The 442032-nt window shown below is 62.1% G+C and carries 473 protein-coding genes, 8 tRNA genes and 2 pseudogenes (2 of these 483 only partly in view); 294 read left to right on the top strand and 189 right to left on the bottom strand.

The window, feature by feature from the left end:
• On the bottom strand, positions 1 to 517 hold the 5' portion of the coding sequence (locus tag ACSQ3L_RS22415; RefSeq protein ID WP_436161892.1) for a hypothetical protein. The gene continues 17 nt to the left of window position 1, outside the view; 517 of the gene's 534 nt are visible here — the first part of the coding sequence; the start codon lies at positions 515 to 517; its stop codon lies beyond the left edge, outside the window.
• Positions 518 to 887: 370 nt separating this feature from the next.
• Here ACSQ3L_RS22415 and ACSQ3L_RS22410 point away from each other — a divergent pair, with 370 nt between their 5' ends.
• The 16 genes from ACSQ3L_RS22410 (at position 888) to ACSQ3L_RS22335 (ending at position 16071) form a co-directional block, all read left to right on the top strand.
• Entirely contained in the window at positions 888 to 2141 is a 1254-nt protein-coding gene (locus tag ACSQ3L_RS22410; RefSeq protein ID WP_436161891.1) for a L,D-transpeptidase family protein, read from the top strand.
• Between the two features lie 142 nt (positions 2142 to 2283).
• Positions 2284 to 3924 (top strand): Na+/H+ antiporter, encoded by a 1641-nt coding sequence (locus ACSQ3L_RS22405; RefSeq protein ID WP_436161890.1) that lies wholly within the window; start codon positions 2284 to 2286, stop codon positions 3922 to 3924.
• Positions 3925 to 4103: 179 nt separating this feature from the next.
• A complete protein-coding gene (gene glyA / locus ACSQ3L_RS22400; RefSeq protein WP_436161889.1) occupies positions 4104 to 5417 on the top strand; it encodes a serine hydroxymethyltransferase in 1314 nt (437 codons plus the stop codon).
• Between the two features lie 81 nt (positions 5418 to 5498).
• Positions 5499 to 6158, top strand: a complete 660-nt coding sequence (locus ACSQ3L_RS22395) for a hypothetical protein (RefSeq protein ID WP_436163502.1) — start codon at positions 5499 to 5501, stop codon at positions 6156 to 6158.
• 163 nt (positions 6159 to 6321) lie between these two features.
• Entirely contained in the window at positions 6322 to 6801 is a 480-nt protein-coding gene (gene nrdR, locus ACSQ3L_RS22390; RefSeq protein WP_436161888.1) for a transcriptional regulator NrdR, read from the top strand.
• 2 nt (positions 6802 to 6803) lie between these two features.
• Complete coding sequence (gene ribD, locus ACSQ3L_RS22385; protein WP_436161887.1) at positions 6804 to 7919, top strand: bifunctional diaminohydroxyphosphoribosylaminopyrimidine deaminase/5-amino-6-(5-phosphoribosylamino)uracil reductase RibD; 1116 nt, start codon at positions 6804 to 6806, stop codon at positions 7917 to 7919.
• Complete coding sequence (locus ACSQ3L_RS22380; protein ID WP_436161886.1) at positions 7919 to 8536, top strand: riboflavin synthase; 618 nt, start codon at positions 7919 to 7921, stop codon at positions 8534 to 8536. The genes ribD and ACSQ3L_RS22380 overlap by 1 nt, the downstream gene beginning before the upstream one ends.
• A gap of 80 nt (positions 8537 to 8616) precedes the next feature.
• Positions 8617 to 8910, top strand: a complete 294-nt coding sequence (locus ACSQ3L_RS22375) for a DUF1778 domain-containing protein (RefSeq protein ID WP_436161885.1) — start codon at positions 8617 to 8619, stop codon at positions 8908 to 8910.
• Between the two features lie 26 nt (positions 8911 to 8936).
• Positions 8937 to 9425, top strand: coding sequence for a GNAT family N-acetyltransferase (locus ACSQ3L_RS22370; RefSeq protein WP_436161884.1), 489 nt, complete (start codon positions 8937 to 8939; stop codon positions 9423 to 9425).
• Between the two features lie 250 nt (positions 9426 to 9675).
• The gene (ribH, locus tag ACSQ3L_RS22365) at positions 9676 to 10170 is read left to right on the top strand and encodes a 6,7-dimethyl-8-ribityllumazine synthase (RefSeq protein ID WP_436161883.1); all 495 of its coding nucleotides are present in this window, start codon (positions 9676 to 9678) and stop codon (positions 10168 to 10170) included.
• Positions 10167 to 10667: a transcription antitermination factor NusB gene (gene nusB / locus ACSQ3L_RS22360; RefSeq protein ID WP_023798402.1), complete on the top strand. Its 501-nt coding sequence runs from the start codon at positions 10167 to 10169 to the stop codon at positions 10665 to 10667. Before ribH ends, nusB begins: the two co-directional genes overlap by 4 nt.
• Complete coding sequence (locus tag ACSQ3L_RS22355; protein ID WP_436161882.1) at positions 10664 to 11902, top strand: MFS transporter; 1239 nt, start codon at positions 10664 to 10666, stop codon at positions 11900 to 11902. The genes nusB and ACSQ3L_RS22355 overlap by 4 nt, the downstream gene beginning before the upstream one ends.
• A gap of 157 nt (positions 11903 to 12059) precedes the next feature.
• Entirely contained in the window at positions 12060 to 12971 is a 912-nt protein-coding gene (gene osmF, locus ACSQ3L_RS22350; RefSeq protein ID WP_436161881.1) for a glycine betaine ABC transporter substrate-binding protein OsmF, read from the top strand.
• A 255-nt stretch (positions 12972 to 13226) separates the two neighbouring features.
• Positions 13227 to 14390, top strand: coding sequence for an ABC transporter permease (locus ACSQ3L_RS22345; protein ID WP_436161880.1), 1164 nt, complete (start codon positions 13227 to 13229; stop codon positions 14388 to 14390).
• On the top strand, positions 14387 to 15325 hold the full coding sequence (locus ACSQ3L_RS22340; protein WP_436161879.1) for an ABC transporter ATP-binding protein: 939 nt from the start codon (positions 14387 to 14389) through the stop codon (positions 15323 to 15325). The genes ACSQ3L_RS22345 and ACSQ3L_RS22340 overlap by 4 nt, the downstream gene beginning before the upstream one ends.
• Positions 15322 to 16071 carry an ABC transporter permease gene (locus ACSQ3L_RS22335; protein ID WP_436161878.1) on the top strand — a complete coding sequence of 250 codons (750 nt, stop codon included), beginning with the start codon at positions 15322 to 15324 and terminating at the stop codon, positions 16069 to 16071. Before ACSQ3L_RS22340 ends, ACSQ3L_RS22335 begins: the two co-directional genes overlap by 4 nt.
• Before the next feature lie 6 nt (positions 16072 to 16077).
• On the opposite strand, the gene ACSQ3L_RS22330 is transcribed toward ACSQ3L_RS22335, so the two are convergent.
• Positions 16078 to 16242, bottom strand: coding sequence for a type II toxin-antitoxin system HicB family antitoxin (locus ACSQ3L_RS22330; RefSeq protein ID WP_436161877.1), 165 nt, complete (start codon positions 16240 to 16242; stop codon positions 16078 to 16080).
• Positions 16243 to 16601: 359 nt separating this feature from the next.
• Between ACSQ3L_RS22330 and ACSQ3L_RS22325 the strand changes: the two genes are divergently transcribed.
• Positions 16602 to 18743 (top strand): sodium-translocating pyrophosphatase, encoded by a 2142-nt coding sequence (locus ACSQ3L_RS22325; protein ID WP_436161876.1) that lies wholly within the window; start codon positions 16602 to 16604, stop codon positions 18741 to 18743.
• Between the two features lie 285 nt (positions 18744 to 19028).
• Here ACSQ3L_RS22325 and ACSQ3L_RS22320 read toward each other — a convergent pair whose 3' ends face one another.
• A complete protein-coding gene (locus ACSQ3L_RS22320) occupies positions 19029 to 19544 on the bottom strand; it encodes an outer membrane protein assembly factor BamE (protein WP_436161875.1) in 516 nt (171 codons plus the stop codon).
• 114 nt (positions 19545 to 19658) lie between these two features.
• On the opposite strand from ACSQ3L_RS22320, the gene ACSQ3L_RS22315 reads away from it, so the two are divergent.
• The 8 genes from ACSQ3L_RS22315 (at position 19659) to ACSQ3L_RS22280 (ending at position 24731) form a co-directional block, all read left to right on the top strand.
• Complete coding sequence (locus ACSQ3L_RS22315; protein WP_436161874.1) at positions 19659 to 20201, top strand: ubiquinol-cytochrome C chaperone family protein; 543 nt, start codon at positions 19659 to 19661, stop codon at positions 20199 to 20201.
• Positions 20202 to 20204: 3 nt separating this feature from the next.
• Complete coding sequence (locus tag ACSQ3L_RS22310; protein WP_436161873.1) at positions 20205 to 20753, top strand: YceD family protein; 549 nt, start codon at positions 20205 to 20207, stop codon at positions 20751 to 20753.
• A gap of 113 nt (positions 20754 to 20866) precedes the next feature.
• A complete protein-coding gene (gene plsX / locus ACSQ3L_RS22305) occupies positions 20867 to 21937 on the top strand; it encodes a phosphate acyltransferase PlsX (protein ID WP_436161872.1) in 1071 nt (356 codons plus the stop codon).
• A gap of 9 nt (positions 21938 to 21946) precedes the next feature.
• Positions 21947 to 22918 carry a beta-ketoacyl-ACP synthase III gene (locus ACSQ3L_RS22300; RefSeq protein ID WP_436161871.1) on the top strand — a complete coding sequence of 324 codons (972 nt, stop codon included), beginning with the start codon at positions 21947 to 21949 and terminating at the stop codon, positions 22916 to 22918.
• A gap of 103 nt (positions 22919 to 23021) precedes the next feature.
• Positions 23022 to 23345 (top strand): integration host factor subunit alpha, encoded by a 324-nt coding sequence (locus ACSQ3L_RS22295; RefSeq protein ID WP_013532231.1) that lies wholly within the window; start codon positions 23022 to 23024, stop codon positions 23343 to 23345.
• A gap of 133 nt (positions 23346 to 23478) precedes the next feature.
• The gene (locus ACSQ3L_RS22290) at positions 23479 to 24018 is read left to right on the top strand and encodes a MerR family transcriptional regulator (protein WP_436161870.1); all 540 of its coding nucleotides are present in this window, start codon (positions 23479 to 23481) and stop codon (positions 24016 to 24018) included.
• A 91-nt stretch (positions 24019 to 24109) separates the two neighbouring features.
• Positions 24110 to 24412, top strand: a complete 303-nt coding sequence (locus tag ACSQ3L_RS22285; RefSeq protein WP_436161869.1) for a hypothetical protein — start codon at positions 24110 to 24112, stop codon at positions 24410 to 24412.
• 106 nt (positions 24413 to 24518) lie between these two features.
• Complete coding sequence (locus ACSQ3L_RS22280) at positions 24519 to 24731, top strand: hypothetical protein (protein ID WP_436161868.1); 213 nt, start codon at positions 24519 to 24521, stop codon at positions 24729 to 24731.
• A 209-nt stretch (positions 24732 to 24940) separates the two neighbouring features.
• Here ACSQ3L_RS22280 and ACSQ3L_RS22275 read toward each other — a convergent pair whose 3' ends face one another.
• Entirely contained in the window at positions 24941 to 25555 is a 615-nt protein-coding gene (locus ACSQ3L_RS22275) for a hypothetical protein (protein WP_436161867.1), read from the bottom strand.
• 283 nt (positions 25556 to 25838) lie between these two features.
• Between ACSQ3L_RS22275 and ACSQ3L_RS22270 the strand changes: the two genes are divergently transcribed.
• Together ACSQ3L_RS22270 and ACSQ3L_RS22265 are read left to right on the top strand one after the other, a co-directional pair.
• Positions 25839 to 26126 carry a helix-turn-helix domain-containing protein gene (locus tag ACSQ3L_RS22270; protein WP_436161866.1) on the top strand — a complete coding sequence of 96 codons (288 nt, stop codon included), beginning with the start codon at positions 25839 to 25841 and terminating at the stop codon, positions 26124 to 26126.
• A gap of 188 nt (positions 26127 to 26314) precedes the next feature.
• The gene (locus ACSQ3L_RS22265; protein ID WP_436161865.1) at positions 26315 to 26776 is read left to right on the top strand and encodes a YbaK/EbsC family protein; all 462 of its coding nucleotides are present in this window, start codon (positions 26315 to 26317) and stop codon (positions 26774 to 26776) included.
• 123 nt (positions 26777 to 26899) lie between these two features.
• Here ACSQ3L_RS22265 and ACSQ3L_RS22260 read toward each other — a convergent pair.
• From ACSQ3L_RS22260 to ACSQ3L_RS22240, 5 genes are all read right to left on the bottom strand, one after another.
• Positions 26900 to 26976, bottom strand: a tRNA-Pro gene (locus ACSQ3L_RS22260).
• Positions 26977 to 27032: 56 nt separating this feature from the next.
• Positions 27033 to 28301 (bottom strand): O-antigen ligase family protein, encoded by a 1269-nt coding sequence (locus ACSQ3L_RS22255; protein WP_436161864.1) that lies wholly within the window; start codon positions 28299 to 28301, stop codon positions 27033 to 27035.
• Entirely contained in the window at positions 28298 to 29833 is a 1536-nt protein-coding gene (locus ACSQ3L_RS22250) for an undecaprenyl-phosphate glucose phosphotransferase (RefSeq protein ID WP_436161863.1), read from the bottom strand. The genes ACSQ3L_RS22255 and ACSQ3L_RS22250 overlap by 4 nt, the downstream gene beginning before the upstream one ends.
• A gap of 94 nt (positions 29834 to 29927) precedes the next feature.
• Positions 29928 to 31058 (bottom strand): glycosyltransferase family 4 protein, encoded by a 1131-nt coding sequence (locus ACSQ3L_RS22245; RefSeq protein ID WP_436161862.1) that lies wholly within the window; start codon positions 31056 to 31058, stop codon positions 29928 to 29930.
• A gap of 10 nt (positions 31059 to 31068) precedes the next feature.
• Positions 31069 to 31632 (bottom strand): polysaccharide biosynthesis/export family protein, encoded by a 564-nt coding sequence (locus ACSQ3L_RS22240; protein ID WP_013532220.1) that lies wholly within the window; start codon positions 31630 to 31632, stop codon positions 31069 to 31071.
• A gap of 259 nt (positions 31633 to 31891) precedes the next feature.
• Here ACSQ3L_RS22240 and ACSQ3L_RS22235 point away from each other — a divergent pair, with 259 nt between their 5' ends.
• Positions 31892 to 34165, top strand: a complete 2274-nt coding sequence (locus ACSQ3L_RS22235) for a GumC family protein (protein ID WP_436161861.1) — start codon at positions 31892 to 31894, stop codon at positions 34163 to 34165.
• A 39-nt stretch (positions 34166 to 34204) separates the two neighbouring features.
• Here the strand turns inward: ACSQ3L_RS22235 and ACSQ3L_RS22230 are convergent, their stop codons facing one another.
• The 6 genes from ACSQ3L_RS22230 to ACSQ3L_RS22205 form a co-directional block, all read right to left on the bottom strand.
• Entirely contained in the window at positions 34205 to 35041 is an 837-nt protein-coding gene (locus tag ACSQ3L_RS22230; protein ID WP_436161860.1) for a GNAT family N-acetyltransferase, read from the bottom strand.
• 5 nt (positions 35042 to 35046) lie between these two features.
• Complete coding sequence (locus tag ACSQ3L_RS22225) at positions 35047 to 35793, bottom strand: aspartate/glutamate racemase family protein (protein WP_436161859.1); 747 nt, start codon at positions 35791 to 35793, stop codon at positions 35047 to 35049.
• 2 nt (positions 35794 to 35795) lie between these two features.
• Positions 35796 to 36614, bottom strand: coding sequence for an ABC transporter permease (locus tag ACSQ3L_RS22220; protein WP_436161858.1), 819 nt, complete (start codon positions 36612 to 36614; stop codon positions 35796 to 35798).
• A 2-nt stretch (positions 36615 to 36616) separates the two neighbouring features.
• The gene (locus ACSQ3L_RS22215; RefSeq protein WP_436161857.1) at positions 36617 to 37528 is read right to left on the bottom strand and encodes an ABC transporter permease; all 912 of its coding nucleotides are present in this window, start codon (positions 37526 to 37528) and stop codon (positions 36617 to 36619) included.
• Positions 37529 to 37781: 253 nt separating this feature from the next.
• Positions 37782 to 39071, bottom strand: a complete 1290-nt coding sequence (locus tag ACSQ3L_RS22210; RefSeq protein ID WP_436161856.1) for an ABC transporter substrate-binding protein — start codon at positions 39069 to 39071, stop codon at positions 37782 to 37784.
• Positions 39072 to 39105: 34 nt separating this feature from the next.
• Positions 39106 to 40194: an ABC transporter ATP-binding protein gene (locus ACSQ3L_RS22205; RefSeq protein WP_436161855.1), complete on the bottom strand. Its 1089-nt coding sequence runs from the start codon at positions 40192 to 40194 to the stop codon at positions 39106 to 39108.
• 261 nt (positions 40195 to 40455) lie between these two features.
• On the opposite strand from ACSQ3L_RS22205, the gene ACSQ3L_RS22200 reads away from it, so the two are divergent.
• Positions 40456 to 41169 (top strand): GntR family transcriptional regulator, encoded by a 714-nt coding sequence (locus ACSQ3L_RS22200; protein ID WP_292184928.1) that lies wholly within the window; start codon positions 40456 to 40458, stop codon positions 41167 to 41169.
• A gap of 8 nt (positions 41170 to 41177) precedes the next feature.
• On the opposite strand, the gene ACSQ3L_RS22195 is transcribed toward ACSQ3L_RS22200, so the two are convergent.
• Positions 41178 to 42404: a GNAT family N-acetyltransferase gene (locus ACSQ3L_RS22195; protein ID WP_436161854.1), complete on the bottom strand. Its 1227-nt coding sequence runs from the start codon at positions 42402 to 42404 to the stop codon at positions 41178 to 41180.
• A gap of 91 nt (positions 42405 to 42495) precedes the next feature.
• Here ACSQ3L_RS22195 and ACSQ3L_RS22190 point away from each other — a divergent pair, with 91 nt between their 5' ends.
• Complete coding sequence (locus ACSQ3L_RS22190) at positions 42496 to 43554, top strand: polysaccharide deacetylase family protein (protein ID WP_436161853.1); 1059 nt, start codon at positions 42496 to 42498, stop codon at positions 43552 to 43554.
• Between the two features lie 14 nt (positions 43555 to 43568).
• Here ACSQ3L_RS22190 and ACSQ3L_RS22185 read toward each other — a convergent pair whose 3' ends face one another.
• A complete protein-coding gene (locus ACSQ3L_RS22185) occupies positions 43569 to 43784 on the bottom strand; it encodes a DUF2842 domain-containing protein (protein WP_292184936.1) in 216 nt (71 codons plus the stop codon).
• Between the two features lie 453 nt (positions 43785 to 44237).
• Here ACSQ3L_RS22185 and ACSQ3L_RS22180 point away from each other — a divergent pair, with 453 nt between their 5' ends.
• On the top strand, positions 44238 to 45329 hold the full coding sequence (locus ACSQ3L_RS22180) for a COX15/CtaA family protein (RefSeq protein ID WP_436161852.1): 1092 nt from the start codon (positions 44238 to 44240) through the stop codon (positions 45327 to 45329).
• A gap of 22 nt (positions 45330 to 45351) precedes the next feature.
• Here the strand turns inward: ACSQ3L_RS22180 and ACSQ3L_RS22175 are convergent, their stop codons facing one another.
• Genes ACSQ3L_RS22175 through speB (ACSQ3L_RS22165) form a run of 3 tightly spaced genes read right to left on the bottom strand, consistent with a single transcriptional unit; the run spans position 45352 to position 48158 of the window.
• Positions 45352 to 46194, bottom strand: coding sequence for an aminoglycoside phosphotransferase family protein (locus tag ACSQ3L_RS22175; protein ID WP_436163501.1), 843 nt, complete (start codon positions 46192 to 46194; stop codon positions 45352 to 45354).
• Positions 46191 to 47117, bottom strand: coding sequence for an N-acetyl-gamma-glutamyl-phosphate reductase (argC, locus tag ACSQ3L_RS22170; protein ID WP_436161851.1), 927 nt, complete (start codon positions 47115 to 47117; stop codon positions 46191 to 46193). Before argC ends, ACSQ3L_RS22175 begins: the two co-directional genes overlap by 4 nt.
• 30 nt (positions 47118 to 47147) lie before the next feature.
• Positions 47148 to 48158 (bottom strand): agmatinase, encoded by a 1011-nt coding sequence (gene speB, locus ACSQ3L_RS22165; protein ID WP_436161850.1) that lies wholly within the window; start codon positions 48156 to 48158, stop codon positions 47148 to 47150.
• 124 nt (positions 48159 to 48282) lie between these two features.
• On the opposite strand from speB (ACSQ3L_RS22165), the gene ACSQ3L_RS22160 reads away from it, so the two are divergent.
• Both ACSQ3L_RS22160 and ACSQ3L_RS22155 read left to right on the top strand, forming a co-directional pair.
• Positions 48283 to 49491, top strand: coding sequence for an acyltransferase family protein (locus ACSQ3L_RS22160; protein ID WP_436161849.1), 1209 nt, complete (start codon positions 48283 to 48285; stop codon positions 49489 to 49491).
• A gap of 83 nt (positions 49492 to 49574) precedes the next feature.
• Complete coding sequence (locus ACSQ3L_RS22155; RefSeq protein WP_436161848.1) at positions 49575 to 50633, top strand: glycerophosphodiester phosphodiesterase family protein; 1059 nt, start codon at positions 49575 to 49577, stop codon at positions 50631 to 50633.
• 104 nt (positions 50634 to 50737) lie between these two features.
• Here the strand turns inward: ACSQ3L_RS22155 and ACSQ3L_RS22150 are convergent, their stop codons facing one another.
• Positions 50738 to 51625 carry an aldo/keto reductase family oxidoreductase gene (locus ACSQ3L_RS22150; protein WP_436161847.1) on the bottom strand — a complete coding sequence of 296 codons (888 nt, stop codon included), beginning with the start codon at positions 51623 to 51625 and terminating at the stop codon, positions 50738 to 50740.
• Between the two features lie 91 nt (positions 51626 to 51716).
• Between ACSQ3L_RS22150 and ACSQ3L_RS22145 the strand changes: the two genes are divergently transcribed.
• Positions 51717 to 52616: a LysR substrate-binding domain-containing protein gene (locus ACSQ3L_RS22145; RefSeq protein WP_436161846.1), complete on the top strand. Its 900-nt coding sequence runs from the start codon at positions 51717 to 51719 to the stop codon at positions 52614 to 52616.
• Positions 52617 to 52844: 228 nt separating this feature from the next.
• Here ACSQ3L_RS22145 and rpsI read toward each other — a convergent pair whose 3' ends face one another.
• From rpsI to ACSQ3L_RS22130, 3 genes are all read right to left on the bottom strand, one after another.
• Positions 52845 to 53327 carry a 30S ribosomal protein S9 gene (gene rpsI, locus ACSQ3L_RS22140; protein WP_023810272.1) on the bottom strand — a complete coding sequence of 161 codons (483 nt, stop codon included), beginning with the start codon at positions 53325 to 53327 and terminating at the stop codon, positions 52845 to 52847.
• A gap of 1 nt (position 53328) precedes the next feature.
• The gene (rplM, locus tag ACSQ3L_RS22135; protein ID WP_436161845.1) at positions 53329 to 53793 is read right to left on the bottom strand and encodes a 50S ribosomal protein L13; all 465 of its coding nucleotides are present in this window, start codon (positions 53791 to 53793) and stop codon (positions 53329 to 53331) included.
• Between the two features lie 284 nt (positions 53794 to 54077).
• On the bottom strand, positions 54078 to 54458 hold the full coding sequence (locus tag ACSQ3L_RS22130) for an SRPBCC family protein (protein ID WP_436161844.1): 381 nt from the start codon (positions 54456 to 54458) through the stop codon (positions 54078 to 54080).
• A gap of 113 nt (positions 54459 to 54571) precedes the next feature.
• Between ACSQ3L_RS22130 and ACSQ3L_RS22125 the strand changes: the two genes are divergently transcribed.
• Positions 54572 to 55156, top strand: a complete 585-nt coding sequence (locus ACSQ3L_RS22125; RefSeq protein WP_436161843.1) for a TetR/AcrR family transcriptional regulator — start codon at positions 54572 to 54574, stop codon at positions 55154 to 55156.
• An 18-nt stretch (positions 55157 to 55174) separates the two neighbouring features.
• Here the strand turns inward: ACSQ3L_RS22125 and ACSQ3L_RS22120 are convergent, their stop codons facing one another.
• Positions 55175 to 55621: a PaaI family thioesterase gene (locus tag ACSQ3L_RS22120; protein ID WP_436161842.1), complete on the bottom strand. Its 447-nt coding sequence runs from the start codon at positions 55619 to 55621 to the stop codon at positions 55175 to 55177.
• Positions 55622 to 55770: 149 nt separating this feature from the next.
• Between ACSQ3L_RS22120 and ACSQ3L_RS22115 the strand changes: the two genes are divergently transcribed.
• From ACSQ3L_RS22115 to ACSQ3L_RS22085, 7 genes are all read left to right on the top strand, one after another.
• A complete protein-coding gene (locus tag ACSQ3L_RS22115; RefSeq protein WP_436161841.1) occupies positions 55771 to 56592 on the top strand; it encodes an enoyl-CoA hydratase in 822 nt (273 codons plus the stop codon).
• A gap of 9 nt (positions 56593 to 56601) precedes the next feature.
• Positions 56602 to 57024, top strand: a complete 423-nt coding sequence (locus ACSQ3L_RS22110; RefSeq protein WP_436161840.1) for a VOC family protein — start codon at positions 56602 to 56604, stop codon at positions 57022 to 57024.
• Positions 57024 to 57806, top strand: coding sequence for an AAA family ATPase (locus tag ACSQ3L_RS22105; RefSeq protein WP_436161839.1), 783 nt, complete (start codon positions 57024 to 57026; stop codon positions 57804 to 57806). The genes ACSQ3L_RS22110 and ACSQ3L_RS22105 overlap by 1 nt, the downstream gene beginning before the upstream one ends.
• Positions 57803 to 58324: a CoA-binding protein gene (locus tag ACSQ3L_RS22100; protein WP_436161838.1), complete on the top strand. Its 522-nt coding sequence runs from the start codon at positions 57803 to 57805 to the stop codon at positions 58322 to 58324. The genes ACSQ3L_RS22105 and ACSQ3L_RS22100 overlap by 4 nt, the downstream gene beginning before the upstream one ends.
• Before the next feature lie 159 nt (positions 58325 to 58483).
• The gene (locus ACSQ3L_RS22095; RefSeq protein ID WP_436161837.1) at positions 58484 to 59764 is read left to right on the top strand and encodes an O-acetylhomoserine aminocarboxypropyltransferase; all 1281 of its coding nucleotides are present in this window, start codon (positions 58484 to 58486) and stop codon (positions 59762 to 59764) included.
• Between the two features lie 350 nt (positions 59765 to 60114).
• A complete protein-coding gene (locus tag ACSQ3L_RS22090) occupies positions 60115 to 61320 on the top strand; it encodes an NAD-dependent formate dehydrogenase (protein ID WP_436161836.1) in 1206 nt (401 codons plus the stop codon).
• 144 nt (positions 61321 to 61464) lie between these two features.
• The gene (locus ACSQ3L_RS22085; protein ID WP_436161835.1) at positions 61465 to 61815 is read left to right on the top strand and encodes a cupin domain-containing protein; all 351 of its coding nucleotides are present in this window, start codon (positions 61465 to 61467) and stop codon (positions 61813 to 61815) included.
• An 18-nt stretch (positions 61816 to 61833) separates the two neighbouring features.
• Here ACSQ3L_RS22085 and ACSQ3L_RS22080 read toward each other — a convergent pair whose 3' ends face one another.
• A complete protein-coding gene (locus ACSQ3L_RS22080; RefSeq protein WP_436161834.1) occupies positions 61834 to 63114 on the bottom strand; it encodes a cytochrome P450 in 1281 nt (426 codons plus the stop codon).
• 103 nt (positions 63115 to 63217) lie between these two features.
• Between ACSQ3L_RS22080 and ACSQ3L_RS22075 the strand changes: the two genes are divergently transcribed.
• Both ACSQ3L_RS22075 and ACSQ3L_RS22070 read left to right on the top strand, forming a co-directional pair.
• The gene (locus ACSQ3L_RS22075) at positions 63218 to 64321 is read left to right on the top strand and encodes an NAD(P)/FAD-dependent oxidoreductase (protein WP_436161833.1); all 1104 of its coding nucleotides are present in this window, start codon (positions 63218 to 63220) and stop codon (positions 64319 to 64321) included.
• A gap of 139 nt (positions 64322 to 64460) precedes the next feature.
• Positions 64461 to 64811: a hypothetical protein gene (locus tag ACSQ3L_RS22070; protein WP_436161832.1), complete on the top strand. Its 351-nt coding sequence runs from the start codon at positions 64461 to 64463 to the stop codon at positions 64809 to 64811.
• A gap of 108 nt (positions 64812 to 64919) precedes the next feature.
• Here the strand turns inward: ACSQ3L_RS22070 and ACSQ3L_RS22065 are convergent, their stop codons facing one another.
• Positions 64920 to 65510, bottom strand: a complete 591-nt coding sequence (locus tag ACSQ3L_RS22065) for a hypothetical protein (RefSeq protein ID WP_436161831.1) — start codon at positions 65508 to 65510, stop codon at positions 64920 to 64922.
• A gap of 329 nt (positions 65511 to 65839) precedes the next feature.
• On the opposite strand from ACSQ3L_RS22065, the gene ACSQ3L_RS22060 reads away from it, so the two are divergent.
• The 4 genes from ACSQ3L_RS22060 (at position 65840) to ACSQ3L_RS22045 (ending at position 71311) form a co-directional block, all read left to right on the top strand.
• Complete coding sequence (locus ACSQ3L_RS22060; protein ID WP_436161830.1) at positions 65840 to 66469, top strand: ATP-dependent Clp protease proteolytic subunit; 630 nt, start codon at positions 65840 to 65842, stop codon at positions 66467 to 66469.
• A gap of 297 nt (positions 66470 to 66766) precedes the next feature.
• Entirely contained in the window at positions 66767 to 68041 is a 1275-nt protein-coding gene (gene clpX / locus ACSQ3L_RS22055; protein WP_436161829.1) for an ATP-dependent Clp protease ATP-binding subunit ClpX, read from the top strand.
• A gap of 306 nt (positions 68042 to 68347) precedes the next feature.
• A complete protein-coding gene (gene lon, locus ACSQ3L_RS22050; RefSeq protein WP_436161828.1) occupies positions 68348 to 70762 on the top strand; it encodes an endopeptidase La in 2415 nt (804 codons plus the stop codon).
• Positions 70763 to 71038: 276 nt separating this feature from the next.
• Entirely contained in the window at positions 71039 to 71311 is a 273-nt protein-coding gene (locus tag ACSQ3L_RS22045) for an HU family DNA-binding protein (RefSeq protein WP_023798342.1), read from the top strand.
• A gap of 200 nt (positions 71312 to 71511) precedes the next feature.
• Here ACSQ3L_RS22045 and ACSQ3L_RS22040 read toward each other — a convergent pair whose 3' ends face one another.
• A complete protein-coding gene (locus ACSQ3L_RS22040) occupies positions 71512 to 72534 on the bottom strand; it encodes an aldo/keto reductase (RefSeq protein ID WP_436161827.1) in 1023 nt (340 codons plus the stop codon).
• 105 nt (positions 72535 to 72639) lie between these two features.
• Here ACSQ3L_RS22040 and ACSQ3L_RS22035 point away from each other — a divergent pair, with 105 nt between their 5' ends.
• A complete protein-coding gene (locus ACSQ3L_RS22035) occupies positions 72640 to 73278 on the top strand; it encodes an SIS domain-containing protein (protein WP_436161826.1) in 639 nt (212 codons plus the stop codon).
• 3 nt (positions 73279 to 73281) lie between these two features.
• Complete coding sequence (locus tag ACSQ3L_RS22030; RefSeq protein ID WP_436161825.1) at positions 73282 to 74019, top strand: creatininase family protein; 738 nt, start codon at positions 73282 to 73284, stop codon at positions 74017 to 74019.
• Positions 74020 to 74267: 248 nt separating this feature from the next.
• Here the strand turns inward: ACSQ3L_RS22030 and ACSQ3L_RS22025 are convergent, their stop codons facing one another.
• The 3 genes from ACSQ3L_RS22025 to ACSQ3L_RS22015 all read right to left on the bottom strand — a co-directional run bounded on the left by ACSQ3L_RS22025 (position 74268) and on the right by ACSQ3L_RS22015 (position 78066).
• Positions 74268 to 75185, bottom strand: coding sequence for a carbohydrate ABC transporter permease (locus tag ACSQ3L_RS22025; protein WP_436161824.1), 918 nt, complete (start codon positions 75183 to 75185; stop codon positions 74268 to 74270).
• A 6-nt stretch (positions 75186 to 75191) separates the two neighbouring features.
• On the bottom strand, positions 75192 to 76313 hold the full coding sequence (locus tag ACSQ3L_RS22020) for a carbohydrate ABC transporter permease (protein WP_436161823.1): 1122 nt from the start codon (positions 76311 to 76313) through the stop codon (positions 75192 to 75194).
• Between the two features lie 88 nt (positions 76314 to 76401).
• Positions 76402 to 78066, bottom strand: a complete 1665-nt coding sequence (locus tag ACSQ3L_RS22015) for an ABC transporter substrate-binding protein (protein ID WP_436161822.1) — start codon at positions 78064 to 78066, stop codon at positions 76402 to 76404.
• 289 nt (positions 78067 to 78355) lie between these two features.
• On the opposite strand from ACSQ3L_RS22015, the gene ACSQ3L_RS22010 reads away from it, so the two are divergent.
• The 3 genes from ACSQ3L_RS22010 to rbsK are packed head-to-tail and all read left to right on the top strand — an operon-like array spanning position 78356 to position 80838.
• Positions 78356 to 79414, top strand: coding sequence for an ABC transporter ATP-binding protein (locus tag ACSQ3L_RS22010; protein ID WP_436161821.1), 1059 nt, complete (start codon positions 78356 to 78358; stop codon positions 79412 to 79414).
• 22 nt (positions 79415 to 79436) lie between these two features.
• Positions 79437 to 79889, top strand: a complete 453-nt coding sequence (locus ACSQ3L_RS22005) for an RbsD/FucU family protein (RefSeq protein ID WP_436161820.1) — start codon at positions 79437 to 79439, stop codon at positions 79887 to 79889.
• A gap of 4 nt (positions 79890 to 79893) precedes the next feature.
• Complete coding sequence (gene rbsK / locus ACSQ3L_RS22000; RefSeq protein WP_436161819.1) at positions 79894 to 80838, top strand: ribokinase; 945 nt, start codon at positions 79894 to 79896, stop codon at positions 80836 to 80838.
• A gap of 130 nt (positions 80839 to 80968) precedes the next feature.
• Here rbsK and ACSQ3L_RS21995 read toward each other — a convergent pair.
• Positions 80969 to 81045, bottom strand: a tRNA-Asp gene (locus tag ACSQ3L_RS21995).
• A 216-nt stretch (positions 81046 to 81261) separates the two neighbouring features.
• Here ACSQ3L_RS21995 and ACSQ3L_RS21990 point away from each other — a divergent pair.
• Both ACSQ3L_RS21990 and ACSQ3L_RS21985 read left to right on the top strand, forming a co-directional pair.
• Positions 81262 to 81337, top strand: a tRNA-Val gene (locus tag ACSQ3L_RS21990).
• Positions 81338 to 81696: 359 nt separating this feature from the next.
• On the top strand, positions 81697 to 82482 hold the full coding sequence (locus tag ACSQ3L_RS21985; RefSeq protein ID WP_436161818.1) for a hypothetical protein: 786 nt from the start codon (positions 81697 to 81699) through the stop codon (positions 82480 to 82482).
• Between the two features lie 260 nt (positions 82483 to 82742).
• Here ACSQ3L_RS21985 and ACSQ3L_RS21980 read toward each other — a convergent pair whose 3' ends face one another.
• The 7 genes from ACSQ3L_RS21980 to ACSQ3L_RS21950 form a co-directional block, all read right to left on the bottom strand.
• Positions 82743 to 82970 (bottom strand): hypothetical protein, encoded by a 228-nt coding sequence (locus ACSQ3L_RS21980; RefSeq protein WP_436161817.1) that lies wholly within the window; start codon positions 82968 to 82970, stop codon positions 82743 to 82745.
• Positions 82967 to 83227 carry a hypothetical protein gene (locus tag ACSQ3L_RS21975; protein WP_436161816.1) on the bottom strand — a complete coding sequence of 87 codons (261 nt, stop codon included), beginning with the start codon at positions 83225 to 83227 and terminating at the stop codon, positions 82967 to 82969. The genes ACSQ3L_RS21980 and ACSQ3L_RS21975 overlap by 4 nt, the downstream gene beginning before the upstream one ends.
• A 50-nt stretch (positions 83228 to 83277) precedes the next feature.
• On the bottom strand, positions 83278 to 84048 hold the full coding sequence (locus ACSQ3L_RS21970; protein ID WP_436161815.1) for an SDR family oxidoreductase: 771 nt from the start codon (positions 84046 to 84048) through the stop codon (positions 83278 to 83280).
• A 13-nt stretch (positions 84049 to 84061) separates the two neighbouring features.
• Positions 84062 to 85057, bottom strand: a complete 996-nt coding sequence (locus ACSQ3L_RS21965; protein ID WP_436161814.1) for an ABC transporter permease — start codon at positions 85055 to 85057, stop codon at positions 84062 to 84064.
• 150 nt (positions 85058 to 85207) lie between these two features.
• The gene (locus tag ACSQ3L_RS21960; protein WP_436161813.1) at positions 85208 to 86248 is read right to left on the bottom strand and encodes a sugar ABC transporter substrate-binding protein; all 1041 of its coding nucleotides are present in this window, start codon (positions 86246 to 86248) and stop codon (positions 85208 to 85210) included.
• Between the two features lie 41 nt (positions 86249 to 86289).
• A complete protein-coding gene (locus ACSQ3L_RS21955) occupies positions 86290 to 87054 on the bottom strand; it encodes an ATP-binding cassette domain-containing protein (RefSeq protein ID WP_436161812.1) in 765 nt (254 codons plus the stop codon).
• Positions 87051 to 88217 carry an ROK family transcriptional regulator gene (locus ACSQ3L_RS21950; protein WP_436161811.1) on the bottom strand — a complete coding sequence of 389 codons (1167 nt, stop codon included), beginning with the start codon at positions 88215 to 88217 and terminating at the stop codon, positions 87051 to 87053. The genes ACSQ3L_RS21955 and ACSQ3L_RS21950 overlap by 4 nt, the downstream gene beginning before the upstream one ends.
• Positions 88218 to 88440: 223 nt before the next feature.
• On the opposite strand from ACSQ3L_RS21950, the gene ACSQ3L_RS21945 reads away from it, so the two are divergent.
• Positions 88441 to 89619: a M24 family metallopeptidase gene (locus ACSQ3L_RS21945; RefSeq protein ID WP_436161810.1), complete on the top strand. Its 1179-nt coding sequence runs from the start codon at positions 88441 to 88443 to the stop codon at positions 89617 to 89619.
• 86 nt (positions 89620 to 89705) lie between these two features.
• Positions 89706 to 89876: a hypothetical protein gene (locus ACSQ3L_RS21940; RefSeq protein ID WP_436161809.1), complete on the top strand. Its 171-nt coding sequence runs from the start codon at positions 89706 to 89708 to the stop codon at positions 89874 to 89876.
• Positions 89877 to 89981: 105 nt separating this feature from the next.
• Here ACSQ3L_RS21940 and ACSQ3L_RS21935 read toward each other — a convergent pair whose 3' ends face one another.
• Both ACSQ3L_RS21935 and ACSQ3L_RS21930 read right to left on the bottom strand, forming a co-directional pair.
• A complete protein-coding gene (locus ACSQ3L_RS21935) occupies positions 89982 to 91286 on the bottom strand; it encodes a M23 family metallopeptidase (protein ID WP_436161808.1) in 1305 nt (434 codons plus the stop codon).
• A gap of 151 nt (positions 91287 to 91437) precedes the next feature.
• A complete protein-coding gene (locus tag ACSQ3L_RS21930) occupies positions 91438 to 91905 on the bottom strand; it encodes a peroxiredoxin (protein WP_436161807.1) in 468 nt (155 codons plus the stop codon).
• 95 nt (positions 91906 to 92000) lie between these two features.
• Between ACSQ3L_RS21930 and ACSQ3L_RS21925 the strand changes: the two genes are divergently transcribed.
• Positions 92001 to 95399, top strand: a complete 3399-nt coding sequence (locus tag ACSQ3L_RS21925) for a hypothetical protein (protein WP_436161806.1) — start codon at positions 92001 to 92003, stop codon at positions 95397 to 95399.
• Positions 95400 to 95420: 21 nt separating this feature from the next.
• Here ACSQ3L_RS21925 and ACSQ3L_RS21920 read toward each other — a convergent pair whose 3' ends face one another.
• The 4 genes from ACSQ3L_RS21920 to tyrS form a co-directional block, all read right to left on the bottom strand.
• A complete protein-coding gene (locus ACSQ3L_RS21920; protein WP_436161805.1) occupies positions 95421 to 95822 on the bottom strand; it encodes a type II toxin-antitoxin system HicB family antitoxin in 402 nt (133 codons plus the stop codon).
• Between the two features lie 3 nt (positions 95823 to 95825).
• A complete protein-coding gene (locus ACSQ3L_RS21915) occupies positions 95826 to 96014 on the bottom strand; it encodes a type II toxin-antitoxin system HicA family toxin (RefSeq protein WP_436163500.1) in 189 nt (62 codons plus the stop codon).
• A 115-nt stretch (positions 96015 to 96129) separates the two neighbouring features.
• A complete protein-coding gene (locus ACSQ3L_RS21910; RefSeq protein WP_436161804.1) occupies positions 96130 to 97035 on the bottom strand; it encodes a hypothetical protein in 906 nt (301 codons plus the stop codon).
• Positions 97036 to 97149: 114 nt separating this feature from the next.
• Positions 97150 to 98403, bottom strand: a complete 1254-nt coding sequence (gene tyrS / locus ACSQ3L_RS21905; protein WP_436161803.1) for a tyrosine--tRNA ligase — start codon at positions 98401 to 98403, stop codon at positions 97150 to 97152.
• A 287-nt stretch (positions 98404 to 98690) separates the two neighbouring features.
• Here tyrS and ACSQ3L_RS21900 point away from each other — a divergent pair, with 287 nt between their 5' ends.
• Positions 98691 to 100334 carry an ArnT family glycosyltransferase gene (locus ACSQ3L_RS21900; protein ID WP_436161802.1) on the top strand — a complete coding sequence of 548 codons (1644 nt, stop codon included), beginning with the start codon at positions 98691 to 98693 and terminating at the stop codon, positions 100332 to 100334.
• A 126-nt stretch (positions 100335 to 100460) separates the two neighbouring features.
• The gene (locus tag ACSQ3L_RS21895; RefSeq protein ID WP_436161801.1) at positions 100461 to 101219 is read left to right on the top strand and encodes a phosphatase PAP2 family protein; all 759 of its coding nucleotides are present in this window, start codon (positions 100461 to 100463) and stop codon (positions 101217 to 101219) included.
• A gap of 475 nt (positions 101220 to 101694) precedes the next feature.
• Here the strand turns inward: ACSQ3L_RS21895 and ACSQ3L_RS21890 are convergent, their stop codons facing one another.
• Positions 101695 to 102345 carry an FMN-binding negative transcriptional regulator gene (locus tag ACSQ3L_RS21890; RefSeq protein ID WP_436161800.1) on the bottom strand — a complete coding sequence of 217 codons (651 nt, stop codon included), beginning with the start codon at positions 102343 to 102345 and terminating at the stop codon, positions 101695 to 101697.
• A gap of 21 nt (positions 102346 to 102366) precedes the next feature.
• On the bottom strand, positions 102367 to 103041 hold the full coding sequence (locus ACSQ3L_RS21885) for an alpha/beta hydrolase (RefSeq protein ID WP_013532163.1): 675 nt from the start codon (positions 103039 to 103041) through the stop codon (positions 102367 to 102369).
• Positions 103042 to 103277: 236 nt separating this feature from the next.
• Between ACSQ3L_RS21885 and ACSQ3L_RS21880 the strand changes: the two genes are divergently transcribed.
• The 7 genes from ACSQ3L_RS21880 to sufA all read left to right on the top strand — a co-directional run bounded on the left by ACSQ3L_RS21880 (position 103278) and on the right by sufA (position 110592).
• Positions 103278 to 104441 carry a cysteine desulfurase family protein gene (locus ACSQ3L_RS21880; RefSeq protein ID WP_436163499.1) on the top strand — a complete coding sequence of 388 codons (1164 nt, stop codon included), beginning with the start codon at positions 103278 to 103280 and terminating at the stop codon, positions 104439 to 104441.
• Positions 104442 to 104685: 244 nt separating this feature from the next.
• A complete protein-coding gene (gene sufB / locus ACSQ3L_RS21875) occupies positions 104686 to 106203 on the top strand; it encodes a Fe-S cluster assembly protein SufB (RefSeq protein WP_436161799.1) in 1518 nt (505 codons plus the stop codon).
• Between the two features lie 27 nt (positions 106204 to 106230).
• The gene (gene sufC / locus ACSQ3L_RS21870) at positions 106231 to 106986 is read left to right on the top strand and encodes a Fe-S cluster assembly ATPase SufC (RefSeq protein ID WP_436161798.1); all 756 of its coding nucleotides are present in this window, start codon (positions 106231 to 106233) and stop codon (positions 106984 to 106986) included.
• 25 nt (positions 106987 to 107011) lie between these two features.
• The gene (gene sufD, locus ACSQ3L_RS21865) at positions 107012 to 108280 is read left to right on the top strand and encodes a Fe-S cluster assembly protein SufD (RefSeq protein WP_436161797.1); all 1269 of its coding nucleotides are present in this window, start codon (positions 107012 to 107014) and stop codon (positions 108278 to 108280) included.
• Between the two features lie 176 nt (positions 108281 to 108456).
• A complete protein-coding gene (locus ACSQ3L_RS21860) occupies positions 108457 to 109698 on the top strand; it encodes a cysteine desulfurase (RefSeq protein WP_436161796.1) in 1242 nt (413 codons plus the stop codon).
• 18 nt (positions 109699 to 109716) lie between these two features.
• Positions 109717 to 110109: an SUF system Fe-S cluster assembly protein gene (locus tag ACSQ3L_RS21855; protein WP_436161795.1), complete on the top strand. Its 393-nt coding sequence runs from the start codon at positions 109717 to 109719 to the stop codon at positions 110107 to 110109.
• A gap of 102 nt (positions 110110 to 110211) precedes the next feature.
• Positions 110212 to 110592, top strand: coding sequence for a Fe-S cluster assembly scaffold SufA (sufA, locus tag ACSQ3L_RS21850; protein WP_436161794.1), 381 nt, complete (start codon positions 110212 to 110214; stop codon positions 110590 to 110592).
• 71 nt (positions 110593 to 110663) lie between these two features.
• On the opposite strand, the gene ACSQ3L_RS21845 is transcribed toward sufA, so the two are convergent.
• A complete protein-coding gene (locus ACSQ3L_RS21845) occupies positions 110664 to 111161 on the bottom strand; it encodes a GFA family protein (protein ID WP_436161793.1) in 498 nt (165 codons plus the stop codon).
• A 90-nt stretch (positions 111162 to 111251) separates the two neighbouring features.
• Between ACSQ3L_RS21845 and ACSQ3L_RS21840 the strand changes: the two genes are divergently transcribed.
• A complete protein-coding gene (locus ACSQ3L_RS21840) occupies positions 111252 to 111575 on the top strand; it encodes a TfoX/Sxy family protein (protein ID WP_436161792.1) in 324 nt (107 codons plus the stop codon).
• Between the two features lie 188 nt (positions 111576 to 111763).
• Here ACSQ3L_RS21840 and ACSQ3L_RS21835 read toward each other — a convergent pair whose 3' ends face one another.
• Positions 111764 to 112681, bottom strand: a complete 918-nt coding sequence (locus ACSQ3L_RS21835) for a pseudouridine-5'-phosphate glycosidase (RefSeq protein WP_436161791.1) — start codon at positions 112679 to 112681, stop codon at positions 111764 to 111766.
• Between the two features lie 75 nt (positions 112682 to 112756).
• Entirely contained in the window at positions 112757 to 113701 is a 945-nt protein-coding gene (locus ACSQ3L_RS21830) for a carbohydrate kinase family protein (RefSeq protein WP_436161790.1), read from the bottom strand.
• A gap of 281 nt (positions 113702 to 113982) precedes the next feature.
• Here ACSQ3L_RS21830 and recA point away from each other — a divergent pair, with 281 nt between their 5' ends.
• The 4 genes from recA (at position 113983) to ACSQ3L_RS21810 (ending at position 119824) form a co-directional block, all read left to right on the top strand.
• The gene (recA, locus tag ACSQ3L_RS21825; RefSeq protein ID WP_013532151.1) at positions 113983 to 115080 is read left to right on the top strand and encodes a recombinase RecA; all 1098 of its coding nucleotides are present in this window, start codon (positions 113983 to 113985) and stop codon (positions 115078 to 115080) included.
• 295 nt (positions 115081 to 115375) lie between these two features.
• Positions 115376 to 118042: an alanine--tRNA ligase gene (gene alaS, locus ACSQ3L_RS21820; protein WP_436161789.1), complete on the top strand. Its 2667-nt coding sequence runs from the start codon at positions 115376 to 115378 to the stop codon at positions 118040 to 118042.
• 10 nt (positions 118043 to 118052) lie between these two features.
• Entirely contained in the window at positions 118053 to 119348 is a 1296-nt protein-coding gene (locus tag ACSQ3L_RS21815) for an SDR family oxidoreductase (protein WP_436161788.1), read from the top strand.
• Complete coding sequence (locus ACSQ3L_RS21810) at positions 119345 to 119824, top strand: DUF2269 family protein (protein WP_436161787.1); 480 nt, start codon at positions 119345 to 119347, stop codon at positions 119822 to 119824. The genes ACSQ3L_RS21815 and ACSQ3L_RS21810 overlap by 4 nt, the downstream gene beginning before the upstream one ends.
• 22 nt (positions 119825 to 119846) lie before the next feature.
• On the opposite strand, the gene ACSQ3L_RS21805 is transcribed toward ACSQ3L_RS21810, so the two are convergent.
• The 5 genes from ACSQ3L_RS21805 to ACSQ3L_RS21785 all read right to left on the bottom strand — a co-directional run bounded on the left by ACSQ3L_RS21805 (position 119847) and on the right by ACSQ3L_RS21785 (position 124580).
• Complete coding sequence (locus ACSQ3L_RS21805) at positions 119847 to 120509, bottom strand: glutathione S-transferase family protein (RefSeq protein ID WP_436161786.1); 663 nt, start codon at positions 120507 to 120509, stop codon at positions 119847 to 119849.
• Positions 120510 to 120512: 3 nt separating this feature from the next.
• The gene (locus tag ACSQ3L_RS21800; protein WP_436161785.1) at positions 120513 to 120695 is read right to left on the bottom strand and encodes a hypothetical protein; all 183 of its coding nucleotides are present in this window, start codon (positions 120693 to 120695) and stop codon (positions 120513 to 120515) included.
• Positions 120696 to 120827: 132 nt separating this feature from the next.
• A complete protein-coding gene (locus tag ACSQ3L_RS21795; RefSeq protein WP_095085403.1) occupies positions 120828 to 122039 on the bottom strand; it encodes an NADP-dependent isocitrate dehydrogenase in 1212 nt (403 codons plus the stop codon).
• 256 nt (positions 122040 to 122295) lie between these two features.
• Complete coding sequence (locus tag ACSQ3L_RS21790) at positions 122296 to 123264, bottom strand: right-handed parallel beta-helix repeat-containing protein (protein WP_436161784.1); 969 nt, start codon at positions 123262 to 123264, stop codon at positions 122296 to 122298.
• A 650-nt stretch (positions 123265 to 123914) separates the two neighbouring features.
• Entirely contained in the window at positions 123915 to 124580 is a 666-nt protein-coding gene (locus ACSQ3L_RS21785) for a right-handed parallel beta-helix repeat-containing protein (protein WP_436161783.1), read from the bottom strand.
• Between ACSQ3L_RS21785 and ACSQ3L_RS21780 the strand changes: the two genes are divergently transcribed.
• The 8 genes from ACSQ3L_RS21780 to ACSQ3L_RS21745 all read left to right on the top strand — a co-directional run bounded on the left by ACSQ3L_RS21780 (position 124552) and on the right by ACSQ3L_RS21745 (position 130890).
• Positions 124552 to 124893 carry a hypothetical protein gene (locus ACSQ3L_RS21780; protein ID WP_436161782.1) on the top strand — a complete coding sequence of 114 codons (342 nt, stop codon included), beginning with the start codon at positions 124552 to 124554 and terminating at the stop codon, positions 124891 to 124893. The genes ACSQ3L_RS21785 and ACSQ3L_RS21780 overlap by 29 nt on opposite strands.
• 467 nt (positions 124894 to 125360) lie before the next feature.
• Positions 125361 to 126281, top strand: a complete 921-nt coding sequence (locus ACSQ3L_RS21775; RefSeq protein ID WP_436161781.1) for an RNA methyltransferase — start codon at positions 125361 to 125363, stop codon at positions 126279 to 126281.
• Positions 126274 to 127062 (top strand): glutamate racemase, encoded by a 789-nt coding sequence (murI, locus tag ACSQ3L_RS21770; RefSeq protein WP_436161780.1) that lies wholly within the window; start codon positions 126274 to 126276, stop codon positions 127060 to 127062. The genes ACSQ3L_RS21775 and murI overlap by 8 nt, the downstream gene beginning before the upstream one ends.
• A gap of 61 nt (positions 127063 to 127123) precedes the next feature.
• Complete coding sequence (locus ACSQ3L_RS21765) at positions 127124 to 127312, top strand: DUF3008 family protein (RefSeq protein ID WP_292189293.1); 189 nt, start codon at positions 127124 to 127126, stop codon at positions 127310 to 127312.
• Between the two features lie 679 nt (positions 127313 to 127991).
• Complete coding sequence (gene rpsD / locus ACSQ3L_RS21760) at positions 127992 to 128609, top strand: 30S ribosomal protein S4 (protein WP_023759539.1); 618 nt, start codon at positions 127992 to 127994, stop codon at positions 128607 to 128609.
• A 107-nt stretch (positions 128610 to 128716) separates the two neighbouring features.
• Positions 128717 to 129580, top strand: a complete 864-nt coding sequence (ttcA, locus tag ACSQ3L_RS21755) for a tRNA 2-thiocytidine(32) synthetase TtcA (RefSeq protein WP_436161779.1) — start codon at positions 128717 to 128719, stop codon at positions 129578 to 129580.
• Between the two features lie 10 nt (positions 129581 to 129590).
• On the top strand, positions 129591 to 130418 hold the full coding sequence (locus ACSQ3L_RS21750) for an inositol monophosphatase family protein (protein WP_436161778.1): 828 nt from the start codon (positions 129591 to 129593) through the stop codon (positions 130416 to 130418).
• Between the two features lie 64 nt (positions 130419 to 130482).
• Positions 130483 to 130890, top strand: a complete 408-nt coding sequence (locus tag ACSQ3L_RS21745; RefSeq protein ID WP_436161777.1) for a hypothetical protein — start codon at positions 130483 to 130485, stop codon at positions 130888 to 130890.
• 57 nt (positions 130891 to 130947) lie between these two features.
• Here ACSQ3L_RS21745 and ACSQ3L_RS21740 read toward each other — a convergent pair whose 3' ends face one another.
• The 7 genes from ACSQ3L_RS21740 to ACSQ3L_RS21710 form a co-directional block, all read right to left on the bottom strand.
• Positions 130948 to 132216: a multidrug effflux MFS transporter gene (locus ACSQ3L_RS21740; RefSeq protein WP_436161776.1), complete on the bottom strand. Its 1269-nt coding sequence runs from the start codon at positions 132214 to 132216 to the stop codon at positions 130948 to 130950.
• 163 nt (positions 132217 to 132379) lie between these two features.
• Positions 132380 to 132715 (bottom strand): Grx4 family monothiol glutaredoxin, encoded by a 336-nt coding sequence (gene grxD / locus ACSQ3L_RS21735; protein WP_013532137.1) that lies wholly within the window; start codon positions 132713 to 132715, stop codon positions 132380 to 132382.
• A gap of 145 nt (positions 132716 to 132860) precedes the next feature.
• Entirely contained in the window at positions 132861 to 133598 is a 738-nt protein-coding gene (locus ACSQ3L_RS21730) for a class I SAM-dependent DNA methyltransferase (RefSeq protein ID WP_436161775.1), read from the bottom strand.
• Positions 133599 to 133627: 29 nt separating this feature from the next.
• A complete protein-coding gene (locus ACSQ3L_RS21725) occupies positions 133628 to 133861 on the bottom strand; it encodes a BolA/IbaG family iron-sulfur metabolism protein (RefSeq protein WP_010909092.1) in 234 nt (77 codons plus the stop codon).
• A 133-nt stretch (positions 133862 to 133994) separates the two neighbouring features.
• Complete coding sequence (locus ACSQ3L_RS21720) at positions 133995 to 134507, bottom strand: hypothetical protein (RefSeq protein WP_436161774.1); 513 nt, start codon at positions 134505 to 134507, stop codon at positions 133995 to 133997.
• Positions 134504 to 136735 (bottom strand): phosphoribosylformylglycinamidine synthase subunit PurL, encoded by a 2232-nt coding sequence (gene purL, locus ACSQ3L_RS21715; protein ID WP_436161773.1) that lies wholly within the window; start codon positions 136733 to 136735, stop codon positions 134504 to 134506. The genes ACSQ3L_RS21720 and purL overlap by 4 nt, the downstream gene beginning before the upstream one ends.
• A gap of 121 nt (positions 136736 to 136856) precedes the next feature.
• Positions 136857 to 138272 (bottom strand): PLP-dependent aminotransferase family protein, encoded by a 1416-nt coding sequence (locus tag ACSQ3L_RS21710; RefSeq protein ID WP_436161772.1) that lies wholly within the window; start codon positions 138270 to 138272, stop codon positions 136857 to 136859.
• Between the two features lie 92 nt (positions 138273 to 138364).
• On the opposite strand from ACSQ3L_RS21710, the gene ACSQ3L_RS21705 reads away from it, so the two are divergent.
• Entirely contained in the window at positions 138365 to 138616 is a 252-nt protein-coding gene (locus ACSQ3L_RS21705) for a DUF1127 domain-containing protein (protein WP_436161771.1), read from the top strand.
• A gap of 33 nt (positions 138617 to 138649) precedes the next feature.
• Here ACSQ3L_RS21705 and ACSQ3L_RS21700 read toward each other — a convergent pair whose 3' ends face one another.
• The 7 genes from ACSQ3L_RS21700 to purC form a co-directional block, all read right to left on the bottom strand.
• Positions 138650 to 139291, bottom strand: a complete 642-nt coding sequence (locus ACSQ3L_RS21700; protein WP_436161770.1) for a Pr6Pr family membrane protein — start codon at positions 139289 to 139291, stop codon at positions 138650 to 138652.
• Positions 139292 to 139295: 4 nt separating this feature from the next.
• Positions 139296 to 139703 carry a hypothetical protein gene (locus tag ACSQ3L_RS21695; protein WP_436161769.1) on the bottom strand — a complete coding sequence of 136 codons (408 nt, stop codon included), beginning with the start codon at positions 139701 to 139703 and terminating at the stop codon, positions 139296 to 139298.
• Positions 139700 to 140365: a glutathione S-transferase family protein gene (locus ACSQ3L_RS21690; RefSeq protein WP_436161768.1), complete on the bottom strand. Its 666-nt coding sequence runs from the start codon at positions 140363 to 140365 to the stop codon at positions 139700 to 139702. The genes ACSQ3L_RS21695 and ACSQ3L_RS21690 overlap by 4 nt, the downstream gene beginning before the upstream one ends.
• Positions 140366 to 140452: 87 nt before the next feature.
• Positions 140453 to 141121 (bottom strand): phosphoribosylformylglycinamidine synthase subunit PurQ, encoded by a 669-nt coding sequence (gene purQ, locus ACSQ3L_RS21685; RefSeq protein WP_436161767.1) that lies wholly within the window; start codon positions 141119 to 141121, stop codon positions 140453 to 140455.
• Positions 141118 to 141372: a hypothetical protein gene (locus ACSQ3L_RS21680; RefSeq protein WP_127293463.1), complete on the bottom strand. Its 255-nt coding sequence runs from the start codon at positions 141370 to 141372 to the stop codon at positions 141118 to 141120. Before ACSQ3L_RS21680 ends, purQ begins: the two co-directional genes overlap by 4 nt.
• Positions 141373 to 141390: 18 nt before the next feature.
• Positions 141391 to 141633 carry a phosphoribosylformylglycinamidine synthase subunit PurS gene (purS, locus tag ACSQ3L_RS21675; protein WP_027028126.1) on the bottom strand — a complete coding sequence of 81 codons (243 nt, stop codon included), beginning with the start codon at positions 141631 to 141633 and terminating at the stop codon, positions 141391 to 141393.
• A 28-nt stretch (positions 141634 to 141661) separates the two neighbouring features.
• A complete protein-coding gene (gene purC / locus ACSQ3L_RS21670) occupies positions 141662 to 142456 on the bottom strand; it encodes a phosphoribosylaminoimidazolesuccinocarboxamide synthase (RefSeq protein WP_378979352.1) in 795 nt (264 codons plus the stop codon).
• Positions 142457 to 142731: 275 nt separating this feature from the next.
• On the opposite strand from purC, the gene ACSQ3L_RS21665 reads away from it, so the two are divergent.
• Together ACSQ3L_RS21665 and ACSQ3L_RS21660 are read left to right on the top strand one after the other, a co-directional pair.
• Positions 142732 to 143052 (top strand): DUF1476 domain-containing protein, encoded by a 321-nt coding sequence (locus tag ACSQ3L_RS21665; protein ID WP_292189236.1) that lies wholly within the window; start codon positions 142732 to 142734, stop codon positions 143050 to 143052.
• A gap of 107 nt (positions 143053 to 143159) precedes the next feature.
• Positions 143160 to 143933 (top strand): HpcH/HpaI aldolase family protein, encoded by a 774-nt coding sequence (locus ACSQ3L_RS21660; RefSeq protein ID WP_436161766.1) that lies wholly within the window; start codon positions 143160 to 143162, stop codon positions 143931 to 143933.
• A gap of 6 nt (positions 143934 to 143939) precedes the next feature.
• Here ACSQ3L_RS21660 and ACSQ3L_RS21655 read toward each other — a convergent pair whose 3' ends face one another.
• Positions 143940 to 144494 carry an RBBP9/YdeN family alpha/beta hydrolase gene (locus tag ACSQ3L_RS21655; RefSeq protein WP_436161765.1) on the bottom strand — a complete coding sequence of 185 codons (555 nt, stop codon included), beginning with the start codon at positions 144492 to 144494 and terminating at the stop codon, positions 143940 to 143942.
• A 249-nt stretch (positions 144495 to 144743) separates the two neighbouring features.
• Here ACSQ3L_RS21655 and ACSQ3L_RS21650 point away from each other — a divergent pair, with 249 nt between their 5' ends.
• A complete protein-coding gene (locus ACSQ3L_RS21650) occupies positions 144744 to 145556 on the top strand; it encodes a VOC family protein (protein ID WP_436161764.1) in 813 nt (270 codons plus the stop codon).
• A gap of 26 nt (positions 145557 to 145582) precedes the next feature.
• On the opposite strand, the gene purB is transcribed toward ACSQ3L_RS21650, so the two are convergent.
• The 3 genes from purB to ACSQ3L_RS21635 are packed head-to-tail and all read right to left on the bottom strand — an operon-like array spanning position 145583 to position 148197.
• Positions 145583 to 146890, bottom strand: coding sequence for an adenylosuccinate lyase (gene purB, locus ACSQ3L_RS21645; RefSeq protein ID WP_292182983.1), 1308 nt, complete (start codon positions 146888 to 146890; stop codon positions 145583 to 145585).
• 60 nt (positions 146891 to 146950) lie between these two features.
• Entirely contained in the window at positions 146951 to 147475 is a 525-nt protein-coding gene (locus ACSQ3L_RS21640) for a hypothetical protein (protein ID WP_436161763.1), read from the bottom strand.
• A complete protein-coding gene (locus ACSQ3L_RS21635) occupies positions 147472 to 148197 on the bottom strand; it encodes a DUF2259 domain-containing protein (protein ID WP_436161762.1) in 726 nt (241 codons plus the stop codon). The genes ACSQ3L_RS21640 and ACSQ3L_RS21635 overlap by 4 nt, the downstream gene beginning before the upstream one ends.
• 126 nt (positions 148198 to 148323) lie before the next feature.
• Here ACSQ3L_RS21635 and ACSQ3L_RS21630 point away from each other — a divergent pair, with 126 nt between their 5' ends.
• Complete coding sequence (locus ACSQ3L_RS21630; RefSeq protein WP_436161761.1) at positions 148324 to 148578, top strand: DUF2171 domain-containing protein; 255 nt, start codon at positions 148324 to 148326, stop codon at positions 148576 to 148578.
• A 9-nt stretch (positions 148579 to 148587) separates the two neighbouring features.
• Here ACSQ3L_RS21630 and ACSQ3L_RS21625 read toward each other — a convergent pair whose 3' ends face one another.
• Together ACSQ3L_RS21625 and ACSQ3L_RS21620 are read right to left on the bottom strand one after the other, a co-directional pair.
• Entirely contained in the window at positions 148588 to 149613 is a 1026-nt protein-coding gene (locus tag ACSQ3L_RS21625) for a P1 family peptidase (RefSeq protein WP_436161760.1), read from the bottom strand.
• Positions 149613 to 150686, bottom strand: coding sequence for a branched-chain amino acid ABC transporter substrate-binding protein (locus ACSQ3L_RS21620; protein WP_436161759.1), 1074 nt, complete (start codon positions 150684 to 150686; stop codon positions 149613 to 149615). The genes ACSQ3L_RS21625 and ACSQ3L_RS21620 overlap by 1 nt, the downstream gene beginning before the upstream one ends.
• A 179-nt stretch (positions 150687 to 150865) precedes the next feature.
• Between ACSQ3L_RS21620 and ACSQ3L_RS21615 the strand changes: the two genes are divergently transcribed.
• The 8 genes from ACSQ3L_RS21615 (at position 150866) to ACSQ3L_RS21580 (ending at position 158653) form a co-directional block, all read left to right on the top strand.
• Positions 150866 to 151393 carry a flavin reductase gene (locus ACSQ3L_RS21615; RefSeq protein ID WP_292645515.1) on the top strand — a complete coding sequence of 176 codons (528 nt, stop codon included), beginning with the start codon at positions 150866 to 150868 and terminating at the stop codon, positions 151391 to 151393.
• Positions 151390 to 152319 (top strand): AAA family ATPase, encoded by a 930-nt coding sequence (locus ACSQ3L_RS21610; RefSeq protein WP_436161758.1) that lies wholly within the window; start codon positions 151390 to 151392, stop codon positions 152317 to 152319. The genes ACSQ3L_RS21615 and ACSQ3L_RS21610 overlap by 4 nt, the downstream gene beginning before the upstream one ends.
• Before the next feature lie 3 nt (positions 152320 to 152322).
• A complete protein-coding gene (locus ACSQ3L_RS21605; protein ID WP_436161757.1) occupies positions 152323 to 153567 on the top strand; it encodes a vWA domain-containing protein in 1245 nt (414 codons plus the stop codon).
• Positions 153568 to 153628: 61 nt separating this feature from the next.
• Positions 153629 to 153967 (top strand): XdhC family protein, encoded by a 339-nt coding sequence (locus ACSQ3L_RS21600; protein ID WP_056594403.1) that lies wholly within the window; start codon positions 153629 to 153631, stop codon positions 153965 to 153967.
• Between the two features lie 6 nt (positions 153968 to 153973).
• Positions 153974 to 154678, top strand: a complete 705-nt coding sequence (locus ACSQ3L_RS21595; protein WP_436161756.1) for an XdhC family protein — start codon at positions 153974 to 153976, stop codon at positions 154676 to 154678.
• Positions 154675 to 156285 (top strand): NTP transferase domain-containing protein, encoded by a 1611-nt coding sequence (locus ACSQ3L_RS21590; RefSeq protein WP_436161755.1) that lies wholly within the window; start codon positions 154675 to 154677, stop codon positions 156283 to 156285. Before ACSQ3L_RS21595 ends, ACSQ3L_RS21590 begins: the two co-directional genes overlap by 4 nt.
• 245 nt (positions 156286 to 156530) lie before the next feature.
• Positions 156531 to 157388 carry an alpha/beta hydrolase gene (locus ACSQ3L_RS21585; RefSeq protein ID WP_436161754.1) on the top strand — a complete coding sequence of 286 codons (858 nt, stop codon included), beginning with the start codon at positions 156531 to 156533 and terminating at the stop codon, positions 157386 to 157388.
• A 92-nt stretch (positions 157389 to 157480) separates the two neighbouring features.
• Positions 157481 to 158653 carry an epoxide hydrolase family protein gene (locus ACSQ3L_RS21580; RefSeq protein ID WP_436161753.1) on the top strand — a complete coding sequence of 391 codons (1173 nt, stop codon included), beginning with the start codon at positions 157481 to 157483 and terminating at the stop codon, positions 158651 to 158653.
• Between the two features lie 40 nt (positions 158654 to 158693).
• Here ACSQ3L_RS21580 and ACSQ3L_RS21575 read toward each other — a convergent pair whose 3' ends face one another.
• Entirely contained in the window at positions 158694 to 159746 is a 1053-nt protein-coding gene (locus ACSQ3L_RS21575; protein ID WP_436161752.1) for a DUF1176 domain-containing protein, read from the bottom strand.
• A gap of 138 nt (positions 159747 to 159884) precedes the next feature.
• On the opposite strand from ACSQ3L_RS21575, the gene ACSQ3L_RS21570 reads away from it, so the two are divergent.
• Complete coding sequence (locus tag ACSQ3L_RS21570; protein WP_436161751.1) at positions 159885 to 160391, top strand: DUF1993 domain-containing protein; 507 nt, start codon at positions 159885 to 159887, stop codon at positions 160389 to 160391.
• A 162-nt stretch (positions 160392 to 160553) separates the two neighbouring features.
• Here ACSQ3L_RS21570 and ACSQ3L_RS21565 read toward each other — a convergent pair whose 3' ends face one another.
• Positions 160554 to 160718, bottom strand: coding sequence for a hypothetical protein (locus tag ACSQ3L_RS21565; RefSeq protein ID WP_436161750.1), 165 nt, complete (start codon positions 160716 to 160718; stop codon positions 160554 to 160556).
• Positions 160719 to 161114: 396 nt separating this feature from the next.
• On the opposite strand from ACSQ3L_RS21565, the gene ACSQ3L_RS21560 reads away from it, so the two are divergent.
• From ACSQ3L_RS21560 to ACSQ3L_RS21550, 3 genes are all read left to right on the top strand, one after another.
• Positions 161115 to 161591 carry a hypothetical protein gene (locus ACSQ3L_RS21560; RefSeq protein ID WP_436161749.1) on the top strand — a complete coding sequence of 159 codons (477 nt, stop codon included), beginning with the start codon at positions 161115 to 161117 and terminating at the stop codon, positions 161589 to 161591.
• Positions 161592 to 161705: 114 nt separating this feature from the next.
• Positions 161706 to 162773, top strand: a complete 1068-nt coding sequence (locus ACSQ3L_RS21555; RefSeq protein ID WP_436161748.1) for an aldo/keto reductase — start codon at positions 161706 to 161708, stop codon at positions 162771 to 162773.
• A gap of 51 nt (positions 162774 to 162824) precedes the next feature.
• The gene (locus ACSQ3L_RS21550) at positions 162825 to 164090 is read left to right on the top strand and encodes a cysteine desulfurase-like protein (protein WP_436161747.1); all 1266 of its coding nucleotides are present in this window, start codon (positions 162825 to 162827) and stop codon (positions 164088 to 164090) included.
• Between the two features lie 13 nt (positions 164091 to 164103).
• Here ACSQ3L_RS21550 and ACSQ3L_RS21545 read toward each other — a convergent pair whose 3' ends face one another.
• The 5 genes from ACSQ3L_RS21545 to ACSQ3L_RS21525 all read right to left on the bottom strand — a co-directional run bounded on the left by ACSQ3L_RS21545 (position 164104) and on the right by ACSQ3L_RS21525 (position 169815).
• Entirely contained in the window at positions 164104 to 165132 is a 1029-nt protein-coding gene (locus tag ACSQ3L_RS21545) for a histone deacetylase family protein (RefSeq protein ID WP_436161746.1), read from the bottom strand.
• Positions 165129 to 165641 carry an N-acetyltransferase family protein gene (locus tag ACSQ3L_RS21540; protein WP_436161745.1) on the bottom strand — a complete coding sequence of 171 codons (513 nt, stop codon included), beginning with the start codon at positions 165639 to 165641 and terminating at the stop codon, positions 165129 to 165131. The genes ACSQ3L_RS21545 and ACSQ3L_RS21540 overlap by 4 nt, the downstream gene beginning before the upstream one ends.
• A 208-nt stretch (positions 165642 to 165849) precedes the next feature.
• Positions 165850 to 166779: a 3-keto-5-aminohexanoate cleavage protein gene (locus ACSQ3L_RS21535; RefSeq protein ID WP_436161744.1), complete on the bottom strand. Its 930-nt coding sequence runs from the start codon at positions 166777 to 166779 to the stop codon at positions 165850 to 165852.
• A gap of 11 nt (positions 166780 to 166790) precedes the next feature.
• Positions 166791 to 168170 carry an aminotransferase family protein gene (locus ACSQ3L_RS21530; protein WP_436161743.1) on the bottom strand — a complete coding sequence of 460 codons (1380 nt, stop codon included), beginning with the start codon at positions 168168 to 168170 and terminating at the stop codon, positions 166791 to 166793.
• A 1-nt stretch (position 168171) separates the two neighbouring features.
• On the bottom strand, positions 168172 to 169815 hold the full coding sequence (locus ACSQ3L_RS21525) for a N,N-dimethylformamidase beta subunit family domain-containing protein (RefSeq protein WP_436163498.1): 1644 nt from the start codon (positions 169813 to 169815) through the stop codon (positions 168172 to 168174).
• A 154-nt stretch (positions 169816 to 169969) separates the two neighbouring features.
• Here ACSQ3L_RS21525 and ACSQ3L_RS21520 point away from each other — a divergent pair, with 154 nt between their 5' ends.
• The 9 genes from ACSQ3L_RS21520 (at position 169970) to ACSQ3L_RS21480 (ending at position 177155) form a co-directional block, all read left to right on the top strand.
• Positions 169970 to 170218: a ParB N-terminal domain-containing protein gene (locus ACSQ3L_RS21520; protein ID WP_013532091.1), complete on the top strand. Its 249-nt coding sequence runs from the start codon at positions 169970 to 169972 to the stop codon at positions 170216 to 170218.
• A gap of 129 nt (positions 170219 to 170347) precedes the next feature.
• On the top strand, positions 170348 to 170830 hold the full coding sequence (locus tag ACSQ3L_RS21515) for an SRPBCC family protein (protein WP_436161742.1): 483 nt from the start codon (positions 170348 to 170350) through the stop codon (positions 170828 to 170830).
• Between the two features lie 27 nt (positions 170831 to 170857).
• On the top strand, positions 170858 to 171814 hold the full coding sequence (locus ACSQ3L_RS21510) for an alpha/beta fold hydrolase (RefSeq protein ID WP_436161741.1): 957 nt from the start codon (positions 170858 to 170860) through the stop codon (positions 171812 to 171814).
• 250 nt (positions 171815 to 172064) lie between these two features.
• The gene (locus ACSQ3L_RS21505; RefSeq protein ID WP_436161740.1) at positions 172065 to 172952 is read left to right on the top strand and encodes a hypothetical protein; all 888 of its coding nucleotides are present in this window, start codon (positions 172065 to 172067) and stop codon (positions 172950 to 172952) included.
• A 309-nt stretch (positions 172953 to 173261) separates the two neighbouring features.
• Entirely contained in the window at positions 173262 to 173660 is a 399-nt protein-coding gene (locus tag ACSQ3L_RS21500) for a GFA family protein (RefSeq protein WP_436161739.1), read from the top strand.
• A 128-nt stretch (positions 173661 to 173788) separates the two neighbouring features.
• Positions 173789 to 173986: a hypothetical protein gene (locus tag ACSQ3L_RS21495; RefSeq protein ID WP_436161738.1), complete on the top strand. Its 198-nt coding sequence runs from the start codon at positions 173789 to 173791 to the stop codon at positions 173984 to 173986.
• A gap of 188 nt (positions 173987 to 174174) precedes the next feature.
• Positions 174175 to 175047 (top strand): undecaprenyl-diphosphate phosphatase, encoded by an 873-nt coding sequence (locus ACSQ3L_RS21490; protein WP_436161737.1) that lies wholly within the window; start codon positions 174175 to 174177, stop codon positions 175045 to 175047.
• 71 nt (positions 175048 to 175118) lie between these two features.
• Positions 175119 to 175910 carry a phosphodiester glycosidase family protein gene (locus ACSQ3L_RS21485; protein WP_436161736.1) on the top strand — a complete coding sequence of 264 codons (792 nt, stop codon included), beginning with the start codon at positions 175119 to 175121 and terminating at the stop codon, positions 175908 to 175910.
• Positions 175911 to 176057: 147 nt separating this feature from the next.
• Positions 176058 to 177155, top strand: coding sequence for a glycoside hydrolase family 25 protein (locus ACSQ3L_RS21480; RefSeq protein WP_436161735.1), 1098 nt, complete (start codon positions 176058 to 176060; stop codon positions 177153 to 177155).
• Between the two features lie 8 nt (positions 177156 to 177163).
• On the opposite strand, the gene ACSQ3L_RS21475 is transcribed toward ACSQ3L_RS21480, so the two are convergent.
• Positions 177164 to 178075: a LysR family transcriptional regulator gene (locus ACSQ3L_RS21475; RefSeq protein WP_436161734.1), complete on the bottom strand. Its 912-nt coding sequence runs from the start codon at positions 178073 to 178075 to the stop codon at positions 177164 to 177166.
• 105 nt (positions 178076 to 178180) lie between these two features.
• Between ACSQ3L_RS21475 and ACSQ3L_RS21470 the strand changes: the two genes are divergently transcribed.
• The 3 genes from ACSQ3L_RS21470 to ACSQ3L_RS21460 all read left to right on the top strand — a co-directional run bounded on the left by ACSQ3L_RS21470 (position 178181) and on the right by ACSQ3L_RS21460 (position 180080).
• Complete coding sequence (locus tag ACSQ3L_RS21470) at positions 178181 to 178348, top strand: hypothetical protein (protein WP_436161733.1); 168 nt, start codon at positions 178181 to 178183, stop codon at positions 178346 to 178348.
• Between the two features lie 39 nt (positions 178349 to 178387).
• On the top strand, positions 178388 to 178996 hold the full coding sequence (locus ACSQ3L_RS21465) for a class I SAM-dependent DNA methyltransferase (protein WP_436161732.1): 609 nt from the start codon (positions 178388 to 178390) through the stop codon (positions 178994 to 178996).
• A gap of 118 nt (positions 178997 to 179114) precedes the next feature.
• On the top strand, positions 179115 to 180080 hold the full coding sequence (locus ACSQ3L_RS21460; protein ID WP_436161731.1) for a DUF3592 domain-containing protein: 966 nt from the start codon (positions 179115 to 179117) through the stop codon (positions 180078 to 180080).
• A gap of 15 nt (positions 180081 to 180095) precedes the next feature.
• On the opposite strand, the gene ACSQ3L_RS21455 is transcribed toward ACSQ3L_RS21460, so the two are convergent.
• A complete protein-coding gene (locus ACSQ3L_RS21455; protein WP_436161730.1) occupies positions 180096 to 180449 on the bottom strand; it encodes a hypothetical protein in 354 nt (117 codons plus the stop codon).
• 250 nt (positions 180450 to 180699) lie between these two features.
• On the opposite strand from ACSQ3L_RS21455, the gene ACSQ3L_RS21450 reads away from it, so the two are divergent.
• The 3 genes from ACSQ3L_RS21450 to ACSQ3L_RS21440 all read left to right on the top strand — a co-directional run bounded on the left by ACSQ3L_RS21450 (position 180700) and on the right by ACSQ3L_RS21440 (position 182202).
• On the top strand, positions 180700 to 180963 hold the full coding sequence (locus ACSQ3L_RS21450) for a TfoX/Sxy family DNA transformation protein (RefSeq protein WP_436161729.1): 264 nt from the start codon (positions 180700 to 180702) through the stop codon (positions 180961 to 180963).
• 104 nt (positions 180964 to 181067) lie between these two features.
• Positions 181068 to 181589, top strand: a complete 522-nt coding sequence (locus ACSQ3L_RS21445) for a hypothetical protein (protein WP_436161728.1) — start codon at positions 181068 to 181070, stop codon at positions 181587 to 181589.
• A 58-nt stretch (positions 181590 to 181647) separates the two neighbouring features.
• Positions 181648 to 182202 carry a hypothetical protein gene (locus ACSQ3L_RS21440; RefSeq protein WP_436161727.1) on the top strand — a complete coding sequence of 185 codons (555 nt, stop codon included), beginning with the start codon at positions 181648 to 181650 and terminating at the stop codon, positions 182200 to 182202.
• 31 nt (positions 182203 to 182233) lie between these two features.
• On the opposite strand, the gene ACSQ3L_RS21435 is transcribed toward ACSQ3L_RS21440, so the two are convergent.
• From ACSQ3L_RS21435 to ACSQ3L_RS21405, 7 genes are all read right to left on the bottom strand, one after another.
• Positions 182234 to 182440 carry a type II toxin-antitoxin system HicB family antitoxin gene (locus ACSQ3L_RS21435; RefSeq protein ID WP_024504399.1) on the bottom strand — a complete coding sequence of 69 codons (207 nt, stop codon included), beginning with the start codon at positions 182438 to 182440 and terminating at the stop codon, positions 182234 to 182236.
• 4 nt (positions 182441 to 182444) lie between these two features.
• Positions 182445 to 182645 (bottom strand): type II toxin-antitoxin system HicA family toxin, encoded by a 201-nt coding sequence (locus tag ACSQ3L_RS21430; protein WP_436161726.1) that lies wholly within the window; start codon positions 182643 to 182645, stop codon positions 182445 to 182447.
• Between the two features lie 6 nt (positions 182646 to 182651).
• Positions 182652 to 186434: a vitamin B12-dependent ribonucleotide reductase gene (locus ACSQ3L_RS21425; RefSeq protein ID WP_436161725.1), complete on the bottom strand. Its 3783-nt coding sequence runs from the start codon at positions 186432 to 186434 to the stop codon at positions 182652 to 182654.
• Positions 186435 to 187103: 669 nt separating this feature from the next.
• On the bottom strand, positions 187104 to 187415 hold the full coding sequence (locus tag ACSQ3L_RS21420) for a PilZ domain-containing protein (protein ID WP_436161724.1): 312 nt from the start codon (positions 187413 to 187415) through the stop codon (positions 187104 to 187106).
• 141 nt (positions 187416 to 187556) lie between these two features.
• Positions 187557 to 188045: an NUDIX hydrolase gene (locus ACSQ3L_RS21415; RefSeq protein ID WP_436161723.1), complete on the bottom strand. Its 489-nt coding sequence runs from the start codon at positions 188043 to 188045 to the stop codon at positions 187557 to 187559.
• Positions 188046 to 188257: 212 nt separating this feature from the next.
• Positions 188258 to 188758, bottom strand: coding sequence for a xanthine phosphoribosyltransferase (gene gpt, locus ACSQ3L_RS21410; protein WP_292182862.1), 501 nt, complete (start codon positions 188756 to 188758; stop codon positions 188258 to 188260).
• A gap of 103 nt (positions 188759 to 188861) precedes the next feature.
• On the bottom strand, positions 188862 to 190340 hold the full coding sequence (locus ACSQ3L_RS21405) for a pyridoxal phosphate-dependent decarboxylase family protein (protein WP_436161722.1): 1479 nt from the start codon (positions 190338 to 190340) through the stop codon (positions 188862 to 188864).
• A 103-nt stretch (positions 190341 to 190443) separates the two neighbouring features.
• Between ACSQ3L_RS21405 and ACSQ3L_RS21400 the strand changes: the two genes are divergently transcribed.
• Complete coding sequence (locus ACSQ3L_RS21400; RefSeq protein ID WP_436161721.1) at positions 190444 to 191364, top strand: LysR family transcriptional regulator; 921 nt, start codon at positions 190444 to 190446, stop codon at positions 191362 to 191364.
• Here the strand turns inward: ACSQ3L_RS21400 and ACSQ3L_RS21395 are convergent.
• Entirely contained in the window at positions 191361 to 192194 is an 834-nt protein-coding gene (locus ACSQ3L_RS21395) for a universal stress protein (RefSeq protein WP_436161720.1), read from the bottom strand. The genes ACSQ3L_RS21400 and ACSQ3L_RS21395 overlap by 4 nt on opposite strands.
• An 80-nt stretch (positions 192195 to 192274) precedes the next feature.
• Positions 192275 to 193018, bottom strand: coding sequence for a competence/damage-inducible protein A (locus ACSQ3L_RS21390; RefSeq protein ID WP_436161719.1), 744 nt, complete (start codon positions 193016 to 193018; stop codon positions 192275 to 192277).
• Between the two features lie 177 nt (positions 193019 to 193195).
• Between ACSQ3L_RS21390 and ACSQ3L_RS21385 the strand changes: the two genes are divergently transcribed.
• Together ACSQ3L_RS21385 and ACSQ3L_RS21380 are read left to right on the top strand one after the other, a co-directional pair.
• Positions 193196 to 194164, top strand: coding sequence for an alpha/beta fold hydrolase (locus tag ACSQ3L_RS21385; protein ID WP_436161718.1), 969 nt, complete (start codon positions 193196 to 193198; stop codon positions 194162 to 194164).
• A 106-nt stretch (positions 194165 to 194270) separates the two neighbouring features.
• Positions 194271 to 194558 carry a hypothetical protein gene (locus ACSQ3L_RS21380; protein ID WP_436161717.1) on the top strand — a complete coding sequence of 96 codons (288 nt, stop codon included), beginning with the start codon at positions 194271 to 194273 and terminating at the stop codon, positions 194556 to 194558.
• A gap of 167 nt (positions 194559 to 194725) precedes the next feature.
• Here ACSQ3L_RS21380 and ACSQ3L_RS21375 read toward each other — a convergent pair whose 3' ends face one another.
• From ACSQ3L_RS21375 to ACSQ3L_RS21360, 4 genes are all read right to left on the bottom strand, one after another.
• Positions 194726 to 194965, bottom strand: a complete 240-nt coding sequence (locus ACSQ3L_RS21375; RefSeq protein WP_127379808.1) for a DUF2188 domain-containing protein — start codon at positions 194963 to 194965, stop codon at positions 194726 to 194728.
• A gap of 29 nt (positions 194966 to 194994) precedes the next feature.
• A complete protein-coding gene (locus ACSQ3L_RS21370; RefSeq protein ID WP_436161716.1) occupies positions 194995 to 195273 on the bottom strand; it encodes a DUF982 domain-containing protein in 279 nt (92 codons plus the stop codon).
• A gap of 117 nt (positions 195274 to 195390) precedes the next feature.
• On the bottom strand, positions 195391 to 195708 hold the full coding sequence (locus tag ACSQ3L_RS21365) for an SH3 domain-containing protein (protein ID WP_436161715.1): 318 nt from the start codon (positions 195706 to 195708) through the stop codon (positions 195391 to 195393).
• Positions 195709 to 195835: 127 nt separating this feature from the next.
• Entirely contained in the window at positions 195836 to 196939 is a 1104-nt protein-coding gene (locus ACSQ3L_RS21360; RefSeq protein ID WP_436161714.1) for an NADH:flavin oxidoreductase/NADH oxidase, read from the bottom strand.
• Between the two features lie 231 nt (positions 196940 to 197170).
• Here ACSQ3L_RS21360 and ACSQ3L_RS21355 point away from each other — a divergent pair, with 231 nt between their 5' ends.
• The 3 genes from ACSQ3L_RS21355 to ACSQ3L_RS21345 all read left to right on the top strand — a co-directional run bounded on the left by ACSQ3L_RS21355 (position 197171) and on the right by ACSQ3L_RS21345 (position 199238).
• Positions 197171 to 197749 (top strand): NUDIX domain-containing protein, encoded by a 579-nt coding sequence (locus tag ACSQ3L_RS21355; protein WP_436161713.1) that lies wholly within the window; start codon positions 197171 to 197173, stop codon positions 197747 to 197749.
• Between the two features lie 808 nt (positions 197750 to 198557).
• Positions 198558 to 198743 (top strand): hypothetical protein, encoded by a 186-nt coding sequence (locus tag ACSQ3L_RS21350; protein ID WP_436161712.1) that lies wholly within the window; start codon positions 198558 to 198560, stop codon positions 198741 to 198743.
• Positions 198744 to 198917: 174 nt separating this feature from the next.
• Positions 198918 to 199238 (top strand): hypothetical protein, encoded by a 321-nt coding sequence (locus ACSQ3L_RS21345; RefSeq protein ID WP_436161711.1) that lies wholly within the window; start codon positions 198918 to 198920, stop codon positions 199236 to 199238.
• 96 nt (positions 199239 to 199334) lie between these two features.
• Here ACSQ3L_RS21345 and ACSQ3L_RS21340 read toward each other — a convergent pair.
• The 4 genes from ACSQ3L_RS21340 to ACSQ3L_RS21325 form a co-directional block, all read right to left on the bottom strand.
• Positions 199335 to 200296 (bottom strand): IS630 family transposase gene (locus tag ACSQ3L_RS21340; RefSeq protein WP_436160203.1). Its coding sequence is split into 2 segments (ribosomal slippage): positions 199335 to 199955 and positions 199958 to 200296, totalling 960 coding nucleotides; the frame shifts between segments, so codons are not numbered across the junction.
• Between the two features lie 151 nt (positions 200297 to 200447).
• Entirely contained in the window at positions 200448 to 200804 is a 357-nt protein-coding gene (locus ACSQ3L_RS21335; RefSeq protein WP_436161710.1) for a helix-turn-helix domain-containing protein, read from the bottom strand.
• Positions 200801 to 201169, bottom strand: a complete 369-nt coding sequence (locus tag ACSQ3L_RS21330) for a type II toxin-antitoxin system RelE/ParE family toxin (protein ID WP_436161709.1) — start codon at positions 201167 to 201169, stop codon at positions 200801 to 200803. The genes ACSQ3L_RS21335 and ACSQ3L_RS21330 overlap by 4 nt, the downstream gene beginning before the upstream one ends.
• A gap of 231 nt (positions 201170 to 201400) precedes the next feature.
• Positions 201401 to 201486: transfer RNA gene (locus ACSQ3L_RS21325), tRNA-Leu, on the bottom strand.
• Positions 201487 to 201901: 415 nt separating this feature from the next.
• Here ACSQ3L_RS21325 and ACSQ3L_RS21320 point away from each other — a divergent pair.
• Entirely contained in the window at positions 201902 to 202333 is a 432-nt protein-coding gene (locus tag ACSQ3L_RS21320) for a nuclear transport factor 2 family protein (RefSeq protein ID WP_436163497.1), read from the top strand.
• A gap of 37 nt (positions 202334 to 202370) precedes the next feature.
• Here ACSQ3L_RS21320 and ACSQ3L_RS21315 read toward each other — a convergent pair whose 3' ends face one another.
• Together ACSQ3L_RS21315 and ACSQ3L_RS21310 are read right to left on the bottom strand one after the other, a co-directional pair.
• Positions 202371 to 203036: an outer membrane protein gene (locus tag ACSQ3L_RS21315; protein WP_436161708.1), complete on the bottom strand. Its 666-nt coding sequence runs from the start codon at positions 203034 to 203036 to the stop codon at positions 202371 to 202373.
• 93 nt (positions 203037 to 203129) lie between these two features.
• A complete protein-coding gene (locus ACSQ3L_RS21310; RefSeq protein WP_436161707.1) occupies positions 203130 to 203984 on the bottom strand; it encodes an alpha/beta fold hydrolase in 855 nt (284 codons plus the stop codon).
• 398 nt (positions 203985 to 204382) lie between these two features.
• Here ACSQ3L_RS21310 and ade point away from each other — a divergent pair, with 398 nt between their 5' ends.
• On the top strand, positions 204383 to 206194 hold the full coding sequence (gene ade / locus ACSQ3L_RS21305) for an adenine deaminase (RefSeq protein ID WP_436161706.1): 1812 nt from the start codon (positions 204383 to 204385) through the stop codon (positions 206192 to 206194).
• A 27-nt stretch (positions 206195 to 206221) separates the two neighbouring features.
• Here ade and ACSQ3L_RS21300 read toward each other — a convergent pair whose 3' ends face one another.
• Both ACSQ3L_RS21300 and ACSQ3L_RS21295 read right to left on the bottom strand, forming a co-directional pair.
• On the bottom strand, positions 206222 to 207385 hold the full coding sequence (locus tag ACSQ3L_RS21300; protein ID WP_436161705.1) for an alpha/beta hydrolase: 1164 nt from the start codon (positions 207383 to 207385) through the stop codon (positions 206222 to 206224).
• A gap of 143 nt (positions 207386 to 207528) precedes the next feature.
• Positions 207529 to 208602: an alpha/beta hydrolase gene (locus ACSQ3L_RS21295; protein ID WP_436161704.1), complete on the bottom strand. Its 1074-nt coding sequence runs from the start codon at positions 208600 to 208602 to the stop codon at positions 207529 to 207531.
• Positions 208603 to 209020: 418 nt separating this feature from the next.
• Here ACSQ3L_RS21295 and ilvA point away from each other — a divergent pair, with 418 nt between their 5' ends.
• Complete coding sequence (gene ilvA / locus ACSQ3L_RS21290; protein ID WP_436161703.1) at positions 209021 to 210277, top strand: threonine ammonia-lyase IlvA; 1257 nt, start codon at positions 209021 to 209023, stop codon at positions 210275 to 210277.
• Positions 210274 to 210834: a DUF1697 domain-containing protein gene (locus tag ACSQ3L_RS21285; protein WP_436161702.1), complete on the top strand. Its 561-nt coding sequence runs from the start codon at positions 210274 to 210276 to the stop codon at positions 210832 to 210834. The genes ilvA and ACSQ3L_RS21285 overlap by 4 nt, the downstream gene beginning before the upstream one ends.
• An 8-nt stretch (positions 210835 to 210842) precedes the next feature.
• Here ACSQ3L_RS21285 and ACSQ3L_RS21280 read toward each other — a convergent pair whose 3' ends face one another.
• Positions 210843 to 211136 (bottom strand): DUF2218 domain-containing protein, encoded by a 294-nt coding sequence (locus tag ACSQ3L_RS21280; protein WP_436161701.1) that lies wholly within the window; start codon positions 211134 to 211136, stop codon positions 210843 to 210845.
• A gap of 112 nt (positions 211137 to 211248) precedes the next feature.
• Positions 211249 to 211689 (bottom strand): VOC family protein, encoded by a 441-nt coding sequence (locus tag ACSQ3L_RS21275; protein ID WP_436161700.1) that lies wholly within the window; start codon positions 211687 to 211689, stop codon positions 211249 to 211251.
• A gap of 216 nt (positions 211690 to 211905) precedes the next feature.
• Here ACSQ3L_RS21275 and ACSQ3L_RS21270 point away from each other — a divergent pair, with 216 nt between their 5' ends.
• The 3 genes from ACSQ3L_RS21270 to ACSQ3L_RS21260 are packed head-to-tail and all read left to right on the top strand — an operon-like array spanning position 211906 to position 213878.
• A complete protein-coding gene (locus ACSQ3L_RS21270; RefSeq protein WP_292642923.1) occupies positions 211906 to 212502 on the top strand; it encodes a cold-shock protein in 597 nt (198 codons plus the stop codon).
• Positions 212503 to 212526: 24 nt separating this feature from the next.
• On the top strand, positions 212527 to 213090 hold the full coding sequence (locus ACSQ3L_RS21265) for a DUF192 domain-containing protein (RefSeq protein WP_436161699.1): 564 nt from the start codon (positions 212527 to 212529) through the stop codon (positions 213088 to 213090).
• Positions 213091 to 213110: 20 nt separating this feature from the next.
• Positions 213111 to 213878 (top strand): alpha/beta fold hydrolase, encoded by a 768-nt coding sequence (locus ACSQ3L_RS21260; RefSeq protein WP_436161698.1) that lies wholly within the window; start codon positions 213111 to 213113, stop codon positions 213876 to 213878.
• 130 nt (positions 213879 to 214008) lie between these two features.
• On the opposite strand, the gene speB (ACSQ3L_RS21255) is transcribed toward ACSQ3L_RS21260, so the two are convergent.
• The 7 genes from speB (ACSQ3L_RS21255) to ACSQ3L_RS21225 all read right to left on the bottom strand — a co-directional run bounded on the left by speB (ACSQ3L_RS21255) (position 214009) and on the right by ACSQ3L_RS21225 (position 219882).
• Positions 214009 to 214974 carry an agmatinase gene (gene speB, locus ACSQ3L_RS21255; RefSeq protein WP_436161697.1) on the bottom strand — a complete coding sequence of 322 codons (966 nt, stop codon included), beginning with the start codon at positions 214972 to 214974 and terminating at the stop codon, positions 214009 to 214011.
• Positions 214975 to 214986: 12 nt separating this feature from the next.
• Complete coding sequence (locus ACSQ3L_RS21250; RefSeq protein ID WP_436161696.1) at positions 214987 to 215757, bottom strand: creatininase; 771 nt, start codon at positions 215755 to 215757, stop codon at positions 214987 to 214989.
• A 12-nt stretch (positions 215758 to 215769) separates the two neighbouring features.
• Complete coding sequence (locus tag ACSQ3L_RS21245; protein ID WP_436161695.1) at positions 215770 to 216477, bottom strand: SDR family NAD(P)-dependent oxidoreductase; 708 nt, start codon at positions 216475 to 216477, stop codon at positions 215770 to 215772.
• Complete coding sequence (locus ACSQ3L_RS21240; protein ID WP_436161694.1) at positions 216471 to 217226, bottom strand: SDR family NAD(P)-dependent oxidoreductase; 756 nt, start codon at positions 217224 to 217226, stop codon at positions 216471 to 216473. The genes ACSQ3L_RS21245 and ACSQ3L_RS21240 overlap by 7 nt, the downstream gene beginning before the upstream one ends.
• Entirely contained in the window at positions 217223 to 217993 is a 771-nt protein-coding gene (locus ACSQ3L_RS21235) for an ABC transporter ATP-binding protein (protein ID WP_436161693.1), read from the bottom strand. Before ACSQ3L_RS21235 ends, ACSQ3L_RS21240 begins: the two co-directional genes overlap by 4 nt.
• Before the next feature lie 9 nt (positions 217994 to 218002).
• On the bottom strand, positions 218003 to 218785 hold the full coding sequence (locus tag ACSQ3L_RS21230) for an ABC transporter permease (protein WP_436161692.1): 783 nt from the start codon (positions 218783 to 218785) through the stop codon (positions 218003 to 218005).
• Positions 218786 to 218889: 104 nt separating this feature from the next.
• Positions 218890 to 219882: an ABC transporter substrate-binding protein gene (locus tag ACSQ3L_RS21225; protein ID WP_436161691.1), complete on the bottom strand. Its 993-nt coding sequence runs from the start codon at positions 219880 to 219882 to the stop codon at positions 218890 to 218892.
• A 121-nt stretch (positions 219883 to 220003) separates the two neighbouring features.
• On the opposite strand from ACSQ3L_RS21225, the gene ACSQ3L_RS21220 reads away from it, so the two are divergent.
• On the top strand, positions 220004 to 220909 hold the full coding sequence (locus ACSQ3L_RS21220; RefSeq protein WP_436161690.1) for a LysR family transcriptional regulator: 906 nt from the start codon (positions 220004 to 220006) through the stop codon (positions 220907 to 220909).
• A 26-nt stretch (positions 220910 to 220935) separates the two neighbouring features.
• Here the strand turns inward: ACSQ3L_RS21220 and ACSQ3L_RS21215 are convergent, their stop codons facing one another.
• Complete coding sequence (locus ACSQ3L_RS21215) at positions 220936 to 221541, bottom strand: HD domain-containing protein (RefSeq protein WP_436161689.1); 606 nt, start codon at positions 221539 to 221541, stop codon at positions 220936 to 220938.
• Between the two features lie 147 nt (positions 221542 to 221688).
• Here ACSQ3L_RS21215 and cysE point away from each other — a divergent pair, with 147 nt between their 5' ends.
• On the top strand, positions 221689 to 222537 hold the full coding sequence (cysE, locus tag ACSQ3L_RS21210; protein ID WP_436161688.1) for a serine O-acetyltransferase: 849 nt from the start codon (positions 221689 to 221691) through the stop codon (positions 222535 to 222537).
• Between the two features lie 152 nt (positions 222538 to 222689).
• Complete coding sequence (locus ACSQ3L_RS21205) at positions 222690 to 222893, top strand: DUF3126 family protein (protein WP_006200852.1); 204 nt, start codon at positions 222690 to 222692, stop codon at positions 222891 to 222893.
• 60 nt (positions 222894 to 222953) lie between these two features.
• On the opposite strand, the gene ACSQ3L_RS21200 is transcribed toward ACSQ3L_RS21205, so the two are convergent.
• Positions 222954 to 223685, bottom strand: a complete 732-nt coding sequence (locus tag ACSQ3L_RS21200) for a hypothetical protein (protein ID WP_436161687.1) — start codon at positions 223683 to 223685, stop codon at positions 222954 to 222956.
• Between the two features lie 125 nt (positions 223686 to 223810).
• Between ACSQ3L_RS21200 and ACSQ3L_RS21195 the strand changes: the two genes are divergently transcribed.
• Both ACSQ3L_RS21195 and ACSQ3L_RS21190 read left to right on the top strand, forming a co-directional pair.
• Positions 223811 to 224152: a DUF6949 family protein gene (locus ACSQ3L_RS21195; RefSeq protein ID WP_436161686.1), complete on the top strand. Its 342-nt coding sequence runs from the start codon at positions 223811 to 223813 to the stop codon at positions 224150 to 224152.
• 19 nt (positions 224153 to 224171) lie between these two features.
• Positions 224172 to 224699, top strand: a complete 528-nt coding sequence (locus tag ACSQ3L_RS21190; protein ID WP_436161685.1) for a gamma carbonic anhydrase family protein — start codon at positions 224172 to 224174, stop codon at positions 224697 to 224699.
• Positions 224700 to 224744: 45 nt separating this feature from the next.
• Here the strand turns inward: ACSQ3L_RS21190 and ACSQ3L_RS21185 are convergent, their stop codons facing one another.
• The 4 genes from ACSQ3L_RS21185 to ACSQ3L_RS21170 all read right to left on the bottom strand — a co-directional run bounded on the left by ACSQ3L_RS21185 (position 224745) and on the right by ACSQ3L_RS21170 (position 227874).
• Positions 224745 to 225305, bottom strand: coding sequence for an ankyrin repeat domain-containing protein (locus tag ACSQ3L_RS21185; protein ID WP_436161684.1), 561 nt, complete (start codon positions 225303 to 225305; stop codon positions 224745 to 224747).
• A 262-nt stretch (positions 225306 to 225567) separates the two neighbouring features.
• Positions 225568 to 226176: a transglutaminase-like cysteine peptidase gene (locus tag ACSQ3L_RS21180; RefSeq protein ID WP_436161683.1), complete on the bottom strand. Its 609-nt coding sequence runs from the start codon at positions 226174 to 226176 to the stop codon at positions 225568 to 225570.
• Positions 226177 to 226440: 264 nt separating this feature from the next.
• On the bottom strand, positions 226441 to 227058 hold the full coding sequence (locus tag ACSQ3L_RS21175; RefSeq protein WP_436161682.1) for a PilZ domain-containing protein: 618 nt from the start codon (positions 227056 to 227058) through the stop codon (positions 226441 to 226443).
• Positions 227059 to 227241: 183 nt separating this feature from the next.
• Positions 227242 to 227874, bottom strand: a complete 633-nt coding sequence (locus tag ACSQ3L_RS21170; RefSeq protein WP_436161681.1) for a PAS domain-containing protein — start codon at positions 227872 to 227874, stop codon at positions 227242 to 227244.
• 583 nt (positions 227875 to 228457) lie between these two features.
• Here ACSQ3L_RS21170 and ACSQ3L_RS21165 point away from each other — a divergent pair.
• Positions 228458 to 229501: a substrate-binding domain-containing protein gene (locus ACSQ3L_RS21165; RefSeq protein ID WP_436161680.1), complete on the top strand. Its 1044-nt coding sequence runs from the start codon at positions 228458 to 228460 to the stop codon at positions 229499 to 229501.
• Between the two features lie 64 nt (positions 229502 to 229565).
• Here ACSQ3L_RS21165 and ACSQ3L_RS21160 read toward each other — a convergent pair whose 3' ends face one another.
• The 4 genes from ACSQ3L_RS21160 to ACSQ3L_RS21145 form a co-directional block, all read right to left on the bottom strand.
• Positions 229566 to 230582: an ABC transporter permease gene (locus ACSQ3L_RS21160; RefSeq protein WP_436161679.1), complete on the bottom strand. Its 1017-nt coding sequence runs from the start codon at positions 230580 to 230582 to the stop codon at positions 229566 to 229568.
• Complete coding sequence (locus tag ACSQ3L_RS21155; RefSeq protein ID WP_436161678.1) at positions 230579 to 232108, bottom strand: sugar ABC transporter ATP-binding protein; 1530 nt, start codon at positions 232106 to 232108, stop codon at positions 230579 to 230581. Before ACSQ3L_RS21155 ends, ACSQ3L_RS21160 begins: the two co-directional genes overlap by 4 nt.
• 68 nt (positions 232109 to 232176) lie before the next feature.
• Positions 232177 to 233433, bottom strand: coding sequence for an LVIVD repeat-containing protein (locus tag ACSQ3L_RS21150; protein ID WP_436161677.1), 1257 nt, complete (start codon positions 233431 to 233433; stop codon positions 232177 to 232179).
• A gap of 154 nt (positions 233434 to 233587) precedes the next feature.
• Complete coding sequence (locus tag ACSQ3L_RS21145; RefSeq protein WP_436161676.1) at positions 233588 to 234628, bottom strand: substrate-binding domain-containing protein; 1041 nt, start codon at positions 234626 to 234628, stop codon at positions 233588 to 233590.
• 230 nt (positions 234629 to 234858) lie between these two features.
• On the opposite strand from ACSQ3L_RS21145, the gene ACSQ3L_RS21140 reads away from it, so the two are divergent.
• Entirely contained in the window at positions 234859 to 235620 is a 762-nt protein-coding gene (locus ACSQ3L_RS21140) for a rhomboid family intramembrane serine protease (RefSeq protein ID WP_436161675.1), read from the top strand.
• Between the two features lie 88 nt (positions 235621 to 235708).
• Positions 235709 to 236140: a CBS domain-containing protein gene (locus ACSQ3L_RS21135; protein ID WP_292186890.1), complete on the top strand. Its 432-nt coding sequence runs from the start codon at positions 235709 to 235711 to the stop codon at positions 236138 to 236140.
• A 46-nt stretch (positions 236141 to 236186) separates the two neighbouring features.
• On the opposite strand, the gene ACSQ3L_RS21130 is transcribed toward ACSQ3L_RS21135, so the two are convergent.
• Positions 236187 to 236444 carry a YjhX family toxin gene (locus ACSQ3L_RS21130; RefSeq protein WP_436161674.1) on the bottom strand — a complete coding sequence of 86 codons (258 nt, stop codon included), beginning with the start codon at positions 236442 to 236444 and terminating at the stop codon, positions 236187 to 236189.
• A 281-nt stretch (positions 236445 to 236725) separates the two neighbouring features.
• Between ACSQ3L_RS21130 and gatB the strand changes: the two genes are divergently transcribed.
• The 3 genes from gatB to ACSQ3L_RS21115 all read left to right on the top strand — a co-directional run bounded on the left by gatB (position 236726) and on the right by ACSQ3L_RS21115 (position 239172).
• Entirely contained in the window at positions 236726 to 238225 is a 1500-nt protein-coding gene (gene gatB / locus ACSQ3L_RS21125) for an Asp-tRNA(Asn)/Glu-tRNA(Gln) amidotransferase subunit GatB (RefSeq protein ID WP_436161673.1), read from the top strand.
• Positions 238226 to 238229: 4 nt separating this feature from the next.
• A complete protein-coding gene (locus tag ACSQ3L_RS21120; protein ID WP_436161672.1) occupies positions 238230 to 238718 on the top strand; it encodes an N-acetyltransferase family protein in 489 nt (162 codons plus the stop codon).
• A 109-nt stretch (positions 238719 to 238827) separates the two neighbouring features.
• Positions 238828 to 239172, top strand: a complete 345-nt coding sequence (locus tag ACSQ3L_RS21115) for a hypothetical protein (RefSeq protein WP_436161671.1) — start codon at positions 238828 to 238830, stop codon at positions 239170 to 239172.
• A gap of 52 nt (positions 239173 to 239224) precedes the next feature.
• On the opposite strand, the gene panC is transcribed toward ACSQ3L_RS21115, so the two are convergent.
• Together panC and panB are read right to left on the bottom strand one after the other, a co-directional pair.
• Positions 239225 to 240076: a pantoate--beta-alanine ligase gene (gene panC, locus ACSQ3L_RS21110; protein ID WP_436161670.1), complete on the bottom strand. Its 852-nt coding sequence runs from the start codon at positions 240074 to 240076 to the stop codon at positions 239225 to 239227.
• On the bottom strand, positions 240073 to 240915 hold the full coding sequence (panB, locus tag ACSQ3L_RS21105) for a 3-methyl-2-oxobutanoate hydroxymethyltransferase (RefSeq protein ID WP_436161669.1): 843 nt from the start codon (positions 240913 to 240915) through the stop codon (positions 240073 to 240075). The genes panC and panB overlap by 4 nt, the downstream gene beginning before the upstream one ends.
• 230 nt (positions 240916 to 241145) lie before the next feature.
• Between panB and ACSQ3L_RS21100 the strand changes: the two genes are divergently transcribed.
• From ACSQ3L_RS21100 to ACSQ3L_RS21090, 3 genes are all read left to right on the top strand, one after another.
• A complete protein-coding gene (locus tag ACSQ3L_RS21100) occupies positions 241146 to 241544 on the top strand; it encodes an NADH:ubiquinone oxidoreductase subunit NDUFA12 (protein ID WP_292186869.1) in 399 nt (132 codons plus the stop codon).
• A gap of 123 nt (positions 241545 to 241667) precedes the next feature.
• Complete coding sequence (locus tag ACSQ3L_RS21095) at positions 241668 to 242258, top strand: DUF2155 domain-containing protein (protein WP_436161668.1); 591 nt, start codon at positions 241668 to 241670, stop codon at positions 242256 to 242258.
• A gap of 75 nt (positions 242259 to 242333) precedes the next feature.
• Positions 242334 to 242720 carry a hypothetical protein gene (locus ACSQ3L_RS21090; protein WP_436161667.1) on the top strand — a complete coding sequence of 129 codons (387 nt, stop codon included), beginning with the start codon at positions 242334 to 242336 and terminating at the stop codon, positions 242718 to 242720.
• A 31-nt stretch (positions 242721 to 242751) separates the two neighbouring features.
• Here ACSQ3L_RS21090 and aat read toward each other — a convergent pair whose 3' ends face one another.
• The 6 genes from aat to ACSQ3L_RS21060 all read right to left on the bottom strand — a co-directional run bounded on the left by aat (position 242752) and on the right by ACSQ3L_RS21060 (position 248063).
• Complete coding sequence (aat, locus tag ACSQ3L_RS21085) at positions 242752 to 243369, bottom strand: leucyl/phenylalanyl-tRNA--protein transferase (RefSeq protein ID WP_436161666.1); 618 nt, start codon at positions 243367 to 243369, stop codon at positions 242752 to 242754.
• Between the two features lie 12 nt (positions 243370 to 243381).
• Complete coding sequence (gene accC / locus ACSQ3L_RS21080) at positions 243382 to 244725, bottom strand: acetyl-CoA carboxylase biotin carboxylase subunit (protein ID WP_292186862.1); 1344 nt, start codon at positions 244723 to 244725, stop codon at positions 243382 to 243384.
• Between the two features lie 10 nt (positions 244726 to 244735).
• Positions 244736 to 245194, bottom strand: coding sequence for an acetyl-CoA carboxylase biotin carboxyl carrier protein (gene accB / locus ACSQ3L_RS21075; protein ID WP_013531358.1), 459 nt, complete (start codon positions 245192 to 245194; stop codon positions 244736 to 244738).
• Between the two features lie 26 nt (positions 245195 to 245220).
• Positions 245221 to 245655 (bottom strand): type II 3-dehydroquinate dehydratase, encoded by a 435-nt coding sequence (aroQ, locus tag ACSQ3L_RS21070; protein ID WP_292186858.1) that lies wholly within the window; start codon positions 245653 to 245655, stop codon positions 245221 to 245223.
• A 150-nt stretch (positions 245656 to 245805) separates the two neighbouring features.
• On the bottom strand, positions 245806 to 246609 hold the full coding sequence (locus ACSQ3L_RS21065; RefSeq protein WP_436161665.1) for a DsbA family protein: 804 nt from the start codon (positions 246607 to 246609) through the stop codon (positions 245806 to 245808).
• 59 nt (positions 246610 to 246668) lie between these two features.
• On the bottom strand, positions 246669 to 248063 hold the full coding sequence (locus tag ACSQ3L_RS21060) for a M48 family metalloprotease (protein WP_436161664.1): 1395 nt from the start codon (positions 248061 to 248063) through the stop codon (positions 246669 to 246671).
• Between the two features lie 145 nt (positions 248064 to 248208).
• Here ACSQ3L_RS21060 and ACSQ3L_RS21055 point away from each other — a divergent pair, with 145 nt between their 5' ends.
• Together ACSQ3L_RS21055 and ACSQ3L_RS21050 are read left to right on the top strand one after the other, a co-directional pair.
• Positions 248209 to 249357 carry a pyridoxal phosphate-dependent aminotransferase gene (locus ACSQ3L_RS21055; RefSeq protein ID WP_436161663.1) on the top strand — a complete coding sequence of 383 codons (1149 nt, stop codon included), beginning with the start codon at positions 248209 to 248211 and terminating at the stop codon, positions 249355 to 249357.
• Positions 249358 to 249361: 4 nt separating this feature from the next.
• Positions 249362 to 250327 carry a glutaminase gene (locus ACSQ3L_RS21050; RefSeq protein ID WP_436161662.1) on the top strand — a complete coding sequence of 322 codons (966 nt, stop codon included), beginning with the start codon at positions 249362 to 249364 and terminating at the stop codon, positions 250325 to 250327.
• A 102-nt stretch (positions 250328 to 250429) separates the two neighbouring features.
• Here ACSQ3L_RS21050 and ACSQ3L_RS21045 read toward each other — a convergent pair whose 3' ends face one another.
• A complete protein-coding gene (locus ACSQ3L_RS21045; RefSeq protein WP_436161661.1) occupies positions 250430 to 253429 on the bottom strand; it encodes an Rne/Rng family ribonuclease in 3000 nt (999 codons plus the stop codon).
• Positions 253430 to 253518: 89 nt separating this feature from the next.
• Between ACSQ3L_RS21045 and ACSQ3L_RS21040 the strand changes: the two genes are divergently transcribed.
• The 10 genes from ACSQ3L_RS21040 (at position 253519) to ACSQ3L_RS20995 (ending at position 263579) form a co-directional block, all read left to right on the top strand.
• Positions 253519 to 253884: a hypothetical protein gene (locus ACSQ3L_RS21040; protein WP_436161660.1), complete on the top strand. Its 366-nt coding sequence runs from the start codon at positions 253519 to 253521 to the stop codon at positions 253882 to 253884.
• Between the two features lie 200 nt (positions 253885 to 254084).
• On the top strand, positions 254085 to 255347 hold the full coding sequence (locus ACSQ3L_RS21035; RefSeq protein ID WP_436161659.1) for an N-acetylmuramoyl-L-alanine amidase: 1263 nt from the start codon (positions 254085 to 254087) through the stop codon (positions 255345 to 255347).
• Positions 255348 to 255560: 213 nt separating this feature from the next.
• Positions 255561 to 258017 (top strand): penicillin-binding protein 1A, encoded by a 2457-nt coding sequence (locus tag ACSQ3L_RS21030; protein WP_436161658.1) that lies wholly within the window; start codon positions 255561 to 255563, stop codon positions 258015 to 258017.
• 117 nt (positions 258018 to 258134) lie between these two features.
• Positions 258135 to 259266, top strand: a protein-coding gene (gene prfB / locus ACSQ3L_RS21025; protein WP_436161657.1) for a peptide chain release factor 2 whose coding sequence is annotated in 2 segments (ribosomal slippage) — positions 258135 to 258200 and positions 258202 to 259266 — 1131 coding nt in all. Because the reading frame shifts where the segments join, the coding sequence is not laid out codon by codon here.
• Positions 259267 to 259291: 25 nt separating this feature from the next.
• Positions 259292 to 259711: a GFA family protein gene (locus ACSQ3L_RS21020; protein WP_436161656.1), complete on the top strand. Its 420-nt coding sequence runs from the start codon at positions 259292 to 259294 to the stop codon at positions 259709 to 259711.
• A gap of 287 nt (positions 259712 to 259998) precedes the next feature.
• Entirely contained in the window at positions 259999 to 260376 is a 378-nt protein-coding gene (locus ACSQ3L_RS21015) for a hypothetical protein (RefSeq protein WP_292189900.1), read from the top strand.
• A 111-nt stretch (positions 260377 to 260487) separates the two neighbouring features.
• Positions 260488 to 260856, top strand: coding sequence for a GFA family protein (locus ACSQ3L_RS21010; RefSeq protein ID WP_436161655.1), 369 nt, complete (start codon positions 260488 to 260490; stop codon positions 260854 to 260856).
• A gap of 141 nt (positions 260857 to 260997) precedes the next feature.
• On the top strand, positions 260998 to 261648 hold the full coding sequence (locus ACSQ3L_RS21005) for an OmpA family protein (protein ID WP_292189904.1): 651 nt from the start codon (positions 260998 to 261000) through the stop codon (positions 261646 to 261648).
• 241 nt (positions 261649 to 261889) lie between these two features.
• Positions 261890 to 262495 carry a hypothetical protein gene (locus tag ACSQ3L_RS21000; RefSeq protein ID WP_436161654.1) on the top strand — a complete coding sequence of 202 codons (606 nt, stop codon included), beginning with the start codon at positions 261890 to 261892 and terminating at the stop codon, positions 262493 to 262495.
• A 175-nt stretch (positions 262496 to 262670) separates the two neighbouring features.
• Positions 262671 to 263579, top strand: a complete 909-nt coding sequence (locus tag ACSQ3L_RS20995; protein WP_436161653.1) for an ankyrin repeat domain-containing protein — start codon at positions 262671 to 262673, stop codon at positions 263577 to 263579.
• An 80-nt stretch (positions 263580 to 263659) separates the two neighbouring features.
• On the opposite strand, the gene ACSQ3L_RS20990 is transcribed toward ACSQ3L_RS20995, so the two are convergent.
• Together ACSQ3L_RS20990 and ACSQ3L_RS20985 are read right to left on the bottom strand one after the other, a co-directional pair.
• Positions 263660 to 263926: a DUF2798 domain-containing protein gene (locus ACSQ3L_RS20990; protein WP_436161652.1), complete on the bottom strand. Its 267-nt coding sequence runs from the start codon at positions 263924 to 263926 to the stop codon at positions 263660 to 263662.
• Positions 263927 to 263972: 46 nt separating this feature from the next.
• Positions 263973 to 264857, bottom strand: coding sequence for an NmrA/HSCARG family protein (locus ACSQ3L_RS20985; protein WP_436163496.1), 885 nt, complete (start codon positions 264855 to 264857; stop codon positions 263973 to 263975).
• A gap of 118 nt (positions 264858 to 264975) precedes the next feature.
• Here ACSQ3L_RS20985 and ACSQ3L_RS20980 point away from each other — a divergent pair, with 118 nt between their 5' ends.
• Complete coding sequence (locus ACSQ3L_RS20980) at positions 264976 to 265869, top strand: LysR substrate-binding domain-containing protein (RefSeq protein ID WP_436161651.1); 894 nt, start codon at positions 264976 to 264978, stop codon at positions 265867 to 265869.
• Between the two features lie 65 nt (positions 265870 to 265934).
• Here the strand turns inward: ACSQ3L_RS20980 and ACSQ3L_RS20975 are convergent, their stop codons facing one another.
• Together ACSQ3L_RS20975 and ACSQ3L_RS20970 are read right to left on the bottom strand one after the other, a co-directional pair.
• The gene (locus tag ACSQ3L_RS20975; RefSeq protein ID WP_436161650.1) at positions 265935 to 267518 is read right to left on the bottom strand and encodes a DEAD/DEAH box helicase; all 1584 of its coding nucleotides are present in this window, start codon (positions 267516 to 267518) and stop codon (positions 265935 to 265937) included.
• A 202-nt stretch (positions 267519 to 267720) separates the two neighbouring features.
• Complete coding sequence (locus ACSQ3L_RS20970; protein WP_436161649.1) at positions 267721 to 268494, bottom strand: NAD kinase; 774 nt, start codon at positions 268492 to 268494, stop codon at positions 267721 to 267723.
• Positions 268495 to 268786: 292 nt separating this feature from the next.
• Here ACSQ3L_RS20970 and ACSQ3L_RS20965 point away from each other — a divergent pair, with 292 nt between their 5' ends.
• The 7 genes from ACSQ3L_RS20965 to ACSQ3L_RS20935 all read left to right on the top strand — a co-directional run bounded on the left by ACSQ3L_RS20965 (position 268787) and on the right by ACSQ3L_RS20935 (position 275489).
• Positions 268787 to 268951 (top strand): hypothetical protein, encoded by a 165-nt coding sequence (locus ACSQ3L_RS20965; protein WP_292189921.1) that lies wholly within the window; start codon positions 268787 to 268789, stop codon positions 268949 to 268951.
• Positions 268952 to 269258: 307 nt separating this feature from the next.
• On the top strand, positions 269259 to 270341 hold the full coding sequence (locus ACSQ3L_RS20960; protein WP_436163495.1) for an ABC transporter ATP-binding protein: 1083 nt from the start codon (positions 269259 to 269261) through the stop codon (positions 270339 to 270341).
• Between the two features lie 4 nt (positions 270342 to 270345).
• A complete protein-coding gene (locus tag ACSQ3L_RS20955) occupies positions 270346 to 271266 on the top strand; it encodes an ABC transporter permease (protein WP_436161648.1) in 921 nt (306 codons plus the stop codon).
• The gene (locus tag ACSQ3L_RS20950; protein WP_436161647.1) at positions 271259 to 272059 is read left to right on the top strand and encodes an ABC transporter permease; all 801 of its coding nucleotides are present in this window, start codon (positions 271259 to 271261) and stop codon (positions 272057 to 272059) included. The genes ACSQ3L_RS20955 and ACSQ3L_RS20950 overlap by 8 nt, the downstream gene beginning before the upstream one ends.
• Positions 272060 to 272099: 40 nt before the next feature.
• Positions 272100 to 273134 carry an extracellular solute-binding protein gene (locus ACSQ3L_RS20945; RefSeq protein ID WP_436161646.1) on the top strand — a complete coding sequence of 345 codons (1035 nt, stop codon included), beginning with the start codon at positions 272100 to 272102 and terminating at the stop codon, positions 273132 to 273134.
• An 87-nt stretch (positions 273135 to 273221) separates the two neighbouring features.
• Positions 273222 to 274649 carry an amidase gene (locus ACSQ3L_RS20940; protein WP_436161645.1) on the top strand — a complete coding sequence of 476 codons (1428 nt, stop codon included), beginning with the start codon at positions 273222 to 273224 and terminating at the stop codon, positions 274647 to 274649.
• Positions 274650 to 274832: 183 nt separating this feature from the next.
• Positions 274833 to 275489, top strand: a complete 657-nt coding sequence (locus ACSQ3L_RS20935; protein WP_436161644.1) for a TetR/AcrR family transcriptional regulator — start codon at positions 274833 to 274835, stop codon at positions 275487 to 275489.
• Between the two features lie 6 nt (positions 275490 to 275495).
• On the opposite strand, the gene ACSQ3L_RS20930 is transcribed toward ACSQ3L_RS20935, so the two are convergent.
• The 5 genes from ACSQ3L_RS20930 to ACSQ3L_RS20910 are packed head-to-tail and all read right to left on the bottom strand — an operon-like array spanning position 275496 to position 280082.
• Positions 275496 to 276257, bottom strand: a complete 762-nt coding sequence (locus ACSQ3L_RS20930; protein ID WP_436161643.1) for an MBL fold metallo-hydrolase — start codon at positions 276255 to 276257, stop codon at positions 275496 to 275498.
• Positions 276258 to 276277: 20 nt separating this feature from the next.
• Positions 276278 to 277342 carry an ABC transporter ATP-binding protein gene (locus ACSQ3L_RS20925; protein WP_436161642.1) on the bottom strand — a complete coding sequence of 355 codons (1065 nt, stop codon included), beginning with the start codon at positions 277340 to 277342 and terminating at the stop codon, positions 276278 to 276280.
• Positions 277339 to 278121: an ABC transporter permease gene (locus ACSQ3L_RS20920; RefSeq protein WP_436161641.1), complete on the bottom strand. Its 783-nt coding sequence runs from the start codon at positions 278119 to 278121 to the stop codon at positions 277339 to 277341. The genes ACSQ3L_RS20925 and ACSQ3L_RS20920 overlap by 4 nt, the downstream gene beginning before the upstream one ends.
• 1 nt (position 278122) lies before the next feature.
• The gene (locus ACSQ3L_RS20915; RefSeq protein WP_436161640.1) at positions 278123 to 278989 is read right to left on the bottom strand and encodes an ABC transporter permease; all 867 of its coding nucleotides are present in this window, start codon (positions 278987 to 278989) and stop codon (positions 278123 to 278125) included.
• Between the two features lie 13 nt (positions 278990 to 279002).
• Positions 279003 to 280082, bottom strand: a complete 1080-nt coding sequence (locus ACSQ3L_RS20910) for a polyamine ABC transporter substrate-binding protein (protein ID WP_436161639.1) — start codon at positions 280080 to 280082, stop codon at positions 279003 to 279005.
• Positions 280083 to 280173: 91 nt separating this feature from the next.
• On the opposite strand from ACSQ3L_RS20910, the gene ACSQ3L_RS20905 reads away from it, so the two are divergent.
• Positions 280174 to 280788, top strand: coding sequence for a TetR/AcrR family transcriptional regulator (locus tag ACSQ3L_RS20905; protein ID WP_436161638.1), 615 nt, complete (start codon positions 280174 to 280176; stop codon positions 280786 to 280788).
• Positions 280789 to 280914: 126 nt separating this feature from the next.
• Entirely contained in the window at positions 280915 to 281484 is a 570-nt protein-coding gene (locus tag ACSQ3L_RS20900; protein WP_436161637.1) for a DUF2569 family protein, read from the top strand.
• A 378-nt stretch (positions 281485 to 281862) separates the two neighbouring features.
• On the opposite strand, the gene ACSQ3L_RS20895 is transcribed toward ACSQ3L_RS20900, so the two are convergent.
• From ACSQ3L_RS20895 to ACSQ3L_RS20885, 3 genes are read right to left on the bottom strand one after another with little or no spacing between them, the layout of a single operon-like run.
• On the bottom strand, positions 281863 to 284004 hold the full coding sequence (locus ACSQ3L_RS20895) for a nuclease-related domain-containing protein (RefSeq protein WP_436161636.1): 2142 nt from the start codon (positions 284002 to 284004) through the stop codon (positions 281863 to 281865).
• A complete protein-coding gene (locus ACSQ3L_RS20890) occupies positions 284001 to 284345 on the bottom strand; it encodes a helix-turn-helix domain-containing protein (protein WP_436161635.1) in 345 nt (114 codons plus the stop codon). The genes ACSQ3L_RS20895 and ACSQ3L_RS20890 overlap by 4 nt, the downstream gene beginning before the upstream one ends.
• Positions 284342 to 284695: a type II toxin-antitoxin system RelE/ParE family toxin gene (locus tag ACSQ3L_RS20885; RefSeq protein WP_436161634.1), complete on the bottom strand. Its 354-nt coding sequence runs from the start codon at positions 284693 to 284695 to the stop codon at positions 284342 to 284344. Before ACSQ3L_RS20885 ends, ACSQ3L_RS20890 begins: the two co-directional genes overlap by 4 nt.
• Before the next feature lie 276 nt (positions 284696 to 284971).
• Between ACSQ3L_RS20885 and ACSQ3L_RS20880 the strand changes: the two genes are divergently transcribed.
• The 3 genes from ACSQ3L_RS20880 to ACSQ3L_RS20870 all read left to right on the top strand — a co-directional run bounded on the left by ACSQ3L_RS20880 (position 284972) and on the right by ACSQ3L_RS20870 (position 287126).
• Positions 284972 to 285838 (top strand): hypothetical protein, encoded by an 867-nt coding sequence (locus ACSQ3L_RS20880; RefSeq protein WP_436161633.1) that lies wholly within the window; start codon positions 284972 to 284974, stop codon positions 285836 to 285838.
• Between the two features lie 86 nt (positions 285839 to 285924).
• Entirely contained in the window at positions 285925 to 286179 is a 255-nt protein-coding gene (locus ACSQ3L_RS20875) for a hypothetical protein (protein WP_436161632.1), read from the top strand.
• Positions 286176 to 287126: a restriction endonuclease gene (locus ACSQ3L_RS20870; RefSeq protein WP_436161631.1), complete on the top strand. Its 951-nt coding sequence runs from the start codon at positions 286176 to 286178 to the stop codon at positions 287124 to 287126. The genes ACSQ3L_RS20875 and ACSQ3L_RS20870 overlap by 4 nt, the downstream gene beginning before the upstream one ends.
• 88 nt (positions 287127 to 287214) lie before the next feature.
• Here the strand turns inward: ACSQ3L_RS20870 and ACSQ3L_RS20865 are convergent.
• Positions 287215 to 287290 (bottom strand) — tRNA-Thr (locus tag ACSQ3L_RS20865).
• A 156-nt stretch (positions 287291 to 287446) separates the two neighbouring features.
• Between ACSQ3L_RS20865 and ACSQ3L_RS20860 the strand changes: the two genes are divergently transcribed.
• From ACSQ3L_RS20860 to ACSQ3L_RS20850, 3 genes are all read left to right on the top strand, one after another.
• Complete coding sequence (locus ACSQ3L_RS20860; RefSeq protein WP_436161630.1) at positions 287447 to 287611, top strand: hypothetical protein; 165 nt, start codon at positions 287447 to 287449, stop codon at positions 287609 to 287611.
• A 203-nt stretch (positions 287612 to 287814) separates the two neighbouring features.
• The gene (locus ACSQ3L_RS20855) at positions 287815 to 288012 is read left to right on the top strand and encodes a hypothetical protein (protein ID WP_436161629.1); all 198 of its coding nucleotides are present in this window, start codon (positions 287815 to 287817) and stop codon (positions 288010 to 288012) included.
• 552 nt (positions 288013 to 288564) lie between these two features.
• The gene (locus ACSQ3L_RS20850) at positions 288565 to 288873 is read left to right on the top strand and encodes a BA14K family protein (RefSeq protein ID WP_436161628.1); all 309 of its coding nucleotides are present in this window, start codon (positions 288565 to 288567) and stop codon (positions 288871 to 288873) included.
• A gap of 70 nt (positions 288874 to 288943) precedes the next feature.
• Here ACSQ3L_RS20850 and bhcR read toward each other — a convergent pair whose 3' ends face one another.
• A complete protein-coding gene (gene bhcR / locus ACSQ3L_RS20845; protein ID WP_436161627.1) occupies positions 288944 to 289765 on the bottom strand; it encodes an HTH-type transcriptional regulator BhcR in 822 nt (273 codons plus the stop codon).
• Positions 289766 to 289979: 214 nt separating this feature from the next.
• Between bhcR and gcl the strand changes: the two genes are divergently transcribed.
• From gcl to ACSQ3L_RS20830, 3 genes are all read left to right on the top strand, one after another.
• Positions 289980 to 291761 (top strand): glyoxylate carboligase, encoded by a 1782-nt coding sequence (gcl, locus tag ACSQ3L_RS20840; RefSeq protein WP_436161626.1) that lies wholly within the window; start codon positions 289980 to 289982, stop codon positions 291759 to 291761.
• Between the two features lie 10 nt (positions 291762 to 291771).
• On the top strand, positions 291772 to 292569 hold the full coding sequence (gene otnI / locus ACSQ3L_RS20835; RefSeq protein WP_436161625.1) for a 2-oxo-tetronate isomerase: 798 nt from the start codon (positions 291772 to 291774) through the stop codon (positions 292567 to 292569).
• 144 nt (positions 292570 to 292713) lie between these two features.
• Positions 292714 to 293613, top strand: coding sequence for a 2-hydroxy-3-oxopropionate reductase (locus ACSQ3L_RS20830; protein WP_436163494.1), 900 nt, complete (start codon positions 292714 to 292716; stop codon positions 293611 to 293613).
• A 115-nt stretch (positions 293614 to 293728) separates the two neighbouring features.
• Here the strand turns inward: ACSQ3L_RS20830 and ACSQ3L_RS20825 are convergent, their stop codons facing one another.
• Positions 293729 to 294580, bottom strand: a complete 852-nt coding sequence (locus ACSQ3L_RS20825) for a TrmH family RNA methyltransferase (protein ID WP_436161624.1) — start codon at positions 294578 to 294580, stop codon at positions 293729 to 293731.
• 198 nt (positions 294581 to 294778) lie between these two features.
• On the opposite strand from ACSQ3L_RS20825, the gene ACSQ3L_RS20820 reads away from it, so the two are divergent.
• Positions 294779 to 294863 (top strand) — tRNA-Tyr (locus tag ACSQ3L_RS20820).
• Between the two features lie 17 nt (positions 294864 to 294880).
• Here the strand turns inward: ACSQ3L_RS20820 and ACSQ3L_RS20815 are convergent.
• Complete coding sequence (locus ACSQ3L_RS20815) at positions 294881 to 295237, bottom strand: hypothetical protein (protein ID WP_436163493.1); 357 nt, start codon at positions 295235 to 295237, stop codon at positions 294881 to 294883.
• Between the two features lie 11 nt (positions 295238 to 295248).
• On the opposite strand from ACSQ3L_RS20815, the gene ACSQ3L_RS20810 reads away from it, so the two are divergent.
• The 4 genes from ACSQ3L_RS20810 to ACSQ3L_RS20795 are packed head-to-tail and all read left to right on the top strand — an operon-like array spanning position 295249 to position 297585.
• The gene (locus ACSQ3L_RS20810) at positions 295249 to 295434 is read left to right on the top strand and encodes a hypothetical protein (protein WP_436161623.1); all 186 of its coding nucleotides are present in this window, start codon (positions 295249 to 295251) and stop codon (positions 295432 to 295434) included.
• On the top strand, positions 295431 to 296090 hold the full coding sequence (gene ehuD, locus ACSQ3L_RS20805) for an ectoine/hydroxyectoine ABC transporter permease subunit EhuD (protein WP_436161622.1): 660 nt from the start codon (positions 295431 to 295433) through the stop codon (positions 296088 to 296090). The genes ACSQ3L_RS20810 and ehuD overlap by 4 nt, the downstream gene beginning before the upstream one ends.
• Complete coding sequence (ehuA, locus tag ACSQ3L_RS20800) at positions 296087 to 296866, top strand: ectoine/hydroxyectoine ABC transporter ATP-binding protein EhuA (protein ID WP_436161621.1); 780 nt, start codon at positions 296087 to 296089, stop codon at positions 296864 to 296866. Before ehuD ends, ehuA begins: the two co-directional genes overlap by 4 nt.
• Positions 296863 to 297585: a GntR family transcriptional regulator gene (locus ACSQ3L_RS20795; RefSeq protein WP_436161620.1), complete on the top strand. Its 723-nt coding sequence runs from the start codon at positions 296863 to 296865 to the stop codon at positions 297583 to 297585. Before ehuA ends, ACSQ3L_RS20795 begins: the two co-directional genes overlap by 4 nt.
• A gap of 26 nt (positions 297586 to 297611) precedes the next feature.
• Here ACSQ3L_RS20795 and ACSQ3L_RS20790 read toward each other — a convergent pair whose 3' ends face one another.
• Both ACSQ3L_RS20790 and ACSQ3L_RS20785 read right to left on the bottom strand, forming a co-directional pair.
• A complete protein-coding gene (locus ACSQ3L_RS20790) occupies positions 297612 to 298802 on the bottom strand; it encodes an NADH-quinone oxidoreductase subunit D (RefSeq protein WP_436161619.1) in 1191 nt (396 codons plus the stop codon).
• Between the two features lie 64 nt (positions 298803 to 298866).
• Positions 298867 to 299259 (bottom strand): hypothetical protein, encoded by a 393-nt coding sequence (locus tag ACSQ3L_RS20785; RefSeq protein ID WP_436161618.1) that lies wholly within the window; start codon positions 299257 to 299259, stop codon positions 298867 to 298869.
• 241 nt (positions 299260 to 299500) lie between these two features.
• Here ACSQ3L_RS20785 and ACSQ3L_RS20780 point away from each other — a divergent pair, with 241 nt between their 5' ends.
• Positions 299501 to 299659: a hypothetical protein gene (locus ACSQ3L_RS20780; RefSeq protein ID WP_436161617.1), complete on the top strand. Its 159-nt coding sequence runs from the start codon at positions 299501 to 299503 to the stop codon at positions 299657 to 299659.
• A 309-nt stretch (positions 299660 to 299968) separates the two neighbouring features.
• Positions 299969 to 300397, top strand: a complete 429-nt coding sequence (locus ACSQ3L_RS20775) for a hypothetical protein (protein ID WP_436161616.1) — start codon at positions 299969 to 299971, stop codon at positions 300395 to 300397.
• Positions 300398 to 300458: 61 nt separating this feature from the next.
• Here ACSQ3L_RS20775 and ACSQ3L_RS20770 read toward each other — a convergent pair whose 3' ends face one another.
• The 4 genes from ACSQ3L_RS20770 to ACSQ3L_RS20755 all read right to left on the bottom strand — a co-directional run bounded on the left by ACSQ3L_RS20770 (position 300459) and on the right by ACSQ3L_RS20755 (position 303527).
• Positions 300459 to 300620, bottom strand: coding sequence for a hypothetical protein (locus tag ACSQ3L_RS20770; protein ID WP_436161615.1), 162 nt, complete (start codon positions 300618 to 300620; stop codon positions 300459 to 300461).
• Positions 300621 to 300713: 93 nt separating this feature from the next.
• Positions 300714 to 301184, bottom strand: coding sequence for a YbhB/YbcL family Raf kinase inhibitor-like protein (locus tag ACSQ3L_RS20765; protein WP_436161614.1), 471 nt, complete (start codon positions 301182 to 301184; stop codon positions 300714 to 300716).
• 46 nt (positions 301185 to 301230) lie between these two features.
• Positions 301231 to 301437, bottom strand: a complete 207-nt coding sequence (locus ACSQ3L_RS20760; protein ID WP_292186392.1) for a hypothetical protein — start codon at positions 301435 to 301437, stop codon at positions 301231 to 301233.
• Positions 301438 to 301535: 98 nt separating this feature from the next.
• Positions 301536 to 303527, bottom strand: a complete 1992-nt coding sequence (locus ACSQ3L_RS20755) for a protein-L-isoaspartate(D-aspartate) O-methyltransferase (RefSeq protein WP_436161613.1) — start codon at positions 303525 to 303527, stop codon at positions 301536 to 301538.
• Between the two features lie 275 nt (positions 303528 to 303802).
• Here ACSQ3L_RS20755 and ACSQ3L_RS20750 point away from each other — a divergent pair, with 275 nt between their 5' ends.
• The 8 genes and pseudogenes from ACSQ3L_RS20750 (at position 303803) to ACSQ3L_RS20715 (ending at position 312584) form a co-directional block, all read left to right on the top strand.
• On the top strand, positions 303803 to 306214 hold the full coding sequence (locus ACSQ3L_RS20750; RefSeq protein WP_436161612.1) for a phosphoketolase family protein: 2412 nt from the start codon (positions 303803 to 303805) through the stop codon (positions 306212 to 306214).
• Positions 306211 to 307389, top strand: a complete 1179-nt coding sequence (locus ACSQ3L_RS20745; protein ID WP_436161611.1) for an acetate/propionate family kinase — start codon at positions 306211 to 306213, stop codon at positions 307387 to 307389. Before ACSQ3L_RS20750 ends, ACSQ3L_RS20745 begins: the two co-directional genes overlap by 4 nt.
• Positions 307390 to 307546: 157 nt before the next feature.
• Positions 307547 to 308554: a L,D-transpeptidase family protein gene (locus ACSQ3L_RS20740; RefSeq protein WP_436161610.1), complete on the top strand. Its 1008-nt coding sequence runs from the start codon at positions 307547 to 307549 to the stop codon at positions 308552 to 308554.
• Between the two features lie 205 nt (positions 308555 to 308759).
• On the top strand, positions 308760 to 309824 hold the full coding sequence (locus tag ACSQ3L_RS20735; protein ID WP_436161609.1) for a type III polyketide synthase: 1065 nt from the start codon (positions 308760 to 308762) through the stop codon (positions 309822 to 309824).
• Positions 309824 to 310549 (top strand): methyltransferase domain-containing protein, encoded by a 726-nt coding sequence (locus tag ACSQ3L_RS20730; RefSeq protein WP_436161608.1) that lies wholly within the window; start codon positions 309824 to 309826, stop codon positions 310547 to 310549. Before ACSQ3L_RS20735 ends, ACSQ3L_RS20730 begins: the two co-directional genes overlap by 1 nt.
• Positions 310546 to 311796, top strand: coding sequence for an NAD(P)/FAD-dependent oxidoreductase (locus ACSQ3L_RS20725; protein WP_436161607.1), 1251 nt, complete (start codon positions 310546 to 310548; stop codon positions 311794 to 311796). Before ACSQ3L_RS20730 ends, ACSQ3L_RS20725 begins: the two co-directional genes overlap by 4 nt.
• A 115-nt stretch (positions 311797 to 311911) precedes the next feature.
• Positions 311912 to 312126: pseudogene (locus tag ACSQ3L_RS20720) on the top strand (helix-turn-helix domain-containing protein); the annotation flags it as partial.
• Between the two features lie 119 nt (positions 312127 to 312245).
• On the top strand, positions 312246 to 312584 hold the full coding sequence (locus ACSQ3L_RS20715) for a hypothetical protein (protein ID WP_436161606.1): 339 nt from the start codon (positions 312246 to 312248) through the stop codon (positions 312582 to 312584).
• Positions 312585 to 312684: 100 nt separating this feature from the next.
• Here ACSQ3L_RS20715 and ACSQ3L_RS20710 read toward each other — a convergent pair whose 3' ends face one another.
• The 4 genes from ACSQ3L_RS20710 to ACSQ3L_RS20695 all read right to left on the bottom strand — a co-directional run bounded on the left by ACSQ3L_RS20710 (position 312685) and on the right by ACSQ3L_RS20695 (position 314677).
• Positions 312685 to 312849 carry a hypothetical protein gene (locus ACSQ3L_RS20710; RefSeq protein ID WP_436161605.1) on the bottom strand — a complete coding sequence of 55 codons (165 nt, stop codon included), beginning with the start codon at positions 312847 to 312849 and terminating at the stop codon, positions 312685 to 312687.
• Between the two features lie 196 nt (positions 312850 to 313045).
• Entirely contained in the window at positions 313046 to 313246 is a 201-nt protein-coding gene (locus ACSQ3L_RS20705; RefSeq protein ID WP_436161604.1) for a KTSC domain-containing protein, read from the bottom strand.
• 238 nt (positions 313247 to 313484) lie between these two features.
• Entirely contained in the window at positions 313485 to 314186 is a 702-nt protein-coding gene (locus ACSQ3L_RS20700) for an MgtC/SapB family protein (RefSeq protein ID WP_436163492.1), read from the bottom strand.
• Positions 314187 to 314311: 125 nt separating this feature from the next.
• Positions 314312 to 314677, bottom strand: coding sequence for a hypothetical protein (locus tag ACSQ3L_RS20695; protein ID WP_436161603.1), 366 nt, complete (start codon positions 314675 to 314677; stop codon positions 314312 to 314314).
• Positions 314678 to 314847: 170 nt separating this feature from the next.
• On the opposite strand from ACSQ3L_RS20695, the gene ACSQ3L_RS20690 reads away from it, so the two are divergent.
• The 4 genes from ACSQ3L_RS20690 to ACSQ3L_RS20675 all read left to right on the top strand — a co-directional run bounded on the left by ACSQ3L_RS20690 (position 314848) and on the right by ACSQ3L_RS20675 (position 317658).
• Positions 314848 to 315036, top strand: a complete 189-nt coding sequence (locus tag ACSQ3L_RS20690; protein ID WP_436161602.1) for a DUF2934 domain-containing protein — start codon at positions 314848 to 314850, stop codon at positions 315034 to 315036.
• Positions 315037 to 315114: 78 nt separating this feature from the next.
• Positions 315115 to 315291, top strand: coding sequence for a hypothetical protein (locus ACSQ3L_RS20685; protein WP_436161601.1), 177 nt, complete (start codon positions 315115 to 315117; stop codon positions 315289 to 315291).
• A 161-nt stretch (positions 315292 to 315452) separates the two neighbouring features.
• Positions 315453 to 317468: an ABC transporter ATP-binding protein/permease gene (locus ACSQ3L_RS20680; protein WP_436161600.1), complete on the top strand. Its 2016-nt coding sequence runs from the start codon at positions 315453 to 315455 to the stop codon at positions 317466 to 317468.
• 116 nt (positions 317469 to 317584) lie between these two features.
• Positions 317585 to 317658 (top strand) — tRNA-Gly (locus tag ACSQ3L_RS20675).
• Between the two features lie 83 nt (positions 317659 to 317741).
• On the opposite strand, the gene ACSQ3L_RS20670 is transcribed toward ACSQ3L_RS20675, so the two are convergent.
• Positions 317742 to 318206 (bottom strand): YidB family protein, encoded by a 465-nt coding sequence (locus ACSQ3L_RS20670; protein WP_436161599.1) that lies wholly within the window; start codon positions 318204 to 318206, stop codon positions 317742 to 317744.
• Positions 318207 to 318338: 132 nt separating this feature from the next.
• On the opposite strand from ACSQ3L_RS20670, the gene ACSQ3L_RS20665 reads away from it, so the two are divergent.
• On the top strand, positions 318339 to 318596 hold the full coding sequence (locus ACSQ3L_RS20665) for a GlsB/YeaQ/YmgE family stress response membrane protein (protein WP_292186457.1): 258 nt from the start codon (positions 318339 to 318341) through the stop codon (positions 318594 to 318596).
• Positions 318597 to 318673: 77 nt separating this feature from the next.
• On the opposite strand, the gene ACSQ3L_RS20660 is transcribed toward ACSQ3L_RS20665, so the two are convergent.
• Complete coding sequence (locus ACSQ3L_RS20660) at positions 318674 to 318811, bottom strand: hypothetical protein (protein WP_436161598.1); 138 nt, start codon at positions 318809 to 318811, stop codon at positions 318674 to 318676.
• Positions 318812 to 318924: 113 nt separating this feature from the next.
• A complete protein-coding gene (locus ACSQ3L_RS20655) occupies positions 318925 to 319812 on the bottom strand; it encodes a DMT family transporter (protein ID WP_436161597.1) in 888 nt (295 codons plus the stop codon).
• A 293-nt stretch (positions 319813 to 320105) separates the two neighbouring features.
• Here ACSQ3L_RS20655 and tuf (ACSQ3L_RS20650) point away from each other — a divergent pair, with 293 nt between their 5' ends.
• From tuf (ACSQ3L_RS20650) to ACSQ3L_RS20565, 18 genes and pseudogenes are all read left to right on the top strand, one after another.
• Complete coding sequence (gene tuf / locus ACSQ3L_RS20650; RefSeq protein WP_013531404.1) at positions 320106 to 321281, top strand: elongation factor Tu; 1176 nt, start codon at positions 320106 to 320108, stop codon at positions 321279 to 321281.
• A gap of 164 nt (positions 321282 to 321445) precedes the next feature.
• Positions 321446 to 323083: a hypothetical protein gene (locus tag ACSQ3L_RS20645; RefSeq protein WP_436161596.1), complete on the top strand. Its 1638-nt coding sequence runs from the start codon at positions 321446 to 321448 to the stop codon at positions 323081 to 323083.
• A 102-nt stretch (positions 323084 to 323185) separates the two neighbouring features.
• Positions 323186 to 323668, top strand: coding sequence for a group II truncated hemoglobin (locus ACSQ3L_RS20640; protein ID WP_436161595.1), 483 nt, complete (start codon positions 323186 to 323188; stop codon positions 323666 to 323668).
• Positions 323669 to 323698: 30 nt separating this feature from the next.
• Positions 323699 to 323809: pseudogene (locus ACSQ3L_RS20635) on the top strand (putative glycolipid-binding domain-containing protein); the annotation flags it as partial.
• A gap of 80 nt (positions 323810 to 323889) precedes the next feature.
• Positions 323890 to 323965 (top strand) — tRNA-Trp (locus tag ACSQ3L_RS20630).
• Positions 323966 to 324422: 457 nt separating this feature from the next.
• A complete protein-coding gene (locus tag ACSQ3L_RS20625; RefSeq protein ID WP_436161594.1) occupies positions 324423 to 324965 on the top strand; it encodes a Chromate resistance protein ChrB in 543 nt (180 codons plus the stop codon).
• A gap of 1 nt (position 324966) precedes the next feature.
• Entirely contained in the window at positions 324967 to 326214 is a 1248-nt protein-coding gene (locus tag ACSQ3L_RS20620; RefSeq protein WP_436163491.1) for an MFS transporter, read from the top strand.
• A 93-nt stretch (positions 326215 to 326307) separates the two neighbouring features.
• Complete coding sequence (locus ACSQ3L_RS20615; protein WP_436161593.1) at positions 326308 to 326859, top strand: phosphatase PAP2 family protein; 552 nt, start codon at positions 326308 to 326310, stop codon at positions 326857 to 326859.
• Positions 326860 to 326871: 12 nt separating this feature from the next.
• Positions 326872 to 328923 (top strand): phosphatase PAP2 family protein, encoded by a 2052-nt coding sequence (locus ACSQ3L_RS20610; protein ID WP_436161592.1) that lies wholly within the window; start codon positions 326872 to 326874, stop codon positions 328921 to 328923.
• A 399-nt stretch (positions 328924 to 329322) separates the two neighbouring features.
• The gene (gene secE / locus ACSQ3L_RS20605) at positions 329323 to 329526 is read left to right on the top strand and encodes a preprotein translocase subunit SecE (RefSeq protein WP_013531408.1); all 204 of its coding nucleotides are present in this window, start codon (positions 329323 to 329325) and stop codon (positions 329524 to 329526) included.
• Between the two features lie 27 nt (positions 329527 to 329553).
• The gene (gene nusG, locus ACSQ3L_RS20600; protein WP_013531409.1) at positions 329554 to 330081 is read left to right on the top strand and encodes a transcription termination/antitermination protein NusG; all 528 of its coding nucleotides are present in this window, start codon (positions 329554 to 329556) and stop codon (positions 330079 to 330081) included.
• 173 nt (positions 330082 to 330254) lie between these two features.
• The gene (gene rplK, locus ACSQ3L_RS20595) at positions 330255 to 330683 is read left to right on the top strand and encodes a 50S ribosomal protein L11 (protein ID WP_013531410.1); all 429 of its coding nucleotides are present in this window, start codon (positions 330255 to 330257) and stop codon (positions 330681 to 330683) included.
• Positions 330684 to 330687: 4 nt separating this feature from the next.
• Complete coding sequence (rplA, locus tag ACSQ3L_RS20590) at positions 330688 to 331386, top strand: 50S ribosomal protein L1 (RefSeq protein WP_292190462.1); 699 nt, start codon at positions 330688 to 330690, stop codon at positions 331384 to 331386.
• A 397-nt stretch (positions 331387 to 331783) separates the two neighbouring features.
• Positions 331784 to 332302, top strand: a complete 519-nt coding sequence (rplJ, locus tag ACSQ3L_RS20585) for a 50S ribosomal protein L10 (protein ID WP_013531412.1) — start codon at positions 331784 to 331786, stop codon at positions 332300 to 332302.
• A 54-nt stretch (positions 332303 to 332356) separates the two neighbouring features.
• Positions 332357 to 332734, top strand: coding sequence for a 50S ribosomal protein L7/L12 (gene rplL, locus ACSQ3L_RS20580; protein WP_008875658.1), 378 nt, complete (start codon positions 332357 to 332359; stop codon positions 332732 to 332734).
• A 250-nt stretch (positions 332735 to 332984) separates the two neighbouring features.
• Complete coding sequence (gene rpoB, locus ACSQ3L_RS20575) at positions 332985 to 337121, top strand: DNA-directed RNA polymerase subunit beta (protein ID WP_436161591.1); 4137 nt, start codon at positions 332985 to 332987, stop codon at positions 337119 to 337121.
• A 130-nt stretch (positions 337122 to 337251) separates the two neighbouring features.
• Positions 337252 to 341448, top strand: coding sequence for a DNA-directed RNA polymerase subunit beta' (gene rpoC, locus ACSQ3L_RS20570; RefSeq protein WP_436161590.1), 4197 nt, complete (start codon positions 337252 to 337254; stop codon positions 341446 to 341448).
• Between the two features lie 82 nt (positions 341449 to 341530).
• Positions 341531 to 342196, top strand: coding sequence for an O-methyltransferase (locus ACSQ3L_RS20565; protein ID WP_436161589.1), 666 nt, complete (start codon positions 341531 to 341533; stop codon positions 342194 to 342196).
• A 276-nt stretch (positions 342197 to 342472) separates the two neighbouring features.
• Here ACSQ3L_RS20565 and ACSQ3L_RS20560 read toward each other — a convergent pair whose 3' ends face one another.
• Together ACSQ3L_RS20560 and ACSQ3L_RS20555 are read right to left on the bottom strand one after the other, a co-directional pair.
• Positions 342473 to 343399 carry a Gfo/Idh/MocA family protein gene (locus ACSQ3L_RS20560; protein WP_436161588.1) on the bottom strand — a complete coding sequence of 309 codons (927 nt, stop codon included), beginning with the start codon at positions 343397 to 343399 and terminating at the stop codon, positions 342473 to 342475.
• 184 nt (positions 343400 to 343583) lie between these two features.
• Positions 343584 to 343865: a transcriptional regulator gene (locus ACSQ3L_RS20555; protein WP_013531420.1), complete on the bottom strand. Its 282-nt coding sequence runs from the start codon at positions 343863 to 343865 to the stop codon at positions 343584 to 343586.
• A gap of 495 nt (positions 343866 to 344360) precedes the next feature.
• Here ACSQ3L_RS20555 and rpsL point away from each other — a divergent pair, with 495 nt between their 5' ends.
• From rpsL to ACSQ3L_RS20370, 37 genes are all read left to right on the top strand, one after another.
• The gene (gene rpsL, locus ACSQ3L_RS20550) at positions 344361 to 344732 is read left to right on the top strand and encodes a 30S ribosomal protein S12 (RefSeq protein WP_006333356.1); all 372 of its coding nucleotides are present in this window, start codon (positions 344361 to 344363) and stop codon (positions 344730 to 344732) included.
• A 60-nt stretch (positions 344733 to 344792) separates the two neighbouring features.
• The gene (rpsG, locus tag ACSQ3L_RS20545; RefSeq protein WP_008875664.1) at positions 344793 to 345263 is read left to right on the top strand and encodes a 30S ribosomal protein S7; all 471 of its coding nucleotides are present in this window, start codon (positions 344793 to 344795) and stop codon (positions 345261 to 345263) included.
• Between the two features lie 29 nt (positions 345264 to 345292).
• On the top strand, positions 345293 to 347383 hold the full coding sequence (gene fusA / locus ACSQ3L_RS20540; protein ID WP_436161587.1) for an elongation factor G: 2091 nt from the start codon (positions 345293 to 345295) through the stop codon (positions 347381 to 347383).
• Positions 347384 to 347481: 98 nt separating this feature from the next.
• A complete protein-coding gene (gene tuf, locus ACSQ3L_RS20535; RefSeq protein WP_013531404.1) occupies positions 347482 to 348657 on the top strand; it encodes an elongation factor Tu in 1176 nt (391 codons plus the stop codon).
• A 69-nt stretch (positions 348658 to 348726) separates the two neighbouring features.
• The gene (gene rpsJ, locus ACSQ3L_RS20530) at positions 348727 to 349035 is read left to right on the top strand and encodes a 30S ribosomal protein S10 (RefSeq protein WP_010909272.1); all 309 of its coding nucleotides are present in this window, start codon (positions 348727 to 348729) and stop codon (positions 349033 to 349035) included.
• Between the two features lie 61 nt (positions 349036 to 349096).
• A complete protein-coding gene (gene rplC, locus ACSQ3L_RS20525) occupies positions 349097 to 349810 on the top strand; it encodes a 50S ribosomal protein L3 (protein ID WP_292186194.1) in 714 nt (237 codons plus the stop codon).
• A complete protein-coding gene (gene rplD / locus ACSQ3L_RS20520; RefSeq protein WP_436161586.1) occupies positions 349810 to 350430 on the top strand; it encodes a 50S ribosomal protein L4 in 621 nt (206 codons plus the stop codon). The genes rplC and rplD overlap by 1 nt, the downstream gene beginning before the upstream one ends.
• The gene (locus ACSQ3L_RS20515; protein ID WP_292186200.1) at positions 350427 to 350720 is read left to right on the top strand and encodes a 50S ribosomal protein L23; all 294 of its coding nucleotides are present in this window, start codon (positions 350427 to 350429) and stop codon (positions 350718 to 350720) included. Before rplD ends, ACSQ3L_RS20515 begins: the two co-directional genes overlap by 4 nt.
• Positions 350721 to 350742: 22 nt before the next feature.
• On the top strand, positions 350743 to 351576 hold the full coding sequence (gene rplB, locus ACSQ3L_RS20510; RefSeq protein WP_436161585.1) for a 50S ribosomal protein L2: 834 nt from the start codon (positions 350743 to 350745) through the stop codon (positions 351574 to 351576).
• 16 nt (positions 351577 to 351592) lie between these two features.
• A complete protein-coding gene (gene rpsS / locus ACSQ3L_RS20505) occupies positions 351593 to 351871 on the top strand; it encodes a 30S ribosomal protein S19 (RefSeq protein WP_006205463.1) in 279 nt (92 codons plus the stop codon).
• A gap of 2 nt (positions 351872 to 351873) precedes the next feature.
• Positions 351874 to 352263 (top strand): 50S ribosomal protein L22, encoded by a 390-nt coding sequence (gene rplV, locus ACSQ3L_RS20500; RefSeq protein WP_006205462.1) that lies wholly within the window; start codon positions 351874 to 351876, stop codon positions 352261 to 352263.
• A complete protein-coding gene (gene rpsC / locus ACSQ3L_RS20495) occupies positions 352263 to 352988 on the top strand; it encodes a 30S ribosomal protein S3 (RefSeq protein ID WP_023672753.1) in 726 nt (241 codons plus the stop codon). The genes rplV and rpsC overlap by 1 nt, the downstream gene beginning before the upstream one ends.
• Positions 352989 to 353015: 27 nt before the next feature.
• Positions 353016 to 353429, top strand: a complete 414-nt coding sequence (gene rplP, locus ACSQ3L_RS20490; RefSeq protein ID WP_013531427.1) for a 50S ribosomal protein L16 — start codon at positions 353016 to 353018, stop codon at positions 353427 to 353429.
• A 13-nt stretch (positions 353430 to 353442) separates the two neighbouring features.
• Positions 353443 to 353643, top strand: a complete 201-nt coding sequence (rpmC, locus tag ACSQ3L_RS20485) for a 50S ribosomal protein L29 (RefSeq protein ID WP_006205459.1) — start codon at positions 353443 to 353445, stop codon at positions 353641 to 353643.
• A gap of 11 nt (positions 353644 to 353654) precedes the next feature.
• The gene (gene rpsQ / locus ACSQ3L_RS20480) at positions 353655 to 353894 is read left to right on the top strand and encodes a 30S ribosomal protein S17 (protein ID WP_010909280.1); all 240 of its coding nucleotides are present in this window, start codon (positions 353655 to 353657) and stop codon (positions 353892 to 353894) included.
• Positions 353895 to 353967: 73 nt separating this feature from the next.
• Entirely contained in the window at positions 353968 to 354336 is a 369-nt protein-coding gene (gene rplN / locus ACSQ3L_RS20475; protein WP_006205457.1) for a 50S ribosomal protein L14, read from the top strand.
• Between the two features lie 12 nt (positions 354337 to 354348).
• Positions 354349 to 354663, top strand: a complete 315-nt coding sequence (gene rplX / locus ACSQ3L_RS20470) for a 50S ribosomal protein L24 (protein ID WP_013531428.1) — start codon at positions 354349 to 354351, stop codon at positions 354661 to 354663.
• Positions 354656 to 355255: a 50S ribosomal protein L5 gene (gene rplE, locus ACSQ3L_RS20465; protein WP_013531429.1), complete on the top strand. Its 600-nt coding sequence runs from the start codon at positions 354656 to 354658 to the stop codon at positions 355253 to 355255. Before rplX ends, rplE begins: the two co-directional genes overlap by 8 nt.
• Positions 355256 to 355282: 27 nt before the next feature.
• On the top strand, positions 355283 to 355588 hold the full coding sequence (gene rpsN, locus ACSQ3L_RS20460) for a 30S ribosomal protein S14 (protein ID WP_013895695.1): 306 nt from the start codon (positions 355283 to 355285) through the stop codon (positions 355586 to 355588).
• A 12-nt stretch (positions 355589 to 355600) separates the two neighbouring features.
• Positions 355601 to 355999, top strand: a complete 399-nt coding sequence (gene rpsH, locus ACSQ3L_RS20455) for a 30S ribosomal protein S8 (protein ID WP_013531431.1) — start codon at positions 355601 to 355603, stop codon at positions 355997 to 355999.
• Positions 356000 to 356088: 89 nt separating this feature from the next.
• Positions 356089 to 356622 carry a 50S ribosomal protein L6 gene (gene rplF, locus ACSQ3L_RS20450; protein ID WP_023682603.1) on the top strand — a complete coding sequence of 178 codons (534 nt, stop codon included), beginning with the start codon at positions 356089 to 356091 and terminating at the stop codon, positions 356620 to 356622.
• A gap of 139 nt (positions 356623 to 356761) precedes the next feature.
• On the top strand, positions 356762 to 357121 hold the full coding sequence (gene rplR / locus ACSQ3L_RS20445) for a 50S ribosomal protein L18 (protein ID WP_023757972.1): 360 nt from the start codon (positions 356762 to 356764) through the stop codon (positions 357119 to 357121).
• A 131-nt stretch (positions 357122 to 357252) separates the two neighbouring features.
• On the top strand, positions 357253 to 357816 hold the full coding sequence (rpsE, locus tag ACSQ3L_RS20440; protein ID WP_006333394.1) for a 30S ribosomal protein S5: 564 nt from the start codon (positions 357253 to 357255) through the stop codon (positions 357814 to 357816).
• 24 nt (positions 357817 to 357840) lie between these two features.
• Entirely contained in the window at positions 357841 to 358038 is a 198-nt protein-coding gene (gene rpmD / locus ACSQ3L_RS20435; RefSeq protein WP_006205449.1) for a 50S ribosomal protein L30, read from the top strand.
• Positions 358039 to 358060: 22 nt separating this feature from the next.
• A complete protein-coding gene (rplO, locus tag ACSQ3L_RS20430; protein WP_352633702.1) occupies positions 358061 to 358534 on the top strand; it encodes a 50S ribosomal protein L15 in 474 nt (157 codons plus the stop codon).
• Positions 358535 to 358727: 193 nt separating this feature from the next.
• Positions 358728 to 360068: a preprotein translocase subunit SecY gene (gene secY, locus ACSQ3L_RS20425; protein ID WP_056588610.1), complete on the top strand. Its 1341-nt coding sequence runs from the start codon at positions 358728 to 358730 to the stop codon at positions 360066 to 360068.
• Positions 360065 to 360661 carry an adenylate kinase gene (locus ACSQ3L_RS20420; RefSeq protein WP_436161584.1) on the top strand — a complete coding sequence of 199 codons (597 nt, stop codon included), beginning with the start codon at positions 360065 to 360067 and terminating at the stop codon, positions 360659 to 360661. The genes secY and ACSQ3L_RS20420 overlap by 4 nt, the downstream gene beginning before the upstream one ends.
• A gap of 209 nt (positions 360662 to 360870) precedes the next feature.
• Complete coding sequence (gene rpsM, locus ACSQ3L_RS20415; RefSeq protein ID WP_006205445.1) at positions 360871 to 361239, top strand: 30S ribosomal protein S13; 369 nt, start codon at positions 360871 to 360873, stop codon at positions 361237 to 361239.
• A gap of 127 nt (positions 361240 to 361366) precedes the next feature.
• Positions 361367 to 361756, top strand: a complete 390-nt coding sequence (gene rpsK, locus ACSQ3L_RS20410; RefSeq protein WP_006205444.1) for a 30S ribosomal protein S11 — start codon at positions 361367 to 361369, stop codon at positions 361754 to 361756.
• A 104-nt stretch (positions 361757 to 361860) separates the two neighbouring features.
• Positions 361861 to 362871, top strand: coding sequence for a DNA-directed RNA polymerase subunit alpha (locus ACSQ3L_RS20405; RefSeq protein ID WP_013531438.1), 1011 nt, complete (start codon positions 361861 to 361863; stop codon positions 362869 to 362871).
• A 104-nt stretch (positions 362872 to 362975) separates the two neighbouring features.
• Positions 362976 to 363407 carry a 50S ribosomal protein L17 gene (gene rplQ / locus ACSQ3L_RS20400; protein WP_436161583.1) on the top strand — a complete coding sequence of 144 codons (432 nt, stop codon included), beginning with the start codon at positions 362976 to 362978 and terminating at the stop codon, positions 363405 to 363407.
• Between the two features lie 201 nt (positions 363408 to 363608).
• Entirely contained in the window at positions 363609 to 365096 is a 1488-nt protein-coding gene (locus tag ACSQ3L_RS20395; protein ID WP_436161582.1) for a DegQ family serine endoprotease, read from the top strand.
• A gap of 47 nt (positions 365097 to 365143) precedes the next feature.
• A complete protein-coding gene (locus ACSQ3L_RS20390) occupies positions 365144 to 366451 on the top strand; it encodes a replication-associated recombination protein A (RefSeq protein WP_436161581.1) in 1308 nt (435 codons plus the stop codon).
• Between the two features lie 5 nt (positions 366452 to 366456).
• Positions 366457 to 367110: a DUF930 domain-containing protein gene (locus ACSQ3L_RS20385; protein WP_436161580.1), complete on the top strand. Its 654-nt coding sequence runs from the start codon at positions 366457 to 366459 to the stop codon at positions 367108 to 367110.
• 161 nt (positions 367111 to 367271) lie between these two features.
• The gene (locus ACSQ3L_RS20380; protein WP_436161579.1) at positions 367272 to 368102 is read left to right on the top strand and encodes an aspartyl/asparaginyl beta-hydroxylase domain-containing protein; all 831 of its coding nucleotides are present in this window, start codon (positions 367272 to 367274) and stop codon (positions 368100 to 368102) included.
• A gap of 125 nt (positions 368103 to 368227) precedes the next feature.
• Positions 368228 to 368920, top strand: a complete 693-nt coding sequence (locus ACSQ3L_RS20375) for a hypothetical protein (protein ID WP_436161578.1) — start codon at positions 368228 to 368230, stop codon at positions 368918 to 368920.
• 56 nt (positions 368921 to 368976) lie between these two features.
• Positions 368977 to 369885, top strand: coding sequence for a hypothetical protein (locus tag ACSQ3L_RS20370; RefSeq protein WP_436161577.1), 909 nt, complete (start codon positions 368977 to 368979; stop codon positions 369883 to 369885).
• On the opposite strand, the gene ACSQ3L_RS20365 is transcribed toward ACSQ3L_RS20370, so the two are convergent.
• The gene (locus ACSQ3L_RS20365; protein ID WP_436161576.1) at positions 369845 to 370015 is read right to left on the bottom strand and encodes a hypothetical protein; all 171 of its coding nucleotides are present in this window, start codon (positions 370013 to 370015) and stop codon (positions 369845 to 369847) included. The two genes, ACSQ3L_RS20370 and ACSQ3L_RS20365, sit on opposite strands and share 41 nt — an antisense overlap.
• Between ACSQ3L_RS20365 and crcB the strand changes: the two genes are divergently transcribed.
• The 5 genes from crcB (at position 370008) to ACSQ3L_RS20340 (ending at position 375228) form a co-directional block, all read left to right on the top strand.
• Positions 370008 to 370382 (top strand): fluoride efflux transporter CrcB, encoded by a 375-nt coding sequence (gene crcB, locus ACSQ3L_RS20360; RefSeq protein WP_436161575.1) that lies wholly within the window; start codon positions 370008 to 370010, stop codon positions 370380 to 370382. The genes ACSQ3L_RS20365 and crcB overlap by 8 nt on opposite strands.
• 61 nt (positions 370383 to 370443) lie before the next feature.
• Complete coding sequence (locus ACSQ3L_RS20355; RefSeq protein ID WP_436161574.1) at positions 370444 to 371424, top strand: RluA family pseudouridine synthase; 981 nt, start codon at positions 370444 to 370446, stop codon at positions 371422 to 371424.
• A 47-nt stretch (positions 371425 to 371471) separates the two neighbouring features.
• Positions 371472 to 372341, top strand: coding sequence for a DMT family transporter (locus ACSQ3L_RS20350; RefSeq protein ID WP_436163490.1), 870 nt, complete (start codon positions 371472 to 371474; stop codon positions 372339 to 372341).
• An 11-nt stretch (positions 372342 to 372352) separates the two neighbouring features.
• Positions 372353 to 373144, top strand: coding sequence for an ATP12 family chaperone protein (locus ACSQ3L_RS20345; RefSeq protein WP_436161573.1), 792 nt, complete (start codon positions 372353 to 372355; stop codon positions 373142 to 373144).
• 194 nt (positions 373145 to 373338) lie between these two features.
• Positions 373339 to 375228, top strand: coding sequence for an MFS transporter (locus ACSQ3L_RS20340; RefSeq protein WP_436161572.1), 1890 nt, complete (start codon positions 373339 to 373341; stop codon positions 375226 to 375228).
• A gap of 74 nt (positions 375229 to 375302) precedes the next feature.
• Here ACSQ3L_RS20340 and ACSQ3L_RS20335 read toward each other — a convergent pair whose 3' ends face one another.
• On the bottom strand, positions 375303 to 375500 hold the full coding sequence (locus ACSQ3L_RS20335) for a DUF2735 domain-containing protein (RefSeq protein WP_436161571.1): 198 nt from the start codon (positions 375498 to 375500) through the stop codon (positions 375303 to 375305).
• A gap of 316 nt (positions 375501 to 375816) precedes the next feature.
• Between ACSQ3L_RS20335 and ACSQ3L_RS20330 the strand changes: the two genes are divergently transcribed.
• Positions 375817 to 376857, top strand: a complete 1041-nt coding sequence (locus tag ACSQ3L_RS20330) for a glutamine synthetase beta-grasp domain-containing protein (protein WP_436161570.1) — start codon at positions 375817 to 375819, stop codon at positions 376855 to 376857.
• A 670-nt stretch (positions 376858 to 377527) separates the two neighbouring features.
• Here ACSQ3L_RS20330 and glnA read toward each other — a convergent pair.
• Positions 377528 to 378937, bottom strand: coding sequence for a type I glutamate--ammonia ligase (glnA, locus tag ACSQ3L_RS20325; RefSeq protein ID WP_436161569.1), 1410 nt, complete (start codon positions 378935 to 378937; stop codon positions 377528 to 377530).
• A gap of 65 nt (positions 378938 to 379002) precedes the next feature.
• Positions 379003 to 379341 carry a P-II family nitrogen regulator gene (locus tag ACSQ3L_RS20320; protein ID WP_006205430.1) on the bottom strand — a complete coding sequence of 113 codons (339 nt, stop codon included), beginning with the start codon at positions 379339 to 379341 and terminating at the stop codon, positions 379003 to 379005.
• Positions 379342 to 379700: 359 nt separating this feature from the next.
• Between ACSQ3L_RS20320 and ACSQ3L_RS20315 the strand changes: the two genes are divergently transcribed.
• A complete protein-coding gene (locus tag ACSQ3L_RS20315) occupies positions 379701 to 381233 on the top strand; it encodes an NAD(P)H-hydrate dehydratase (protein WP_436161568.1) in 1533 nt (510 codons plus the stop codon).
• A complete protein-coding gene (locus ACSQ3L_RS20310) occupies positions 381230 to 383233 on the top strand; it encodes a hypothetical protein (protein ID WP_436161567.1) in 2004 nt (667 codons plus the stop codon). The genes ACSQ3L_RS20315 and ACSQ3L_RS20310 overlap by 4 nt, the downstream gene beginning before the upstream one ends.
• 99 nt (positions 383234 to 383332) lie before the next feature.
• On the opposite strand, the gene ACSQ3L_RS20305 is transcribed toward ACSQ3L_RS20310, so the two are convergent.
• Together ACSQ3L_RS20305 and ACSQ3L_RS20300 are read right to left on the bottom strand one after the other, a co-directional pair.
• Positions 383333 to 384259 carry a hypothetical protein gene (locus tag ACSQ3L_RS20305; protein WP_436161566.1) on the bottom strand — a complete coding sequence of 309 codons (927 nt, stop codon included), beginning with the start codon at positions 384257 to 384259 and terminating at the stop codon, positions 383333 to 383335.
• 5 nt (positions 384260 to 384264) lie between these two features.
• Positions 384265 to 385797, bottom strand: a complete 1533-nt coding sequence (locus ACSQ3L_RS20300; RefSeq protein WP_436161565.1) for an acyl-CoA carboxylase subunit beta — start codon at positions 385795 to 385797, stop codon at positions 384265 to 384267.
• Between the two features lie 65 nt (positions 385798 to 385862).
• Here ACSQ3L_RS20300 and ACSQ3L_RS20295 point away from each other — a divergent pair, with 65 nt between their 5' ends.
• Positions 385863 to 386099 (top strand): transcriptional regulator, encoded by a 237-nt coding sequence (locus ACSQ3L_RS20295; protein WP_436161564.1) that lies wholly within the window; start codon positions 385863 to 385865, stop codon positions 386097 to 386099.
• A gap of 253 nt (positions 386100 to 386352) precedes the next feature.
• On the opposite strand, the gene ACSQ3L_RS20290 is transcribed toward ACSQ3L_RS20295, so the two are convergent.
• Complete coding sequence (locus tag ACSQ3L_RS20290; protein WP_436160152.1) at positions 386353 to 387543, bottom strand: integrase core domain-containing protein; 1191 nt, start codon at positions 387541 to 387543, stop codon at positions 386353 to 386355.
• A 611-nt stretch (positions 387544 to 388154) separates the two neighbouring features.
• On the opposite strand from ACSQ3L_RS20290, the gene ACSQ3L_RS20285 reads away from it, so the two are divergent.
• On the top strand, positions 388155 to 389570 hold the full coding sequence (locus tag ACSQ3L_RS20285) for a DEAD/DEAH box helicase (protein WP_436161563.1): 1416 nt from the start codon (positions 388155 to 388157) through the stop codon (positions 389568 to 389570).
• 102 nt (positions 389571 to 389672) lie between these two features.
• On the opposite strand, the gene ACSQ3L_RS20280 is transcribed toward ACSQ3L_RS20285, so the two are convergent.
• Positions 389673 to 390647 (bottom strand): alpha/beta hydrolase, encoded by a 975-nt coding sequence (locus ACSQ3L_RS20280; protein WP_436161562.1) that lies wholly within the window; start codon positions 390645 to 390647, stop codon positions 389673 to 389675.
• A gap of 74 nt (positions 390648 to 390721) precedes the next feature.
• Positions 390722 to 391543 carry an SDR family oxidoreductase gene (locus tag ACSQ3L_RS20275; protein ID WP_436161561.1) on the bottom strand — a complete coding sequence of 274 codons (822 nt, stop codon included), beginning with the start codon at positions 391541 to 391543 and terminating at the stop codon, positions 390722 to 390724.
• Positions 391544 to 391769: 226 nt separating this feature from the next.
• Between ACSQ3L_RS20275 and ACSQ3L_RS20270 the strand changes: the two genes are divergently transcribed.
• The 6 genes from ACSQ3L_RS20270 to ACSQ3L_RS20245 all read left to right on the top strand — a co-directional run bounded on the left by ACSQ3L_RS20270 (position 391770) and on the right by ACSQ3L_RS20245 (position 395808).
• Positions 391770 to 392804: a cysteine synthase A gene (locus tag ACSQ3L_RS20270; protein WP_436161560.1), complete on the top strand. Its 1035-nt coding sequence runs from the start codon at positions 391770 to 391772 to the stop codon at positions 392802 to 392804.
• Positions 392804 to 393547 carry an alanyl-tRNA editing protein gene (locus ACSQ3L_RS20265; RefSeq protein WP_436161559.1) on the top strand — a complete coding sequence of 248 codons (744 nt, stop codon included), beginning with the start codon at positions 392804 to 392806 and terminating at the stop codon, positions 393545 to 393547. The genes ACSQ3L_RS20270 and ACSQ3L_RS20265 overlap by 1 nt, the downstream gene beginning before the upstream one ends.
• 36 nt (positions 393548 to 393583) lie before the next feature.
• The gene (gene sseA / locus ACSQ3L_RS20260) at positions 393584 to 394435 is read left to right on the top strand and encodes a 3-mercaptopyruvate sulfurtransferase (protein ID WP_436161558.1); all 852 of its coding nucleotides are present in this window, start codon (positions 393584 to 393586) and stop codon (positions 394433 to 394435) included.
• Between the two features lie 5 nt (positions 394436 to 394440).
• Positions 394441 to 395004, top strand: a complete 564-nt coding sequence (locus tag ACSQ3L_RS20255; RefSeq protein ID WP_436161557.1) for a GNAT family N-acetyltransferase — start codon at positions 394441 to 394443, stop codon at positions 395002 to 395004.
• Between the two features lie 100 nt (positions 395005 to 395104).
• Entirely contained in the window at positions 395105 to 395572 is a 468-nt protein-coding gene (locus ACSQ3L_RS20250) for a DUF1203 domain-containing protein (protein WP_436161556.1), read from the top strand.
• Positions 395573 to 395613: 41 nt separating this feature from the next.
• Positions 395614 to 395808: a hypothetical protein gene (locus tag ACSQ3L_RS20245; protein WP_436161555.1), complete on the top strand. Its 195-nt coding sequence runs from the start codon at positions 395614 to 395616 to the stop codon at positions 395806 to 395808.
• On the opposite strand, the gene ald is transcribed toward ACSQ3L_RS20245, so the two are convergent.
• A complete protein-coding gene (gene ald, locus ACSQ3L_RS20240) occupies positions 395769 to 396884 on the bottom strand; it encodes an alanine dehydrogenase (protein ID WP_436161554.1) in 1116 nt (371 codons plus the stop codon). The two genes, ACSQ3L_RS20245 and ald, sit on opposite strands and share 40 nt — an antisense overlap.
• 156 nt (positions 396885 to 397040) lie before the next feature.
• Between ald and ACSQ3L_RS20235 the strand changes: the two genes are divergently transcribed.
• The gene (locus ACSQ3L_RS20235; RefSeq protein ID WP_436161553.1) at positions 397041 to 397514 is read left to right on the top strand and encodes an Lrp/AsnC family transcriptional regulator; all 474 of its coding nucleotides are present in this window, start codon (positions 397041 to 397043) and stop codon (positions 397512 to 397514) included.
• A gap of 627 nt (positions 397515 to 398141) precedes the next feature.
• Here ACSQ3L_RS20235 and ACSQ3L_RS20230 read toward each other — a convergent pair.
• On the bottom strand, positions 398142 to 398792 hold the full coding sequence (locus ACSQ3L_RS20230; protein ID WP_436161552.1) for a 5-formyltetrahydrofolate cyclo-ligase: 651 nt from the start codon (positions 398790 to 398792) through the stop codon (positions 398142 to 398144).
• A gap of 166 nt (positions 398793 to 398958) precedes the next feature.
• Between ACSQ3L_RS20230 and ACSQ3L_RS20225 the strand changes: the two genes are divergently transcribed.
• Positions 398959 to 400224, top strand: coding sequence for an NAD(P)/FAD-dependent oxidoreductase (locus ACSQ3L_RS20225; protein WP_436161551.1), 1266 nt, complete (start codon positions 398959 to 398961; stop codon positions 400222 to 400224).
• A 147-nt stretch (positions 400225 to 400371) separates the two neighbouring features.
• On the top strand, positions 400372 to 402351 hold the full coding sequence (locus ACSQ3L_RS20220; RefSeq protein WP_436161550.1) for a bifunctional 2',3'-cyclic-nucleotide 2'-phosphodiesterase/3'-nucleotidase: 1980 nt from the start codon (positions 400372 to 400374) through the stop codon (positions 402349 to 402351).
• Between the two features lie 103 nt (positions 402352 to 402454).
• Here ACSQ3L_RS20220 and ACSQ3L_RS20215 read toward each other — a convergent pair whose 3' ends face one another.
• Both ACSQ3L_RS20215 and ACSQ3L_RS20210 read right to left on the bottom strand, forming a co-directional pair.
• On the bottom strand, positions 402455 to 403711 hold the full coding sequence (locus ACSQ3L_RS20215) for a class I SAM-dependent methyltransferase (protein ID WP_436161549.1): 1257 nt from the start codon (positions 403709 to 403711) through the stop codon (positions 402455 to 402457).
• A gap of 53 nt (positions 403712 to 403764) precedes the next feature.
• Positions 403765 to 403905, bottom strand: a complete 141-nt coding sequence (locus ACSQ3L_RS20210) for a hypothetical protein (RefSeq protein WP_436161548.1) — start codon at positions 403903 to 403905, stop codon at positions 403765 to 403767.
• Positions 403906 to 404041: 136 nt separating this feature from the next.
• On the opposite strand from ACSQ3L_RS20210, the gene ACSQ3L_RS20205 reads away from it, so the two are divergent.
• From ACSQ3L_RS20205 to ACSQ3L_RS20180, 6 genes are all read left to right on the top strand, one after another.
• Positions 404042 to 404176 carry a hypothetical protein gene (locus tag ACSQ3L_RS20205; RefSeq protein WP_292190335.1) on the top strand — a complete coding sequence of 45 codons (135 nt, stop codon included), beginning with the start codon at positions 404042 to 404044 and terminating at the stop codon, positions 404174 to 404176.
• A 98-nt stretch (positions 404177 to 404274) separates the two neighbouring features.
• The gene (locus tag ACSQ3L_RS20200) at positions 404275 to 404565 is read left to right on the top strand and encodes a Dabb family protein (RefSeq protein WP_436161547.1); all 291 of its coding nucleotides are present in this window, start codon (positions 404275 to 404277) and stop codon (positions 404563 to 404565) included.
• A 73-nt stretch (positions 404566 to 404638) separates the two neighbouring features.
• A complete protein-coding gene (locus tag ACSQ3L_RS20195) occupies positions 404639 to 405529 on the top strand; it encodes a VOC family protein (RefSeq protein ID WP_436161546.1) in 891 nt (296 codons plus the stop codon).
• Entirely contained in the window at positions 405526 to 406386 is an 861-nt protein-coding gene (kdsA, locus tag ACSQ3L_RS20190; RefSeq protein ID WP_436161545.1) for a 3-deoxy-8-phosphooctulonate synthase, read from the top strand. Before ACSQ3L_RS20195 ends, kdsA begins: the two co-directional genes overlap by 4 nt.
• Before the next feature lie 93 nt (positions 406387 to 406479).
• Positions 406480 to 406683, top strand: coding sequence for a dodecin family protein (locus tag ACSQ3L_RS20185; RefSeq protein WP_436161544.1), 204 nt, complete (start codon positions 406480 to 406482; stop codon positions 406681 to 406683).
• A gap of 75 nt (positions 406684 to 406758) precedes the next feature.
• Positions 406759 to 407124, top strand: a complete 366-nt coding sequence (locus ACSQ3L_RS20180; RefSeq protein WP_436161543.1) for a PRC-barrel domain-containing protein — start codon at positions 406759 to 406761, stop codon at positions 407122 to 407124.
• A gap of 57 nt (positions 407125 to 407181) precedes the next feature.
• Here the strand turns inward: ACSQ3L_RS20180 and ACSQ3L_RS20175 are convergent, their stop codons facing one another.
• The gene (locus ACSQ3L_RS20175; protein WP_292190321.1) at positions 407182 to 407307 is read right to left on the bottom strand and encodes a hypothetical protein; all 126 of its coding nucleotides are present in this window, start codon (positions 407305 to 407307) and stop codon (positions 407182 to 407184) included.
• 204 nt (positions 407308 to 407511) lie between these two features.
• Here ACSQ3L_RS20175 and eno point away from each other — a divergent pair, with 204 nt between their 5' ends.
• Entirely contained in the window at positions 407512 to 408786 is a 1275-nt protein-coding gene (gene eno, locus ACSQ3L_RS20170; RefSeq protein WP_436161542.1) for a phosphopyruvate hydratase, read from the top strand.
• A gap of 188 nt (positions 408787 to 408974) precedes the next feature.
• Here eno and ACSQ3L_RS20165 read toward each other — a convergent pair whose 3' ends face one another.
• Both ACSQ3L_RS20165 and ACSQ3L_RS20160 read right to left on the bottom strand, forming a co-directional pair.
• Complete coding sequence (locus ACSQ3L_RS20165; RefSeq protein ID WP_436161541.1) at positions 408975 to 409571, bottom strand: gamma carbonic anhydrase family protein; 597 nt, start codon at positions 409569 to 409571, stop codon at positions 408975 to 408977.
• Positions 409568 to 410086 (bottom strand): MarR family winged helix-turn-helix transcriptional regulator, encoded by a 519-nt coding sequence (locus ACSQ3L_RS20160; RefSeq protein WP_436161540.1) that lies wholly within the window; start codon positions 410084 to 410086, stop codon positions 409568 to 409570. Before ACSQ3L_RS20160 ends, ACSQ3L_RS20165 begins: the two co-directional genes overlap by 4 nt.
• Before the next feature lie 214 nt (positions 410087 to 410300).
• Here ACSQ3L_RS20160 and ACSQ3L_RS20155 point away from each other — a divergent pair, with 214 nt between their 5' ends.
• The 10 genes from ACSQ3L_RS20155 to plsY all read left to right on the top strand — a co-directional run bounded on the left by ACSQ3L_RS20155 (position 410301) and on the right by plsY (position 419756).
• Positions 410301 to 410624, top strand: a complete 324-nt coding sequence (locus tag ACSQ3L_RS20155) for an FtsB family cell division protein (protein ID WP_436161539.1) — start codon at positions 410301 to 410303, stop codon at positions 410622 to 410624.
• Positions 410625 to 410818: 194 nt separating this feature from the next.
• Positions 410819 to 411856 (top strand): pyruvate dehydrogenase (acetyl-transferring) E1 component subunit alpha, encoded by a 1038-nt coding sequence (gene pdhA / locus ACSQ3L_RS20150; RefSeq protein WP_436161538.1) that lies wholly within the window; start codon positions 410819 to 410821, stop codon positions 411854 to 411856.
• A gap of 15 nt (positions 411857 to 411871) precedes the next feature.
• Positions 411872 to 413269, top strand: coding sequence for a pyruvate dehydrogenase complex E1 component subunit beta (locus tag ACSQ3L_RS20145; protein ID WP_436161537.1), 1398 nt, complete (start codon positions 411872 to 411874; stop codon positions 413267 to 413269).
• 18 nt (positions 413270 to 413287) lie between these two features.
• On the top strand, positions 413288 to 414688 hold the full coding sequence (locus ACSQ3L_RS20140) for a pyruvate dehydrogenase complex dihydrolipoamide acetyltransferase (RefSeq protein ID WP_436161536.1): 1401 nt from the start codon (positions 413288 to 413290) through the stop codon (positions 414686 to 414688).
• Positions 414689 to 414836: 148 nt separating this feature from the next.
• Complete coding sequence (locus tag ACSQ3L_RS20135; RefSeq protein WP_436161535.1) at positions 414837 to 415472, top strand: SGNH/GDSL hydrolase family protein; 636 nt, start codon at positions 414837 to 414839, stop codon at positions 415470 to 415472.
• A gap of 222 nt (positions 415473 to 415694) precedes the next feature.
• Positions 415695 to 417140, top strand: coding sequence for a dihydrolipoyl dehydrogenase (gene lpdA / locus ACSQ3L_RS20130; RefSeq protein WP_436161534.1), 1446 nt, complete (start codon positions 415695 to 415697; stop codon positions 417138 to 417140).
• A gap of 89 nt (positions 417141 to 417229) precedes the next feature.
• Complete coding sequence (locus ACSQ3L_RS20125; RefSeq protein WP_436161533.1) at positions 417230 to 417487, top strand: GlsB/YeaQ/YmgE family stress response membrane protein; 258 nt, start codon at positions 417230 to 417232, stop codon at positions 417485 to 417487.
• Between the two features lie 138 nt (positions 417488 to 417625).
• On the top strand, positions 417626 to 418591 hold the full coding sequence (gene lipA / locus ACSQ3L_RS20120) for a lipoyl synthase (RefSeq protein ID WP_436161532.1): 966 nt from the start codon (positions 417626 to 417628) through the stop codon (positions 418589 to 418591).
• A gap of 12 nt (positions 418592 to 418603) precedes the next feature.
• Positions 418604 to 419059, top strand: coding sequence for a type II toxin-antitoxin system RatA family toxin (locus tag ACSQ3L_RS20115; protein ID WP_292185578.1), 456 nt, complete (start codon positions 418604 to 418606; stop codon positions 419057 to 419059).
• 10 nt (positions 419060 to 419069) lie between these two features.
• Positions 419070 to 419756 carry a glycerol-3-phosphate 1-O-acyltransferase PlsY gene (gene plsY, locus ACSQ3L_RS20110; RefSeq protein ID WP_436161531.1) on the top strand — a complete coding sequence of 229 codons (687 nt, stop codon included), beginning with the start codon at positions 419070 to 419072 and terminating at the stop codon, positions 419754 to 419756.
• 33 nt (positions 419757 to 419789) lie between these two features.
• Here the strand turns inward: plsY and ACSQ3L_RS20105 are convergent, their stop codons facing one another.
• Positions 419790 to 420272 carry a CinA family protein gene (locus tag ACSQ3L_RS20105; protein WP_436161530.1) on the bottom strand — a complete coding sequence of 161 codons (483 nt, stop codon included), beginning with the start codon at positions 420270 to 420272 and terminating at the stop codon, positions 419790 to 419792.
• Positions 420269 to 421498 carry a bifunctional 2-C-methyl-D-erythritol 4-phosphate cytidylyltransferase/2-C-methyl-D-erythritol 2,4-cyclodiphosphate synthase gene (locus ACSQ3L_RS20100; RefSeq protein ID WP_436161529.1) on the bottom strand — a complete coding sequence of 410 codons (1230 nt, stop codon included), beginning with the start codon at positions 421496 to 421498 and terminating at the stop codon, positions 420269 to 420271. The genes ACSQ3L_RS20105 and ACSQ3L_RS20100 overlap by 4 nt, the downstream gene beginning before the upstream one ends.
• Before the next feature lie 243 nt (positions 421499 to 421741).
• On the opposite strand from ACSQ3L_RS20100, the gene dusB reads away from it, so the two are divergent.
• From dusB to hflX, 8 genes are all read left to right on the top strand, one after another.
• The gene (gene dusB / locus ACSQ3L_RS20095) at positions 421742 to 422770 is read left to right on the top strand and encodes a tRNA dihydrouridine synthase DusB (protein WP_436161528.1); all 1029 of its coding nucleotides are present in this window, start codon (positions 421742 to 421744) and stop codon (positions 422768 to 422770) included.
• On the top strand, positions 422767 to 423909 hold the full coding sequence (locus tag ACSQ3L_RS20090; protein WP_436161527.1) for a two-component system sensor histidine kinase NtrB: 1143 nt from the start codon (positions 422767 to 422769) through the stop codon (positions 423907 to 423909). Before dusB ends, ACSQ3L_RS20090 begins: the two co-directional genes overlap by 4 nt.
• Positions 423906 to 425366: a nitrogen regulation protein NR(I) gene (gene ntrC / locus ACSQ3L_RS20085; protein ID WP_292185595.1), complete on the top strand. Its 1461-nt coding sequence runs from the start codon at positions 423906 to 423908 to the stop codon at positions 425364 to 425366. Before ACSQ3L_RS20090 ends, ntrC begins: the two co-directional genes overlap by 4 nt.
• A 129-nt stretch (positions 425367 to 425495) precedes the next feature.
• Entirely contained in the window at positions 425496 to 427781 is a 2286-nt protein-coding gene (locus tag ACSQ3L_RS20080; RefSeq protein WP_436161526.1) for an ATP-binding protein, read from the top strand.
• Positions 427771 to 429132 (top strand): nitrogen assimilation response regulator NtrX, encoded by a 1362-nt coding sequence (gene ntrX / locus ACSQ3L_RS20075; protein ID WP_436161525.1) that lies wholly within the window; start codon positions 427771 to 427773, stop codon positions 429130 to 429132. The genes ACSQ3L_RS20080 and ntrX overlap by 11 nt, the downstream gene beginning before the upstream one ends.
• Before the next feature lie 98 nt (positions 429133 to 429230).
• Complete coding sequence (locus tag ACSQ3L_RS20070; protein WP_436161524.1) at positions 429231 to 430094, top strand: D-amino-acid transaminase; 864 nt, start codon at positions 429231 to 429233, stop codon at positions 430092 to 430094.
• 145 nt (positions 430095 to 430239) lie between these two features.
• Positions 430240 to 430485 carry an RNA chaperone Hfq gene (hfq, locus tag ACSQ3L_RS20065; protein ID WP_006202172.1) on the top strand — a complete coding sequence of 82 codons (246 nt, stop codon included), beginning with the start codon at positions 430240 to 430242 and terminating at the stop codon, positions 430483 to 430485.
• Positions 430486 to 431877 carry a GTPase HflX gene (gene hflX, locus ACSQ3L_RS20060; protein WP_436161523.1) on the top strand — a complete coding sequence of 464 codons (1392 nt, stop codon included), beginning with the start codon at positions 430486 to 430488 and terminating at the stop codon, positions 431875 to 431877.
• A gap of 63 nt (positions 431878 to 431940) precedes the next feature.
• On the opposite strand, the gene mazG is transcribed toward hflX, so the two are convergent.
• Both mazG and ACSQ3L_RS20050 read right to left on the bottom strand, forming a co-directional pair.
• Complete coding sequence (gene mazG / locus ACSQ3L_RS20055) at positions 431941 to 432765, bottom strand: nucleoside triphosphate pyrophosphohydrolase (RefSeq protein WP_436161522.1); 825 nt, start codon at positions 432763 to 432765, stop codon at positions 431941 to 431943.
• Positions 432766 to 432845: 80 nt separating this feature from the next.
• Complete coding sequence (locus ACSQ3L_RS20050; RefSeq protein WP_436161521.1) at positions 432846 to 434030, bottom strand: aromatic amino acid transaminase; 1185 nt, start codon at positions 434028 to 434030, stop codon at positions 432846 to 432848.
• Between the two features lie 194 nt (positions 434031 to 434224).
• On the opposite strand from ACSQ3L_RS20050, the gene ACSQ3L_RS20045 reads away from it, so the two are divergent.
• The 5 genes from ACSQ3L_RS20045 to ACSQ3L_RS20025 all read left to right on the top strand — a co-directional run bounded on the left by ACSQ3L_RS20045 (position 434225) and on the right by ACSQ3L_RS20025 (position 438001).
• On the top strand, positions 434225 to 434740 hold the full coding sequence (locus ACSQ3L_RS20045) for a sigma-70 family RNA polymerase sigma factor (RefSeq protein WP_436161520.1): 516 nt from the start codon (positions 434225 to 434227) through the stop codon (positions 434738 to 434740).
• On the top strand, positions 434737 to 435510 hold the full coding sequence (locus ACSQ3L_RS20040; RefSeq protein ID WP_436161519.1) for an anti-sigma factor family protein: 774 nt from the start codon (positions 434737 to 434739) through the stop codon (positions 435508 to 435510). Before ACSQ3L_RS20045 ends, ACSQ3L_RS20040 begins: the two co-directional genes overlap by 4 nt.
• Before the next feature lie 23 nt (positions 435511 to 435533).
• Positions 435534 to 436250: a Bax inhibitor-1/YccA family protein gene (locus ACSQ3L_RS20035; protein WP_436161518.1), complete on the top strand. Its 717-nt coding sequence runs from the start codon at positions 435534 to 435536 to the stop codon at positions 436248 to 436250.
• A gap of 199 nt (positions 436251 to 436449) precedes the next feature.
• A complete protein-coding gene (locus ACSQ3L_RS20030; RefSeq protein ID WP_436161517.1) occupies positions 436450 to 437322 on the top strand; it encodes an aldose 1-epimerase family protein in 873 nt (290 codons plus the stop codon).
• A gap of 40 nt (positions 437323 to 437362) precedes the next feature.
• Positions 437363 to 438001 (top strand): glutathione S-transferase family protein, encoded by a 639-nt coding sequence (locus tag ACSQ3L_RS20025; protein ID WP_436161516.1) that lies wholly within the window; start codon positions 437363 to 437365, stop codon positions 437999 to 438001.
• A gap of 28 nt (positions 438002 to 438029) precedes the next feature.
• Here the strand turns inward: ACSQ3L_RS20025 and ACSQ3L_RS20020 are convergent, their stop codons facing one another.
• The 4 genes from ACSQ3L_RS20020 to ACSQ3L_RS20005 form a co-directional block, all read right to left on the bottom strand.
• Positions 438030 to 438941 carry an agmatinase gene (locus ACSQ3L_RS20020; protein WP_436161515.1) on the bottom strand — a complete coding sequence of 304 codons (912 nt, stop codon included), beginning with the start codon at positions 438939 to 438941 and terminating at the stop codon, positions 438030 to 438032.
• Positions 438942 to 439063: 122 nt separating this feature from the next.
• Complete coding sequence (locus ACSQ3L_RS20015) at positions 439064 to 439957, bottom strand: carbohydrate ABC transporter permease (RefSeq protein ID WP_436161514.1); 894 nt, start codon at positions 439955 to 439957, stop codon at positions 439064 to 439066.
• Between the two features lie 2 nt (positions 439958 to 439959).
• Complete coding sequence (locus ACSQ3L_RS20010) at positions 439960 to 440811, bottom strand: carbohydrate ABC transporter permease (protein ID WP_436163489.1); 852 nt, start codon at positions 440809 to 440811, stop codon at positions 439960 to 439962.
• 202 nt (positions 440812 to 441013) lie between these two features.
• On the bottom strand, positions 441014 to 442032 hold the 3' portion of the coding sequence (locus ACSQ3L_RS20005) for an ABC transporter substrate-binding protein (protein WP_436161513.1). The gene runs 307 nt beyond the window's last position; only the last 1019 of its 1326 coding nucleotides appear in the window; its start codon lies off the right edge, out of view — the gene reads right to left on this strand; its stop codon occupies positions 441014 to 441016.

The raw sequence follows: 442032 nt of genomic DNA, 5'->3' as shown, positions 1-442032 counted from the left end.
AGAACTTCTCATGAAAATACGCCAGCGCCTGTTCGGCCTGGCCGGGCTCGCCGAAGAACGGGCCGATGGCTTCGGGCTCGCGCGTCAGGTCACAGCTGCCCTCGGTGTCGGTCGAGCAGGATTTCACCAGCCCCTTCAGCGAAATGGCTTCGGGCGGATTGTCGAACGACAGGGCGGTTACGCCGCCAAGCTGCATTTCGTAGGTCAGGCGATAGTAGATCTCGCGATCCTCTTCGAATTGCTGTTCGGTCCTGTAGATGCAATCGCCCAGCCGAGTGACGATGAACCTCAGCGTTTCGATCTTGTCGCCGACCTCGTTAGGGCCGGTGCTGGTGAAGATCGCTGGCGATCGGGACAACTGCTTCAGCGGTTCCTCGGCCCGCTGGCCGTATTTGGGGATCGCGGCCTGTTCCAGGCCGTGCACGAAATAGGCGACCGTTTCCTCCGGTGTTGGAGTGCTGCCGTTCAGACCTCCGGCCAAAGCAAAGGTCGCGACGACCGAAAGCACACCAAACATGGTTCGTTCCTCACGTTGATTGGCTTGTCAGTGTATCATGATCGCCCAGTGGTTCATCGTTCGACGTCGCGGCCGGCACTCGCGGATCGGTACCTAAAAAGCACGGGCTTTTCATTTCGCTGCGTCGCCCGAGGCAAATCGCGGGCCAAGGCCACGTTGCCGCCATATTCCAATGGAACCGAGGATGCCGGTGATGCTGTGGTGAAGGCCGTGCGTTCACCCGGAAACCGTATCGCGCCGCGAGCGTTTGTGGCCGACTGATACGGACCATGGTTGGCTAATTGTTAAGATTGCCAATTTTAGAGTGCGGGCGAGATCGCCCGATGATCAACGCAGCAGATCGAACGCTACAAGAATGTCTGGAACGTCCATGAGAACCAGCCGCCGTTTTTTCCTCTCCGGAGCCTCCGCGCTCGCAGCCGCGATGGTCGCCGGCGGCGCCAATGCGCAGGATGTGATCGGGGATATCCTGAAATCCTCGGCGCGCGGCAATTGGGACGACCAGTTCGACGCCCGCGCCAGCGAGGGCGGCAAGGTGGCCTCGACGCTGCCGATCTTCAGCCCGCAGACCGTCGCCTTCACGGAACAGGCGGTCGCGCAGTATCAGAACATTGTAGGGCAGGGTGGCTGGGTCGATGTTCCCGCGACCAAGAAACTGCAGCTCGGCGTCGATGATCCCGATGTGGTGCCATTGCGCAAGCGCCTGATGGTCGCGGGCGACCTGTCGCAGAGCGCCGGCATTTCGACAGCTTTCGACTCCTACGTCGACTCGGCGGTCAAGCGCTTCCAGCTGCGCCACGGCCTGCCGGCTGATGGCTCAATGGGCAAATACACCTATGCGGCGATGAACGTTTCGGCGCAGATCCGGCTTGGCCAGCTGCAGACCAATCTGCAGCGGCTGCGCGAAAAGGCCGGCACGCTGGGCAGCCGTTATGTGCTGGTCGACATTCCCGCAGCACAGATCGAAGCGGTCGAGAACGACCGTGTCGTGCTTCGCCACACCGCGATCGTCGGCAAGATCGATCGCCAGACGCCGATCGTCAATTCCAAGATCAACGAGATCATCGTCAATCCGTACTGGAATGCGCCGGTCTCGATCGTCCGCAAGGACATTATTCCGCTGATGCGGAAGAATCCCGATTATCTGAAGGACAGCCATATCCGCCTGTTCGCGCCGGACGGCAGCGAAGTCGATCCGCTCAATGTCGACTGGTCGACCGACGACGCCGCCAAGTATCGCTTCCGCCAGGACCCGGGCGCGGGCAATGCGATGGCGTCGGTTAAGATCAATTTCCCGAGCCCCGACGGCGTCTACATGCACGATACCCCACAGCAGAGCCTGTTCGGCAAGATGATGCGTTTCGATTCCTCGGGCTGCGTGCGCGTGCAGAATGTGCGCGACCTCGTCACCTGGATCCTGCGCGACACGCCGGGCTGGGACCGTCAGCATTTCGAGGCGGCGATCAAGACCGGCGAAAACACGCCGATCCAGATTACCAACCCGGTGCCGGTCCATTTCCTCTATCTCTCGGCCTGGTCGACGGCCCCAGGCGTCGTGCAGTTCCGTGACGACGTCTATGCGCTCGACGGTGCCAACGAGCTGCAGATCACGTCTTCGCTTTAAGCAACTGATATTTTTATAGAAAGGGCCGCCGCTCAGGGCGGCCTTTTCGTTGCTCGGGTGCCGCTGCATTTTTCGCGGGACGGGCGGCTGGACGGACCGGCCGGCTTTGCGCATGGTCGGCGGACAAGTCTGGAACCGGACCATGGAAGTCGCTGTCTTCATTCTGGTCGTGCTCGCCTTCGTCGCGCTTTCCGGTGCACTGGTGCGCCTGGTGCGGGTGCCGCTGCCGGTGCTGCAGATTGCGATCGGTGCCGCACTCGCCTGGCCGGTGCGCGGCATCCATGTCGAGATCAATCCGGAGCTGTTCCTGCTGGTGTTCATCCCGCCGCTGCTGTTCGGCGATGCTTATGGCGCACCGAAGCGTGAACTGATGGCGCTGCGCGGACCGATCCTCGACCTTGCCATCGGGCTGGTCTTCTTCACCATCGTCGGCTTCGGCTACGCCTTGCACTGGCTGGTGCCCAGCATTCCATTGGCGGTCGCTTTCGCGCTCGCCGCCGTGCTGTCGCCGACCGATGCGGTGGCTGTGTCCTCGATCGTCGACAAGAATGTCGTTCCGGCGCGACTGATGCACATTCTCGAAGGCGAGTCGCTGCTCAACGATGCGTCGGGCCTCGTCATGTTCCGCTTTGCCGTGGCAGCAGTGCTGACCGGGAGCTTTTCCTTTGCCGCGGCTTCGCTCAGTTTCCTCTATGCCGTGGCTGTCGGCATCCTGGTCGGCGTGGCGGCGCTGTTCGTTGCCGCCAAGCTGCTGCAATTGCTCAACCGCATCGGCGGCGTGCCGGCCGAGGCGCAGGTGCTGGTGATGATCTTGCTGCCCTTCATCGCCTATCTCGGCGCCGAGCATGTTGGAGCTTCCGGCATCCTGGCGGCGGTCACCGCCGGCCTGCTCACCGGCGGCTCCGGCGTGTTCCGCTTCCTCGGCGTCTCGGCGCGCATGCAGACGATGTCGCTGTGGACGACGCTTTCCTTCGTTTTCAACGGCGCTCTCTTCATCGTGCTCGGCCTGCAGCTTCCCGACATCATCCGCCATGTGCCGCCGGAACTGATGAGCCTGCATCCGATCATCCAGCCGATCGCGACCGTCATCGCGCTGACGCTGTGCCTGATCACGCTGCGCTTCCTGTGGATATGGGTTGGCGATATCGCCGCCGGCATCGCCGCGCGTCTGGGCAAGCGCAAGGTCGAGCCGTTCGGGCTGCGGGTGCGGCTCGCCGGTTCGGTGGCCGGCGTGCGCGGTGCGATTACACTTGCTGGCATCTTGTCGCTGCCGCTCGCCATGCCGGACGGCTCGCCGTTTCCGGCGCGCGACCTGGTCATTTTTCTCGCCGCCGGCGTCATCATCTGCTCGCTGGTCTTCGCCAGCCTCGCTCTGCCGACGATCGCCAGGGGGCTGGTCGAGCCTGGTGAGGATGCCGGTGCCGCCGAGGAGCGCCTGGCGCGTGTCGGCGCTGCCAAGGCGGCAATCGCGCGCATCGAGAGCATTGCCGGGGCGGAGGACGACGGCGAAGTGCCCGGTGCCAGGCTTGCTGCCGCCGATAACATCGTCGCCGGTTACCGGCGCCGCATCGCCGCCTCAGACGAAGCCGACGAGGCCCGGGCCGAGGCGCGCGAAGCCGGAAGGCTAGAGCTAGAACTGCGGCTCGCCGGCATCGAGGCCGAGCGCGCGGCCGTGCGTGACATGTTTCGCAGCGGCGAAATCAACGACCATACGTCGCAGGCGCTGTTTACCGAGATCACGCTCACCGAGGCCCTGCTGAGAGGCCGCAAAGCGAGGAAATAACGACCTGCGCACTTCGCTGGCGCAATCCGGCCAGCAAATTTCGCGCCGCAAACGTGGCGGGGCGAAAGCAACTGTGTTAATGGCGCGGCGAATGCATGTTGCTCAAAAGTGTGCAGCGGTTTTGGGACAACGACATGCATAAATCGAAAATTGCCCCCGAACCCCGAGGATTTCAGGCCATGGCAACAGCAGCGGCAGTGTCGAACAAATTCGAATCCTTCTTCGAAACCACGCTGGAAGATGCCGATCCGGAGATTTTCGGCGCCATCCGCAACGAACTCGGTCGCCAGCGCCACGAGATCGAGCTGATCGCTTCCGAAAACATTGTTTCCCGCGCGGTGCTCGAGGCGCAGGGCTCGATCATGACCAACAAATATGCCGAGGGCTATCCGGGCAAGCGCTACTATGGCGGCTGCCAGTTCGTCGACGTGGCCGAGGAACTGGCAATCGAGCGCGCCAAGAAGCTGTTCGGCTGCAACTTCGCCAACGTCCAGCCGAATTCCGGCAGCCAGATGAACCAGGCGGTGTTCCTGGCGCTCTTGCAGCCCGGCGACACTTTCATGGGCCTCGACCTCAATTCCGGCGGGCATCTGACCCACGGCTCGCCGGTCAACATGAGCGGCAAATGGTTCAAGGTCGTGTCCTATGGCGTGCGCCAGGACGACCATCTGCTCGACATGGACGCCATCGAGAAGACCGCGCATGAAACCAAGCCGAAACTGATCCTGGCCGGCGGCACCGCCTATTCGCGCGTCTGGGACTGGAAGCGCTTTCGCGAGATCGCCGACGCGGTCGGCGCCTATCTGATGGCCGACATGGCGCATATCGCCGGCCTCGTAGCGGGCGGCGTGCATCCGTCGCCGCTGCCGCACGCCCATGTCGTGACGACGACGACGCACAAGTCGCTGCGCGGCCCGCGCGGCGGCATGATCCTGTGCAATGACGAGGACATCGCCAAGAAAATGAATTCTGCGGTGTTCCCCGGCTTGCAGGGCGGCCCGCTGATGCATGTCATCGCCGCCAAGGCGGTGGCCTTCGGCGAAGCGCTGAAGCCGAGCTTCAAGGTCTATGCCGAGAGCGTCGCCGCCAACGCCAAGGCGCTGGCCTCCAGCCTCAAGGAAACCGGTCTGGATATCGTCTCCGGCGGCACCGACAACCATCTGATGCTGGTCGATCTGCGTCCGAAGAACGCCACCGGCAAGCGCGCCGAAGCCGCCTTGGGCCGCGCCAACATCACCTGCAACAAGAACGGCATTCCGTTCGACCCGGAAAAGCCCTTCGTCACCTCGGGTGTGCGCCTCGGCACCCCGGCCGGCACCACGCGCGGCTTCGGCCAAGCCGAGTTCCGCGAGATCGGCAAGCTGATCGCCGAAGTGCTGGATGGCCTCAAGGTCGCCAATTCCGACGAAGGCAATGCCGCCGTCGAAGCGGCGGTCAAGGCCAAGGTCGTGGCGCTGACCGACCGTTTCCCGCTCTATCCCTATCTCGGCTGACGCGGTAGGAGGTCTTACAAACTTGCCGCGACGACAAGCATCGTCGCGGCAAGGCTGGAGCGTTCGACTGGAGCCTTGATGATGCGAATTGTTCGTCTCGTTGCCGTCGCTGGTGCCCTGGCCGCTTTGACGGCCTTGCCATTCTCAGGCAATGCCTTGGCGCAAACCGCCCCCGCCCAAACCTCCCCCATTCAGGCCGCACCCGCGCAACCTGCACCTGCTCAGGCAGCGCCCGCGGCGCCGGCCCCGTTGGCACCCAAGCTCGAAACCTTCGGCAGGTGGTCGACCCTAGTCGACGAGGTCGACACCGGTGAGGATCTCCGCAAGACCTGCGCCGCCTCGACCGCCTTTATCGGCGCTGGCGGCGAGAGCGGCACTCTGACGCTCATCATCACGAACGGCGATGCGCTGCCGCCGGACGCCTATCCATCCATAACGATGGCCGTCGACAACAAGGCCTTGCCGACCGGCAAGTCGGTCGCGGCCACCTTTGGTGACGACAAGGGCCACGTCGCCGCAAAACTCCATTCCGATGGTGCCGTGAACGGCCGGCTCAGCTGGACCGTGGACAATCAGGCCAAGACCAGCCTGGCGCTCTTGCGCGCCATGCGCCATGCATCGGTGCTTGATGTTTCCTTTGGCGACGCGCCGGTTGGAAGCATATCCATGGACGGCTTCACCAAGGCCTATCGCAGCCTCGGCGCATCGTGCGGGTTCCCCACCGCCGACGTCGCCCCCTGACGACATCGGCACGCTATCTGTCTGCTTGGCGAGGCTGGCAATCTTGCTTCCGCCTCGCTATCTCTGTGGCTGAGAGGCGAGGGGCTGTTGGCGATACTTTGCCATCGTTGCAAAAACCTCTAAGCCTTTCGCTTCACCAGATTCGCCAACCATAGGCTTCTCCATGCGCTGTCCCTATTGCCAGTCAGAAGATACGCAGGTGAAGGATTCGCGCCCCGCCGAGGATGGCGCGGCGATCCGCAGGCGGCGCGTCTGCCCCGATTGCGGCGGCCGCTTCACCACTTTCGAGCGCGTGCAGTTACGCGATCTCGTGGTGGTCAAGAAATCGGGCCGTAAAGTGCCGTTCGACCGCGACAAGCTGTTGCGCTCGGTGGAGATCGCCGTGCGCAAGCGCAATGTCGACCCCGAACGCATCGACCGTGCGGTGACCGGCATCGTGCGCCAGCTCGAAAGCTCCGGCGAGACCGAAGTCGCCTCCGGCGAGGTCGGCCGGTTGGTCATGGAAGCGCTGAAGTCGCTCGACGATGTCGCCTATGTCCGCTTCGCCTCGGTCTATCGCAATTTTCGCGAGGCCAAGGATTTTCACGAATTGCTGGGCGAACTCAAGGGCGACGAAATCAAGGGCGACGAGGACGCCAGCTGAGCATGTCTGCAAGCGAACAGGCCGCACTTGATCGCCGCTTCATGGCGGCGGCGCTCAGGCTGTCGCGCAAAAATGCCGGACGCACCGCGACCAACCCTTCCGTCGGCACGCTGATCGTACGTGACGACGGCAATGGTCCGATGATCGTCGGCACCGGCGTCACCGCTGTCGGCGGCCGCCCGCATGCCGAGACCGAGGCCCTAGCCGAGGCCGGCGCGCTCGCCCGTGGCGCCACCGCGTATGTCACGCTCGAACCCTGCGCTCATCACGGCCGTACGCCGCCTTGCGCCAATGCGCTGGTCAATGCCGGTGTCGCGCGCGTCGTCGGCGCCGCCAGCGATCCCGATTCGCGCGTGTCCGGCAAGGGCTACGCGATCCTGCGTGCCGCCGGTGTCGAGGTGGTCGAGAAGGTGTTGGCCGAGCAAGCCGCCGAGCAGATGGCCGGCTATATGATCCGATCGTTGAGAAAACGCCCAGAAGTGATTCTCAAGCTTGCGCTTTCCAGCGACGGCAAGATCGGCCGGGAAGGCGGTGGGCAGGTGTCGATCACCGGCGATATCGCGCGCCGCGAGGTGTATCTGATGCGGGCCGAGGCGGACGGCATACTGGTTGGTATCGGCACGGCTCTTGAGGATGATCCGGCCCTGACAGTGCGCTTGCCGGGGCTGGAGAACCGTTCGCCTGCACGCATCGTGCTCGACCGCCAGATCAGGTTGCCGGAGGCCTCGAAGCTGGTTTCGGGCGTGGACCGGGTGCCGCTCTATGTCGCCGCTTGCCTGGAGGCCGATCCGCTGCGGCGTGCAGCACTCGAACGCGCCGGCGTGCGCTTCATCGGCACGGAGACCCATGAAGGCGGTGTCGCGTTGCCGGAACTGCTCGAGGATCTGGCCGCGCTCGGCATGGCAAGCTTGCTGGTCGAGGGCGGCGCCAAGGTGGCGAGCGCGTTCCTGGCCGACGGGCTGGTCGACCGCATCGTGCTGTTCCAGGGGCCGGAAGCGATCGGCGATGACGGCATTGCATCGCCGATTGACGCTAACCACATCCCGGCAGGATTTCGCAAGCTTCGCGATATGCGTTTCGGCGAAGACAGCTATGCCGAGTGGATAAGGGATATCTGATGTTTACCGGGATTGTCACCGATGTCGGCACCGTTGCTTCCGTCAAGCCGCTCAGGGAAGGGGTAGGGTTGCGCATCGACACCGCCTATGATCCGCAGACCATCGCCATCGGCGCCTCGATCTCCTGCGGCGGCGTCTGCCTGACGGTTACGGGCTTGCCCGACAGCAGCTCGAACGCACGCTGGTTCGAGGTCGAGGCCTGGGAAGAGGCGCTCAGGCTGACGACGGCCATGGGCTGGAAGTCGGGCACGCGGATCAATCTGGAGCGGGCGCTGAAGATCGGCGACGAACTCGGCGGCCACATCGTTTCGGGCCATGTCGACGGCATGGCCGAGATCATCGAGCGCAAGGATGAGGGCGACGCGGTGCGCTTCACGCTGGAGGCGCCGCGCGACCTGGCGAAGTTCATTGCGCCAAAGGGTTCGGTCGCGCTAGACGGCACTTCGCTCACCGTCAACAAGGTGGAAGGCGCGCGCTTCGACGTGCTTTTGATCCACCACTCATTGACCGTGACCACCTGGGGCGAGCGCAAGGTCGGCGGCCGCGTCAATATCGAGATCGACACGATGGCGCGTTATGCGGCGCGGCTGGTCGAGGCGGCGAAAGAAGGGCTTTGACGGCTACCGATGCTACGTCACTTCCTTGCAGTCTTGAAATTCCCGGCCATTGGCCGTACATTGGCGCCAGGAGAACGACGATGACCGCACATCCACCACGTAGTCGTGTCCGTGGCGAGCGTCTAGAAACACGCGTCACGGCCGACCAGAAGAACCTTATCGAGCATGCTGCGGCACTTCAGGGTCGAACGGTGACGGATTTTGTCTTGACCAGCGTTCAGGAGGCTGCCCGCCGAGCCATTGAGGAGCATCAGCGCTTCGATCTGTCCGTGCGCGACAGCCGCGCGTTCGTGAATGCTCTTGTCAATCCGAAACCTGTGAACGATCGTCTGCGCGATACGGTGCGTCGGTATCGTCAAGCCACTGGCACCTGAGGGGGGTGGGCTCGACTGAGGGGCGTTTGCGGGTTGAGGTGCTTGGCCCGCAGCACGACAGAACCTCATTCGAGAGCGGCGCAGAACCGCTCGATCGATATCTCAAGATTCAGGCAAGACAAGACGCTCGTAAGAACATTGCCGCGCCATTCGCACTGGTTTTACCGGATGGAGCCATCGCAGGCTACTACACGCTCTCTTCGACTGCCGTGAATGTTGGCGATTGGCCTGCCCAAACCGTTCGCAAGCTCCCCCGTTACCCGCTCATTCCGGCCACGTTGCTGGGGCGTCTTGCCGTTGATCGGCGATATCAGGGACAAGGCTATGGCCGCTATCTCCTTGCCGACGCCCTGTCCCGTTGCGTCAGGAGCGAGATTGCCTCGTTTGCCGTTATTGTCGATGCTAAGGACGAAGATGCACGCCGCTTCTACCAACGCGAGAGTTTCTTACCGTTCCCAGAACAGCCAATGAAGCTCTTCCGGCCGATGGTTGATATCGCAGAGCTATTCAAATGAGGAAGGATTGATGGACAGGAGGATTTCCAAAGACGAAGAACGGCTGACACGGGATGCATTAGCCGATGTAGATGCCGGCCGTGTTGTGGATCATGAAGCCGTTCTTGCCTGGGCTGAAAGCCTTGGTGCTGACTGCCAGGTTCCCGCACCTTGCCCAAAGAGGAGGTAGGCCCGATACACCTCCAGCAATCTTCCGCTTGCGATGACCCCGGCTTCGGCCTAAGTCACCGGCAACTCCCCGGAGACTTTTATGGCTGGCACATCCCAACACGGCAAAGCGTTCATCCGCCCGAAGACGAAGGCCCACCTTCTCGTCATCGAAGCGCGCTTTCACGACGACCTTGCCGACGCGCTGCTCGAAGGCGCGACAAGCGCACTCGATGAAGCGGGCGCGACTTATGATGTCGTCACTGTTCCAGGTTCGCTCGAGATTCCCGGGGTGATCACTTTTGCACTGGACGGCGCGACGGAAGGCGGCACACATTATGACGGCTTTGTTGCGCTCGGCACCATCATCCGCGGCGACACGTACCATTTCGACATTGTCGCCAATGAATCCAGCCGCGCGCTCATGGATCTGAGCGTGCAAGACTCTGTCTGCATCGGCAACGGCATCCTGACCACCGAGAATGACGCCCAGGCCTGGACTCGCGCCAAGCGCTCGGAAGGCGACAAGGGCGGCTTTGCCGCGCGTGCGGCGCTGACTATGATTGCCCTCAAGGAACAACTGGGAGCGCGATCGTGAGCGAACCCGCTTCGCCCGGCCAGCCCGCGGTGCGCCACGCCAACAAGCGCGGTGCTGCCCGTCTGGCCGCCGTGCAGGCGCTCTACCAGATGGATGTCGCCGGCAGCGGTGTCTTCGAGATCACCGCCGAATACGAGGCGTTTCGTCTTGGCAAGGAAGTCGACGGCGCGCTCTATCGCGAGGCCGATGCGCAATGGTTTCGTGCCATCCTGGCGGGAGTCGTCGAGAACCAGAAGACCATTGACCCCATAATCCGCCAGGCGCTGACCGAGGACTGGCCGCTGTCGCGGCTCGATTCGACGCTGCGCGCCATCCTGCGCGCAGGCGTCTACGAGCTGATGAAGCGCGAGGATGTACCCGTCGCGGTTATCGTCTCCGAATATGTCGACATCGCCAAGGCTTTCTACGAGGAAGACGAGCCGAAGCTGGTCAATGCCGTGCTCGACCGTGTGTCCCGCCGGGTGCGTGGCGAGGGGCGCGGCAAGGACGCATCATGACGGCAATCGCCATCGGGGCAGGCAAGGAAGCGCGCCGCACCGCTTTGATCCTCGCGGCCTCACAGGCGATCATCGGCTCTGCCGCCCCCATCGCCATCTCCATGGGGGCGCTGGCGGGGCAATACCTGCTTGGTCCTGACAAGTCTCTGGCAACGGCACCGATCACCGGCTTCAACATCGGCGTGGCGCTTGGCGCGCTGCCTGCGGCGGCCATCATCCGCGGAATAGGCCAGCGCGGCGGCTTCATGACCGGCACCATCGTCACGGCGCTTGGCGGCCTGATCGCCACACTTGCGCTTTATCAAGGCAGCTTCTGGCTCTTTGCCTTTGGCTTGCTCACCATCGGTATCGGCGGCGCTTTCGTCCAGCAGTTCCGCTTCGCCGCCGCTGACAACGCACCGCCTGAATTCAAGGCGCGCGCCATCTCCTTCGTGCTGGCAGGCGGCATCGTCACCGCTATCCTTGGGCCGCAGATCGTCATCTTCACCCGCGAATTGTTGGCGCCGGTGATGTTTGCCGGTTCATTCGTCTCCATCCTGCCGCTGGCCGCGGTCGGCGCCGTCATCCTGTCGTTCCTGCGGCTGCCGGCGAAAGCATCCGGCAAGGTGGAGATCGCCGAGGGCGACGCCAGGCCATTGGCCGAAATCGTCACGCAGCCTCGTTTCGTCGCCGCGCTTTTCTGCGCGGTCGGCAGCTACGCGCTGATGAGCTTCGTCATGACGGGCGCACCGCTGGCCATGGTCGGCTGCGGGCTGTCGGAGGATGACGCGACGCTTGGCATCTCCTGGCACGTCATGGCGATGTTCGCCCCGAGTTTCTTCACCGGCTCGCTGATCCATCGCTTCGGCGCCGAGCGCATCGTGGCGACCGGCCTGATCCTGCTCATCGGCTGCGCCATCGTCGCGCTGTCGGGGCTGGCGCTGTGGCAATTCTGGACGTCCCTGATCCTGCTCGGCCTTGGCTGGAACTTCGGCTTTATCGGCGCCACCGCGATGGTGGCAGCCAGCTATCGGACATCGGAAAAGGGCAAGGTGCAGGGCTTCCACGACTTCGTCCTGTTCGGCTCCGTCGCCTGCGCCTCGCTGATGTCGGGCATGGTCTATAATGCCTGGGGCTGGGAGATGCTGAACTGGATGATTTTTCCGGTCACCGTCCTGTGCTTCGTGGCACTCGGCGCGCTCAAGCTGACGGGCTTGCGCAAAGCCGACGCCCGATCCCTCCGCCGCTTCACCTGACACGGCGCTGTCAGCACGATCCCGGCCGAACCTATCGCACCGGAACAAAATTATTGCGTCTGCGCCTATTGTTATGAAACCGTATGCCCCGACGGAGCGTTTGAGCCATGCTCATATGCGGCCACCGCATTTCGGTTCATAGCAAGGGGTTTTCACGATGTTTTCAGTCAAGGTTCTGGCCGGCGCGGCATTGGCGCTCGGCATCACCGCGGCTTCCGCCAGCGCCCAGGTGGTTGTCTCTTCGAAGATAGATACCGAGGGCGGTGTGCTCGGCAATATCATCCAGCTCGTTCTCAACGCCAACAACATCAAGACAACAGATCGCATCCAGCTCGGCGGCACCCCGGTGGTGCGCAAGGCGATCACCGCCGGTGAGATCGACATCTATCCCGAATACACAGGCAACGCCGCCTTTTTCTTCGAGAAGGCCGACGACCCGGTCTGGAAGGATGCTGCCAAGGCCTATGAGACGGCCAAGAAGCTCGACTACGACGCCAACAAGATCGTCTGGCTGTCGCCGTCACCTGCCAACAACACCTGGGCGATCGCGCTGCGCAAGGAGGTCGCCGAGACCAACAAGCTCGCCACGCTCACCGACTTCGGCAAATATGTCGCGGGCGGCGGTCAGGTGGTGCTGGCGGCTTCCGCCGAGTTCGTCAATTCGGCGGCGGCACTTCCGGCCTTCCAGACCACCTACGGATTCACGTTGAAGCCTGACCAGCTGATCACGCTCTCGGGCGGCGACACGGCGGCAACCATCGCCGCGGCCGCCAACCAGACCAATGGCGCCAACGCAGCCATGGTCTACGGCACCGATGGCGGCATCGCACCGTCCGGGCTCGTTGTGCTGGAAGACGACAAGGGCGTGCAGCCGGTCTACCAGCCGGCGCCGATCATCCGCGAAGCGGTGCTGAAGGAACATCCCGAGATCGAGACGCTGCTGAAGCCGGTCTTCGCCAAGCTCGACCTCGTTACATTGCAGGAACTGAACGGTCGCGTGCAGGTCGGCGGCGAGCCGGTCAAAGGCGTTGCCGAGGATTTTTTGAAGAAGAACGGGTTTTTGAAGTAGCAAGCCTGAGATCGTGACGCCGGTGCGAGGCGCCCCCCTCTGGCCTGCCGGCCATCTCCCCCTCAAGGGGGGAGATTGGCTGTGTCGGCACCGGCACTCTCCTTGCAGTGAAAATTGGCGAAAGCCATTGGGACATCTGATCTCCCCCCTTGAGGGGGAGATGGCCGGCAGGCCAGAGGGGGGCGCCTCGCGCGGAACCTTCCACCCTGCAGTCGCATCTCCCTCGGGGCACACCGCTCTGCACGGGTCCGCTTCATGACCCCCCGCCTCGACAAGCTCGGCGTGGTCATCGCCGCGATATCAGCCTATGCGGCTTTCGCCGCGCCCTTTGCCACGTTCCGCGCCAACCGCATCGTGCCCGGCCAGGCGCGCTCGATTCTCGAGGCGCTGCCGGCAACGACCGGGCCGTTGCTGCTCGTCATCATCGTCGTCGCCGCGCTCATTGCTTTGTTCAAGACACCGCTTGCGCTGCGCCTTGCCGCCAGCGTGGTGGTGCTTGCCGCGCTGGCGCTGCTGATCGGCGTCGCCGGCACATTTCTCACGCCGGCGGGCAACACCTTTGCGAGGGTTTCGCCCGCCTCCGGTTTCTGGGTCCTGATCTTTGCCTTCACGCTTTTGCTGGCCGATGTGCTGACAAGGCTGAACCTGTCGCCATGGATGCGCGTTGGTGCGTTGGTGGTGGCGGCGGCGACGGTCGGTCTTTTGCTGATTTCGGGAAGCTGGAATGACCTTTCCATTCTCAAGGAATACGCCAACCGTGCCGACAGTTTCTGGGCCGAAGGCTCCAAGCACGTGACGCTGGCGCTGGGTTCGCTGCTTGCCGCGGTGGTCGTCGGCCTGCCGCTCGGCATTCTCTGCCACCGCGTCGAAAGACTGCGCGCCGGCGTTCTCAACGTGCTCAACATCATCCAGACCATTCCCTCGATCGCGTTGTTTGGCTTGCTGATCGCGCCGCTCGGCTGGGTTGCCACGCATGTGCCGGGAGCCGCCGCGCTCGGCATTCGCGGTATCGGCACGGCGCCCGCCTTCGTCGCGCTGTTCCTCTATTCGCTGCTGCCGGTGGTGGCCAACACGGTGGTCGGCCTTGCCGGGGTGCCGCGCGCCGCCAACGACGCCGCGCGGGGCATGGGCATGACCGATCGCCAGCGTCTGTTCGGCGTCGAGTTTCCGCTGGCTTTTCCTGTCATCCTCACCGGCATCCGCATCGTCTTGGTACAGAACATCGGCCTTGCCACCATCGCCGCACTCATCGGCGGTGGCGGTTTCGGCGTGTTTGTTTTCCAGGGCGTCGGCCAGACGGCGATGGACCTTGTGCTGCTCGGCGCCGTGCCCACGGTCGCGCTCGCCTTTGCCGCCGCAATCGTCCTCGACGCGGTGATCGAAATGACTGCCACCAAGCGCAGGGTTGAAACGGCATGATCGAGATCGAAGGTATTACCAAGCGCTATGACGCGACAACGGTGGTCGATGACGTCTCGATGGTCATCGAGCCGCGCACCATCGCCGTCATCGTCGGCACGTCCGGTTCCGGCAAGACGACGCTGCTGCGCATGATCAACCGACTGGTCGAACCGACCGCAGGTGTCATTAAGCTCGATGGCGCCGACAATCGCTCGCTACCCGGCTACGAACTGCGCCGCAGCATCGGCTATGCAATCCAGGGCCATGGTTTGTTTCCGCATCGCACGGTGGCGCAGAACATCGCCACCGTGCCGGTGCTGCTCGGCTGGAGCAAGGACCGCATCAAGGCCCGCGTCGACGAGTTGATGACGCTCTACCAGCTTGATCCCGAAGCATTCGGGCCGCGCTACCCGCACGAACTGTCCGGCGGTCAGCAGCAGCGGGTCGGCGTTGCCCGCGCGCTCGCCGCCGAGCCCAACGTGCTGTTGATGGACGAACCGTTCGGCGCGCTCGATCCGATCATCCGCACCAAGGCGCAGGAGGATCTGCTGGCGATCCAGAAGCGCTTCGGCACCACCATCATTCTCGTCACCCACGACATGGAAGAGGCCGTGCACATGGGCGACAAGATCGCGGTCATGGATGCCGGCAAGCTGGTGCAATACGCCAGACCCGCCGAGATCCTGGCGAAACCGGCAAGCGCCTTCGTCGAGACCCTGGTCGGCGCCAGCGAAAGACCATTCCGGTTGCTGTCGCTCGGCCGCGTCCGCGACGCCGTGGAAAAGGGCTCCGCCGAAGGCGAAGCGATCCCCGGCGACGCCAGCCAGCGCGATGCGCTGGCCGAATTGTTGTGGTCGGGCCGGCCGGCGTTGCCTGTCACAGGCACCGACGGCAAGCCGCTTGGCCGCGTCACGGTCGATGGTTTGGTGAAGCGCGCGGCGAGGCCGGCATGAAAGCCTGGCTTCCATCGCTGCTCAGGCTTGCCGTGGTGGCGCTGCTCGTCGCCTTCGTCACCAATCCCGGCTGGTTCGAGCCGTTGCTGAAGCCGCTGACCGAGAACAATGCGCCGGTGATCTACAATCAGGGCAGCCTGCTGACGCTGACCTTGCTGCATTTGCGCACCGTTCTGGTCGCCACCGTGGCCGCGACCATCGTCGCTGTGGCGCTTGCGATCCTGGTCACCAGGCCCGCCGGCGCCGAATTCCTGCCGCTGTCGCGCAGCCTGGTCAATATCGGCCAGACCTTTCCGCCAGTTGCGGTGCTGGCGCTTGCCGTGCCGGCGGTCGGCTTCGGCGAAAAGCCGACGCTCATCGCGCTGTTTCTCTACGGCCTGCTGCCGATCTTCGAGAACGCGCTGACCGGCCTGACGACGCTGCCGGCCAATGTCGTCGAGGCGGCGCGTGGTGCCGGCATGACCGGTTGGCAAAGGCTCACCAAGGTCGAACTGCCGCTCAGCGCCCCGATCATTCTCGGCGGCATCAGGCTGTCGGTGGTGATCAGCCTTGCCACCGCCACCATTGGCTCGACAGTGGCCGCCAAGACGCTGGGCGAAGTGATCATCGCCGGGCTGCTGTCCAACAACCTCGCCTTCATCCTGCAGGGCGGCCTGATCGTGGCAGCCCTTGCCGTGCTGATCTATGACGGTCTGTCGGCGATCGAGCGCTACACGGCGCGCCGCATGGGCCGGGAGGCTGAGTAGCCGGGGTCAGATTTTCGGCGGATCGACCGAGAGACAGCCCTCAATGGCTTCGCGCAGATTTGCCAACAGCTCGTCCAGGGTTTCTCCCTGCGTTGCGCACCCAGGAATGGCGGGGACCTCGGCCCAGAAGCCACCTTCTTCGGCTTCGTGGACGATAGCTTTGAACTTCATCGATCAACTCCTGTCCGGCCAAGAAGATATGCTCGCGATGAGCATTTGCAAAGCAGTGGCTGCGCGGCCTGCTCGGCAACGTGGGTTCGGATCAGCCTGAGCGTCTCCCTCTCTCACTGGCAACCAGCCGGAAATCAGCCCCATTCAATCGATCTAATTCGACAATGACGCCGATAGAGGCGCCGCCGCTTTCCACTTTTGGGCGAAAGCCGGGCAAAAACCGAACAATATCTTGACGTTCCGAGCCCTGTTTCGCATACACCGCTGCGAAGAGGCGGATTCCGTGCACGGAATCCGGTCTTTGTCTCAACGGCCCAGGGAGGGGTTCTTTTGGGCCATCAATCGAGGAAAATCCGGCAATGACAATTATTTCCGCCGTCATCGCCTGCGGCCTGCTTTCAATCCTTTACGCCATCTGGGCGACACGTTCGGTCCTTGCGGCCGATCAGGGCAATGCACGCATGCAGGAAATCTCCGCGGCCATCCGCGAGGGCGCACAAGCCTATCTGGCGCGTCAGTACACCACCATCGCCATCGTTGGCGTCGTCGTCCTCCTGCTCGCCTGGTGGTTGCTGTCCATCACCGCCGCGATCGGCTTCTTGATCGGTGCGGTGCTTTCGGGTGCCGCCGGCTTCATCGGCATGCATGTCTCCGTTCGCGCCAACGTTCGCACGGCGCAGGCCGCATCGAACAGCCTCGCCGCCGGCCTCGACATCGCCTTCAAATCGGGCGCCATCACCGGCATGCTGGTTGCTGGCCTGGCGTTGCTCGGCGTATCGATCTACTACCTTGTCCTGACCCACTTCTTGGGCCTTCAGCCCAATGACCGCATCGTCATCGACTCGCTGGTCTCGCTCGGCTTCGGCGCATCGCTGATCTCGATCTTCGCCCGTCTCGGCGGCGGTATCTTCACCAAGGGTGCGGATGTCGGCGGCGATCTCGTCGGCAAGGTCGAAGCCGGTATTCCCGAAGATGATCCGCGCAACCCGGCCACCATCGCCGACAATGTCGGCGACAATGTCGGCGACTGCGCCGGCATGGCAGCCGACCTGTTCGAGACCTATGCGGTGACGGTCGTCGCCACCATGGTTCTGGCTGCCATCTTCTTTGGCGGCACCGCCGTTCTGGGTGCGGCCATGCTTTATCCGCTCGCCATCTGCGGCGCCTGCATCCTGACCTCGATCGTCGGCACCTTCTTCGTCAAGCTCGGTTCCAACGGCTCGATCATGGGCGCCCTCTACAAGGGCCTGATCGTCACCGGCCTGCTGTCCATCGTAGGCCTTGGCGTCGCCACCTCGGTCACCCTCGGCTGGGGCGAGATCGGCACCGTTTCCGGCATGGCCATCACCGGCAAGAACCTGTTCATCTGCGGCCTCGTCGGCCTCGTGGTGACCGGTCTCATCGTGGTCATCACCGAATACTACACCGGCACCAACAAGCGCCCGGTCAACTCCATCGCCCAGGCGTCGGTCACCGGTCACGGCACCAACGTCATCCAGGGCCTTGCGGTCTCGCTGGAATCGACGGCGCTGCCGGCCATCGTCATCGTCGGCGGCATCATCTCGACCTATCAGCTCGCCGGTCTCTTCGGTACGGCGATCGCGGTCACGACGATGCTCGGCCTTGCCGGCATGATCGTTGCCCTCGACGCCTTCGGCCCGGTCACCGACAATGCCGGCGGCATTGCCGAAATGGCCGGCCTGCCCAAGGAAGTGCGCCACTCCACCGACGCGCTTGACGCGGTCGGCAACACCACCAAGGCGGTGACCAAGGGTTACGCCATCGGTTCGGCCGGTCTCGGCGCATTGGTGCTGTTCGCAGCCTACTCGAACGACCTGAAGTTCTTTGCCGCCAATGGCGACAAATATCCGTACTTCCAGGGCATGGGCGAGATCTCCTTCGATCTTTCCAACCCTTACGTCGTCGCCGGCCTGATCTTCGGTGGCCTGATCCCGTATCTGTTCGGCGGCATCGCAATGACGGCCGTTGGCCGTGCGGCGGGCGCCATCGTCGAGGAGGTGCGCAAACAGTTCCGCGAGGATCCGGGCATCATGGCCGGCACCTCGAAACCGAACTACGCACGCGCGGTCGACCTTCTGACCAAGGCGGCAATCAGGGAAATGATCATCCCGTCGCTGCTGCCGGTGCTGGCGCCCCTCGTCGTCTATTTCGGTGTGCTGCTGATCTCCGGTTCGAAGGCGTCGGCCTTTGCAGCGCTGGGCGCCTCGTTGCTCGGCGTCATCGTCAATGGCCTGTTCGTCGCCATCTCGATGACCTCCGGCGGCGGCGCCTGGGACAACGCCAAGAAGTCCTTCGAAGACGGCTTTATCGACAAGGACGGCGTCAAGCACCTCAAGGGTTCCGAAGCGCACAAGGCTTCGGTGACCGGCGACACGGTCGGCGATCCCTACAAGGACACCGCCGGTCCGGCGGTCAACCCGGCGATCAAGATCACCAACATCGTGGCGCTCTTGTTGCTGGCGGTGCTCGCACACGGCTGATCACGGAGCAATTGCTCGAAACAAAACCCGCGGGAGCGATCCCGCGGGTTTTTTTGTGCGAAGCCAAGATCGATGCTTCAAAATATCAATCTTCGCGCTATCTGCGGCAGATGGCCGGCACCTCATCCATCCGGCTCGTGCTTCGACGGTTCTGCAGGCCGCCGGCAAGCATACCGCCGGCCTTGCCTTGAGTGTGGCCACAACAAAAACCCGCGGGATCGCTCCCGCGGGTTTTTGGTCGCCTGAGATGGTGCTGCTCTCCTCGAGAGGAAGGCAGGTCTGAGATCAGGGAGTGCCGCCGCCCGGAACGCCCGGCGCCAGCTTGCTGGCGCCGTTGATGATCTGGCTGAGGAAGTTCTGGTCCTTGCCGCCGGTCGGTGTGGTGCGCGAGACGAAGTCGAACATCTTGCCGTCTTTCAGCCCGTAATTGGCAATCTGGGTGACGCGGCCGTCGGCGCCGAAATAGACCGCCAGCACCTTCTGATCAATGAGCCTGGGTTTGTCGAAGGCGACGTAGCGCTTGCGCGTCTGCGAGATGTAGTAGAACGCCTCGTTGTCGAAGGTCGCCGTCGTCGACGGCGTGCCGAGCGCTAGCAACACCTGCTCGCGGCTGGAACCGACTGGCACCGAATCGATTGCCTGCTGGTCGATGACGTAACCCTGCGTCAGCGTCTCGCTGGGGCTGAGGTCACCGATCATCTTGGAGGTGTGGCAGGCAGATAGCGCCGAAATGATAACCAGCAGCGAGATCGCGCCGGCGGGCCTGGACGAGAAGGTCGACTTGAAATTCAGCGCGCGCAACAACAACTCCATTAGCTGGCCGCAACTTGCGCTGGGCCGCGAAACCGGTAAACCAGCTTGCTTGCCGATGCAACAAGGCCACTTCAACAAACGGTCCCCAGGAGACCATCCCCAATGTTCCAGCGCATTTTTGGCCGCGAACGCCACGCCAACCGCGCTATCACCGAGGCGCTTTACGCACAAATCGTGGCGGCGGCGCGGCAAACTGTGTTTTATTCCCACTGGAATGTGCCAGACACGCCGCTTGGCCGTTTCGAGATGTTGTCGCTGCACATGTTCCTGTTCCAGCACCGGTTGCGCGGTCATGGCGGCGTGGCGCAAGAGGTTGCTCAGGTGCTGATCGACGAGTTCTTCCTGGACGTCGATCACTCGCTGCGGGAATTGGGCATTGGCGACGTTGGCGTGCCCAAGCGTATGAAAAAGCTGGCAAAGATGTTTTATGGCCGAACCGCCGCCTATGATGATGCGCTGGAAAGAAACGACCGCGACGGGCTCACCGCGGCCCTTGCCCGCAATGTCCGGCCCGATGCCGGCGCCTGGCCCGAAGCGCCGCTGCTGGCCGACTATGTCATCGATGCCTGCAATCAGCTGGCCGCGCAGCCGTCCGATTCGATTGTCTCCGGCACGCTGGCCTTTCCCGTCGCCAAGGGAGATTGAACAATGAAGCATGTCGACCCGCAAAGCCCGGTCTCCTTCCGCGCAAACGTCACCCGCCTGCCGCAAAAGGGCTTGCCGGTGGTGATCGAGGCCGACGCTGCCCAACGTGCCGCACTTGCGGAGGAACATGGGCTGCTTTCGGTCGAATCCTATCGCGCCGAGCTTCTGGTGGCCTCATGGAAGCGCAATGGCGTGAAGATCAGCGGTCGCGTCGAAGCTGACATCACCCAGGCCTGCATCGTTACGCTCGAGCCTGTCGAAGCGCATATCGACGAGCCGGTCGAAGCGCTGTTGCTGCCAGAGGACTCCAAGCTGGGACGACAGGGTTTCGATGGTGGCGGCGAGATACTGCTCGATGCGGAAGGCCCTGACAGTCCCGAAACATTTTCCGGTGACACGATCGACGTCGGGGCACTTGCCGAGCAGTATTTCGGACTGGCTATCGACCCCTATCCGCGCAAGCAGGGTGCGTCGCTGGATGTCGGTGGCGGGACCGAACTGGCGGAGAATGAATTTCAGCAAAAACTGCGATCCCTGCTGGGAAAATCCTGAAAACCTCGCCCGCGACGGAAAAGTCGGTTGTGCGGCAGCCCAAAACCGTTATTTTCGCCGAACCTTCGCGGTCGCTAAAGCGACCTGCCGCCTAACCGTGAGATAAATACCGCGTGATCAGGATTTCCATCGATGCCATGGGCGGCGATCACGGACCAGCCGTGGTCATCCCAGCGCTCATGACGGTCGCGACCCGCCGTCCCGACATCCGCTTCGTCATCTTCGGGCGTGAGGAGGTCGTGCGCCCGGAACTCGCCAAGTTTCCCAAGCTCGCCGAGGTCAGCGAATTCTTTCATTGCGAGATCGCGGTCAGGATGGACGACAAGCCGAGCCAGGCGCTGCGCCACGGCCGCTGGAAGTCGTCGATGTGGAAGGCCGTCGAGGCGGTCAAGACCGGCACGGCGGACGCCTGCATTTCCGCCGGCAACACCGGCGCGCTGATGGCGATGTCGAAATTCTGCCTGCGCACCATGGCCACCATCGATCGCCCGGCGATAGCGGCCCTTTGGCCGACAATGCGCGGTGAGAGCGTGGTACTGGATGTCGGCGCCACCATCGGCGCCGATGCGCACCAGCTCATCGACTTTGCCATTCTCGGCACCGGCATGGCGCGTTCCGTCTTCGGCGTCGCACGGCCGAGCGTCGGGCTGCTCAACGTCGGCGTTGAGGAGATCAAGGGCCAGGAAGAGGTCAAGGAGGCCGGGCGCATGCTGCGCGAAGCCAACATGGCTTCGATGAATTATCACGGTTTCGTCGAAGGCGACGACATCGGCAAGGGTGTGGTCGACGTCGTCGTCACCGAAGGCTTTGCCGGCAACATCGCGCTGAAGACGGCGGAAGGCACGGTTCGCCAGATCTCTGGCTATCTGCGCGCGGCGATGGGCCGGACGCTGATGGCCAGGATCGGCTATGTCTTCGCCAAGGGTGCCTTCGATCGCCTGCGCGAAAAGATGGATGTCGGTCGCTCCAATGGCGGCGTCTTCCTGGGGCTGAACGGCATCGTGGTAAAGAGCCATGGCGGAGCTGATTCGGACGGTTTCGCCGCGGCGATCGAGCTTGGTTACGACATGGTGCGCAACAATCTGCTAGACCGCATCGAGGCCGACCTGGATCTGTTCCATGCGCGCAACCCGCATGCCCTGACAGCTAGGAAATCCGACGTCGTTACCGACGCAAAGGAATAGGAAAGAACCTTGATCAGATCAGTCGTGCGCGGCACGGGCGCCGCGCTGCCCCGCAGAATCATGAAGAATGCCGATTTCGAAGGCATGGTCGAAACGTCCGACGAGTGGATCGCCCAGCGCACCGGCATTCGCCAGCGCCATATCGCCGGTGACGACGAGACGACGGCTTCGCTGGGTGAGGCGGCGGCGCGCGCGGCACTCGCCAATGCGGGTCTGACGCCCGCCGACATCGACGTGATCGTGCTGGCGACCTCGACGCCCAACAACACCTTCCCGGCCACTGCCGTCGATATCCAGAACCGGCTCGGCATGCATCATGGCTTTGCCTTCGACATGCAGGCGGTCTGCTCGGGCTTCGTCTATGCCGTCACCACAGCCGATCTCTACATCCGCGGCGGCCTGGCCAAGCGCGTCCTGGTGATCGGCTCGGAAACATTCTCGCGCATCCTCGACTGGAGCGACCGCTCGACCTGCGTGCTGTTCGGTGACGGCGCCGGTGCCATGATCCTGGAAGCAGGCGAGGGTGCGGGCACGATTGCCGACCATGGCGTTCTTGCGGCCAGCCTGCGCTCCGATGGCACGCACAAGGACAAGCTTTTCGTCGACGGCGGGCCGTCGACCACGGGCACGGTCGGCCATCTCCGGATGGAGGGCCGCGAAGTCTTCAAGCATGCGGTGGGCATGATCACCGACGTCATCGAAGCGACGTTCTCGCAAGCCGGCATATCGGCTGATGATCTCGACTGGTTCGTGCCGCACCAGGCCAATAAACGAATAATTGACGCTTCCGCCAAGAAGCTCGGGATAGCCGAGCAAAAGGTGGTGGTGACTGTCGATTTGCACGGTAACACCTCGGCTGCTTCCGTGCCGCTGGCGCTCTCGGTGGCCGTCGCCGACGGCCGCATCAAGAAGGGCGATCTCGTCCTTCTGGAAGCGATGGGTGGTGGCTTCACCTGGGGCGCTGTTCTGGTTCGCTGGTAAGTGCCGAACGGTCCGGTTTCGGTCCTTGACCTTGCCGGATCAATTACTTAGGCTCTGCCGTTGTTGTGTCGAATTTTATGTTTTGAGCTGATGGGACGGTCGCATGGGGGGAAAGACACTTACGCGCGCCGACCTTGCCGAGGCAGTTTACCGGAAGGTCGGCCTGTCGCGCACTGAATCGGCCGAACTCGTCGAAGCGGTGCTGGATGAAATCTGCGAAGCCATCGTCCGTGGCGAGACGGTGAAGCTATCGTCCTTCGCGACATTCCACGTCCGCTCGAAGAACGAGCGCATCGGCCGCAATCCCAAGACCGGCGAAGAAGTGCCGATCCTGCCGCGCCGGGTGATGACCTTCAAGTCGTCGAACGTGCTGAAGAGCCGTATCTTGCGCTCCCATCAAAGCGGCAAGGCCAAAAGCGGCAAGTAGCCTTATCGTCTATTGCGCGGTTGAAAACCGCTGCCGCCATGACGCCGGGCTTGAATATTGCTTCATAAACCGCTGAAATAAGACCCGATTCGGAAAGGTAAGCCGGATCGTCGTCCAGCGTGAGGATTCGCCCATGGACAAGAGCCCAGACGCCTTTCGTACCATCAGCGAGGTCGCCGAGGATCTCGATCTGCCGCAGCATGTGCTGCGCTTCTGGGAAACGCGTTTCAACCAGATCAAGCCGATGAAGCGCGGCGGCGGCCGCCGTTACTATCGGCCGCAGGATGTCGAGCTGATCAAAGGCATCCGCCACATGCTCTACGATCAGGGTTACACCATCAAGGGCGTGCAGAAGCTGTTGCGCGAGAACGGCAATCAATTCCTTGTCGCCATCGGCAATGGCGACATGGCCGCCGTCGAGGCGATCTCGCAGCGCAAGCAGGCCGATCAGGTGCCACTGACGCCCGCGGCACAGCCGCGCGGCATGGACGACGAACTGGTTGGCCAGCCGCGGGTCAAACCCAGCCGCCGCTTTTTCGGTATGGGCAAAAGCGACGAGGACGGTCCGGTCCAGCCGGACGCGTCTAAGCTCTCGCGTGACAATCGCGCGCTGCTGCAGGAGGCGCTGTTCGACCTCCTGGAATGCAAGCGCCTGCTTGACCAGGTGCGCTGACCGCAGTTCGACGCAACGTCGATAGTTCGAAACCGGAACCCGACTTTCGGTGAGGCGTTACGCTTCCTTCTGCAATTGAAGGAAACACGTCATGGCTTCATATTCGACCTTCTCGGACATCGATCTCGACCGGCAGGTCGCGGCTCTCGCCAAGGAATTGGCCAGCTTGAAGAGGGTCGTGGCCAAGCAGAGCGGCGCCTACTACGAAGACGGTCGCGATGCCGCGCTCGACACCTATTCCGATCTTGCGGGGCGTCTGCGCGATGCCATGCCGGCAATCCGCAAACAGGGCAGGGTGATCGAGAAGTCGGCTCGCGACCATCCGGCGGCGGCCGCTGCCGTCGGCCTTGTGGTGCTCGGGCTGGTCGCCAGTCTGCTGTTCAGCCGGCGCTGAGGAGCGGTGCTCGGATATTGGAGATAGCTGGCGCTGTCATTCGATGAACTTGGTGCGCCCAAATCGTGTCGAGCCTACGCGCCATAAAGCCAGGAGAAGGCCAGCCTTGAACAACGAGCCAAGGCCGGCCCTGTCGTTGGCAAGTCTGCCGGGCTTACACCTTCTTCACGTGGTGATGGTGATGATGATGGTGGTAGCGGACGTGGTGGCGATGATGATGGTGGTGACGATGATGCTTCGCCATCGGGGCCGCGTCCGCACTCGTCGCACCGATCACCGGGACCGTGAAAGCCAGTGCGACTGCAAGCCCGAGAGCTGAGAGGAGGGACTTCTTCATGGATCGTTTCCTTTTGTTTCGCGGGCGCATATGGATCGGGTCGATAGCCTGGCCGCCGCGAATGGAATTACGCTCCTGAATTTTTTCGCCAGTATTTCCCGATCGTAGAATCTTGTTTCTGGACTGTTTCTGCGTGGTCCAGCCACCGTCACCATCCGGGCTGAAAGCCGCCCCTTGCCGGCTGTTTTCCCTCACATCGGCGGGACGACGCCATTGTTTCCCACCACCACGCGACCGCTGCTCAGTGTACCGTTAGCCTCGCGTTCGGCGGTAACGAAGACCGTCGCACCGGGCTTGAGGTCGGCCGGCGTGGCCGGCGCGAAAGTCACGACAGGCGTGGTGTCGGGGATCGAAATCTTCTTCGTACGGCCATTGTCGTAGGTCAGCGTGACGGATCGCCCGCTTATGTCGGTGACGTCGGCCACGGTGCCGTTGGTCATCCGGCTGTTTGGCTGCAGGTCCCAGGGACGGTCACCCTCGCCAGTGCCTTTCAACGCGGCCGGAAAAACCACCACCTCAAGGGCGCCACTGCCGCCATCCGCCTTCGAGACGGAGGCGATGCCGAGGAAATCGCCCTGCTTGATGTCTTTTGCGGAGGCGTTGGCGACGCCCGAGATCTTCCAGCCGGCCTTGAGCTTGATCGCTGACGTATCGCCCTGGCGGGTTTTCACGGTGAGCAGCGTGGGTTCGAAGCTGACCACCGTGCCGCGCACGCGCAGAGCGTCGGCGGCTTGGGCGCCGCCGGCACCGGCGAAGGAAAGGCTGGAAATCGTGCCGAGCACGACCATGACGGTCTTCAAGTTCATTGCAAAAAATCCTTCCGGGAACGAGCTGGCTGGAACCGGATGGTTTCACGCCAGCGACTCGGGAGATAACGAACGGGCGCGGCGAAACTGCCGGCAAAAGGCCGATCAGGCCTTCAAAACAACTTGATCGCGACGTGTGCGCGAGAGGCCGCGCAAGGCGCTGGTTCACGATCCCGTGACGGTCGTTTTGGCTCTTGGCAAATCGCCGGCGAGCGGGCATGTTCCCGATCGTCTCAGGCAACACTCCTCATTTGATCAAACTCTTTCAGTCATGGAGTTGCCAATGCCCCATAATGCGAAAAGCGAAGCCCTCTCCGACCCGGCAGCCAACGGGAGCGGGCCAGATTACAGCACCACCCTCAGAGCGATGCGGGAGACCCGTGGCTACAGCGTGGAAGAGCTGTCCCTGACATGCGGTCTGTCGGTTGACGAGATTGAGGATATCGAGAACGGCAAGATAACGGATCCGTTGAAGCTGCGTCGTATTGTGTCCGCGCTTCGACTTCCCCAGGAGGCTCCGGTCACCCCGGCCGCGCCGGCGCCGACGGCGCTGGGCCGATCCCCGGCATAAATTGCCACCATGCATTCCAGTGAACCCGCCAAGGCCCCCTTGGCGGGTTCACTGTACCTGCCGCAGCCTCACTGCTTCAGCCTGGGGCTTGCCGATTCGTCTGTCGCACGTGCTTATACGCGCGACGGCTTCGGCTGCTGGACAGCAATCTGCTGTCCATCAAGGTTTTTGAATCGTGGGTTTTGACGATGAGCCTGGAATCCGTTCGTGCCTTCTTCGCCACCCACGCGCCCGACATCGATGTCATCGTCACGGAAGCGAGTTCGGCGACGGTGATCCTGGCGGCTGAGGCGCATGGCGTGCTGCCGGCACAGATCGCCAAGACGATCTGCCTGCGCGTCGGCGACCGCACCATGCTGGTGGTGACCAGCGGTACCGCCAGGCTGGACAACCGCAAGTTCAAGGACCAGTTCGGGGGCAAGCCGCGAATGCTCGACGCCGCCGAGGTTGTCGAAGCGACCAGCCACCCGGTCGGCGGCGTCTGCCCGTTCGGCCTGCCGGCACCGCTGCCGGTCTATTGCGACAAGTCGCTGCGCGAGTTCGACGAGGTCGTGCCTGCCGCCGGCGCCACCAACGCGGCCGTGCGGATCAGCCCGCGGCGCATGGTCGAGATTACCGGCGCTGAGTGGGTGGATGTGTGTCAAGGGTAGGCGCTCGGAGGTCCGAGCAAGGACCGTAAAGGACACGTTCTGAGATTTGCCCTGATCCGAGATCTGGCCCGTCTGACCTGACATCTGGAGAGGCGGACTTCGGGGGCAAGTCCTGCTTTGAAATGGTCGGAGTGGCCGGATTCGAACCGACGACCCCTTGACCCCCAGTCAAGTGCGCTACCGGGCTGCGCTACACTCCGGACCGGTCGCGATGTATCGTGATAACCCTGTGCGGGTCAACCGAATTCCGCGACTTTTATCCCGCTGCGATGGCGGGTGCCGGCGAGCGCTGCAACGCTGGCCGCAACATCCGCTGATGGCGGTATTCCAGCGCGATGGCGCCCCAGATCAGGCCGAGCAGCAAGTAGACATGGCGCCAGTGGTCGATGTCGATGAAGGTACCGAGCCCGATATTGCCGATGAAGGCGACATAGGCGCACAAGAGATACGGCTGCCACGGCCGGTCGCGCAGCAGGATGCGGAATCCGGCTGCTATCGTCCACAAGACAAGCGCGAGGAACGACACGAAGCCGAGCCAGCCATAATCCATCAGCATTTTTAGCCAGATGTCGTGGGTGTCTTCGCCAAAGATCGTGCCGAAGACCAGCGGGCCGATGCCGAAAGGATGCTCCATCGCCATCTGGAAGCCGATTGCGTAGCGGGCGAAGCGTCCGAGGCGGGCGGTGTCGTAGCTCTGTTCGAGATGGGCGCGGTTGGAAAACATCTCCGACACGCCGGGCAGCTGCAGAATGACGATCATGGCGACGACCAGCAGTGCCAGCGCGGCAATGGTCATCACCACCACGCGCAGACGGAACATGCCGCTGGCGCTCTGCAGGAACAGGCAGCCGGTGAGCAGGACGGCCGAGACGGCGAACATGCCCCAGGCGCCGCGCGAGAAGGAGAAGAAGATGCCGGCAGTGATGATCAGCAGCGGCACAGCCAGCAGCGGCATGCGCGTGACCGGTCCGGTCAGAAGCAAATAGAGCAGATAGATGCCGGGCAACACCAGGAACGGTCCGAACACGTTCGGATCCTGGAAGGCGCCGGCGGCGCGGTCGTATTTGGTGAACATCTCGGCACCCGGAAAGGCGTGGAAGTAGCCTGCGATGCCAAGCAGCGAGGTCGCCACTGCAGAAACCACATAGGCAATGAAGATCAGCCGGTAGAGGCTCGGCCGCACGGCGGTGATCGATGCGAAGAACACCGCGCTGAAGGCGAGAAACAGCGACACGGCGAGATAGAGCGGCGTGTTGGCGAGGTCCGCCATCTGCGTCATGGAGATCATGCCGCCAATATTCATCGTCACCAGCAGCACCAGCAGCGGCGTGGCGGCGCGGGAAATCCTCAAGCCGAAAAGTGCCCAGATGGCGATCAGCCCGGCCGTGTAGAGTTCATAAGGCGCCGGCTCGCTGATGACGAAGCCGGACAGCAGAATGCCGAGGAAGACCGCGCCCGACGAAATCAGCGCGATCAGCTTGGCGTTGACCGCCGCGCGCGGCACATCATGGGCGATCGCGCTCAATAGGCGTTTTCCGTGTTGAGCAGCCGGATCGGCGTCAGGAACAGGATCCGCAAATCGAACAGCAGCGACCAGTTCTCGATGTAATAGAGATCGTACTCCGTCCGCATGCGGATCTTCTCGTTGGTGTCCATCTCGCCGCGCCAGCCATTGATCTGCGCCCAGCCGGTGACGCCCGGCTTGACCTTGTGGCGCGCGAAATAGCCGTCGACCACTTCATTGTAGAGCAGGTTGTGCGACTGCGCGGCGATGGCATGCGGGCGCGGGCCGACCAGCGACAGCGAACCGAGCAGCGAGTTGAAGAACTGCGGCAGTTCGTCGATCGAGGTCTTGCGGATGAAGCGGCCGACGCGGGTGACGCGCGGGTCGTTCTTGGTCACCGTCTGCTTGGCGGTCGGGTCGGCCTTGTCCGTATACATCGAACGGAACTTGTAGACCTCGATGATCTCGTTGTTGAAACCGTGCCGCTTCTGGTGAAACAGCACCGGTCCCTTGCTGTCGAGCTTGATGGCGATGGCGGTCGCCAGCATCACCGGCGAGAACACCACGATGCCGATCAGGCTGAAGACGATGTCGAAGGCACGCTTGGCGACCGAATCCCAGTCGTTGATCGGCTTGTCGAAGATGTCGAGCATCGGCACCGCGCCGATGTAGGAATAGGCGCGCGGTCGAAATTGCAACGCGTTGGAATGCGCCGACAGTCGGATGTCGACCGGCAGTACCCAGAGCTTCTTCAGCAACTGCAGCACGCGCGATTCGGCGGTCAGCGGCAGCGACACGATCAGCATGTCGATGCGGGCGATGCGGGCGAACTCGATTAGTTCCGAAATGGTGCCGAGCTTGGGGTAGCCGGCGACGATGGGCGGCGAGCGCTTGTCGCCGCGATCGTCGAAGATACCGCAGATGCGGATATCGTTGTAAGGTTGCTTTTCGACCGAGCGGATTAGGATTTCCGCCGCCTTGCCGCCGCCGACGATGACGGCGCGCCGTTCCATGCGGCCATCGCGCGCCCAGGCCCGGATCAGCTTCGACATCACCAGCCTGAGGCCGAAGATGAGAACGAAGCCGATAACGAACCAGCTGCCGAACAAAAGGCGTGAATAGTCTTCCGACATCTTCATGACGAACGCTGTCAGCGCCATGAGGGCGAAAGTGCCGGCCCAGACCAGCAGGACACGGCCGAAATTGGCGATCGGCCGCATCAGGGCGACGATCTGGTAGCAGTCGGTGACGTCGAGCAGCACCACGGCAAGGAACGACCCGGCGGCGATCGTCACCGGATACTGCCAGGCGAGGTAATTGAAGAACCCAACAAAATGGAAATAGACCGCGAGCCCGGACAGGAACAGCAAGCCGAATTCGACCATGCGCAGGACGCCGCTGACCATGATCGGCGACATGGTATCGCGCCTGTACTGCGAAGCCACCTGGCGGGCGACATTGTTCATGCCGCCAGGCGCGTCGCCATCGGCCGGGCCGTCGAATTTACGCACCGCCTCTGCTGAAAAGCGGCGCGCGGGGTCGATCTCGTTCATGGGGCTTTCCGCAAGCTTCCCGACGTGAATAGCAAAAGAGAGCTAAGAAACCCTTGAAACAACGCACGGCTTTGGAACGGCTTGGCCCTGCGGGTTATTTGCCGAGCGCGGCGAAGTAAGCCTTCTCGATGTCCGCGGCCATCACATCGGCGCCGAAGCGGGCCTCGAGGTCGGCGTGATCGGGCATGAGGTCGCTATAGGCGGCGGGGTCGGCCAGTGCCTGGCTCATCTTGTCGGCAAGCTCGACTGAGTCGGGCCGGATCAGGGCAGGGGAACCGGTGCCGAAGATCTCCGGTATGCCGCCGACGGCGGTGGCGATCATCGGCTTTCCCGCAGCAAGCGTTTCCAGGACGATATAGGGCATGGCTTCGGCGCGCGAGGGAACGATGACCAGCGCTGCCAGCGCAAACGCCTCCCTGGCCGGCATCGGTGGCAGGAAGCGGACATGGTGCTCAAGCCCGAGGCGCTTCACTTGCCTATGGTAACGCGGCAGGTCGTCGCCGTCGCCAACCATAACAGCGGTCAGCGCGCGGCCGAACTGGGGGCCGGCAAGGGCGAGCGCATCGATAAAGATGTCCGGTCCCTTCAGGTCGCGCATCATGCCGATATAAAGCAGATCGGCTGCATCCGGCTCGGTGCTCACCGGCTCGAATTCGGCGGCGCGCAGGCCGTTGTAGACCAAGGTGTTGGGAATGGGCGGCTCGCCGACCTTGTGGCGATAGGTTCGCCTTTCATAGTCGGACACAAACAGCAGGTAGTCGGTGAAGCGGGCCATGAAGCGCTCGAGCGCGAAGAACAGCTTTCCGGTGGTCGTGTTCTCGTCATAGTGGAGAGAGCCGCCATGCGGCGAATAAAGGCGGGCTACGCGAGACCTTGATACCCGCAACAATGAGCCGAACAGACGGGCATAGGCGCCACCCTTGGCGCCGTGCCCGTGCAATACGTCCGGCCGCAATTCCTTGATGATCCTGTAAGTGCGCCAGGCCGAGGCGAGGTCGCCCGGACCGACATGGCGCTGCATCGGCGTGCGATGGATGCCGAGCGCCAGCATGTCTTTCATCTGCCCGAACAGGTGTTCCTCGAACTCGCCGCCCGTCGTCGAATCGCAGACGATGCCGACGGAATGTCCGGCCGCGACCTGCGCCTCGGCAAGATCGCGCACATGCCGGAAAATTCCTCCGACGGGTGAACGAAAGCAATGGACGATCCTGAGCGTGTCCGCCACTTGGTATCTGTCAGAACAGACGTTCGCGGACGTAAACGGTATCGCCAGGAAGCAGCGGGTCGGAAGTGACCACGCGGCCGGTCATCACCTTGCCGTTGATGTCGCGAGTGATGTCGACGCTTTCCTGGTTGGCGCGCGGCGTGAAACCGCCGGCAATGGCGATTGCCTTCTGCACCGTCAGGCCGGGGACATAAGAGTATTGGCCTGCGGCGCCCACTTCGCCCATGACGAAGATCGGCCGGTAGCGGTCGATCTCGACCGAAACGTCGGGATCGCGCAGATAGCCTTGCCGCAATTTGTCGGCGATCTCTTTTTCCATCTGCTGCGCGGTGTGGCCGCGCGCCGGTATGGCGCCGACAAGCGGGAAGGAGAGGTAACCGGATTGGTCGACGCTGTAGGTGTTGGTCAACCCGTCCTGCTCGAACACGGTGACGCGGACGCGGTCGCCGGCGCCAAGACGATAGGGCTGATCGAGCACCTCATGGAAGGCCGCCGGCGTCGGCCGGTAGCTGGAACAGCCAGCAAGCATCGATACGGCAAGCAGAGCGCGAAACAGGGAAGCAGTGCTTTTCATGACCGGACAGGTACCTTCGACTGGGCCGCTGCGGCGTCGCAGCAAACATCAGGGATCGAGGTCCGTTATCATCCTGTTAGGGTTAATGGCCGGTAAAGGGAGCGGCTGGCGCATGGCGCATCGGCAAGAGTTTATGATTTTTTCGCAAGTTTGTTTCTCGCTCGCCAGTAAACCCTAACGGAAACTTACCGTGATCTTAACGGCTGAGTTACCATAGTTGTTTACGGTGCATCCCGACCCAGTATCGGAGTAGGGATGCATGTCCGTTCAGTCCGCGGCCGCAGATGTCGACGTCGATCTCAGGCAGCTCTTCGCCAGCCTGGCGAGGAATTGGCTGCGCATAATCGTCGTCGTCTTGCTGGTGACGGGTCTGGCGTTCGCGTTCGCCTCATTGGCAACCAGGCACTACAAGGCCGAGACGCAGGTGGAGATAGCTCCACGCGAATCCGTCTACACGCGGCCGGCCAGCAACAACAATGATACCGACAAGCCTATTCTCGACGAACAGGGCGTCGCCACCCAGGTCCAGATCATTTCCTCCAACGAAATCCTCAAGCAGGTCGCACAGAAGCTTGGCCTGGAAAAACTGCCCGAGTTCAATGAAGCGCTCGACATGTCGGCGCTGAGCCGCGCCCTGGTCCTGGTCGGCTTGAAAAGCGACCCGATGGAAATTCCGACGGAAGAGCGCGTGCTCAAGAAAATGCACGAGAAGCTCAACGTCTATGGCGTCGAGAAGACCCGTATCATTGCCATCGAGTTCTCATCGGAAGATCCGCAACTCGCTGCCAAAATACCGGATGACATTGCCGCCGCCTATATAGCGGGGCAGGGGGCGGCCAAGCTTGAATCGAACAACGCCGCCGCCGACTTCCTGGCGCCGGAGATCGCCGACCTGTCGAAGCAGGTCAAGGATGCCGAGGCCAAGGTCGCCGCCTACCGTGCCCAATCCGATCTTCTGATGGGTGGCAACAATTCGGTGCTGGCCACCCAGCAGCTTTCGGAACTGTCGAGCGAACTGTCGAAAGTGCGTGCCAACCGCGCCGCGGCCGAAGCGACCGCTGACGGTGTGCACAGGGCGCTGCAGAATGGCGGTTCGCTGGATGCCGTGCCGGAGGTTCTGTCATCGGATCTGATCCAGCGCTTGCGCGAGCGACAGGTCGAATTGCGCTCCAACATCGCCGATCTGTCGACGACACTGCTGGGCAATCATCCGCGCATCCGCGCGCTGAAATCGCAACTGTCCGATCTCGACGCGCAGATCCGCAGCGAAGCCCAGAAGATCATGAAAGGCCTGTTGATGCAGGCCGAGACGGCAAAGGCCCGCGAGAACCAGCTAGTTGCCGACGTCAACACGTTGAAGGCGGCGTCGGCGCAGGCCGGCGAACAGCAGGTCGATCTCGACGCCCTGCAGCGCGACGCGACCGCCAAACGGCAGCAACTCGAGCTGTATCTGACCAACTACCGCGAAGCGGCTTCGCGCCAGGATCGCAACTACCTGCCGGTCGACGCCCGGATCGCCTCGAAGGCCTCGGTTCCTTCCGAGGCCTATTTCCCGAAGGTCGGACCGATCGTTGGCGCCGCCTTCGCCGCATCGCTGCTGATCATGGCCATCGTGACGCTTCTGCGGGAGCTGTTTTCCGGCCGCGCGATGCGTCCGGCGACTGGTTCCCGTTTCGAACGGATCGATGAGGTCGCGATGCCTGATATTGCGCCGGCCCCCGGTAGGGTCGCAATGCCGGCTGCCCGCCAGGAATTTGCTGCCTTTCAGGAACCCATTGTTCGCCAGGAGATGGGAGAAAGTCCGGCCGAAGCGGAGGCCGAGCCCTACACGGCCGCGATGCCCTATCGGGCCGAGGCGCCGGATACGGGCGCCATGTCCGATGCGGTGGCAGCAGAGCAGACGGCTGTCGCGCCCGAGCCGGCGCGTTCGGCTCTGGGCGAGATCGACATCGAGAAGGCTGCCGAGAAGCTGATCGCCAGCGGTGCCGCGCGCGCCATATTCGTCTCGCCGGAGGGCGACGAGGCAGCCGCATCAGCGATCCTGGTGGCCCGCGAGGTCGCGGACGCCGGCCTGCGCGTCCTGCTGCTGGACCTTACCGCGTCGGGGGCGGCATCACGGCCGATGCTGGACAGCGGCCTTTTCCCCGGCATCACCAACCTGCTCGCTTCGGAAGCCCAGTTCAGCGACGTCATCCACGCTGATCTGTACTCGGACTGTCACGTCATTCCGGTCGGCACCGCCGATCCGGTCCGAGCCATGCGCGCCGCCGACCGGCTGCCGATCATCATGCAGTCGCTGACCACTGCCTATGACCTGGTCGTGGTCGAGTGCGGGCCGGCCGACGCGCAAGGCATCGGCCGTCTGGCAGGTGATGCCACCGAGGTGTTCCTATCCATGCTGGAGGCGGACGACGAGGTGACGCAGGCCGCGGTCAAGCTGATCGAGAACGGCTATCCCGATCTCACGCTGGTGACGCCGCTCGGCCACGAACCGCCCGGCAATCCGGTACCCGGACGACGCTCCGCCGCCTGAAGCAATTCCCTAACAGGCGCCGGTTAGCGGTCTGCCCGGTTATCCCAGTTCCAGGGTCGTTACGCCGAACACTCGCTGCAGGCCGAGCTTCGGGGGCAGGCCCTTGTACATGCGGGTGGTGGTGAAGGTCGGCGCAAAGCCGGCCGCCTCGAGCGCCGCGATGAAACCGATGTTGTCGGCGGGGACGTCGATGTGCAGGTCGCCGCCCTCACAGGCGCCAGCCAGTCCGTCCAGCAGTTGCAGGGCGATTTCCATCTCGTCGGCAAACAGCGGGCCGACCTTGAAGCCGGAGCGGCACGGCCGCGCCACGGCGTAGCCGGCGGTGCCGCGCGAACTGATCGCCGCCAGCCCGCAGTGCGGTGCCTGCAGCCATCGCTGCAGGAAGGCCCGCCGCGGCGCCGGAAAACAATATGAGTCGTAGGCGATGATGTCGGGCACAAGCTGCGTTGTTATCATGCGCAGCCCGTCTGCCCTGATCGCCGGGCCTGCCTTGCGCCCGGTGTAGCGGATGGTTTCGTAGGCCGGCCTGAAGCCCTTGCGCCGGTAATTGGCCTGCTGCTCGGCGACGCCGTCGAGGCCAACGGTCCTGCCTGCAAGCCTTTTCATGCCGGCGTTCCAGACTGCCTTGCCGTAGCCTTTGCCGCGTCGATCCGGCCGGCAGATGTAGAGGCCGATGAAACCGAACTCGCTTCCATAGGCCACTGCCGAGATCGCGGCGACCATTTCGTTGCCGACAAAGGCGCCGATGAAGCCTTCGGGATCCGCAGCCTGCAACATCGCCGCGTCTTCAAGACCGGGGTTCCAGCCTTCCACAGCCGCCCAGTCGACGAGAACCGCCAGCTCCTGCAGCGACAGTGTGCGGATGGTAGGCTTCATGGTGTTCACTCCGCGGCGACTGCTCCGGGCGAGAAGGATTTCAGCATGCCACGATAGGGCTTGGCCAGCGGGCTTGCATAGGCGCCGCGCTTCGATGTCGACAGGCCGAGTGCAATCAGCGCTTCGGCCTGCTTCAGTGCCGCGCCGACGCCGTCGATGACCGGAAGTTCGAATTCCGCTTGCAGCCGGTGCGCAAGATCGGCCATGCCGGCGCAGCCGAGCACGATGGCCTCGGCGCGGTCTTCAGCGATGGCTCTGGCGATTTCGTCGCACAGCTTGCCGACCGCGCCCGATGCCGGATCTTCAAGCGCAAGCACCGGAATGTCCGCGGCGCGCACAAGCGCCCGTCCCGCCATGCCGTAGCGCTGCACCAGCCCTTCGACAGGTACACGCGAGCGTTCGGTGGTGGTCACAACAGTGAAGCGCTGGGCGATGAAGGCAGCCATGGTGAGCGCTGCCTCGCAAATGCCAATGATGGGAATACTGGCCATCGCGCGCGCGGCGTCCAGACCGGTATCGTCGAAACAGGCGATGATGGCAGCCTGCGCGCCGGCACGTTCACCGGCGGCGATCTCCATCAAAAGGCCAGGCACGGCCAGTGCCTCGTCATAATAGCCTTCGATCGAGGCCGGTCCCATGGACGAGGTGACGGCGATGACCTCCGTCCAGGCGCCGGCGACGCCACGCGCCGCGGTACCTATGGTCTCTGTCATGCTGGCCGTCGTGTTGGGGTTCACTATCAATATCTGCACGATCAAGCCCTGGCCCTGCGGCGGCCGACATAGAGGATGATGCCCAGCGTCGCCAGGATCACCAGGAACGAGAACACCGTCGTCACCGTGCCAAGCGCGTAGAGCACCGGTGTCGTCACATTGGTGGTCATGCCGTAGATTTCGAGTGGCAGCGTGTTGAAGGTGCCCGAGGTCATCAGCGTGCGCGCGAACTCGTCGTAGGAGAGCGTGAAGCCGAACAGGCCGACACCGATCAGGCTCGGCGCGATCATCGGCAGCACGACATGGACGAAGGTCTGCCAGGAGGTGGCGCCGAGGTCCCGTGCGGCTTCCTCATAGGCCGGCGAGAAGCGGTTGAAGACAGCAAACATGATCAGCACGCCGAACGGCAGCGTCCAGGTCAGATGCGCGCCGAATGCCGACGTGTACCAGGCTGGGCGCAAGCCTATCTGCTGGAAGACGACGCCGATGCCCAATGAAATGATGATCGAGGGCACGACGAGGCTGGCGACCGCCATGTAGAACAGCGCCGTGGCGCCGCGGAATTTCCGGCGGAAGGCGAGGCCTGCAAGCAGCGAGACAGCGACGGTAACGATCATCACCATGATGCCCAGCACCAGCGAGCGCTTGAAGCTGCCGCCGAAATCGCCGACCGCCTGGCGTTCGAACAGATTGGCGAACCAGTGCAGCGACACGCCGTTGAGCGGAAAGGTGAGGCCGCCGGTCTCGCCCTGGAATGACAGGATCAGGATCGCCGACAGCGGGCCGTAGAGGAACAGCACGAACAGCGTGAAGAAGGCGGCCAGCACGTAGAATTCGACGGTGCGTTTTTCGTGGTTCAACGTCAAAGCTCCTTGCGGATGTCGACGATGCGCAGGATGCCGGCGACCATCAAGAGCACCAGCACCAGCAGCACCACCGCGTTGGCGGCGGCGGCCGGATACTGCAGCAGCGACATCTGGTTCTTCATCATCAGCGCCACCGAGGCGCTCTGGCCGCCCGACATCACCTGCACGGTGGAAAAGTCGGCCATGACGAGCGTGACGACGAAGATGGTGCCGATCGCCATGCCCGGCTTGGCCAGCGGAATGATGACGTTCCACAGCACCTGCCAGCCGGAAGCGCCGGCGTCGCGCGCGGCCTCGACCAGCGAGCGGTCGATGCGCATCAGCGTGTTGAAGATCGGCGTCACCATGAACAGCGTGTAGAGATGCACCATGGCGAGCACGACGGCGAATTCGGAATAGAGCAGCCATTCGATCGGCTTGGGCACCAGGCCCATATGCACCAGCGTCGAGTTGATCAGCCCGTTGCGGCCGAGCACCGGAATCCACGAGATCATGCGGATGATGTTGGAGGTCAGGAACGGCACGGTGCAGACCAGGAACAGCACCATCTGCATCGCCGTGGTGCGGATGTGGAAGGCCAGGAAGTAGGCGACCCAGAAGCCGATGAACAAGGTCAGCGCCCAGACGATGGCGGCGAATTTGATGGTGTTGAGATAGGTCTTCCAGGTGACCCAGGAACCCAGCACGTCGGAATAGTTGGTGGTCAGGAAATCCGGGTACATGGCGGCGAAGTCGTAATCCCAGAAGGAAACGACGACGATCATGATGATGGGTAGCAGCAGGAACGCACCGAGGATTATTGCGAGGGGGGCAGACTGGAGATAGGGCGTGACGGCGCCGATGGAGACGCGACGGCGCCTGGCGGGCTTGGCGGTGGATATGGCGGGGCGTTCGAGGGCGACTGTCATGCGGACAACCTTCGCAGTGCGGCGGGAGAGCAATCTGTAAGGCTGAGATCCTTCGCGCCCCCCTCTGTCCTGCCGGACATCTCCCCCTCAAGGGGGGAGATTGCGCCCTCGACACTGCTTTCGCCAACCATCGGCGTTGCAAGGTCAAAGGCGGCGACGAAACTGCCGATCTCCCCCCTAGAGGGGGAGATGCCCGGTAGGGCAGAGGGGGGCGCGAAGGAATGAGGCATCTCGAACTAACGCGCTGCCTGCCTTAAGCCGCGATGAACTCGTTCCAGCGCTTCACCATGTAGCGGTCCTCGTCCATGACCGAGTTCCAGCAGGCGACATGGCCCATGCGCTCTTCGAACGAGCCGCCGTCACGCAGCGCGCCGGCCTTTTCCATGACAGTGCCGTCGGGCGCCTTGATGTCGCCCTTGGCCGGCTTGCCTTCGATCCAGTAGCCCCACTCGTCCTCGGTCATGAACTTCTTGGCCGAGACCATGTTGGCCGAATAGTAGCCTTGGCGGTTGAGATAGCCGCCGACCCAGCCCGACGTGTACCAGTTGATGTACTCATAGGCCGCGTCGAGCTGCGCGCCCGAGAGATGTGCCGCCAGGCCAAGGCCGCCGCCCCATGAGCGGTAGCCTTCCTTGAGCGGCTGGAAGCGACAGGCGATGCCCTTGGAACGGACGGCAGCGACGGCAGGTGACCACATCGACTGGATGACGACTTCGCCCGACGCCATCAGATTGACGCTCTCGTCGAAGGATTTCCAGAAGGCGCGGAACTGGCCGTCTTGCTTGGCCTTGATCAGGAAGTCGATCGTCTTGTCGATCTCCTCCTTGGTCATGTTGCCCTTGTCGGCATATTTGATGTTGCCCATGGCTTCCATGATCATCGCCGCGTCCATGATGCCGATGGAGGGGATGTTGAGGATCGCGGTCTTGCCCTTGAAGGCCGGGTCCATGATGTCGGCCCAGGTGGTGATGTCGCGGCCGACGAGGTCTGGGCGGATGCCCAGCGTGTCGGCGTTGTAGATGGTCGGCACCATTGTGAACCAGTTGGTCGGCGCCTTGGCGAAGACCTTACTGTCCTGAGCCTCGACAAAGCCGACCGTGTGCGGTGCCGTGCCCTGGGCGATGACGCTGTCGGGCGTCAGCTTGCCGGTTTTGAACAGCGGCACCAGCTCGTCGTAATATTTCAGCTTGCTGACATCCATCGGCTGCAGCACGCCGCTTGGGAACACTTTCTTGCAGATCCAGTATTCGATATCTGCGATATCGTAGCTGTCGGGCTGGGTCACGGCGCGCTGGGCCGCCGCGTCTGAATCGGTCGCGGTCATTTCCAGCGTGATGCCGAGATCCGCCTTGCACTTGTCGGCGATGGCGTTGAGGTTCGACACGCCGGTGCCGAACTGGCGCAGCGTGATGTTGGACTGCGCCCAGATGGTCGGAAAGCCTGATATGGCGCCAGAGCCGGCGGCAAGGCCGACGGCGGCGGCACCCGTCTTGAGCAGCGAGCGGCGCGAAATGCCCGCCTTGGTTTGCGCAGTGTTTGTCATGCCTATTCCCCTGTCTTGTTTTGCTTCGTTGACGTCATGAATGAAGGCGTCCGAGAACGACGGCATCCTCGGAATCCCAGGCGAGCGGTACGGCGTCGCCAATGGCGACGGGTTTGGCGAAGAAGTCGGAATCGTCGACGATGACGGTGAAGTCGTCGATGCCGGCGCCGGTGACGGAGAGCTTTACCGTGGCGCCGCGATATTCGATGTTGGAGACGATGCCGGTGAAGCCGAGGCCAGGCGAGGGCGGCTCGCCGATGCGCACATGATCGGTGCGGATGGCGATGTCGATCGGCGCCCCCGCTTCCCGTGGCTGGCCGCTGGCGGCAAGCGAGCCGCCGCCATTGACGTCGAACACGACCATGCCGTTGCGTTCACCGGTGACCCGGCCGGAGATGACATTGTGGTCGCCCATGAAGCGCGCGACGAAGGCGGTGGCCGGCCGCTCGAAGACATCGCGCGGCGGAGCCGCCTGTTCGATGCGGCCATCGTTCATCACCACGATCAGGTCGGCGAGAGCCATCGCCTCCTCCTGGCTGTGGGTGACGTGGACAAAGGTGATGCCAAGCGAGGTCTGCAGCTTCTTCAACTCGGCGCGCATGCGGATCTTCAGGAATGGGTCGAGCGCCGACAGCGGTTCGTCGAGCAACAGCGCCTCGGGATCTGTGATCAGCGCACGCGCCAGCGCGACGCGCTGCTGCTGGCCGCCTGAAAGCTGCGCGGGCCGTCGCGTGGCATAGGCCTCCATCTGCATCAGCTTCAGCATATCGAGCGCCTTGGCACGGCGCTTTTCCTTGTCGACGCCCTTCATCTTCAGGCTGAAGGCGACATTGTCGATCAGGTCGAGATGCGGGAACAGCGCATAGGACTGGAACATCATCGCCGTGCCGCGCCGGGCCGGCGGCAGGTCCGTCACCACCACATTGCCGAGGCGGACATCGCCGCTGGAAATGCTCTCATGGCCGGCGATCATGCGCAGCGTCGAGGTCTTGCCGCAGCCGGAAGGACCGAGCAGGCAGCAATAGGTTCCCGCCGGGATCTTCAGGCTGATGTCCTCGACGGCGGTCGTCGTTCCATAGACTTTCGAAACGGACACGATGTCGATTTCGGCGGCTTTGGACATAGGCTTCCCCGTTTGGTCGCTTTAACCAAAGCATCATGCGTGCCAATCCCAATATGGCCGGCCAAGCATTTGAATTGTCGGGAAAATCAGGATTCTTGGGTGCCGCTCACAAAATGGGCCGGGTTGTGCATTGCACAAAATATGGGCGATTGTGGGCGATGTGCACAAAAATCGTATGCAATCTTTTTTGCCTTCGTGTCCACTTTGCCTCTCGTACTGGCGTGGATAGTCGCGCTAGAAAGGGCGGAAAGAATTTGCTGCATGAACATCGCCGACCAGATCTATTCCGCCACCGACAGCGCCACGCAGGATCGCGCGCAAGCGATCCGCGACCAGTTGCGCGACGCCATTGTCGACCGCCGGCTGGCCCCGGGCACCAAACTGTCGGAAGGCGAGGTCGGCACGCTGTTCGACGTCTCCCGCACCGTTGCACGCGCCGCCCTGCAGATGCTGTCCTTCGAGGGGCTGGTGCGCACGGAGCGCAACCGCGGCGCCTTCGTCGCCAATCCTTCGCCTGAGGAAGCGCGCCAGGTATTCGCCTCGCGCAGGCTGATCGAACCGGGCATTGCCATCGCCGCCTGCGGGCATGTCACCGCCGCCGACATCGCTGCCTTCAAGACGCAGCTCGACGAGGAGGGCCGCTTCATCGCTGAGCGCGGTCCCAATGCGCGGCGTTCCGAAATCAAGGCGTCGGGCGATTTCCATCTGCTGCTCGCCGCCGTCGCGGGCAATGCCATCCTGCAGCGCTTCATGGAGGAGCTGGTGGCGCGCTCATCATTGGTCATCGCCCTTTACGGGCGGTCTGGGGTGTCAGCCTGCGGGCACAGCGAGCACACCGGGATTGTTGGAGCGCTGGAGAGCGGCGATTGCGGGCTGGCGAGCCGGTTGATGCTGCACCACATCGATCATATCGAGGCCGATCTCGATCTGCGTGTCAGGGCCGGTCCGGCGCTCAGGGAAGCCCTCAACTTCTGAGGCCTAAATTAGCTTTCGTCCTCGGCGGGCGCCGCAGTTTGCCCGGCCGCCTTGCGGCGCAGCATCTTGGTCAACTTCCAGATCATCGGGCTGTTCTTGATGAAGGTTTTCAGCCTCGCGCCTTGCCTCAGCGTCAGCGCCAGCATGCGGCCCTTCAGGGTCAGCGGTATGAGCACCTCGAAATGCCGGGTTTCGATATCGCACCATAGCCGCTTGTAAGGCTCGTCGCCGACTGAGAAATCATAGACCTCGAAACCAGCCTCGCAGGCTTCCTGGATGTTGTCGAAGAACAGGAAGTCGCCGGGGCTGGTGTGGCCAAGATCGTCCTCGGCTATCGCGCCGAATTCGCAGATCAGGCGCTTGCCCGAGAGGCTTGAGCCGGTGACGGCGCGGAGCTTGCCCGCAACCTCGAGCCCGTGCAGCACGAAGGAGGGCTTGTCCTCGGCAAGCGCTTGCGAGAACAGCGCGCGGAAGAAGCCGCGCACCTGCTCGTCGCCGAAGACGTTGGTGATGCCCATCTTGCGAAAGCGGAATTCCTTCATCTCGAAAAAAGCGTCGAGCAGCCTGTTCACCTCGTCCGGTGTGCGGGCCTCGATGCGCCGATGGCTGCCAACCGCCTCGAATTTCCGTATCTGCGAACGGTGCTTCTTGCGCTTGCGCTTGCCGCTGGCACGAGAAAGCAGCGCATCGAAGCCGCCGGCAAGGTCGACGGCCAGCGCCAAATTGGGGCTGGCAAAATGGTCTAGCGCGGCGAGCGGATTGGCGACGCCGTCGAGATCGGGCAGCAACCGCTCGAGCGCGACGAGATCGATGTCCGGGCGTGCCTTGGCAATCGCCGCCATCATCGATCGGACGGCCGCGATATCCGCCCTGGTCAGCCAGTCCGGATCGGCGGCGACGAAATTGCCATTGGCGTGGCGGCCACCCATGAAGCGGGCGACGCGGAACGGGCCGCTGGCGGTGACCTCCAGCGCCAGCGAAAAAACCGGCTTGCCTTCGGCGCTCAGCGTCGCGACGAGCAGATCCGGTCGGCCCTCGGCAGCCCAGTTCAGGATCCAGGCAGCACTCTGCGCTGGGGCAAACAGCGCCGAGCGGCAGAACTCGGCATAGGCCGCGAGCCCGTCAGCGGACGCCACTGAAATCGACAGGCCGGCATGGTCCCGTGGCAAGGCGCGCGACGACGCCTCGGTCGCCGCAAGCCGATTGCCGTCAAATGACGCGGTTGCGTCAACCATACCTCAATCCTTAGGGCGTATTGATCGCGATTTGGGGGTTCGCCTAGGCGCATTCCGTGCTTGGATTAGCCTAGGCGCAAAAGGTGAATGAATGATCGACGGCGGGGAGGCAATCCGGAAACTGGCGCTGAACGTCGCCCGCTACACCGGCCTTGCACCGCTGGCCAAGCCGTTCATCGGCGGCATTGGCGCCATCCTGATGTTGCACCGCGTTACCGCGACGCCCGAAAAGCCGGATAGCGTCAATCGGCATCTCAACATCGCGCCAGGCTTCCTCGATGCCGTGATCGCCGACATGAAGGCGCATGGCTATGCCTTCGTCTCCATGGACGAAGCCGTCGAGCGCATCAAGGCAGGCGGCAAGGGGGGGCAATTTGCTACCATCACCGCCGACGACGCCTATCGCGACAACATGACCGAAGCGTTGCCGGTGCTGGAGAAGCACGGCGCGCCGATCACCATCTATGTCGCACCGGGGCTGATTAACGGCACCGCCGACCTGTGGTGGGATGTGGTCGAGGACATCGTCAACGCGCGCGATACCCTGACGCTGGCGCGGCCGAATGGTCCGCTGACGATCGACTGCTCGACCCCCGCGAAGAAACTGCAGGCCAATGCACGCCTGCACGCCTATCTCACCTCCGAAGTCCGCGAGGAGGATCTGCAAGCGGTGTTGCGCGACCTGGCTCGCTCAAATGGCATCGACGCCGACGGCTCGCGCTTGCGCACATTGATGAGCTGGGACGAAATCCGCAGCATCGCAGCGCATCCGCTGGTGAGGATCGGCGCCCACACCATCAACCACAGCAATCTGAAGCGGCTTCCCGAAGCCGATGCGCGGCACGAGACCGGCGCCGTGCGCGCCATGTTGCAGGCTGAACTCGGCGACGAGCCCAGCCATTTCGCTTACCCCTATGGCTATGCCAGTGCTGTAGGCTGCCGCGAAGTCGGCTTTGCCCGCGACGCCGGCTATACGTCCGCCGTGACGACGCGCCACGGCGTGCTGCGCGCCGAACATGCCGGGTTCCTGCATGCCTTGCCGCGCATTTCAGTCAACGGCCGCTACCAGAGCCTCGCTCACATCCGCACCATGCTGTCGGGCGTGACGACGCCGCTCGCCAATGCCGGCAAGATGGTGGTCACCATCTGACGGCGGCGGTACGCTTAGCGCTTGGCCCTCGGCTCCAACATCAGCCATTTGATGATGCCCATCGCCGGCAGCACCCAGAGCAGGCCGCTGAGCAGGAAGAACAGGAAATGCACCCACGGACCCGACTCGGAGAGCTGGGCGACCGCGAAGATCGATGCGACCAGCGCATAGATGATGACCAGTGCCACCAGCAGAAACATTCCGATCAGCTTTTTCAGGCGCATGGGCATGGTTGGTCTCCTGATCGAGCATGCCGGGAATTCGCATAGGCGGCCTGGCAGGCTCAAAGTGTTGGCCCCGCATAGGCCTTGGCGCGAGGCTGTGCAACCGGTGAGGCGCGGCGCAGCAGGGCAACGAACTCGGGCTGACGGGATCCTTCGGAGCCTTCGCCGGCACGTTGGCTGACGGAGCATCAGACGAAAAACCCGCCTGTGCGGCGGGCCACCGGCGCAAATCAGCACCATGGACGAATATGTAGCATAGCTGACGGCACGGTGTCAAGAAAAAATTCCTATCTTGAAAAGCTAGCGGCACAAAAGCTGCCAACACCGCCGAACTGGCTGCCGCCGTTAACCTGAGTTCAGAGCCCTGACGCGGCGCGACGGCGTGCCGCGCCGCATGGCCTTGCCAGCACGGGTGCGATGGTCCACCAATCCGCGAAACCAACCTGCCGGGACAAGATCATGGCTGCCATATCAGCTGCCGCGCCATACGTCGCCCGCGCCCGCGACCTGCGCAACAGGGCGCTGCTGCGCGGCTGGCTCTATGTGGTGCTTCTGGTGCTGTTTGCGCTAGTGCTGGTCGGCGGCGCCACCAGGCTCACCGATTCCGGCCTGTCGATCACTGAGTGGAAGCCGATCCACGGCGTGATCCCGCCGCTCAACGATGCCGAGTGGCAAGAGGAATTTCAGCTCTACCAGCAGATCCCGCAATATGCCGAGCTCAACAAGGGCATGAGCATCGAGGCGTTCAAGTCGATCTTCTGGTGGGAATGGGCGCACCGCATCCTGGCGCGTAGCGTCGGCCTGGTCTTTGCCTTGCCGCTGCTGTTCTTCTGGGCGACGCGCCGAATCGAGTGCGGCCTGGGGCCGAAACTCCTGGGCATTCTCCTGCTCGGCGGCCTGCAGGGCGCCATCGGCTGGTGGATGGTGGCCTCGGGACTGGTCGACCGCGTCTCAGTCAGCCAGTACCGGCTGGCGACCCACCTGACACTCGCCGCGCTGATCTTCACCGCGACCATGGTGGTCGCGCGAGGATTGGCGCCGCATTCCGAACCTGCCGCCGATAGGTCGACGCAGAGGCTGGCCGGTTTCATCGTGCTGCTGGCGCTGATCCAGATCTATCTCGGCGGGCTGGTCGCCGGGCTCGACGCCGGCTTCAGCTACAACACCTGGCCGCTCATGGACGGCAAGATCATCCCAGGCGATCTGCTCATCCTCGAGCCGGCATGGCGCAACTTCTTCGAAAGCCCGAAGACAGTGCAGTTCGTGCATCGGCTCGGCGCCTATACGGTGTTCATCGTGGCCTTGTGGCACATGATCGCCACACGCCGGCGGCTGCCAGGCTCGACGCATGCTCGCCGCGCGACGCTGCTTTTTGTGACTGTGCTGGTGCAGGCCTCGATCGGCATCGGCACGCTGCTGATGCATGTGCCGCTGCACATGGCGCTGACCCATCAAGCTTTTGCTTTGATCGTGTTAGGCTTTGCATCAGCGCATTGGCGCGGCACCAAGGGCGCCTATCCCCTGCCAACGGAAATCGCGCTCAGGGGCTGATCCCAGGCCGATCGGGGTCGGATCAGAAGCTTCCCCGCACCGCCCGGATCGCCTCGGCGATCGACAATTCGCGGTTCTCCTCGACCGCGTTGTCGTCCTCATGATGCCAGGACGCCGACAGGCAACCATAGGTGATGGCATGATCGAGAATGGCCGGCGGTGTCTGGCCCAGTATCTTGGCAAAGACCGCGGCCATATGCGCGATCCGCTCCTGATCGAGGCAAAGCTCGTCCCGGTCGAGCGGGTTGTAGAACATGTTCGCGGCGTCGAAACCGGGATCGCCGAGAACGCCCTTCGGATCGATCGCCAGCCAGCCGCGCGGTCCGTGCAGGATGTTTTCGTGATGCAGGTCACCATGCAGAGGCCTGATATCGTGCGGATTGGCCAGCAACCGATCGGCGATGACGGCGGCCTCGACATAGAGGCTGTCATGGCCCGCGTCGCGGTCGGCATTCGCCTTGTTAAACAGGCTGGCGAACCGTTCTCTCAGCGGCTGAAGTTCGGGCGGGAAGTGGTCTTTCCCAGGCGAAAACAGTTTTGCCATCACATCGGCCGCGATTTCAGTGGCGGCGTCGTCGCCTTTTTCGTTGAGAACCTGCTCCAGCAGCGTTTCACCGGCATATTCGAGCAGCATGCTATGGCCGTCGCGGCCGAGCAGGCGCACCGCGCCTTCGCCGCGCCGCCAGGCGAGAAAATGCTCGCCGCGTAATTCGTCGGCGACGTCATCGAAAGGCTTGAGCGCCTTGACGATCGCGGGCGAGCCGTCTTCGCGCAAAACCTTCCAGATGCGGCTCGAAAAGGTCTCGGCAATGAGTTCGGGCGCGCTGACTTTCCAGCGCGCCGGAAATGCTGGCGTGTCCATCAGAGGCCGAGCATCAGGTCCATGTTCTGCACAGCGGCACCCGAGGCACCCTTGCCGAGATTGTCATAGACCGCCAGCAGCAGGGCCTGCGCCCGTTTGTCGTTGGCAAAGACGTAGACCTTCATCCGGTTGGTGCCGTTGTAGATTTCCGGATCGATCTCCGGCATGCGCTCCGAATGCGCATAGGGCGCCACCTCGACCACACCGCCCTTGATGGCGGCGAAATGGTCGGCAATCGCCGCATGCAGCTCCGCACCCGTCGGCACATGGTCGAGGCCGCCAAGCTGCAATGGCACAACGGTGATCATGCCTTGCGCGAAATTGCCGACCGCCGGCTGCATGATCGGATCATGCGACAGCCTGGCATAGGCCCTCAGTTCCGGCACGTGCTTGTGCTGCAAGGTGAGGCCGTAGGGCAGGAATTCCGAGGCGTCCTCGCCCTTGGCGACATAGTCCTCGATCATCGGCCGTCCGCCGCCCGAATAGCCCGAAATGCCGTTGACGGTGATCGGGAAATCGGCAGGCAACAGGCCAGCGGTGACCAGCGGCCGCAGCGTCGCGATCGGTCCCTGCGGCCAGCAGCCGGGGTTGGCGACGCGCTTTGCCGATGCAATCGTCTTTGCCTGTGCCTTGTCCATCTCGGCGAAACCATACGCCCAGCCTTCCGCCACGCGATGCGCGGTCGATGCATCGATGACCTTGGTGGTGTCGTTGGCGATCAGCGAGACGCTTTCCTTCGCCGCATCGTCGGGCAGGCACAGGATCGCGACATCGGCGGCATTGAGGAACTCTGCGCGCGCGGCCGTTTCCTTGCGGCGCGCTGCGGGAATCGAGATGATTTCCAGGTCGCCGCGCTCGGCCAACAGTGCCCGAATCTGCAGGCCGGTGGTGCCGTGTTCGCCGTCGATGAAGATTTTCGGTTTCATGGACTGATCAAATTCCCTGATATTTCAAGGCTATATGCCCTGACCTTGATTCACTGTGGCGCCGTTGTGGTTGCCGTTGTTGTTCAGCTCTTCAAGCCGTGCCTTTCGCTCCGCCAGCAGGCCGAGATACTGCATGGCCACCATCGAGCCGGCGATCGCCGTTATATCGGCGTGATCATAGGCCGGCGCAACCTCTACGACATCGGCGCCGACAATATCGACCTGGTTGAGCTGGCGCAGCGTCGACAGGATCTTCGCCGAGGACGGTCCGCCGGCAACCGGCGTGCCGGTTCCCGGCGCATAGGCCGGGTCGAGGCAGTCGATATCGAAGGTGAGATAGGTCTTCTTGCCGCCGGTGCGGTCGACGATGGCGTAGGCGATGTCGGACGCGCGCATCTCCTCGATTTCATGGCCGTAGAGGATCTTGATGCCGAACGTGTCCGGCGCATGGGTGCGGATGCCGATCTGGATCGAACGGTCGGGATCGATGATGCCTTCCTTGACGGCGCGGCCGACGAAGGACCCGTGGTCGATGCGCTTGCCGTCGTCCGGCCAGGTATCCTGATGGGCGTCGAACTGCACCAAAGCCAGCGGACCATGGATGGCGGCGTGCGCCTTGAGCAGCGGCCAGGTGACGAAATGATCGCCGCCCAGCGTCAGCAGGAAGGCGCCTGATTTCAGGATCTTCGCCGCTTCGCGCTCGATCGTGCCCGGCGTCTTCTGATGGTTGCCCGAATCGAGCAGGCAATCGCCATAGTCGACCACCGCCAGATGCTCGAACAGGTCGCGTGAAAACGGATATTGCGGGTCGTTGTCGAGGATCGCCGAGGCGCGGCGGATTGCTTGCGGCCCGAAACGGGCGCCAGGCCGGTTGGTGACGGCGGCGTCGAAGGGAATGCCCCACACCACAGCGTCCGCGCCCTTCATATCCTTGGTGTATTTGCGCCGCATGAATGACAGCGCGCCGGAATAGGTCGGCTCAAGGGCGCCGCCCGTTTTGGAACGGGCGGTGAAGGCGTGGTCGATGGTGTTGTTCGCCATTACGAATCCTCGTTTTTCATCGGGGTGCAACAACTACAGAACCGGCACGGAAGATGCCAGTCACAGCTTGGCGAGACGGAATGGCGCTGCGCGAGTGCCACGGCAAGACAGGACTTGTATCATCATGACGCAGACGGCGTTTCTCAACCCCACCCGTGCCGTGGCGTCGACCCACAGCGGCACGATCGTCGGCGAACGCTTCCTGGTCCTCGATTCGTGGCGCGGCATCTGTGCGCTCCTGGTGGCGCTGTTTCACTTCCCGACCGGCTCGACGATTTCGCAAAGCGCCTTCATCGGTTCGTCCTATCTCTTCGTCGATTTCTTCTTCGTGCTTTCCGGCTTCGTCATCGCCAGCAGCTACGGCAATCGGCTGAACCGACCGGAACAGGTCGCTCGCTTCGCCCTGGTCCGTTTCGGCCGCATCTACCCGCTGCATCTGCTCATGCTTGCCGCCTTCGCCGGCTTCGAGCTGCTGCGGCTGATGCTGCCGCAATTGCACGGCACCGGGGCTGCTCCCTTCACCGGCGGTTTCGACCTCAACAGCCTGCTTGCCAATCTTCTCCTGCTCCAGGGTGTCGGCTTCGAGGATCAATTGACCTGGAATGCGCCAAGCTGGAGCATTTCGGCCGAGTTCTTCGCCTATCTGCTGTTTGCCGGCGTGGTCTTGGTCGCCGGCGCACGCGCCTGGATATGGTTTGTCGCCGCCGCTGTTACCGCGCCGCTGTTCCTGCTCGGCTTCTCGACCCATCATATGGATGTGTCCTTCGATTTCGGCTTCATCCGCTGCCTGTACGGCTTCTCGCTCGGGGCCTTGCTGGCCTGGTTTCAGCACGATTCCATTGCAGGGGCACGACAGGCTCTCGCCAGGGGTGGTCCACGCATGGACTGGACCCTTGCGGAGATCGTCATGGTTGCCGTTATCGTGCTTTTCGTTTCGCTGGCGGGCGACAATGATTTCGGCATCGCGGCACCCCTGGTGTTCGCGCTGGCGCTGTTCCTGTTCGCGCATGAGGGCGGCTGGATCAGCGCCTTGCTCAGGGCGCCGTTCATGGTGACGCTCGGCGCGCTGTCCTATTCGATCTACATGGTCCACATCTTCGTCCAGGCGCGCATGATCAACGTCGCCGGCCTCGTCGAGCGCAAGCTCGGCCTCGGCCTGATCGGCGACATCGTGCTGCGCGGCCAGCCTGCCACCGGCTTCGGCGCCGGGTGGACGGGAACGGCGGCGATCGTCGTCATGCTCGCCGTGACCATTGTCGCTTCCTGGATCACCTGGCGCTTCGTCGAAATGCCTGCAATGGCATGGTTCCGCCGGCTTTCCAAACGCATCTGACGCATTCCGCTAGCCGGCTTCGTTCACCCAGCTGTCACGGGCGTCGCTTATCCGGGTCTCGATCCGGCAAGGAGCGATTCTCAATGCGGACCCTTTGGCTGAGCCTTCTGCTTTCCGCGACCCTGGCGGCTGCCTCTGGCCAAGCCTTGGCCGGCGAAACCCGCGCCAGACAGATTCTCGACCGCTTCGAGCATGCCAACCAATGGCGTGACCACGTCATGGTGGCCGCGCATCGCGCCGGCAGCATGCAGGCCGGCAAGACGCTCTATGCGGAAAATTCGATTGCCGCTGTCGAAGGCTCGATCGCCATGGGCGCCGAAATCGTCGAGGTCGACATAAGGCGCTCGAAGGACGGTGAGTTCGTCGTCATGCATGACAGCTGGCTTGACCGCACCACGACCTGCAGGGGCGAGGTGGTCAAGTACACGCTGGCCGAACTGAGGACCTGCCGGCTGGTGATCGAGGGTACCGGCATCGTCACCGATGAAACAGTCTCGACCCTACGCGAGATGCTGCTGGCGACCCGAGACAGGATCCTTATCAACCTCGACAACAAGCTTGATGTCGGCGACCTCTCGGGCATGATCGCGGTGGCTCGCGATCTCGGCATGGCCGAGCAGGTCATCGTCAAGGAGAACCTGTGGAATTCCACCCGGATTTCCACGGTCAGGGCCGCCATGGATACCATCGGCGGCGGCTTCCAGTTCATGCCGATCATCGCTGACGACGCGGTGCATGATGCCAATTTCGCCGGGACGGTCGACCGCGCCTTCTCGCCGCGCGCGATCGAGTTGATCAACTGGCGAGCGGGCGCCGAGACGCTGACCGAGACCGGCGGCCCGCTGTTCAGCTCACGCATGCGCGCAGCCGCGGTGAAAGGCGACTGGCACATCTGGGCCGACACCTACGCCATCGCTGGCAAGCCGGGTGGCTTCCTCGCCGGCGGCCGCGGCGACGAACTGGCGGTCGAGGCTAGCCTGCCGCGCGAAAGCTGGGGTTTCTGGGCCGATCGCGGCGCTACCATCATCCAGACCGACGAGCCGAAGGCGGCCATCGACTGGCTGGCGGCGAATGGTTTTCGCGTGCCTTATGCCGACGAGACGCGGCCGGCTGAGCCGGCGAATACGGCGAGTATCAATTAGCAACGCCGGCGCTGGCGCAGTCAACGCTGGCGCTGCACCCCACCCGGCGCGCAGCGCCGGGTGGGGTGATAGCCGAACCCTAACAGGCAGCCCGTGCCGCGCTCTTACGCCGCCATCGCCACCCCATCCAACTCCCCGAGCACATCGTCCGAAAGCACCAGTTCGGCAGCCGCGAGGTTCTCCCGCAAATGTCCGACAGATGATGTGCCGGGGATCAGCAGGATGTTGGGCGCGCGGCGCAGCAGCCAGGCGAGCGCGACCTGCATCGGTGTGGTGCCGAGGCGCGCCGCGACGCCTGACAGGGTGGAGGATTGCAGAGGGTTGAAGCCGCCGAGCGGGAAGAACGGCACATAGGCGATGCCGTCGCGGGCGAGGTCGTCGATCAGGGTGTCGTCACCGCGATGCGCCAGATTGTACTGGTTCTGCACGCAGACGATCTCGGTGATCCCACGTCCTTGCGCGATCTGCGCCGACGTCACGTTGCTCAGCCCGATATGCCTGACCAGGCCCTTCTGTTGAAGCTCGGCCAGCACGGTAAGCGGCGCTTCGATCGATCCCTCTGCTGGACCATGGGTATCGAACATGATGCGTAGATTGACCACATCAAGCACGTCAAGCCCGAGATTGCTAAGATTGTCGTGCACCGCCTGGGTCAGCGCTTCGGGAGAAAAGGCCGGCAGCCACGATCCATCCGCGCCGCGCCGGGCACCGATCTTGGTGACGATGACGAGATCGTCCTTGTAAGGCGCCAGCGCCTCGCGGATCAGCCGGTTGGTGACGTGCGGACCGTAGAAGTCGCTGGTGTCGATGTGGTCGACGCCTTGCGCAACCGCCTCGCGCAGCACGGCCAATGCCGCGTGATGGTCCCTGGGCGGCCCGAACACGCCGGGTCCGGCGAGCTGCATGGCGCCGTAGCCAAGCCGCTTCACGGTGTGGCTGCCAAGCTTGAAGGTGGCGGGGGTGAAGGTACCGGCCTGTTGAATATTGGACATGATGGATCTCCTTTGAGGAGGCAGAGATAGGCGCTGCTCAACCTCGTGATAATCAGGTACAATCCACACAGGCTGTGCGGAATGGCGAACAATGATGGACCTCAGTGATCTGAACGCCTTCGTCGCTGTGGCGCGCGCCGGCGGCTTCCGCGATGGCGCGCGTGCGAGCGGCGGCAGCGCCTCGGGCCTGAGCGAGGCGGTGCGCCGCCTTGAGGCACAGCTCGGTGTCAGGCTGTTCAACCGCACGACGCGCAGCGTCGTCCCGACCGAGGCGGGCCTCAGCCTGCTGGAGCGGCTCAGCCCGGCGCTGTCGGAGGTGGAAGCGGCGCTGGACGTTGTGAACGGTTTTCGCGACAGGCCGGCGGGCTCGCTGCGTCTCAACGTGCCGGTCAGCGCCGCCCGGCTGATATTGCCGGACATCGTGCCGGGCTTCCTCGCCGCCTATCCCGGCATTCGGCTGGAGGTGATCGCCGACGAGAATTTTGTCGACGTGCTGGCGGCCGGCTGCGACGCCGGCATCCGCTATGACGAGCGGCTGGAACAGGACATGATCGCGGTGCCGATCGGACCGCGCGTGCAGCGTTTCGCCACTGCCGCCAGCCCTGCCTACCTAGATCGCCATGGGCGGCCGCAACACCCGAGCGACTTGCTTGGTCATTCTTGCGTGCGCGGCCGCTTTGCCAGCGGCGCGATGCTGCCGTGGGAATTCGAGCGCAACGGCGAGGTCGTCCGGATCGATCCGACGGGGCCTCTGATCGTGCGCATCGGTGGGGCGACCGATCTTGCCGTCGAAGCGGCCATCGCCGGCACCGGCATCATCGGCCTGTTCGAGGGCTGGCTTCGCCCTTACTTCGAAAGCGGCATGCTTGAGCCCGTGCTCGAACCGTGGTGGCAGAGTTTTCCCGGGCCTTTCCTCTATTATCCTGGCCGGCGCCTGGTGCCGGCGCCGCTGCGGGCGTTCATCGATTTCATCAAGGCCGGCAAGCCCTGATCTGGCGCCAGGCATGAATTGCGCCGGTTCCATCACCCCACCCGGCGCTGCGCGCCGACCTCCCCATCAAGGGGAGGTAGGGCGCAGCGCCTTTCTTCTACCTCCCCTTGATGGGGAGGTCGCGCCGCAGGCGCGGGTGGGGTGACTGCCGAGCCGTAGACAACGAGCCCCCAAACAAAAAGGCCACCCGGAGGCGGCCTTTTCGATTGTCTGAAGCTGCGAAGCTGCTTAGCGCTTCGAGAACTGGAACGAACGACGGGCCTTCGCCTTGCCGTACTTCTTGCGCTCGACGACGCGGCTGTCGCGGGTCAGGAAGCCACCCTTCTTGAGCACGGCGCGCAGCGTCGGCTCGTAGTAGGTCAGCGCCTTGGAGATACCGTGACGAACGGCGCCCGCCTGGCCGGAGAGACCGCCGCCGACAACGGTCGCGACGATGTCGTACTGGCCGGCGCGGTTGGACGCGATGATCGGCTGGTTGAGGATCATCTGCAGGACCGGACGCGCGAAATAGGTCGCGAATTCCTTGTCGTTGACGATGATCTTGCCGGAACCCGGCTTCACCCAGACGCGCGCAATGGCGTTCTTGCGCTTGCCGGTGGCATAGGCGCGGCCCGACTTGTCGAGCTTCTGGACGTGGACGGGGGCTGCCGGCTGGGTATTGGTGTTGCCGGTGGCGGCGCCCAGTTCTGCGAGCGAGGAAAGCTCAGCCATCTTATGCGACCTTCTTGTTCTTGGAATTCAGCTTGGCCACGTCGAGGATCTCGGGCTGCTGGGCGACATGCGGATGCTCGGCACCTGCATAGACGCGCAGGTTCTTCATCTGGCGACGGCCGAGCGGGCCACGCGGCACCATGCGCTCAACGGCCTTCTCGACGACACGCTCAGGGAAACGGCCCTCGAGCAGCTGGCGCGCGGTGCGCTCCTTGATGCCGCCTGGGTGGCCGGTGTGCCAGTAATAGACTTTGTCGGTGAACTTCTTGCCGGTGAACACCACCTTGTCGGCATTGATGACGATGACGTTGTCGCCGTCGTCGACATGCGGGGTGAAGGTCGGCTTGTGCTTGCCGCGAAGATGATTGGCGATGACAGTGGCCAGACGACCGACGACGAGACCTTCGGCGTCGATCAGGATCCACTTCTTCACCACATCCGCAGGCTTCTGCGAAAAGGTTGTCATGTGTTTTCTGCTTTCGGTTCGGACCTTCACGAGGGAAGGCGTTTCTTGTTGCTTGGATTGGCGAAAGGCGCTTGCCCGCCGCCAATAACAAAACGGCGGCCTTTGCGGGCCGCTGCTTCGTGAGGGGCTTATAGGCGAGGGCGAAGGGGCGCGTCAAGGCTGAAGTTTCTGGAGTATTCCTAAAAGGTTATGCAAAAACAATGGGTTGTAGATGCGGTATTATAATACCGCAAGAAAGGAACGTTCCGGAGCATGGCCGGAACGCTCTTTGACCGGTCCGGTCTTCAGTTGGCTCTTTCGAGCGAGCGGCGGATCTCCGGCGCAATTTGGTCCATCGCGGCGGCAAGCCAGCCGCAGAGCTCGTCCGGCGAGGTGTCATGAATCCACACCAACCGGCTGCGTCCATTGTTCTCTGCAAAGACCTGCATGGAGGTGTTGTCGTGCGATACGTCTTCTCCTTCCCACGCCCAGACGATGCGGCGTGCCTGTTCGTCGCGGGCTATAAGCCTCTCCCGCACGACGTTGCCGTCGGCGAAGGTCATTTGCCGCAAGTCGGGCTCGATCAACCGGCAATCCACGAAAATATCTGGCGTTGTCAGTCGCGGCCCTTCGGCGAAGTTGCCGACGGTCTGCCAGACCTTCTCAGGCGATGCGTCGACTATCATTTCCCTGATAACTGATCCCACTTTGGCACCTCTCGTTTAAGAGCAGACAGGTTTGTCTACTAGACAAGTCTGTCTGTATGGCGGAAAAGGGTCGACGTCAAAGGGTATTCGATATGGTGGACCACGCTACTGACATCGGCCGGGAGAGTGCTGCGCGCAGCCGCGTACTCGATACAGCCACGAACCTGTTCTATGCCGAGGGCGTGCACGCGGTCGGCATCGACCGGATCATCGCCGAGGCAGGCGTGGCCAAGGCCACTTTCTACAAATATTTTCCGGCCAAGGATGAACTCGTCCGCGCGTACATTCAGAACCAAAGCCGGCAAGGGAGGGCGATGATCGACAAGATCAGCGAGCGATCGGCGCGGGATTCGATCCTGGCTATCTTTGATCTTGTTGCGGACGCCGCCGCCCAGCCTGGCTACCGCGGCTGCCCGTTTCTGAACGCTGCCGCCGAATATCCCGACCCAAGCCATCCGGTACGGCAGGCGATCGATGAGCATAGGCGTTGGAAGCGCGACCTGCTGCGCGGCCTGCTTGTGGCCGACGGCAGTTCGGATTCCGAAACCACCGCCGATATCCTCACCGTTGCCAGCGATGGGCTGCTCATCGCCAGTCACCTCGATAGGCCTGCAAATTTGCGTCGCCTCATTCTTGAGACGGTTCTCCAAATCTTGGGACCGCTGGCGGACAAATAGTTGGCGGCAGGAATTCGGCTAACGCTTCGGCGGGATCGAATAGGTGCCGGTGGCGTGCGCCACCGTGTGCCCGTCCGGGCCGGCAACGATGTCGATGTCGAACACCATCAGGCTCTTTCCCAGCTTCAGGATGCGGCAATGGCCGTCGATCGGTCCGGCCTCGGCCTTGCGGACGAAGTTGATGTCGAGGTTGACTGTAACAGAGAGCGCATCCGGCCCGGCATGCGACAGCACGCAGACATAGCCGCCGATGTCGGCCAGCGTGAACAGCGACGGGCCGGATACGGTGCCGCCGGGACGCAGGTGCCGCTCGCCGGCATTGAGCCGCACGGTGCAGCCACCCGGGAACACGTCGATCGCCTCGAAATATCTGAACTGCTCATTGAGCTGCGGATAGACGGTTTCCATCAGCGCATTGACTTCTAGTGCGGTCAGCACGGGCTCGAGGTTGGTCTGGGCGGGCATGTCGGTCTCTCGTTTTGTGCGCACCTGTATGAGCGCAGCGCGGCATTTCTGGCAACCTTCGTCCCTTGGTGCAAGCGATCGGTGTTGGACGAAATCCGATCCGGTATTAGATACTCTGCCAGCCCGAGCGGAATCGCGGAGACATTTCCATGGCCGAAATCCTAGCCATCAAGCCTGCTGCCGTCGACGGTCCGGTTGCCGCAAGACTGGACAAGGGCGTGCTGCGCCTGACGCTTGCCAATCCGCCCGCCAACGCCCTGTCGCTGGCGGTGATGGCGGCGCTGACGACGGAGCTCGAACGCGCCAAGGCCGACAAGGCGGTCCGCGTCATAGTGCTGTCGGCGGCCGGAAAGGTGTTCTGCGCCGGCCACGATCTCAAGGAAATGACCGCGCGACGCGCCGACGCCGATCGTGGCAAGGCCTTCTTCGCAGAGACGTTTGCGGCTTGTGCAACGCTGATGCAGGCGATCGTGCGTCATCCCTTGCCTGTCATCGCCGAGGTCGACGGCCTTGCCACCGCCGCCGGGCTGCAACTGGTCGCCAGTTGCGATCTTGCGATCGCCTCGCACGAAGCGACCTTCTGCACGCCGGGTGTCAACATCGGCCTGTTCTGCTCGACGCCGATGGTGGCGCTGTCGCGCAACGTCTCGCGCAAACATGCGATGGAGATGCTGTTGACCGGCGAGACGATCGATGCGGCGACGGCTAAGGAGTTCGGCCTGGTCAACCGTGTCGTGCCGCGCGAATATCTGAATCAGATTGTCACCAAATACGCGCAAACCATTGCTTCCAAATCATCTTTGGTGGTCAAGACCGGCAAGGAAGCCTTTTATGCGCAGGCGGAAATGGTTCTAGCCGACGCCTATGCCTATACCGGCCGGATCATGGTTGAGAACATGCTGGCACGCGACGCGGAGGAGGGCATCGGCGCCTTCATCAACAAGCGCAAGCCGGAATGGACGGACGAGTAAGGAGACGTCATGGAACCACGCATCTCCATCATCACCATCGCCACCGACGATCTCGACCGCGCGGTGCGTTTCTACGAGGCGATGGGCCTGAGGCGTCATGCCGGCATCACCGACGGTGTCGCCTTCTTCCAGATGGGCGGCGTCATTCTCGGCCTGTTCCCACGCGCCAGCGCTGAAGAGGATTCCGGCATTGCGTTCGCCACGTCACCGTCGGCTGTCTACCTCGCCTACAACACCCGCTCCGACGCTGAAGTCGACGACGTGCTCGCCAGGGCGGAAAAAGCCGGCGGCCGCATCGTCAAGCCGGCCGGCCGCGCCTTCTGGGGCGGCTGGTACGGCTATTTCGCCGACGCCGACGGACATGTCTGGGAAGTGGCGCACAATCCGGCCTTTCCGATTGCGGAAGACGGCACGATTTCGCTGCCTGATTGATGGCCTATCGCAAGCAGCTGACGCGGCTCAAGGCACCGTATCTCAAGCGCGTCCTGCTTGATCCCGCGCGGGTCGAGGATTGGGAAAAATACCCCTGGAACCTGCCGCTGTTTCGCGGCCACGAGTTCGAACTCGAATTCACCACGCCGATCACCATCATCGTCGGCGAGAACGGCACCGGAAAATCGACACTGCTCGAGGCGATCGGCGCGCTGGCCGGCTACGACGAAGCCGGCGGCGGCAAGGGCTACCGGCCGGTCGACCATTCCAGTGCGATCGACAAGAGTGGCGCTGCATTGGCAAACACATTCCGTGGCCACTGGCTGCCGAAAGTCACCGCCGGCTGGTTCTTTCGCGCCGAATCCTTCTACTCCGTGGCCCGTTATCTCGATCAGGCGGCGCTGGAAGACCCGTTCAGGCCACCGCCGCCGGACTTCCTGTCCTGGTCGCATGGCGAGGGCTTTATCCGCTTTTTCGAGGAACGTTGCCGCAGGCAAGGCATCTACATCCTCGACGAACCCGAGAGCGCGCTCTCCCCGTCGCGCCAGATCGAGCTGCTCAAGATGCTGAGGCGCATGGACCAGTCGGGCACCGCGCAAGTGATCATGGCGACGCATTCGCCGCTGCTGATGGCTTGCCCCGGCGCGCGGCTGTTCCGCATCAGCCGGTTCGGACTCGAGCCCGCCGACTTTCGTGATACGGACCACTTCCGCATGCTGCGCGATTTCAGCAATGACCCGGATGGTTTTCTCGACGAGGCGTTGTATGAAGACGAGGCATGAACCACGATAGTTACGACAACACCTACATCGCCGGCATCCTCAATTCGGTAAAAACCGTCGCCATGGTCGGCGCGTCCGCCAACGATGTGCGTCCGAGCTATTTCGTGCTGAAATATCTGCTGGCCAAAGGGTTTTCGGTGTTCCCGATCAATCCTGGCCAGGCCAGCAAGGAGATCCTCGGCCGGATGACCTATGCCAGGCTCGCCGATATTCCCGAACCGATCGACATGGTCGACATTTTTCGCGCGCCGGCGGCTGTGCCTGGCATCGTCGACGAGGCATTGCGGCTCGACCCCTTGCCGAAAGTGATCTGGATGCAGCTTGGCGTGCGCCATGACGAGGCCGCCGCGCGCGCTGAGGCTGCCGGCATCAAGGTGGTGATGAACCGCTGCCCCAAGATCGAATATGGCAAGCTGTCCGGCGAGATCGGCTGGACCGGCGTCAATTCCGGCGTGCTGTCGTCGAAAAAGCCGCTGATGCGCTCCGGATTCCAGAGTTTCGGGGTGCGGCAGAAGTAGGCGAGCGCGAAAGCGCAAAATTTTTCCGGCAAATGCCGTATTTTCCTGATGTTTGATGGAAGGTCCTGCATCGAAGGGTATTTTCTTCTTTGCATTCGCGCCTGGCCTTCGCCAAGAATGCCCAGCCATTTCAAGAGTTTCAAAAAAGGGAGGTTTTCAGTGACCCGCACGCCAGGTTTCAGTACGCTCGCCATCCATGCCGGCGCCAAGCCCGATCCGGCGACCGGCGCGCGTGCCACGCCGATCTACCAGACGACCTCCTTCGTCTTCGACGATGCCGATCATGCCGCCTCACTGTTCGGGCTAAAAGCCTTCGGCAACATCTACACCCGCATCATGAACCCGACCCAGGCGGTGCTGGAAGAGCGCATGGCGGCCCTCGAAGGCGGCACGGCGGCGCTCGCGGTCGCCTCCGGCCACGCGGCGCAGGTGATCGTGTTTCACAATCTGATGCAGCCGGGCGACAATTTCGTCGCCGCCAACAAGCTTTATGGCGGTTCGATCAACCAGTTCGGCCATGCCTTCAAGAACTATGGCTGGGAGGTGCGCTGGGCCGACACCAACGACATCTCGACCTTCGAAAGCCAGATCGACGACAGGACCAAGGCGATCTTCATCGAGAGCCTCGCCAATCCGGCCGGCACCTTCGTCGACATCGAGAAGATCGGTGACATTGCCCGCAAGCACGGCCTGCCGCTGATCGTCGACAACACGCTGGCCTCACCTTACCTGATCCGGCCGATCGAGCACGGCGCCGACATCGTCGTGCATTCGCTGACCAAGTTCATCGGCGGCCATGGCAACTCGATCGGCGGCGCCATCGTCGACGGAGGTACCTTCGATTGGTCGAAATCGGGCAAATACCCGATGCTCTCGGAACCGCGCCCCGAATATGGCGGCCTCGTCCTGCACGAAACCTTCGGCAATTTCGCTTTCGCCATTGCCGCGCGCGTGCTCGGCCTGCGCGATCTCGGCCCGGCGATCTCGCCGTTCAACGCCTTCCTCATCCTGACCGGCCTGGAAACGTTGCCGCTGCGCATGCAGCGCCACTGCGACAACGCCGTAACGGTTGCTGCCTGGCTGTCCAATCATCCCAAGGTCGCGTCGGTGAACTACCCCGGCCTGCCCAGCGACAAGAACAACGCACTGCAGAAGAAGTACTCGCCGCTTGGCGCCGGCGCCGTGTTCACCTTCGCTCTCAAGGGCGGCTATGACGCCGGCGTCAAATTTGTCGAGGCGCTCGAACTGTTCTCGCACCTCGCCAATGTCGGCGACACCAAGTCGCTGGTCATCCATCCGGCCTCGACCACCCACCGCCAGCTTTCCGACGAACAGAAGGTCAAGGCCGGCGCAGGACCGGACACGGTGCGGCTGTCGATCGGCATCGAGGACGTCAACGACATCGTCGCCGACCTCGAACAGGCGCTTGCCAAGGTCTGAGCGCATTACCCTCCCCCTGCGCGGGGAGGGCATAGTGATATCGGAAAGAGGCCATTCTTGTCGCGGTCGGCATAAAATCAAGCATTTGTTGTCAGCAGACGGTGCGCGAGGTCTGAGACAAGGGAAATCGAACGCGGCACCGCTATCTCCCGCTGGCCTTGAAAACCACGTCCGGCTCCTCCACCTAACACGCAATGAGCGCACAACTTTCCGAATGAGGAAGCGCCGGCAGATGAGTCTGCTAGCCACCGGCAATTCAACAGCGCATCGCGATGCCGACCATCGTTTTGGCCGGCAACGTTAACAACAGAGCGTCTTCCTCTTCGTTGTCAGATGAAGGGAGATACACAATGGCAAAGGTCGTTTGCGTCCTCTATGACGATCCGGTCGACGGTTATCCGACAAAATATGCGCGCGATGGCTTGCCGAAGCTCGACCGCTATCCCGGCGGCCAGACACTTCCCACGCCGAAGGCCATCGACTTTGAACCGGGGGTCTTGCTCGGTAGCGTGTCGGGCGAACTCGGCCTGAGGAAATTCCTCGAAAGCACGGGCCACAGCTTGGTAGTGACCTCGGACAAGGACGGTCCCGACAGTATTTTTGAACGCGAGCTCGTTGACGCCGAAATCGTGATCTCGCAGCCGTTCTGGCCGGCATATCTGACCGAAGAACGAATAGCCAAGGCAAGCAGACTGAAGCTTGCGATCACCGCCGGCATCGGATCCGATCATGTCGATCTACAGGCCGCCATGGACCGCGGCATCACGGTCGCCGAGGTGACTTACTGCAATTCGATCAGCGTGTCCGAGCATGTGGTCATGATGATCCTGGGGCTCGTGCGCAACTACATCCCGTCCTACCAGTGGGTCGTGAAAGGCGGCTGGAATATCGCCGACTGCGTCGCACACTCCTACGATATCGAGGGAATGCAGATCGGAACCGTCGGTGCCGGCCGGATCGGCGGCGCGGTGTTGCGCCGGCTGAAGCCGTTCGACGTCAAGTTGCACTACACCGATCGCCACCGCCTGCCTGAGGCGGTCGAGAAAGAGCTTGGCGTCACCTTCCACAAGGACCCCGCATCCATGGTCGGCGTCTGCGACGTGGTGACGATCAATGCGCCTCTGCATCCGGAGACGGAAAACCTCTTTGACGAGACGATGATCGCCAGGATGAAACGCGGCGCCTATCTGGTGAACACGGCGCGCGGCAAGATCTGCAATCGTGACGCCATCGCCCGCGCGCTGGAGAGTGGCCAACTCGCTGGCTATGCCGGTGACGTCTGGTTCCCGCAGCCGGCTCCCAAGGACCATCCGTGGCGATCGATGCCGCATCACGGCATGACGCCGCACATCTCAGGATCGTCGCTCTCCGCCCAGGCGCGCTACGCTGCGGGCACCCGCGAAATTCTGGAATGCTGGTTCGAAGGTCGGCCGATCCGTGAGGAATATCTGATCGTCGATGGCGGCAAGCTCGCCGGTGCCGGCGCTCATTCCTACAGCGCCGGCGACGCCACCCGCGGTTCGGAAGAGGCGGCACGCTTCACGCGGCGAATATGATCTACATACGATACAGTGAGGTGCGTTCCGAACGCCACAGATTTGTAGCTGGAGCCTCCGGAAATCGATCCGATTTTCGAGGTTGTGCGCTTGACGACCTTTCTCACAAAGGGGGAGGGTAAGCCCACTACAACGGAGCCTTTCATGAGCGCAGCGACTTTCCTTTCCCTCGACGCCAACAGCGTCGAGGCCGAGCCTGGCGCGCCGGCGCCGGATCGCCTGATTTCGGGCGATCCGAAATTCCGCACCTGGAATGTCGAGGAGCGGGAGGGCGGCCTCTATGCCGGCATCTGGGAGTCGACTCCGGGCAAGTGGCGCATCGTCTATGACGAGTGGGAGTTCTGCCACATCCTGTCCGGCGTTTCGGTGATCGCGGAGGACGGTGGGCAAGCGCGCACCGTCAAGACCGGCGACAGCTTTGTGCTGAGGCCTGGCTTCAAAGGCAGCTGGGAAGTGCTTGAAACGACTCGCAAGGAGTATGTGATCAAGCTCTGATCACCTTCCGGCGCCTTGTCATGGAAGGTCAAGGCAGGCCCGCGATCGTCGGAAGCCGACGACGAGCGTTTCCAGCCCATGGAAGTGGTAAGTGTCGCGGAAGCTTGGGCTTTCGGCAAGATGCAGCTTTGGGTGTCGTTCGAACAAGGTTTTCAGCGACACCTGCAATTCGAGCCGGGCCAGCGGTGCGCCGATGCAGAAATGGATGCCGGCGCCGAACGACACATTCTTCTGGTCTGCACGATCCGGCCGGAAGGCCAGCGGTTCGGTGAAGGCGCGCGGGTCATGGTTGGCCATGCCAAGCAGCAGCCCGATCGTCTGGCCCGGCTGCACCACGATGCCAGGCGCGACTTCGATCTCCTGGTAGGCATAGCGCGTGAACATGTGCAGTGGCGCATCGAAGCGCAGGCATTCCTCGACCGTTGCTGCGGTCGCTTCGGGGGAGCCGAAGAAGCGCCTGACATCGCCGCCTTGCATAAGGATCGAACGGACAGCGTTGCCGGTCTGATGCACTGTCGCTTCATGACCGGCATTGAGCAGCAGGATCGTCGAGGACACCATCTCGTCCTCCGACAGTTTTTGGCCGCCCTCCTGCGCCGAGATCAGCAGCGACAGCACGTCGTCGCCGGGATTCTTGCGCCGCTCGGTGACGTAACCGCGCAGGAACTCGGCGAACTCACCAGCGGCTCGGTTGGCCGTTTCCTCGGTTTCGCGCGTGCGGCCTTGAATGTACATGGCGACCATCTGGTGCGACCAGTCGAGCAGTTGCGGCCCCATCTCGACCGGCACGCCGAGCATTTCGGCGATGATGGTGATCGGCAAGGGCGCCGCGAAGGCCGGCAGCAGGTCGACCGTCTTGCCCGGTTCGAAACGGTCGATCAGTTCGTTGGCGAGCGCTTCGACACGTGGCCGCAGCCGTTCGACCTGACGCGAGACGAAGGCACGGTTGACCAGTGTTCTGAGCCGCGTGTGCACGGGCGGCTCCAGTTCCAGCATCGAATTGGCTTCGATGCCGTCGAAAGCGCTGAGATGGGTCCGGTCCTGTCCGATGCCGCGACTGTCTGGAATGCCGGCCGGATTCTGGCGGCCGAAACGGCGGTCGCGCAGCAGCCGGCTGACGTCGTCGAAGCCGCCGAAGCACCAGAAGCCGAACTCTTCCCAGAAGAAGGCATTCGATGCGCCGTGCAGAAACGCATAGGCCTCGTACGGGTTCTGAAAAAAGGCCGGCTCGTGCGGGTCGAGCCGCAGGTGTCGCGTGGCTGGATCAAAGACCAGGCCGGCTGGCGTCAATTTGCTCATGCCAGACCAATAGCGCGGCTTGCCAGTCCGGTTCCAGACCGTATGTTGGCGCCCGCAACCAATGCGTTGAGCCAGCCGACAAGGCTGCGGAAAGTCTGATCTGATGAATGTGATCGTTGTCGGCGCGGGTATTGCCGGTCTCTCGACGGCGTGGTCGCTGGTCAAGGCAGGTCACAGCGTTTCGATCGTCGAGCAGGGACCGATCCCCAATCCGCTGGCCGCCTCGGGCGACCACCACCGCATCATCCGCCGCGCCTACAGGGCCGGCACCGGCTATGGCCGGCTGATCACCGAAGCCTACCAGGCCTGGGACGAGATGTGGGCCGATCTCGGCGAAAGCCATCTCGATGCGCGCGGATTTGTCTGCGTTTCGCGCGAGCCGGGCGATGAGGCCGAGGAGTATCGCGAAGGCCTGGAGGAGGGCAATTTTCCGTTCGAATTGCTGGAGCCCGACGCGGCCGTGAAACGCTGGCCGTTTTTGGAAGCCGGCTCGTTTCGCTATGCCTATTTCTCGACCGAAGGCGGCGCGCTGCATTGCCGCAAGATCGCGTCCGGTCTGGCAAAGTGGCTCCGCGCCAACGGCGCCAACGTCTATGAACGCAGCAAGGTCACCGCGATCGACTCCGAGGCCGGCCATATCGTGCTCGAAAGCGGCGAGACGATGCAGGCCGACCGTATCGTTGTCGCCGCCGGCGCCTGGGTGCTAAAGCTGTTTCCGGAACTGGACGGCGAGCTGAAGACCTATCGAACCGCGCTCGCCTATGTCGAACCGCCAGCCGACCTCAAGGCCGCCTGGCGGGCGGCGCCGGTCGTCCTTGATGTTGGAGGCGCGGTCGACGGCTATGTGATCCCGCCTTCCGGCGGCGCCGGCATGAAATTCGGTTCCGGGCTGCACAGGGTGCCGACCAGCGACGCCGACTGGAACCGTCAGCCGGTGGCGGGCGAGGGCGAGGCGATCCGCAATTTGTTCTCGCCGCCGATCGCCCGCATCGAGGAATATCAGGTGACCGAAGTCGTCACCTGCGCCTACACCTTCACCGAAGACGAAAAATTCATGGCGCATGAAAAGGGCAAATGCCTGGTAGTCTCGGCTTGCTCCGGCCATGGCTACAAGTTCGGTGCGGCGGTCGGCAGGCGCGTTGCCGCCGCCGTCGGTGACGGCGACATCGCCGGCCTGAAGGCATGGCTGCGGGCGGAGGTCGCCTGAACGCCGCCGGAGCACCGACGCGCTTAACGATACGCCTGTGCCTCACGGCTAGCGTATCGAGACCAACGAAATCAACATTTCATCAGACAGAGTGCGGATCGAATTCGTCCTGTCAAAGCAGAGCTAGGAAGACGAAGACATGGACATCCGGGATATTGATTTCGACGCACTTAAAGCAATGGTCACGCCGGACGATAACGGCATCGGCCGAGGTTCATTCGACGCCTGCAATGCCTTCAATTTTCAAGTGGAAGGCATGTCAATCGGCCGCCGCATTCAGACAATTGTGAACCGCATTGGTGTCAAGGAACACACCGCAAAATGCCAGACAGTTCGCTACTATATGGCGAAGGTTGCTCGGGGCATGACCGGCGATGACATCAAGGCTGAAATGACGCGGAGCAGCAAATACTCTTCGCATATGGGCGTCGATATCGAAGGCGTTGACGGACCTGCCGAGAAAATTCCGAATCTCAGCATCGTGTTCTGATCGACCCGAGCTCACTCGCAACGAAGAAAGCCCGCCTGAGAGATCAGCGTAGGCTTTTCTTTATCCGAACAGGCACCATCGGGGCGCCGAAATCAGGACGTTTTGCTCCTAATCCTGGCAGTGCCTGGGAATGTGCACGCGCCGCCAGCCGGATGAGCCTTCGCGCACCAGCACGCGTCGCGCAACGGTTTGGTAGGAGGCGGGAACATCGATGATGCGCCTTTGCTCGGGCTGCACCAGTACCTCCTCGGCGATGCTGTCGTATTGCGCGGGAATGACGACGCGTCGCGTGCGCTCCGGCCGGATCACCACGGTTTCGGCGACGCGCTCGTAGCGCGCCTTGTGCCAGATCTTGCACAGCACCTTGCGGCCATGGATGACGCGCCATTCCCAGGAATAGCCGCCGCCATCGACCCGGACCGTATGGTAGACGGTGCGGGTGACGGCGGGCACGATCTCGTAGGTCACCTGTGCCGGAACGGTCATGACCACACGTTCCCGCGTGCCGTAGATGGCAGGGGTATAGTCGACCTGCTGGCCGGGCGGGCTAACCAGCACGTCTTCGTAAACCGTGTCGTAGACATCTGGCGTGCGGACAGGTTCATAGCATTCGACGGCGCGGCCGCCGGCCGCTGTCTGCGAAATCGTGCCGAGCATGGTCAGCCCGGCAATGGTGAAGCATGCGGTTTTCCCAAACATGACACTCCCCCTGTTGAACGGCATGAAGACGTTCAACGTTGGATTGTAGGCGAAGAGGCGGTGGAGAAAAGGGGATTTGCCGTATTTCGTTAAGCGATGCGGTTAAGAAATTGCTACGGGTGGTGACGACACCGCCGAACGATCACCGCACCGGTGGACGAATCCCGTGAATGTAACCTTGATTCGACTTACCCAGATGGCTAGGAGGGGTCGGCCTTGCACAAGGATGAGCCGGCATCCTATTTACAGAATAACGATCCAGAACCGATTCTGCCCGATAGGCCAGCATTCCGGGCGCCGGAATCCCACCGCGAGATAAGAGATAACGAATGAAGAACCCCGTCGAAACCTACATGAACCTCGTTCCGATGGTGGTCGAACAGACCAATCGCGGCGAGCGGGCCTACGACATTTTCTCGCGTCTCCTCAAGGAGCGCATCATTTTCATCACCGGTCCGGTCGAGGACGGCATGGCGACGCTGGTCTGCGCGCAGCTTTTGTTCCTGGAAGCCGAGAATCCGAAGAAGGAAATCAACCTCTACATCAATTCGCCGGGCGGCGTCGTCACCTCCGGCATGGCGATCTACGACACCATGCAGTTCATTAAGCCGGCCGTGTCGACGCTCTGCATCGGCCAGGCGGCCTCGATGGGCTCGCTGCTCTTGACCGCCGGCCACAAGGACATGCGCTTTGCCACGCCGAACGCCCGCATCATGGTTCACCAGCCTTCCGGCGGCTTCCAGGGCCAGGCGTCCGACATCGAGCGCCATGCCCTGGATATCATCAAGCTGAAGCGTCGCCTCAACGAGGTCTACGTCAAGCACACTGGCAAGACCTATGACGAGATCGAGAAGACGCTCGACCGCGACCATTTCATGACCGCCGACGAAGCCAAGGATTTCGGCCTCATCGACAAGGTCATTTCGTCGCGCGAAGCGGCCGAAGGCGCGCTGGCATAAAGGCAAGTTGGCAGTTGGATGTCGCCATCACGCGCTTTTGGTGTGTCTTGCGGCATTTCGGCCACAATTGGCTGTTCCCTCAGGGGACAGGATTGCCTACGTTAAGGCTATGTTGAGTTTCGGCGGCTTAGCTTTGTGCGGGGTTGTCGCGAATCGTTGCCACGTTTTCTGATTTGTGTTTCGTACGGAATGCGTTGCGGGAGCCGGAACACACTGGCGGCGGCGGATTCCCGCGATAGATTGAGTATGCGCCCTTTCAGCCAGACCATCGGCGGGCGGCCATGAAAGGACATGAAAATGAGCAAGGTCGGCAACAACGGCGGCGATTCCAAGAACACGCTTTACTGCTCGTTTTGCGGAAAAAGCCAGCACGAAGTGCGCAAGCTGATCGCCGGTCCGACGGTCTTCATCTGCGACGAGTGCGTCGAACTCTGCATGGACATCATCCGCGAGGAGAACAAGACCTCGATGGTGAAGTCGCGCGAGGGCGTGCCGACACCGCAGGAGATCCTCAAGGTTCTCGACGACTATGTCATCGGCCAGCCCTACGCCAAGCGCGTGCTGTCGGTTGCGGTTCACAACCATTACAAGCGCCTCGCGCATGCCGGCAAGAACAACGATGTCGAGTTGGCGAAGTCCAACATCCTGCTGATCGGCCCGACCGGTTGCGGCAAGACGCTGCTCGCGCAGACGCTGGCCCGCATCATCGACGTGCCCTTCACCATGGCTGATGCGACGACGCTGACGGAAGCCGGCTATGTCGGCGAAGATGTCGAAAACATCATCCTGAAGCTGTTGCAGTCGGCCGACTACAATGTCGAGCGCGCCCAGCGCGGCATCGTCTACATCGACGAAATCGACAAGATTTCGCGCAAGTCGGACAATCCGTCGATCACCCGCGACGTGTCGGGCGAGGGCGTGCAGCAGGCGCTGTTGAAGATCATGGAAGGCACCGTCGCCTCCGTGCCGCCGCAAGGCGGCAGGAAGCATCCGCAGCAGGAGTTCCTGCAGGTAGACACCGCCAACATCCTGTTCATCTGCGGCGGCGCTTTCGCCGGCCTGGACAAGATCATCTCGGATCGCGGCAGAAAGACCTCGATCGGCTTCGGCGCCATCGTCGCTTCGCCCGAGGATCGTCGCACCGGCGACGTCTTCCGCCTGGTCGAGCCCGAGGATCTGTTGAAGTTCGGTCTTATCCCCGAGTTTGTCGGTCGTCTGCCAGTTCTGGCGACGCTGGAGGACCTCGACGAGCCGGCGCTGATCCAGATCCTGACCGAGCCGAAGAACGCGCTGGTCAAGCAGTATCAGCGGCTGTTCGAGATGGAGAATGTCGACCTGACCTTCCACGAGAACGCCCTGTCGGCGATTGCCAAGCGTGCCATCGAGCGCAAGACCGGCGCGCGCGGCCTGCGTTCGATCATGGAAGCGATCCTGCTCGACACGATGTTCGAACTTCCCGCACTCGAAGGCGTGCGCGAAGTGGTGATTTCGGAGGAGGTGGTGACCGGCAGCGCCCGGCCGCTCTACATCTACTCCGAGCAGAAGGAAAAGAAGGGCAATGTCAGCGCCTGACATGAGCCCGCAGCGGAATTCTGAAACGGCGCCGCAAGGCGCCGTTTTGCTGTCGCGCAGGGTTTTGCTGGCGCGTTCCGGTTTGGCGTCGCAAATGTGTCACTTGCGGGCACGTTGAAGGAGCGGATTTGGACTCGCCCCTTGATCTTTGTGGATCGTGCATCCAACTAACTGGAGAAGGCCGAGGTGCCCGATTTCTGTGCTGTAAAACTCCCGTCACAAACGGTGGTAGGCGGAACGATCCCCGGTCGTTAATATAAGATTCGCGGTTGGCTGATTGGCGGCCGCGACATGAAAGGTTGGACAATGGCCAAAGTATCCAAGGCACCCAGCGACGGCGTCTTCGCAGTCCTCCCACTGCGCGACATCGTGGTGTTCCCGCATATGATCGTTCCGCTCTTCGTCGGGCGTGAGAAGTCGATCAAGGCGCTGGAAGAGGTGATGGGTCAGGAAAAGCAGATACTGCTTGCCACCCAGATGAATGCCGCCGACGACGATCCCGAGCCCGATGCCATCTTCGACATCGGCACGCTCGCCAATGTGCTGCAATTGTTGAAGCTGCCCGACGGCACCGTCAAGGTTCTGGTCGAGGGTGCCTCGCGCGCGAAAATCGTCTCGTTCACCGACCGTCCCGACTTCCACGAGGCCCGCGCCACGGCGTTGACCGAGCCGGAGGAGGAAGAGGTCGAGGTCGAGGCGTTGGCGCGTTCGGTCGTCACCGACTTCGAGAACTACGTCAAGCTGAACAAGAAGATCTCTCCCGAAGTGGTGGGTGCCGCCAGCCAGATCGACGACTATTCCAAGCTCGCCGACACGGTTGCCTCGCATCTTGCCATCAAGATTCCTGAAAAGCAGGAAATGCTGGCCACGCTCTCGGTCAAGGAGCGGCTGGAAAAGGCGATGGGCTTCATGGAAGCCGAAATCTCCGTCCTGCAGGTGGAGAAGCGCATCCGCTCGCGCGTCAAACGCCAGATGGAGAAGACGCAGCGCGAATACTACCTCAACGAACAGATGAAGGCGATCCAGAAGGAGCTCGGCGAGGGCGAGGACGGACGCGACGAGGCCGCCGAGATCGAGGCGCGCATCAAGAAGACCAAGCTCTCCAAGGAGGCCCGCGAAAAGGCGGAGGCCGAACTGAAGAAGCTCAGGACGATGTCGCCGATGTCGGCTGAATCGACCGTTGTGCGCAACTATCTCGACTGGATCCTGTCGATCCCGTGGGGCAAGAACTCCAAGGTCAAGCAGGACCTGGCTTTCGCGCAGAACGTACTCGACACCGATCATTTCGGCCTCGACAAGGTCAAGGACCGCATCGTCGAGTACCTTGCCGTGCAAAGCCGCCAGAAGAAGCTGAAGGGGCCGATCCTGTGCCTCGTCGGCCCTCCTGGCGTCGGCAAGACCTCGCTCGGCAAGTCGATCGCCAAGGCGACCGGTCGCGAATTCATCCGCATGGCGCTCGGCGGCGTGCGTGACGAGGCCGAGATCCGTGGCCATCGCCGCACCTATATCGGCTCGATGCCCGGCAAGGTCATCCAGTCGATGAAGAAGGCGAAGAAGTCCAACCCGCTCTTCCTGCTCGACGAGATCGACAAGATGGGCCAGGACTTCCGTGGCGATCCGTCATCGGCGCTGCTCGAGGTGCTCGATCCCGAACAGAACTCGACGTTCATGGACCATTACCTGGAGGTCGAATACGACCTGTCGAGCGTGATGTTCGTGACGACGGCGAACACGCTGAACATTCCTGCGCCCCTGATGGACCGCATGGAGATCATCCGTATCGCCGGCTACACCGAGGACGAGAAGATCGAGATCGCCAAGCGGCACCTGATGCCGAAGGTGGTGCGCGACCATGCGCTGCAGCCGAAGGAGTTCTCCGTCGGCGAGGACGCGATCCGCGCCATCATCCAGACCTACACCCGTGAAGCGGGCGTCAGAAGCCTGGAGCGCGAGTTGATGAAGCTCGGGCGCAAGGCGGTGACCGAGATCCTGAAGACGAAGAAGAAGACGGTGAGCATCACGGCGGAGAATCTCTCCGATTACCTCGGTGTCCAGCGCTTCCGCTTCGGCCAGGTCGAGGCTGACGATCAGGTCGGTGTCGTTACCGGGCTTGCCTGGACGGAAGTCGGCGGCGAGCTGCTGACGGTCGAAGGCGTCATGATGCCTGGCAAAGGCCGCATGACGGTGACCGGCAATCTGCGCGACGTGATGAAGGAATCGATTTCGGCGGCGGCCTCCTATGTCCGTTCGCGCGCCATCGATTTTGGCATCGAGCCGCCGCTGTTCGACAAGCGCGACATCCACGTGCACGTGCCGGAAGGTGCGACGCCCAAGGATGGACCGTCGGCCGGCGTGGCGATGGCGACCGCGATCATATCCGTGCTGACCGGCATTCCGATCAAGGCGGATGTGGCGATGACCGGCGAGATCACACTGCGCGGTAGGGTGTTGCCGATCGGCGGCCTGAAGGAAAAGCTGCTTGCCGCGCTGCGCGGCGGCATCAAGAAGGTGCTGATCCCGGAAGACAACGCCAAGGACCTGGCGGAGATTCCGGACAACGTGAAGAACGGCATGGAAATCATTCCGGTCTCGCGGGTCGGCGAGGTGTTGCGCCACGCATTGGTGCGTATGCCGGAGCCGATCGAATGGGTCGAACCTGTCAATCCTCCGGCCACGACGACCGACACCACGGACGAAGCCGGAAAGACGCTGGCGCATTAGGGCGTCGCGCGTCCGCTAGGACGCTTTGAACTTGCGCATGGCCCCGAAAACCGATTGCCGTTTTCGGGGCCATGCGTTGGTTTTCGCCGAGGTTGCAGTGCACAAACAGAGAGCCGGGTCCAGCGCCCGGCTTTTTCATGTGAAAAACCCCGGAATTCCGGGCTTTTTCCGCTTTTTTCCTGCCTTTTCGACTTGGTTGCGGGAGCGCTTCTTTCTAAAGTCCGTTTCCTGCCGGATGAGTCGATAGTTCCGGTGTTCTCATGGAAGGGAATTTTTATGAACAAGAACGAACTGGTGTCCGCTGTCGCCGACGCCGCGAGCATTTCGAAGGGTGACGCGCAGTCGGCGGTCGACGCGGTATTTTCCGTGATCACCGGCGAACTGAAGAAGGGCGGCGATGTCCGGCTTGTCGGCTTTGGCAATTTCACCGTGTCGAAGCGTGCGGCGTCGACCGGCCGCAATCCCCAGACCGGCGCCGAAGTCCAGATCCCGGCACGCACCGTGCCGAAGTTCTCGGCCGGCAAGGGCCTCAAGGACGCCGTCAACTAAGCGCCTTTTTCTTTCAGAGACCCCAGAAAAGCCGGGCTTGCCCGGCTTTTCGTTTTGGTGCCTACGCGAGTACATGCGGCCAGAAAAGCCGGGCTTGCCCGGCTTTTCATTTTGGTGCCCTACGCGGGTACATGCGGCCAGAAAAGCCGGGCTTGCCCGGCTTTTCATTTTGGTACCCGACCGTCGCGCTGGCGGCCGGGTTATGCGGTCGGCGCCTCGGCGCGCATCAGGCCTTCCTTCTTGAGGTCGGCCCAGAGCGCTGCCGGCAGTTTCGCATCGAGCAGCGAGCGGTTGCTCTCGACTTCGCTCGGCCGCTGCCCGCCGGGGATAACCGAGACGACCGAAGGATGCAGCAGCGGGAATTGCAGGGCGGCCTCGATCAGCCGCACGCCGTGACGCTTGCAAACGCTTTCGATGCCGGCGACGCGGTCGAGGATGTCCCTGGGCGCCTCGGAATAGTTGTAAAAAGCGCCCGGCTTCGGTCCCGTTGCCAGGATGCCGGAATTGTAGGGTCCGCCGAGAACGATGCCGATGCCGCGTGCCTGGCAGAGCGGCAGGAAGGAGGTCAGCGCCTCCTGTTCCAGCAGCGTATAGCGCCCGGCAAGCAGGAACAGGTCGAAATCGCCGCGCTCCGCCAGCGTCTGCGCAACCTGCCACTCGTTGATGCCGCCGCCGAACGCCTTGATGACACCCTGGTCGCGCAGCGAGAGCAGGCCGTAATAGCCCGAGCGCATGAACTCCTCGATGCGCCGGTCCGCTGCTTCCTTGCTGCCATGGGTGAAGATGTCGACATCGTGCACGAAGAGGATGTCGATACGGTCGACGCCGAGCCGCTCCAACGAGGCTTCGAACGAGCGCATGACGCCGTCATAGCTGTAGTCGTAGACCTCGCGGCGCGACGGTGTGTCGAAGAACTTGCCGATGCCGGTGCGCTCTTCGGGTGGGCAGGCGCGCATGATGCGGCCGACCTTGCTCGACAGCACATAGTCGTCGCGCTTCTTGCCGCGCAGGAACGGATTGAGCCGCGTTTCCGACAGGCCAAGCCCATAGAGCGGCGCGGTGTCGTAGTAGCGGCAGCCGGTCGCCCAGGCGGCCTCCAGCGTGGCGTTGGCGTCTTCGTCCGAGACGGCACGATAAAGATTGCCGAGCGGCGCCGTGCCGAAGCCGAGTTCGGTAAAACTGATGCCGCCATTGCCGATGCGGTCGAAATGCCGTGTCTTCATATCCTGCCGTTTGCCTCGCTTGATTTGTCTGACATGACACTATCATGGCTGCGACCGGGCAAAAGCATCGCTGCGCGTTGGACACGCATTTTCGCGGTTGCTAGCATGAACGAAATCAAGCTGTTCGCGGCAGCAAGAGCGGCAAATACCAGGGTGATTTTCAATGGCAGGTTTGCGGTGAGCGACAAGAGCAAAAGCCTGTTCGAGACCGCGCTTGACGAGCTCGGCGGCGTGCTGGCGGGCGTCGACGAGAGCCGGATCGACGCCGCCTGCAAGAAGCTGGCCGGCGCCAGCCGGATCGTCGTCTACGGCTGCGGTCGTGAGGCCCTGCAGGTCAAGGGTTTTGCCATGCGGCTCTACCATTTGGGCCTGCCGGTTTTCGTGGTTGGCGACATGACCACGCCGCCCTTGGGGCCGGGCGATGTCTTCCTGGCCAGCTCCGGGCCGGGAGAGACCTCGACCGTGCTGACCCTCATGCAGGTCGCGCGCGATGCCGGCGCGACCAACCTGCTACTGACCGCCCAGGCCGAAAGCGGTGCTGCAAAGCGCGCCGATTTCACGCTGCTCATTCCTGCGCAGACCATGGCCAGCGATCAGGGGGCGCAGAAGACATCGGTGCTGCCGATGGGCTCGGTGTTCGAAGGCGCGCTGTTCCTGCTGTTCGAAGTGATGGTGCTGAAGCTCAGGGCGATCACCGGCGCCTCGCCGGAAGCCATGCGCGCCCGCCACACCAACATGGAATAGATCATGCGCTACGAATTGATGCTGCCGCACCAGATCCGCAAGGCGATCGCGGAGAACTGGCCGGTCGCCCTGCCGCTCGGCGTGCTGGAATACCATGGCGAGCACATGGCCGTCGGCATGGACACGCTGGCAGTCGTCAAGACGCTGGAACTGTTCGAGAAGGAGAGGGACGTCGTCATCCTGCCGCCCTTCTACTACGGCGCGGCGAGCTACGCGGTGGCGCCGCCGGAAGGCAGCGGCTCGGTGCAGGTCGGCGGCACTGCGCTGGCGCCCTTCGGCGAGGAGCTGTTCTACAGCCTGCTGCGCATCGGCTTTCGCAACATCCACGCCATCATCCACCACCAGACCGAGAATTTCGCCGCCGGCATGCCGACCGATCTCGCCTTCAAGACCGCCGGCCGCCAGGCGATCTTCCGCTTCCTCGAAAAGGAGCGGGGTGAAGGCTGGTGGGGCTCGCAGGCGATGGCCGCCTACTATGCCGAGCATGCCGAGGGCAGCAATTTCTTCAACTGGGTACAGGTGCACCCGCTGATGTCGGCTGACATGAAGTACCCGTTCGACCATGCCGGCATCGGCGAGACCTCGCTGATGCTGGCGCTATGCCCGGAAGCTGTCGATGCCGCTCACTTTGGCGACAACAAGAGCTGGTATACGGCGAGCGCGCCCGAAGCTTCGGCTGAGTTGGGGCAAAAGGGCGTCGCTATGATAATGGACCATCTGCGGGCGATATTGAGGATCTAGCAGACAAAACCGCTATGCAGCGATCCTTCACACCCCCCCTGTCCTGCCGGACATCTCCCCCGCAAGGGGGGAGATTGGCCGTCACGCCGGCTTTCGCCAATTTTCAGAGTTAGACAGGAAGGGGCGGCCAGCGAAGCTGCCGATCTCCCTCCTTGCGGGGGAGATGGCCGGCAGGCCAGAGGGGGGTGCTGGCCCGCCGACGTCGAAAATTTACAAATCAGGGGCGCGAGACCGCCGCCTCTCGCTTGCTACTTCACCGCACCCGCCGTCATGCCCATGATCAGATAGCGCTCGAGCGCGATACCAATCACCGCCAGCGGCGCGATGGCGGCCGTGGCAAGCGCTGCCATCGACCACCAGTTGATGCCTTGCGAGCCGGTCTGGCTCGCCACCATGACGGGGATTGTCTTGGCATCGGTCGACGTCAAAAGGGCGGCGAAGAAATATTCGTTCCAGCACAGCACCATTGCCAGGATGAAGGCGGCGACCATGCCCGGCAGCGCGATCGGCATGACGATGCGGAAGAACGCCCCCCAGATCGACAGCCCGTCGACGAGGGCTGCTTCCTCGAGCTCGACCGGGATCGAGTTGAACTGGTCGCGCATGATCCAGATGACGATCGGCAGCACCATCAGCGTGTAGAGCAGGATCAGTCCGATACGCGTGTCGAGCAGGCCGACCTCGCGGTAGAGCACCAGGAAAGGCAAGGCCAGCACCACCGGCGGCAGGATCAGCTGCGACAGGAAGAAGAACGAGATGTCCTCGTTCTTGAACCAGGCGAAATGGTAGCGATAACGGGTCAGCCCGTAGGCGGCGAGGCTGCCGATGACGATGGCGAGGCTCGACGCGCCGACCGAGGTGATCACCGAATTCATGAAGCGCTTGAGGAACTCGTCGCGCACGGTCGAGGTCTGGAAGATCGAGTCCGGCGACAGGCCGAGCGAGCGCCAGCCCTTCCAGTCCGGCTGGAAGTCGACGAAGGGGATGAGGTGGCCTTGCGTGACGTCGACCGCGGTCTTGAACGAGGTCGTGATCGTCCAGTAGATCGGGAACAGGCAGATGAACGCCCAGAAGGCCAGTGCCCCATAGATGAAGACGCGGCTGGCGAGGAAGCTCGCCGGCGAGCGGATCTCCGAGGCTACATATTCGGTGGTCTGAACGCTCATCTCGGCTCAATTCACATTGCGGACAAAACGGTTGGCAAATTTCAACAGCCAGGTGACGAACACGACTATGATGACCAGATAGGCCATCGCCAGCATGGTTCCGTAGCCGACATTCGAGCGATCGCGGTATTCGCGATAGATGAAGCTCGACACGGAATCGGTGGCGCCGCCGGGGCCGCCCGATGTCACGGTGATGATGATGTCGGCAAGCTTCAGCTTGAAGATGATGCGCAGGATCACCGCCGTCACCGACACCGGCAGCATCAGCGGGAAGGTGACCTGCCAGAAGGTCTGCCACGCATTGGCGCCGTCGACGCGTGCGGCTTCCAGCACCTCGCGTGACATCGCCTGCAGCCCGGCCAGCAGCATGATCATCATGAACGGAATGAAGGTCCAGGCGTCGAGTATCATGATCGCGATGCGCGCGATGATCGGATCGGAGAAGAAGGCCGGATTTTCCCAGCCGAGATGGCGCGCCAACGTTGCGGCCGGTCCGAACCGGTACTCCATAAGCGATTTGCCGATCATCCACGACACCGCGACCGGCGACAGCATCAGCGGCATCAGGAAGACGACGCGGAAGAATTTTCGCGCCCGGATCTGCGCGTTGAGCAGCAGCGCCAGGCCGAAGGCAATGACATACTCGACCGCCACCGCCAGCACGTAGAGCACCATGTTGAACAGCGCATTGCGGTAGTAGGGATCGCCCAGCATCTGCCAGAAATTGGCGAGCCCGTTGAATTTTCGCCCGGAGAAGGAACTGAGGTTCCAGTCGGTCAGTGCGATGTAGAAACCAAACAGCGTCGGGAAGATCACCATGGCGATGGTGAACAGCAGCGCCGGCAGCAGAAACAGGGCACGCTGGCCGTCCTCGCCGCGCGTCAGCACCTGGCCGATGCCGATCGCCACGCCCCACAGCACATAGGCATAGACGACGGGGCGCCAGGTCTCGAAGCCGATCGTATCGGCGCTACCCTTGTAGAGGATTTCCAGCACGATCATGGCCAGCAGGCCAAGCGTCGCAACAGCCATCAGCGCCCAGCCGAGCCGTTTGCGGCCTGGAGAAATCAGATCGGAAGGGCCGGCATCTGCCGGCCACGGGTTTACGGTCGAAGTCTGGTCAGCCACAAATCTCGCCCGTTTGAAGGCTCGCAAGGAGCCGGAGCCGGTCTAAAGTGGTCCGGCGTTACCGCCGGACCACGGTTCATAGGCCAGCCTACATGCCGAGCGAGGCCTTGTAGAGCTTGACCTGGTTGTCGCGGCCGATCTGGTCGGTCAGCTTCTCCCAGGCCGCCGCAATGGCGTCTGCGCCTTCCTGCGCCTTCATCTTGCCGGCGAAAGTGTTGGCCAGGATGTCCTCGGCGGCACTGTAGTACTGGAAGATGCCGGGGATGCGTGGCTCGATCGCCGCGTTCGGATGGTTGTAGCTGTCGGATTCCGACTTGAGATAGGAGGTAATGAAGGCCTCGTCGTAGCCGGCGGCGACCCACTCCGGAATGTCGAAATGCGAGTTGCGGTAGGGCTGGAAGCCTGACGGATACATCGCCGTCCAGATCGACAGGTCCTTGCCGCCGAGGTGCGCGGCAGCGGACCATGCCGCCTTCTTCTTCTTTTCGTCGGTATCGACGCGCGCCATGACATAGACGCCCCAGCCGAGATAGGCGCAATTGGGCGCATAGTTCGGGCCGCTGGCGAGCTTGTCCCAGGCGCCGGTCTTCGAATTGTAGACATCGTCGGAGCCGGGCAGGATCGAGAAGCCGGTGACGTCGCCGACAACCGACGAATCGTTGGTCTTGACGTTGGAGCCGACGTCGCCCCACCAGGTGACCATCGAGCCGGTGCCGGCCAGGAACTGCTGGAAGGCGGTTGTGTTCGGATCGGCGTTGATCTGGTCGGCGGGTTCGGACGGCAGCGCGTCGATGACGTCCTGGATGGCGCGTACCCAGGCCGGATTGTTGACGCGCGGCTTCATCGTGTCGGCGTCGAACAGCCAGGCCTTGTCGTCAGGATGCTTGGCGTAAGCGCTAGCGCGGCTGCCGAGGAAATAGAAGCCGAAACCGCCCCACGCCTTGGGCGCGTCGAGATAGCCAAAGACGTCCTGGTCCTTGAGCTTCTTGCCCTTGAGGAATTTGGTCACGGCCTGGACTTCCTGCCAGGTCTTCGGCACCCCCCATTCGGTGGTCGCGCCGCCATCCTTCCACGCCTTGGCGAGGTCGGCATCGGCAAAAACGTCCGTGCGGTAGTTGAAGTTGTGCGCATCGCCGTCGACGGTGACGCGGTACTGCTTGCCGTCCCAGGTGCCGACCGGCGGCTGCAGATAGGCCACGACATCCTTCATGTCGATCTGCTCTTTGACCCAGTCCGGCATTTCGGAGGTCAGGCCCTTGCCGCAGACATCGCCTTCGAACGGTGCGCCCATTTCGATGATGTCGAAATCGACGGTGCCGGTGGCGATCGACTGCTGCAGGCGGGCGTTGTAGTCGGCCTGCGCCAGGTCGATCCAGCTGATCTTGGCGCCGGTATAGGCCTCCCATGGCTTCAGGAAGCCGCGGAACAAAACATTGTGAAGGTTCTGGTTGTTGAGGCCCATGAAGGTGAGTTCGACGCCGGCGAATTCGCCTTCCTTGACGTTGGCCTTGGTCGCTTCGAGGCAGAGTTCACCGACCTTCTGGAAATCGGCGTCCGTCGGCTGGCCTTTGCCGACGCCGGGGATCTGCAGGATTTTGGAGCGCAATTCGCTTGCCGCGGAGGCCGGTCGCGTCAAGGCGCCAAGTCCGGCGCCGGATGCGGCCGCGATCGCGGCCATGCTGGCCGCGCCCTTCAATATGTCGCGCCTTGTGGCGCCGGCTCGAACCAGTTTGTCGTAAAGACCCGTTCTCATCGCCTATTCCTCCCAGAATATCAGTGTGAATAAATCGGCCAACTGTCGGACGCTGGAGCGCCAACGATGCTCCCGGTTCGGAAACGAATTAGGCAGGACCCCACCCTGCGTCGATTGAAGTTCCGATTGCGGATCGGGTACCAACATTTTGACCAGCGCCTGCCACTATTCTCACAACCAAACGCCGTGTCAACGAGAGCGGGTTTTTATCTATAGGGGACCGACTTGCCCTGGCAGGTCGCGTTGGTTAGCTTCTGCGCCTACGGCTAATGGAGCCGACGGGGGAGATATGGCGCAAGTCGCGATCAGCAAGGTGGCCAAGGCCTTTGGAACGGTTAAGGTTCTGCACGAAGTCAGCGTCGATATCGCCGACGGACAATTCGTGGTGCTGGTTGGCCCTTCGGGTTGCGGCAAATCCACGCTGCTCAGGATGGTGGCCGGGCTGGAGACCGTCTCCGCCGGCACGATCGCCATCGGCGACCGCATCGTCAATCATCTGCCGCCGGCCAAGCGCGACATCGCCATGGTGTTCCAGAACTATGCGCTCTATCCGCACAAGACGGTCGAGCAGAACATGGCCTTCGCGCTCAAGCTGCGGAAAACCGATCCGGCGGTGGTCGCCGAGCGGGTCAAGCGCGCCGCCGACATCCTCGACCTCAATCCCTATCTGAAGCGCTATCCCCGCCAGCTTTCCGGCGGCCAGCGCCAACGCGTGGCGATGGGCCGCGCCATCGTGCGCAATCCGCAAGTGTTCCTGTTCGACGAGCCGCTCTCCAATCTCGACGCCAAGCTGCGCGTGCAGATGCGCACCGAGATCAAGGAGCTGCACCAGCGGCTGAAGACCACCACCATCTACGTCACCCACGACCAGATCGAGGCCATGACCATGGCCGACAAGATCGTCGTCATGCGCGACGGCCGCATCGAGCAGGTCGGCGCGCCGCTGGAACTGTTCGATCGGCCGGCCAATCTTTTTGTCGCCGGCTTCATCGGCTCGCCTTCGATGAACCTGCTCAAGGGAGTCATGCGCAAGGGCGCCAAGCCTGGTGTGGAGATCGCTGGCACACTGTTCCCAATTGCACCGGGCAATGCCGCGCAGGACGGCCAGGCCGTCGTCTATGGCGTGCGGCCGGAGCATCTCGAAATCCATCCCGACGGCGTACCGGCGAAGATTTCGGTGGTCGAGCCGACCGGCTCGGAAACGCTGGTGTTCCTGCGCTTCGGCGAGGGCGAGATGGTGGCGCTGTTTCGCGAGCGTCACGACTTCAAGCCGGGCGATACGCTCAAGCTGAAGCCGCGGCTCGACCAGATCCATCTTTTTGACGCCGAGACCGGCAAGCGTCTCTGATCCCAACTCACGAGGAAATACCATGCTCAAAGGCATCAACCCGTTGCTCAATGCCGACGTGCTGCAGGCATTGCGGGCGATGGGCCATGGCGATGACCTGATCATCGCCGACACCAATTTTCCATCCGATTCGGTAGCGCGCCAGACCGCGCTCGGCCGCCTGCTGCGCATCGATGCCTCGGCCGCCGAGGTGGCAAAGGCGGTGCTGTCGCTCTACCCTCTGGACACGTTCGTCGACGACTCAGCCGCGCGCATGGAGATCGTCGGCAAGCCGGACGAGATTCCGGCTGTGCAGAAAGAGGTGCAGAAGGAAGTCGACAAGGCCGAGGGCAAGCCGTGGCCGATGATAGCGGTCGAGCGCTACGCCTTCTACGAGCGCGCCAAACAAGCCTATTGTGTCATCCAGACCGGCGAACGCCGCTTCTATGGCTGCTTCGCCTTCCGCAAGGGCGTCGTGCCGCCGGATGCGGAATAGCGGCATGGCTTCGGGCAAGCCGGTCGTCATGAAGCCTGTCGTCATATTGGGTGTGTTCGTCGCCGACACCGCCTATAGGGCGCAGCGCCAGCCGCGCATGGGCGAAACCATCCTCGGCACATCCTTCACGCTGGGGCCGGGCGGCAAGGGCTCGAACCAGGCGGTCGCCGCCGGCAAGCTCGGCGCCGACGTCACCTTCCTCACCCGCCTCGGCGTCGACCCCTTCGCCGACATGGCCAGGCAGACCTGGGCGCAGGCGGGCGTCAAGAATGCCGTCATCGACACGCCGGAAAGCTACACCGGTGCGGCCTACATCTTTGTCGAGGAGACGACCGGCAACAACGCCATCATCGTCAGCCCCGGTGCTGCGATGCTGATCTCGCCAGCCGACATCGAAGCCAATGCCGCGCTGATCCGCAGTGCCGGCGTCTTCGTCACCCAGCTCGAACAGCCGATCGAAGCAGCTATGCGGGCGCTGGAGATCGCGCGTGGGGCAGGGGTGACGACGATCCTCAACCCGGCCCCGGCGGCAAAGCTTCCCGACCACATCTACACGCTCTGCGAATACCTCACGCCCAATGAGACGGAAACGGAGGAATTGACCGGGATGAAGGTCTCCTCGGTCGACGAGGCGCGAGCCGCTGCGGATAGTATGCTTGAAAAGGGCGTCGGCACGGTCATCGTCACGCTGGGTGACAAGGGCGCGCTTTTGCATTCGAAGGAGCGCTCCGACCATGTTCCAGCCGTCAGCGCGGGACCGGTGGTCGAGACCACGGGGGCAGGGGACGCCTTCAATGGAGGCCTGGCCGCAGCGTTGTCGCGAGGCGTGGAGCCGCTGCAAGCGGTGCGCTTCGCTTGCGCCGTCGCCGGAATCTCAGTGACGCGGCCAGGAACCGCGCCGTCGATGCCGACGCTGCAGGAGGTCGAGGCGCTGCTGGCGAGAGGGTGATCTTGCGGGGCCAGACGTAGGCACGGCCGAAAGGACCTGAGTGACCTCAGGCCTCTTGCAAGACAATATTTTTGACAATCAATGTCGACATTTCTCCGAAGCCAAGGGCTTGATACCCCCTTGAGAGAAATGGCGCGAGTGACGGGGCTCGAACCCGCGACCTCCGGCGTGACAGGCCGGCACTCTAACCAACTGAGCTACACCCGCGCATGGCGAACACGTGTCAGCCGTGTTCGTCGTTGGGGCGCTGGATAAGGGGTTCGCCACCGGGTGTCAAGCGTGACAGGACAGCATAACAGCAAACAGGAGAAGGTTTTTTGACAGCCGGCGTTTTGTTGGCAAAACCGGCATCCAACCAGGGCGTTCTGCGCTCATTTGGCCTTGCGAAGCCGGTCCCGACCGCTTAAAGGTCCGGCCCGGAGCGGGCGATTAGCTCAGTTGGTAGAGCGCTTCGTTTACACCGAAGATGTCGGCGGTTCGAGCCCGTCATCGCCCACCACTTTTCCTCGATGAATTCAACGGCGTCTGCCGGCCATCTCCGGCCGGAGCGCCTGCTTGCGCCCAGCTATGCGCCCAGAAACGATGGTTTTCGGGCGCTTAATGGGCATCTGCGGCGGCCTGCTGGAAGTCGGATGGTGGTGGCCGTAGGTCGATTCTATCTGTTTTACCGTCATGCCAAGCGAGCCGGCGGCATCCCAGATCGGCACTCGCCGCTGCATCAGCAGGTCGCACGGGTGTGGCGCAGGATGTGCGGCGTGACCTCGCCGAGCTTGGCTTCGACGCGTGCGGTTACACTCGATGGGTGGCGAAGGCCGATTGGCCCAAGTAGAGTAGGGCGACAGCGCTTTGGGGGGGTGAATGGCGAATACGTTCGAAAGGTACGCTAACGACATCAATCGCCTCTCCGAATTGGGTGCGAAGTTGGCGCTGAAAATGCAAATGGAGGCAACGCCAAACGCAAAGATCTCCCATCCATTTTCGGAGGAAGACGTCAAGAACCTGCCGGATGTCAGGTCGAACTATCAGGGTTGGTATTCGGAGGCGCTTGCGCTTGTCAGCCAACTAATCCCCGAGCGCGAGGAGGATTTTCGATCATACTATGCGCCAAAGGGTGCGCGGAAAGACATCCTCTATTCGAACTACACGATGTCGGACTATTTGCGTGGCACAACGATAATGCGTTACGGCGATCTAGTCGTCGGTCCCACCGCTGCTGTTCCGGCAATTTTTCAGCAGTTTAACATCATTTCCGGGCTGGCTAATCGCTTCTCGTCAACCCTGTATGACATTAAGACGCTGCTCCATGCTGACTTGATGGACGACGAACTCGAAGCTGCCGAAGAACTCAACAAAAACGGGTTTCAGCGCGGAGCCGGTGCGATGGCGGGAGTGCTTCTCGAAGGTCACCTTGCCGCCGTTTGCGATCGTCACAAAGTTACATTGCGCAAGAAAGACCCCGCCATTTCCGATCTGAATGACGCCTTGAAAGCTGCATCAATCGCAGATGTTGCGCAGTGGCGTTTCATCCAACACCTTGGCGATTTGAGGAACAAATGCGACCACAAGAAAGCGTCTGATCCTACCAAGGAGGAGGTTGGCGAGTTGATCGAAGGTGTTCGAAAGATGACCAAGACGTTGCTCTGATGGCAAAAAGGCTACCGCCACCAAACTTGACGTTCTGCTCCGAGGCCAAAGCCATCAGCGATCTTGGAATGCGCCCAGATAGCGCTCAGATATACACTGCAAGCGCCCAATTTCAGCTAACACAGTGGGCACAAACGGCATGAAAAAGCCGGGAAATGCGCCCTTCCTGCAGTTTGAACGCTTCGTTTACACCGAAGATGTCGGCGGTTCGAGCCCGTCATCGCCCACCATTCCAATCACACAATCCATCCACTGCCGCGTCAATGGCGAAGCCCGCGGTATGGCGTGGCTGGCTGTCCATCAGCCGCCGCGTCACAAACCCGCAGCAGATCGGCATGGATGTTTCTGGAGTTCAACAACTCGGCCGCTTCCGGGTAGCCCTCGGCGAGCAATGCGGCCACGATCTCGGCAGGCGAGTGGTGGACACCACCCTCGGCCAAAGCATGAGCCCGCTGGTAGATATGGCTGGTTCTGATTTCGTTGGTCATTCCCAAACATCCCCCTTGATCAGCACTTGATGAACAACCTTTGAGATGCGAAGTTGTTCCGCCGCAACTTGTGGGGGAATATTTGCAACTAGATCAGGATGACGTTTGGTTGAATCGTCATCCTGATCTATCTCTTTGTTGGAGCATGATCTCTGGACAAACGGAAACCGTTTGTCCGAGAAAACCGGTTCCCACTTTTCGGGATCATGCTCTACTGCGCGGGCGATGAATCTGTCGCTTGAAGTTGCGCCTCTCATTCCCGCTCGCCATCAGGAGACTCAGCAGTCCATCGTCATTCCTGCGACGATCACGGCGGCAAGAGCCGAAAATCATTGCCCTCCGGCAGCAGCTGGCCGCCGTCGACGATGATGGTCGTGCCGGTGATGTAGCTGGCGTCGTCGGAGGCGAGGAACAGGAAGGCATTGGCCACGTCGCGCGGACTGCCGAGCCGGCCGAGAGGGATGGAGTCCTCCATGTTCTTGATGTAGGCAGCACCCCGATGCAGCTCGATGGCTTCGGTCAGGATGTTGCCGGGCTCGACACCGTTGACGGTGATGCCATAGCCGGAGAATTCGAGCGCCGCGGCGCGGATGAAGCCGTTGATGCCGGCCTTGCTGGCCGAATAATGGCCATGGCCGGGGCTGGTGACATGCGGGCCGGTGATGGACGAGGTGTAGAGCATGCGGCCAAAGCCCTGCGCCTTCATCGGCACCAGGGCCGCGCGGCTGGCATTGAAGGTGCCGCGCAGATTGACCGCCATGACACGGTCCCAGTCGTCGGCGCTGGTGTTTTCGATCAGCTGCCAGGGATAGATGCCGGCATTCTGCACGATGATGTCGAGGCGGCCATGATGCTTGACGGCGAGCGCCACGGCGGCCTCGGCATCGCTCATTTGCGAGATGTCGGTGCGGATGAAGGGGACGCTCAGTTCGTCCGCGGTCGCTTGCCCGGCCTCGACCTCGGTGTCGGCCAGCACCAGCTTCGCGCCTTCCTCGGCAAAGCGCAGGGCGATGCCCTTGCCGATGCCGCGGGCGCTGCCGATGATCAGCGCCACCTTGTCTTGTAGCCGATTGGTCATGCGAGCCGTCCTGTCATGCGAGTCTTTGGCGGATGGTTTGCTTGAAAGCGTCGAGCAGCACGGCGGCCAGCACCAGCAGGCCATGGATCACCTGGGTGAAGTTGGCCGGCAGGCCCATCAGGTTGATCGCCGTGTTGATGGCCGAGAGCAAAAGCACGCCGGCATAGACGCCGGGGAGGGTGCCGACGCCGCCTTTGAGACTGACGCCGCCGATGACGACGGCGGCGAAGGCGTTGAACAGCAGGCCAACGCCGAGATTGGCGGTGGCGCCCGAGGTGCGGATCGCCAGCAGCCAGCCGGCGAGGCCGGCGATGGCGCCGGCGAGCACGAAGGCGATGATGAGATTGCGGTTCACCCGGATGCCGGCGCGGAAGGTTGCAGTCTCGTTGCCGCCGATCATGATGAGGTGGCGGCCAAACGGCGTCTTGGCCATGATCAGCGAAAAGACGACGAAACAGCCAACCGCGATCCACGCGGTGAGCGGCAGGCCGATAAGGCGCTGGATGCCGAACCAGCGGATGGCCGGCGCCAGGTCCTGCGCCGAGCGGCCGCCCGAAATCACCAGCACCAGGCCGCGCACCCAGATGTAGGACGCCAGCGTGATGATGAAGGCGCTCATCTTCACCTTGACCACCAGATAGCCGTTGAAAGCGCCGATGAGGCCACCGACGGCCAACGCCAGCAGCAGCGACACCGGGACCATCAACCATTCGGGGTGCAATTGCACACCCATGCCGATGCCCGACGAGCAGAACAGGATGCCGACCGCCATGGCGCTGAGCGCCGCCACCGATTCCACCGACAGGTCCATGTGACCGGCGATGATGACCAGCGCCAGGCCGATCGACATGACACCGAGCACGCTCGAAGCCTCGATGATGTTGGCGAAGATGCCGAGCTGGAAATAGTTTGGGATGAAGATGGAGAAGACCACCAGCACGAACAGCAGCATGAACCAGACGAGGTTGTCGAGAACGAACTCCAGGGCTTTGCGTGTGCGCGGGTTCATGGGCTGATCCGGTTGGCGCATGCCCCGCGAAATCAATTCGATTTCGTCGGGATCAGGCGCGGATTCAAATTCGCCACGGCGTCCTTTTCGGACGCGGCGTTGTGAAAGGGCAGGCTCCGGGCCGCTACGGCCCGGAGCGCTTTTAAATGACTATTCGACTGATTTGACGGTGTCCGCCGGCGGCTTCTGGTTGCCCCAGAAGGCCGGGTTGTCGACATTTTCCTTGGTGATGGCGGCACCTGGGATCTTGATGTTCGGACCCCAGGCTTCCTTGGTGACGGTAGATTTCAGGCCGAGCACGTCGTATTCGCCGGGCTTGATCTCTTCCTTCTTGACGACCTTGTCCATGAACATGGCGACAGCCGCGGCCTGCGCGTAGAGCGGCTGCTCGACTTCGACGTTGAGCCAGCCCTTGCGGATCAGGTCGAGGCCGACCGGAGCGCCGTTCGAGCTCATCAGCATGACGTCGCCCGGCTTCTTGCCTGCCGCCTCGAGCGAGGCGACGGCGGCAACCGAGAGGTGTGCGGCATGGCTGAAGATCAGGTCGATGTCGGGGTTTGCAAGTATCTGGTCGTTGACGATGGTCCCGGCTGCATCCGCCGCCCACTGCATGGCCGGAAGCGAGATGATCTTGACGTCCGGAAACGCCTTCATCTTCTCCTCAAAGCCCTTCTGGATGTCGAGCGTGTAGGGATCGCCGGGATCGCCGAGCACCTGCAGCACCTTGCCCTTCACCGAGCCGTTCTTGGCTTTTAGCAGTTTCTCGGCCTGGTCGGCGGCGACATAGCCGATCTCGACCGTTCCGGCGACCGAAGTGAAGTCGGACGGCGTCGACGTGATCTGGCGGTCGAACTCGACCACCGGGATGCCGGCCGCGCGGGCTGCTTCAATGGACGGTTTCAGCGCATTGAAATCGACCGCCGCCAGGATGATGGCCGCCGGCTTCAGCGCGATGACGTCGTTCATCTGTGACTGCTGAGCGTCGGTCTTGTTGTCGGCGTTCAGCGTCTTCATCTCGTAGCCGGTCTGCTTCAGGAACAGTTCCAGCGCGCTCACCGAGCCGGTCTGGAACTCGTCCAGCAGTGTCGGCACCATGTAGTAGACGATACCCTTGGACTGCGCGAATGCCGGCGTGAGCGTGGCAAAGGCCAGTGCCAGGATACCGAAGACAGCAAGAAGTATTCGCTTCATGTCGTTCGCTCCTCTTTTACGCCGGACCCCTCTTTTGTCCCTCAGCCCGCCGGTCCGGCACCGGCAAGCGTCTCACCGGTGATCATGTTGATCACCGCATCGGGACTTGTTTTGTTGCGTGCGACATCGCCGGCCACGACGCCTTGCCGGATCACCACGATCCGGTCGGCGACCTGAAAAGCCTGCTGCATGATATGGGTAATGATGACGACGCCGATGCCCTGGTTGGCCACCTGGCGTATCATATCGAGACCGCGCCGCGTCTGTTCGACGCCAAGGGCCGCGAACGGTTCGTCGAGCAGCACCAGCTTGCCGCCCCAGTGCACGAACCGGTTGAGCTCAATGGCCTGCCGCTGGCCACCCGAAAGGTGCTCGACATTGGTGCGCAGCGACGGGATGCGGGTGCCGGCACTGGCCAGCGCCTTTCCGACGACGGCTTCCATGGCGCGCTCATCGAGCACGGGAACGCCAAGAACCTTCCTGGTGATCTCGCGGCCCATGAAGAAATTGGCGACCACGTCGACATTGGTGCACAAAGACAGGTCCTGGTAGACGGTCTCGATGCCGGCCGCCTTGGCCTCGGCGGGCGATTTGGCAAGGAACTCCTTGCCTTCGAACAGCATGCGGCCGGAGGTCGGCTCCAATCCGCCCGATATGATCTTGACCAGTGTCGATTTGCCGGCGCCGTTGTCGCCCAGCAGCGCCACGACTTCGCCCTTGCCGATCGAGAAGCTGATTCCCTTGAGCGCTTCGATCGCGCCATAATTCTTGGTGACATTGTCGAGCACCAGCAGGGGTTCGCTCATGCCGCAATTCCTCCGGTTTTCAGAAAATCGCGCTCGCGCTCGCGTTCGGCGGCGAACATCTGCCCGAAGCGCGGCGACAGCACGCCGGATACGGCAAGCGCGGCGGCGCCACGCAACACCGAATGTTGGCCACCACGCGCGACCGTGATTCGTGGCGTCGTGCGGTCCTTCCGTGCGGAAACGGAGTTGTGCAGGCCGCCGGCCGAACCAGCCAGCATTTCGAGCAGATCGGTGGATGCCAGCCCGCCGAGAATGACCGTTTCAGGGTCGAACAGGTTTTCGATGACGGCGACGGCATTGTGAAAGATCGGCGCGACTTCGGCCACCCATTCGGCCTCGCTGCCGTTCCAGCGCCGGAGCGCCTCGATCGAGAGGTATCTTTCGAGACAGCCGCTGTTGCCGCACGGGCAGGTCTCGCCGCCGGGGACGACAGGAATGTGTCCGATCTCGCCGGCATTTCCCCAGGCGCCGCGCAATGCGCTGCCGTCATGAACCATGACGCCGCCAAGGCCGACGCCGAAATAGAGATAGTAGTATTCGGAGAATCGAGCGCCGAGGCCGTAGAGGCGCTCGCCCATGGCCGCGGCCGCCATATCGGTTTCAAAGAACGCCGGCAGCCCGGTGGAAGTCGCCAGCCGCTCACCCAGCGCCACATCCTTCCAGCCGGTCATGGTGGTCGGGCCGACGAAGCTCATGGATTCGACATCGAACGGTCCGGGCAGGGCCATGCCGACCCCAAGCACCCGTCCGCCAGCGCGCAGTCTGGTCAATTCAATCACCATCGCCCCGATCAGATCGAAGGCATGGTCGGGCGTTGCGTTCGGCGCCTCGCGGTAGGTGCTCTCGATCACGTCGCCGCTCAGATTGATCAAGGCGGCACTGATACCGAGCGGGGTGATGTGGACGCCGACGGCATAGCCGCCCTCGGGATTGATCCGCAAGGTCGCCGGCGGCAGGCCGCGCCCCTTCGGTTCCTCGCGCAGCGACAGGATATAACCCTGTTCTTCCAGTTCGCGGACGATGGTCGATACGGTCTGGACGGTGAGGCCGACGCGCCGGGCGATTTCGCCGCGGGCAATCGGCCCATGCAGGCGGATGGACTCAAGCACGATGCGCCGGTTGTAAGGCCGCCCGAACTCCTGATTGGTCCCCCGCAATGCCATGACGCGCGCCCCTTAGGAGAAGGCAGCTTCGCATTGCTTATTTATTCAGTCAAATGGAATTCAAAAATAATTTGATGGCCAAAACTCAAACCCGGAGGAGGCTCTGATGGCGTATCCGGTTCAGGACCTGCTCACGCGCCGCACTTGGCCGATTGCCGCCATGGCGAAACCGCTTCAAGGGTGAGCGACGTTGACCGTTGATCCGACAAAGCATGGAGCAAAGATGATCGAATTGCCGTTTGCCCGCGACGAGTACCAGCAGCGGCTGCGCAAGATCCGCATCGAGATGGCGAAGCGCGGTCTCGAACTCCTTGTCGTCAATGACGTTGCCAACCAGCACTACATCACCGGCTATGATGGCTGGTCGTTCTATACGCCCCAGGTGGTGCTCATTCCGATCGAGGAGGTCGAGCCGGTTTGGATCGGGCGCGCCATGGATGCGGCCGGCGGTCTTTTGACGGCCTGGATGAAACCAGAGAACGTGGTTGGTTTCCCGGAGGATCATGTCCAGCGCGCCGACCGTCATCCCATGGACTGGATCGCGAGCTGGATCGTCGCGAAGGGCTGGGGCGGCAGACATATCGGCATCGAACTCGAAGCCTACTATTTCTCCCCGAAAGCCCACGCCCGGCTTGTCGCCGGACTGCCCAATGCGAAATGGCATGATGCCGATCTGCTGGTGAACTGGATCCGCGCGGTCAAATCGGCGCCCGAGATCGCCTATCTGCGCAAGGCCTCGAGCCTAGCCGAGGCGGCCGTCACGCGAGCCTTCGAGGTGATCGCGCCAGGTGTTCGCGAATGCGATGCCATCGCCGCCATACAGGCGGCGCAGATCGCCGGCAGCCCGGATTTCGCTGGCGATATCACAGCGCTTCCGCCGACTATCCTCGGCGGCGAGAACGCTTCCGCCCCGCACATCATGTGGAGCGACAGGCGGTTCGGGGACAACGAGACGATTGCCCTGGAACTTGCCGGCGTCTGCCGCCGCTATGCTGCCGGCCTCGCCAGAACCATGCAGCTTGGCAAGACGCCGACCAATGTCTCGGATACGGCAAAAGCGGTGATCGAGGGCATGGACGCGGTGCTCGATGCGGTCAGGCCGGGAACATCGGCCGAAGCCGTCGAAGCCGCCTGGCGCAAAGTCATTCAAGGCTACGGCCTGAAGAAGGAATCGCGCATCGGCTATTCCATCGGCGTCGCCTATCCGCCGGATTGGGGCGAACATACGATCAGCCTCAGGCCGGGCGACAAGACGGTGCTACAGCCGGGCAATGTCGTGCATTCCATCCTTGGCATGTGGATGGACGGTTGGGGCATCGAGATCAGCGAGACCATTTTGGTGACCGCAACCGGCAATGAGGCGCTGACAAGGTTCCCGCGAGAGATCCATGTCAAATCCTGAGGCTCTGCGACGGCAAATGATGTAGCGAAGACCGGCACAAAAAGCCAACAGCTGTCCGAGCGGTGCTTGTGCCCTACATAGGCGGTATGGATACGATCTATGTCTTGCTGATTTTCGCTGCGGTCATTGCGATCATCTATCTGGGCGGCAAATGGAACACGTCGGATACCGACCACTATATGGGCTTCGACAACCTGCGTCCGCCCCACAAGGGCAAAGCCCCGAACGGCGGCGACACGGATCCGAAAAAGAAATGAGCGCCGCGCGCGCCGACGGCCGTCTGAACGGGTTGATTGCCTGCGAGTCGGGATAGAGCTTGTTCTTGAGTGTCTGACCGCCGATCAGCTCTCCGCCTGCCAGCCTCAGAGGTACTGGGCGACCTTCTTGCCGACAGTCAGGAATCGCAACGGATCGATCGCTTCGCCATTGTGGCGGACTTCGTAATGCAGATGCGGGCCGGTCGAGCGGCCACTGCTGCCGGTCTTGCCGATGACGGCGCCGGCGTCCAGTTTCTCGCCGACGGTCACGTCGATCTCGCTGAGATGCCCGTAACGCGTCGCAAAACCGTTGCCGTGGTCGACTTCCACCATGCGGCCATAGCCGCCATTCCAGCCGGCTTTGGTGACGGTGCCAGGCGCCGTGACCTTGGCGGCCATGCCGATCGGCGCCCTGAAATCCATGCCGGAATGCAGGGCGGCGGTGCCGAGGAGAGGGTCGGTGCGCACGCCGAACGGACTTGTGACGGAATGACCCGGAGCCGGATTGGTTAGCGGCAGCTGGCGTGCTTCCTTCTTGAGGTGGTCGAGCGCGTCCAGCGCTTCGTCCAGCTCCTTGACCTTGCTGTCGAACACCATCGAACTGTCGAGCGGGATCAGCGGTCCGCCGACATCGCTATCGCTCTTGCCGAAGTCGCTGTCGACCGGCAGTCCGGCCGCTTGAAGCGCCTGGGTGATCGCGTCGGCACTCTTGTAGGCGTTGTCGGCAAGCGTGCTGATGCGGGTGAGCTGATCGCTTTCGATGGATTTCAGCGACTGGTTGATCGAGACGAAGAGCTTGTCCGCACGATCGGCGGCTGAATCGTTGGGCAGCGGATCGGAGCGGGTCGACCACAGCGAGAACGGCCTGGTGTCGCCGGCGCCGAGGTCGGCGCTCAGGCTGGCGATCGCATAGTTCTGCGCCGGCTCCTTGATGCTGCCGGTCACTTCGGCGCGTTTGTCCGGCTTCGCAACCGCTGCCGGATCTTCGGCCGGCGCCGCGCCGACTTCATTTTCAGCACGCTCGAGCAGCGGGCCAAGGCGGCCGTGACGCTGGCTCAACTGGCTCTGGCGCTCAAGCAGTTCGCTGACCTTGGTTTCCATCAGCTGCTGGTCGAGCAGCTGGCGGCTGGTGATGCGGTCGACCTGGGCGCGAAGCGCCGAAATGCGATCCTCATAGGCTTGCTGCATGCGTGCCTGCCGCGCCGTGGTGGCGCCGATCAAATCGTCGCGCAGCACGAGGTAGGAGGTGGCCATGAGGTAGCCGATGGCAATGGCGGCCAGCGCCGAGCCGATAAAGGCCGCCAGCCAGGGTCGGATCGTGAAGTGCCTGATCTCGTTGCCCCGGGCGATGATGACCGTGTGGGGCTCCTTGCGCTTGCCGAAGACTGCGGACTGACCGGTTGCGTTCACGGGACCAAGCTTTCGTTTACGACACAACGACAGCTTGACTACACATTATTAAGGTTAACAAAGGCTTGCAGCGCCGGCTTGCCCGCAGCGACTGCCCGCCAGGCGTGCGTAAGGTTGTAGGGGAAACCGCGCCAGCCTCGCCGGCAAAACCTCAAAGCGCGCGAACGGCCTCGAGCACCTCTTCCGCATGGCCCTTGACGCGGACCTTGCGCCAAATCCTGGCGATCCGCCCGTCGCGGCCGATCAGGAACGTCACGCGCTCGACGCCCATGTATTTGCGGCCATACATCGATTTCTCGACCCACAGATGGTAGGCCTCGATCACCTTGCGCTCCTCGTCGGCGGCGAGGTCGATGGTGAGATTGTATTTCGACTTGAACTTGTCGTGCTTCTTGACGGCGTCGGGCGACAGGCCGATCACCACGGCGCCGGCCTTCTCGAAGTCCGGCTTCAGCTGTGAAAAGCTGATCGCCTCTTGCGTGCAGCTTGTTGTGTCATCCTGCGGATAGAAATAGAGCACGATGGGCTTGCCTAGGGATGCGGCAAGGCTGACTGATCCGCCGCCGTCGCGCGGCAGATCGAATTGCGGCGCAAGATCGCCTACGTCGAGGTCAGCCATACCGATGCCCTTGTTTGTGGTTACGCGCGAAGCCACACCGATATAGTGTCGAGCGGGGATTCGTCCACGATCGAGTTCGTAGAACGGAAAATTGCGTGGATCAGGAGCAACCGCAGCACGAGAAGATCCGGTTCAGGCGTGATGAGATCACCGACCTGGGGACCTTTCCGTCCGCCTGCCGCGTGCCGCCGCTCGGTCAGGCGTCGATCGGACGCGGCTTTCGCATGCTGGCAAGGGTATTTGCCGGTTTCGCCAGCCTCGTCTTGTTGGCGGCAGTCGTTGTCTATCTCATCGGTGCGTCCGGCGTCGGTTCGGAACGGCTTCGCACGGAAGCGGAAACGGCTCTCGAGAAACTGGCGGGTGTCGCTGTCAATGTCGCGGTCGGGCCGGCCCGCATCACGCTCGACAGTTCGAGTTTCATAGCGCTCCAGGTCAGCGACGTCAGCCTGAAGACCGCTGACGGCAAGCCGATGGCCGATGCCGGCCGTGTGCGCTTCGGTGTGCGCCTGATCCCGCTGCTGTGGGGGGATGTGCGGCTGACCAGTGCCAGGATCTCCGATGCCCGCATCGTCACGGCGGCAATGCCATCCGGCGGCGACTGGACCGCCATGCTGCGCAATGCGGATGGCCTGATCGATCCGGAGAAGCTGTCCACTGCGGTGTTCGGAAACGTCAACCGCGCACTCGATGCCGTGCGGGAAGATTCGCTGCATCGGGTCGATCTTCACAACGTCGAATTCGTGCTGCCCGAAACCGGAGCGATCAAGCTCCTCAAAATCACCGACGCCACCGTCGAGCAGTCGGGACCCGGCGGTATGCAGTTCTCGTCCACGGCGGATGTCGACGGCAGGGCGGTTACCGTTGCTGCTTCCGCCACCCGCGATATTGCGGCACACCGCGTCACGGCGCTGGATGCCAGCATCGATCTGGCGGATGCCGGTGTTACCACTGGGCTTGCCGACACCACGGCCGCTGCCGGCAAGTTGGGCGCGGTCACCTTGAAGCTGACGGGATCGGAAGGATCGGGTGCGAATGCATCGCGGCTGACGGCCGCTTTGTCGTCGACGGGTTCCGTCCTCGATCTCGGCACGCGCGGGCTGCTGCCGGCCAATTTCGATGTCAATGCGACGCTGGTGGCGGGCAGCAACAAGGTCCAGGTGGATAGGCTGCTGCTGAAGACCGGTCGCTCGACATTCGATTTCGCCGGTTCGATCGGACCGAAGCCGGCAAGCGGCGCGACGGGTGAGGAGCCGTCGTATCGCTACGACCTGACCAGCGACGGTTCCTCGCTTGCACCTTCGGAGTCGCCTGAGCCTGCGCTCACCTTCCTCGCCCGGATTGCCGGTGTCTACAACACGGTCAGCCATAAGCTGGTCGCCGAGCAGATCGCGCTTCGGTCCGCCGCCTCCGGCGAAGTGCTTGGCACCGCCGCCGTGGCGTTCGTCGACGGCAAGGCGCCGGGGATCAATCTGGCGTTCAACATCCACGACATGCAGGTCTCCCACGTCAAGCAGCTGTGGCCGTGGTTTTCGGCACGCAACGCCCGGCTGTGGGTGCTGGCCAATCTGTTCGGCGGCCGCGTCGTCGACGCCAACCTTCAGTTCCAGGTCGTGCCTGGCCGCCTGGGCAATGGCGTGCCGCTTTCCGCCGATGAGGTGTTCGGCCGCTTCCAGATCGAGGGATCGCGCTTCGACACCGCCGGACGCATCCCGCCGATCCGCGACGCGGTTGGCGTCGTCGGCTTCCACGGCAACGATGTCGACATCTCCCTGTCCTCGGGCACTGTCTATATGCCCAGCGGCCGCACCGTCGCGGCCAGCAACGGCACGCTGATCGTCAAGGCGGCCAATCGCCCGCCGGTCATCGGCGCGCTCGACATCGACGTCAACGGCGAAGCGTCGGCCGTCGCCGAACTCGCATCCTACGAGCCGATCAACGCCATGCGCCATGTCGGCATCCTGCCGGAAGACCTGTCGGGCAGCGTCACCGGCCACGTCAAGGCGGATATTCCGCTGCAGTCCGGCGTCGATAGTTCGAAGCTCGATTGGCTGGTGTCGCTCGACTACAGTGGCATGTCGTTGGCCAAGCCCTTCGAGGGGCAGATCGTGACGGATGCCGACGGTTCGATCACGGTCGACCCCGAAAAGGCGGTGATCTCCGCCAAGGCGTTGTTGAACGGCATTCCTGCCGAACTCGACCTTGTCGAGCCGCTCAGGGATGATGGGCCGGCGCGCAGCCGCAAGGTGGCCCTGGTGCTCGACGACAAGATCCGTGCCGCCGCCATGCCCGGCCTGAAGCCGCTGCTTGCCGGAACGGTGAAGGTGGCGATCGACAAGAACGGCAGCGGCGACCAGAACGTCTCGGCCGACCTGACCAATGCCAGGCTGGACATTCCCTGGGCCGGTTGGAGCAAGGGGGCGGGCGTGCCGGCCAATGTCACCTTCGTCATGACCAAGTCCGGCGACACCACGACGCTGTCCGACTTCGATCTCGGCGGAAAGTCTTTCTCCGTCGACGGCAGCATCGTACTGGTCAACGGCGCTTTGTCGTCGGCGCGGTTCAGCAAGGTCACCTTGAACAGGGGCGACGACGTTTCGGTGTCGGTGAAGCGGTCCGGCAAGGGCTATGCGGTCGACATATCCGGCAACGCGCTCGATGCCCGCTCGCTAATCAAGCAGTTCACCTCGGATGTCGATACGGCCACCAAGACCACCGGTTCCGATGCCATTTCCGTCAGCGCCGATGTCGATCAACTGACCGGTTTCCACGACGAGCGATTGTCCAATTTGAAGCTCGACTATAGCGCCGCCGGTTCGCGGGTGAACGGGCTGAAGGTCAGCGCCACGGCAAGTTCGGGCGCGGCCATATCGATCAGCAACACAACCGGCGCCGGCCGGCGCACACTCAACATGCAGTCCGCCGACGCCGGCGCCATCCTCAGGTTCCTCAACATTTACGAGCATATGGAAGGCGGAACGATCACCCTGGCGCTTGCGGGACCGAGCGACGGCTCGCTGACGGGCAAGGTCGACACCAGCAACTTTTTCATTGTCAACGAACCGAAACTGGCCTCCATCGTCTCGACCACGCCGGCCGGCGACAGCCGCAGCCTCAATCAGGCGGTCAAGGGCAAGCTCGACACGTCGCGGGTGAAGTTCGAACGCGGTTACGCCGAGATCGACAAGGGCAGCGGCTATCTGAAACTGGCCAATGGCGTGCTGCGCGGCCCGCGCATCGGCACCACGTTCCAGGGCACGCTCTACGACCAGGACAACAATATGGACATGACCGGCACGTTCATGCCGGTCTATGGCCTCAATCGGATCTTCGGCGAATTGCCCATCGTCGGCGCGCTGCTCGGCAACGGCCGCGACCGTGGCCTGATCGGCGTCACCTACCGGCTCAAGGGCAATGCCAACAAGCCGGTGCTGGACATCAACCCGCTGTCGGTGATCGCGCCTGGAATATTCAGGTCGATCTTCGAATACCGGTGATCTTCGCCTCGAAGGATGCGGTCATGGGGCTTCGAGTTCCATTGCTCTTTGAGCTGCCTTGGCGATAAACCCGGAGCGTGTATACCCGTGAGCTTCGGCGAATGCATCGATCCGCTGAAGAACATCGTCCGGTAGAGTAATGTTTACTCTCACCGCTTTCTTTGTTTCGGTTTTCACACCAACCAGAATAGCCACGCCGTCACGGTTGGCCGCTGATGCCATAACCTCAGCCAGAGACGAGGGCTCTGGAATAGCCTCTCCGTCCTCGACAAGCCCTTCGACATGAAAGGCAAGGGCCTCTTCGGCCATAACTCGAGCGTCGTCCAAGTCCTTACCCGCCGTAATCACACCGGGAAAATCAGGAAAAGACACGCCGAAGTCGCTTTCGGCATCCTTATGGATTAGTCCGATATACTGCTTCATGTCTCACCTCAGTGCCAGCCCAGACTGCTTTTCGATGCTACGCAGCGTGCCGATGGGTATGTCTCGTCTGGGGTGTGGAACGGTGACCCGTCCCGGTTTGTCGTTGTGCTTGAATTGAGCGTGACTGCCTTTTCGAGCGACCTCGAACCATCCATCAGCGACCAATTTTGCAATCACATCGGTGCTCTTTATGTGTGTATCAATACACACTAATGCGCATGATGTCAATTGTGACCTCAGGACCGACCCGCACCAGGAGGCGGAAAAGGCGCCCCAAACAGTCGTCCGTCGGATGCGCAGCGGACCGTCAGCGCGAAACCGGGGTCAGGGTCAGCACCTCACTGTTGGTCTTGCACGAACCCGGCACGCCGGCGATGCACCCCTTCGTGGTTTGCTTGATCGTCATGGTAGAGCCGTCGCCCGAAGGGCCGATCGTATAGGTGCCGCTGCCGGCGCCTGAAAAACCGCCCCCAGCCAGCACATAATCCACTGTCCCGCCGGAGCGCGACGTTGGCGAGTACACGAAATTCGCGGTGCCACCGGGGAATTTGCCGACTACCTTGAACGCCTCGTCCAACTTCGCCACGGTTCCGCTCACCTTGATCCGAGCGCCGCCGCCGGTGACCGTCCACGGGCCGGGGCAAAGCTTGTCCAGCACGTGTTCGGTAATCCGGGCAGCCTCGTCCAGAACCGCATCGTCATCTGCAAAGCCGGTGAAGCTGTCAACAAGCTCGCCGCCGGGGTTGGTTCTTACCTCTATGGTCCAATCGGCTTTCCCAGCGCCGAATTTGATGCTGCCACCAATCAGAAAATCTGGTGCCTCGGTGCCGAGCTTCTTTATCGCCGTGGCAGGATCAGCATATTTCGACTGCTGAAACTTCTGTTCCTTGTTCACCTCGTCGATCCGCCGCCATTCGACGACCTTTCCCGCGCACCATGCAAACTCCCCGCCGTCGTCCAGCATGGTGACGGCCTGGTGCAAGATAGCCTCGCCCAGTCCATTGCCAGCAAACTCCTGACCGGGATAGTTGTCGGTGGTGATTGTGCCAACCGCCAGCACCACATCGGCTTGCTGCGCTGATGCGATCGCCGGTGACAGCAAGACTAGCAAAAACGCACAAAGCATCGGCACGAAATGCGACGCCAGCGACCGAACCTGCACCTTGATGCGCCCCCGCATACGGATCATGCCGCACACTGCCCCTGTCACCATTGGTCTGTCCAACGAAATCGCGGGCGCCGGGTACTGGGGCCATCGTCGCCTTGCTGATCGAAACCAGCAGGCTCAACGGCGTCGAGCCGCTCGGCTATCTCGCCGACGTCCTCGTCAGACCGGCCGCACCAGGATGTGTTTTTTCCTGCCCAGCGAAAGCTTCACGACGTTTTCCGGACTCAAATCCTTAGGCGTCACCAGCCGGCGCTCGTCGCTGACCGGCTCGTCGTTCAGGCGCACCGCACCGCCCTGCACATGCCGCCGCGCTTCACCGTTCGAGGCCGCCAGTCCGGCGCTCACCAGCAGCGAGAGAACACCGAGGCCGGCTTCGAGCGCGGCCCTGTCAACCTCGACGGTCGGCAGCGATTCGGCGAGTGCGCCTTCCTCGAACGTCTTGCGCGCCGTGTCGGCGGCTTGTTCGGCGACTGCGCGGCCGTGCAGCAGGGCGGTGATCTCGGTGGCGAGGATCTTCTTCGCCTCGTTGATCTCGGATCCGCCGAGCTGTGCAAGCCGCGCGACCTCGTCCAGCGGCAGCGTCGTGTAGAGCTTCAGGAAGCGGCCGACATCGGCATCCTCGGTGTTGCGCCAGTATTGCCAGAATTCGTACGGGCTCAGCATTTCCGCATCGAGCCAGACCGCGCCCGAGGCAGACTTGCCCATCTTGGCGCCGGACGAGGTGGTGAGCAGCGGCGTGGTCAGCGCATAGAGCTGCGCATCCTCCATGCGGCGGCCGAGATCGATGCCATTGATGATGTTGCCCCATTGGTCGGAGCCGCCCATCTGCAGGCGGCAGCCGAGACGCTTGTAAAGCTCGACGAAATCATAGGCCTGCAGGATCATGTAGTTGAATTCGAGGAACGACAGCGACTGCTCGCGATCGAGCCGCAGCTTGACGGAATCGAAGGCCAGCATGCGGTTGACGGAAAAGTGACGGCCAACATCGCGCAGGAAATTGACGTAGTTGATCTCCATCAGCCAGTCGGCATTGTTGACCATGATGGCATCGTTCGGACCGCTGCCGAATTTGAGGTAGGGCATGAAGTTGCGGCGGATGCCGGCGAGGTTGTCGTCGATATCCTGCGGCGTCAGCAGCTTGCGCGCCTCGTCCTTGAACGACGGGTCGCCGATCATCGAGGTGCCGCCGCCCATCAGCGCGATCGGCCGGTGACCAGTCTGCTGCAGCCAGTGCAGCATCATGATCTGGATCAGTGAGCCGGCATGCAGGCTCTCGGCGGTCGCGTCGAAGCCGATATAGGCCGTCACCGTCTCCTTGGCGAAGATATTGTCGAGGCCGGCATCATCCGAAGTCTGGTGGATGAAACCGCGCTCGCTCATCGTGCGCAGGAAATCGGATTTGAAGGCAGGCATTGTTTCTTTCCCGAAAGCGTCCGGCCGCTGCGGCTCGGGCGTGCATGAACGCGCGCGTTTAGCATCCAAGCGCGATCAGCAAAAGTGGTTTCCGGTTTTGCGTCTGATCGCGCGCCAGACAAAGGTCCAGCGATCAGCAAAAGTGGAATCCTGTTTTGCCGCCCGTGCGGATGGCGTTGCGAATCCTTGCTTCGTCGTTTTGGCTGGCGTATTGAGGCGCCGCGCAGGGGCAGGACCCGAAGCGCCGCGACGGGGCTATCCCGCAAATCAGATCCGGAAGCTCCGCGATGAACAGGAATTATCTCGCCCTCTTTCTGTTCAGCCTGCTGATGACGTTCAGCGGACTGGCGAGCCTTCCACCAGTCGACCGCGACGAATCCCGTTTTGTCCAGGCCACCAAGCAGATGGTCGAAACCGGCGACTATGTCGACATCCGTTTTCAGGATGCCTCGCGCTACAAGAAGCCGATCGGCATCTACTGGCTGCAATCGGCGGCCGTGGCGCTGAGCGGCGAGGGGGCGGCGGCGCCGATCTGGGTCTACCGCCTCGTCTCCATGCTTGGCATTGCCTTGGCCGTCGTCGGCATCGCCTGGACAGGCACGAAGCTCTTCGGTGCCAATGCAGGCCTCGCCGCCGGCCTGATGATGGCGGCGATCTTCGCGACCGCCTTCGAGGGCCGCGACGCCAAGACCGACGCCATGCTGCTGGCCTGCTGCGTGGCGGCGCAAGGCGCGCTCGCCCAGATCTATCTGGCAGCGCGCCGCAACCAACCGGTAGCCGGCCATCTGCCGTGGATCTTCTGGGCGGCTCAAGGCCTGGGGATCCTTATCAAGGGACCGGTGGCCCCGCTATTATCGGTGCTGACGGTTGCCACGCTGTTTGCTTTCGAACGCGACTGGCGCTGGCTCCTGAAGCTGAAGCTCGTGCGCGGTGTCGCCCTGGTGCTGCTTATCGTGCTGCCCTGGGTCGCCCTGATCACCTGGAAGAGCGGCGGCGCCTTTCTCCAGGATGCCGTCGGCAAGGACATGGTGGCCAAGGTCGCGTCGGGCGAGGAATCGCACGGCCTCCCGCCCGGTTTCTACATGCTGACCTATTCGCTGTTCATGTGGCCCTTCGGCCTGATCGCGGTCGGCGCCGGGCTGCAGGCCCTCAACCGTCTGCGCGACGATCCGCGGCTGCGTTTCTGCCTCGCCTGGTACATACCGTTCTGGCTGGTGTTCGAACTGATCCCGACCAAGCTGCCGCACTATGTCCTGCCGGCCTATCCCGGCATGGCGCTGCTGATCGGCTGGTTGCTGACATTGTCGCCGCGGGAGGCGAATGCGCCGCTCAGGCGCTGGCAGGATTGGTTGTGGTGGTCGACCGCATTCGGTCTGGCCGTGGTCAGCCTAGGCCTGGCGGCGGTCTGCGTCGGAGCACCGATCTACCTCACCGGCACCTTCTCCTGGTGGAGCATTCCGGCGGCCGCGGCGGCACTGGCGGCGGGCTATTTCGCCTTTTCGCGGCAGTTGCAAGTGCCGCTGCGCCGCATTGGCGCCATCGCGGTCTGCGCCGGCATCACCTATGGCTTGCTATTCGGCGTCATCGCGCCCTCGCTGAAACCGCTCTGGCTGAGCCCGGCGATCGAGGCGGCGGTCCAAGCCAACAAGCCCTGCGACACCTCGGTGCTCGCCTCGGCTGAATATCACGAACCGAGCCTGGTGTTCCTGGTCGGCACCAAGACCGTCCTGACCGATGTCGATGGCGTCGCCAAACATCTGCTTGGCGATCCGGCCTGCGCGCTGGCGCTGGCACAGGTCGTTGACGAGCAGAAACTGAATGGGCTGCTGGCGGCGCAAGGCAAGTCGGCGAACCGGGTGGCCGAAGTTGACGGGCTCAACTATTCGTCGGGAGACAAACTGTCGCTCGGCCTCTATCGTGTGGCCCCATGACGGCTCGCCGATGCCCATGACGGCAACACTGGGGTCGAATTTCCTATGCTGGTGAAATCACGCCCTTCGGTTTTCAGCCTGCTCCTAGGGGTCGGGCGCCGGTCCCTCGACAATTTTCGCGATACGATGCAGATCGCCAAAAGGCGCTTTGCCACCCGTCCAGCCAGATACCCGAACATTTTGTGGTCGGTCTGGGCGCTGGTCTGGGTTTTGCTGACGGCAGCGGCGTTTGTTCGTCTCGACACGCCGGCCGGAATGCTTCACGGCCAGTGGTCGGCGGGATTTGCCCGGACCGCCGACTTTGTCACGCAGTTCGGCCTGGGCGGCTGGTATCTCATTCCGTCGGCGCTTCTGCTCGTCGCCGCGAACCTGACGGACTGGCGAGGTCTCTCCCGGCGCTCGCTGATGCTGGTCTACAACTGGACCTGCCTGGCCTTTCTGGTGCTGTGCGCCGTCGGCCTGTCGGGCCTCGCCGTCAATGTGCTGAAATATGCGATCGGCCGGGCTCGCCCGCTCTATTTCGAAGACTTTGGCGTGCTGGCCCTGCATCCCTTCGCTTTCGATGCGCGCTTCGCCGGCTTCCCGTCCGGTCATGCCACGACAATGGGCGCGGTGTTCGGCGTCGCTTTGCTGTTGTTTCCGCGGCGCTGGTACATCGCCCTGGCGATCACCGCCTGCATCGCCTCGACCCGGATCTTCGTCGGCGCGCACTATCCCAGCGACACCGTCGCCGGCTTCGGCCTTGGCTGCGGCTTTGCGCTGGCCTGCGGGCTGGTCTTTGCCCGGCTCGGCTTCATCTTTCGGCCGATGCCGTCGGGATTGCCGGTCCGCAAGAGGACGTTTCGCTTGGCATGGTTTGGCCAAGCGAAGCAGGTCAGAACCTAAACCATCCGGGTTTCTTCACTCCTCCGGCCTACGGGCGGCATCCTGGCGGAGTGCATTGGCTTCCAATGCATGTGCACGGCGGAGTCGGCTTCGGCAGTAGGCTGGAGCCGAGCTGAAACGTCGCCTTTCCTTCGAATTTGCACGTTGTGTCGTCCCCGAGAACGTACTGGGTGTCATCCACAGCAATCCATAACCGCCTTACGTGATCCTTCCATTGGAAAACCGTAAGCGTTTTATAGGGAACTGACAGATTGGTGTTTGTTCCGGTGCATTGAAGATTACAGCTTGACGTCTGGCAATCGTATTGCACGAGGCCTTGTATTTCGCTGAGTGCCGCAGCTGGACCCGCCAACAGTTCCATAAGAAGAGCTGCAATCAGAATCCTTCTCATGCCTGCCCCCGACTGTGTCTTGTAGGAGAATAGCATAGTGCAATGTGCGGCGCATGTCCCTGAAACCTTGCTACAGGGACATCGCTAGACGCCGTCCAGACCGCCATAGGACCTGACCAGGCCGGCCATGCCGGGCGATTGGTGGTCCTCGTGTTCCAGTCCTTGCGCAACGCCGACGCGATCGGCAACCGGCCGGTTCTGGCTGACCTTCCACTTGCCGTGGATTTCGCTGATCTCGATTTCCAGCCCGATGATGCCCTTGATCTGCGACTGGATGAAGGGCGCCGGCGCATCGGTCACCGCCCAGGGTGCGGCGCGAGTGCCCTCCTGGGACGCGGTCAGATCGGCGATCTGCTGCGCCAGCCAGTCTTGGTCATCCATCACCTTGACGGTGCCGCGAACCTGCACGATGGCATAATTCCACGTCGGCACCACCTTGCCGGTCTCGCGCTTGGTCTCGTACCAGGACGGCGTCACATAGGCATCGCTGCCCTGGAAGACGATCAGCACGGGTGACGCCGGATTGTCGGCCAACAGGCGCCATTGCGGATTGGCGCGCGCCAGATGCGCGCGCAGCCTGCCGTTCGGCCCGACATCCACGTCGAGCAGGAACGGGATGGCGTTGGCGACCGGCCCGTCCGGTCCGTTGGAAACCAACAGGCCCAGCGGATGCGCTCGGATCAACCCGTGCAGGATTTCCGGCCGCGTTTCCCTGAATTGAGGAGGTTCGTACATCGCCGTCCCTGCTTCCTTTGTCTATCTCAACCGCTTCGGCCGCGGGTCCGACAACTCGCCGGCCAGCCGGCGGTCGAGATAATCCGCACATTCCTCGAGCAGCAGGTCGGCGTCGTTGGAGAAGAAATGGTTGGCGCCGGGCAAGGTCTTCTGCGTGATGGTGATGCCCTTTTGCGTATGCAGCTTGTCGACCAGCCCCTGCACATCCTTCGGCGGCGCCACCTTGTCGGCATCGCCATGGATGATCAGGCCCGATGACGGGCAGGGGGCCAGGAACGAGAAATCATAGGTGTTGGGCTGCGGCGCGATCGAGATGAAGCCTTCGATCTCCGGCCGGCGCATCAGGAGTTGCATGCCGATCCACGACCCGAAGGAATAACCGGCGACCCAGCAGCTCTTGGAATCCGGATGCAGCGACTGCACCCAATCCAGTGCCGCGGCGGCATCCGACAGCTCGCCGGTGCCGTGGTCGAACTCGCCTTGGCTGCGGCCGATGCCGCGGAAATTGAAGCGCAGCGTGGTGAAATCCCGCTTCTGGAACATGTAGAAGAGGTCGTAGACGATCTTGTTGTTCATCGTGCCGCCGAATTGCGGATGCGGGTGCAGGACGATGGCAATCGGCGCGCTCTTTTCCTTGGAAGGCTGATAGCGACCCTCCAGGCGGCCGGCAGGACCGGTGAAAATGACCTCAGGCATAAAATACTCCACTGGGTAATACGAACGCGCGGTGCCCGGAACGTTTCCTCTGGCCTTGACGCAGGGCGAGCGTCTTCTTAGAAGCTAGTTTAGAATTGTTCAAAACTGAGTGGCAAGACATCGAGCCCAGCCACCCGCGCCGCAAGCCGCGTAAATAGGACGGCTCGCCTTGGAATTTCAAGGAAATAACGCCATACGACAGCGGAATGGCTTCAGACGGGACCAACTGGACGAAAATGGCCGGAATACGCGCCTATCTCGACTACAATGCCAGTGCGCCGCTGCTTGCCGCGGCCCGCGAAGCTATGGTCGCGGCTCTTGATGTCGCCGCCAACCCGTCGTCGGTCCATGCCGAGGGGCGTGCCGCACGCCGCCTGATCGAGACCGCCAGGCGTGACGTGGCGGCGCTGGTCAACGCCAAGGCCGAACACGTCGTGTTCACCTCCGGTGCGACCGAAGCCGCTTCGACGCTGTTGTCATCGGACTGGCAGATGGGGCGCGGCACTGTGCGCATGAGCCGGCTTTACGTGTCCGAGGCCGATCATCCCTGCCTGTTGAATGGCGGGCGTTTCCCGGCAGCGCAGGTGACGCGGATCGGCGTCGACGCCAACGGCATCGCCGATCTCGGCGCCTTGGCGGCGGTGCTCGGCGGTCATGACAAGGCCGACGGCCTGCCGCTGGTCGCCATCCACGCCGCCAACAACGAGACCGGCGTCATCCAGCCGATCGATCGCATCGCCGGGATCGTCAAGGCGGCGGGCGGCATTCTGGTCGTCGACGCCGTCCAGGCTGCGGGGCGCGTTTCAATCGATATGTCAGCGGGTTACGCCGATTACCTGATTCTGTCCTCGCATAAGATCGGCGGTCCCAAGGGCGTCGGCGCCATCGTCGCCGCCTCCGACTTGATGATGCCGAAGCCGCTGATCAATGGCGGTGGCCAGGAAAAGGGCCATCGCGGCGGCACCGAAAACCTCGCTGCCATTGCCGGCTTTGGCGCCGCCGCACGCGAGGCGCTGGCCGGGTTGCCGGCCATGGATGGCGTGCGCCAGCGCCGTGACGAGATCGAGGCCATCGTGAAATCGCTGGTGCCGGACGCGGAAATCTTTGGAACCGGCGCGCCAAGGCTTGCCAACACGACATTCTTCGCTATTGCGGGCGTCAAGGCCGAAACCGCGCAGATCGCCTTCGATCTGGCCGGTGTTGCGCTGTCGGCCGGCTCCGCCTGTTCGTCGGGCAAGGTTGGGCCGAGCCATGTGCTGAAAGCCATGGGCTACGGCGACAGTCTTGGCGCCTTGCGCGTGTCGATCGGTGCCGCGACCGGCGCGGGAGACATCGAGCTTTTCCGCGCTGCGTTGGCGGGGATTGCCGCACGTAGGGCGGATAGAGAAAAGGCCGCGTAGGCGGTTGGAGCATCGGACCGAAAAGTGCGTAGCGGTTTTCGGGAAAATCCGATGCTTGACGAAAATGATTTTGGGCCTTTCGGCCTGGTAGAGCCGTGCGTTTCATGCTGGCCGGGTGAATTTCCGGTCGGAACGCACTATATGGAACTTACGCGGCCGCGAGCGCTTCTTCGGCGTTCGTTTTTGGCGGTGCCATAGTTTGAAAACTGCCGGGCCTTGACCCCGGCGTGGATGGAGAACGCATATGCCTGCTGTGCAGGACACGATCGATCGGGTCCGAAAGATCGACGTCGACCAATACAAATACGGATTCCAGACCGAAATCGCGATGGACAAGGCCCCCAAGGGCCTCAGCGAAGACATCATCCGCTTCATTTCGGCCAAGAAGGATGAACCGTCCTGGATGCTGGAATGGCGTCTGGAAGCCTATCGTCGCTGGCTGACGCTGGACGAGCCCACCTGGGCGCGCGTCCACTATCCCAAGATCGATTTCCAGGACATCTACTTCTACGCGGCGCCCAAGAGCACGCCCGGCCCGACCTCGCTGAGCGACGTCGATCCCGAGCTGCTGAAAGTCTACGAGAAGCTCGGCATTCCGCTGCGGGAGCAGGAAATCCTCGCCGGCGTACAGAAGACCGACGCCTCCGAGCTCGAGGAAGTCAGCGACAATGTCTACAAATCGGGCCGTGTCGCGGTCGACGCCGTGTTCGATTCCGTCTCCGTCGTCACCACCTTCAAGAAAGAGCTGGCGCAGGCCGGCGTCATCTTCTGCTCGATCTCGGAAGCGATCCGCGAGCATCCGGAGCTGGTGAAGAAATATCTCGGTTCGGTCGTGCCGACCTCCGACAATTACTACGCCACGCTAAATTCCGCTGTCTTCACCGACGGCTCCTTCGTCTTCGTGCCCAAGGGCGTGCGCTGCCCGATGGAGCTGTCGACCTATTTCCGCATGAACGAGAAGAACACCGGCCAGTTCGAACGCACGCTGATCATTGCCGAGGAGGGGGCTTACGTCTCCTATCTCGAAGGCTGCACGGCGCCGCAGCGCGACGAGAACCAGTTGCATGCCGCCGTCGTCGAACTGGTGGCGCTCGACGACGCCGAGATCAAATATTCGACGGTGCAGAATTGGTATCCCGGCGACGCCGAGGGCAAGGGCGGCATCTACAACTTTGTCACCAAGCGCGGCGACTGCCGCGGCCACCGCTCGAAGATCTCGTGGACGCAGGTCGAGACCGGCTCGGCGATCACCTGGAAATATCCGAGCTGCATTTTGCGCGGCGACGATTCCTCGGGCGAATTCTATTCGATCGCCGTGTCGAACGGCTATCAGCAGGTCGACAGCGGCACCAAGATGATCCATCTCGGCAAGAACACGTCGAGCCGCATCATTTCCAAGGGCATCGCCGCCGGCTTCTCGCAGAACACTTATCGTGGCCAGGTTTCCGCGCACCGCAAGGCGACCAACGCCCGCAACTTCACCAACTGCGACTCGCTGCTGATCGGCGACCAGTGCGGCGCGCACACCGTGCCCTACATGGAAGCCAAGAACTCGACGGCGCAGTTCGAGCATGAAGCGACGACGTCGAAGATTTCCGAGGACCAGAAATTCTACGTCATGCAGCGTGGCATTCCGGAAGAGGAAGCGATCGCGCTGATCGTCAACGGCTTCGTCAAGGACGTCATCCAGCAACTGCCGATGGAATTTGCCGTCGAGGCGCAGAAGCTGATCGGAATCTCGCTTGAGGGCTCGGTCGGCTGACCGGACAGATATTCAGGAAACGAAAAAATGCTTGAAATCAGAAACCTGCACGCTCGCATCGTCGATGACGGCACCGAAATCATCCGCGGCTTGAACCTGACGGTGCAAGCCGGCGAGGTCGCCGCGATCATGGGGCCGAACGGTTCGGGCAAATCGACGCTGTCCTACATTCTCGCCGGCCGCGAGGATTATGAGGTGACCGAGGGCGACATCCTCTACAACGGCCAGTCGATCCTCGAAATGGATCCGGCCGAGCGCGCCACATCGGGCATTTTCCTCGCTTTCCAGTACCCGATGGAGATACCGGGCGTCGCGACCATGGAATTCCTGAAGGTGGCGATGAACGAGCAGCGCAAGGCGCGCGGCGAAGAGCCACTGAAAATCCCGGAATTCCTCAAGCGGGTGAAGGAAGCAGCCGCCTCGCTCAGCATGGACATGGCGATGCTCAAGCGGCCGCTCAATGTCGGCTTCTCCGGCGGCGAGAAGAAGCGCGCCGAGATCCTGCAGATGAAGCTCTTGGAGCCGAAACTCTGCGTGCTCGACGAGACCGATTCCGGGCTCGACATCGATGCGCTGAAGATCGTTTCTGACGGCGTCAACGCGCTGCGCGCGCCAGACCGTGCGTTCCTTGTCATCACCCACTACCAGCGCCTGCTCGAACACATCGTGCCCGACAGCGTGCACGTGCTCTACAGGGGCCAGGTCATCAAGTCCGGCGACAAGTCGCTGGCGCTCGATCTCGAGGCCAATGGCTATGCCGGCGTGATCGGCGAAGCCGCGTGAGATGCCAGAAGGCAAGGTCAAACTAATGAATATGCACACACAGCCCCAGCGGACACCGGCCGAAACAGCGTTGATCGACGCGTTCGGCGACCGGCTGTCGCTGCTGCCGGGCGATGGCGCGGTGATGCTGAAGCGCGACGACGCCATCGAGACGATCAAGCACGGCCTGCCGACACGGCGCATCGAATCCTGGCACTACACCGACCTGCGCCGGTTGCTGAATGCCGTGCCGGACTTCGACCCGGCCGCCAATGCCAAAGCCATTGCACCCATCGTCGACGGTTCCGCCGTGGTGTCGATCCTGAACGGCAAGTCCGACGCGAAAGTGCCGGTCCTTGAAGGCGTTACCTTCCAGCCCCTGTCGGAAAAGCTGATCGACGGCAGCATCGCGCCGGGGCTCGATTCCTATGGCAGCGACGACGCCATCGGCGCGCTGAACACGGCTTTCGTCGCCGACGGGTATTTCGTCGATATCGCCGATGGCGCGGAGCTCGAAAAGCCGATCGAATTGCAGAACCTGCAGGCCGGCGGCCAGACCCATGTGCGCCTGCCAGTGCGTGTCGGCGCTGGCGCCAAGGCCGTTATCGTCGAGCGTCAGACGGGTGACGGGGCTGCTCTGGTCAGCTCGGTCAGCCAGCTCGTGCTTGGCGAGGGCGCCGAGGTGACGTGGCTGATCGTGCAGGAGCAGCCGGAAACGGCGACGCATCTTGCCCAGTTCAAGGCACATCTCGGCAAGAATTCGAAGCTGACGGTGTTCTTCATGAATGCCGGCGGCAAGCTTGTGCGCCAGGAGATCGTGGTCAGGACGACGGGCGAAGGCGCCGACTTCACGCTTCGCGGCATCAATCTTTTGGCCGGCGATACCCATACCGACGTGACCATGGTGCTCGACCACGCCGTGCCGCACACCACCTCGACGGAAGTCATCCGCAACGTGGTGACGGGCAACGCGCGCGGCGTCTTCCAGGGCCGCATCAACGTCCATCAATATGCGCAGAAGACCAACGCCAAGATGGCCTGCAACACGCTGTTGCTGTCGGACGACGGCGAGTTCTCGACCAAGCCGGAGCTTGAAATCTTCGCCGACGACGTCGTCTGCGGCCATGGCGCGACGGTCACCGAAATCGACCACGACCATCTGTTCTACCTGATGGCGCGCGGCGTCGACGAGAAGACCGCGCGGGGACTGCTTGTGAAAGCCTTCGTCGCCGAGGTGATCGAGGAACTGGACGACGAGGCGATCGTCGAGGCGCTGGAAGCACGGCTCGACGGCTGGTTCGTGACGCACGGGTGAAGTGGTCGAGGCTTGGCCTCGACCATACCCCTCATCCGGCCGCTTCGCGGCCACCTTCTCCCACAAGGGGAGAAGGAAGGGCGCCCAGCCTTCTCCCCTTGTGGGAGAAGGTGGATTGGCGCGAAGCGCCAAGACGGGATGAGGGGTGCTAGGCAGAATGAGGCGATGAGCTTGTGATGGACCAGAAACTCGAAAACATTCCCTACGACGTCGAAGCGATCCGCCGCGATTTCCCGATCCTGTCGCGGGAAGTCTATGGCAAGAAGCTGGTCTATCTCGACAATGGCGCCTCGGCACAGAAGCCGCAGGTGGTGCTGGATACAATCCAGCACGCCTATTCCCAGGAATACGCCAACGTCCATCGCGGCCTGCATTTCCTGTCCAATGCCGCGACCGACGCTTATGAGAAGGCCCGCGAGACGGTGCGCCGTTTCCTCAACGCGCCAAGCACTGACAACATCGTCTTCACCTCGAACACGACCTCGGCCATCAACACGGTCGCCTACGGTTATGGCATGCCCAACATCGGCGAGGGCGACGAGATCGTGCTGTCGATCATGGAGCACCACTCCAACATCGTGCCGTGGCATTTCATCCGCGAGCGGCAGGGCGCGAAACTCGTCTGGGTACCGGTCGACGATCTCGGCGTCTTCCATCTCGAGGAATTCGAGAAGCGGCTGACCGACCGCACCAAGTTGGTCGCCATCACGCAGATGTCGAACGCGCTTGGCACGGTGACGCCGATCAAGGAGATCGTGCGCATCGCGCATTCGCGCGGCATTCCCGTTCTCGTCGACGGCAGCCAGAGCGCCGTGCATATGCCGATCGACGTACAGGATCTCGACTGCGATTTCTTCGTCTTCACCGGGCACAAGGTTTATGGCCCGTCGGGCATCGGCGTGCTCTACGGCAAGAAGGACATTCTCGCCGGCATGCGCCCCTTCATGGGCGGCGGCGAAATGATCGAGGAGGTGACGGAAGATATCGTCACCTACAACGAGCCGCCGCACCGTTTCGAAGCCGGCACGCCGCCGATCGTCCAGGCGATCGGGCTAGGCGCGGCATTGGACTATATGGAATCGATAGGTCGCGAGCGCATCGCCGCGCATGAGGAGGACCTCAAGAATTACGCGCACGAGCGGCTGCGCGCCATCAACTCGCTGCGCATCTTCGGTGACGCGCCAGGCAAGGGCGCCATCATCTCCTTCGAACTGCAAGGCATTCATGCCCATGACGTGTCGATGGTGATAGACAGGCAGGGCGTTGCCGTGCGCGCGGGCACCCATTGCGCCCAGCCGCTGTTGAAACGCTTCGGTGTAACCTCCACATGCAGGGCATCGTTCGGCATGTATAATACCAGGGCCGAAGTCGATGCTCTGGCCGAGGCGCTTGAAAAAGCGCGCAAATTCTTTGGATGACGTTTTTGGGTGACGACCATGGATGATGTGAGCCACACCACCGAGACCGCACCGGAAGCGGCCATCAACCCGCTGGTTTCCGCCTCGGCCATTCCCGCCGACGAACTGGCGCGGCTGACCGACGACATCGTCTCGGCGCTGAAGACGGTCTACGATCCGGAAATCCCGGCCGACATCTACGAGCTTGGCCTCGTTTACAAGATCGACATCGAGGACGACCGCTCGGTCAAGATCGACATGACGCTGACCGCGCCCGGCTGCCCAGTCGCCGGCGAAATGCCCGGCTGGGTGGAAAACGCCGTCGGCGCCGTCGAAGGCGTTTCCGGTGTCGAGGTCAACATGACCTTCGACCCGCCCTGGTCGCCCGACCGCATGTCGGAAGAGGCGCAGGTCGCGGTGGGGTGGTACTAGCGTCGAGCCTGGCAGACTTGCGCCAGGGATAAAACTTCACCATTTTAGGTGAGGAATCATTCGGCAGGCCTTGAACCCGCATGGAATGGAGAAGGAAAAAGAATGGCACGCTTCGCCGTCATCACGATGACCGAAAAGGCCGCCGACCGGGTGCGCGAGATTGTCGCCACGCGCGACAATGCGCATGGCATTCGTCTCGGCATCAAGAAAGGCGGCTGCGCCGGCATGGAATACACGGTCGACCTGGTGACCGAGCCCAACACCAAGGACGACCATATCGAGCGCGACGGCGCCCATGTCTATGTCGCGCCCGAGGCTGCCCTGTTCCTGTTCGGCACCGAGATGGATTTCGAGCAGACGACACTGCGCACCGGCTTCACCTTCCACAACCCGAACCAGAGCTCGGCCTGCGGCTGCGGCGAATCCGTCGAATTGAAGCCGGCTGACCTGAAGGCGCTGGCAGAGGCACGCGCCTCGGCCTGATCTCCCTTCGCCCCGTTTACGGCAGGGCGATCGCATATGCAATCGCCCTACCGTAAACGGGGCGAAGAGCGCTAATCCACCCACATGCCCGTCCGCTTGTGCCAGTCGGCGATCGATTCCTCGGGATAGACGTCGAAGACCTTGTCGTGCTTGCCGATCACCGGCTCAACCCAGTTCGCCTTGTATTTCAGCATCAGGTGCACCTTGCTCGGTGGGATGGGCAGGTCGCTGTCGATCGCCGAGGCGAAGGGATGCACCAGCTCCGGCCAGGTCGGATCGTAGAGCCAAAGGGCTGATCCACATTTCTTGCAGAAATTGCGCTCACCGGTCGATATCTCGCAATGCGGATGCTCGTCGTCCTCGATCTCCGCCCGAAAGACGCCGAGGCTGCGCTTGCCCCTGACGTTCAGCGTCTCGTTGTCGGCGCCGAGATTGATGGCGAAGCCGCCGCCGCCTTGCTGCTTGCGGCAGATGGAGCAGTAGCACAGCATGAACGGCGCCGGCGTGTGGCTCTCCACCTCGAAACGCACGGCATTGCAGCGGCAGGACCCTTTCAGCAGAAGCGGCATTGGGAAAACTCCGATCGACCTCTCTCAACCTGTCAGCATGATTTTGGTTGCGGCGATGACAAGGCCAAACGCCGGTGACATGATCGCGGCATGGACAATGAACGCATCGCCGAACTGTTCGAAGGCCTCGGCCCGGTCAGCATCCGCAAACTGTTCGGCGGCAAGGGCATCTATTTCGACGGTGTCATCGTCGCCATCGTGCTGCGCGGCGAATTGCTGTTGAAGGCCGACGAGCAAAGCGCGCCCGAGTTCGAGGCCGCCGGCTGCACGCAATGGACCTATACCGGCTCGCGCCACGGCAAGCTGGTCGTCATGCCCTATTGGAGCATTCCGGATAGCGCGTTTGATGACCCCGACGAGATGACTGTGTGGGCACGTCGGGCGTACGAGGCGGGGCGAAGGGCGGGGAAGTAGCTGCCCGTCAGCGCGAGGCAGCCCCCTCATCCGGCCGCTTCGCGGCCACCTTCTCCCCGCTGGGGAGAAGAGGTTCGCGCAGGCGCTGGCCAACTCCTCTCCCCTCGGGGAGAGGTCGGATTGCCCCGAATTGCTCTTTGCAATTCGGTCTCGGCAATCCGGGTGAGGGGGACCTTCGCCGCGTGAACCTACAGCGCCTTCGCAATCCCCGTCGCCAACCTTGCATTGTTCTCCACCAGCGCGATGTTGGTCTTCAGGCTCCTGCCACCGGTCAGTTCGAGGATTTTCGACAGCAGGAACGGCGTCACCGCCTTGCCGGTCACGTGGAGCGCCTCGGCGGCCTTCTGCGCGGCCTCGATGTAGCCCGCCATCTCTTCAGCCGGGATTTCATGGTTCTCAGGCACCGGATTGGCGATCAGCATGCCGCCGGCGAGCCCAAGTGCTGCCCGCGTTTGGTAGAAATGCGCGATCTCTTCCGGTCTGTGCAGGGTCAGCGGCGCGCGAAATGGCGAATGCCGCGACCAGAAGGCCGGCATCGTCTCGCAGCCATGGCCGATCACCGGCACGCCGCGCGTCTCCAGCACCTCCAGCGTCTTTTCGATGTCGAGGATGGCCTTGGCACCGGCCGACACGACGATGACGGGAGTGCGCGCCAGTTCGTCGAGGTCGGCGGAGATGTCAAAGCTCTTTTCGGCGCCCTTGTGCACGCCGCCGATGCCGCCGGTGGCGAACACTTTTATGCCGACCATATGCGCCGCGATCATGGTGGCGGCGACCGTGGTGCCGCCGGTGCGCCCTTGCGCTACGGCAAAGCCGAGGTCGGCGCGCGACAGCTTCATGGCGTCACCGGTCATTGCCAGCGATTCGCGCTCGCCGTCCGAGAGGCCGATCTTGATACGGCCGCCGACCACGGCGATCGTCGCCGGCACAGCGCCGCCATCGGTGATGATCTTCTCGACATCGGCTGCCATGGCGCCATTGTCGGGGTAGGGCATGCCATGGGTGATGATGGTGCTTTCCAGCGCCACCACCGGCCGGCCGTCGGCCAGGGCCTGCGCCACCGGCGCGTGGATATCGATGAAGGGGCGGGCGGTCTCTGGGGTCATCTCGATCTCCAATCCGGAGTGCGGCGCGTCCGTCGGGACGCTCGGCAACACTGCGGCACTATGAATTTGCCGGTCTCATGCCACTTCCTGCGCATCCGGCACAAGAGCCAACGCTTCCGCGAAGCTTGCCGCGGTGAAATCCGGAACGGCATCGGCGCTTTCGATGGCTAGCGTCGCCGCGGCGATGCCCTCTCGCAGGGCTGCCCGCAGCGGCAGGCCGCGCAGCAGGGCGGCAACTGTCGCGCCCGCCAGCGCATCGCCGGCGCCGGTGACGTCGGCGATCTTTCTTGGCGGCGGCGGCAGGATCGAGAAGGCGCCGGCTTCATCGAAGCCCAGCATGGCACCGCCGCCCGCCGTCACCACGCCGCTTTTGAGCCCTGCGCGTCTCAGCCCGGCGACGATGTCTTGCGGGGAAGTCGCTGCGTCCAGCTCTGCCAGTGCGATCGCTTCGCGCCGGTTCATGAAGACGACGGCCAGATTGCCCAGCACCGGCTTCAAACGCACGATCTTGGCCGGCGAAATGGCAATGGCGAAGACGGGCTTGCCGGCGGCAAGCAAGACCAGCCGCTCCAGTGCTGCCGTCGGCAGGTTGGCGTCGCAGAAGACAGCGTCGGCGGCAGCGATCACCTCGCGGACCCTGGAGCGCCTGATCTGCTTGGGAAACGCCAGGTCATAGAGCGCCATGTCGGCGAAGCCGACGATCAGTTCGCCGTCGCGGTCGATCAGCGCCGTATAGCTCGGCGTGGTGCGGTCGAGGAACACGGCCGACAGGTCGGCAATGCCAGCCTCGGCGATAGCGCGGGAAACTGTATCGGCCGCTGCATCGCCACCGCGCGCCGACATGAGCGACGCGGAGACGCCACGAAGCACCGCACTGCGCAATGCGTTGAAGACGCCGCCGCCGACATCCTCGCGCATCGTGCCGGGATTGGAGGCGGCAGGCACGTAAGCGCCGGACACCTGGCCACGCCGGTCGATATGGGCGCCGCCGATGGCCAGGATTTTCGCGGATTTCAGCATGCCGGCGATATGACCTTTGTTATTCCAGCCGCACAAGCGCTAGGCTGTGCGACGGAGCTTCGCATGCAAGGCGGCGATTCGGCAGGTCGAAACAACCGAGCCGTCTGGCCCAACGTATGGTGCATCCCTGATCGAATTCCTTGAACATAAAAAGAACAAATCCGGATATTGTTTGTTTTTCAGATATTTGATCCCTCTTGCCAAACGAGAACAAAAAAGGTACAAATGGGCAGGGATTACGGATTGTCCGGCCTTCATTGACGACCAAGGGGTGATGTATCATGGCTCAGAATTCTTTGCGGCTGGTAGAGGACAAGGCAGTGGACAAATCAAAGGCTCTGGATGCGGCGCTGTCGCAAATCGAGCGGGCTTTCGGCAAGGGCTCGATCATGCGGCTCGGCGCGAACGAGCAGGTCGTCGAGATCGAAACGGTGCCGACCGGCTCGCTTGGCCTCGACATCGCGCTTGGCGTCGGTGGCCTGCCGCGCGGTCGCATCATCGAAATCTACGGGCCGGAAAGCTCGGGCAAGACGACGTTGGCCCTGCACACCGTGGCTGAAGCCCAGAAGAAGGGCGGCATCTGCGCCTTCGTCGATGCCGAGCATGCGCTTGACCCGGTCTATGCCCGCAAGCTTGGCGTCGATCTCGAAAACCTCCTGATCTCGCAGCCCGACACCGGTGAGCAGGCGCTGGAAATCTGCGACACGCTGGTGCGCTCCGGCGCCATCGACGTGCTGGTGGTCGATTCGGTCGCGGCGCTGACGCCACGCGCTGAAATCGAAGGCGAGATGGGCGATTCGCTGCCCGGCCTGCAGGCCCGCCTGATGAGCCAGGCGCTGCGCAAGCTGACCGCCTCGATCTCGCGCTCCAACACCATGGTCATCTTCATCAACCAGATCCGCATGAAGATCGGCGTCATGTTCGGTTCGCCCGAAACCACCACCGGCGGCAACGCGCTGAAATTCTACGCATCGGTGCGCCTCGACATCCGCCGCATCGGCTCGGTCAAGGACCGCGACGAGGTCGTCGGCAACCAGACCCGCGTCAAGGTGGTCAAGAACAAGCTGGCGCCGCCCTTCAAGGTGGTCGAGTTCGACATCATGTACGGTGAAGGTGTGTCCAAGACCGGCGAACTTGTCGATCTCGGCGTCAAGGCCGGCGTGGTCGAGAAGTCGGGCGCCTGGTTCTCCTACAATTCGCAGCGTCTCGGCCAGGGCCGCGAGAATGCAAAACTGTTCCTGCGCGACAATCCCGACACCGCGCGTGAGATCGAACTGGCGCTCCGGCAGAATGCCGGGCTGATCGCCGAGAAATTCCTTGAGAATGGCGGCTCCGAAGGTGGCGACGACGGGTTCGAGGAGGAATCCGGCGCGATGTAACAGCCCCGCGATGTCGGCCGGAGTTCGGCCATAATCGCGTTCTATTATCTCAGGCTTATGTAATTGAGTTCCGCGTTATTGCGTTTTGAAACCGCCGGCCTAGCGCCGGCGGTTTTGCGTTTTGGCGGCGAGCCAGGCCGGTTCGAACTGCCCGGCAAAGACCGCAGGTTGGACCAATTCCGTGTTTCTGGACAGGGTGCGACGCGGCGGCTAAAAGGCCAAGTCTTATCTTCTAATAAGTCTAGAGCCCATTTCCGCCGGTTTTGCCGGCGGCTCTCTCGAAAAGGCAGCATTCATGAGTGGCGTGAACGAAATCCGGTCGACATTTCTCGACTACTTTCGCAAGGAGGGTCACGAGATCGTCGCGTCGAGCCCGCTGGTGCCGCGCAACGATCCGACGTTGATGTTCACCAATGCCGGCATGGTGCAGTTCAAGAACGTCTTCACCGGTCTGGAGAAGCGGCCCTATTCGCGTGCCTCGACCGCCCAGAAAAGCGTTCGCGCCGGCGGCAAGCACAATGATCTCGACAATGTCGGCTACACCGCGCGCCATCTGACCTTCTTCGAGATGCTCGGCAATTTCTCCTTCGGCGACTATTTCAAGGAGCGCGCCATCGAGCTTGCCTGGAACCTGATCACCAAGGAGTTCGGGCTGAACAAGGACAAGCTCTTGGTCACCGTCTATCACACGGACGACGAGGCGGCCGGCTTCTGGAAGAAGATCGCCGGTTTTTCCGACGACCGCATCATTCGCATCGCGACCTCGGATAATTTCTGGGCGATGGGCGACACCGGACCGTGCGGGCCGTGCTCGGAGATCTTCATCGATCGCGGCGAACACATCTGGGGCGGGCCTCCCGGCAGCCCCGAGGAAGACGGCGACCGCTTCCTCGAATTCTGGAACCTGGTGTTCATGCAATATGAGCAGGTCACCAAGGAAGAGCGCATCGACCTGCCGCGGCCGTCGATCGACACCGGCTTGGGCCTGGAGCGCATGGCCTCTATCCTGCAAGGGGTGGAAAGCGTCTTCGAAACCGACCTCTTCCGGCACCTGATCGACGCGGCCTCGTCCGCGATCGGGCATGGTCCCGACAAGGAGACCGTTGCGTCCTACCGCGTCATTGCCGATCATCTGCGTTCGTCCTCGTTCCTGGTCGCCGATGGCGTGCTGCCGTCGAACGAAGGCCGCGGCTATGTCCTGCGCCGCATCATGCGCCGCGCCATGCGGCATGCGCAGTTGCTCGGTGCCAACGAACCGCTGATGTGGAAGCTGGTGCCGGCGCTGGTGCGCGAGATGGGCCAGGCCTATCCTGAACTGCTGCGCGGCGAACAATTGATCACCGAGACCCTGAAGCTCGAGGAGACCAGGTTTCGCAAGACGCTGGTGCGTGGCCTCGGCCTGCTCTCCGAGGCGACGGAAACGCTGCATGCCGGCGACATGCTGGACGGCGAGACGGCCTTCAAGCTCTACGACACCTATGGCTTCCCGCTTGATCTGACGCAGGACGCGCTGCGCCAGCGCAGCATCTCGGTCGATCTTGCCGGCTTCACCAATGCGATGGAGCAGCAGAAAGCCGAGGCGCGCAAGCATTGGGCTGGCTCCGGCGACGCGGCCACCGAGACCATCTGGTTCTCCGTGCGCGAGAAGGCAGGCGCCACCGAGTTCCTCGGCTACGAGACTGAAGCTGCGGAAGGCCTCGTCCAGGCGCTTGTCCGGGACGGCAAGACCGTCGACAGCGCCGGCAAGGGCGACGCGGTCGCGGTCGTCGTCAACCAGACGCCGTTCTATGCCGAGTCCGGCGGCCAGATGGGCGACACGGGTATCATTTCAGGCGAGGGATTCTCGATCGAGGTCTCCGACACGCAGAAGAAGGCCGATGGGCTGTTCGTCCACATCGGCAAGGTCGCCAGCGGCACGGTGAACACGGGCGCTGCCGTCGAGCTGAAGGTCGATCACGCGCGTCGCTCTCGGCTGCGCGCGAACCATTCGGCGACGCATCTGATCCATGAGGCGCTGCGCGAAGTGCTGGGCAGCCATGTCGCGCAGAAGGGCTCGCTGGTGGCGCCGGAGCGCCTGCGCTTCGACATCTCGCACAACAAGCCCATTTCACCGGAAGATATCGAAGAGGTCGAGCGCATGGCCAACGAGATCGTTGTCCAGAACGGCCCGGTGACCACGCGCCTGATGTCGGTCGACGATGCCATCGCCGAAGGCGCCATGGCGCTGTTTGGCGAGAAGTATGGCGACGAGGTGCGCGTCGTGTCGATGGGCACCGGCGTGCATGGCGCCAAGGCAAACCGGCCCTATTCGGTCGAACTCTGCGGCGGCACCCATGTCAGGGCGACCGGCGATATCGGCCTGGTGCGTGTCGTGTCGGACAGCGCGGTCGCTGCCGGCGTGCGCCGCATCGAGGCGCTGACCGGCGAGGCGGCGCGCAGACATCTCGACGAGCAGGACAGGCGGCTGAAGGCGGCGGCGGCCGTGCTGAAGATCTCGCCAGCCGACGTGCCGGCGCGTGTCGAGGCGCTGCTCGAGGAGCGCAAGAAGCTCGAAAAGGAGCTGACCGAAGCGCGCAAGAAGCTGGCGTTGGGCGGCGGTGCCGCCGCTGGTGCGGCGCCGGAGAACGAGACCGTGGCGGGCGTAGGCTTCCTCGGCAAGGCGGTCTCCGGTGTCTCGCCGAAGGATTTGAAGCCGCTGGCCGATGCCGGCAAGACCTCGCTCGGTTCCGGCGTCGTCGTCTTCGTCGGCACGGCCGAGGACAACAAGGCGAGCGTCGTGGTCGCCGTCACCGACGATTTGTTAAGCCGCTTCAGCGCGGTCGACCTTGTGCGCGTGGCCTCCACCGCATTGGGCGGGCAGGGCGGCGGCGGTCGGCCCGATATGGCCCAGGCCGGCGGACCGGATGCGTCGAAAGCCGCCGATGCGATCGCCGCGGTGAGGGCGGCGTTGGAGGCAGCCTGAAAGCCACCCCATGAAGGTGCTCGTCCTTGGCGGCTATGGACTGATCGGCGAAGCCGTCGTCGGCCGCCTGCTAGGCGACGGCCACCAGGTGACCGGCCTCGGCCGTGATATCAGAGAGGCCGCGCGGCGCTGGCCGGCAGTGAGCTGGGTCGCGGCCGACATTGCGCAATTGCTTGCCGTTGAAGACTGGCTGCCGATGGTCGCCGGCATGGACGCGGTCGTCAATGCGGCAGGCGCCTTGCAAGACGGCCCACGCGATCGCCTCGACGCAATCCACCGCGCTGCGGTCGTCGCGCTGGTCGCGGCCTGCGAACGGGCCGGTATCAGCCGCTTTGTGCAGATCTCCGCCGTCGGTGCCGATCCAGCCTCGGGAGATGCTTTTTTCAACACCAAGGCGCAAGGCGACAAGGCCGTCGCAAGCTCCTCGCTGGAGTGGACGATCCTGCGCCCGGGCATGGTGGTCGCGCCGGCCGCCTATGGTGGCACGGCTCTTCTGCGTGCCCTTGCCGCCTTTCCCGGCTTTGTCCCGGCCGTTATGGCGCGCCAGCCGATCCAGACCGTGGCAGTCACCGATGTTGCCGAGGCCGTGTCGCGTGCGGTTGCCGGTTCCCTGCCACCCCGTCTAGCCGTCGATCTCGTAGAGACCAATGCCAGATCGCTCGCCGATGTTCTCTTGGCCTTCCGTGCATGGCTTGGCTTGCCACCGGTCCGCGTCGTACCGATGCCGGCTTTTCTCGGTCGGCTTGCTGCTGTTGTTGCCGACGGCCTCGGTCTGCTCGGCTGGCGATCGCCTTTGCGCAGCGCAGCCCTTGCCGCGCTGGGAGGCGGCGTGACCGGCAATGCCGGATCTTGGAACGGTGTAAGCGGTCATCCGCTGCGGCCACTGGAGGCAACACTGGCCGCCATGCCGGCGCATGTTCAGGAGCGATGGTTCGCGCGGCTCTGGCTGCTGAAACCGGTGGTATTCGGCATCCTCTCGCTGTTCTGGCTGGTGTCCGGCATCGTCGGCTTTATCAGGCAAGACGCGGCCGCTGACATTCTGATCTCGCATGGCTTGTCGCAGGCGCTCGCGCTGGGGATGGTTCTTGCCGGAAGTGTTGCCGATATCCTTGTCGGGACCGCTGTTCTGGTCCGCTCCTTCGCCCGCCTCGCGCTGCTGGGGATGATCGCCATCACCGTGGCCTATCTTGGCGCAGCGACGGTACTTGCGCCCGATCTGTGGCTCGATCCTCTGGGAGCAATGGTCAAGGCTGTCCCAGCGTTTTGCCTTGCCCTGGTGGCGCTGGCGATTTTAGACGAGCGATGAACCTCTGGGTCGACCTCCTGCGCTGGACGCACATTATCGGCGCCACGGTTCTCTTCGGCACCGGCGCCGGCATCGCCTTCTTCATGCTGATGGCGCAGCGCACCGGCCGCGCCGATATCGTCGCCCACGTGGCGGGCACGGTAGTCATCGCCGATACCATTTTTACGGCGACCGCCGTCATCGTGCAGCCGATCACGGGCGTGCTGCTGGCGCAGGCCGTGGGCTGGCCGCTATCCGAAGGCTGGATCGTGTTGTCCCTGCTGCTTTATGTCGTGACCGGCCTGTTCTGGCTGCCGGTGGTCTGGATTCAGATTCGCATCCGCAACCTGGCGCGGCAGGCGGTACGCGAAAACGCGCCGCTGCCGCCTGAGGAAAAGCGCCTGTTCCGCATCTGGTTTGCTTGCGGCTTCCCGGCTTTCGCCGCCGTGCTTGCCATCCTGTGGCTGATGGTCGCCCGGCCCGACATAGGGTTTTAGCCCATCGCCATCCGCGGGCTGCTCAATCCGACTTTTCGGTCTTGGCAAAGGCCTCCCGTGCGGAGATTCGATCCCACCAGGCCTGGATCTCGGGAAACTCGGCCAGCAGCTTTTGCCCCTCGGCGACCTTGACGAAATAACCGATGATCGGCGCCGCATGCAGATCGGCCAGCGTCAGCTGATCGCCGAGCAGCCAAGGCCCGGGAGCCTTGAGTGCGGTGAGCACCCGCATCACCGTTTCGGCCTGGCGCAGTCCGGCGGCGATCAGCGCCTCGTCGGGCGCCTCCTTCTCCAGCCGCTCGACGGCGACATCCCAGACCATCGACCTGTACGCATAGGCATCGAGGATGCCGATCATCTGGTTCATGGTTGCGCGGGTGCGGGCGTCTTTTGGCTGGAGAGCTGGCCCTGCAAAAACCTCATCAACATACCGGGCAATCGCGCTCGTCTCGAAGAGCCGAAGCCCGTTATGCTCGAAGGCCGGGATGCGGCCGAACGGGTGGTGCTCAAGATACCAGGCGGGAATGCCCTCAGCTGCAAAGACATCGACCGGCACAAGCTCGTAGTCGATGTCTTTTTCCGTGAGCACGAGGCGGACGATGCGCACATAGACGCTGTAATCCGCCCCGTAGACGATGGGCTTGCCCGACGATGTGGTGTTGACGCTGTGACCGATGCTGGCCACGCTCTATTCTTTTATCTTTACAACGGGCTTGCCATCTTCGCCGATGCCGAGCGTGATCTTGCCTCCAAGGTTCGCCGGAGCGGGAGTGACATTGGCAGCTTGCACCTCAAACCTCGGCATGGAGTCCAAGAGCTCTTTTCCCTTGGTACTCTTTAGCCGTTCTTGCTGATCGAACCACATGGCCATTTACATCTACCTATTTGGCACAATTCAGCTCGGAAGACAGATTTGCACTTCGACACGCCTCAAGTCTTTGTCGTTAGCCTAGTGCCGTTGCGCACCGAGATCAATATCGAGCGAAGCCTTTGGACGACATGCCTACGCCATCGCCTTCTGCAGGTTCTCGTCGATCTTGTCGAGGAAACCGGTGGTCGACAGCCAGGGCTGGTCGGGGCCGATCAGCAGCGACAGGTCCTTGGTCATGAAACCGGACTCGACGGTCTGGATGCAGACCTTTTCCAGCGTCTCGGCAAAGCGCTTCAACTCGGCATTGTCGTCGAGCTTGGCACGGTGCGCCAGGCCACGCGTCCAGGCGAAGATCGAGGCGATCGAATTGGTCGAGGTCTCCTCGCCCTTCTGGTGCTGGCGATAATGGCGGGTAACGGTGCCGTGCGCGGCCTCGGCTTCCACCGTCTTGCCGTCCGGCGTCATCAGCACCGAGGTCATCAGGCCGAGCGAGCCAAAGCCTTGCGCCACCGTGTCGGACTGCACGTCGCCGTCATAGTTCTTGCAGGCCCAGACATAGCCGCCCGACCATTTCAGGCTGGAGGCCACCATGTCGTCGATCAGGCGGTGCTCGTACCACAGCTTCTTCGACTTGAACTCGGCTTCGAACTCGGCCTCGTAGACTTCCTGGAAGATATCCTTGAAGCGGCCGTCATAGGCCTTGAGGATGGTGTTCTTGGTCGACAGATAGACCGGATAATTGCGTAGCAGGCCGTAGTTCAGCGAGGCGCGGGCGAACTCGCGGATCGAGTCGTCCAGATTGTACATGGCCATGGCGACACCGGCGCCCGGCGCGTCGTACACATCATGCTCGATCACCTTGCCGTCCTCGCCGACGAACTTGATCGTCAGCTTGCCCTTGCCGGGAAAGCGGAAATCGGTGGCGCGGTACTGGTCGCCGAAGGCGTGACGGCCGACGATGATCGGCTTGGTCCAGCCGGGCACCAGGCGCGGCACGTTCTTCATGATGATCGGCTCGCGGAAGATGGTGCCGCCGAGGATGTTGCGGATGGTGCCGTTCGGCGACTTCCACATCTTCTTCAGCTTGAATTCCTCGACGCGCTGCTCGTCGGGTGTGATCGTCGCGCATTTCACGCCGACGCCGTATTTCTTGATGGCGTTGGCCGAATCGATGGTCACCTGGTCGTTGGTGGCGTCGCGATGCTCGATGCCGAGGTCGTAATATTCGAGTTTCAGGTCGAGATAAGGGTGGATCAGCTTGTCCTTGATGAACTGCCAGATGATGCGGGTCATCTCGTCGCCGTCGAGTTCGACGACCGGGTTCGCCACCTTGATCTTCGCCATGGAAAGAATGCCTCGTTCGAAAGTTGATTGATTGCGGGCCGGCCCCGCCAGGATAGGACCTCGCCTATAGCAAAGCGATCCGGGCGGTGCAAACTGGGGCAAGGCAGCCGCAAGCTTTCTGCTGGAGCAACCGTGAATAAAAGAGGCGATGCCCCGCACCACGCAGGTCATCGCCTCTTTTTTCGAGCACCGTTCTCGCCAAATTGACGAAAATGGCCGCGCTGGCCGGATCGAGTTGGAGCGCGGCGGCCGCCAGCTATTTCAGTGGAATGGTGGGTGGGTTCGGGCCATCGGAGGTGTTGCCGTTGATCTGATTGTTGCCATAGGACGAGATCACGCCGCCATTGAGGATAGCGGTGCCAAGGCCATTGCCGGAGATCGTCGATCTGCCGATACGGATGGTCGCATTCGCTCCGTCCACACGCAGGCCACCGGCCACGCCGTTATTGGCCACCGCGACACTGTCGACCATGATGTTGATGGCTGGCCCGCCGACCGGATTGAATATGCTGATGCCGGCGTTGGTATTGCCCGAAGCACTGCTGTTCACAATTGTCGTGTTTGATCCGCCTGTATTGCTCGTGCCGTCAGCCTTCAACCCGGCAAGGTTGTTGTTCTCGATCGTGCTGCTATCGATCATGACCTTCGCGATACCGGCGCCAGTCGGCTGAACACGAATGCCGTCATTGTTGCGGATGATGGTCGAGTTGTTGACATAAAGTTCGGCCGTGCCTGACGGCGAGAACAAGATACCGGCACCGTTTGGTGTGGCACCAACACTGTCATGAATGAAACATTCCTCGACATGCAAGGCGGCGCCGGCAAGAAACCGAACTCCATTTAGACCGGGCGAGGTCGGCGGTGCACCGTTGATATCGAGACCGCGAAGAACGACGACATCGGTCGCTGCGGCGTTGATGATCACGCCATTCGTCGACGAATGCAACACGCCCGCCTCGACCTCCGGGCAAGAGATGGTCATTGACTTGGTGATCGTCACCGCGCCGTAGGCACCCGAGTCGATGCAGTTGATTTCACCGCCGGCGGCGGTTTTCGAGATGGCGCCGGCGAAGGTCTTGCAAGGCGCCGTGCGGCTGCATGGATTAGCGTCGTCACCAAGACCGGAAACCCACGTCCGTGTCGCCTGCGCGGACGCTGGCGCGATCAGGAAAACTGATGCCAGAAGCAACACAGCGAGTGAAAGGAAGAATCGTATGACGTTCATTTGCCCCTCCAGAGGTTTTGGCCAACGCCCTCGTCGGCCATCGAAACCCGTTTCGAAATACTTGGGGCATGAAAAAATTACAGGAGCGTGCAAGGCACACTCCGTATTCCAAAGACCATCCATCGATTGCACGTCAACCCCAAGCGGCCCGGATATTACCGCTTTCTAATGTGCTTTTCCAGTCACGCGACGCGTCAAAGTGAGGAAATGTGCATTCGGATCGTAGATGATTTCCGTGAGAGGAAAATATCGCGAAATGCCGACAGTTGGCACCGACCGGGATATTGTCGGCGCTTGGCGCGCCATGACCGGGCCATCAGGTGTAATAGGCATGGTATCTTGAGAGCACGAATGCGATACCGTATTCCATCAACATTCGGCTCATCTGCTTTGTTCACTTGTCCCCGTATCGGAACCTTCGCGCAAACCGGGGAGGGCGAAGTAAAGCGGCCGACTTCAAAAAGCTGGATCGATATGGCAGGACGTGCGCACCAAAGGCACCACTCCAGGGTCATGCGTTCGACCTGCGTTGAGCCGCAGCCCTTCCGGCCTGACCTGGAGGCATGTAAACTAGCGCTCGCATCCCGACCGCTTCGACTGCTTGCTTCGCGCGGCATGCCGCGCGAAGCATTTTCGTATCGTCCCGTCGGCTATTTCAGTGGAATGGTGGGTGGGTTCGGACCATCGGAGGTGTTGCCGTTGATCTGGTTGTTGCCATAGGACGAAATCACACCACCATTGAGGATAGCGGTGCCAAGGCCATTGCCGGAGATCGTCGATCTGCCGATGCGCAGGGTCGCATTCGCTCCGTCCACACGCAGGCCACCGGCCGCGCCGTTATTGGCCACGGCGACACTGTCGACCATGATATTGATGGCTGGCCCGCCGGCCGGATTGAATATGCTGATACCGGCGTTGGCATTGCCCGAAGCACTGCTGTTCACAATTGTCGTGTTGGATCCGCCAGTATTGCTCGTGCCATCAGCCTTCAACCCGGCAAGGTTGTTGTTCTCGATCACTGAGTTCTCGATGATGACCTTGGCAATTCCAGCGCCGGTCGGCTGAACACGAATACCGTCATTGTTGCCGTTGATGGTCGAGTTATGGACATAAAGCTCGGCCGTGCCGGACGGCGAGAACAGGATGCCGGCGCCGTTCGGTGCAGCGCCGGTGTTGCCGCGAATGACGCAATCCTCAACATGCAAGGCGGCGCCGGCAAGAAACCTGATACCATTGAGACCGGGCGTGGCCGACGCACTGTCGATGTCAAGACCGCGAAGAACGACGATGTCGGTAGCCAACGCATTGACGATCACGCCATTCGTCGATGAATTCGACACGCCTGCCTCGACGTCCTCGCAAGCAATGGTGATTGCCTTGGTGATCGTCACCGCACCGAAACCACCTGGATCGATACAGTTGATTTCACCGCCGGCGGCGGTTTTCGAGATGGCGCCGGCGAAGGTCTTGCAAGGCGCCGTGCGGCTGCATGGATTGACATCGTCGCCAACGCCGGAAACCCATGTTCGTGGTGCTTGCGCGGAAGCTGGCGCGATCAGGAAGACTGACGCCAGAAGCAACGCAGCGAGTGAAAGGAAAAATCGTACGACGTTCATTTGCCCCTCCTAAGGTTTTGGCCAACGCCCTCGTTGGCCGTTGAAATTCATGTCGAAATGCTTGGGGCATGAGTAGATGACAGGAGCGTGCAAGACGCCCCCCATCTTCCGAAGACCAACCGTCGATATACATCGGACCCAAGCGGGCCGGATATTATATATTTCTAATTTATTTTCCAGTGACGGGATGCGTCATAGTAAATAAATAGCATTCGGAGCGCAGATGATTTTTGCCATGCGAAAATATCGATGATAGCAACAGCGAGTACGAGGCGGCGCATATGTCAGAGATTTGGGGATGCACTGTGGCGCGGTAGCGCGATCGCCCGCTCATTGACGTAATCCTAGGTCTGCTGCGTAAACCAAGGGAGCGGCAGGGGCATATAAGGTTATTTCTCGGTTTGCCGGCCAACCACCCTTCAAAAAGCCGTATCGATATGGCAGGACGCTGCGACTTCGTAGTGCAATCATCTGGAGCACATGGCAGGAACGGACTTTCAGCGCGGCCTCATGACCGCCGGCCCGGCGATCATTCTCGTCGAGCCGCAGCTCGGCGAGAACATCGGCATGGTCGCTCGTGCCATGGCCAATTTCGGCCTGTCGGAGCTGCGCCTGGTCAACCCGCGTGACGGTTGGCCGAGCGAGAAGGCACGCGCGGCGGCCAGCCGCGCCGATCATGTCATCGACGCCGTCACCGTGTTCGATGATCTGGCCTCGGCGCTCGCCGACTTGAATTTCGTCTTCGCAACCACGGCCAGGCAGCGCGATGGCTTCAAATCCGTGCGCGGGCCGGTGGAGGCGGGCAGGATGCTTCGGACCCATCATGCAATGGGACAACGCACCGGCATCCTGTTCGGCCGCGAGCGTTTCGGCCTCTACAATGACGAGGTCGGCCTTGCCGACGAGATCGTCACCTTTCCGGTCGATCCCGATTTTTCCTCGCTCAACATCGCCCAGGCCGCGCTGCTGATGTCCTACGAGTGGATGAAGTCCGGCCTCGAGGATGAGACCAAGACCAATTTTTCCGGCCCGGACATGAAGCCTGCAAGCAAGGAAGAGCTGCACGGCCTGTTCGCCTACCTCGAAGGCGCCTTGGAAGCGCGCGGCTATTTCCGGCCGGCGCCGAAGAAGCCGAAGATGGTCGACAATCTGCGCGCGGTGCTGACGCGTGCCGGCTTTGCCGAACCGGAGCTCAAGGTGCTGCGCGGCATCATCTCGTCTCTCGACAGGTTCTCGCCGGCGATGCCGCGCGGCGATGGTTCTCCTGGCGACGACCCACGGCGCTTGCCCGCGGCCGCCGCGCGTGCCCGCAAGGCGGAAATGGCTCGCCACCCGCCCGACGCCAACGGCGACGACAATGACACGCCACCGCTGGGCGGCAAGGGAACCGACAATGACTGAGCGGCCGATCCTGATGTTCGATTCCGGCATCGGCGGGCTGACAGTGCTGCGCGAGGCGCGCGTGCTGATGCCCGACCGCCGCTTCGTCTATGTCGCCGATGATGCCGCCTTCCCCTATGGCGCCTGGGAGGAGCCGGCCCTCAACGCCCATATCCTTGGCCTGTTCGGCGCGCTGCTGGAAAAATTCCGGCCCGAGATTTCGGTCATCCCCTGCAACACCGCGTCGACGCTGGTGATCGACGCGCTGCGTGAGAAATTCCCCGGCCATCCCTTTGTTGGCACGGTGCCGGCGATCAAGCCGGCGGCGGAACGCACGCGCTCCGGGCTCGTCTCGGTGCTGGCGACGCCCGGCACGGTCAAGCGTCAATATACGCGCGACCTGATCAGCAAATGGGCGCAGAAATGCCACGTGCGGCTTGTCGGTTCGGACCGGCTGGCGCCGCTGGCCGAAATCTATATGCGCGAAGGGTTCGTCGACGAGGAGATCGTGCGCGAGGAGATCGCGCCATGTTTTGTCGAGAAGGACGGCGCCCGCACCGATATTGTCGTGCTCGGCTGCACGCATTATCCGTTCCTAGCCAATCGCATGCGCAAGACCGCACCCTGGCCGGTCGACTGGATCGACCCGGCCGAAGCGATCGCCCGCCGCGCCATGTCGCTGCTTGCGCCTGTCGACGGGCCATTGCCGGTGGGCGAGCCCGACATCGCCGTCTTCACCTCCGGCAAGGTGGACTTCGCCACCAGTCGGCTCATGCAGGGCTTTGGCCTGACGGTCGCTTGATTTCAGGAACATTGGCTGGTTCGCCGCGTTTCTTCCCCAGGCAATGAAGGGAGAAACGACCATGCCAGCCACCTCGAAAGCCCAGCAGAAAGCCGCGGGCGCCGCCTTGTCGGCCAAGCGCGGCGAGACGAAGAAGAGTGAACTCCAGGGCGCTTCCAAGGGAATGTACGAATCAATGAGCGAAAAGCAGCTCGAGGAATTCGCCGAGACGAAGCGTAAGGGGCTGCCGGAAAAGAAATCGAAACATTAGCCCTCGGCCTTCCATGCTCACGAGAGAAATCAAAAAAGCCCGCGGCCAAAACCGCGGGCTTTGAGATGATGTGGCCGCCTGAGGCCGAACCGGAACTTACCAGCGCCCCCGGCAGTGCCGCACTTTGTAACGAACGACGTGTCTGTGGCCGTGCCGCCAAACCACCCTTTTCTTCACCACGATGCGGCAAACCTGATGGTGCCGGTGGCCTTGCCAATGTCTGGCCTCTGCCGGCTCTGGTGCAACGGCCATCGACCCGGCCAGTACCGCCGCACCTGCCAACGTAAGGAAGAATTTCTTCATGTTAGTCACGCTCCTCCAGCTCCAGTCACGTCCTGGTGCCGTTGGCGCACAACCCCCGCCACATCCGGCATCGCATCGACATCGGGGACGGTATACAGTTGCTTTCCGCCGCGCCATGCAAAAGCTTGACACCGGTTAAATCTCGGTTTAACCAGCCGCCACCACCGGGCAGCGATGTCCGGTGTTTGTTTTGTATGTGCAAGATCAGGTATTCTAATCGTTTCTGATCTTGTTTGAACTGACGTGTCCCGTGGGTTTTCCGCCGCGTTGCGTGGGAAGACCCTGTCAGGTCTCGAAAACGGAGGCCAGAGGAGGGCGCGTTTCCTTCGCCCGGACCATGAGGTTCCGGGTGTGTTTGTTTTGAAAAGGGAATGCGATGAGCAAGCGCGAATCCGCGAAGTACAAGATCGACCGCCGTCTCGGCGAAAACATCTGGGGCCGCCCGAAGTCCCCGGTCAACAAGCGTGAATACGGCCCCGGCCAGCATGGTCAGCGCCGTAAGGGCAAGCTTTCCGATTTCGGCCTGCAGCTGCGCGCCAAGCAGAAGCTGAAGGGCCATTATGGCGACGTTTCTGAAAAGCAGTTCCGCAAGGTCTATGAAGAGGCCGATCGTCGCAAGGGCGACACCTCGGAGAACCTGATCGGCCTGCTCGAGTCGCGTCTCGACGCGGTGGTCTATCGCGCCAAGTTCGTGCCGACCATTTTCGCCGCCCGTCAGTTCGTCAACCACGGCCACGTCAACGTCAACGGCAAGCGCGTCAACATCGGCTCGTACCGCTGCAAGCCGGGCGATGTCGTCGAAGTGCGCGAAAAGTCGAAGCAGCTGGTCATCGTTCTGGAAGCGGTCGGCCTCGCCGAGCGCGACGTGCCGGATTACATCGAAGCCGATCACAACAAGATGGTCGCGACCTTCTCGCGCATCCCCGGCCTGGCGGACGTCCCGTTCGCCGTGCAGATGGAACCGAACCTCGTCGTCGAATTCTATTCGCGCTAAACGAGCGCGTTCTGCGATACCAAGCAAAGGCCGCCCGTCGAGGCGGCCTTTTCTTTGTCGGTCATGTCCGCTAATCCGGCGTTCTGGGCCACTGAAAGCGACATGCCATGAACATGCTGCCAGACATTGAACCGATCGCCGACAGCGAAGGCGGCTTTCATCCGCTGTTTGCCGATGTGCCGTCCTCGGTCGAGTTCAACAAATTGCGCAAGCGGCTGCTGCGGCTGACCCGGCAGGCGATCGAGGATTTCTCGATGGTGAAGCCCGGCCAGCGCTGGCTCGTAGCGCTCTCGGGCGGCAAGGATTCCTACGGTTTGCTCGCGGTGCTGCTCGACCTCAAATGGCGCGGGCTGCTGCCGGTCGATCTTCTGGCCTGCAATCTCGACCAGGGCCAGCCGAATTTCCCCAAGCACATCCTGCCCGACTATCTCGACAGCCATGGCATTGCGCACCGGATCGAATATCAGGACACCTATTCCGTCGTCACCGACAAGCTGCCTGCGGGCAGCACCTATTGCTCGCTCTGTTCGCGGCTCAGGCGCGGCCATCTCTACCGCATCGCGCGCGAGGAAGGGTGTTCGGCGCTGGTGCTCGGCCACCATCGCGAGGACATTCTCGAGACCTTCTTCATGAACCTCTTCCATGGCGGCCGTCTCGCCGCCATGCCGCCAAAACTGCTCAATGACGAGGGCGACGTCATGGTGCTGCGGCCGTTGAGCTACTGCGCCGAGGTCGATCTGGAGAAATTCGCTGCCGCCATGCAGTTCCCGATCATTCCCTGCGATCTCTGCGGCAGCCAGGAAGGTCTTCAGCGCAACGCCATGAAGGCGATGCTCGAGGACCTGGAAAAACGCATGCCCGGCCGCAAGGACACGATGCTGCGCGCGCTGTCGAACAGCAGGCCATCGCATCTGCTCGACAGAACGCTGTTCGATTTCGCCGCGCTCAATGAAACCCTCACCGCCAGGTAAGACGTTCCCGATGACATTTGACGACACCGCGATCGACTGGCTGGCCGGCATTCTGGCCGAGGCGGCGCTGACCGAGATCATGCGGCGTTTTCGCCGGCTTGGTGAGGGCGATATCAGGCAGAAGACCTCGGCCACCGACCTGGTGACGGAAGCCGACGTCAATGCCGAGCGGCTCATCACTGCCAGGCTGCGCGAGCGCTACCCCTCGGCGATGGTCGTTGGCGAGGAGGCCTGTTCCGACAATCCGGCACTGCTTGACGGTCTGGGCGATGCCGATCTGGCGTTCGTCATCGACCCGGTTGACGGAACCTTCAACTTCGCTTCCGGTGTGCCGCTGTTCGGCGTCATGCTGGCGGTTGTGGTCAAGGGCGAGACCGTCGCCGGCATCATCCACGATCCCGTCGGCAAGGACTGGCTGATCGGCGCCAGGGGCGCCGGCAGCCATATCCGGCATGCGCATGGCAGTTTCGAGAAGGTGCATGTCGCGGCATCCGCGCCTATCTCGGAAATGACCGGCTCGGTCTCCTGGCAATATATGTCCGAACCGGAGCGGTCGCGGCTGGCGCGCAACCAGACGAAGATCCTGTCGCAATTCGCCTATCGCTGTGCGGCGCATGAATATCGCCTGCTGGCGAGCGGCCATGCCCATTTCGTCGTCTACAACAAGCTGATGCCGTGGGACCATCTGGCCGGTGTGCTCATCCACGCCGAGGCCGGAGGCCATGCCGCGCGCTTCGACGGCAGCGCCTATCTGCCCTCGCATCTCGGCGGCGGCCTGCTTGTCGCGCCCGATCGGGAGAGCTGGCACGAATTGCGCCGCGAGCTCTGGGCGCAATAGGATCAATTCCTGCGGTTAGCGGAAAGAGCTGTATATAATCTCGCGCAAATCGGGAGGCTCTCGAATGAAACCTCGGTTCGCAATCGTCGCGGCGGCTCTTGCCGCCGCCCTGTTTGCCGGCTCCCAGGAAGCGAGATCGCAAGTGCGCAGCTGTCGCAGTCCCGATCCCGTCGACACGATAAAGGAGATGTCGGACGCTATCTATGCTTGCTGGAAGCCGCCACCCGGCACCGCCGGCATGTCGCTGACGCTGCGGTTCTCGCTTCGCCGCGACGGCACGCTGATTGGCAAGCCTCGCGCCACCTATTCCGATCTGGGAACCGATGCCCAGTTCAGCCGGGCCTTCGTGGCTTCCATCCTCAGGGCACTCGATGAGGCTCTGCCTTTGCCCTTTTCGGACAGCATGGGTGAAGCGATCGCCGGGCGTATGCTTGCCCCTCGCTTCACGGCGGCCCTTGAGGGTGCGTCCTGATGCATGTCGCCCAAAAGTGGCCCCGGTTTGGACAACGACGTGCGTAGAAACAACAATTTAATGCAAGTCGGTGATGTGCCCTAGAACGGGTGGGTTTTGCGGCTGGAACATCTTGCCGCGCTCGGCGATGAAGATCATCAGCAACGCCGCGACCGAGACGCTGCAGAAGCCGGCGGCCAGCGGCGTCACCGTGCCATTGAAGGCCTGGCCGATCAGCGTGCCGAGAATGCCGCCAAGAAAGGTCTGCATGAACCCCAGAATGGACGACGCCGTGCCGGCCAGTTGGCCGAGCGGCTCCATGGCCAGCGCGTTGAAGTTCGCGCCGAGCGCACCGAATGGAAGCATGGCGCAGGCAAAGAAGGTGATGAACAGCCAGAGCGGCATCTTCATTTCCAGCGAAACGACCAGCCAGGCAAGGCTGATGACCAGAAACAACAGCAGCGCGCTCTGCGACAGGCGGCGCATGCCGATACGGCCGACGAGGCGCGAGTTCAGAAAATTGGAGAAGGCAAGTACGCCCGCAACCCCGGCGAAGATGACCGGGAACATCTCGCCGACATTGAATATGTCGACATAGATCTGCTGCGCCGAGGCGATGAAGCCGAACATGGCACCGAAAATGAAGGTGCTGGCGAAGGCATAGCAGATCGCAATGCGGTTGGTGAGTACGATGCGAAACCCGCCGAGGATGGAGTTGACGGTCAGCGGCCGACGATATTCGGGATGCAATGTTTCAGGCAGGCGTAGCAGCGACCAGGCCGAGACGATGAGCGCACCGGCGGCCATGGTGACGAAGATCCAGTGCCAGGTCGCAAACAGCATGATGAACTGGCCGATGCCGGGAGCAATGACCGGTATCGCCATGAACACCATGAAGATCAGCGACATCACCTCGGCCATGCGCCGGCCGTCGAACGTATCGCGCACGATCGAGACGGCGATGACACGGGTCGCGGCCGCACCGATGCCTTGCACGGCGCGGCAAAGCAGAAGCGTTTCAAAGCTTGGCGCAATGGCGGCGGCCGCAGCCGCGGCGACATAGATCACCAGCCCGGCGACCAGCGGTGCGCGACGGCCGAAGCGATCCGAGATCGGCCCGAAGAACAGCTGGCCGCCGCCGAAGCCCAGAATGTAGGCCGTTATGACGTACTGCCGGTGGTTTTCATTTTCGACGCCGAGCGAGGCGCCGATCTGCTGCAGCGCCGGCAGCATGATGTCGATGGCCAGCGAATTCAGCGCCATGAGTGCTGCGCACAGCGCGATGAACTCCCAGCGTGGAATGGGCAGTTTGCTTGCCGATTGCGGCGCTGGTTTTGGCTGGTCCACGGCAAGTCCGATCTTTCAAACGAAAATGCGCCGGCGGGCCGGCGCATTGGCTCGTCTTGGCCCTGGGTTCAGGACGTAAAAATTGTCGAGGTGGGCCGGCCCGATGCCCTGGCGCATGAGTCCGAAAATCAACCTTCGGATAGCAACATGCACAAAACAGAAATCAGGCGGCGCCTTTGACGCTGACGCCCTTTTCGACGAGGAATGTCTGGAGTTCGCCTGCCTGGAACATCTCGCGGACGATATCGCAGCCGCCGACGAATTCGCCCTTGACGTAGAGCTGCGGGATCGTCGGCCAGTTGGAATATTCCTTGATGCCCTGGCGCAGTTCGGCCGAGTCCAGAACATTCACGCCTTTGTAGTCGGCGCCGATATAGTCGAGGATCTGGACGACCTGGCCGGAAAATCCGCATTGCGGGAAACCGGGCGTGCCCTTCATGAAAAGGACGACGTCGTTGCCCTTCACTTCATTGTCGATGTAGTCGTTGATGCCGCTCATGGAATATCCTTTCCCGCCTGTGGGAGCCAGGCTCGAAACATATCCTTCAAATAAACCCAACGATTGCTCGAAACAAGACGTTAGCCGTGCCGCGGCCGAAATGGCGCAAAGGATGGGCCGTGTTGGGCCAAGCGGTTCCAGGGACCTAACATTTGCGGGCACGTACGCAGATGAATGCCGGCGCCAGGCTCAGTTCGCCAAAATGCCGGGGATCGACGGTTTCCATTTCCGGCAAGGGAAGTGGCTCGACAAAACGGTCGAGCGTCCAGCCGGTCTCGACAAGACCGTTGAGAATGTCGCCGAGCGGCCTGCGATAGGATTCGGCATAGGGATTGGGTTCCCCGAAGCCACCCCAGTGCATGCCCCAGCGATTGGTCTCAAAATAGGTTTTCTCGCCCCTGCTGCGGGTATCCGCCCAGTCGCGCATCGGATGACCCATTGAAAAGACCAGCCAGCCGCCCGGCCGGGCGACGCGACAAAATTCCGAGAATACCGGCTTGAGAGTCTCGACATAGTCGAGTGCCAGCGAACAAAGCACACCATCGACACTGTTATCGGCGAGCCAGTCCAGAGGCTTCGTCATGTCGGCTTCGCGGACATCGACATCGAGCCCGGCGCATCGTTGACGGGCGATTGCCGTCATCTCCGGCGTGACGTCGAAGGTCCTGACGCGCGCACCGGCACGTGCCAGCTTTTCCGAGCAGATGCCCGAGCCGCAGCCGGCGTCGAGAATGTCGAGCCCAGCGACGTCGCCGACAAGCGCCATCGACGCCGGACGTTCGTAGAGGGCATTGTGCGGCTTGCTCGGAGCAAACGCGTCATAGCGGTCTGCAAACGATGCATAGGCCTGCCTGGCGATCGGCGTGTCGCTGCTGCTTGTCATCAAGCCGTCTCTGCGCTGGTGGAAAAGCCTTAATCGGGAACGCTGGTCTGCAAGGCGAGTGCGTGCAACACGCCGCCCATATTGCCCTTCAGCGCGTCATAGACCATCTGGTGTTGCTGGACGCGGCTCTTGCCGCGGAAGCTCTCGGCCACCACCTCGGCCGCATAATGGTCACCGTCACCAGCGAGATCGCGAATCGTCACCTTGGCGTCCGGAATGCCGTCCTTGATCAGTTTTTCGATGTCGTGGGCGTCCATTGCCATGGCAAAATCCTGTGTCGAGCGGCCGGTGTCAGGCCATAAGATGAGAGTCGGGCGAGCCTAAAGCCTTTCCGGTCCGGATTGAAGCCGTCCCATCCCGTTAACGGCAAGACGGTCCGACGGTTTCAGAGAAAGGCTAGGCCGGTGGGCTTGCGTCATCCTCGGCAACGTCCTCGCGTGTCGAGAAAGCGCGGCCAAGGCTGAAGGCCAGCACATAGAGCGGAACGTTGAGCACGAGGCTGACAATGGGGAGATAGCTCGTCATTTGCCAAAGCGGCGAGAAGAACGGTTGGCCATAGCCGTCGCAGACAAGCGACGAACCGTATTCCCACAGCGCCCCTATCACGACCGCGCAGGCAAAAAGCTTGATGCAGGTGACGATATGCCTTGCCCGTGCCGGATCCGGCGCTAGGCGGCCCCAAAGCACCAGGCAGATGATCGGGACCGCATAGATGAGGTTCTGCAGCGCCAGCATCGGGATGGCGCCGTTGGCCGCGGCAAGAAACTGCGCGCGTGTTTCCAACCGGGCGCAAACCTCGCTCGAGGTCGTCGACAGCAGGAAAAAGACGAACGGCCCGAGGAACCAGAAGAAGAACAGCGACGGCCAGAAGACGACTGCAAGCAGCGCCCGGGCAGCCAGTTTCGTCAACCGGGCTGATCCATGAAGCGGGGGAACCAGCCTTCGTGAGCCCCGGTCAATTCGCTGACCGGAATTGCCCTTGCGTCGCCAAGCTTCAGCGCGCTGCCGCCGGTCGAACCGATCCACGGCGCGAAGATGCCGAGTTCGCTCTGCTGTTTGCGAATGGCGTCCCATTCATCACCATGCGGATCGATCGACAGCGTCAGGAGATAGCGGCCCTGGTCCTCGCCGAACCAGACCGGGATCGGATCGGTGCCGGCAAGCCCGGGAACGGTAGCGCCGATGCCGGACGTCATCGCCATCTCGGCAAGTGCAACGGCAATGCCACCATCGGAAACGTCGTGCGCCGCCGTGACGATGCCGGAGGCGATGAGCGCGCGCACATGGTCGCCGACGCGCTTTTCGTGATCGAGGTCGACCGGCGGCGGCGGGCCATCCGTGCGGCCGTGTATGTCCCTGAGATAGACCGACTGCCCGAGATGCGTTCCCCAGGACGCGGGCGCGCCGACCAGCAGGATCATCTGGCCTTGCGCCGCAAAGCCAGTCCGCACCATCTTCGACCAGTCGGCGATCAGGCCGACGCCGCCGATGGTCGGTGTGGGCAGGATGCCCTGGCCGTTGGTTTCGTTGTAGAGCGAGACGTTGCCGGAGACGATCGGGAATCCGAGCGCGCGGCAGGCGTCGCCGATGCCCTTCACCGCGCCGACCAACTGTCCCATGATCTCGGGCCGTTCCGGGTTGCCGAAATTGAGGTTGTCGGTGGCGGCCAGGGGCAGAGCGCCGGTGGCGGTCAAATTGCGCCAGCACTCGGCCACCGCCTGCTTGCCACCCTCATAGGGGTCGGCCTCGCAATAACGCGGCGTCACATCGGAGGAGAAGGCGAGCGCCTTGGTGGGATGGCCCTCAACGCGCACCACGCCGGCATCGCCGCCGGGAAGCTGCAGCGAATTGCCCTGGATCAGCGTATCGTATTGTTCCCAGACCCAACGGCGCGAGGACAGGTCGGGACCGCCGAGCAACTTCAACAGCGCATCGGCCACATCGGCCTGCGGAACATCATCGGCGGCCAGCGGCGCCGGTTTCTTGGGTTCGACCCAGGGCCGGTCATACTCCGGAGCCTTGTCGCCGAGATCCTTGATCGGCAGATCGGCGACCTGATCCCCTTGATGCAGAACGCGGAACCGCAGATCGTCGGTGGTCTTGCCGACGATGGCGAAGTCGAGCCCCCATTTGTGGAAGATCGCCTCGGCTTCCTTTTCCTTTTCCGGGCGCAGCACCATCAGCATGCGCTCCTGGCTTTCCGAAAGCATCATTTCGTAGGCGCTCATGCGCTCTTCGCGCACCGGCACCTTGTCGAGATCGAGCTCGATGCCGAGATCGCCCTTGGCGCCCATTTCGACCGCCGAGCAGGTGAGGCCGGCCGCCCCCATGTCCTGGATGGCGATGACGGCGCCCGAGGCCATCAGTTCGAGGCTGGCTTCCAGCAGGCACTTTTCGGTGAAGGGATCGCCGACCTGTACGGTCGGGCGTTTTTCGTCGATCTTGTCGTCGAATTCAGCGGACGCCATGGTGGCGCCACCGACGCCGTCGCGGCCGGTCTTGGCGCCGAGATAGACGACCGGCAGGCCGACGCCCTTGGCTTCCGACAGGAAGATCGCGTCGGTCTTGGCAAGACCCGCTGCAAAGGCGTTGACCAGGATGTTGCCGTTGTAGCGGGCATCGAAATTGACCTCGCCGCCGACCGTCGGCACGCCGAAGGCGTTGCCATAGCCGCCGACGCCGGAAACCACGCCGGAGACGAGGTGCCTGGTCTTGGGATGATCGGGCGCACCAAAGCGCAGCGCATTCATGGCCGCGATCGGCCGCGCGCCCATGGTGAAGACGTCGCGCAAGATGCCGCCGACGCCGGTCGCTGCTCCCTGATAGGGCTCGATGTAGGATGGGTGGTTGTGGCTCTCCATCTTGAAGACGACGCAGTCGCCGTCGCCAATGTCGACCACGCCGGCATTCTCGCCCGGTCCCTGGATGACCTGCGGGCCGGTGGTCGGCAGCGTGCGCAACCACTTCTTCGAGGATTTGTAGGAGCAGTGCTCATTCCACATGGCCGAGAAGATGCCAAGTTCGGTAAAACTCGGCTCGCGCCCGACAAGGTCGAGAATGCGCTGATACTCGTCCGGCTTCAGCCCGTGTGAGGCGATGAGTTCGGGGGTGATCGGCACGGAATTGGAAATGGTCATGGGTGGCGATTTTTATCCGGGGCGCGTTGGGATTTTGAGTCCCGTCTTATCGCAAGCTTTGAGGCCGATACACCCATCGATTGACGAAAAACGACGGAAAACCGGACAAAGCCACGCAGTGTTAGGAGAAGCTGTCGTAGCCGGCCCGGCCTTCATCGAGAAGTCGCCGGATCACCGCGACGCCTTCGGCGATGTCCTTGCGCTGTCTCGGCTGCGAAACGCCGAAGCGGACGGCATGAAAAACCTGCTCGGAACGGCCGGCCTTGAACTCGTCCTCGTCGTCGATCAGCACGCCATGTTCGAGGCAGGCGTTCTTGAAGGTGCCGGAAAGCCAGGGGTCGGGCAGGGTCAGCCAGACAAAGGGCACCCGGTCATGTGACTTGAGCGCGAAGCCGGCCAAAGTCTCGCGCACGATGGCGATGCGGGCGCCGATCTCGGCGATGCTGCGTTTGCGTATCTCATCCGCCTGGCCAGACAGAACCAGCCTTGTGTTCACCTCCGCCAGCAGGAAAGGCATGCCGCCGGTCATCATCTTGTGGGCGACGCGAATGCGATGCCGATAGGCGGGCGGGCAGGAAAGCCAGCCGCCGCGCACACCGGCCGCGACCGACTTCGACAAGCCGCCGGCGACAATGGTCCGTTCAGGGGCATGTTCGGCCAGCAATGGCGTCGGATCATCGGTCAGATGACCATAGAGATCGTCCTCGATGAGGACGACGTTGTATTCGCGTGCGACACGCGCGATTGCTTCGCGGCGCGCCGTCGACAAGATGGCCAGCGTGGGATTCTGTGCCGTCGGCATCAGGAAGATCATCTTGGGATGCTTCTGCGCGCAGACGCGCTCGAAATCCTGGGGATCGATGCCTTCATCGTCCGATGCCACCAGCGCGGTGCGTCGGCCGATCAGGCCGGCGCTGCGGGAAATCTGCGAATAGGTGAGGTGCTCGAAGGCGACATAATCGCCGGGCGTGGTGAGCGCCGCGATCGCCGCCATCACCGCGGCATGGGTGCCGAGCGTGGGAACGATGGTGTCCGCATTCGGGCGAAACGAATTGCGCGACAGCCAGCGGGCGCCGGCTTCATACCAGCGGTCGGGGAATTCCCGCGTGTAGCTCGAAATCTCATGCGGATGGTCCTGCGCGGTGCGCGACAGGACGTCGGCGACAATATCGCCCTGACCGATATCAGGTGCCGCCGTGCTGTCGAAACGCAGCTTGCCGCGCGGCGCATCGATATGGCGAGTGCCTTCCGTGCTGACGTCCGGAGCCGGAAAATCCGGCTTCGCGCCGGCGCGCTGGCCGAGCACATAGGTTCCACGCCCGACTTCGCCGCTCACCAGCCCACGCTCACGCAGCAATTGATAGGCCCGGCCGACCGTGCCGACGGTGGTGCCGATGTCGTAGGAGAGGTCGCGTTGCGGCGGCAGTTTTGCTCCGGCATCGATCACGCCCCGATCGATGTCCGTTTCGATGGAATCCGCCAGGCGCTGATACAGCGGGCCGGAGCCGGCAGTGAGATCTGGAAGCCAATTTGTCATGGTGACAATTTTCTATATTGCACCCGTTCGTGAGTCAATACATATCAGATGGGTGCAAAAAAGGGTGCAATTTAGAATTCTGGTAGAAGAAAATGCATACAATCGTTACAATCCGTCATTCGAGCGCCGAATTATCAGGCCAATCGACATGGCCATCGGGCCGAAGCGGCTTTGTCAGCCGTCTGGTGCGCGTGGTGCGGTCGCTGGCGAGATGGATCGACCATCTGCTGGATCGTCGCCGCAGCCGGTTGGTGTTGCTGGAGATGACCGATGATCAGCTTAAGGATATCGGCGTCTCGCGCTGCGACGCCCATCGCGAGGGCATCAGGCCGTTCTGGGACTGACCATAATCCCAAAAAGTGGGAACCGGTTCAGTTCTAACGGACGCTCGATGCCTTGGTCCGCGCAGCGCCATGGTCGGCAAGGACGGCGACCACGCACAGCACCAGAAAAAGTCCGGTGATGGCCGCCGCTGAGATGGCGACGCTGGCAGCGCCGTTCTTGGCGACATCCAGGAACGGGTAGGGCACCTCACCGGCAAGCGGCGCCCGCGCCAGCGCATAGATCAGATAGGCGATGGGATAGAGCACCCACCAGGAAATGTCGCTCCACCGCGTCCTGCCGTCGGCGCCTGCGATCAGCCACCACAGCACGAACAGCACCGGCGTCACGTAATGCAGGAGAACATCGCAGAGCAGGAACAGGCCCTGCGGCTGCCAGAGCCTTGCCAGAACCGTGGCGTAGATGATGAAGACCAGCGCGAGCGAAGCGGCAATGCCAGCCCGCATCCGCGTCCCGGCAAAGGCCGGCAGCCAGGCATAGCCCGAGGGCGACAGCAGCGACGTGTACACCAGCACCGCGCCAATGTTGGTCAGGATGGTGAAGAAGCTGAGAACGAAAATGATGGAGCCGAACAGGCCGCGGCCTGCCTCCATCGATGCCGGAACGCTGATGCAGAACTGCAGGACGAGCCCGGCCAGACCGATGGCCAGACCCGCGATCTGCAGGAACCGGCCCATTGCGCTAAGCGGCCGCCGCACAGGAGGGATTGCCTGCCTGCCAACGAGCGATGTCGGAGCCGATGCGAGCGCCGAGCGGATCGTTCATCAGCGGTCCAAAGACGTCGACGCGGCTCGAATTGCCTTGCGCCTGTACGACCAGCAGCGGTTTGCCGCCATAGTGCTTGGCCGGGACCAGCAGGAAACGCGGCGTGCCGCTGTACGAATTCAGCTCATTGGCCATCTGATACTGCTTGAAGGCCGGGTCCTTGCTGGCGATCCAGCATTTGTGGGCAGCGATCGCCACCTGTTCCATGGCCAGCAGCGCAGCACTTTTGCCCGACGGAACAGGCGTGGCCTTTGGGGTCGACTGGCAGGATGCCAGCGCAAAGCCTGCCGCCGCAACCAGGGCGATCGTCCTGTTTCTGATCAAGCGGCACCCATCTCAAGCTCGGACAGGAAGATCTTCAAGCCGTCGGTCATTTCGCCCCACACCCGCGACAATGCCGGATGTTGCGAGGCGATCTGTTCATAGGCGTCGAATTTGGGATAGGCGTCGAGCAGGTCGTGGCGTCCCGTCATGCCTCGGAAATTGTTGAAGATGAACCGCGTCGGCGTCAGCCAGGCATCGGCGAAACTGATGTCGTCACCGAGCGCGAAAGGCCCTTGCGCCATGCGCGCCTCGATCGCCGCCAGTCCGTGATGCAGGCGGGTGAATTGGGCGTCGATCTCGGCACTGTTTCGCTTCGGCACGGAATGAAGCTCGAAAAGCTTCATCATCGGGGTCAGCACATCGAGATCGGTGATGCGGGCGAACATGCGCACCAGCGCGCGGTCCTTGGTATCGGGCGGCAGCAGCGCCGGTTCCGGAAAGCGTTCCTCAAGATACTCGGCGATGACCACCGATTCGACGATGGTTTCGCCCGAGCCGGTGATTAGCACCGGAATTCGGTTCATCGGTGAAATGGCGCGAAACGCTTCCGGGATGGGAAAGCCTGGCGGCGGCGCGATGATCTTGAGCGGCACGTCCTTGATGTAGGCTAGTGCTCGTACGATGGACGAGTAGGGCGACAACGGCCGCGAATAGAGTTTCATGACCGTCTCTCTCCCCAATGATGCGGACTTGCCCCGACAAAGAGACAGGAATGTCCGGCTGTTTTCAAGCTGTTCGCTTCGATGATTTCAGGCAGCGATGCCGAGGGCACTCTCGAACAATCCACGGCCATCGGTACCGCCATGGGCTGCTTCGATCAGGTTTTCCGGGTGCGGCATCAGGCCGAGCACATTGCCGCGCTCGTTGACGATGCCGGCAATGTCGTTGATCGAGCCATTGGGGTTGGTGCCCTCCGCATAGCGGAACACCACCTGGCCTTGGCCCTCGAGACGGGCAAGCGTGTCAGCGTCGGCGAAATAATTGCCGTCATGATGCGCGACCGGCGTGCGGATGATCTGGCCCGGATGGTAGCGGCGGGTGAACATGGTGTTGGCGTTGGTGATCTCGAGCTTGACCTGCCGGCAAACGAATTTCAGCGAGGTGTTGCGCATCAAGGCGCCCGGCAGCAGGCCGGCCTCGACCAAGATCTGGAAACCGTTGCAGACGCCGATGACCATAACGCCCTGGGCCGCCTTTTCGGCCACTGCCCGCATGACCGGCATACGCGCGGCGATCGCGCCGCAGCGCAGATAGTCGCCGAAGGAAAAACCGCCCGGAATGGCGATCAGGTCGACATCGGGGATTTCGGTGTCGGTCTGCCAGACCGTAACCGGCGGTTGTCCCGAAATCTTGGTCAGCGCAGCGATCATGTCGCGGTCGCGGTTGAGGCCGGGAAGAAGGACAACGGCTGATTTCATTTTGGTTCGTAAGGCCTCTGGGCTTCGGCGAGTTCGCGCAGGTCGAGACGTCTGTCTATGCGTTCAAGACGCTCGTCTTGCCGGGCGAGAATGCCGTAGATGTTGTGGATATCACTTTGCGTTGCCACCATGTGACCCCGCATCACATTCAACTCCCGTTTCGTCTCGGAAACATCCTGACGAAGCTCACCGATTTCGTGATGCACACGCTTCATAAGCTCGAACATCAGTTCATTCGTGACTTCCGGCATAGTGCCTCCGACACAACCTCAGGTAAGTGTCACACTATAATTCTCAATCACCGTATTCGCCAGCAGCTTGTCGCACATGGCCTTGAGATCAGCCTCGGCCTTGGCCTTGTCGCTTTCCGCCAGCTCGACGTCGAACACCTTGCCCTGCCGCACCGCGCCGACGCCACCGAAGCCCAGGCCCGACAGCGCGTGTTCGATTGCCTTGCCTTGCGGATCGAGTACGCCGTTCTTGAGGGTGACGGTAATGCGGGCCTTGATCACGCTGGACATGCTCCTGTTCGATTCCGGGTTAGTGCGGCTTGCCTTTGAGGCCATCGGTCGAGGCGACAAGCACCGGACCGGTCGGGCGCGGCGGCTCGTTCTCGTTCATGATGCCGAGGCGGCGGGCAACTTCCTGATAGGCCTCGACGAGGCCGCCCATGTCGCGGCGGAAACGATCCTTGTCCAGCTTGTCGTGCGTAGCCACGTCCCACAGACGGCAGGAGTCCGGCGAAATCTCGTCGGCGACGACGATGCGCATCATGTCGCCCTCGAACAGGCGGCCGCATTCGATCTTGAAGTCGACGAGCTGGATGCCGACGCCCATGAACAGGCCGGAGAGGAAGTCGTTGACGCGAATGGCGAGCGCCATCACGTCGTCGATTTCCTGCGGGCTCGCCCAACCGAACGCCGTGATGTGCTCTTCCGACACCATCGGATCGTCGAGCGCGTCGGCCTTGTAGTAGAATTCGATGATCGAGCGCGGCAAAACCGTGCCTTCCTCGATGCCGAGGCGCTTGGACAGCGAACCGGCGGCGACATTGCGCACGACGATTTCGAGCGGAATGATCTCGACTTCCTTGATCAGCTGCTCGCGCATGTTGAGCCGGCGGATGAAGTGGGTCGGAATGCCCATGCGGTTGAGATGGTTGAAGATGTGCTCGGAAATGCGGTTGTTGAGCACGCCCTTGCCGTCGACCACTTCATGCTTCTTCTTGTTGAACGCGGTTGCGTCGTCCTTGAAGAACTGGATGAGCGTACCCGGCTCGGGTCCCTCATAGAGGATCTTGGCCTTGCCTTCATAAATGCGGCGGCGATTTTTCATCTGATTTTTCTCTGGGGTTCCGGACAGGCGGCAAGCGACCGTTTCCTGCCCGTCTGCCTGAAATAGTGCGGCTACGGTAGGGTTCAATGCCGGGTCTATCCCAATCACATCGTTTGCTCAATCGGCAAATCCTCCCAATCAACCGCTTTCGGGACTGAAATGCCGCAGCGCAGCATGCGATGAAGCGTATTGACCGGCCCGCGACCTTTTGGTTTGTGCTTTGGCAACACACATATTCACTGCCAACGAATCGAATTTGACCCGGAGGGACGCCCATGAACAGCATGAAGGACCGTGAAGAAGGCTTCGAGCGCAAATTCGCATTCGACGAGGAGCTTCGGTTCAAGGCCTCGGCGCGCCGCAACAAGGCGCTCGGCCTTTGGGCCGCCGAAAAGCTCGGGAAGTCCGGCGCCGACGCCGACGCCTATGCCAGGGAAGTGGTCGTTTCCGACATCGAGGAAGCCGGCGACCACGACGTGTTCCGCAAGATCCGCGGGGATTTCGATGCGGCCGGTGTCGAGCAGTCCGACCACCAGATCCGCCGCACCATGGATGAGCTGATGGCGCAGGCGATCGAGCAGATCAAGAACACCTGATCCAACCACGCGCTGGACCAATCGACCGCCCGACCTATCCGGGCGGTTTTTCTTTGCCTTTGCCGCGGTTTCCGGCTGAAACTGCGATCGTTAACAAGGAAGAGTCCATGTCCCTGAAGTCCCGCCTGGCGGCCGATGAAACGCTGCTCACCGCATGGTCCGGCGTGCCGGATGCCTTGACTGTCGAAATCGTCGCCAAGCAGGGTTTTGATGCCGTGACGCTCGACATGCAGCATGGCGGCCATCACGAAGACAGCGTGTTGCGTGGCCTGGTGCCGGTACTGGCTGCCGGCAAGCCGGCGCTGGTGCGCATTCCCGTCGGTCGCTTCGACATGGCAAGCCGCGCGCTCGATTTCGGTGCCGAGGCTGTCATCGCGCCGATGGTGAATTCGGTGGCCGATGCAAAACTGTTCGCAGCCGCCATGAAATACCCGCCGCTCGGCGAGCGCTCCTGGGGGCCGACCTACGCCTTTCCGCGCCACGGCAAGGGCGACCAGGCCGAGTGGCTGCGCGACACCAACCAGCGCACCATGGCCTTCGCCATGGTCGAGACGCGCGCGGCCCTCGATGCGCTCGACGGCATTCTCGACACGCCCGGCATCGACGGCATCTTCCTCGGCCCGTCCGATTTCTCGATCGCCTGGAGCAATGGCGCGACCGTCAGTTCGACGCTGGAAAGCATGATGGAGACAGTAGCGTCGGTCGCCGAGCGCACCCGCAAGGCCGGCAAACATGCGGCGATCTATGTTGTCGAACCGGCAATTGCCGGCCGCGTCGTGTCGATGGGCTATCGCCTGCTGGCCATGGGCTCGGAACACGCGCTGATCGGGCTTGGCGCGAAAACCCTGATCAGGAGCGTTCGCGATTCGATCGGCTCCTGAAGACGCTCAGGGCTTCAAATCCGTCAGGAATTTAGCGAAGGTCATCGACCCTTCGGGCCAAGGACCAAAGCCGGAATCCGCGTTGAGGTGACCGGTCTCGCCGGCATCGATGAACAGCGACCCCCAGGCTCCGGCAATGTCCTCGGCGACATCGAAGGCGCAGAACGGATCGTTGCGGCTGGCGATCACGATCGAGGGAAAGGGCAGCAGCTCACGCGGGTAGGGGCCGAAGGTCATCAGGTGCCTGGGCCTTATCTCGGGATTGGCGACATCGGGCGGCGCCACGAAGAAGGCCCCGGCAACCGGCTTGCGGAACCGCGGAATGGCCTGCACTGCCGTGGCGACGCCGAGCGAGTGCGCGACCAGCACGACCGGTCGCTCGGCCTCGTTGACCGCCTTTGCAACGCTCGCCGTCCAGTCCTCGCGCACCGGCTTCGACCACTCCGCCTGTTCGACGCGGCGCGCCGTCGACAGCTTCGATTGCCAGCGGCTCTGCCAATGGTCCGGGCCGGAATTGGTGTAGCCCGGTACGATCAGAATATCTGCTTCCTTGACCTTCATGGCGCTGAGATAGCGAGCGGCATCGCTTCGTGCAACCGGCAGGAACGCCGCTTTTGATCACAATAGTGAACACCATGTTCGCTTCTTCGCATCTTGTGTGAACGATGCCGATGGACGATCTGTGGTCAGGAAAAGAAACAGCCGTGTGTGGGAACCCTGACTTTGGAACTGACACGACGTACAATGATCGGCGGCGCGGGGCTTCTCGCCCTGGGAGTTTCGCCGCAGGCCGGTCGAACGGAGCATCTGATGAGTGAACTGCCTTTTGCCGCCACCACTCCGGTCAGCGTTGCGCGCGTCGGGTTGAAGGCACGCGACGCCGAAAGTCTTGCCGCATATTATCGCAGCGTGGTCGGTTTGCAGGAGTTGAGCCGCGCCGATGGCGCTATCACGCTGGGCGCCGCCAACCGTCCGTTGCTGGTGCTTGAGCCGGATGCTTCGGCCAAGCCGGATGATCCGCGCGGCGCCGGCCTGTTCCACACCGCCTTCCTGCTGCCCAGCCGCGCCGATCTCGGCCGCTGGATCAACCACGCCATGTCAGACAAGATCGCTATCGAGGGCGCTTCCGACCATCTGGTCAGCGAAGCACTGTACCTGACCGATCCCGAAGGCAACGGCATCGAGATCTATGCCGACCGCCGTCCGCAGGACTGGAAGTGGAATGGCGACAAGATTGCCATGGCGACAGAGCGGCTGAACATTCCGTCCGTCGTTGCCGAAGTGCCGGCGGGTGATGCCGGCTGGCAGGGCGCACCGGAAAACAGCATCGTCGGCCATGTCCACCTGCGTGTCGGCAGGCCGGAAGAGGCCGAGGCCTGGTGGAACCAGGAATTCGGCTTCGACACGGTGGCCAAATATGGCGGCCAGGCGGTGTTCCTGTCGTCCGGCGGCTATCACCACCACATCGGCGCCAACGCCTGGCAGAGTTCAGGCGCCGGCCGCCGCGATTCCACCCGGTCCGGTCTCGCCTGGGTGGAGATGCGTTCCTACAATGTGACCAGCCCGGTGACCCGCGAAGACCCATGGGGCACGGTGATCAGGACTGTTCCCGGCAAGGCTTGACGCCAGCGACGATATAGCGCTTTACCTCAAGCTTCCCCGAACACCCGCCTGAAAATCGTATCGACGTGCTTGGTGTGATAGCCCAAGTCGAATTTCTCGCGGATCTCGGCTTCGGGCAGGGCCGCGGTCACTTCCTTGTCGGCCAACAGTTCTTCAAGAAAATCAGCGCCTTGCTCCCAAACTCTCATGGCGTTGCGCTGCACCAGCCGGTAGGAGTCTTCGCGCGACAGGCCCGCCTGCGTCAGCGCCAGCATGACGCGCTGCGAATGCACGAGGCCGCGGAACTTGTTCATGTTCTTCAGCATGTTGTCGGGATAGACGAGCAGCTTGTCGACGACGCCGGTCAGCCGTGACAACGCGAAATCGAGCGTCACCGTGGCGTCCGGGCCAATCATGCGCTCGACCGAGGAGTGGGAAATGTCGCGCTCGTGCCAGAGCGCCACGTTCTCCATCGCCGGCAGCGCCATGGAGCGGACCATCCGGGCAAGACCGGTGAGGTTTTCGGTCAGCACCGGGTTGCGCTTGTGCGGCATTGCCGACGAACCCTTCTGGCCCGGCGAAAAATACTCTTCCGCCTCCAGCACTTCGGTGCGCTGCAGATGCCGGATCTCGATCGACAGCCGTTCGACCGATGAGGCGATGACACCAAGCGTGGCGAAGAACATGGCGTGGCGGTCACGCGGGATCACTTGCGTCGACACCGGCTCCGGCTTCAGGCCGAGCTTTGCCGCGACGTGTTCCTCAACATAAGGATCGATGTTGGCGAAGGTGCCGACCGCGCCTGAAATCGCGCAGGTGGCGATGTCTTCGCGCGCGTGCACCAGCCGCTCGCGGCAGCGGGAGAATTCGGCATAGGCCTGCGCCAGCTTGACGCCGAAGGTTGTCGGCTCGGCGTGGATGCCGTGGCTGCGGCCGATGGTGACGGTGTCCTTGTGCTCGAAGGCACGCCGCTTCAGTGCCGCAAGCAAGCCGTCGATATCGGCGAGCAGGATGTCGCTGGCGCGGGTAAGCTGCACGGCAAAGCAGGTGTCGAGAACGTCCGACGAGGTCATGCCCTGGTGGATGAAGCGGGCGTCCGGTCCGACGAATTCGGCGAGATGGGTCAGGAAGGCGATGACGTCGTGCTTGGTGACGCGCTCGATCTCGTCGATCGCCTCGACATCGAATTTTGCCGCACTGCCCTTTTCCCAGATGGTTTTGGCCGCTTGCCTGGGAATCACGCCGAGTTCGGCCAACGCGTCGCACGCATAGGCTTCGATCTCGAACCAGATGCGGAACCGGGTTTCGGGCGACCAGATGGCGACCATTTCCGGCCGGGAATAGCGAGGGATCATCGGTCAGTCCTGACGTATCGAGAAGTTTTGCCCGCGTCCTAACAGAGGCGAGCAAAATGCTCAACGCCGCTGGCGCGCAAACCAGACACTCGCGGCAAACAGGGCGACGAAACCAAGCGGAAAATAAAGCCGGATGCCCAGCACCACGAACTGGTAGAGCGCAACCAACGTCGTGAAGATGAACTGCAGGACCCAGGTGTGGGTGAAAGCAGGGGCATGCCACTCGGCATAGTAGGAGCGGTATTGCAGGGCAAACAGCCCGGCGGTCAGCCCGACCGTCGCGGCGGCGAGGCATACGAACGCCGCCGCGAAGGCGACCTCCCAGCGCCTGCCCTGCGAGACCAGCCGTGCGGCAAACAGGCCGATCGGAAAGGCCAGCGCGGCTCCCACCGCGAACAGCATGGTGACGATGCGGATTTTCGCCGGCGTCTCCCAATCGTCCAAAAACAGGGTGACGAGCGCGCTGGCGCCCATCGTCACGGCCCACAGCGAGGCGCCGAAAAGCGCTGTGTGCGGCGTCGGTACGGCGCGGCGAAGGCGGTTGAGCACACGACCGCGCGAAGCGGATTGAAGAAGCGGTGTCACAGGCGGCCAGTCACCGCGATCCAGCGAAAATCAGGCCCTTCGAAGCCGTATTGGCGTACCGCGATCAGCACTGCGTAGGCGCTAAGGCTGTCCATGGAAAACGTCTGCACCGCGCCGATACGGTAGCCGTTCGGGCAACCCCGGCTTTTCGGTATCGCCTTGTCCTCGTGCAGCAGCTTCGTGGTGCCGCCATCCTGCGCCTCGATGCGCAGCAGCCGAAAGCCGTTGATCTCGCCCTGGCTCTCGCAGCCTTGGGTGTTGTTCATGCCAAGCTCGTCAAGGCGGAATTCGAGCGGCTGGTCGACCGGCGAGAAGATCGGGCGCGGGTTGACCGCCATCCGGTGCGGATCGGCCGAAAGTTCGGTCACCGGGTTGAAGCCGGCAGTGATGCCTTTGTTCGCGGTCAGTTCGGCCTGACTAACAATGGCTTCGCCTTTTTGCCGCGCCTGAAGGCGTGCCGCGTCCAGTTTGGCATTCTCATCCTCGATCCGAACCCGGATCGGCGTGCCCTTGAGAAAGCTGTCGTCGTTCGTGTCGATGTAGTAGCGGTTGGCATAGGGAAAGCCCGATCCATCCTGCACGCCATATTCCTCAAAAGCGAAGACACTGCCGTCCTTGGTGAAGCCGAGGATTTCGAGTTCGGCGACATCGCCGGCACGGGCGGCGATCGAGGTCGCGAACTGTGCAAGCAGGCCAACCGCAAACAGAAAGAGTATTCGCATCGGTCCTCACCCCGTGATCGTCTCATCCACTAGCACGACAGAATTAAAACGTCGTGCAGTGCGAAAGCCGATGCATCCAATCTGCCCGTCATTTGTTATCGTCGGCAGTCCCAATGGAGAACCACCATGACCGACACCAGCAAAATTCGCGAGCACATGGAAGTCGTCGGCGCCGATGGCGTGCATGTCGGCACCGTCGACAAGGTCGACGGCCAGCGCATCAAACTGACCAAGGTCGATAGCGGCGAGGGCGCTCACAAGGGCCATCACCACTACATTCCCCTGAGCCTGATTGCCGAGGTCGATGGCAAGAAGGTGTGGCTGTCGGCGAATTCCGATGTCGCGGTGACGTTCGAGGAAGAAAAGTCCGATCGGGTCTGATTGATCGCTTCACCCCAAGCGTGACGACCACACCGGAAACAGATCGCTTTCGGCCGGCGTTGCCGCAAACACGCCACGGCTGATGGCCCGCGCCATGGTGGCGCCGGCCGTCGCATAGAGATCGATCGCCGCATCGGCGGTGAGTTCGATACCACTCGTGCCTGTCGCCAGCGCAAACACCAGGTCGCCATCGGCCGGCGTGTGCGTCGGCCAGATGGCGCGCACGAAGCCGTCATGCGCTGAGATCGCCAGGCGCTTTGCGGCTGCCTTGGTGAGAACCGCGTCCGTGGCAATGACGGCGATGGTGGTGTTGCCGCCGGTCTCCATTTGCCCGCCGACAAGCTTGTCGCGATATTTCAGCAGGATCTTTTTGGCGTCGTCCGGCATCGGCGAGGGATAGCCAAGCCCGCCGAATTCGTCGCCGATCTCGAACGGGGCCGCCCAGAAATGGCGGGTTCGGCCTATGCTCACCGAGCCGGTCGGATTGACGGCTGCCAGCGCACCGATGGTGACGCCGCTGTCCAGCAGCGTCGACGCCGAGCCGAGGCCGCCCTTCAGCCCCGACGTCAGCGCACCAGTGCCGGCGCCGATCGTGCCAAGCTGGAAATCGGCGGTGGCGGTTTGCGCTGCTTCATAGCCAAGCTCCCGGTAGGGCGGATAACGGCCCCAATCCTTGTCTCCGCCATTGCGCAGGTCGAACAGGATCGCCGAGGGCACGATCGGCACGCGAAAGCCACCGACTTCAAGGCCGATGCCGCGTTCGCGCAATGCCGCCTGCACGCCGGATGCCGCGTCGAGGCCGAAAGCCGAGCCGCCCGAGAGCACCACGGCGTGCACCACATCGACCGAATTGTGCGGTTCGAGCAGGTCGGTCTCGCGGGTGCCCGGCGCACCGCCCAGGATCTGGACGCCGGCCACTGTCGGCGCGTCGCAAAGGATCGTCGTGACGCCGGACTTCAGCCTGGCGTCGGACGCGTTGCCGACGCGCAGGCCGGCAACGTCGGTGATCAGGTTGCGAGGGCCGGTGCGAAACATCAGTTGCTTTCCAAAGGCGCAAAGCGCGTGCCGTCGAAGCGAAAGACACGGTAGGGGCTCTGGCTGAGATCGCCTTTCGCATCGAAGCGGATCGGCCCGATCTCCGTGGTGAAATCCTGTCCGGTCAGCGCTTCTGTCAGCGGCTTGCCCGAGCTCTCGGACAGGCCTGACGCCGCCTTGGCGATTTCGACCGCCGCAAAGGCGGGCAGTGTGTAGCCGTCAGCCACGACCTTCCGCGCGTCAAAGGCTGCCAGCACTTTGGGGTCGGCGACATCAGCCCATTCCGGTGGTGCGATCATCAGCGTGCCCACGGCATAAGGCACGTCGCCCGGCGGGGTGCGCAGATTTTCGCCGCCGGCAAAGACGATGCCTGCCTGGAGCTGGGCGGCATCGCGGCCCATGATGGCGATGTCGTCGCCGTCGCCGCCGGCAAAGACATGCGTGGCGCCGGCCTTCTTCAATCTGCCGATCATGCCGATCTGATTGTCGAGCTGTGGCCGGAATGTGTCGACGAATACCGGTTTCAGCGCCGCCTGTTCGGCCTCAGCCCGCAGCGTTTCGGCGATTTCACGGCCATAGATGGTGCCGTCGTCGATGATGGCGAACAGCTCGCTCTGCCACAGACGGGTGAGGGTGGAGGCGACGGTGTTGCGCTCGTCGTCGCCGCGTGGGCCGAGCCGATAGACCGGCCAGCCGGTCTTGGCGCGGCGGTCGGTCAGGCTTTCGGTTCGCACGCCAACGGTGATGACCGGAATGCCGGCGTCCTTCAGGATCGGCATCGCCGCCTCGATCGCCTCGGTGCAGAGGAATCCGACCACGATATTGACCTTGGCGGCAGCGAATTCCCTGGCAGCGGCAGCGCCGCCATCGGCGGTGCAGGCGTCATCCACCGTCTTCAGTTCGATGCCGTTCGCTTCGGCCGCCAGGCCGGTGCCGGCCTCGACCTGTTTGCCGAGAATGGCCGATGGTCCAGACAAGGGTGCTGAGACGCCGACCAGCAGCGTCTGGGCGCTGGCGGCGTTGGCCAGAAACAGCCAGAACAGCGCCGCTATTGTTCTTGTCCTGGGTCGCATTCGAGCGATGAAGTCCTCCGTGCCGGTTCTATGCTCCTGGCACTATTACCGCCAAGACCTAAAGGCTGCCCGGCCTTGGTGCAACACGCGAATTTCGGGATATGGCTCAGGCACTTCGCTTGTGGCGGGCTATATCTGGCCATATATGTCGGTGGGATCCTGACCATGGAAAAAATACGGTGCTGAAGAAGAACGACATTGGGCCGCAGGCCTATCGCGACGCGATGAGCCATTTTGCCGGCCACGTCCATGTGGTCACCACCGACGGGCCGGCCGGCAAGCGCGGCGCGACGGTGATCGCGGCCTGTTCCGTCTCGGATACGCCGCCGACCATTCTGGTCTGTCTCAACCGTGAAAATCCCAAGAACGAGCCATTCGTGAAAAACGGCAGGTTTGCCTTGAACACGCTGGCTTCGCATCAGGAGCCGCTTTCGATCGGCTTTTCCGGCATCACCGGCCTGCCGGTCGAGGAGCGCTTCGCGCTCGGCGAGTGGGACGTGATCTCCACCGGTGCGCCGACGCTGAAGGGCGCGCTCGCCGTGTTCGACTGCGAATTGATCGACACCAAGGACCTGGCCACCCATCGTGTGCTTTTTGGCAAGGTGACAGGGCTGCGGATGGGCGATAATTTGCGGCCGCTGATCTACCACGCCCGCGGCTACCACGTTCTGGAAAGCGGAGCGGCGGCGTTCACGGAGAAAGAATGACCGAGCTGAAACCGCGCGCCGCGCCGCGGACGATCGACGAGACGCTCGATCTCCTGACCGGCGCGGACTATGTGGCGGACCGGTCGCTGGCGACCGTGCTGTTCCTGTCGTTGCGCATGAAGCGGCCGCTGTTCCTCGAGGGTGAGGCCGGCGTCGGCAAGACCGAGATCGCCAAGGTGCTGGCGCAGGCGCTTGGCCGCCGCCTGATCCGCCTGCAATGCTATGAAGGCCTCGATGTCTCGTCTGCCGTCTACGAGTGGAATTACGCCGCGCAGATGATCGAGATCCGTATGGAGGAGGCGGCCGGCAAGGTCGAGCGTTCCGCCATGGAGCGCAACGTCTTCTCCGAAAAATACCTGATCCGCCGCCCCGTGCTCGATGCGCTGACCGGCAAGACGGGCGCTGCGCCTGTCTTGCTGATCGACGAGCTCGACCGCACCGACGAGGCGTTCGAGGCCTTCCTGCTCGAAATCCTGTCCGATTTCCAGGTGACCGTGCCTGAACTCGGCACCATCAAGGCGGAGGAACCGCCGATCGTCATCATCACCACCAATCGCACCCGCGAAATCCACGATGCGCTGAAGCGGCGCTGCCTCTATCACTGGGTCGACTATCCCAATGCCGAGCGCGAACTGGAGATCGTGCGCCGCAAGGTGCCGCAGGCCAACCAGCGGCTTTCGGCCGAAGTGGTCTCCTTCATCCAGAAGCTGCGCCAGATCGAACTGTTCAAGGTGCCTGGTGTCGCCGAAACCATCGACTGGGCCGGCGCGCTGACCGAACTGGACAAGGTGGCGCTAGACCCGGAAACCGTCTCCGACACGATCGGCGTGCTGTTGAAGTACCAGGACGACATTGCCCGCATCGAACAGGGCGAAGGCCGGCGCATCCTCAACGAGGTGAAGGCCGAGCTTTCGGCGGCGGAGTAGGCGATGCCGCGCCCCGAACCGAAAGAGGCCATGCCGCACGGACGGATCGCCGACAACATCGTCTATTTTGCCCGCACCTTGCGCAAATCAGGCATGCGCGTCGGGCCGGCCTCGGTCAAGGACGCCATCGAGGCGGTGCTCGCCGCCGGCATCGGTTCGCGCGATGATTTCTACTGGACGCTGCACGCCGTGCTGGTGTCCAGGCATGAGGATCACGCCACTTTCGACGAAGCCTTCCGACTGTTCTGGAAGTCGCGAGAACTGATCGAGAAAATGCTGGCGATGTTTTCGCCGGTGGCGCCCGACAACAGGGAAAAGCAGAAGCCGCGCACGGCTGAAAACCGCGTCAGCCAGGCGATGTTCGAGGGCCACCAGAAGAACCAGCCGCCGCAGGAAATCCCCGAGATCGAGGTCGACGCCCGCTTCACCTTCTCTGGCAACGAGGTGCTGCGGGCTAAGGATTTTGCCCAGATGAACGCCGCCGAGATGGCCGATGCCAAAAAGGCGATCGCCGAGCTGCGGCTGCCTTTCGACATGGTGCGGACCCGCCGCTTCAAGGCCGATGCGCATGGCCGCCGCATCGATCCGCGCGCCATGATGCGTTCGGCGGCGCGCACCGGCGGCGAACTGATCCTGCCGAAGTTCCGCTCAGCCCGCGAGGTTCATCCGCCTCTGGTTGTGCTGGCCGACATTTCCGGCTCGATGAGCCAGTACACGCGCATCTTCCTGCATTTTCTTCATGCGTTGACGGAAAAGCGCCGGCGCGTGCACACATTCGTCTTCGGCACAAGGCTGACCAACCTGACCCGGCAGATGCGCCATCGCGACCCGGATGCAGCCCTTGCAGACTGTTCGGCGGCGGTCAGGGACTGGTCGGGCGGCACCCGCATCGGCGATACGCTGGCCGAGTTCAACCTGATATGGTCGCGGCGCGTGCTGGGGCAGGGCGCGGTCGTGCTTCTGATTACCGACGGGCTGGAGCGCGACGACGTCGCCGGCCTGTCGGAGGAAATGGAGCGCCTGCACAAATCCTGCCGGCGGCTGATCTGGCTGAACCCGTTGCTGCGCTTCGACGGTTTCCAGGCGCGTGCCCGCGGCGTCAAGGCGATGTTGCCGCATGTCGACGAGTTCCGCTCGGTGCACAATCTCGATGCGCTGGCCGATCTCTGCGCGTCTCTGGACAAGAAGTCGGCTCAGTCTGTCGATCCTCGCCGATGGCTGGATGCTGGCGCGAGGCACGCCGCATAACCATATCTTTCTCACCCGAAAAACAGATCCTCGAGAAAAACAGACTCCTAGAGAAACGGTCATGGAAAACAGCATTTATCTGGATGAGGCCCGCGACCCCCTGATCATCGCGGAAGGCTGGATGAAGGACGGCAAGGACGTGGCCATCGCGACAGTTGTCGAGACCTGGGGTTCGGCGCCCCGACCCGTAGGCAGCCATCTGGTCATCGACGCCGACGGTAATTTCCACGGCTCCGTCTCTGGCGGCTGCGTCGAAGGCGCTGTTGTCACCGAGGCCATCGACGTCATCGACAGCGGCAAGGCGAGGATGCTGGAGTTCGGCGTTGCCGACGAAACCGCCTGGCAGGTCGGCCTGTCCTGTGGCGGCCGCATCAAGGTCTATGTTGAAAGGCTCGGCTGATCTTCAATGGATCCCTATGCACTGAAAACACTGAACGCCGAACGCCGTGCCCGCCGCGCGGCGATCCTTATCACCGATCTTGGCGACGGCCGTGACCGTATCGTGCGCGAGGGCGATCAGGTCGCCGGCGATCTCGGAACGGCGATCGCCAGGGCATTCCGCACCGGCAATTCCGGTTCGGTCGAGGCCGAGGGACGGACTTTCTTTCTCAATGCGCATCTGCCGCAGCCGCGCCTCGTGGTGATCGGCGCCGTTCATATCAGCCAGGCGCTGGCGCCGATGGCCAGGATTGCCGGCTACCCCGTGGAAATCATCGACCCCCGCACCGCCTTCGCCACGCCGGACCGCTTTCCCGACGTGGCGCTCCATGCCGAATGGCCGGAGGATGTGCTGAAGCGCCAGCCGCTCGACAGTTACACCGCGCTTGCCGCCGTCACCCACGACCCGAAGGTCGATGATTTCGCCCTGAAGGCCGCGCTCGACGCCAACTGCTTCTATGTCGGCGCGCTCGGCAGCAGGAAGACGCACGCCAAGCGCGTCGAACGCCTGCTGGCGTTGGGGGCGAGCGCCGACCAGATCGCCCGTATCCATGCGCCGATCGGGCTCGACATTGGTGCTGCCAGCCCGGCCGAGATCGCCGTTGCGGTGCTGGCGCAAGCCATCCAGGCCTTCCGCTCGCGCGGTCTCGACGCCAAGGGTGCGGCGGCGTGAAATTCGGCCCGATCCCGATCGAGACGGCGGAAGGCGCGGTGCTGGCGCACTCCACCACCGCTGGTGAACGCCGCTTCCGCAAGGCGCACAGGCTGAGCGCGGAAGATGTGGCGCTGCTGCGGGCCGCCGGCATTTCTGAGGTCGTGGCGGCCGTGCTGGCCGCCGACGACCTCGGCGAGGATGCCGCCGCACAAACGATCGCCGAGAGCATGACCTTTCGCGGCATCGAGGCCAAGCCGGCCGCGACCGGGCGGGTCAACCTTCATGCCAAGGCGTCGGGCATCTTCACGGTCGATGCCGCTGTTGTCGACGCCATCAATGCCATCGATCCGGCCATCACCATCGCCACGCTGGCGCGGCATGCGCCGGTCGAGAAAGGCCAGATGGTCGCGACGGTGAAGATCATTCCCTTCGCGGTCAGTTCAGCATTGGTCGGCGCCGCGACAAAAATCTGCGCCGGTGGTGAGATCTTTGCCGTCAACGCCTACCAGCCGGTACGGGTCGGCGTCATCCAGACGGTTCTGCCGGGCATCAAGCCAAGTGTGCTCGACAAGACGCTGCGCGTCACCGAGGCGCGGCTGGCGCGCACAGGCGGCAGGCTGACGGCCGAGCGCCGCACGCCGCATGAGATCGCGCCGGTGGCGGAGGCTGCGGCCTCCCTGGCGCGCGACAACGACATGGTGGTGATCTTCGGCGCCTCGGCGATGAGCGATTTCGCCGATGTCATTCCGGCTGCGATCGAAATGGCGGGTGGGACTGTCATCCGCGCGGGCATGCCGGTCGATCCCGGCAATCTGCTGGTGCTCGGCACGCTCGGCGGCAAGCGCGTCATCGGTGCGCCCGGCTGCGCTCGCAGTCCCAAGGAGAACGGCTTCGACTGGGTGCTGGATCGATTGATTGCCGGTCTCGACGTCACCGCCAGGGATATTGCCGGCATGGGGGTCGGCGGGCTGTTGATGGAAATCCCGACACGACCACAGCCGCGCGAACCGTTGCCGGCCAAAAGCCAGCTCAAGGTCGGCATCGTGCTGCTGGCGGCCGGCCGCTCAAGCCGCATGGGTGGACCGAACAAGCTTTTGGCGCTGTTCGACGGCAAGCCGCTGGTGCGCCGCACCACCGAACGGGCGCTCGGCTCGAAGGCGTCCAGCACGATTGTTGTTACCGGCCACCAGCGCGAGCGGGTGCGCGCGGCACTGGCGGGCCTCGACGTGACCTTCGCCGACAATCCCGATTTTGCCGAAGGCCTGTCCACCTCGCTGAAGGCCGGCATCGCCTATCTGCCTGAGGATTCCGCCGGAGTGATGATCGTGCTCGGCGACATGCCTGATATCACGTCCGACGATCTCGACAGGCTGATCGATGCTTTCCGCAAGGCCGGCGGCAATGCCGTGGTCCGCGCCTCGCATGACGGCAAGCGCGGCAACCCGGTGCTTCTGCCGCGTTCGCTGTTTCCAGCCATCGCCCATCTCGAAGGCGACACCGGCGCACGCCATCTGGTCGAGACCGAAGGGCTCGATGTCATCGATGTCGAGATCGGCGCGGCGGCAACTGTCGATGTCGACACACGCGAGGCGCTGGAAGGCGCCGGCGGCGTGCTGCAGGATTGACAAACCCAAGCCGAATTACGCATGCCTGCGGTATGGCTCTCCGGTTCCTCCCCTCTGCGTTTGCGCCTTTACCCCCCTCTGGCCTGCCGGCCATCTCCCCCTCAAGGGGGGAGATTGGATGCACCTTTGGATTTCGCCAATCTTCAAACCAAGATGGGCGCCGCCATCTAAACTGCCAATCTCCCCCCTTGAGGGGGAGATGGCCGGCAGGCCAGAGGGGGGCGTGCCGCGCTATCCTCACGGCAATGCTTTTCTTATTTTCTCCGGCCGCCAACGCCGACACGTCATCTCTGAAACCCTTCAAGGACGATCTCTTCGCCTATCCGGCCACGCTGTCGTCCGACAGCAACGGTGCCTACACGGTCATCGACTACCGCGAGATGCGTGACATCAACCAGCGGGACCAGGTGCCCGAGCGCCGGGTGAACGCTCAATACACAGACACCAGCGTTCGCAAGGTGCAGCAGGATCTGCTGCTGAAGACCGATGCCGGCGATGTCAGGCATGTCGCCGTCGGCAAGACCGAGGGCGCCGGCATCATCGTGCTTTACCTGCACGGGCAGGGGGGCAGCCGCAAGCAAGGCGTCGACGACTTCACCTTCGGCGGCAATTTCAACCGGCTCAAGAACCTGATGGCCGGCAATGGCGGCCTCTATCTCAGTCCGGATTTTATCGATTTCGGCGACAAGGGCGCGGCACAGGTGGCGGCGCTGATCGGTCATTATGCCGAACAATCGCCAGGCGCGAAGATCTTCGTCGCCTGCGGCTCGATGGGCGGTGCGCTGTGCTGGAAGCTCGCAGCCCGCAACGATACCGGCCGGCGCATCAATGGGCTGCTGCTGCTGGGCTCGCTATGGGACGAGGGTTTCCTCGCCAGCCCCGCCTTCAGGCGCCATGTCCCGGTTTTCTTCGGCCAGGGCAGCCATGACGTGGTTTTCCCGGTGGAAAAGCAGGAAGCCTTCTTCCGCTCGATCATCGCCAAATCGAAAGCCTACCCGTATCCGACCCGTTTCGTCCGTTTCGAGACCGGCACCCACGGTACGCCGATCCGCATGACCGACTGGCGCGGCACGCTCAACTGGATGCTGTCGAAGGCGCCGTGACGCATATCGGCCAAAGCGCAGTGGTCATGGGCTCGGCCGATATCCTCTTGTTGGTGTAGGCTGATCTGGTTCAGCAACTCGGAAGCACGGCTATGGACGCTCACCCTTTCAAGATCCAGATTACGAACGAACAACTTGAGGATCTCCACAACCGTCTTCACGCAACGCGATGGCCAGTTTCGTCAATCCAAACAGGCTGGAACGACGGGGCCGACCTACCGTTCATTGAGCGCCTTGCGGATTACTGGCGAGATCGGTTCGACTGGCGAGCGCAAGAGGCGCGGCTGAACCGGCTGCCGCAATATATGGCGAGGGTGAACAACCTGGACGTCCATTTTGTCCACCAGCCCGGCACCGGACCGGCGCCGCTGCCGTTGATCATCACGCATGGCTGGCCCGGTTCCTTCATCGAAATGGAACGAATCATTCCATTGCTAACGGATCCATCTGCCCATGGTGGTGATCCGGCCGACGCTTTTCACGTTGTGGTTCCATCGTTGCCCGGATACGGCTTCTCGCAGGCGCCGACGGAACCAGGCTTCCACTCCGGCCGCATCGCGGAGCTATGGGTGCAGTTGATGCGCAGGCTTGGCTATGGCCGCTTCGCTTGCCAGGGCGGCGACATCGGCGCGGGCGTCTCCGCCTGGATGGCACGGCTCTTTCCTGAAAACGTGCTTGGCATCCACGTCAATTACATTCCCGGGAGCTATCGGCCACCCTTGGGTGCAGCTCAGCCTCCTGTCACCGTTGAGGAACAGGCATTTCTGGACAAGGCTGCGGCCTGGACGGAAACGGAGGGCGCTTATGCCCACCTGCAGGGCACGAAGCCTCAGACGCTTGCTTATGCGCTGACAGACTCGCCGATCGGTCTCGCTGCCTGGATGATCGAGAAGTTCCGTTCCTGGAGCGATTGCGACGGTGACGTGGAGCGCGCCTTTGGCATGGACGCGCTCCTCACGGACGTTTCTCTCTACTGGTTCACCAATGCGCTCACCTCGTCCTTGCGGCTCTACAAGGAGAATCGGCTCTCCCCTCTTGCCTTCAAGGCGCGGGAACGCGTTTCGCCACCGCTTGGGGTAGCGCTTTTCCCCCGCGAGTTGCCAATGCCGCCGCGCTCCTGGGTGGCGAGGGTCTTCGACGTCCAGCGATGGACGCCGATGCCGCGGGGCGGCCATTTCGCTGCGCTGGAGGAACCGAATCTTCTGGTGCAGGACATTCGCGCCTTCTTTCGGCCGATACGTTCGCAGCCTGGATCGAGAAGGTGAATGCGAAGGGCAGGTCGAACGCGTTCCTGATTGGTCGTCCCTAGGGCGCGGTGTTGTAGTCGACAACCGTCTGCGGATTTTCCTCGCCGTCATAGGACGCATCGACGTCGTACTGGACCAGCGAGAAATTGCCGTTGCGGAACAGGTACGTGCCTGCGTCGGATGCATCGCCGACCCCGCGCCACTTGTTGAACGTGGTGATCGTCTGGGTAGCCTCGTCATAGTCGGAATTGACCGCCCAGCCGGACGTCTGGAAGCCGACGATGGTCATGCCCAGCAATTTGCCGTCGCTGTCATTGTTCTCGTAGCGGATGTCCATCTTGGGTTCGGCGAACTGCAATTGCTGCACGCCCGAGACTTCGTCGGTCATGTAGTAGATAGAGCTTTCATTGTAGGCGGCGGCCGAGCAGGAGAAATGGAACAGCCGCGTCTCCTTGTCGGGGTCGCCGGGCTGCGCGTCCTTGTCTTTGTATTTGATTGAAAAGACGGTCGGCTCGTCGGCCAGGAACTGCTTGTCGCACTGGTCGCCATAGGTCGCCAGAAACGCCTTCTTGGCCTGCTCCAGTGCTGTGTCCTTCTTCGGTGGCGGCGGCCCGTCGCCGCAGCTTGGCGGCAGCGCTTCCTCGAAATCGGCGGTGGAGGGTTTCAGCGCCCCTTTTTCGATGTGGATCGGATCGAAGGGCGGCGCGGCCTGGACCTGGGCATTCACCTGGCGCAGCGTATAGCAGCCGGCAAAGACCTTTTCGCCGCCGGCCTTGTCCGTGGCGCGAATGGCGACGGGAACGTTGTAGAAAATGCTGCCGGCCGCACCTTCGTCGGAAACAGCCCCGATCGCGACCTCGACCTTGTCTGTGCCATCAAAGCCCTTGACGAAACTGTCGAAATCCTTTGCCGGCTTTGTATCGCCGAAATACCCCCATGCGCGGGCGAATTCATGCCGGCTGATGGCGCTGTAGAGCGAACGGACAACCGCGTCGGCGCTCGACCGGTCGTCGACATACGGCGCTTCGGGTGCATCTTCGGCGGCCAATGCGACCTGGCCTGCGGTGGCAAGGGAGAGAAAGGCAGTCGCTGCGAAAAGGGCGCGTCTCATCGGGAATCTCCGCTCGATAGAGAGATTCTACGATGGCGATTGCGGCAACGTGGTGACGCGGCGTCGGCGGTCTTGAAAAATCATGCGCGAAGGCGCTACGTCGCGTCCGCCGGCGCTCGGCCGGACAGGAGATTTGACGTGACGATATCGATGTATGAGGCATCCGTGCCTGTGTTTTCGGCCAGGCTGAAAGCGCTTTCCAACGTGCTGGCGACCGCCGAACAGAATGCGCTTGACCGCAAGATCGACCCGCAGGTGTTTTTGACGGCGCGGCTGGCGCCAGACATGTTCGCCTTGACCAGGCAGGTGCAGATCGCCACCGATCATGCCAAGGGCGCGCCGTCACGGCTCGCCGGTCGCGAAGTGCCGAGATACGAGGACAATGAGGCGAGTTTCGCCGAAATCCAGGCGCGCATCACCAAGACCCTGGACCTTCTGGGCACATTTTCGGCTCCCGAGTTCGACGGCTCCGACGACAAGATCATTGAGCTGAAGCTTGGCGGACGTGAAAGCTCGATACCCGGCCTGCAGTATCTACTGCATGTGGCGATGCCCAACTTCTATTTCCACCTCACCACGGCTTACGACATCCTTCGCCACAACGGCGTGCCGTTGGGCAAGGCGACGTTCCTGGGAACGCGCTAAGGATTGAGTTCTTGGAGATGTCCCGGATTGATCCGGGACATCCTGAAAACCGGATGTACCTAAAGCGTGTCGCGCCCGAAGGGATTCAGGCGACCCGGTTTAGGTCTTTGTTTTTGTGCATGTCGTTCCCCCAAAACCGAGTTCACTTTTGGGCGACATGCACTAGCGAATGGACATTTCGCGGGCGACGCGGGGGAAGTCGGCCGGCTTGATGCCGATGTCGGCGCGGTCGGCATTGCTCATCGAATGAAGCAGCGCGAGCGCCGAACGGTATCTCAAATGCTCCTGCGGCCGCGGCCGGGCGAACATTTCAGTGAAGAAACCCATGATTCAAGCCCCAAATTGGTCCTCCACGGCTGCTAATATACGTGAATCGTGACAATTGTGCAGTGCAGCATTTGCATACCTGCCATGTCTTGGCGAATTTTTCGCCATTTTCTGCAACCGGATGAAACTTTTGGCCGACGCGCATCGTAGCCTCGAATGCTGGCTACAAGGCCGGTTTTTCCTCGCCACTCCTGGCGAATTCCGGACTGCATGAAAGTGCGGTCCGGCTTTTTGTTTTGGGATTACGGATAGTCAATCGGCGAGCCCGGGCAACGCTAAATTCGTTAAGATCGGTGGCATGCATTTTTAACGAGCCGGTTCTATGCTTTATAGCTTGCACAGTCGGGACATGGGGAGGCTGACATCGCTACTGGCGCCAAGCGTGATTTCGCTTCATTGCTCGACGATCTCTTCGTCACCCCCGACAGGGATGACGGAATTGGGGATGATGGGATCGAGGGCGAACAGGCCGGCGCTCGTCCATCCATCCCGTTCGACTATCTCTCGGTGGCCGATGAACTCCATTCCGGCCGCATCAAGGTTTCCGCTGCCGAATATCGCGAGGCGGGTGCTGATCTGGCGACCGAATTCGCCGCCTTGCTCGATCATGCCAAACTGGCTCTCGCCGGCGAGGACCCAAAACCCGAGGAAAAACTGCCGCCGATCGATCCCGAAGCCATTGCCATCGAACTCGGCCTCAATCAGCCCAAGCAGGTCGCCGATTTTGGCCGCATGCGCCGCAGCTTTGCCTTTGCCAATCATCCCGACCGTGTCGCCCCGCATCTGCGCCAGCGCGCCATGATCCGCATGCAGGTGGCCAACATGCTGATTGACGAGGCCAAGCGCCGCGCGCTGGCCGGTGCTCGCCGCTAATCCGGCTGGTTCACGCAAAAGTCGGTTCTGCGAGACTTGGAGAGCGGCTCTGCTTTCCCTATAGATGCGCTTCCTCCCGCGCAGTCGCGCCAGCCTTCCTCGGAGCCGAATTCCATGCATAAACGCCGTCTCGGTCGGACCGATCTTCTTGTTACCCAGATCTGCCTGGGCTCCATGACCTGGGGCCAGCAGAACACCGAGGCCGAGGGCCACGCCCAGATGGACCTGGCTTTCTCGCGCGGCGTCAATTTCATCGACACCGCCGAACTCTACCCGATCCCACCCAAGGCGGAGACGCAAGGACGGACCGAAAAGATCATCGGCAACTGGATGAAGGCCAACGGCAACCGCGACAAGGTGATCCTGGCCTCCAAAGTCGTCGGTCGCACAGCCAACGCATGGTTTCGCGGCGACAGGCCCTCGCAACTGGTGCGCGCCGACATCTTCGACGCCATCGACAAATCGCTGGCCAAGCTCGGCACCGACTATATCGACCTCTATCAGATCCATTGGCCTGAGCGGGACATCCCCTGGGGTGCCAATCCGACGCGCATCGGCGCCGTATCGCCGCGCGCCGATTCTGTCGGCGCACCGACCGACGAAACGCCGATCGCCGAGACGCTTGGCGTCTTCGACGAACTGGTGAAGGCGGGAAAAATCCGTCATTTCGGCCTGTCGAACGAGAGTTCCTGGGGCGTGATGCGTTTCCTTGCCGAGGCCGACAAAGGCATCGGCCCGCGCGTCGCGTCGATCCAGAACGCCTACAATCTCGTCAACCGCACCTTCGAGGTGAACCTCGCCGAGGTCTGCGAACGCGAGCAGGTGTCGTTGCTGCCCTATTCGCCGTTGGCGCAGGGCTACCTCACCGGCAAATACGACCACGGCGCCCGCCCGCAAGGCTCGCGCTCGCAGCTGTTCAATCGCGGCCAGCGCTACGAAACGCCAGGTGCGGCCGAAGCACAGCTCGAATACAATGAGCTGGCGCGCTCCTTTGGCCTGGAGCCGGCCCTGTTTGCCAACGCCTATGTCTCGAGCCGGCCGTTCGTGACCTCGAACATCGTCGGCGCGACGACCGTTGCGCAGCTCGACATGGCGCTGTCCTCAGTCGATGTCGTCTGGACCGAAGAGATGCAGAAGGCGGTGGATGCGATCCACCAGCGGGTCGGCAATCCCTGTCCTTGAACGGGATTGGCTGCGGCCGAATACTCAATAATTCCAAGGGAGCGGGCAATCATGAATTTTCCAGTCGAAACCATCCGGGGGAAATTTCCGGCTCTTTCCGTGACCGACAAGGGCCGCCGCCGCATTTATCTCGACAATCCGGCCGGCACACAGGTGCCGCAAGCCGTCGCTGATGCCGTGTCGCGCTGTCTCTTGACCACCAATGCCAACCTCGGCGGCTATTTCGAAACGACAATTGCCGCGCAAGCTGTCGTCGAAGAGGCGCACCAGACCATGGCCGATTTCCTCGGCGCGGCGAGCCCCGAGGAAATCATCATCGGCGCCAACATGACGACGCTGACCTATCACATGTCGCGCACACTCGGCCGCACGATGCAGCCCGGCGATGAGATCATCCTCACCCGCATGGATCATGAGGGCAATGTGTCGCCCTGGCTGCAACTGGCCGAGGATCTCGGCCTTGTCGTGCGCTGGCTGCCATTCGACCCAGAGAGTTGGCAGGTCGAGGAGGCGACGCTGGCCGGTCTGCTTTCGCAGAAGACACGGCTGGTCGCGTTGAACTACGCCAGCAATTTGACCGGTTCGATCAACCGGGTGAAGGCGCTGACCGCCATCGCCAGGAATGCCGGCGCGCTGGTCTATGTCGACGCCGTCCAGTTCGCGCCGCACGGTCTGATCGACGTGCAGGAGCTCGGCTGCGATTTCCTGATCTGCTCAGCCTACAAGTTCTTCGGCCCGCATATGGGCATATTGTGGGGGCGTCGCGACCTCATCGATGGTTTGAAACCCTACAAGTGCCGCTGCTCGTCAAATGGCCTGCCGGAGCGGTTCGAACTAGGCACCCCGCAGATCGAGCTGATGGCCGGCCTCACGGCCGCGGTCGATTACTTTGCCGACCTCGGCGCGGCGGCTGGCGAGAGCGGGTCACGAAGGCAGAAGATCGCCAAGGCGTTTGCGGTTTCGATCGCCTATGAAAACCCGCTAGCGCAACAGCTGATCGATGGCCTGTCCGATATCGAGGGCCTGATCATCCACGGAATCACCGATCCGAAGCGGCTCAGCGATCGCGTGCCGACGGTGTCCTTCACGGTCGATGGCATCGTGCCCGAAACGATCGTGCGGCAGATGAATGCCGAAAACATTTTCCTGTGGTCCGGCCACAACTACGCCTGGGAGATCGTCCACCAGCTCGGCATCCCGGCCGAGCATGGCGTCGTGCGCATCGGCATTGCCCACTACAACACATCAGCCGAAATCGACGAGACGCTGGAGAGCGTGCATCGGGTCATCGCCATGCTCAGGCAGCAGCGCTCCTGACGCCAGCGCGAGATCAGCGCGCCTTGCCGCCGAAGCCGGTGAGGAATGCGGTGAGATTGTCGCCGAGTTCGTCGCAGAGATAGCCGCCTTCCTGGACGATGACCGTCGGCAGGCCGAGCTTTGCGATGGCCTCGCCGATGCGCGAAAAGCCCGGCGTTGTTACCGAAAGCCCGCCGAATGGATCGCCCTCGAACGCGTCGAGACCGAGCGCCACGACAAGCGCGTCGGGCGAAAAGGCGCGGATACGCTGGAATGCCACCGCAAGCGCTTCCAGAAACGCCGCGTCGGCGGATTTGCGCGGCAGCGGCAGGTTGAAATTGTAGCCGAGGCCGGCTCCTTCGCCGCGCTCGTCGGCATGGCCCCAGAAGAACGGATAGAAGCGCACGGGATCGGCATGCAGCGAGATGGTGAGCACGTCAGGCCGTGCATAGAAGATGCCTTGCGTGCCATTGCCGTGATGCAGGTCGACATCGAGGATCGCCACGCGCGACGCCTGGTTGCGCAGAACCTGCGCGGCCACCGCCGAATTGTTGATGAAACAGAAGCCGCCGGCGACATCGGCAAAGGCATGGTGGCCGGGCGGGCGGCACAGCGCGTAGGCGGCCGGCGCACCTGATATCACCGCCTCGGCAGCATCGACCGCGCTCCAGGCGCTCCACAGCGCGCTCTGCCAGGTTTCGCCCGAGATCGGGCAAGCGGTATCGGCCATATGATAGCCGGCCTGACCGACCGCCGAGGCAGGATAGGAGCCATTGCGCGCAATCGGATGAATGTTTGGAATCACTTCAGCCGACGCGCCTTCGATGCGCTGCCAGCGCGTGTAGATATGCTCGAGGAAATCAAGATATTCGGGCGTGTGCACCGCCGCGACCGGGCCGAGCCCATGATCCCGAGGCCGTTCGATCGCGCAACCCGCAGATAATGCGCCGGCTAACAATCTCTCTACGCGCTCCGGCTTTTCCGGATTGGGCTGCGCCGCACCGCTCGAAAGAAAGGCCCTGGGATCGTGGCGCTTCTGCTCCTCGGCATAGAAGGCTTTCATTCCTGCTCCTCATTCTCCGGCGCGTCGGCGAAGGCAAAAAAGGCTTTGCCTTTGATCTTCTGCGTCTGCTCGTAGCTCGACCAGGCGATACCCAGCCTTTCGTAAAACGCCTTGGCGCCCTCATTGTCGGTGTCGACGGACAGCCTCAGATACACGCCCCCTTCTTTCCGGCACTGTGCCGCGACGTGCCGCAGCAGCCGCTCGCCGATCTTGCGGCCGCGAAACCGGTCCTCGACATAGAGATCCTGCACATAGACGCCAGGCCGCCCCATCCAGGTCGAAAAGATCGGGAAATGCAGGCAGAGCCCGGCGAATTCGCCACCCACTTCGGCAATTAGTGTCGAGAAGGCGGGTTTTTCGCCAAAGCCCCAGGTTCTGAGATCGTCTGCCGTCGAGATGATTTCCTCCGGCGCGCCGATATGGGTCCCGAGTTTCAAGATCGCCGCGTGGATGGTTTCGACATCGTCGATCCGGCCGGGGCGGAGGAGGATATCGTTTGATTCTGTCACGATAGGTATGGCGCCAAGGCGCCCCCCTCTGTCCTACCGGACATCTCCCCCTCAAGGGGGGAGATCGGATGTCGGCATTGGTTTCGCCAATCACCGACGTTGGAAGATGGGCAGCAAGATCGAAACTGCCAATCTCCCCCCTTGAGGGGGAGATGTCCGGCAGGACAGAGGGGGGTAGGGCTGGACGCAAACATCTCAGATCGTCATCTCAAAACGCCACCCGATCGCCGCCCTTGAGCGCCAGCATGTCGCGCGCTTCCGTGGGTGTGGCAACCTCCAGCGACAGCCCATCGAGAATGCCACGGATGCGGCGCACCTGGTCGGCATTGGATTTCGCCAACTGGCGGCCGTCATAGAGGCTGTCTTCCAACCCAACGCGGACATTGCCGCCCATCGCCGCGGCGATTGAGATCAGCGGCATCTGGTTGCGCCCGGCGGCGAGCACCGAGAACTGGTAGCTGTCGCCGAACAATTTGTCGGCGATCCGCTTCATGTGGACGAGGTTCTCCGGGTCGGCGCCGATGCCGCCGAGAATGCCAAGGACAAACTGGATGAAGAGCGGTCCCGACACCAGACCCCGGTCGCGGAAATGCGCCAGCGAATAAAGGTGCCCGACATCGTAGCATTCGAATTCGAAGCGCGTGCCGCAGCCCTTGCCCAACCGTTCCAGTACGCTCTCCATGTCAGCGAAGGTGTTCTTGAAGATGGTGTCGCGCGTCGCTTCGAGCAGCTTGGGTTCCCATTCGTGCTGCCATTCCCTCGGCTTGTCGAGCATCGGGAACAGCGCGAAATTCATCGAGCCCATATTGAGCGAGCACATTTCGGGTTCGGCCCTGAGCGGCGCCGCCAGCCGCTGATCCAGCGTCATCAGCGACGAGCCGCCGGTTGTGATGTTGATCACCGCATCGGTCGCCTGCTTGATGCGCGGCAGGAACCGCATGTAGACGTCCGGATCGGCGGTCGGGCGGCCATCCCTCGGATCGCGGGCGTGCAGATGCAGGATTGATGCACCGGCTTCGGCTGCTGCGATGGCGTCTGTGGCGATCTGGTCCGGCGTCACCGGCAGATAGGGCGACATGGACGGCGTGTGCACCGAGCCGGTGACGGCGCAGGTGATGATGACTTTTCTTGCCGCCATTCTTTTGCCCCTCAACCTTCGACCGGCAGGTCAAGCTCGGAAGCCAATGCCTCCAGCGAATCGCCGATGATCGAGACGATCTCGCCGAGCTGTTCCCTGGTGACGATCATCGGCGGTGCGACCATGAAATTGTCGCCGTCGACGCCGCCCTTGACCCTGCGGCCATAGATGATCAGGCCGCGTTCATAGGCGAGGTCGAGCAGCCGCTGCGTGGCCTTCTTGGTCTGGTCGATCGGCCGGAGCGTCTCGGGATCGGCAACCATCTGGGCGCCGGTCAGCAGGCCCTTGCCGCGCACGTCGGCGATGAACGGAAACCGCTTCGCCAGCCCTCTCAGCCCATCCATCAGCACGTCGCCCATGGCGGCAGCGTTGGCGATCAGGTCGAGCCGGTCCATTTCACCGAGCACGGCCAGCCCGGCGGCGCAGGCCAGCGGGTTGCCGGCATAGGTGTGGCCGTGCTGAAAACCGCCCGAGTCGAGCAGCGGCTTCACCAGCCGCATCGGGGCGGCCAGCGCGCCGAGCGGCGCATAGCCGGAGCCCAGCCCCTTCGACAACGCGACGATGTCGGGCTTGCAGTTCCAGTGGTCGCCGCCAAGGAATTTGCCGGTGCGGCCGGCCCCGCTCATCACTTCGTCGTGGATGAGCAGGATGCCGTAGCGGTCGCAGATCTCGCGAACGCGCGGATAATAGCTGTCCGGCGCCACCAGCGCCGCGGTCGCAGCACCGCCGATCGGCTCCATGATGAAGGCGACCACGCTGTCCGGGCCTTCGGCCAGGATCTTCTCCTCCAGCATGTCGGCATAGCGGATGCCGCGCTGTTCCATCGAAAGATTGTCGCGGTCGCGCCAGGCGTTCGGCGCCGGCACGGTCGGCATCACCCGCATCATCGGCTCGAACGTTTCGGCCAGCGCATCGTCGCCGGTGATCGAGAGCGAACCCAGCGTGCCGCCATGATAGGAGGGGAAGCGCGTGATCACCTTCCAGCGGCTGGCCTGGCCGGTGGCAACCGCCCATTGCCGTGCCAGCTTGATGCAGGATTCCGTCGCTTCGGAGCCACCGGAGACGAAGAAGATACGGTCCATGCCTTCCGGCAGCTTGCCGGCGAGTTCCCGCGCCAGCTCTTCCGCCGGCTCGTTCTCGAAATGCAGGCGATAGGCGAAGGTGGCGCGGTCCATCTGCCGCTTCATGGCGTCCAGCACATTGCGGTTGGAATGGCCGATATTGGCGACCATCGGGCCGCTCGAGCCGTCGATGAAGCGGCGGCCGTCCTGCGTCCACATGTAGATGCCCTCGGCGCGGTCGATCAGCGGCCGGCGCAGGCTGGACAGATAGAACAGATGCGACTCTCGGCGGGCATGAGTGTCTTGCGTGGCGGTCTGGACTTTCGACATGTCAGGACTTTCCGAGATAACGATCGAGGACATTTTTTGTGACGCGTTCGACCATCGGGTCCTGTCTTAGCAGGCCGGCGACCCATTCGCAGCTTCCGGCATGGAACACCTCGCCCTTACCGCGCGGGAAATTGACGATCATGCCGTTGCCGCGTTTGACCTTTTCCAGATTGGCGTCGCTCGCCTCGCCGAACAGCGTTTCGGCGGTGAAGCGGCCGTCCTCGTCGGTGAGGAACTGGTCCTCGATCGGAATGTCGGCGCTTTCCTCGACCTGGGATGCCATGCCGACGGCGAGAACCTGCAAGCCGTCAGGCGCGCCGCTGGTGGCGGTCGGATAGGGCAGGCCGCCGCGTATCTCGAAGTCCAGCCCGTCGACCTCATAGCCATAGACATGGCTGTCGGCGCCCAGCAGGTCGCCATAGTAGATGCCGGTGCCGGCAAAGGCCCAATGCTCGGGCCTGTAGACCGGAAAACCGCGCACGCCGCGCGGCGCGCAGCCACCCCAACCCGCATAGACCCCGCGCGTCGCGTTGAGGCCGAAGGTCGCCGATCCCGGCCGGCCGATTTCCGGCGCCTCCCAGGAATTGGTGGCGCGGGTGACGTCGCCGCCTGGGAGATAGGCGGGATCTTCGGCGCGCGCGCGATATTTGTAGCAGACCTGCCGGCGGCCCTCGTCCTCCAACCGCGTCTGCCACATGAAATTGCCGGCAAAGCGCGCCGCATGACCGCCGCGCTCGATATAATTGTCGACCGCATCGCGCATCTCCCAGGTCCAGTATTCGTCATGGCCGACGAAGACTGCGCAGTCGTAGCCGTCGAGAATCTCCGGTGAAAAATGGAGATCGTGCTGGCTGGCGAGATCGACTTCATAGCCGGCCCGCTCAGTGAAGCGGAAGAAGTGACTGTCGTAGCTCGCCCAGCCGGACGAAGCGTATTTCTTGGAATGGCCGGTGGCGAGCGCCCACTCCATGTGCGGATAGCGCGGCACGGTCTTCGGCGGCACGGCGACTTCCAGCGGCACACGCGGCGCATCCTTCGGCAGCACGACGAAGCCACGGCACCAGGGGCGCTGGGTCGACACGATGGGCGAATACAGGTTGCGATCCGGCCCGGTGATGCCCTGGTAGTGGTTGGAGCCGCCCCAGGTGTTGTAGGCAAGCCAGGTTCCCGTCGCCGCTACCTGCAGCACACGGCCAGGTTTGCGGCCCGGCTGCGGGCTGACGATGAAAATATGGTGGCATTGGATCGGCTTGCCGTCACGGCCGTCGGCGGTCAGCGTCACCCGGTAGGCTCCGGACGGCCAGTCGTTCTCGACACGGAATTCAAACGAGGCGTCCCAGCCGCAGCCTTCAACCGAACATTGGTCTGGACTGTCCTGCCAGCGCGCCGCGATGCCCGATTTTTTGTATACCTTGGTCTCGCTGCCACCATCCCGGGTAATCGTCATGCCGAACGTCGGAGCTGTCGAACTGACATGCAGTGCCACCGTTTCGCCGGCGCGATAGGAAAACCGGTCGCTGTAGCACCAGATCTCGCCGCGCTCGCCATCCATCCCAGGCCATTCATAATAGTGGCCGCGCACCGCGTGCCGCCGCTGCTCCGGCGTCAGTCCGAAATCGGGGAATTCGGTCGGCAGATGGGTCATGAACACCTGAAAGGTCGAAGGCCGCCATTTCGGCGATCTGCCGGTCATGCGTCAAATGGAAACGATCGGGCCAGCATTCGTTAGCCGCACCCTTGGCCGCCTCCATCAAACGGACTATCTCAGGGCAGGCGGCGTTTCCGCCACGGGGGTCGGCATGCTCAGAGTGCAAAAGGTCAAGGTGGACGAGATTTACGTGCCGACGGCGCGCAAGAAGACGCTTCATCCTGAGACCGTGCGCCATCTGGCCGAGGACATTCTGGAAAATGGCATGAAGACGCCGATCCAGGTCCGCCACGACGGCAAGCGCCATATCCTTGTTGAAGGCCTGCATCGGCTGGAAGCGGCAAAGTGGCTCGGCGAGACCGAGATCGAGGCCTATCTGGTGCAAGCCAAGCGCCACTGACACGTCCTTCGTTCCCCACGGATCGACGCGGAGCAGGGACGTCATCGCGAATTTTTCGCGGCCGGTGTCGGTTTTCGGTTCATCGGCTCGTCCTTGGGACGGAAGCCAGATCAAACGCAGGACGCCATCATGACCACCAAGCTCGACATCGCCCCCACCAATGACCGTGAACTGGTTCTCGCCCGCATCATCGATGCGCCGCGCGAGAACGTCTATCGCTGCTGGACCGACCCGAAACTGGTGACGCAATGGTTCTCGCCAAAGCCATGGACGACGCCGCGCGCCGAGATGGATGTGCGCACCGGCGGCTCGAGCCTTGTCGTCATGGCTAGCCCGGACGGCAACGAATTCCCCAACCCGGGTGTCTTCCTCGAAGTCGTTCCCGGCAAGAAGATCGTCTTCACCGACGCCTACACCCAGGCTTGGCAGCCGTCGGAAAAGCCGTTCATGACCGTAGTGCTGACCTTCGAGGACGAGGGCAATGGCACCCGCTACATCGCTCGGGTCAGGCACTGGAGCATCGCCGACCGCGAACAGCACGAGAAGATGGGTTTTCAGGAGGGCTGGGGCCAGTGCACCGACCAGCTCGAAGAGCTCGCCAAAACGCTTTGATATCGGCAGGGACGAGAGGAGAACGATATGTCCAAAACCTTGCTTTTCGCCATTCTTGCTTCGGCCGCAGCGCTGCTTGCCTGTCCGGATGCCACCAATGCAGAGGAGACAAAACCCGCCATGACGACCGAAACGAATGCACTGCCGAAGCCGGAAAAGTCCGGCCTGCTGCCGATCAACGGCCTGAACTACTATTACGCTATCTACGGCAAGGGCGAACCGCTGCTTCTGCTGCATGGCGGTCTCGGCACCACGGACATGTTCGCGCCGCTCCTGCCCAAGCTTGCCGAAAACCGCACCGTCATTGGTGTCGACCTGCAAGGGCATGGCCGTACCGCACTCGGCGACCGGCCATTCAGCCTGGAGGCGATGGGCGATGACATGGCTGATGTCGTCAAGGCGCTCGGCTACGACAAGGTCGACGTCATGGGCTATTCGCTGGGCGGCGGCGTCGCCTTCCGCATGGCCGTGCAGCATCCCGAAGCGGTGCGCCGGCTCGTCCTGGTGTCGACCGGCTATGCCGCGGACGGCTTCTACGCCGAGATGCGTGGCCAGCAGGCGCAGGTCAGTGCGGCGGCTGCCGATTTCATGAAGGACACGCCGATGTACAAATCCTACGTGGCGGTGGCGCCACGTCCGCAGGATTTCCCGAAGCTACTCGATGCGCTCGGCAACTTCATGCGCCAAGAGTACGACTACTCCGCCGACGTCGCCAAGCTGAAGATGCCGGTCATGCTGGCCTATGGCGACAGCGACATGTACAAGCCCGAGCACGAGATCAAGTTCTACCAGATGCTCGGCGGCGGGCTGAAGGACGCCGGTTGGATGCGCGAGAACCTGTCGCAGAACCGCCTGGCCATCCTGCCCAACCGCACTCACTACGACGTCTTCTTCGCCCCCGAGCTGACGGCCGCCGCGCTGCCTTTCCTCAATGGCGAGACCAAGGTCAAGACCTGGGACGAGGTCGTCAGCGAAACGAAATAGCCGGCTGCCTATTGCCGTCGGCCATCTCCGACGAGATGGCCGACAGTCTTGTCAATGAGGTCTTTCGGCATTGCGGCAGTTGCGACGCAAATGATTTGAGACGTCGGCTTATCTAGCATTTCCCGCCCACTCCAGCCGCTCGAAAAAGGATATTCTGCCGCGATGCGGAAATGAAAGTCAGTGTTAGTCACAGGTGGAAGAATCGTTTAGGGGAGTGTTAAAAAAGTATCAAGAAAGGGGGCTTTCCTGCATGACCGATACTACAAAAATCTTGTGTTGCCGCATCTCTTGGATGCCGGAATACAAATCCAAAGAGGAAAAGCCTTTTTCCTATCATCGATACATTCTCGACCAGAATACGCCCTATGAGGCCTTGAACTTTTTGGCAGGCGATGACGGGCAATTTCGAGGATATGTACCCGTCGGCGGCGATGCCGACGACAATTTTGGCAAGATTAATATTGCTCGTCTCGGAGGGGCTCGGAGAGCAGATCGGGAGGAGGGCGTCATCGTTGTATTCTGCGCTCCTCATGAGCGCGAGGGCGGGCTGCGCATAGTTGGATTCTATCGCAATGCGACCGTGCTGAAAGAGCCGGAGATTTCCGATCTGCCCGACCGTACCCGTGTCACTCGCGTGATCTCGAAAGATGCTGTGCTGATTCCTGAGGTAGACCGCATTTTCACCGTTCCGGGTCGGCATGACGGCGGCTTCGGCCAGTCCAGTCTATGGTACGGGCTGAATGAAGGTCATCCCTTGCGCGACGCCGTCCTGCGTTATGTCGAGAACACAACGGAACTGCCTTCTTCTCAACTAAGCGTAATCGAATATCGCCGCCGCAAGACACACGAACGATGGGAAGGTCGCGGCTCCGCTCGACGCTTTATCCATCAAAAGGGATTTCGCTGTGAAGCCTGCAACTATGCCATCGCCCCAAAAGACCAACTGATCTGGGGAACTGGATTTGAGTTGTACCATCTCATGCCTTGGGCAGAGATGCAGGAAGGCGTGGAGCGGGAGCTCATTTCAGATGACTTTGCCGTCCTGTGCGCTACCTGTCACCGTGCGATTCACCGGTCGGACCATGTGTCAGATGTGGGGGCGTTTCGTTCACGGGTTCTGGCGAGACGTGATGTTTGAGTGAGGGTCGCGAGAGCCCTGTATTAGACGACAGCGCTGGAGCGGTATGACCGGCAAGCGGCCGCTTCCGCGCATCGGAGTCGAGATCACGCTCTCGCAGAGGATGACCGGATTCCGCCTGCTTTAGCCATCGAGCGCATCGTAACGAATGTCGACCGAGGCTCGCAACCATAAGAGTCAGTGGACACTCCTCCACATTGTGACCCGCATCACCATAATCGATGGTGTTGTATCAAAGCTTTTCAATTGACCCATTCGGTCTCGCCGCTACCCTGCGCGCCTATTCTCTCCCACCAATGGATCCGGACAATGGCAAGATATGAAGGCGGATGCCTGTGCAAGGCGGTGCGTTACCGCGCGGACGCGGCCCCCATCAATGAACGCATCTGCCACTGCCGGGTTTGCCAGAAGGCGATCGGCGCCGCCTTCAACGCACGCGTGCTGTTTCGCATCGACGACGTGACGGTCGACGGGCCACTGGCGACGATAAACTCCTCGCCGGACCTCAAGCGCGGCTTTTGCCCGAGCTGCGGCACGACGATGTTTTCCCGGCGCGATTCCGCCGGGATTATCGGCGTCACCACCGGCTCGCTCGATGACCCCACGGTTTTCAAGCCGCAAATGCATATTTTCACGGCCTCGAAGCAGCCTTGGCTGGTGCTCGATGACGGTCTGCCGCAGCACGAAGGCGCCCCGCCGCCAGGCTAATAGCTTCTTCCTTCCCCTGAACAAAATTTAATCCAAATCAACACGAGATAGCCGGCAAAGCGTCATTGGCGGGCCATGTTTGTCTCCCTATTTATGGGTCGCGGGTACGGCATTCGAGGAGACGACGGATGAACGACAGCATCAGCACCCTGGACGAGCTTTTGAGCGATCCGATGGTCCTGCTTGTGATGGAGCGCGATCGTGTGCGCCCCGAACAGGTGCGCATGCTGCTCGAACGGGCTCGCCGGCCCTCCGTCGATGAGCCCGAACTGCCGCCGGCGCATGTGATCGCCAGGGCATGCCAGAAACTCTGGCTCTGCCCCTAACCGCGTTGCGATTTTTTCTCTGAGCCCCAAACCGGCCCCAGCGTGGGTCGGTTTCAAATCGCGTGCATCCCACCGCGCCAGCTTACAAATCCGTAAATTGATTATCCCACCCACGACGATAAGGCTTGCCTGGGATTGACCGATGGTCGGTCCACGCAAGTCCGATTTCTCATGTATGGAATTCGACATTGACCGACATCTGCACTCAAGGCCTGGACACGGGCTTCGTCGGATTGGGTTATGCCAAGGTGGCGTTCCTCGGCGTGGTGCAAGGCATCACCGAATTGCTGCCGATTTCCTCGACCGCCCATATGCGCATCGTGCCCGCCGTGCTCGGCTGGCAGGATCCCGGCTCCGCCTTCTCCGCCGCCATGCAGCTCGCGGCCTTGGCCGCCGTGGTCAGCTATTTCTGGAGCGACGTCAGGGATATCCTGTTTGGCTCGCTCGACGCCCTGGCGCGACGCGATTTCGCCGACCGGCATTTCAAGCTGGCGCTGTGGATCGTGCTGGCGACGATCCCGATCGTCATCGCCGGCGTGGCGCTCTCAGGCGTGCTCAACGCCTGCAATTCGCCATTGCGCAGCCTGACGGTGATCGGCTGGGCCTGCATCGCCATGGCGATCCTGCTGGCGCTGGCCGAGATTTTTGCCCGCCACCGGCGCGTCATGGGCGAAGCGAAGCTGATTGACGCGCTGCTTGTCGGTGTCGCCCAGATCGGCGCGCTGATTCCCGGCGTGTCGCGCTCGGGCTCGACCCTGACGGCGGCACTGGGGCTTGGCTTCAAGCGGGCCGAGGCGGCGCGCTTCTCGTTCCTGCTCGGGCTGCCGGCGATCGCGCTCGCCGGCCTCAAGGAGCTTTGGGAACTGCACAAGGTCCATCTCGACGCCCATGGCTGGTCGGTTCTCGCCGTCGGGCTGGTCGTCGCCTCGATCTCCGCCTTCTTCGCCATATGGGGACTGATGCGCGTGCTGGAGCGCTTTTCGGCCTGGCCGTTCGTCATCTATCGCGGCCTGCTCGGCGTCGTCCTGCTGCTGGGCGTGGCGATGGGATGGCTCGTCTAAGGCAGTTCCACAGTATCGCTTGAAACAGGCTATATCCGTACCGGACCCCGAATCTGGATTCCGGTACGCGCATGGCTTTCTTGACCCTTCTGCAATCGGTGCCGCTGCTGCTGGCGCTGGCCAAGGGTGCGTTGCCGTCGGTGGCGGCGGCACTTGGCATGGGGCTTGGCCAGTGGGTCGCTTCGCTGCCGCCATGCCGGGACTTCGCCTTCGAGGCGACCAGCTATCTTGTGTGCGAGGTCGATCCGAAACGATATCAGGTCGAACTGTTCTGGAAGGATCCGGCGGGCAAGCCGTTTCAGTCGCTGCACAATCTTCATGCGGCGCAGCAGGCGGCCGGGCGCACCATGCTGTTTGGCATCAATGCCGGCATGTATCGCCCGAACCTCGCACCGGTCGGTCTCTATGTCGAGCGTGGCCTCGAAATGGCCACGGTGAAAACGGGTTCGGGAAGCGGTAATTTTTCCCTGCAGCCGAATGGCATTTTCTACATGCGCAACGGCAAGGCCGCGGTCCGCGCCACCAGGGATTTTGTGAAAAAACGTCCGGCCGTCGACTATGCGACGCAGTCGGGACCGATGCTGGTGATCGACGGCAAGCTGCATCCGAAATTCCAGGCTGACGGCACCTCGCGAAAAACCCGCGATGGTGTCGGAGTGCGGAAGGACGGCGTCGCGGTCTTCGCGATTTCGAACGGCACGGTGACCTTCCATGCCTTCGCCCGTCTTTTTCGCGACGCGCTCGGCTGCGACAATGCGCTGTTCCTCGACGGCACCATATCGAGCCTGTTCGCGCCTGCCATCGGCCACAACGAGGATTACTGGAATCTCGGTCCGATGATCGGCGTTTTCAGGAAATCCTAGCCGGTTTTCCACCGCGCCTGCCCGCACGCGGTAGGGGCGAAAAAATTGATTCAAACTTTATTGGTAATTTCTCATTCATAACTGATCCGGTTTGTCCGTCGGCGGTCGTTTTGCCCTCGGTCTGTTGTGTTTTGAGTACAGGTCCAGATGCGGATTCCGGGCGCCATCAGTTTCTTGATCGCATCGTTATGCCTTGCCGGCTGCACGTCGACGGCCGGCGTCGATGCGCTGGATTTGCAGAAACCGTCAAGCGAGACCACCAGCTCGGTGATACGGCCGCCGGCACCCATCGCCGCTGCTTCGGCGGCAAGGGGTAACAGGGCGGCAAGGGCCGAATTGGCTCCCATGTCTGACAACGGTTCGGGAGAAAAAACGCGCCCGTTTGGCTTGGCGGAGGAGGAAGAGACGGGGGTGTTTGCCGCGCCCGATGTGCCTGATCCCCAAGTGCCTGATGTCGGCGGGCTGCCGGTCGAGCCGGCAGCCTTGGTGTCGACACCCAAGCTGTTGACCCGCGCGGCACCGGCCATGCTTGCTGGACCGCTCACCCGTTACGGTTTTCGCGATGCCAAGCCGATCAATTTCGGCAAGGCTTCGCCCCGCCACCTCGCCGTGCATGGCGTCGACGTCTCGCGCTGGCAAGGCAACGTCAATTGGGACAAATTGCGCGCCCAGGGCGCCAACTTCGCCTACATCAAGGCGACCGACGGTGGCGATCATCTCGATCCGATGTTCACCAGGAACTGGCGCAATGCCGACGCTGCCGGCCTGAAGCGCGGCGCCTACCATTTCTTCTACTGGTGCCGCACGGCGGGCGAGCAGGCCGACTGGTTCATCCGCAACGTGCCCAGGGTCGAAGGCGCGCTGCCGCCGGTGATCGACGTCGAGTGGAACGGCGAGTCCAGCTGCAAGCGGCGGCCGTCGCGCGAAAAGGTGCTGGAGAAGATGCAGGTCTTCATGGACAGGCTGGAGCGCTATTACGGCCAGCGGCCCATCATCTACACCGCGCCCGATTTCTATCGCGACAATCTGCGCGGCGCCTTCCTCGACTATCCGTTCTGGCTGCGTGCCGTGGCGCGGCACCCGTCAAAGGTCTATCCCGATCGCAAATGGCTGTTCTGGCAGTATTCCGGCTCCGGCCTGTCGCACGGCGTCACCGGCCGCATCGACCTCAACGTCTTCCACGGCGACGAGCGGCAATGGCGTGCCTGGGCCGGCGGACGGCAGACCGTAGCCGACGCCAACTGAAACAAGTATCAGGCTTGGCGTACTTCGCTCTCCCGGGTGTCCGCTGTCTGGGAGAGCACCCAATCCCTGAACACCTTGATCTTCGGCGTGTTGCGGCGGCTTTCCAGATGCACCAGCCAATAGCCATCGCCATCAGATCCGACGACGTCGAACGGCTGCAGCAACTGTCCCTTTGCAAGCAGGGCGCTGTAGAGGTTGTGCGTGAGGATTGCAGCGCCCTGATCGGTCAGTGCGGCCATCGCGTCGTAAGCCTGGCCACCGAGTGCCGGACCGGCGATGACGCGATCGCGATCGAAGACCGCACCGGCTGCTTCAAACCAGGTTTTCCACCAGGGGTCGTCAGGACCGCATAGCGCTACCTTGTAGAGATCCTCAGGGTGCCGAATGCCGCCGACGCTTTCGGCCAGTTCTGGACTGAGCATTGGCGTGTAATCCGCCTTGAACAGATAATGAGCCGCCAGGCCGGGCCATTTTCCAGTGCCGGTTCGAATGCCGATATCTATGTCCTCGCGCGCGAAATCCACCAGCCGGGACGATGTATCCACCTTCACGGCGAGATCGGGATGCATCAACTGGAATGTTCCAAGCCATACGGCCAGCCAGTTCGATGCAAATGTCGCCATGGTTGTGACGGAAAGCACGCCGGCCGCTCCGCCCTTGGTGGCGACCCACGCATCGGCCAAGGTTGAAAACGCGCCTGTTGCGTGTGGCGCCAGATGCTGTCCGGCCTCGGTCAGCGCAATCTGCCTTGTTTTTCTTATGAAAAGCGGCGTTCCGGCGCGTTCTTCCAGAACCTTGATCTGATAGCTGGCGGCCGACTGGGTCATGCCGAGTTCTTCGGCGGCCTTGGTGAAACTACCCAGCCGCGCCGCGGCTTCAAACACCCTGATAGCCCCTAGTGGCGGTAGCTCCCAACTCATGACGCATCAATCCTCCTGATGCATGGTACGCGACGTTCGATTGGAAGCCAAGGCTGAAAACAGGCATGCTCCTTTCATCAAATCGAACCCCGAAAGGACATGACAATGACCGCCTCCTCGCACAGCACGTTTCGTCGTCCGCTCCTCGACCTCTTCGCCGCTCCCTTCAGGACCCGCTCACGCGGCCTGCTTGACCAGCGTGCGCTCTCGGACCATTTCAAGCGCGATATCGGCTTGCTCGATGGGCACGCTACCGCCGGCAGCATTCGCTAAGGAAACTCTTTGACCAACATCGATGCAGGGGAGGACAAGATGGGTGTGTCATCGGATGCTCTGACGAAGAACCGTCAAACGATCAGCGCCTACGAGGATCATGCCGAACAGTATGATGCCATCGTGCGCCATGTTCCCAACGAGAGGGAGCAGGCATCGCTAAAACGCCTTGTGGCGATCGCCGGCACAAGCGGCCGGATTCTGGAAGTCGGGTCCGGAGCGGGATACGATGCCGATTTTCTCGAGAGTTTGGGCGTCAAGGTTCGGCGCACCGACGCAACCAAGCGGTTTCTGGAACTGCAGGCGGCGCGCGGCAAGCACGGCGAGCTTCTCGATCTCATCACCGACGATCTGGGCGGTCCCTACGACGCGGTCTTGGCCCTGTGTGTCCTGATCCATGTGCCGCGCGACCAGACCGACCAGGTGCTTGCCAAGATAGCCGCGTCGCTGCGGCCCGGCGGCGCCTTCCTCGTCTCCATGCGCAATGGCGATGGCGAGACATCGGGCGAATATCATACGGTCTATTGGCGCAGGGACGACTTCGCGGCCCGTCTCGAAGACGCCGGGCTGGTCCTCATCAGGGACGATTTCAACGTCGGCCGCAACAGCGAAGAATGGAACACGTTCCTGGCCGTGAAGCCTGCATGATGCGGCGTGGGCTGTTGCTGTTTGCGCTGCTCAGCCTTTTCAGATTTGCGAAAATACAAGACATTGCCGTCGCCTTGCTGTCTATGTGCAGGTTCCTGCACTCCTGGGGGGAGACGAGTTGGAACTCAAGATCATGCTTGTCGGCTTTGCCTGCGTGGTCGCGGGCATGCTGTCGTTCATCACCTTCATGAAATGGCGAGAGGTGAAGGCACTCAGCCGCTGGCTGCCGACGCCGGGAAAGATCATCTCGTCGCGCGTCGAGGCACGCGAGGTCAGAAGCTCGGGCGTTGGCTCGGACAGCAGTGATACCACCGAAATGCGCAATTTTCCGGCGATCACCTTTGAATACAAGGTCGGCGGCAAGAAATTTCAAAGCTCGCGCTACAGCGTGAAGGAGAATTTGGGGAATTTCGAAGTCACTGAGACCCTTGCCCAGTTTCCCCGCGGCGCGGACGTGACTGTCTTCTACAATCCAGCTGATCCGAGCAAAGCCGTGATCGAACGCACCATGCCCGAAGGCGCCTTCAAGTTCATGATCCAGCTCTCGGCCGGGCTGGTGGTGGGCGCGCTGGTGCTGGTGTTCTCCGTCGGCGGTGTCCTGGAGGCGATCGGGCCGCATCTGCCCAAGCCGCAGAACCTCGGCGCGGCGGCGCTGCTGCTGTTCATGGGCCTGTTTGCCCTGCGCATGGGCTTCGTCCAGAAATCGATGGCCCAGCAGGCGGCAAAATGGCCGATCGCCGCCGGCTGCATCGAAGCCTCGGGCCTGCAGGCGCTTCGAAACCATTCAGCCTATGGCCGCTGGCGCACCGTCTTCAAATCCCGCATCGTGTACTCCTATGGCGTCGCCGGCCAGCGCTACAGCGCCGATCGTGTGACCTTCGGCGCCACCGTGACCGCCTCGTTGCCCGGTCTCGTCGGCGGTCAGGCACGGCAGTATGTCGAAGGCAGCAAGGTCGACGTGCACTATGACCCCGCCAACCCCGGCTCGGCGGTGCTCGAATGCCGGGTGCGCGGGCTCTGGCTGCTGTGGGTCTGCTCGGCAGGCTTTCTCGGTGGCGCTGCGTTTCTTGTCGGGCTGTTCTGAGGGCACCGGACGCCTTCAGCAGCGGACGAGGGGGCCGCTGTCGAAGCCGGGCCAGGTGAATCGCATCGTCTCGCCGTGCCTCACAATATGGATGACACGGGAGAACGGTTCCTCGAGCGACGGGTCCGCCCCGTAGCACTGGCTGGCCTGCACCACCCAGCCGGTCGGGCTTTTGCGAAACGTCGCGTGCTCACAGCCGAATTCGGGAAGCGACAGCGACGCCTGATCCACGGTGAAGATGGCTTCCCGCTGGACTTCGGCGGTCGCACTGCAGTTCAGCCGATCGCTGGACCATGTCCCGACATAGGGTGCCGCCGCCAATGCAGGGCCAACCGCGAATGCGGACATCGCCATCGCCAAACGCCACATCACCACTCCTTCGGTCAGCGCTCGACCATACAGGCTGTTGGGGTTTGCGAGGACAAGTTTCGTCCGGGGCGGATAAACGCTGCCGTTCCGGATTTCGCTTATGCTTTTGCGTGGATGATGCGACTGTGACGGCCAGTCCGCACCCGGCTTTGGCTCGCACAACGCTTTCCCAGGGACATTCGATGACCACTCGCAAACTGGCCTTCGTGTTCCTGCGGCTCCTCGGCCTTAAACGCGCCGAGACCCAGCGATGAGCACGCGCATCGAAGACATGAGAAACCTCGGACCAGCCATGGCGCGGATGCTGGCGGAAATTGATATTCTCCGTGAGGAGGATTTGCGCAATTTCGGCACGGTTGAAGCCTACCACCGACTGAAGTTCCGGTTCGGACGGCATGTGACGATCCTCGCACTCTATGCGATGGAGGCGGCAATTCGCGGTTGCGACTGGCGGGCGCTTGATACCGAAACCAAGGAGCATCTGCGTGGGCAGGTGCTCCAGAACAGGCATTAAGTACCGTCAGGGGCGGACAAACGCCGCCGTTCCGGATTTCGCTTATGCTTTTGCGCGGATGATGCAACTGTGCGGGCCAGGCAACGCTTTCCCAGAGACATTTGATGATCACCCGTACACTGGCCTTCGTCCTCCTGGGCCTGCTCGGCCCGATGCAGGCGGCCTTTGCAAAAGAATGCCTCCTGAACCACGCCACCTATCGCGAGCCGCGCTCGGGTGCCGTCATGCAATTTCGGCCGCTCGCCAACGAGCCGGCGGCGCTGACGGCCGAAGTGTTTTCGCTGACCGTGCCCAACACTGGCACCAGCCTGCCGGCCGACATCACCTGGACCAACGGCAAAAATTCCTTCCCGCTCGGCACCATCCGCCACGCCTGCACCGACGACGACCGCGAAGGTGGCCTGCAGGACGGCAGTGGGCTGTGCAGGATATGGCAGGGGCAGGTCTATGCCTTGACCAGCGGTGGCGCCGAACAGTTGAATTCGCGCGAAGCCACACCGGCGCCGAAAGGGCTGCTCTTGCCCGATTTCGGCGCGGCTTTCACTGAATGGGTGGATTTCGCCAATGCGAACCCCGATGGCTCGGCCTGGGATGCCTTCACTTTGGCAGGATGCAGCGATGAATAGCGCCATGAGATCGATCATCTGGGCCACCGCCCTGCTTGCATCCGCGACGATATCCACCATGGCGGCCGAGCCGGCGCCATCGCGCCCGCCCATCGACAAATGCGTCTGGGAAAAATTGTCTGACAAAACTGTCGGGCTGGCCGCCTGGGCGCAGCGCTGCGACTTCGGCTTCCGCCAGATCCATTTTGAGTTCGCCGGCAACGCGCTCGCCATCAAATACAGTGACGGCGGTGCAGCCGATCCTCTGGTCGAACTGTTCGACGTAAAACCCGGCGAAACCGCCGAGGCCGCCTTGCAGCGCCTGTTCCTGGAAAAGACCGACAAGGCCGTCAGCGCCCGCTGTGTGTTGACGCCTTACACCGAGGGCACCGTGCCTGCCGGTGTCAAACGCTATACGTTCAGCCCGGACGTCGCCTACGCGAAAGAACTGAAAGCAATAGCCAACCCCGATGAGATCCCGGAGCCGCCGTGCGGCGACTGGGGCGAAATGCCTGACGGCATCCAGTATTTCGAGGTGCTGGCGGGTGAGGCGCGGAAAGTACTGTTCGTGCGGATTGGCCAGGACGAACCGCTGTTTGACGAGCAGACGCTGCAGGTTTTGCCGGCGGGGTAGGGGCAGGGAATCCTGATCGCAGGGCCTGTCTTTATGCTTCGACGTACTCCGCGAGGCTGACGCCTTTCGGCACATCCAACCCGTCGGCTCGCAAGCCTTCGATGTGAAAGCGTATGGCGTCGCGAATCTCGGTTTCCACCTCAGGCACAGTCGCACCGGTCGCGATGCAGCCGGGTAGGTCCGGCACATAGGCGGAAAAGTTATTTCCTGCTTTTTCGATTACTACCGCGTAACGCATGCCATCACTCCTTCAAACCAGACTGCTTGAGGATGCTGTTCAGTGTCCCCGGCGCAACCTCTTCAGACGGCTTGCCGGCCACGGTGACGCGGCCGGCTTTGATCTTGTGCTTATATTGGCGATGACTGCCCTTGGTTGCAACCAGATACCAGCCGTCGGCCTCCAGCAGGCGAATGACTTCGCGAACCGTTAGCCGAGGGGGCATCTTTCCTCAGCTGCACCCGCTCGTGGCGCCGCACGTGTCGCACTTCTCACAGGTCCCGTTCCGCACCATGGTAAAGTTCTGGCACTCGGAGCAGGAATTTCCGGTGTAGCCCTGCAGCAGTGACCTGGCGCGGCGGTCGTTGGCGAGTTTCTTGGCTTCGGCCGCTTCAACGGCCGCGGCGTCGGTGAACAATCCCGCCGTGGCGTCGGAAGCAACACCCGCTGCTTCCTCGAAGGCGACGTCCTCGGCCAGTTCCTTCGCCCGCTCCTCATAGTCGCGCTTGTAGGCGACCGCTTCGTCGCTGGCCGGTTTCAGAGCCAGCACGTTGGAGCCGGAGAAGGCGGTCGGTGCCGAGCGGGCAGGGGTGCCCGAGGGAGCCGCAAAGCCTTTCGGATCATTGCCGCTGACGCGTGACACCAGCTTCACCGGCGAGGCGCCGCGGGTCAGGCCCTTGGAGACCGCGTCCGTCTTGCCTTCGCTGATGCCACGGCCAAGTGCGGTGTTGGAAAAGTCCGACTGGTCGACATGGGCGAGGTCGTTGCGGCCGAGATAGGAGATCGCCAGCTCGCGGAACACGTAGTCGAGGATCGACGTCGCGCTCTTGATGGCGTCGTTGCCTTGCACCATGCCGGCCGGCTCGAACTTGGTGAAGGTGAAGGCGTGCACATATTCGTCGAGCGGCACGCCATATTGCAGGCCGAGCGAGATGGCGATGGCGAAGTTGTTGAGAAGGCCACGCAGCGTCGCGCCTTCCTTGTTCATGTCGATGAAGATCTCGCCGAGACGGCCATCGTCATATTCGCCGGTGCGCAGGAAGATGGTGTTGCCACCGATCTTGGCCTTCTGGGTGTAGCCCTTGCGGCGGCCGGGCAGCTTTTCCTGCTCGCGCGACACGCGCTCGATGATGCGCTCAACGATCCGCTCGGTGATCTGTGCGGCACGCGCCGCCGCTGGTGCGGCGATCAGCTGCTCGAGGGCTTCGTCCTCGTCGTCCTCGACATCGGCGAGCAGCGAGGAATTGAGCGGCTGCGACAGCTTCGAGCCGTCGCGGTAGAGCGCGTTGGCCTTCAGCGCCAGCTTCCACGACAGCATGTAGGCGCCCTTGGCGTCTTCCACCGTCGCATCGTTGGGCATGTTGATGGTCTTCGAGATGGCGCCGGAGATGAAGGGCTGCGCTGCCGCCATCATCTGGATGTGGCTGTTGATCGACAGCGAGCGCTTGCCGATCTTGCCGCACGGGCTGGCGCAGTCGAACACGGCGAGGTGTTCGGCCTTGAGGAAGGGCGCGCCTTCCAGCGTCATCGCACCGCAGACATGGATGTTGGCGGCCTCGATGTCCTTCCTGGAGAAGCCGAGCGCCGGCAGGATCTCGAACGAGAAATCGTTGAGCTGCTCGTCGGTGAAGCCGAACGTCTCCTTCACCCAGTCGGCGCCGAGCGTCCACTGGTTGAAGACGAACTTGATGTCGAAGGCCGACTTCAAGGCTGCGTTGAGCGCCGCGATCTTCTCGTCGGTAAAGCCCTTGGCCTTGAGCGCGCCGGGGTTGATTGCCGGCGCCTGGTTGAGATTGCCATGGCCGACCGCATAGGCCTCCATCTCGGCGATCTGGGCTTCGGAATAGCCGAGCGTGCGGAGCGCTTCCGGCACGGCACGGTTGATGATCTTGAAGTAGCCACCGCCGGCCAGCTTCTTGAACTTCACCAACGCGAAGTCGGGCTCGATGCCGGTGGTGTCGCAATCCATGACCAGGCCGATCGTGCCGGTCGGCGCAATCACGGTCGCCTGCGCATTGCGATAGCCATGCTCCTCGCCGAGCTCGATGGCGCGGTCCCAGGCGGCCTTGGCGTGGGCGGCGAGTTCCTGCTGCTTCAGGTCGGAAGCGACCAGCGGCACCGGGTTGACGGCGAGCTTCTCGTAGCCCTGCTTCTCGCCATAGGCGGCGCGGCGATGGTTGCGCATCACGCGCAGCATGTTCTGCGCATTGCGGTCGTAATCGGCGAAGGCGCCGAGCTCGCCGGCCATCTCGGCCGAGGTGGCATAGGCCACGCCGGTCATGATTGCCGTGAGTGCGGCGCAAATGGCGCGGCCTTCGTCGGAGTCGTAGGGAATGCCCGACGTCATCAGCAGGCCGCCGATGTTGGCGTAGCCGAGGCCGAGCGTGCGGTATTCGTAGGACTGCTTGGCGATCTCCTTGGACGGGAACTGCGCCATCATGACCGAGATTTCGAGAACGATGGTCCACAGCCGCACCGTGTGCTCGTAGGCAGCGATATCGATGGTGCCGTCGGCGTTGCGGTAGGGCAGCAGGTTGATCGAGGCAAGGTTGCAGGCCGTGTCGTCGAGGAACATGTATTCCGAGCACGGGTTGGACGCCCGGATCGCACCGGCGGAAGCGCAGGTGTGCCAGTCGTTCATCGTCGTGTTGAAATGCAGGCCCGGATCGGCCGACGCCCAGGCGGCGTAGCCGATCTTTTCCCACAGGTCGCGCGCCTTCAGCGTCTTCAGCACCTTGCCGTCCTTGCGGGCGGTCAAGTGCCAGTCGGCATCGTCCTCGACGGCGCGCAGGAAATTGTCTTTCAGCGACACCGAATTGTTGGAGTTCTGGCCCGAAACGGTGAGGTAGGCATCCGAATCCCAGTCGGTGTCGTAGGTCTTGAACGACATCGAGCTATAGCCCTGCTTGGCGAACTGGATGACGCGGTAGATGTAGTTCTCCGGCACGGCGGACTTCTTGGCCGCCTTGATCTCGCGCTTCAGCGCGGTGTTCATCGCCGGGTCGAAGCAGTCGTCGCCATTGCCTTCGCAGTTGACGCAGGCCTTCATGATCGCTTCGAGATGCTTCTTGACGATCTTGGAGCCGGTCACCAGCGAGGCGACCTTCTGCTCTTCATTGACCTTCCAGTCGATGAATTCCTCGATATCGGGATGGTCGGCATCGACAATGACCATTTTGGCGGCGCGGCGCGTCGTGCCGCCCGACTTGATGGCGCCCGCCGCGCGGTCGCCGATCTTGAGGAAGCTCATCAGGCCCGACGAGCGGCCGCCGCCCGACAGCTTTTCGCCTTCGCCGCGCAGCAGCGAGAAGTTGGAGCCGGTGCCGGAACCGTATTTGAACAGGCGCGCTTCACGCACCCACAGGTCCATGATGCCGCCCTCGTTGACGAGGTCGTCCTGCACGCCCTGGATGAAGCAGGCATGCGGCTGCGGATGCTCGTAGGAGGATTTCGACTTGGTCAGCTTGCCGGTGAACGGGTCGACATAGAAGTGGCCCTGGCTCGGGCCGTCGATGCCATAGGCCCAGTGCAGGCCGGTGTTGAACCATTGCGGCGAGTTCGGCGCCACGCGCTGGGTGGCCAGCATATAGGCAAGCTCGTCGCGGAAAGCGCGCGCGTCTTCTTCCGATGCCTTGAAGTAGCCGCCCTTCCAGCCCCAATAGGTCCAGGTGCCGGCCAGCCGGTCGAAGACCTGGCGGGCATCGATCTCGGAACCGTAGCGCTCGGCTTCGGGCAGCTTGGCGAGTTCGGCCTCGTCGGCGACGGAGCGCCACAGGAAGGAGGGGACGTCGTTCTCTTCGACCTTCTTCAGGCGCGCGGGGACACCGGCCTTGCGGAAATACTTCTGCGCCAGGATGTCGGCGGCAACTTGCGAAAACTGCGCCGGCACGTCGATATTGTCCAAGCGGAACACCACCGAACCATCCGGATTCTTGATCTCCGAAAGCGCCTTGCGGAATTCGATCTCCGCATAGGCAGATTGTCCTGGCTTGGTGAAACGACGCTCGATGCGCATTGGTCCGGTCCCTTTTGTCTATATATAGCGCTTTCGTCAGGGGATTTCTGCCCCCAATGCGAAACGCGCATGTCCGCCGTCTGCCGGCGTTCGAAAACGGCCGGCTCTCCATTTTCGCGGTCTCCGCCGGCCCTGCTGGTCAAACTCCTTGCGAAGCACCTGTCCAACGCGCCGACGAACCCACGGGTCCCTCAAAACTGATTTTTTCCGATTCCCTCAATCGAGGGAAATTCACACTATCTAGCGCCGAACCTACCTGCAAACACTAAATATAGTATTAACAGACAATTTATTCAAGCCCGGCAATTGTCCCTATCGTCCCCAACCGCCCCACAATCCCAACGCTTCCGCCGGCCTCGTAAACAGGCGGAAATAAGGGCAAAACGCACATAAATCCGAGAAAAGACCGGGCTCAGAACTTTCCGGTCGCACTCTCAACAGGAGCGCATGGCCTATAAAAGGCGACTCGTTTTGCGCCGTCAAGGATTCGTTTGCGTAGCTTTTGTGACCCCAACATCTTGTGTGTCACATATGTGGATAACGGGGATAGAATTGCGGGCGGCGATCGCAATTTTGTCGCCGCCAGGCAACGCAGACGCGGCAACGATCCAAAGCGTCGTGAAGGGTGGTCCAAGCGCGGGCTTGCCAACCACCGCGTCCCCGAATGGGTCAGCCGTAATGCAGCCTGGGTTTTGGCTCGATGCCGGTGAACTGCACCCCGAGACGGTCGTTGCGCCGCCAGCGGACCTCGCACCGATAGGCGACGCCGTCGAGCGGTACATAGAGAAGAAAGCGATCGGGAACCCGGGCTTCCAGCGGCACCTTCAGTTCGGCGCCACCTTCGTGCTGATTGCGCAGCGTGCAACCGACTTCCGAATTCGAAATTCCGGTGATGATCGACCCGCCCTTGAGCACGCGCGGACGATGCTCGCGCTGGGGCTCGCCGGAATCTTCCTGAAGTGGGTTTGCAGGGTTCGACATCGATGACACGCCAGATCGACCGATTCTTATCCGCGAATGATTAGCAAACCATTCACGCCGCCGTATCGAAAATACGTCAGTGCACTCGATAGTTGCCGGCAGTTGCCGGCTGGCCCTCTTGCCGCGGGAGATAACGACCGATCAGGGGAAGCTGTGCGGGTCGGCGCAAAAATAGGCGATGATCTGGCAAAGGTCTGGTTCGTTGATCATGCGCACCGCTTCGCTGGAACTGACCCATTTGCGGGTGCGAGAGTGTTTTTCCTTCCAGCGGTCGGCGATCTTGTCGACGTGCAGCGGAAACACCAGGACCTCGCACGGCACTTCTTCGCCGGAAGCCAGTACCTTGGCGTAGAAGTAACGGCCGGCTTCGAGATGAGAGATACTCCCGCGCAGTCCGGCTTCCTCGCCGGCCTCACGCGCCGCCGCTTCGCACAGAGGCTCCCGGGCCTCGGGCCAGCCCTTGGGAAGCACCCAGCGGCCGGTATCGCGGCTGGTGATGAGCATGATCTCGACACCGTTCCCGGTATCGCGCCAGGGCAGGGCGGCAACCTGCAGGCGGCACGGCGCCGTGCCGAAGAGCCGTCGGACCCTTTCGGCCAGATGATTGTGTGTTGTTGGCCTCGTCAACATCGAAGAAGCTAGCCCCAGCCTCCAGAATCGTTTGCCGTCTCACGAATCTTACGGCTAATTGTCGTCAATAAAAGTAAAAACTTTCGTTCGTCTGGCCGAGTTCCGCCAATAGGCGTCGAATTCGCAAAAATATCCGGCCTGCCGAACCTGTTTGCGAAAGCAAATCATGCCCGGTGCAAGCTGCTGGTCTGTAACAGGCAGGTTGTTGCGAATCAGCCAGCGTGGTCGTCGGCGATCGGCTTCTGGTAAGTGAAGCCCATGTCCCACGGGAAATAGATCCAGGTGTCCTGGCTGACTTCGGTGACGAACGTATCGACCAGCGGCCGGCCCTTCGGCTTGGCGTAGACGGTGGCGAAATGCGCCTTCGGCATCATCGCACGCACGATGCCTGCCGTCTTGCCGGTGTCGGTCAGGTCGTCGATGATCAGCACGCCGGCGCCGTCGTCGGCCAGCAAGGCCGGCGTGATCTCTTTCAGCACCTGCAATTGCCCCTGGCTGGTATAGTCGTGATAGGAGGCGACGCAGACGGTTTCGATGATGCGGATGCCGAGTTCGCGCGAGATGATCGCCGCGGGAACCAGCCCGCCTCGGGTGATGCAGACGATCGCCTTCCACTGCCCCTTGTTGGCGCCGGCCAGCCGCCAGGCGAGCGCGCGGGCGTCACGATGGAATTGGTCCCAGGAGACCGGAAAGGCTTTTTCGGGAAGGGACATGTCGCGCACTCCGCAGCACGCGAAAATCGCGTGAGGACATTTGAAGGGATGCGCGCGGAATTAGCCGGAAAGCCTAGGCATTGGCAAGTGGCGGAGCATTCAGTCATATGGGCGCGGCTACTTCCGACGTCAGCACAGAAGTCGCGGCTGCTATCGCCCGCCTCACATCCTGCTCGCTGGTGCGCCAGTTGACCACGCTGACGCGCATGGCGCGGCGGTTGCGCCATGTCGTGCCGGAGAAGAAGGCTTCGCCTGTAGCATTGATCCTTTGGATCGTTTCGTCGGTAAAAACGTCGTTTTCTCCAGGCGATGCACCAGGTCGAACGAAGCTGAGCAGGCCTTGATTGAGCCTTGGCCTTGCCAGAATCTCGGCACCTGGCAGTTGGCCAATCCCCTCGACAATGCTGGCGCAATGCGCGCAGCAGCGATCCACCAAAGCCTCTACGCCGTTGCGGCCGAGTTCCTTGAGCGCGGCATAGACGGGAACGCCACGCGCCCGGCGAGAGTATTCCGGATTCCAGTCTATCTGGTCCCTCGCGACGGTTACCGGCGCGACATAGGAGGCGTTCGATGTCATCGCAGTCCGATGCGCGTTGCGATCCGCGATGATCGCGATGCCGCAATCAAAGGGAACGTTAAGCCATTTGTGGCCGTCGGTCGCCCAGCTGTCCGCCATTTCCACGCCGTCGAGCAGGTTGCGATAGGTTCGACTCGAGCGCGCGAAGAGGCCGAAGGCGCCGTCGACGTGAACCCAGGCGCCGGCCGAATGCGCCATCGGGATCAAGTCCTTGAACGGGTCGCATGCGCCGATGTTCAGGTCGGCAGCATTCAGCACGAGTATGGCCGGCTTGGAGTTTTCGGAAAGCGCGGCATCGAGAACCGCGGGAGAGACGCGCCCATCCCCGTCTGTTTTCAATTGTTCGATGGCGTTGCGGCCGATCCCCAGAAAGCGCACAGCGCGGTCAATCGTGACGTGCCGCTGGTCGCTCGTTAGCACTCTGATCTCAGGTGCTCCAAACAGCCCGTCTTCTTCCGTATTCCAGCCGACGCGCTTGAGCAGCGCGGCCCGCGCAGCGGCAAGGCTCGTCATGTGCGCCATCTGGCAACCGCTGGTGAAAGCAAAAGAGGCGTCGCGCGGCAGATCGAGCAGTTCCTTGATCCATTCGCCGGCCGTTTCTTCGATTACCGCGGATGCAGGACCGGTTGAATAGAGCGCTGCGTTCTGATCCCAGGTGGCAACGAGCCAGTCGGCCGCGAGCGCGGATTCCAGCCCGCCGCCGACCACCCAGGCAAAGAAGCGTCCGCCTGCGCTGCCATGCATCCCGGCGCCGGCGTCTCTGGCAATGCCCGAATCACATCCTCCGCACTGCTGCCATCGGTCGGTAATGGACCGGCGAAAGACCGCTTGAGGTCCGACAAGGTGGCCGTAGCCACCACCGAGCGATCGTCCAGTCCGTCGATCCATGCCCGTGCTGCATGGTATGCGAGATTGAGCGCCGTGTTCATCGAGTGGGTCTCTCCAAGTAATGGCAATGCACACACCAAGATGCTGATGGTCAGCCACCAGTCCGTTGAACCACATCGGTCCGGCTGGATTTCTCAGTTTGGCCTACGCCGATTGCTCTGAGAAACGAAAAGGACTTACACTGATCGTCAGCTAAATTGGCGAATTGGGCTTGCCACTCATGTCGAACCACGTACGGCCGGATTCGGGTGTTCTGTTGGGGCTGGACAACGCGCTCCTGCGTACTTTGCTGGCGGTTGTCGACACGGGCAGCTTCGTCGGCGCTGCCCGAACAGTGCACCGGACGCCATCTGCCGTCAGCATGCAAATGAAGCGGCTCGAGACGCAGATCGGACAGCCGATCTTTGTGCATCAAGGACGCTCCATATTGCTGACGTCGGCAGGTGAAGCACTTCTGACCTATGCGCGGCGCGTTCTTGGGATCGCCGAAGAGGCGGTCGTGCGGTTCAGCCGCCTGTCGCATGGACGCACTGTGAGGTTGGGAATGACGGACGAGTATGCCGTTGCCTTCCTTCCCTCGGTTCTCGCCAGCTATACGGCTGCGTATCCCCTGGTGGAGATCAACGTCACTTGCCGCGCGAGCAGCATGGTGTCGCGGATGCTGGAAGAGGGCGAGCTGGATGTTGCGCTCGTGACGGCCGGCGCGACAGGTCGAGCCGGATCACCCGACACGGCCATTCACAGAGGCCGGCTTGTGTGGGCAGGCCTTGCGCATGGGACCGCCCACCTCCGCCGTCCGCTGGCGGTCGCCGCAGGCCCGACGAGCTGTATGTGGCGGAAGTCCGCTATCGACGCGCTCGACGCAGCCGGCATCCCGTATCACATCGTTTGTACAAGCGAGAATCTCGCTGGCCAGCTCGCACCGGTACGAGCTGGGTTGGCAGTTGCGCCGTTGCCGATTGCAGCCTTGTCGGGCGACCTGGCGCCGTTCGGCTCGGAGCACGGCCTTCCGTCCGTCGGCTACTATGACGTCGCTTTGCGACGCAGCCCTCACGCGGCCCATGAGCTGACTTCCGCCGTCATCGACCATGTCGGGGCGTATTTCGCCGCGCGCCAGGGATCCTCGATCCACACATCCTAACGCGACAGGAAGGCCGCCACCGGCGCCGTCCGCAGTACATTGCGTGTCACGCCGCCAAAAAGAAGCTGGCGCAGCCATGAGTGGCTGTAGGCGCCGAGCACCAGCAGATCGGCGCCGGTCTCCGCGATCCTGGTCTGGATGATGTCGTCGACCGAATTGCCGCCCGACTGCTGCACCGAGACGCTGACGGTGGCGCCGTGGCGCGACAGCGCCGCCGCGATTTCGGCGCCGGCGGCCTCCGGGCTTTCGTCGAGCGTTTCAGGGGGGTCGATGACCAATATGTCGGTCTTCTCGGCTTCTATGATGAAGGGCAGTGCGTCGAAGGCGGCCCGCGCCGCTTCCTTGCTGCCGTTCCAGGCGAGCAGCACGTGCTTGTAGGTGGTGATCAGCGGACCCGCATGCGGCACCACCAGCACCGGCCGGCCGGCGTCATAGACGAGCGTGTCGACATCCGCGGTCGAGTCACCGCCCGTTTCGCGCTGCGCCGCTATGATCAGGTCGGCGGCACGCACGTTCGAAATCCCGGTCAGCGCGCTGTCGCCCGAAAAGCTCTCCAGGCTGCGCCACTCGAAGGAAAGACCGGAATCCTCGATGCGCCTGAGGAACAGAGCCTGCAGCTTCTCGGCCCGCTCCCGGCTCATGTCGGCCGAAACTTGCAGGAATTCCGTATCGGGAAAGCCGGTGGCCGAGGTGTAAGGCACCGGAAGCGCTTCGGCATGGATGCCGATCAGATGGCTCTGGAACCGGGTGGCGAGTGGAATGGCGCAGTCGAGCACCCGCTCCGCGTCCTGCTCATTCTGCAGAATGGCGACGATGGTTTTGAATCGCATGACAATCCCTCGGTTTACGAGCACGAAACTCGTACCGAGGAAACGTTGCAGCGTCGTGCTTGGTTCCGGTCCGGACCAGATCAGCCGGGATTGCTGGCGAACCCGGCCACCATGGCTTCGACATCGGCGCGCGCGGCGTCCAGGGCCTCCTGGCTGCGGGCGCGCACGACCAGTTCGGTCCAGAACTTGCCGTCGCCATATTTCGGGTAGGAGCCGATGATCGTGTCCGGATGCGCTTTCTGGATGTCGCCTAGCGGCCCGCCGATAAGGCCTTCGCCGAACGGGCAGGGCACGGTCGCCGACAGCATTTTGGTGCCGGCCTTCAGCGTCGGCACGACGTTGTCGAGCATGGCCTGGAAAATCGACGGCACGCCGGCCATGACATGGACGTTGCCGATGCGGAAGCCGGGCGCAACCGACACCGGATTGTCGATGAGGTCGGCGCCGCGCGGCATCCGCGCCATGCGCTTGCGGGCCTGTGTATATTCGATGCCGCGTGCGGCATAGCTCGCCTCCAGCATCGCGTAGGCCTTGGCATCGTATTCGCAAGGCACGCCAAAAGCCTTGGAAATGGAATCGGCCGTGATGTCGTCATGCGTCGGGCCAATGCCGCCGGTGGTGAACACATAGGTGTAGCGGGCGCGCACGGCATTCACCGCGGCAATGATCTCGTCTTCCTCGTCCGGGACGATGCGCACTTCCTTCAGGTCGATGCCGATCGCCGTCATGATGTCGGCGAGATGGCCGATGTTCTTGTCCTTGGTGCGGCCGGACAGGATCTCATCGCCGATGACGAGCATGGCGGCGGTTACGATTTCAGGCATGGAAAGCTCCGGCAAGGCGAGTGGCCCGAGAAGGCGAGTGGCCTGAGATAGCGCGGCGCGGCGGTTGCCGCAATGCCACCCGACGGTGAACGATCTGCCGCATCAGGGACGTTCGACGGAAGGTTGCACCTGGATTGGAGGCAGCTAAGCTCATGCCGGTTCTGGTCCGGGTGAACAATGCTCCTGTCGATTCTGTCGTGGCTGCTGGTCGTCCTGTTGTTGCTGGCGGTCCTCGTTGTCGCCAGTCTGGTGCTGGCGACGCTGTGGATAGCGGCCAAGGCCGAAAGGCTGGTGCCGCCAATCGGAAAGTTCATCGAGATCGACGGCAATCGCATCCACTATGTCGATCGGGGCGAGGGCCGGCCGATTGTCTTCGTGCACGGGCTTGGTGCCCAGCTGCATCATTTCCGGCACACTCTGTTTGGACAATTCGGTCCGGGCTACCGCTTGATCGCGCTCGATCGCCCTGGGGCGGGCTATTCGAAGCGGGCGAGCGGCGCCACCGGCCAGCTGCCCGAACAGGCCGAGATCGTGCGACGCTTTATCGAAGCGCTGGGGTTGGAAAGGCCGCTGGTGGTTGGTCATTCCCTGGGCGGCGCCATTGCCCTTGCGCTGGCCGTGGAACACCCCGAGGCGATTTCCGGCATCGCGCTGTTGTCGCCATTGACCCACATCGAAGCCGGCGCGCGCGAAAAGCTGGGCGCGCTCTTTCACCCGTCACGTCTGTGGCGCAGGATCATGAGCTACACCCTGGCGGTACCGACAAGTCTCCGATACGCGCGGCAGACAATGGAATATATTTTCGCGCCGCAGATGCTGCCCGCCGACTATATGGTCGCGGGAGGCGGGTGGCTCGGGCTCAGGCCAGCCCATTTCTATGCCATGTCATGCGATGTCGTGGCGATCGAGCGCGATCTTGGCCGCATCGGAGCTCGCTATGGCGAGATCGCCATGCCTGTCGGCATTCTTTTTGGTGAGGCCGATCGCGTGACCAGCTTTCACACCCAGGGTGCGCCGATGACGTCAAGGATCGAGGGGCTCGATTTCGAATTGGTCGAGGGAATGGGGCACATGCCGCATTTCGTCGCGCCGGAGCGCATCGCCGCATTCATCGAGCGCATCGCCAGCCGGGCTTTTGCAAGCTGACTTCACCGCGGCCTCACGAGAATTTCAAGGAACCATTCGGCTGATTGCCGGGTTTTACCCGTGTCGCTCCCAAGACGACGAGATATGAAGCTATGGAGTAATTCAAATGCACACAAAACTTCTCGCAGCATCCGTCCTGACGATTGGTCTCGCCACATCGGCGATGGCCCAGTCGATGGACGACAGATATTCCAACAATCATCACTGGTGGCTGTTCGGTAACAACGACCAAACACAAACAACTGTCGACCCATACACCACCGGAAGCATCAGAGACGGGTCCGGGCTGAACGTCCAGGGCAATACCGGCGGGATTGGGCCATGCGCCCACAACACGCCAGGTCCCGACGCCAACTCCGGACAAAACGTCAACGATAACTATTGCGGCAAATAGTCAGAACATGATTTCCGAAAAGCGGACACCGATTTTCTGGAAAGCCATGTTCAAGGGCTAGTCCGAGGGGCAGCTGCTGGCCGCTGGCGCGTCCTCTCTCCGGACGGCTGCGGTCGGCGCTCTGCCGGACCAGTGCTCCTGCTCAATATCAAATCGCGATACGAGAATTAGTCGGAGACTTCTGTCTGCGGCCGGTCCCGGCCGTCGGCCAGTTCCTCGTGCCATTTACCTTCCGCGTCCTCGTATTGGATGCCGTCCGTGGCGCCGGCGATCTGCTGCTCGGCCGAAGCGATTTCGGCGGCACGCAGAGCGTCCTGATGCGTGGGAAAAGTCTCGGAAAAGGTCGCTCCGACCTTGTAGGCCCAGCCGCCGTCATGCTCGACGATCTTGTAAGTCAGCTTCGCCATGAAAACCTCCAGTTGAAAGGTCCGTCTGCTCAATGCAGCCGGTCGTCGTGCAATTTGTCGTCGGGCACCAGCACTTCCGATTCCTTGGCGGCTTCAATCAGCGCCCGGCGCGCATCCGCTGTCGAACGATAACCTTCCAGCACTTTGAGGCAAGTGTCGAGGGCATCACGATGGCGCGGACCGCGATTGAGCGGCCACACGGTCATCAGGCACTCCGCCGCCTCCTGGGCACTGCGGATATAGCGATATTTGCCGACGTGGCCAAGTTCGACGACGACCGGCACTTCAAAAGGTTTGTTGTCCATCATGGCCGCAACGCAAAGCAGCCAATTTGGTTGCAACCATGGCCGTCAGCCTGCGCCCAAACGTCTCAGAGCTTGCCTGGAGGCGGATATCCGACTGGGAGCGGCTTTCGAAACAGCCTCTCAGTAGCCGCAATCGTTGCGCAGCCAGCGGGCGTTTGCCCAGCCGGTCCCGCCGCCGATTTCGACCTGATACCAGTTGCCGCGCCGGTCGAAGATCTCGGTATGATCGCCATTGAACAACTGGCCGATCATCCGCGACGATGAATTCGGCCGCGTCCGCACGGCAAGAAAGCCGCTGCCTGTCGCCAGATTGTAGCGACCGGACAGGCCGTGCACCGTCCCCTCGCAATATTGCGCGCCGGCAGGCGTCGATGCGCCGATCCAAAGTCCGGCCACAACGGTCAGCGCTGCAACCGGCAAAAATGCCCTCAACGACATGATTTCCTCCCAAGCCTGGCCGCGCCCGCCGCAGCCTCACCCAACGTAACAGGTTGCGGAAGGAATTGAAGCGAGGCTGTGGGAAGCTGTCCAGAGCGAGAGCGTCGGTATCAGCGAGACGGGCCGGTCAGCCCGCCGCCTTCATCCAGTGCTGCATCGTGGTCACCGAGCGGGCAAGCTGCGGCGCCGGATGGATTGTCTCGCTGAATGTCGCCGCAGCACGCCATCCCCAGCGCGGGTCGGCCAGGAAGGCGCGCGCCAGCGCCACCATGTCGGCGCGGCCCTCGGCGACGATCGCTTCCGCCTGCTTCGGATCGTCGATCAGGCCGACCGCGCGGGTCGGGATATCGGCGCCCTTGCGCACGGCTTCCGCCAGATGCACCTGGTAGCCGGGGCCGGCGGGCAATTTCTGCAACGGCGAATTGCCGCCGCTCGAGCAGCAGAGATAGGCGACGCCGACCTCCTTGAGCGCTTTCGCCACTTCGATCGCCTCCTCGACATCGAAGCCGCCATCGACCCAGTCGGTCACCGACAGCCGGGCGCCGAGCATCAGCTTTGGCGTTGCCTTCCGCACCGCCTTGGCGATCTCGACGACAAGACGCATGCGGTTTTCCAGCGAGCCGCCCCAGCGGTCCGTGCGCTGGTTGGACAGGGGCGACAGGAACTGGAAGATCAGATAGCCGTGCGCGGCGTGCAGTTCGAGGAAATCGAAGCCGGCGCGTTCGGCCCGTCTTGCCGCCTCGGCGAAGCGCTCGATGAGTTGCAGGATCTCCTCTTCCTCCAGCGCGCGCGGCACGTTCCAGCCGGTGTCGTAGGCGATGGCCGAGGCCGATACGGTCTGCCAAGGATCCTCAGTCGGCTGCAGCGGCCCGCCGCCCTCCCACGGCTTGCGGTTCGAGGCCTTGCGGCCGGCATGGGCAAGCTGCGAGCCGAACTTGGTGCCGGGAGCGGCGACGCGTCTTGCCGCATCCAGCGCCCGGCGGGCGGCGGCCTCATTGTCTTCGGAATAGAGGCCGAGGCAGCCATGCGTGATACGCCCGCGCCGCTCGACATCGGTCATCTCGACCGTGACCATGCCGGCGCCGGACATTGCGAGGTTCATCCAGTGATACAGGTGCCAGTCGCTGGCCGAGCCGTCTTCGGCCGAGTACTGGCACATCGGCGCGACGGCGATGCGGTTGGGGAAGGTGAGGCCGTCGAGGGTGATCGGCTGGAAAAGCGACGCTGTCATGGGAAACTCCGGGGAAGGGTTAGCAGCTATTTAGGCAGCCGATTGCGCCTGCGCCAGACACGAGGCGGTGAAACGGCTTCTGGACCAATCACTGATGGCATTGCCGAAACGCCGGTTCGCGGCTACGCCTCGGCCCGACAATGCATGTCGCCCAGAAGTGGCCCGGGAGAACGACATGCACAAAACAAGAGTTCAAAGCGCGTCGCGACGCGCCTTGGCATGGAGACCATGATGGAAGATCGCGTTCGCATCCGTTCCGAGGAAATCCTCTCCGACGACTGGGCCGTCCTGAAGAAGACCGTCCTCGACTACCGCCGGCGCGACGGGCAATGGGAGACGCAAATTCGCCAGACCTACGATCGCGGCGACGGCGCGGTGATCCTGCCTTACGATCCCGCCCGTTCGACCGTGCTCCTGGTGCGCCAGTTCCGCTATCCCGCCTACGTCACCGGCCACCGCGAGCCGCTGATCGAGGCCTGTGCCGGCCTGTTGGACGAAAACGATCCGGAAACCGCCATCCGCAAGGAAGCGGAGGAAGAACTCGGCTACCGGCTGCAGAACATCGAGCGGCTGTTTTCGCCCTATATGAGCCCGGGCAGCGTCACCGAACGGCTCTGGTTCTTCATCGCCCGCTATTCGCCCGCAGACCGCATCTCGGCCGGCGGCGGCGCGCCGGAAGAAGGCGAGGACATCGAGGTGCTGGAAATGCCGCTTGACGAGGCGTTGGCCGGCATCGCCGACGGCCGCATCATCGACGCCAAGACCATTATTCTGATCCAGCATTTGAAGCTGAATCCGATCGCTACTTGAGCCGCGACGGTTTTCTGGCGCGCCGCGGCGACATGATCGGTCTCACTGCAAGAGATCGGCCTGCGCTCTCGCGGCGCGCACAGGCCGGCCCCGGGCCGCGCATATAGTGGAGTTCTGGCCGGTAGCGTGGGGCAATGAATTCGCGAAAGGCGGATGCCAACCGAGTGATCAAGGCCCAACCTTCCAGGACCCAATCTCTGTAAGAGGCCGGAGACTGTTCATTTCCGAATTTTGTCTGTGCTATCCACATGACGGCAAAGTCCGCGAGGCCGACGCCGATACGGTGTCGCGTCCGCTTGAACAAAAGACCGAACCCGATTGGTTCGCGGTTAGAAATCCCCATGAGGTCTCGGACGACAAGAGGGCTACCCCCAAGGCCGTGACCAGGAACACCGCGGGAAGGCCAAACAGAAGCTTGCGCGACATCATTGTCCCAACCTCACATGCCGGTGTCGATATGGAACAGCGTCTTTGCGCCCGGCATGCCTGAAGCTGGGGAAGCAAGAGCCGTGCCACTCTTGATGCATCCGCCTATGTCACCGGCCATCGCGGGCCGTTGATCAAGGTTATCGCAGGCTGAAATCGCGCGCTTTCTGGAGGCAGCCGAAGCGCTGCACCTAAGCATCATCAAGCCGTTCAACATTGCGACCACTACAGGCAGACGCGCGTCCTGCATGAGGGTGCTGTTAAAGGCGGTTCGGCAAGTCACCGGCAATCGGCGTCAACGCCGCTTGGTTTCATTGTGTGACTTTCCGTCCCAACCGCCATACCATTGCCCTTGGTGGCTGCCGCGAAGGGACGAGCGAATATGGCCTTTACTGTCATCTGGTATGGACGACAGGGCATCGTCGACAAGGAAATGTTCGACGCGGAGAAAACGGCGAAGGATCATGCAATCTCCATGTTTCAGACCCGGAAGGGCGACGATGGAATCGTGTCTGTTGAAATTCGCAAGGAAAACGGCACCGTCGTTTTTAGCCATGCGGAGAACTAGACGAAATAGCCGCCGACGGCGGGATGAGTTTGGGGATTAGGTCGGCAGTTTTTTTCAGAATGCGCGGTTCGCGAATGGTTGCCGCCCGTTCCCTGCCAGCAGTCTAAGCCTTTTGGAGCAATGTCATTTCCTGCAGTGAAAGACTAGGAATAGCTTGCTCAAAGGATTCCTGAGATGGCAACTGAAAGCACAAGGTACAATAAGCAGGTTCCGGAAGCCAAAGCGCGCCGTGACTTTCTGAAGAAGGCCGGCCGCTTCGCGGCCGTGACACCGCCGGCTATAACACTACTGCTCGGCACCAGTTTGAACTCTGAGGCGGTAGCGAAATCAGGTGGAACACGTCCCGGCAAAGGATCGGGCGACAAGAACCACGTTCACGTCGGCCGCTCCCCCAATGGCTTCACATTCGGGCGAAGTCAGTCCGTCAGCCACGGCGGATCGGACAACACCGGCGGCGGAGGCCACGGGGGCTCAAGGTCCGGCGACCCGAATTAACGCGCTGTGGGGCGAATTACCCGGCATCGACATTCCGCGCTTCTCGACAGCTTGTTCAGGCGAAGGCTGTGTCCCCACTATCCCAAAGTCCGACTGCTAGAGCGGGATGAATTTAGGTTGGGCATAGCCTGCCTCTGTGAAGTAATTTCTGCATTCGGTTGGAGTGACGGTGCCGAGGATTTGGCCGATGGCGTCACAGACGGTCTCAACTGTTCGCTTGGCGGCCTTGCGCAGCCAATGCTTGAGCTTGGCGAAGAGCTTCTCGATAGGGTTCAGATCGGGCGAGTATTTCGGCAGGAGGAACAACCTGGCGCCGGCCGAGCGGATGGCGCGGCGCACGGCCTTGCCCTTATGTGAGCCAAGATTGTCCATGATGACGATGTCGCCGGGCTTGAGGGTTGGGACAAGAACCTCATCGACATAGAGCTGGAAGCGCTCGCCATTGATCGGTCCGTCGATCAGCCATGGTGCTTCGACACGGTCGTGGCGCAGCGCCGCCAGGAAGGTCATGGTCTTCCAGTGGCCGTGCGGCACCTTGGCTTTGATCCTCTCGCCGCGCGGCGCCCATCCCCTGAGCGGGGCCATGTTGGTCTTGGTCCAGGTCTCGTCGATGAACACCAGGCGGGAAGGATCGATGCGGTCCTGATACTTGGTCCACTGCGCCCGCCGGCGCGCCACATCGGGGCGATCCTGCTCGGCCGCGATCAGCGTCTTTTTTTGTGACTGAGCTTCTCGGCGTGGACGAACTCCCACACCGAGCGATAATCGACCTTCAAGCCGCGCTCGCCAAGTTCGGCCACAAGGCCACGCAACGTGAAATCAGCGGCCCGGCAGCGCAGCAACAGCCACTCCCGATGCTCTCCGACAATGTTCTTGGGCCTGTGCCCACCCATCTTGCCGGGCGCAAGACTGCTCGTCTCGCGCAAGCGGCTTACCCATCTGATGACGGTGCTGATCCCAACCTCAAAGCGCACTGCCGCCTGCCGCCGCGACAGGCCATCCCGCTCAACTGACGCAACAACCCGTTCGCGAAGATCCATCGAATAAGGCTTGCCCATCCATGCTGGCCTCCTGATCCAGCCAGCAGGTTGAATCAGATTTGCAAGCCTAAGGGAATCCCCGCCGATTCAGCCTCAATTCATTCCGCTCTAATGCGATCCTGCAACGCTAGGGCCGCGTGACTGCCGCGAGTTGCGAGGATTCTGACACTTATCGCAGAGCATGAACCGAAACATGCCCCTCCCGATCATCGCGGCTGGGGCGGATGACGATTTCAACGTCGCGATTGAGCAGCGTGAGAAAACCCATGAGCCGTTCGACGGAAAATCCGTCCAGGCGATAATTTACCAGCGCCGACACTTTGGATTGTGGAATACCGAGTAACTTCGCTGTCGCGACCTGGCGCAGTTTGCGCGCCTTGACGATCTCGTTAAGGGCGAGAGCAAGACGCGTCTTGGTCTGCCGGTCGACAGCATCGGGTAGGCCCAGATCGGCGAAGACGTTACCCGTCCCGTGTTCCATATCGTTCGTCATGTTCGTCTCCTGCCGTTCGTCCGGCTTCGTCATTTTTTCTCGTAGTCTTCCCGCGCCCGCTTCAACCGCTCGCCGATGAGGTCGACATCGGTTGTCGCGGTCCGCTTGCCGGACGGGCTTTTCTTCTGGAAGGCATGGAGCACATACACCGCACCCTCGAAGCGCACAGTGTACACCGCCCGATAGGTGTCGCCGTCGTGGCTTTCCACCACCTCAAACACACCGGCACCTTCGCCCTTCCACGGCTTGGCGTGCGGATGCTTGCCGCCCAGCTGAGCCAGCCCGAGCGCATACCCCATGTCGCTTTTCACCGGATCGGGAAAAGCGAGGAAGTCCCGCTTGGACGACCCCACCCAGTGCAGCGGCTTTTCGCCGTAAGGATGTGGCGGCGGACTCATCGCAGGAAATATACCTGTTCGGGTATAATCTGGCAAGTGCTGGATGATGGGCGGGATGCGGGCTTGAGCCGTGACGGCTGGGATAGGCCGGGCGCTGAAGCGGCGTTTCTGGTACGTTCGCTGGTCCTCCTTCGCCGAAGGCTTCGGAGGACACTCCTTCGTCTAACGAGCTTCAGGTGGCGTCTACCGAGCTTCAGGTGGCCTGCCGCCCGAAGCTCGAAGAGCGAAGGGTGGTGCGGACGACGGGAATCGAACCCGTACGATCAGAGATCGAGGGATTTTAAGTCCCTTGCGTCTACCAATTCCGCCACGTCCGCAGGCCCGCCCTTTTCAGACGCCAGACAGAGGCCGTCAAGTCGTGTTGTCGACTTCACCGAACGCGCGAACGGACCAGGCGGCTTGGTGATACTAGCGCGATCACGGAATTATCGGCGCCACTGGCACTGCTACGATGTTTGCGTGGCGGATTTGATCCGCCAAGGCCGGCGCCTCTCAGGCCCAACCCAATCCCCCCGCCCACTGGGAGCGTCGGCCGCCTTCCTTCCACACCGTAGCTGAGGGATTTTAAGTCCCTTGCATCTACCAATTCCGCCATGTCCGCCGTCAAGCCACCTTCTGGCGCTGGAGCATTCCTGACGGTTTGCTGGTGGGAACGAGTTCGGGGCCGCGGCCGTTCGAAATTCAGGGACAAATGTGGATTGGAGGCCTCGAATGGGTGGCGAGTCTGGATCGATGGAAGCGCGGGTCAAAAAGCTGTTCGAGAGGTATGAGCTGCTTTTCAAGAAGTCGCTCGCCGGCGATGTCGACATGGACGAGGTCGCATCCGTCTATGCCTCGGCCTTCATCGCGGCATCGCCCGCCGGCGTGCTGGCCGGGAAAAACGATGACCAGCTCAAGCACACGATGGAGCAAGGTTATGCGCGCTATCGAGCGATCGGCACGAAGGAGATGCGAGTGCGGAATATCGGCATCTCACCGATAGACGAGCTCCATTGCGTTGCCCATGTCGCTTGGTCGTCAACCTATGCCCGCAAGGATCGGCCGGACGTCATGATCGACTTTGACGTCCACTATCTCGTCCAGATCCTGGACGGAGAGCCAAAAATATTCGGTTGGGTGTCAGGCGATGAGCAGGAGCTTCTTCGGAAGCATGATATCGGCTGAGGTCTGCGTGCGGTTGACGTTTCGCTTGCAGCCTCTCTCAGAACTTGTAGCTCAAATTGATGCCGACCGTATTCAGCTTCACCTTCTGATCGCGGTCGTTGAAGGGTTCCGGCGCGTCATAGTGTTCGGAGCCGAAATCATAGTAGCGATACTGCGCGCCGACGACGAACTTGTCGGTCAGCGCGTAGTCGACGCCGGCACCCACGGTCCAGCCGACATTCGTGCGCGTGCTGTCGTACGCCGGACCCGCGACTTGCGATGTTTCGATGCCGGCAAAGGCGACGCCACCAATACCGTAGACCAGCAAGCGATCCGCTGCATAGCCGGCCTTGGCGTTGACCGACCCGAACCACTTGATGTCGGTACCGAATGTGCTTCCCAGGCCCGATTCCGTCGTGCCGTCGACCGAGGAATAGTTGAGCTCTGCCTCGGCGCCGAGCACCGCCTGGTCGAACTGCCACAGGCCGGCGACATGGCCGCCGACGAAACCGCCGTCAACGTCCGGCGAGGCAGAAAACGGCGCGCCTTCCGTCCCCGATATATCGGATTGGCCCCAGCCATAGCCGGCCTGCAGACCGGCGTAGTAGCCAGTCCAGTCGAAGCCGGGCGCGGTCATCGGCACGTCGACCGTTGGGTCGGCTGCAAAAGCCGGCACGGCCAGAGCGGCAAGAAAACCGGCGCTTGCGACCATCAGGCGATGCATCGAACTCCCCGAAATGACGATTCAGAAAGGTTCCTTGCCGAGAGGATAACCGCATTCGCCGCAATCGCAATCCCCGGTTGCCGCACGGAATCCCTATTTGGCGTCGATGAAGTCCAGAGCCGCCCGGCTATATTCATCCGGCGCTTGCAGCATGGCGAAATGACTTGCGTTGGGCAGGATGATCAGCTTCGCGCCCGGGATGGCAGAGGCGATGTATTCGGTGTGTTCGCGCTTGATCGCCTCGTCATGGTCGCCGGCAACGATCGCCGTGGGCGTGGTTATCTTGCCGAGCTGTTCCTTGGCCCACGCCGGCTCAGTCTCCCACATATGGCTCATCTGCGCCACGAAGGCGTCATACTGGTCCGGTGTCTTCGACATCTTCTTGTAGTCGCGGCCGGAGCGGTCGATGTAGGCGGCAGAGGTCTTGTTGGTCATCACACCCGGATCGAGGCCGTCGGTGGTTACGTTGGCGGCTTGCGCAAAGAGCCTTGTCAGCCGTTCGGGATGATGCAGCGCGATGTCGATACCGATAATGCCGCCATCGCTCCAGCCGACAAGCGCGGTCTTGTCGATCTTCAGGTAGTCGAGCAGCGCCAGATAGTCCGACGCCATCAAGTCGTAGCCATAGGGCTGCTCGGTGCGGGTGGAGCGACCGTGACCACGGCTGTCGGCGACTATCACCTTGTGCGTTTTGGAGAGCGTGGCCACCTGACTGGCCCAGATGTCGGCGTGGCCGAGGCCGCCATGGATGAGCAGCACCGGGTCGCCCGCGCCGAAAACGGCGTAGTACATCTGGATGCCGTTCACCGGCGCATAGCCGCTTTGATCAGACTTGGGCATGGCCGCTGGCTCCGGCAAGGTCTGCCAACGTTCCTCCGCGGCGGCAAAAGTGGTGGACGCTGCGAACAAGAACAAGATGACGGCGAAGGCTTTCCAAAAACGGGTCATGTTTCCCCCTTGCGGCTCGGTCCACGATCGGCATCGCGGTTTAGCCGGATCAGTCAACAAGCTCAGCCTGCGCCGGATGTCGGACCCAGGGCCACGAACTCGGGTTAACGGGTTCCTTCGGAGCCTTCGGCGCATTGACTGACGAAGCATTAAACGAACCTGCCTGCGCGGCGGGTCACTGGCGCAAATCAGCACCATGAATAAAACTGTACCATAGCTGAGGGCACGGAGTCAAGAAAAAATTCCTATTCTGAAAGCTACGACAAAAGCTGCCGACACCGCCGAACTGGTTCCGCGAGGCCTTTTGTTAACCTGAGTTCGGAGCCCTGATGTCGGACCGACGGCTCTGGCGGCGCCCGCCGACATTTGCGACACTGGCCGCAACCGAGGAATCGCCAATGACGAAAGCCAAGCCCGCAAAACCCAAACCGTGGACCGAGATGGCGACACATCTGGTCGATGTCGCCATGGGGCGCAAGCCCGCCGATCTCGTTATTCGCAACGGCCGCTGGGTGAATGTCCATTCGGGCGAGATCGTCGCCGGCACCGACGTCGCCATTGCCGGCGGGCGCTTCGCTTATTGCGGGCCTGATGCCAGCCATGCCATCGGCCAGGGCGTCACCAGGGTGGTCGACGCCGGCGGGCGCTATTTGGTGCCCGGCCTCTGCGACGCGCACATGCATGTCGAGAGCGGCATGGTGACGGTGACCGAGTTCTGCCGGGCTGTCATTCCGCACGGCACCACCTCGATGTTCATCGACCCGCACGAGATCGCCAATGTGCTGGGCTTGGCCGGCGTGCGGCTGATGCATGACGAGGCCGTCGCCATGCCCATCAACGTGCATGTGCAGATGCCGTCCTGCGTGCCCTCGGCGCCGGGGCTTGAACATGCCGGCGCCGAGTTGACGGTCGCCGATGTCGCCGAGGCGATGACCTGGGAAAACATCATCGGCCTGGGCGAGGTGATGAATTTCCCAGGCGTTGCCGCCAACGATCCGGTGATGTCGGGCGAGATTGCCGCGACGGTGAAAGCGGGGAAAACGGTCGGCGGTCACTATGCCTCGCGCGATCTCGGCCTGCCGTTCCACGGCTATGTCGCCGGCGGCCCCGAGGATGACCACGAGGGTACGCGCGCCGAGGACGCCATTGCCCGCGTGCGCCAGGGCATGAAGGCGATGCTGCGGCTGGGCTCGGCCTGGTATGACGTCGCCTCGCAGATCAAGGCGGTGACGGAGAGCGGCATCGATCCGCGCAACTTCATCCTGTGCACCGACGACAGCCATTCCGGCACGCTGGTCCAGGAAGGCCATATGGACCGCGTGGTGCGCCACGCCATCCAACAGGGGTTGAAGCCGGTGACGGCGATCCAGATGGCGACGCTCAACACCGCCCAGCATTTCAAATTGGAACGCGAGATCGGCTCGATCGCGCCGGGGCGGCTGGCCGACCTGCTGATCGTCTCGGATCTCGCCGCAATGACCATCGACGAGGTCTATGCACGCGGCGTCAGGCTGGCCAAGGGCGGCAAGCTCGAAATCGATATTCCGGCCTATGATTACCCAAAGACGGCGAAGAACACCGTCAAGCTCGGCAAGAAGCTGAAGGGCGGCGACTTCGATATCGCGGCCCCCAAGGGCGCCAACGAGGTGCGGGTGCGTGTCATCGGCGTCATCGAGAACCAGGCGCCGACGCGCGCGCTGGAGGCTGATCTGCCGGTCGAGGACGGGCTGGTCGCCATGGATCGCCGCAACGATGTCTGCCAGATCGCGCTGGTCGAGCGCCACCGGGGCACGGGCGGCGTCACCAATGCCTTCGTCTCCGGTTTCGGCTACATGAGCGACTGCGCCCTGGCGTCCAGCGTGGCGCATGACGCCCACCACATCATCTGCGTCGGCACCAACAAGCAGGACATGGCGCTGGCCGTAAACCGCCTCGGCGAGGTCGGTGGCGGCGTGGTGCTGTTCTCCAAGGGCAAGGAGCTGGCGTTGGTCGAAATGCCGATCGCCGGCCTGATGTCGGACGAGCGGGCCGAAATCGTCGCGGCCAAGGCGGAGAAGCTCACCGAGGCGATGCGCAAGATGGGCTGTTCGCTGAACAACGCCTATATGCAGCACTCGCTGCTGGCGCTGGTCGTCATCCCTGAACTCAGGATTTCGGATGTCGGCTTGATCGACGTGACGACGTTCCAGAAGGTTGACCTCTTCGTTTGAGATCAGCCGGCGATGCCCGGCGCTGACTCACCCGCCGGTGGCGATGGTCAGCACCTTGAACGGCGTGGTGATGACGATCTCGGCGACCGAGCCGACGGCCTTGCCGAGGCCCTGGCCGAGATTGTTGAGCTGTGTCGGGTCGGGTTCGTCCGAGGCGAGGCCGGCCGGCGCCCGCAGCCGGTCGCCGAGCAGTTGCACCAGCATCGGATTGTCGGCGAATTTGGCGTGGTTGAGGCGGTCGCCGCCCTTGGCCTGGGAAAGATCGACCACCGATACGCCATAGCTGGCGAGGTCGGCCGCGTTGCCGTAATCGCCGACGCGCGGCTTGTCGCCCGAGATCAGCGAGGAGAGCTTGAGAGCCCGGTCATCCGCGGAGAGCAGAATGGCGAACGGCTTGTCGGGTTTGCCGTAGCGGATCATCTGTTTCTTGAACACGTCGACATCGATGTCGGGCGAGGCCAGGATGACATAGCCGAGCTTGCCGCCGAGATCGCGATCGTCGGTGATGGCAAGCTGGCGCAGCGCCTCCATGGTCACCCAGGTTCCCATCGAATGGGCGATGATGTCGATGCTCTTGACCTTCGTTTTGGCCAACATCCTGAGCGTAGCCTCGAGGTCGTCACGCGCCGCGTTGGCACTTTCCTTGTCATAGATGTAACCGGTGGTCTTGCCGCTCGACGCCCATGAGAACAGCACCGGCGTGCCGGAATATTTCGTGTCGTGGGCAATCTGCGTCAGTCGGTAGATGCCGTCGTCAAAACCGTTGTTGAAGCCGTGCACGAAAACCAGCGCACGGTCGCCGCGCATGGCGATGTCGGCGCCGACCGCCTTGGCGAATTGCGGCGCGCCTTCATAGAAGGTGACGTCCTTGGCGGTGAAATCCTTGGCCGGATTGCTGTTTGCCGATCCCTTGGCCCGCTCGATGGCGCCAACTTGGTGGCTTTTCGGAACGGTGACGTCGACACGGGCAAAGCTGGTGGTCAGCGAGCGATCGCCATCGTACACCTGACGCGGGTCTTTTGTTGCCCTCTGGCGGGTGGTGGCGACGAAGATTTCATGCGTGGCCGCAATGTCGGAAGCGGGCACCGAGACCGTCGTCCTGTTGAGCAGGTCGTGCGTGTTCCCGCCGGCGCAGCCGGTGACAGCGAGCGCCAATGCAACGACGAGGTAACTCTTCGAACGCACGGTCACACGCCGGCTCCCGCAAAGGGGGACGTCAAACGCATGACGTCGCTGGCTATTCCGATAAAGCCCGAGGCCGGCTCGGTCCAGTCCAAAGTGAGTCCATGCGTCGGCAACGGTGAGCAGGCACGGCGAAAACCGCGGGACCGCATCTACTGCCCGAGCAGGCTGATGCGGTCGGTCACGTCACGGTCGCTGGCAAAACCGTCGTCCTCGCGCAGCCGCTGGCCGATCATCTTCACCAGCGTCGGATTGTCGGCGAATTTCGTATGGTTGAAGCTGTCCGATCCCTTGACCTTGGAGAGGTCGACGACCGTCACGCCGTATGAGGCAAGATCGGCGGCATCCTTGTAGTCGCCAACGCGCGGCCGCGAACCGGCGATCAGGCCGGAGAGCCTCAGCGCCCGATCGTCGTCCGACAACAGCAGGATGAACGGCTTGTCGGGCTTGCCGTAGCGCCGCATCTGGCTCTTGAACACGTCGACATCGATGTCGGGCGAGGCCAGCACCACGTCGCCGAGCTTGCCGCCGAGATCGCGATCGCTGCTGATGGCCATCTGGCGCAGCGTTTCCATGGTGACCCAGGTCCCCATCGAATGCGCGACGATGTCGATGCGCCGCGCGCCCGACTGCTCCAGCATCCTGAGCGTCACTTCCAGCTGGTCGCGGGCAGCACTGGCGCTTTCCTTGTCGTAGACGTAATCCCTGGTCCTGGCGCCCGATGCCCAGGAAAACAGCACCGGCGTGCCTGGATAGCCGGAATCATGGACGATCTGGGTCAGACGATAGACGGCGGCGTCGAAGCCGGTGTTGTAGCCATGCACGAAGACCATGACGCGGCCGCCACGCGCCGCGATGTCGGCATTGAGCGCGCTGGAGAATTTCGGCTGGGTGTCGTAGCCAACGACCTCGGAAGCCATGAAATATTTGGCCGGGTCGTCCGACTTGCCGCGCGAGCGCCGCTCGATCTGGCCGGTCTCGTGGATGCCCGGAACAGTGACGCTGACACGGGCGTAGTTCAGCGTCGCCGAGCGCTCGCCGTCGAAGACCTTGTTGGGATCGTCGGATTTCTTGCGCGTCGTCGCGATGAAGATGCTGTGGTTGCCGGCGATCTCCGTCACCGGAGCGGACACCATGGCGCTGCCCAGCAGTTCCTGTGTTTGCGAACCTGCGCAGCCGGCGACCAACAAGGTTAGGACAACGGTCAAGATCTTCTTCAAAGGCACGCCTGAAATTCCAACTCCGGCCGAAAGGCCTGTCTACCCCCGCGACACCTCCCGGACAGCCAGAGTGCGGCAGAACTAAGTCGTGTCCAGTCGAAATGTGCTCAGCGCCCGGTTAAAGCCATCGCAGTGTTGCGCGAAAGCCAAAATGGCGGGAGAAACGCCGGAATGTTGGAAAAGGGCAGCACTCGGGGCCATGCTCGACCTGCTCCATGCACATCAACAAGCGCTTACAAACACCTGAAAGAAATATAAGAATATCCGTCTGTGAGAAGCATGAACGGCCGGACAATGGTGTGGCGAGCCCGGATATGCGATAGGCGGGCTGGCTACGCGAAGGCAGGACGCGCAACAAACAGCCAGCGCGGCCCGATAAATATAGAAATCGGCGGGACAACGTGCGGCGCAAGGTGGTTTTCCAATGAACAGTTTTTCTTCCCGCGTCGCTGCCGCTGCTGCCGCGATCCGCCAGATCTTCCCGGAAACGCCGCTGCAGGAAAACGACTATCTGTCGAAAAAGACCGGTGCGCGGGTACTGCTCAAGCGTGAGGACTTGTCGCCGGTGCGCTCCTACAAGATCCGCGGCGCCTTCAACTTCTTCCGCAAAACGCTCGCTGCAGGCAACGAGGCCGAACTGTTCGTCTGCGCGTCCGCCGGCAACCATGCACAGGGCTTTGCGTTCGTCTGCCGTCATTTCGGCAAAAAGGGCGTGGTGTTCATGCCGATGACGACGCCACAGCAGAAGATCGACAAGACCAGGCTGTTCGGCGGCGATTTCGTCGAGATCAGGCTGGTCGGCGATTTTTTCGACGACTGCTACCGCGCTGCCTTCGAATTCACCGAAAGTTCCGGCGCCCATATGGTGCCGCCCTTCGACCACAAGGACATCATCGAGGGCCAGGCCACCGTCGCCTATGAGATCGCGGACCAAATGCCGGGCGCCCGCATGCCCGACATCATCATGCTGCCGGTTGGCGGTGGCGGGCTTGCCGCCGGTGTCACCCATTATTTCGCCGACCAGGACAGGCAGGCGCGCTTCGTCTTCTGCGAGCCGGCCGGCGCGCCGAGCCTGCGCGAAAGCCTCGCGGCGGGAAAACGGCTCAAGCTCGCCAAGGTCGACAATTTCGTCGATGGCGCCGCAGTGGCCGAGATCGGCCGCGAGCCGTTGCGGCATCTCAAGGATTTTCCGGCCGACACGGTGCGGCTGATCCCGGAAAACCGGCTCTGCGCCACCATGATCGAGATGCTCAACGTCGAAGGCGTCGTGCTCGAGCCAGCCGGCGCGCTGGCGATCGATGCGCTGAAGGATTTTTCGAAGAAGGAGATCAGGGGCAAGACCATTGTCGCCGTGGTTTCGGGCGGCAATTTCGATTTCGAGCGGCTGCCGGACGTCAAGGAGCGGGCGCTACGCTTCGAGGGGCTGAAGAAATACTTCATCATCCGCTTCCCGCAGCGGCCCGGCGCGCTGCGCGATTTCCTCGAACTGCTCGGTCCCGACGACGACATCGCCCGTTTCGAATATCTGAAGAAATCGGCGCGCAATTTCGGTTCGGTGCTGATCGGCATCGAAACCAAGGACCGCCGCAATTTCGACCTGCTCAAGGCGAATTTCGAGGCCGAGGGCGTGCAGTACCAGGACATTACCGACAACGAAACATTGGCCGGGTTCATCATATGAGCGGTGCCGGAAAAATCTTCGTCGCGCTGTTTTCCGGCATCAATGTCGGCGGCAACCGCATCGTCAAGATGGCGGAGTTGCGGTCGTTCTTCGAGGATCTCGGCTTTTCCGATGTCGCCACCTATGTGCAGAGCGGCAATGCAGTGTTCCGGGCGAAGAAGGGCGACGCCGCGACGCTGACGAAACAGGTCGAAGCAGCCTTCGAGAAGAAATGGGGTTTTTATTCGCGCATCATGGTGCGCGATCTCTCATGGTTCGAGCGGCTGGTGAGCGAAAATCCCTATCCGGAAGTCGCCGCGGACCACACGAGGCTGCACGCCTATGTGCTGGAGCGCGAGCCGACCGCCGACGAGGTCGCTCGGCTGGCCGAAAAGTGCACCGGACCCGAAAGCTTCGAGATCAAGGGCGATGTGCTCTACTTGCACGCGCCGGATGGACTGGGCAAATCGGTGTTTGCCGGGCTGATCCCGCGCACGCTGAAGGTGCCCGGCACCGCGCGCAACTGGCGCTCGGTGCAGGCGCTGCTGGAGATGGCCGCTCAGGCTGGTAGCAAATAGGTCGTCGTCTATGCTTGTGGTGCGAGTTTCCAGTCGAAGGTCAGTTCTTCGCGGAAGGCAAAGCGCTTGATGTGATCGGCGACGACACTTTCCAGGCGTTCGATCGACCCTGCTTCGTCGGTTGACACCGTGATATGCAGCGCGCTCGCGTCTGCGTCCAGAACTGTGCGGCCCATTGAGAGATCGATGGTGCCATGGCTGGGATCGAACTCGACCGGGAATTTGTGCGCCCAGTGCTTGCACAGCTGCTGCAGGTAGCGGCTGGCGTGTTCGGTGGTGACGTCGGCATGGCTGGTCGGCATGAACTCTCCTGGGCAAGCGCCTGTTTAGCGGACAGATAGGCACCGTCCCGGAAAAACCAAACGGTAACAGCCTGTCAGCCGAGCCTTATCCGCTCAAGACAGCGTGATTGGCCTACCAGCTTCCGGTGTTCGCCATCGAAGCCCATGGTTCTGCCTTGGCCTTGGCCGGGCCTTTTTGCAAAAGCTCGATCGAAATGCCATCCGGCGACCGGATGAAGGCCATGTTGCCGTCGCGCGGCGGCCGGTTGATGATGACGCCATTGTCCATCAGATGCTGGCAGGTGGCGTAGATGTCGTCGACCTCATAGGCGAGGTGGCCGAAATTACGCCCGCCCTTGTAGTCTTCCGGATCCCAATTGTAGGTCAGTTCGACCAGCGGCGCCTTGTCGGCGATGCCGCTTTGCTCATCTTCGGAGGCAGCGAGGAAGATCAGCGTGAAGCGGCCTTGCTCGTTTTCGTAGCGGCGCACCTCCTTGAGGCCGAGCTTGTTGCAGTAGAAATCAAGCGAGGCATCGATGTCGGCGATGCGAACCATGGTGTGCAGATAGCGCATGTGATTTCCTCGATAATTGCGTTGCGGTGCAACATAGGGTCGGCCCTGTCAAAGGGCAATCATGCGGCAGTGCGCAATGCCGGCAAAGAACAAATCCGGTATTGCTGCAATGAACCGTGAAAAAAGGCACGGCAGGTCTTGCACACACCGGAAGCCGCAGTGTTAATCTGGTATCAAGAATCAGTTGCGGTGTTCTTGAAAAAAGGGGGCATTCTTATGGGGGAAAAGGCCTCTTTGACGGGGCGGGACGGAACCCTTGGCGACGCCTTGCAGCGCGACGAAGGCGGCGATGCCGCTGATCTGCTCGAAGTAGCCGGCGCCATCAAGTGGTTCGATGTGGCCAAGGGCTATGGTTTCATCCTCCCGGATGACGGCATCTCGGGCGACATCCTCCTCCATGTGACCTGTCTTCGAAGGGACGGCTTTCAAACCGCCTTGGAAGGTGCGCGCGTGGTCTGTCTCGTCAAGCATGGCGACCGCGGATTGCAGGCCTTTCGGGTGCTCTCCATGGATCTCACCACCGCGGTCCATCCAGCCGAGATGCAGGAGCAGCGCACCCATGTCGCGGTGACGCCGGAAAGCGGCCTCGAACGCGCCTTGGTGAAATGGTTCAACCGCACCAAGGGGTTCGGATTTCTCACCCGCGGCGAAGGCACCGAGGACATCTTCGTCCACATGGAGACCTTGCGCCGTTACGGCATCACCGAGCTTCGGCCCGGGCAGGTCGTGCTGGTTCGCTTCGGACGCGGCGACAAAGGCCTTATGGCCGCCGAAATTCACCCCGATATGGGGACCTTGCCGGTCTCGCATTAGGACGATTCCGGTCGAGGATTTTAAATGGCTTACAGGAACTGGCTGACTGCGGGCGTGATGTGCGCCGCAATTGCCGTCGTCGCCGCTGCCGGTGGTTATTTCTATTCCGAAAAGCCGACCTCGGCGGACAGCCGGGCGATGATCCTTCCGGTCGATCCGGCGCCCCTGGTCGTGGCGACGAAAGGCGGCGATCGCACTTTTTCCATTGAAGTCGCCGACACGGCCGCCGAGCGCGAGGCCGGCTTGATGTACCGCCAGGACATGGCGGACGACCATGGCATGCTGTTCGTCTTCGAGATCCAGCAGCAGGTTAACTTCTGGATGCACGACACACCGATGCCGCTTGATCTGGTCTTTGTCGGCCAAGACGGCAAGATCCGGGCCGTCAAGCACGGCGAGCCGCAATCCGACGCCGTCATTTCGCCCGGTGTACCCGTGCGCTTCGTGCTCGAACTCAAGGCCGGCACTGCCGCCAGGAACGGCATCGAGTATGGCGACCTTTTGCGCCATCCGGCCGTGGGCACGGCATCCGGCCCCGGCATGCCGCCAGCCGACAATGGCGATGCGCCGAATGGCGGTGGCGGTTGAGCGCGCAGGCGGGATCGCAGATGCAGTCTTTCATCCATGACGGCTTCGAGCTTGCCTTCCTCGATCGCCAGCCGGCATCGGGCAAGGGCGATCCGGTGCTGATGATCCACGGCTTCGCCTCGACCCATTATGTCAATTGGGTGTCGCCGGGTTGGTTCAAGACCTTGAACGATGCCGGCTACCGCGCCATCGCCTTCGACAATCGCGGCCACGGCTCGTCGTCCAAGAGCTATGAGGAGGCCGACTATACGCCGGCCAAGATGGCCTCCGATGCCGCTGCCTTGCTCGGCCATCTCGGTATCGGGCGCGCCCATGTCATGGGTTATTCGATGGGCGCGCGCATCGCGGCGTTCATGGCACTGTCGGATCCGGACAAGGTGGCGACGCTGGTCTTTGGCGGCCTTGGCATCGGCATGATCGACGGTGTCGGCGATTGGGATCCGATCGCAGCCGCCCTGCTTGCCGACGATCCAGCCGCGACCAGCCATCCACGCGGCCGGTCGTTTCGTGCCTTCGCCGACCAGACCCGCAGCGATCGCCGGGCGCTGGCCGCTTGCATCGCCAAATCGCGCGAACTGCTGAGTGAGCAGGATGTTGCCCGCATCGCCCAGCCGACGATGGTCGCCGTTGGAACCACCGACGACATAGGCGGCTCGCCCGATGAACTTGCCGCGTTGATGCCGAACGCCAGGGCCTTCCACATCGAGGGCCGCGATCACATGCTTGCCGTCGGGGACAAGACATTCAAGCAGCGCGTGCTGGAGTTCTATGCCGAAAATCCGCTCTGAGCGGACGGCGGGGGGAGCGAGCAGGAGTGCCACCGGCAAAACGTTCGGTTATACCGGCATTGTCGGCGTTCGCGGCAGGCGCCGTTGCGATAACCATTCTGGTGGCGATCCCAAGCGAGGCCTCGAAACTTCAGTCCGGCGCTCTCGCTGCTTGAACCGACTTTGCCATCACGCACAGCAGCTCGAACATCATCGTCGCGCCGGCAAGAGCCGTCATTCCACCTAGATCGAAAGGCGGCGCCACCTCCACGACGTCGGCGCCGATAATGTCCAACCCGTCGAGCAGGCGGACCATTTCCTGCGCCTCGCGGGTGGTGAAGCCGCCTAGCTCGGGCGTACCGGTCCCGGGGGCCATCGATGGGTCGATGCAGTCGATGTCGAAGGTCACATAGATGGGCGTGTTTCCGACGATACTGCGCGCCTCTTCCATGACGCTGGCCGCGCCCCGCCTGACGAATTCCTCCATGTAAATGATACGGATACCTTGGGCGACCGCCCAGTCATGTTCGCCGGGTTCGTATATCGAGCCGCGGATGCCGATCTGGACGACGCGCTTGGGATCGAGCAGTCCCTCTTCGATGGCGCGGCGGAATGGCGTGCCATGCGTATAGGGATTGTCACCGAAATAGCGGTCGTTGGTGTCGGAATGCGCGTCGAAATGGATCATGCCGACTGGCGTCTTGCGGGCTACAGCGCGCAGCACCGGCAACGTCGTCAGATGATCGCCGCCCGCGGCAAGCGGAATGGCGCCCGCCGCGACGATTGCCGCGATGCCGTCCTCGATGCGCTTCAGCCCGTCCAGGAGGTTGATCGGATTGACCGAGAGATCGCCGACATCGGCGACATTGGCGATGCTGAACGGCTCGGTCCCCGAGACGTGATGGGCGCGCCGCATCAGGCTCGACTGGTTGCGGATTTCGCGCGGCCCATGCCGCGCACCGGCACGGTTGGTCGTGCCGCCGTCCCACGGTATGCCGACGAGCGCGATGTCGAGCCCCTCCGCACTCGGCACTGCCGGCAGTCTCATGAAGGTTGAAAGTCCGGCGAAACGAGGCACGGCGGAGGCGTCGATCGGCTGGAAGAAATTGCTGCTCATGGTGTCGGCACCTCAGAAGAATTCACGTTTGACGATTTCCGCTATCCGCGTTTCGCAGTCGTCGAGCAGCCAGCGGCCCTTTTCCGCCGATGAGCCCTCGGTCAGCGACAGCACGCCGGATGGCGGCACTTCCTCGGCCGGTTTGGGATAGCGATCATATGGCCTGAACTGCGCGGGGCCGTCATGCAGCGCCTTGCCGAGGTCGACGAGCTCCGGACGCAGCGCCAGCATCATCGAGGTCTCGATGACGCTCGCATGTTCCAGCTCGATGCCGGGATAACCGTCGGGGAAGACTTTTGCCAGCGTCTCTGTGCGCACCATTTCCCAATGGTCGATGCGCAGGATCGTCAGATCCGCCGCACGCTCGCGGCCGATGGCGTCGAGCGCCAGTTCGATACCCTCGATCGACGGGCCGATGTTCTCGTAGTGGCCGTTGAGCACAACGATGCGCCGGACCTTCTGGCGATGGAGATCGCGGATCACATCCTTGACCAGCAGCGAAAACGTATGCGCCGTGATGTTGATCGTGCCGGGGAAAGCCGGGCCGCCGCCTGTTCTTGGCTGCGAGCGGTTGCCATAGGCGATGGTTGGCGCGACGAGGCCGCCGACCTGCTTCGCCACCGTCTCGGCGATGGCGGTGGGAAGCACCACATCGACGTTCATCGCCATGTGGTGACCGTGCTGCTCGGTCGCGCCGAGCGGCAGGAAGATTGGGGCGCCGGCGGCGATCCTCTTCTCGGCTTCGGGCCATGGCAGTTCAGCGAGGAAAACTCGGTCTTTCATGATCATCTCATTTCAAAGCATCGCCGCGCCACCATTGGCGCCCAGGCATTGTCCGGTGAAGAAGGTGGCGCCGGGGCCGGCAAGGAAGACCACCGCCGAGGCGATTTCATCCGGGCGGCCGATCCGCCCCAGCGGGTGCGTCGTTTCCAGCGCGCGCTGACTCTCGCTCAGCGCCTCGAAACCGAGAAGCGGCGTGTCGGTCGGCCCCGGCGCCACGGCGTTGACCAGGATGCGGGGGGCAAGCTCACGCGCCCAGGATCGGGTCAGGCCGAGCAATGCCGCCTTGGTCGCGCAATAGACCGAGGCGCTCGCTCGGCCGAGATAGGCAAGCTCGGAGGCGATGTTGACGATGCGGCCGCCATCGGGAAGGTGCGGCAGGACCTCCCGTGCCACGATGATGGCGCCGCGCACATTGACGGCGAACATGCGGTCGACATGGTCGAGCGAAATCGCGCCAAGCGGTGCTTCCTGGAGGATGCCGGCATTGTTGACCAGGATGTCATAGCCGCCGATCCGTTCCGCACCCTGCTTGACCGCGGCAATGATGTCGGCCTCGCTGGCAAGGTCGCAGGCAAGGATCGGGATATCGCCTTCGGATGCTTGGAGATCGAGCCCGAGAACTATGGCTCCAGCCTCCTGCAAGGCGAGTGCGGTCGCGCGGCCGATGCCGCTGGCCGCACCGGTGACCAGCGCGCGTTTTCCTTGCAGTGGAGTTACCAAGGCACTTCTCCCCTGTCGACACCGAGCGACTGCCCGGTGATGTTGGCCGCGAGATCCGACGCCAGGAACAGATAGGTGCCGGCCATATCGGCCGGCTCCATCAGGCCGGGCAGGGCCTGCGCGCCGACGATGTCTTCGAGCAGTGCTGCTTCGCTGACCGCGCCTTGTTCGGCCATCCGGCCAAGCGAGCGCATCGATGCTTCCGTGCGGACCCATCCAGGGCACACCGCATTGACGCGGATGCCCTTCGATCCAAGTTCCTTGGCCCAGGTTTTCGTCAGGCCGATGATGGCGTGCTTGGAGGCGACATAGGCGCCGAACCGCGCTTCGGCGACGCGGCCCCAGATCGATGCGGTGTTGATGATCGAAGCGCCCGCCCGCATGCGCGGCAAGGCGCGCGCGGTGACCAGCGCCGTGCCGATGATGTTGATCTCGATGATGCGCCGGAAGGCGGCTTCGGCCGCGTCGCTGCTGTCGGTGATCGGCGTCATCAGCTCGAGGCCGGCATTGTTGATGAGCACGTCGATCCGGGAGATCGGTTCGAGTGCCGCCCTGACGGCCTCGCGGTCCGCGATGTCGGCCTCCATGCCGGTGGCGCTCAATTCTTCGGCCTGTTCGTGCACGGCCGCGTCATTGGCAATGAGGTGCAGGCTGGCGCCGGCCTGGGCGAAGCCCTTGGCGATGCCGAGCCCGATGCCACGGCTCGCTCCGGTGATCACGACCGTCTTTCCGGAAAAGGAGAGGCTCATACGACCACTCCGGTTTCGTTGCGGATCAGATGCAGGACCTTGTTGCGCAGCTCGAAGAATTTCTGGGTCTCCCGGATCTCCAGCGGCCGGTCCGGGCCAAGCTCCGTCGCCACGTCGATATCGGCGACGATCGAGGCCGGACGACGCGAGAACAGGATGATCCGGTCGGCGAGAAACACCGCCTCTTCGACGTCGTGGGTGACGAAGATGATGGTCTTTTCCTCGCGGATCTGGATCTGCCGCAGCTCGACCTGAAGCCGCTCGCGCGTCAGTGCGTCGAGGGCGCCGAAGGGCTCGTCCATCAACAGCACGTCCGAACCCGCGGCGAGCGTACGGGCTATGGCCACGCGCTGTCGCATGCCTCCCGAGATCCGGTTTGGATAGGAGTCGGCAAAGTCGGCGAGCCCGAACAGCTTGAGATAGTGGCTGATACGCTCGGCCCTTTCGGTTGCGCCGAGGTCCTTCCGGTAGCGCATGCCGAAGGCGATGTTATTTTTGACGGTCAGCCAGGGAAACGACGAATAGGACTGGAACACCATGCCGCGCCGACGGTCAGGCCTGACGACCTTTTCCCCACCGAGCAGGATCGAGCCGGAACTTGGTTCGTCGAGGCCGCCGACCATGCGCATCAAAGTGGTCTTGCCGCAGCCCGACGGGCCGAGGAAGACGACCAGTGAATTGCGGTCGAGGCCAAGTCTGGTCTTTCGCACGACATCGACGGGGCCGAAGGACTTGGCCGTGTCGACGAATTGAACATATCCGGTCATGTCAGGTCCTCACAGATACCGGAACAGCCGGCGGTGAAGCAGGCGCAGGAGCTGGTCGGTGACCAGGCCGATCAAGCCGATGACGACGACACCGGCCATGACTTCGGGCGTCTTGACGAAGCGCCGGGCCGTCCAGATCACATAGCCGATGCCGGAATCGGCAGCGACGATCTCGGCGATGATCAGATAGGTCCAGCACCAGCCGAGCGTGATGCGCAGATTGTCGAGCAGCGTCGGTCCCATCCAGCGCAGGGCGACGTCGATCATGACCTGCCTCGAATTGGCGCCGACGGTGCGGGCGACCTCGACGAACTCCTGCGGCACGCGCCGCATGTCGTCGGCGACAAGCAGAACGAGCTGGAAGAACGTGCCCAGCCAGAGCAGGAAGATCTTGGTCTCCTCGCCGACGCCGAACCAGATGATGGACAGCGGCACAAGTGCGGGGACCGGCAGATAGCGGATGAAATCGATCATCGGCTCCAGTGCGGCGCCGACGATCCGGTAGCTGCTCATCATGATGCCGATCGGGATTGCCATGACGGCGGCGAGCAGGAAGGCTATCCAGACACGGGTGGTCGAAACCGCGACGTGCCAGAGCAGGTTTTGCTCGGTCAGCATCGTCCACAGCGCAATGACGACGCGGCTCGGCGATGGCAGGAACTGCGGCGCAATGATGCCCGCGCGCGCCGCCAGCTCCCACAGGACAATGACGAGCATGGCCGCCGCGACGCTGACGGCAAACTCCACCATCGGCGATGCACGGCCGCGGAAGACGAACAGGCTGCTGAACAAATCACTATCCCCGGATGATCGAAAGAACGGCCGTCACCGGCGGCAAGCCGGAATGACATCGCTGCCGACAGCCGCGAGAGGCTGCCGGCCCGGCCGTGCGGCCGCTATTTTGCCGGGACCTTGTTGATTGCCGAATTGTCGATCTGGTCGGCAGCCACCAGTCTGTTGTCGGCGGCGCCGTTATCCAGGTTGAGATCCATCACCGTGTCGAATATCTCGTGCAGCGTGCCTTTTTCTCCCGGCTTGCCCATGTAGGCCAGGGATTCGGCAAGCGTCGTGTAGGACAGGCTGGAGTTGACGATGTCGGTCACTTCGGCAGGCGTCAGGCCGAAATGCTTGGAGGCCATGTCGGCGAATTTGTCCGGCTGGGCCTTGATGAAGTCGACCGCCTCATAGATGCAGCCGAGAAATTTTGTGTACTTGTCGGGGTTCGCCTTGAAGTCGTCGTTGCGGGCGATGATCGCGTCGATGATGATGCCGCGATGATCCTTGGACGAGATCAGCATGCGGGCACCGGTGCGGGTCGAGGCCTTCAGCGCCTGCGACATGAACGGTTCGTAGGTCGCGATCGCGGCGATCGATTCATCGACGAAAACCGCACCTGTATCGGCTGTCGCGATGTCCTTGATCTGAAGATCCTTCAGCGTCAGGCCGGCCTGCTTCAGCTCCATCTGCAGCAGCAGGCGTGAGGGGATGTTGGGCTCGGCCGCGACGACCTTGCCCTTGAGATCGGCAACCGACTTGATCTTGTCATCGGTGATGACGCCGTCGCCGCCGACGGATTCGTCGATCGTGCCGATGATGATGCCGGGCGTCGAGGCATCGCGCGGGCGGCCCTGATATTCGCCGACGGAGCGCATCTGCATCTCGATGTCGCCGCGCGCCATCGCCGCCATGACGTTGGTCAGGTCGTCCTCGAACTTGATGCTGACGTCGAGGCCCTTGGCCGTGAAGCAGCCAAGGTCGCTGGCGATATGGACAGGCGCAAATCCCAGCCATGTTGGCGCAAGGATGCGGATCTGGTCGGCGCTGAGGGCGAGCTGCGAACTGGCGAGCAGAAGGGCTGCGGACAACGCGGTGCCGAATAACGGTTTCATGATTGTTCCCCAATTTTGTTCCGCGCAGGCTCGCGATTTCTGACATTGATGTAAATGAGTTTATTTAGAACGATACATCGAATAATATCGATGTATCGTTCTTTGCATCAGGGGGAGCGGCATGCGCCGGCTGGACAACATCGATATCCGCTTGCTGCGCGTTTTCGTGGCGCTGGCCGATTCAGGCGGCTTCGCCGCCGCGCAAATCACACTCAACCTGTCGCAGCCGACGCTCAGCACGCATCTGGCGGAACTGGAGAAACGCATCGGAGCCCAGCTCTGCCATCGTGGGCGCAAGCAATTCCGGCTGACCGAGGTCGGGCAGGCGACCTATGATGCGGCGCAGAAGCTGTTCCGCGACCTCGACGATTTCGGACATCGCATCAATGCGGCCAGCGGCAGCCTGTCGGGCCGCCTGCGGGTCGGGACGTCGGATGGGGTTTTCACCAGTGGTGAACTGGGTATCCAGCACGCGCTCAGCCGCTTCATGGAGCCGGATTCCGATGTCTTCATCGACCTTTCGGTGGGCACGCCGTCCGAACTCGAGCAACAAGTCGCCGACGGCGGCCGCGACATCGTCATCGGACCGCTGTCGCAAAAGGCGCCCGGCGTCGTCTATCGGGACTACTGCGGCGAGCCGCATCTTCTCTATTGCGGCCGCCGGCACCCGCTTTTTGCGGTGCCCGATTCAAGGATCGACCAAAGCGCCGTCGACGCCGCGCGGTTCTCGGTGCGCAGCTATCGGCATTTCGACGATCTCTACCTTGTCGGTCATCCCAGGGCGAGTGCATCGGTGGTGCACATGGAGGCGCAGTTGATGCTGATCCTTTCGGGCAATTTCATCGGCTTTCTGCCGTGCCATTTTGCCGATCCCTGGGTCGCGGCCGGAGACATGCGGGCAATCAAGCCAAGGGCCTATGCGTTCAGTTCCATACACCGCGTCGCCTATCGCAAGACCGACGCACAGCGCTCGCTTGTTCAGGCATTCCTCGGTGCATTGTTCGATGCAACGCCCGCGGCAGGATAGGGCTACATGCGCGCCGTCGGCGAAGGTCACGAAGGTGTTTGCAGGGCCTGCAGCGATCGCGCCATGTTCTCCCGAGCTTGCGGTTCGAAGCGCTGGCGGAACTCTTCGGTGTGGAAGATGTTCGGGCGGGCGAGGAAACTCTTCAGGACAGCACTGCGTCCGGCCCGCCACATCGGCCCCTCCACCCAAGCGTACTCGCGCCGCACGGCACGCTCGTAGGCGTCGAAGGCTGTCGGCGCGGCACCCAGGATCGATAGGTCCATGTCGAGGAAAAGACTTGCGTCCCGTGTGGCCGCCGCATCGCCGAACGGCGGCAGTTGATGCGTGGCGGTGGCGACGATCATCGCCGAGATGCGGTCGAGGCGTGACGGATCCGCGCGGCCAGCCAGCTTTTTCTCGGCAAGGTCGGCACTTTGCGCCTCATTGTCCTTGGCCTTGCTGTCATAGACTGCATCGTGGAACCAGATCGCCGCTTCGATCGCCTCGGGATCGGCGAGCAATCTTCGATAGTCACCTGCCAGCGCCAGCATCGCCTCGATATGGGCAAGGTTGTGGTAGTGGCGGCCTTGTGCCCGGTAGAGGGCTGAAAGCTCGCTTTTCAGCGTGTCGTCGATCAAGGGTTCGTTTTCCATGGCTGCTTGAATTCCCGCGAACCAAATCCATTTGACAATGCACTAAGGAAAATTGAGTTCAATCGTGCTATGATCTGGCTTATATGTGCGGCCGGACAACAGGCAAGCACAACGGGCAAGCCAGGCAGGACGCAGGACGAGACGGCGATGAACAGCATCAGCATTTCCCGACACAGCGCATTGAAGCCGGTCGATCCGATTTGGCGTTCGATCCGCGACGAGGCGATGGAGGCGGTCAACCGCGACCCGCTGCTTGCCGCATTCCTCTATTCGACCATCCTCAACCAGGACAGCCTGGAGGAAGCGGTTATCCATCGCTTGGCCGAGCGGCTCGCCCACCAGGACATCGGCTCCGATCTCATCCGCCAGACGTTCAAGTCCATGCTGGCCGACGACAAGGAGTGGCCGACGACGGTGCGCGTCGACATCCAAGCCTATTACGATCGCGATCCGGCCTGCGACCGCTTCATCATGCCGGTGCTCTATTTCAAGGGTTTCCACGCCATCCAGACCCATCGGCTGGCGCATTGGCTGTGGAATCAGGGGCGCAAGGATTTCGCCCTCTATCTGCAGAGCCGCTCGTCCTCGGTGTTCCAGACCGACATCAACCCGGCCGCCCGTATCGGCAAGGGCATCTTCATCGACCACGCCACCGGCCTTGTCGTCGGCGAGACGGCGGTCATCGAGGACGATGTGTCGATCCTGCATGGCGTGACGCTGGGCGGTACCGGCAAGGCCGGCGGCGACCGCCATCCCAAGATCCGCTACGGCGTGCTGATTGGCGCCGGCGCCAAGATCCTCGGCAACATCGAAGTCGGCCATTGCTCGAAGATCGCGGCGGGCTCCGTGGTGCTGTCGCCAGTGCCGCACAACAAGACGGTTGCCGGCGTGCCGGCCCGTGTCGTCGGAGAGACCGGCTGCGATCAGCCGTCGCGCCAGATGGACCAGCTTTTGCCGTCGCAGACGATGGATCAGGTCGTCAGCTTCGACATCTGATTTTCGCAAGCCCGCCGCCTGCTGCCGGTTTCCGGCCGCGGGGCATGAGCGGGTGGTTGTCTCGTCTTATCAAGCCGCTTGCCTTTACATGGCCATTGTCGACGTGCCAGAAGCGCGTTCGAACGAGCAAGCCCGATGATCGGAGAAGACTGTTGAAGCCGGACGAAATCAGAAAGCTGGACGCCTATTTCAAGCGCGTCTTCCAGAACCCCAAGCTCGAGGTCAAGGCACGGCCGCGCAAGGAAGATTCGGCCGAGGTCTATGTCGGCGACGAATTCCTCGGCATCGTCTTCAAGGACGAGGATGACGGTGACTACAATTTTTCGATGGCGATACTCGACATCGATCTGGCCTGAGCCAGCAATCTTGCGGCCGGCTCCGCCTAGCATGGGGCCGGCCGCATCTTCCCGGGCTTCTTAGTGTCCCGTCTTCAGAACACGCCCGGCTTCGGTGGCGATTGCCGCGTCGAGCGCCCGCCAATCACCCAGAAACTCCCTTGGGAAGCGATAGGTGAGGCTGAGTTCGTCGCCGATCTGGATATCGCGCTCGCAGGGCGCCAGCGACTGCTCGGCACTCGGTCCGCTCAGGCAACGGGCCACGAACGGGTCCTTGCCGGGTCGCTTGCCGACAACCAGCACCTCGTTCAAATAGCCTGATTTCTCATTGAAACCGTACACTGTCGTGCCGCCAGGTCCCGCGATGCCGGGTTGGGTGATCAACGCGCTGTAGATCGGCGCGAAGCGGCCACTCATGTCACGCGACATCATCTGCTGTTCGAAAGACAGGAAGATGATGCTCTTGGCTGTCCCTGTGTGGTTGAAATCGTCCCGCGCGGCCTCGTTGTAGCCGTCCATCTGGGGATAGCGCAGGTAGAGGTCGAGCCGCGAGGCGATGCCGTCGCGCCTAGCCTGGGCGAAACGAATGGCATTGGCCGGGACGGTGATGACATTGTTGCCGATCACCACCCGATGGATCGTGGCGTCGTCGGTGTATCCGGCCATGGCAATCGAATGGCCGAACCATTTGCCGCCAAGGCTGATCGCTACCGACAGCAGGGCCAGAGCGGCAAACCCGTAGAATACCCGCTTCATCAGCCGGGAATCGACCACGGTCAGATCAGAGCCGTCGGCGATCGCTGCTTGCTTCATCTCAGTCCTCGGATCTCGGGCCGCCTGTGCGCCTTTGCTGTCCCCAAGCGGCACACATCGCACGGCACGGTTCTTGCAGCCTCTAGGGAATGACTGTGCAATTTCATGGTAAATGGAAAGTTAAGATGGAGCCGCTTGAACTCACACTCTTCGCTTTTGCTGTCGGGCTGACGGCCTGCGGGCTGGCTGGATCGGCCATGGAACTGGTGTCGGGCCGCAAGGTCGCCTTCACCGAACCCTATGTGTCGCCGTCACATATCTTGCGCTCGCTCCTCGCCACCGCTTGTGCCGGACCCTTCATGCTGGTCAACGATGCCATCGACGCCCGGCGCGAGCGCCGCATTTCGATGATAGCGCTGATGTCCTGCGGCTGCACGGCAATCGCCTGGGCCTTGGCGCTGGGTGTCGTCGTGCTTGCCATTGCCTCTTGGACGATCCGTCTCCTAGGGTCCGACCTGCCAGCCTGAGACGATTCGGAGACCGAAAATGCCGCTTTATGCGATCGATGGAACGGAGCCCAGCTTCGCGGATGCGGATAGCAACTGGATCGCGCCCGATGCGACGCTGATCGGCGACATCAGGGTCGGCCGTAACGCCGGCTTCTGGTTCGGCACCGTCATTCGCGGCGACAACGAGCCCATCGTCATCGGTGCCGACACCAACGTGCAGGAGCATACGGTCATGCACACCGATCCCGGCTTCCCGCTAACCATCGGCGAGGGCTGCACGATCGGCCACCGCGCCTTGCTGCATGGCTGCACGATCGGCGACAACAGCCTGATCGGCATGGGCGCCATCGTGCTGAACGGCGCGAAAATCGGCAGGAATTCGCTGGTCGGCGCCGGCGCGCTGGTCACTGAAGGCAAGGAATTCCCGGACAATTCGCTGATCGTGGGCTCGCCGGCCAAGGCGATCAGAGTGCTGGACGAGGCGGCCGTTGCAAGGTTGCGCGGTTCGGCGGCGCACTATGTCGCCAACGGCAAGCGCTTCAAAGCGGGGTTGAAGAAGGTTTGAGTCCAGCTTAGCCACGTGCCGGCGGTGGTTTCGTCGCGCCCCGACTCACTGTCTGTCAGAGCTGCGCCCGGCCATCGCATCGCGCAGCAATGAAGCACCGGCTTCAAAACCGGCAATCTCGGCTTCGTTGATCGCTGTCCTGTAGTCATCGATGCGGGTTTCGAGCGCCGGGTCGGCGCCCGCCGCCAAAAGCAGGCGGATCGCATCGACACTGCGAATTGCCACCGAATAGTGAAGCGGCGTCCAGTCGTTGACGCCCCGCATGTTGGGATCGGCGCCAGCTTCGATCAGCACCCGCAGGATATCCAGCCTGTCGGCGCGGTCGGTGGACAGCGCCGCAATGATCGACGGAAACCCGCCATGATCCTGATAGTTTGGATCCGAGCCGGCGCCCAGCAGGGTCGAGATGAAGCCGACGGGGCTCCAATAGATCGCATATTCCAGCGGATGCCCGAGGCCGAGCTCAAACGGCATGCGTTCGTCGAACCAGCGGGAAGACCCGCCCAGGGCTACGCCGAGGCCTTCGAAATCGCCGGCCTTGAAGGCATCGTCGATCGCCTTGAACAGGCGATGACGCTCGCATCGATCTTCCGGGATTTCCAACATCGCGGTGATCCAGAAGGCGAAACTGACGGCCTATAGTGCCCGGATCTGTCGCACGTGGAAAGGTGGGCCGGGATATTCGGATGCACCCGACGGTTCAATGAGACTTGGATCTTTGCAGATCAAGCCTCCGCCAGAAATGGCGGAGCCGGCCCGGGGACGGGGCCGGCTCCTTTGACCCGGTCGTTGGGGACGGGGAGGGTGGGGACTCGACCGGGTTTCTCCTGAAGCGCGCATTCACGCGGCGCGCTTGACCTCTGTTAAATCAGCGAACGCTGGCGACCGCGTCGGAGCGGCCGTCGTTGATCGTCACCCAAACGCCGGAATTCTGGTCTGACTGGCGCTTGAGATAGGTATAGTCGGTGTCCGTCCAGGACAGGACCTTGGTTTCCAGATTGTCGAGGATGAATTCGCCGAGGCTGGTGCGTACGGTCAGCACCGCGTGGCCGTCGCCATTCGGCTGGCGCGCCACCGTCATCAACAGATTGCCGGCCGGCACGCCCGCATCCATCAACTCGCGGCGCTTTTCCAGCGCGTAGTCCTCGCAATCGCCATAGCCATTGTCGGGATAGGCCCAGTATTCCTCGACACCGTAGTTTTCCATGTCGGTGCGCGGCTTGATGCGGGTGTTGACCGAATTGTTGATGTTGACGATCTTCGCCCACAGTTTGCGGGTCAGTTCGACCGGCGCGCCCTTCGGGGTCTTTTCGCTGCATTCGCCTGATATGCGCTGGCAGAATTCATAATGACCGACAGGTTGCGTGGTGCGTCCGCCGGTGTGCATATAGGCCGGTCCCGCGGCATATGCTGATCCCCAAGCGGAAAGCTGCATCGCCATTGCCGCCAGCAACAGCTTGCCCCTCGTTTTCTTCATTGTTGTAGTCTCCCCGTTCGAAGGAGACATTGCCACATGTGGATTTATTTGAGGCAAAAGCGCGAAGTAGATATTGAGTAAAACGCCAGTAGAATTCACATAAAATTTGAATTATTTGAGTATTAAATTATTTGGAGTTTTCAAGCTCCGACTCTCGGCTATCGTCGCGGAAGCCTTGCCGAGGCGGCCAAGCGCTGGTTGTGGACGCAAAAACAAAAAACCGGCCGCACGGGCCGGTTCCTGAAGTGCTGCTGTCGGGCCTGCTCAGGCGCGTGGAGTGTTGAATTCGGAATCGAGCGTTTCGGGGCGTTGGATCACGGCGAATTCGATGGCCACTCCGTCCTCGAAATGGCGCACGACCTGCCCGCGCATGGTGCCGAGCATGACCTGGATGCCGATCGCCGGCTTGACGTCGATCTCGATCGCGGCGCCGGAAAGCGACAGGTCGATGATGCGGCACTGGTACTGGCGGCCGTCGCCGAGCTGCAGCACGCTGGTCGGATTGCGCGGTGCGACGCGTTCGTGGCGACGATCTTCCGGCAGGTCGAGTTCATGCTTGTTGGCAAGCCAGGTCAATTGCGCTGCAAGCTTGTCCTTCTTGCGATCCGAGGCGATGACGGTCATCGCGAAACCATCCTGCAGGGTGCGCGTGACGACACCTTCGATGCGGCCGATATGATCGATGTAGGCGATGATCTTTTCGCCGGGCATGCCAATGCGGTCGGTGCGGAACGCGACATTGCCCGGTGACATGTCGACGACCTGGCAGGGGTGCTCGGTGCGGTCTTCCAGCATGAAGCGCCCGTAAATCTTGACGCGGACGCGCTGAAAGTTACGCCTTTCAGCTTGGGACGGCGCATAGTCGACCGCCGCTGACCTCATGACTGCCTACACCTCGTTTGGCATCCCACGCGCCGGTGCGAGGAACTTCATCAGAGAAGTACAACAAAGCGGGTTAACAAAGGGAAAAGCGGGCGCTTCGGCGCGTTGCTTTTTTAAGCATGCCGTTGTCCCAAAACCGCTGCGCGTTTTTGCGCGACATGCATCAAGCCACGAGGTTGCGGACTATTCCTCGCGCCCGCCGTCGAACACGACGAGATGGCGGATGCGACGCGCCCGGCCGAGCGCCGAGATCGTCTCGGGTGCCCCGTATTCATCCGGGACGAGCGAGGGAACATCGATCGCCGGACGGTTGTTCAGAAGCTCCTTTTCCGGATCGATGACGCGGATCGAATCGATCAACGCGTCGGTGATCGGATCGGCGCCCAGCCAGAAGGGTTTTTCCACGGCGCTGATGACGCCCAGGCAGCGCGGATTTTCGACGCCGCCGTCGAGCGGCAAGGCGAGCAGTTCGAACTTGTTGGAACGGCCGTTGCGGCTGAAGCCTTCATAGCTGATGAGAACCACGGATTTCTGTTCGAAGACGCCATGGACCAATCGCGTGACGAGCCGCTGATCTTTCTCGCGCCATAGCGACGGAAAGGAAAACCCTTTGAGCTCGCGGCCGTAGCTGGCGCAAAGCCTTGTGCCGGCCAGCCGGAATACGGCTTGCCCGCGCGTGTCCCTTTCCAGGATAAAGGTGTCGGCCAGCAGCGACTTGATGTCGGCCGGTTCGACCTCCGAACGCTTCGGGGCAGGGCGTCCGTCACGCAGGCGATTCCAATAGTGGAACAGCGTGATCGATCCATTCTGGTTCATGCTATGCTGCTCCGCGCATTCTGTCGTCTGATGTCCCATCGGTGAACAGAAGGGCGCCCTCCGATGACCTACATGCGTTGCGGAGCAGGAAGCGTGCCAGCGTCGTTAACACTTGTTCACGGGTCGGGGCCGTTAAGGTTAACAAGTGGTTTACGTTGCATCGAAGCGCGCCCCGTGGCACACAAAAACCACTCCAGAAGCGGTCGTTTCGCGACGATCGGCAGCACTTCAGTCAAGAGTTTTAGGGGAGCAGGGGGCTCGACCAGCCGTTCAAGGGAAACCTTGAACGGCTTCTTTTTTGATTCGCGCCCGGTGATTCGCGGTTAACGGCGGGCGGTATTTCTGCTCGCCCACCGTGCTCGTAACAATCCCGATCATCGATAGCGCGGCATCGCCCGACCGCAGGCCTTGCGACCGGCAACGGCAACATTTGCCAATGACGCGCTTCGAAAGAGAAAAATCTGCGTTCCGGACGGTTCCGTTGCCGCTGTACTCTTGCGAATTCGCTGCTTAAGGCGCGACGGCGGCGGTCCCGCGGTCCGGAGACGTGCCTTGTTGGCGTACTTTTCCTGGGGACCCCTTGATGAAAACTTCCATTCTTGGACTGATCACCGCGAGCCTGCTCGCCTGCGCCGTTCCGGCTGGGGTGGCTCATGCGGCCGGTATCGCGGGCGCTCCCGCGCCTTTTGACAAGGGCGGCGTGAAAGTGGCACTCGTCACCTTCATCTCCGCCGGCGATTTCTTCCAGGCCTATCAGGCTGGCGCGACGAAACAGGCGAAAGCGCTCGACATCGATCTCACCGTCTTTTCCGGCCGGCAGGATGCGGCAGCACAACGTGACCAGATCGAACAGGCGATCAATCTCGGCGTACAGGCGATCATCATCGACCATGGCCAGCCGGAGGCTCTGAAGGATGTCGCGCAGAAGGCACTCGACGCTGGTATCAAGGTCGTCGCTTTCGACGTCGATCTCGGCAATCCGAAGATCCCGCAGGTCGAGCAGTCCGATCACGAGCTTGCCAAGGCGTCCCTTGGCCAGGCGCTCAAGGACAACGGCACCTCGTTCCAGGCAGGTTATGTCTACGTTGCCGGCTTCGCGCCGCTCGACCGCCGCAACGAAATCTGGGAGGAGACCAAGAAGGCCAATCGCGGCGTTGTCGAGAAAGCACGCTGGGGAACGGTCAACGCCACGACAGCAGTATCGACAGCCGACCAGACCAAGGCGGCGTTCCAGGCCAATCCCGACATTAGTGTCGTCTTTGCCCCTTATGACGAGTTCGCGCGCGGCGTGAAACTCGCCACCGACGAGCTCGGCATCTCGAACAAGGTGAAGATCTATTCGGCCGATGTATCGACGGCCGATATCACCGAAATTACGGCGGAAGGAAGCCCATGGGTCGCCACAGCGGCCACCAATCCGGCTGTCGTAGGGGCGGTTTCGGTTCGCGCGGCGGCAAAGCTGATCGCGGGGGAGGATCCCGGGCACAACATCGTCGTCAAGCCGGTCCTGCTGACACAGGAGGAGTTGCGCAAGAACGGCATCAAGACGATCGAGGATCTCGACGCCAAGCTGCCCGCTTTTGGCCAGAGCGACGCAGCGACCGCAAGCTGGATCCCCACCAACTGACCTTTTTCTCCCCTCCCTCGTTTCGCCGCGAAGGAGGGGGGGACAACGCTTGCGCCGGTGTGCCCTACCGTTTCTTTCCCAGGCCGAAGGTCAGCGCCAGAGCGCCGACCAGCACCACGCCCTTGACGAAATCCTGCGTGTAATAGGGCGCGTTCAGCATGGTGAGGCCGTTCAGGAGGACGCCGACGAAGATTGCGCCGGCCACCGTGCCGATCACATGCGGGCGGCGCTTGTCGAGCACGGCATAGCCGATCAGCGAGGCCGCCACCGCGTCGAGCAGGAGCGAGTTGCCGGCCGAGACGTCGCCGCGGCCGACACGCGAAGCGACGATCAGCCCTCCCAACGAAGCAAGCGTGCCGGACAGGATATAGGCCCAGAGCCGGTATGCCTTGGTCGGCGCGCCGGAAAGATGCGCGGCCGTTTCGTTGCCGCCGATGGCATAGAAGACCCGGCCCCAGCGGGTGCGCTCCATCAGGAACCAGGCGAGCAAGGCGACGACGGCCATGACCACGACGGACAGCGGGACAGTGTCGAAGAGCCGCGACCGCCCGAGGATCAGAAAGCCCGGATCGTAGGCTCCGGGAACGGATGAGCCGTCGGGCAGCACCATGCCGGCGGTGATCGAGCGGCCGCCCGTCGGGATCAGCTGCAGGCCGGCGAGCAGGAACATCGTCGCCAGCGTGGCGAGAAGATCGGGGACGCCGACGCGGACGATCAGCAGCCCGTTCAGGAGGCCGATGAAGGCGCCCATCAGCAAGACCAGCACCATGGTCTGGGCAGCGTCCAGCTGCCAGACGACCATGGCATAACTCGCCGCCATCACCGACGAGGCCGCGATGCTGCCCACCGAAAGATCGAAGCCATCGGCCGACATCGTGATCGAGACCCCGACGCCGAGAATCGCCACGACCGAAACCGCCTGCAGGATGGAGAACAGGTTGGCCGAGCGGATGAAGGCGGGCTGCGCATACCAGAAGCCGATCACCATCAGGGCCAGCAGCATGAAGAGCGCGTAGCGGCGCGTTTCGCGGAAAAGCGATGTGCGCGGGGCGGCCTGCTGCACTGTCGTCGGATCGGTCATCGATGATCTCCGGCCTTTTCGCTCTCGACCTTGCCGATCTGGTCTGTCAGCGAACCATGGCCGTCACCGGCCTCATGAAGGGAATGATCGCGCATGACGAGGATGCGGTCGGCAACCTCCAGCGCCTCTTCGGTATCGCTGGTCGCGATCAGCGTGGCGGAACCGCTCTGGCTGTTGCGGATCGCGGCGATCAGGTCGGCACGCGCGCCGACGTCGACACCCTGGAAAGGTTCGTCGAGCAGCAGCAGCCGGCAAGGTGCCGCCTGCCATCGGGCGAGCACGACCTTCTGCTGGTTGCCGCCGGAAAGCTCGTCGAGCGTGTCGTCGGGTCCGCGCGCCTTGATGCCGAGCCGGGCGATCGCCTCGGCGGCGACCTTGCGCTCCCGCCCTTCCCGCAGCAAACCGCCCGGAAACCAGCGCCGCAGATGCGGCAGGGCGATCGTGCCGGCAATCGAGGCACCAGGAACCTCGGGCGGCAGCAGCGACGATGCCCAGCGGTCCTCGGCGACCATGAAGACGCCGTTTTCGATCGATCGCGCCGGCCCGTTGGAAAGCCACGGTTTTCCGTCGAGCATGAAGCTGCCTTGCGCCAGCGTTTCCAAGCCGAAAAGCGCTCGCAGCAGCCGGCTCTTGCCTGAGCCGAGCGTGCCGGTCAGCGCGACGACCTCCCCGGAGCGCAGATCGAGATCGAAAGGCCTCGCCCCGGGAATCAGCCGCGCTCCCTTGATGGAGGCGATGATCGGGGCCGTCGATATCTTGTTGTTATGGGCGGCGGCTTCCAGCGTCCGACCGATCATGGCCGCAACCGCGGCCGGAAAATCGATCGGCGTGGCAAAAGCGCCGACGACGCGACCGCCGCGCATAACGACGGCGCGGTCGGCGATGGCGGCAAGGTCGCCAAGCCTGTGCGAGATGTAGAGGATTGCCATGCCGCCCGCGCGCAGCCGCCGGATGATGGCGAAGAGCCGGTCGGCCTCCGTGGCCGAGAGGCTAGATGTCGGCTCGTCGAGGATGAGGACCGAGGCCTTGGCCGCGACGGCGCGGGCGATGGCGATCAATTGCCGCTCCGCCGGCCGCAGATCGACGAAGTCGCGGTCGAGCGGCAGGTCGAGATCGATCAACGCCGCAATAGTGCGCGCGCGCCTGCGGATCGACCGGGCCGAAACGAAGAAGCGCCCACCTGGCTGGCAAAGTTCGTCGAGCAGGAGATTCTCGGCGACCGTCAATCCGGCGGCCCCCACCTGGTCCGTCGCCTGATGGACGGTCGCGATGCCGGCAGCCTTGGCGGCGCTGGGCGATGAGAAGGCGACGACCCTGCCGCCCAGCGTGATCGTTCCGGCGTCGGGCACATGCGAGCCCGAAAGGATTTTCACCAGTGTCGATTTGCCGGCGCCATTGGCGCCCATCAGCGCGACGACTTCCCCGGCTGCCACGGCAAGATCGGCCCCGGTGAGCGCGCGCGTCGGCCCAAAGGATTTTTCGATCCCGGCGACGGCGATGGAAATGGGGGCGATACTGAGGGACAAGTGGTTCAGCCGGGTTACAGGTTGAATGAGAATTGGGAAAGGCAAGCAAGCCAACGGGGTCGTATCCGTCAACCGCCATATTCCATGATCGCCAGTCCGGCATTGTAATCCGGCGAATAGACGATGCCGTTGGCGTCGACGAACACGTCGGTCGACTGGATTACCCGCGGCCGGTTCGGACGCTTGTCGACCATGCGGCTCGGAGCCGCCGGCACCAGCGCCCCTGTCTCCTTCGGCCGATAGGGATCGGAGATGTCGAATACGCGCACGCCGGCATTCTGATAGGTTGCAAAGATCAGCGTGTCGGACACAAAGCTGCCCGGCCGGTTCTCATGCAGATTGTGCGGGCCGAAATGTCCGCCCTTGGCGGTGTAGTCGGTCTCGTCCGGGGTCGGCAGGGTCGAGATCGAAATCGGGTTCGCCGGATCGCGTATATCGAAGATCCAGGTGAGCTTGCGCCCATCCTCCTCGTGGTCGAGCACGGCCTCGTCGGCGACGACGAGCAGGCCGCGTTTGAGCAGCGGCAGCGCCGAATGCGTGCCGCCGCCATAGGGTGGCGACCAGTTTTTGTGGGTGATCAGCCTCGGCAGGGCAGGGTCGGCGACGTCGAGGACGGTCAACCCGCCGTCGCGCCAGCAGGCATAGGCGGTATCACCCTCGACCACTGCATGATGCAACGCATAGCGGCGGCCGTCGGGCCAGCCCGGTGTCTCGCCGCCGGCCAGATGCATGCCGGGAATCCACCAACGACCGGCCTCGACGGGCCGTGTCGGGTCCTGAAGGTCGACCGTGAGCAGGATGTAGTCGCTATAGCCGTCGAGAAGTGCCGACACATAAGCGTAGCGCCCGCCGACATACCAGATGCGATGAATGCCGATGCCATCGACCCGGAAGAAGCCGATCTGGCGGGGCCGCGTCGGCTTCGAGATGTCGTAGATGGCCATGCCGGCCGACCAGTTCCGCGCCGCGCCCGAACCGGAAGCGGTACCGATCGTCTCGCCGATCGACTTGGTGTAGTAGACCTTCTCGTCGAACGCGAAAGTGGCATCGGCGAACAGGTCGCGCGCATGGACGACCAGCAACAGATCCTCATGCGTCTGCAGATGGATCGTCCAGGTATTCCGCGGCGCCGGCACGAACACGGTCCCGCCCGGGTTCTTGGGATCGCGCACATCGATGATGGAAAAACCCTGCGACCAGGGATGCGCGACATAGGCGAAGCCCCGGTGCACCATCACCTGCAATCCGTCCGGCCGCCCGCCCTGATCGGAATGACCGATCAGCCGCATGTTTCTGGAATAGTCGGGGGTAGGGACAGAACTCATGATCGTCTTTCGAAAGCTCGGGCGCACCCTGCTGTCGCAACGGGTGGCGGCGCAGATGCGGTCGCCGTGCGGAGTCCCGAGGCCGCGCAATCATCCCCGGCCAGCCGGGGATGATTGTTTGGATTGGTGATTGTCTGAAGGAAGGTGCTGGATTTCAATTCGACGCTGGTATCCAGGGTGCCTTTGCCGCGTCGCTGTCCTTGAAGGCCGGGAACTTGGCCTGCAGGTCTTCGATCGTCTTGATGTTGTTGTCGACGAGGTCTTTCTTCGTGACGAGCGTCGGCTGGATCAGCACCGAATGGCCGGGATCCTGGCCGGCGATCGACTGGGCCAGCGCGCGCACCGAAGCCTCGCCAACCACGGCCGGGTTGGTTGCCGCAGTCGCCACCCATGGGCTATTCGGTTCGAGGATGGCCTGGATGTCCGAGGTCGAGATGTCGACGCCGTAGATCTTCACCTTGTCGGCCACGCCAAGCTCGTCGACGGCGAGCTTCACGCCACGGGCGAACTCATCCCATGGGGCAAAGACGACCGAAAGCGTCGGGTTGGCGGTGAGCACGGCTTTGGTCTGATCGGCGACCGAAGCCGCGACGGTGTCGTTGACCACACCCCATGTGGCGACTTCCTTGATGCCCGGGTACTTCTTGCCGAAATCCTTCCAGACCGCATAGCGGCGGTCGAGCGGTGCGAAGCCGGCGACGTAGAGGACGCCGCCATCGAACTTCTCGCCCTGGTCCTTGATCGCCTGGTCGAGCACGAGGCGCGCCATGTCGGCATCGGACTGCTCGACCTGCGGGATCTTGGGGTTGTCGAGGTTGGTGTCGTAGGCCACCACCGGAATGCCGGCGTCAAGTGCGGCCTGTGCGACGTCCTTGATGGCTTCGGGCTGGCCGTTGTTGATGATGATGCCTTGCACGCCGAGATTGATCGCCTGCTGGATCAACTGCCGCTCGGTGTTGATGTCGTTGCGCGCCTGCGAGATGTTGGCCTCGATGCCGAGCGCGTCGGCTTGCCGCTTCACGCCGGCCTCGAATGCCTGGAGCCAGTCACCGGAGCCGAGGAAGCTGACGACGGCGATCTTGACGCCGCCCTTGTCGAAGGGAGCCGGCGCGCCGGATATGCCCTGCGCGGAAGCGGCGGTGACGAGAGTAGCGATGCCGGCCGCTGCAGCCAGCGAGAGAATATGCTTGATCATTTGGAGACCCCCTTTGGAATTGGCCGCATTCTAGGGAGGGGACTCACCGCTTCCGAGGACGCTCATTGCGAGTTTTTCAAATCCCGGAGCATTTCCGCTTCGCTTCCTTTCGGTTTCTTAGCAAATGAAGGCGACTCGCGGCGGGGCGTTCGCTGTTGGAGAAACAGATTTGTTCCAACGCGGGCATCCTTGCTCTAAAGGACGCGCAGGAATCCCGGGACCAGATGCGCATGAGTGAACCGACAGACCCTTCGGAAACGGAACAGATGGGCGACACGCCACCACCGCGGCGCGAGCCGGTGTTCAACCTGCCGCCCGTGGTGCTGGCGGTGATCGGCATCTGCGTGGCCGTCTATCTGTTGCAGCAATACGTGTTGACCGATTCCCAGCAGATGACATTGCTGTATGACGGCGCCTTCATTCCTGTTCTCTACACCGGGCAGTATGGCTTCGACTGGTTCCTGTTTTCACGGCCCTTCACCTATGCCTTCATGCATGGAGGCTTTGCCCATATCGCCATCAATATGGTTTGGCTCGCCGCGTTCGGTTCGCCGTTGGCAAATCGTTTGGGGACGCTGTGGTTCGCGCTGTTCTTTGCCGCGACCGGGCTGGCCTCGGTCGCGCTTTTCTGGGCGTTGCATCCGTATGGAGAGGCTCCGCTGGTCGGTGCTTCCGGCGCGATATCAGGCATGATGGGGGCGGCGGCGCGGTTTGGCTTCCGCACGGACCGTTTGGCCGGCAAGGCTGCTTTCGCCGGCCCTGTACTGCCGATCGCATTCGTGTTGCGCTTGCGCGGCGTCGTGATCTTCCTTGCCGTGTGGATGATCATCAATCTCGCCACCGGCCTTGTTGTCGGCTTTGCCCCGGGAGTAGAGGGGCAGATCGCGTGGGAGGCACATATTGGCGGCTTTGTCGCCGGCTTCTTCGGCCTGCGCTGGTTCGACAGAAGATGGCAGGCGCCTGACTGGGAGAGCACCGACCTCCGCACTTGAAATGCAACCGATCACGGCGCACGATGTTCACTCTTACGTGAAGGCCGGTCAGGGCAGGAATCGGCCAAGCAAAGCAGAGGAGGACGCCATGACGGTTAAGGCAATTCTCGAGAAAAAAGGCCATGACGTGTTCACGCTCGGGCCGAACGAAAAGCTGAGCGAAGCCATCCGCATCCTGGCGGAACACAAGATCGGTGCGCTGGTCATCACCAATGGCGATCACAAGATCGTCGGCATCCTTTCAGAGCGCGACATCGTGCGGGTTGTCGCCCGGGAGGGTGCAGCCGCGCTCGATATCGCCGTGCGTTCGGCGATGACGCCGAAGGTGAAGATCTGCAACGAAAACCATACCGTCAACGAGGTGATGGAGATCATGACCCGAGGCCGCTTCCGCCATCTGCCGGTTGAAAAGGACGGCATGCTCGATGGCATCGTGTCCATCGGCGACGTGGTCAAGCGCCGCATCGAGGACGTCGAGCGCGAGGCCGAAGAAATCAGGGCCTATATCGCCACCGCCTGAGCGGTAAAGGGTCCGCCGGAGGGAAACCGACCGGCGGAGCCGCAGTCTACCTGTTGTCGAGTTCGGAGCGGACGAGTGCGAGCCCGCGCCGGGTGATGCGGTAAGGTCCACCGTCAGACGAAGAAACCGCCTTCTTCCGCTTCAGCTTTCGAAACAGGTCGAGATCGACGCCCGGATAATGCCAACCGTCACGGGTCAGGCATTTGACGGAGGCGATCCGTTTCTTCTCGTTCTTTTCGATTTCAATGCGTCCGCCCTGCGCGAGCAGATGCAGAATGCGCTGTTCTATGCGCGAAATGTCCATGTGAGAGTTTTTCCGGGAAAACAAAAAATGCCGCCGCCGCGAAGCTTCGCGGCACGGGGGTTTCAGGTTTTCTGCCCTGCCTCGCTAGGAGGTCAGGGCCTTACCGGGACTGAGCGTAAGTGGACATCCACTCTCCATTGGAACGGGCGTCGTATAGGCGAAAGCGGCTGAAAAGACCAGTCCATGGCTTTGCGCTTGTCTCTTTTGGCGGTTTGCACTAGCGAGGTTGCACACCAAAATATGCTTAAAAGCATAATCCGAGTTCCAATACGCAGGCCACAATGTCCCTCATCGACACCCGCACGCCCGACGCCAAGCGCCTTGTTTCCGGTGCCACCGGCGACTGGGAGATCATCATCGGCCTCGAGGTCCATGCGCAGGTCACTTCGGAGGCAAAGCTGTTTTCGGGCGCTTCGACCGCTTTCGGTGCCGCGCCCAACGCCAATGTCAGCCTCGTCGATGCGGCCATGCCCGGCATGCTGCCCGTCATCAACGAGGAATGCGTCAAGCAGGCGATCCGTACCGGCCTCGGGCTGAAGGCGCAGATCAACCACAAGTCGGTCTTCGACCGGAAAAATTACTTTTATCCCGACCTGCCGCAGGGCTACCAGATCTCGCAGTTCAAGCAGCCGATTGTTGGCGAGGGCACGGTCATCGTCTCGGTCGGCCCGGACCGCCAGGGCGAATTCGAGGACATCGAGGTCGGCATCGAGCGGCTGCATCTGGAGCAGGATGCCGGCAAGTCGATGCACGACCAGCATGCGACAATGTCCTTTGTCGATCTCAACCGCTCCGGTGTGGCGCTGATGGAGATCGTCTCAAAGCCCGATATGCGCTCGGCCGACGAAGCCAAGGCCTATGTCACCAAGCTGCGCACCATCGTGCGTTATCTCGGCACTTGCGACGGCAACATGGACGAGGGCTCGATGCGCGCCGACGTCAACGTCTCGGTGCGCAAGCCCGGCGGCGAGTTCGGCACACGCTGCGAGATCAAGAACGTCAACTCGATCCGCTTCATCGGCCAGGCCATCGATTACGAGGCGCGCCGCCAGATCGCCATTCTGGAGGATGGCGGCAAGATCGTTCAGGAAACGCGGCTGTTCGACGCCGTCAAGGGCGAGACGCGCTCGATGCGCACCAAGGAAGAGGCGCACGACTACCGCTACTTCCCCGATCCCGATCTTTTGCCGCTGGAATTCGATCAGGCCTATGTCGATGCGCTGGCCAGGGAATTGCCCGAGCTGCCCGACGACAAGAAGGCGCGGCTGATCGCGTCGCTCGGCCTGTCGACCTATGACGCCTCGATCCTGGTGTCGGAAAAACCGATCGCCGACTATTTCGAAAAGGTGGCTGCCGGCCGCGACGGCAAGCTCGCCGCCAACTGGGTCATCAACGATCTGCTCGGGCAATTGAACAAGGCTGGCAAAAGCATTGAAAACGCTCCGGTTTCGCCCGATCAACTCGGCGCTGTCATCGATCTGATCAAGGACGGTACCATCTCCGGCAAGATCGCCAAGGACCTGTTCGAGGTCGTCTGGAGCGAGGGTGGCGATCCGCGCCAATTGGTCGAAAGCCGTGGCATGAAGCAGGTCACCGATACCGGCGCCATCGAGAAGGCCGTGGATGAGGTGATCGCAGCCAACCCCGACAAGGTCGAACAGGCGCGCGCCAAGCCGAGCATGGCCGGCTGGTTCGTCGGCCAGGTTATGAAGGCGACCGGCGGCAAGGCCAACCCGCAAGCGGTCAACGACCTCGTCAAGGCCAAGCTGGGCATCGAGTAGGGCCGTGTTCGTCCGCACCGCCGGAGAGCGCGACCTTGCCGCTGTGCGGACGCTGCTGGTCGAAACCTGGCATGCGACCTATGACGCGATCTATGGCGCTGCGAAAGTCACCGAGATCACCGATGAATGGCACTCGATCGCTTCGCTCCGCTCGCGGCTGACGCGGCCGAATTCGGAATTCCTGGTGGCCGATGACGGCAAGCGCATCGGCGGCATGGCGTTCGCCGCCGCCACCGCCGATGCGAAGGTCATCCTGTTGAACCAGCTCTACGTCCATCCGGATTGCCAAAGGCGCGGGATCGGGCAGGCACTGCTCGACGAGGTCGAAGCCAGTTTCCCGGAAGCGCGGACGCTGCGCGTCGAGGTCAAGGAAGCCAATGCGGCAGCCATCGCTTTCTACCGCTCGAAAGGGTTTTCGTCCGCCGGCAACACCGCTAATCCTCGTGAGGCCTCAGGGCCGACGACGCTAAGTTTCGAGAAGCCGCTCGGATAGGGCTGCCAGCAGCGCTTCTTCGGCGCCAACAGCGCCGCTAGGCGGCTGCGATATGGCCATGCGTCATCCCGGCATTTGCTGTGCCGGCTCACGGGAGATATGCAAGGGCATGACCAAACTGTCCCGCACCGTAGCGTTGGCGCTACTCGCCATCATCGTTTTCGCAACCTTGTCGCCGATCCAGCTGCGGCCGCATATTGCCGAGGCGACTGTTGAGCGCGCCCTGGCTTATGTCCTGTTGGGCTTCGCCCTGGCGCTCGGCTTCCCCAACCGACTGTATCAGGCCGCGATCTTTGTGGTTGCGACCGCCGGCATACTGGAACTGCTTCAGATCGTCGATCCCGGTCGCCACGCGCATGTTGCCGATGCACTCGTGAAAGCTGGAGCCGGTATTGTCGGGATCCTCGTTGGGCAATTCTTCGTCAGGAGCAGCGGACGGATAGGAGAGGGATAGGCGCGGCAGAAACCGCCACGACGATGCGGCAATAGCTTGGTCTCGAACACGACTAGGCTGAGTAAACCGCGACATTGTCGATCAGTCTGGTCTTGCCGAGCCAGGCGGCCGCGAGCAGGCGCCCTTCGCGGTCTCGACGCCATGGCGCGAGCGTCAGGCTTTCGCGTGCCTCGACATAGTCGACCTCGCGAAAACCGGCAGCGATGAGAGCACGGCCGGCCTCTTCGGTCGCGTCGCTCTGGTCGGTACCTGCCGCCAGAGCCGCGGCCGCGTCGCGCAATATCACGTTGAACTGGCGGGCGGTCTTCAGTTCGGCCTCATCGAGATAGGCGTTGCGTGACGACATGGCGAGACCATGCACGTCACGGATCGTCGGTGCGCCGATGATCTCGACGGGCAGGTCGAGGTCGCGGCAGAGCTGCCTGACGACGCAAAGCTGCTGGTAGTCCTTCTCGCCAAAGACCGCACAGTCGGGCGTTGCCTGCAGGAGGAGTTTTGCCACCACGGTCGCGACGCCGTCGAAAAAGGCCGGCCGAAAGTCCGTTTCGAGCCCGGCGGAGGGGCCGCCGACCGAGATTTTCGTAGCGAAGCCTGCGGGATACATTTCGCCCACCGTCGGTGTGAAGGCAAGGTCGGCCTTTGCAACGCCCAGCCGGTCGAGGTCGCGGGCGAGCTGGCGCGGGTACTTGTCGAGGTCCTCGGTTGGCGCGAACTGTGTCGGGTTGACGAAGATCGACACGACACAGCGCTCGGCTCTTTCGAGCGCGATTTTGACCAGCGAGATGTGCCCATCATGCAAAGCGCCCATGGTCGGCACCATGGCGACACGAAGGCCATCGCGCCGCCAGTCCTGGACTTGCGCGCGAAGTGCGGCAACGCTGTCGACGACGACGGGTTGGCTCATGCGTCATCCCTGCTGTTTGTCGCCGAAAAGACGTGGCCGGGGCCGGGGAATGTCCGGCTTCGCACCTCGGCTGCGTAGGTTTCGGCGGCATTCGAGATCACGCTGCGCAGATCGGCGTATTCCTTGACGAATTTAGGCACGCGGTCGACGGTCAGCCCGACCATGTCGTCGATGACCAGGATTTGGCCGTCGCAGTCGCCGCTGGCGCCGATGCCGATGGTTGGAATGGCGATGCGGCGGGTAATATCGGCGGCGACGGTTTCGACCGTGCCTTCGATGACCACCGAGAATGCGCCGGCGCTCTCAACGGCGAGCGCATCGCGAACCAAAGCCGCAACGGCCTCCTCGGTGCGACCCTTGATCTTGTAGCCACCGTCCTTCTCGACCGATTGCGGCTGCAGGCCGATATGTCCCATCACCGGGATGCCGGCGGCGACGATGGCCGCAATCTGCTTGCTCATGTCGACGCCGCCTTCGAGTTTCACCGCCTGGCAGCCGGTCTCTTCGACCACCCGCCGCGCCGAGGCAACGGCTTGTGCTGCCGAATCCTCATAGGTGCCAGCCGGCAGGTCGACGACGACGCAGGCTCTGGCCGAGCCGCGCATCACCGCTTGCCCATGCGCGATCATCATCTCCAGCGAGGCCCCCAGCGTCGTCTTGTGGCCGTGCAGCACCATGGCGACGCTGTCACCGACCAGAAGCAGGTCTACATGCTCGTCGAGCAAGCGGGCCACTGGGTAGGTATAGGCGGTGAGGCAGACGATCGGCGTGCCGCCCTTGCGGCGGCGAATCGTGCCGGCGCTGATGCGAATGTCGGTGGTCGGCAATTTTGTGGCCAATCGTCACCTCCTTCGGCCTCAAGCCGGGCTGGATACCCGTATGGGCGCGCGCAGAGCTTTAGAAAGACCGCAAAGGCTTGGCAAGCGTGCATCCTGCGGTCGAGAAGATCACAGGCTTGTGTCGGGTTTCCGGCAAGCCATTTGCGCGCTCACCGTGGCAAAAGCCTTGCCTTCGGCAAGGCCTGACGCCATAAGCAGGAAACGGGCGCTGTCGGCGCGAGGGTTCTGAAATGAAGACTTTCCTTACGCAGTTTTTCACCTGGTGGAACAGCCAGACGCTGGGAACGCGCCTGCACACCTGGCGGCATGGCAAGAAGGTCGGCCAGGACGAGACTGGCAACGTCTACTACGAGGGCGGCATCGATTCGGAAGGCCGCACGCGCCGCTGGGTCATCTACCGCAACTATTCGGAAGCCTCCGCCATACCGCCCGGCTGGCACGGCTGGATCCATCACCGGGTCGACGTCGCGCCGGCGAGCGAGGACTACAAGCCGCGCGACTGGCAGAAGCCGCATCAGCCCAATCTGACCGGCAGCCCGGCCGCCTATCGCCCGAAGGGCTCGGTGCTGACCAACCAGCATCGCCCGCAGGTCACGGGCGACTACGACGCCTGGACGCCGGGGTCGTAGCGACGGGGTGCAAGCCGGTCCTTTATCGCCACAATTGGTGTTTAGCTGCTTGCTGATCAGAAAACGGCGACTAGCCTTGGCGATCGACAGAATCACCCCGGCGCGAACCACCGGTATCCCTATATGAGCTTTTTCAAACTGACATCGATGGGCGGCCTGACATTAGCCGCCGGCCTTGCCGTTGGCACCGCGGCCTTTGCCGCTTCGCCCGAACCCGCACCGGTGCCGGCACCGCCCGCGGGATCGGAGCGGGTCACCAATCCCGTCGCCGAGTTTGCCGGCATCGACAAGATCACCGGCCGCATCATCACCTTCGATGTCTATATCGACGAAACGGTGCAGTTCGGTGCTTTGCAGGTGACGCCGCGCGTCTGCTATTCGCGGCCGCAGAGCGAAGAGCCGAAGACCGATTCCTTCGTCGAGGTTGACGAGATCACGCTCGATCGCAAGATCCGCCGCATCTTCACCGGCTGGATGTTTGCCGAAAGCCCCGGCCTCAACGCCGTCGAACATGCCGTCTATGACGTCTGGCTGAAGGAATGCAAGCAGAAGTCGGATGTGCCGGCGCCCGACGGCGCCAAGGCTGACGCGACCAAAGCCGACGCTCCCAAGCCCGCCGCGGCCAAACCGAAGGCCACGACCACTCCGGACGTGACAGAGCCTGATGTGACGGAGCCGGACGCTTCGGAACCCGATACGACCGACGCCAACTGATCCTCCGGAACCGCCCTGGCCACCATGCGTTGGGCCACGGACGACCGCGCATTTATGCGCAAGGAGGATTTTCCGATGTCAGACAGCAAGCGGATTATGGCCGGCAAGGCAGAATTGCTCGAGCTCGAAAAGGGGTTCTGGACAGGCGACGCGGCCTACTATGCGGCGAATGCCGACACCGAATGCCTGGTGGCGTTTCCGAAGATGGCCAAGGCGATGGACAATGCCGATCTCGCCAGGACTGCAACCAAGCCCAATCGCTGGCGGGACCTGAAGATCGACCTCAAGGGTATTATCGAGCCGGGCAGCGACATCGTCATGCTGACCTACGAGGCGCATGCGACACGCGAGAACGGCGAACCCTACGCGGCATTGGTCAGCACCGGCTACGTCCATCGCGTCAATGGCTGGAAGATGATGTTCCACGCGCAGACGCCGTTGGAAGCCGCAGCAGGGAAGTAAGAGGCACAATCGCCAGGAAAAGAATTCGGCGTCAGGGATAGAATACGGCCTCGCCCTTCAGCGCGTCGGCGAGCATTTTCTCATACTTGCCGCGCGGCACATCGACCGCGCCGAAGCGCTTCAGGTGATCTGTCGTGAACTGCGTGTCAAGCAGTGCAAAGCCTCGCGCCTTCAACCGCTCGACGAGATGATAAAGGCAGATCTTGGAGGCGTCCGTCTCCCTGGCGAACATGCTCTCTCCGAAAAACACCCGGCCGAGCGATACGCCATAGAGGCCGCCGACCAGCCGGTCCTCGCGCCACGCCTCGACCGAATGACAATGGCCTATCCGATGCAGTTCGACATAGGCTTCGCGGATCGGCGCATTGATCCAGGTCGAGCGCCGCACCGCGCGCTTTTCGGCACAGCCATCGATCGTCGCTTCGAAATCGAAATCGAAACGGATGTCGAAGGGATGTTTCTTGATCGTTTTCCGGAGGCTTTTCGGCGTGTGAAAGTCGTCAAGCGGGATGATGCCGCGCGTTTCCGGCCGCACCCAGAACACCTCCGGGTCGCCGGCACTTTCGGCCATCGGAAAGACGCCCGAAGCATAGGCCTTGAGCAGAAGGTCGGTGGGGATGCGATAGCCGGGCGCGTAGGGACGGGTCATCGCGTCTGTGCGCTACTCTTCCTTGGCCAGGTATTTTTCCAGCCAGTGGATGTCATAATCCCCATTGGCGATGTCGGCATTGCCGACGAGATCGCGAAACAGCGGCAACGTCGTCTTGATGCCGTCGACGACGAACTCGTCCAACGCCCGGCGCAGCCGCATCATGCATTCGACGCGGTTGCGTCCATGCACGATCAGCTTGCCGATCAGGCTGTCGTAATAGGGCGGGATCTTGTAGCCGGAATAGACGCCGGAATCGACGCGGATGCCGAGACCGCCCGGTGTGTGGAAATGGGTGATCGTGCCGGGCGAGGGGGTGAAAGTGCGCGGGTCCTCGGCATTGATGCGGCATTCGATGGCGTGGCCGTTGAACTTGATGTCCTCCTGCTTCACCGAGAGGCCGCCGCCCGAGGCGACGCGGATCTGCTCGTGCACGAGATCGATACCGGTGATCGCTTCCGTCACCGGGTGCTCGACCTGCAGGCGCGTGTTCATCTCGATGAAATAGAACTCGCCATTCTCGTAGAGGAACTCGATGGTGCCGGCGCCGGAATAGCCGAGATCGGCGATGGCCTTTGCGCAGATGCCGCCGATACGGGCGCGCTCTTCGGCATTGAGGGCCGGTGAGGGCGCCTCTTCCCAGACCTTCTGGTGGCGGCGCTGCAAGGAACAGTCGCGCTCGCCGAAATGGACGCCGTGGCCAAAGCCGTCGCCGAACACCTGCACCTCGATGTGACGTGGTTTTTCCAGGTATTTCTCAATGTAGACGGCATCGTCGCCGAAGGCCGCACCGGCTTCAGTGCTCGCCGTCTGCAAGGCGATCTCGAGGTCGGCCTCGGTAAGGGCGACCTTCATACCGCGCCCGCCACCGCCTGCCGATGCCTTGATGATTACGGGATAGCCGATCTCGGCGGCGATGCGCCTGGCTTCCTTTTGATCGGTGACGGCGCCATCCGAACCGGGCACGACCGGAATGCCGAGGCGCTTGGCGGTGCGCTTGGCTTCGATCTTGTCGCCCATGATGCGGATATGGTCGCCGGACGGGCCGATGAAGGTGATGTTGTGAGCAGCCAGGATGTCAGCGAACTTGGCGTTTTCCGACAGAAAGCCGTAGCCCGGATGCACGGCATCGGCGCCGGTGATCTCGCACGCGGCGACGATCTGATGGATGTTCAAATAGCTGTCGCGCGATGGCGGCGGCCCGATGCAGACGCTCTCGTCGGCGAGCCGCACATGCATGGCGTCGGCGTCGGCGGTCGAATGCACCACCACCGTCTGGATGCCGAGCTCCTTGCAGGCGCGCAGGACCCGGAGGGCGATTTCGCCGCGATTGGCGATGAGGATCTTCTGAAACATCAGGCCTGCTCTACTCGATCACGACGAGCGGCATGCCATATTCGACCGGCTGCGAATCCTCGAACAGGATCGCCGTCACCGTACCGGCGCGTGGCGAGGGGATCTGGTTCATCGTCTTCATCGCCTCGATGATCAGCAGCGTCTGGCCTTCCTTCACCTTCTGGCCGACCTCGATGAACGCCTTGGCGTCGGGCGAAGGAGCCAGATAGGCCGTGCCAACCATCGGCGAGGTGACCGCGTTCTTGGAAAGATCCGCCACAACGGGTACGGCAACGGCGGCGGCTTGCGCTGCTGCTGGCGCATAGGCCGGTTGCGGCGCCGCGATCGCGTGAACGGCCGGTGCCTGCCGCGAAACGCGCACCTTCAGGTCACCCAGTTCAACCTCAATTTCGGTGAGGTTGGTGTCGTTCAGTATGCCCGCCAGATCGCGGATCAGCTGCTGGTCAACACCGGTCTTCTTTATCGACATTTTCGAGCCTTCTGTTTGTTGGCCGGTCATAGGCGTGCGGCCAGCGCCTGTAGCGCCAGCGTGTAGCCGAGCGGCCCAAAGCCACAGATCATGCCGACCGCAACCGGCGCGACCATGGAGACGTGGCGGAATGGTTCCCGCGCATGGATGTTGGAAAGATGAACTTCGGCGACGGGCAGTGGCGCGACGGCGCGGATGGCGTCGTGAATGGCGATCGAGGTGTGGCTATAGGCACCTGGATTGATGACGATGCCGACAGCCTTGTCGCCGGCTTCCTGGATCCAGTCGACAAGGTCGCCCTCATGGTTCGACTGGCGGAAATCGATCTCGAGCCCAAGCGCCGTGCCGGCCTGCTTGCAGTCGTCGGCTATGGCGGCAAGCGTCTTGCCGCCATAGATGCCCGGCTCGCGCTTGCCAAGCGCGTTGAGATTGGGACCGTTCAGGACGAAAACCGTTTTCAAAAAAGCCGACCTTTCCCGGCGCCGACATCAAGCCGGCGCGCTGGGTCCTCTATAGTGGGCATAGCCGCCCGCGGAAAGAGCGCAAGTGCGTTCTTTCACTGTCCACAACAGGCGGAAATGTGCCCGTGAGAAATAGGCTCACGAGCAAGATCAAAGCGCGGCTTTCGCCGCCTCGATCTTTTCAGCCAGCACTTCCTGTCCAAGCGCCCCGAACACGACCTCGTTGCCGACGACATAGGATGGCGTTCCGGTGATCGCCAGCTTGTTGGCAAGGTCGTAGGTCTTGGCGAGGGCCTCGTTGATTGTCGGGTCCTTCATTTTCTCGCGCAGCGCCGCTTCGTCGGCACCGAGCGACAGCGCGACCTTGATGGCTGCCGCCTCGGTGGCGCGCCCCTGGCCGCCGAGCAGTGCATTGTGGAACTCGCCGTACTTTTCCGGCTTCATCAGGTGGAAGGCCATCGAAACGACGCTCGCCTTCTGCGAATCCGGTCCGAGGATGGGGAATTCCTTGAGCACGAAGCGCAAATCCGGATCGGACTTGGTCAGCGCCCGCATGTCATCGATGGCGCGTTTGCAGAAGCCGCAATTGTAGTCGTAGAACTCGACGATGGTGACCTTGCCGTTCGGGTTGCCGACGACGCCGTCGAAGGACGAATTGAAGATCTGGTCCTTGGCGTTCTTGATCACGCCGAGATGTGCGATGCGTTGCTCTTCCTTCTGCTTGGCCTCAAGCGCGTCCTGGACCTCCAGAAGCACTTCCGGGTTCTTCAGGAGATAATCGCGGATGATGCCTTCGACCTCGGTGCGGTCGATCTTGGTGTCGGCCGCCGCCGTCTCGACTGGCTGTGCGGTGCCAGCCCTGGCAGTCTGCGGGTTTCCGGCCACGAATCCGAAAGCCAGCATGGCCAGCGCGACCGCAACCCCCGTGGTGCCCAGCAGCAGTGCCTTTTTCATCGTTCCGTTCCTTCTACCTGTTTCCGGTCTGGCTATGTCGCAGCGCGCGACCGGAAGGTTCACTTGATCTTGGTTGATGGCTTGTAGTTTATGATATCCTGGGCGCGAAGCCAGCGCGGCTCGCCGCGTTTCATCTGCTGCTGCGCCCGCATGGCGAAAATCTTCGCATCCTTGTAGTTACCAGAATAGAAATGGCCTTCGGCGGTGGCGAGTTCCGCGCCCGGTATATCGCCCAACTCGCCATAGGCCTGTGCCAGATAGCGGTATCCGGCTGAATTTTCCTTGTCGCGCCCGAGGCCGTTGTTGATCTGCACGACTGCTTTTTTCAGAGAGTCGGGCGTGCCGACGGCCATCAGCGCCTGTCCCATGGACACCGGCAGCAGGCCGGACCGTGCCGTATCGAGGCTGATCGCCTTGGCGTAGGCGTCGGCGGCTTCCTTGGGCTTGTTTGCCTTCATCAGGATGTCGCCGCGCAGTTCCTGGAAATAAGCGTTCTTCGGCTGAGCCTTGATCAGTGCATTGGTCTTGGCGAGCGCGGCGGCGATGTTGCCGAACAGGTAGGTCGACTGGGCGTCGCCATATAGCGCGGCGAGGGTCCCGTGCATCTTTCGCATCAGCCGCGACGCCGCCGCCTGGCCTTCCATGTAGACGGCGATCTTCACCCGCACCATGTCATGGCGCTGCTGCAGCGCGGGCGGGTCCAGCCTGTCGACATTGGGGCTCTGTTTCACCAGCACTTCGAGGTTGGAGATACGATCCTGCGGCATCGGATGGCTGATCCGGTAAGGATCGACTTGCGCGCCCGAAAGCGACAGCGCAGTCTGGAAGCGGTGGAACGTCTTCAGCATGCCCATGCCGGACTGGCCGGTGGCGTTGAGATAGGTGATCGCCGAGCGGTCGGCCGTCATCTCCTCGGTGCGCTGGTAGGCGAGGATGCTGCGCTGTGCCATCTCGCCGCCGCCGGCCGCCACGCCCATGCCCGCACCGGCGAGGCCGCGGCTGTTGGTGGTCGCACCGGCGACCATGGCGCCGGCGCCAAGCAACGTCGCAATGACGGCCATCGTCTTGGCGCGTTCGAGCTGGTCGCGCAGTTTCTGCTGGTGGCCGCCGGCGATATGGCCCGCTTCGTGGGCAATGACGCCGATGATTTCGTTGGGCGTTTCGGCCGTCATCAGCGCGCCGGTGTTGATGAACAGCCGGCGCCCGGTGACGAAGGCGTTGAAACTCTGGTCGTTGACCAGGACGATGTCGATGCCGTCATTCGCCAGGCCCGCCGCCTTGAAGATCGGCCGCGCGTAGTCGCGCACCAGCGCCTCGATCTCGGCGTCGCGCACAACCGGCACGTTCTGGGCGAAGGCGCTGACCGAACTCGCCATTGCGACGACAATGCCAAGCGAAAGCGTCGCGAAGACGCGCGCTGCCTGGGCAATCGTCGATCTGGGTCGGCTCAACATGATGGCTCCACTGGTAGACGAGCGGGCGAAAGATGAAAAGTCGGCGCCGGAAACTTCCTCAACTTGTGATCCTCACATCAATCGGGCATTTGTGCGGCACATGCGCCAGGGGCTTGGCGCGCTTGATCGTCGGGATAGGGATAAAATGGTCGTTTCACTCTCACGCCGTGGCAATGTCGAGCCCTTCCATGCCATGGACATTCTGGCAGAGGCAAACCGGCTGAAGGCCGAGGGTGTGCCGGTTGTTTCGATGGCCGTCGGCCAGCCTTCCGACCCGGCACCGGTCCTGGTTCGCGCGGCCGCGACCAAGGCGCTGCAGGACGGACGCATCGGCTATACCGACGCGCTGGGCCTGGCAGGTTTGCGCAAGGCGATCGCCGGACACTACGCCGATCACTATAGGCTTGAGATCGAGCCCGACCGGATCGCGGTCACCACCGGATCGTCGGCCGCCTTCAACCTCGCCTTCCTGGCGATGTTCGATCCGGGTGACCGCGTTGCCATCGCGGCGCCCGGCTATCCCGCCTACCGCAACATCATGGCCGCGCTGGGCATCGATGTGGTCGAGATCGAACTCGGCGACGCCGCCTACCTGCATGCAGGCCATCTCGAGACCGCGCACCGCGAGAAACCGCTGAAGGGCGTGCTCTTCGCAAGCCCAGCCAATCCGACCGGCGCGGTCATTCCGGCCGATGAACTGGCGGCCCTGGTGAGGACGGCACAAGAACTCGGCATCGCTGTCATCTCCGACGAGATCTACCACCGGCTGGCCTATGCCGCCCCCGACACCACGGCGCTTGCCTATGGAGGCGACGTGACAGTGATCAATTCCTTCTCCAAATACTATTGCATGACCGGCTGGCGCATCGGCTGGATGGTGCTGCCGGAAGGCCTGGTGCGGCCGGTCGAGCGCGTCGCCCAGAGCCTCTACATCTCGCCGCCGGAACTGTCGCAGGTCGCCGCGATCGAGGCGTTCAGGGCGACCGACGAACTGGAGGCGGTGAAAGGCCGTTACGCTTGGAATCGCCAGCTGTTGATGAAACGCCTGCCGGAACTCGGCTTTCCGCTGGCGGCGCCCATGGACGGCGCCTTCTATGCCTTCTGCGATGTCACCAGGCACACCAACGACAGCATGGCCTTTGCGCGAAAAATGCTGGCTGAAGCGCATGTGGCGGCAACGCCCGGCCGGGACTTCGACACTCAGGCGGGGCACCGCACGATGCGGTTTTCCTACGCCGGCAGCCACGACGACATGGTCGAGGCAATGGCGCGCATCGAACGCTGGTTGAGGTAGAGCCATGCCGGAACTCGAACAGGCCCCCAAACTTGATCAGGCCCCCAAACTTGATCAGGCATTGGCTGAAGTCGCCGCCGAAATGGCCGATCGCACCGATCGCGGTGACGTCGCTTCCTACATTCCGCAGCTGGGCAAGGTCGATCCGAAGAAGTTCGGCATCGCCGCGGTCACCAATGACGGCCGCGTGCTAATGGCGGGTGACGCCGAACAGGTGTTTTCGATCCAGAGCATCTCGAAAGTGTTCACCCTGACATTGGCGCTCGGCAATGTCGGCGACGCGCTGTGGCAGCGGGTCGGGCGCGAACCGTCAGGCAATCCGTTCAACTCGATCGTGCAGCTCGAGCACGAGAACGGCATTCCGCGCAATCCGTTCATCAATGCCGGCGCCATCGTCATTTCCGACATCCTGCTCGCCGGCCACCAGCCGCGCGAGGCGATCGGCGAGATCCTGCGCTTCATCCAGTTTCTGGCCGACGACGAGACGATCATCATCGATCGCGAGGTCGCCGCGTCCGAACGCGCCACCGGATATCGCAACTTCGCGCTTGCCAACTACATGAAATCCTTCGGCAATCTCCACCATGCGCCGGAGCTGGCGCTGGGCGTCTACTTCCATCACTGCGCCATCGCCATGAGTTGCCGGCAACTGGCGCTCGCCGGCCGCTTCCTCGCCAATGGCGGCAAGAACCCGGCGACCGGGCATTCCGTGGTGTCGGCAGAGCGGGCACGCCGCATCGGCGCGATGATGCTGACCTGCGGCCACTATGACGGCTCCGGGGATTTTGCCTTCCGCGTCGGCATCCCCGGCAAGAGCGGCGTCGGCGGCGGCATATTGGGCATCGTGCCGGGCGTGGCTTCGCTTGCCGTCTGGTCGCCCGGCCTCAATGCCAACGGCAATTCCAAGCTGGGGTCGATCGCGCTGGAAAAGCTGGCCAGGATGATGAACTGGTCGATCTTCGCGCCTTAACCGTTCGCGACCCGTCATGACGCCAGATATGAAAATCCCGCGCCGTCTTTCGATGGCGCGGGATTCGTTTTGTCAGAAAATCAGTTCAAATGCTTGAAAGGTTTAGAAAAAGCCCTTCCGCTGCCACCAGCCGGCGCGCTTCGGCTTGTCCTCGGTCTTGGCCGCGGGTTCTTCCGCGACGGTCGAAGACACCACCGGCTCGACCGGCGCATTCACCGCCGGCTTGCGCCGCGACGGGCGGGCCTTCGGTGCCGCCTCGACGGCTGCTGCTGCCTCGTCTGACGCAGTGGCCGGCGTCTCGGCCGGAGCTTCCGCCTTGATGGCCGGTTCGTCCGCGACGATTTCGGCCGCCGCCTTCTTCGGCTTGGCGACACGGCGTGGCTTCTTCGGCTTCTCCGTGCTCGGTGCGTCGTCATTGGCCGGAGCAAGCGCCACCGGCTCTTCGGCTGGTGCGGCAACGACCGGCTCGCTGGCGATCACCTCGGTTGCGCCTTCAGACACGTCGGCTGTTTCGCCGGCGCTTGCCTCGGCTTCGCCTTCGCCGTCTTCGCGGCGATTGCGTTTGCCGCCGCGCTTGCCGCGCCGACGCTTCTTGCCCGGGCCTTCGTCCGAAGTGCCCAGGCCTTCATCCGAAGTGCCCAGGCCTTCGTCCGAAGTGCCTTGACCCTCGTCCGATGCCTCAACCGTTTCGGAAGCTTCGGCAACACCAACAGGGACGTTCTCGTCCGCTTCCGCCTCGCCGTCGGCTGAGTCCGAAAACTCACCGGCTGGTGCGGAGACGGAAGTCCCTTCCGCAGGTGCGCCATGTTCGCGGTCGCGATCCTTGCCGCCGCGACGACGCCGGCGCTTGCGACGCTTCCGGTCGCGGCCTTCGCCTTCTTCGCCACCGGCAGCGGGGCGGGGCTGTTGCTGCGGCTGCTGGCGCGGTTGTTCGGCCTGCACCGGCGCCTCATCCTCTTCCTCGATGACGACAATCTCGTCGTCGGCCTCTTCCCGCTCGACATAGGCCGGCAGGCTGCGCAACTCGACAAAGCCTTCCGGCTTTTCAGCCAGCGCGCCGCGGAAGATCGCATAGTGCTGCGAACCAACCGAATCGTCGGCCTCGATGGTGATCGTCAGCCCGAAGCGGCTTTCGAGTTCCACCAGCGTGCCGCGCTTGTGGTTGAGCACGTAGAGTGCGGTCGCCGCCGGTGTCCGCACCGTGATGTGGCTGCGCGAATCCTTGAGGAGGAATTCCTCGATCGCCCGCACCACCATCAGCGCGACCGACGAATCGGAGCGCACATGGCCGGTGCCGCCGCAATGCGGGCAGGGCTTCATGGTCGATTCCAGCACGCTGGCGCGGATGCGCTGGCGTGACATCTCCATCAGGCCGAAATGCGAGATACGGCCGACCTGGATGCGCGCGCGATCGTTCTTGAGGTGATCCTTCAACCGCTTCTCGACGGAGCGGTTGTTGCGGTTCTCCTCCATGTCGATGAAGTCGATGACGATCAGGCCGGCGAGATCGCGCAGCCTGAGCTGGCGCGCGACTTCCTCGGCCGCTTCCAGATTGGTGTGGAGCGCGGTGTCCTCGATCGAGTGCTCCTTGGTGGAGCGGCCCGAATTGACGTCGATGGCAACCAGCGCCTCGGTCTGGTTGATGATGATGTAACCGCCGCTCTTCAGCGTCACCTGCGGCTGCAGCATGCGGTCGAGCTGCGCCTCGATGCCGTTGCGCACGAAGATCGGCGTCGTGTCGCGGAACGGCTGAACCACCTTCGCGTGGCTCGGCATCAGCATGCGCATGAAGTCCTTGGCCTCGCGGTAGCCTTCCTCGCCGGAGACAAGAATCTCGTCGATATCCTTGTTGTAGAGGTCGCGCACCGAGCGCTTGATCAGGCTTCCTTCCTCATAGACCAGGGCAGGGGCCGTGGACTGCAAGGTGAGACTGCGGACATTTTCCCAAAGCCGCATCAGATATTCGTAATCGCGCTTGATCTCGGCCTTGGTGCGGCTCTCGCCGGCGGTGCGCAGGATGACGCCCATGCCTTGCGGCACTTCGAGATCGGCAACGACCTCCTTGAGGCGTTTGCGGTCGACCGCGCTGGTGATCTTGCGCGAAATGCCGCCGCCACGTGCCGTGTTCGGCATCAGCACCGAATAGCGGCCGGCGAGCGACAGATAGGTGGTCAGGGCCGCACCCTTGTTGCCGCGCTCTTCCTTGACGACCTGCACCAGCAGGATCTGCCGGCGCTTGATCACTTCCTGGATCTTGTACTGGCGGCGCACCGGCTTGCGGCGGTTGCGCACCTCTTCCAGCGCGTCCTCGGCACCGACCGATTCGACCTCATGATCGTCCGCATGCGAGGACTGTACTTCCTCCAGCATGCCGCGATCATTGTCGCCGGACGTCGCTTCGCTGCCTTGTTCGGCCTGCGGGACGACGTCGGAAATCACATCGGCTTCGACCGAGGCGGCGATCGACGTCGGGCCGCCCTCGCGGGTTTCGGCTTCGTCCTCATCAGCGGAATCCTCGCCATGTCCGGACGCATCGGCATGTTCCGAAGTATCGGCATGTTCCGAAGTATCGGCAGCATGTTCGATGATCTCTGACGTGTGAGAGATGTCCTCGACAGTAGCGCCAGCGCCTTCGCTTGCCCAGGCAGCTTCGCTTGCCTCGTCGGCAGCTTCGCTTGCCTCGCCGGATTCGGCTGCATCGCGCTTGTGCTCGCCGCGGTCGCGGGGCTTGCCGCCGCGCCGGCGGCCGCGCCGTCCACGATCGCGGCTCTGGCGATCATCGCCGTCGCCGTCCTCGTTCTCCTCGTCCTCAGCCTCCTGCGCTTCCGCGCGCAGCAGTGCCTGACGATCGGCGACCGGGATCTGGTAGTAGTCGGGGTGTATTTCACTGAAGGCGAGAAAACCGTGACGGTTGCCGCCATATTCGACAAAGGCTGCCTGAAGGGAGGGCTCTACGCGCGTTACGCGGGCTAGGTAGATGTTTCCTTTGAGCTGCTTCTTGTCCTGGGATTCAAAGTCGAATTCTTCAATACGGTTACCGCGTACGACGACAACGCGTGTTTCCTCCGGGTGGGAGGCGTCTATCAGCATTTTGTTGGGCATTATTTCGTTTCCTCCCGGCAGCCGTCAGCCGCAGCTTGCGGGGCAAAGCCCGCTGCTGCGTGTCTGGAGTGTGGGTGCCGGATGTCTGAATGTCCGCCGGCCGCCGCTTGAGCGCCATGGCGGTGCCGCCCGCAGCCATACTGGCGCGGTTTGATGCGGACCTTTCCATGATTGCGCTTGAAGCCATCGTCACCAGCAGAACCTTTTTGAACCAAAGCCCGGGCGAACCGGACCAGCTTGTTTGCTCATACAGAGCCGGCGCGGGAACAAACCCGGCCGTTTTCCTCACGCAGGCGATTCCCCCGCCACGGGCGCACACCTGCGAAATTCGTCGCGATCACCTGGACCCTTTTCGCGTGAAGCGAAAGGAGCCGCCTTTTTCATCTGACCCTGTAGCAGGAAGCTGCGGAGGAGGGCGGTTCCAGGATTGCAGTGATCCACCATCGCTTTTATGATTTGGCGGGGTGGAAGGCAACCCCGATTTCCGATGCCGGCAAAAAGCAGTTCCGTAACGTAAGCCTGGGTTTCGACCCTTCCATGAAAAGGCTTGGTTAACCTTCTCTGGATACCAATCGTTAATCGAGTTCGCGGCCTAACCGGCAGTTCGACGAAACGACGGGGCGCCTTGCGCCAAACCGGAGCGACTGGAGAAGAGATGGGACTGGCAGGCTTCACAGACAAGGGATGTCGTGTTGGCGGCCGGATTCTCGGCGCCTTCTGCCTCTTGCTGCTGCTGGCGATCTCTTCGGGCTTTTCCTCAATCGCCAATGCCGCCGATGCTCCACTCGTGGCGAAAGGCTACAAGATGGCCGGCGATGCCACCAAGATGCGCATCGTCATCGATTTCGATCGCGAACCCGATGTCAAATGGTTCCTGCTGCGCGGGCCTAACCGTCTTGTCATCGATCTCGCGAATACGAGGTTCGCCATTGATGCCAAGGACTTGAAGGCACGCGGCCTGGTCAAAGGCGTACGCCTGGGCGAGCTCGCCGAGGGCGTTTCGCGGCTGATTCTCACCGGCAAGGGACCCTTCGCCGTCGACAAGCTCGATGTGCTCAAGAACGAGGACGCAACCGGCTACCGCATCGCCATCGACATGTCGGCGGCCTCCGCACGCGAGTTCGACACCGCACTGGCCAATCAGGCGCTGACCACCGGATCGACGGTTTCTACCGACAAGGGCGGGCGGGTTGGCAGCGGACCGGTCTCCAATCCCGGCCATCGCTTCACCGTCGTCATCGACCCCGGCCATGGCGGCATCGACGGCGGCGCCGAGGGCCTGAACGGCACCATCGAGAAGAACGTCACGCTGGCCTTCGCCACGGAACTGCGCGACAAACTCGCGGCCGTCGGCAATTACGATGTCTTCATGACGCGCGACACGGACGAATTCCTGCGCCTGGACGACCGCGTGCGCATTGCCCGGCAGCATGAGGCCGATCTGCTCATTTCCATCCATGCCGACACAATCAGCGTCAAGGGCATTCGCGGCGCCACCGTCTATACCGTCTCCGACAAGGCTTCGGACCCCGAGGCGCAGGCGCTTGCCGACCGGGAGAACCTCTCCGACCAGTTCGCGGGCATGGAAATCAAGAACGACAGCAAGGAAGTCACCGACATCCTGATCGACCTGATCCGCCGCGAAACGCACAATTTCTCGATGAGTTTCGCCCATACGCTGGTCGGCCAGCTTTCCACCAGCGTCGGCCTCATCAACAATCCGCAGCGTTCGGCGGGCTTCAAGGTGCTGAAAGCACCCGATGTGCCGTCCGTGCTGGTCGAACTCGGTTATCTCTCGAACGCCAAGGACGAGGCACAGCTGCTCAACGCCGACTGGCGGGGCAAGGCGGCCCAAAGCATAACCAATGCCGTCGCGCTTTTCGCGTCAGCCAAGGCCGGAGCGAGGGCCGGGGGCTGACATGACCGGCGGTGTCTGCAACCAGAGGCAGCGTGGCTCGGCGACAACACCCGGTGCTTTTATTTCCGGCGCGAAGCCGCGAAATTCGGCATTGCCGTATTTTGTCCACATGGTGGCGACAAGGGTTTTCGATTACGGATTGGGACCGGCTCGAAAGCTTGCGCGAAAGGCGGCTTCGTTTAGGAAATTCCCGAACCAAGGACTGGAGCGGGTATGATTCGTCTCATTGGCTATTTTTTCGGCATCGGCACGACGCTGGCCCTTCTGGTCGCGGCGGGCGTTGCGATCTACATCGGCCATTTGTCGAAGGATTTGCCCGACTACGAGGTGCTGGCCAAATACGAGCCGCCTGTGACCACCCGCATCCATTCGTCGGACGGCGCGCTGATGGCCGAATATGCTCGCGAGCGGCGCCTGTATTTGCCGATCCAGGCCATACCGGATCGCGTCAAGGCGGCCTTCCTGTCGGCGGAAGACAAGAACTTCTACAACCATCCCGGCATCGACGTGACCGGCCTTGGCCGCGCCATCATCGTCAACCTGCAGAATCTCGGCTCGGGCCGGCGCCAGGTCGGCGCGTCGACGATCACCCAGCAGGTGGCGAAGAACTTCCTGTTGTCCTCGGACCAGACCTACGAGCGCAAGATCAAGGAGATGATCCTCGCCTTCCGCATCGAGCAGGCCTATCCGAAGGATCGTATTCTCGAGCTCTACCTCAACGAAATCTTCTTCGGCTTCGGCGCCTATGGCGTCGCCGGTGCGGCGCTGACCTATTTCGACAAGTCGGTCAACGAGCTGAGCGTGGCAGAAGCCGCCTATCTGGCTTCGCTGCCGAAAGGGCCGAACAACTACCACCCCTTCAAGCATGCCGATCGTGCGCTGGAGCGCCGCAACTGGGTGATCGACCAGATGGTCGAGAATGGCTACGTTACGCGTGAGGAAGGCGACAAGGCCAAGGCAGAGCCGCTGGGCGTGACGCCACGCCGCAACGGCAACTATCTGTTCGCCGGCGAGTACTTCACCGAGGAAGTGCGCCGCCAGATCATCGCCCGTTACGGCGAGAATGCGCTTTACGAGGGCGGCCTTTCCGTCCGCACAACGCTCGATCCGAAGATCCAGCTCATTGCCCGCAAGGCGATGCAGAGCGGGTTGATGAAATATGACACGCTGCGCGGTTATCGCGGACCGGTGACGTCGATCGACGTATCCGGTGACTGGGGCGTGCCGCTGGGCGCCGTCAAAGGGCTGGAGGACGTCCCCGAATGGTCGCTGGCCGTCGTGCTCGACAGTTCGGCGACCGGCCTGTCGATCGGCCTGCAGCCGGCGCGCCAGGCATCGGGCGAGATCGTCAAGGAACGCGTCGAAGGCACTGTCAGCAAGGAGGACATGGGTTTTGCCATGCGCCATGTGGTCGCCGGCAAGACCGTCAAGGCCAAGTCGCCGGCGGAGGTGTTGAAGCCGGGCGACGTCGTCTTCGTGCAGAAGAACGATGGTGCCGATGGCGCCTACAGCCTGCGCCAGGTTCCCGAGGTGGAGGGCGGCCTGATCGCCATGGATCCGCATACCGGCCGTGTCCTGGCCATGGTCGGCGGCTTCTCCTACGCGCAGTCCGAATTCAACCGCGCGACGCAAGCCATGCGTCAGCCGGGCTCGTCATTCAAGCCGATCGTCTATTCGGCGGCGCTCGACAATGGCTATACGCCGGCCTCGGTGATCATGGACGGGCCGATCACCATCCAGAGCGGCAATACGACCTGGACGCCGAAGAATTACGACGGCACCGTCGCTGGCCCCGCGACCCTGCGCTCCGGTATCGAGAAGTCGCGCAACCTGATGACGGTGCGGCTTGCCAATGACATGGGCATGAAGCTGGTCGTCGAATATGCCGAGCGCTTCGGTGTCTACGACCATCTGGCGCCCTATCTGCCGATGGCGCTGGGCTCCGGCGAAACGACCGTGATGCGCATGGTGTCGGCCTATTCGATCATGGCCAATGGCGGCAAGTCGATCAAACCGTCGCTCATCGACCGCATCCAGGACCGCTACGGCAAGACGGTGTTCAAGCAGGACGAACGCGGCTGCCAAGGCTGCAATGCGCAGGAATGGCAGAACCAGCCGGAGCCGGAACTGGTCGACAATTCCGAGCAGGTGCTCGATCCGATGACCGCCTATCAGATCACTTCGATGATGGAAGGCGTCGTGCAGCGCGGCACCGGCGCCACCATCGGCGAACTCGGCCGCCACATCGCCGGCAAGACCGGAACGACCAACGACGAAAAGGACGCCTGGTTCATCGGTTTCACGCCCAACCTCGTCGTCGGCCTCTACATGGGCTACGACACGCCGCGCGGCCTTGGCCACGGCGCCACCGGTGGCGGTCTCGCCGCACCAATCTTCAAGGATTTCATGCGGGTGGCGCTGGACGGCACGCCCAATGTCGACTTCAAGGTGCCGCAAGGCATGAATCTGGTCGCCATCAACCGCAAGACCGGCATGCGTGCCGCCTCGGGCGATCCCGGCACCATCATCGAAGCCTTCAAGCCAGGTACCGGTCCCGCCGACAGCTATTGGGTGATCGGCATGGGCGCCGATGGCTCCAATGCCACCGGTGGCGCGCTGTCGCCGCAGGCCAATCAAGCCATCCAGTCCGGCGGCGGCGGCCTCTACTGACGATTTTCACGAGCGGATGGGCTGGCCTCGCGCCAGCCCATTTTGCTTTACAGCCGGCGGCGGCCTCCCTATGTATCGCGCCGACCGACTTCAGCAAACAGGACAGAACAGCCAGCCATGCGCGCGGAAACGCAGAATATTGTCGACGAGATCAGGCAGGCGATTACCCTGCTGAGGAGGCATCTTTGACTGGGATCAGGCCATAAAGCGGCTTGAATACCTCAATGTGCGTGCCGAGGACGCCAGCCTCTGGAACGAACCGCTGGAAGCGCAGAAGCTGATGCGCGAACGCCAGGGTCTCGAGGAAGGCATCGCCTCGGTGAAAGGTTTGACGCAGGCGCTGGAAGACAATATCGGCCTGATCGAACTCGGCGAGGAAGAGGGCGACGAGGGCGTCATTGCCGAGGCCGAAGCAGCGATCCGCTCGATGCAGGGCGAAGCGAAGGCCCGCCAGGTCGAGACGCTGCTGTCGGGTGAGGCCGACGCCAACGACACCTATCTTGAAGTCCATGCCGGGGCCGGCGGCACCGAAAGCCAGGACTGGGCCTCGATGCTGCTGCGCATGTATACGCGCTGGGCCGAGCGGCGCCGTTTCAAGGTCGAGGTGCTGGAAATGCATGACGGCGAGGAAGCCGGCATCAAGTCCGCCACGCTGCTGATCAAGGGCCACAACGCCTATGGCTGGCTGAAGACGGAATCCGGCGTGCATCGCCTGGTGCGTATTTCGCCCTATGACAGCAATGCGCGCCGCCACACGTCTTTCGCCAGCATCTGGGTCTATCCGGTCATCGACGACACGATCGAGATCGACGTTTCCGAATCCGACGTCCGCATCGACACCTATCGCTCGTCCGGCTCCGGCGGCCAGCACGTCAACACCACCGATTCGGCGGTGCGTATCACGCATCTTGCCACCGGCATCGCGGTCGCCTGCCAGGCCGAACGTTCGCAGCACAAGAACAAGGCCAAGGCCTGGGAGATGCTGCGCTCGCGCCTCTACGAGGAAGAGCTGAAGAAGCGTGAGGCGGTTGCAAACGCCACCGAGGCGTCGAAGAGCGATATCGGCTGGGGTCACCAGATACGCTCCTATGTGCTGCAGCCCTATCAGTTGGTGAAGGATCTGCGCACCGGCGTCGAGAGCACCAGCCCGTCGAGCGTGCTCGATGGCGACCTCGACGACTTCATGGAAGCCTCGTTGTCGCAGCGCATCGAAGGCGGGGCTGGCGAAGCCGTGGCGGACCTGGATTAGGCCCTCACATAGACCGGGATTGGCAATGGCTCGCAAGCTTGCCGGAAAATGTCTGTGCGGCGCTGTGCAATACGCGGTGACCGACGAATTCGCCTACGCGGCAAACTGCCATTGTTCGAACTGCCGGCGCACCACCGGTTCGGCCTTCAAGCCGTTCGCCGGTATCGAGCGTGAAAAGCTTGTTCTCACCGAGGGCGAGGACAAGCTTTTGATCTTCGGCGACGAAAGCGGCCATGACGCGCATTGCGGCCGGTGCGGCTCGTTGCTTTATTCGCTCGTGCGCGACGGCGCATACGTCCATGTCGCCATGGGAACCCTCGTCGACGACCCATCCATCCGCCCGACCGCGCACATTTTCGTCGGTTCGAAGGCGGGTTGGTTCACCATCACCGATGACCTGCCGCAATATCAAGAGCACGTGATTGCCGGCTCTGACCGGCCATAGGTGGAACCACAACGGGCCAATCCCGTTTATTCGACGCCCGTTTGCCGGGAACTGACCTTGGCCTCATCTCGTCGGCGGTAGCGGATACCTGACGTCTGTAGTGCGATGTCGGGAATGCATCTTCTTGCGCCGACCAAGGAATCAGCCCAGCATCCAAGGGCTGGGAGACAAAAAGCATTTATGGCCGGACGCGGCATATCTGCGACCTGACGATCCGGCCACTGGGAAGACACGTTCCGGGAACGGGCAAGCGAAACGCTTGATGCTCGTTTGAAAGGAACGTTTCCATGTCTGCTGCCACACCCAGATCGGCCAATGCCGTTCAACCGGCTGGCCGCCTTCTGTTTTCCCTGTTCGCAATCGGCGCGATCGCAATGCTGACGGCACCTGCCTTGGCGCATGACGCCACGCCCACGGCGGCAAAGCCACAAGGCTGGAGTTATCCCTTCGCCTGCTGTGCAAACTATGATTGCCGCACGACCCATACGGGTGAGGTGCTGGAAAAGCCCGAGGGCTATGTGATCGCCGGAACGGGCGAGGTCGTTCCGATGAGCGACAAGCGAGTCAAGAACAGCCCGGACGGCGAATTCCATTGGTGCGCACACCAGGCAGGTCTCGACGCCGGCAAGACGATCTGTCTGTTCGTGCCGCCGCGTTCCTATTGAAAGCAAGGCGGCGTTCGGGGGTCCGCGGTGATAGCTGACAGATGCTTGTCAGGGGCGTTCCTTTATGGTGCCTTTGCCCGAGGGCGGCGGGCATTGGAGAGGAAAGCGTTCATGACAATCAAGGCAAGCTGTCACTGCAAGGCGACGACGTTCGAGGTTTCGCAAGCACCGCAGACGGTGACGCAATGCACCTGTTCGTTCTGCTCGAAACGTGGCTCGCTCTGGGCCTATTACATCCCGTCGCAGTTCAAGCTCACCAGCCCGATGGAGAACGTTTCTTTCTACCGGTGGGGATCGAAAACCGTTAAGCACGGTTTTTGCGCTACCTGCGGCTGCGGCACCTTCACCGAAACGCCGGACTGGTCGACCGGCGAGCCGGATTTCGACAATCCCAAGATCAGCGTCAACTCGCGTTTGTTCGATGATTTCGACCTCGACAATATCGAAGTGGTGGTCATCGACGGCAAAAATCTCTGGTAGCCTGATCTTGTATCGGTTCCCTCGGGAAAAGCCGGGGGCGACGCTTTTGCCGTTCCGCTTTTTGCCGCATTTCATGGTACAAGTCGCCACAAGGGCTGATTTGGCGCCACCGCAAGGCGTGACTTGGAGAGGGACTATCCTATGAAAAAGACTGTGCTCGTCGTCGTGGCGACAGCTGTGCTCGTGAGCGCCTGCACCACCACCGATCCGTATACGGGCGACCAGAAGATTTCCAACACGGCGGCCGGTGCCGGCCTCGGCGCCCTGGCGGGTGCCAGCCTTGGCCTGCTTGCCGGCGGCAATGACCGCCGCAACGCACTGATCGGCGCCGGCATCGGCGCGCTGGCCGGCGGCGCCATCGGCGCCACCATGGACCAGAACGAAGCCGAGCTGCGCCGGCAGCTCGAGGGCACTGGCGTCAGCGTCACCCGCAGCGGCGACCAGATCATCCTCAACATGCCGTCCGACATCACCTTCAACGTCGATCAGGATGCGGTGAAGCCCGGCTTCTACCAGGTGCTGAACTCGGTCGCGCTGGTGCTGAAGAAGTTCAAGCAGACCACGGTCGATGTCTTCGGCCATACCGATTCGACTGGCGGAGAGCAGCACAATTTCGATCTGTCGCAGCGCCGCGCGCTGGCAGTGGCGAACTATCTGTCCGGTCAGGGCGTCGATCAGCGCCGCTTCGCCGTCACCGGCTTCGGCAAGACGCGTCCGATCGCATCCAATGCGACGGCCGAAGGCCGCGCCCAGAACCGCCGTGTCGAGATCCAGTTGTCTCCGCTCACCTGAGCTGTTCGGCAAATCAATGCGAAACGGCTCCCATGTGGGGCCGTTTTTGTTTGAGCCGACGTCGGCGCTCTTCAGGTGCGCTATAGAATTAGCTGCTGCTAAAATAATGCTTTCCCGCAACCATGGAAAGGAATAGCATCGTCGCTGTTCCGGAGGGGATGAGGCGGTGTAACTGGCCGCGCAATCAGCATTTTTCCGCCTCGGTCTTGCACGGCCAGATCAGAAAGTCTGGGAGGAATGCATGACAAGAACAGCCAGCCTTGGGCGCTGCGGCGTCCTCGTTTTAACGGGTTTCGTAGGCGCATGGTTGGGCGTCGCTACGGCTCTGGCAGAGGACGCCAACAAGGCCGATATCGATGCCTTGAAAAAGTCGCTCGCCAAGTATGAGGACTACACCGCCGCCGTCCGCGACCTCTATCTGTCGACGGTCGGCTGCGTCTACTACAGTGGAGAAAAGATAGCCGGCGCGATGGATTACCCGAAGGGCGCCATGGGCATCCATTTCGTCAATGTCCCGAGTATCGGTCAAAAACTCGACCCGATGCATCCCAATGTGCTGATCTACGAACCGACCAAGAAGGGCTTGCGCCTGGTGGGCGTGGAATGGCTGGTGCCTCTGACGCCGGACATCAAGGAACCGCCGAAGCTGTTTGGCCAGACCTTCATGGGTCCGATGGAGGGGCACTATCCGCTCATCCCGAGGGAGTTCGTCCACTACGACCTTCATGCCTGGCTTGGGGACAATCCGAACGGCATGTTCAGTCCGACGAACCCAAACGTTAAATGCTCGAAGGCCGAGTTTCCGATGCTGGAAAAACCGACCAAGATGATGCCTGGGCCGATGTAACGGGCGAGTGGGGCTTGCTAGGGCATGAACTCATAAGTGGGCATGGTTAGATCAAGCACGTATGTCTGCTTCCGAGGCGAAAGCGGCCATTCTCGGCTACCGTTGCCATGTCGCCCGCCAGCAAGCCCTTGTTCTAAGACAAACCCGTCATCGAGCTCTCATCAGGGAGGATACAATGATCAAGCGGGGACGCATGTGGGCGATAAGGGCTGCGTGGGTCCTTTGGCTTGTCGCACTGCCCGCCCAAGCGAACAACTTAGGTGATCTTGTCAGGAATGGTGACGTCGCAGCTGTGACTTCCGCCTTGGACAAAGGCGCTCCTATTGACGAAATTGATGGAGTCACGGCGCTCTATATCGCCTGCGAAGCCGGAAATGTCGATTTGGCAAAACTTCTGATCAATCGTGGGGCGGACGTTAACCTGCCCGTCAGTTGGCAAAGAACGCCACTCTACGCCGCTAACAAGGGTGGGTACGCTGACATCGTGAAGCTGTTACTCGATAATGGGGCCAATCCAAATCACTTGGCGAAAGCGCAGACCCCGCTGCACGTGGCTGCCGAGAATGGCTGCCTTCAGTGCGTCATCCACCTCGTGGATGCTGGAGCAGATGTCAATGCTCTGACATCGAATGGAAGCCCGCCCATACATTTGGCCAAGCTCGGTGGTCACGACGACGTCGTGGCCTACTTGCACAGTCATGGCGCCCGTCGACCGGCCATTGCGCCGATTTCGGCACGACTTGCATCGGCAAACGCTGAATCGGGCAAAGAAATTTTCGGCAGAACGTGCGGGGCTTGCCATCTTGCAGCGCCGGGGGTCAAGGTTTCCAAAAAGGCCAATCTGTGGGGCATCGTGGGGCGGCGAAAGGCTTCGCAAGGCGATGTCGAGTATTCGTCAAGTCTAAAGGATGCTGGTGGCGATTGGACCTTTGAGGAACTCAATTTTTTTATCTCAAACCCCGCACTCACTTTGCCTGGAACAGATATGACTTTCCCGGGTCTGCAGGACGAGAAGCAGCGAGCGGACCTCATCGCTTACCTGCGGACCTTGAGTGATACACCGTTGCCGCTTCCCGACAATTGATTGCTCCTGTCCGGCGGATACTGTGATCCGCAAATTAGCTTGCAGCGGCGTATGTGGCTGCGCGCTTCTGAGTCCACGCCCTAGGAGCGGGCGGGCTGATCGACGATCATTGCGACGATCCGGCGTACGATCGGAAGGACCATCAGCAGGCTCGGAAACGCGACGAGCCATGATGCACCCCATGCATACGACCAAGTCGCCACGAAATCGCCCGCCCAGCCCGTGCCTATTGCGGTCGAAACCGCCGAGACAATGCAGGACATGAGGATTGAAAGAACGAACGGCATCACCACCGTGCTGTAGGAAGGCGGTAGTTTTCTCAATTTCAAAACCCTATCGCGTGACATGAAAATCTCCTGGTTAGAAAAAGTGGGTAGAGCGAGGTCGGTGCGATCAGGCGGCGCGTGCATTTCGTTGGGCCAGTTCGCCAATGAAGCTTTGTAAAGAGCGTGGCTCGCGGCCCAGGGCGGCACGCAATGTCAGGCTGTTTCCGCCGAGGCCATAGTTGGCGTAGTGGTCAAAAACCTTGGCCAGCAGATGCATCTGACCATCACTGTAGGGGAGGCGGGCATTCGCCGCCCATTCGCCAAATGTCGGCTCGCCGGCGGAGATCGGGCGGCCGAGTTCCTCGCCCATCATTGAAACGATCTCGTCACGGCTGTGCATGCCGGCGCAAAGTTCTAGCGTCGCATAGGACAGTCGCGCTTCGGTCAAAGCGATCGCAGCCACTTCGGCGACATCGCGGTAATCGACACGCGCCAGCTTGGCTGTTGTTGGAAACGGTTCCGAGAAGACGCCGTGCTCGACAATGAACGGCCAAGCCGCCTCGATGTTCTGCATGAAATTGGCAGGGTGCAGAATGGTGTATTCCATGTCAGTCGAATAAAGGGCAGCTTCGACCGGCACCTTGCTCGCATGGTTTTCCAGCTTCGTGTTGGTGGGCTGGATCACCGACGAGAAGACGAATTTTCGAACACCTGCCCAGCTCGCCGCTTCAACCATGGCAACACCCATCGCGGCTTCATCGGGGGCAAAAGCCGGCCCGATGTGAAAGACGCCGTCGACGCCCTCTACGGCCCTTTCCAGACTCCGATGGTTGCGCAAATCTCCAGTCACGACCTCGGATGCGCCGAGTTTCCTGGCCTTTTCGACGTTCGCGGGATGATCGCGAACGAGTGCTCGAACACTGGCATTGCGGCGGACAAGCTCAGGCACGACAAGTCCGGCAAATCGGCCGGTGGCGCCAACCACCAGGACGGTTGGATTGGATGCTCGCATGACGTTTCCTTCCATCAAGCCGGCCCTTTCGAGGCCTCTTGCAGGAAAATAAAACGTCGCGATGCGCGTTACAATTACGTGATATTGCGATAGATTCTCTCGATCTTCGGGAGAGTTCATGAGCCGGATAGATGATTTTGAAGCTTTCATCGCAGTCGTCGAGCTGGGAAGTCTGACGGCTGCCGCACGCCGACTGAGCCGCTCGCTGCAGGCGATCAGCCGGTCCTTGGCGACATTGGAAGAATCAGTCGGGGTGGAACTTGTCCACAGAACAACACGCCGCTCGACACCGAGCGAAGCCGGAGCGGCTTTTTTCCACCGCATCAAACCCGCCATCGAGGACATAAATGAAGCCCAGCTGCAAGCGGCCAACCTGCGATCGGAGCCGTCAGGCATCCTGCGCGTGAGCGCCCCAGTTCTGTTCGGTCCCGATTTCCTCGTACCTGTCATCGCCGAGTACATGCGGATGTATCCTCGGGTCGAGGTTGACCTCCAGCTTTCCGATGGATTTGTCGATCTCGGTGCCGAAGGCCTCGATTTGGCGATACGAATCGGCAATTTGCCGGATTCCAGCTTGCGAGCGAAACGCCTGGGCGCGTTGCGGCGCGTCGTATTCGGCGCACCGTCCTACTTTGGACAGCGCGGTCGCCCGATCCATCCCTTTGAACTGGGTGCGCATAGCTGCATCGTTCGAACCGTTGACGAGCATCCGGGTGAATGGATATTTCAGATTGACGGCAAGCCCCGGGCGGTCAAGGTCACCGGCGCTTTTCGGTCCAATTTGATGACGCCCATCTATGCCGCCGCAATCCACGGATTGGGCTTGGGCTACTCGCCTCTTTGGCAGATAAGGCATTTGGTGGATGAGGGTCGCGTCGAGTTGGTCTTGACCGAATTCGAACCGGTGCCGGTACCGATACACGCCTTGTGGCCGGAAGGCAGGTCATCCTCGGCCAAGGTTCGCACGTTCCTGGATATGCTTGCGTTCCGCCTGGAACTCAAAAACCTCTAGCCGCCGATGGCTTTCGCAAGCGACGACATACTTTGCGCGTCTAAAAGACGCGAGGCGCCGCAATATCAGACCTTGGCGACGATCCGCATGAAGGCCGGCATGTCGTCGCCAAAGCCGACGGTGGAATCGTTGTCTTCCTGGTGGCGTTGGCGGGCAGGGCGGTTGCTGTCGCGCTGCGGCCGGGTATCGCCGCGTTCCGGTGCCCGCTGTTCGTTGCGATCGGATGATTTGCGCTCGGTGTTTTCCGAACGGATCGCTTCCTTGCGCGAGCGCCGCTCATCGATGTCGGCGACTGCAGCCTCGGCCCCCGGCTGATCCTCAGGGACCGTTTTCGGTGCTGCATCTTCGCTGTGCTTGGCATGGCGTTCGCGTGGTTTGCGCTCGCCGCCCTTTTCCCTGCGATCGTCGTCCTTGCGTCCGGCACGACGTGGCGCACCCTTGCCACGGCGCGGAGCATCGTCCTCGCCTTCGCTGGCGACCACTGTCGACAGGTCGCCGTCATGCCATTCGATCTTGTTGCCGATCAGCCGTTCGATGGCGTCGATGTATTTGGTGTCCGACTTGGTTGCGATGGTGAAGGATTTTCCAGAGCGCCCGGCGCGGCCGGTGCGGCCGATGCGGTGGACATAATCCTCGGCATGGATCGGCACGTCGTAGTTGAAGACGTGGCTGACGTCGGGGATGTCGAGGCCGCGCGCGGCGACATCGGAAGCGACGAGGTAGCGCAGCTTGCCGTCGCGGAAATTGGCCAGCATCTGCATGCGCGCGCGCTGGTCCATGTCGCCATGCAGCGCACCGGCGTCGAAATCATACTTCAGCAGTGAGCGGAACAGTTCCGACACTTCGACCTTGCGGTTGCAGAAGATGATCGCATTCTTCAGCTCCGCATCCTCTGCCTTGATCAGGTTGCGCAGCGTCTCGCGCTTATCCCATGGCTTGGAGCCGGATTTGACCAGCCGCTGGGTGATGTTGGTCGCCGCGGACGCGGCCTTCGAGACCTCGACACGCACCGGCGCATGCAGGAACTGTTCGGTGAGCTTGGTGATTTCCGGCGGCATCGTCGCCGAGAAGAACAGCGTCTGCCTGGTGAACGGAATCATCTCGCAGATGCGCTCGATGTCGGGGATGAAACCCATGTCGAGCATGCGGTCCGCTTCGTCGATGACGAGGATCTCGACGCCGTTGAGCAACAGCTTGCCGCGCTCGCGGTGATCGAGCAGGCGGCCGGGCGTCGCGATCAGCACGTCGGCGCCGCGCTCCAGCTTCTTGTCCTGTTCGTCGAACGACACGCCGCCGATCAAAAGCGCGATGTTGAGCTTGTGGTTCTTGCCGTATTTGACGAAGTTTTCCTCGACCTGCGCGGCAAGCTCACGCGTCGGTTCCAGGATCAGCGTGCGCGGCATGCGGGCGCGGGCGCGGCCCTTTTCCAGCCTTGTGAGCATCGGCAGCACGAAAGACGCCGTCTTGCCGGTGCCGGTCTGGGCAATGCCCAGTACGTCCTTGCCGAGCAAGGCATGCGGAATGGCGCCCGCCTGGATCGGCGTCGGCTGCGTGTAGCCGGCATCGGTGACTGCGGAAAGGACCTTCGGCGAAAGGCCGAGGTCTGAAAAGGTCAACGCTTCTGGAGCGATCGTGGTGTCTGAGGACAAGTGTTGTTGTCTTTGGCTGGTTCGGGGAAGCGCAACGGCGTCTAATGGCGTCTGTCGCGGCAAGCGCCACGCGCCTGCAAGATCGGTATTGCAATTAGGAGCAAGCCCTCGATTTGTCAACAGAAACGGGCGTGATTGGCACGATTGTGAAGTTGTAACCTTAATCGCGATGCTTAATCTGCGTGCCGTTCGCGGCGCCGGCTCAGTAACGGAACTGTTCGGCGAGAATACGCTCGTTCCAGGAATGATTGGGATCGAACAGCAACGTGGCGGTCGCGGTCGGCGATTCCCTGACCGTCACCGAGGCCACCGCCTTGACTTCCGTATGGTCGGCGGCGGCGTTCACCGGCCGCTTTTCCGGCTCCAGAATGTCGAAGCGCACGGTCGCCTTGTTGGACAGCAGCGCGCCGCGCCAGCGGCGCGGGCGAAACGGGCTGACCGGGGTCAGCGCCAGCAGTGGCGCATCGAGCGGCAGGATCGGCCCGTGCGCCGAAAGATTGTAGGCCGTGGACCCGGCCGGGGTCGCGATCATCACGCCGTCGCAGTTCAGCTCCTCGAGCCGGACCTGTTCGTCGACGGTGATGCGGATCTTGGCCGTCTGATAGGATTGGCGCCACAGCGCCACCTCGTTGATCGCCAGTGCCGAAATCGTCTCGCCTTCCGAGGTCACGGCCAGCATCTCCAGCGGCCGGATCGTTTCGGCGACGGCGGCCGCAAGACGCTCGGTGAGGCCACCGGAACGATACTCGTTCATCAGGAAGCCAATGGTGCCACGGTTCATGCCGTAGACCTTCTTGCCGGTTCCCATCGTGTCACGCAGGGTCTGCAACAGGAAGCCGTCACCGCCAAGCGCGACGACGGTTTCAGCATCCTCGACGGAGGACTGGCCATAGCGCGCCGACAGGCTTTCCAGCGCCGTCTTGGCGTCAGCGGTGTCGGACGAGACGAAGGCGATGCGGCTGGCGGCTTTGCTCATGGCTCCCCGATGACGACCGATTGGCGGCGGCCGGTTGCCGGGCCGCGCCAGCGCCGGGGTAGCATGAGCGAGGCATGTCTGCAAAGGGAGCCACCATCCCGGATGGCACCGCCATCCCGGACGGCAAGACAACCGCTGAGCGGCGGGATACAGAGCTGCCGTTCGCGCATCATGTCAAAGGCTACGCGAATGTGATGGTTAAGACTGGCCTTAAAGTCTCGTAAAGCCGGATCGGTCATGTTAGCCGGCAGTGGATGGGTTGCGTGGGGGCTAGCCAGTCGAGGCCGACATATTGCCGGTAACGCGCCTGATCATCGTCTTTCTCATTCTGGGAAGCTTCGCGCTGCTCTTTGCCGAACTGGTGCGCCAGTCCGAAGAGACAAGCTTCCGGCCGCAGCCCACGGCGTCGCGCTGTGGTGATGCCGCCGGAGCACCATGCCCGCAAAGGGCGCTGTAAATCCTGAAAGTGTCCTGATCGTCCGCCCCATGGCTGGCAGCGTTGACGCCTGCTTCATTACGCGAGGCCGGCGAGCTGCTGCGAAGGATTCATTTCAGCCTCGACCCGCCATCACAACTCCTGCTTAGCCACTCACCGGGTTCCACCGCATCGGTTTTACAGTCGATTTGCGGACCCATGGCTATATCGGGCAAAAAGATATTGACTGTATGTTTAGTCACAGTTACCCCTAAGGTCGAGGATTGAGTTGGACAGCCGGCGTCAGCCGGTGAATGGCCACCGAGAAGAGGGGAATATCTTGACAGCCATGCGGCCCGCCGTTGAGGCGAAGGGCGTCACCAGGGTCTTTCGGGGAACCGGTCAGGATTCGGTCAGAGCGCTCGACAACGTCTCCGTCGCGATCCGCGAAAATGAATTCTTCACGCTGCTGGGGCCGTCCGGCTGTGGAAAGACGACGCTGCTCAGGCTGATCGCCGGCTTCGACTTTCCGACCGACGGCGAGCTCCTGCTCTATGGCCAGGACATCGCGCCGCTGCCGCCCTTTAAGCGGCCGGTCAACACCGTCTTCCAGTCGTATGCGCTGTTCCCACACATGACGGTCGCCGACAACATCGGCTTCGGCCTGAAGATGCTGGGCAGGCCGAAGGCAGAGATCGAGGCGCGTGTCGACGCGATGCTGAAACTCGTCCACATGCAGGAATTGAAGAACCGGCGCACCAGCCAGATCTCCGGCGGCCAGCAGCAGCGCGTCGCGCTGGCCCGGGCGCTCGCGCCGCAGCCGAAAGTGCTGCTGCTCGACGAGCCGCTGTCGGCGCTCGACTACAAGCTGCGCAAGGAAATGCAGATCGAGCTGAAGCGGCTGCAGCATGAGACCGGCATCACCTTCATCTTCGTTACCCACGACCAGGAAGAAGCGCTGACCATGTCGGACCGCATCGCGGTGATGTCGTCAGGCAACATCCTGCAGGTCGGCACGCCATGGGATGTCTATGACCATCCGGCGGAGCGGTTCGTCGCCGACTTCATCGGCGAAACCAACTTCCTGACCGGCACGGTCGAAAGCGCGGGCAATGGCCAGGCGCAAATCGCCTTGCGCTCGGGCGCCAGGATCCGCGCGACCGCTGCCGTGGACTTCCGCGCCGGCGGCAATGCAACGCTGATGGTGCGGCCCGAGCACGCGAAGCTGGTCGAAGGCCGTGGCGATCTCTCCGGCACCATCGAGAACATCGTCTACTTCGGCACCGACACGCATATCCATGTCCGGCTGGACGAAGGCGATGTCTTCATGGTGCGCCAGCAGAATTCGCGCAGCGCCGGCTGCGGTTTCGAAAACGGCACCAAGGTCGGCATTCAGATTGGCGACAACGCTGCACAAGTGTTGAAGGACTAGCCCCATGGCAACCGCGAGAGAGGTCGCCGAAAAGGCCGAACGTGACGATATCAGGTCGCGCTGGCTGCTTTCGGCCCCGGCGCTGCTGATCGTCTTCCTCGCGGCCCTAGGGCCGCTGCTGATCGTGGTCGTCTATTCCTTCCTGACGCCAGGCAATTACGGTGATGTGAAGTGGCGGTTCTCCACCGACGCCTGGGTGAGCGTGCTGTTCGAGCGCGATGTCTTCGACGACACGCTGTCCTTCGCCACGGCCTATCTGTCGATCTTCTGGCGCTCTGTGTCGCTGTCGCTGGCAACCACCGTGCTGACCCTGATCCTCGGCTTTCCCACCGCCTATTTCATCGCCACGCGGCCGGATCACCGGCGCGACATCTGGCTGTTCCTGATCACCATTCCGTTCTGGACCAACCTTCTGATCCGCACCTTCGCCATGCAGGAAGTGCTGCGCAATGACGGCATCATCAATTCGGCGCTGCAAGCGCTTGGGATCACCGACCATCCCATCCAGCTCATGTACACCAATTTCGCCGTCCTGGCCGGCATGGTCTACGTCTTCCTGCCGCTGATGGTGCTGCCGCTCTACGCCAGCATGGAGAAGATCGATTTCCGCCTTGTCGAGGCGGGCTATGATCTCTACGCGACGCGGTTCGAGGTGCTGAGGCGCATCATCGTCCCGCTGGTCACGCCGGGCATCGTCGCAGGCTCGATCCTCGTCTTCATTCCTTCGCTTGGCGCCTATGTGACGCCGCGCGTGCTGGGCGGCGGCACCAATCTGATGATCGGCAATCTGATCGAGCTGCAGTTCGGGGCAGGTCGCAACTGGCCGCTCGGCGCGGCGCTGTCGATCACCTTGATGGTCATCGTCATGGTGGCGCTGCTGTTCTATACCAGAAACACCACAAGGTCGGATGGCGCCCATGGCTAAGCGCTTCGACGTCCGGCGGCAGAACGGCTTCGTCAGCCTGGCGATACTGTGTTTCTTCCTGCTCTATCTGCCGATCGCCACGCTGGTGGTCTACGCCTTCAACGACAATGACTCGCTGGCGATCTGGAAGGGCTTTTCGCTGCGCTGGTTCCATGTCGCCTGGAACAACGGGCTGGTGATCGAATCGTCGCTCCGCTCGTTCCAGATCGCCGCCGTCGCTGCGATGCTGGCGACGATCTCGGCGACCATGGCGGCGTTGGCGACGACCCGGACCAAACCCTATCGCGGACTGACCTTCAAATATGCCTTCATCAACCAGCCGCTGATGGTGCCGGAGATCGTCACCGCCGTGGCGCTGCTGATCGTGTTCTCGCGCATCAAGATCTGGACCGGCTATTCCGGCCTCGGCTACCTCGTCGCCGCGCACACCGCTTTCTGCGTCCCCTTTGCCTATCTGCCGATCCGCGCGCGGCTCGAAAGCATGTACCTGGCGCTCGAAACAGCGGCCGCCGACCTCTACGCGACCAAATGGAAGACGTTCCGGCACGTGACCTTGCCGCTGCTTTGGCCGGGCATTCTGGCCGGGCTGATGCTCGCCTTCGTCGTCTCGCTGGATGATGTCGTCATCACCGAATTCGTCAAATCCGGCGGCCAGGACACGCTGCCCACCTACATGCTCGGCCAGATTCGCCGCGGCGTAACCCCCGAGATCAATGCCATCTCGACGGCCTTCCTGGTGCTGTCGATCGGCATCGTCACCGCCTTCTTTTTCGTCAGCAGGAAACGGACCTGAGGCAGCTTTGCCGCCGGTCCCAACAATGGGAGCATGCAGCATGAACTGGAAACTGACCGCGACGGCCATCGGGCTGTCGCTGCTGGCTGTCACGGGCGTGGCCCGTGCCGACGGTGCGCTCAACATCTACAATTGGGGCAACTACACCAGCCCCGACCTGATCAAGAAGTTCGAGGAGACCTACAAGGTCAAGGTCACCGTCACCGACTTCGATTCCAACGACACCGCGCTCGCCAAGATCCGCCAGGGCGGCGCCGGTTTCGACATCGTCGTGCCTTCGGCCAGCGTCGTTCCGATCTGGATAAGCGAAGGCCTGCTGCTTGAATCGCGCCCGGACCAGATGGAGAATTTCAAGAATGTCGATCCCAAATGGGTCGACGTGCCCTTCGATCCGGGCCGCAAATACACCGTTCCGTGGCAGTGGGGCACGACCGGCGTATCGGTCAACAAGTCGGTCTATTCCGGCGACATCAACACCTCGGCGATCTTTCTTGACCCGCCGCCCGAGCTCGTCGGCAAGATCAATGTCGTGCCCGAAATGGGTGACATCATGTTCCTCGCCATCGCCTATGAAGGCGGCCAGTACTGCACCGACGACAAGGTGCTGCTGAAGAAGGTGCGCGACAAGCTGGTCGAGGCCAAGGCCAAATGGCTGTCCTTCGACTATGGCGCCGTCGACGGCCTGGGCAAGGGCGACATCGCCGCCGGCGTCAACTGGAACGGCATATCGCTGCGCCAGCGGATGCAGAACGACAAGATCGCCTATGGTTATCCCAAGGAGGGCTATCCGATCTGGATGGACAATGTCGCGGTGCTGAAGGACGCCAAGAACGTCGAGAATGCCAAGCTCTTCCAGAACTTCGTCATGGATCCGCAGAACGCCGCGATGATCTCGGCCTTTGCCCGCTATGCCAACGGCATCAAGGGCTCGGAAGCCTCCATGCCAGCGGACATGAAAGGTGCGCCGGAAGTCGATGTTCCCGCGCAATTCGCTGGCAAGGGCCAGTTCATGCAGGCCTGTCCGCCGGACGTACAGGCGCTCTACACGAAGATCTGGACCGACCTGCAGAAATGACCTGATCCGGGTTCCCGCGCCGCTGCATGCGGCGCGGCCACCTCCCGTCCATGCCAAACGCGATCCGCCGATCGCAGGAGACTTCCCATGACCGATCTCGACCTTTGCTACATGCCGGCCAGCGAGGCGCTGCGGCTGTTCAAGGCGAAGAAACTTTCGCCCGTCGACCTCATGCAGGCCACCATCCGGCGTGCCGAGGCCACCAAGCCGACGGTCAACTGCTTCACCTTCACGCATTTCGACGAGGCCATGGATCTGGCCAGGAAAGCCGAGGCGAAATACGCCAGGGGCGCGCGCACCGGGGCGCTCGAGGGGCTGCCGATCGGCATCAAGGACGAGAGCTATATCAAGGGCAAGCCGACCTCGCATGGCTCGCTGCTGTCGAAGGACGCCATTGGTGGCCATACCTCGACGATGAACGAGCGCATCATCAAGGCCGGAGGCATTGTCCATGCCCGCACGGCGACGCCTGAATTCAGCTGCGCCGGCTATACCTGGTCGAGGCGCTGGGGCGTGACGCGCAATCCGTGGAATCGCGATTTCACGCCGGGCGGTTCGTCGGGAGGTTCCGCGGCGACGCTGGCTTCCGGCACGTCGTCGATTGCCACCGGCTCGGACATTGCCGGCTCGATCCGCATTCCCGCGTCGGCCTGCGGCCTCGTTGGCTTCAAGCCGCCTTACGGCCGCAACCCGGACGAGCCGCCGTTCAACCTCGACTTCTACTGCCACACAGGACCGCTGGCGCGAAACGTCGGGGATGCGATCCTGCTGCAGAATGTCATGGCGGGACCGAGCCCGCTCGACATCGCCACGCTGCGCCCAAAACTGCGGCTGCCGCTCGACTACAAGCCGATCAAGGGCTGGAAGATTGCTTTCTCGATGGACCTTGGTTCTTTCGAAGTCGACCCTGACGTGCGCAAGAACACGCTTGCCGCCTGCGATGTGTTCCGCTCGCTGGGCGCCACGGTCGATGAAGTCGATTTGGGCTGGGGCGACGACGTGCTGAAGGCCGGCATGGCCTATCTCGAACATCTGTTCGGCGCCTCGTTGGCGCAACTGCTCAAGGAGCATGGCAAGGACATGACGAGCTATGCACGTCAATTCGCCGAGGACGGGCAAAAGTCGAAGGCGACGGACTTTGTCGGGACCCTCGATGTGGCGGCCAGGATGTACCAGACGCTGGGGCCGCTGCTGGAGACCTACGATGTGCTGATCTGCCCGACCAACGCGCTTCCCTCCGTGCCGGCGGAGTTCGATCAGACAACGGGTACGGTCGAGATCAACGGCAAGCAGGTGAACCCGTCGCTTGGCTGGGTGATGACGACGCCATTCAACATGATGAGCCGTTGTCCGGTTCTGTCCGTGCCATCGGGCCGGGCGGCAAGCGGTGTGCCGACAGGCATCCAGATTGTCGGCCGCACCTATCGCGATGCCGATGTTTTCCGCGCGGCCATGGCCTATGAGACGGCCAACGGGCAGTGGTACACAGACACCGAAACGCGTCCGTCGCTATAACAGGGCGAGGCGGCCCTTGCCGCGATGCAGCTTGATCTCCGGCTTTGGTTGTGGTGAGCCGACGCCGGACACCTCGAATAGACGGATCCGTGGCGGCGCCGACGATCGCCGCCACAAGGGTTCGAAAGGAACTGGACGAAGATGGCGCAACAAAAGGCTACAGCGGCAAAACGCAAAGGCGCAATGGCGAAGAATGGAGGCCCGGCAAACGATGCCGCACCGAAGGACCGTCGGCGCGAACGCGGCGAAGCCAGCGTGCAGCGGATCATCGACGCCACCATCGAGCTCATCGCGGAGGAGGGGTTGGCAAGCGTCACCATGCAGCGCATTGCCGAACATGTCGGCTCGTCCAATGCCTTGGTCGTCTTCCATTTTCGCAGCAAGGAGAACCTGTTTCGCGCCGTCCTGCAGTATCTCAGCGATCGATACGATGAGCAGTGGGTTACGCTGGTGCGGGCGCCCGGCCTGTCGCCGGTGGAGCGGGTCTTGGGCGCGGTCGATTGCGCGCAACGTTTCGCCCGCCAGCACCCGAACTGGGTTTCGGTCTTCGTCGTGTTCTCCAGCGACCGCAAGAGCATGCAGATCTACAATGAAATCGGCTTGCCGAGCGATCTCGCCTACACCGCCGAGGCGCGCGAGCTGCTGATCGAGATTTCGCGCAGCGGCGGTTATGGCGGCGTCGACATAGACACTCTGTCAGAGAGCCTGAATTATCTGGTTCATGGCGCCTGGTATTGGGATCATCTCAATCCGTCCAGCCGCGACACCAATGTGCTGCGCAAGACCATGCTGCTCCTGCTGCATCAGGCGTTTCCGCGGCATTTCGAACTGATGCCTTGATCCCACTCAAGGGTTCTGCCGCAGGTGGCAGCCGGCTTGCCGCTTCTGTTCCAGATATTCGTCGACAAGCTGGCGGTAACGCACCTTGCCGAAGCTCGGAAAATGGCCGCCATGCACGACCGAGACATCGAGGTGGCGCAGTCGCATGAGTGTCGCCATGTAATCGGGGATGTCCGAGTGGTAGACATCGTCGATCAGCGGGCCGTCATAGATGATGTCGCCGGATAACAGGATGCCCGTCCTGTTTTCGTAGAGCGCGATGCCGCCCGGGGAATGGCCGGGCGTGTGGATCACCTCGAAGGCGCGGTCGCCGAGATCGACGACATCGCCATGGCCAAGCAAACGGCCGGCAGGCGCGGGCAGAATGCCGTAGCGCGCCGTGTCCCAGCCTTGCGGCTGGCGATCGAACATCTCGTCGGTCGCATAGGTGCCGGCAGCCGTCCATTCGTTGCGCGGATCGGCGAGGATCCCGGCCTCTGCCGCGTGCACGCAGCGCTCGGGAAATTCGTGGTGACAGCCGATATGGTCGAAATGCGTGTGGCTGGCGACGCAGATAAGCTTGCGCTCGCTGACCAGCGGCACGTGACGCCGAAGGCTGAAATGGCCAAGCCCGGTGTCGAAGAGGAGATCGCGATCACGGCCGCGCACATGCCACATATTGCAGCGGAAGAACGGCTTTATCCACGGCTCGTGGATCAGCGTGACACCATCGCTCATGCGGATGGTCTCGTACCAGTCTGGGGCGTCGATGACCGCAAGCGTGCCCATTTTCAATCCGTCAGAAAAGTTCAATCCGTCAGCAGGATGATCTGGTCGGTATCGCACGAAACGGCAACCGTGTCGCCCGGCCGGGCGGTGGCTGTCGCGGGCAGCCTGGCGATGAACTGAAGCGACGGGTCCTCGATGGAAACGGCGAGCACGCGTTTGAAGCTGCCCTGGAAAACGACGTCGCTCACCCCGGCCGTGCCGAGTTTGACGGTGCCCGCGGCCGCGCCGAGGACAAGATGCTCCGGCCGTATGGCCAGCACAACGGCGGAGCCCACTGGCAACGCGCCGGGCAGCGTGACCGGCCCAATCGGCGTCGCGACAGTGCTTGTCTTCTCCTTCGCCTGCGTGACTGTGCCGGCAAGGATCGTGCTCTCGCCCATGAAGGTCGCGGAAAAGCGCGTCGCCGGCCGTGCGTAGACGCGCTCGGGCGGGCCTTCGTCCTCGATGCGCCCGTCATTCATCACCACGCAATGGTCGGCCAGCGCCATTGCTTCTTCCTGGTCGTGGGTGACATGGATGAAGGCGGTACCGACGCGCTTCTGGATCGCCTTCAATTCGTCCTGCATCTGCCGGCGTAGCTTGAGGTCGAGCGCGCCGAGCGGTTCGTCGAGCAACAGCACCGCCGGCTCGATCACCAGCGCCCGCGCCAGCGCCACGCGCTGCCGCTGGCCGCCGGAGAGCTGATGCGGCTTCTTGTCGAAGGCGGCAGCCAATCCGACCAGCGCCAGCGCCTCGCGCGCCTTTGCCGCCCGGGTAGCGCCATCGACGCCCTGCATGCGCAGGCCGAAGCCGACATTGCTGCCGACGCTCATATGCGGAAACAGCGCATAGTCCTGGAACACCGTCGTCGTCGGGCGCTTGGCCGGCGGCACCGAGGTACAGTCCTCGCCGCGGATGAAAACCTTGCCTTCGCTGGGGGTGACGAAGCCGCCCAGAATGGAGAGCAGCGTCGTCTTGCCGGACCCCGAAGGCCCGAGCAGGATCGTGTAGCTGCCGGGTTCGATCCGCAGCGAAACGTCCTTCAGCACCGTGTGCTGGCCGAAGCGATGCGAGACATTGCTGATGTCGACGAGGGGCGCGCTCATGCCGGCTTTCTCCGCAGCAACATCAGTTCAAAAAACACCACCAGCACGATGGAGACGGCGAAGACCAGCGAGCCGACGGCGTTGGTCTTGGGGTTGAGGCCGGAACGCAAGAGGTTCCAGATTTCGACAGGCAGCGTGGTGTCGAAACGCGTCAGCAGGAAGGAGATCACGAACTCGTCCCAGGAGAATGTCATCGACAGGAAGAAGCCGGCGAAGATGGCAGGCGCCATCACCGGCACGGTGATCAGCAGCAGCACCTTCCATTCCGGCGCGCCGAGGTCGCGCGCGGCGCGCTCGATGTTGATCTGGTGGTCGCCCATCTGGCTGTAGATTATGGCAAAGCACAGCGGCAGGTTGATCACGACATGGCCGATGCCGGCGGCCAGCAGCGATTTCGGCACGCCGGCCCAGTTGAACAGCACCAGCAGCCCCATGCCGATGATGAGATAGCTGACCGTCAGCGGCAGTGTGATCAGCCCGCGCAGCAGGCCGGAGCCGGGCAGGACGAAGCGCGCAAAACCCCAGGCGGAAAGGAAGCCGAGCGTGACGGCGGCGAGCGACGAAATGGAGGCGACCAGCAGCGAATTGACCAGCGCCGAGGTCAGCCGCGTGTCGCTGAGAACCGCCTCGTACCAGCGCAGCGACGGGCCGGTGAAGGGCGGGATCGGGAACGAGGTCGCCTGCAAAGAAAACAGCACCAGCACGACGACCGGCAGGAAGATGAAGGCATAGACGGCGAGCGCGTAGAGCCAGGAGGCGATGCGGACGAGCTGGCGCATCTCAGGCCCGCTCGATCTTCAGCCAGCGGGCGCAGGCCAGGTAGGCGATGGTGACGACGGCCATCAGGATGATCGACAGCGCCGAGGCCAGCGGAAAGTCGCCGCGCCGGCCAATCTGCATCATCACCAGCTGCGGCATCAGAAGCTCGTTGTTGCCGCCCAGGATCTGCGGCGTGATGTAGTCGCCGATGCACAGCACGAAGGTGAGGAAGGCGCCGACCATGATGCCGGGCAGGGTCAGCGGCAGCACGACATGCAGGAAGGTGCGCACCGGCCCGGCGCCGAGATCGGCGGCGGCCTTGCGATAGCTTGGGCTGAGCTGCTTGAGATTGGCGAAGATCGTCAGCGTCAACAGCATGACGAAGAAATGCACGAAGCCGGTGACGGTGGCGAAACGCGTGTTGGCGAGCTGCAGCGGCTCGCTGATGAGGCCGGAGCCGGTCAGCGCCCGGTTGACGACGCCGTTCTGCGCCAGCACCAGCAGCCAGGAGTAGGAGCGCACGACATAGGAGGTCCAGAACGGCAGCACCGCCAGCATCAGCGCCAGCCGCTGCCAGCGCTCCGGCACCTGTTCGGCGAGGATCCAGGCGAAGGGATAGGCGAGCAGCACCGAAACCACGGTGACGATCGCAGTCACCTGCAGCGAATTCACCATCGCCTGCCAGTAGGATGGGTTGGTGAAGAACTGGCTATAGTTGGATGCCGTGAAGCCGCCGCCCTCATGCGCCGTCAGGCTGGAAAACCCCATGGCGATGAAGGGCAGCACGAAGAACAGCAGCGTCCAGCCGAGCGCCGGCGTGACCAGCGCCCAGGGCAGAGCACGGCTCGCCCGGGGCAGGGCAGGCCTGTTGTTTGCCGAGGGGCTCATGAGCGACGACAGCTCATTTTGCCTGCAGCATTTCGGTCCACATGTCCTGCATCTTCTTGTCGAGATCGGCGTTCGGCGCCGGATAGGACTGGGCGCGGGCGAGGAAGTCCGGCTGCTCGTCGAAGCGCAGAACCTTCTTCTGGTCGTCGGTCAGCGCCGCCTTGGTGTTCGCCGGCATGCCCCAGTAGCAGGACGAGGTGGCAAGCCGCGCCTGGCCCTCCGGGCTCATAATGTACTGGATGAATTTCAGCGCCATGTCCTTGTTTTTGGAATCCTTGAACATGGCCAGCGACTGCGACCACAGAACCGCACCCTCCTTGGGGATGGAGAAGTCGAGCGCCGGGTTTTCCTTGGCCAGTCCCGCCGTCACCCATTCGCCGCCGCCGACCAGAATGTCGACCTCGCCGGTCGCCAGCGCCGTCTGGCTGGCGGTCACTTCGCCGACCAGCTTGGCGTTGGCCTTCATCTTGAGAAGCTCGTCCTTCAGCGCGGGCAGGTCGGCTTCGGTGAGCTCAGCCGTCTTCTTGCCGATGGCGAGTGCCGCCATGCCGATGACCGGCAGATAGTAGTCGTAGATGGCGACCTTGCCCTTGTACTTGTCGCTGGTGAGGGCTGCCATCGACTGCATGTCGGCCGGATCGACCTTGGTCTTGTTATAGCCGATCGTGTTGTAGCCGAACTTTTCGGTGATGCCGTAGCGCTTGCCGCCGACCACGGTGGAGCCGTCCATCTTCACCTGCGGAAACAGGTCGGCCAGCGGCAGTCCGTCTTCCGGCAGCGGCTCGAACAGGCCCTTTTCGACACCGCGCGGCACGTCGATGCTATCGATCACCATCACATCCCAGTCGCCCGGCTGCGACTGTTCGACGATGGCAAGCCCGGCGCCGGTGCCCTCGAATTCCTTGACGTTGACCTTGACGTTGTTGGCCTCTTCGAACGGCTGCAGCAACGCCGGATCGGAATGATCGCACCAGATCAGCGCATTGAGATCGGCGGCTTGCGCGCCCGTCGCAAGCAGCAGCGCCGCGGCTGCGGCAGCAGTGCGCAAATGAGTCTTCAGGATGGAAAGTGGATTGCTGGCTTTAGCGGACATCGAGTGTTCTCCCTTGCCTTTGTGGCTTCTTGCAAAAAATTGAACCAATTCTAAAATTGAGTCAATTCTGTTTTTATGGCAAGAGGCTGACATGAGCGGATTGCGGGCAAGGCAAAAGGCGGACCGGCACCGGCGCATCATCGAGGCGGCGGCGGAACTGTTTCGCGAGGCCGGCTATGAAGGCGCCAAGATCGAGGCGATCGCCGCGCAGGCCGAGGTCTCTGTCGGCACGATCTACAACTACTACGAGAATAAGGGCGACATCCTCGGCGCCATCGTCTCGCTGGAGGTCAACGAGGTGCTCAATGCCGGGCAAGGCGTCGTCGCCAGGCCGCCAGCCAATGTCGGCGATGCGTTGGACACACTGATCGGCATCTACATCGAGCACTCGCTGCATTATCTCAGCAAGGAGATGTGGCGGCAGGCGATGGCGATCTCGACGCAACTGCCCGACAGCCCGTTCGGCCAGGCCTACACCGCGCTCGACCGCGCGCTGACCGAACAGATCCGCGCCCTGATCGCCCGTCTGCAGGTGCTCGGCCTGGTGCGGCAGGACATTGACGGGGCGGCGCTCGGCGAACTGATCTTCAACAACATGAACATGATGTTCATCGAATTCGTGAAGCGCGACGCGGCGAGGATACCGGAACTTCGCGCGGCGATACGGAGGCAGAACAGGATATTGGTGGCGGCGATTGGAGTGTGAGGGAGTCAGGAGCAGACAGGAGAAAATCGTCGGTTCGGCATATTGTCATTTCACACCAGCGCTCGCCTCTTGAGTTGAATTTAAAACCTGGTACAACTTAAGGGGGCATAAAAGGGGGAGGGGTAAATGGGGGCGTTTTCCATCTGGCATTGGGCGATCATGCTGCTGTTGATCGGCGTGCCTGTTTTCTTTGCTGTTCGATCAGCCGCGAAGCCATCACAGAATCCTGAGGCTCTTGTGGGCTTCGGCGGCTGGCTGATGCTGCTGGCTATCGGCCAGACATTGTCACCGCTGCGCACACTTGCCGAATTGGGGTCCTCAAGCGACGGCTACAGCCAGCTCATGCTGGTGCCGAATGGACCCATGGTGGTCTATGGCGAGGTTGCCCTGCTGCTGGCATTTATGGTGCTTCAACTGGTGGTGCTTGTTGCCATGCTGAGGCGGAGCCCTTGGTTCAAGCAGTTGTTTCTCATCCAATGGCTTGCAATTCCCGTGGTGTTCATACTGGACGCGATCTGGGTCTCCACCGCACTCGGGGTTTCCGTTGGGCAAGTGGTCGCCGGAGAGGCGCTCGCGGCGCCTATAGTCTCGTTTGTGCTGACAGGACTCTGGGTCGCCTACGTCTACAAGTCCGTCAGGGTGAGGAACACGTTCACCAGGGCTGGCGCATCTGCCCAGGTTGCGAGCGCGTCGTAGAAGACAGCGCAACTTGGAATACTTTGGAGCGTCAGGGCTCGGCGAACCGATCTTCAACAACATGATGTTCATCGAATTCGTGAAGCGCGACGCGGCGCGGCGATCCGAAGGCAAAACCGGATTTTGGTGGCGGCGATCGGGGTGTGAGAAAGAGTCAGGCCAGCTTGAAGAACGCCAGCAACTGCAATGCGTGTGAGCTCCTTGAGATGAACGCGGCGTGTTAGGTTCATCTGCGCCTTCAGCGACAGATTGGAGACTCAGCGCCCCAGCTGAACAAGGTGCAAACGAGCTGAGCGCGTTGCTGCGTCAACGGCGGACCGGACCAGAAATGTCCAGATCGTGAGCCGACGTTAAGTGACAAATTTCGCAGATTGCGCGTTAGTCCGTTGCCTTCGCAGCCCGTTTGGCTTTCCCGAATTTCGATTCTTCCCGCCGCGATTTGAAGGCCAACGCCACCTCTTCGGACCGCTTGGCATCTTCCTCATTTTCTAACCAAGGCCAAACCAATGCCAATAGACCATCGATTGGCCCTTCGGTCTGGACGCTATCGACAATCACATACCAACGGTCGCTGTGAGTGTCGTATTTGTGTTTGGAGCCTATCGCTTCGGCGGCACCTGCGGCGTTGGCGTTGAGTTCCTTGGTCACTGCATAAGTAATTCCGCCGCTTGCCGTCGAGACAGAGAACGCTTTGATTGCCTTGCCGGTGAATCGAATTTCCTTTCTAAGCGAATCGATATGGGCGGAAATGTCGGTCAGCGCCTGCTCGGAAAAATCATAGAGATCGATGACAACGGAAGCGATTGCAGGGTCGGCATTTTTCAACTCTGCCAGCAGTTCAGAAATTATCGGGATGTCCAGCGTCTCGGCGACACCCTTTGGTCGTTCCGTATCAATGCCCACGTCAGCCGCAATCATGTAGTCATCGACGGCCGTCGCAAAATCGCGGTCCAACATCATCATGTCCGCGTCGGGCGGAAGCGCCAGCTTGGCCCGAATGTGGTAGCCGAGAAAATTGTACTCACTATCTGAGATCACCTTCTCGAACACATTCGATCGGCACTTAAGGTAAAATAGCATCTCGATTGGCGTGGGAAGCATTTTCGCCACACAATCAAGGACGCCAAGATCCCAAATAACAGGTGCGATGTTGTCGCCCTGGTTTAGCATCTTGCCTGAGAGGAAGGTCGACGCCGGGAAAGGGTCGCTAAGGATCACTACGGGAAAGAAGCGGGGATGGGAGGGCATTTTTAGCGTTTGGCCCTTCGCCGTCTGGCATTGCAAACCACCCTTGATAAGCTCGACACAGCGCAGCGCCTGCTCGTAAGGGTCCTGTATAGCTCCTTTGAAATCTGTCTTAAGCGCCTCGGTGTCACCTGCTCGTGCCTTCAACGTGACACGCTTTGATTTCGCCTGCACAACGAGGACGAATTCACCGTAGACCACAAGGACATCAATTTCGCCCACGACCGCTTTTGCCCCATCCAGAATCGAGACATTTTGAAAGACGTTGGCAGCGCCAAACACGCTCGTGAGGATATGTGCCGAAGACTTTTCTAAGAATTCACCTCGTTTTTGCGCCGCCGCATCACGGTAGGCTTTGTCAGCCATCATCCAGTAGAACGGGCTCTCGTAAATGGATTCAAGGAGCCGGTACTGATTTGGAATATAAAGGCAGTCACCAATATCGATAATCGGGGCGATATTCGCCTGATTGACGGCGAACGGATTGGTGAAGTCTGCGTTTGCGCCTGTGCTGGAAATGGCGAACTTGGCGAAAAACCTGTTCGCCTTTTCGCCAAATTTTTCCCGCACGTCGGTTTTGGCGATCAGCAAACTGTTCGTGAGGTCGCCGTTCGTAAATTGATGGCCCTCCATCCGCATGTGGCCGACCGTTGTCATTTGGTCGTTGACCCGCCCGATGATGAAATCCGCAATTTCTAGCATCGGTCTGATTGAGAGACCGGCATTCTGTACGAACCAGACCGCATCCTCGCGGTAGCGTTGTCGGCTAAAGTTTGAAAACTGATGCAGGTAAAAGCTCTCTGCACCGTAGTAAATAGCCTCTCGGGCTACGAGGCCGATCGAACCGGGGTCATCAATGAAGCTTTGCGTATCCTTGTCGAATTCGGGGGCACAGTCCGTCAATATGCGATCATGTAGTTCGCGCAGGAGCGTATCGGCATCCGCTGCGAACGAGTCGTCTTGAGCAAGAACCGAAAAAGCCTTGTCTGTGTCAGCCTGAACAGTCAGGCCTAAAAGCAGCATCAACTCATTTTTGTTTAGCTTCGACGTGGACCAGCGGTGCTCAGGATCGTCGGCAATGCTCCCGTCGTGTGTATCTATGGTTACAACCCAATCGCGATAGATGATCGAAGAGATCTCATGCAGGGCACCGTCACGCTGCGCTAGCGACCGAAGGTCTGCGAATATTACCTCGCTGGTTCGGGGCTCCGGTCGGTCCTGTGCAACTTCTGCAGCAGCTTCTTGTTCAGCAGGCCCGCCGTCTTTTCCGGTCATAGCGCTGGCTTAGAATGTTCGACCCGCGCCACATGGGCGCGGGGTCGCACGCTCACCGACAATTCAACCTCTTGCCCGAGTTGGGTTAAAACCGTCATGAGGCGATCCAGCGTAAATCGTCCAAGATTGGCGCGGCGGATACGGGAAAAATCGGCATGGCTGATCCCGGTGACGTCTTGCGCTTTGCGGGTCGTCCAGCTGCGTTCGTCCAGGATTTTTATGATCTCGGACGCCATGATGGCCTTTGCCTGCAAAAGGTCGGCGTCGTCGCGATTGAAGTCGCGAAACACGTTGCCGCTGCCGTGGACCAATTCCATGTCGTCTTCTTTTTTCGTGCTCATCTCAGCATCTCCTTCAGTCGCTTTATCCGCTCAAGGACCAGATCGATCTCCTGTTTGGGTGTTTTGATTCCGCTCTTCGACTTCTTTTGAAAGGCGTGGATAACCCACAAAGCGCCTTCAAACTGAATCGTATAAACAGCGCGATACGCGTCGGTACGGTGACGCAAGGCCACTTCGTAGACACCAGTCCCCAGGCCTTTCATCGGCTTTGCGTTGGTAGGAAAGCCGCCATCGGCGGCGATCGTCAACGCCGCCAAAACCTCGTCCTGGGCGTCCTTCGGAAAGTCCTCGAATGCCTTTAGGGCAGCTCTAACCCATGAAACCGGCCTGGTATCGCGGTAGATAATCATCTATCACCATGTTGGCAAATTTGCCACCAAATGTCAAGGGCTAAGCTATCGTCAGCAAGCGACTTATGGGCTAAGGACGGTCCGCTTTAAATATGAGCCTACTTTGGATCAAGATGCTCTTATCGCTTCGAAACAACGGCAGAAACGGATACGATCACCTTAGATAATCTAGCCTCTGAGAATATTGTGAGCGCAAACTCTCCAAGCACCAGCGATATCAAACGCCTATTTGCCCTTTCGGGAAATCGCTGCGCTTTCCCAAAGTGCAATGCTCCGATGGCAATCGGCGACACGCTTATCGGCGAGATTTGCCACATCAAGGGAGCTAGACTTACCAGCGCTCGACATGATCCTGACCAGCTTCCTAGAGAGAAGCATGCATTTGAAAACCTCATTTTGATATGTCCGACGCACCATACCGTCATCGACGATGACAAAGAGTCATATACGGTCGACCGGCTTCTTCGCATGAAGCGCGATCACGAGGATCACACAAAACCAGTAGAGGAGAGCGAGGCCGATCGGGTGGCGCAAGTCTATGTGCAAAGTGTCGAGACCTCCGGCCAGAGCGGCGGATTCGCCGCGCATACTGTCCACGCAAATACCATCACCGTGCAAACCACCCATGGCGCAGGGCACTTATCAAGCCGTCAAATGGCGGCTGTCGAGCATCTCTGGGAGATAGTCAGAGGCCTTGGTAGCGAGTTCAGCACCGTCGTTTTTGTCGACTCTATCCTGCTGCCAGAGGAAATGGACGGCTACTTTAAAGGTAAAGAAAGCCCCCCTCTCATGGATGCTCTCCTCGAATACAAAAACTCGAATGTGCCCATCGACAAGTTGGCTCGTGCAGGTGCCAATGAGGCAGCTAAGGAGCGTCCCTTTGTCAGTCCTCGGCTCTGGTCAATTTTCTTCATTATCCAGGCCATATACGGGCGCAGCGCGTTTCTCCTCAGCAACTCGTTCAAAGAGAGGCAGCTCAAACATTGGCGCGACGATGATGGCTGCGACCAGTTGCTGCGATCCGTACTCCCGGCACAAGCCGTCGATCACACCAAAGGCCTTTCCTTCAATGGGCTGCGGACAGCGATTGATATGCTCGAATCCCAGTTTCTAACCGAGGCGGGCATGAATAAGCCGCAGTGATTTATTTGACTTCAGCGACGTTCGAGAGATGTTCTAGACCTTTGCGCGCGTCCATTTCGCAAATGTGTTACTCTTAAGTCGAATCTATGAGGAGTCGTCCACTGGTAAGCATCGTTCACTTAGCGCCCGGCGAACCTCCTCCTGAAGAGCGGCATGTTCGGGTTGTTGTTCACCGCGACGCCTTCGGTGAAAAAGGCTACTTCTTTGATAGTGCCGAAGAAGACTACGGCGGCAGCGGCCCATTCGACTGGCGCAGAGATGAAGCGCTTGAGCGCGCTCAGGATTTTGCCGCCATGAGCGGCATCGGGCTTTTGGTCATCGAAGGAAGATTGCAGCGATGACAGCTCGTGTACCGATCGCGCAACTGGTTCAGCGAATACATTTCGAAGATTTTGGTGGCGCCGAATTTGAACGGCTCGTTTTTGCGTATCACGTCCGCGCAGGATGGCATTATGTCGAATGGTACGGCCAAACGGGTAGTGACCAAGGCCGCGATATCGTAGGAGAGTGTGCCGACGAGGCGGGCAACTTCAAGCGTGCCGTCATACAATGTGTCAATCGCGGCAGTCTCACTCAGGCGAAAGCCGAGAAGGATATTGATAAGGCCCTATCATTCGATCCGAGCATCGCAAGCTTTAAGTTCGTGACACGGGGCACGGTGTCCGCTGCTCGGAGAAACGCGGTGAAAGCGTTTGCTGACAAGTGTGGGGTCAATCATCTGACAATCTGGTCGGGTGCGGATTTCGAGGAGAATCTTCGACTGGTCGGCGAAGATCTCTTGCGCCGCTTCTGTTTGGGAGAAGCCTTTCCCGACGACGCCGAAAAGCTCCGAAGTTTTGCGGATGACTTTCCCACCCTCGGGGATGAGGAGTCTTTAGCACAGATGGCTGCCGTTTTTGATCGGCCCGCGTTTCGGACCCCATTTTTCCAAGAGTGTTCTCTTCATGCATTCCAGCAGGCAGTTGAGGATACTATCGCTGCGCTAAACACGGGCTTGTGGCGAACGCGAGAGGGTGAGGCCATTCGCCGTATTCCGTCGGTCCACCATCTGCGGAATCCTACCGCGAAAAAGCAGGTCATGCGGGCGATCCAGTTGGTAGATGAACTCCGACGCACGTTCGTCTCGGGCCTGCGCCATGGCACGATCAAGCCTTGCGGCTGCGGCAATGCCAATTGCCCAATTTTTATGATCGAACCATCAATAGGGGAGAGGCTAGACAGGATTCGCTCGGACGCGCTGCAAGCCTTTCGTGCGGCGTTGCCTGGATTTCCGGTTGCGCTGGAATAGACTCGCTCCGAGAGAGGAGGGTTATCGAATCGCAAAAATCTCAGCACCATTCAAGATGTAGGAGACATGAAAATGGACGGAACCGAACTGGTGCCCCCGGACGGAATCGAACCGCCGACCTTCGGTTTACAAAACCGCTGCTCTACCAGCTGAGCTACAAGGGCACGGCGCTCCGGTTAGCATATTTGTTGCGTCAGTAAAGACAAAACTCCGTTTTTTCCCAGGCATGCCGCATGGGTCGTCGGGGAGGGCATCCTGAAAAGCGCCGGATTGCTTCCTACATAGGAGCTAGGTGCAATCGCTTCGAGCAGGGGTGTCGCATGATCAGATTTGTCATCATTCTCCCGATCATCTTCGTGACCTGGATGCTGCTGGTGAAGATCATCAGCGATGTGAAGAAGGCCAATGTCGACTGGACCGGCATCACCGCCATCATCGGCTTCATCGCGCTGGCTTTCTGGCTGCGCCATGTCACGGGGATGTGAAGAAAGCGAGTAGCGAATAGCAACGTAGCGAGTGATGCGCGGCGTTCCTGTCTTTCCCTACTCGCTATTCGCTACTCACTATTCGCTCTCCTAAAGGCCACTTCACAAAAAATCTCCTCCACCTTCGAACCTTTTCCCGCGCCGCTTCGACTGATGGTCAGAGGCGAATGGGTCGCCTCGATCAAAAGATCCAGGAGATCATCATGTTGAAGCGCACTCTTACCTCAGGCCTCGTCGCCATTTTCGTCGCCACCGGCGCGCTCGCCGGCACTGTCGGCACGTCGTCCGCCCACGGCATGTACGGCCATCATCATCACCACCACAAGCACTTCAAGAAGTTCTGGTGGAAGCACTACAACCATCATCACCACAGGCACGGCCGGGTGATCATTTTCCTTTGATGGAGGAACCCAGTTCTCCCAAGAGGGCGGCTTCGGCCGCCCTTTCTTGTATTGGCGATCACCTTGTGAAGCGGGACGGCAAAGTGCCGATCTCCCTCGTTGCGGGACGCGGCCAGAATTGATTGACGGATCGGCGGGACAGCCTCTGTCCTGCTGGGCATCTCCCGCAAGGGCAGGGCAATCGTATACGGCGCTCCCCCTCTCCGTCTCGGCTTCGCCGAGCCACCTCTCCCCCACTTTGTGGGGGCGAGGAACCCAGGCTTTTCAAGGCCGCGACCTCGGCGGTTGGTTTCCTCGCCCCCATGAAATGGGGGAGAGGTGGCCGCGTAGCGGCCGGAGAGGGGGCTGGCGCTGCCCTTCCCGCAAGGGAGATTGGGGGTTGTCAATCGGCAACGTCTGCAGGTTGAAGTTGCTGCCGGCACGAACTCGGCCCGGGCGATCCAAGCCGGCTCCAGAAAAATCGAAAAAAGATTCGAACCTTTTTCCTGGCCGCGACGACAGACGATCAAGAGGCGGATGGATCGCCTCGGTCAACGAAGCAAGGAGATCATCATGTTCAAGAACACACTCGTTTCCAGCCTCATCGCCACCGCCGTCGCCGCCACCACGCTGGTCGGCACCGTCCAGCCCTCGGCCGCCCACAGCCATCACCACAACCGCGAAATCGGTATCGGCATTGCCGCCGGCGTCGGTGGCTTCGTCCTGGGCAGCCTGCTCTCCCAGCAGCCCCGCACCGTCTATGTCGACGAAGACGGCGGCTCGTGGCATGTCCGCCGCTGCTACGATCGTTACGCCAGCTACGATGTGGACTCCGACACCTATGTCGGCCACGACGGCTATCGTCACTACTGCCGGCTCTGAGGAGGGGCGTTTCAATCAGCTGAAAAAGAGGGGCGCCCCCGCCGCCCCTCTTTTCGCTGTCCGCATGATCTCAGGCCGAGCTGACGCCGCCGATCATCCTGGTCACCTCGGCGGCGGCGTCGCGCACCAGCGGGCCGATCTCGGCCAGCCGCTCCGGCGTCACCCGCACGGTCGGCCCGGAGACCGAGACGCCACCGATCGGCTCGCCGAATTCGTTGAAGATGGCGGCCGCCACGCAGCGCATGCCGGGATGCCGCTCCTCGTCGTCGACCGACCAGCCGCGCAGCTTTGTTCTCGCCAGATCATGGGCAAGCGCCGAAATGTCGGACAGCGTCCTGTCGGTGAAGCGCTGCAGGCCTGCCTTGCGCAGGATGGTTCCGACGCGCTCTGGCTCGAGATGCGCCAGCACCGCCTTGCCGATGCCGGACGCATGGAAGGGGCTGCGCGTGCCCGGCCGGAAGAAGGCGCGGATCGCCTGATGCGTCTCGACCTGGCTGACAAAGACGACGCAATCATCCTCGGCGACGCCGAGATTGGCGGTCTCGCCGGTTCTTTCCATCAATTCCTGCATGACGACACGCGCGCGGTCGACCAGCTTGCGGCGGCGCAGGAAGGCCGCGCCCATGCGGTAGGTCTCGACCCCGATCGACCACAGCTGGTCTGATGTGTCGAATTCGACCATGCCGTGGTTTTGCAGCGTCGTCAGCATGCGATAGGCGGTGGAGGCGGCAAGGCCGCTCTGCGCCGATATCTCGCTCAGCGACAGGCCGCTGCCTTCCGCGACAATGGCCAGGATGCGCAGCGCCCGGTCGAGCGACTGCACCGAACTGGCCTCCGAGGGCCCGTTGAAAGCGCGCGGCCGTCCGCGCTGGCGTTTTTCGGTGGTTTCCATGCCGTCATTCTCGGTCGGTTTCGCCAAACGCACAATGAAAAAGTTTTTCACTCGGACAATAGGATAAATTCCTGGAAAACGAAAAATGCAATAAAATCAGAAATATGACGCCATTTTCTAGAAATGAAAAAATATTCTGAAAAAATTGAAAAATACCCCGCTTGCTGACATCCTTAGCCAATCCAACAATGACAAACCCGTGGAGGGCTGGAAAATGGCCAGGATGCGCGCTGTCGATGCCGCTGTTCTCGTTCTCGAAAAGGAAGGCATTTCCTGCGCTTTCGGCGTTCCCGGCGCGGCGATCAATCCATTCTATTCGGCGCTGAAGGCGAGGGGAACAATCCGCCACGTGCTTGCCCGACACGTCGAGGGCGCTTCGCACATGGCGGAAGGTTTTACCCGGGCCAAGGCAGGCAATATCGGCCTGTGCATCGGCACATCGGGACCGGCCGGCACCGACATGATCACCGGGCTCTATTCGGCGGCCGCGGATTCCATTCCGATCCTGTGCATCACTGGCCAGGCGCCGCGGGCACGGCTGAACAAGGAGGATTTCCAGGCCGTCGATATCGCTGCCATTGCCGCGCCGGTCGCCAAATGGGCGGTCACCGTCATGGAGCCTTATCTCGTCCCCATGGCGCTGCAGAAGGCATTTCACCTGATGCGCTCGTCGCGGCCGGGTCCGGTGCTGATCGACCTGCCGGTCGACGTCCAACTGGCCGAGATCGAGTTCGACATCGACGCCTATGAGCCGTTGACGCCGTTCAAGCCGGCTATGACACGCGCCCAGGCCGAAAAGGCGTTGACGATGCTCAACGCGGCGGACAAGCCGCTGATCGTCGCCGGCGGCGGCATCATCAACGCCGACGCGTCCGATCTGCTCATCGAATTCGCCGAAATTTCAGGCGTGCCGGTCATCCCGACCTTGATGGGCTGGGGCGCTATCCCCGACGACCACCGGCTGATGGCCGGCATGTGCGGGCTGCAGACCTCGCACCGCTATGGCAATGCGACGATGCTGGAAGCCGACTTCGTCTTCGGCATCGGCAACCGCTGGGCCAACCGCCACACCGGCTCGGTCGACGTTTATACAAAGGGGAAAAAGTTCATTCATGTCGACATCGAGCCGACGCAGATCGGCCGTGTCTTCGCGCCGGACCTCGGCGTCGTTTCGGATGCGGGCGCGGCACTGAAGATGCTGCTCGACGTCGCCACCGAGTGGAAGACGACTGGCAAGCTGCGCGATTGGTCCGGCTGGGCGAAGGAGTGCCAGGCCCGCAAGAAGACGATGAAGCGCAAGACGCATTTCGACCAGGTGCCGCTGAAGCCGCAGCGTGTCTATGAGGAGATGAACAAGGCGTTCGGCCGCGACGTCACCTATGTCACCACGATCGGCCTGTCGCAGATTGCCGGCGCGCAGTTCCTGCATGTCTACAAGCCGCGCAACTGGATCAATTGCGGCCAGGCCGGCCCGCTCGGCTGGACCTTGCCGGCGGCGCTTGGCGTGCGTGCCGCCGATCCCGACCGCACCATCGTGGCGCTGTCGGGCGACTATGATTTCCAGTTCATGATCGAGGAACTGGCGGTCGGCGCACAGCACAAGCTGCCCTATCTGCATGTCGTCGTGAACAACGCCTATCTCGGCCTGATCCGGCAGGCGCAGCGCGGCTTTTCGATGGATTTCGAGGTCGACCTTGCCTTCGAGAACATCAACCGGTCGGGCGATCCCGAGGCCGGCTACGGCGTCGACCACGTCGCGGTCGCCGAGGCGATGGGCTGCAAGGCGGTCAGGGTGCGCAAGCCGGAAGAGTTCGCCGCCGCGTTCAAAGAGGCGCAGCGGCTGATGAAGGAGCACCGCGTTCCGGTCGTTCTCGAATTCATCCTCGAACGCGTCACCAACATCTCGATGGGCACCGAGATCGACAAGATCACCGAATTCGAGGACCTTGCCGAACATCAGGAAGATGCGCCGACGGCGATCGTCATGTTGGATTAGGAGAAAAAGAATGCCGCGTTTTTCAGCCAATCTGTCGATGCTCTTTGGCGAGCACGACTTCCTCGACCGTTTCGATGCCGCTGCTCGCGCCGGCTTCAAGGGCGTCGAATATATCGGCCCCTATGACCATGCGCCCGATGTCGTCGCCACCCGGCTGAAGAAGAACGGCTTGACCCAGGTGCTGTTCAACCTGCCGGTCGGCGACTGGGGCAAGGGTGAGCGCGGCATTGCCGTACTGCCCGACCGCGTGCCGGAATTCCGCCAGGGCATCGCCAAGGCGATCACCTACGCGCAGGCGCTCGGCTGCCAGCAGGTCAATTGCCTGGCCGGCATCGCGCCCGCCGGCGCCGACCGCAAGGTGCTGGAGGATGTTTTCGCCGAAAACCTCGCCTTCGCGGCGGAAAAGCTGGAGCAGGCCGGCATCAGGCTGCTGATCGAACCGATCAACACGCGCGATATTCCGGGGTTCTTCCTCAACTACTCAGATCAGGCGCTGGCGCTGATCGATCGTGTCGGCTCAAAAAACCTGTTCCTGCAATACGACATCTATCACATGCAGATCATGGAGGGGGATCTCGCCCGTACCATCGAGGCAAACCTTGGCCGCATCGCGCATATCCAGCTTGCGGACAATCCCGGCCGTCACGAGCCGGGGACGGGCGAGATCAACTATCCCTTCCTCTACGACCACATCGACCGCATCGGCTATTCCGGCTGGGTCGGGGCGGAATACAAGCCGAAGGCTGGGACCGAAGCTGGGCTGGGGTGGTTCAGGGAGTTGGCCGGGCAGGGGAGTGCTGCTGCGTAGCAGTTAAGGCCCCCTCATCCGGCCGCTGCGCGGCCACCTTCTCCCCGGTGGGGAGAAGAGACGCGCACCAACGTCGGCAACCTCTTCTCCCCAGCGGGGAGAAGGTGGCCCGTAGGGCCGGATGAGGGGGCGTTTCACACAAGCATTTGGAGAACCACAATGGAAACCATCGGCTTCATAGGCCTCGGCATCATGGGCGCGCCGATGGCGGGGCACCTGCTGGATGCGGGTTATCATGTCATCGCCAGCGACCATCGCTCCAAGCCGCCGGCCGATCTCCTGGCCAAGGGTCTGAAGTCGGTCACTGGCCATGCGGCCGTGGCCAAAGCCACCGACATCATCATCACCATGGTACCGGACACGCCGCAGGTGGCCGATGTGCTGTTCGGCGACAACGGCGTCGCCTCCGGCCTGACCAGGGGCAAGTTGGTTATCGACATGAGCTCGATCTCGCCGATCGAGACCAAAATGTTCGCCAGGAAAATCAACGATCTGGGTTGCGACTATCTCGATGCGCCGGTTTCGGGCGGCGAGGTCGGGGCCAAAGCGGCGTCGCTCACCATCATGGTCGGCGGCGAGGAGAAGGCCTTCGAGCGCGCCAAGCCCGTGTTCGAGAAGATGGGCAAGAACATCACCCTGGTCGGGCCGAACGGTGTTGGCCAGACCACCAAGGTGGCCAACCAGATCGTCGTCGCGCTGACCATTGAAGCCGTCGCCGAAGCGCTTGTTTTTGCTTCAAAAGCCGGCGCCGATCCAGCCAAGGTCAGGCAGGCGCTGATGGGCGGGCTGGCGGCTTCGCGCATCCTGGAAGTGCATGGCGAGCGCATGGTCAAGCGCACCTTCGCACCGGGCTTCCGCATCGAACTGCACCAGAAGGATTTGAACCTGGCGCTGGAGGGCGCCAAGGCGCTCGGCGTGGCACTGCCCAACACGTCGACCACGCAGCAACTGTTCAATTCCTGCGCCGCCAATGGCGGCGCGAAGGAGGATCACTCGGCCCTGGTCAGGGCGCTGGAGCGGATGGCGGGGCATGAGGTGGGTTAGAAGCGAATAGCGAGTAGGGAGTAGGGAATGACGAATAGGGATTGCAGCCACGAATAGCCGGATTCGACTTTCGCTACTCGCTACTCGCTACTCGCTACTCGCTACTCGCTACTCGCTACTCGCTACTCGCTAAAAACTTCCGCGCCACGTAGAGGCTCACCGCAGCCGCGTTCGACACATTGAGCGAATGGATCGCGCCGGGCATGTCGAGCCGCGCCAGCGTGGTCACCGTCTCGCGTGTCTTCTGGCGCAGGCCCTTGCCCTCGGCGCCCAGCACCAGGGCGATCTTTTCTCCAGCAAAACTCTTTTCGAGTTCGGCCGGCCCGTCCGAATCAAGCCCGATGGTGCGAAAGCCGGCTTCATGCAGCTGGCCGAGCGCGTCGGCGAGGTTCTTCACCTCGATCTGGTCGATGTGCTCGAGCGCGCCGGAGGCGGATTTCGCCAGCACGCCCGATTCCTGCGGGCTGTGGCGGGCCGTGGTGATCAGCGCGCCGGCGCCGAAGGCGACCGCCGAACGAAGGATGGCGCCGACATTGTGCGGGTCGGTGACCTGATCGAGCACCAGCACCAGCCTCGCGTCACCAAGTGCATCAAGCCGCTTGGCTTTAAGCGGTTCGGCCTCGATCAGCACGCCCTGATGCACGGCGTCCGATCCGGTGACCTTGTCGATGTCCCTGGGTTCGACCAGTTCCGTCTTGAAGGGCAGGGCGGCGAGATCGGCGATTTCGAGGCGTTCGGCCGCATTGCGCGTCACCAGCATCCTTCTGATTTTGCGACGCGGATTCTCCAGTGCGGCGCGCACCGTGTGCAGGCCGTAGAGCCGCACTAGGCCGTCCGCGGCATTTTCGCCCGGCGGAACCGGCTGTCGCGGCCGGAACGCCGGCGCGCCGCCGCTTTTCTCGTCGCGATAGGCGCGGCGCAGCTTGGCGTAATGGGTGTCTTTCGGGGTGTTGGTTTTATCGCTCATGGCTGGCTTCTATAGCCGTGTCCTCCGGCCAAGGATATGGCCCGTCGCCGCAGCCGGCGAACAGAAACGAAAAACCCTGGCTGCGCGGTTGACACCCAATGGCCTTGCCGCCATAAGGCGCTGCGCTGGTTTCGGAGAATACATATCTCGGGTCCGGATCGGCGTGAATGCCTCGTTGCATGGCTTCGGCGGCAGACTGGAGAGGTGCCCGAGTGGTTAAAGGGGACGGACTGTAAATCCGTTGGCTTAGCCTACGTTGGTTCGAATCCAACCCTCTCCACCACTGCCGGCCGGAAGCCTTCAAACGCAAAGGGAACCGGGCCGAAAGTGCCATGGCGCTTTTCGATGTTTGTCTCGCTCGAAATCTGAAGTCCGCGCGATAAAGCCCCGGTCGCCTTCCATTGGCTTGGGCTCAGTTCGCCGCGTTGATCGACTTGGCCAGCTCTTCGAGCTTCCTGGGATCGTTGCCGTGGCGGCGCACCAGTTCAAGGCAGCCGCGCCGAAGTTTGGGATTACGCTTCTGCGCGATTGGCCAGCAAGAAACCAGATAACTTCGGATTCGCAGTCGACAAGCCAGTCATGCAGGCTGCGGGCGAAGCTTCGAGGCACGACGAGTTCGTATGAGGTCTCTCCGGTGCGCAACAGGAGTACCGGCACATGATGGAAGGATGTCAGCACGGCGCGGCCCGGAGCGACCGTCGGCGCGTGCCAGTCGACGGCGATGCAGCAAGACCATCCCGATCTTCACGCTCGTCCTGCTGATGTATCTCGTGATGTCGCTGGTCCTCACCATCGGCATGCGGCTGCTCGAAAGGCGTGCATCGGCCGGCCTGGCGCGGGGGAAGGCAGCATGATCTGGGACTGGAGTTTCACCCTTGAAATCCTGCCGGTGCTGGCACAAGCGGCCATCGTTTCGGTGGAGGCGACGCTGATCGGCTTCGTGCTAGCCGCCACCCTCGGCCTGGTGCTGGCCGTCGTGCGCATCGCGGTGCCATGGACCGGCTGGACGATTTCCGTGCTGGTCGAGCTGATCCGTTCGACACCGCTGCTCATCCAGATATTCTTCATCTACTTCGTCTTCCCGAAATTCGGCCTCGTGCTCGACGCCTTCACCGCCGGCGTGCTTGCCATTGGCATCCACTACGCCGCCTATTGTTCCGAGGTCTACCGCGCCGGTTTCGACAACATCCATCGCGGCCAGTGGGAAGCCTCGATCGCACTCAATCTGTCCGCATGGACGACGTTTCGCGACATCATCATCCCGCAGGCGATCCCGCCGATCGTTCCGGCGCTCGGCAACTACCTCGTCGCGCTGTTCAAGGAGACGCCCTTGCTCTCGGCGATCGCCGTGATGGAGCTGATGCAGACCGCAAAGATCATCGGTTCCGAAACGTTCCGCTACACCGAGCCGATCACGCTGGTCGGCCTGTTCTTCCTTGCAATGAGCCTGGTTTCAGCCGTGCTCATCCGCGCCCTCGAACGTCTGCTCAACCGGAGGCCCACGCGATGACGGAACAACCGATGGTCCGCTTCGAAAATGTTTCGAAACGCTACGGCTCGCTGACCGTTCTCGACGGGCTCAACCTGGAAATCGCGCGTGGCGAAAAAGTCTCCGTCATAGGTCCGTCGGGTTCGGGCAAAACGACGGTGCTACGCATGCTCATGACGCTGGAGACGATCAATGACGGCGTCATCTGGGTCGAAGGCGAACCGCTGACCCACATGAAGAAGAACGGCATTCTTGTTCCTGCTGACGTTGCGCATATTCGCCGCATCAGGGCGAAGATCGGCATGGTGTTCCAGTCCTTCAATCTTTTCCCGCATATGACGGCAATGGCCAACTGCATCGAGGCGCCGATGACCGTGCTTGGCATGAAGCGGTCGGATGCCGAGGCGCGGGCGGCCGAACTCCTGGAACTGGTCGGACTGGCCCAGAAGAAGGACCATTATCCGTCGCAACTGTCCGGCGGCCAGCAGCAGCGTGTCGCCATCGCCAGGGCGCTGGCCATGCGGCCCAAGATCATGCTGTTCGACGAGGTGACGTCGGCGCTCGATCCCGAGCTTGTCGGCGAAGTGCTGCAGGTGATAAGGCAGATCGGGCGCGAGCACGATCTGACCATGCTGATGGTCACCCATCAGATGGGCTTCGCCAAGGAGTTTTCCGATCGCGTTTGTTTCTTCTATCAAGGCAAGATCTGCGAGCAGGGACCGCCAAGCGAGCTGTTTGGGGCGCCCAAGAACGAGCGGACAAGGCAGTTCCTGCATGCTGTCCTGGAGGCTGGATGACCGTTGAGACTGATGATGCGCCCATAGCCGCAACCGTGCGCCCGCTCTCGGCGCGCGAGCGGTTCGAGCGCATCTACCGGATCTTGCGCGACCGCATCTGCCTGCTGGACTATGCTCCGGGAAGCCATCTTTCCGAGGAAGAACTCGCCCAGGAATTCGAGATCAGTCGGACACCGGTTCGGCGCGTCCTGGCTCGTCTCGAATCCGAGGGCCTTGTTCAATCCGTGCACGGCGTCGGCACGATCGTCACCGACGTCGATATCGAGGAATTGCAGCAGGTCTATCACCTGAGGCTGGAACTGGCGCTCCTCGTCGGAAAGCTTTCGCCGATCCCGCGCACTGCGGAGGATCTCGATCGGATTCGGGCGCTCATCGCGCGCTGCGATTCCGATATACTGAACCCAGATCAGCGCGCCTTCCTTCGCCTGAACATGGATTTCTTCTACGAACTCACCGCGATGACGGGCAACCAGCCGCTGCGCGAGATCAGCGAGCGTCTGTATTTTCAGGTCGCACGCGTGGTCCTGAAGATGATGCCGCAGCTGGGTCTTGTCGAAGAATTCACTGCCTTCCGCCGGGAGATGGAAGAAGTCCTTGCCGCCGCGGAGATCGGGGACTGGGAATCGATCGGCCATATAAGGCGCGCCCATATCTCGATGAGCTTTCGCCGCATGATGCGTCACGCGGGCGAGATCACCGATTTCGACAATGGCATGTGATTTGCGGCATGTGATCTGCGCACCGGTCAGCGATCGATCTCGCCAAACACGATATCGAGCGATCCGATGATCGCGGCAACGTCGGCGATCATGTGCCCTCGAGACAGAAAATCCATCGCCTGCAGATGGGCAAAGGAAGGCGCGCGTATCTTGCACCGGTAAGGGACATTGCCCCCGTCAGAAACCAGATAAACGCCGAATTCTCCCTTTGGCGCTTCAACCGCGGCGTAGACTTCTCCGGCCGGCACACGATGCCCCTCGGTGTAGAGTTTGAAATGCTGGATGGTCGCCTCCATCGAGCGTTTCATCGTGGCGCGCCGCGGCGGCGTGATCTTCTGGTTTGGAATCGCGACCGGCCCCTGGCCTTCGGGCGACCGCAGTTTTTCCAGGCATTGCTTCATGATCCGGACCGACTGGCGCATTTCCTCCATGCGAACGAGATAGCGGTCATAGCAGTCTCCATTCTTGCCGACGGGAATGTCGAAATCCATGTCGGGGTAGCATTCGTATGGCTGTGCCTTGCGCAAGTCCCATGCCGCGCCCGATCCACGCACCATCACGCCGGAAAAGCCCCAGGCCCAGGCGTCATCCAGTCCGATTGCGCCGATATCGACATTGCGTTGCTTGAAAATACGGCTGCCGGTGAGCAATTCGTCGAGGTTGTCGCAGACCTTGAGGAACGGGTCGCAGAAGGCCTCGATATCGTGCAGAAGATCTGGCGGCAAATCCTGGTGCACGCCGCCGATCCTGAAATAATTCGCATGCATGCGGGCGCCGGAGGCGCGCTCGTAGAAGACCATCAGTTTCTCGCGCTCCGCAAATCCCCAAAGCGGCGGGGTCAGTGCGCCGATGTCCATGGCCTGCGTCGTGACATTGAGGAGATGCGACAAAAGCCGGCCGATCTCGCAAAAAAGGACGCGGATGAGCTGGCCACGCTTGGGAACCGTTATTTCGAGCAGTTTTTCGGCGGCGAGGCAGAACGCATGCTCCTGGTTCATCGGCGCGACATAATCGAGCCGGTCGAAATAGGGCAGCGCTTGCAGATAGGTCTTGTACTCGATGAGTTTTTCCGTGCCGCGATGGAGCAGGCCGATATGCGGATCGGCACGCTCGACGATCTCGCCGTCCAGCTCCAGCACCAACCGAAGAACGCCATGGGCAGAGGGATGCTGTGGCCCGAAATTGATGGTGAAGTTGCGAACGGCGGCTTCGACCATGACAGCTCTCCGCGAGTTGCGTTTCGATGGTTCACGGCGTGACCTGTATGGTTCGGTGCGCCGCTCAAGTCGTCGTCTGGATGATCAGCGTCAGAGTGCCATCGCCATCGATGTTTGCCGCGACGACCTGCGAGGAGTTGAGCCCGCTCGCCCTCAGCGCCGATGTCGCCTGGGGCGAAGCATCGATGGAGTTCTGCAGGCGAAGCAAATCTTCGGCGCTGGTCTGGTTGATCACGGCATCCGCCTGGGCCTTGATTTCCGCGGGTAAATCCTCGACGGCGACGATGGCAACATTGGTGAAATTCGAACCAGGAGAGCCTTGATCAGGTAGCGTCTCCGGTTGAGCTTCGTCCTGTGGTGGCGTCACCTGGGGAAGCTGTGGGCCGATGGTTTGCCCGTAGATGGGTTGTGTAATGACCGCCCCGGAAAGTGCGACAACTATCGTCAACATCCGCATGGTCGCTCCTTGCATCCGCTTGAGTGACATTTTGAAGAAACCCTCATGCTGGGCGATGGTTCCGTACGTCTGGCACACCGGACGATTTCGCCCCTGACCAGCTTTCGAAACGGCCTACCGCCGGTCGACGTCGCTTTGTACGAAATCGACAATTGGCTCATGGCCGAAAATGCGCAATCATTGGAAAATGGAACGGCGGCTAGACGACAAACTCGATTGCAAGGCTTGCGGGACTATCCAAATGGACATTCCCGACAACGCCAAGGAGTCGACGCCAATTCATTGCAGCAATTGCGGCGCCTTTCTCGGCGAATGGGGCGAATTGCAGGATGATTTCTACCGCCAGGCTCGCGGTACCGAAGCATTCGACTTGCGCAACGGAAACATTATCAAGAAGTAGGGCGACGGTACCGTCACGGGGTTTTCGAGCCGGAAGCCAGTTCGCAGGAGCTTCTTAGTCAGCGCCATGGAGCGGGTTATGCTCTAGCCTCTCCAGTTTAAAAGTGCCGGGCCGCGTCAGTCGCTGCTTTGGCGGGCGCGAACCAGGCATACGCATCAGCGGCTTGCCGCAAGCGGTCTCTCGTCGATGAATGCAGCCGGCCGAATCCGGTCGTGTCGAATTCTCCAGCCTACCGCTCTTGTCGAAGCATCACAGCGCGATAATTCCATTGAAGGCGTGGGCGATTCGCCGTCTCAACAGGAGCTGGCCATGAAACACCAAACACTCGACCAACTGCATGCCGTCGCCAAGATTGAATCCTCGGCTGCATATTCCGCAATGACACGAAATCAGCGCATAGAGCGCTGGGCTGAACTGCTGGAGCGTAATCCCGAGCGATGCCTTGGCGCGTTTGCGGGCACCGAACATCTGCACCCCGAAACACGGGCAACGATGCGTGGCGAGGGATCGGCAATTTCGGTTGCCTTCGAAGATCCGGTGCTGCGCGCGTCGGGTTTGAAAGACGATACCTATGGTGAGGCAAAGCGCTTTTTCGAGCTGAACGACTGGCAGCTGCACGACATCGTCTGCGATTGTCACGTCGGCGCTACCATGAAAGCGCGCTGGGCTGCCAGCCGGGTCCGCTCAGCGATTGGCGGCAGGTTCTTTACGTGGTTGAGGCAAAGGATAATGCGTTGACCGGAGGTGGGGATCGCCGCCTGCTACGGTATGCGATCCCCTGCCTTGCTCGACGCGCGGATCAACCCTTGTCTTGGTGATATAGCCGGTCGGTCGCTCGGTCGCTTTCCCTGCGTTCGGCGGGTCCAGGCCGGCGGTGTGTCGCAACGACATAGGCCATCAATATGACCAGCAGCAATGGCCCGCCGGCAACGACAACCAACCACATGACACTTTCAAACATGGCACATCTCCTTACCCAAACAACCGGCAAGGAGACGAGCCGTTCCGCTCATGGCGACAAGGCTAGGCGAAGGGATTCGTCGACGCACTCGAATTACCGATTGCGTTCGTATGTCCCGACGAGTTCGGCTTGCTCGAGTGCATGTTTTTGCGCCTCACGCCAGATGCGCTCGACGCCCGTGCTGGCCGGGATGGCAAGGCTCGGCGTGTCGAGCGCGGCCAGCCGGAAATGGTAGTGATGGACGCCGTGTCCGATCGGCGGTTCAGGGCCGTCGTAATAGGCGTTGCCAAAATCATTCGTTGCTTGCCTAAGAGCGCCCGGACCCGGCTTGCCGCTTTCCGCCTCGGGAAGTTCCCTTGTGTCCGGAGAGATATTGAATACCGCCCAATGACCAAACATTCCGCTCGGCGCATCGGGATCCTGGACGACGAGAACGAGGCTCTTCGTCTTATCCGGCACTCCCGACCACTTCAGCGGCGGCGACACGTTCTTGCCGTCTCGGGTATATTTTTCGGGAATTTGTTCGCCTTCGGCAAAGGCGGCACTGCTGAGGGCAAGTGGCATGGTTCACTCCTTCAAGGGACAGTTGATCGCAACGACACACGGCATGCTATTTGTTGGTCCGCATCTTTTGTCTTGGATTGATGCCACCGGCGGCGGTCGTGTCGTTTTCGACGTCACCTTCGACCGTGTTCTCGCCCTCAAGCTCGAACTCTTCACCTTTCTTGAACGTTCCCTTGGAAGTCCCGATACCAGGATTGTTCGCCAAGTCGGCATCGCTCGGTTTTTTCCATTTCGGATGTTTGGTTCCGGTCATGAGAAAACTCCCTCGATGAGGATTTCAGTTTTAAAATCGCAAGCCGGATGAATTGTTCCGGTTCCACGCCTCTGCTTCATCGGCTCGCTGCGCGTCGGCTAAAGCCCGAATGGATAGGTATCGGGAACGCCAGTTCCCGCATGCTCCGGGCCAAGCGAGGTCACCGCCGCGGTTTTGTCGAACCATAGGAACGCATCGAACTGCTGGGGCAGGGAAGCGTCCGCGTAGTGGCTGCGCAGCTCGGTTTCCGGTCGGTAGATCACCCCGATGAACCGCTCCAGCCTGCGTTCCAGCAGGCGCTCGCACAGCGCTTCGTCGCGCATCAGGTCGAGCAGGAACCGCGGCACGCGGCTATCGTGGCAAAGCCGCTCGTAGCTGTCGGCGTGCGACGCGCGAATTTGCTTCACCTCCATTTCGCCATCCCAGTCGCTGGCGGCCGCCACAGTGCCGGAATGCGTGCCCATGCCGATTAGCGCTGCCTCATCCCCGAAACGCTGCCGGCAAAGCTGGCCGATATTCAGTTCGTCCCTGACGACACCCATCTCGGTATAGCGGGCATCGCCGATATGGGAATTGTGCGCCCACACCACCGCCTTGGCATTAGGGCCGCCGGCGTCCAGCAAATGTTCCAAGGTCTCGAACATGTGCGTGTCGCGCAGGTTCCAGGACTCCGCGCCGCCATAGTACATGATCCGGTAGTAGTGTTCGGCGGACGCGATCAGCCGGGCATTCTGACTGGCGTCGAGAAAGTCGGTGCCGTCCTGTTGTGCATAATCGAGTTGTTTGGCGAGCAAGTCCCGGCATTGTTCCAGCACGGCTTTCTCGCTTTTTTGATATCCGGCGGTGAGCACCGCACGACCGTAGGTGGACGGTTCGTGTTGCCAAGGCGTCAGGCAGCCATAACGCTCGCGCGCGATCTTGGCTGCCTGGGGATCGACCCGGTCGAGATAATCGAGGACCGCGCCGATGGACCCGCTCATGTTGTAGATGTCGAGACCGTAGAATCCTGCTTGCTCCGATGGCTCGAGCTTCTCGTTGTGATGGCGCATCCAGTCGGTAAAGGCCGCGACGTCGGTGTTGCGCCACATCCACGTCGGAAACCGTTGGAATGGCGCACCGGCGCCGGTTCGCTGCCGACGATGGCGAACATAGCGGTCGATCGCCGCGGCGTCGGGCCAGTCCGCCTCGACCGCTACGATGGTGAAGCCGTGCCGTTCGATGAGCCTGCGGGTGATTGCCGCGCGCGCCCTGTAGAACTCGGACGTGCCATGGCTTGCCTCGCCAAGCAGAACGACGCGCCGGTCGGCGAACCGATCGAACAACTCGCCGAAGGCCGGATCGTCGAAATCAGGCAGCGGTTCAGCCGCGGCCGCGATCATATCGGGCAGGCTGATCGGATGCGGATGTCGAAGCGGACGACCGACCTCGGTGACCGTGCCGTTTTCCGGCCAACCCTGCTCGCCGATGAGAGGGACGAAGCGCACGCCGCCGAAATCCTCCTCGCTATAGGTTGCGGCACCTGTTCGGGTGACTTTGAGCAGACGTTGCAAATCCGGATCGTCGCCGACCGGAATGATAAGCCTGCCGCCGACATCGAGTTGCTCCTGAAGGGCGAGCGGTGCGCCGGGACCGCTGGCCGTCACCACGATGGCATCGAAGGGCGCCGCCTGGGGCCAGCCCTTGGTGCCATCGCCTGTCCGGACTTCGATGTTTTGATAGCCGAGTTTTTCAAACCGCCGCTTCGCCGTTTCGGCCAAACCGGGATGACGCTCTATCGTGTAGACCTGTTCGACGATCCGGCTCATCACCGCGGCCGCGTAACCCGAGCCGGTGCCAACCTCGAGCACGTGGTCACCAGGTTTGACATCCGCCATCTCGATCATGAACGCGACAATGTAAGGTTGCGATATGGTCTGGCCGTCGGCGATCGGCAGCGGCGTGTCTTCATAAGCAAATTCCTCGAAGCCGGGTTCGACGAAGGCCTCGCGTGGAACTTCGCGCATCGCCTGCAGAATCTCACGGTCGTGGATGCCACGCCGCCCAACGTGGATATTGACCATTCGATCACGGGCACGGGAAAGATCGAGCATCTTTTTAGCTCCCTTTGGTGCAACGCCTCGAGGTTATCCTTCGCGGTACCTGGTCAACCATCGCCTTGAGCCTGGCCTTCGCGGTTCCAGTTTCTAACCACCGGAAGACTTCAAGGTTCCCACCTATTTGCGGATAGAGCCGCGAGCCCAGCCAGGATCGCGATGGGTCTCTTGGCAGCGCGGGTCGCGACACCGTCCCCGGACGGCGGCAGCAGGGCTTGCTCAGGCGCAAAGATGCCCCAGTTATCACCAGCGAACCGAAGCTGGAGATGTCGATGAACGACAAGGCTGCCGCGACGCCGCAGGCGATCGGCCTCGAACGGATCAATCTCATGGACCGCTACTGGCGCGCCGCGAATTACATCTCGGTCGGCCAGATTTATCTGCTCGACAATCCGCTGTTGCGCGAACCGCTGAAGGCCGAGCACGTCAAGCCGCGGCTGCTTGGCCATTGGGGCACGACGCCGGGCCTGAATTTTCTCTACCTGCATTTGAACCGCGTTATCCGCGAACGCGACCTCGATGTTCTGTTCATCTGCGGCCCGGGCCATGGTGGTCCCGCGATGGTCGCCAACACCTGGCTTGAGGGCACTTACAGCGAAATCTATCCGGATATCGGGCAGGGCGAAGACGGGCTGAGGAAACTGTTCCGGCAGTTTTCCTTCCCCGGCGGCGTGCCAAGCCATGCCGCACCCGAGACACCCGGCTCCATCCATGAGGGCGGCGAACTCGGATATGCGTTGGTCCATGCCTTTGGTGCGGCCTTCGACAATCCGGATCTGGTGGTCGCCTGCGTCGTTGGCGACGGCGAAGCCGAGACCGGTCCGCTCGCGGCGGCATGGCATTCCAACAAGTTCCTGAACCCGACCTCGGATGGCGCCGTCCTGCCGATCCTGCATCTCAACGGCTACAAGATCGCCAATCCGACGATCCTCGGCCGCATGGATGACAAGGAGTTGCGAAACCTTTTCGACGGTTATGGCTACGAACCGTTCTTCGTCGAGGGTCATGAGCCTGTCGCCATGCATCGGGCGATGGCCAGGACGCTCGACATGGTGCTCGATCGCATCCGGTCCATTCAGGAGCAGGCCCGGGTTCCGGGATGGCATGGTGAACGTCCGCAGTGGCCGATGATCGTGCTGCGCAGTCCCAAGGGCTGGACCGGGCCGAAGGAAGTCGACGGCGAGAAGGTCGAGGATTTCTGGCGCTCGCATCAAGTGCCGGTATCGAATGCGCGGGGAAATGAGGAGCACCGCAAGATCCTCGAAAACTGGATGCGAAGCTACGAACCGGAAGAGCTGTTCGACGAAAGCGGGCACCTGTTACCGGAACTCGGGGCACTTGCTCCAACAGGGACAAAGCGCATGGGCGCAAGTCAGTACGCGAATGGCGGGCTGTTGAAGCGTGACCTCGTGCTTCCGGACTGGAAAAGCCTGGCGCTGGAAGTGCCTCGTCCGGGAGGCGTTATCGCCGAAGCGACGCGGATTTGCGGAAGCTATCTTCGCGAGGTGTTCCGCCTCAATGCCGAAGCGCGGAACTTCCGCCTGATGGGGCCGGACGAGACATCCTCCAACCGCCTCGACGACGTGTTCGAGGTCACCGATCGGGTCTGGATGCAGCGTATCGAACCCTACGACGTCCATCTTTCCCGTGACGGACGTGTCATGGAAGTGCTCAGCGAGCATCTCTGCCAAGGGTGGCTCGAAGGCTATCTGCTCACCGGCCGTCACGGCCTGTTCTCATGCTACGAGGCCTTCATCCATATTGTCGATTCCATGGTCAACCAGCATGCCAAATGGCTGAAGACCTCCGGCGAGCTTGCCTGGCGCAAGCCGATCGCTTCGCTCAATTACCTTTTGACCTCACATGTCTGGCGCCAGGACCACAATGGTTTCAGTCACCAGGACCCTGGCTTTGCCGATCTGGTCGCCAACAAGAAGGCGGACACGGTAAGGCTCTATTTCCCGCCGGATGCCAACACGCTGCTGTGGATCACCGATCACTGCCTGAGAACCTATAACCGCATCAACGTCATCACCGCCGGCAAGCAACCGACGCCGCAATGGTTGACCGTCGATCAAGCCGAAGCCCACTGCAAGGCGGGCGCTGGCATCTGGCAATGGGCCGGTACGGTTGCGGAGGGCGAGGAGCCGGATGTGGTCATGGCCTGCGCCGGCGACGTGCCGACGCTGGAAACGCTGGCTGCGACGGACATTCTGCGCTCCGGGATTCCCAACCTGAAGATCCGCGTCGTCAACGTCGTCGACCTGATGACGTTGCAGTCGAACACCGAGCATCCGCACGGCCTCACCGATCGGGCATTCGATGCACTGTTCACGAAAACGAGGCCGGTCATCTTCGCCTATCACGGCTATCCCTACCTCATCCATCGCCTGACCTACCGCCGCGCCAATCACGACAACATGCATGTGCATGGCTTCCGCGAGGAGGGCACCACGACGACGCCTTTCGACATGGTGGTGCTCAACGAACTCGACCGCTATCACCTCGCGCTTGCCGCCATCGAACGTGTGCCGGGGCTGGCCGAAAGGGCCAAAGGGCTTGCCGGCGAACTCCACGACAGGCTGGCGAAGCACAGGGCCTATGTCCGCGAGCACGGCGAAGACATGCCCGAGATCCAGAAATGGACGTGGCCTGACAAAAGCGCGGCAAAGGCTCGCCAATGATGCGCCAGTCGATCCTGGCGCTGAATGCCGGCTCGTCCAGCGTCAAGTTCGCGCTTTACGATCTTGCCTCCCCGCAGGATCTGCAGCTTGTTTCGCGCGGCACGCTGGATCTGGGCGACGTACCCACACTCCGCGCAAAAGCGGCCGACGGAGCGATGCAGTGCGATCGGCGACTCGCCGCCGACAAGCCACGCGATGCAGCCATAGGCGAGATGCTGAATTGGGTGCAGGGCGAAATGGGGGAAAGAAACCTGCTCTGCGCCGGCCATCGCATCGTGCATGGCGGAAGCGAGTTCATCGAACCCGTCCGACTGACCCCCGCAACCATCGAAGCCATCGACAGGCTGACGCCGCTCGCTCCGCTGCATCAGCCTCGCAGTCTCGCGCCGGTTCGCGCCATAGCCGCCTTGCAACCGGACCTGCCGCAGGTTGGATGCTTCGACACTGCTTTCCACCAGACGATCGATCCTCTCGTGCGGCGCTTCGCCCTTCCGCGCCAATATGAAGAGCAAGGCTTGCGCCGCTACGGGTTTCACGGCCTTTCCTATGAACACATCGCCGGGCGGCTCGGCGAGATATCGCCGACTCTTGCGACGAAACGCACCATCGTCGCCCATCTCGGCAATGGGGCCAGCCTTTGCGCTTTGCAGCAGGGCAAAAGCATCGATACGACGATGGGTTTTTCGGCCCTGGATGGCCTCGTCATGGGCACGCGTTGCGGCGCCATCGATCCCGGCGTGCTGTTGTACTTCCTGCTGGAGAGGGGCATCGCGGCGGACGAATTGCAGACGATGCTCTACGAGAAGTCGGGACTGCTCGGCTTATCCGGTATTTCCAGCGACATGCGGACGCTGGAAGCGAGCGGTGATCCTCGCGCCCTTGAGGCGATGGCGCTTTTCGCCTTCCGCACGGCGAGGGAAGCAGCAGCGCTTGCGAACACGATGGGTGGTCTCGAATGCCTCGTGTTCACCGCCGGCATCGGCGAACGGTCATCATTCATCCGCAAGGCGATATGCGAAAAATTGGCCTGGCTTGGCGTGGTGATCGACGGGCCAGCCAATGACGCGCATTCCGAAATCATAAGCCGTCCGGACAGCAAGGTGGAAGTCCGTGTGGTTGCGACCGACGAGGAAAAGATTATCGCGCGCCACAGCCGCATGGTGATGCAAGTCTGAGGGATCGGCGATCCGGTTCCTGCCTGAACGGGAGAAGGCTGCCAGCTCCTGCCGACGCCAACACTGGGCCTGACGCCGACTGTGCATCCGAGGGAACCAGTCAGGCCGTGCCGCGTCATAGAAGCAGGTTCTGTTGCAGCCCAGGGAAGTGACATCGATGATCAGGCTCCTTCTCGTCGCCGCCGCGGTGTTCGCCCTTGCATGCGGTGCGACGGGCGCGGCCAAGCTGGACCCTGACGCCGTCAATCGTGCCCAATTCGCCGCCGGCGAACCGAAAGGCGTCGATCCGACAATTCTGAGGGCACAGATCCTTTTGGATCGCGCCCGCTTCTCGCCGGGTCTGATCGACGGCCGCTTGTCGGAGAACTTCACCAAGGCGGTTGGCGCCTACCAGACAGCGAACGGTCTCCAGGCCGACGGCAAGCTCACACGCGAGACCTGGGACAAGCTAGTGGCTACCTCTCCCGGCCGTCCGGCCCTGGTTGCCTTCGAACTGACACCTAAGGATGTGCGCGGACCTTTCACAAAGCGCATTCCGGCTCGCATGGAGAAGATGGCCCGTCTGCGGCGGCTCGGCTATCGCAACGCCATGGAGAGGCTGGCGGAGCGCTTCCATGTCAGCGAACAATTGCTGAGAATGCTCAATCCAGGCACCAGCCTCCGGAAGGCCGGCACGATGTTGATGGTGCCTGATGTTGGCCGGGACGATCCTCCAGCCACCATTGCCGGCGTCGAGGTCGACAAGGGCGCTCGCGTTGTGCGCGTGCTCGATGCATCCGGCAAATGGCTCGCAGTCTACCCCGCCTCGATCGGGAGCGACGAGAAGCCGGCGCCGAGCGGCATCGCAGAGGTCAAACGCGTGGTGCATAACCCCACCTATCACTACGATCCGAAGTTCGCCTTCAAGGGCATCAAGACCAAGCGGCCCTTCACCATCGCCGCCGGGCCGAACAATCCCGTGGGATCGGTCTGGATCGACCTTTCCATCGAAAGCTACGGCATTCATGGCACGCCCGAACCCGGCAAGATCGGCACGACGTTCTCGCATGGCTGTATCCGGCTGACCAACTGGGATGCCGAAGACCTCGCCTCCATGGTGCAGAAAGGCACCAAGGTTAACTTCAAGGACGAGTTGGCGGACGTCGGCAACGAACGGTCTCAATAGCCCGAAAAGCGGCGCCTGAGGCGGCGCGGTCGTTGGAGGGCATGGCGGACAACCTCGAATCCGGCAGTCCGCCCGGGACGAAACTCGTTTTCGGAAACGTTTGTGAGGCAGGCAAAGCTCAAAGCCGGTGCCTCAACGCCGGTGCCGATTGAGCAAAGACCCTTCGGCGGCGCACGACACCGCACGACGCCCAGGGAGACCGGAAATGTCTGCCAACGCCTACATCAACCAGATCGCAACAGTGGTTCCTGAACACGAGGTTCATCAATTCTACCTGCGGTTCGCGGCTTCCATGCTTGCTGCCAATCGCCGGAGGATATTTGAACGCATGGCCGGCCTTGCCGGCATCGAAAGCCGCTATTCCTGCTTTGCGCCAGCCCTCGACCCCGAGGGAGCCTATGTTGATCGTGCCGGAACCTTTATCCGAGGTGCATTTCCCGGAACGGCCGAGAGAATGGCGATGTTTTGCGAAGCCGCTCCTGTACTGGCAAAAAAAGGCGTCGACGGATTGCAGCTTGGCAACGAAGCATCGCGCATCACCCATCTCATCGTCACCACCTGCACCGGGTTTTCCGCGCCGGGCATCGACTTGGACCTGGTTCGAAGCTGCGGTCTGTCGGACAGCGTCGAGCGCACCATGATCGGGTTCATGGGGTGCTACGCCGCGATAAACGGCCTCAAGCTGGCCCGCCACATCGTTCGCTCCGACTCGCAATCGAGGGTCTTGCTGGTCAATATCGAACTCTGCACCTTGCATCTCAAGGAAACCAACGAGCTGGAAAAGCTGCTGTCCTTCTGCCTCTGGGGCGACGGCTGCGCGGCCACACTTGTCACCGCCGAGCCGTTCGGCATCAAGCTCGACAGTTTTCACTGTGCTGTCGCGGACGAGCGGCGGGATCTGATGAGGTGGGACATTCGCGACGATGGCTTCGATATGGTTCTTTCGGGCCAGGTCCCTGCGGCGATCCATGACGCGTTGCTGAGCAACCAGGACGCCTTCCTCGGCGGCCGGCCAACCGAAGCGATCGATCTCTGGGCCGTGCACCCTGGCGGGCGTTCGGTTCTCGATGCCGTCGAAAGAGCGCTGAACCTCGCTCCCGCCGCGCTCAAGCCGTCGCGCGAGGTGCTGCGCCGATACGGAAACATGTCGTCGGCCACCGTGATGTTCGCGATGCAAGAAATGCTGAAGGCGCCGCCGGGCCTGCTCGGCTGCGGCATGTCGTTCGGACCCGGACTGACAGCTGAAACCATGCTCTTTCGAACAGTATGATGAGCGAACTGAACCAACGTTGCCTTGTCCCGGAAATCCTCGACGGATTGGCGGTCGACGATCCGCGGGCGCTTGCTTCGCGCCGCGATCTCCGCCGCATCAACGCGCTGATGTTCCAGGCGTGGATCATGGCGTCATTGCTGCGGAAATTCGTGCCGACACCGCCACGGCGCATTCTGGAGATAGGCGCGGGCGACGGCACCTTCATGCTCGCCGTGGCGCGGCGCATCGCCAGGCATTGGCCCGAGGTGGAACTGACAATGCTCGATCGCGTCGGTCTCCTCACAACTGAGCTTTCCACCGATTTCGACCGGCTGGGATGGACCGTCGAAGGCATCACAGCCGACGTGTTCGATTGGGCGGAAGTCGCTGGCGGCAGGCGGTTCGACGCGATCACCGTCAATCTGTTCCTGCATCATTTCGACGACGCCGGGCTGGTGCGCCTGTTTTCCCTGCTGGCGACGAAGGCTCCTTTGCTCGTTGCGACAGAACCGCTGCGATCGATGCCGGCGCTGGCCGCGGCCCGTCTTTTGCCGGTGATCGGCGTCAATGACGTGACACGGCATGATGCGGCCCAGAGCGTACGTGCCGGCTTTCGCGGCAGCGAACTGTCCAGTCTCTGGCTCGCGGCCGGACGCAAGCCGCTCGAGGAACGACGCGCCGGTCCTTTTTCCCATATTTTCGTTGGCGCCAGTGACAATGCCGGTTTTGAGTTGAACCCGTGAGGAGCCCATCGACCCATGACGCGATCGTCATCGGCGCCGGCCCGGCGGGAAGTTCCGCCGCACTGACACTGGTTCGGCATGGATGGTCCGTGGCGATCGTCGAAAAGAGCGCGTTCCCGCGCCGCAAGGTCTGTGGCGAATACATCTCGGCAAGCAATCTTGTCCTTCTCGACCGACTGGAGATCGGCGATGCCTGGCGCATTGATGCTGGACCCGAAATCCGCCGCGTAGGCTTCTTTTCCGGCGGAACCTGCGTCGAGGCGCCAATGCCGGATGCAAAATATCAGCCCTCCGCAAAAGACGGCTTCGGCAGGGCGCTAGGCCGGGACGTTCTCGACGCCCTGCTTTTGCAGGCGGCCCGATCGGCGGGGGCCGAAATATTCCAGCCTTGCCGGGCCGTCGCCATCGACCGGGATGGGGACATGCAAAAGGTGCGCATTCAGGCGCGGGACGAGAATTCGGACGACGAGACAACGACCTTGCGGGCGCCGGTGATTATCGCCGCGCACGGCTCCTGGGAACCGGGACCGCTGCCAAGCCAACTCGAAAAGATCAGCCGCCCGTCGGACCTGCTCGGCTTCAAGGCGCATTTCACCGGGTCGTCGCTCGCGCCCGATCTGATGCCGCTGCTGGCGTTTCCCGGCGGCTATGGCGGCATGGTCCTGGCCGATCATGGCCGGCTGTCGATCTCGTGCTGCATAAGGCGCGACATGCTCGCGCGACTGCGCAGGAACCATGGCTCCGGACATGATGATCCCAAACAGGACAACCATGTGTCGGCTGCCGAGGCGGCGTTCCGCCATGTCATGGCTTCTTGCCGGGGCGTGAACGATGCTCTGGATGGAGCTCGCCTCGACGGGCGTTGGCTTGCAGCCGGCCCGATCCGGCCTGGCATCCGCGCCTGTTATGAACAGGATATCTTTCGCGTCGGCAACGCCGCCGGGGAGTCTCATCCGATCATCGCCGAAGGCATCTCGATGGCGCTTCAGTCCGGTTGGCTGCTAGCCAGGGAACTTGCAGGCGCCTCAAGTGGCCGGGCAGGGCGCGAAGCTGCCGGCAGACGCTATCAAGCGGCCTGGCGAGGATTGTTTTCGACGCGGGTCCACGCAGCTGCAGCCATCGCCCGAATGGCCCTCGGCCCCGGCGGCCCTGCCTTGATGGGGGCGACTGTCCGCAATTTCCCCCAAGCACTGACACTTGGCGCGCATATGAGCGGCAAGACGAGGCCAGTCCCCGGTCTTACATGACGGCGCCACAGGTCCCAGAACGAGAATCGTCGCCTTTGCCACCTTCGGCATGTGCGAACCCGACGAAATCCAGGTGCCTTGAGAACGCCCCGGGTGGCAACGGCATTCCTTGTACGACAGCTTGACGATCACGCATGAGTTCATGTCCGTCATGCTGGGGGTGCGTCGGCCAGGCGTTACCGTTGCAATCCAGGAGCTTGAGGGCAGGGGCCTGATCAAGGCAAACCGCGGCGAAATTGTCATTCGCGATCGCGCCGGCCTGTTCTGGCTGACGGCACCTACAGCGAGCCGGAAAGGGAATATGAGCGCCTCATCGGCAAGATTGCCTAGCCGCCATCCCTTTGCCTGAATCAGTGTTCGCAACCGTACTAAGGTCGCGCGAGATATCGACAGCACAACCGATCGTCATAGATAGAATAAGTCCGGACCGACGCAGCGCCAATCGCGAGATGCCGGCACGCCGCGACCCTGCCGAAGCGGCCCTGCCGTCGGCCGAACGGGTCGGGGAGGGCGGTATGTCAAAGGTGGTGAAAAGCGATGTCGTTGATCTCGAGACCTATAGCGCGGTCTATGCGGTCCTTTCCGGCTACGGCGCGAACGACATTATCTCAACGGCGATCGCGGTGGATGAAATCCGCAAGAGATTTCCTGAATGTCCGTGCGACGACGAGGAATTGGTCGGCCTTATGCTCCACGCCATGACGGGCAAAAAAATTGCCGTGAGCTTCGACCACCGTGTGGAACCCGTCGTGCGGCCCATTGCTTCCGATAGCAACGACTTGCGATGATGATGTCTCGCGGCCAGCCAAAGCCCGGGTTGGGAAGGCCTGTTGAAGGTGACCATGGCAAACGCTGTGCGGCATTGAGTTAGCGAGCCTTCAACGCGTCCTATCCTTCGGCCTTGAAGTTCCTGGCTTCCTTCTCGACCTTGGGGCTGTCCTTGCCATGCTTTCGCATCAATTCCTTGGCCTGCTCGGGCGAGATATCGGTCGTCTCTGCCAAGCGCAGCGCCTTCTTGTCCTTGCTCTCGGTCTTCTGCTTCTTGGCCGTCATGGCTTTTTGAACTCCCTTGAAGACTGTTCCGATCGATCTTTGCCGATGCAACCATCCGAGCGAGCATGCCTGGATGGATGGTCATTGCTTTGTTCGCTTCGACGAAACTTCAACGACGCGGTGCCTGGCAGGTTCCCTCTGCCGACGATCTGGAAGTTCATGCAGGCCTAGCAAAGGGGTGTTCCGCCCGAGGTCGTCACGCCACGCGGCGATACCGGTGGCGATCACGGATGAATTCGTTGAAGAAGCGGCCTTTTGAGGAAGCCTTCGCGAAAGCGGCATATGTTGCCGGGGCGACATCCTCATAGTCATAGCGTTTGCCGCTCGGCACAAACCAGACCGAAAGGATTCTGGTCGTGGGATCGTAGTGTGTGTTTCGGATCACGGTCGATGGCATACTGGCACCCGATGGGTCTCCCGGATAATCCGCCAGAGCCCGGATAATCCGCCAGAGATAGCCAGGTTCCCTCGATGCCGTCACTCGTCGAGCAGCGACTAAAGCGCGGGTTGCCGAACTTCACGTCGCGCTTCCTCGATGTCGATAGATGCGAGAAAGGATGCTTCAGATCGTACGGTGCGCAGGTGTTTGAGGCATCGCTTGTCCTGACCTCCGGATGGAGCATGTGACGCCATCATCAATGCATGGGCTCGCGTACCAGATGGAATTTCGCGATCTCGCAGTGTCGGTCCACCAGCGACAGCAAATCCGTGGGCGGGCCGCTACGGTCCGGCCGCCTCCAGCCAATTTCAAACGAGAATACCGGGCTGTCGCGATCCGGTCGGCGCTCGAGGCCAACCAATCGCGCCCGGTAACCGAGCGGCTTGACGATTTCGTCGAGATCGCCCGCTCTCCCATCCTTCCAGGCGACATCCAGTTCAGCATGATGGTCGCGAGGAATGTGCAGGTCGATCCACTTCAGAACGAGAAGCGTCAACAAGGTCAGCAACGTCCCGGCCACCCCCAAACCATACTGGCCGCCGCCGAAGGCCAAGCCGATCGCCGTCATCACCCACAATGTGGCAGCCGTGGTCACCCCGCTGACAAGGTTGCCGCGGCGAAGAATGGCGCCGCCGCCGATGAAGCCGACCCCTGTCAGCACGCCGAGCGGAAAGCGCAACACGTCCATGGAGCCAAAGGAATCGGGGCTTTTGCCGCCAACTCCCAACAAAATGTTGGCCTGTACCATCGTGAGGGCGGCGGCCAGTCCGACCAGGATGGTCGTCCTGAAGCCCGCCGAATGACCGCGCGTTTCGCGGTCCAATCCTATCGCCGCCCCGGCGACTACGGTCAAAACCAATCGCACCACGATATCTTGCCAGTCTGGATTTAGGGGCATTGCAAGGGCCTGAATTAGAAGCCGATTATTGTGCAATCCAATTCTCGTGCGCGCGTTAAGTTCCCTGCGCCATGTTCAGGATATCGGTGTGGCCAAGGTCGCAGCTGAAAATTGAGACCGTAATTCTAGCGGCGCGGGCTGCGTATCGGGATTTGCACGACATTCTCCGACCCAGGCAGGTCAAAAGCCATGGCCAGTTGACGCACGGAGGCCATCTCCACGATCAGTTCTTCGATCGAAAGGTTTGGCAAACCGGTCTTCACTTTCTGCCTTACCCTGGCTGCAAGCTCATGAACCCGCACCGGGACGAAAAGTGGGCTGTCGTCCAGCAGCTTGCCGATTTCGATCACGACATCGGCGTCAATATCTTTCGGCAATTCCCGCATGGGCGTCACCTCGCTCCCGAAGCGGCCCGTGACACCACGGGCAATCCGGCATTGCGCGCCAGGCGGTGTTGGCTGTGCCGGGCGCTGGTCGATAGCCGGATTCATAAATCCGCTGGCTTCGACGTGTCACGAAAAAACGTCGGTACGGCAATAACCAAGCGGTTCGGTTCACCGGCCTGCAGACGCGATGCCCGGATCGCGGCCCTGCAGCGGCTCTTTCCCAGGAACAAAAAATATCGCCCGGAATTGAGACTGATGGATCGGAGGATCGAGTGATGGATAGCAGGGAAGAGCGCATCAAACGGCGAGCCTATGAAATCTGGGAGCGCGAGGGCCGGCCAACGGGGCGCGAACAGGAGCATTGGGATCAGGCCGTCCAGGAGATAGAGGCGGAAGGTTCGGAGACCGAACGTGGTCCAGTCGCGTCTGATCAGGCTGTTGGCGCAAAAAGCTGGAAGGATTGAAGGCAGGCCCGCTTGTCTCTGCCTGGCAACCCAAATCCTTCAGCCTCGTTTGTCGAATATCAACCAGAGGAGGTTTCCGTGAAGAGGCCCCTGCCGTTTCTGGTGCTGGCTGCCGTTCTTGCGCTCGGCGCATGTGACAACAACATAGAGCCGACGAAAGCCAATGCCGAGACGGTCACCAAAAACCCACAGGTTGACCAGGACACCAAGTCGACGACCGGCGGCGACCAGCCAACTGCCGTGCCGCAGAAATAAGTCCTGTCTCGTTCCGCGATACGCCCTTGCTGCGCATCGCCTATCTCAGGGAGGGGACGTCTGTCGCAAATCTCAGGCAACTGACGTGACGAGTGGTAGATGCTGCTGGGTCTCGGGCGGACATCATGAAACCTTTTGATTTTTAAGCCGTTATCGGCCTTATGTCCGGGGCTGAATTCAAGCCGAAAAGGGTCGACGGGGCCAAACCACGCGGTGCTGCAAAGTCGCGCCGGAAAAAGGCATCGACTGTCGAAGCCGCGGCCGGGGCCGACGATCAAGCCGCGCCCGAGGTCGACGGCCAGGCCGCGCCGCCGCCGGATGCCATCGAACCTGATCCGGAACTGACGCCCGAAGAGGTCGAGCAGGCGCGCAAGCGATACTTGCTGCGGCGTTTCTGGATCAGCGCGCGCGGTTACTGGAGCCGCGGCGGCGATCGGTTCGCCTGGCCGCTCACGATCGGGGTGCTGCTGCTGATCTGCATCAATATCGGCTTCCAGTATGGGATCAATGTCTGGAACCGCTCGATGTTCGATGCACTCGAGCAGCGCAACGCCCGCAGCGTCTATTTCCTCAGCGCCGTATTCGTGCCGCTGGTGATCTGCAGCGGCAGCCTTGTCGTCGCGCAGGTCTACCTGCGTATGACGATCCAGCGCCGCTGGCGTTCCTGGCTGACCACCGCCGTCATCGCACGCTGGCTGGCAGGCGGCCGCTACTATCAGTTGAACCTCGTCGGCGGCGACCACAAGAACCCCGAGGCCCGCATGACCGAGGATCTGCGCATCGCCACCGAGTCGCCGGTCGATTTCATCGCCGGTGTCCTCAACGCGTTTCTGTCGGCCTCGACCTTCATCGTCGTGCTATGGACCATCGGCGGCGCGCTCACCCTGCCGATCGGCGGCGAGAGCATCACCATTCCTGGCTTCCTGGTCATCACCGCGATCATCTATGCCGCCATCACCTCGACCTCGATGGTGGTCATCGGCCGTAATTTCGTCCAGCTCTCCGAGCGGAAGAACCAGGCGGAGGCCGAACTGCGCTACACGCTGACGCGCGTTCGCGAAAACGGCGAGAGCATCGCCTTGCTGGGCGGCGAAGAGGAGGAACGCAGCGGCATCGACAGGAATTTCGGCCATGTGCTGAGGCAATGGGCGCTGCTGACTGGCCAGCACATGCGCACGGCGGCGGTGTCGCAGGGATCGAGCCTGTTTGCGCCGGTCGTGCCGATCCTGCTGTGTGCGCCAAAATTCCTCGAAGGCTCGATGACGCTTGGCGAGGTGATGCAGGCAGCTTCTGCCTTCGGCATCGTGCAGGGCGCTTTCGGATGGCTGGTCGACAACTATCCCCGTCTCGCCGACTGGAACGCCTGTGCCCGACGCATCGCTTCGTTGATGATGTCGCTCGACGGGCTCGAGCGCGCGGAACAGAGCGACGCGCTCGGACGCATCCAGCACGGCAAAACCGATGACGGGGCGATGCTCAGCCTCGACAATCTCTCCGTGACGCTCGACGACGGCACCGCCGTGGTCAAAGAGACCGAGGTTGCGATCGAACCGGGTGAGCGGGTGTTGGTGGCCGGCGAATCCGGCTCGGGCAAGTCGACGCTGGTGCGGGCCGTCGCGGGCCTGTGGCCGTGGGGCGGCGGCGGCGTCAATTTCCACGCCGGCAGGCGTCTGTTCATGCTGCCGCAACGCCCCTACATCCCTTCGGGTACGCTGCGCCGCGCGGTTGCCTATCCTGCGGCGGCGAACAAGTGGACGATCAAGCAGATCAAGGCTGCCCTCGACAAAGTGGGCCTTGCCTATCTTGCCGACAGGATCAAGGAAGAAGCGCCATGGGACCAGACGCTGTCGGGCGGCGAAAAGCAACGCCTTGCCTTCGCGCGCCTGCTGCTGCATCGCCCCGATATCGTCGTGCTGGATGAAGCGACCTCGGCGTTGGACGAGAAGAGCCAGGACAAGATGATGGAGACGGTGATCCGCGAATTGCCTGACGTCACCATCATCAGCGTGGCGCACCGCGCCGAACTGGAGGCCTTTCATAGCCGCAAGATCACCCTGGAGCGGCGCAAGGGCGGGGCCAAGCTTGTCAGCGATATCGATCTCGTCCAGCGCAGGAGGAGCAGGCGGAACCTGCTCGGGCGCGCCCTGTGGGGCTCCGGTGCTCGCAACAGAAGGTAACGCCTCCAGCAGGGCCACACTGTTGCAAACGCGCGACCGACTGACGAAGCTATCCCGGTCAGATCGCGGGAGCCTCCTTGACCTTCGAGACGTCGTCGAATAGCTAAGGCTCGCGCGCGGGTATAGCTCAGTGGTAGAGCAGCAGCCTTCCAAGCTGAATATGCGGGTTCGATTCCCGCTACCCGCTCCAGACTTTCATCCCCAGCACCGGCAAACGAAACACTGCGCGCGGGCGAGGCGCGCAGCGCTCCAGAATCGTGCGCCTGTATCGCGCTAGCTGTTGAACGCGGATGCGACCTGGTGCTGCTGCGGCACCTGGCCGTTCGGGGTCAGCTTGTCGACGATGCCGGGCAAGGCAGCGGACAATTGCTTGAGCAGCTCCTGCTCGTCCAGCCCGGTCCGTTGCGCGATCTCGCGAATGACCTGGGGGCCGATCGCGGTGCCGAGATCATTGGCGTTGATCGACTGGTTCTGCCCGGTGCCGACCCAGGAATCCGCGGCGTTGCCGTGGCCGGCATCCCTGAGCTTGTCGAGGAGGCCGCCCAGTCCGCCGAGCAGGCCACCGTCGGCGGAAGTCGTTTCCGTTGGGGCAGGGGCGGCCGGAGCGGGAGCGGCAGACTGCTCGGGCTGTTCGGCACTTCTGCCGCTTAGCATCTTTCCGACCAGCAGCGCGCCGAGCGCGATCATCAGTGGTTTGGTGATGTTGCCGCCGGGAACGGCGTTGTCAAAAAGTCCCATAGTGGATCCTCCATAGCGACCAAGCCCGTCCCGTCCTCGACAATGGACCATTCGGGCGGAATTTCAAGCTGGCTTGAGGTTTTGACAATCATATGAAAATGTTCAGCTGGCGGGGGGGATGGAGAGGAAAAAATGGGTATCATCAGCTGGATCATTCTCGGCGTGGTCGCCGGCTTCATCGGCAGCAAGATCGTCAACAAGACCGGCCAGGGCATGATCATGGATATCGTGCTCGGCATCGTCGGCGCCATTGTCGGCGGCCTGATCTTCAGCGCCTTCGGCGCGTCGGGCGTTACCGGCCTCAACATCTACAGCCTGATCGTCGCCGTGGTTGGCGCGGTGGTCGTCCTGTGGGCCTACCATCAGTTCAGCGCGAAGCGGGCGCTTTAGGCGCCTGCCAGGTCGTCTGAGGTTCGAATTTCTGCTGAGGCAAGACCGGCTTAGGGCCGGTATGTGCAGCGGCTCGCCTATGGCATCAACACCGCGTCGGCGGCGGCGAAAAAGATCAGCGTTCCCGCGATGAACACCGCCCAGCCGACAAGCGACTTGCGGATGGCGGCCTTGTGCTCGGTTTCGGAGCTCTTGTTCCGGTCAAAATCGGTCATGGGGAACTCCCTTGGCTGATTGATCAAATCGCCGTCGATCGAACGGCTCTTCGCCGATTAGACGATCTTTTTCGGCTCGGCAACGGCTCGTGAGCGCCTGTCAGGGTGCCGGGCTACGCGACCACGGCCAGCCGGCGCTGACGCTGATCCAGCGACACGATGGTCAGCCCGCTGCCGACGACCAGCAGGATGCCGCAGACCGCCAGCGCGTTGGGGAATTGCCCGAATACCAGCAGGCCCGAAATGACCGCCCAGACGGTGAAGCAATAGTAGAACGGCGCCACGGCGCTGGTCGGTCCGACGCGATAGGCCATGAAGATGAAGAAGTGGCCGAAGATCAGGAAAAATCCGGCGCCTGCCAAAAGCAGCAGGTGGTGTGTCCCGGGCATCACCCAGCGCTCGGAAACCAGATGCGCGGCACCGGCCCCGATCAGCACCACCACGACGGCGGAAATCGCCACGATCATCCCCGGCACCTCGGCCGCGACCCGCCTGCCGGCAAGGTCGCGCGCCGCCGCAAGTGCTGCGTTGCCGAGCGCCAGCAGCGCATAGACCGAAATGCCTTGCATGGTCGGCTGCGCCACCATCAGGGCGCCGATGAAGCCGAGCCCGATCAGCGCCATGCGCTGGCCGCCAATCCGCTCGCCAAACAGGATCGAGGAGCCGACCAGCATCAAGAGGGGTGTGATCTGTCCGAGCGCGGTGGAATCGGCGATCTGCATGTTGGCGAGTGCGACGACATAGCAAAGGATCGCGGCCATCTCGAGCAGGTTCCTGCGCAGCACTTGGCCGTCGAAGATCAGCGGGATCTGCTTGCCATAGCCCAGCGCGAACAACAGCGGGAAGCCCCAGAGCGCTGCCGCCACGCCGCGCAGAAACAGCACTTCATAGGACGGCAGGCCTGCCGTCGCGAGCTTCATCATCGTGTCGTTGACGAGATACGACCCCGTCGAGACGATCATGAACAGTGGGCCGCGGATGGAGGCAGGGATGAAATGCATTTGGTCAGGAGATCAGACCCCGGTTCCGACCGCAATGGGCCATGGCCTGGCCTTGAATCAGACAGGGCGGGCGGGCAAGCCAGCGCTATCGCGGCTTCGATCCATCGGTCTGTCACCCATTTCATTTCGTCTCCAGCCTTCCTATATCAGCGCTACATCCCTGCAATCGGATCGATGGTTCGGACTGAGTGAGACGGCACCCAGCCAAAAGACGCTTGTGTTTTTTGGCCTTTGTCGCTAATCGCCCCGCATTCGACTGAACTGAAGGTCCCGGCCGTCCAAGGAAAGAGACTATGGCAAAAGGTAAATTCGAGCGTAACAAGCCTCACGTGAACATCGGCACGATTGGCCACGTCGACCATGGCAAGACGTCGCTGACGGCGGCGATCACCAAGTATTTTGGCGAATACAAGCGCTACGACCAGATCGACGCTGCCCCTGAAGAGAAGGCGCGCGGCATCACGATCTCGACGGCGCATGTCGAATACGAGACGGCCAACCGTCACTACGCTCACGTCGACTGCCCCGGCCACGCCGACTATGTGAAGAACATGATCACCGGTGCCGCGCAGATGGATGGCGCGATCCTGGTCGTGTCGGCCGCCGACGGCCCGATGCCGCAGACCCGCGAGCACATCCTGCTGGCCCGTCAGGTCGGCGTGCCGTCGATCGTGGTGTTTTTGAACAAGGTCGACCAGGTCGACGACGCCGAGCTGCTCGAACTGGTCGAGCTCGAGGTGCGTGAGCTTCTGACCAAGAACGAATTCCCCGGCGACGACATTCCGATCGTCAAGGGTTCGGCCCTGGCTGCTTTGGAAGATTCGGACAAGAAGATCGGTGAGGACGCGATCCGCGAGCTGATGGCTGCGGTCGATGCCTACATCCCGACGCCGGTTCGTCCGCTCGACAAGCCGTTCCTGATGCCGATCGAGGACGTGTTCTCGATCTCGGGCCGTGGCACGGTCGTCACCGGTCGCGTCGAGCGCGGCGTGGTCAAGGTCGGCGAGGAGCTGGAAATCATCGGCATCCGTCCGACGACCAAGACGACCTGCACGGGCGTGGAAATGTTCCGCAAGCTGCTCGACCAGGGCCAGGCTGGCGACAACATCGGCGCGCTGCTGCGCGGCGTTGATCGTGAAGGTGTCGAGCGCGGCCAGGTTCTGGCCAAGCCCGGCACGGTGAAGCCGCACAAGAAGTTCGTGGCTGAAGCCTACATCCTGACCAAGGACGAAGGTGGCCGTCACACGCCGTTCTTCACCAACTACCGTCCGCAGTTCTACTTCCGCACGACCGACGTGACCGGCATTGTGTCGCTGCCGGAAGGCACCGAGATGGTGATGCCGGGCGACAACATCACGGTCGATGTCGAGCTGATCGTGCCGATCGCCATGGAAGAGAAGCTGCGCTTCGCTATCCGTGAAGGCGGCCGCACCGTCGGTGCCGGCATCGTCGTCACCATCAAGGAATAACCGACACCGGCATTCGCCGGATCAGGTTCGAAACGGAAAGGGCGGTCCTTGGGGCCGCCCTTTTTGCTTTTCGCCCGGCGGTCGGGCGCGTCTTGCCGCCCGAAACCTTGTTGCAAGCCTTTCGACCTCGTCTAGTATAGGTTGCATCAAGGGGCTTTTTCCAAATGGTTCCAGGGCGCCTTCACCATTGTCGGGCATTGTGGTCGCTGGCGCTGACCTGCCTGCTGGCGTTGCTTGTCACGGGACGTGCCTTTGCGGCGGATACGGCTCCGGATCTCGGCCCGACAATGCGGTTTGGCATTGTCCGCAGCAACGCACCGGGGTGCGAGCCGATCTGCCCGGAATGGATATCGGCTGAAGGCTCGATAGAAGCCGGCACGCCGGCACTCTTCAAACGCATGCTGAAGGCGCTTGGTGGGCGGAAACTGCCTGTTGTCGTGGATTCTCCCGGCGGCAGTGTCGAGGCGGCGCTGGCGCTTGGCCGGCTGATCCGCAAGAACAAGCTCGATATCGCCATCGGCAAGACGGTGTTCTCCGGTTGCCAGCCCAGCGCGAAAGATTGCCCGGGCCGTGACAAGAACGGCGCCCGCTACTTCGGTGGTGTCCTTGCCTATGGCGCCATGTGCAATTCCGCCTGTCCGCTGATGTTTGCCGGCGGTGTCAGGCGTGTCGCGGGCGAATGGGCCTATCTCGGCGTCCATCAGATCACCACGACCTACATCCGCACGAAATTGCAATACCGGACCACCTACCGCGTCGTGGGGGGCAAGAAGAAGGTTCTCAATACAAAGATCGTCAGCCGCAAGAACGCCGGTAGCTACAAGACCTACGAGATGAGCAAGGCGGTGGAGAAAAGGCTGGCGGCCTATCTCGACGAGATGGGCATCGAACAGGGTGTGCTCGAAACGATGAAGGGCACCCCGGCCAGCGAAATCCACCAGATCGCGCTCGACGACATGCTGACGATGAAATTGGTCACCAGCACGGACACCGTGGACCTGTTGACCGCCGCGAGCCTGTGCGAGCCGGGCCGCTTGGCCGCGAATTGCCGGGAAATGCCGGAGAACAAGCCGGCCGATGACCTGACGGCCGCGGTCCAGCCCAACCCGCTGCCCGAACTCATGCCGCGCGATGAAGGCATGCGCTTTGTCGTGGTTCGCGGCAGCAACCCGCTCTGCAATCCAGACTGCCCGGAATGGATTTCGGCGGAAGGGGCGATTACGCCTCAGACCCCGCAGAAGCTGCGGCAGTTGCTGGCCACGCTTGGCGACCGGCAACTGCCTGTCGTGATCAGCTCAAGAGGAGGCGACCTGTTCAGCGCCCTGGCGGCGGGACGGCTTGTCCATGAAAACAGGCTCGACGTCGCCGTTGGCCGCACCGATTTCGTCGGCTGTGACCCGGGAGCGTGGAATTGCCTGGCCGAAGACGGCGCCTATGCCGGACTGAGCATCGATGCGGGCGTGGAGTGCGATTCGGCCTGCGCGCTCATGCTTGCCGGTGGCGTCAGACGGCTTGTCGGTCCCCAGGCACGGCTTAGCCTGTACCCGATGGGGCAAAAGCAGATGGTCAAAGCTTACCTGGAGGAGATGGCAATCGGTCCCGCTCTGTTCGCAGCCATCGAGCAGCGCTCGGTCGAGCGCCGGCTTGAGCCCGATATGATGCTCAAGGTCGGACTGACGACAGGCCCGCAATCCGTCGACGCGCTGACCGGCGCCACCATCTGCGAAGCGGTGCCGAAACCCGGGAATTGCCGGATCCGGCCTTCCGCCAATGCCGAGGCTGACGCGCCAGCCAAATTGTAGAGGGCGGCGAAGCCGCAAACTGGCCATCGAGGCAGGTTGAGTCGCTCTCGATTTTTCCGTTATCGTCGCTGTTGGCGGCGCCGGGCAGGTGGAGGATCGAGAATGAGCCAAAATATCCCGACACTCTACGAATGGGCCGGCGGCAGCGAGGCCTTGAACCGGCTGACCCAGACTTTCTATGACAAGGTGGCGCAGGACCCGATCGTCGGGCCGGTGTTCAAGACCATGTCGCTGGATCATCCGGCCCATGTCGCGGCCTTCATCGGCGAGGTTTTCGGCGGACCGAAAACCTACAGCGAGCAATTTGGCGGACACCGCGAGATGGTCATGCACCATCTGGGCAAGCATCTGACCGAGGAGCAGCGCCGGCGCTGGATCAATCTCCTTGCCGATGCCGCCGACACGGTCGGCTTGCCTGATGATCCGGAATTCCGCTCGGCCTTCATGGGCTATGTCGAATGGGGATCGCGGCTGGCCAAGATGAATTCCAATCTCGGCGAGACCTGCGATCCCGAGACAGAACCGATGCCGACCTGGGGCTGGGGCGTGCCGGGCGGCCCCTATCGGGTGCCGGACGCCAAATAGCTCCGACCATCGCACCGGGAGGCGCACGAAGAGGGCAGGCGCCGCCGCTATGAATCGCGTGCCAGCGACTTCAAGCGGGAGCTCGCGATCGACCGCGACGGGCTGGTTGTAAGCTATCCCGATTTCTGGCGCAGGGGCTAAGGCACGTTTGCTTGCAAACGCTCTTTACAGAGCGTGCGGAAGCTTTTAGGAAGCGCCTGCTGCGCCGATGTGCGCACGATACGGGCATAGCTCAGTTGGTAGAGCGGCGGTCTCCAAAACCGCAGGTCGTAGGTTCGAGCCCTGCTGCCCGTGCCATTTCCCTAGGGAAATCAGGCACATAGAAATCGCCTTGCTTGGCGAGGACGCCGAAAGTAGCCTTACACATCTCTTGCAGAACCTTCCACGTGCTCAGGGAGTGTGTGGCAGTGGCCGAAGGTTACGCGATTCTGGAAGGCAAAGTTCACGTCTATCGGCGCAACGACAGCCCAATTTGGCAGTGTTCGACGTCTTTGAACGTGTTTTCCGTGGACAACTCGCCGCGCCGTCTCGGCCCTGTCCTTGGCTCGCGCCAGACTGCCCTCCTTGGTGCTGCCCCGCCAGTTCTTGCCTTTGAGATACGCCGCCGACCAGTTCATCGCCGAATATGAGGTGTTGACCGACGGCGAGCGGAACGCCGTTGGGTCCAGGATCACTGTCGGCGCGGTCGCACGCTTCCGGCCAAGCATCGCCTCGACCTGTTGACTTGATACGGTCGTTTCATATCATGGAAGCGATGGTTTCTCTATCGTGGCTTCTGCTGACTTACAAAGTGCCGCCCGAGCCGGCCGGCAAGCGCGTCGCATTATGGCGCCGACTGAAGGGCATGGGCGCGGTCTACCTGCAGAACGGCGTCTGCCTGCTGCCGAAGACCGAGGATCATGTCCGCCGACTGAAGATGCTGGAGAACGATATTTCCGAGATGGGCGGCGAATCCGTCATCCTGGAGACCATCGCCCTCGATCGTGTCCAGGAGGACAAGGTGGTTTCTCGCTTCAGGGCGGATCGTGACGACCAGTACCGCGAGTTTCTCGGACGATGCGCCGATTTCGAGAAGGAGATCGCCAAGGAGATCGCGATCAACAAATTTACCTATGCCGAGCTCGAAGAGGAGGACACCGACCTCAAGAAGCTCCAGGGCTGGCTGGAGAAGATCAAAAAACTCGATTTCTACGGCGCGCCCCTTGCTGACGAGGCCGCCCTGCGGCTGCGCGCCTGCGAGGCTCTGCTCGACAGCTACGCTCAACGGGTCTTCGACGCCCATGACGAGAACCGATGAGATGGCAGGTCACGATGGCGGATCAGATGCGGTGACGATCGAGATCATTGATCGGCCTGGAATCCGGCGAAGCATTCCGACCTCCATTTGGGCGCTCGGCTTCGTGTCGATGCTGATGGATATCTCGTCGGAGATGATCCACGCGCTGTTGCCCGTCTACATGGTGACAATTCTCGGAACCTCGGTACTCGCCGTCGGGATCATCGAAGGCATCGCCGAGGCGACGGCCTCGATCACCAAGGTCTTTTCCGGCGCGCTCAGCGACTGGCTCGGCAAGCGCAAATTCCTCGCCGCGCTCGGCTATGGCCTCGCTGCCTTCACCAAGCCGATCTTTCCGTTGGCGTCTTCGATCGAATGGCTCATCGCGGCGCGCTTCATAGATCGTGTTGGCAAGGGTATTCGCGGCGCGCCACGCGATGCGCTTGTCGCCGACATCGCCCCGCCGCATCTGCGCGGCGCAAGTTTTGGCCTGCGCCAGTCGCTTGACACCGTCGGCGCTTTCATCGGCCCGCTCCTCGCCATCGGCCTGATGTGGCTGACAGCCGATCATTTTCAGGCGGTGTTCTGGATTGCCGTCATTCCGGCATTCCTGTCCGTCGGCCTGATCCTCGTCGCCGTCAAGGAACCGGAGCGGCCAAAGGAACTGCGGCGTGTCCGTATGCCGCTGCATCGCGATGAACTGCGCCGTCTTGGAGCGACCTATTGGTGGGTCGTGGCGGTCGCCGCCGTGTTCACCCTCGCTCGCTTCAGCGAAGCCTTTCTCATCTTGCGGGCGCAATCGATCGGCCTGCCGCTGGCCCTGATCCCGGTGGTCCTGGTGATCATGAGCCTCGCCTATTCCCTGTCGGCCTATCCTATCGGCGTGCTGTCCGATCGCGTCAACCGCCTGACTCTCCTGGCCATTGGCCTTGTGCTTCTTCTGCTGGCTGACCTCGTACTCGCCTTCGCGACGGACTTCGTCTGGGTCGGGATCGGCGTCGCGTTCTGGGGTCTCCATATGGGTTTCACGCAAGGGTTGCTGGCAACCTTGATCGCCGAGACCGCGCCAGCGGAACTGCGCGGAACCGCCTTTGGCATGTTCAATCTGGTCACCGGTTTGGCGCTGCTTATTGCCAGCGTGATCGCTGGCGCGCTTTGGGATCAAGCGGGGCCTCAGGGCACATTCCTGGCTGGTGCCGCCTTCACCATGCTGACCGTTGTTGGATTGTTTGCCATCCGCAGCCGGCTGAGAGGGCGGACGGATGCCTGACACCCGCGGCGCCCACCTGCCAACCCTTACCCGTCAATTGCCCCAGAGTACCGCACATGCGTCGACACTGGAGGTCGAACCTAGGAGTCGCCTATGTATGAACTCGACGCCGCGGTAACACATGCAATCAACGGGTTGGCTGAACGAAGCGCGGCCGTCGATTTTCTGATGATCTGGGTTTCAACTATCGGTGTCCCACTTCTGGTGCTGGCCGTCGCCGTCCAGTGGTGGCGACGCATCGATAGACCGCAGGTCCGTCACGTCCTTGTCGCGGCAGGGCTCTCTTTCCTTCTCGGCCTCGCCCTCAATCAGCTTATCCTCCTCTTCATCCACCGGATGCGGCCGTACGATGGCGGCGTAACCCATCTTCTCATCCCCCGCAGCGCCGACTTCTCATTTCCCTCCGATCATGCAACCGCAACCTTCGCCATCGCGGCGGCGTTCCTCCTGCACGGCTCGCGGCGCGTCGGGTTTGGTTTCCTCGCCGCCGCTGCTCTAGTCACTTTCTCGCGCGTCTATATCGGAACCCATTACGCCAGCGACGTTCTGGGCGGGGCGCTGACCGGGGTTATCGCTGCCTTCGCCGTTCGCGCAGTCTATTGGCAAGACACCCGCATCGACCGCCTCATCACCGGCATTCTATAGGAAAGCCTCGGGATGCTGACGTCCCTGGTCTCATCTGTGGTCGAATTCCTGACGGCGCACCCGCATGTGGCCTATCTGGCGGTGTTTCTGCTGGCGCTTTCGGAGTCGATCCCGATCATCGGTGTCGTCATCCCCGGCACCGCTGTGATCCTCGCGCTTAGCACCTTGGTGCCAAGCGGCGTCTTGTTGCTCTGGCCGTTGCTGATCGCAGCCACTTCAGGCGCCATCGCTGGTGATGGTTTTTCATTCTGGCTCGGGCACCGATACCATCGCGAGATCCTTGGCCTCTGGCCACTAAACCGGAACCCCGAACTGATTCAGCGCAGCGAGGCCTTTTTCACGCGTCACGGCGACAAGAGTGTTTTTCTCGCACGCTTCACGCCGGGCGTCCGCGCCTTCATTCCGCTCCTCGCCGGCATGCTGGGAATGTCGGTCAGGCGGTTCTATGCCGTCAATGTTGCGTCGGCGCTCGCCTGGGCTCCGTCGCATATCCTGCCGGGTGTGCTCGTCGGTGCCGCCTTCGGCATTTTCGGTGCGGCCGCAAAGCCGCTGGCGATCCTGCTGATCGTTCTGGTCGTGGTAGGTTGGGTGGTTCTGCATGCCGTGCGCTGGACGTTGCGCCGCGGCATACCCCTCCTGATCGTTGGTGTGGAACGGCTGCGGGCCTGGGCCGGCGCCAGCGACACCTGGCTCGGCCGCAATCTCACCAGTTTGCTAGATCCTCTACAGCACGAGGCGCGGGCTCTCGCATTGCCGATGGTTCTGCTGATCGGAGCAGCGTGGCTATTCTTCGGCGTCCTTGAAGATGTCGTCAGCGGCGACCCGTTGGTGCTCGCCGACGGCGCGATCTATCGCGCCCTCCAGGATCTTCGTAGCTTGCCCGGCGATGCGGTGATGATCGCCATCACCGAACTCGGCGACACCGTCGTCGTGGTGGCGGTCACAATCATCATCTTTCTGTGGCTTGCGTGGAAGCGCGCCTGGCGCACAGCCGCCTATTGGATCGCTGCAATCGCCGGCGGATCGGCCCTCAACACAGCCATCAAAGTGGCGCTGCATCGAACTCGGCCCGGTGAGTTGCACTATTCCGGCTGGAGTGCCTTTTCCTTTCCAAGCGGCCACAGCACCGTCAATACGGTGCTCTACGGGTTCCTCGCCTTCCTTATCGCGCGTGAACTTCGCCCCGCATTGCGCGTCTCGGTCGCTCTCGGCGCCGCGGTTCTGATATTCATGATCGCGTTCTCACGCCTCTACCTCGGTGCGCACTGGCTGTCCGACGTGCTTGGAGGCTTGGCATTCGGGGCCGCGTGGCTCGCGCTACTCGGACTGTCCTATCTGCGTCGCCAAGCTGAGCGCATCGAACCAAGTGAACTGCTCGCCGTCGGATGTGCAGCGCTTGTCTTCGCCGGCGGCTTCCATATCTACCGCAGCCACGTGGCGGATATTCAGCGATACGCCGTCAAAAGCACGACGCAATCCATGACGGCCGCCGGATGGTGGGCGTCGGATTGGCAGCAACTGCCGGCGCGACGCATCGACCTTACCGGCGAGATGCAAGAGCCGCTGACGTTCCAGTGGGCCGGTAGCTTGCAAAGCTTGCAAGACGTATTGCTACGGAAGGGTTGGCACACATCGGCAGCTTGGGCACCATTGAGCACGCTGACCTGGTTCACCGGATCGGCCAGTCCGGCCAATCTTCCGGTTGTTCCCGTTCTCGCCGGCGGTCGCTTTCCCAGCCTTACCCTTGTTCGACAGTCCGGTGGCGTTGTATCCTCGGATTCTCGTCTCGTTCTCCGGCTGTGGGCCGCCGACGTCGAGGTTACCAACGGACAGACCGCGCCGCTCTGGATCGGGTCTGTCGTCGAGGAGCGTCTCGATCATCCCCTCTCGCTTGTCACCCTGGCACTAACGCAGCCTGACATGAACGCACCGCGGAGCGCGCTGGCCGCCGCTCTTGATGGCGCACATCTGGTTTCCCGAGCCGGTGGGATCCCGGAGGCAGATTGGGACGGTCACGTTCTGTTGGCCCACGGAGCCAGCACAGAGGGAATGAGCCCCAAGTGATTGCCGTCCTCAGGGCGCCCCATAACGCACACCGTGCGTTTGGGCTTCTCCATCAAAACGATATTTCTGCGGTCTGGCCTTTGAAAATCGGCGACCCGCTTGCCATATTAGCTCGATTGGGGCATAAGGGCGCCATAGCCGGGACGGAACGACTGGATGGTTCCGAGGCGGTGTTTGGTCATAAAGCGGAGACTTGCCACTTGCGTGGATCAAGAATCGGTTTTATGTAGACGAAACAGACACGCGACGCGTGGAGCTGGGAAGCCGGCTTTACGCGTCTGATTTGCATGGGCGAAATGATTGCGCTGATTCGGCGCGAGATTGGGCTCAGGCGGCACGTCCCGGTCAGCGGGATCATCCAGGAGACCCGGTCAACGGGTCTTGAAGACAGAGCGGCATATGGCTTCGAAAACCACAAATCCTTTCGTCTTTCTCCAGCAGGTTCGCGCGGAGACCGCCAAGGTGACTTGGCCGTCGCGGCGCGAAACGATGATCTCGACGGTCATGGTCCTGGCTTTCGCTGTGATCGCGATGATCTTTTTCTTCACCGCCGATCAGCTCATGGGCCTCGCGGTCGAACAGATTCTGGGCATCGGACGCTAAGTCCGGCGATTACGGAGAAGTCTTGAAATGACCGCGCGCTGGTACATCGTCCACGCCTATTCGAACTTTGAAAAGAAGGTCGCCGAGGATATCGAGAACAAGGCCAAGCAGAAGGGCCTGTCCGCCGACATCCATCAGATCGTGGTGCCGACCGAGAAAGTCGTCGAAGTTCGTCGCGGCCGCAAGGTCGATGCCGAGCGCAAGTTCTTCCCGGGCTATGTGCTCCTGAAGGCCAATCTGACCGACGCTGTGTTCTCGCTGGTCAAGAACACGCCGAAGGTCACCGGCTTTCTGGGCGACTCCAAGCCGGTGCCGATCACGGAGGCGGAAGCGCAGCGCATCCTGAACCAGGTGCAGGAAGGCGTCGAGCGCCCCAAGCCCTCGGTCACGTTCGAGATCGGCGAAGCGATCCGCGTTTCGGATGGCCCGTTCGCGTCGTTCAACGGTTTCGTCCAGGAAGTGGACGAGGAGCGGGCGCGGCTCAAGGTGGAAGTTTCGATCTTCGGGCGCGCCGTGCCTGTCGATCTGGAATTCGGACAGGTCGAAAAGGGCTGATCCGAAATCCCTGACGCCGGTTTGGCGGTCAGGGGAGGCGGCGCGGAAGCGCGCGGCCTGAGAACGGTGGGAGGCGAATGCGGCTTTAGCCGGCTGCGCGAACCGCACCACCAGACTGCAACCGCCGGGTTTCCCAGATAGTGGGGCCGGCATAGACGAAGGCAGGAAAAGAGATGGCTAAGAAAATTGCAGGCCAGCTCAAGCTCCAGGTGAAAGCGGGATCGGCCACGCCGTCTCCCCCGATCGGCCCGGCGCTTGGTCAGCGTGGCATCAACATCATGGAGTTCTGCAAGGCGTTCAACGCGCAGACCCAGGAAATGGAAAAGGGATCGCCGGTTCCGGTCGTCATCACCTACTACCAGGACAAGTCCTTCACCTTCGTCATGAAGACGGCGCCGGTGAGCTACTTCCTGAAGAAGGCGGCTAACCTGACGTCGGGTTCCAAGGAGCCGGGCAAAGTCAAGGCCGGTACGGTTTCGCGTGACAAGGTCCGCGAGATCGCCACCGCCAAGATGAAGGATCTGAACGCAAACGACGTCGAGGCGGCCATGCGCATGGTCGAGGGCTCCGCCCGCTCGATGGGTCTGGAAGTGGTGGGCTAAGATCATGGCAAAGATTGCAAAGCGTGTATCGAAGACCCGCGAAGGCATCGATCCCAACAAGGCTTATGCCCTGGGTGATGCGCTGAAGCTGCTCAAGGACCGTTCCTCGGTCAAGTTCGATGAGACCATCGAAGTCGCCATGAACCTCGGCGTCGACCCGCGCCACGCCGACCAGATGGTCCGCGGCGTGGTCAACCTGCCGAACGGCACCGGCCGCTCGGTGCGCGTCGCCGTGTTCGCTCGTGGCGACAAGGCCGACGAAGCGCGCGCCGCCGGCGCCGACATCGTCGGTGCCGAGGATCTGGTCGACATCGTCCAGAAGGGCACGATCGATTTCGATCGCTGCATCGCCACGCCGGACATGATGCCGCTGGTCGGTCGTCTGGGCAAAGTGCTCGGCCCGCGCGGCATGATGCCGAACCCGAAGGTTGGTACCGTCACCACCGACGTTGCCGCTGCCGTCAAGGCATCCAAGGGCGGCGCCGTCGAGTTCCGCGTCGAGAAGGCCGGCATTGTCCATGCCGGCGTCGGCAAGGTCTCGTTCGATGTCAAGGCGCTGGAAGAGAACATCCGCGCCTTCGCCGACGCCGTGACCAAGGCAAAGCCGGCTGGCGCCAAGGGCAACTACGTCAAGAAGGTGTCGGTCACCTCGACGATGGGTCCGGGCCTCAAGCTCGATGTCGCGACGCTCGCGGCATCCTGATAAGTTTTAATTGAGATCGGCTTGGTAAAGGCCTGATCTTGCAAAGAATTCCGGGCCTCCGACCTCGTTGGCGGCCCGGTGCCGGAAGTCGAAAGGCTTCCGGACATCCTGTCCGAGATTGCAGGCGGCCCAACAGCCTTAATTCATGTGGGCCTGCATGAGACGGGTGAAGACCGGACAACGGAGCGATTGCTCCAATGAAAGGTTCGAACCGTGTTTGCCTTTTGTCTGCGCATCGTTCGGCTCGCCGGCCGATGTGGCGAAAGGGGGCAGGATCCTCGAGCGTCGTTCGGGAGATCCGTTACTGGATGGCCCGGCCGACAAAAGGCAACCCGACGCCTGTCCTCGTGAATGGGATGTTCCCGTTAACAGGATTGGGGTCAACTGGAGATAGGCAGTGGACAGAGCGGAAAAACGCGAACTCGTCACGGGCCTGAACGGTGCGTTTTCGAACGCAGGTTCAGTGGTCGTGGCCCACTACGCCGGTATCACCGTCGCGCAAATGAACGACCTTCGGTCGAAAATGCGCGCCGCCGGTGGCACCGTCAAAGTCGCGAAGAACCGTCTCGCCAAAATCGCTCTTCAGGGCACGGACTCCGCATCGATCATCGAGCTGTTCAAGGGACAGACGCTGATTGCTTATTCGGAGGATCCGATTGCGGCGCCGAAGGTCGCGTCCGATTTCGCCAAGGGAAATGACAAGCTCGTCATTCTCGGCGGCGCAATGGGCACCACCTCGCTCAACGCCGACGGTGTGAAGGCACTCGCCACACTTCCGTCGCTCGATGAGCTGCGCGCCAGGCTGGTTGGCATGATCGCCACGCCGGCAACCCGGATCGCCCAGATCGTCAATGCGCCAGCGGCTTCGGTCGCGCGCGTCATCGGCGCTTACGCCCGGAAGGACGAGGCGGCATGAGGCCGTTCCTCGCTATCACAAACACACGTTCGAACCTTATGAAGGAACACAACAATGGCTGATCTCGCAAAGATCGTAGACGACCTTTCGAAGCTGACCGTCCTCGAGGCGGCCGAGCTGTCGAAGCTTCTGGAAGAAAAGTGGGGCGTTTCCGCCGCTGCTCCGGTGGCGGTTGCCGCTGCTGGCGGCGCTGCGGCCGCTGCTGCTCCGGCCGAGGAAAAGACGGAATTCGACGTCGTCCTCACCGAGGCAGGCGCTCAGAAGATCAACGTCATCAAGGAAGTCCGCGCCATCACCGGTCTTGGCCTCAAGGAAGCCAAGGATCTGGTCGAAGCGGCTCCGAAGCCGGTCAAGGAAGGCGTTTCCAAGGCCGACGCTGACAAGTTCAAGGCCCAGCTGGAAGCAGCCGGCGCCAAGGTCGACCTGAAGTAAGCGTAAAAGCGGCGGACGGCCTCGCGTCGTCCGCCACTCCCTTCAGTTGAGGGAGCACGCGTAGCGCGAGACGTACGAGAACCTCTTTCCTGAGGGCCGAAAACCGGCCTTCAGGAAACGGGTTTTCTCCCGTTCTAGCCGGCCGCCGACAGGCGCCGGGAAAACAGACAGAGGGTTGCCGCCAAGGTGGCCCAGCATGCAAGGCGAGCCGCGGCGAGGCTCGTCCCAAGTTTAGAGCTAAGGAGCGACGATGGCCCAGACCCAAACTTTCAATGGCCGCAGACGCGTACGCAAGTTCTTCGGAAAGATCCCGGAAGTTGCGGAGATGCCGAACCTGATCGAGGTTCAGAAGGCATCCTATGACCAGTTCCTGATGGTGGCGGAGCCCAAGGGTGGGCGCCCGGACGAGGGACTGCAGGCCGTTTTCAAGTCGGTCTTCCCGATTCAGGACTTTTCCGGTTCCTCGATGCTGGAGTTCGTGAAGTACGAGTTCGAAGGACCGAAATTCGACGTTGACGAATGCCGTCAGCGCGACCTCACCTATGCCGCGCCGCTCAAGGTGACGCTGCGCCTCATCGTGTTCGATATCGACGAGGATACCGGCGCCAAGTCCATCAAGGACATCAAGGAGCAGGACGTCTACATGGGCGACATGCCGCTCATGACCTTGAACGGCACCTTCATCGTCAACGGCACCGAGCGTGTCATCGTCTCGCAGATGCACCGTTCGCCGGGCGTCTTCTTCGATCACGACAAGGGCAAGTCGCACTCGTCGGGCAAGCTTCTGTTTGCCGCGCGCGTCATTCCCTATCGCGGCTCGTGGCTCGACATCGAGTTCGATTCCAAGGACGTCGTGCACGCCCGCATCGATCGCCGCCGCAAGATTCCGGTGACGTCGCTGCTGATGGCGCTCGGCATGGACGGCGAAGAGATCCTGTCGACCTTCTACAACAAGATCACCTACAAGCGCGCCGGCGACCATTGGCGCATTCCGTTCAACGTCGAGCGTTTCCGAGGCCTCAAGGCCGTCGGCGACCTGGTCGATGCCGATACGGACGAGGTCGTTGTCGAGGCCGGCAAGAAGATCACCGCCCGCCAGGCGAGGGCGCTTGGCGAAAAGGGTCTCAAGGCGATCAAGGCTACCGACGAGGACCTGCTCGGCAACTATCTGGCCGAGGACATCGTCAACTACGCCACCGGCGAGATCTTCCTCGAAGCCGGCGACGAGATCGACGAGAAGACGCTCAAGGTGCTGCTCGGCACGGGCGAAGACGAGATCAAGGTTCTCGACATCGACCACGTCAATGTCGGCGCCTATATCCGCAACACGCTCAACGTCGACAAGAACGAGAGCCGCCAGGACGCGCTGTTCGACATCTATCGTGTCATGCGCCCCGGCGAGCCGCCGACGCTCGAAACCGCCGAAGCCATGTTCAACTCGCTGTTCTTCGACAGCGAGCGCTACGATCTGTCGGCCGTTGGCCGCGTCAAGATGAACATGCGCCTCGAGCTCAAGGCCGAGGACACCGTGCGCGTGCTGCGCAAGGACGACATCCTGGCCGTGGTCAAGACGCTGGTCGAACTGCGCGACGGCAAGGGCGAAATCGACGACATCGACAATCTCGGCAACCGCCGCGTGCGTTCGGTCGGCGAGCTGATGGAAAACCAGTACCGCGTCGGCCTGCTGCGCATGGAGCGCGCGATCAAGGAGCGTATGTCCTCGATCGAGATCGACACGGTCATGCCGCAGGACCTGATCAACGCCAAGCCGGCGGCCGCCGCCGTGCGCGAGTTCTTCGGTTCCTCGCAGCTGTCGCAGTTCATGGACCAGACCAACCCGCTGTCGGAGATCACCCACAAGCGCCGCCTCTCGGCGCTTGGACCGGGCGGTCTGACCCGCGAGCGTGCCGGCTTCGAGGTGCGCGACGTGCACCCGACGCATTACGGCCGCATCTGCCCGATCGAGACGCCGGAAGGCCCGAACATCGGTCTGATCAACTCGCTGGCGACCTTCGCGCGCGTCAACAAGTACGGCTTCATCGAGAGCCCGTACCGCAAGATCGTCGACGGCAAGCTGACCAATGACGTCGTCTACCTCTCGGCGATGGAAGAGGCCAAGCACCATGTCGCGCAGGCCAATGCCGAACTCGACAAGAACGGCGGTTTCGTCGACGAATTCGTCATTTGCCGCAGTGCCGGCGAAGTGATGATGGCGCCGCGCGAAAACGTCGATCTGATGGACGTCTCGCCCAAGCAGATGGTGTCGGTGGCCGCGGCCCTGATCCCGTTCTTGGAAAACGACGACGCCAACCGCGCTCTGATGGGCTCGAACATGCAGCGTCAGGCCGTGCCGCTGGTGCGCGCCGAGGCGCCGTTCGTTGGTACCGGCATGGAGCCGATCGTCGCCCGTGACTCGGGCGCCGCCATTGGCGCCCGCCGCGGCGGCATCGTCGACCAGGTGGATGCGACGCGTATCGTTGTTCGCGCCACCGAAGATCTCGATCCGGGCAAGTCCGGCGTCGACATCTACCGGTTGATGAAGTTCCAGCGTTCGAACCAGAACACCTGCATCAACCAGCGTCCGCTGGTTCGTATGGGCGACCGGGTCAACAAGGGCGACATCATTGCCGACGGTCCGTCGACCGAGCTCGGCGATCTGGCGCTCGGCCGCAACGTGCTGGTCGCGTTCATGCCGTGGAATGGCTACAACTACGAGGACTCGATCCTCCTGTCCGAACGCATCGTCGCCGATGACGTCTTCACCTCGATCCATATCGAGGAGTTCGAGGTCATGGCGCGCGATACCAAGCTCGGACCGGAGGAAATCACACGCGATATCCCGAACGTCTCGGAAGAAGCGCTGAAGAACCTCGACGAAGCCGGCATCGTCTACATCGGCGCCGAAGTTCAGCCGGGCGACATCCTGGTCGGCAAGATCACGCCGAAGGGCGAAAGCCCGATGACGCCGGAAGAGAAGCTTCTGCGCGCCATCTTCGGCGAAAAGGCATCCGATGTGCGCGACACCTCGATGCGCATGCCTCCCGGCACCTTCGGCACCGTCGTCGAGGTGCGCGTCTTCAATCGCCACGGTGTGGAGAAGGACGAGCGCGCCATGGCGATCGAGCGCGAGGAAATCGAACGCCTCGCCAAGGATCGCGACGACGAGCAGGCCATTCTGGACCGTAACGTCTATGCGCGTCTTTCCGACGTGCTCGTCGGCAAGGAAGCGATCGCTGGACCGAAGGGCTTCAAGAAGGGCTCGACGCTGTCCAAGGATACGCTCGACGAGTATCCACGTTCGCAGTGGTGGCAGTTTGCCGTGGAGAACGAAAAGCTCCAGAGCGAACTGGAAGCCCTGCGTGGCCAGTACGACGACTCCAAGAAGGCGCTCGAACAGCGTTTCATGGATAAGGTCGAGAAGGTCCAGCGCGGCGACGAAATGCCTCCGGGCGTCATGAAGATGGTCAAGGTCTTCGTGGCCGTGAAGCGCAAGATGCAGCCCGGCGACAAGATGGCCGGCCGTCATGGCAACAAGGGTGTCGTGTCGCGGATCGTTCCGGTCGAGGACATGCCTTTCCTCGAGGACGGCACGCATGCCGATATCGTGCTCAACCCGCTGGGTGTGCCGAGCCGCATGAATGTCGGCCAGATCCTGGAAACGCATCTGGGCTGGGCTTGCGCGGGCATGGGCAAGAAGATCGGCGAGCTGATCGACACGTACAAGGCGGCGGGCGACATCAAGCCGCTGCGCAAGACGCTCGAGAGCTTCATGCCGGCCAACGACCGCAACGAGCCGGTTCGCGAGTATGACGACGAGAGCATCGTTCGCCTCAGCGAGCAGATGCGTCGCGGCGTTTCGATCGCGACCCCGGTGTTCGACGGCGCGCACGAGGCCGACATCAACATCATGCTGGAGCAGGCGGGCCTGCACACCAGCGGTCAGTCGCAGCTCTATGACGGACGCACGGGCGAGCCGTTCGATCGCAAGGTGACGATGGGCTACATCTACATGCTCAAGCTTCACCATCTCGTGGACGACAAGATCCACGCGCGTTCGATTGGTCCGTACTCGCTCGTCACCCAGCAGCCGCTGGGCGGCAAGGCGCAGTTCGGTGGCCAGCGCTTCGGCGAAATGGAGGTCTGGGCGCTCGAAGCGTACGGCGCGGCCTACACGCTGCAGGAAATGCTGACGGTGAAGTCGGACGACGTCGCCGGCCGTACCAAGGTCTACGAGGCGATCGTCCGCGGCGACGACACCTTCGAGGCCGGCATTCCCGAGAGCTTCAACGTTCTCGTCAAGGAAATGCGGTCTCTCGGCCTCAATGTCGAGCTGGAGAACACCAAGCTCGACGACAACCCGATCCGGCTGCCCGACGCGGCCGAGTAGACAAGACGCTCGGTCGCGGAAACCGCGACCGAGCGCATCAAATTCGACGGCCAGTGGCCGACAAAGACGGCGGGCGTTTGGCCCGCGCTAGATGCAAGGGGTTTTCGAGGACCCCGAAAAGGAGAACGGCATGAACCAAGAGGTCATGAATCTCTTCAATCCCCAGGCGCCGGCTCAGGTGTTCGATTCCATCCGGATATCGCTCGCCAGCCCTGAGAAGATTCTGTCCTGGTCTTTCGGCGAGATCAAGAAGCCGGAGACCATCAACTACCGCACCTTCAAGCCGGAGCGTGACGGCCTGTTCTGCGCGCGCATTTTTGGCCCGATCAAGGACTATGAGTGCCTGTGCGGCAAGTACAAGCGCATGAAGTACAAGGGCGTCATCTGCGAGAAGTGCGGCGTCGAAGTCACGCTGTCGCGCGTCCGCCGCGAGCGCATGGGCCATATCGAACTGGCCGCGCCGGTTGCCCATATCTGGTTCCTGAAGTCGCTGCCGTCGCGCATCGGCACGCTGCTCGACATGACCCTGAAGGACATCGAGCGCGTCCTCTACTTCGAGAACTACATCGTCACCGAACCTGGCCTCACCGCGCTGAAGGAGCACCAGCTGCTCAGCGAGGAGGAGTACATGATCGCCGTCGACGAATATGGCGAGGACTCGTTCACCGCCATGATCGGCGCCGAGGCCATTCATGACCTCCTGGCCGGCATGGACCTGGAGAAGATCGCCGGCGACCTGCGTTCGGAACTGGCTTCGACCACCTCCGAGCTGAAGCAGAAGAAGTATCTGAAGCGGCTCAAGGTCGTCGAGAACTTCATGGAATCCGGCAACCGTCCGGAATGGATGATCATGAAGGTGGTTCCGGTGATCCCGCCGGACCTGCGCCCGCTCGTCCCGCTGGACGGCGGCCGCTTCGCCACGTCGGATCTGAACGACCTCTATCGCCGCGTCATCAACCGCAACAACCGTCTGAAGCGGCTGATCGAGCTGCGCGCTCCCGGCATCATCGTGCGCAATGAGAAGCGCATGCTGCAGGAAGCCGTCGATGCGCTGTTCGACAACGGCCGTCGCGGCCGTGTCATCACCGGCGCCAACAAGCGCCCGCTGAAGTCGCTGTCCGACATGCTCAAGGGCAAGCAGGGCCGGTTCCGTCAGAACCTGCTTGGCAAGCGCGTCGACTATTCCGGCCGCTCGGTCATCGTGACCGGTCCGGAGCTCAAGCTGCACCAGTGCGGCCTGCCCAAGAAGATGGCGCTCGAACTGTTCAAGCCCTTCATCTACGCCCGTCTCGACGCCAAGGGTTACTCCTCGACCGTCAAGCAGGCGAAGAAGCTGGTCGAGAAGGAGCGTCCGGAAGTCTGGGATATCCTCGACGAGGTCATCCGCGAGCATCCGGTGCTGTTGAACCGTGCGCCGACGCTGCACCGTCTCGGCATCCAGGCGTTCGAGCCGATCCTGATCGAAGGCAAGGCGATCCAGCTCCATCCGCTGGTCTGCACGGCCTTCAACGCCGACTTCGACGGCGACCAGATGGCGGTTCACGTGCCGCTGTCGCTGGAAGCGCAGCTTGAAGCCCGCGTGCTGATGATGTCGACCAACAACATCCTGCACCCGGCTTCCGGCGCGCCGATCATCGTGCCGTCGCAGGACATGGTTCTGGGTCTCTACTATCTCTCGATCGTCAACCAGAACGAGCCGGGCGAGGGCATGGTGTTTGCCGACATGGGCGAACTCCAGCACGCGCTCGAGACCAAGGCGGTGACGCTGCACGCCAAGATCAAGGGCCGCTTCCGTTCGGTCGATGCCGAAGGCAAGGTCGTGTCGAAGATCCATGACACCACCCCCGGCCGCATGATCATCGGCGAGCTTCTGCCGAAGAACGTCAACGTGCCTTACGAGACCGCCAACCAGGAGATGACCAAGAAGAACATCTCCAAGATGATCGACACCGTCTACCGCCACTGCGGTCAGAAGGAGACGGTCATTTTCTGCGATCGCATCATGGCGCTCGGCTTCAGCCATGCCTGCCGTGCCGGCATTTCGTTCGGCAAGGACGACATGCTGATCCCCGATGCCAAGATCAAGCTGGTCTCCGACACCGAGGCTTTGGCCAAGGAATACGAGCAGCAGTACAATGACGGTCTGATCACGCAGGGCGAGAAGTACAACAAGGTCGTCGACGCCTGGGCCAAGTGCTCGGAAAAGGTCGCCGACGAAATGATGGCCCGCATCAAGGCGGTCGAGTTCGAGGACAATGGCCGTCAAAAGCCGATGAACTCGATCTACATGATGTCGCACTCCGGTGCGCGTGGCTCGCCCACCCAGATGCGTCAGCTCGCCGGAATGCGCGGCCTTATGGCCAAGCCGTCGGGTGAAATCATCGAGACGCCGATCATCTCGAACTTCAAGGAAGGCCTCACTGTGCTCGAGTACTTCAACTCGACCCACGGCGCCCGCAAGGGTCTGGCCGACACCGCCTTGAAGACGGCGAACTCGGGTTACCTCACCCGTCGTCTGGTCGACGTGGCGCAGGACTGCATCGTCAACTCCGTCGACTGCGGCACCGACAAGGGCCTCACCATGCAGCCGATCGTCGATGCCGGTCAGGTCGTCGCTTCGGTCGGCCAGCGCGTGCTGGGCCGTACGTCGCTCGACGACATCACGCATCCGGTGTCGGGCGAGATTCTGGTCAAGGCCGGAACGCTGATGGACGAGCGTGACGTGGAACAGATCGAAAAGGCCGGCGTCCAGTCGGTCCGCATCCGCTCGGCACTGACTTGCGAAGTCAGGGTTGGCGTCTGCGCGGTCTGCTACGGTCGCGATCTGGCGCGCGGCACCCCGGTCAACCAGGGCGAAGCCGTCGGCGTCATCGCGGCGCAGTCGATCGGCGAGCCGGGTACCCAGCTCACCATGCGTACCTTCCACATGGGCGGCACCGCGCAGGTGGTGGACAGCTCGTTCCTTGAAGCCTCCTATGAGGGCAAGGTCGAGATCCGCAACCGCAACGTGGTGCGCAACTCGGACGGCCAGCAGATGGTCATGGGCCGCAACATGGCGGTTCTGATCCTCGACGAGGCCGGCAAGGAGCGCGCCACGCACCGTCTCACCTATGGTTCACGCATCTTCGTGGACGATGGCGACAAGGTGAAGCGCGGCCAGCGTATCGCCGAATGGGATCCCTATACCCGTCCGGTCCTCACCGAAATCGAGGGCAGGGTGTCGTACGAGGATCTGGTCGACGGCATTTCCGTTCAGGAAACGGCCGACGAGTCGACCGGCATTACCAAGCGTGAGGTCATCGACTGGCGCTCGACGCCACGCGGCAACGACCTCAAGCCTGCGATCGCGATCCAGGACGCCAAGGGCAAGGTCGGCAAGCTGTCGAAGGGCGGCGACGCCCGCTTCCTGCTCTCGGTCGAGGCCATTCTTTCGGTCGAGCCGGGCTCGCAGGTTCGCCCCGGCGACGTGCTGGCGCGTATCCCGATGGAAAGCGCCAAGACCAAGGACATCACCGGCGGTCTGCCGCGTGTTGCCGAATTGTTCGAGGCCCGTCGTCCGAAGGATCACGCCATCATCGCCGAGATCGACGGCACGATCCGCTTCGGCCGCGACTACAAGAACAAGCGTCGCATCATCATCGAGCCGCATGACTCGACGCTCGAGCCGGTCGAATACCTGATCCCGAAGGGCAAGCCGTTCCATCTCCAGGACGGCGACGTCATCGAGAAGGGCGACTACATCCTCGACGGCAATCCGGCGCCGCATGACATCCTGGCGATCAAGGGCGTGGAGGCTCTTGCTTCCTACCTCGTCAACGAGATCCAGGAAGTCTATCGTCTGCAGGGCGTGTCGATCAACGACAAGCACATCGAGGTGATCGTTCGCCAGATGCTGCAGAAGGTCGAGATCACCACGCAGGGCGATTCGACCTATATTCCGGGCGACCATGTCGACGTGATCGAGCTGGAAGAGGTCAACGAGCGCCTGGTCGAGGACGGCAAGAAGCCGGCCGAAGGCCTGCCGGTGCTGCTCGGCATCACCAAGGCATCGCTGCAGACGCCATCCTTCATCTCGGCCGCCTCCTTCCAGGAGACGACCCGAGTGCTGACGGAAGCCGCGGTTGCAGGCAAGACCGACATGCTGCAGGGCTTGAAGGAAAACGTCATCGTCGGCCGGCTTATCCCGGCCGGTACCGGCGGCACGATGAGCCAGATCCGGCGCATCGCCACCTCGCGCGACGAACTGATCATTGACGAGCGCCGCAAGGCCTCCGGTGTGGAAGTCGCCGAGCCGATGCTGGCAGACATGACGACCGCCGCGCAGTAAGCGCGGAAGGAGAGAAGAGGAAAAGGGGCCGAATGGCCCCTTTTCGCGTTTTGGTCCCCAAACTGGATCGGAGAAGAAAACGATGAGCAAAAGGACTTGGGCGGCTGTCGACGACTACATCGTCGGTTCCCTGTTTGAGGCGGACCCTGTGCTTGATGCCGTTCTGGCGGCCAATCACGATCATGGTCTTCCGGCGATCGACGTGTCGCCGGCGCAAGGCAAGCTGCTTTCACTTCTTCTGCGCATGCGGGGAGCGAAGAAGGTTCTCGAAATCGGCACGCTGGGCGGCTATTCGACCATCTGGATGGCGCGGGCACTACCTGTCGACGGCAAGATCGTGACGCTTGAACTCGATCCGCACCATGCAGCTGTCGCGCGATCGAATTTCGAGCGGGCAGGAGTGTCGGCACCGGTCGATCTGCGGGTCGGGCCAGCGCTACAATCGCTCGCTGCACTCAGCACCGAGAATGCCGGTCCGTTTGACCTCATCTTCATCGACGCCGACAAGCCGAACAACCCGAATTATCTGTCCTGGGCCATGCGGCTTTCGAGGCCGGGGACCGTGATCATCTGCGACAACGTCATCCGCGACGGCGCAGTGCTCGATCAGGGTGGCCGTGATCCCAATGTAGAAGGCGCACGCGCGGCATTCTCCTTCATCGGCGGCGACAAGCGTCTGGATGGCACCGCCATCCAGACAGTCGGCGCCAAGGGCTATGACGGCTTTGCCATTGCGATCGTCGAGTGATATCACACCATGATTGTCTGAATGACGCTGATACGACCAACTCGGTCATACTCACTTGTCATCGGCTGTTCGTTTGACGACCGGCTTGCCCCAATCCGTCGCTGCTTCGCAGCGCCACCTTTCCCCCCTCCGGAGGGAAAGGAAGCCGCGTTGGACGAGCGTTGGCGGCATTAGGTTCGCGCCCTTCCTCTGCCCCGTCGATCGGGGGAGAGGTGGGGGTCGACCTGGCACGAGCGTGCATTCACGCCAGGTCCGCGATCCCGTCGCGTGCACAAATCAGTCGAAAAATGCCTCGACCACGTTGCGCTTGCCGAGCATGAAGGCGTCGGCGACATGCTGGAGCGGCGCCAGATCGACATCGGAAACGCCGGCACGCACGATCTCGGCGAAGCGCTTGTAGAGCATCGGGTATTCCGCTTCCGGGTCTTCGTGAATGACCTTGCCGTCGATGGCGAGCTTCGAGCCGCCGCCCGACAGCACCATTGCACCCTTGTCGGTGTCGGCCAGGATGTCCCAGCTTTGCGGGCCTGTCTGCAGCCAGTCGAGATCCATCGTCACCGGCAACCCATTCGAGGTGCGGAAGGTGACGCGCGCGGCAACCGGGGAGGCGCGGTTTTCGGGAAAGTCGAGCACGGCCGACGTGATGAACATCGGCGGCAGGATATGAGTCGCAATCGACAGCGCATTGATGCCGGGATCGAAGACGCCAAAACCGCCGGGAGCCCAGATCCATTCCTGGTTTGGGTGCCAGCGGCGCACGTCTTCTTTCCAGTTGATGGCGGCCGAACTGATGCGGGCTGAGCTGAGAAAAGCACGGGCGGCCTCGACCGCCGGCGCATAGCGCGAGTGCCAGCTGGCGAACAGCGAGACGCCGTTCTGCGCGGCCAATGCCTTGAGGTTTTCGACCTCGCTGACGGTGGCGCCTGGCGGCTTCTCCAGGAAGACATGCTTCTTCGCCATCAGTGCCGTCCGTGCCGCATCGTAGCGGAACTGCGGCGGCATGCAGAGCGACACGGCCTCGAGCTCGGGCACGGCGTCGAGCATGGATTCGATATCCGGGAAATTTGGGATGTCATCCACCTTGCCATGCCGGCTCGCGGCCGCGATGAGGCGATAGTCCTGATCCTTCGCCAGGGCCGGCAGGTGCTGGTCGCGGACGATCTTGCCGACACCGACGATGCCTATCTTGATGGGCTGGGACACGGCCGCTCCGTCTGTTGAGTGATGGTGATGGTTTCTTATCAGAACACTTGCCTCGGGCAAGCCGGAGCCGAAAGACCAAGCTCAGCCTTCCTCTGGCGGCAGTGTCGGGATTCGTCGGTCAGAAAAGGCTCGATAGCCGATTCGCCTCGATAGCCGAATCGAAAGCTGGGCCGAAGACCCGGTTTCAGATCGGCACGTCGAACGTAACGATCGACACTTCGCCTTCGAGCGCGCCCTGGAAGGCGGAAATATGCGGCTCTTCGTCGGGTATGCCGTCCATGTCGCCGATCTGGTCGAGCTCGGCCTCGGCGTAACCTTCGGCGGCAAGCGATTCGAGTGCCCGGCGCACCGCCGAATCGTCGTCGGGCGCGACCAGCATGACGTGGACGCCTTCCGGTTTGCCGCCCTTTTTCTTCCACACCCGGCCGGTGATGATGGTGACCGGGCGTTCTTCATTGTCGTTCACGGGCCGATTCCTCTTGGCAGAGTGTGGGTGGGCGAGGGGGTTTTGACTGCTCATGCGGCCTTTTCGCATGAAGACGGGCCGTGCAACAGCGCAAAGCCATTCACTTTGCTAAAGGCTTGGCACTTTCTTCCCCGCCCTTGCAAAATTGCGAAAGAAAATTACATGCGTTTTTCACATGGCTGCCAAGCCCTGGTCGGCGCGCAATATTTGGTGCTCCGGGCTTGACGGTCCGCGGTCTTACGAGTAGAAGCCGCCCAGTCAGAACCGATGTGAGGCTCTCCCTTCCGAAGCGACACGCTTTGGAGTTTGCCTCAAACAGGGTTCGTTTTACGAGCGAAAAGACATTTCCGGCGTGCACGAAGCGGTTCCGCTTCCTCTGCCATTTGTTCGGGCAAGACCGCGAGGCGCGGTTTGTGGCCCGAATTTGCGTATGGAAATGACGCTTTGAGCGGCCCTGACCGGGCGAGACACGGAATTGAGAGACAAGAGGGTTTAATGCCTACCGTCAACCAGCTGATCCGCAAGCCGCGCATTGCGCCGGTGAAGCGCAACAAGGTCCCGGCCATGCAGCAGAACCCGCAGAAGCGGGGCGTCTGCACACGCGTCTATACAACGACGCCGAAGAAGCCGAACTCGGCGCTGCGCAAGGTGGCCAAGATCCGCCTGACCAATGGTTTTGAAGTGATCGGGTACATCCCTGGCGAAGGCCACAACCTTCAGGAACACTCCGTGGTCATGATCCGCGGCGGCCGCGTCAAGGATCTTCCGGGCGTTCGCTACCACATCATCCGCGGCGTGCTCGACACGCAGGGTGTGAAGAACCGCAAGCAGCGCCGTTCGAAGTACGGCGCCAAGCGTCCGAAGTAAGATTTTCCGGCCTTGGCGCTCCTTGAGTGCGTCGGGCTATGAGATTGAGAGACAAAAGCCATGTCGCGTCGTCACAGTGCAGAAAAGCGTGAGATCAATCCGGACCCGAAGTTCGGCGATCTGATCGTCACCAAGTTCATGAACGCCGTCATGTATGACGGCAAGAAGTCGGTCGCCGAGACCATCGTCTACGGCGCGCTCGACCAGGTTCAGTCGAAGACCAAGCAGGAGCCGGTCACCGTCTTCCATCAGGCGCTCGACAATGTCGCGCCGCATGTGGAAGTGCGTTCGCGTCGTGTCGGCGGCGCCACCTACCAGGTTCCGGTCGACGTGCGCCCTGAGCGCCGCCAGGCTTTGGCCATTCGCTGGCTGATCGCCGCGGCCCGCAACCGCAACGAGACCACGATGGTCGACCGCCTCTCCGGCGAGCTGATGGACGCGGCCAACAACCGCGGCACGGCCGTCAAGAAGCGTGAAGACACCCACAAGATGGCTGAAGCCAACCGCGCTTTCGCGCACTACCGCTGGTAAAGCGCGAACGAGACTGAGAGGCAGCTACGATGGCCCGCGAATACAAAATCGAAGACTACCGCAATTTCGGTATCATGGCGCATATTGACGCCGGCAAGACGACGACCACCGAGCGCGTCCTCTATTACACGGGCAAGTCGCACAAGATCGGCGAAGTCCACGACGGCGCTGCCACCATGGATTGGATGGAGCAGGAGCAGGAGCGCGGCATCACCATCACGTCGGCCGCGACCACGACCTTCTGGAAGGGTCGTAGCGGCAAGATGTACCGCTTCAACATCATCGACACCCCCGGCCACGTCGACTTCACCATCGAAGTCGAGCGTTCGCTACGCGTTCTCGACGGCGCCATCGCGCTGCTCGATGCCAATGCCGGTGTCGAGCCGCAGACCGAGACCGTCTGGCGCCAGGCCGACAAGTATCGCGTTCCGCGCATGATCTTCTGCAACAAGATGGACAAGATCGGCGCCGACTTCTACCGCTCGGTCGAGATGATCGGTTCGCGCCTCGGCGCGCATGCCGTCGTCATGCAGCTGCCGATCGGCGCCGAGACAGAGTTCAAGGGCGTTGTCGACCTCGTCGAGATGAACGCGCTGGTCTGGCGCGACGAGACGCTGGGCGCTGCCTGGGACGTCGTCGAGATCCCGGACGACCTCAAGGCTCGTGCCGAAGAATACCGCGAGAAGATGATCGAGGCCGCCGTCGAAATGGACGAGACGGCGCTTGAGAATTACCTCGAAGGCAAGATGCCGTCGAACGACGAGATCCGCGCGCTGATCCGCAAGGGCACCATCGCGGTGAAGTTCTACCCGATGTTCTGCGGCTCGGCCTTCAAGAACAAGGGCGTGCAGCCGCTGCTCGACGCCGTCGTCGAATATCTGCCGTCGCCGGCCGATGTTCCCGCCATCAAGGGCGTCGATGCCAAGACCGACGCCGAGATCGAGCGTCACGCCGACGACAACGAGCCGCTGTCGATGCTCGCCTTCAAGATCATGAACGATCCGTTCGTCGGTTCGCTGACCTTTGCCCGCATCTATTCGGGCAAGCTCACCAAGGGCGTCTCGCTCGACAACACCGTCAAGGGCAAGAAAGAGCGCATCGGCCGCATGCTGCAGATGCATGCGAATTCGCGCGCCGACGTCGAAGAGGCTTTTGCCGGCGACATCGTCGCCCTGGCCGGCCTCAAGGACACGACCACTGGCGACACGCTCAGCGATCCGCTGCATCCGGTCATCCTGGAACGCATGGAATTCCCCGATCCGGTCATCCAGATCGCCATCGAGCCGAAGACCAAGAACGACCAGGAAAAGATGGGCCTCGCCCTTCACCGCCTGGCCGCCGAGGATCCGTCCTTCCGCGTCAAGACCGACGAGGAAAGCGGCCAGACCATCATTTCCGGCATGGGCGAACTTCACCTCGACATCATCGTCGACCGCATGCGTCGCGAGTTCAAGGTCGAGGCCAATGTCGGCGCGCCGCAGGTGGCTTATCGCGAGACGATCACCCGCAAGCACGAGCAGGACTACACGCACAAGAAGCAGACCGGCGGTACCGGTCAGTTCGCTCGCGTCAAGATCCTCTTTGAGCCGAACCCGGACAGCAGCGAGTTCGAGTTCGAAACCAAGATCGTCGGCGGCGCCGTGCCGAAGGAATACATCCCCGGCGTCGAAAAGGGCATCAACAGCGTCATGACCTCGGGTCCGTTCGCGGGCTTCCCGATGATCGGCGTCAAGGCGACGCTGATCGACGGCGCTTACCACGATGTCGACTCCAGCGTTTTGGCCTTCGAAATCGCCGGTCGCGCCTGCTTCCGTGAAGCCGCACCCAAGCTTGGCGTGCAGCTGCTCGAGCCGATCATGAAGGTCGAAGTCGTGACGCCGGAAGACTACGTCGGCAGCGTCATCGGCGATCTGAACGGTCGTCGTGGCCAGATCCAGGGCCAGGAAGCACGTGGCGTGGCCGTGGTCATCAACGCGATGGTGCCGCTCGCCAACATGTTCAAGTATGTCGACAACCTGCGCTCGATGAGCCAGGGCCGTGCGGCTTACACGATGCAGTTCGATCACTACGAGCCGGTCCCGACCGCAGTGGCCCAGGAAGTCCAGAAGAAATACGCATAAGGGTTTCTTAGCCACCGGGTCGCGCCCCTTGCGCGGTGCCGGATCTGAAGAGCGAATAACAATTTCCCCTTAGCGGGTAGAATAGACGGAGAACGATTATGGCCAAAGGTAAATTCGAGCGTAACAAGCCTCACGTGAACATCGGCACGATTGGCCACGTCGACCATGGCAAGACGTCGCTGACGGCGGCGATCACCAAGTATTTTGGCGAATACAAGCGCTACGACCAGATCGACGCTGCCCCCGAAGAGAAGGCGCGCGGCATCACGATCTCGACGGCGCATGTCGAATACGAGACGGCCAACCGCCACTACGCTCACGTCGACTGCCCCGGCCACGCCGACTATGTGAAGAACATGATCACCGGTGCCGCGCAGATGGACGGCGCGATCCTGGTCGTGTCGGCCGCCGACGGCCCGATGCCGCAGACCCGCGAGCACATCCTGCTTGCCCGTCAGGTCGGCGTGCCGTCGATCGTGGTGTTTTTGAACAAGGTCGACCAGGTCGACGACGCCGAGCTGCTCGAACTGGTCGAGCTCGAGGTTCGCGAGCTTCTGACCAAGAACGAATTCCCCGGCGACGACATTCCGATCGTCAAGGGTTCGGCTCTGGCTGCTCTTGAAGATTCCGACAAGAAGATCGGCGAGGACGCGATCCGCGAGCTGATGGCTGCGGTCGATGCCTACATCCCGACCCCGGTTCGTCCGCTCGACAAGCCGTTCCTGATGCCGATCGAAGACGTGTTCTCGATCTCGGGCCGTGGCACGGTTGTCACCGGCCGCGTCGAGCGCGGCGTGGTCAAGGTCGGCGAGGAACTGGAAATCATCGGCATCCGTCCGACGACCAAGACGACCTGCACGGGCGTCGAGATGTTCCGCAAGCTGCTCGATCAGGGCCAGGCCGGCGACAACATCGGCGCGCTGCTGCGCGGCGTTGACCGTGAAGGTGTCGAGCGCGGCCAGGTTCTGGCCAAGCCCGGCACGGTGAAGCCGCACAAGAAGTTCGTGGCCGAAGCCTACATCCTGACCAAGGATGAAGGTGGCCGTCACACGCCGTTCTTCACCAACTACCGTCCGCAGTTCTACTTCCGCACGACCGACGTGACCGGCATCGTGTCGCTGCCGGAAGGCACCGAGATGGTGATGCCGGGCGACAACATCACGGTCGATGTCGAGCTGATCGTGCCGATCGCCATGGAAGAGAAGCTGCGCTTCGCCATCCGTGAAGGCGGCCGCACCGTCGGTGCCGGCATCGTCGTCACCATCAAAGAGTAATTTGGACTTAAACCGATCTGTCGCGGGCGCGGGAGTTGCCCGCGCCGCGCCAGAACAAGGAAGTGACGCATGAACGGACAGAATATCCGCATCCGCCTGAAGGCGTTTGACCACCGCGTGCTCGACGCCTCGACGAAGGAAATCGTGTCGACGGCCAAGCGCACCGGCGCAAACGTCCGCGGCCCCATTCCGCTGCCGACGCGGATCGAAAAGTTTACGGTCAACCGGTCGCCTCACGTCGACAAGAAGAGCCGCGAGCAGTTCGAGATGCGCACGCACAAGCGTCTGCTCGACATCGTCGATCCGACCCCGCAGACGGTCGATGCTTTGATGAAGCTCGATCTGGCCGCCGGCGTCGACGTCGAGATCAAGCTCTAAGGGAATGAGAGCGCGGTAAGGGGCGGTGCCCCTGGCCCGGAACTCTAAAGGAATTGAACCGATGCGTTCAGGTGTGATTGCAAAGAAGGTGGGAATGACCCGCATCTACAACGATGCCGGGGAACATGTTCCCGTCACCGTTCTCCAGATGGAGAACTGCCAGGTCGTGGCCCAGCGCACGCAAGAGAAGAATGGCTACACCGCCGTTCAGCTCGGCGTTGGCCTTGCCAAGGTGAAGAACACGTCGAAGGCGATGCGCGGCCATTTCGCGACCGCTTCCGTCGAGCCGAAGGCGAAGGTTGCCGAGTTCCGCGTCTCCGCCGACAACATGATCGATGTCGGCGCCGAGATCACCGTCGAGCACTTCGTCGCCGGCCAGAAGGTCGATGTGACGGGCACGACGATCGGCAAGGGTTTTCAGGGCGTCATCAAGCGCCACCACATGGGCGGTGGCCGTGCGACGCACGGTAACTCGGTTTCGCACCGTACGCACGGTTCGACCGGCCAGCGCCAAGACCCGGGCAAGGTGTTCAAGGGCAAGCATATGGCTGGCCACATGGGCGATACCCGCGTCACCACGCAGAATGTCGAGATCGTATCGACCGACGCCGACCGCGGCCTGATCCTGATCCGCGGTGCGGTTCCCGGATCGAAGGGCGCCTGGATCCTGGTCCGCGACGCGGCCAAGGTGGCGCTGCCGGCCAATGCGCCGAAGCCTGCCGCGATCCGTGCTGTCGCCAAGAACGATGCCCCGGCCACAGAGGGAGCGGAATAATGGATCTCAAGATCACAACGCTTGGCGGCAAGGACGCCGGCAAGGTGAAACTCTCCGAGGAGATTTTCGGCCTTGATCCGCGCGAGGACATCCTGCAGCGCGTCGTGCGCTGGCAGCTCGCCAAGAAGCAGCAGGGCACGCACAAGACCAAGGGTCGCGCCGAGATCGCGCGCACCGGCGCCAAGATGTACAAGCAGAAGGGTACGGGCCGCGCCCGTCACCATTCGGCACGCGCTCCGCAGTTCCGCGGCGGCGGCAAGGCCCACGGCCCGGTCGTTCGCAGCCACGAGCACGAACTGCCGAAGAAGGTTCGCGCGCTCGGCCTCAAGCATGCTCTCTCGGCCAAGGCCAAGAGCGCGTCGATCATCATCATCGACGAGCTGAAGCTGACCGAGGCCAAGACGAAGGCGCTGATCGCGAATTTCGCGACGCTGGGCCTGACCAACGCCCTGGTGATCGGTGGCGCCGAGCTTGACAAGAACTTCAAGCTGGCGGCGACGAACATCCCCAACATCGACGTGCTGCCCATCCAGGGCATCAACGTCTACGACATTCTGCGCCGCGGCACGCTGGTCCTTTCGAAGGCCGCCGTCGAGGCTCTCGAGGAGCGCTTTAAATGACCGACCTTCGTCATTACGACGTGATCGTCTCGCCGGCGATCACCGAAAAGTCGACCATGGCCTCCGAGCAGAACCAGGTCGTCTTCAACGTCGCCAAGAAGGCGTCGAAGCCGGAAATCAAGGCCGCCGTCGAAGCGCTGTTCGGCGTCAAGGTGATGGCCGTGAACACGCTTGTCCGCAAGGGCAAGATCAAGCGCTTCCGTGGCACGGTTGGCCGCCAGAGCGACGTCAAGAAGGCGATTGTGACGCTGGCCGAAGGCCAGTCGATCGACGTCGCGACGGGTCTCTGAGCAAGGCCGCGAGGACAGAACAATGGCACTGAAAAAATTTAACCCGGTAACGCCCAGCACCCGACAGCTGGTCATCGTCGACCGCTCGGGCCTCTACAAGGGCAAGCCCGTCAAGGGTCTGACCGAAGGCCTGACCAAGTCGGGCGGCCGCAACAATCACGGCCGCATCACCGCCCGCTTCATCGGCGGTGGTCACAAGCGTTCGTACCGCATCATCGACTTCAAGCGCCGCAAGTTCGACGTCGTCGGCACGGTCGAGCGCATCGAATACGATCCGAACCGCACCGCCTTCATCGCGCTGATCAAGTATGACGATGGCGAGCTGTCCTATATCATCGCTCCGCAGCGTCTGGCTCCCGGCGACAAGGTCGTGTCCGGTGAAGCGGTCGACGTGAAGCCGGGCAATGCGATGCCGCTGGCTTCGATGCCGGTCGGCACCATCGTCCACAACATCGAGCTGAAGCCCGGCAAGGGCGCTCAGGTCGCCCGTTCGGCAGGTGGTTATGGTCAGCTGGTCGGTCGTGACCAGGGCATGGCGATCCTGCGCCTCAATTCGGGCGAGCAGCGTGTCGTTCACGGTTCCTGCATGGCCACTGTCGGCGCCGTGTCCAATCCGGATCACGGCAACATCAATGACGGCAAGGCCGGTCGCACGGTTTGGCGTGGCAAGCGCCCGCACAATCGCGGCGTGACCATGAACCCGGTCGACCATCCCCACGGCGGCGGCGAAGGCCGCACCTCGGGTGGCCGTCATCCGGTTTCGCCCTGGGGCAAGCCGACCAAGGGCAAGAAGACGCGGTCCAACAAGGCGACCGATAAGTTCATCCTGCGCTCGCGCCATCAGCGCAAGAGCTAAGAAGAGGTAACGCCAAGTGACTCGTTCGATTTGGAAAGGCCCCTTCATTGACGGCTACCTTCTCAAGAAGGTGGACAAGGTTCGTGAAGGTGGTCGCAATGAGGTGATCAAGATGTGGAGCCGTCGCTCCACCATCCTGCCGCAGTTCGTCGGCTTCACCTTCGGTGTCTACAACGGCCAGAAGCATGTTCCCGTCTCGGTGAACGAGGACATGGTCGGTCACAAGTTCGGTGAATTCGCTCCGACCCGGACCTATTACGGTCACGGCGCGGATAAGAAGGCGAAGAGGAAATAATCATGGGCAAGGCCAAAGCTCCGCGCAGGCTTGCTGATAACGAAGCGCGCGCCGTGTTGCGCACGATCCGTATCAGCCCGCAGAAGCTGAACCTGGTTGCCGCGCTGATCCGCGGCAAGAAGGTCGCGACAGCGCTTTCCGATCTCGAATTCTCGGCCAAGCGGATTTCCGGCACGGTCAAGAAGACGCTGGAATCGGCAATCGCCAACGCGGAAAACAACCACGACCTCGACGTCGATGCGCTGATCGTGGCGGAAGCCTATGTCGGCAAGTCGATCGTCATGAAGCGGTTCCATGCTCGTGGCCGTGGTCGCGCCAGCCGTATCGAGAAGCCGTTCTCGCACCTCACGATCGTCGTTCGTGAAGTCGAAGAAAAAGGGGAGGCCGCATAATGGGCCAGAAAGTCAATCCGATCGGTCTTCGCCTCGGCATCAACCGCACCTGGGATTCGCGCTGGTTCGCGAACACCGGCGAGTACGGCAAGCTGCTGCATGAGGACATCAAGATCCGCAAGTATCTTGAGAAGGAACTCAAGCAGGCCGCGATCTCGAAGGTCGTGATCGAGCGTCCGCACAAGAAGTGCCGCGTCACCATCCACGCCGCGCGCCCGGGTCTGATCATCGGCAAGAAGGGCGCCGACATCGAGAAGCTTCGCAAGAAGCTGATGGAGATGACGAAGTCCGAGACGCACCTCAACATCGTTGAAGTGCGCAAGCCGGAAATCGACGCGACCCTGGTCGCTCAGTCGATCGCCCAGCAGCTCGAGCGTCGTATCGCGTTCCGCCGCGCCATGAAGCGTGCCGTTCAGTCGGCGATGCGCCTCGGTGCCGAAGGCATCCGCATCAACTGCGCCGGCCGTCTCGGCGGTGCCGAGATCGCGCGCATGGAATGGTATCGCGAAGGCCGCGTGCCGCTGCATACGCTGCGTGCGGACGTCGACTACGGCACGGCCGAAGCGCACACCGCTTATGGCATCTGCGGCGTCAAGGTCTGGGTGTTCAAGGGCGAGATCCTCGAGCACGACCCGATGGCCTCGGAGCGTCGCGCGACTGAGGGTGATGCAGCGCATGGCGGTGGTGGTGATCGCGAACGCGGTCGTCGTCGCGAAAACGCCTGAGACATTTAGGAATTTGGAGTTAGAACGATGCTGCAGCCAAAGCGCACAAAGTTCCGCAAGCAGTTCAAGGGCCGTATCCATGGTACCGCAAAGGGCGGCACCAACCTGGATTTCGGTGGTTTCGGGCTGAAGGCGCTTGAGCCGAACCGCGTCACCGCGCGCGAGATCGAGGCGGCCCGCCGCGCGATCACTCGCGAAATGAAACGCGCCGGTCGCGTCTGGATCCGTATTTTCCCAGACGTGCCGGTCACTTCGAAGCCGACCGAAGTCCGCATGGGTAAGGGCAAGGGTGCGGTCGACTACTGGGCGGCGCGCGTCAAGCCGGGCCGCATCATGTTCGAGATCGACGGCGTCAATGAAGAAACCGCCCGTGAGGCACTGCGTCTCGGCGCGGCCAAGCTCTCGGTCAAGACGCGCTTCGTGCAGCGCATCGCAGAATAAGGACGGGCTGATCATGAAAGCCGAAGACATCCGGACCAAGACCCAGGACCAGCTGACCGACGACCTGGCCAGCCTGAAGAAGGAGCAGTTCAACCTGCGCTTCCAGAAGGCCACCGGCCAGCTCGAGAAGACCGCGCGCGTGAGACAGGTCCGTAAGGACATTGCGCGTATCAAGACCATCGCTGCGGAAAAGTCCGCGGCTAAGAAGGCTTAAGGACGAAAACCATGCCAAAGCGCATTCTGCAGGGCACCGTCGTCAGCGACAAGAACGAGAAGACGGTTGTCGTCAAGGTCGAACGGCGCTTCACGCATCCCGTGATGAAGAAGACCGTGCGCATGACCAAGAAGTACAAGGCGCACGACGAGAACAACGCCCACAAGGTTGGCGATCAGGTGTTCATCCAGGAATCGAAGCCGATTTCCAAGGACAAGCGCTGGATCGTCGTGTCTTCGGACCAGGCGTAAAACAAACGAATTTTGGACAGACCGGGGAGGGGCTTAGAGCCTGTCCCGTTAGAAGAGAAGAAGGCGGCCAGTCATGATTCAGATGCAAACAAACCTCGACGTCGCGGATAATTCCGGCGCCCGTCGTGTCATGTGCATCAAGGTGCTGGGCGGCTCGAAGCGGAAATACGCTTCCGTGGGCGACATCATCGTGGTGTCGATCAAGGAAGCCATTCCGCGCGGCCGCGTGAAGAAGGGCGATGTGATGAAGGCGGTCGTGGTTCGCACGGCCAAGGACATCCGCCGCCCGGACGGCAGCGTGATCCGTTTCGACAAGAACGCGGCCGTTCTCGTCGACAACAAGAAAGAGCCGATCGGCACGCGTATCTTCGGACCGGTTCCGCGCGAACTCCGCGCCAAGAACCACATGAAGATCATCTCGCTCGCGCCTGAAGTGCTGTAAGGAGCCGGACCAATGCAAAAGATTAGAAAAGGCGACAAGGTCGTCGTGCTGGCCGGCAAGGACAAGGGCCGTTCGGGCGAAGTCCTCTCGGTACAGCCGAAGGAAGACACCGCGCTGGTGCGCGGCGTCAACATGATCCGCCGTCACCAGAAGCAGTCCCAGTCCCAAGAGGGCGGGATCATCACCAAGGAAGCGCCGATCCAGCTGTCGAACATCGCGCTGGCCGATCCCAAGGATGGCAAGCCGACCCGCGTCGGTTTCATCTTCCAGAAGGACGGCAAGAAGGTGCGCGTCGCCAAGCGCTCGGGAGAAGTCATCAATGGCTAAGGCTCAAACCACGAAGCCCAAGGCTGAAAGCAAACAGTCCAAGGCTCAGAACACGCCGCGCCTCAAGCAGGTCTACAACGAGACCATCCGCAAGGCGCTGCAGGAACAGTTCGGCTACGACAACGAGATGCAGGTTCCGCGCATCGACAAGATCGTGCTGAACATGGGCGTTGGCGAAGCGACCGCAGATTCGAAGAAGCCTTCGATCGCGGCCGAAGACCTGGCGATGATCGCCGGCCAGAAGGCCGTCGTCACCCGCGCCCGCAACTCGATCGCCGGCTTCAAGGTCCGCGAGAAGATGCCGATCGGCGCCAAGGTCACGTTGCGCAAGGAACGCATGTACGAGTTCCTCGACCGCCTCGTGAACATCGCACTGCCGCGCGTCCGCGACTTCCGCGGGCTCAATCCGAAGAGCTTCGATGGCCGTGGCAACTACGCCATGGGCATCAAGGAACACATCGTGTTCCCGGAGATCAACTACGACAAGGTTGATCAGATCTGGGGCATGGACGTCATCGTTTGTACGACTGCGAAGACGGACGACGAAGCCAGGGCATTGCTCAAGGCCTTCAACTTCCCCTTCCGCCAGTAACGGCAGCGAGAAAAGGAAAAATCTGAAATGGCAAAGACCAGCTCAGTCGAGAAGAACAACAGGCGCCGCAAGCTTGCCGACCAGTACGGTCCCAAGCGGGCTGCCCTGAAGGCGATCATCATGGATCAGTCCAAGCCGATGGAAGAGCGCTTCCGCGCTCAGCTCAAGCTTGCTGCCATGCCGCGCAACTCGGCCAAGATCCGCATCCGCAACCGCTGCGAAGTTACCGGCCGTCCGCGCGCCTACTATCGCAAGCTCAAAGTATCGCGCATCGCGCTTCGTGATCTCGGCAATAACGGCCAGATCCCGGGCCTGGTCAAGTCGAGCTGGTAAGGAGGACATAACATGTCATTGAGCGATCCTCTCGGCGATATGCTGACCCGCATCCGCAACGCATATGGCCGCAAGAAGTCGAGCGTTTCGACGCCGGCCTCGCGCCTGCGCACCCGCGTCCTCGACGTGCTGAAGGCTGAAGGCTATATCCGCGATTACAGCCAGACCGACTTCGACAACGGCAAGTCCGAAATCGAGATCGAGCTGAAGTATTTCGACGGCGCGCCCGTCGTGCGCGAAATCGCCCGCGTCTCGAAGCCAGGCCGCCGCGTCTACGTCTCGGCCAAGTCGATCCCGCAGGTCGCCAACGGCCTCGGCATCGCTATCCTTTCGACACCGAAGGGCGTGATGGCCGACCACGAAGCACGTGAACAGAACGTCGGCGGTGAAATCCTCTGCCAGATCTTCTGATCTGGCAGTTGACCGCACAGTGGAATCCGGTCTTCGGATCGTTCCCGAAGACAGAGACCTGAAACAAGAGAAGTGACGAGGACAACAAAATGTCTCGTATTGGAAAGAAACCCGTTTCGCTGCCGCAGGGCGTGACCGCGACCGTCAACGGCCAGACCGTGACGGCGAAAGGCCCCAAGGGTGAGCTGAAGTTCGTGGTGAACGACGAAGTCCTGGTCAAGATGGAAGGCAGCGAGATCGCTGTCCAGCCGCGCGACCAGACCAAGACCGCCCGCTCCAAGTGGGGCATGTCGCGCACGCAGATCGTCAACATCCTGCAGGGCGTCAAGGACGGTTTCGAAAAGAAGCTCGAGATCACCGGCGTCGGTTATCGCGCAGCGCTTCAGGGCAAGAACCTGCAGCTGGCACTTGGCTTCAGCCATGACGTCGTCTATGAGACGCCGGCTGGCATCACCATCACCGTGCCGAAGCCGACTGAGATCACCGTGACCGGCATCGACAAGCAGCAGGTCGGCCAGGTTGCGGCCGAGATCCGCGAATACCGCGGCCCCGAGCCTTACAAGGGCAAGGGCGTCCGTTACGCTGGCGAGAAGATCGTCCGCAAGGAAGGCAAGAAGAAGTAGTGGGCTTGGCCCCGAAAAGTTGAAGACTTTTCGGAAAGGACCAAGCTAAGAAGTGTAACGCCGCGGGGAGCGGTCGCGGGAGGCGCTTTCGCCTACCGCATATGGCGGCCCCCGTTTTTTGAAGGCAAGGAAGACCATCATGGGTACCAAGGAATCCACGCAGCGCCGTGCGCAGCGCGTCCGTCGTCAGATCAAGAAGGTCGCCGGCGAGCGTCCGCGTCTGTCGGTCCACCGCACGTCGAAGAACATCTACGTGCAGGTCATCGACGACGCCAAGGGCCACACCATCGTCGCCGCTTCGACGCTCGAGAAGGACCTCAAGGGGTCGCTCAAGACCGGCGCCGACACCGCCGCCGCCGCCGCGATCGGCAAGCTGATCGCCGAGCGCGCCACCAAGGCCGGCGTCAAGGAAGTCGTCTTCGACCGCGGCGCCTACATCTATCACGGCCGCGTCAAGGCGCTCGCCGAGGCTGCCCGCGAAGGTGGCTTGAGCTTCTAAGCATGGTCCCGAAAAGTTGCAGACTTTTCGGATAAGGATTATGCGAAGGGAATGATTTCGCCCCCGGTGACCCACAGAGGCACTGGATCTTATCAGCAACCGTGCTTCCGGAAAAAAACAAGGAACAGGATATGGCACAGGAACGTAGGGATGGCGGCCGCGGCCGCGATCGTGAAGAACGCGATGATGGCATGGTGGACAAGCTCGTCCACATCAACCGCGTCGCCAAGGTCGTCAAGGGCGGCCGTCGCTTCGGTTTTGCAGCACTCGTCGTCGTCGGCGACCAGAAGGGCCGCGTCGGCTTTGGTCACGGCAAGGCTCGCGAAGTGCCGGAAGCCATCCGCAAGGCAACTGAATCGGCCAAGCGCGACATGATCTTCGTGCCGCTGCGCTCGGGCCGTACGCTGCACCACGACGTCGAAGGACGCTGGGGCGCCGGACGCGTGCTGCTGCGCGCTGCCAAGCAAGGTACCGGCATCATCGCCGGTGGCCCGATGCGCGCTGTCTTCGAGACGCTCGGCATGCATGACGTGGTCGCCAAGTCGATGGGTTCGTCGAACCCCTACAACATGGTTCGCGCCACCTTCGACGCGCTGAAGAGCCAGATGCATCCCAAGGATGTGGCTGCTGCTCGCGGCATCAAGTATTCGACCCTTCAGGCCCGCCGCGGCACCGCCGTTGCGGCTGAAGAATAGTCGATCTGACCAGGGATTTTGACCATGGCCAAGAAAGCAACCAAGACCATCACCGTTGAGCAGATCGGTTCGCCGATCCGCCGTCCGAAGGAACAGCGCGCGACGCTGGTCGGGCTCGGCCTCAACAAGATGCACAAGCAGCGCACGCTGGAAGATACGCCCTCCGTGCGCGGCATGATCGCTGCCGTCCAGCATCTCGTCCGCGTCGTGGACGAGGGCTGAGCCAGAGCGCAGGAGAACTCAGATGAAACTCAACGATCTGCGTGACAATGACGGCGCGACGCACTCCAAGAAGCGTCTCGGCCGTGGTATCGGCTCCGGCTCCGGTAAGACCGGCGGTCGCGGCGTCAAGGGCCAGAAGGCGCGCTCCGGCGTCGCCATCAACGGCTTCGAGGGTGGCCAGATGCCGCTCTACCGGCGCCTGCCGAAGCGTGGCTTCAACAACATCTTCGCCAAGAGCTTCACCGTCGTGTCGCTGGCCCGCATCCAGGTGGCCATCGACGCCAAGAAGCTCGACGCCAAGGCGACCGTGACGGCTGAATCGCTGGTTGCCGCCGGCGTCATCCGCCGCGTCAAGGACGGCGTGCGCATCCTCTCGGACGGCGAGATCAAGGCGAAGCTCGCCTTTGACGTCGCCGGCGCCTCCAAGGCCGCGATCGAGAAGATCGAAAAGGCCGGCGGTTCGGTCAAGCTGCCGGAAAAGGCAGCCGCCGAGTAACGGCAATTTGAAGCGCGATCGGCAAGAGTGGGCTCCGGTTTTGTTCACGATTGCGCTTTGGTCTGCTCAACGAGGCGGCCGCGTCGACGCGGCCGCTTGCATGTTTAGAGCCCGGAGCTTATCTCGTGAGCTTCGGTGAAACGCGCCGCCTGACCTCAAGGGCCATCAAGCGTTACCAAGCGGAGAATCAGGCATGGCTTCGGCTGCTGAACAATTAGCCTCGAATCTGAATTTCTCGGCCTTTGCCAAGGCGGAGGACCTGAAGAAACGCATCTGGTTCACCATCGGTGCTCTGCTCGTCTATCGCCTCGGCACCTATATCCCGCTTCCCGGTATCAATCCCGATGCCTTCGCCCAGGCCTTCTCCTCGCAGAGCAAGGGCGTGCTCGGCATGTTCAACATGTTCGCCGGCGGCGCCGTGCAGCGCATGGCGATCTTCGCGCTCGGCATCATGCCTTACATCTCCGCCTCCATCATCATGCAGCTGATGACCTCGGTCATTCCGTCGCTGGAAGCGCTGAAGAAGGAAGGCGAGCAGGGCCGCAAGGTCATCAACCAGTACACGCGCTACGGCACCGTGTTGCTTGCGCTGGTTCAGGCCTATGGCATTTCGGTCGGTCTGGAAGGCGGCAACGGCATCGTCAGCGATCCCGGCATGTTCTTCCGCATCTCGACCGTGGTCACACTGGTTGGCGGCACCATGTTCCTGATGTGGCTGGGCGAGCAGATCACCGCTCGCGGCATCGGCAACGGCATTTCGCTGATCATCTTCTCCGGCATCGTCGCCGGCCTGCCGCACGCCATTTCCGGCACGCTGGAACTTGGCCGCACCGGCGCGCTCTCGACCGGCCTGATCCTGGCGATCATCGTGCTGGCCATCGTCGTGATTGCGCTCATCGTGTTCTTCGAGCGCGCCCAGCGCCGCTTGCTGATCCAGTATCCGAAGCGCCAGGTCGGCAACCGCATGTTCCAGGGCGACACCTCGCATTTGCCGCTGAAGCTCAACACGTCGGGCGTCATTCCGCCGATCTTCGCCTCGTCGCTGCTGTTGCTGCCGGCCACCGTCGCCGGCTTCTCGCAGACGACCAACATGCCGGCATGGGCCAGCACGGTGCTGGCGTCGCTCGGCCACGGCCAGCCGCTCTATATGCTGTTCTATGCGGCGATGATCGTGTTCTTCGCCTTCTTCTACACGGCTATCGTGTTCAATCCGAAGGACACTGCCGATCAGCTCAAGAAGCATTCGGGCTTCATTCCGGGCTACCGTCCGGGTGAACGCACCGCCGATTACATCGATTACGTTCTCACCCGCATCACCGTCGTCGGCGCCATTTATCTGGTGCTGGTGTGCCTGCTGCCGGAGTTCCTGATCTCGGCGACTGGCGTACCATTCTACCTCGGTGGCACATCGCTTCTGATCGTGGTCAGTGTCACGCTCGATACGGTTGCGCAGATTCAGGGTCACCTGATTGCGCACCAGTATGAAGGCCTGATCAAGAAGTCGAAGCTGCGCGGGGGGAAGAAAGCCAGATGAGGTTGATATTGCTTGGGCCGCCAGGAGCGGGCAAGGGGACACAAGCACAAAGACTGGTAGAAAAACACGGCATACCCCAGCTTTCGACGGGCGACATGCTGCGTGCTGCCGTCCAGGCTGGCACCGAAGTCGGTAAGCGCGCCAAGGCGGTGATGGATGCCGGTGAACTGGTGTCCGACGCCATCGTCAACGCCATCGTCGCCGAGCGTATCGATCAGACCGACTGCGCCAAGGGGTTCATCCTCGACGGCTATCCGCGGACCCTGGTGCAGGCGGACGCGGTCGAACGGATGCTTTCGGATCGCTCCCAGGGCCTCGACGTCGTCATTGAACTTGTCGTCGACGACAAGGCGCTGGTTGGTCGTATAGTCAAGCGCGCCGACGAGGCGCAGGCCGCCGGCCTGCCAGTTCGCAAGGACGACAATCCGGCTGTGTTCGAGGAGCGTCTGCGAGAGTACTACAAGAAGACGTCGCCGCTGATTGGCTACTACTACGCCAAGGGTAAGCTCCGCAGTGTTGACGGCATGGCCGGTATCGATGCCGTGACGGAGCAGATCGAAGCGGTGCTCAAGGACGCAACGCGGGGAAATTAACGATTGCACTTGACGGAAGCGGTTCGCTGCGGTATGGCGGCCCGTCTTCCTATCAGGCATGGGCTTTGCTTGTCCGCAAGGGCAAGGCAGCCGCTTTGAACTGGAAACTCCCGCATGGGCCGGCCTCCACCGGACGCGGGGCAACTTGAGATAGCGCCGGCCTGCCTTGTTTTTGAGGATTGGCCGGCCCACATGGAGAAGGGAAGAACATGGCTCGTATAGCCGGCGTCAACATTCCGACCAACAAGCGCGTCGTCATTGCGCTTCAGTACATTCACGGCATCGGCAAGAAGTTCGCCCAGGAGATCGTCGACAAGGTCGGCATCCCGGCCGAGCGTCGCGTCAACCAGCTGACCGACGCGGAAGTGCTGCAGATCCGCGAAACCATCGACCGCGATTACCAGGTCGAGGGCGACCTGCGCCGCGAAGTCTCGATGAACATCAAGCGGCTCATGGACCTCGGCTGCTACCGCGGCCTGCGTCACCGCCGCTCGCTGCCGGTCCGCGGCCAGCGCACGCATACCAATGCGCGCACCCGCAAGGGTCCGGCCAAGTCGATCGCCGGCAAGAAGAAGTAAGTGAGCGAATAGCGAGTAGCCATTAGCGAGTAGGGAATCCCTATTCGCTATTTCCTACTCACTACTCGCTCTCAAAGGTGGAGCCGCTGGCATTACGGCGGTGTAGAGATCAACTGAAAGGACTATCATGGCCAAGGAAGCCGCTCGTGTTCGCCGTCGCGAACGCAAGAATATCTCGTCGGGCGTTGCCCACGTCAATTCGACCTTCAACAACACGATGATCACCATCACCGACGCGCAGGGCAATTCGATTGCCTGGTCGTCGGCCGGTGCCCAGGGCTTCAAGGGTTCGCGCAAGTCGACCCCGTTCGCTGCCCAGATGGCTGCCGAGGATGTTGCCAAGAAGGCCCAGGAACACGGCATGCGCATGCTCGAAGTCGAGGTCTGCGGACCCGGCTCCGGTCGTGAATCGGCACTGCGCGCCCTGCAGGCCGCCGGCTTCACCATCACCTCGATCCGTGATGTGACGCCGATCCCGCACAATGGCTGCCGCCCGCGCAAGAAGCGTCGCGTCTAAGCAATTTACCGAACGTCGCGCGAGCGCCCTTGGGGCGCTCCTCCACGGCATTCCAGGTCGCCCGCCACGATTGGATGGTGGCGGGTCAACGGAAGGAAAGCACCATGATCCAGAAAAATTGGCAAGAACTGATCAAGCCGAACAAGATCGAGTTCTCGTCGAAGAAGAAGACGCTGACCACGCTGGTCGCCGAGCCGCTCGAGCGTGGCTTTGGCCTGACGCTGGGCAACGCGCTGCGCCGCGTGCTTCTGTCTTCGCTGCGCGGTGCGGCTGTTACCGCCGTGCAGATCGACGGCGTTCTGCATGAATTCTCGTCCATCGCCGGCGTGCGCGAGGACGTGACCGACATCGTCTTGAATATCAAGGAAATCGCCATCCGCATGGAAGGCGATGGTCCCAAGCGCATGGTCGTTCGCAAGCAGGGACCGGGTGCGGTTCTCGCCGGCGACATCCAGACGGTTGGCGACGTCGAGATCCTCAACCCGGACCACGTCATCTGCACGCTGGACGAAGGCGCTGAAATCCGCATGGAATTCACCGTCGACACCGGCAAGGGCTACGTGCCGGCCGACCGTAACCGCGCTGAAGACGCGCCGATCGGCCTGATCCCGGTCGACAGTCTCTATTCGCCGGTCAAGAAGGTCTCCTACAAGGTCGAGAACACTCGTGAGGGCCAGGTTCTCGACTATGACAAGCTGACCATGACGATCGAGACCGATGGCTCGATCACTGGCGAGGACGCGGTGGCTTTCGCCGCCCGCATCCTGCAGGACCAGCTCGGCCTGTTCGTCAACTTCGACGAGCCGCAGAAGGAAGTCGCCGCCGAGGCCGTCACCGAGCTCGCCTTCAACCCGGCGCTGCTCAAGAAGGTCGACGAACTCGAGCTTTCGGTGCGTTCGGCTAACTGCCTGAAGAACGACAACATCGTCTATATCGGCGACCTGATCCAGAAGACCGAAGCCGAGATGCTGCGCACCCCGAACTTCGGCCGCAAGTCGCTGAACGAGATCAAGGAAGTCCTGGCGGCGATGGGCCTGCATCTCGGCATGGAAGTGCCGGACTGGCCGCCGGAAAACATCGAAGACCTCGCTAAGCGTTACGAAGACCAATATTGAGCATGAATTCCAAGGATCGGCGGCGTGGGCCGCTCGATCCGACGGTCATGCGGAAAACCATCAGAGGCCGCGGCCTCTTGAACAACTGAAGAAGGAAAAGAGCCATGCGCCACGGTTTCAAAGGCCGTCGCTTCGCCCGAAGCATTAGCCATCGCAAGTCGATGTTTGCCAACCTCGCCGTGTCGCTGCTCGAGCACGAGCAGATCGTCACCACCCTGCCGAAGGCGAAGGATTTGCGTCCGATCGTCGAGAAGCTGGTGACCCTCGGCAAGCGCGGCGACCTGCACGCCCGCCGTCAGGTGATCGCGCAGATCGGCAATGAAGGCATCGTCAAGCGCCTGTTCGACACCATCGCCCCGCGCTACGCCACCCGCAATGGCGGCTATCTGCGCATCATGAAGGCGGGCTTCCGCCACGGTGACAACGCCGCCATGGCCGTCATCGAGTTCGTCGATCGCGACACCTCGGCCAAGGGCGCCGGCGACCGCGCCCGCATCGAAGCCGAAGGCACCGAAGCGGATTCCGCAGCCGCATAACGCTCGGTTTTTGCCAAATGACTTCAAAGGGGCCTGCGGGTCCCTTTTTTGTTTTCTGAAAGCGATAAATGGCGGCAGAAGCCAATTTTCTGGTCGGCCCCAGGGGTCTTTGCCCAAAATAATCGGATTTCAGCGGCTTAGCCTTTCATTTTGCACAATCGTCGGGACAATGCCCCCGAACTCGCCTTGGAGGATTCGTGAATGCGCGCCACCCGACTGTCCCTTGTTCTGCTCTTCGCCATGCTGGCGTTCGCGGCCGCACCGGTGGTCAGGCAGGCATTGGCCGAGGAGACCAAAACCGATCCCGGCCTGTCCGACGTGCTGACCGACCTGCTGCATGGCGTCGAGGGCGAGAACGCCACGTCCGGCCCCGACAAGCGCGTGCCGTTCGGCCGCGAGGAGGTGCAGCTGTCGTTTGCACCGCTGGTCAAGCAGACGGCGCCGGCCGTGGTCAACGTCTATGCCTCGCAGACCGCCAAGGTGACGTCGCCTTTCGACGGCGACCCGTTCTTCGAGGAATTTTTTGGCCGCTCGCAACCGCGCGCCCAGTCTTCGCTCGGCTCTGGCGTGCTGGTCGACCCGACCGGTATCGTGGTCACCAACTACCACGTCATCAAGGACGCCGATCAGGTCAAGGTGGCGACCGCCGACGGGCGCGAGTTCGACAGCAAGGTGATGCTCAAGGACGAGACGTTCGACCTTGCCGTGCTCAAGATCACCTCCGACAAGCCGTTTCCTGTCATCGCCATCGGCGATTCCGACGCGCTCGAGGTCGGCGATCTGCTGCTGGCCATCGGCAATCCCTTCGGTGTCGGCCAGACCACCACCAGCGGCATTGTCTCGGCACTGGCGCGCAGCCATATCGGCGTGTCGGATTCCAGCTTCTTCATCCAGACCGACGCCGCCATCAACCCTGGCAATTCCGGCGGCGCGCTGATCAACATGGGCGGCCAGCTGGTCGGCATCAACACGGCCATCTACAGCCGCAGCGGCGGTTCGATCGGGATCGGCTTCGCCATTCCTTCGAACATGGTTCGCGCCTTTGCCGACGCGGCCAAGGCCGGCCTCGATTTCTTCGAGCGACCCTATATCGGCGCCGAGTTCGAAGCCGTGACGCCGCAGATCGCCGAATCGCTCGGCATGGAGAAGCCGACCGGTGCACTGGTCTCGTCGGTCGAGGCGACCGGACCGGCTGCCAAGGCGGGGCTCAAGCCCGGCGATGTCGTGCTGCAACTCAACGGCAAGCCGGTCGAGGGTATCGAAGCGCTGGACTACCGGATGGCGACGCTGTCGATCGGCACAACCGCGAATTTCGCGGTTCTGACCAAGGGCCAGCAGGCGGCGATGGACATCGCGCTGGAGCGCGCTCCTGAAGGCATGAAGGCCGCCGAAGTGACGCTGCATGGCCGCAGCCCGTTCTCGGGCGCCAAGGTCGCGGAACTATCGCCCCGGCTCGCTCAGCGGCTTGGCCTGCGCACCGACATCAAGGGCGTTACCGTGGTCGACATCAACCGCGATTCTCCGGCCGCCGATTTCGGCTTCCAGCCGGGCGACATCGTGCGCGAGGTCAACGGCACCGCCATCGATACCGCGGCGACCCTGGAACTGGCGGCCAAGACGGATACGCGCTGGTGGCGCTTTACCGTCGAGCGTGGCGGGCAGATAATGCGTCAGGTGTTGCGTTATTAGGGCACGGCCCGTCCATTCGGGCTCATGCTCCAACGAAAAAGAAGTGCATGGCCGATCTGTTCAGCGTCGATGAACCGGAAAAGGTGCCGCCCGGGCGGCCGCTGGCCGACAGGCTGCGGCCGAAGAATCTAGGCGAGGTCGTCGGTCAGGAGCATCTGACCGGCCCTGACGGCGCGCTGACCCGGCTGATCGGTTCGGGTTCGCTAGGCTCGATGATTTTCTGGGGTCCGCCCGGCACCGGCAAGACGACGGTGGCGCGGCTGCTTGCAGGGGAAACCAGCCTGGCGTTTGAGCAGATATCGGCGGTATTTTCCGGCGTGGCCGATCTGAAGAAGGTGTTCGAAGCAGCCAAGCTGCGCCGCGCCAATGGGCGACAGACCTTGCTGTTCGTCGACGAGATCCATCGCTTCAACCGCGCCCAGCAGGATTCCTTTCTCCCGGTCATGGAAGACGGAACCGTCGTGTTGGTTGGCGCCACAACCGAAAACCCGTCCTTCGAACTGAATGCCGCTTTGCTGTCGCGCGCGCGGGTTCTGGTCTTTCACTCGCTGGGCGAGGACAGCATCGCCAAGCTGATGGCGCGGGCTGAGGAGACCGAGGGCAGGGCGCTGCCGCTCGATGACGAGGCGCGGGCCATGCTGATCCGCATGAGCGATGGCGACGGCCGCGCGTCTCTTACCCTTGCGGAGGAAGTCTGGCGGGCTGCCAAATCCGGCGAGATCTTCGATCCCGAGGGACTACAGCGCATCGTCCAGCGCCGCGCGCCGATCTACGACAAGGGCCAGGACGGCCACTACAATTTGATCTCGGCGCTGCACAAATCGGTGCGCGGTTCGGATCCCGACGCGGCTCTCTATTATCTCGCGCGCATGTTCGATGCCGGCGAGGATCCGCTCTATCTCGGCCGCCGGCTGGTGCGCATGGCCATGGAGGACATCGGCCTTGCCGACCCGCAGGCGCTTGTCGTCGCCAATGCCGCCAAGGATGCCTATGACTATCTCGGCTCACCCGAGGGCGAACTCGCCTTTGCCGAGGCCACCGTCTATCTCGCCACCGCGCCCAAATCCAACGCCGTCTACACCGCGTTCAAGGCGGCCACGCGGGCCGCGAAGGAACACGGCTCGCTGCTGCCGCCAAAACACATCCTCAACGCGCCGACCAAGCTGATGAAGGAGGAAGATTACGGCGCCGGCTACCGATACGACCATGATGAGCCGGATGCCTTTTCGGGGCAGGATTATTTTCCGGAGAAGATGGGTCGCCAGACCTTCTACGATCCGCCCGAGCGCGGCTTCGAGCGCGACATCAGGAAGCGGCTCGATTATTGGGCGAAGCTGCGCAAAGAGCGGGAATAACCGGCTTGCGTGGCCCGGTCGTCGTCACGCTGCGAAACGAGGCTTCGCCTTGGGGAATTTCCGCCGCGGTCGTATTCCATGCGCTGCTCGTCGCGATGCTGGCCTCGATGCCGCTGCCGAAGCCGCCGAAACGGCTGGAGGAGGAGCGGGTGTCGGTCGACATCCTGACGCCGCAACAGGTCGAAGCCTCGATCAGGCCGCCGCCGGCGCCGGCAGCGCCCGAGGTGAGGCCAGCGGAGCCGCCGCCCGTATCCCAACCGACCAACGCGCCAGCCATGATCCGGCCGACCGAAATGCTTTCGGCCAAGACGCTGGCCGATCCGCGCAGCGGGCAGGCGCGCGCCGATCTCGCCACCTTCGCTTCCGACGAGCGCATGGTGCAGTTGTGCAATCTCGAAGCCATGGATCAGATTCGCCGGTGGCGCACGGACTATCAGCCGGAGCGGGTGGTGCCTTACGCGACGGCCGAGGAAAAAATCACTGGAACCACGATCGCCGCGAATGGTGCGGCTTTCCGCAGCCGCGGAAACTGGTATGGTTTGAAGTTCAGATGCCAACTGGCCGGGGACGGCGAAAGCGTCGTCGGCTTCGAATTCCTGGTTGGCGATCTGGTCCCCAGGGAAAAATGGGACGAGCTTGGCCTGCCGGCGGTCCATTGACCCGATACCGGCAGGCTTCACCAGGCAGCCAGCCGGCCCGCAATAGCAGGGCCGTTGTGTGGTAACCCAAAAAACCTTATCAAGGCGCACGGCCGGGCGGTGGTCGTTGCCGTGATTTTGGCATCTCATTCGCAACAGGATCGCGCTTCGCGCGTGGAAAAATGACAAAAAACCTTCGCAAATCCCTTCGCAAATTCGCCATTGCCATCCCGCTTCTCGCCCTTGGCTTCTATTTCATTCCGATCCTGACGACGATCTTCATCATCTGTGGCCTGATCGATGTGCTGCGCAACGATCGCAAGGATCTGTCGCTGTTCTCAGGCTATTTCCTTGGCAACGGCCTGTTCACCTGGCTGCTTTCGCCCTTCAACCTTTTGGTCGATCTCTTGTGCTACCGAAATCCGGGTGTCTGGAAGCTGGAGCAGTTTCCCGCCGACTATCAGCGCGAGGTCAACGAAGTCCTGGACATCTTCAAGGCGCGCAAGGACGAGATCATCGCCGATATCGATGCCAATTTCGGCGCCGGCCGTCGCGGCATGTATGTCTACCAGTGGTACGGCAAGCACAAAATCGACAACGTCGCCGAGTTCAACAAGGATTTCAAATACATCAAGACCATTGCGGTCTCCGTCTTCAGCAAGCGCGAATCGACGTCCTGGCACTTCGGCCCGCTGCGGCTCAGCCTGCGCATTCTCTACAATCTGATCCCGGTGAAATCGGAGATTTTCGTCGAGTGCGGCAACGTCAAGAACTACTGGTACGACAATCCATTGTTCATCTTCGACGACACGCTGCTGCATCGCTCGGTCAACGAGTATGACGGGCGTCGCTACTGCGTCTTCATGGACATTATCAGGCCATCCCCGGTCCCCCGCCTCATCGCGGGCATGCTCGCTATCGTCTCGGTGAGCGTCGAACGCATCAATTCCATGTTTTACAAGAACTGGAAGATGATCGGTTCGACCAAGCCGAAGAAGCCCGAGACCACCTGATCCTGAGATCATCGATGCTGCCGGCTCCACCGGCGGCATTTGGCTTGCCCTGTGTGTGTAAAAACTGGCCATAGCCCCGGTTTGGCCTCGACAGTTCTGTCCCCTCCATTCCTCGGCGGCCTCAAGTGACGAAGCACGAAAATCTTATATTCTGGGCAAAAACGTACCTATGCACGGTTTTGCTTGGCGTTGCTCTTGCGGCCATATACGTAGGTCTTGAACAGCCTATATATTATTGGGATTTCGCTGCCTATTTCGACGCGTTCAACCAGTTGGGCGCACTCTTGGCTGAGAGCCCAATTCGGTGGTTGCGCCAAATAAAGATCTCCATTGAAGCGGATGATTACGGCACGGCGATTTTGGCGCCGCTGATGCCGTTTTACTTGCTCTTTGGCGGTTCAAGACTTTCATATGTCGCCGGAGTGATCACGGTTTACCTGGTCCCAACCGCTCTTTTCATGGGCAGGATGAGCTACCTGGAGGCGGTCTCCGAGACATCTCCATCCCGGAGCTGGCTCGTCGTATGGATTGCGGCCTTTCTCTACACGCCGTTCTGGGCGGCGACGCTTCGTGGATGGCCGGATATCGGCGGTTGTTTGGCGCTTTCCGCAGCGACTTATTTTCTTTGGAAATCAAGGTTCCTGACCCGTCAACCGGTGATCAGCGGAATACGTGTTGGTGGGTATCTGTGGTTGGCGTTCATGCTGCGCCGCTGGTATGCCTATTCTGGCCTAGGCATCGGGATTTCGGCGGCCCTTTTTTGCCTATTGCAGGCCGCAAAAGACCGGGACTTTCGGGCGCTTCTGAAAGCTGCGTAGGCGGCCTGTGTGCGGTTCTCGTCGTTGCCGGAGCCGCATTGGCCTTACAGCAACCCTTGATCCTCAAGATTTTGGGAACCAGCTATGGTGACCTCTACAGCGGATACAAGACGACCCTGGCCTCCCAGCTTGAGCAGGTAATATCCCGGCTCAGCTATGTGAATTGGCTATTGATAATATTGGGCCTTTGTATCTCTGTCATACGTCGCAACCGCTTTTCTTTGTTCTGTGCCGTTGCATCGGTGCTCACCTTTTTCCTCTTTACCCGGACGCAGGATCCGGACCGTCATCATTCAATGCCAATATTTCTTTGGCTCTTTCCGGCATACGCCCAGGCAATCGTCGCGATCGTTTCGATGCCGGCGCTGAGATCGCGATGGTCAGCCGTCATCATAGCCGTTGCCGCTGGGTTTGCGTATTTGGGCACTTTTCTTCCGATCGGCCGTCAGTTGCTGTCACCGGTCAGCTACGTGTTTGCGAGAGAAGACACGCTTCCGCTTCACCTTGACAATATGTCTGAGTACAGACGCCTTATTGATGATCTTGTTAGAGAAATGCGGCCGGACGATCGTTTTTCGGTATTTGCCTCAGGCTCGGTCATGAATGACTGGCTGCTGTTTGCGATGAACAAAGGTTTGGATCCTCACATCGAATGGATATGCCAGGTGGATAGTCGCGATCAATTCAGGCCGGGAGCGTTGAAATCTAAATATGTTGTCGTAACCGACCCGCCTGTTACCCATTTGCAATCGGGTGCACAGCTCTGTGTCACGATACCAGACCAAGCTATTGTCGAAGGCAAAGGCATCGGTGCCGCATATAAGCGCATCGCGGCATATCGGTTGTCCGGCGACGTCAAGGGCTACCTCTACGAACAGATGCGCCCGGTCAGCAAAGCGGAAATCGATGCCTTATACAGCGAGTTCAGAGAAAAATATCCGGGCTGGGCAACACCTGAATGGTGACGATCAGGTTTAGCAAGGGCGAGGCGGTTCCTGACGCGATCGACTGTCTGCGCCGCCGCGTCGGCTCGTCACGCATTGCATTGGGATTGACCAGGCCGCCTGTGTGGGGGCAGTAGACGAAGATGTTCAATCTGCTTCTCGTTGTGGTCGGCGGCGGCATCGGCGCCGGCATTCGTCATCTCACCAGCATGGGTGCGCTGCGGCTTGTCGGCCCTAACTATCCCTGGGGCACGATGGCCATCAACATCGTCGGCTCGTTCGCCATGGGCCTGTTCATCGCCATCTTGGCGCGCCGCGGCGGATCGAACGAGCTCAGGCTGTTCGTCGCCACCGGCATTCTCGGCGGCTTCACCACCTTTTCCGCATTCTCGCTCGATTTCGCGACGCTGTGGGAACGGGGATCCACACTGCCGGCGTTTGGATATGCCCTTGCCAGCGTCATTGGCGCCATTGTTGCCCTGTTTCTGGGACTTTGGCTCGTAAGAAGCCTGCCTTAGTGCTATTGCCGCGCCAAGAGCAGGCCGAGCTTTGCTCGGGAAATGGATAAGCGAAGAAAATATGGCAGGCGTTGAACAGATCACGGTGGAGGCCGGCGAGGCGGGCATGCGGCTCGATCGCTGGTTCAAGACCCATTTCCCCGGCCTTGGTTTTGGCCACCTGCAAAAGCTGCTGCGCTCCGGCCAGATCCGCGTCGATGGCGGCCGCGTCAAGGCCGACACCCGTGTCGAGCCCGGCCAGATGGTCCGCGTCCCGCCGCTCGAGGTCGACAAGAAGGGCGAGAGCGCGCTGACCGGTCATTCGATCCGCAACCAGGGCGATGCCGATGTCCTGGCGAAAATGCTGATCCACGAAGATCCCAAGGTCTTTGTCTTCAACAAGCCCGCAGGCCTTGCCGTGCAGGGCGGCTCAGGCGTCACCCGCAATGTCGACGACATGCTGGAGGCCTGGCGCAGCCAGAAGGGCGAGAAGCCTAGGCTGGTCCACCGCCTCGACCGCGACACCTCGGGCGTGCTGGTTGTTGCCCGCACCCGGCTTGCCGCCATGAAGTTGTCGGAAGCGTTTCGCGCCCGCGAGACCAAGAAGACTTACTGGGCGCTGGTCAAGGGCGTGCCGCCCAAGCGCGAGGACAAGATCTCGACCTGGCTGATCAAGGAGCCGACGCCCGACGGCGACCGCGTGCGCGTCGCCGCGCATGGCGAAAAGGGCGCCGACCACGCCGTCTCCTATTACCGCATCATCGAGCAGGCGGCGCAGACGATGACCTGGCTGGAGATGGAGCCTTATACCGGCCGCACCCACCAGCTTCGTGTCCATGCCGCCTATATCGGCTGCCCGATCCTAGGCGATCCGAAATATTTCGAGGCCGACACCAATTGGGATTTCCCCGGCGGCATTCAAAACCGCCTGCATCTGCATGCTCGCCGCATCATCATTCCGCATCCGGACAAGGGCGTCATTGATGTCACCGCGCCGATGCCGCCGCACATGCGCCAGAGCTGGAACCTGATCGGCTTCGACGACGCCAGCGCGGAGGACTGATCGTGAGCGGCGCCACCGATGCGCTCGACAGGCGTGACACGATCGACATGGCTGCCGCCGCCATCATGGTCGGCCTGACCTTCTCCTGGGGGCTGAACTACGTCGCCGCCAAGATTTCTTACGCCGGCTATGATCCGGTCTTCCTGTCGATCGCACGCTCGATCATCGGCGGCCTGTGCGTCTTCGCCTGGTGCCGGTGGCGCGGCATCGCGCTTTTCACCCGGGACGGCACCTTGCTCGCCGGCATAGTGGTTGGCGCGCTTTTCGGCGTCGAGTTCCTGTGCCTTTACGTCGGTCTGGAGCACACGACCGTTGCCCGCAACACGCTGCTGGTCAACACAATGCCGTTCTGGATGCTGCTCGGCGGCCATTTCCTGCTCGGCGAGCAGATTACGCTGAAGAAATTCCTCGGCCTGCTGCTGGCCTTTGCCGGCCTTGCCGCGGTGTTTTCCGACAAGCTCGGCGGCGGGGACATGCTGTTCGGCGATCTCCTGAGTCTCGGCTCCGGATTCTTCTGGGCTTTGACCAACATCCTCATCAAGCGGTCGAAGCTGGTCGAGGCGAGCGCCGAAAAACTTTTGCTTTACCAACTCGCCGGTGCGGCAATCGTTGGCATATTGGTGCTGCCTCTCGCCGGCGCGCCCATTCGCGAGCCGACCTTGCTGCCGACTTTGGCGCTGCTTTTCCAGGCGGTCTACATCGTTGCCTTCACCTATGTGTTGTGGTTCTGGCTGCTGCGGCGCTATCCGGCGTCCGGCCTGTCGAGTTTCACCTTCCTGTCGCCGGTTTTCGGCGTTTTGTGCGGCGCGATCATCTTGAACGAGCCGCTGACCATGCGCATTTTCCTGGCACTTGGCCTCATTGCCGCCGGCCTGATCATCGTCAATCGGCCCACGCGCAAGCTGACACCGGTGTAGGAGAGACTTTCATGCGTGATATCCTCAACGACCTTGAAGCGGGCAAATATCTTTCCGATCCGGATCCGGTGCGTCGCGCCCAGATCCAGATGAAGACGCCGCTGCCGAAGCGCTTCTACAAGACCGTTTCGGTCGCGCAGGTCGCAGACGGCTTTGCCGTGCATCTCGACGGCAAGCCGGTGCGCACGCCGGGCAAGGCGCTGCTGGCGCTGCCGACCGAGGCGGCGGCAACGCTTGTTGCCGATGAGTTCGCCGCTCAGGGCGAGGTGATCAATCCGGTGACGATGCCGGTCATGCGCCTCGTCAACACCGCGATAGACGGCGTTGCCAGCGATCCGCAGGCGGTGCTGGAGGACGTTCTGCGCTTTGCCTCGTCCGATCTGCTCTGCTACCGCGCCGACGCGCCGCAAGGGCTGGTGGAGCGGCAGAACCAGCATTGGGATCCGGTGATCGACTGGGCGAGGGCGACTCTTGGGGCTCGCTTCAATCTCGCCGAAGGCATCATCCATGTCGAGCAGCCGCGCGAGACCATCGCCGTGCTGGACAGCCATCTTGCCCAGCGCACTGACCCGCTGCGGCTCGCCGCCATCCATGTGATGACCTCGCTGACCGGCTCGGCGCTGCTGGCGCTGGCTGTCGATTTCGGCGAGCTCGACGCTGAGGCTGCCTGGGCCGCTGCTCATGTCGACGAGGACTGGCAGATCGAGCATTGGGGACAGGACGCCGAGGCCGTCGCGCGCCGCGCGGCCCGCAAGCGCGACATGACGGCTGCCGTCGGTCTGCTCGAAGCGCTCAAGGGCTGACGGGTTTCGCCCTCGCTCCGCTTTATCCCGCAGTGCACCTAATACCAAAGTCATAATCCCAAAGACGCGCTGCCTTTGGCGGGCGCTTTCTGTCATTTTTTCCATGATGGCTGTCGTTGAGTCCGTGTTCGGAGGAGAACGCGGACAATGGCGCACAGCATCGAGGACAAGGGTCACACGGGAGGATAAGCTCAATGGCAATGGCATCGACCGCCGGCGGAACAAGCCGCGGCATGACGCGGGAGGAGAAGAAGGTCATCTTCGCTTCCTCGCTCGGCACCGTTTTCGAATGGTATGATTTCTATCTCTACGGCTCGCTGGCAGTGTTCATTGGTTCGACCTTTTTCAGTCCAACCATTCCGGAAGCGACACGCAACATCTTCGCGCTGTTGGCTTTCGCCGCCGGCTTCCTGGTGCGCCCGTTCGGCGCATTGCTGTTCGGCCGCATCGGCGACCTTGTCGGCCGCAAATATACTTTCCTTGTCACCATGACGATCATGGGCTTGTCGACCTTCCTGGTCGGCCTGCTGCCTGGCTATGCCACTTTGGGCATCGCGGCTCCCGTGATCCTGATCATCCTGCGCATGCTGCAGGGTCTGGCGCTGGGCGGCGAATATGGCGGCGCGGCCACCTATGTCGCCGAGCACGCACCGGACAATCGGCGCGGTTACTACACCTCGTGGATCCAGACGACGGCAACGCTCGGCCTGTTCCTGTCGCTGATCGTGATCCTGATCGTCCAGGCTTCATTGAGCAAGGAAACCTATGCTGCCTGGGGCTGGCGTATTCCGTTCATCGTATCCTTCCTGCTGCTCGGCATCTCGATCTGGATTCGGCTTTCGCTCTCCGAATCGCCGACCTTCCAGCGCATGAAGGATGAGGGCAAGGGCTCCAAGGCACCGCTGACGGAAGCCTTCGGCCAATGGAAGAATGCCAAGATTGCACTGTTGGCGCTGCTCGGCCTCACCGCCGGTCAGGCCGTGGTCTGGTACAACGGCCAGTTCTATGCGCTGTTCTTCCTGACCAACGTGCTCAAGGTCGACGCGCAGTCGGTCAACATCATGATCGCGATCGCCTTGGCGGTCGGCTCGATCTTCTTCGTCGTCTTTGGCTGGCTCTCCGACAAGATCGGCCGCAAGCCGATCATCATGGCGGGCCTTGCCTTGGCGATTGTCTGCACCTTCCCGCTGTTCAAGGCACTGACCTGGGCTGCCAATCCGGCGCTTGCCACGGCCCAGCAGAACACGCGCGCGACGGTGACGGCTGCACCCGGCGACTGCAGGTTCCAGTTCAATCCGGTCGGCACGGCGAAGTTCACGACGTCCTGCGACATCGCGACTTCTTTCCTGACCAAGAACTCGGTTCCCTATGACGTGGTGTCGACGGCCGCTGCCGGAACACCGGCATCGGTCAAGATCGGCAACGAGACGGTGAATTCCTATGACGCCGTCGCCGCTGGCGATCAAGCCAAGGCCAAGGACGCGGCCTTCGTGAAAGCCGTCAACATGTCCCTGAAGGACAGCGGCTATCCGCTGAAGCGCGCGGCGATCAAGGTTGCGGACCAGAAGCTCGACGCGTTTGTCGCCGCCAACCCGGAACTGAAGCTGGACGCCGCCGCAATCCGCGCCGGTGAGAAGGCGACGGTGCCGATCGACCAGGCGGTCAAGGACAAGCTGCTGACCACCGATGAGGCAGCGGGCGCACCCGAAGTCACCGTCTACAACATTCCGGGCGGCGGCGCCTTCGCCATGTTCGCCGATCCGGCGGCCGTGAACTGGCCGATGACGATCGGCATCCTGTTCATCCTGGTGGTGTTCGTGACCATGGTCTACGGGCCGATTGCGGCGATCCTGGTCGAGATGTTCCCGACCCGCATTCGCTACACTGGCATGTCACTGCCCTATCACATTGGCAATGGTTGGTTCGGCGGCCTGCTGCCGGCGACGGTGTTCGCGCTCAGTGCCTACAAGGGCGACATCTATTACGGCCTTTGGTATCCGGTGGTGATCGCGGCGATGTCGCTGGTCATTGGCATGATCTTCGTCAAGGACACGCTCGGAACCGACCTGCACACCAAGCAGTAACGGGCTGTTCGACAACCAACAGAAAACCCGGCGCGAGCGATCGCGCCGGGTTTTTAATGCGGACTCAAAAGAGGTTAGCTTTGCCGTTCCTGCTTCTCGTCCTCGATCGCTGCCTCGTGATACCAGCCGTCCCCGAAATCCGCCTGAACACCGCGCAGCGAGGCAAGCTCTGCTGCAAACTTAGCCTTTCCGCTCAAATTTGAGGCAGAGGCTCGTACTGCCGCCGGGAACATCAGAATCTTGGCCGACGGTCGTGTGGAAATGATTTCCATTGTCGGGCTCCTTTCTTCTGCCGAACCTTCTCGATTCAACTTGATCCGAAGATAAGGTCTGCAATCAAGTTAAGCAATATGCCTACGAAAAGATCAGTATTTGCACATTATTTATGCAAGCTTTGGCTGTGGTTGATCCGGACGCAGTGCTTAGACGTCTTGTCGATTTCAGACGAATGCGGCGTCAATTTTGCCGCACCCTCCAGATCAAGAATGGCACACGAATTGCATTTTAAGGATCGGCAGAGCCGGCTGCTGATGGCAGACGCATGTCGACGCCGTTCAGTGTTCGGTGATCAAGCAACGAGAGGCTAGAATGACGAAATACAAGCTCGAGTATATCTGGCTCGATGGATACACCCCGGTCCCCAACCTTCGCGGCAAGACTCAGATCAAGGAATTCGCCGAGTTCCCTGATCTCGAGCAGTTGCCGTTGTGGGGCTTCGATGGTTCCTCGACCCAGCAGGCCGAAGGACACAGCTCCGACTGCGTGCTGAAGCCGGTCGCGGTCTATCCGGACCCCGCCCGCACCAACGGCGTGCTGGTCATGTGCGAAGTCATGATGCCCGACGGTGTCACGCCGCATGCATCCAACAAGCGCGCCACCATCCTCGATGACGAGGGCGCATGGTTCGGCTTCGAGCAGGAATATTTCTTCTATAAGGACGGCCGCCCGCTCGGCTTCCCTGAAAGCGGCTATCCCGCACCGCAGGGTCCGTACTACACCGGCGTCGGCTATTCCAATGTCGGTTCCGTCGCGCGCCAGATCGTCGAGGAGCATCTCGACCTTTGCCTCGCGGCCGGCATCAACCATGAAGGCATCAACGCCGAAGTGGCCAAGGGCCAGTGGGAATTCCAGATTTTCGGCAAGGGCTCCAAGAAAGCCGCCGACCAGATGTGGATGGCCCGCTACTTGATGCAGCGCCTGACCGAGAAGTACGGCATCGACATCGAATACCACTGCAAGCCGCTCGGTGACACCGACTGGAACGGCTCCGGCATGCACGCCAATTTCTCGACCGCCTATATGCGCGAAGTCGGCGGCAAGGCCTATTTCGAAGCGCTGATGGCGGCTTTCGACAAGAACCTGATGGACCACATCGCCGTCTACGGCCCGGACAACGACAAGCGTTTGACCGGCAAGCACGAGACCGCGCCGTGGAACAGGTTCAGCTACGGCATCGCCGACCGCGGCGCCTCGATCCGCGTTCCGCATTCCTTCGTCAAGAACGACTACAAGGGCTATCTGGAAGACCGCCGTCCGAACTCGCAGGGCGACCCCTACCAGATCGCCTCGCAGATCCTGAAGACGATCGCCTCGGTTCCGGCGAGCGCCCAGGTTTCGGCGGCGGCTTAAGCGTTTCGGCCTGTATGACAAGAAGACCCCGGCGTTCGCGCCGGGGTTCTTTTTTTGCCGTTACCTGGCAGATCGCATTCCGGGCAGAACATACCCAGAAAAAGTCAGGCAATTCGGGCGGTCGCAAATCGCGCGGAGTCCCGGCCGCAGCCGTGTCGACTTCCGGCGATCGCCCGTCAGAAAGCCCGGAAAACCGGCATTTCTCGGCACTTTTCCGCAGCGGAACTCTTCCATAAGCATCTGTTCATGCAACGAAATCGACTGTCCACAGCCCGGGCGGCGGCGTTGACATGTTGCAGCGCTGCATGCGTATTCGCGGGCCTTGGGGTTACGTCACGCGATGCTGTTCGGACGGGCGGGGTTTTCTTGAACGGCGGCATTGGCGGGGGCGCCGGACGAGCGGTCACTGTAGCCTGAGACAGTGCGCCGCTCGCTCCTGGCTTCAATTTTCATCATCGACCGAGCTGTTTCTGGCTGCCGGTGGTTCGTGGCTCGGGCAATCCCAAACTTTCATACCATCGTCGAAAAGCTCAATGACAAGAGGCGCGTTTATCACGATGCGGGCCTGTCGACACACGCGCGCCCATCGGTGCACAGCAAAAAGCCCTTGAAAGAGGGAAATCTTTCAAGGGCTTGAATATTGTAGTGAATCTTAGTCCGAGATTAAATCTCAGACCGAATAATACATGTCGTACTCGACCGGGTGCGGGGTCATTTCGAAGCGCATCACCTCCGCCATCTTCAGCTCGATGTAGCTGTCGATCTGGTCGTCGTCGAACACGCCACCGGCCTTCAGGAAGCCGCGATCCTTGTCGAGGCTCTGCAGCGCTTCACGCAGCGAACCGCAGACGGTCGGGATCTTCTTCAGTTCCTTCGGCGGCAGGTCGTAAAGGTCCTTGTCCATCGGCTGGCCGGGGTGAATCTTGTTCTTGATGCCATCGAGGCCGGCCATCAGCATGGCGGCGAAAGCGAGGTAGGGGTTCGCGCCCGGATCGGGGAAGCGAACCTCGACGCGCTTGGACTTGGGCGACGAGCCGAACGGGATGCGGCAGGAGGCCGAGCGGTTGCGCGCCGAATAGGCGAGCAGCACCGGCGCTTCGTAACCTGGAACCAGGCGCTTGTAGGAATTGGTCAGCGGGTTGGTGAAGGCGTTGATCGCCTTGGCGTGCTTGATGATGCCGCCGATGTAGAACAGGCAGCTTTCCGAAAGGCCGGCATATTCGTTGCCGGCGAAGGTCGGCTTGCCGTTCTTCCAGATCGACTGGTGGACATGCATGCCCGAGCCATTGTCGCCGAAGATCGGCTTCGGCATGAAGGTTGCCGTCTTGCCATAGGCGTTGGCGACCTGGTGGACGACATATTTGTAGATCAGCATCTTGTCGGCGTTGCGGACCAGCGTGTCGAACTTGATGCCGAGTTCGTGCTGGGCAGCAGCCACCTCGTGGTGGTGCTTTTCCACGCGCACGCCCATTTCGGCGAGCACGGTCAGCATTTCCGAGCGCATGTCCTGCGCGCTGTCGATCGGCGGCACCGGGAAGTAACCGCCCTTGATGCGCGGACGATGGCCGAGATTGCCTGTCTCGTAGTCGGTGTCGTCATTCGACGGCAGTTCGGTGGAGTCGAGCTTGAAGCCGGTGTTGTAGGGGTCGGCCTTGTACTTCACGTCGTCGAACACGAAGAACTCGGCTTCCGGGCCGACATAGATGGTGTCGCCGATGCCTTCGGCCTTCATGTAGGCTTCGGCCTTCTTGGCCGTACCGCGCGGATCGCGGTTGTAGGATTCACCCGAAACCGGATCGAGGATGTCGCACAGGATGACCATGGTCGATTGGGCGAAGAACGGGTCCATATGGACCGTGTCCGGGTCGGGCATCAGCACCATGTCGGACTCGTTGATGGCCTTCCAGCCGGCAATCGAAGAGCCGTCGAACATCACGCCATCGGCGAACATGTCTTCCTCGACCTCGATGACATCCATCGTCACGTGCTGAAGCTTGCCCTTCGGGTCTGTGAAGCGCAGGTCGACGAATTTCACGTCGTTGTCCTTGATCTGCTTCATGATGTCTTTGGCTGTCGTCATGTCATGTATCCCTGTGTGATGACTTTTTTTGATGATGACGTTTTCAGGAGGATGGCGCGGTCGAGTCAGACCGCGTCCATGCCCGTTTCGCCGGTGCGGATTCGCACGACTTCTTCGATATTGGAAACGAAGATCTTGCCGTCGCCAATACGGCCGGTCTGCGCCGCCTTGCGGATGGCCTCGATCGCGCCTTCGACCGCATCGTCGCCAAGCACGACCTCGATCTTCACCTTGGGCAGGAAGTCGACGACATATTCGGCGCCACGGTAGAGCTCGGTATGGCCCTTCTGACGACCGAAGCCTTTTGCTTCGGTGACGGTGATGCCCTGCAGTCCGGCCTCCTGAAGCGCTTCCTTCACTTCGTCCAGCTTGAATGGCTTGATGATCGCTTCGATCTTTTTCATGTAAAAAGTGGCCTCCACTGCCAAAAAAACGGGTTGTGAGCCCCCGCTTGCGCCTCCATCAAGCACGATCTGTGCCAATTCAGCGGATTCGAAGCGGTCTCATACGATTTCGAAGCCGCGCCACACCGGGATGCAAATTCACGTCATTCGCTGTACCGGGAGCGGCATGGGCTGCTGGAGCCTACACAGCGCCAGCACCTGCGTCCGCACAAAAATTAGGCATATCGCCTATCCATCAGGCAATTTTGTGCCTGCGATGCCCTCATGGCAACGTTATGGCCGCAAATCTCGGCAACTCCCCCTTGTTTGCTTCGGATCGAAAATTGGACAATGCTTGATCGCATGCGGATCGGCAATCCATGAGCAACGAACTTCTTTTTCCCGCCGAAATGAGCGAGGCCGATCGGCTGACGATTGCCGCCGGTCCAGCCGACGGTATCGGCCTGATGCGGCGCGCGGGCGAGGCGGTCGCGGCCGAGATTCTCAAGCGTTACCCCTCGGCGACGCACGTCCATGTACTGTGCGGCCCCGGCAACAATGGCGGCGATGGCTATGTCGTTGCCCGCATCCTGGCCGGCAGTGGCGTCGGCACAACGATCTGGGCATCCGGAGCGCCGAGGCCGGAAAGCGATGCGGCGCTCGCCGCCGCGGAATGCCCGATCAAGCCCCGGCCGCTGTCTGATTTCGACGCCGAGGCCGGCTCGATCGTGGTCGACGCGCTCTATGGGGCAGGGCTGTCCAAGCCGCTGTCGGGCGATGCCGCCAAAGCCGTCGATGCCGTGATGGCCCTGTGCCTGCCCGTGGTCGCGGTCGACCTGCCGTCGGGCGTCTCGGGAGCCAGCGGCGAAATATTGGGCACGGCGTTTCGCGCCGAACTCACCGTCACCTTCGCGCGAAAGAAGCCTGGCCATCTGTTGCTGCCGGGGCGCGGGCAATGTGGTGAGATCGTGCTGGCCGATATCGGCATCGCCGACGGCATCATCGCCCAACTCGCTGTCGCGACCTTTGAGAATGTGCCGGGCCTGTGGGTGCGGGAGCTTCCAGTGCCGGCGGTCGACGCGCACAAATACAAGCGCGGCCATGTAGGCGTCTTTTCCGGCGGCCCAAGTGCTACGGGCGCGGCGCGGCTGTCGGCGCTTGCCTCGGCGAGAAGCGGGGCAGGGGCGGTCACCGTGCTGTCGCCAGGCAATGCCATGCAGGTGAATGCGACACACCTGACCTCGATCATGCTGCGGAAGATCGATGACGTCGCGGACGTTGAGGAATTTGTCGGCGAACGCCGACCGTCGGTCTTTGTCCTCGGACCCGGCTTTGGCATCGGCGAAAAGACGCGGATCTTCGGGCTCGCGCTCCTCGCCTCCGGCCAGTCACAGGATGCTGCCGCACAGGTCGATGGTCTTGTGTTCGACGCCGACGCGATCACCTCCTTTCGTGAGGCACCGGACGTGTTGTTCGAAGCCGCCCGCAGGCCGAATGCACCGGCCTTGGTGATGACGCCGCATGAGGGTGAATTCGGCCGCTTGTTCCCTGATATCGCCGACGACAAAACCTTGTCGAAACTGGCCAAGGCGCGAGCCGCCGCCGCGCGGGCCAATGCCGTCATCGTCTACAAGGGCGCCGACACGGTCATAGCTGCGCCTGACGGCAAAGCGGCGATCAATTCCAATGGCGCGCCATGGCTGGCCACGGCCGGGTCAGGCGACGTGCTGTCGGGCATTGTCGCCGGGCTGCTGGCGCAAGGCATGCCGGCCTTCGAGGGCACTTGCGCGGCGGTGTGGCTGCATGCCGAGGCCGGCAGCCGATCTGGACCCGGTCTGATCGCCGAGGATCTGCCACTGGCGCTGCTGCCGGTGCTGCGCGAACTCTTCGACGCGCGCACGGCCGTTCCATGAGCCGCGCCCTGGCTTTGCTGCTCGCCACCCTCGTTGCCGTCTTCGTGGCGTCGGCAGCGCGTGCCGAAGATCCTGTGACCATCGTCGACGATCCGTCGGTGCTCGCCGCGCTCGATGCCAGGGGTTTCGGTTTTGCCGATGTTTTCGGGGTCGACGGCGAGGACGGTCTCAAGACGCTCTACGACGAGGCGCCGGCCTATCACGCCATCGTCGAAGCGGTGGCCTCCGATGTTGCGGCACTGCGCGCCGAGATGAAGGCAGGCGGGCGGCCGCTCTACGAGGTCACCGACGGCAATGTCGGCCGCATCATGGACATGCGCTGGCTGAAGACCGATGCCGCGCGCTTCCGGCTGGTCGGCGTCGTCAACCGGCTCGACCGTCGCGATTTCGCCGCGCTGCGGGGCGACAGGGGCTGCGGCGAGGTGCGCTTCATCTACCGCCTGGCCTACAGCTTTCGCAAAAACGGCAAGCTGCTGGCATCGCGGCTGCCATTCAATTTCAACGCCATCTATAGCACTGCGCCCGATGCCGATGGCGGCTGTGTCGGCGTTGCCGGACGCTGGACGCCACAGCTGGACGAGACCGTCGATGCCGGCTGGCTGACCGGAGGACCTCTGGAGAAGGCCGGGCTGACCTTCAAGCAGCTGGAGCTCAACGCGCAGGTGGTGCGCTTCCCTTCTGGCCAGGAAACCGAGTTCGGCGGCCATGCCGCCTATCTCATGCGGATATTCGGCGTCGACGGCGCTGCTATCAGTGAGAAGCCGCTGGAGAACACGCCCGACACCGCACGGCTCTCGCAGGACGCGGCGCTGAAAGCGCGGCTCGCCGCCTATGTCGGCGCCAATTTGCCGGCGGTCGACGAAGGCGTCTATGAAATCCCCGGCGAGTTCCTGGCCAGGAAGATCATCTCATGGTCGACCTTCGGCAGTGCGCGGCAGGCCAATCATCCGTTTACGCAATTATTCCAACCCGAGGAATTCGCACCGCTCGATTATTCCACACTGAAATTGGTGCGCACGCCGGAAGCGCTGGTCGAGCGGCTGGACAATGGCGCCTGCCAGGGGTGCCATCAGGCCGGTTCCACCGCCGGCTTCCACTTCATCGGCCTCGACGACAAGACGACATCGCCGTTGAACCGCATCGAGGTCGGCATCTCGCCGCATCTTCATGCCGAGATTCCACGCCGCCAGGCGTGGCTCGCCGCCACCGTCGAGGGCAAGCAGCCAAACCGCTTCCGCCCGCTCTCCTTTGCGCCGCCGGCAGCCTGGACCGACGCCGGCGCGGTCGACTACGCGCCGGCCGAGATGTCGATGCCGTGCCTGATGCCGGAGGACGCGGCCCGATTCCGTGCGACCTGGCAATGCGGCGGCGGCGCCGTCTGCACGCCGCTGGCCACCGCTTCGGGCGTACGCACGAAACTGGCGCAATGCCTGCTGCCCAAGGACAGCGAAAAAATGTTTTCCGGCCATCCCTGCCTGACCGGATCGATCGCCAGCAACGCGGCGCAGCCTTTCAACGACCGCTACAGCATATCGGGGCAGTTCGCGGCCTTCGCGCCCGATGTTTCGCGCACCGCCTACACCTGCCGTCCGCCGAAGATCGGCGTGCCCGGTGGCATCGCTTATCGCGGTTGCGACGACAAGGACCGTGTCTTCGCGGGGTTCAAAGCCGGTAAACCGATGCCGAACGAGATCTGCGGGCTGGTCGGCGGCAAGAAATTTGACATCTGCGTGGCCACCAACAATTTCGATCAATGTCTCGGCGGCGCCGTCAATCGCGGCAACCGGCCGGCCTGTTCGGCCGATCATTTCTGCCGCGAGGACTATATGTGCCAGTCGCTGCCGCCGGACACGCCGGGCATCGGCAAGGTCAGAGGCATCGGCTTCTGCTCGCCGACCTACTTCATCTTCCAGATGCGCATCGACAATCACGCGACGCCGTGGGGCAGCCCTGTCCGCGCCACCATGGGAGCGGGATTTGGGGCGGCGGAAGAGGAGTGAGCGTCAAGCCCTTCCGCTACAGCTTTGTGGTTGTGGCGATCATCTCGACTATGCCCTTGGCACCGCAGCCACAATTTATTCGGCAGGTCCAGGTAACTGCTAGGGACTGGTTGTCGGCACTTCATTTGAGTCTGAAACAATCATAAGCAGTTGATTATCCAAGAGAAATCCAAACATCTTGGAATAGATAGTCGCAAATCGGTCCAGTTCGCGATTGTTTTGTAGCGCATCAGTTAGAAAGAGGCCTCGCCATTGGCCAGCGGCAGTCTTGGGCAGAGACTCCATGGCAAACCAGAGCCAAAAAAGATGAATGAGAATTGTACGAAGTATCCCGACAGAGGCGGCCAGAGGCGTCGGAAAAATGGGGTACGACTCATAGTCGCCGTCTTCGTTACCAAACGCCGTCGAAAGACCCGCTGTAACGGTTGGATGCAGTAGCATCGAGCCAGATAATTCCGCGTCTTCGCGGAGAATGTCGACAAGTTTGCTATTTTGAACGCCAATCTTTTCGGAGATGAAAATTGACACTCTAATCTTCAGCTTGTTCTTACTTATATATTTGTGCCAGAAAGCGTTAGAGTCCTCTGGTTCAACAGCGCGCACGAATTCTTTCGTTAATTCTTTGTCTTGTATGCAGCAAATCAGCGCGTCGACGTGCTCGAGATAACTTCTTGTTAGTGCACGAGCCTGTAAATCGAATCCGGTCTCGATAAGTTCAATTATAGCCCAAAGATCGTTCGCAAGACGCGAGAAAAAAGCTAACGCAGCAACTTGCTCATCCAGCGGCTCAGACGTTTTTGGAGCGTTTGCGAAATCTTCAACAACGGAAGCCGCCAACATAGAAAGCCAGCCGGCAGAGATATTCGTACATCGATGGAGCAGATAAAAATCTGTATCGTTCTCGAGTATGTTTTTGAATTTGCTGCGCCTCGAATTCAGCTCATCCTGTTCTCGATCGATCGGCGTCTCTCGACCTTGATAAAAGTCTTTGAGGATTGTGCTGTCAAACGTTTCTCTGACACGCATGATTTTCACAGCGGGATGTTGTCGTGCTTCTTCCAGGGGTTCTGCATGTCCTTGTTGCGCAGCATGCGCAGCGCCCGGGCGATGCGGCGGCGGGTCGAGTGGGGCATGATCACCTCGTCGACATAGCCGCGCTCGGCGGCGACGAAGGGCGACAGGAAGCGATCCTCATAAGCCTTTGTATGGGCTGCGATCTTTTCGGCGTCGCCGATGTCCTTGCGGTAGATGATCTCGACCGCGCCCCTGGCGCCCATCACGGCGATCTGCGCCGTCGGCCAGGCATAGTTCATGTCGCCGCGCAGATGTTTTGACGCCATCACGTCATAGGCGCCGCCATAGGCTTTGCGGGTGATGACGGTGATCTTCGGCACGGTCGCCTCGGCATAGGCGAACAGCAGCTTGGCACCATGCTTGATCAGCCCGCCATATTCCTGCGCCGTGCCGGGCAGAAAGCCAGGGACGTCGACGAAGGTGACGATCGGAATCGAAAAGCAATCGCAGAAGCGCACGAAACGCGCCGCCTTGCGGCTGGCATCCGAATCGAGCACGCCGGCCAGCACCATCGGCTGGTTGGCGACGAAGCCGACCGTGCGGCCCTCGACGCGCCCGAACCCGGTGACGATGTTCTTCGCGAAATTCTGCTGGATTTCGAAGAAGTCGCCTTCGTCGGCGGTCTTCAGGATCAGTTCCTTGATGTCGTAAGGCTTGTTGGCGTTGTCGGGGATCAGCCGGTCGAGCGACAAATCATGATCGGTGACCGACTGGTAGCACTCGATCTCGGGAAGCTCCGATGTGTTGGATGCCGGCAGCAGGTCGACCAGCCGGCGCATCTGCAGCAGCGCCTCGACATCATTGTCATAGGCGCCGTCGGCGATCGAGGATTTGGTCGTGTGCACGGAAGCGCCGCCGAGGCTCTCGGCGGTCACCGTCTCGTTGGTCACGGTCTTCACCACATCCGGCCCGGTGACGAACATGTAGGAGGTGTCGCGCACCATGAAGATGAAGTCGGTCATCGCAGGCGAATAGACGTCGCCACCGGCGCAAGGCCCCATGATGACGGAAATCTGCGGAATGACGCCGGAGGCGAGCACATTGCGCTGAAAGATCTCGGCATAGCCGCCGAGCGCGGCCACACCCTCCTGGATACGCGCGCCGCCGGCATCATAAAGGCCGATGATCGGCGCGCGGTTGCGCAGCGCCATCTCCTGCACCTTGATGACCTTTTCGGCGTGCGCTTCCGACAGCGAGCCGCCGAACACGGTAAAGTCCTTCGCGAAGAGATAGACCGGGCGGCCGTTGACGGTGCCCCAGCCGGTGACCACGCCGTCGCCGGCGATCTTGGTCTTCTCCATGCCGAAATCGGTCGAGCGGTGCTCGACATACATGTCGAATTCCTCGAACGAGCCCTCGTCGAGGAAAACCTCGATGCGTTCGCGCGCGGTGAGCTTGCCCTTCTTGTGCTGGGCGTCGATGCGCGCCTGGCCGCCGCCCATGCGGGCGATCTCGCGGCGGCGCTCGAGTTCCCTGAGAACGTCTTTCATGGCTGATCCCCCGCGACGCGCGAAACTTCTTGGCTGGCATTCGCCTGATATGGCAGACTAAACCTATGAAGAACAACATAGAAATATCCGAGGATTTGAACCGCCGGATCGACATGTTGGCGTCCCGCTCTTCTCTCACTCGCGATCAAATCATAGAGGATGCCCTGTCGCACGGCCGTTCCCTGGCCCGGCGGGAAAAGTGGATCGCCGGCGTTCAGGCGGGAATCGAGGCCGCCGATCATGGCGACTTCGCCAACGAAGAAGAGATCGCGGCCGTTCTCAACAAATACAATCAGGCATAACGATCTGTGCGAATTGTCTGGACCCGCCGCTATCTGATCGAGCTTGAGTCGATTGGCGAATAAATCGGTCAGCACGATCCGCGCGCTGTCGCGCGTGTTGTCAATCCTGAGGTTTCGTGCTCGTTGGGTCGCGCCTGTTTTACGACGCTGCGCGTTTCGCGAACGCCTTCCCCCATTCCGTCGCTGCTTCGCAGTGTCCAGCCGATAGATGGGTAACAGTTTGAACCGGATACATAGGTAACAGTTTTCCCCCTTATAATGGGTTCGCCGCAGCGCCAAGCGGTTGGATTGGCGCGGCGCTGCGGCGAACCAGTTTCATGTGCTTGTGGTCGATGAAGCCGAGCGGATGGGCATAGAAGCGCACCGCCCATTCGCCGTTCTCAGTCTCTTCGATGGCAATCGGCTCGCCTGCCAGCGTGGCCGAGACGTAGATTTCTGCGCCCTGCCATTTGACGGCGCCGTTCTGGCGCACGCTGCGCACCGCCGCCTCGTCCGGATAGTCCGGCTCGGGGATCGTCTTGGGCATGGGACGGGTCGAGGGACGGTAATGCTGCGCCGGGGTGCCCATGCCAAGTGCCTCGTGCGGGCGCTCCTCATTGTAGCTGCGCCGGAAGGCCTCGAAGGCCTTGGCTTGAGCCGCCCTGTCGGCCTCCGGTGCCTTGGCCATCGGCAGCATGGTCAGGTGGAAGCGCTCATGGCGCCCGTTCTGCTGCGGCTTGCCCGGCTGGATGCGCTCAAGAGCGATGCCAAGCTTGATGAAGCGCGCCGCAAGCGGTGTCAGCCCAGTGACGCCGGGCGATGCAAAGGGCGGGCCATTGTCGCTTCGGAACCGATCCGGCAGGCCATGTTCCTCAAACAACCGCTCAAACACCGGCCAGGCTTCGGCATCCGCCGTCGAGCCCGTCGCTTCGAGCGCCAGGAGGTAGCGGCACGCCCCATCCATCACCGTCAGCGGCTCGCAGCGCCAGCCGTCGCCGGTCCGGAACCAGCCCTTGTGATCGCCCGTCCACAGCGCATTCGGCCCCTCGGGCTCCGGCCATGGACCGTTGCCCGCCGCCCTCCAGCGCGCGCGCCGACGCCCGACAAGGCCATGCCGCTTCAGGATCTCGCCAGCCGTCGAGACCGCCGGCCAGCCGCAGCAGGGCTCCGCACGCTTCAGCCGGGCCATGATCTTCTTCGGCCCCCACAGCGGATGCGCTTCCTTCTCCGCCACGATCCGCTCCACCAGCTCCGCTGCCGTTGCCCGGCCGTGCTCGAGCGGCGCCCGCGGCTGGTCGTGCAGGCCTTCCGGCCCGAACTCCCGGTAGCGTCCAAGCCATTTGTATCCGGTCTTGCGCGAGATCTCGAAGGCAGCACACAGCTGCGTCATCGTCTCCTCGCCAGAAAGGCATTCCACAACAAACCGAAGCCGCTCATCCATGAGTACAGTCTCTCGCCAAACCATCGCCGGTCCTCCCGGCGAAGGAGAAAACTGTCACCCATCTAATCAGTCCATTCTGTTACCTATCTATCCGGTTCGGACAGCAGCGCCACCTCTCCCCCCTCCGGAGGGAGAGGAAGGGCGCCGGCTGGAATCGTTTCACGCCCTTCCTCTACCCCGTCGATCGGGGGAGAGGTGTCGAGCGAAGCTCGACGGAGTGGGGGTCGACCTTTCATCAAATCACGGAGCGAGGGAGTGGCCGGACGAACGTCTGAGTTGGCATTCACGGCCGCTCACATGAGCTGGTTTGTTGCACTGCAGCATAACGCCCCTTGCATTTGGTGGCGAACTGGGCCATATGCGGCGACATAGGCGCTTGGGCCGGGATACTCCGGCCTTCTCGACGAATGAGACTGGTTGCGTCTGTTTTCCCTCTTTCCGGTATATCGGCCCCTTTCCGGTACATCACAAAGCGGCGAAAAAGCCCCGTGGCATGATGCCTGCGGGCACGACAGCGCAGCCGCGCGGACGGAAACGTCCGCCGCCTTGTCGTTCCATGACAATTTGTTCGACGGCAGGTTGCGCCCTGCCGCCATCGATGTTTGCGGCCAGAAGCCGCGTGAAAGAAGATTATTTTGACCAACGAAAACACTTTGCCCGCTGCGGAACTTACCGGTTTCGCGGCACTGGGTATTACGGGCGCGCTGCTCAAGGCCACCCACAACGCCGGCTTCACCGAGCCGAAGCCGATCCAGGCGCAGGCGATCCCGCCGCAGATGGAAGGCCGTGACATTTTTGGCATCGCCCAGACTGGCTCCGGTAAGACCGCGGCCTTCGCGCTGCCGATCCTGTCGAAGATCATCGCTCTCGGCACCAAGCGCCGGCCGAAGACGGCGCGTGCGCTGATCCTGGCGCCGACGCGCGAACTCGCCGTGCAGATCGAAGACACCATCAAGATCCTCGCCAAGGGCGCGCATGTCTCGACCGCGCTCGTGCTCGGCGGCGTCTCGCGCTTCAGCCAGGTGAAGAAGGTCGCTCCCGGCGTCGATATCCTGATCGCAACGCCCGGCCGGCTGACCGACCTGGTGCGTGAAGGCGACCTCATGCTTGCCGACACCAAATGGCTGGTGCTCGACGAGGGCGACCGCATGCTCGACATGGGCTTCATCAACGACGTCAAGCGCATCGCCAAGGCGACCGCTCCCGACCGTCAGACGGTGCTGTTCTCGGCGACCATGCCCAACGAGATCGCCGAACTGGCCAAGGGCCTGTTGAAGAACCCGATCCGGGTCGAAGTCGCGCCGCAAAGCACGGCGGCGGCCGAGATCGTGCAGGGCGTCGTCTTTGCCCGCACCAAGCAGAAGCGCCAGGTGCTGTCGACGATGCTCGCCGATGAAGCGATGAGGTCCGTCATCATCTTTTCGCGCACCAAGCATGGTGCCGACAGGGTGACCAAGGACCTCGAGCGCGACGGCTTCAAGGCCGCCGTCATCCACGGCAACAAGTCGCAGAACGCACGCCAGAAGGCGCTGAACGATTTCCGCGACGGATCGGTGCGCATCCTGGTGGCGACCGATATCGCGGCGCGCGGCATCGACGTGCCCGGCATCAGCCATGTCGTGAATTTCGACCTGCCTGATGAAGCGGAGAGCTATGTCCACCGCATCGGCCGCACCGGCCGCAACGGCATGGACGGCATCGCGATCACGCTTTGCGATCCTTCCGAGAACAGCAAGCTGCGCCAGGTCGAGCGCATCATCCGCACCAAGCTGCCGATCGTTGCCGACCATCTCGGCAGCCCCGATCCGCAGCGCAATCCGGCTGAAAAGAACGAGCGCTTCGAGCCGGCCAATGATCGCAACGACCGCAATGGTCGTCGCGACGGCAGGCGGCCCGGTGGCGAGAACAAAGGCAACGGCTTTGGCAAGAAGCGCTTCGGCGACAAGCCGGCCTTCGCCGGCGAGCGCAAGCCGGATGGCGCCAAGCCGGCCTTCAAGGGCAACAACAAGCGCCGCTTCGGCGGCAAGCGTCCGGCTGCGCGGGCTGCGTAAGCCGGACCGCGTTGTGATCAGTCAGGCTTAGGCTGGCTGATTGCCGGGGCGGACCAAGGAAAGGGCGGCTGAAGCGATGCTTCGGTCGCCTTTTTCGTTTGCTTACTTGACCACCGCCTCGACCCAGACGGCAATCCTCTGCGCCAGAAAGGCCGTGGTCGATGGCGACAGCGCGTCGCCAGCGATGACGTGGTTGTCCGGGTCGCCCGTATCGTCGACCGGAACCAGCTCATGCGGCGCGCCCCAGCGCCCAGCGATCTCGCGGGTGCGATCGGGCCGCACCACTTTGTCCGAATCAGAAAAGATGAACAAAGCAGGGATGGTCGCCTTCTCCACCTGCGTGCCATAGGCAAGCTCGGTCAGCGCCTGCATCGGCAGGGTCGCCTCGATCGGGTAGCGGGTGGTCCAGAATTTTTCATTCAGCGCGTTGCGCGGCGAGAAGCTGTGCTCTTTGCCGGCGACCAGCCTGGCGATCTGTTTGCCCCATGGCATGGTCAGGATCTCGGCGCCGGACGCCCTCACGCCGAAATTCGGCGAGATGAACGCAATCGCTGCCACTCCGTCCGATGCGCCCGGCTGCGTTGCCGCCCATACCGCCAGCGAGCCGCCGGTCGAGGTTGAGATGACGATCACCTTGTCGCCGATCGCCCGGCCAATAGCGAGCGCCTCCTCATAATCGTTGATCCAGGCATTGATACTGCCTTGCGTCATCGCCGCGCCATCCTGCCCGTGACCAGTGAGGCGGGTGTAGAAGAGATTGGCGTCGAGCTGGTCGGCCACTTCGTCCGGCAGCGGGCGGATCTCGCCCTTCGATGCGGAAAAGCCGTGGATGTAGACGATCGACAGCGGCGTCCTGGCATGCACCATCGGATTGGCCCAGACGATCTCCTTCTCCAGCCCGTCGCGGATTCCGGGCACCGCGGCTTCCACCTTTGCCACATAGGCCTGCGGATCGTCGCCGATGACCGAGGGATCGAAACGGATCGTGGTGTCGACGGCAACGCGTGGGCCGAGCACGAAAGCCAGCACTAGGATGGCGACAAGGCCCAGCACAGCAAGCACGATCCGTCGCCCCATCGCAGACTCCACGCAACACCTATCTCAACCTATGGTGGCAGCCGCCAACGGGCAACGCCGAATCAAAGCGAGGACTATTCGATTGGCGGCTTGCGGTCGTAATGCAGCGGCCGCGCCTTCCAGTTGGTCATCAGGCTGATAAACCCTCTGTACAGCGGCCTCGGCAGCAGGCTGAGCAGCTTCAGGGGCCAGCTTGTCCGGCGCGGGAAATGGACCTCGAACCCGCCGGACTTGATGCCCCGCGCCATGCGTCGCGACGCGCGGCTGACCGGCATCAGCCCCGGCATCGGCAGCATGTTCTTCTCGGTCAGCGGGGTGTCGATGAAGCCAGGATTGAACACCTGAATGCGCACATTCATCTTGTCGAAATCATACTTCAGCGACTCGGCCAGGATATTGATTGCCGCCTTGGTGCCGCCATAGGCGGCCGTTGTCGGCCAGCCGAAATATGACGTGACGGAGCCGACCAGCACGACATGGCCGCGCGCCCGCACGCGCATACGTTCGATCACTGGCACCAAGCCGTTGATGATGCCGAAATAGTTGACCTCGAACGACCGGCGAAAGTCGTTGATGACAAGATTTTCACCCGGCGTCGAAATGTAGTTTCCGGCATTGAAGACGGCGAGCACGATGGGACCGAGCTCCTTCTCGATCGCGGCGACGGTTCTTGCCATGCGCGGTTCGTCGGTGACGTCGCAGGGAAAGGCCGTGACGCTGCCCGGCATTTGAGCGGTCTCGACGACAAGCGTGTCGATCGGATCGTCGTCGAGCGCCGTCACCGCCACGGCGTAGCCCTGGGACGCAAGATCCCTGGCCAGCGAACGGCCGATGCCGCTGCTGCCGCCGGTGATCCAGGCGACGCCGTGCTTCGGGTTGGCCCGGTAGAGTGTCATGCTATGCCCTGTCGACTTGTTGGTGCTTTGCTCTAGCGATGAAGAAATCGAATGAAAAGCTGCTTTTCAACGTCAGCCAGAAATCAACAGTGGCGCAAGCGGCCGGTTTCGGGAAGCGCTGGCGCAACAACAGTACCGCAAATGCGACTGGACCAGACAAATTCTTGCCTTGAAACCGAAGCGCCGGGTTTCTAGGGTTTCGCCGTACCTACACAAGGAATCCTGAATGCCCCGTTCTGTGATCGACGCGATCGGCAACACGCCTCTGATCCGCCTCAACAAAGCTTCCGAGCAAACCGGCTGCGAGATCCTGGGCAAGGCCGAATTCATGAATCCGGGCCAGTCGGTCAAGGATCGCGCCGGTCTGTTCATCATCCGCGATGCCGAGCAGCGTGGACTGCTGAAGCCTGGCGGTGTGATCGTCGAGGGAACGGCCGGCAACACCGGCATCGGACTGACGCTGGTCGCCAAGGCGCTTGGCTACCGCACCGTCATCGTCATTCCCGATACGCAGAGCCAGGAAAAGAAGGACACGATCAAACTGCTCGGCGCCGAGCTGATCGAGGTGCCGGCGGTGCCCTACAAGAACCCCAACAATTACGTGAAACTGTCGGGGCGGCTGGCCGAGCAACTGGCAAGGACCGAGCCTAACGGCGCCATCTGGGCAAACCAGTTCGACAATGTCGCCAACCGCGACGGCCATATCCGCACCACGGCGGAGGAGATCTGGAACCAGACTGGCGGCAAGGTCGACGGTTTCGTGTCGGCGGTCGGTTCCGGCGGAACGTTGGCCGGCGTCGCTTTCGGACTGAAGGCCAAAAGCCACGCCGTCAAGATCGCGCTCGCCGATCCCCTGGGGGCTGCGCTCTACTCCTTCTACACCAGTGGCGTGCTGAAATCCGAAGGCAGCTCGATCACCGAAGGTATCGGGCAGGGGCGCATAACCGCCAATCTCGAAGGGTTCACGCCGGACTTCTCATTCCAGATTCCCGACGAGGATGCGCTGCCGATCGTCTTCGACTTGATCCAGGAAGAGGGCCTTTGCGTCGGCGGCTCGACCGGCATCAACATTGCCGGCGCGATCCGTCTGGCCAGGGAATTAGGCCCCGGCCACACCATCGTGACTGTACTTTGTGATTACGGCACACGCTATCAGTCAAAACTGTTCAACCCGGAATTCCTGCGCGAGAAGCAACTGCCGGTGCCGGGCTGGATGGAGCTGACCAGCAAGATTTCCGTGCCGTTCGAAAAGGTCGCGTGATGGCAAACAGGACGGATGCCCTGTTTCGCGACGACGCCTATCTGCGCACGGCGGAGGCGACAGTCGTCGCCATCAACGACCGCGGCGGCTTCATTCTCGACCGGACGATCTTCTACGCCACCTCGGGCGGCCAACCGGGCGATACGGGTTATCTCGAGCGCGGCGACGGCAGCCGCATCGCCGTCGCCGCCACCATTACGGGCGAGACCAAGGATGAGATCATCCATGTGCCGGCGCTTGAGCAAGCGATGCTGCAAGTCGGCGAGACGGTGAGGCTGGCGATCGACTGGGAGCGGCGGCATCTTTTGATGCGCATGCATGCGGCCTGCCATCTGCTCACCGTCGTCTGCCCGTTTCCGATTACGGGTGCGGCGGTTTCCGAGGATGACAGCCGTGTCGATTTCGACATTCCGGACGCCAGTTTCTCCAAGGAAGAGGTGACGGCAGGCCTGATGGATCTGGTGCGGGCCGATCATCCGATCTTCACCAGATTGATCAGCGACGTGGAACTTGCCGCCAACCCCGGTCTGGTGAAGTCCAAGAACGTCCGGCCGCCGGTCGGCACCGGCAAGATCCGCCTGGTCTGTATCGGCGACAACGCTTCGGTGGACAGCCAGCCCTGCGGCGGCACCCATGTGAAGAGCACCGGCGAAGTCGGCGAAATCCACATCGGCAAGATCGAGAAGAAGGGCCGCGAAAACAGGCGCTTCCGTATCCGCTTCGGGCCGATGCCGGCGAACTGAACACAATCGCCGCAAGAAGGCGGTCAGGAGAAGAAGATGGCCGAGGACAGCCCTTTCACCGTCGACGCGGACTGGCTGCAACAGCGCCTGGGCGAGCCGGGCCTGACGATCATTGACGCATCCTGGTACCTGCCTGCGCAAAAGCGTGATGCGCGCGGCGAGTACGATGCCGCCCACATACCAGGCGCACGATTTCTGGATCAGGATGCGGTTTCGGATCCGGATTCGCCCTTGCCGCATACGCTGCCGTCACCGCAGCATTTTGCCCAATATGTCGGTTCGATGGGCGTTTCGGCCGACGATACCATCGTCGTCTATGACGGTCCGGGTTTCTTCTCGGCGCCCCGGGCGTGGTGGATGTTCCGGGTGATGGGCGTCTTCCAGACCTACATTCTGGACGGCGGCTTCGATGGTTGGAAAGCCGCCGGCCGACCGGTAACGGCCGAACCGACGAAGATCGCGCCAAGCGTGTTTTATCCGGATTTCGACGCCAGTCGCGTCGCCAGCCTCGCCGACATGCGCCGGATCGTCGACACCAGGGAGAGCCAGATCGCCGATGCCCGTGGACCGGGTCGCTTTACAGGCACCGAGCCTGAACCGCGCGCCGGTATCCGCTCCGGCCATATGCCTGGCGCGCGCAATCTGCCCTATTCGGCGCTGTCGGAAAGCGGCAAGCTGTTGTCGAAGGACCGCCTGCGCAAGGTGATCGAGGAGGCCGGCATCGATCTGTCGAAACCTGTCGTCACCTCCTGCGGTTCCGGCATTACCGCGGCGGTGGCGACGCTGGCGCTGGAAACGCTTGGCCATACGAACAACAAGCTCTACGACGGCTCATGGACGGAGTGGGGCGGGCGTTCCGATACGCCTGTCGTGACCGGCAAGGAATGAAGACGATGGAAAACGGCGCATTGGAAGACATCGAAGTGACGGTGACGTTTCTCGAGATGCATGTGCCGCCGGCCTATTCGCCGCCCGTGCCCTACAACCGTCAGATCGCGCTGCTGAAGACCAAGGACATTCCGCTGCATTTCTACCGCTATCTGATGGACCGGGTGGGGCGCAAATGGCACTGGGTCAATGTGCTGCGGCTGGATGACGAGGAGCTTTCTGCCGGCATCCACCGCGAGGATCGCGACATCCGGGTACTCTACCTCGACGGCGCGCCGGCCGGTTTTTTCGATCTCAAGCCGCATCTGCCGGAAGAAGTCGAGCTTGCCTATTTCGGCATGATGGACCATGCGACCGGGCAAGGCATCGGCCGTTGGTTCCTGGGCTCCGCCATCGCCGCCGCATGGTCGTACGGACCGAAGCGGGTGACGGTGCAGACCTGCACGCTCGATCATCCGGCCGCTCTGCCGCTCTACCAGAAGCTCGGTTTTGCACCGGTGGCGCAGAAGAAGGAAACCGTGCATCCGCTGCCTTTCGCCGAGCGCTCGGCCAGCGTCATGCGGCCGTGATGCCAGCTGAAATCTGAGCCATCCGCTACTTCGCAGGAATCGGGTGGGAGGCGGGGGTTCAAGGGCATAGTTTCCGGTCGACGACACCGGAGATTTCACCATGACCATTCAGTTCAAAGCCTTGCCGACCGAAGATGTCAGAGCGCTGCAGCGCGGCGGCGCCGATGCCTATGGAAACACGCCCGAGCGAAAGATCTCCGACGGTGACGGCATGCCTTGCCGGCATTGCCTGAAGAACATCGCCGCCGGTGACGCTTACCTCATTCTAGCCTACCGGCCATTCCCGGAGCTTCAGCCCTATGCCGAAACCGGGCCGATCTTCCTGCACGCGCAAGAATGCGACCGCGCCGCCGGGAGCGAGGCGCTTCCCGAGATCCTCGAAAGCCCCGATTACATCGTCCGCGGCTATGGCAGCGATGACCGCATCGTCTACGGCAGCGGCGGCGTCATTCCGACCGGAGCCATTGCCGCGCGGGCCGAGACCTTGTTCGAACGCGACGATGTCGCCTACGTCCATGTCCGTTCGGCACGCAACAATTGCTACCAGTGCCGCATCGAGCGCGCTTGAGGCCTGTCGTACTCCCGTCGCATGATCGCGATAGAAGGCCATTGTCGATCGATTTGCCGACCGCGGATGAACCGGCGGCAAATCTCGACATCGAGGAAGCGGGGCTTTGGCTCCGCTTTTTTGTTGCCCGCCGTCAGGTCAAGAAAAAACCCGCCGGAATGAACCGGCGGGCTGACGGAGGAAATATGAAGTCCAATCAGGCGGCGAGAACGGCCTTCGGCTCGACCAGTTCGTAGCCGAGTGCTTCGGCGACCGCCCGGTTGGTGATCTTGCCCTTGTGGACGTTGAGGCCGTTGCGCAAATGATGATCGTCGATCAGCGCCTTCAGGCCCTTGTCGGCAAGCTGCAGGCCATAGTGAAGCGTCGCGTTGTTGAGCGCGTGGGCCGACGTGACCGGCACGGCGCCGGGCATGTTGGCGACGCAATAGTGGATGACGCCGTCGACCTCGTAGGTAGGATCGGCGTGGGTGGTTGCATGCGAGGTCTCGAAGCAGCCGCCCTGGTCAATGGCGACGTCGACCAGCACGGAACCCTTCTTCATGCCCGAGAGCATTTCGCGCGAAACCAGCTTGGGCGCCGCGGCACCCGGGATCAGCACCGCGCCAACGACGATATCGGCTGAAAAGCACTCTTCTTCGAGCGCCTCGACGGTCGAGTAACGGGTGTGGACGCGCCCGGCGAAGAGGTCGTCAAGCTGGCGCAGGCGCGGGATCGAGCGGTCGATGATGGTGACATCGGCGCCAAGGCCGGCTGCCATCCTGGCGGCGTGCAGGCCGACAACGCCGCCGCCGAGCACGGTGACCTTGCCGGGCAACACGCCGGGCACGCCGCCCAGCAGCACGCCGCGGCCGCCATTGGCCTTCTGCAGCGCCGTGGCGCCGGCCTGGATCGACAGGCGTCCGGCAACTTCCGACATCGGCGCCAAGAGCGGCAGGCCGCCACGATCGTCGGTCACGGTCTCGTAGGCGATTGCTGTCACGCCGGAAGCGAGCAGGCCCTTGGTCTGCTCCGGATCCGGAGCGAGGTGAAGGTAGGTGTACAGGATCTGCCCTTCGCGAAGCTGCGCCCATTCACTGGGCTGCGGCTCCTTGACCTTGACGATCATGTCCGACTTGGCGAACACGTCGGCAGCCGTCTTGGCAATCGTGGCGCCGGCGGCGCGATAGGCGTTGTCATCGGCGCCGATGCCGGCCCCAGCCCCGGTCTCGACCAGCACTTCGTGGCCGTGGGCGACGTATTCGCGGACCGAGCCTGGTGTAAGGCCGACGCGGTACTCGTGGTTCTTGATTTCCTTGGGGCAGCCGATGCGCATTTTCTTCTCCTGATCCGGCCCGTTTGGGCTCGCTCCCTGTATGGATGGAGTGAACCACGAATCGTTGCGCAGGTGTTTGCGAATGCGCTTGCACCAACGGGCGGGTTTCGATAATCGTTGCGAAAAATGGATGGATATTCGCAGGATTCACGAAAAATGCGGCTCGACAGGATTGATATCGCCATTCTTGAGACTTTGCAGAAGGATGGTCGGATACCCAACGCGGCACTTGCCGAGAAGGTTGGCCTTTCGCAGTCGGCCTGTTCGCGCCGGCTCGACAATCTGGAGAAATCCGGAACCATCCGCGGCTATCACGCGCGGCTCTCCAATGCAGCACTTGGCCACCAGATGACGGCGATCGTGCACATATCGTTGTCAGGACAGTTCGAGAAGACGCTGTCGGATTTCGAGGCGGCGATCAAGCGCTGTCCGAACGTGCTGTCCTGTCATCTGATGTCGGGCGAGTACGACTACATCTTGAGGATCGCGGCAAAGGATCTCGTCGACTATGAGCGCATCCACAAGGAATGGCTGTCGGCGATGCCGCATGTGACCAAGATCAACTCGTCGTTTGCGTTACGTGAAATCGTCGACCGTACGGCCATGGGCATGAAGCCGGAGATGGCCTAACGCCAAAGGCACAGGCGGACGTCCTTCCCAACATAGCATGCGCCTTTGCGCCGAAGTTCTCCCCAATCTCCTGCTTCACCGTGAGTTGCGCGAATGTCCGAGTTCCCATAGCCTTCCCAAAAATCACCGTCCTTATATACAACTGCCCAGTAATCTTCGGACATTTCACCAGCTCCACTATTCGTATCAGGGTAGTCGATACCTGCAAAAACTTGCCGAGGTCCCTGGATATTGAAATCGCCGCCCTTCTCGATTTGATAGGAGCATCTTCCGGATATGCGAGTCTGACCCTTAACAATAAGCAGGCAGCGGCCCCATTTATAACCGCTCGGTAAACGATGCTGTGGTTGCGCATGCGAAGGCGAAAAGGAAAACGCAATTACAAGCGCAGCCGCTATAGTTCGTCCGATCATCCTATCAGCCCGCCCAGAGCGCATGTCGAAACGTTCCTCCGCAGCATGTCCTCTTAAAGATCATGTTATTTATCGACCAAGTCGGATTTTTGTCACGTGACATTCGTGCTGCTACACGGCGGCAGGATGGATCGATTGACACACGTTGGTCGTACCTGAGGTGTCATTGCGTCGGGTGATCCCAACCAACAGGCCTCGCTGCCGTCGTGTCCACCTAGGCCTCGGTGACGATCCGATCCATCGGGATATCGTGCGGCTGCGGGTAGATGGTGGCGATGCGTTGCAGCTCGTAGCCGACACCGATGACCAGCGGCTTGAACGGCATCGCCGCCAACGTGCGGTCGAAGAAACCGCCGCCATAGCCCAGGCGGTAGTTCCCGGGATCGATACCGACGATCGGCGAGATGACGATGTCCGGCAGCACCGGATCGCCCTCGGCTGGGATCGGGATGTTCCAGACGCCTTTCTCCAGCCGGTCGCCCGCTTTGTAGGCACGAAAGATCAGCGGCTGCCCTTTCTCGACAACGATAGGCAGCGCGGTCCGGCCGCCGCGTTCATTGATGGCTGCCATCCATGGCCGTAGATCTGGCTCGCCGCGGAACGGCCAATAGAGACTGACCATGCGGCCGGCGATCTCGCCGATGATCGCATCGAGACCTTCCGCAATGCGTTGTGACATCGACGTTCGCGTGTCGGCCGAAACGCCAAGACGTGTGGCGATCAGGCGTTCGCGCTCGGCCTTGCGCCAGCGCCTGACATCGGTCCAGTCGCTTAGAGGTGCACGAACCTCCGGATCGAGTTCATGCATGAAACAAGGCGGCGAAGAATACTGCGCCGGAGCGTCATCGTCATGATCGTCAGCCATACCTCACCTCGTCGTACCGTCTCGAGAACGCTATACCCGGCCACTATGTCCGACATGTGCATTCACGACATTCGGAGGCGGCTCCCGGGCATCGTCAGGGGGATGGAGCGTTGTTGCGGTGCACAAGAGCACCTACATCAGATCGGATGCATTGGGGTGAAGTGAGATGAACCAGGCCAGCCATCGTGTCGTCGTTGTCGGCGCCGGTTTCGGCGGTCTTGAATTCACGCGTGCGCTTGATGGCGCGCCGGTGCGCATCACCATGATCGACAAGCGCAATCATCACCTTTTCCAGCCGCTGCTCTACCAGGTAGCGACCACCGCTTTGGCGACGTCCGAGATTGCCTGGCCGGTCCGCCATCTCCTGCGCAAGCGCAAGGATGTGACGACGCTACTCGCCACCGTCGTCGGCGTCGATCGCGCCGGCAAGCGTGTGTTGCTCGATGATGGCAGTTCGGTCGCCTACGACACGCTGCTGCTCGCCACCGGTGCCCGCCATGCCTATTTCGGCCATGACGAATGGGAACCTTTCGCGCCCGGCCTGAAGACGCTGGAAGACGCCACCACGGTTAGGCGGCGCATCCTATTGGCTTTCGAGCAGGCCGAACAGGAAACCGATCCGGTCAAACGCCAGGCGCTGCTGACCATCGCGATCGTCGGCGGCGGGCCGACCGGCGTCGAGCTTGCCGGCACCATCGTCGAGTTGGCGCATGACACGCTGCATGGCGAGTTTCGCAACATCGATACACGCGACACGCGCGTGGTGCTGATCGAGGCCGGTGACCGTATCCTCGCCAATTTTGCGCCGAAACTTTCCGACTATGCCGGCAAGGCGCTGGAGCGGCTCGGCGTGACGGTCGAGCTCGGCCGGGCGGTTACGCGTTGCGACGCCGAGGGCGTCGTGTTCGGTGACAAGCAATTGGCGGCCAAGACAATCCTGTGGGCGGCGGGCGTAGCCGCTTCACCGGCCGCCGAGTGGCTCGGCGCGGCCGCGGACCGGGCGGGCAGGGTGCTGGTCGAGCCCGATTTGAGCGTGCCCGGCAGCCCGGAGATTTTCGTCATCGGCGATGCCGCCCATGTCCTGCGGCCCGACGGGCGGCCTGTTCCCGGCGTCGCACCAGCCGCCAAGCAGCAGGGCCGGCATGTTGCCGCCACGCTGAAGGCGCGGCTTGCCGGCGACACCACCCCGCGGCCGTTCCGCTACCGGCATGACGGCGATCTGGCGACGATCGGCAAACGCGCCGCCGCCATCGATTTCGGCTGGATTAAGCTTACCGGTTGGCTCGCCTGGTGGCTGTGGGGAGTGGCCCACATCTATTTCCTGATCGGCTTCCGCAACCGGCTTGCGGTTTCGCTGAGCTGGCTATGGATCTACGCGACGGGACAGCGCAGCGCGCGGCTGATCACCCAGGGCGACGACGACAAGGGCTGATTTTCTCACCTGGATCGTTCATCCGCACGTCATCTGTTGCTGATCGACTGGCGGCTTGATGCGCGCAACTTATTGAATGGACTCAGGTTGAATTCAGCGCGAAGTTCGCTTCGGGGCAGGGCTTGTCAGATCGTCGAAGGAGAAAACATGCCGCAACTGCTCCGTCCCGTCTCCCGTCGTGATCTCCTTGCGGGTGCCGCCGCCACAGGGGCGCTGATCATGCTGCATCCGTTCTCAGCCCGGGCTCAAGCTAACCAGGCGCATCTTCGGATCATGGAAACGACCGACATCCATGTGAACGTGCTGCCCTACGATTACTACGCCGACAAAGCGAACGACACGATGGGCTTGTCGCGCACGGCCTCCCTCGTCGATGCCGTGCGCAAGGAGGCCATCAATTCGATGCTGATCGACAATGGCGACCTGCTGCAGGGCAATCCGATGGGTGACTACATCGCCTATGAGAAGGGGCTGAAGGACGGCGACCTGCATCCGATCATGAAAGGCATGAACCTGCTCGGCTACGAATGCTCGACGCTGGGCAACCACGAGTTCAACTACGGCCTGTCGTTCCTGGACAAGGTGCTGGCCGGTGCTAATTTCCCGTTTGTCTGCGCCAATCTTATCCGTGGCACCGAGCTTGCCGCGAACCCGCGCGACGATAAGCTCTATCTCAAGCCGTACGTGATCCTCGACAAGAAGATCAAGGACGGATCGGGCGCCGAGCAGCCGATCAGGATCGGCATCATTGGCTTCGTGCCGCCGCAGATCATGGTCTGGGATCTCAAGAACCTCGAAGGCAGCGTCAAGACGCGCGACATCGTCGAGGCGGCCAAGGCCTGGGTGCCGCAGATGAAGGAGGAGGGCGCCGACATCGTCATTGCGCTCTCGCATTCCGGCATCGACGTGAAGCAGGGCGAGATGATGGAGAACGCCTCGTTCTTCGTCGCCGGTGTCGACGGCATCGATGCGGTGTTCACCGGTCACCAGCATCTGGTGTTTCCCGGCAAGAAGGATTTCCAGTCGCTCGAAGGTGTCGACACGCAAAAGGGGATGCTGCAGGGCAAACCCGCCGTCATGGGCGGCTTCTGGGGCTCGCATATGGGGCTGATCGACCTGATGCTGGAGCGCGACGGGTCGAAATGGAAGGTCGTTTCCGCCACCTCCGAGGCGCGGCCGATCTTCGAACGCGTCGACAACAAGAACAAGCCGACCGTCCCGGATGACAAGCGCATCATCGCGGCCCTCGAACAGGACCACCAGGCGACACTGGCCTATGTGCGCCGGCCCGTCGGCAAGACCTCCGCGCCGCTCTATTCCTATTTCGCGCTGGTCGCCGATGATCCGTCGGTGCAGGTCGTCAGTCAGGCGCAGACCTGGTATCTCCGGGATATTCTGAAGAACACGCAATGGAAGGATGTGCCGCTTTTGTCGGCGGCCGCTCCGTTCAAGGCCGGCGGACGCAATGGCCCAGACTACTATACCGACGTGCCGGCGGGCGACATCGCCATCAAGAACGTCGCCGACCTCTATCTCTATCCCAACACCGTGCGGGCGGTTGAAATCACCGGAGCGCAGGTCAAGGAATGGCTGGAAATGTCGGCCGGCATCTTCAACCGGATCGAGCCGGGGAAGGCCGACCAGGCGCTCATCAACACCGACTTCCCATCCTACAATTTCGACGTCATCGACGGCGTCAGCTACAGGATCGATCTGTCGCAGCCGCCGAAATACGACGCCAAGGGCGGGCTGGCGAACGCCGACGCCAGTCGTATCGTCGACTTGAGTTTCGATGGAAAACCGATTGATCCCAAAAAGAAATTCGTCGTCGCGACCAACAATTATCGGGCCGGCGGCGGCGGCAACTTCCCTGACATCAACGCCTCGAAGATCATCTACGAGGCGCCGGACACCAATCGCGACGTCATCGTCCGCTACATCGTCAGCGAGGGCACGATCAACTCGTCGGCCGACGGCAACTGGTCGTTCGCGCCGCTGCCGGGAACCAGCGTTGTGTTCGAAACCGGCGCCAGGGCCAAGGATTTCATTGCGCAGGTGACTTCGCTGAAGATCGAGCCGGCGGGCGAGGGCGAGGCAGGCTTCGCGAAATACCGCATCCTGCTTTGAGCGCTGTTATTCAAGATATTGCTGAGCCGACTTTGCAATGAATCTCAGGAAACAAGCAGCGCGCCGCGCGGGCTTGAGTCCACACTGTCACCGCAGTGTCGGCCTACGCCTTGTAGACCACCTGGCGCACGTCGATGTAGCTGGCGCGGAATCCGGCTTCGCAATAGTGCAGGTAGAACTCCCACAGCTTCTTGAAACGGTCGTCGAAACCGAGTGGGACGATCTTCTCCCATGACGCCCGGAACCGCTGGCGCCATTCGGCGAGCGTACGCGCGTAGTCATCGGGAAATACGCGCTCGCGCAGATGGGCAAGGCCGTGATCCTTGCCGAGCGCTTTCAGGATCGATGGCGTCGGCAGCATGCCGCCGGGGAAGACGTAGCGCTGTATGAAATCCGGCCTTGCGCGGTACGTGTCGTAGGCGGCTTCGTTGATGGTGATGATCTGCAGGCCCGCGGTGCCGCCGGGTCTCAGGCAGGTCTTCATCTTGCCGAAAAACACCGGCCAGTATTTCTCGCCGACCGCCTCGAACATCTCGATCGAGGCGATGCGGTCATAGGTGCCGGTTTCGTCGCGATAATCCTGCAGCTTGATGTCGACCTTGTCGGCAAGCCCGGCCTTGGCGATGCGTGCCTTGGCGAAATCGTGCTGCTCGCGGCTAATCGTCAGCCCGGTGACACGGCAGCCGATCTCGCGCGCCGCGAATTCGGCGAAGCCGCCCCAGCCGCAACCAATTTCCAGCACATGGTCCTTCGAGCCGATCCCTGTATCCTTGGCGAGCGCGCGATATTTGGCGGCCTGGGCGCTTTCCAGGTCGTTGGCACCGGTCGTGTAGAGCGCCGAGGAATAGGTCATGCTCGGATCGAGCCATTCCTTGTAGAAGGCATTGCCGAGGTCGTAATGCGCCGAGATGTTGCGCTTCGAGCCGGTGCGTGTGTTCTCGTTGAACCAGTGACGGATGCGCTGGACGGTGTTGATCAGCCAGCTGGCGCCGCCCGCGATACGCTCGCCAATAACCGAATTGACCACGAACAGCTCCAGGAAACTGGTCACGTCAGGGCTATCCCAATCGCCGTCCATGTAGGATTCGGCAACGCCGATCGTGCCGCCGGAAAAGGCGCGGCCGGGCAAGCGCCAGTTCTTGAGCACCAGTTCGGCGTCCGGACCGGGTCCCCTGCCGCCGACGAGGACGGCGCGGCCGTCCGGCAGCCTGACCTTGAGCGAACCGCGTGGCAGGTTCATCGCCGCCGACAGCACCATGCGCGCCTTGGCCGGCAGGCCCTTGACGATCTCGGCGAAATTGAATTCGTCGAGCCTGATCGCGTCGCTCAACGCTATGCCAAAATGTTCCTTGTGCGCCATCCCATACCCCTCCGCGGTGTCGGCGCGAATTGCCGAGCCCCGGTTCTCGCGGTTCATTCGCCAGGTCCGAACGCCATTGGCTGATCCCGGCAGCTGACCGGTTCGGCGGCAGGCGGGCTCGAACGAAAGCGCTCACCCCTTGACCAGAGCTTCAGCACTTCCCAGTGAATCCCTGCCGCAATCTTCCACGTCATGAGGGGGGACTTCAAGAGGCAGGCTGTAAGCGGGGCTGTGCCACCTCGCTGGCGTTGATCTGCCTTTTGCACAGCAAAGGCCGAACGCGCCAAAAACGCCTATGGCTGCAGCATGGCTTGTGCGATAGATTTAGCCATGCGTTATGTAGTCGTCATTGCCGCCATCGCGTTTTTCCTGATCTGGGACGGCATGTACAATCAGGGCCGGTACCTCGACTCCACTGTGAGGGGGGTCTCGCACGTCGTGCGATCCGTCACCGGCAAGGTCTAGCGTCCATCCGCACAACTGGCAGCCGCGACATCCTTGTCGATTGACGCGACCGGTCTGCCGTCACAAAAGACCCCAGCATTTTGATCGAGGAGGCGGGGTTGATCCGGCATATCGTTTTCTTCAGCGCGCGGCGCAAGGAGGATGTGGAGGCTGTGCGCACCGGGCTGCTGGCGCTCGGTGACATTCCTCATTCCAGCCTTTTCGAGGTCACGCTCAACACCAAGGTGGACCCACTGTCGGATGAGGTCGATGTGGTCGTCTATGCGGAGTTCGCCGATGACGCCGCGCTGGCCGCCTACAAGGCGCATCCGCTCTATGCGCAGACCACCAGCAAGGTCAAACCAATGCGCGAACTGCGCTATTCCGCCGATGTCGTCGCAAGGGGCTGATCGATAGGGCCAACCGGCCGCGACCGCGATCAAGTCTTGAACCGGCTTGCGGAATGATGCACATCGCGCCTGCATGACCCGATCCACAGCTGCCGGCACTCATCCGCTCGATCACATGGTGCTGCCGACGCGCAGCCTCGATGTGGCGCGAGCCCGCCTGACCTCGCTTGGCTTCGTCGTTGCCCCGACCGGCATCCATCCCTTCGGAACGGAAAACTGCTGTGTTTTCCTGGCCGACGGCACCTATCTCGAACCGCTCGCGGTCGGTGACAAACAGGCGGCGACCAAGGTTATCGCGGACGGCAATGTCTTCGTCACGCGTGATCGCGTCTATCGCGACAGCCACGGCGACGAGGGATTTTCCGCCATGGTGCTGGGTACGGGCAATGCGGATGCCGACCATGCACGCTATGTCGAAGCCGGCATCTCGGCGGGAGACATGCTGGGTTTTTCGCGCGCCTTCACGGATCCGGCCGGCAAAAGCGACATCGCATCGTTCAAGCTCGCCTTCGCGGCAGGAGTCGAGGCCACGGACGCCTTCCTGTTTGCCTGTGAGCGCGTCAATGCGCCTGATGTGGACCGCACGGCCTTGCAGGCCCACGCCAACGGCGCCACCGGAATTGTCGAAGTGGCGGCGGTCAGCGACAGGCCTGCCGAACAGCGCCGGTTGATTTCCGTGGCGGTGGACGATCCAACCGCCGATGGGCAGGGCGGCACGTTTCACTTGCCGAATGCAGATTTGAGCGTGCTCGACGCCGCGTCTTTCACCGCACGTTTTGGCCTGCCAGCCGGCGCGCCGACAAAACTTCGCTTCGCCGCGGTGGTCTTTTCGGTTCGGAGTGCCGATGTCACCTCGCGGCTGCTTGCAGCCAATTCCATCAAACACGATATAGCGGGCAATGATATTGTCGTGCAGCCCGCACCCGGACAGGGCGCGGCTTTCATCTTCCGGGAGATCCAATGAGCAAGCCGCAAGTGTCCAATTCGATGGCGCCCAATTCGTCGGTAACCGTCGGCAATGTCGTCTTCGACAACCATGCTGCTTTGTCCCTGATCGCTGGCCCGTGCCAGTTTGAATCGCGCCAGCACGCCTTCGACATGGCCGGCGCGCTGAAGGAACTGACCGGCAAGCTCGGCATAGGTCTCGTCTACAAGACCAGCTACGACAAGGCCAACCGCACCTCGCTGTCGGCAACGCGCGGCGCCGGCATGGAAGCGGCACTTCCCGTCTTCGACGAATTGCGCAAGGAATTTTCGCTCCCTGTGCTGACCGATGTCCACACAGAGGAACAGTGTGCGATCGTTGCGCCGCATGTCGACGTCCTGCAAATTCCGGCTTTCCTGTCGCGCCAGACCGATATGCTGGTCGCCGCGGCGAAAACCGGCAAGGTCATCAATGTGAAGAAAGGGCAGTTCCTCGCCCCCTGGGACATGAAGAACGTCGTCGCCAAGATCACCGGATCCGGCAACGCCAATGTGCTGACCACCGAGCGCGGCGCGTCCTTTGGCTACAACACGCTGGTGTCCGACATGCGGGCTCTGCCTGTCATGGCCGAGATCGGCGCGCCGGTGATCTTCGATGCCACGCATTCGGTGCAGCAGCCGGGCGGGCAGGGCGGCTCCTCGGGTGGCGAGCGCCGCTTCGTCGAGACGCTGGCCCGCGCCGCTGTCGCTGTCGGCGTCGCCGGCGTGTTCATCGAAACCCACCAGGACCCGGACAATTCGACCTCTTCCGATGGCCCGAACATGCTGCCGTTGAAGGACATGCCGGCTCTGCTCGAGCGGCTGATGGCATTCGATCGCATCGCCAAGGGTCTCTAAGCCAGACGCCACCTGCCGACTGCCGGCGCTTGTGGAAGGCATAGGCTGGCTGTACGCTTGCCCTGCAAATGAGCGTTTTGGCAGGAGGAAGCCATGTCCGTTGCCCGCGTCACCGAAATTACCTCGTCGTCGACGAAGAGCTTTCAGGACGCCATCGAACAGGGGATTGCGCGCGCATCGAAAACCCTGAAGAACGTCGAAGGCGCTTGGGTCCAGGACCAGAAGATCGTGGTCGAGGACGGCAAGATCGCTGCCTATCGCGTCAATATGAAGGTCACCTTCATCCTCGCGGAATGACGGCGAAAAAGTCGGGAACTTTCGCTCGCGCCCCTCATTGTCAAACATGGTTCAACGACAATGAGGAGCAAGATCATGACAACCCAGACAGGCCACACCCAAGCCATTGCCGCTTCGCGAGTCATCGGCACTTCGGTCTATAATGCCGAAGGCAAGAGCATCGGCAGCATCGAGGACGTCATGCTCGACAAGACGTCGAATGGTATCATGTTCGCGGTGATCGGTTTCGGCGGCTTCCTCGGCATCAGCGAAAAATATCACGCCATTCCGTGGGCAAGCCTCGATTATGATGAGGACAAGGGCGGCTATGTCGTGCCGTTCTCCAAGGAACAGCTTAAGGCCGCGCCCGCCTATTCGATCAACGAACTGACCGGCGCGGATGGCGAGATGGCGCGCGACGCGTCCTATGACTATTACAAAGTCGCGCCTTACTGGCATTGACCCCTGCAAGCAAAAGGCCCCGTCGAGAGACGGGGCCTTTTGGATTCGATGCGGTACCTATTGGCCGATATGCAGCGCCGACAGGGGCGCCGTAGCCTTGGGCGGCGACTGCTGATTGTCGCACGATGTCAGAAAGGCCGCCGCAATCAGGAACAAACTCACGATACCGCTCAACTGGGACATGGCGAAACTCCTCCTGTTTCGCCCCGCGCACCCCTATCATAACCGCAAGCTGGGTCTGCCGTACATGACTAATGATGACAGCGATTTGCGCTTCGTGAATCGTCTGGTCTGATGTCACGGCAATAATTGCGAGCCGGCCGATTGCCTTTTGCGGCACTTTGGCTAAGACGTGCGGCATTCTTCAGATCAATCGGGGACATTGCAATGACCGCCATCGTCGACATTGTCGGGCGTGAAATCCTGGACAGCCGTGGAAATCCGACCGTCGAGGTCGATGTTATTCTCGAAGACGGTTCGATGGGCCGCGCGGCGGTGCCGTCGGGCGCCTCGACCGGTGCCCACGAGGCCGTCGAACTGCGCGACGGCGGCGCCCGCTATCTCGGCAAGGGCGTGCTCAAGGCTGTCGAAGCGGTGAACGGCGAGCTGTTCGAGGCAATCGGCGGCATGGAAGCCGAAAACCAGATCCACATCGATCAGACCATGATCGAGCTTGACGACACGCCCAACAAGAGCCGGCTCGGCGCCAACGCCATTCTCGGCGTGTCGCTGGCGGTGGCCAAGGCAGCGGCCGAAGCCGCCGGCCTGCCGCTCTACCGTTATGTCGGCGGCACCAAGGCGCATCTCCTGCCGGTGCCGATGATGAACATCATCAATGGCGGCGCGCATGCCGACAACCCGATCGACTTCCAGGAATTCATGATCTTGCCGATCGGCGCGCCGACGCTGCGCGAAGGTGTTCGCTGGGGTTCGGAAATCTTCCACACGCTGCGCAAGAAACTGAAGGACGCCGGCCACAACACCAATGTCGGCGACGAGGGCGGCTTTGCGCCGAACCTGAAGAGCGCTCCGGTGGCGCTCGATTTCGTCATGGAATCGATCGAGCAGGCAGGCTTCAAGCCGGGCGAGGAGATTGCGCTCGGCCTCGATTGCGCCGCGACCGAGTTCTTCAAGGACGGCAACTACGTCTATGAGGGCGAGAAGAAGACGCGCGACCCCAAGGCGCAGGCCAAATACCTGGCCAAGCTTGCCGCCGACTATCCGATCATCTCGATCGAGGACGGCCTTGCCGAAGACGACTGGGAAGGCTGGAAGTATCTGACCGACCTGATCGGCAAGAAGACCCAGCTGGTCGGCGACGACCTGTTCGTCACCAACACCGCAAGGCTGCGCGACGGCATCCGCATGGGCGTTGCCAATTCGATCCTGGTCAAGGTCAACCAGATCGGCTCGCTGACCGAAACGCTCGACGCCGTCGAGACCGCGCACAAGGCCGGCTACACCGCCGTCATGTCGCACCGCTCGGGCGAAACCGAGGATTCGACCATCGCCGATCTCGCCGTTGCCACCAATTGCGGACAGATCAAGACCGGCTCGCTGTCGCGCTCGGACCGCATGGCCAAGTACAACCAGCTGATCCGTATCGAGGAAGAACTCGGCAAGCAGGCAAGCTATGCCGGCAAGTCGGTGGTCAAGGGCTGATCCGGGGCAAATTTCCAGGGAATGTGTAGGGCGGGTCATTCGCCTACCGCCAAGGCGCGTCACACGGCCTCATGTGAGGCGCCTTTCCTATGATCGCTGCGCACCCTCGGTCTGGCCGGTGAGCAAGCTTTGGGCAGACATCCAACTAGCGAGCTTGAACGGGAACGCTTCTGCTGCGGCGGAAGCGCTCAAGCGCTTTCCGTGCGATGGACGCCTAGCGCCGCCGAGAGGTTTGCAGTGACCTTCTGCATTACGTCAGGCAAGTTTCGCTCGACACCGTAGACGAAGCCTGGGAAATCGAGCGGTTTCTGGTGTGACCAGATCGCCTCATGCTGGTCCGGGGGCAGAATCTGAGCCGGATCGCCAACGGCAATCCAACCGATCGGTACGACCGTACCAGGTTCGAGGCGGGTACGCAGGTGAACAACGCCATTGATGCGGACTTCTGATCCGCGCCCTATGTGCGCACCATGGAAAACCGCCGCACCTGTAGCGATAAAAACCTCATCGCCGACTTCTGCGCCAACCACGTGGCTGTTGGGACCCACAAGGCAATAATTCCCCATAGTACAAGGATGACTTGCTGTGGCCCGGATCACCGCATTTTCCAACACGATACAGTTGCGGCCAATGCGGATCGATCCGCCAGCCTCTGCCACAAGGCGGGCGCCATGCATGACCCGGCTGCCGGCGCCAATGACGACATCGCCGCATACTGTGGCATCCGGGGCGGCCCAAGCATCGGTGTCGATCGCAGGCGAATGCCCCGCATAAGAAATGATCATCGCTGGCTCTCCTCTCTCTCGATCTCAGCCGCGCGGCAGCCGATCGGGCAAACCTCATGTCCGCAAAGATCATGCTCGCAGAGGCGACACGTTGTTTTCGCGAAAGCGCGGGAAGTAGTCGCGCCGGCAAGAATCTCATCCAGCATGGAAACAAAGTGCCGCTGCTTTTCCGGTTGCAGCGCGGACAGCAATCCGTCGAGCGCGGCGAGCCGAAGAGCTTGCATTTCCCTGACCTGTGCGTGGCCAGTCTCGGTCAGCGTCAGCGGAGTGACGCGACCCTCCGGCTTGCCACGCACTATCAGCGCCTGCCGTTCCAGCCCGTCGATCAAACGCACGGCGGTCGGTTGACTGACACCGACGACGTCGGCGAGTTCCGTCGTCGTCAACCCCGGTTTGAAGTGCAGCATCGACAACACTGCCGCCGCGCTCGGTGAAAGTTCTCTCAAGGCGGCTTCTGTCCTGTCGCGAATCATGGCGCCGAGTGCGCCGAGTTTGTTGGCGTCTAATAATTGCATAGCATATGCATATATTATTTCAGGAGTACGTCAACTGGTTTCCCCGCATGCAAGCTGGGCGATCGCAATGGATTGAGAAGAAAAAATCGAAGGCCGGGTGCAACTTGGCGGGCATTTCCCGCTCGCCAATCCCATGGTTGTAACCGTCCGTTAAGCACAATCGGGCGAAAAAGATCGTGCGCCGCCTGAGTTCGCGGCCGAGAGGAATCGGGCGATGTGGACGCGTCAGCACAAGCAGAGAAACACCGGCCGGCTGATCATTCCCTCGCTCTGCGTGGCGTTCCTGGCCTATTTCGGCTTTCATGCCTATCACGGTGAATTCGGCATCAATTCGAAATATCAGTTGGAGGCCCAGACGGTTGCGCTGCAAGGCCAGCTCGACGTGATCAAGGCGCGACGGATGGAGCTGGAACGCCGCGTTCGGCTCATGCATGAAGGCACGCTGGAGAAGGACATGCTCGACGAGCAGGCGCGCAAGGCGCTCAATCTGTCCCAGCCTGACGAGATCACCATCATGCTGCCGGCCTCAGCGAAATAACCGATATTCAGTTAATCGCCAATATTTTCAATGATTTTAATCGCTTAGGCGCATGCCAGCTATGCAAATTCGGCATGGCGCAACGCTTTGACGCGTGTTAGCCTCCCGGAAATCGGTGGGGAGGAGCTGATCTCCCCAGAGCAGATTTCATCTTGCTCTAATGTCCACAAAGAGACGCCAACAGGGAGTGATGCATGGCCACCGCCGCCAGAAAAGCGCCTGCCAAATCCAAATCCGACGGCAAATCGGGGCTTTCCGCACCCAAGCCTGCCGAATTCACCAAGGATGAAGAGCTCGCCGCCTACCGGCACATGCTGCTCATCCGCCGCTTCGAGGAAAAGGCCGGCCAGCTTTACGGCATGGGTTTCATCGGCGGCTTCTGCCACCTCTATATCGGCCAGGAAGCGGTCGTCACCGGCATGAAGATGGCGTTGATCGACGGCGATCAGATGATCACCGCCTATCGCGACCACGGCCACATGCTGGCGATGGAGCTTTCGCCGCGTGGCGTGATGGCCGAGTTGACCGGGCGTCGTGGCGGCCTGTCACGGGGCAAGGGCGGCTCCATGCACATGTTCTCCAAGGAAAAGCACTTTTACGGCGGCCACGGTATCGTCGGCGCGCAGGTGTCTCTTGGTACTGGTCTGGCCTTCGCCAATCGCTACCGCGACAACAACAATGTCTCGCTGACCTATTTCGGCGACGGCGCCGCCAACCAGGGCCAGGTCTATGAAAGCTTCAACATGGCCTCGCTGTGGAAGCTGCCGGTGATCTACATCATCGAGAACAACCGCTATGCCATGGGCACCTCGGTCTCGCGCTCTTCGGCGGAAACCAACTTTTCGCATCGTGGCGCCTCGTTCAAGATTCCCGGCATCCAGGTCGACGGCATGGACGTGCGCGCCGTCAAGGCCGCCGGCGACCAGGCGACCGAATGGTGCCGCGCCGGTAACGGACCGATCATTCTCGAAATGCAGACCTATCGCTATCGCGGCCACTCGATGTCCGACCCGGCGAAATATCGCTCCAAGGAAGAAGTGCAGAAGATGCGCTCGGACCACGACCCGATCGAGCAGGTCAAGGCGCGGCTGATCGAGAAGAAGTGGGCGACCGAAGACGAATTGAAGACCATCGACAAGGAGGTCCGCGACATCGTCGCCGACGCCGCCGAATTTGCCCAGAACGACGCGGAGCCGGATCCGTCCGAGCTCTGGACCGATATCGTATTGTAACGGGAGGGCAAGGACATGCCGATCGAAATTCTCATGCCCGCTCTCTCGCCGACCATGGAAGAGGGCAATCTTTCCAAGTGGTTGAAGAACGAAGGCGATAAGGTCGTCGCTGGCGACGTCATCGCCGAGATCGAGACCGACAAGGCGACGATGGAAGTCGAAGCCGTCGACGAAGGCACGCTGGGCAAGATCCTGATTGCCGCCGGCACCGAAGGCGTCAAGGTCAACACGCCGATCGCCGTTTTGCTGCAGGATGGCGAAAGTGCCGGCGACATCGGCAAGGCCGCGGCGCCAGCCAAGGCGGAAGCACCTGCAAAGGCAGAGGCTCCGGCCGAGGACAAGGCGGAGGCCGCGAAGCCGGCCGCCGCACCGGTGGCTGCTGCTCCGAAGACGGAAATCGCCGCCGATCCGGACATTCCGGCCGGCACCGAGATGGTTTCGACCACCGTGCGCGAAGCGTTGCGCGATGCGATGGCCGAGGAAATGCGCCGCGACGGCGATGTCTTCGTCATGGGCGAGGAGGTTGCCGAATACCAGGGCGCCTACAAGATCACGCAAGGCCTGCTGCAGGAATTCGGGCCGCGCCGTGTCGTCGACACGCCGATCACCGAGCACGGCTTTGCCGGCGTCGGCGTCGGTGCCGCGATGGCCGGCCTGAAGCCGATCGTCGAGTTCATGACCTTCAATTTCGCCATGCAGGCGATCGACCAGATCATCAACTCCGCTGCCAAGACGCTCTACATGTCTGGCGGCCAGATGGGCGCGCCGATCGTGTTCCGTGGACCGAACGGTGCCGCCGCCCGCGTCGCTGCCCAGCACTCGCAGTGCTATGCCGCCTGGTACAGTCACATCCCGGGCCTCAAGGTCGTGATGCCTTACACCGCGGCAGACGCCAAGGGCTTGCTGAAGGCTGCAATCCGCGATCCGAACCCGATCATTTTCCTCGAGAACGAGATCCTCTACGGCCAGTCCTTCGACGTGCCGAAGCTGGATGATTTCGTGCTGCCGATCGGCAAGGCGCGCATTCACAAAACCGGCAAGGATGTCACCATCGTCTCGTTCGGCATCGGCATGACCTATGCGGTCAAGGCCGAGGCGGAACTGCGCGGCATGGGCATCGATGCCGAGATCATCGACCTCAGGACCATCCGCCCGCTCGACCTCGACACCATCATCGCCTCGGTCAAGAAGACCAACCGGCTCGTGGTGGTTGAGGAAGGCTATCCGCAGAGCTCGGTCGGCGACCATATCGCCAACCAGGTGTCGCAGCGCGCCTTCGATTTCCTCGACGCTCCGGTCATCACCATCGCCGGCAAGGACGTGCCGATGCCCTATGCGGCCAACCTCGAGAAACTGGCGTTGCCGAACATCGGCGAAGTCGTCGAGGCGGTTAAAGCCGTCACGTATCGCTGAACCGGGCGGGAGGACAAAATGCCAATCAACATCACCATGCCGGCCCTGTCGCCCACGATGGAAGAGGGCAATCTGTCCAAGTGGCTTGTGAAAGAGGGCGACAAGGTTTCGCCGGGCGATGTCATCGCCGAGATCGAGACCGACAAGGCGACGATGGAAGTCGAGGCCGTCGATGAGGGGACGGTGGCCAAGCTCGTCGTTCCCGCCGGCACCGAAGGCGTCAAGGTCAACGCGCTGATCGCCGTGCTTGCCGGAGAAGGTGAGGATGCAGGCGCTGCCGCGAAAAGCGATGGTGGTGCTGCTCCAGCGAAAGCCGAGACTCCCAAGGTGGAAGCGCCGAAGTCGGAGGCTCCCACCTCCCCCTCTGATGGGGGAGGTCGCGCCGCAGGCGCGGGTGGGGGTGAACCCGCCGCCGCAACCCCCACCCCGGCCGGAAGGCCGGCCGACCCTCCCCACAAGGTGGAGGGTGAAGCACGCACCTTCGCCTCGCCGCTCGCACGCCGCATCGCCAAGGAAGCCGGCGTCGACGTGTCCGCAGTGACCGGCACCGGTCCGCATGGGCGCGTGGTGAAGGCTGATGTCGACGCCGCGATTGCCGGCGGCGGCGCAAAGCCTGCCGCCAAAGCCGCGCCCACTGGCGCTCCGGCTGCTGCGCCTAGCGTGAAGGCGATGTCGGACGAGCAGGTGCTGAAACTGTTCGAACAAGGCTCCTACGACCTCGTGCCGCACGACAATATGCGCAAGACCATCGCTCGTCGTCTGGTCGAGGCTAAGACCACCATCCCGCATTTCTACCTGACGCTCGACTGTGAGCTCGATGCGCTTCTGGCGCTGCGCACGCAGATCAATGCGGCGGCCCCGGTGAAGAAGACCGACAAGGGTGAGGCGCCTGCCTACAAGCTGTCGGTCAACGACATGGTGATCAAGGCGATGGCCATGGCGCTGAAGGCGGTGCCGGATGCCAATGCGTCATGGACCGAAAGCGCCATGGTCAAGCACAAGCATGCCGATGTCGGCGTTGCGGTGTCTATCCCGGGCGGGCTGATCACGCCGATCATTCGGCATGCGGACGAAAAGACGCTGTCCACCATCTCCAACGAGATGAAGGATCTGGCCAGCCGTGCCCGCAGCCGCAAGCTGAAGCCGGAAGAGTATCAGGGCGGCACCACGGCGGTGTCCAACCTCGGCATGTTCGGCATCAAGGACTTTGCCGCCGTCATCAACCCGCCGCATGCGACCATCCTGGCGGTCGGTGCCGGCGAGGAGCGGGCAGTGGTCAAGAACGGCGAGATCAAAATCGCCACCGTGATGTCGGTGACGCTGTCGACCGACCATCGCGCCGTCGACGGTGCGCTGGGTGCTGAACTGCTGGTCGCCTTCAAGCGCCTGATCGAAAACCCGATGGGCATGCTGGTCTAGGAAGGGAGAGGGCGGTGCGGATAGTCTTCACCAGCCTCTTCGCTTTCATTCTTTCCGGATTCGCCGGCCGCCTGGTCGTTCGGAAACGGGCGGTCACAACCCATGCATGGCGGGTGAAGTGTGGGTTGATCAACGCACAGGTGGGCGCATGAAGACGGTTCTTTGCTACGGCGACTCGCTGACCTGGGGCTACAATGCCGAAGGTGGCCGCCATCCGCTGCAGGACCGCTGGCCGAGCGTGCTGCAGGCAGCGTTGGGCACCGGCGTGCATGTGATTGCCGATGGTCTCAACGGCCGCACCACGGCCTTCGACGATCATCTGGCCGGCGCGGACCGCAACGGTGCAAAACTGTTGCCAACCGTGCTTACGACCCATGCGCCGATCGACCTGATTGTCATCATGCTCGGCGCCAACGACATGAAGCCATGGATCCATGGCAACCCGGTCGCGGCCAAGCAGGGCATCGAGCGGCTGATCGACATCGTGCGCGGCCACGACTACCCGTTCGACTGGCCGGCGCCGCAGATCCTGATCGTTTCGCCGCCCCTGGTCAGCCGTACAGACAACGCCGAGTTCAAGGAAATGTTTGCCGGCGGCGACGACGCTTCGGCGCGCTTGGCGCCGCTCTACGCCGCCCTTGCCGATGAAGCCGGCTGCGGCTTCTTCGACGCCGGCGGCGTGGCGCAAACCACCCCGCTCGACGGCGTCCACCTCGATGCCGAAAACACGCGAAACATCGGCAATGCGCTGGCGCCGCTGGTGCGCGTGATGTTAGCCACATGATAATTGAAGCATTTCTGATCATTGGCATTTGGTTGGTTGTGCATTGGCAAGGCCGCCGGAGTCGGCTTCTTGCAGGCTACGCATTTCTGGGGCTCTGGGTTTCCGACGCCCTTTCGATACTGATGCATGAGCCAGCTTTCGCGCCTCCAATGCTGAGGTACGAGCCAATTTCGATACCGAAGCCTTCTTTCGGTGAAGTCTCGACTCAATAAGGACCCCAAAATGGCTGAATCCTACGACGTCATCATCATCGGCTCCGGCCCTGGCGGCTACGTCACGGCTGTGCGTTCCGCCCAACTCGGCTTCAAGACGGCGATCGTCGAACGCGAACATCTCGGCGGCATCTGTCTCAACTGGGGCTGCATCCCGACCAAGGCGTTGCTGCGCTCGGCCGAGATCATGCATTATTCGGATCATCTGAAGGATTACGGGCTGAAGCTCGACGGCAAGGTCAGCGCCGACGCAGCGGCCGTGGTCGACCGCTCGCGCAAGGTGTCGCTGCGGCTCAATGGCGGCGTTGCCTTCCTGATGAAGAAGAACAAGGTCGACGTGATCTGGGGCGAAGCCAAGCTCTCGAAGCCCGGTGAGATCGTCGTCTCCAAGACGGCCAAGAAGCCGATGGAGCCGCAGCCGCCAGTGCCGAAAGGCGTCAAGGGCGAGGGCACCTATACCGCCAAGCACATCATCCTGGCGACCGGTGCCCGGCCGCGCGCACTGCCGGGCATTGAACCGGACGGCAAACTGATCTGGACCTATTTCGAGGCCATGGTGCCTAAGGAGATGCCGAAGTCGCTGCTGGTCATGGGATCAGGCGCCATCGGCATCGAATTCGCTTCTTTCTATCGCACCATGGGTGCCGACGTGACTGTGGTCGAACTGCTGCCGGCGGTGATGCCGGTCGAGGACGCCGAAGTCTCGAAATTCGCGCAAAAGCAGTTCGAGAAGCAAGGCATGAAGATCATTCTCGAAGCCAAGGTGATTAAGGTCGAGAAGGGTGCAAACTCGGTCACCGCGCATGTCGAGATGAAGGACGGCAAGGTCGAGAAGATCACCGCCGACCGCATGATCTCGGCCATAGGCGTGCAGGGCAACATCGAGAACCTCGGGCTTGAAGCGCTCGGCGTAAAGACGGATCGCGGCTGCATCGTCATCGACGGTTACGGCAAAACCAATGTGCCGGGCATTTACGCCATCGGCGATGTCGCAGGCCCGCCGATGCTCGCCCACAAGGCCGAACACGAGGGCGTCGTGTGCATCGAAAAGATCGCTGATTTTCCCGGTGTGCATGCCACCGACAAGCTCAAGATTCCCGGCTGCACCTACTGCAACCCGCAGGTCGCCTCCGTTGGCCTGACGGAAGCCAAGGCCAAGGCCGAGGGCAAGGACATCCGGGTCGGGCGCTTCCAGTTCGCCGCCAATGGCAAGGCCATCGCGCTCGGCGAGGACCAGGGCTTCATCAAGACCATCTTCGACAAGAAGACCGGTCAGCTGCTCGGTGCCCATATGGTCGGCGCCGAAGTGACCGAGCTGATCCAGGGCTTTGTCGTGGCGATGAACCTGGAGACGACCGAGGAAGAGCTGATGCACACCATTTTCCCGCACCCGACGCTGTCGGAGATGATGAAGGAAAGCGTGCTCGACGCCTATGGCCGCGCGCTCAACGCGTGATAAATTGAAAGCGCTGGTACAGATGGAAACCGGCGGCAAGGCAGTTCGTTTGCGGATGCGTTTTCACCCATCACACAAGGAGAAGGCATATGCACTTGAATGGCGTCGGCTGGATAGCAGCCATCATCATCGGCGGTCTGGCGGGCTGGCTGGCCGAAATGTTCATGAAGAGCAACACCGGCATCCTCATGAACATCGTTATGGGCATCGTCGGCGCGATCGTGCTGAACGCCATTCTGCAGGCTCTCAATTTCGGCCCGTTCGGCGTCGGCTGGATTGCCTATCTGATCACCGGCTTTATCGGCGCCTGCCTGCTGATCTGGGTGGGACGCCTGGTGCGCCGTTGACATCACTGATGAGTTGCTATGCGAAAAAGGCTGTCGCGGCATGCGCCGCTGCGGCCTTTTTCTTTGCGCTGAAAAGTCTTAGATGAACTTATGACAGCGAACGCCTGACTGGCGGTCGCGAATGAACCAGGTTTCCCGATGGTCACTGTCCTCGATACGATTGCCAACGCTCCGCGCTTGCGGCATCCGGAAAAGGCGCACAAGCCCGATCAGGACGTGCTGCGCAAGCCCGACTGGATCCGCGTCAAGGCGCCGATGTCGAAGGGCTATGCCGAGACGCGCGAAATCGTCAAATCGCACAAGCTGGTGACGGTCTGCGAAGAGGCCGGCTGTCCCAACATTGGCGAGTGCTGGGAGAAGAAGCACGCCACCTTCATGATCATGGGCGAAATCTGCACGCGCGCCTGCGCCTTCTGCAACGTCGCCACCGGCATTCCAACCGCTCTTGACCCCGATGAGCCGGCCCGCGTTGCGCATGCGGTCAAGCAGATGGGGCTCAGCCACGTTGTCATCACTTCGGTCGACCGCGACGATCTCGCCGATGGCGGTGCGCGGCATTTCGCCGAAGTCATCCGCGCCATCCGGGCGGCAACGCCATCGACGACGATCGAAATCCTGACACCGGACTTCCTGCGCAAGGACGGCGCGCTGGAGATCGTCGTGGCGGCCAAACCCGACGTCTTCAACCACAATCTGGAGACCGTGCCTTCGAACTATCTGACCGTTCGTCCGGGCGCCCGCTATTTCCATTCGATCCGGCTGCTGCAGCGGGTCAAGGAGCTCGACCCGTCGATCTTCACCAAATCCGGCATCATGGTGGGTCTCGGCGAAGAGCGGAACGAAATCCTGCAGCTGATGGACGATCTGCGTTCGGCCAATGTCGACTTCATGACCATCGGCCAGTACCTGCAGCCGTCGAAGAAGCACCATCCGGTAATCCGCTTCGTCACGCCGGAGGAGTTCAAGTCCTTCGAGACGATCGGCCGGACCAAGGGCTTCCTGCTGGTGGCGTCGAGCCCGCTGACGCGTTCGTCGCATCACGCCGGCGACGATTTCGCCCGGTTGCGCGCGGCGCGGGAAGCGCTTCTCAAGAAATCAGCTTAACTAGCTGGTTTCATGCCAAAATTCGAAGCCACCCGCAGAGTTGCCCACACGCCGCAGCAGATGTTTGCACTGGTTGCCGATATCGAGGCCTATCCGCAATTCCTGCCGCTTTGCGAAGCGTTGACGGTCCGCTCGCGCAAGGAGCGTGACGGGCGTACGGTTCTCCTTGCCGACATGAGCATCGGCTACAAGGCGATCCGCGAAACCTTCACGACGCAGGTGCTGCTGAAGCCCGACGAGAACACCATCGACGTGAAATACATCGATGGCCCGTTCAAATATCTGAGCAATGTCTGGCGTTTCGAACCCGACGGCGCCGGCTGCACCGTCCGCTTCTTCATCGACTACGAGTTCAAAAGCCGCATTCTCGGTGCGGTGATGGGAACCATGTTCGACCGCGCCTTCCGCATGTTCGCCGAGGCTTTCGAGAAGCGCGCCGACGTCATCTACGGTGCAAAACCGGCTTGAGGCCCTGCGCATGCTTTTCTGGATAGCAAGCGGAGTTGGATTGGCGATCGCCTATCTCTTCGGTTCCACGCCCACGGGCTATCTGGCGGGGAAACTACTCCAGGGCATCGATATCCGGGAGCATGGCTCAAAATCCACCGGGGCAACGAACGTCTTGCGGACCCTGGGAAAATGGCCTGCGTTGGTTGTGTTGCTGGTGGATATGCTGAAAGGCGCGGCGGCGATCGTCTTTGCCCGCTGGTTTTATCCCTGGTTCACCACATTGCCGTCGGTCACGCCATCGACCCTGCTTGATCCGCAAACCTGGGTGCCTTGGGCTGTTAGCCTGGCAGGACTTACCGTGTTGTTGGGGCATGGCCGTTCGATCTGGTTGAATTTCACAGGCGGCAAATCCGCTGCGACGGGGCTCGGCGTGTTGCTGGCTCTGTCTTGGCCGGTGGGTGTGGGTGCTGCGGCGGTTTTTGGTGCTGTGCTGGCTATGTCTCGGATAGTTTCCCTGAGTTCGATGGTCGCGGCATTGACCGCGATCGCCCTCATCTGCGGCCTGGAGCAACCGTTGCCCTATCGGTTGCTGGTGATTGCAGGCAGCATCTACGTGGTTGTGCGCCATCGTGCCAACATTCAGCGGCTGCTGGCTGGGACAGAGCCACGCTTGGGGCAAAGCAACCCGGAATCGAAAGCGCAATCGCAAATCTAGCTTTCGAGTCGGTCGGCGCGACGTTTTGTACCCCTATCCGAGCGCTTGCAGGCCCAGCTCCAGCGCGTGCTTGACCGTTTCGCGACGAATGAAATCGCGGCCTTTGTCTGCAAAGAGCTGGCGCTCGGCGACAATCGGTCGGTCTGCCAGCGCAACCCCGAACCAGACCAGGCCGACAGGTTTGTCCGCCGAACCGCCGCCGGGTCCGGCGATCCCGGTGACCGCCAGTGTCAGCCCCGCGCGAGAACGCGTCAGCGCGCCCTTTGCCATCTCGATCGCCGTCTCGCGCGAAACCGCGCCATGCGCCTCGAGTGTAGCGATGGAAACACCGAGCATGTCCATCTTGGCTTCGTTGGAATAGGTGATGAAACCGCGATCGACCACGGCGGACGAGCCGGCGATGTCGGTGAGGGCGGCGATGATCATGCCGCCGGTGCAGCTTTCCGCCGTTGCCAGCATGATGCCGCGCTTCCGGCAGGCCTGCAGCAGGGCGTTCGCCAGATCGCTGTTAGTCATTCCGGCACCTCGCCGGGAAACACCACGCTGGCGGTGGCGATCGCCGCAATGCCTTCCTCGCGCCCGATAAAGCCGAGCTTTTCATTCGTTGTCGCCTTAATCGAGATGCGCTCCGGTGAAATTGCCAGCATCTGCGACAGGGCTGCGGTCATCGCCTCGCGATGCGGCCCGACACGCGGCGCCTCGCAAATCAGCGTGATATCGGCATTGGCGATGCGACCGCCGCGCTCGCGCACCAGCCTTGCCGCATGTTCGACGAATATGCGGGACGCAGCGCCTTTCCACTGCGGATCGGATGGCGGGAAATGCGTGCCGATGTCGCCGGCGCCGCAGGTCGCCAGCAGCGCATCGGTCAAGGCGTGCAGGCCGACATCGGCGTCTGAATGGCCGGACAGTTTCTTGTCGTGCGGAATCGCGACCCCGCACAGCGTGACATGGTCGCCCGGTTCGAAAGCGTGGACGTCGTAACCATTGCCGGTTCTGATGTCGGGAAAGCGCACGCGTTCGCCGGTAAGCCGCTGGTCCGCCATCGCAATATCCCGTGCCCAGGTGAGTTTGACATTGTCCGGCGAGCCCGGAACGATCCTGACCGGAATATGCGCCCATTCGGCGATCGCGGCGTCGTCGGTAAAATCCATTTTTCCCAGATGATGGGCTTTCTCATGCGCGGCTAGGATGGGCCAGAACGGAAAGCCCTGTGGCGTCTGCGCCGCGTGAAGCCCGCTGCGGGAAACGGTTTCGCCGACCACGCCGGAAGCCGACTCGCGCTTCAGCGTGTCGGCGACGGGCAGGGCAGGCAACGCGCCCTCGCGTTCGCCGATGGCGGCGATGGTGCGGTCGATCAAATCCGCATCGACAAACGGGCGGACCGCGTCGTGGATCAGAACCTGCCCTGGTGCGTGGCCTCTCAGGGCAAGCAGCCCGAGCCTGACGGACTCCTGCCTGGTTGCCCCACCAATGACAGCGGTGACCCGCTCGGCGTTGGCACCCGCTGCTTGCCGGAACATCTCATGGTCGTCGGCGTGAATGGCGACAACGATCTCGCCGGTTCGCGGGTGGGCCAGAAAAATGTCCAGCGTGTGCGCGATGACGGCATAGCCGCCAATGGGTTGATATTGCTTCGGGCCGCTGGCTTGTCCGGCGCGCGCGCCACGGCCAGCCGCAACGATCACCACCGCGACCTTGCCATCCGCACTCGAAACGTGATTTTCACTTGCGTCAGTCATCGCAGATTGGCTTAGCGCACGATCCCGAAAAGTGTAATCGGTTTCGGAAAAGATCGTGCGCCAAATATGAAGTTCCAAAGCGTCCTTTGCGCGTCCTGAGGGACGCGCGGCGCTTTGGTCGCGGCCATAGGCGAAGGCCAGCATTTTCCCAATTGCGCCTTAATGTGGCGTCATTCCGCGTTGCACATTGCGGCGGTTCTGGCTAGAGAATGTGCAGCGAATGAAGATGCTTGGTTTTTGTGCATGGTTAACTTGACCAAATTGGCCGCGCCGCTTGACGTCGGCGGCGTGAGAATCCGCAATCGCGTGTTCCTCGCGCCGATGTCGGGAATTACTGACGAGCCGTTCCGGCAGCGCGCCCACGCGCATGGCGCGGGTCTGGTCGTGTCCGAAATGGTGGCCAGCGGCGAGCTTGCCAGAGGCAGGGCCGGTTTCAACCTGCGCATACGCCATTCCGGCCTGCCGGTCCATATGGTCCAGCTTGCGGGCCGCGAGGCGGCGCACATGGCCGAAGGTGCCAGAATCGCCGCCGGCGAAGGCGCCGACATCATCGACATCAACATGGGCTGCCCGGCCAAGAAGGTCACCGGCGGCTATGCCGGCTCGGCATTGATGCTGGATCTCGACCACGCACTGTCGCTGATCGACGCTGTTGTCGGCGCGGTCGAGGTGCCGGTGACTGTCAAGATGCGGCTCGGCTGGGACGAGGGCGCGCTCAACGCGCCGATGCTGGCGCGCCGCGCCGAGCAGGCCGGCGTCAGGATGGTGACCGTGCACGGCCGCACGCGCTGCCAGTTCTACCAAGGCAAGGCCGACTGGCGTGCCATCGCCCGGGTCAAGGAAGCCGTGTCCATCCCCGTCGTCGCCAACGGCGACGTTTCTTCGCCAGCGGAAGCGGCTGCTATCCTCGTTCAATCGGGGGCCGACGCGGTGATGATCGGTCGCGCCCACTATGGCGCGCCCTGGATCGCAGGCGGCATTGCGGCTGCAGCGGCAGGCGAGGCGACGCCAAACATTCCGCAGGGCTCGACGGCGCTGGCCGACTACATCGTGGCCCACTATGAGGACATGCTGGCGCTCTACGGCGTCGAGAGTGGCCTGCGCCAGGCGCGCAAGCATCTTGGCTGGTATCTCGATCGCCATGCCGGCGGTGCCACCGACGACGGCCGAAAGGCCATACTGACCGCATTCGAACCCGCGCCCGTCATTGCCTTGCTGCGCGATGTGTTTTCGCGCGATCCGCAATCCTTGAACCTGCGGAGCGCCGCATGAACGCCGCCGCTGGCCAGGGCACCGAAATGGCGGATGCCGCCCAGATCGTGCTCAACACCATCCGCCGCCCGGTGATCATGATCAGCGAGGAAGGGTTCATCACCTACGCCAACGCCGACGCGGAAGACTTCTTTCGCTCGAGCGCGACCATGCTGGCGCGTAACACGCTGTCCAAGCTCATTCCCTTCGGCAGCCCGCTGCTGACGCTGGTTGATCAGGTGCGCGAGCGTCGGGCTCCGGTCAACGAGTACCGGGTCGACGTATCGTCGCCGCGCCTCGGCATCGAGAAGGTCGTCGATCTCTACGTCGCCCCGGTGCCGGAATATCCGGGCTCCGTCGTGGTGATGTTCCAGGAACGGTCGATGGCCGACAAGATCGACCGGCAGATGACGCATCGGGGGGCGGCGCGCTCGGTCACCGGCCTGGCGGCGATGCTTGCCCATGAGATCAAGAACCCGCTCTCCGGCATAAGGGGCGCTGCCCAACTGCTCGAACTGTCGGCTTCCGACGAGGACCGCGCGCTCACGCGGCTGATCACCGACGAGACCGATCGCATCGTGTCGCTGGTCGATCGCATGGAGGTGTTTTCCGACGAGCGGCCGATCGACCGTTATCCCGTCAACATCCATGTCGTGCTCGACCATGTGAAGGCAATTGCCAAGAACGGTTTTGCCAAGAGAATCAAGATAATGGAGGATTATGATCCTTCATTGCCTCCGGTGTTTGCTAATCGTGACCAGCTCATCCAGGTGTTCCTCAACCTGGTCAAGAATGCCGCCGAGGCGATCGGCGGCGACCCGCAGGGCGAGATTGTGCTGTCGACCGCCTTCCGGCCGGGCATCCGCGTTTCCGTTCCGGGTACGCAGGATCGCGTGTCGCTGCCGCTGGAGTTCTGCGTGCGCGACAATGGCTCTGGCGTCTCGGAAGATATTTTGCCGATCCTGTTCGACCCGTTCATCACCACCAAGCCGAACGGCTCTGGGCTGGGGCTGGCGCTGGTCGCCAAGATCGTTGGCGAGCATGGCGGCATCATCGAATGCGAATCGACGCCGCGCGGAACCACATTCCGCATCCTGATGCCGGCCTGGAAAGAAACACCATACGGCGCCGAAGAAGACGGTGAAGGAGATCGCAAATGACCGTTCGCGGCAATATTCTCGTCGCCGACGACGATGCGGCGATCCGCACCGTCCTCAACCAGGCGCTTTCGCGTGTCGGCCACGAGGTGCGCGTCACCTCAAACGCTTCGACGCTGTGGCGCTGGGTGGCGGCGGGCGAGGGCGACCTGGTCATCACCGATGTGGTCATGCCGGACGAAAACGCCTTCGACATGCTGCCGCGCATCAAGAAGGCGCGGCCGGAACTGCCGGTCATCGTCATGAGCGCGCAGAACACCTTCATGACGGCGATCCGCGCATCCGAAACCGGCGCCTATGAATATTTGCCGAAGCCGTTCGATCTGACCGAGCTGCTCAACATCGTCAACCGGGCGCTTTCCGAGCCACGTCGGCCGAAGATCGACGCGCGACCGGAAGAGCAGCCAGACGCGATGCCGCTGGTCGGCCGCTCGGCCGCCATGCAGGACATCTACCGCATGCTGGCGCGCATGATGCAGACCGACCTGACGGTGATGATCTCGGGCGAATCCGGCACCGGCAAGGAACTGGTGGCGCGCGCGCTGCATGAATATGGCCGCCGCCGTGGCGGGCCGTTCGTTGCCATCAACATGGCGGCGATCCCGCGCGACCTCATCGAATCGGAACTGTTCGGCCACGAGAAGGGTGCCTTCACCGGCGCGCAGAACCGCTCGACCGGGCGCTTCGAGCAGGCCGAGGGCGGTACGTTGTTCCTCGACGAGATCGGCGACATGCCGATGGAGGCGCAGACGCGCCTGCTGCGCGTCCTGCAGCAGGGCGAATACACGACGGTCGGCGGACGCACGCCGATCAAGACCGACGTGCGCATCGTCGCCGCCACCAACAAGGATCTGCGCACGCTGATCAACCAGGGGCTTTTCCGCGAGGATCTGTTCTATCGCCTCAACGTCGTGCCGCTCAGGCTGCCGGCGTTGCGCGAGCGCTCCGAGGACGTGCCCGACCTTGTCCGTCACTTCTTCAAGCTCGGCGAGATGGAAGGCCTGCAGACCAAGCGCATCTCGTCCGGCGGCATCGAGCTGATGAAGCGCTATCCCTGGCCGGGCAATGTGCGCGAACTGGAAAATCTCGTTCGCCGGCTCGCCGCGCTCTATTCGCAGGACGAGATTTCCGCCGAGATCATCGAGGCGGAACTCAAGACCGGCGAACGTCCGGTGGTGCCGGGTGTTGGCAATCTCATTCCCGACGATCTGTCGATCGGCCAGGCGGTCGAGCACTTCCTGCAGCGCTATTTCGCCTCGTTTGCCGGCGATTTGCCGCCGGCCGGGCTTTATCAGCGCATCCTGTCCGAGGTCGAGTTTCCGCTCGTCCTGGCCTCGATGACGGCAACTCGCGGCAACCAGATCAAGGCCGCGGAATTGCTGGGCCTGAACCGCAACACGCTGCGCAAGAAGATCCGCGAACTCGGCGTCAACGTCTACAAATCGTCGCGGCAGGGCTGAGCCCTGATCTGAAGCTCGGCCTGTTTTCGGGGGACGGCTCGCGAAAGATTTCCGTCTCGGTCACACTTGTTGCATAATCGCCACAATGCGTTGCATACATCCGACGCAATCATGGCTCTAGACGGCGACATGGCTCCACAGGCACCGACGATAAACCAACCGCTTTTCAGCGAACCCGGCACGCGTGACGGGCGCCGGCTGCTGGCGCTGCCAGGCGTGGTCGCGGTGGCGGGCGCACTGGTGACGGCGGCGATCTCGTTCACCATCCTTGTCGGCGCCACGCCGATCACGCCGAACGAGTCGACGACGCTGGCGCTGATTGCCCTCAATGCGGCTTTCGTCCTGTTCCTCATCGCGCTGGTCGGACGTGAAGTGCACCGCATCCTGATGGCGCGTCGGCATGGCAAGGCGGCGTCGCGGCTGCATGTGCGTATCGTCGCCATGTTCGCTCTGGTTGCCGCCATTCCCGCCATCATGGTGGCCATCATCGCTTCGATCACCCTCGACATCGGTCTCGACCGCTGGTTCGAAATCCGCACCAAGACGATCGTCAATTCGTCGCTGTCGATCGCCGACGCCTACGTCCAGGAAAATGCTCGCAACCTTCAGGGCACGACGCTGTCGATGGCCTACGACCTCGATGCGTCGCGCACGCTCTACGGCCTTGATCGCACTGGCTTTCTCGACCTGATGAACAAGGAAGCCGTTGGCCGCTCGCTGGCCCATGCGGCGCTGATCAAGCCGGACGGCTCGTTCGTCATGAGCGCCAAGACCGATACGGATTTCGCCATGCCCGAGCCGCCGGAAGGCGCCGTGGCCAGCGCTGCGAACTTCAAGCCGGTGCTGATCGAGCCGAAAACGCGCAACATCATGGGCGCCATCGTCAAGCTGCGCGAGATCGAAGGCCTCTATCTCTATACCATTCGCCTCGTCGATCCCGAGGTGATCAAGGCGCGGCAGATCGTCAGGTCCAACACCGACGAGTATCGCGGGCTGGAAGACAACCGCCGCACCTCGCAGGTGGCCTTCGCGCTGCCCTATCTGTCGCTGACGCTGATCATCATCCTGTCCGCGATCTGGACCGGCATCGCGGTCGCCGACCGTCTGGTGCGGCCCATTCGCCAGCTTATCGGCGCCGCCGACGAGGTGGCGACCGGCAATCTCGACGTCGCGGTTCCCGTCAGGCCCTCGGACGGCGATGTCGCCTCGCTCGGCGATACGTTCAACAAGATGTTGCTGGAACTGAAATCGCAGCGCAACGAGATCCTGTCGGCCAAGGACCTGATAGACGAGAGGCGGCGCTTCTCGGAAGCCGTGCTTGCCGGCGTCACCGCCGGCGTCATCGGCGTCGATCCCTATGGTATCGTCACCATCGTCAACCGCTCGGCCGAGGCGATGCTGGCCATTTCCGCCAACGCAGCCCTTGGGCAGAACCTCTCCGCCGTGCTGCCGCATGTCGGCCGCGTCTTCGAGATCGGCCGCAAGTCCGGCAAGCCCGTCTACCGCGAGCAGGTGACCTTCTATCGCGCCGGCGCCGAGCGGACCTTCAACGTGCAGATCACCATCGAGGCCGGCGACGACGGCTCGGAGGAGAAATCCTATGTCGTGACGGTCGACGACATCACCGACCTGGTCCAGGCACAGCGCTCCTCGGCCTGGGCCGACGTGGCGCGGCGCATCGCCCACGAGATCAAGAATCCGCTGACGCCGATCCAGCTTTCGGCCGAGCGAATCAAACGCCGCTACGGCAAGGTCATTACCGAGGACCGCGAGATCTTCGACCAGTGCACCGACACCATCATCCGGCAAGTCGAGGACATCGGCCGCATGGTCGACGAATTCTCGGCATTCGCCCGCATGCCGAAGCCCGAGATGAAAGCCATCGACCTGCGCGAATCGCTGCGTGAGGCATCATTCCTGGTCGAAGTCAGCCGCTCCGACATCACCTTCGAGCGGATCTTCGGCACCGAACCGCTCAAGGGAACCTTCGACAGCCGGCTGATGGCGCAGGCTTTCGGCAATGTGATCAAGAACGCCGCCGAAGCGATCGACGGTTTGGAACAGAAGGACAGTTCGCACGGCATAATCCGGATTCAAGCCGGGCGCCAGAATGGCGCGATTCGCATCGACGTCATCGACAATGGCAAAGGCCTGCCGCGCGAAAATCGCCAACGGCTGCTCGAGCCCTATATGACCACGCGGGAGAAGGGCACCGGGCTTGGTCTCGCTATCGTCAAGAAGATCGTGGAAGACCATGGTGGCAGGCTGGAACTTCATGATGCCCCCGCGGACTTCCACGACGGGCGCGGCGCGATGATCAGCATCATCCTGCCGCCTGCGGCCGCCGCGGCTCCGCGCGGCGAAAGCAGGGCGGAAAACGAAAGAGAAACTGAAAAGGTCGGTAATGGCGTCTGATATTCTCATCGTCGATGACGAGGAAGACATCCGTGAACTCGTCGCGGGCATCCTGAGCGACGAAGGTCACGAAACCCGCACGGCATTCGATGCCGACAGCGCGTTGGCGGCGATCGCCGATAGGGCGCCGCGGCTGATTTTCCTCGACATCTGGCTGCAGGGCTCGCGCCTGGACGGGCTTGCGCTGCTCGACGAGATCAAGACCATGCACCCAACCTTGCCGGTGGTGATGATCTCCGGCCACGGCAACATCGAAACGGCGGTCTCAGCCATCCGTCGCGGCGCCTATGATTTCATCGAGAAACCGTTCAAGGCAGACAGGCTGATCCTTATTGCCGAGCGCGCGCTCGAGACCTCGAAATTGCGGCGCGAGGTTTCCGACCTCAAGCTGCGCAGCGGCGAGACCTTCGATCTGATCGGCATGTCTTCGGCGATGAGCCAGTTGCGACAGACCATCGAACGCGTCGCGCCGACCAACAGCCGCGTGATGATCGTCGGCCCGTCGGGCTCGGGCAAGGAACTGGCCGCGCGTGCCATCCACACGTTGTCGGCGCGCAAGAACGCACCGTTCGTGACGCTGAGCGCCGCCAACATCACGCCCGAGCGCATGGAGATCGAGCTGTTCGGCACCGAATCGAACGGCGTCGAGCGCAAGGTCGGCGCGCTGGAGGAGGCTCATCGCGGCATCCTCTACATCGACGAAGTGGCCGACATGCCGCGCGAGACGCAGAACAAGATCCTGCGCGTGCTGGTCGAGCAGCAGTTCGAGCGGGTAGGGGGCACCAAGCGGGTCAAGGTCGATGTCCGCATCATCTCCTCGACCTCGCAGAACCTCGAGGCGATGATCGCCGACGGGCGTTTCCGCGAGGATCTTTATCATCGCCTGGCGGTGGTTCCGGTCATGGTGCCGGGGCTTGCCGAGCGGCGCGAGGACATTCCCTATCTCGTCGACAATTTCATGAAGCAGATCGCCCGTCAGGCCGGCATCAAGCCGCGCCGCATCGGCGACGATGCGCTGGCCGTGCTGCAGGCGCACAACTGGCCGGGCAACGTCCGCCAGCTGCGCAACAATGTCGAGCGCCTGATGATCCTGGCGCGCGGCGACGACGTCGATGCGCCGATCACCGCGGACCTTTTGCCGGCCGAGATCGGCGATGTCATGCCACGCACGCCGAATCAATCCGACCAGCACATCATGGCGCTGCCGCTGCGCGAGGCGCGTGAGCAGTTCGAGAAGGACTATCTGATCGCCCAGATCAACCGGTTCGGCGGCAACATCTCGAAAACCGCCGAGTTCATCGGCATGGAGCGCTCCGCTCTGCACCGCAAACTGAAGTCGCTGGGCGTCTGAGCGCGACGTCCACTTAGCCGCGCGTGGTCCAACCATTCGCCGGTTACGGCGGCCGCGGAATCGCATAAGAAAGCCCGAGAATTTCTGAGGGGTCGCCAATGCCGCGCATTGCCTATGTCAACGGGCGCTATGTCACCCACGCCGACGCTGCCGTGCATATCGAGGATCGCGGCTATCAGTTCGCCGACGGTGTCTATGAGGTCTGCGAAGTAGCGCGTGGCTTCATCGTCGACATGCCGCGCCATCTGGCCCGGCTGAACCGTTCGCTGACCGAATTGTCGATCGCCTGGCCGGTCACCTCCCACGTGCTGCCGTTGATCCTGCGCGAGGTGGTCAACCGCAATCGTGTCGCCAATGGCCTGGTCTATGTCCAGGTGACGCGCGGCGTAGCCAGCCGCGACTTCGTCTTCCCTTCCGCCGACACCAAATCGGCCCTGGTGGTCACGGCCAGGAAAGCCGATCCCGCAGCAGGCGCAAAGCGAGCCGAGACAGGCATCGCGGTCATCACCGTGCCGGAAAATCGTTGGGACAGGGTCGACATCAAGACCGTCGGGCTGCTGCCCAATGTATTGGCCAAGCAAAAGGCAAAGGAAGCCGGTGCGCAGGAGGCCTGGTTCGTCGACGGCGAAGGTAACGTAAAGGAAGGCGGCTCGTCCAATGCCTGGATCGTCACCCGGGATGGCGTCCTGGTCACCAGGCCGGCCGAGCACGGCATCCTGCGCGGCATCACCCGCACGACCCTGTTTGAAGTGGCGGCCAAGCTCGGCCTGAAGATCGAGGAGCGCGGCTTTTCCGTCGCCGAGGCCAAGGCGGCACGCGAGGCGTTCATCAGTTCCGCAACGACGATCGCCATGCCGGTCGTAGCCATCGACGGCGATCCAGTCGCCAATGGGCACCCCGGCTCAATAACACTTTCGTTGCGGCAAGCCTTTTTTGACATTGCGGAAAAAAGTCCAGCCTGATAACCGCACAGGTGGAATGAACATCAATATATCTCGTTCTGCTTGTCGTTACTGACGACAAGACGGTGTTTGCGAGCTTGACATGCGCCCGTTAATTTGGCGCATTGGCTTGCAAACCGAAGGGGATCGGCGAAAGACAAGAACAATGGCGGAACGATCGCAAAACCTTCAGGACCTGTTCCTGAATTCAGTTCGCAAGAGCAAGAACCCGCTCACCATCTTCCTCATCAACGGCGTGAAGCTGACCGGCGTGGTCACTTCGTTCGACAATTTCTGTGTCCTGCTGCGCCGTGACGGTCACTCCCAGCTCGTCTACAAGCACGCTATTTCCACGATCATGCCGAGCCAGCCGGTTCAGATGTTCGATGGCGAGGAAAGCCAGGGCGCCTGATTGGCACGTGAGAAAGACGCGGACGCCACCGTTCGCGGAAAGCCAGCGCATCATCCCGGGACGGAAGCCAACGGCCCGACCCGGGCCGTTGTCATTGTGCCCGTCCTTACCCGCCACCAGCGCAACGACGACGAGACCAACCGCCCCCGGCTGATGCGTTCGGCCGATGCTCGTCACGACGAGGCCGTCGGCCTTGCCCGCGCCATCAACCTCGATCTGATCCACTCAGCGGTGGTGACCGTCAACGATCCGCGCCCGGCGACGCTGCTCGGCAGCGGCAAGGTCGCCGAGTTCGCCGAAATCGTCAAAGAGGGACATGCGGAAGTGGTCGTCGTCGACCATCCGCTGACCCCCGTGCAGCAGCGCAATCTCGAGAAAGAGCTGAACGCCAAGGTGCTGGACCGCACCGGGCTGATCCTCGAAATCTTCGGCGAGCGCGCGCGCACCAAGGAAGGCACGCTGCAGGTCGAGCTCGCCCATCTCAACTACCAGAAGGGCCGCCTCGTGCGCAGCTGGACCCACCTTGAGCGCCAGCGCGGCGGCGCCGGTTTCCTCGGCGGCCCCGGCGAAACGCAGATCGAATCCGACCGGCGGCAGTTGCAGGAAAAGATCATCAAGCTGAAGCAGGAGTTGGAAACGGTGCGGCGCACCCGCGACCTGCACCGCGCCAAGCGCAGGAAGGTGCCGTTCCCGGTGGTGGCGATCGTCGGCTACACCAATGCCGGCAAGTCGACGCTGTTCAACCGGCTGACCGGAGCAGATGTGCTGGCGCAGGACATGCTGTTCGCCACGCTCGACCCGACGCTGCGCCGCGTGCGCCTGCCGCACGGCACGCCGATCATCCTTTCCGACACGGTGGGTTTCATCTCGGATCTGCCGACGCATCTGATCGCGGCTTTTCGCGCCACGCTGGAAGAGGTCGTCGAGGCCGATCTCGTGCTTCACCTGCGCGACATTTCCGATCCGGACACCGCGGCACAAGCGGAAGATGTGGAGCGCATCCTCGCCGATCTTGGTGTCGATGCAGGCGACGCCAAGCGTGTGATCGAAGTGTGGAACAAGATCGACCGGCTCGATGAGGGCAACCGTAGCCGGCTGCTTGCAGATGGCGCCGACGCCAGCAAGGCGCCGCCGATTGCTGTGTCGGCTGTGACCGGCGAGGGCATCGATGCGCTGAAGGCGATCATCGAAACGCGGATGGCGGGCGAACTCGAAGACCTGACAGTGACGATCGAACCGGTACAGTTCGGTCTTGTCGACTGGCTTTATCGCAATGGCGATGTTGTTTCGCGAACCGACAATGACGACGGCAGCGCCACCATCTCGCTCAAGGCCACACAAAACGCTCGCGAAGAGATCGAAAGCAGATTGCGTCGCAAAAACAACGGGTAACCCGGAGCAATTCCAGGAAAAGTGTGTAGCGGTTTTCCGTCCGGAATTGCCCAAAAAGAGAGACTACTTCGCTTTTTTTGCTTCCTGCCACAGCGTTTCCATCTCAGCCAGATCAGCCTTTTCCAGCGTGTTGCCGGCTTTTTCCAAAGCCTGCTCGACATAATGGAAGCGTGAGCGGAATTTTTCGTTGGTGCCGCTCAACGCTGCTTCCGAATCGAGTTTGAGGTGCCGTCCGAGATTGACGACGGCAAACAGCATGTCGCCGAACTCGTCCTTGATCGAGGCCGTGTCACCCTTGGCCAGCGCCTCGCGCAATTCGCCGATCTCCTCCTCGATCTTGTCGAGGATGGGCGCCGCCTCGCTCCAGTCGAAGCCGACGCGGGCGGCCTTCTCCTGAAGTTTCAGCGCCCGGGTCAGCGCGGGCAGGGCGACCGGCACGCTGTCCAGAAACCCCTTGCCGTTGTCTTCGGGGTCGAGACCGCGGGCGAGGCGGGCGCTTCGCTTTTCAGCCTTCTCTTCGGCCTTGATCTTTTCCCACATGCCCTTGGCCATGCCGGCGCTGCGCGCTTTTTCGTCGCCGAAGACATGCGGATGGCGGCGGATCATCTTCGTCGTGATGGCTTGCACCACGTCAGGGAAGGCAAACTCGCCGGCCTCCTCGGCCATCTGCGCGTGGTAGACGACCTGCAGCAGCAGATCGCCGAGTTCGTCGCGCAGATCGTCGAGATCGCCGCGCGCGATGGCATCCGCCACCTCGTAGGCTTCCTCGATCGTATACGGCGCGATGGTCGAGAAATCCTGTTCGATGTCCCAGGGGCAGCCGGTCTTGGGCGCCCGCAGCGCCGCCATGATCTCGATCAGCCTGGAAATGTCTTTTGATGGCGTCATGGGGCGGATGCTATCTCGCGGCCGGCCGCGCGGCCAACGCTGTCAGCCAGCGTGGGAGCCTTGTCCACAGGTGAGCCGCCTCAGTCGAGCACCGAAACGATCGCCTTGGCGAGTTCGTCCATGCCGTCCTCGGGCAGGCCGGCGACATTGATGCGGCTGTCGCCGACCATGTAGATACCGTGCTCAGCCCGCAACCGTTCGACCTGCGCTTCGGTGAGGCCAAGGCGGGAAAACATGCCGCGATGGCTGGCGACGAAATCGAAGCGGTCGGAGTTGGACTGCCGGCGCAGCGCCTCGGCGAACTGGACCCGGAGTCTCAGCATGCGCAGCCGCATCTCCTCAAGCTCGGCTTCCCAGTCCGCACGCAAGGCGGCGTCCTCGAGCACGATGCGTACGGCTGCTGCCCCGTGGTCCGGCGGCATCGAATACATGGCGCGTGCCGCCGACAACATCTGGCTCATGGCGACATCGGCCTGGGCGCCGTCCTTGGCCAGGATCATCGCCGCGCCGACGCGGTCGCGGTAGACGGCGAAATTCTTCGAACAGCTCGACGCGACGACCATTTCCGGAACTTTTGCCGCCAGCAGGCGCAAGCCGAGGGCGTCGGCCTCGAGGCCATCGCCAAAGCCTTGATAGGCGATGTCGACGAACGGCAGCAGCTCGCGCTCGACGACCAGATCGGTAACGGCTGCCCACTGGGCCGCATCCAGATTGGCGCCGGTCGGATTGTGGCAGCAGCCATGCAGCAGCACGACGTCGCCGCCCTTTGCCGTCCGCAACGCTGCCAGCATGTCGTCGAAACGAACGGCGCCCGAGGCCGCATCGAAATAGGGATATTCGCGGATCTGCAGGCCGGCGGCGCGCATCACCGGCATGTGGTTCGGCCAGGTCGGGTCCGACAGCCAGATGGTCGCGTCGGAGCGTGTCCGCTTAAGCAGTTCCGCCACCAGCCGCAGCGCGCCGGAGCCGCCGGGCGCCTGTGCTGCGCGGATGCGTGTCATGTCGGCGCCTGGACCGAAGGCGAGCTTGGCCATGACCGTGTTGAAGCCGGTATCGCCGGCAAGGCCGAGATAGGTCTTGGTGTCCTGGCCCTGCAGCAGCCGCTTTTCGGCTTCGCGCACGGCGCGCATGACCGGCGTCTTGCCGTCGCGATCCTTATAGACGCCGACGCCGAGGTCGACCTTGTCGGGGCGCGGGTCGGCGCGATAAAGGCCGATCAGGGCGAGGATCTTGTCGGCGGGGGCGGGCTGCAGGGCTTCAAACATCGATACGGCTCCAATGGCGGCGGAGTGATACGCAAATCGGTCGCGTTTCGCCAGCGCTTTTCCCGCCGCCCTGGCGGCAACGGCCGTTCGCGCCGACATTGATGCCGCGCCGCCGATCGCACGGTCCGGCGAAAAATTGGCGACCTCGGGATTAAAATCCCCACATGCTCCGTAAACAGGACATGAAACCGTCGATGCCACGCTTTGACATCATAGGACAGCTTGGTTCGCTGCGCCGCTACGCGCGCTCGCTGACGCGCGACAGTTCGGATGCCGAGGATCTCGTGCATGATGCGCTGGTGCGGGCCTATGAACGGCGCGGCACCTTTCGCTCCGGCGGAAACCTGCGCGCCTGGCTGCTGTCGATCGTCCACAACACTTTCATCGACAAGATGCGGTCGCGCAGGTCCGAAGCGGCGCGCCTCGAACAGGCCGGATATCTGGCCGACGGCAGCACGCCGGCGCCGCAGGAGCATTCGGTGCGTCTGGCGCAGGTGCGCCAAGCCTTTTTCAGCCTGCCGGAAGAACAGCGTTCAGCGCTGCACCTCGTCGCCATCGAAGGCCTTTCCTACCAGCAGGCGGCCGATGCCAGCGGCGTGCCGCTGGGAACGCTGATGTCACGCATCGGCAGGGCGCGTGCCGCACTGCGTGAGATGGAAGAGCCCGCGAAGGCGAAAAATCATCTCAGGATCGTTGGAGGCCCATCATGACAGCAACTGTCGATCCCGTGACAGATATCGACCTCGACGCCTATGTCGACGACCAGATCGACGTCGCTCGCCGCATAGAGGTGGAGGCATTTCTGTCGACCCGCCCGGAAGCGGCTGCGCGCGTGATGTCGGATCTTCGAACCCGCGATGAACTGCGCGTGGCGCTCGCCGGCTCCAAGGGCATGGCGCGGCCCGCGACCGCCGATGCCGCGCGGCGGCTGGAGAGGGGACTTGCCCGCGGCCGCATCTTCGGCGTGCTGCAGCGCGCGGCGGTGGTTGCCGTCTTCGTCGCCGCCGGCTGGCTGGCGAACGGCATCATCGGGCCGATGTCGGTGACCAAGGTTGTCGCCTCGCCGCAGCCGCCCGCCTATGTCGACGAGGCGGTGCGCGCCCACAGGACGACGCTGGTGCGCGAGAGCATGCCGTCGCAGCCGGAAGCGCCCAATTACAACGCGGGCGAGATCCGCGCCGCCACCGCCATCGTCATGCCGTCGCTGCCGACCGACTGGAGGGTCCGCGACGTGCAGATCTATCCGTCGCGCTTTGGACCGAGCGTCGAGATGGCGGTCGAGACCAAGGACATGGGGCTGGTGTCGCTGTTCGCGATCCGGCCGGGAAGCTTCGACGTCGTCAAGCCGACCGTGGCGCCCTCGGGCGACATTTCCTCGGCCTATTTCCAGATCGGCGAGGTCGCCTACGCGGTGGTCGGACGAAGCGAGGTCCACGATCTCGACCGCGCCGCCGAGACGCTCGCCAAGACGCTTTACTGATCGATCCACAAAGGAGAACGCAAATGAACACCCCCAATCTGGGATATCGCGTCGGCGCCGGCGCCCAAACCGGAGCCATCTTCGATGAGGGCCTGCGCCAGCACATGCTGCGAGTATACAACTACATGGGCGTCGGCCTCGTGGTCACCGGCCTCGTCGCCTTCATGATCTCGTCGACCCCGGCGCTCTACGTGCCGATCTTCTCCAGCCCGCTGAAATGGGCGGTGATGCTGGCGCCGCTCGCCTTCGTCATGCTGTTCTCGTTCAAGATGCAGACCATGTCGGCGGCCAGTGCCCAGGCGATGTTCTGGGCTTTCTGCGCGGTGATGGGCCTGTCGCTCGCGTCGGTGTTCCTGGTCTTCACCGGAACCAGCATCGCGCGCACCTTCTTTATCGCCGCCACCATGTTCGGCGCTACCAGCCTCTACGGCTACACGACCAGGCGCGACCTGACCCAGTTCTCGTCGTTCCTGATCATGGGCCTGATCGGCGTGGTGATCGCCAGCATCGTCAACATCTTCCTCGGCTCGACGGCGCTGCAATTCGCCATCTCGGTGATCGGCATTGCCGTGTTCATCGGCCTGACCGCCTGGGACACGCAGACGATCAAGGAACAGTATGCCGAGAACTTCGACGCGGAATCGCGCCAGAAGCTCGCCGTCTTCGGCGCCTTCTCGCTCTATCTGAACTTCATCAACATTTTCCAGCTGCTGCTGAACTTCACTGGCGAGCGCGAGTAATCCGGACCGTAGCAGGCAACACTCCACATCTTGCCGTGGCCGGAGGGCAACCTCCGGCCACGGTTTTCATTTGAGGCAGCATTTGCCATGTCCGCGGTGGATCGCTCATCACAGCTGAGTGAGATACGATATAGGTCTGCCGCTCTTGAGTTCAGGCGTTGCCCTTTGCTAGCCTGCCGGCAGACAGCCGCGAGGATGCATGGAACAAGACAGCCTGACGCTTCACGGTGACGGCATCTCGGCGACCGTCGTCGGGCAGGGCGCCGAACTGGTCTCCCTGCGCGATGCCGACGGCACGGAGTTTCTCTGGCAGGCCGGGCCGGAATGGCGGCGTCACTCGCCGGTGCTGTTCCCGATCGTCGGGCGGCTGAAGGGCGACCAGCTGCGCTATCAAGGCCAGACCTATCTGATGACCCAGCACGGCTTCGCGCGCGATAAGCCGTTCGCCTGGGCGCAGAGGGGGCCAGGGTCCTGCACGTTGGTCCTCACCGACGACGCCGATACAAGCGCGCATTACCCCTTCGCCTTTCGCCTTGAAGTGACCTACACGCTGGACCACCGGCAGCTAGGCGTGACGTTTGACATCACCAACACCGGCGACGAGCCGTTGCCGGCATCGATCGGCGCGCACCCGGCATTCAATTGGCCCTTGCTGCCGGATCTGGCCAAGACGGATTATGGGTTAACCTTTGCTGACGACGAGCCCGCGCCGATCCGCCGCCTGAAGGACGGTTTGCTGTTGCCGGCGTCGCAACCGACGCCCGTCGAAGGCAACATCCTCAAGCTCTCCGAACGGCTGTTCGACGAGGACGCGGTCATTCTCGATCAACCCGCCAGCACCAGCGTGCGCTATGCCGCCGAGCGTGGTCCGGCGATCGAGATGTCCTGGCAGGGATTTCGGGAATTGGGCGTCTGGTCAAAGCCGGGCGCCGCGCCATTCCTTTGCATCGAACCCTGGCACGGCATCGCAAGTCCGGTGGATTTCGACGGCGACTTTGTCGACAAGCCAGGCGTGATGCTGATCGCGCCTGAAGCAAAGCGCGTGCTGAGCTATCAGATCCGGCTGCTGTGACACCCGTGATCGCCAGATCCAGCCACACCAGCGGTGCCCAATGAAGCTGTACTTCAGCCGTAATCCCAATCCCAGACTCGCGGTCGCGGTGGCACGCTACCTCGACGCGAAAGTCGAATTTGAATTCGCCTCGCCATTCGCTCCGGGGCAAGCGGAGAAATTTCGCCGGTTAAATCCCAATCTCTCACTGCCCATCCTCGCGGAAGGCGAGGGAAAGAGCCTTTGGGAGGCGGACGCCATAGCCTGCCGGCTCTCGCGCGATGCGCAATCGGATTTCTGGCGCACCGGCGATGATGAACCTGAGATGATCCGGTGGCTGAGCTGGGGCAAGGAGCACTTCACATTCGCCTGCGACACGGTGCATTTCGAACGTGGCACCAAGCAGCGGTATGGCATAGGTCCGATCGATCAGGAGCGGGTGGAGGGGGGGCTAAGACAGTTCCACACGGCCGCGGCAATACTTGATCCCGTGCTTGCCGAGCGGGAATGGCTGGTCGGAAATTCGGTTTCCTATGCCGACTTCCGAATGGCGACCTTTCTGCCGTTCAACGAAGCCGCCAGACTGCCGCTCGACGACTATTTCTCTCTCAGCCGCTGGTATCGTGGGCTTGAGGAGATCGACGCCTGGCGCGATCCTTTCAAAGGACTGGATGCGCCCGAATTGCCGCCGGTTCCCTGAACGGTGGCCGGTTAGCAGGGTTTTAATATCAAACCTGCCGGACGATGGTGCCGACTATGTTGACGAGAAGGCGCGCGGCGGTCAGGGCCGACAGACCGTCGATGTCGGCTGGAGGATAGAACTCGACAAGGTCGAATCCCGCGATCCTGGCCCGCCTGCCAAGGCCGGCGATCAGGTCGATCATTTGCGTGTAGGTGAGGCCGCCTGGCGTGCGCGCCGCGACGCCCGGCATGATGCCGGGATCGAGGCTGTCGCAATCGAGGGTGACGACGACCCGCGCACCTTGCGGAATATGCCGGAGTGCCGCTTCGACGCCCTGGGCGTGAACCTCGCGGGCGGTCACGAAGCGGCTGCCATAGCGCCGTGCCGCTTCGATTTCGGTGATGCGCGCGCTGCCGACACTGCGCAGTCCGACCTGCACCATGCCGGCTACATGCGGCATCTCACTCGCCCGGTGCATCGGGCTCGAATAGCCGTGGCGTTCGCCATGCACCTCATCGCGCCAGTCGATATGGGCGTCGATCTGCAGGACCCAGATCGGCTCGCGATCCGCAAAGCCGGCAAGGAAAGGAATGGTCACGGAACAGTCGCCGCCAAGCAGGATCGGCACAGCCGGCAATGCCAGAACCTCGCGCGTCTTCGCCTCGATTCGGAACCGGTTGCCGGCATTGTCATGCATGGTGGTCGCGATATCGCCGGCGTCGATGCAAGAGACCGGCTTGCCGTCGAAGAGCGGGCCGCCGAGATCGAAATCCCAGTGCTCAACGAGCGCGGCATCGTCCTGGCTCGCAGCGCGGATGGCATCGGCCGCCAAGGCGTGGCCGCCGCTATCCTTGCCGGGATAAGTGCTTCCGTGGCCGGCTCCGAAGATCGCCACACGGGGCACGCGGTCATCTGCGAGGCGGTCGGGAAAGCCGAGAAAGGGAGGCGAGGAGGGCATTCCGTGGCGTCCTAAGATGGTCGGTTGAATTTCGGTTCTACCGGCAACTATCGACCGACGGCCTTGTGCCTGCGTCGGCATTCTCGGCCACCGGAACATACCTCATGATCGAGCAAACCTGGCTATTCTTTCACCGCGCCGGTCATCGAGGAAACGTAGTGCTCGACAAAGAATGAATAGAGCACGACCACCGGCAAGGAGCCGATCAGCGCTCCCGCCATCAGCGCTCCCCATTCATAAACGTCGGAGCGGACAAGCTCCGTGAGCACCCCGACCGGTACGGTCTTGTTTTCGGAAGACTGGATGAATGTCAGGGCATAGATGAACTCGTTCCATGAAAGGGTGAATGCGAATATGCCGGCCGAAATCAGGCCGGGCACCGACAGTGGCAGTACGATCTTGGTGAGGATCTGCCACCGGCTCGCCCCATCAATCAGCGCGCATTCTTCCAGTTCGAACGGGATGGAACGGAAATACCCCATCAGCAGCCAGGTGCAGAACGGGATCAGGAAGGTTGGGTAGGTGAGGATGAGCGCAAAGGGCGTGTCGTAGAGCCCGAGGTTGAACACCATCACCGACAGCGGGATGAACAGGATTGAGGGCGGCACAAGATAGGCAAGGAAGACTGCGAGACCAACCTGTCGTGCCCCGGAAAAACGTAGCCGTTCGATTGCATAGGCCGCGAACACTGCAGCCAGCAGCGACAGGAACGTGGCGGCCGTCGAGATGATGATCGTGTTGAGCAGCCAGCCCGGATAGGACGTGTCGAAGAGGAGATAGCGGATGTGTTCCAAGGTCGGGTGCACGACCCAGAACGGATTGAAATTTGCATAATCGGTCATTTCGAGATTGGGCTTAACGGCCGTGATCGTCATCCAGTAAAACGGGAACAGCAGCACGATGACGAACACCAGCAACGGCAAATAGACCGTCACCACGCGGCGCGGCAGACTTTGAAGGTAGCCCATGCCGCCTTCGTCGAGTTCCGGACGTTTGGTTTTTGCAGTCTCGGCCATTGTCAGTCTCCGCCGCCCTGCTGCCATTTGCGGCGTTGCAGGCCGAAATAGCTGAACAGAATCGCCGCAAGCAGGAATGGGATCATAGCGACCGCGATTGCGGCGCCCTCGCCAAGCTGGCCTCCGGAGATGCCGCGCTGAAACGACAATGTCGCCATCAGATGCGTGGCATTCACCGGCCCGCCGCGGGTCAATACATAGATCAGCTGGAAATCGGTGAAGGTGAACAGCACCGAAAAGGTCATGGTGATGGCGATGATCGGCGTCAGCAGCGGCAGTGTCACATAGCGGAACAATTGCCAGCGGCTGGCGCCGTCGAGCGTGGCGGCCTCGTAAAGCGACTGGGGAATCGTCTGCAAGCCTGCAAGCAGTGTGATGGCCACGAACGGAATACCTCGCCAGACATTGGCGGCGATGACCGACGCGCGCGCATTCTCCGGATCGCCGAGGAAATTGATGCGATGGTCGATCAGGCCCATTTCCATAAGCGCCCACGACAGAATGGAGAACTGCGAATCATAGATCCACCAGAAAGCGATGGCCGACAGCACGGTCGGGACCACCCACGGCAGCAGGACAATCGCGCGGAAGAACGATTTGAACGGAAGGTTCTGATTGAGGATAAGCGCCAGCCAGAGGCCGAGCACGAATTTCAGGATAGAAGCGCTGATCGTGTAGAGCAGGGTGTTGAAGACGGAGAGCCAGAAGACGGCGTCACTCCACAGATATTGATAGTTCTCGACGCCTATGAAGATGCCAGGCCGGCCGATGCGGGCATCGGTGAAGCCGAGCCAGACGCCGAGCCCGAGCGGATAGGTCAGGAACACCAGCAGCAGCGCTGCCGCCGGCAACATGAAGCTGAAGCCAAGGGCGTTCCGGCTTTCGGCCAGGGACGACAGGCTCCGCGCCAGGATCGACGGACGCGGCTGAACGGCGGCAGAAGGCACGGCCATGAGATGGCTCCTCACGAAGTCTGGTGCATCGCGACCCGAGCGGCCGCCACGCGAATCCGGAACCAGGCCGGGCAGCGCTCGTGGCCGCCCGGCTGCGTGGCGATCAAACGCGATAGTACCGGTTTGCTCGCTTCTCCGCCTCTTCCATAGCCTCCTGCGGTGTGGCCTGACCTGTCACGGCCTTGGCGAACATATCGACCAGGACATAATCGGCCATGGTCGCCGCCGAAGCGTAGCCGAGCGGCCCGGCATAGCCGTTGGGACGCAGCGTCGCCGAGGCTTTCGCGTAAGCGGCATTGTTCGGGTCGGCCGTCCACACCGGATTGTTGTCGAAGGCCTTGAGTGTCTGGCAGCAGTAGCCCGCCGAGGAGGTGATCCAGTCCGACATTTGCGGAGCCTCGAACATGAACTGCAGATAGGCCTTGGCCGCGTTGGGGTAGGGCGTGTAGTCGAAAATCACGGCCGTCGTCACCTGGAACAGCTCGACGGATTTGCCGACAGGACCGATCGGCAGATTGGTCGTGCGTATGTCCTTGGCGATTTCAGCCAGCTTTGGATCTTTGTCCTTGTTGATCTTGGCCGTGTTGTAGGCGGAAATTCCATTGGCGATCACCCCCAGTTCGCCGGCCAGGAAAGCGCGGTTGTTGTTGACATCGAGCCAGCTTTCGGTGCCGGGGATGAAGGTCTTGTAGAGCTCCTGCGCGTATTCGATCGCCTTGAGCGTCTCGGGGCTGTTGATCGTCACCTTTCCGCCCTCATCGACCATCTGGCCGCCATGGCTCCAGAGCAGCCAGTGAGCGTAGTTGTTGCCGTCGCCGACGCCATGGCCATGCGTGAAGCCGGCGGGATGTCCCTTCGCCTGCAAGGCCTTGCAGAGATCGAGGAAGCCTGCGGTGTCCTTCGGAAACTCCGAGAAGCCGGCCTCCTTCACCCAGCTTTCGCGATAGACTATGGCATTGCCGATGGTGGCCAGCGGCAGGCCGATGAACTTCCCGTCACGTGTCGCATATTGCTTTGGCCCGTCGTGCCAGCCACCGTATTTTGCGCCGAGATACTCACCCAGTCCCGACACATCGTGAAGCTTGTCGGGATACTGATGCGGGTCGTCGAACCAGACGAACA

Source organism: Mesorhizobium sp. LjRoot246 (assembly GCF_964254115.1).
Classification (GTDB): Bacteria; Pseudomonadota; Alphaproteobacteria; order Rhizobiales; family Rhizobiaceae; genus Mesorhizobium.
This window is presented reverse-complemented; position numbering and strand designations above follow the sequence as displayed.

Bases quoted from the DNA above. Each gene is read 5' to 3' on its own strand.
- speB (WP_436161850.1), bottom strand. From the start codon at position 48,158: ATGGCGAACAACACCATCGACCACGCCTTCACCGCCCGTTCCAAAACG.
- ACSQ3L_RS20940 (WP_436161645.1), top strand. From the start codon at position 273,222: ATGACCGATCTCGACCTTTGCTACATGCCGGCCAGCGAGGCGCTGCGG.
- ACSQ3L_RS20315 (WP_436161568.1), top strand. From the start codon at position 379,701: ATGAGCAACGAACTTCTTTTTCCCGCCGAAATGAGCGAGGCCGATCGG.
- nusG (WP_013531409.1), top strand. From the start codon at position 329,554: ATGACCGCGCGCTGGTACATCGTCCACGCCTATTCGAACTTTGAAAAG.
- rplX (WP_013531428.1), top strand. From the start codon at position 354,349: ATGCAAAAGATTAGAAAAGGCGACAAGGTCGTCGTGCTGGCCGGCAAG.
- ACSQ3L_RS21790 (WP_436161784.1), bottom strand. From the start codon at position 123,264: ATGAACGTCATACGATTCTTCCTTTCACTCGCTGTGTTGCTTCTGGCA.
- ACSQ3L_RS20320 (WP_006205430.1), bottom strand. From the start codon at position 379,341: ATGAAAAAGATCGAAGCGATCATCAAGCCATTCAAGCTGGACGAAGTG.
- rpsI (WP_023810272.1), bottom strand. From the start codon at position 53,327: ATGGCTGAGCTTTCCTCGCTCGCAGAACTGGGCGCCGCCACCGGCAAC.
- ACSQ3L_RS22265 (WP_436161865.1), top strand. From the start codon at position 26,315: ATGAGCCTGGAATCCGTTCGTGCCTTCTTCGCCACCCACGCGCCCGAC.
- ACSQ3L_RS21840 (WP_436161792.1), top strand. From the start codon at position 111,252: ATGGACAATGAACGCATCGCCGAACTGTTCGAAGGCCTCGGCCCGGTC.
- ACSQ3L_RS21170 (WP_436161681.1), bottom strand. From the start codon at position 227,874: ATGAACCAGAATGGATCGATCACGCTGTTCCACTATTGGAATCGCCTG.
- ACSQ3L_RS20640 (WP_436161595.1), top strand. From the start codon at position 323,186: ATGAGCCAAAATATCCCGACACTCTACGAATGGGCCGGCGGCAGCGAG.
- rpmC (WP_006205459.1), top strand. From the start codon at position 353,443: ATGAAAGCCGAAGACATCCGGACCAAGACCCAGGACCAGCTGACCGAC.
- ACSQ3L_RS20875 (WP_436161632.1), top strand. From the start codon at position 285,925: ATGAGGAGTCGTCCACTGGTAAGCATCGTTCACTTAGCGCCCGGCGAA.
- rplB (WP_436161585.1), top strand. From the start codon at position 350,743: ATGGCACTGAAAAAATTTAACCCGGTAACGCCCAGCACCCGACAGCTG.
- ACSQ3L_RS20125 (WP_436161533.1), top strand. From the start codon at position 417,230: ATGCACTTGAATGGCGTCGGCTGGATAGCAGCCATCATCATCGGCGGT.
- mazG (WP_436161522.1), bottom strand. From the start codon at position 432,765: ATGACGCCATCAAAAGACATTTCCAGGCTGATCGAGATCATGGCGGCG.
- ACSQ3L_RS20910 (WP_436161639.1), bottom strand. From the start codon at position 280,082: ATGTCCGCTAAAGCCAGCAATCCACTTTCCATCCTGAAGACTCATTTG.
- ACSQ3L_RS20730 (WP_436161608.1), top strand. From the start codon at position 309,824: ATGAGCGAACTGAACCAACGTTGCCTTGTCCCGGAAATCCTCGACGGA.
- tuf (WP_013531404.1), top strand. From the start codon at position 347,482: ATGGCCAAAGGTAAATTCGAGCGTAACAAGCCTCACGTGAACATCGGC.
- ACSQ3L_RS22205 (WP_436161855.1), bottom strand. From the start codon at position 40,194: ATGTCCAAAGCCGCCGAAATCGACATCGTGTCCGTTTCGAAAGTCTAT.
- sufA (WP_436161794.1), top strand. From the start codon at position 110,212: ATGGCACGCTTCGCCGTCATCACGATGACCGAAAAGGCCGCCGACCGG.
- ehuD (WP_436161622.1), top strand. From the start codon at position 295,431: ATGATCTGGGACTGGAGTTTCACCCTTGAAATCCTGCCGGTGCTGGCA.
- ACSQ3L_RS20010 (WP_436163489.1), bottom strand. From the start codon at position 440,811: ATGTTGCCGGCGGCAGCGCTGCTGCTGGTGTTCCTGACCTATCCGCTC.
- ACSQ3L_RS20620 (WP_436163491.1), top strand. From the start codon at position 324,967: ATGGCAGGTCACGATGGCGGATCAGATGCGGTGACGATCGAGATCATT.
- ACSQ3L_RS20180 (WP_436161543.1), top strand. From the start codon at position 406,759: ATGACAACCCAGACAGGCCACACCCAAGCCATTGCCGCTTCGCGAGTC.
- ACSQ3L_RS20695 (WP_436161603.1), bottom strand. From the start codon at position 314,677: ATGAATCCGGCTATCGACCAGCGCCCGGCACAGCCAACACCGCCTGGC.
- ACSQ3L_RS20740 (WP_436161610.1), top strand. From the start codon at position 307,547: ATGATCAGGCTCCTTCTCGTCGCCGCCGCGGTGTTCGCCCTTGCATGC.
- ACSQ3L_RS20115 (WP_292185578.1), top strand. From the start codon at position 418,604: ATGCCAAAATTCGAAGCCACCCGCAGAGTTGCCCACACGCCGCAGCAG.
- ACSQ3L_RS21165 (WP_436161680.1), top strand. From the start codon at position 228,458: ATGAAAACTTCCATTCTTGGACTGATCACCGCGAGCCTGCTCGCCTGC.
- ACSQ3L_RS20945 (WP_436161646.1), top strand. From the start codon at position 272,100: ATGAACTGGAAACTGACCGCGACGGCCATCGGGCTGTCGCTGCTGGCT.
- ACSQ3L_RS20280 (WP_436161562.1), bottom strand. From the start codon at position 390,647: ATGGGGCGACGGATCGTGCTTGCTGTGCTGGGCCTTGTCGCCATCCTA.
- ACSQ3L_RS21010 (WP_436161655.1), top strand. From the start codon at position 260,488: ATGACAATCAAGGCAAGCTGTCACTGCAAGGCGACGACGTTCGAGGTT.
- ACSQ3L_RS20645 (WP_436161596.1), top strand. From the start codon at position 321,446: ATGGTTCCAGGGCGCCTTCACCATTGTCGGGCATTGTGGTCGCTGGCG.
- ACSQ3L_RS20930 (WP_436161643.1), bottom strand. From the start codon at position 276,257: ATGGGCACGCTTGCGGTCATCGACGCCCCAGACTGGTACGAGACCATC.
- ACSQ3L_RS20610 (WP_436161592.1), top strand. From the start codon at position 326,872: ATGCTGACGTCCCTGGTCTCATCTGTGGTCGAATTCCTGACGGCGCAC.
- ACSQ3L_RS21280 (WP_436161701.1), bottom strand. From the start codon at position 211,136: ATGCCGACCAGCCATGCCGACGTCACCACCGAACACGCCAGCCGCTAC.
- ACSQ3L_RS21315 (WP_436161708.1), bottom strand. From the start codon at position 203,036: ATGCATCGCCTGATGGTCGCAAGCGCCGGTTTTCTTGCCGCTCTGGCC.
- ACSQ3L_RS21505 (WP_436161740.1), top strand. From the start codon at position 172,065: ATGACCGATACTACAAAAATCTTGTGTTGCCGCATCTCTTGGATGCCG.
- ACSQ3L_RS20420 (WP_436161584.1), top strand. From the start codon at position 360,065: ATGAGGTTGATATTGCTTGGGCCGCCAGGAGCGGGCAAGGGGACACAA.
- ACSQ3L_RS20030 (WP_436161517.1), top strand. From the start codon at position 436,450: ATGGAACAAGACAGCCTGACGCTTCACGGTGACGGCATCTCGGCGACC.
- ACSQ3L_RS21440 (WP_436161727.1), top strand. From the start codon at position 181,648: ATGGCGGCCGAGCCGGCGCCATCGCGCCCGCCCATCGACAAATGCGTC.
- eno (WP_436161542.1), top strand. From the start codon at position 407,512: ATGACCGCCATCGTCGACATTGTCGGGCGTGAAATCCTGGACAGCCGT.
- ACSQ3L_RS20750 (WP_436161612.1), top strand. From the start codon at position 303,803: ATGAACGACAAGGCTGCCGCGACGCCGCAGGCGATCGGCCTCGAACGG.
- rplV (WP_006205462.1), top strand. From the start codon at position 351,874: ATGGGCAAGGCCAAAGCTCCGCGCAGGCTTGCTGATAACGAAGCGCGC.
- ACSQ3L_RS20920 (WP_436161641.1), bottom strand. From the start codon at position 278,121: ATGCGCCAGCTCGTCCGCATCGCCTCCTGGCTCTACGCGCTCGCCGTC.
- rplR (WP_023757972.1), top strand. From the start codon at position 356,762: ATGGGTACCAAGGAATCCACGCAGCGCCGTGCGCAGCGCGTCCGTCGT.
- rpsJ (WP_010909272.1), top strand. From the start codon at position 348,727: ATGAACGGACAGAATATCCGCATCCGCCTGAAGGCGTTTGACCACCGC.
- ACSQ3L_RS21400 (WP_436161721.1), top strand. From the start codon at position 190,444: ATGTCGAACCACGTACGGCCGGATTCGGGTGTTCTGTTGGGGCTGGAC.
- ACSQ3L_RS21135 (WP_292186890.1), top strand. From the start codon at position 235,709: ATGACGGTTAAGGCAATTCTCGAGAAAAAAGGCCATGACGTGTTCACG.
- speB (WP_436161697.1), bottom strand. From the start codon at position 214,974: ATGAGCAGCAATTTCTTCCAGCCGATCGACGCCTCCGCCGTGCCTCGT.
- rplF (WP_023682603.1), top strand. From the start codon at position 356,089: ATGTCTCGTATTGGAAAGAAACCCGTTTCGCTGCCGCAGGGCGTGACC.
- ACSQ3L_RS22110 (WP_436161840.1), top strand. From the start codon at position 56,602: ATGGAACCACGCATCTCCATCATCACCATCGCCACCGACGATCTCGAC.
- cysE (WP_436161688.1), top strand. From the start codon at position 221,689: ATGAACAGCATCAGCATTTCCCGACACAGCGCATTGAAGCCGGTCGAT.
- ACSQ3L_RS22010 (WP_436161821.1), top strand. From the start codon at position 78,356: ATGGCGCAAGTCGCGATCAGCAAGGTGGCCAAGGCCTTTGGAACGGTT.
- ACSQ3L_RS21480 (WP_436161735.1), top strand. From the start codon at position 176,058: ATGCGGATTCCGGGCGCCATCAGTTTCTTGATCGCATCGTTATGCCTT.
- ribD (WP_436161887.1), top strand. From the start codon at position 6,804: ATGTCTGCAAGCGAACAGGCCGCACTTGATCGCCGCTTCATGGCGGCG.
- accC (WP_292186862.1), bottom strand. From the start codon at position 244,725: ATGTTTCAGAAGATCCTCATCGCCAATCGCGGCGAAATCGCCCTCCGG.
- ttcA (WP_436161779.1), top strand. From the start codon at position 128,717: ATGAACATGCTGCCAGACATTGAACCGATCGCCGACAGCGAAGGCGGC.
- ACSQ3L_RS20615 (WP_436161593.1), top strand. From the start codon at position 326,308: ATGTATGAACTCGACGCCGCGGTAACACATGCAATCAACGGGTTGGCT.
- ACSQ3L_RS20660 (WP_436161598.1), bottom strand. From the start codon at position 318,811: ATGACCGATTTTGACCGGAACAAGAGCTCCGAAACCGAGCACAAGGCC.
- sufC (WP_436161798.1), top strand. From the start codon at position 106,231: ATGCTTGAAATCAGAAACCTGCACGCTCGCATCGTCGATGACGGCACC.
- ACSQ3L_RS20955 (WP_436161648.1), top strand. From the start codon at position 270,346: ATGGCAACCGCGAGAGAGGTCGCCGAAAAGGCCGAACGTGACGATATC.
- ACSQ3L_RS21040 (WP_436161660.1), top strand. From the start codon at position 253,519: ATGTCCGCCGGCCGCCGCTTGAGCGCCATGGCGGTGCCGCCCGCAGCC.
- ACSQ3L_RS22080 (WP_436161834.1), bottom strand. From the start codon at position 63,114: ATGAGCAAATTGACGCCAGCCGGCCTGGTCTTTGATCCAGCCACGCGA.
- ACSQ3L_RS20020 (WP_436161515.1), bottom strand. From the start codon at position 438,941: ATGCCCTCCTCGCCTCCCTTTCTCGGCTTTCCCGACCGCCTCGCAGAT.
- ACSQ3L_RS22195 (WP_436161854.1), bottom strand. From the start codon at position 42,404: ATGGTTGACGCAACCGCGTCATTTGACGGCAATCGGCTTGCGGCGACC.
- ACSQ3L_RS22150 (WP_436161847.1), bottom strand. From the start codon at position 51,625: ATGTCCAATATTCAACAGGCCGGTACCTTCACCCCCGCCACCTTCAAG.
- ACSQ3L_RS21465 (WP_436161732.1), top strand. From the start codon at position 178,388: ATGGGTGTGTCATCGGATGCTCTGACGAAGAACCGTCAAACGATCAGC.
- ACSQ3L_RS21240 (WP_436161694.1), bottom strand. From the start codon at position 217,226: ATGAGCCTCTCCTTTTCCGGAAAGACGGTCGTGATCACCGGAGCGAGC.
- ACSQ3L_RS22120 (WP_436161842.1), bottom strand. From the start codon at position 55,621: ATGCCCGCCCAGACCAACCTCGAGCCCGTGCTGACCGCACTAGAAGTC.
- ACSQ3L_RS21215 (WP_436161689.1), bottom strand. From the start codon at position 221,541: ATGGAAAACGAACCCTTGATCGACGACACGCTGAAAAGCGAGCTTTCA.
- ACSQ3L_RS22025 (WP_436161824.1), bottom strand. From the start codon at position 75,185: ATGAGCGTTCAGACCACCGAATATGTAGCCTCGGAGATCCGCTCGCCG.
- glnA (WP_436161569.1), bottom strand. From the start codon at position 378,937: ATGACGACAGCCAAAGACATCATGAAGCAGATCAAGGACAACGACGTG.
- ACSQ3L_RS21285 (WP_436161702.1), top strand. From the start codon at position 210,274: ATGAGCGGTGCCGGAAAAATCTTCGTCGCGCTGTTTTCCGGCATCAAT.
- ACSQ3L_RS20140 (WP_436161536.1), top strand. From the start codon at position 413,288: ATGCCAATCAACATCACCATGCCGGCCCTGTCGCCCACGATGGAAGAG.
- ntrC (WP_292185595.1), top strand. From the start codon at position 423,906: ATGACCGTTCGCGGCAATATTCTCGTCGCCGACGACGATGCGGCGATC.
- ACSQ3L_RS21795 (WP_095085403.1), bottom strand. From the start codon at position 122,039: ATGGCGAAGATCAAGGTGGCGAACCCGGTCGTCGAACTCGACGGCGAC.
- ACSQ3L_RS21610 (WP_436161758.1), top strand. From the start codon at position 151,390: ATGACCGAGCTGAAACCGCGCGCCGCGCCGCGGACGATCGACGAGACG.
- ACSQ3L_RS21510 (WP_436161741.1), top strand. From the start codon at position 170,858: ATGTCCAAAACCTTGCTTTTCGCCATTCTTGCTTCGGCCGCAGCGCTG.
- aat (WP_436161666.1), bottom strand. From the start codon at position 243,369: ATGACCCGTCCCTACGCGCCCGGCTATCGCATCCCCACCGACCTTCTG.
- ACSQ3L_RS21425 (WP_436161725.1), bottom strand. From the start codon at position 186,434: ATGCGCATCGAGCGTCGTTTCACCAAGCCAGGACAATCTGCCTATGCG.
- ACSQ3L_RS21745 (WP_436161777.1), top strand. From the start codon at position 130,483: ATGAAACCTCGGTTCGCAATCGTCGCGGCGGCTCTTGCCGCCGCCCTG.
- ACSQ3L_RS21360 (WP_436161714.1), bottom strand. From the start codon at position 196,939: ATGACAGCGTCGCTTTTCCAGCCGATCACCCTCGACGGCCTCACCTTC.
- pdhA (WP_436161538.1), top strand. From the start codon at position 410,819: ATGGCCACCGCCGCCAGAAAAGCGCCTGCCAAATCCAAATCCGACGGC.
- ACSQ3L_RS20950 (WP_436161647.1), top strand. From the start codon at position 271,259: ATGGCTAAGCGCTTCGACGTCCGGCGGCAGAACGGCTTCGTCAGCCTG.
- ACSQ3L_RS20345 (WP_436161573.1), top strand. From the start codon at position 372,353: ATGCGTGATATCCTCAACGACCTTGAAGCGGGCAAATATCTTTCCGAT.
- murI (WP_436161780.1), top strand. From the start codon at position 126,274: ATGACTGAGCGGCCGATCCTGATGTTCGATTCCGGCATCGGCGGGCTG.
- ACSQ3L_RS20785 (WP_436161618.1), bottom strand. From the start codon at position 299,259: ATGCGGATGTTGACGATAGTTGTCGCACTTTCCGGGGCGGTCATTACA.
- ACSQ3L_RS21000 (WP_436161654.1), top strand. From the start codon at position 261,890: ATGACAAGAACAGCCAGCCTTGGGCGCTGCGGCGTCCTCGTTTTAACG.
- ACSQ3L_RS21575 (WP_436161752.1), bottom strand. From the start codon at position 159,746: ATGAGACGCGCCCTTTTCGCAGCGACTGCCTTTCTCTCCCTTGCCACC.
- ACSQ3L_RS21955 (WP_436161812.1), bottom strand. From the start codon at position 87,054: ATGAGCGAACCCCTGCTGGTGCTCGACAATGTCACCAAGAATTATGGC.
- ACSQ3L_RS20090 (WP_436161527.1), top strand. From the start codon at position 422,767: ATGAACGCCGCCGCTGGCCAGGGCACCGAAATGGCGGATGCCGCCCAG.
- ACSQ3L_RS22130 (WP_436161844.1), bottom strand. From the start codon at position 54,458: ATGATAGTCGACGCATCGCCTGAGAAGGTCTGGCAGACCGTCGGCAAC.
- rplA (WP_292190462.1), top strand. From the start codon at position 330,688: ATGGCAAAGATTGCAAAGCGTGTATCGAAGACCCGCGAAGGCATCGAT.
- gpt (WP_292182862.1), bottom strand. From the start codon at position 188,758: ATGTCCCTTCCCGAAAAAGCCTTTCCGGTCTCCTGGGACCAATTCCAT.
- ACSQ3L_RS21395 (WP_436161720.1), bottom strand. From the start codon at position 192,194: ATGCGATTCAAAACCATCGTCGCCATTCTGCAGAATGAGCAGGACGCG.
- ACSQ3L_RS22040 (WP_436161827.1), bottom strand. From the start codon at position 72,534: ATGAAGACACGGCATTTCGACCGCATCGGCAATGGCGGCATCAGTTTT.
- ACSQ3L_RS21130 (WP_436161674.1), bottom strand. From the start codon at position 236,444: ATGGACATTTCGCGCATAGAACAGCGCATTCTGCATCTGCTCGCGCAG.
- ACSQ3L_RS20565 (WP_436161589.1), top strand. From the start codon at position 341,531: ATGAGCAAAAGGACTTGGGCGGCTGTCGACGACTACATCGTCGGTTCC.
- rplN (WP_006205457.1), top strand. From the start codon at position 353,968: ATGATTCAGATGCAAACAAACCTCGACGTCGCGGATAATTCCGGCGCC.
- ACSQ3L_RS20860 (WP_436161630.1), top strand. From the start codon at position 287,447: ATGATCAGATTTGTCATCATTCTCCCGATCATCTTCGTGACCTGGATG.
- accB (WP_013531358.1), bottom strand. From the start codon at position 245,194: ATGTCGATAAAGAAGACCGGTGTTGACCAGCAGCTGATCCGCGATCTG.
- purQ (WP_436161767.1), bottom strand. From the start codon at position 141,121: ATGAAATCAGCCGTTGTCCTTCTTCCCGGCCTCAACCGCGACCGCGAC.
- ACSQ3L_RS21810 (WP_436161787.1), top strand. From the start codon at position 119,345: ATGAACCTCTGGGTCGACCTCCTGCGCTGGACGCACATTATCGGCGCC.
- ACSQ3L_RS21445 (WP_436161728.1), top strand. From the start codon at position 181,068: ATGATCACCCGTACACTGGCCTTCGTCCTCCTGGGCCTGCTCGGCCCG.
- ACSQ3L_RS21020 (WP_436161656.1), top strand. From the start codon at position 259,292: ATGGCTCGCAAGCTTGCCGGAAAATGTCTGTGCGGCGCTGTGCAATAC.
- rpsQ (WP_010909280.1), top strand. From the start codon at position 353,655: ATGCCAAAGCGCATTCTGCAGGGCACCGTCGTCAGCGACAAGAACGAG.
- crcB (WP_436161575.1), top strand. From the start codon at position 370,008: ATGTTCAATCTGCTTCTCGTTGTGGTCGGCGGCGGCATCGGCGCCGGC.
- ACSQ3L_RS20210 (WP_436161548.1), bottom strand. From the start codon at position 403,905: ATGACGTGGAAGATTGCGGCAGGGATTCACTGGGAAGTGCTGAAGCTC.
- ACSQ3L_RS22015 (WP_436161822.1), bottom strand. From the start codon at position 78,066: ATGAGAACGGGTCTTTACGACAAACTGGTTCGAGCCGGCGCCACAAGG.
- ACSQ3L_RS20980 (WP_436161651.1), top strand. From the start codon at position 264,976: ATGAGCCGGATAGATGATTTTGAAGCTTTCATCGCAGTCGTCGAGCTG.
- dusB (WP_436161528.1), top strand. From the start codon at position 421,742: ATGGTTAACTTGACCAAATTGGCCGCGCCGCTTGACGTCGGCGGCGTG.
- ACSQ3L_RS21630 (WP_436161761.1), top strand. From the start codon at position 148,324: ATGACCGACACCAGCAAAATTCGCGAGCACATGGAAGTCGTCGGCGCC.
- ACSQ3L_RS22315 (WP_436161874.1), top strand. From the start codon at position 19,659: ATGTTCCAGCGCATTTTTGGCCGCGAACGCCACGCCAACCGCGCTATC.
- ACSQ3L_RS21380 (WP_436161717.1), top strand. From the start codon at position 194,271: ATGCACACAAAACTTCTCGCAGCATCCGTCCTGACGATTGGTCTCGCC.
- ACSQ3L_RS21030 (WP_436161658.1), top strand. From the start codon at position 255,561: ATGATTCGTCTCATTGGCTATTTTTTCGGCATCGGCACGACGCTGGCC.
- ACSQ3L_RS22215 (WP_436161857.1), bottom strand. From the start codon at position 37,528: ATGACAGTCGCCCTCGAACGCCCCGCCATATCCACCGCCAAGCCCGCC.
- secE (WP_013531408.1), top strand. From the start codon at position 329,323: ATGGCTTCGAAAACCACAAATCCTTTCGTCTTTCTCCAGCAGGTTCGC.
- ACSQ3L_RS21520 (WP_013532091.1), top strand. From the start codon at position 169,970: ATGCTCAGAGTGCAAAAGGTCAAGGTGGACGAGATTTACGTGCCGACG.
- glyA (WP_436161889.1), top strand. From the start codon at position 4,104: ATGGCAACAGCAGCGGCAGTGTCGAACAAATTCGAATCCTTCTTCGAA.
- ACSQ3L_RS21485 (WP_436161736.1), top strand. From the start codon at position 175,119: ATGGCTTTCTTGACCCTTCTGCAATCGGTGCCGCTGCTGCTGGCGCTG.
- ACSQ3L_RS22330 (WP_436161877.1), bottom strand. From the start codon at position 16,242: ATGAAGTTCAAAGCTATCGTCCACGAAGCCGAAGAAGGTGGCTTCTGG.
- ACSQ3L_RS20680 (WP_436161600.1), top strand. From the start codon at position 315,453: ATGTCCGGGGCTGAATTCAAGCCGAAAAGGGTCGACGGGGCCAAACCA.
- ACSQ3L_RS20355 (WP_436161574.1), top strand. From the start codon at position 370,444: ATGGCAGGCGTTGAACAGATCACGGTGGAGGCCGGCGAGGCGGGCATG.
- ACSQ3L_RS20305 (WP_436161566.1), bottom strand. From the start codon at position 384,259: ATGCGTGTCAGAGAAACGTTTGACAGCACAATCCTCAAAGACTTTTAT.
- ACSQ3L_RS21950 (WP_436161811.1), bottom strand. From the start codon at position 88,217: ATGGCATTGCGGGGGACCAATCAGGAGTTCGGGCGGCCTTACAACCGG.
- ACSQ3L_RS21190 (WP_436161685.1), top strand. From the start codon at position 224,172: ATGCCGCTTTATGCGATCGATGGAACGGAGCCCAGCTTCGCGGATGCG.
- ACSQ3L_RS21095 (WP_436161668.1), top strand. From the start codon at position 241,668: ATGAGCTTTTTCAAACTGACATCGATGGGCGGCCTGACATTAGCCGCC.
- ACSQ3L_RS20275 (WP_436161561.1), bottom strand. From the start codon at position 391,543: ATGACACTCTACCGGGCCAACCCGAAGCACGGCGTCGCCTGGATCACC.
- rplE (WP_013531429.1), top strand. From the start codon at position 354,656: ATGGCTAAGGCTCAAACCACGAAGCCCAAGGCTGAAAGCAAACAGTCC.
- ACSQ3L_RS20160 (WP_436161540.1), bottom strand. From the start codon at position 410,086: ATGCAATTATTAGACGCCAACAAACTCGGCGCACTCGGCGCCATGATT.
- ACSQ3L_RS20825 (WP_436161624.1), bottom strand. From the start codon at position 294,580: ATGAGCGATAAAACCAACACCCCGAAAGACACCCATTACGCCAAGCTG.
- ACSQ3L_RS21015 (WP_292189900.1), top strand. From the start codon at position 259,999: ATGTCTGCTGCCACACCCAGATCGGCCAATGCCGTTCAACCGGCTGGC.
- ACSQ3L_RS21895 (WP_436161801.1), top strand. From the start codon at position 100,461: ATGCAGATCGCCAAAAGGCGCTTTGCCACCCGTCCAGCCAGATACCCG.
- ACSQ3L_RS21930 (WP_436161807.1), bottom strand. From the start codon at position 91,905: ATGGCTGACCTCGACGTAGGCGATCTTGCGCCGCAATTCGATCTGCCG.
- ACSQ3L_RS21890 (WP_436161800.1), bottom strand. From the start codon at position 102,345: ATGTACGAACCTCCTCAATTCAGGGAAACGCGGCCGGAAATCCTGCAC.
- ACSQ3L_RS20850 (WP_436161628.1), top strand. From the start codon at position 288,565: ATGTTCAAGAACACACTCGTTTCCAGCCTCATCGCCACCGCCGTCGCC.
- ACSQ3L_RS21100 (WP_292186869.1), top strand. From the start codon at position 241,146: ATGAAGACTTTCCTTACGCAGTTTTTCACCTGGTGGAACAGCCAGACG.
- ACSQ3L_RS20880 (WP_436161633.1), top strand. From the start codon at position 284,972: ATGGCAATCGGCGACACGCTTATCGGCGAGATTTGCCACATCAAGGGA.
- ald (WP_436161554.1), bottom strand. From the start codon at position 396,884: ATGCGCATCGGCTGCCCCAAGGAAATCAAGAACCACGAGTACCGCGTC.
- ACSQ3L_RS21680 (WP_127293463.1), bottom strand. From the start codon at position 141,372: ATGCCGGAAGTCACGAATGAACTGATGTTCGAGCTTATGAAGCGTGTG.
- ACSQ3L_RS21565 (WP_436161750.1), bottom strand. From the start codon at position 160,718: ATGGGTTTCTTCACTGAAATGTTCGCCCGGCCGCGGCCGCAGGAGCAT.
- ACSQ3L_RS21500 (WP_436161739.1), top strand. From the start codon at position 173,262: ATGGCAAGATATGAAGGCGGATGCCTGTGCAAGGCGGTGCGTTACCGC.
- rplM (WP_436161845.1), bottom strand. From the start codon at position 53,793: ATGACAACCTTTTCGCAGAAGCCTGCGGATGTGGTGAAGAAGTGGATC.
- ACSQ3L_RS20255 (WP_436161557.1), top strand. From the start codon at position 394,441: ATGGAAAACGGCGCATTGGAAGACATCGAAGTGACGGTGACGTTTCTC.
- ACSQ3L_RS20790 (WP_436161619.1), bottom strand. From the start codon at position 298,802: ATGGTCGAAGCCGCCGTTCGCAACTTCACCATCAATTTCGGGCCACAG.
- ACSQ3L_RS21175 (WP_436161682.1), bottom strand. From the start codon at position 227,058: ATGAGGTCAGCGGCGGTCGACTATGCGCCGTCCCAAGCTGAAAGGCGT.
- ACSQ3L_RS20960 (WP_436163495.1), top strand. From the start codon at position 269,259: ATGCGGCCCGCCGTTGAGGCGAAGGGCGTCACCAGGGTCTTTCGGGGA.
- ACSQ3L_RS21330 (WP_436161709.1), bottom strand. From the start codon at position 201,169: ATGAGTCCGCCGCCACATCCTTACGGCGAAAAGCCGCTGCACTGGGTG.
- ACSQ3L_RS22270 (WP_436161866.1), top strand. From the start codon at position 25,839: ATGCCCCATAATGCGAAAAGCGAAGCCCTCTCCGACCCGGCAGCCAAC.
- ACSQ3L_RS22275 (WP_436161867.1), bottom strand. From the start codon at position 25,555: ATGAACTTGAAGACCGTCATGGTCGTGCTCGGCACGATTTCCAGCCTT.
- ACSQ3L_RS21470 (WP_436161733.1), top strand. From the start codon at position 178,181: ATGACCGCCTCCTCGCACAGCACGTTTCGTCGTCCGCTCCTCGACCTC.
- ACSQ3L_RS21975 (WP_436161816.1), bottom strand. From the start codon at position 83,227: ATGAGAGGCGCAACTTCAAGCGACAGATTCATCGCCCGCGCAGTAGAG.
- ACSQ3L_RS21595 (WP_436161756.1), top strand. From the start codon at position 153,974: ATGGATCCCTATGCACTGAAAACACTGAACGCCGAACGCCGTGCCCGC.
- fusA (WP_436161587.1), top strand. From the start codon at position 345,293: ATGGCCCGCGAATACAAAATCGAAGACTACCGCAATTTCGGTATCATG.
- ACSQ3L_RS21515 (WP_436161742.1), top strand. From the start codon at position 170,348: ATGACCACCAAGCTCGACATCGCCCCCACCAATGACCGTGAACTGGTT.
- ACSQ3L_RS21005 (WP_292189904.1), top strand. From the start codon at position 260,998: ATGAAAAAGACTGTGCTCGTCGTCGTGGCGACAGCTGTGCTCGTGAGC.
- ACSQ3L_RS21965 (WP_436161814.1), bottom strand. From the start codon at position 85,057: ATGAACCCGCGCACACGCAAAGCCCTGGAGTTCGTTCTCGACAACCTC.
- ribH (WP_436161883.1), top strand. From the start codon at position 9,676: ATGGCTGGCACATCCCAACACGGCAAAGCGTTCATCCGCCCGAAGACG.
- ACSQ3L_RS22380 (WP_436161886.1), top strand. From the start codon at position 7,919: ATGTTTACCGGGATTGTCACCGATGTCGGCACCGTTGCTTCCGTCAAG.
- ACSQ3L_RS21150 (WP_436161677.1), bottom strand. From the start codon at position 233,433: ATGAGTTCTGTCCCTACCCCCGACTATTCCAGAAACATGCGGCTGATC.
- ACSQ3L_RS20185 (WP_436161544.1), top strand. From the start codon at position 406,480: ATGTCCGTTGCCCGCGTCACCGAAATTACCTCGTCGTCGACGAAGAGC.
- ACSQ3L_RS22250 (WP_436161863.1), bottom strand. From the start codon at position 29,833: ATGAACGAGATCGACCCCGCGCGCCGCTTTTCAGCAGAGGCGGTGCGT.
- ACSQ3L_RS20175 (WP_292190321.1), bottom strand. From the start codon at position 407,307: ATGTCCCAGTTGAGCGGTATCGTGAGTTTGTTCCTGATTGCGGCGGCC.
- ACSQ3L_RS22410 (WP_436161891.1), top strand. From the start codon at position 888: ATGAGAACCAGCCGCCGTTTTTTCCTCTCCGGAGCCTCCGCGCTCGCA.
- ACSQ3L_RS22155 (WP_436161848.1), top strand. From the start codon at position 49,575: ATGCGGACCCTTTGGCTGAGCCTTCTGCTTTCCGCGACCCTGGCGGCT.
- ACSQ3L_RS20745 (WP_436161611.1), top strand. From the start codon at position 306,211: ATGATGCGCCAGTCGATCCTGGCGCTGAATGCCGGCTCGTCCAGCGTC.
- ACSQ3L_RS21435 (WP_024504399.1), bottom strand. From the start codon at position 182,440: ATGCGTTACGCGGTAGTAATCGAAAAAGCAGGAAATAACTTTTCCGCC.
- ACSQ3L_RS21450 (WP_436161729.1), top strand. From the start codon at position 180,700: ATGAGCACGCGCATCGAAGACATGAGAAACCTCGGACCAGCCATGGCG.
- rpmD (WP_006205449.1), top strand. From the start codon at position 357,841: ATGGCCAAGAAAGCAACCAAGACCATCACCGTTGAGCAGATCGGTTCG.
- ACSQ3L_RS20205 (WP_292190335.1), top strand. From the start codon at position 404,042: ATGCGTTATGTAGTCGTCATTGCCGCCATCGCGTTTTTCCTGATCTGG.
- ACSQ3L_RS21525 (WP_436163498.1), bottom strand. From the start codon at position 169,815: ATGACCCATCTGCCGACCGAATTCCCCGATTTCGGACTGACGCCGGAG.
- ACSQ3L_RS20705 (WP_436161604.1), bottom strand. From the start codon at position 313,246: ATGCCATCGACCGTGATCCGAAACACACACTACGATCCCACGACCAGA.
- ACSQ3L_RS21880 (WP_436163499.1), top strand. From the start codon at position 103,278: ATGGCCGGAATACGCGCCTATCTCGACTACAATGCCAGTGCGCCGCTG.
- ACSQ3L_RS20230 (WP_436161552.1), bottom strand. From the start codon at position 398,792: ATGGCTGACGATCATGACGATGACGCTCCGGCGCAGTATTCTTCGCCG.
- ACSQ3L_RS20985 (WP_436163496.1), bottom strand. From the start codon at position 264,857: ATGCGAGCATCCAATCCAACCGTCCTGGTGGTTGGCGCCACCGGCCGA.
- ACSQ3L_RS20935 (WP_436161644.1), top strand. From the start codon at position 274,833: ATGGCGAAGAATGGAGGCCCGGCAAACGATGCCGCACCGAAGGACCGT.
- ACSQ3L_RS20625 (WP_436161594.1), top strand. From the start codon at position 324,423: ATGGTTTCTCTATCGTGGCTTCTGCTGACTTACAAAGTGCCGCCCGAG.
- ACSQ3L_RS20995 (WP_436161653.1), top strand. From the start codon at position 262,671: ATGATCAAGCGGGGACGCATGTGGGCGATAAGGGCTGCGTGGGTCCTT.
- bhcR (WP_436161627.1), bottom strand. From the start codon at position 289,765: ATGGAAACCACCGAAAAACGCCAGCGCGGACGGCCGCGCGCTTTCAAC.
- ACSQ3L_RS20050 (WP_436161521.1), bottom strand. From the start codon at position 434,030: ATGTTTGAAGCCCTGCAGCCCGCCCCCGCCGACAAGATCCTCGCCCTG.
- rplQ (WP_436161583.1), top strand. From the start codon at position 362,976: ATGCGCCACGGTTTCAAAGGCCGTCGCTTCGCCCGAAGCATTAGCCAT.
- ACSQ3L_RS22100 (WP_436161838.1), top strand. From the start codon at position 57,803: ATGAACCACGATAGTTACGACAACACCTACATCGCCGGCATCCTCAAT.
- sufB (WP_436161799.1), top strand. From the start codon at position 104,686: ATGCCTGCTGTGCAGGACACGATCGATCGGGTCCGAAAGATCGACGTC.
- ACSQ3L_RS21985 (WP_436161818.1), top strand. From the start codon at position 81,697: ATGGCGAATACGTTCGAAAGGTACGCTAACGACATCAATCGCCTCTCC.
- ACSQ3L_RS21115 (WP_436161671.1), top strand. From the start codon at position 238,828: ATGACCAAACTGTCCCGCACCGTAGCGTTGGCGCTACTCGCCATCATC.
- ACSQ3L_RS21980 (WP_436161817.1), bottom strand. From the start codon at position 82,970: ATGACCAACGAAATCAGAACCAGCCATATCTACCAGCGGGCTCATGCT.
- ACSQ3L_RS22355 (WP_436161882.1), top strand. From the start codon at position 10,664: ATGACGGCAATCGCCATCGGGGCAGGCAAGGAAGCGCGCCGCACCGCT.
- ACSQ3L_RS21750 (WP_436161778.1), top strand. From the start codon at position 129,591: ATGACATTTGACGACACCGCGATCGACTGGCTGGCCGGCATTCTGGCC.
- rplC (WP_292186194.1), top strand. From the start codon at position 349,097: ATGCGTTCAGGTGTGATTGCAAAGAAGGTGGGAATGACCCGCATCTAC.
- rpsD (WP_023759539.1), top strand. From the start codon at position 127,992: ATGAGCAAGCGCGAATCCGCGAAGTACAAGATCGACCGCCGTCTCGGC.
- ACSQ3L_RS20855 (WP_436161629.1), top strand. From the start codon at position 287,815: ATGTTGAAGCGCACTCTTACCTCAGGCCTCGTCGCCATTTTCGTCGCC.
- ACSQ3L_RS20970 (WP_436161649.1), bottom strand. From the start codon at position 268,494: ATGAGCAAAGCCGCCAGCCGCATCGCCTTCGTCTCGTCCGACACCGCT.
- lon (WP_436161828.1), top strand. From the start codon at position 68,348: ATGGCCAAAGTATCCAAGGCACCCAGCGACGGCGTCTTCGCAGTCCTC.
- ACSQ3L_RS22345 (WP_436161880.1), top strand. From the start codon at position 13,227: ATGACCCCCCGCCTCGACAAGCTCGGCGTGGTCATCGCCGCGATATCA.
- ACSQ3L_RS21320 (WP_436163497.1), top strand. From the start codon at position 201,902: ATGGAAGCGCGGGTCAAAAAGCTGTTCGAGAGGTATGAGCTGCTTTTC.
- ACSQ3L_RS21945 (WP_436161810.1), top strand. From the start codon at position 88,441: ATGATCGAATTGCCGTTTGCCCGCGACGAGTACCAGCAGCGGCTGCGC.
- ACSQ3L_RS21835 (WP_436161791.1), bottom strand. From the start codon at position 112,681: ATGACCCCAGAGACCGCCCGCCCCTTCATCGATATCCACGCGCCGGTG.
- rpoB (WP_436161591.1), top strand. From the start codon at position 332,985: ATGGCCCAGACCCAAACTTTCAATGGCCGCAGACGCGTACGCAAGTTC.
- ACSQ3L_RS20335 (WP_436161571.1), bottom strand. From the start codon at position 375,500: ATGGAAATCATTTCCACACGACCGTCGGCCAAGATTCTGATGTTCCCG.
- ACSQ3L_RS21580 (WP_436161753.1), top strand. From the start codon at position 157,481: ATGGACGCTCACCCTTTCAAGATCCAGATTACGAACGAACAACTTGAG.
- ACSQ3L_RS21365 (WP_436161715.1), bottom strand. From the start codon at position 195,708: ATGTCGTTGAGGGCATTTTTGCCGGTTGCAGCGCTGACCGTTGTGGCC.
- ACSQ3L_RS21065 (WP_436161665.1), bottom strand. From the start codon at position 246,609: ATGAAAAAGGCACTGCTGCTGGGCACCACGGGGGTTGCGGTCGCGCTG.
- ACSQ3L_RS20700 (WP_436163492.1), bottom strand. From the start codon at position 314,186: ATGCCCCTAAATCCAGACTGGCAAGATATCGTGGTGCGATTGGTTTTG.
- ACSQ3L_RS21495 (WP_436161738.1), top strand. From the start codon at position 173,789: ATGAACGACAGCATCAGCACCCTGGACGAGCTTTTGAGCGATCCGATG.
- gatB (WP_436161673.1), top strand. From the start codon at position 236,726: ATGTCCCTCATCGACACCCGCACGCCCGACGCCAAGCGCCTTGTTTCC.
- ACSQ3L_RS21225 (WP_436161691.1), bottom strand. From the start codon at position 219,882: ATGAAACCGTTATTCGGCACCGCGTTGTCCGCAGCCCTTCTGCTCGCC.
- ACSQ3L_RS21970 (WP_436161815.1), bottom strand. From the start codon at position 84,048: ATGACCAATCGGCTACAAGACAAGGTGGCGCTGATCATCGGCAGCGCC.
- clpX (WP_436161829.1), top strand. From the start codon at position 66,767: ATGAGCAAGGTCGGCAACAACGGCGGCGATTCCAAGAACACGCTTTAC.
- ACSQ3L_RS22405 (WP_436161890.1), top strand. From the start codon at position 2,284: ATGGAAGTCGCTGTCTTCATTCTGGTCGTGCTCGCCTTCGTCGCGCTT.
- ACSQ3L_RS21725 (WP_010909092.1), bottom strand. From the start codon at position 133,861: ATGGCAATGGACGCCCACGACATCGAAAAACTGATCAAGGACGGCATT.
- ACSQ3L_RS21910 (WP_436161804.1), bottom strand. From the start codon at position 97,035: ATGGTGACAGGGGCAGTGTGCGGCATGATCCGTATGCGGGGGCGCATC.
- ACSQ3L_RS21545 (WP_436161746.1), bottom strand. From the start codon at position 165,132: ATGAAAGCCTTCTATGCCGAGGAGCAGAAGCGCCACGATCCCAGGGCC.
- ACSQ3L_RS21730 (WP_436161775.1), bottom strand. From the start codon at position 133,598: ATGACAAGCAGCAGCGACACGCCGATCGCCAGGCAGGCCTATGCATCG.
- ACSQ3L_RS21815 (WP_436161788.1), top strand. From the start codon at position 118,053: ATGAAGGTGCTCGTCCTTGGCGGCTATGGACTGATCGGCGAAGCCGTC.
- ACSQ3L_RS21655 (WP_436161765.1), bottom strand. From the start codon at position 144,494: ATGAAGGTCAAGGAAGCAGATATTCTGATCGTACCGGGCTACACCAAT.
- ACSQ3L_RS20135 (WP_436161535.1), top strand. From the start codon at position 414,837: ATGAAGACGGTTCTTTGCTACGGCGACTCGCTGACCTGGGGCTACAAT.
- ACSQ3L_RS21860 (WP_436161796.1), top strand. From the start codon at position 108,457: ATGGACCAGAAACTCGAAAACATTCCCTACGACGTCGAAGCGATCCGC.
- ACSQ3L_RS20045 (WP_436161520.1), top strand. From the start codon at position 434,225: ATGCCACGCTTTGACATCATAGGACAGCTTGGTTCGCTGCGCCGCTAC.
- ACSQ3L_RS21050 (WP_436161662.1), top strand. From the start codon at position 249,362: ATGCCGGAACTCGAACAGGCCCCCAAACTTGATCAGGCCCCCAAACTT.
- rpsM (WP_006205445.1), top strand. From the start codon at position 360,871: ATGGCTCGTATAGCCGGCGTCAACATTCCGACCAACAAGCGCGTCGTC.
- ACSQ3L_RS22375 (WP_436161885.1), top strand. From the start codon at position 8,617: ATGACCGCACATCCACCACGTAGTCGTGTCCGTGGCGAGCGTCTAGAA.
- ACSQ3L_RS21960 (WP_436161813.1), bottom strand. From the start codon at position 86,248: ATGAAGCGAATACTTCTTGCTGTCTTCGGTATCCTGGCACTGGCCTTT.
- ACSQ3L_RS22230 (WP_436161860.1), bottom strand. From the start codon at position 35,041: ATGAAGCCTACCATCCGCACACTGTCGCTGCAGGAGCTGGCGGTTCTC.
- rplK (WP_013531410.1), top strand. From the start codon at position 330,255: ATGGCTAAGAAAATTGCAGGCCAGCTCAAGCTCCAGGTGAAAGCGGGA.
- osmF (WP_436161881.1), top strand. From the start codon at position 12,060: ATGTTTTCAGTCAAGGTTCTGGCCGGCGCGGCATTGGCGCTCGGCATC.
- ACSQ3L_RS20670 (WP_436161599.1), bottom strand. From the start codon at position 318,206: ATGGGACTTTTTGACAACGCCGTTCCCGGCGGCAACATCACCAAACCA.
- rpsH (WP_013531431.1), top strand. From the start codon at position 355,601: ATGTCATTGAGCGATCCTCTCGGCGATATGCTGACCCGCATCCGCAAC.
- ACSQ3L_RS20225 (WP_436161551.1), top strand. From the start codon at position 398,959: ATGAACCAGGCCAGCCATCGTGTCGTCGTTGTCGGCGCCGGTTTCGGC.
- ACSQ3L_RS20990 (WP_436161652.1), bottom strand. From the start codon at position 263,926: ATGTCACGCGATAGGGTTTTGAAATTGAGAAAACTACCGCCTTCCTAC.
- alaS (WP_436161789.1), top strand. From the start codon at position 115,376: ATGAGTGGCGTGAACGAAATCCGGTCGACATTTCTCGACTACTTTCGC.
- ACSQ3L_RS20040 (WP_436161519.1), top strand. From the start codon at position 434,737: ATGACAGCAACTGTCGATCCCGTGACAGATATCGACCTCGACGCCTAT.
- ACSQ3L_RS20405 (WP_013531438.1), top strand. From the start codon at position 361,861: ATGATCCAGAAAAATTGGCAAGAACTGATCAAGCCGAACAAGATCGAG.
- rpsG (WP_008875664.1), top strand. From the start codon at position 344,793: ATGTCGCGTCGTCACAGTGCAGAAAAGCGTGAGATCAATCCGGACCCG.
- ACSQ3L_RS21700 (WP_436161770.1), bottom strand. From the start codon at position 139,291: ATGGGCCGGTTCCTGCAGATCGCGGGTCTGGCCATCGGTCTGGCCGGG.
- ACSQ3L_RS20215 (WP_436161549.1), bottom strand. From the start codon at position 403,711: ATGGCGCACAAGGAACATTTTGGCATAGCGTTGAGCGACGCGATCAGG.
- ACSQ3L_RS21140 (WP_436161675.1), top strand. From the start codon at position 234,859: ATGAGTGAACCGACAGACCCTTCGGAAACGGAACAGATGGGCGACACG.
- ACSQ3L_RS21650 (WP_436161764.1), top strand. From the start codon at position 144,744: ATGAGTGAACTGCCTTTTGCCGCCACCACTCCGGTCAGCGTTGCGCGC.
- ACSQ3L_RS20340 (WP_436161572.1), top strand. From the start codon at position 373,339: ATGGCAATGGCATCGACCGCCGGCGGAACAAGCCGCGGCATGACGCGG.
- ACSQ3L_RS22090 (WP_436161836.1), top strand. From the start codon at position 60,115: ATGGCAAAGGTCGTTTGCGTCCTCTATGACGATCCGGTCGACGGTTAT.
- sseA (WP_436161558.1), top strand. From the start codon at position 393,584: ATGGCCGAGGACAGCCCTTTCACCGTCGACGCGGACTGGCTGCAACAG.
- hfq (WP_006202172.1), top strand. From the start codon at position 430,240: ATGGCGGAACGATCGCAAAACCTTCAGGACCTGTTCCTGAATTCAGTT.
- ACSQ3L_RS22105 (WP_436161839.1), top strand. From the start codon at position 57,024: ATGGCCTATCGCAAGCAGCTGACGCGGCTCAAGGCACCGTATCTCAAG.
- ACSQ3L_RS21625 (WP_436161760.1), bottom strand. From the start codon at position 149,613: ATGTTTCGCACCGGCCCTCGCAACCTGATCACCGACGTTGCCGGCCTG.
- secY (WP_056588610.1), top strand. From the start codon at position 358,728: ATGGCTTCGGCTGCTGAACAATTAGCCTCGAATCTGAATTTCTCGGCC.
- ACSQ3L_RS21090 (WP_436161667.1), top strand. From the start codon at position 242,334: ATGTCAGACAGCAAGCGGATTATGGCCGGCAAGGCAGAATTGCTCGAG.
- ACSQ3L_RS21705 (WP_436161771.1), top strand. From the start codon at position 138,365: ATGCATACAATCGTTACAATCCGTCATTCGAGCGCCGAATTATCAGGC.
- ade (WP_436161706.1), top strand. From the start codon at position 204,383: ATGACGAAAGCCAAGCCCGCAAAACCCAAACCGTGGACCGAGATGGCG.
- purB (WP_292182983.1), bottom strand. From the start codon at position 146,890: ATGATCCCTCGCTATTCCCGGCCGGAAATGGTCGCCATCTGGTCGCCC.
- ACSQ3L_RS20195 (WP_436161546.1), top strand. From the start codon at position 404,639: ATGACCCGATCCACAGCTGCCGGCACTCATCCGCTCGATCACATGGTG.
- ACSQ3L_RS21600 (WP_056594403.1), top strand. From the start codon at position 153,629: ATGGAAAACAGCATTTATCTGGATGAGGCCCGCGACCCCCTGATCATC.
- ACSQ3L_RS20300 (WP_436161565.1), bottom strand. From the start codon at position 385,797: ATGAAAGACGTTCTCAGGGAACTCGAGCGCCGCCGCGAGATCGCCCGC.
- ACSQ3L_RS20870 (WP_436161631.1), top strand. From the start codon at position 286,176: ATGACAGCTCGTGTACCGATCGCGCAACTGGTTCAGCGAATACATTTC.
- purL (WP_436161773.1), bottom strand. From the start codon at position 136,735: ATGACCATTTCCAATTCCGTGCCGATCACCCCCGAACTCATCGCCTCA.
- ACSQ3L_RS20235 (WP_436161553.1), top strand. From the start codon at position 397,041: ATGCGGCTCGACAGGATTGATATCGCCATTCTTGAGACTTTGCAGAAG.
- ACSQ3L_RS22160 (WP_436161849.1), top strand. From the start codon at position 48,283: ATGACGCAGACGGCGTTTCTCAACCCCACCCGTGCCGTGGCGTCGACC.
- ACSQ3L_RS20145 (WP_436161537.1), top strand. From the start codon at position 411,872: ATGCCGATCGAAATTCTCATGCCCGCTCTCTCGCCGACCATGGAAGAG.
- ACSQ3L_RS21390 (WP_436161719.1), bottom strand. From the start codon at position 193,018: ATGCCTGAAATCGTAACCGCCGCCATGCTCGTCATCGGCGATGAGATC.
- ACSQ3L_RS20655 (WP_436161597.1), bottom strand. From the start codon at position 319,812: ATGCATTTCATCCCTGCCTCCATCCGCGGCCCACTGTTCATGATCGTC.
- ACSQ3L_RS21310 (WP_436161707.1), bottom strand. From the start codon at position 203,984: ATGACCCGTTTTTGGAAAGCCTTCGCCGTCATCTTGTTCTTGTTCGCA.
- ACSQ3L_RS21455 (WP_436161730.1), bottom strand. From the start codon at position 180,449: ATGTGGCGTTTGGCGATGGCGATGTCCGCATTCGCGGTTGGCCCTGCA.
- ACSQ3L_RS20895 (WP_436161636.1), bottom strand. From the start codon at position 284,004: ATGACCGGAAAAGACGGCGGGCCTGCTGAACAAGAAGCTGCTGCAGAA.
- ACSQ3L_RS21415 (WP_436161723.1), bottom strand. From the start codon at position 188,045: ATGTTGACGAGGCCAACAACACACAATCATCTGGCCGAAAGGGTCCGA.
- ACSQ3L_RS21710 (WP_436161772.1), bottom strand. From the start codon at position 138,272: ATGACAAATTGGCTTCCAGATCTCACTGCCGGCTCCGGCCCGCTGTAT.
- ACSQ3L_RS21855 (WP_436161795.1), top strand. From the start codon at position 109,717: ATGGATGATGTGAGCCACACCACCGAGACCGCACCGGAAGCGGCCATC.
- ACSQ3L_RS21660 (WP_436161766.1), top strand. From the start codon at position 143,160: ATGTCCCTGAAGTCCCGCCTGGCGGCCGATGAAACGCTGCTCACCGCA.
- recA (WP_013532151.1), top strand. From the start codon at position 113,983: ATGGCTCAGAATTCTTTGCGGCTGGTAGAGGACAAGGCAGTGGACAAA.
- ACSQ3L_RS20905 (WP_436161638.1), top strand. From the start codon at position 280,174: ATGAGCGGATTGCGGGCAAGGCAAAAGGCGGACCGGCACCGGCGCATC.
- ACSQ3L_RS20015 (WP_436161514.1), bottom strand. From the start codon at position 439,957: ATGGCCGAGACTGCAAAAACCAAACGTCCGGAACTCGACGAAGGCGGC.
- ACSQ3L_RS22340 (WP_436161879.1), top strand. From the start codon at position 14,387: ATGATCGAGATCGAAGGTATTACCAAGCGCTATGACGCGACAACGGTG.
- ACSQ3L_RS21765 (WP_292189293.1), top strand. From the start codon at position 127,124: ATGCCAGCCACCTCGAAAGCCCAGCAGAAAGCCGCGGGCGCCGCCTTG.
- ACSQ3L_RS22115 (WP_436161841.1), top strand. From the start codon at position 55,771: ATGGCCGAAATCCTAGCCATCAAGCCTGCTGCCGTCGACGGTCCGGTT.
- ACSQ3L_RS21355 (WP_436161713.1), top strand. From the start codon at position 197,171: ATGGAAGATCGCGTTCGCATCCGTTCCGAGGAAATCCTCTCCGACGAC.
- ACSQ3L_RS22125 (WP_436161843.1), top strand. From the start codon at position 54,572: ATGGTGGACCACGCTACTGACATCGGCCGGGAGAGTGCTGCGCGCAGC.
- ACSQ3L_RS21920 (WP_436161805.1), bottom strand. From the start codon at position 95,822: ATGAAGCAGTATATCGGACTAATCCATAAGGATGCCGAAAGCGACTTC.
- ACSQ3L_RS21160 (WP_436161679.1), bottom strand. From the start codon at position 230,582: ATGACCGATCCGACGACAGTGCAGCAGGCCGCCCCGCGCACATCGCTT.
- ACSQ3L_RS20265 (WP_436161559.1), top strand. From the start codon at position 392,804: ATGGCAAACAGGACGGATGCCCTGTTTCGCGACGACGCCTATCTGCGC.
- ACSQ3L_RS21060 (WP_436161664.1), bottom strand. From the start codon at position 248,063: ATGTTGAGCCGACCCAGATCGACGATTGCCCAGGCAGCGCGCGTCTTC.
- ACSQ3L_RS20395 (WP_436161582.1), top strand. From the start codon at position 363,609: ATGCGCGCCACCCGACTGTCCCTTGTTCTGCTCTTCGCCATGCTGGCG.
- ACSQ3L_RS21635 (WP_436161762.1), bottom strand. From the start codon at position 148,197: ATGCGAATACTCTTTCTGTTTGCGGTTGGCCTGCTTGCACAGTTCGCG.
- ACSQ3L_RS21420 (WP_436161724.1), bottom strand. From the start codon at position 187,415: ATGTCGAACCCTGCAAACCCACTTCAGGAAGATTCCGGCGAGCCCCAG.
- ACSQ3L_RS21775 (WP_436161781.1), top strand. From the start codon at position 125,361: ATGGCAGGAACGGACTTTCAGCGCGGCCTCATGACCGCCGGCCCGGCG.
- ACSQ3L_RS21800 (WP_436161785.1), bottom strand. From the start codon at position 120,695: ATGGCCATGTGGTTCGATCAGCAAGAACGGCTAAAGAGTACCAAGGGA.
- ACSQ3L_RS20710 (WP_436161605.1), bottom strand. From the start codon at position 312,849: ATGACGGCCAAGAAGCAGAAGACCGAGAGCAAGGACAAGAAGGCGCTG.
- ACSQ3L_RS20885 (WP_436161634.1), bottom strand. From the start codon at position 284,695: ATGATTATCTACCGCGATACCAGGCCGGTTTCATGGGTTAGAGCTGCC.
- panC (WP_436161670.1), bottom strand. From the start codon at position 240,076: ATGAGCCAACCCGTCGTCGTCGACAGCGTTGCCGCACTTCGCGCGCAA.
- ACSQ3L_RS21405 (WP_436161722.1), bottom strand. From the start codon at position 190,340: ATGTGGTTCAACGGACTGGTGGCTGACCATCAGCATCTTGGTGTGTGC.
- ACSQ3L_RS22310 (WP_436161873.1), top strand. From the start codon at position 20,205: ATGAAGCATGTCGACCCGCAAAGCCCGGTCTCCTTCCGCGCAAACGTC.
- kdsA (WP_436161545.1), top strand. From the start codon at position 405,526: ATGAGCAAGCCGCAAGTGTCCAATTCGATGGCGCCCAATTCGTCGGTA.
- ACSQ3L_RS21220 (WP_436161690.1), top strand. From the start codon at position 220,004: ATGCGCCGGCTGGACAACATCGATATCCGCTTGCTGCGCGTTTTCGTG.
- ACSQ3L_RS20760 (WP_292186392.1), bottom strand. From the start codon at position 301,437: ATGACCGGAACCAAACATCCGAAATGGAAAAAACCGAGCGATGCCGAC.
- ACSQ3L_RS21045 (WP_436161661.1), bottom strand. From the start codon at position 253,429: ATGCCCAACAAAATGCTGATAGACGCCTCCCACCCGGAGGAAACACGC.
- lipA (WP_436161532.1), top strand. From the start codon at position 417,626: ATGGTCACTGTCCTCGATACGATTGCCAACGCTCCGCGCTTGCGGCAT.
- ACSQ3L_RS21275 (WP_436161700.1), bottom strand. From the start codon at position 211,689: ATGCGCTATCTGCACACCATGGTTCGCATCGCCGACATCGATGCCTCG.
- rbsK (WP_436161819.1), top strand. From the start codon at position 79,894: ATGGCTTCGGGCAAGCCGGTCGTCATGAAGCCTGTCGTCATATTGGGT.
- otnI (WP_436161625.1), top strand. From the start codon at position 291,772: ATGCCGCGTTTTTCAGCCAATCTGTCGATGCTCTTTGGCGAGCACGAC.
- ACSQ3L_RS21345 (WP_436161711.1), top strand. From the start codon at position 198,918: ATGGCAACTGAAAGCACAAGGTACAATAAGCAGGTTCCGGAAGCCAAA.
- ACSQ3L_RS21940 (WP_436161809.1), top strand. From the start codon at position 89,706: ATGGATACGATCTATGTCTTGCTGATTTTCGCTGCGGTCATTGCGATC.
- ACSQ3L_RS22070 (WP_436161832.1), top strand. From the start codon at position 64,461: ATGGACATCCGGGATATTGATTTCGACGCACTTAAAGCAATGGTCACG.
- ACSQ3L_RS21370 (WP_436161716.1), bottom strand. From the start codon at position 195,273: ATGATGGACAACAAACCTTTTGAAGTGCCGGTCGTCGTCGAACTTGGC.
- sufD (WP_436161797.1), top strand. From the start codon at position 107,012: ATGAATATGCACACACAGCCCCAGCGGACACCGGCCGAAACAGCGTTG.
- ACSQ3L_RS20270 (WP_436161560.1), top strand. From the start codon at position 391,770: ATGCCCCGTTCTGTGATCGACGCGATCGGCAACACGCCTCTGATCCGC.
- ACSQ3L_RS22235 (WP_436161861.1), top strand. From the start codon at position 31,892: ATGTCCGTTCAGTCCGCGGCCGCAGATGTCGACGTCGATCTCAGGCAG.
- ACSQ3L_RS22060 (WP_436161830.1), top strand. From the start codon at position 65,840: ATGAAGAACCCCGTCGAAACCTACATGAACCTCGTTCCGATGGTGGTC.
- ACSQ3L_RS22240 (WP_013532220.1), bottom strand. From the start codon at position 31,632: ATGAAAAGCACTGCTTCCCTGTTTCGCGCTCTGCTTGCCGTATCGATG.
- ACSQ3L_RS21780 (WP_436161782.1), top strand. From the start codon at position 124,552: ATGTCGGTAGCCAACGCATTGACGATCACGCCATTCGTCGATGAATTC.
- ACSQ3L_RS20290 (WP_436160152.1), bottom strand. From the start codon at position 387,543: ATGGTTTGGCGAGAGACTGTACTCATGGATGAGCGGCTTCGGTTTGTT.
- ACSQ3L_RS22005 (WP_436161820.1), top strand. From the start codon at position 79,437: ATGCTCAAAGGCATCAACCCGTTGCTCAATGCCGACGTGCTGCAGGCA.
- ACSQ3L_RS20070 (WP_436161524.1), top strand. From the start codon at position 429,231: ATGCCGCGCATTGCCTATGTCAACGGGCGCTATGTCACCCACGCCGAC.
- ACSQ3L_RS21180 (WP_436161683.1), bottom strand. From the start codon at position 226,176: ATGAAGAAAACGAGGGGCAAGCTGTTGCTGGCGGCAATGGCGATGCAG.
- ACSQ3L_RS20810 (WP_436161623.1), top strand. From the start codon at position 295,249: ATGTCAGCACGGCGCGGCCCGGAGCGACCGTCGGCGCGTGCCAGTCGA.
- ACSQ3L_RS21585 (WP_436161754.1), top strand. From the start codon at position 156,531: ATGCTTTTCTTATTTTCTCCGGCCGCCAACGCCGACACGTCATCTCTG.
- rpsE (WP_006333394.1), top strand. From the start codon at position 357,253: ATGGCACAGGAACGTAGGGATGGCGGCCGCGGCCGCGATCGTGAAGAA.
- rpsC (WP_023672753.1), top strand. From the start codon at position 352,263: ATGGGCCAGAAAGTCAATCCGATCGGTCTTCGCCTCGGCATCAACCGC.
- ACSQ3L_RS20665 (WP_292186457.1), top strand. From the start codon at position 318,339: ATGGGTATCATCAGCTGGATCATTCTCGGCGTGGTCGCCGGCTTCATC.
- ACSQ3L_RS20780 (WP_436161617.1), top strand. From the start codon at position 299,501: ATGGACATTCCCGACAACGCCAAGGAGTCGACGCCAATTCATTGCAGC.
- rplL (WP_008875658.1), top strand. From the start codon at position 332,357: ATGGCTGATCTCGCAAAGATCGTAGACGACCTTTCGAAGCTGACCGTC.
- ACSQ3L_RS21845 (WP_436161793.1), bottom strand. From the start codon at position 111,161: ATGCCGCTTCTGCTGAAAGGGTCCTGCCGCTGCAATGCCGTGCGTTTC.
- ACSQ3L_RS20350 (WP_436163490.1), top strand. From the start codon at position 371,472: ATGGCTGCCGCCGCCATCATGGTCGGCCTGACCTTCTCCTGGGGGCTG.
- ACSQ3L_RS20105 (WP_436161530.1), bottom strand. From the start codon at position 420,272: ATGACTAACAGCGATCTGGCGAACGCCCTGCTGCAGGCCTGCCGGAAG.
- ACSQ3L_RS20735 (WP_436161609.1), top strand. From the start codon at position 308,760: ATGTCTGCCAACGCCTACATCAACCAGATCGCAACAGTGGTTCCTGAA.
- argC (WP_436161851.1), bottom strand. From the start codon at position 47,117: ATGAAACCGAAAATCTTCATCGACGGCGAACACGGCACCACCGGCCTG.
- ACSQ3L_RS21235 (WP_436161693.1), bottom strand. From the start codon at position 217,993: ATGACCGGATATGTTCAATTCGTCGACACGGCCAAGTCCTTCGGCCCC.
- ACSQ3L_RS20100 (WP_436161529.1), bottom strand. From the start codon at position 421,498: ATGACTGACGCAAGTGAAAATCACGTTTCGAGTGCGGATGGCAAGGTC.
- ACSQ3L_RS21185 (WP_436161684.1), bottom strand. From the start codon at position 225,305: ATGTTGGAAATCCCGGAAGATCGATGCGAGCGTCATCGCCTGTTCAAG.
- rplO (WP_352633702.1), top strand. From the start codon at position 358,061: ATGAAACTCAACGATCTGCGTGACAATGACGGCGCGACGCACTCCAAG.
- ACSQ3L_RS22035 (WP_436161826.1), top strand. From the start codon at position 72,640: ATGAACGAAATCAAGCTGTTCGCGGCAGCAAGAGCGGCAAATACCAGG.
- ACSQ3L_RS21830 (WP_436161790.1), bottom strand. From the start codon at position 113,701: ATGCTGAAATCCGCGAAAATCCTGGCCATCGGCGGCGCCCATATCGAC.
- ACSQ3L_RS20250 (WP_436161556.1), top strand. From the start codon at position 395,105: ATGACCATTCAGTTCAAAGCCTTGCCGACCGAAGATGTCAGAGCGCTG.
- ACSQ3L_RS21885 (WP_013532163.1), bottom strand. From the start codon at position 103,041: ATGCCTGAGGTCATTTTCACCGGTCCTGCCGGCCGCCTGGAGGGTCGC.
- ACSQ3L_RS20025 (WP_436161516.1), top strand. From the start codon at position 437,363: ATGAAGCTGTACTTCAGCCGTAATCCCAATCCCAGACTCGCGGTCGCG.
- ACSQ3L_RS20295 (WP_436161564.1), top strand. From the start codon at position 385,863: ATGAAGAACAACATAGAAATATCCGAGGATTTGAACCGCCGGATCGAC.
- ACSQ3L_RS21620 (WP_436161759.1), bottom strand. From the start codon at position 150,686: ATGCGACCCAGGACAAGAACAATAGCGGCGCTGTTCTGGCTGTTTCTG.
- ACSQ3L_RS21900 (WP_436161802.1), top strand. From the start codon at position 98,691: ATGAACAGGAATTATCTCGCCCTCTTTCTGTTCAGCCTGCTGATGACG.
- ACSQ3L_RS22145 (WP_436161846.1), top strand. From the start codon at position 51,717: ATGATGGACCTCAGTGATCTGAACGCCTTCGTCGCTGTGGCGCGCGCC.
- ACSQ3L_RS21475 (WP_436161734.1), bottom strand. From the start codon at position 178,075: ATGAGTTGGGAGCTACCGCCACTAGGGGCTATCAGGGTGTTTGAAGCC.
- ACSQ3L_RS22285 (WP_436161869.1), top strand. From the start codon at position 24,110: ATGGCTTCATATTCGACCTTCTCGGACATCGATCTCGACCGGCAGGTC.
- rplD (WP_436161586.1), top strand. From the start codon at position 349,810: ATGGATCTCAAGATCACAACGCTTGGCGGCAAGGACGCCGGCAAGGTG.
- ACSQ3L_RS21375 (WP_127379808.1), bottom strand. From the start codon at position 194,965: ATGGCGAAGCTGACTTACAAGATCGTCGAGCATGACGGCGGCTGGGCC.
- ACSQ3L_RS21270 (WP_292642923.1), top strand. From the start codon at position 211,906: ATGGGGGAAAAGGCCTCTTTGACGGGGCGGGACGGAACCCTTGGCGAC.
- ehuA (WP_436161621.1), top strand. From the start codon at position 296,087: ATGACGGAACAACCGATGGTCCGCTTCGAAAATGTTTCGAAACGCTAC.
- ACSQ3L_RS22030 (WP_436161825.1), top strand. From the start codon at position 73,282: ATGCGCTACGAATTGATGCTGCCGCACCAGATCCGCAAGGCGATCGCG.
- ACSQ3L_RS21535 (WP_436161744.1), bottom strand. From the start codon at position 166,779: ATGGCGGCAAGAAAAGTCATCATCACCTGCGCCGTCACCGGCTCGGTG.
- ACSQ3L_RS22335 (WP_436161878.1), top strand. From the start codon at position 15,322: ATGAAAGCCTGGCTTCCATCGCTGCTCAGGCTTGCCGTGGTGGCGCTG.
- rpsK (WP_006205444.1), top strand. From the start codon at position 361,367: ATGGCCAAGGAAGCCGCTCGTGTTCGCCGTCGCGAACGCAAGAATATC.
- ACSQ3L_RS20380 (WP_436161579.1), top strand. From the start codon at position 367,272: ATGACAAAAAACCTTCGCAAATCCCTTCGCAAATTCGCCATTGCCATC.
- ACSQ3L_RS21665 (WP_292189236.1), top strand. From the start codon at position 142,732: ATGAACAGCATGAAGGACCGTGAAGAAGGCTTCGAGCGCAAATTCGCA.
- ACSQ3L_RS21605 (WP_436161757.1), top strand. From the start codon at position 152,323: ATGCCGCGCCCCGAACCGAAAGAGGCCATGCCGCACGGACGGATCGCC.
- rpsL (WP_006333356.1), top strand. From the start codon at position 344,361: ATGCCTACCGTCAACCAGCTGATCCGCAAGCCGCGCATTGCGCCGGTG.
- ACSQ3L_RS21555 (WP_436161748.1), top strand. From the start codon at position 161,706: ATGCATAAACGCCGTCTCGGTCGGACCGATCTTCTTGTTACCCAGATC.
- ACSQ3L_RS22085 (WP_436161835.1), top strand. From the start codon at position 61,465: ATGAGCGCAGCGACTTTCCTTTCCCTCGACGCCAACAGCGTCGAGGCC.
- ACSQ3L_RS21260 (WP_436161698.1), top strand. From the start codon at position 213,111: ATGCAGTCTTTCATCCATGACGGCTTCGAGCTTGCCTTCCTCGATCGC.
- ACSQ3L_RS22190 (WP_436161853.1), top strand. From the start codon at position 42,496: ATGATCGACGGCGGGGAGGCAATCCGGAAACTGGCGCTGAACGTCGCC.
- ACSQ3L_RS22290 (WP_436161870.1), top strand. From the start codon at position 23,479: ATGGACAAGAGCCCAGACGCCTTTCGTACCATCAGCGAGGTCGCCGAG.
- ACSQ3L_RS21335 (WP_436161710.1), bottom strand. From the start codon at position 200,804: ATGACGAAGCCGGACGAACGGCAGGAGACGAACATGACGAACGATATG.
- lpdA (WP_436161534.1), top strand. From the start codon at position 415,695: ATGGCTGAATCCTACGACGTCATCATCATCGGCTCCGGCCCTGGCGGC.
- ACSQ3L_RS21250 (WP_436161696.1), bottom strand. From the start codon at position 215,757: ATGAAAGACCGAGTTTTCCTCGCTGAACTGCCATGGCCCGAAGCCGAG.
- ACSQ3L_RS21550 (WP_436161747.1), top strand. From the start codon at position 162,825: ATGAATTTTCCAGTCGAAACCATCCGGGGGAAATTTCCGGCTCTTTCC.
- gcl (WP_436161626.1), top strand. From the start codon at position 289,980: ATGGCCAGGATGCGCGCTGTCGATGCCGCTGTTCTCGTTCTCGAAAAG.
- rpoC (WP_436161590.1), top strand. From the start codon at position 337,252: ATGAACCAAGAGGTCATGAATCTCTTCAATCCCCAGGCGCCGGCTCAG.
- ntrX (WP_436161525.1), top strand. From the start codon at position 427,771: ATGGCGTCTGATATTCTCATCGTCGATGACGAGGAAGACATCCGTGAA.
- ACSQ3L_RS20220 (WP_436161550.1), top strand. From the start codon at position 400,372: ATGCCGCAACTGCTCCGTCCCGTCTCCCGTCGTGATCTCCTTGCGGGT.
- ACSQ3L_RS21145 (WP_436161676.1), bottom strand. From the start codon at position 234,628: ATGATCAAGCATATTCTCTCGCTGGCTGCAGCGGCCGGCATCGCTACT.
- plsY (WP_436161531.1), top strand. From the start codon at position 419,070: ATGCTTTTCTGGATAGCAAGCGGAGTTGGATTGGCGATCGCCTATCTC.
- ACSQ3L_RS20155 (WP_436161539.1), top strand. From the start codon at position 410,301: ATGTGGACGCGTCAGCACAAGCAGAGAAACACCGGCCGGCTGATCATT.
- ACSQ3L_RS21200 (WP_436161687.1), bottom strand. From the start codon at position 223,685: ATGAAGCAAGCAGCGATCGCCGACGGCTCTGATCTGACCGTGGTCGAT.
- tyrS (WP_436161803.1), bottom strand. From the start codon at position 98,403: ATGCCTGCCTTCAAATCCGATTTCCTGCGCACGATGAGCGAGCGCGGT.
- ACSQ3L_RS22200 (WP_292184928.1), top strand. From the start codon at position 40,456: ATGAACATCGCCGACCAGATCTATTCCGCCACCGACAGCGCCACGCAG.
- ACSQ3L_RS21265 (WP_436161699.1), top strand. From the start codon at position 212,527: ATGGCTTACAGGAACTGGCTGACTGCGGGCGTGATGTGCGCCGCAATT.
- ACSQ3L_RS20690 (WP_436161602.1), top strand. From the start codon at position 314,848: ATGGATAGCAGGGAAGAGCGCATCAAACGGCGAGCCTATGAAATCTGG.
- ACSQ3L_RS21350 (WP_436161712.1), top strand. From the start codon at position 198,558: ATGGCCTTTACTGTCATCTGGTATGGACGACAGGGCATCGTCGACAAG.
- rpsN (WP_013895695.1), top strand. From the start codon at position 355,283: ATGGCAAAGACCAGCTCAGTCGAGAAGAACAACAGGCGCCGCAAGCTT.
- ACSQ3L_RS20715 (WP_436161606.1), top strand. From the start codon at position 312,246: ATGCCGGCACGCCGCGACCCTGCCGAAGCGGCCCTGCCGTCGGCCGAA.
- tuf (WP_013531404.1), top strand. From the start codon at position 320,106: ATGGCAAAAGGTAAATTCGAGCGTAACAAGCCTCACGTGAACATCGGC.
- ACSQ3L_RS20915 (WP_436161640.1), bottom strand. From the start codon at position 278,989: ATGAGCCCCTCGGCAAACAACAGGCCTGCCCTGCCCCGGGCGAGCCGT.
- ACSQ3L_RS20310 (WP_436161567.1), top strand. From the start codon at position 381,230: ATGAGCCGCGCCCTGGCTTTGCTGCTCGCCACCCTCGTTGCCGTCTTC.
- nrdR (WP_436161888.1), top strand. From the start codon at position 6,322: ATGCGCTGTCCCTATTGCCAGTCAGAAGATACGCAGGTGAAGGATTCG.
- ACSQ3L_RS20890 (WP_436161635.1), bottom strand. From the start codon at position 284,345: ATGAGCACGAAAAAAGAAGACGACATGGAATTGGTCCACGGCAGCGGC.
- ACSQ3L_RS21195 (WP_436161686.1), top strand. From the start codon at position 223,811: ATGGAGCCGCTTGAACTCACACTCTTCGCTTTTGCTGTCGGGCTGACG.
- ACSQ3L_RS21385 (WP_436161718.1), top strand. From the start codon at position 193,196: ATGCTCCTGTCGATTCTGTCGTGGCTGCTGGTCGTCCTGTTGTTGCTG.
- ACSQ3L_RS20080 (WP_436161526.1), top strand. From the start codon at position 425,496: ATGGCTCCACAGGCACCGACGATAAACCAACCGCTTTTCAGCGAACCC.
- ACSQ3L_RS20900 (WP_436161637.1), top strand. From the start codon at position 280,915: ATGGGGGCGTTTTCCATCTGGCATTGGGCGATCATGCTGCTGTTGATC.
- ACSQ3L_RS20765 (WP_436161614.1), bottom strand. From the start codon at position 301,184: ATGCCACTTGCCCTCAGCAGTGCCGCCTTTGCCGAAGGCGAACAAATT.
- ACSQ3L_RS22180 (WP_436161852.1), top strand. From the start codon at position 44,238: ATGGCTGCCATATCAGCTGCCGCGCCATACGTCGCCCGCGCCCGCGAC.
- ACSQ3L_RS22185 (WP_292184936.1), bottom strand. From the start codon at position 43,784: ATGCCCATGCGCCTGAAAAAGCTGATCGGAATGTTTCTGCTGGTGGCA.
- ACSQ3L_RS20035 (WP_436161518.1), top strand. From the start codon at position 435,534: ATGAACACCCCCAATCTGGGATATCGCGTCGGCGCCGGCGCCCAAACC.
- rplP (WP_013531427.1), top strand. From the start codon at position 353,016: ATGCTGCAGCCAAAGCGCACAAAGTTCCGCAAGCAGTTCAAGGGCCGT.
- ACSQ3L_RS20770 (WP_436161615.1), bottom strand. From the start codon at position 300,620: ATGTTTGAAAGTGTCATGTGGTTGGTTGTCGTTGCCGGCGGGCCATTG.
- ACSQ3L_RS20755 (WP_436161613.1), bottom strand. From the start codon at position 303,527: ATGCTCGATCTTTCCCGTGCCCGTGATCGAATGGTCAATATCCACGTT.
- ACSQ3L_RS21035 (WP_436161659.1), top strand. From the start codon at position 254,085: ATGGGACTGGCAGGCTTCACAGACAAGGGATGTCGTGTTGGCGGCCGG.
- ACSQ3L_RS21055 (WP_436161663.1), top strand. From the start codon at position 248,209: ATGGTCGTTTCACTCTCACGCCGTGGCAATGTCGAGCCCTTCCATGCC.
- ACSQ3L_RS21690 (WP_436161768.1), bottom strand. From the start codon at position 140,365: ATGAAACTCTATTCGCGGCCGTTGTCGCCCTACTCGTCCATCGTACGA.
- ACSQ3L_RS22210 (WP_436161856.1), bottom strand. From the start codon at position 39,071: ATGACAAACACTGCGCAAACCAAGGCGGGCATTTCGCGCCGCTCGCTG.
- grxD (WP_013532137.1), bottom strand. From the start codon at position 132,715: ATGAGCGGCATCAACGACTACATCGACAATGAAGTGAAGGGCAACGAC.
- ilvA (WP_436161703.1), top strand. From the start codon at position 209,021: ATGAACAGTTTTTCTTCCCGCGTCGCTGCCGCTGCTGCCGCGATCCGC.
- ACSQ3L_RS20515 (WP_292186200.1), top strand. From the start codon at position 350,427: ATGACCGACCTTCGTCATTACGACGTGATCGTCTCGCCGGCGATCACC.
- ACSQ3L_RS22075 (WP_436161833.1), top strand. From the start codon at position 63,218: ATGAATGTGATCGTTGTCGGCGCGGGTATTGCCGGTCTCTCGACGGCG.
- ACSQ3L_RS21430 (WP_436161726.1), bottom strand. From the start codon at position 182,645: ATGCCCCCTCGGCTAACGGTTCGCGAAGTCATTCGCCTGCTGGAGGCC.
- ACSQ3L_RS21530 (WP_436161743.1), bottom strand. From the start codon at position 168,170: ATGTCGAAAGTCCAGACCGCCACGCAAGACACTCATGCCCGCCGAGAG.
- purC (WP_378979352.1), bottom strand. From the start codon at position 142,456: ATGAAAAATCGCCGCCGCATTTATGAAGGCAAGGCCAAGATCCTCTAT.
- ACSQ3L_RS20795 (WP_436161620.1), top strand. From the start codon at position 296,863: ATGACCGTTGAGACTGATGATGCGCCCATAGCCGCAACCGTGCGCCCG.
- ACSQ3L_RS22395 (WP_436163502.1), top strand. From the start codon at position 5,499: ATGCGAATTGTTCGTCTCGTTGCCGTCGCTGGTGCCCTGGCCGCTTTG.
- ACSQ3L_RS22045 (WP_023798342.1), top strand. From the start codon at position 71,039: ATGAACAAGAACGAACTGGTGTCCGCTGTCGCCGACGCCGCGAGCATT.
- ACSQ3L_RS20330 (WP_436161570.1), top strand. From the start codon at position 375,817: ATGACGAAATACAAGCTCGAGTATATCTGGCTCGATGGATACACCCCG.
- ACSQ3L_RS22065 (WP_436161831.1), bottom strand. From the start codon at position 65,510: ATGTTTGGGAAAACCGCATGCTTCACCATTGCCGGGCTGACCATGCTC.
- ACSQ3L_RS20390 (WP_436161581.1), top strand. From the start codon at position 365,144: ATGGCCGATCTGTTCAGCGTCGATGAACCGGAAAAGGTGCCGCCCGGG.
- ACSQ3L_RS20925 (WP_436161642.1), bottom strand. From the start codon at position 277,342: ATGAGCGCGCCCCTCGTCGACATCAGCAATGTCTCGCATCGCTTCGGC.
- ACSQ3L_RS20165 (WP_436161541.1), bottom strand. From the start codon at position 409,571: ATGATCATTTCTTATGCGGGGCATTCGCCTGCGATCGACACCGATGCT.
- ACSQ3L_RS22325 (WP_436161876.1), top strand. From the start codon at position 16,602: ATGACAATTATTTCCGCCGTCATCGCCTGCGGCCTGCTTTCAATCCTT.
- ACSQ3L_RS22295 (WP_013532231.1), top strand. From the start codon at position 23,022: ATGGGGGGAAAGACACTTACGCGCGCCGACCTTGCCGAGGCAGTTTAC.
- ACSQ3L_RS20775 (WP_436161616.1), top strand. From the start codon at position 299,969: ATGAAACACCAAACACTCGACCAACTGCATGCCGTCGCCAAGATTGAA.